This is a genomic window from Pseudomonas sp. NFACC08-1 (genome assembly GCF_900106735.1).
Lineage (GTDB): Bacteria > Pseudomonadota > Gammaproteobacteria > Pseudomonadales > Pseudomonadaceae > Aquipseudomonas > Aquipseudomonas fluorescens_Q.
In genome coordinates this window covers 1-461373 of record NZ_FNNL01000003.1, presented here as the reverse complement: position 1 = coordinate 461373, position 461373 = coordinate 1, and the positions used below count along the sequence as shown (strand labels likewise).

Genomic DNA, 461373 nt, shown 5'->3' with positions numbered 1-461373 from the left:
CCCGGCCCCACGACCGTGGGCGATCAGGCGCGGCAACAACAGGCGAGTACTGTAGATCAGCCCTTTCACATTGGTGTCGACCATGGTGTCCCAGTCATCAAGGTCGCACTTGGGTGCAGGGTCAACGCCCAGGGCCAGTCCGGCGTTGTTGATCAGCCCGCGCAATTTGGCGAAGGATGGCGGCAGGTTGGCGATGGCCTCTTCCATGGCCTTGCGATCACGCACATCCAATACCAGGCCATGGACTTCAGTCTGCTTCGACAGCTCGGCACAGAGGGCATTGAGGCGTTCTTCACGACGACCGGTCAGCACCAGTTTCCAACCGGCCTCGGCAAAACGACGGGCACAGGCTTCACCAAAACCGGACGTCGCGCCGGTAATAAACAGGGTGTCAGACATCGTGTTCTCCTTGTTTGAACTTCAACAGCCATTGAATGGAAATCGGCCCACAGCATGCCCGCCCTGGCACGGCAGGGGCAAGGCTTGCACGCGGCTTTTCCCAACGACTGCTCATAAAACAACCAATCAACGCCAGGCCTTGTCGAACAAGGGTCGCAGCCGGTTGCCCGCACCTTATCCACAGGCACGTCCACAGTAATCGGGGGCAAGTGCAAAACCCGCAAGCCGCTGTGCATAAGGCTTTGCGGGGTGTTTGGAAATTTTTTTCGCTTGACCCTGCAAGTGAGGTTGTGCAGCGCAAGTTATCTGCTATAAGCCAATGCGAGATGGGCGATGGCTCCAAGCCAGTAACGACGCTGCTCAGCGCCGTCTTTCCAGAGTTTAACCACAGACTTATCCACAGGCTTGCCCAGCGACTTTCAAGCCCATTGCAGCGGTCACAAAAGTGTTGACAACAGCCATTCCCGCTTGACTGAAAACGCCTGATCAAAAAACGATCACAGCCCTGCAAGCCACGTATTCAAAGGCTTTCAGCCAGCTACTCCCACGTTACCCACAGCCAGTTCCACAGCAAACGGGGACAAGTCAAAACCGTGGCAAAACAACTATTTGCGGCGACTTTATGTCGCGGTTTCGCAAGGGCTAAGGATTGTTGTCCACAATTCTCCCAAGCGACCAAAGCCCGCTCCCACAGGGAATGAGTGGTGCATTCGAGGAATAAAAAAACCGGCGATCACTCGCCGGTTTTTTCATTGCAACAACAGCCTCAATGACCGCCCAGGTACGCGTTACGCACCTCTTCGTTGGCGAGCAATTCCTTGCCGGTGCCGGTCAGGCGAATTTCACCGTTGACCATCACATAGGCCCGGTCCGACAGCTTGAGGGCGTGGTTGGCGTTCTGCTCCACCAGGAAGATGGTCATCCCCGTGGATGCCAGCTCACGCAGGGTGGCGAAGATCTGCTTCACCACAATGGGTGCCAGCCCCAGGCTCGGCTCATCGAGCAGCAACAACTTTGGCCGGCTCATCAATGCCCGGGCGATGGCGAGCATTTGCTGCTCGCCGCCGGACATGGTCATGGCCCGCTGGTTGCGCCGCTCCTTGAGTCGCGGGAACAGCTCGAACATGCGTTGCATGTCTTCGCTGGCGTATTTGTCACCGATAGGAATGGTGCCCATCAGCAGGTTTTCCTCGACGGTCATGTCGGGGAACACCCGCCGCCCTTCCGGCGACTGCGCGATGCCGTTGGACGCGATGTAGTGGGACGACTTGTGGGTGATGTCCACGCCTTGGTAAATGATCTGCCCACCGGCGGCACGCGGCTGGCCGAAGATCGACATCAAAAGCGTGGACTTGCCGGCCCCGTTGGAGCCGATCAGGCTCACGGTCTCGCCTTCGCCAATGTGCATCGAGACTTTCTTCAGGGCCTGGATCGGCCCGTAGAACACGTCCAATTCCTTGAGTTCGAGGATAGGTCCACTCATACCAGCTCCTCTTCGTCGGCACCCAGGTAGGCCGCGATCACCTTCGGATCGTTGCGAATCGCCTCGGGACCGCCCTCGGCGATCACGTTGCCGTGGTCCAGCACCACGATGTGATCGGAAATGCTCATTACCATGCCCATGTCGTGTTCGATCAGTACCACGGTCAGATCATGCTCGTCGCGCAGCAGCCGGATCATCGCGCTCAGCGCTTCGGTTTCCTGAGGGTTGAGGCCGGCGGCCGGTTCGTCGAGGCAGATGATCTGCGGGCGTGTGCACATGGCCCGGGCGATTTCCAGGCGCCGTTGCTGACCGTAGGAAAGCTCGCCCGCCAGACGGTTGGCGCAATCCACCAGGTCCACCACTTCCAGCCAATAGAACGCATGATCCAAGGCGTCGCTTTCGGCCTTGCGGTAGCCCTTGGTGTTGAGGATACCCGCCACCATGCTGCGGTTGACCCACATGTGCTGGGCCACCAGCAGGTTTTCCAGCACCGACATTTCCTTGAACAGGCGAATGTTCTGGAAAGTACGCGCCAGGCCGGCGCGGTTCACCAAGTGGGTGCCGCCGAACATCTTGTAGTACAGCCGGCTGGCGAAGGACTTCGGCGACACGAAATCAGTCGGGCGAAACGCCTCGCCCAACAGCTTGATGACGTTGGTTTGCTCGCCACGCACATTGAGCTCGATCTTGCCGCCCGAAGCCTTGTAGAAACCGGTCAGGCAGTTGAACACCGTGGTTTTGCCCGCGCCATTGGGACCGATCAGGGCAAAGATCGAGTTGCGTTTGACTTGCAGGCTGACATCGCTGAGGGCCTTGATGCCACCGAACTGCATCATCAGGTTTTCAACTTTGAGTACGACTTCGCTCATGGCGCAACCCCCTTGCGCGGCGTCACGCCGGTTCGGCTGATACGGATCAGGCCGCGAGGACGCCAGATCATCATCAACACCATCAGTACGCCGAACAGCAACACCCGGTATTCGGAGAAGCTGCGCAGCAGCTCCGGTGCCACGGTGAGCACGAATGCCGCGATCACCACGCCGACCGTCGAGCCCATGCCACCGAGCACCACGATGGCCAGGATCAGCGCCGATTCGAAGAAGGTGAACGAAGACGGGTTGACGAAGCCTTGGTAACTGGCAAAGAACACCCCGGCCAGGCCAGCCGTGGACGCACCGATAGTGAACGCCGAGAGCTTGACCAGCACATGGTTAAGGCCCATGGAGCGGCAGGCGATTTCATCCTCGCGCAGGGCTTCCCAGGCACGACCGACCGGCATGCGGGTCAGGCGATGCTTGACGTAGAGCACCAGCAGTACGGTGATGAACAGCACGATGTAGATGAACAGGAATTTGATGTTGGGGTTGTAGTCGATGCCGAAGAACTCATGGAACGGCACCCCGCCATCCTTCGCCCGCCTGCCGAATTCCAGGCCCAGGAAAGTCGGTGAAGGCACCGGCATGCCATTGGGCCCACCGGTGAACGACAGCCAGTTGTTGAGCACCAGGCGAATGATCTCGCCAAAGCCCAGGGTCACGATGGCCAGGTAGTCACCGTGCATTCGCAACACCGGGAATCCCAATATGCACCCCGCCATCGCCGCCGCGATGGCCGCCAGCGGCAGCACCGTCCAGAAGCCCAGCCCCAGGTATTGGTAGCCCAGCGCCAGGCCATAGGCGCCGATGGCGTAGAACGCCACATAGCCGAGGTCGAGCAGACCCGCCAGGCCGACCACGATGTTCAGGCCCAGGCCCAACAGCACATAGATCAACCCGAGGATGACCACCGTGAGCACGTATTTGTTGGCGAAGAACGGAAACACGATGGCAATCACGATCAACGCCGGGATGATCCAGCGCAGCCGCGACTTATAGTCCGGTGGCAGCACGTGCACGCCGGAGCCGGTGCTCTCGAAACCCTGGAGAATCTTCAGTCCCTTGGGAGTTTGCAGGAACAGGCTCAAGGCAAAGCGCCCGATCATCACGATCGCCACCAGCCAGCCGACGCGGGCCGGTTGCAAGTTGAAGCTGTAGCCATCGAGCACCACGCCGACGATCGGCCCGAACACGATCAGCGAGATCAGGCCGGCCAGGATCGCGTCGATGACGCTCTGTTTGATATCAAGCGGTTTATTGGCAGCAGACATACTTATACCTTCGCCACGAGTGGGCGACCCAACAGGCCTTGGGGACGGAAAATCAGAATCAGCACCAGCAGCGAGAAACTGAACACATCTTTGTAGTCGGAGTTGATCAGACCGGAGAACAGCGACTCGGAAATCCCGAGGATGATCCCGCCGAGCATGGCCCCAGGCAGGGAGCCGATGCCGCCGAGTACCGCCGCGGTGAACGCCTTGATGCCGATGATGAAGCCGGCATAGAAGTCGAATGTGCCGTAGTTCATGGTGATCAGCACGCCGGCCAGGGCTGCCATGGCCGCACCGATGATGAAGACGTAGGAGATCACCCGGTCGGTGTTGATCCCCAGGATCGAGGCCATCTTGCGGTCTTGCTGGGTGGCGCGGCACATGCGCCCGAGCTTGGTGTACTTGATGATGTAGGTCAGCACCGCCATCCCGGCGAATGCGGCGATCAGGATGAAGATCTTGGTGTAGGTGAGCTGGACGAAACCGCTGCCGATGTCGAGGCGCATGGCGCCTTCAAGCAGCGTCGGGACACCCTGTTGACGGGCACCCTGGCTGATCTGTGCGTAGTTCTGCAGGATCAGCGAAATACCGATGGCACTGATCAGCGGTGCCAGCCGGGTCGAGTTGCGCAGGGGTTTATAGGCGACGCGTTCGATGACCCAGCCGTATACCCCGGTGACCACCACCGTGAACACGAGCGTGCCAAGGATCATGAGTGGAAAGGATTCGATACCGAAGTAAGCCAGCAGAGCCAGACTGATTGCCGCGAGGTAAGCGGAAATCATGTAAACCTCGCCGTGGGCGAAGTTGATCATGCCGATGATGCCGTAGACCATTGTGTAGCCGATGGCGATCAGACCATAGACCGACCCGAGGGTCAGGCCATTGATCAGTTGCTGCAGGAAAATACCATCCATAACGCAATCTCACGCAGTGAGAACCTGCACACCTTTGGGTGCGCGGTTCTTCTAAGGAAAATACAGATTAACGTCGGAGCAATGTCAGGCACGACCTGCACGCGCCCTTTGGAAACCGGGGTTTGCCCGGCCCCCAAAGGAGGCGTTGACGGTCGCGTCAGCCCTTACTTCTGTTTTTCCAGCTGGTGGTATTTGCCGTCCTTGTCCCACTGATAGACCACGTAGTCGGAGACTTTCAAGTCGCCCTTGGTATCCCATTCCTTCTTGCCCATCACGGTCTGGACGGGGTTGGCCTTGAGCCACTTGGCCGCGTCTTCGCCCTTATTGGACTTGGCGCCATTGAAACCGGCGGCCAGGGCCTGGACCGAAGCGTAGGCGTACAGGGTGTAGCCTTCAGGCTCGGTGCCGTTCTTGCGGAACTCTTCAACCACGGCCTTGCTGTCTGGCAGCAGGCGCGGGTCGGCGCCAAAGGTCATGTACACACCATCGACGTATTGCGCGCCGCCGGCGGTGGTGACCAGTTCGTCGGTCACGATGCCATCGTCGGACATGAACTTCACGTCCTTGAGCCCTTGCTCACGCAACTGGCGAACCAACGGGCCGGCTTCCGGGTGCAGGCCACCGAAATAGACCACGTCGGCACCGGCCGCACGGATCTTGGTGACCACGGCGCTGAAGTCTTTCTCGCCGCGGGTCAGGCCTTCGTACAGCACTTCCTTCACGCCGCGCTTGGCCAGTTGTGCCTTGGTGGCATCCGCCAGGCCTTGGCCGTAGGTGTCCTTGTCGTGCAGCACGGCCACTTTCTTGCCCTTGAGCACGTCGACGATGTAGTCACCTGCCACGATGCCCTGCTGGTCGTCACGACCGCACATGCGGAACATGGCGCTCAGGCCGCGCTCGGTGACCTGGGGGTTGGTGGAGCCCGGGGTGATGGCGATGATGCCAGCTTCGTCGTAGACCTCGGAGGCCGGGATGGTGTTGGACGAGCAGAAGTGCCCGACCACGCCGATCACCTTGTCCTGGTCGACCAGGCGGTTGGCCACGGCCACGGCCTGCTTGGGTTCGCAGGCGTCGTCGCCCGCGACCAGTACGATTTTCTCGCCGTTGACGCCGCCAGCCTTGTTGATGGCATCGGCTGCCGCCTGGGCACCCTTCATGTACTGCTCGCCAAATGCAGCGTTGGCGCCGGTCATCGGCCCCGCCACACCAAATTTCACATCAGCTTGAGCAAACGCAGAAACACCCAGCGCAGCTGCCACTGCGAGGGCCAGGAAACCTTTCTTGTAAAACGTCTGGGACATGAGGTGGTGCTCCAAGGTTTTTTTTAGTTGGCACTGCGACTTCATTTCACTGAAAAGCTCAGAGCAAGGGCCGTGCCATCGGTTTTTTATTCTGAAAAAAGTCGCTGCTTTATTGTTATTTCGACTGTTTCGAGCCCTTTTTCATAGGGCGTGCAACCGTCTAAACCGCACGAGGTGCAACCTTTTATTTAAATGAGTGAAACCCTCTGTGAGCCATCATTGCAACCATCGCACGAAACAGCGTGCAACCGCTGTGTAACAACCCACGTCACCGAACTGCACACTGTCGGTGCACGATTGCTACAACCCGCACCATAACAGGCTAGACGCTACGCCGGAAAACGCGGCTTCCAGCAACAATTTTCAACACTCAAATGACGATCCGCAGGCACTGGCCCGCGTGATACAGCGAAAAGCCCGCTTCATACAGGCAACTGCGCAACCCCACCCCGGCCAATGGCTGCATGGGGGCGAACGGGATCGGCAGGGCCTGGGCGTTACCGTGACACAGGTAATCGGCGAACGCCTTGCCGACCACCGTGCCGGTGGTCACGCCCCGACCGTTGTAGCCGGTAACGGCCACCAGCCCGGGAGCCGGTTCGAACAGGCGCATCAAGTGATCGGGGGTAAAAGCAATGCAACCGGTCCAGGTGCACTCCCACTCCACCGACTTGAGGTAAGGAAAATAGTGCTGCTGCACCCGATCGGCCCAAGCCTTGAGGAACCAGGTCGGCTTGCGGTTGCCGTTGCCCAGGCTGCCCAGCAGCAAACGGCCGTCCTTGTCCCGGCGGATGCTGCTCAACACCTGGCGGGTATCCCACGAGCCCTGCCCGCCCGGCAGAATGCGTCGGGCGGCCTCGTCGGTCAGCGGGACCGAGGCGACCTGATAGTAATAACCGGGGAAGAAATTGCGCCGCAGCTCGGTCCAGTCGCCCTCGGTGTAGGCGTTGGAGGCGATCACCACCTGCTCGGCCAGCACCGCCCCCTGGGCAGTCTGCACCGACCAGCGCTGGCCTTGGCGTTCCAGGTGCGTCACCGGCGAGTGGTCGAACAACTGACCGCCAAGGTCGGTGGCCGCCTTGGCCAACCCGCTGGTGTAGGCCATCGGGTTGAGCGTGCCGGCGCGATGGTCGAGCAGCGCCGCGGCGATTTTCGACGTGCCGGTGGCATCGACACAGGCCTGGCCGGTGAGCAACTCCACCGGGGCACCGCGGCGCTTCCATTGCTCTTCACGACTGCGCAGGTCGGCCTCGCCCCGGGCGTTATGGGCCATGTGCAAGGTGCCTTCGCGGCGCAGTTGGCAATCGATGTTGTATTTATCGATGAGGCTGAACACCAGGGCCGGTGCGGCCCCCAGCATGCGGTTGAGCTGGCTGCCCACCGCCTCGCCGAACCCGGCCTCGATGTCATCCGGCGGGATCCATAGGCCGGCGTTGACCAACCCGACGTTACGCCCCGATCCGCCGTGCCCGGCCCGATGGGCTTCCAGCACAACCACGCGCTTGCCTTGTTCGAGCAAATGCACCGCCGCCGATAACCCGGTAAAACCCGCGCCGATCACACAGACGTCGGCCGTGACTTCACCGGTGAGCCCGCTGTTTTCAGGCCTTTGCGGCGTCAGTTTTTCCCATAGACATTCTTCGCGTAACGGCATTGCCAGCTCCTGGTCAGGAGCAGCTGCGAGCTTCAAGCCTCAAGCTGCAAGCAGGGGTCGCTTGCAGCTTGGAGCTTGCGGCTTGAAGCTGCTTAATCAAAGGTAATCCCCTGCGCCAACGGCAACTCCAGCGAGTAGTTCACGGTGTTGGTCTGGCGGCGCATGTAGCCGCGCCAGGCGTCGGAGCCGGATTCGCGACCGCCGCCGGTTTCTTTTTCGCCACCGAATGCGCCGCCGATCTCGGCGCCGCTCGGGCCGATGTTGACGTTGGCGATGCCGCAGTCGCTGCCCACTGCCGACATGAACTGCTCGGCTTCACGCACGTCGGTGGTGAAGATGCAGGACGACAGGCCCTGGGGCACGGCGTTGTTCAGGTGCAGGGCCTCGGCAAAGTCCTTGTAGCCGACCACGTACAGAATCGGCGCGAAGGTTTCGTGGCGCACGACGTCGCTCTGCTCCGGCATCTCGACGATGGCCGGCGAGACGTAATAGGCATTCGGGAACTGGTCTTCGAGTTGGCGCTTGCCCCCAAACACGCGCCCGCCTTCGCTCAGGGCCTGCTCCAAGGCGTCCTGCATGTTGTCAAAGCTGTGCTTGTCGATCAGCGGCCCGACCAGGTTGCCTTCCAGCGGATGGCCGATGCGCACTTTCGAATAGGCAGCCTTGAGGCGGGTGACGATTTCTTCCTTCACCGACTCATGGGCGATCAGCCGACGCAGGGTGGTGCAACGCTGGCCGGCGGTGCCGACGGCGCTGAACAGGATGGCGCGTACGGCCATGTCCAGGTCGGCGCTCGGTGCCAGGATCATGGCGTTGTTGCCGCCCAGCTCCAGTATGCTGCGGGCGAAACGCGCGGCAACTTTCGGTGCCACTTCACGGCCCATGCGGGTGCTGCCGGTGGCGCTGATCAATGCCACGCGCGGGTCATCCACCAGCGCTTCACCGGCATCACGACCGCCGATGATCACCTGGCTCAGGTATGGGGGGGCGTCGCTGAAGTTCTTCAACACGCGCTCGAACAGCGCCTGGCACGCCAGGGCGGTGAGCGGGGTCTTTTCCGACGGCTTCCAGATCACCGCGTTGCCGCACACCAGGGCCAGCGTGGTGTTCCAGGCCCAGACCGCCACCGGGAAATTGAAGGCACTGATCACCCCGACCACGCCCAGCGGATGCCAGGACTCACGCATGTGGTGGCCCGGACGCTCGGAGGCGATGGTCAGGCCGTACAGCTGGCGGGACAGGCCGACGGCGAAGTCGCAGATGTCGATCATCTCTTGCACTTCACCCAGGCCTTCCTGGGTGATTTTGCCGGCTTCCCACGACACCAGCTCGCCAAGGTCGGCCTTGTATTCACGCAGCAGGTCGCCAAATTGACGCACCAGCTCGCCGCGACGCGGGGCCGGCACCTGGCGCCACAGGTCGAAGGCGTGTTCGGCACGGCTGACCTGCTGCTCGACCTCAGCCGCGCCTTCCCAGTTCACAGCGCCGATACGGCTGCCATCAATGGGCGAATGCACCGGTTGTGTGCCGTTCTGGTACAAGGCCGAGTCGACGCCCAAGCGATCAAGCAATGCAGCAACCATGGAAAATTTCCTCACACGAAAAACAAAGGATTGGCAGCCGGACGAATGCGACTGATCAGACCTGTAGTTGTAGCTGGCCTGAGTCTTGCCAACAAACGACCTTTAAGCGAGATATCATTCCGTTTATTCATGCTGGCCATGACCGGATAAGCAGAGCGACAAGAAATAAGGCCTCATATGCTCAATAAACGCTATTTGCCGTCGATCACGGCGCTGCAATGCTTCGAAGCGGTGACCCGCCACTTGAGCTTCACCCGTGCCGCCGAAGAGCTGAATCTGACCCAGAGCGCCGTCAGCAAACAGGTCGCGCAACTGGAGGAGCTGCTGCAGCACTTGCTGTTCCGACGCGTGCGCCGACGCTTGCAGCTGACGCCTGCCGGTGATTTGTACCTGGGGGAAGTGCGAAAAATCCTCACACAGGTGGAGATGTCTACCCATTACCTGCGCTCCTACGGCGGCGACACTGAAGTTCTGCGCGTTTCCACGCCTCCGACCTTCGGCGCTCGCTGGTTGGTCCCACGCTTGAAGGGCTGGCGATTGCGCCATCCGAAGATTCACCTGGACCTGTGCAGCGAGCAGGAGGCCGACGACTTGCTGCAAGGGCGCAGCGACCTGGCGTTCTATTTCGGCCAAGGCTCGCGCCCCGGCACCGAATCCCTGAAGCTGTTTGGCGAAGAACTGGTGCCCGTCTGCGCGCCCGGCAGCCTGCCTGACCAGCCCTTCACCGACCCGACCCAACTGGCCGAGCTGGTGCTGCTGCAAAACGCCTCGCGGCCCCAGGCCTGGCACGACTGGTTCGACCACCAGGGCTACCACACCGAACATAGCTATCACGGGCCGCGTTTCGAAACTTTCTACATGTGCATCCGCGCCGCCCAGGTCGGCTGCGGCGTCGCCCTGCTGCCGCGGTTTCTGGTGGAAGAAGAACTGGCCGACGGTAAACTGGTCATCCCCTGGCAACACGCGATGCCCAGCACCAACGCCTATTACCTGGCCTATCCGGAACATTCGGCGGAAGTGCCCAAGGTGCGGTTTTTTGTGGAGTGGATGTTGGAGCAGATCGAGAGCCCGGGTACGCCGCAGTAGCCATTGGCTTTCACCCTGTGGCGAGGGAGCTTGCTCCCGCTGGGCTGCGAAGCGGCCCCAAAAACGTGCGGGCGCTGCGCACCCGAGCGGGAGCAAGCTCCCTCGCCACAAAGGCCTGTGAACACTAAAAAATCACTGGCAATACCCACCCAGGTTATGCGCCACTAACCCCCTCATCCCAAACCGCTGCACCCCGCTGCCCGCCGCAGCGGCCTGTCTGGAGAACCCTATGAGCGAGAGCGTATTTGCCGATCGTATCGTGCAGAACCTGCTCGACACCGACTTCTACAAACTGACGATGATGCAGGCGGTGTTGCACAACTACCCCAACGTCGAAGTCGAATGGGAATTTCGCTGCCGCAATAGCGAAGATCTGCGCCCGTACCTGGCGGAGATCCGCTTTCAGATCGAGCGCCTGGCCGAGTTGAGCCTGAGCGCCGACCAGTTGGGTTTCCTGGAGCGCATCAGTTTTCTGAAGCCGGACTTCCTGCGTTTCCTGGGCCTGTTTCGCTTCAACCTGCGCTACGTGCTCACCGGTATCGAAAACGGCGAGCTGTTCATCCGCCTGCGCGGGCCGTGGCTGCACGTCATTCTGTTCGAAGTGCCGCTACTGGCCATCGTCAGCGAGGTGCGCAATCGTTATCGCTATCGTGAAATCGTCCTGGAACAGGCGCGGGAACAGCTTTATCGCAAGTTCGACTGGCTGAGCGCCAACGCCAGCGCCGAAGAACTGTCCGAACTGCAAGTCGCGGACTTCGGCACCCGTCGTCGTTTTTCCTTCCGTGTCCAGGAAGAAGTGGTCAACGTGCTCAAGCATGACTTCCCCGGGCGCTTCGTCGGCACCAGTAACGTGCACCTGTCCCGGGAACTGGACATGAAGCCCCTGGGCACCATGGCCCACGAGTGGATCATGGCCCACCAGCAATTGGGCCCGCGGCTGATCGACAGCCAGATCGCCGCCCTCGATTGCTGGGTGCGCGAGTACCGAGGCCTGCTGGGGATCGCCCTGACCGATTGCATCACAATGGACGCCTTCCTCAAGGATTTCGATCTGTTCTTCGCCAAGCTGTTCGACGGTTTGCGCCATGACTCGGGCGACCCGGTGATCTGGGCCGAAAAAGCCATTGCCCACTATCACAAGCTCGGCATCGATCCGATGAGCAAAACCCTGGTGTTCTCCGATAGCCTGACATTGCCCAAATGCCTGGAGATTTTTCGAGCATTGCGTGGTCGCATTAATGTCAGCTTCGGTATTGGCACCAACCTGACGTGTGACATTCCAGGTGTAGAGCCGATGAGCATCGTGCTTAAAATGATCAGCTGTGACGGGCAACCCGTGGCCAAGATTTCAGACGAGCCCGGCAAGACCCACTGCAAAGACCCGAATTTCGTCGCCTACATGCGACATGTTTTCCAAGTACCTGCCGCCCTTTCTGACACATCAAGCAAGGAGTGAATTCATGCAAGCCGTACAGCGTGAGATTGCTGAACAGCTCAAGGTCCAGCCACCGTTCGCCGATGACGCCGCCCTCAAGGCCGAAATCGCCCGTCGGGTAGACTTTATCCAGGATTGCCTGGTCAACTCCGGGCTCAAGTCCCTCGTGCTGGGCATCAGCGGTGGCGTCGATTCGCTGACCGCCGGGCTGCTGGCCCAACGTGCCATGCGCGAACTGCGGGAGAAAACCGGTAACACCGCCTACAAGTTCATCGCCGTGCGCCTGCCGTACGAAACCCAGTTCGACGAGCATGAAGCCCAAGCATGTGTGGACTTCATCGACCCGGACGAGCGCCATACCGTCAACATCGGTCCGGCGGTCAAGGCCTTGGCCGATCAAGTCGCGGCGTTCGAAGGCAAGGCAGCAGTCTCGCGGGATTTCGTGCTGGGCAATACCAAAGCGCGGATGCGTATGGTGGCGCAATACACCATCGCGGGCACCGAGCACGGCCTGGTGATCGGCACCGACCATGCCGCCGAAGCGGTGATGGGTTTCTTCACCAAGTTCGGTGATGGCGCCTGCGACTTGGCGCCGTTGAGTGGTTTGGTGAAAAACCAGGTCCGGGCCATCGCTCGTGACTTTGGCGCGCCGGAGTCGCTGGTGGAAAAAATCCCCACCGCCGACCTTGAGGACCTGTCCCCAGGCAAGCCGGACGAAGCCTCCCACGGCGTGACCTACGCCGAGATCGATGCGTTCCTGCACGGCAAGCCGGTACGGGACGAGGCGTTCAGGATCATTTGCGAGACCTATCGCAAGACTGAGCATAAGCGGGTGATGCCTTACGCCCCATGACTACAAGAGGCGCCTGCTCTGCCGCCATCGCGAGCAAGCTCGCTCCCACAGGGGGTTGCCTGGCATAAAAAAAGCGCCCTGCATGGGTAATGCTGTTCATTTAAGAACAATGATGGACCTGTGGCGAGGGAGCTTGCTCCCACTGGGCCGCGAAGCGGTCGTAAACCGGTGGATGCAGTGTGTCTGATGCTCCGCATTTGGCCGGTTTTGGGGCCGCTTCGCGGCCCAGCGGGAGCAAGCTCCCTCGCCACGGGTGTATCGATTGCCTTAAGTGAACAGCATTACCCTGCATGGGGCGCTTTTTTATGCTTGAAGTGATTATTTCAGGGTAACGGTGCCTTTCATCATCGAGATGTGGCCTGGGAACGAGCAGAAGAAGCCGTACGCCTCACCAGCAGCCAGTTTCGACACATCGAAGGTCACCGAGTCGCTTTCCTTGGCACCAATGAGTTTGGTGTGGGCGATGATGCGTGCATCACCTTCCGGCAGGTAGTTCTTGTCGATGCCTGCTGCCAAACCAGCCGTGGCAATCGGCTGCATGTCAGCCTCTTTGCTCAGCACCCAGTTATGGCCCATGACGTTTTTCGGCAAGCTGCCCGAATGCGTCAGCTCAACGGTGAACGTCTTGCAGCTCTTGTCGATCTCGATGGCCTTGGTGTTGAAGGACATCTGGTCGGTCGAGTCGATGGTGGTCTTGCACTCCGCTGCCATCAGTTGGCTGCTGGCCAGCGTCAACAGGGATACTGCAACAAGTTTGGCAAACATCGTGAATCTCCAAGGCATGGTTAACAAAAATCCGTCAAAGGGGAAGACTGCCTGAATTTCAGACAAGTTCCTATGACCTGAATCAAAGATTGTATACAACTTAAGGCTATCAGCCTGATGGACACAATCAACCAGCCAGAGGGATGACGCCACTTTATGATCAGCCTCACCACCTCTCGGGAGCGCCCCTCATGAACGTCAACAGCCTGTTATGCAGCTTGCTCGCCGCCTACGCCTGCGGCGCCAGTGGTACCTACGAAAAAACCCAGCGCGAGGTTTAATCGCTTTGCGCCACCAAGGCCAGGCTTTACTCTGGGTCGGTTACTGATCATGGAGTAAAGCATGTCCATCGCGTCTGTTTGTGTATTTTGCGGCGCCAGCACCGGCACCGATCCAGCGTATCGTGAAGCGGCGCAGGCCTTGGGCCGGGCATTGGCGGAACGAAAATTGACCCTGGTCTACGGCGGCGGTGCCGTCGGCCTGATGGGGATCGTCGCCGACGCGGCGCTGGCGGCCGGCGGCGAGGTCATCGGCATCATCCCGCAAAGCCTCAAGGACAAGGAAATCGGCCACAGCGGCCTGACTCGCCTGGAAGTGGTGGACGGCATGCACGCCCGCAAGGCACGCATGGCCGAACTCAGCGATGCCTTCATCGCCCTGCCTGGCGGCCTCGGCACGTTGGAGGAGTTGTTCGAAGTCTGGACCTGGGGCCAACTGGGCTACCACGGCAAACCGCTGGGGCTGCTGGAAGTGAACGGTTTCTACAGCAAGCTCATCGGCTTTCTCGATCATATCGTCGACGAAGGCTTCGTCCGCGCGCCCCATCGTGACATGCTGCAGGTGAGCGAATCAGCGCAGAGCCTGCTCGATGCGCTGGACGAATGGCAACCGTCAGTGCAGCCAAAGTGGGCCGAACAAAAACCCAGCTAACGGCTCGGCCCCGATACAGGGCAGAATATGCGCCGCTCAACCTCACCTTCGACCCCAGAGGATCGCCCATGGCCAAACCCAATTATTCCTTCGCCAAACGTCAAAGAGACTTGGCCAAGGAGCAGAAGAAAGAGGAAAAGCTGCAGCGCAAGAAAGCCACAGCTGAAGAAGAAGCCTCACTGACCCCGGATACCGAAGGCGAAGTGGCGGCAGAAGATGATGTTGATGCACCGAAAGATCAGGCGCCCGACGCCTGAGCCCCTCCGGGCCCGATGATGTAATCCGGCCCCACGGTTTGTGTCCAGGGCCGGCAGCCTAGCTGCCGGTCCTCACAACCCCAATGCCTTGATAATCGACTCGCGATAACCCGTTGGCAGGTTCGCCGGCAGCCGCCCCGGCTCGAACAGCCCAATTTCCTTGTGTTCATGACTGATCGTCGGCACGAAACCGCCCAGCAACTGGCAGCGGTACGTGGAGATGAAGACGTGCTTGCCGGGGATCACCTCGAACAAGTACGAATCCAGTGGCTCCCCCACGCTCACCTCGATCGCCAGCTCCTCGGTAATTTCCCGCGCCAGGCATTGCGGCGCTGTTTCGCCCAGCTCGATCCGCCCGCCGGGCAATTCCCATTCATCCCGTTCGTTGAGCATCAGCACGACCAGGCCTTCGGGGGATTGCAGTACGCCTTTGATGGAAACCGGGAACATGAAGAAGCCTCGAAGTTAATGATTTATCTGTGGCTAGGGAGCTTGCTCCCGCTTGGGTGCGAAGCGCCCATAAAAATGGGGTCGCTGCGCGACCCAGCGGGAGCAAGCTCCCTCGCCACAAGTATTTCACCGCAGAGCGGGGTCATGACTCCAGCGGCATCACCGTCACCCGCACCTCGGGATCATGATTGCCGCCCCCCAGGATCACGCCCCGCAACGGCGACACATCGGAAAAGTCCCGGCCCCAGGCCAGGGTGATGTGTTCCAAGGCCGGTTGCACGTTGTTGGTCGGGTCAAAGTCCACCCAACCCAACACCGGGCAATACACCGAGACCCAGGCATGGGACGCATCGGCGCCAATCAGCCGGGGTTGGCCGGGTGGCGGCTGGGTCAGCAGGTAGCCGCTGACGTAACGCGCCGCCAGCCCGCGAGAGCGCACGCAGGCCAGCATCAAGTGGGCGAAGTCCTGGCACACGCCCCGCCGCCGCTCCAGCACCTCCACCAGCGGCGTGGCCACCTGGGTCGCCTCGGCATCGAAGGTGAACTCCTCGAAAATCTTTTCCATCAGCGCCCGCACGCCAACCATCAACGGGCGCCCCGGCGGGAAGCAGCTTTCGGAAAACTCGACGAAGCTGCGCTTGAGGTGCACATACGGTGACTCGAAACGAAAACGGCATGCTTGCAGCAATGGCGCCGCAAGTGGCCGGCCGCTGTAGGTCAGCGCGTTGCAGGTCGACTCCCAGGCCGGGGACAGGTTGAAGTCCAGCGAGGGGCGAGACAGCACCTCGACGCTCAAGCGAGCATTGACCAGCAGCTCGTCATGGGGGCGTTCGAAGGCCAGGCGGGTCAGCGGGTTGCCGAACACATCCTGCTCATCGCGCCGGGTCGTCGGCTCCGGGCTGATCAGCAACTGCTGTTCGGTGCAACGCTGCCAGTCACAGGCGCGCGGCCACAGATGAGCAAGCTGCTGGGCCAGGGACACCGGGCTGTCGTAGTGGTAATGGGTGTCGTGGAGGATCTGGTAACGAGCGCTCATCAGACGGATACCGTGCGTTGGCTGACGTCATCGACGTGGGCGAAATGACGCAAGGCCAGGCGATCGGATACCTGGCCACCGACATCGGCCACTTCCTGCAACAGGTCGGCCAGCCCATCAAGTGCTGCGCGCAGGCTGGCTTCGCCAAACAGGGGATTTTCCAGGCAACGCAAGTCAAAGCGAGAAAGACGCGTCACCAATTCTGGCAAGGCCGTTTCCTTCGGCGCGCCAAAATCGTCGTTCAGGCGCTTGAGCGTGCGGGCCACCAGTTTTAACTGGAAAAGCACCGCGTGGGGGTTCTGCTCGTCCAGCAACAACAGGTCCAGCACCGGGATCAGTTGCGCCACCGCCAGGTAGCGCGAACGGTAGGTGATGCTGCTGTTGCCCAGTTCCAGCAGCCACTCCAGCCCGGCCTGGTCGAATACTGCATCGCTGCGCAAAAACGCCGCCAGGCTGCTGCTGAGGAACTGCAAGCGCTCCAGGCGCCGGCCAATCATCAAGAAGCGCCAGCCCTCGTCGCGGGTCATGTCGTCCAAGGCAAATCCAGACAACGCCGCCAGGGACATCACCAGCCGATTGAGGAAATCCAGCAACTCACCGAAATCCGGTTCCTCGGTTTCCAGCTCCGCCGCTTCGCGCTGCAACTCCACCAGCGCCTGCCAGTTCTCCCGGGACAGCTTGCCGCGAACCTGCGAGGCCGCCCACTGCAAGCGCTGCAGGTTGGAACGCAGGCTGAACGACCAGTCGTCGCCCAACAGCGCCGCCAGCAAACGCTCGTGCAGCTCACCCTCTTCAGGCAGCAGCATCAGGCTTTCGCCCAGGGCCACCGCCGACTGCAGGGCCTGCGGGTCATCGCCATCGACATATCGTCCCAGCATGATCCGCAGCAGCCGCGCGCTGTCGTCGCAGCGTTCGCAGTAACGGCCGAACCAGAACAGGTTTTCCACCACCCGCGAAGGCAGGTACGGATCGCGTCGAACCAGGTCATGGACGCCTACGGTTCGCTGGGCCGTCCATTGTTCACCGCCGGGCACCTGCTCGCCCAACACCCAAGTGTCCTTGCTGGCGCCGCCGCGCTGCATCGACACCACTTCGGCGTCGGCCTCGGCGGCCACGCGGGTCAGGCCACCCGACAGCACCCGATAATCATCCTTCCCGGACACGGCATACACGCGCATGCCAATGGCCCGAGGCTGGATGTGCCCGTCTTCGGCCTGCCAGACCGGGGCCTGGGACAGTTGCGCCAGCTCCTGGGCGACATAGGCATAGGGCCGAGCCTGCATGCGCGCCGCCAGTTGGCCGCGCTGCACCTCGTTCAGGTCACGGCCGAACACCGGGGTGAAACTTTGGGAAGGAAACGCCGGCTTGATCAACAGTTGCGGCAGCTTTTCCAGGGCCTGGGCCAGCACCGGCGGCTCACCGCACCACCAGGTGGCGATGGACGGCAGTATCAATTCCTCGCCGAACAGATACTGGCTGATCTTCGGCAGGAACCCCAACAGGCCCGGTGACTCCAGCACGCCGCTGCCCAGGGCATTGGCCACCAGCACCCGGCCCTGGCGCACCGCTTCCAGCAGTCCCGGCACGCCGAGGGCTGAATCAGTGCGCAGCTCCAGGGGGTCACAGAAATCGTCGTCGAGCCGGCGCATGATGGCGTGAACCCGGCGCAAGCCGCTAAGGGTCTTGAGGTAGACCGTGGCGTCCCGCACGGTCAGGTCGCCCCCTTCCACCAGCGGATAGCCAAGCTGACGGGCCAGATAAAGATGCTCGAAATAACTTTCGTTGAACCGCCCCGGCGTCAACAGCACCACCAGTGGCGACTCTCCGTCGCTGGGTGCCTGTCGTGCCAGGGTTTCCTGCAAGGTGCGGAAGAACCCGGACAGGTGTCGCACCCTCAGGTCGCGATACAGCTCGGGGAACGCGCGGGAAACGATCATGCGATTTTCCAGCGCATAACCGGCCCCCGAAGGCGCCTGGGTCCGATCCGCCGTGACCCACCAACGGCCATCGGGGGTGCGCGCCAGATCCACCGCATACAAGTGCAGGAAGCTGCCGTCCGGCGGCACGATGCCCTGACAGGGCCAAAGGAAGTTGTTGTGCCCGAACACCAACTCTGCCGGCAGCAGCCCTTCGCTGATCAGCCGCTGTGGCCCATACAGGTCGGCCAGAACCGCATTGAGCAGGCGCGCACGCTGGGCGATCCCGGCCGACAGATGTTTCCATTCCTGCGGGTCGATCACGTGGGGCAGCAGGTCCAGCTCCCACGGCCGGTCGGCGCCCTTCGGATCGGCGTAGACGTTATAGGTCACACCGTTTTCCTGGATCTGCCGAGCCAGCAGCGCCTGACGCTGGATCAGGTGAGCCGGCGTGCTGCGCTGCAACTGATCGAACAACCGCCGCCAGTGCGGACGCACCGCACCGTTGTCGTCCAACAGTTCGTGATAGGTGCCCGTCGTCAGCGGGTAACGGTCAAGCAGGTCAGGCATGGAAAGCTCGGCAGACGGCAATAAAAGGTGAGACTAGCGCAAGCGCATGACGCCCGGATAGTTGAGTTTGGAGCGGAACATGACGACCGTGGCGAGGGAGCTTGCTCCCGCTGGGCTGCGCAGCGGCCCCAAGACAGCAGACTCCATTGGCCTGACACACCGGGTCGTCAGGTTTCAGGGCTGCTGCGCAGCCCAGCGGGAGCAAGCTCCCTCGCCACGGGGTTCGCTTACACCTTGGGTGCCCCTTGAAAACGACGCAGGTCGAGCGTGAGGGGAAATTCGTCATCCATTGCCAGGCTAGGTATCGGAAGTTTCCCAGGCGTGTGTCCGATACGGAAGAAACGCGCCATCCGCCGGCTTTCGGCCTCGTTGGCATTCACCGGCAGGCTGTCGTAGTTACGCCCCCCCGGATGGGCCACGTGATACTGGCAGCCGCCCACGGAACGTTGCATCCAGGTGTCGAGCAAATCGAAGACCAGTGGCGCATGCACCGGGATGGTCGGTTGCAGGCAGTTGGGCGGTTGCCAGGCGCGGAAGCGCACCCCGGCGACGAACTCGCCGACCCGTCCAGTGGGTTGCAACGGCACCGGCACGCCATTGCAGGTCAGCAGGTAGCGTTGCGGCGCCAGGCCGCTGACTTTGACCTGCAAGCGCTCCAGGGAGGAATCCACATAACGCACGGTGCCGCCTACCGCGCCCTCTTCCCCCAGCACATGCCAAGGCTCGAGGGCTTGGCGCAATTGCAGTTCGATACCGCTGACCGCGTAATCGCCCACCTTGGGGAAGCGGAACTCCAGGTGCGCGGCGAACCACTCGGCCCGCAGCGGGTAGCCGGCGGCGTTCAGCTCATGGATGACATCGGCAAAATCCTGCTCGATAAAGTGCGGCAACAAGAACCGGTCATGCAGCTCGGTGCCCCAGCGCGCCAGTTTCGCCGGCGCGTAAGGCTCACGCCAGAACCGCGCCACCAGTGCCCGCAGCAGTAATTGCTGGGCCAGGCTCATGCGGGCGTGGGGGGGCATCTCGAAAGCACGCAACTCCAACAGGCCGAGACGCCCGGTGGCGCCGTCCGGTGAATAGAGCTTGTCGATGCAGAATTCGGCACGGTGTGTATTGCCGGTCACGTCGATCAACAGGTTGCGCAACAGGCGATCGACCAACCACGGCGGGCATTCCTCGCCGGGCTGTGGCATTTGCGCGAAAGCGATTTCCAGCTCGTACAACGCGTCGTTGCGCGCCTCGTCCACGCGAGGTGCCTGGGAGGTCGGGCCGATGAACAATCCGGAAAACAGGTAGGACAACGACGGATGGTTATGCCAGTAACTGATCAGGCTGCGCAGCAGGTCGGGACGCCGCAGAAACGGTGAGTCAGCCGGTGTCGCGCCACCCAGTACGAAATGGTTACCACCGCCAGTGCCAGTGTGCCGGCCATCGATCATGAATTTCTCGGTGGTCAGTCGGGTCTGTCGCGCCTCTTCGTATAAAAATTCTGTCCGCTCGACCAACTCATCCCAGGTCGCCGAGGGTTGCACGTTGACCTCGATCACACCCGGGTCGGGGGTGATGCGGAAATTGCCCAGGCGCGGGTCGCTCGGCGGCTCGTAGCCCTCCAACAGCACCGGACAATGCAGCTCCTCGGCCGTCGCCTCGATGGCGCTGACCAGCTCCAGGTAATCCTCGACCCGCTCCAGTGGCGGCATGAACAGGTACAGCCGGCCATCGCGGGCCTCGGCACAGAAGGCGGTGCGGGTCAGCCAGTCGGCGGATTTGTCGATCTCCGGGACGCGCTCCTGCTCGACCGCCGGCTCGCCGTGACGCGCCAGTTGCTCGGTGCCGGGCAGCTCGGGCAAATCCTGGTTCGGGTCGGTGGGGTGGATGAACGGGTACTCGGCCGCCGTTACCCAAGGCTGGGACGCCAGCGGCAAGCGATAACCCAGGGGCGAATCCCCCGGCACCAGGCGGCAGTGGTTGTCGCGCAGGTACCAGCGACCGCTTTGCCACTGATCGCCCTTGGCGGTACGGGCCAGCGGCAGGACCTGGCCGATGACCTTGTCCAGGCCCTGGCTGAAGACCTTGCGCAACCGTGCACGCTCCAGGGCGTCCTCCAGGCGTGGGTCCTCGGCCGTGACATTCGAAGGCAATGCACCTTCGCGCCAGAGGTAATAGAAGTTGTCTTCGTAGGCCGGAAACACGAACCGCGCAGGAATTTTCAAACGCTCGGCGACGCTCGCCAGGAAACGTCCGGCCAGTTCGCCATCGGCGCCGTAGTCCTCCTGCTCATCGGCAATCAACGCGCTGTTGTGCCAGATCGGCACGCCGTCGCGCCGCCAATAGCAGTTGAGCGACCAGCGCGGCAATTGCTCGCCGGGGTACCACTTGCCCTGGCCGAAATGCACCAGCCCCTTGGGCGCATAGTGATTGCGCATGCGCTGGAATAGCTCGGCGGAGAGCCGGCGTTTATCCGGCCCGAGTGCCGCAGTGTTCCACTCGGCACCGTCCGGGTCATCAATGGAGACAAAGGTCGGTTCGCCCCCCATGGTCAGGCGCACGTCGCCCTCCAACAGGTCGGCATCGATCTGCCGTCCGAGGGCCTGGATCGCCAGCCACTGTGCGTCGGTGTAAGGCTTGGTCACCCGCGGCGCTTCCCAGATCCGCTCCACGGACATCTCGTGGCTGAACTCACACTCGCAAGGCTCCACCAAGCCACTGATCGGGGCCGCCGAGGACGGATCGGGACTACACGCCAATGGGATATGGCCTTCACCAGCGAACAACCCCGACGTCGCATCCAGGCCGATCCAACCGGCACCGGGCAGGTAGACCTCACACCAGGCATGCAAGTCGGTGAAGTCCACCTCAGTGCCGGACGGACCATCGAGGCTTTTCACATCGGCGGTCAACTGGATCAGGTAACCGGAAACGAAACGCGCGGCCAAGCCAAGGTTGCGCAACAGCTGCACCAACAGCCAGGCCGAGTCGCGGCAAGAGCCGGACGCGTGCTCAAGGGTATGCTCCGGGGTCTGGACGCCCGGCTCCATGCGAATCAGGTAGTTGATGTCTTCGCTCAGGCGCTGGTTGAGCGCCACCAAAAAATCCACCGCTGGCAATGGCGTGCGGTCGATGCCGTCCAGATAGGCCTGGAATTTCGGCGTCAACGGCAGGGTTTCCAGGTAAGGCGCCAACTCCTTGCGCTCGTCGGCCGCGTAGGCGAACGGAATCTTTTCGGCGTAGGGCTCGAGAAAGAAGTCGAACGGATTGAACACTGCCATTTCCGCCAGCAGATCGACTTCGATGCGCATCTCCTGGGTTTTCTCGGGAAACACCAGCCGCGCCAGGTAGTTACCCTGGGGATCCTGCTGCCAGTTGATGAAGTGCTGCTCGGGCGAAACCTTCAGCGCATAGGAAAGAATGCGCGTGCGGCTGTGGGCCGCCGGGCGCAGGCGAACGATCTGCGGGCCGAGTTCGACGGCGCGGTCGTAGCGGTAATGCGTAACGTGGTGCAATGCGACATGGATCGACACGACGTGCCTCCTGCGAGCCTGAGCGTTGGTGAAAGCGGCGCAAGACTTATGCCATGCAGGCAGGTCGGACACTTTCTTTGTCTACTCAAGGCAGTAGAGCACTAAAAACGCGCGCTGCCCGAATTCATCTGCAAAGCAATGCACATAAATGCGGCGCGGGCAGCGGGAATCGACTCAGCGACGCGGGCGTGATGCCTTGGCGGCCTGGATGGTGAGTTCGCGCTGACGGCGGACTTCTACCAGTTTGCTGCGCATTTCGCGATGGCGCTTGCTGTTTAGCAGTAGCAGCCCTAGCAACGGGAACAGCAACCCAGCCACATAGACAACGGGGTGCGGTTTATAGCCGTAGGTGGGAAGGACAGTGAAAAGGCACCCCAGATAGAACACAACGATGACCCGAACACCCCATGACCGCCCTCTGATCATGAAGAAATGACTCAGCGCCAAGAGCAGAGATAGCACCAGTGCAATCAGGAAAGAATATTTTGCCCGTTCAGGATCACCTCGAAAATAAGTACTTGATGCCAATGAAATCGAAGCGGAGACCGCAAAGCAGGCTAGAAAAAAGGCGCCGATGAAGGTCGGGAAATAGTGAGCAAGGAAAGCGCTCAATGAATGCTTGCGATTCATTATTTCTTTCTCTGCCCCTTCAGCTCTTGCCTTAACATTTCACGTTGATGACGGATCTCCACCAGCCGGCTACGCATCTCGCGATGCCGTTTGCTGTTGAGTACCAGCAAACCCAATAGTGGAAACATCACAGCCAAAACATAGATGACCTTATGCGGATGGCTCCCTATGGTGGGTAATACGACTAACAGGCATAAAACCAGAACGGCGACCACTCCCCACACCCACAATGGCCATCCGCGCACCATCATGAAATTGCAGTGCACCACCACCAGGGTGACCGCCGCGCCCCCCAGAACCGACCAAGTCGCTTGCTCGTCGATTGAAGCCCCGGCGAAATAGGACGTTGTCACCAAGGGAATAGCACAGCCCAAAGAGAGCAGCGCGGCGAAAATGCCGCCCATGAAAGTCGGAAAGTAACGCGCCAAAAAACGGGGCAGACTCAGATCTTCCATTACTCCTCCAGCTCTTCGTACAAGCCAACGGCAATAGTTTTGACATTGCCCGACAAGCTACTACCCGTCAGGCCTATCGCCGCCCCCAAGGCGTCCTTGATCTGAGTAACCGTAGCGTGCTGCAGTTGGGTCGGAGTGAAGCGCTTTGGCAACTCACCGGCAAGTTGCTTGAGCTTGAGCATCTTTGGCGTCAGCCGGGGATCATTGATGCTCAACAACTCTTTGGTCAACTTCGACCGCTCCTGGCGAGTCAGGCCACGCAAGACTTCACGCAGACTCTTACCCGTACTGGCCTTGGCCACCCTCACAAGTTTTATGGTGGTTAAGGTAGAAGCCCCTACGCCCAGCAAAGAGGCAGCATCCAGACCGATCGAGGCGTATTGGTACCACTCTTCACTGTCCAACTTGTCATTGATCTGCGGATTAGTCACTTCTGCCGTCGTACGGATAATACCGATACCACATTGCACTGAACTCGCCGTCGCAGCCGCATAACCTAAAGCCACTACCACAGTGCTAGCCCCGGCACTGAAAGGAACCGCAATCGACCCACTGAGCACGACAACCCAACCCAATACCGCTCCAGCGCAGGACAAGGTGGTATTGATCGCCTCTCCCACCAGGCGCGATTGCCGAGGATTGACCTGTACCTGCTGGGCAAACTGCTCAGGCGCGATGTACTTCTGCGCCTCATGCAAAATGATCCGCTTGGGCTTGATGCTGCAAATCGGCTTGAACTCACGCAGGGTCACTACATTGAACTCAGCATCGATGTACACCACGCCTGCACCGACGATGCCTGGATCGGCATCGATGGCGGCGAACAGACGTGGCAGGTTGATTTGGCTTTCAATGCGTTTGCGGGCCATGACCTGGGAGAAGCTCAGGTCCATGCCGATGCCTGTTGAAGCGCTGCTCATATGAATCGTCCTTGAGAAACGGAAGTGAATCTTTATCCACACACAATATTGTGGCGAGGGAGCTTGCTCCCGCTCGGCGGCGAAGCCGTCGTACACCGGCCGGCACGGTCTGTCTGGAAACATTGCATGGGATTGTTTGGGCCGCTTCGCAGCCCAGCGGGAGCAAGCTCCCTCGCCACAAGGGCTATGCGGGCGCCACGATAACAAACGGTCAGCACCGTCGCCAGAAAGCAAAACGCCAGCACTTAGGCTGGCGTTTTGCGATGCGGCTAGGCGATCAGCGCGGCACGACAGGCTTGCGCGCCGGTTTCGGTCCTTTGCCCTTGGCGGCGTCCTTGCGTTCCTTGGCGGCCTGCTGGTTGCGGGCGAATGCCGCGGCCTTGGCCTGCTCACGCTTGTCCCACGGGTTGCCGCCGTCGCTGGCGCGCGGTGGCAGGCCGGTGTGCTGGGTCAGGATCTTGGTGGTTTCCTTGCCAACCTTGTGGCTGCCGGCTGGCGTCGAGTTCTTGCGACGGGCGCTCTGGTAGCTGTCGGTGGCCGGCTGGTGCAACGGAATCAATTGGTGCTTGCCTGGCCCGATCAGGTCGGCACGGCCCATGCGGGTCAGCGCTTCGCGCAGCATCGGCCAGCCCTTGGGGTCGTGATAACGCAAGAAGGCCTTGTGCAGGCGGCGCTGCTCCTCGCTCTTGACGATGGTCACCGCGTCGCTCTTGTAGGTGACCTTGCGCAGCGGGTTCTTGCCCGAGTGGTACATCGCCGTGGCCGTAGCCATTGGCGATGGATAGAACGCCTGCACCTGGTCGGCGCGGAAGCCGTTGCCCTTGAGCCACAGCGCCAAGTTCATCATGTCTTCGTCGGTGGTGCCCGGGTGGGCGGCGATGAAGTACGGAATCAGGTACTGCTCTTTCCCGGCTTCCTTGGTGTACTTCTCGAACATCCGCTTGAATTTGTCATAGCTGCCGATGCCCGGCTTCATCATCTGGTTGAGCGGGCCTTCTTCGGTATGCTCCGGAGCGATCTTCAGGTAACCGCCGACGTGGTGGGTCACCAGCTCCTTGACGTATTCCGGCGACTCGACCGCCAGGTCGTAACGCAGGCCGGAGGCAATCAAAATCTTCTTCACCCCAGGCAAGGCCCGGGCGCTGCGGTACAGCTGGATCAGCGAAGAATGGTCGGTGTTCAGGTTCGGGCAGATGCCCGGGAACACGCAGGACGGCTTGCGGCACGCGGATTCGATTTCCGGGCTCTTGCAGGCGATGCGATACATGTTCGCGGTCGGGCCGCCGAGGTCGGAAATCACCCCGGTGAAACCGGGAACCTTGTCGCGGATCTCTTCGATCTCGCGAATGATCGATTCTTCGGAACGGTTCTGGATGATCCGGCCTTCGTGCTCGGTGATCGAGCAGAACGTGCAGCCACCGAAGCAGCCACGCATGATGTTCACCGAGAAACGGATCATCTCGTAGGCCGGGATCTTCTCCTTGCCGTACGCCGGATGGGGGACGCGTGCGTAAGGCATGCCAAACACGTAGTCCATTTCTTCGGTGGTCATCGGAATGGGCGGTGGATTGAACCAGACATCGACTTCGCCGTGCTTCTGCACCAGGGCACGGGCGTTGCCCGGGTTGGTTTCAAGGTGAAGGACGCGGTTGGCGTGAGCGTAGAGCACCGCATCGCCACGGACCTTTTCCACCGAGGGCAGACGGATCACGGTTTTGTCGCGGGTCATTTTCGGGCTTGCCAGGATCTGCACGACCTTGGCTTCGCTCGGGTCTTCAACCGGCCCCTTTTCCTGCTCGATAGCACAAGCCTGGGTGTCTTGGGTGTTCACATACGGGTTGATGATCTTGTCGATCTTGCCCGGACGATCGATGCGCGTGGAATCGACTTCGTACCAGTCTTTCGGCGTGTCACGACGGATGAAGGCCGTGCCGCGCACGTCAGTGATGTCTTCGATCTTGTGACCGTAGGACAAGCGCTGGGCAACTTCGACAATCGCCCGCTCGGCGTTGCCGTAGAGCAGGATGTCGGCGCAGGCGTCGATCAGGATCGAGTTGCGGACACGGTCCTGCCAGTAATCGTAGTGAGCGATGCGGCGCAGCGACGCTTCGATGCCACCCAGCACAATCGGCACATGCTTGTAGGCTTCCTTGCAGCGCTGGCTGTAGACCAGGCTCGCGCGGTCCGGCCGCTTGCCCGCCATGCCGCCCGGGGTGTAGGCGTCATCGGAGCGAATCTTCTTGTCGGCGGTGTAGCGGTTGATCATCGAGTCCATGTTGCCGGCCGCGACACCGAAAAACAGGTTGGGCTCGCCAAGCTTCATGAAGTCGTCTTTGGACTGCCAGTTCGGCTGGGCAATGATCCCGACGCGAAAGCCCTGGGCTTCCAGCAAACGGCCAATGATCGCCATGCCGAACGACGGGTGATCGACGTAGGCATCACCGGTCACGATGATGATGTCGCACGAATCCCAGCCGAGCTGATCCATCTCCTCCCTGCTCATGGGCAGGAACGGCGCCGGGCCGAAACATTCGGCCCAGTACTTGGGATAGTCAAATAACGGCTTGGCTGCTTGCATGTCGATGACCGGTATAAAGGATGAAAAATCGCGGGCGCGGAATATAGCACAAATTTTGACCAATTCCGACGGCTATGGTCGGAAATCGATTTTGTGGCTCGCCCCCAGAACTCAAGCCAGATACAAATCAATTGTGGCGAGGGAGCTTGCTCCCGCTGGGCTGCGCAGCAGACCCACTGCTGCACCCACTTTTACCCTGGCAAACCGCATTCGCTGGTTTTGCGACTGCTGCGCAGTCGAGCGGGAGCAAGCTCCCTCGCCACAAAGACAATATCCGATCGAGCGAACGGCTTACTCGTCGTCATCGAAATTGTAGCTACCCGGCGCCAGGTTTTCGAAGCGCGTGTATTTGCCGATAAACGCCAGGCGGATGAAGCCGATCGGGCCGTTCCGCTGCTTGCCGATGATGATTTCGGCGATGCCCTTGTGCTCCGTCTCGGGGTGGTACACCTCGTCGCGGTACACGAACATGATCACGTCGGCGTCCTGCTCGATCGCTCCGGATTCCCGCAAGTCGGAGTTCACCGGACGCTTGTTGGGGCGCTGTTCCAGGGATCGGTTCAACTGGGAAAGTGCTACCACCGGGCAGTTGAATTCCTTGGCCAGGGCCTTGAGGGAACGGGAGATTTCGGAAATCTCGTTGGTCCGGTTGTCGCCGCTGGAACCCGGGATCTGCATCAATTGCAGGTAGTCGATCATGATCAGTGCGATATCACCGTGCTCACGCACCAGGCGACGGGTACGGGCGCGCATTTCCGACGGGCTGATACCGGCCGTATCGTCGATGAACAGCTTGCGGTCGTTGAGCAGGTTGACCGCCGATGTCAGGCGGGGCCAATCGTCGTCTTCCAGCTGGCCGGAACGGACCTTGGTCTGGTCGATACGCCCCAGGGACGAAAGCATACGCATGATCAGCGATTCGCCTGGCATCTCGAGGGAGTACACCAGCACCGCCTTGTCGCTGCGCAGCACGGCGTTTTCCACCAGGTTCATCGCAAAGGTGGTCTTACCCATGGACGGACGGCCGGCGACGATGATCAGGTCGGACGGTTGCAGACCGCTGGTCTTCTCGTCGAGGTCGGTGTAACCGGTGGACAGGCCGGTGATGGCGTTGTCGGTGTTGAACAAGGTGTCGATGCGGTCGATGGCCTTGGTCAGCAGGTCGTTGACGCTGACCGGGCCGCCGGTTTTCGGACGGGCCTCGGCGATCTGGAAGATCTGCCGCTCGGCTTCGTCAAGGATCTCGGCGGCGGTACGGCCTTCCGGGTTGAAGGCGCTGTCGGCGATTTCGGTGCTGATGCCGATCAATTGGCGCAAGGTCGCCCGCTCGCGCACGATCTGGGCATAGGCCTTGATGTTGGCGACCGACGGTGTGTTTTTCGCCAGTTCGCCCAGGTAACCGAGGCCGCCGACCTGGGACGTCTGCCCTTCCTTGTCCAATTGCTCGGCCAGGGTCACAACGTCGATCGGCATGTTCTGATCGGCCAGACGGGCGATCGCACGGAAAATCAGACGGTGGTCATGCCGGTAGAAATCGCCATCGGAGACTTGATCGAGCACGCGTTCCCAGGCGTTGTTGTCCAGCATCAGGCCACCGAGCACGGCCTGTTCGGCCTCGATGGAATGCGGAGGCACCTTCAGGGCAGCGGTTTGCAGATCGTATTGCTCGGGAGCGGTGATTTCGTTCATGGCCACTTCTGGTTATGAAAATCAGGAATTGCAGAAAGACAAAGGGCACGACCTGTAAACAGGATCGTGCCCGATGTTACCGGCAAGCACCCGAAGGTGCCAACCGACAGGTGTTACTTAGGCTGCTACCACGACAACGCGTACGGTGGCTTCAACTTCGGCGTGCAGGTGCACGGCTACGTCGAATTCGCCTACGTTGCGGATGGTGCCGTTCGGCAGACGAACTTCGCTTTTCGCAACTTCAACGCCGGAGGCGGTCAGTGCGTCAGCGATGTCGTGAGTACCGATCGAACCGAACAGCTTGCCTTCGTCGCCAGCGGTGGCAGTGATGGTCACTTCCAGCTCAGCCAGTTGGGCAGCACGGCTTTCAGCCGAGGTTTTACGGTCTGCGGCAGCTTTTTCCAGCTCGGCACGACGCTCTTCGAACGCAGCCAGGTTGGCAGCGGTCGCAGCGGTGGCTTTGCCGTAAGGCAGCAGGTAGTTACGACCGTAACCGGCCTTAACGTTTACTTTGTCACCCAGGTTGCCCAGGTTGGTGACTTTTTCCAGAAGGATCAGTTGCATGTGAAAATCCTCTAACTTTTAACCTTCACCGTTCGCGTTGTCGGCGTCTTTCGGCGCCATACGACCGCGAAAATCAATCAGGCTGTCAACGATGGCCAAGACCACGAGCAACGGACCGAGCAAGTGCATGAAAGGCAACAACGTCACGTATACCCCCACCAGCCAGAAAGTGGCCAGTCGTTTCTGCGCCACCAGCCCGTGAATCAGGGCCAGGCCGGCGAAGACCAGCGGTACACTGCACAACGGCAACAGGATCAATGCATGCAGCCCGAAAAACGGAGCAACACACATGACGGCCAGCAGTGACAGCGCCACGCTCTTGGGGAATCGGATGGCGCGAAACTCGCGACCGAAACCACCGGGGTTATACAACGATGCCTGCCAATAGCGCCCAAGAATCAGGCACAGCACGCTAAAGATCTGCAGCGAAGACGCTATCGAAATGATCATCAGCGGAGCGCTCAGGGCGGTGAGAAACGCCTTCTGGTCTGCCGAGAATGTCTCGTAGACCTCACCCATCGCCAGCGGCAGGACGTGTTCGAACGTCTGCGCCAGTGACTCGATGAAGGAACTGAATACAGTTCCCAGGCTCACCGCACACAACAACCCCACGGCCACGCTGCACAGCAGCACGCGGTTCCAGGTATGGCCGGCGCGCAAAACCAACGCCAGGCCACAAGCCCCGAGCAACACCAGGAGTGTTGTCGGGTCCTTCAGGAAGTACCAGCTCACCAACGCTGACAGCAACCCGATACCCAGGACGCTCAAGGCGTCCGAACCGCGCCGCAGGAGCACAAGGCACCCAGCGGCGGCACTCAACCAGAACAACAGCGGCAATGCCGCGGATCCGGCCACAACCAACGTGGCCTGCACACGTCCCCGCATGATGAAGTCAGCTAAGGCGCGCATGCATTCAATCCCTTACTACTCGTCGACTGCCCGGTCTCAGCGGCCGTGGCTGTCGGTGTAGGCCAGCAGGGCCAGGAAGCGGGCGCGCTTGATAGCGGTGGCCAGCTGACGCTGATAACGAGCTTTGGTACCGGTGATACGGCTTGGAACGATTTTGCCGGTCTCGGATACGTAGGCTTTCAGAGTGTTGAGATCTTTGTAATCGATCTCTTTCACGTCTTCAGCGGTGAAGCGGCAGAATTTACGACGACGGAAGAAACGTGCCATGTGATTGGCTCCTTAAAAGGTCCGTGGATTACTCGTCAGCGTTATCGCTGTTGTCGCTGTCGCTATCGCTGTCATCGCCATCGGCGCTGTCAGAGTGCTCAGGACGGTCGCGACGCTCACGGCGCTCACTGCGGTTTTCTTCAGCCTTGAGCATCTCGGATTGGCCGGTGACGGCTTCTTCGCGACGGATGACCAGGTTACGGATCACTGCATCGTTGTAGCGGAAGTTGTCTTCCAGCTCGGCCAGGGCCTTGCCGGTGCACTCAACGTTCAGCATCACGTAGTGAGCCTTGTGAACATTGTTGATTGCGTAGGCCAGTTGACGACGGCCCCAATCTTCCAGACGGTGGATTTTGCCGCCGTCTTCTTCGATCAGCTTGGTGTAACGCTCAACCATGCCGCCGACTTGCTCGCTTTGATCCGGGTGGACCAAAAAGATGATTTCGTAATGACGCATGAATGCTCCTTACGGGTTGTAGCCTGCCGCTCAAAAACGGTCAGACAAGGAGTGAATGACACTTATGGACTTGTGGACGCTAGACACATAAGTGCCTGCCATCACAGCAAGGGGCGCAATTGTAGAGAAGGGTCGAGGGCGGTGCAAGGTAATTGGCGATTATTTGAACAACCGCCGATCCTTGCCCCTGCACAAAACACTGTGGGAGCGAGCTTGCTCGCGATAGCGGCGTGCCAGTCAACATTTCTGGCACTGATACACCGTCATCGCGAGCAAGCTCGCTCCCACACTTGATACGCGTCTGGCTCAGGGCTTTTTGGCGACAGCCTTGACGCTGCGCTGGCGCAGCGCTTCGAACAGGCACACACCGGTCGCAACCGAAACGTTGAGGCTGCTGACGCTGCCCGCCATCGGCAGCTTGACCAGGTAATCGCAGTGCTCGCGGGTCAGGCGGCGCATGCCTTTGCCCTCGGCGCCCATGATCAGGATCGTCGGGCCCGTCAGGTCCTGGTCATAAATGCTGACCTCGGCCTCGCCCGCCGTGCCAACCACCCACAAGCCGCGCTGCTGGAGTTTTTCCAGGGTGCGCGCCAGGTTGGTCACCGCCACCAGCGGAATCACTTCCGCCGCGCCGCAGGCGACCTTACGCACAGCCGGCGTCAAGGTTGCCGACTTGTCTTTAGGCACGATGACCGCCAACGCACCCGCTGCATCTGCCGAACGCAGGCAAGCGCCGAGGTTATGCGGGTCGGTCACGCCGTCCAGCACCAGCAGCAGGGGGGCGCCTTCGGTGCGATCGAGCAGTTCGTCGAGCATCGCCTCGCCCCAGACCTGGCTGGGGCTTACGTCCGCAACCACACCCTGGTGAACGCCTTCGACCCACACGTCCATTTCGCGACGCTCGGCCTGGCCAATGGCAACCTTGTTTTGGCTGGCCAGTTCGACCAGCGCTTGCACACGCGGCTCGCTGCGACCTTCCGCCAACCACACTTGCTTGACACGTTTAGGGTGGTGACGCAGCAGTGCTTCTACGGCGTGCACGCCGTAGATTTTTTCCAGACTCATGACTTGGCCTTAGGTTTGCGCGACCCGCCGCTTTTCGCAGGGGCCGAACCCGCTTTTGGCGGGCCTTTACGGTGTTTACTTGGCTTGCTCGACGGCTTTTCCGCCCCGTGGGACTTTCCCCCAGACGCCGCTTTACCACCGCTTTTGGCTTCGTTGAGCAACTGCTGCTTCAACTCGCGGCTCTTGCGCAACTCGGCATTTTTCGCCGCAGCGTCGCTGGGGCGGTAGGCTTCGGGAGCCTTGTCCTTGACGGACGAACGGCGACCGGCCTTGGCTGGCTCAGGCTCTGCGGTTTTTGCAGGAGCACCTTTACCTTTGGTCGCAGGCGCGGCGGTCTCGTTGCCACGTTTTTTACGGCCAGTCGGTGCTTCGGCGGGCTTGTCAGACATTCCGAAGTCGATCTTGCGCTCATCGAGATCGACGCGCATGACCTGCACTTCCACGGTGTCGCCCAGACGGAAGCTGCGACCGGTGCGCTCGCCCGCCAGGCGGTGGTGCACAGGATCGAAGTGGTAGTAGTCACCCGGCAAGGCGGTAACGTGCACTAAGCCCTCGACGTAGATATCGGTCAGCTCGACAAACAAACCAAAGCCTGTCACTGCAGTGATCACGCCTGGGAACGACTCGCCCACGCGGTCTTTCATGAACTCGCACTTGAGCCAGTTCACCACGTCGCGAGTGGCTTCGTCAGCGCGCCGCTCGCTCATGGAGCACTGCTCGCCCAACTGTTCCAGGGCCGCTTCGTCGTACGGATAGATCCGTGCCTTCGGAATGGTCATGGCACCGGCGCGCTTGACGTGCGGGGTGTTCTGCTTGGAATGGATCACGCTGCGGATCGCGCGGTGCGTGAGCAGGTCCGGGTAACGGCGAATCGGCGAGGTGAAGTGGGTGTACGCCTCGTAATTCAGACCAAAGTGGCCCTGGTTGTCGGCGCTGTACACCGCCTGGCTCAGGGAGCGCAGCATCACGGTCTGGATCACATGGTAATCCGGACGATCCTTGATGCTCGCCAGCAGTGCCTGGTAGTCCTTCGGCGTCGGGCCGTCCTTGCCTTTGTGCAAGGACAGGCCGAGTTCGCCGAGGAAGGCCCGCAGTTTTTCCAGACGCTCCGGCGGCGGGCCGTCGTGCACGCGGTACAACGCAGGAATCTCGTGTTTCTTGAGGAATTCGGCGGTGGCCACGTTGGCCGCCAGCATGCACTCTTCGATCAGCTTGTGCGCATCGTTACGGGTCGTCGGGGTGATTGCCGCGATCTTGCGCTCGGAACCGAAGACAATCCGGGTTTCCTGGGTCTCGAAATCGATCGCGCCACGCACATGACGGGCACCCAGCAACACCTTGTACAGCGAGTAAAGCTGCTTGAGGTGCGGCACCACGCCAGCGTATTCGGCACGCAAGGCCTTGGCTTCACTGGTCTTGGGCGTTTCCAGGATGGTGCTGACCTTGTTGTAGGTCAGGCGCGCCTGGGAGTGGATCACCGCTTCGTAGAACTGGTAGTCGGTCATTTCGCCGGTCTTGGAGATGGTCATCTCGCACACCATGGCCAAACGGTCGACTTTCGGATTCAGCGAGCACAGCCCGTTGGACAGCTGCTCAGGCAGCATCGGGATCACGCGCTCAGGGAAATACACGGAGTTGCCGCGCACCTGGGCTTCGTTATCCAGGGCCGAACCGATCTTCACGTAGCTGGACACGTCGGCAATCGCGACGAACAGCTTCCAGCCGCCGGAGAACAGGCGCAGCTTGCCAGGCTTGGCTTCGCAGTAGACCGCATCGTCGAAGTCGCGGGCGTCTTCACCATCGATGGTGACGAACGGCAGATGACGCAGGTCGATGCGCTTTTCTTTGTCTTTCTCTTCAACTTCCGGCTTGAGCTTGGCGGCTTCCTTGAGCACGGCCTCGGGCCAGACGTGAGGAATGTCGTAGGTGCGCAGCGCAACGTCGATCTCCATGCCCGGCGCCATGTAGTTGCCGACCACTTCAACGATATCGCCCTGCGGCTGGAAGCGCGCCGTTGGCCAGTGGGTGATTTTCACCTCGACGAACTGACCCACCTTGGCGGCGCCATTACGGCCCGGGGTAATCAGCACTTCCTGCTGGACCTTCGGGTTATCCGGCACAACAAAACCGATACCACCTTCTTCGAAGTAACGGCCAACGATGGACTCGTGGGCACGGGACACCACTTCGACGATCACGCCTTCACGGCGACCACGACGGTCCAGGCCGGAAACGCGGGCCAGGGCACGGTCGCCGTCGAATACCAGGCGCATTTGCGCCGGGCTCATGAACAGGTCGTCGCTGCCGTCGTCCGGGATCAGGAAACCGAAGCCGTCACGGTGACCGGCGATGCGGCCCAGGATCAGGTCGAGCTTGTCCACCGGCGCATAGGTGCCGCGCCGGGTGTAGATCAGTTGAGCGTCGCGCTCCATGGCGCGCAGACGGCGGCGCAGGGCTTCGAGTTGGTCCTCGGTGGTCAGACCGAACTCTTCGACCAACTGCTCGCGGCTAGCAGGCGAACCCCGATCGGCGAGATGCGCCAGGATCAGTTCGCGGCTAGGAATAGGGTTTTCATATTTTTCCGCTTCACGAGCGGCCTCGGGATCGAGGGACTGCCAATCGGCCATTAGAGAGTTTTCACCTTGTCTATATGCGGGTTAGTTTGGCATAGGCTTAATGAAACGGGAAATTTCAAGCATCCGATCGCTTTTCTAAAGCCATTTGACCCGCCTTGGAAGCCTGGAAAAGCACCGCTCGTGAAATTTAGCGGTTTTTTTCTCAGGAGGGGTTTACAGTTAAAAAGACGCTCCGTATAGTGCGCGCCATCGACGACGTACACACGATGTCGATATTGCCCAGATGGTGAAATTGGTAGACACGCCAGCTTCAGGTGCTGGTGACCGCAAGGTCGTGGAAGTTCGAGTCTTTTTATTCGAGCAACAGGTCACCGGCCTGGCAGCTCAACAAAAACCCGCGAAAGCGGGTTTTTGCATTTTTGCCCCCTGCAATTGCGTTTGGCAATTACTAAAACAAAAACAGGGGTTTACAGATCAAAATGCGCTCCGTATAGTGCGCCACATCAACAGCGGCAACGCTGAAGATGCTGCCCAGATGGTGAAATTGGTAGACACGCCAGCTTCAGGTGCTGGTGACCGCAAGGTCGTGGAAGTTCGAGTCTTCTTCTGGGCACCAATTCTTGCTTCAAGGTTACGACCTTGAACCTCACAGAAACCCGCGAAAGCGGGTTTTTGCGTTTCTGGGTCCTGGAAATATCTGAGTCGCTGAAATCGCTATCGCGAGCAAGCTCGCTCCCAAAAGGATCGCAGTGAACGAGATCCGCTGTGGGAGCGAGCTTGCTCGCGATGAGGCCAGCCCAGCCGCCAGATCAGGCCCGGAACTGCCCCAGGCTTGCTTTCAATTGCGCAGCCAGGCTGTCGAGCACCTTGCCGCTGGCGGTGGTCTCGACCACGGCCTGGGCCGCCTTCTCGGCCTGGGCATGGATGGTTTCCACGCGCCCGCGCACCGCTTGCGCGCCCTGGGCCTGGTGAGCCGCGGCCTGAGTCGCCAGGCCGATAGCCGCATGCACCTGCTCGACGGACGCCTGCACCGACTGCTGCAATCGCGCACTGTCTCGTAGCACCACCAAGCCTTCGCTGGCCTGGCGCCCAGCCTGGCCGATAGCGGCCACCGCCTCGCGAGCGCCCTGCTGCAAGGCCACGATATGCGCCTGGATATCGCCCGTTGAACTTTGGGTCTTGCTCGCCAGGGCCCGCACCTCATCCGCCACCACGGCAAACCCGCGCCCCGTTTCCCCGGCCCGCGCCGCCTCGATGGCGGCATTCAAGGCCAACAAGTTAGTCTGCTCGGCGATGCCGTGGATCACCGTCAACACCACTTCGATCTGTTCGCTCTGCTGCGCCAGCCGCTCAATCACTTTCGCACCGGTGTCTACCTGCCCGGCCAACGCCTCGATCAAGCTGCCGACCTTGGCCGAAGTGCGGGTATTTTCATCAGTGGCCTGGCGGATCTCCACGACCTGCTGCAAAGCCGCCTGCATCGCCTGGCTTTCCGATTGAGCCTCATCCGCCATTTGCGACAGTGCACGCAGGCTCTCGGCCACCTCATCACGCTGCATCCCGGCCGCCGCATCGGCACCGGAGTTACGCAAGGTCATCGCACCGATTTCCACACCGGTACGCTGGGCCACATCGCCTGCCTCGCGCACGATGGGTTGCAACTTATCCACAAAGCGATTGACCGCCGAGGCCATGTCGCCGATTTCGTCCTTGCTGTTGATTTGCACGCGCTTGGTCAGGTCACCCTCGCCTGCCGCCAAGTCGTTCATGGCCGCGATCAGCAACTTCAAGCGATTGACCACCCGACGCCCCAGCACCACGGCCAGCAACACCAACACACCGAAGCCCACCAATGCCAGGCCCAGGCCGATACGCCAGCGCAAGGTGCCTGCCGCTTCCTGCACGGTGCTGGCAGTGTTGGTCTGCATCTGTGTGGCGGTGGCCTGGGCCGACTCCAGGCGACCGCGCATGGCGGTGGCGCTGTCGGCCGCCGCCCCCTTGAGGCTGTCACCGACCAACTGGTCGCTGCTGGCGATCAAGGCCGAGAAGCGCTGGTCCAGCGCCTTCAGATCAGCGTCAACGGAAGCCGTGGAAACGCCCATCAATACCTTGCCAATCTCTACGCCGTTGGGGCTGATCGAGGCTTCGAGGTAATACACCGAGGGGTCGCTCTTCGCCGCATCCAGCACTTTGTCCAACGCCCGCTCGCCCTTGCCTTTTTCCAGCAGCGCCTTGTTGATCGGGTTTTCCCGGTTCAGGTAGCGGGTCAGGTGCTCACCACTGGCGTCGTCATAAATAACGAACAACACATTAGGGTTGCGCTGGGCCCGGCGGGCGAATTCGGAAAGGGTCGGTATGTCGCTGTCCCACATAGCGCGCGGCGCGACCGAGGCCAGGAGTTGCGCCATATCGTTGGCGGAATCCTTGAGCGTTTTCTCCAGCGTCGTCCGCAATTGCGCCTGTTCGTCCTTCAACCGCGGGGACAAACCGGCAGTGAGACGCTGACGGGTGCTGGCAGACAAACTGTCCAGGCTCGAGGTGACCTCGCGCCCGGCCTGCTCCAGTTCGCCAGACAATTTCTGACTGTCGCCCCCCAGCCGAGCGCCTAGATCGGCCTCCAGGGCGGTGACAGTGCTTCGTGTCAGCGCGACAGCCACCAGCACCTGCACCAAAAGGGCGATACCAAGCGTAACGAAGACGGGCCGCAACAGACGGCTTTGTAACAGTGAGAGAACGGCCGACACAGGGGAATCCCTCTACTAAACGCCATTAATTTGATGGCACTTCAAAGAAGTACTTATTGTTAACGATGCATAGCAAAGGTCGTGCCGTTCGGCCGGCAGATACGACAAAGGCCCCAAACGAGGGGCCTTTGTTTTTTACATCAACGACTTATCAGGCAAACGGGTGACGCAGAACGATGGTTTCGTTGCGGTCCGGCCCCGTCGAAATAATGTCGATCGGCGCACCGACCAACTCTTCGACACGCTTGATGTAGTTGCGGGCAGCCACTGGCAGCTCTTCCAGGGTCTTGGCGCCCACGGTCGATTCGGTCCAGCCTGGCATCTGCTCGTACACCGGCTCCAGGCCGATGTAACTGTCGGCGTCGGTCGGTGCGTCGATGACGGCGCCGTCCTGGTTCTTGTAGCCCACGCAGATGTTGATGGTTTCCAAGCCGTCCAGCACGTCCAACTTGGTCAGGCACAGGCCCGAGATGCTGTTGACGTCGATGGCGCGACGCAGGATGACGGCATCGAACCAACCGCAACGACGGGCACGGCCGGTGGTAGCGCCGAATTCGTGGCCACGCTTGGCCAGGAAGGCGCCGACATCGTCGAACAGCTCAGTCGGGAACGGCCCCGAACCCACGCGTGTGGTGTAGGCCTTGGTGATACCCAGGATGTAGTCCAGGTACATCGGACCGAAACCCGACCCCGTGGCGATGCCGCCGGCGGTGGTGTTGGAGCTGGTGACGTACGGGTAGGTACCGTGGTCGATGTCCAGCAGCGAACCCTGGGCACCTTCGAACATGATGTCCTTGCCAGCGCGACGCAGCTCGTGCAGCTCGGCAGTGACGTCGAGCATCATCGGCTTGAGCAGCTCGGCGTACTCCATGCACTCGTCCAGGGTTTTCTGGAAGTCGATGGCCGGCTCTTTGTAGTAATTGACCAGGACAAAGTTGTGGTAGTCCAGCAACTCGCCCAGCTTGGCGGCGAAACGCTCACGATGGAACAGGTCACCGATGCGCAGGCCTCGACGGGCTACTTTATCTTCGTAGGCCGGGCCGATACCGCGACCGGTGGTGCCGATCTTCAGCTCGCCACGGGCCTTTTCACGAGCCTGGTCCAGCGCGACGTGATAGGACAGGATCAGCGGGCAGGACGGGCTGATACGCAGGCGCTCGCGCACCGGTACGCCTTTTTCCTCCAGCTTGATGATTTCCCGCAGCAAGGCGTCGGGAGCCACCACCACACCGTTGCCGATCAGGCACTGTACGCCTTCGCGCAGCACGCCCGACGGAATCAGGTGCAGGACGGTTTTTTCACCGTCGATCACCAAGGTGTGACCTGCGTTGTGGCCACCCTGGTAGCGCACTACGGCGGCAGCATGTTCGGTCAGCAGATCAACGATCTTGCCTTTGCCCTCATCACCCCACTGGGTGCCCAGGACTACGACATTCTTACCCATAACACTTGTCCTCATTCGCGCAAACTTGGTGCCGGCCGCAGCCGGCAGGAAAACTCAAGAAGCCAGCGGCAATACTTGCCAAAGCCCGTTCTGCTGAATCAATTGCCGGTCGCAGTCCGCTTCACGGGCGGCGGCCAAAGGCTGCCCAGGCAAAGCCTGGACGACACGCTGACCCTCACTGCGCAGCTGGCAGACCGCTTGCCAGAGTGCCGCATCCGTACTGTCAGGCATCCAGATACCGCCAGACGGTAGCTCGACTTCAGCACGCCCCAGGGTCACCAGGGTTTTCAAATCGGTAGAGAAACCGGTCGCCGGACGAGCACGACCAAAGTCGGCACCGATGTCGTCATAACGGCCGCCTTGGGCGATGGACTGGCCCACGCCCGGGACGAACACGGCAAAGACGACACCCGTGTGGTAGTGATAACCGCGCAACTCACCCAGGTCGAAATACAGCGGCAACTCGGGGAAACGCACCGACAGACGCTCGGCAATCGCCAGCAAGTCGTCCAGCGCCGCCAACACAGGCGCCGGCGCGTGAGCCAGGCGTTCACGGGCAGCGGCCAATACCTCACGTCCGCCGCACAGGCCCACCAGCGCCCGCAGCATGTCCGACAGATCGGCCGGCAGGCCCTCGGTCAGGCTGATGACTTCGTCGATGGCCTTGCGTTGCAGGGCATCGAACAGCTGCTGCTCCACTTCGCCGGACAAACCGGCCGCTCGGGCCAGGCCGCGATAGATGCCGACATGGCCCAGGTCCATGTGGACATCCGGCACATCAGCCAGTTGCAGCATGGCCAACATCAGGCTGATGACTTCCACGTCGCTGCTCGGACTGGCGTCGCCATACAACTCGGCGCCCAGCTGGATCGGGCTGCGCGAAGACGACAAGGCACGCGGCTGGGCGTGCAGCACACTGCCGGCGTAGCACAGGCGGCTCGGACCCTCACGGCGCAGGGTGTGGGCGTCGATGCGCGCCACTTGCGGCGTGATGTCGGCACGAAAGCCCATCTGCCGGCCCGACTGCGGGTCGATCACCTTGAAGGTGCGCAGGTCCAGGTCCTGGCCCGCACCGGTGAGCAGGGATTCCAGGTACTCGATATGCGGGGTAACGACGAACTCGTAACCCCAGCTCTGGAACAGATCCAACACCTGCCGACGCGCTACTTCAATTCGCGCAGCTTCCGGTGGCAGTACTTCTTCGATGCCATCTGGCAGCAGCCAGCGGTCTACCGTTGCCATTACGCCATTCCCCTATGGTCCGGGCGGCCAGCCCTCGGGCAAGCCTTGAGTGAAGCAGAAAATACTTGGCCCACGCGCAAAACACGCGCATGAGCGCCGTGACGAATGGCGTCATGCCGTTCACCTACGAGCGATTGAATCATTGTGGCGAGGGAGCTTGCCCCGCTGGGCTGCGAAGCGGCCCCATTGCTGTGAGCGCTTCGCACTCATGCGGGAGCAAGCTCCCTCGCCACGGTTTCTATCCAACGCCTTAAATGAGCAGCACTCCAGCCTCGCCCAGCACTTTCCTCGAAAAACCTGTCGAGTCGTTCAACCCGACGCCTGCAACCAAAACCACAATCAAACGTGCAGACGCAAAAAAGCCGGGAATTTCCCGGCTGCCGCATCATACACACGTTTTCCCAAAGGATCACCCCGCCCGACGCTTTAGCCGCCGGGCGGAGTGCCTCAGGTCAACGTCGCATCAAGGCTTGGCCTTTTCCAGATAACGGAAGAAGTCACTGCTTGGGTCCAGGACCATGACGTCGGATTTGTTTGCAAAACTTTCACGGTAAGCGCGCAGGCTACGGTAGAAACCGTAGAACTCCTGATCCTGGCCATAGGCCTTGGAATAGATCGCAGCGGCCTGGGCATCACCATCACCACGGACCTCTTCCGATTCCCGATAGGCTTCGGCCAGCAGTACGCGGCGTTGGCGATCGGCGTCGGCACGGATGCCTTCGGCCAGCTCGTTACCCTTGGCGCGGTGCTCGCGAGCCTCACGCTCACGCTCGGTGCTCATGCGCTCGAACACGCTGCGGTTCACTTCCTTCGGCAGGTCGATGGCCTTGACCCGGACATCGACCACTTCGATACCCAGCTCTTTTTCCGCCATCGTGTTCAGCGAACGCGTGATATCGGCCATGAGCGCATCACGCTCACCGGACACCACTTCATGCAGCGTGCGCTTACCGAACTGGTCACGCAGGCCCGATTCCAGACGGCGGGACAGACGCTCGTCGGCGATCTGCTTCAGGCCCGAGGTCGCGGTGTAGAAGCGCTCGGCATCCTTCACCCGCCACTTGGCATAGGCATCCACCATCACGGCTTTCTTTTCCAACGTCAGGAAGCGTTGCGTCGGCGCATCCAGCGTCATCAGGCGGGCGTCGAACTTGCGCACCTTGTTGACGTACGGCACTTTCACATGCAGCCCTGGCTGGACATCAGCCTGGACCACGCGACCGAATTGCAGCAACACCGCACGCTCGGTCTGAGCCACGATGTAGAAGCAGTTCCAGGCAGCGATCGCCACGACGACACCGACAATAAGGGCGATCAGCGATTTATTGCTCATCAGCGACTCTCCCTGGTACGTGCTTGCTGTTGCTGCAGATCCGCCGCACGGGCGTTGCTTTCATTGCTGGTGGCTGCCGCGCCGGTCGACGGTGCGCTGGTGTTGCGACCGCTCTCGACCATCTTGTCCAGCGGCAAGTACAGCAGATTGCTCTGGCCGTTCTTGTTGCCGGTCACGAGGACCTTGCTGGTGTTGCTGAAGACTTCCTGCATGGTGTCCAGGTACAGACGCTCACGGGTGACTTCTGGAGCCTTGCGATACTCGGCTACCAGCTTGGTGAAGCGATCAGCCTCACCCTTGGCGCGGGAGACCACTTCATCGCGATAACCGTTGGCATCTTCGATGATGCGCTGGGCCTGACCACGAGCTTCCGGCACGACGCCATTGGCATAGGTTTCGGCCTGGTTGCGCGAACGCTGCTCGTCTTCACGGGCACGGATCACGTCGTCGAAGGCTTCCTGGACCTCACGCGGGGCTGCCGCGCTCTGGACGTTGACCTGGGTGACGGTGATACCGGTGCGATAGGTATCGAGGAACCGCTGCAGGCGCTCCTTGATTTCGCTGGCCATCAACTCACGACCTTCGGTCAGCACCTGGTCCATGGCGGTGGAACCCACCACATGGCGCAAGGCACTTTCGGTCGCATGCTGCAGGCTGATTTCCGGCTGGTCGACGTTCAGTACGAAGTCCTGCAGGTTGGTAATCTTGTATTGCACGGTCAGCGGCACTTCGACGATGTTCTCGTCTTCGGTCAGCATCTGGCCCTGCTTGGTGTACGCACGCTCACGCGTGACGTTCTCCATATACTTCTGGTCGATCGGCGGGAAATAGATATTCAGGCCCGGTCCAACCGTCTCGTAGTACTTGCCGAAGCGCAGCACCACGGCCTGCTCCTGCTCGTCCACGACATAGACCGCGCTGTACAGCCAGACAGCCGCCAGCACGACCAGACCGATGCCGAGCAGGCCGAAACCGCCGCCCTTGCCCGGACGACCGCCGCCATCGTCACCGCGTTTTTTACCACCACCGAACAAACCGTTCAGGCTTTCCTGCAGCTTTCGGAAGGCCTCGTCGAGATCCGGCGGCCCCTTGCGGTCGCCGTTGTTACGACGCTTGCCACCCCAAGGATCCTGATTATTCGAGTTGCCACCCGGCTCATTCCAAGCCATAGCGCTCTCCATCTGATAAAGCAAAGACGCACCCACGGCGCGCCGACCAATGCTACAGAATGCCTGACACAGCTTTCTCAGGCTTTTATTGCAAAGTGTGTTGCTCGATGAATTCCATCGGTTGCAGCCCTTCGCGGCTGACCAGCCGATTGAGCTCCGCCCGAGGCAGGCGAACAGCCAGCAGGCAGACGCCTTCGTCGTCGTGTTCTTCTTTTTGCACGGCCCCCAGCTCAAAGAACTGGGCTCGCAGCCGGGCGAAACGTTGCGGCAACTTCAGGGTGCCAACAAACAGATCGTTGCCCAACAGCTCGGCCACTGCCTGTTTGAGCAGGTCCAGGCCGGTGCCATCACGGGCCGACAGCCAGACCCGTTGCGGCTTGCCGTCGGCATCGCGCTGGATCTGCGGCTCCACGCCTTCGAGCAAATCGAGTTTGTTGTATACCTCCAGGATCGGCAAGTCCTGAGCCCCGATCTCGCCCAGCACCACCATCACCTGCTCGATCTGCAGCATCCGGTCCGGTTCGGCGGCATCGATCACATGCAGCAGCAGGTCGGAGTTGCTCGACTCTTCGAGCGTAGCCCGGAAAGCCTCGACCAGTTTATGCGGCAGGTGACGGATGAAGCCCACGGTGTCGGCCAGCACGATCGGCCCGAGGTCGTCCAGGTCGAGCCGACGCAGGGTCGGGTCGAGCGTGGCGAACAACTGGTCAGCAGCATAGACGTCGGATTGGGTGACGTTATTGAACAGGGTCGATTTGCCGGCGTTGGTATAACCCACCAGTGAAACCGTCGGGATGTCCGCGCGCTTGCGGCCGCGCCGCGACTGCTCGCGCTGGCTGCGGACCTTTTCCAGGCGCCCCTTGATCTGGCGCAAGCGAACCCGAAGCAGTCGCCGGTCGGTTTCCAACTGGGTTTCACCCGGGCCGCGCAGGCCGATACCGCCCTTCTGCCGCTCAAGGTGAGTCCAGCCGCGAACCAGCCGCGTACTCATGTGCTCAAGCTGGGCCAGTTCGACCTGGAGCTTGCCTTCATGGGTGCGGGCGCGCTGGGCGAAAATATCGAGAATCAGCCCCGTTCGGTCGATCACGCGACACTCGAAGACACGTTCGAGGTTACGTTCCTGACTGGGTGTGAGGATGTGATTGAAAATCACCAGATCGACCTGTTCGGCCTTGACCAGGTCGCGCAACTCCTCGACCTTGCCACTACCGATCAGGAACTTTGCGGTTGGCCGATGACGCGGCACGTTGAAAAACGCGACGGTCTCGGCGCCGGCCGAAAGTGCCAATTCCTGAAACTCCTGCGGATCTTCGCGCGCCTCAGGGTCCTGTCCATCCAAGTGAACGAGAATGGCCCGTTCACCACCACCGTGGCGCTCAAAGAACAAAGGAGGCTCCTATCAGGCGTTACCCGGTTCAGCGTCACCGCCTTCGGATTCGGTTGCGCTAGGCAGACGAATTGGACGAACTGGCACGACTGTCGAGATCGCGTGTTTGTAGACCATTTGGCTGACGGTGTTTTTCAGAAGGATGACGAACTGGTCGAAAGACTCGATCGTGCCTTGCAGTTTGATCCCGTTGACCAGATAGATGGACACCCCAACTTTCTCTTTACGTAAAGTGTTCAAGTAAGGGTCTTGTAGCGAATGCCCTTTTGACATGTGCCGCACTCCTTTAAGGATCAATAATAAAAATCGGAATCAGATGGCTTGGGCCGTCACACCCCCAAGGATAGACGGCAATTGCAAGGACTCAGCTCAATATGGAGATGGTCCCGAGGTATTTCAAGGCGCGTGGCAGATTGTCGCAATCGAGACTGTCGAGCCAATGCAAGTCAGTCCAGCTGCGCAGCCAGGTGAACTGGCGTTTCGCCAATTGGCGCGTGGCAATGATCCCACGCTCCTGCATCTCGGCTGACGTCAGCTTGCCGTCCAGGTAATCCCAGACTTGTCGATAACCTACAGCACGTATAGACGGCAACCCGGCATGCAGGTCACTTCGCTCACGCAGGGCTACGACCTCGTCTATGAACCCCTGTTCCAACATTAATGTGAATCTTTGTTCAATTCGCCGATGCAGCACTTGCCGGTTCGCCGGAGCGATGGCCAGATTCGCGACAGTATAGGGCAATTGTTGCAGTCCCGAAGCGGCTGCTTCAGTACTTTGCGCAGATTGTCGCTGGCGCAGGGCCGTCATGCTCTGGCCGCTGACCCGATAAACCTCCAGGGCCCGACTGAGGCGCTGCGGGTCATTGGGGTGAATACGCGCCGCCGATTCCGGGTCGATGACCGCCAATTGCTCGTGCAGGGCTTGCCAGCCAAGGCGCGCGGCCTCTTCTTCAATCTGCGCGCGCACTTCGGGATCGGCTGCCGGCATGTCCGCCAACCCATCGACCAAGGCCTTGTAATACAGCATTGTGCCACCCACCAGCAGCGGAATCTTGCCCCGCGAGGTAATCTCGGCCATGGCCTGGAGCGCGTCACGACGGAAATCAGCCGCCGAATAAGCCTCGGCCGGGTCGAGGATGTCGATCAGGCGATGGGGAAACTCGGCCAGCAGTTCCTTCGACGGCTTGGCGGTGCCGATGTCCATGCCCCGGTAGACCAGGGCCGAATCGACACTGATCAACTCGCAGGGCAGGACCTTGGTCAACTCGATGGCCAGGTCGGTCTTGCCGGCGGCGGTCGGCCCCATCAGGAAAATCGCGGGTGGCAACTGGCTCATCAACGACCGCGCAGGAACAGTTTGTCCAGGTCGTCCAGGCCCAATTGGGTCCAGGTCGGCCGGCCATGGTTGCATTGACCGCTGCGCTCGGTGTTTTCCATGTCCCGCAGCAGGCCGTTCATTTCCGGCAGGGCCAGGCGCCGGTTGGCGCGGATCGCGCCGTGGCAGGCCATGGTACCGAGCAGTTCGTTCAGGTGCGCCTGGATGCGGTCGCTGGTGCCATATTCCATCAAGTCAGCCAGTACGTCGCTGACCAGGCGATTGGCCTCGGCCTGCTTCAACAACGCCGGGATCTGACGGATCGCCAGGGTTTCGGGCCCCAGACGCTGCAATTCGAAGCCCAGGCGCTGGAACCAGGCCACATGTTCTTCGGCGCAATCGGCTTCGCGCTGGCTGACGGCCAGGGACTCGGGCACCAACAGTGGCTGGCCGCTCAGGCCTTCGCTGGCCATGGCGATTTTCAGCCGCTCGTACATGATCCGCTCATGGGCGGCGTGCATGTCCACCAGGACCAGGCCCTGGGCATTTTCCGAGAGGATATAAATGCCTTTGAGTTGCGCCAGGGCATAGCCCAGCGGCGGGATATCGCCTTGGCCGTCGGGCATCGCCGCCGCTCCAGCTTCCGGCAAGGGTTTGAAGAACTCGCGATAGGCCGCCTGGGCCTCGGCTGCCGGCACGCTGGATTGCGGACGCGGAGTGTATTGGTATTGATAGCCGCTGCCGGTACCGCTCCCGGCCGTGTTGTAGCTCGGCTGAGGCTGGGGCTGCTCCAGCAGTGCGTTGGCCGCCAGGCGCATTTCGCCCTGAGGCCCGAATTCGCCAGCTTCCAACCCCGTTGGCCGGACCATGCCGCCCACCGCCGCCGGAGCCGCCAGTTGATCTTCCGGGCGCACATCGCCCAACGCACGGTGCAAGGTGCCGTAGAGGAAATCGTGGACCATGCGCCCGTCACGGAAACGTACTTCGTGCTTGGTCGGGTGTACGTTGACGTCGACCACGGCCGGATCGACTTCGAAAAACAGCACGAAGGTCGGATGCCGGCCATTGAACAGCACATCGCGATACGCCTGGCGCACCGCGTGGGCCACCAATTTGTCGCGCACCGCCCGGCCGTTCACGTAGAAGTACTGCAAGTCCGCCTGACTGCGGGAAAAGGTTGGCAAGCCGACCCACCCCCACAGGCGCAAGCCATTGCGCTCCACCTCGATGGGCAATGCCTGCTCCAGGAAACCTGCGCCGCACACCGCGCCGACACGTCGGGCGCGTGCCGCATCATCGTGGGCCTCGTGCAGGCTGAGGATGGTCTTGCCGTTGTGGCGCAAATGGAACGCCACATCAAAGCGCGCCAAGGCCAGACGCTTGATGACTTCTTGCAGATGATCGAATTCAGTCTTCTCGGCCTTGAGGAACTTGCGCCGGGCCGGGGTGTTGAAGAACAAGTCGCGCACTTCCACCGAAGTGCCCACCGGATGGGCCGCGGGCTGCACGCGGGAGGCCATGTCCCGCCCCTCGGTCTCGACCTGCCAGGCCTGCTCGGCATCGCGGGTGCGGGAGGTAAGGGTCAGGCGCGACACCGAACTGATGGATGCCAGCGCCTCGCCCCGAAACCCCAGGCTCATGACCCGCTCAAGATCCTCCAGGTCGCGGATCTTGCTGGTGGCATGACGCGCCAGGGCCAGCGGCAGGTCGTCAGAGGAAATCCCGCCACCGTCATCGCGCACCCGCAGCAGCTTGACGCCGCCCTGTTCGACATCCACATCGATGCGCCTGGCCCCGGAGTCGAGGCTGTTTTCCAGCAACTCCTTGATGACCGACGCCGGACGCTCGACCACTTCGCCAGCAGCGATCTGGTTCGCCAGCCGGGGGCTGAGCAGTTCGATGCGGGCAGGGTTACCGATCACTTCGTCACTCATCGCTGGACCGCCACTTCGTTGCCGGGAATGGTCAGGGTCTGACCAATCTTGAGCTCGTCGCTTTTGAGATTGTTGGCACTGCGCAAGGTGGCGGGCGACACCTGATAGCGCACGGCGATCATCGCCAGGGTTTCGCCGGGGCTGACCCGATGGTCCCGCGGGCCTTGGGCAATCTTGCCCGAGTCGCGCAACCAGGCGATGTAGGTGCCTGGCGGTGGGTTTTGCTGGAAGAACTGCCGCACGCCGCTGCTGATGGAACGGGCCAGCGCCTGCTGGTGGTTGGCGGACGACAGCTTGGAGGCTTCGTTGGCGTTGGAGATAAACCCGGTCTCCACCAGGATCGACGGGATGTCCGGCGACTTGAGCACCATGAATCCAGCCTGCTCGACGCGCTGCTTGTGCAGCGGCGTGACCCGACCGATGTTGCTCAGGACTTTCTGGCCGACGTTCAGGCTGGAGGTCAGCGAGGCGGTCATCGACAAATCGAGCAACACACCGGCGAGCATCCGGTCCTTGTCGTCGAGGCTGACGTTGCCGGCACCGCCGATCAGGTCGGAACGGTTTTCGCTGTCGGCCAGCCAACGGGCAGTCTCGGACGTGGCACCGCGGTCGGACAGGGCAAACACCGAGGCCCCGAACGCTGCCGCCGAAGGCGCGGCGTCGGCGTGGATGGAGACGAACAGGTCGGCACCTTTCTTGCGGGCGATCTCGGTACGCCCACGCAAGGGAATGAAGTAGTCGCCGGTACGGGTCAGTTCGGCGCGGAAGCCTTTCATGCCGTTGACCTGGCGTTGCAATTCGCGGGCGATGGACAGCACCACGTCTTTTTCCCGCTGCCCGCGCGAGCCTGAGGCGCCTGGGTCTTCGCCGCCGTGACCGGCGTCGATCACCACGATGATGTCGCGCTTGCCAGCCGGGGCCGGTGGCAGCTTGAGCGCAGGTTCGGTCGGGGTCACTGGCACCGCTGGCACCGTGGCAACATTGGTCGGCGGCGGCGGTGGCGCCGCATCGGCCGGGTTGTCGAACAGGTCCACCACCAGCCGGTTGCCGTATTGGGCATTCGGGGCCAGGGTGAAGCTTTTCGGGGTCACGGCTTTTTTCAGGTCGATGACCACCCGCAGGTCGGTCGGCGTACGCTGGGCCGAACGCATCGCGGTAATCGGCGTGTTGGCGGTCGCCACGTTCAATGGCGCGCCCAGGGACGCGCCGTTGATGTCAATCACCAGGCGATCCGGGGCGGTCAGGGTGAATACGCTGTGCTGCACCGGGCCCGTCAGGTCGAACACCAGCCGTGTGTTGTCCGGCGCCCGCCAGAGGCGAACGCTGTTGACCTTTGTCTCGGCCACAGCATCGACGGCCAGTGCCGTAAGCAACAGTCCTACGACAGCAACCACCGCGCGAAAGCGCATACCAAACCCCATCATCAATTAGTTTTCCAATGCCAAAGCGGCACACCACGACTCGCCACGCGAGCCTTGCGGCGTCAGTTTCAGCGAACGCCCGCCGTTCTGCGCGCCAATGGTAATGGTCAGGTCGGGCTTTGGCAAAAAGCCTGCACCCTTCTGGGGCCATTCGATCAGGCACAAGGCGTCATCTTCGAAATAATCGCGAATACCGAGGAATTCCAGCTCCTCCGGATCCACCAGTCGATACAGGTCGAAATGGAAGGCGCGAATGTCGCCGATCTCGTAGGGCTCGACCAGGGTGAACGTAGGGCTCTTGACGGAGCCGACGTGCCCGAGACCGCGAATGATGCCACGGGACAGGGTGGTTTTCCCCGCGCCGAGGTCGCCTTCGAGAAAAATCAGGCCGTGACCGGCGGTGATCTGCGCGATGCGGGCACCAAATTGTGTCATGGCTTGTTCGTCCGCCACGTACAGGGTTACTTCAGACACGGTGAATGTTCCTCCAACAACTGACGAATGGCCGGAATCAGATCGGTGGCTGCCACCCCCCGACCCGAACGACCGGCCTGGGCACCGGCATTGGCATGCAGCCAGACCGCCAGGCACGCGGCCTCGAACCCCTCCATGCCCTGGGCCAGCAAGGCGCCGACCACGCCGGCCAGCACATCCCCCAGGCCTGCTGTGGCCATGGCCGGATGGCCCTGGCTGCAAACCGCCAGGCGACCGTCCGGGCTGGCAATCAGGCTGCCAGCGCCCTTGAGGATCACCGTGGCGGTGTATTTCTGGCTCAATGCATGGGCTGCCGCTGGACGGTCGGCCTGCACCTGGGCCGTGGATAACGCCAACAATCGGGCCGCCTCGCCTGGGTGCGGGGTGATGACGCACTGTTCAGGCAGGCGGACATCGCCGCTGCAGAGCAGGTTCAGCGCATCGGCATCCCATACTTGCGGCAGCGGCGCATTGGCCGCCGCCGACAACAGGCTGCGCCCCCATGCGGCCTGGCCCAAGCCCGGCCCGACCACCAGCACGCTGGCCTGCTGGAGCAAGCCCATCAATTGGTTCGCCGAATGGGTGCCTTGCACCATCACTTCCGGCAAACGCGTCAGCGCGGCGGATACGTGCTCGCTGCGGGTCGCCATCGAAACCATCCCCGCACCGCAGCGCAGGACGCTTTCGGCGCTCATCTGGATGGCGCCGCCAAAGCCCCGGTCGCCACCGATCAACAGCACGTGACCGAACTTGCCTTTGTGGGACGTGGCGGCACGAGGTGTCAGACGTGGCAGATTATGGGGTGAGAGCAATCGGGCACTGGCCGGTGCCGCGTCAACAATATCTGGATCGGCGTGCAGGTCGTTGAACACCAGTTCGCCGACCCGGTCCGCCGCTTCGCCGGTAAACAGGCCCAGCTTCAAGCCAATAAAGGTCACGGTGAGATCGGCCACCACCGCCGTGCCCAGCACCCGGCCGGTATCGGCGCACAAGCCCGAGGGGATATCCACCGCCGCGACCGGCAGACCGCTGACGTTGATCGTATCGATAGCCCGCACATAAGGCTCGCGCACCTCGCCACTCAAGCCCGTGCCGAGCAGCGCATCCAGCAACACGCCGCGCAACTCTGCCTCATCCGACCACGGCTCCATCGGCACGCCCACCGCCACCGCTTCGGCGTGGGCATTGGCGGCGTCGCCCTGCAAGCGCCGGGGCTCGCCCACCGTCAGCACCCGCACCGACCAGCCAGCGCGCCGGGCCAGGGTCGCGACCAGATAGCCATCGCCGGCGTTGTTGCCATGCCCGGCCAGCACCGTCAGCTCGTGGGCATCAGGCCAGCGCCGGACAATCGCTCGCCAGGTGGCGCGGGCGGCGCGTTGCATCAATTCGAAACCGGCGGTGCCGGCCGCGATCAGTTGTGCGTCGAGGGCCCGGACCTGCGCGGCGCTGTACAGCGCGTCGGGAAAATCATCTTTAGTGTGCGGCATGCGTCTTCGGGCTCCGATGTCTGGCAGAATTATACGCATCTCAGCTCTGGTTTCTCTCGCCTCATGCCTGCCATTCCCACAGACCTCCCCGCCCTCGCCCAATCCATCAAGGAGTGGGGCCGCGAGCTGGGCTTCCAGCAGGTCGGCATCAGCGGCCTGGACCTTGCCGAGCATGAGCAACACCTGCAACGCTGGCTCGATGCCGGGTACCACGGCGAAATGGACTACATGGGCGCCCACGGCAGCAAACGCTCGCACCCCGAGGAACTGGTGCCGGGTACGCTACGGGTGGTTTCCCTGCGCATGGACTACCTGCCGGGCGACACGCACATGGCGCAGATGCTCGGCCAACCGGAGAAAGCCTACGTCTCGCGTTATGCATTGGGCCGCGATTACCACAAATTGATCCGTAAACGTGTGCAGCAACTGGCAGAAAAAATTCAGGCGGTGATCGGCCCCTTCGGTTATCGCGCCTTCGTCGACAGTGCTCCAGTCCTGGAAAAAGCCATCGCCGAACAGGCCGGCCTGGGCTGGATCGGTAAAAACACCTTGGTGTTGAACCGCAAGGCCGGAAGCTATTTCTTCCTGAGCGAGCTGTTTGTCGACCTGCCGCTGCCGGTGGACCCGCCCCATGCCAGCGAACATTGCGGGAAATGCACCGCGTGCCTGGACATCTGCCCTACGAATGCCTTCGTCGGGCCCTACGTGCTCGATGCCCGCCGCTGCATTTCCTACCTGACCATCGAGCTGAAAAGCGCCATCCCCGAGGAACTGCGGCCGTTGATCGGCAACCGGGTGTTCGGCTGCGATGACTGCCAGATCGTCTGTCCCTGGAACCGCTTCGCCCGGCCGTCCGGGGAAAGCGACTTCAAGCCGCGGCACAACCTGGACAATGCCGGGCTGGCCGAGTTGTTCATGTGGGACGAGGCAACGTTCCTGAGCAGCACCGAAGGCTCGCCGCTGCGCCGCGCCGGGTACGAGCGCTGGCTGCGCAACCTGGCAGTGGGCCTGGGTAATGCGCCGTCAACGATTCCCGTGCTGCAAGCGCTGCAGGCGCGGCGCGACTACCCGTCGGAGCTGGTGCGCGAGCATGTGGAGTGGGCGTTGCGGCAACATGCCGAGCGTCAAACCTCGTCGTTGTAGACGAACTTCGGCATTTCCCAGTGAAAACGAATCGCCAGGAGCCGCAGCAGGAAACCACCGAACAAGGTAATGAGGATCGCCTGTTCACTCGGCAGTTGCAGGAAGACGCACAGCAGATAGCACCATGCCGCGGCAAATGAAACGCTGGCGTAGAGCTCGCGACGGAAGATCAGCGGAATATCGTTGCAGAAAATGTCCCGCAAAATACCGCCGAACACCCCAGTGATCACTCCGCTGACCGACGCCACCAGCATGCCATGCCCCATTTCCAGGGCCGTCATGCAGCCGATCAGGGTGAACGCCACCAGCCCCGCGGCGTCGAGCACCAGGAACAATGAACGCAGGTGGCGCATCCAGCGCGCCAGGAACACCGTCAGCATCGCCGCCGCGGTGGTCAGCACCAGGTATTCCGGGTGTTTGACCCAGGTGAGCGGGTAATGACCGAGCAGCACGTCACGCACCGAACCGCCACCCAGCGCCGTGACACAGGCGATCAGCACCACGCCGAACCAGTCCATGCCGCGGCGCCCGGCAGACAAGGCGCCGGTCATGGCTTCGGCGGTGATGGCGATCAGATAAAGCATCAGCAACATGGTGGCGGTCCTTGCAGGAAGGCGCGCAGTCTAGCCATTTCGGGCAGGCACCAAAAGAGGGCAAGGCAACGACTTCCACCTAAACATGCCGCCTCTGGTCCAAACCGATCCCTGTGGCGAGGGAGCTTGCTCCCGCTCGGCTGCGCAGCAGTCGCAAACCGGACAATGCGGTCTACCTGAAGGACGGTTGGGGCCTGCTGCGCAGGCCAGCGGGAGCAAGCTCCCTCGCCACAAAAGCAATCTCGCCGGTCGCCGGGTGCCGGTTAGAACTTGATGAAATGCTTGCGGTAATGCTGCAACTCGGCGATGGACTCGCGGATGTCGTCCAGGGCCAAGTGGCTGCCGCCCTTCTGGAAGCTGTCACGCACTTCTGGAGCCCAACGGGCGGCCAGTTCCTTGAGGGTGGAGACGTCCAGGTTGCGGTAGTGGAAATAGCTTTCCAGGGATTTCATGTGGGTATAAAGGAAGCGACGGTCCTGGCAGATGCTGTTGCCGCAGATCGGCGACTTGCCCTTGGGCACCCACTGCTCCAGGAAGGCGATGGTCTGGGCTTCGGCCTCAGCCATGCTGATCTTGCTCTCGCGTACCCGCTGGGTCAGGCCCGAGCCGCCGTGCTGGCGGGTGTTCCATTCATCCATGCCGGCCAGGATCTCGTCGCTGTGGTGGATCGCGATCACCGGGCCTTCGGCCAGGGTGTTGAGGTCGCTGTCGGTGACGATGGTGGCCATTTCGATGATGACGTCGGTGTCCGGGTTCAGACCGGTCATTTCCAGGTCGATCCAGATCAGGTTCTGCGGGTTTTGCATAGGGAAGCTCCTCGGCGTAGCCACGCAGTTTAGCTTAGGCCGGCCCTTGGGCGTGCTAAACTCGCCGCCGTTTTACCCTATTCGCTGCATTTCTTCATACGGAACACCCATGGCCAAACGCCAACTCAATCGTCGTCAGAACTGGCGCATCGAAAAGATCCAGGGCGAGCGCGCCGCCCGCGCCGCCAAACGCGAGTCCAGTGCTGTCGAAGCCTTGGAAGGTGGCGACCTGGGCCCGGAACAGACCGGCCTGGTGATCGCCCACTTCGGTGTGCAGGTCGAGGTCGAGGCCCGGGAAGGCGAGCTGGCCGGCCAAGTGTTCCGTTGTCACTTGCGCGCCAACCTGCCGGCCCTGGTCACGGGCGACCAAGTCGTCTGGCGTGCCGGCAACCAGGGCATCGGTGTGATCGTGGCGCAATTGCCACGCCACACCGAGCTGTGCCGTCCGGACAGCCGTGGTCAGCTCAAGCCGGTAGCGGCCAACGTCGACATGATCGTCATTGTATTCGCGCCCTTGCCCGAGCCCCACGCCAACCTGATCGACCGTTATCTGGTGGCCGCCGAACACGCCGGCATCCGCCCGTTGTTGCTGCTCAACAAATTCGACCTGATCGACGAGCACAACGCCCCGGCGCTGAACGCCCTGCTGTCGGTCTATCGGGATTTGGGTTATCCGGTGCTGGAAGTCTCGGCCCATCACGGCAACGGCATGGAGCAATTGCAACAACAACTGGACGGGCGCATCAGTGTGTTCGTCGGCCAGTCTGGCGTGGGCAAGTCATCGCTGGTCAACAGCCTGCTGCCAGACGTCGAGACTCGCGTCGGGCCGCTGTCCGAGCTGTCCGGCCAGGGCACCCACACCACCACCACCGCGCGGTTGTTCCACTTCCCCGGCGGCGGTGAATTGATCGACTCGCCGGGCATACGTGAATTCGGCCTGGGCCACGTCAGCCGGGCCGATGTCGAGGCCGGGTTCATCGAATTCAATGACCTGATCGGCACCTGCCGCTTCCGCGACTGCAAGCACGACCGCGAACCTGGTTGCGCGCTGCTCAAGGCGCTGGAAGAAGGTCGCGTGCATCAGCAACGGATGAATAGCTACCGCTCGATCATCGCCAGCTTGCCGGATAGCAGTTACTGACCCGGAATGTGAGCCGGACACCATTGTGGCGAGGGAGCTTGCTCCCGCTGGGCTGCGAAGCAGCCCCAAAACCCGCCAAATGCGGAGCATCAGACACACCATTTACGACTGCTTCGCAGCCGAGCGGGAGCAAGCTCCCTCGCCACAAAGGCAAGCACGCCTCAGGTGAACAGCGCCTCATAAAAAAGCCGACAATGATGTCGGCTTTTTTATGGATCACTGCGCCGGCGGCTCGGCCGGTTTCGGCGCAGCGTCGTCGAACAGGTTCAGACGCTCGCGCAGCTCATGGGCCGGCACGGGTTGCTGGTCCGCCGGCAAGGCGTTCGGATCAGCCGCCGCGCCAGGCGTCGTCGGTGCTTCACCCGGTGCGCCCTGCCCCTGGGCCGGATCCAGCGGCGGATCGTCGGTTTGCGAACCTTCGATGGCTTGCTGGGCCTTCTTGGTCAACACCACGATATCGATACGTCGGTTGACCGGGTTGAACGGGTCCTTGCGATCGAACAACGCCGAGGACGCATAACCGACCACCCGCGCCACCTGCTCGTCCGGATAACTGCCGGCCACCAAGGCGCGACGGGCCGCGTTGGCGCGGTTGGCGGAAAGCTCCCAGTTACCGAAGTCTCCTTTGCCAACGTAGGGCTTGGCATCGGTATGACCGCTGATGCTGATTTTGTTCGGCACCGCTTTGATGGTGTCGGCCATGGCCAGCAAGATGTCTTCGAAATAAGGCTTCAGGCGCGCGCTGCCGGAATCGAACATCGGCCGGTTCTCGGCGTCCATGATCTGGATGCGCAAGCCGTTCGGCGTGATTTCGAACAGGATCTGGTCCTTGAATTTCTGCAGTTGCGGGTTCTCTTCGACCTTGTTCTGCAACTCTTGCAGCAACAACTCCAGGCGTTCGCGCTCGATCTGCTCGGCCATCCCTTCGACCTGCTCGGAGTCCACCGTCACCTTGTCAGGCTGGGGCTGGGACTTGACCTCGGGGTTGAGTGTGTTTTCCGGGGCCAGGGTCGGTGAACCGCCCAGGTCGATGATGTAGGGCGTGCCGCTTTCGGAAAAGCCGACCGGGTCCTTGAAGTAACCGGCGATGGCGATCTTCTGTTCCGGGGTCGCCGTGGACAGCAACCACAGCACCAGAAAGAACGCCATCATCGCCGTTGCGAAGTCGGCGAAGGCAATTTTCCAAGCACCGCCATGGTGCCCGCCGGCGATGCGCTTGACGCGCTTGACGATGATCGGCTGGTTATTTTCCATGATTTAGCGACCGCGAACCGCTTGTTCCAGCTCGGCGAAGCTTGGACGGTGCGCCGGGTACAGGACCTTGCGACCGAACTCCACCGCCAACGATGGCGGCATGCCCGAGGCCGAAGCCACCAGGGACGCCTTGATGGCTTCATAGACGTTTAGCTCTTCCTTGGCATCATGGGCCAGGGAATGGGCCAGCGGACCGAAGAAACCGTACGCGGCCAAAATACCGAAGAAGGTACCCACCAGTGCCGCACCCACGTGCAGGCCGATGGATTTCTGGTCGCCATCGCCCAGGGACGCCATGGTCACCACAATCCCCAATACCGCCGCGACGATACCGAAGCCAGGCATACCGTCGGCGATGCCGTTGACCGCGTGGGAGGGGTGCTCCAGGTCTTCCTTGAGGCTGTACAGCTCCATGTCGAACAGGCCTTCGAGCTCATGGGGCGCCATGTTGCCGGACGACATGATGCGCAGGTAATCGCAGATGAACGCCGTCATGCGGGCGTCCTTGAGCACAGCCGGGTACTTGGCGAAAATCGGGCTGGCGGCGGCGTCTTCGATGTCGCCTTCGATCGCCATCATGCCTTCGCGGCGGCTCTTGTTGAGGATCTCGTAGATCAGCCCCAGCACCTCGAGATAGAAGGTGTGGCTAAAGCGCGAACTGAACATGCCCAGGGATTTCTTGAGCACGTGCATCGTCATATAGCCAGGGTTGGCCTGCAGAAATGCACCGAGGGCGGCGCCACCGATGATCAACACCTCGAAGGGTTGGACCAGGGCCGCAATCTTGCCATGGGAGAGCACGTATCCGCCGAGTACGCTCGCGAACACGACAATGATGCCGATAATTTTAGCCATAGATAGAAAGTACTTATTTAAGTCGGGTTCAAGGTCATATTCGGAAGCTGAAAAATCTCTTCTTCTACTTATCGGCAAAACTGCGCCAGACTATAGTCAGTTCCGGCGAAAAGCCAATTTTGCCCCGTTCCGGGCGTAGATACCCTTTGCGATGATCACGTCCAACCATGGCTAACGAAACGAAGGTTCCAACTCCACGACCGACCACCCTCGAAGGCTGGGTCAAGCTGCTCGATGGCGTGCACCTGCCGGTGCCCCAGGCCAGCCATGACCTGGTCTGCAAGGCCATTGCCGACAGTCGCCGCTCGTTACGTGACATCGCCGAATTGATGCAGGACAGCCCCGCCCTGGCCCTGAGCGTCATCCGCGAGGCCAACTATCACACCCATGGCAGCCTTGCGGAACCTGCGGAAAATCTCGAAGTGGCCATCAACCGCCTCGGCCTCAAGCGTACCGAAGAACTGCTCGCTCGCTTGCCGTCGTTGCCAAGGCACGAAATCCCCATCGCCTTGCGCCAGCTGCAATTGATCAGCCAACACGCCACGCAACAGGCCAATGGCTTTTTTGCCAGCCGCCTGGCGCGGCTGTGGCAGGACATTCACTGGGGCAGCCTGCTGTTTCTCTCGCCGCTCTGGCCATTGGCCTTGACTCACCCGCGATTGCTGGGGGAGTGGGAATTGCGGGTCGTCCACAAACGCGAGCCCGCGCGCAAGGTAGAGCGTGAATTGTTCGGCGTCAGCCTGCTGAAAATCTGCCTGGCGCTGGTGGAGGCCTGGCGCTTGCCGATCTGGGTGATACAAGGTTATCGCCTGCTGCTCAATGAACGCCGCGAGCTGGTGCAGGTTCTGCGCATCGCCCGGGACAGCGAGCACCCGCTGCGCCAGCAGAATCGCCTGGACGACGACCCAACCCTGCGGCGCTGGCTCAATCAACCGGCCAATACCGTGTTGCTGGCCAACGGCCTGGCACTTTCAGCGCAACAGGCCTGGGACGGCCCCCACAGTGCCCGCTGGCAATACCTCACCAGTTTGTACCTGCAGATGCCGATGGATGAGGTCCAGCAACAGCTGCACCAACAAGCCGTCACCAGCGCCCGTCATGACGCCATGCCAGACCTCTGGCATCCGGCCGTGGCGTTGCTCTGGCCCTGGGGCAGCCGTCGCATCCACCCCGGTTTGCTAGCGCCCCCACCACCCAGCGCCGAGGACCTGAGCCAGTGGCGCAAGCAATGCTCCGCGCTGCTGGTGGAACCGAGCCCCTTCAGCAATGCCATGCACCTGACCACCTCGGCACGGGACGTGTTGGTGGCCTGTGGCATGCGCCGGGTGATGATCCTGATGGCCGACCGCAACCAGACCAGTGTGCGCGTACACCAGACCGCCGGCCTGCCCAAAGAAGCCGCGGCCATGAGCTTTACCATCAGCCAGAGCAAAATAGTGCAACGATTGCTGGCTCAGCAGGCCCAGGTTCGCCTGAACCCGGACAACAACGCGCAGTTTTCGGCGCTGCTGCCACCGGGCCTGCGCAGCCTGTTCCGCGGGGAGCACCTGCTGCTGCGCTCGCTGACCTGCAATGGCCGGGTGATCATGCTGGTGGTGGTGGACCAGGGCGGCGGGCCGTTCTCGGACGTGACCGTACAAGCCTTCGGCAAAACCGTGCAATGCATCGAAAGGGCCCTGCATACCTTTACCAACCGCGGCCGCTGAACTTGCTACAATCTTTTCCCTTTGCGCCCCTGGAGACCTCACATGCCTGACTTCTCTGGCTTGCCGTTGGTGATCGAGCCGAACGAGCTGCTGCCGCGCCTCGACGCCCGCGAACTGATTCTGGTGGACCTGACCAGCGCCGCCCGCTACAGCACCGGCCATATCCCTGGCGCACGCTTCGTCGACCCCAAGCGTACCCAGCTGGGTCAACCGCCGGCGCCAGGCCTGCTGCCGGCCAAAGCCGACCTCGAAGCCCTGTTCGGCGAACTCGGGCATCACCCGGATGCGGTCTACGTGGTCTATGACGATGAAGGCGGCGGCTGGGCCGGGCGGTTTATCTGGTTGCTGGACGTGATCGATCACTCCAACTATCACTACCTCGACGGCGGCTTGCTGTCGTGGCTGGACGAAGGCCTGCCGGTGTCCGTCGAAGTGCCTGCGCCCGTCGCAGGCCCGGTCAGCCTGACACTGCACGAAGCGCCCACCGCCACCCGTGAGTACCTGCAAAGCCGTCTCGGTGCTGCCGACCTGGCGATCTGGGACGCTCGCGGCCCGCTGGAGTATTCGGGCGAAAAAGTCGTCGCAGCCCGAGGCGGGCACATTCCCGGCGCGGTCAATTTCGAATGGACAGCCGGCATGGACCAAGCGCGCAACCTGCGCATTCGCAAGGACATGCCGCAAATTCTCGAACAATTGGGCATCACGCCCGACAAGGAAATCATCACCCACTGCCAGACTCACCACCGCTCCGGCTTCACCTACCTGGTGGCCAAGGCGCTCGGTTATCCACGGGTCAAAGGCTATGCCGGTTCCTGGGGCGAATGGGGCAACCACCCCGACACACCCATCGAGCTTTGAAGGTTCTTAAGGACAATTAATGAAAAACCGTTTGTTCATCCTCACTCAGTACCTGCTGCCCCACCACCTGTTGTCGCGGCTGGCCGGCTGCATTGCCGAATGCCGCGTGCGCTGGTTCAAGAACGCCTTCACCGCTTGGTTTGCCAAGCGCTACCAAGTGGACATGTCCCAGGCACTGGTGGAAGACCTGACTGCCTACGAGCACTTCAACGCCTTCTTCACCCGCGCCCTGAAAGACGGTGCACGCCCGCTGGACGACACCCCGGGTGCGATCCTCAGCCCCGCCGACGGTGCCGTCAGCCAGCTCGGCCCGATCGAGCACGGCCGGGTCTTCCAGGCCAAGGGCCACAGCTTCAGCGTGCTGGAACTGCTGGGCGGTGATGCGGCCAACGCGGCGCCGTTCATGGGCGGCGATTTCGCCACCATCTACCTGTCCCCCAAGGACTACCACCGCGTGCACATGCCACTGGCCGGCACCCTGCGGGAGATGGTCTACATCCCTGGGCGGATTTTCTCGGTCAACCAGACCACCGCCGAAAACGTTCCGGAGCTGTTCGCCCGCAACGAGCGCGTGGCGTGCATTTTCGACACCGAACGTGGGCCGATGGCCGTGGTGCTGGTGGGCGCGATGATCGTGGCGTCCATCGAAACCGTCTGGGCCGGGCTGGTGACGCCGCCCAAGCGCCAGCTGAAAACCTTCCGTTATGACGAAGCCGCCCGCGCGCCGATTCATCTGGAAAAAGGCGCCGAACTGGGCCGCTTCAAGCTGGGTTCGACGGCCATCGTGCTGTTCGGGCCGGACCAGGTGAAATGGGCCGAAGGCCTGGTGGCCGGATCGCCAGTGCAGATGGGCCAGGGCCTGGCGCTGCCCAAAGGCTGAGTAAGGACCACATGTGGGAGCGAGCTTGCTCGCGATAGCGATATAACAGTCACCTCAATGGCGACTGTCCTGGCCTCATCGCGAGCAAGCTCGCTCCCACAGGGCATCCAGCATAGATAGCACACCTCCTTCGGCTACAACTGCTAGAGTTGGAAACATCACGTTTATTTCCCGCCGGAGCCCGTACACGGCATGAATGAGACCAGCCCTCTCCAGCTATTGCGCGTCCTGACCCCGACACAATCACGTCTGTCGTTCTGCGATGCTACGCCACGGGACCTCAAGCGCTGGATCGCCAACCTGCCCAAGGCCAACATCGGCGAAACAGCCCGCCTTTTGTACCAAGCCCTTGGCGAACTCAACCAACTGCTCACGCCCAGCGACAATCGCCTGCAACTGCTCGAGCTGCTGCGGCCCGAGGTGTATTACGTCTGCAAGCACCTGGAGCGGCACTTCCTGCAACAGGCCATCGTGCTGGATGAGCGCTCGCGCAAGATCGTCAACCTGTGCCAGGCACTGCAAACCCAGCTGGCGATGGGCTACAAACAGATCGTGGCGCGTATCGCGTCGAAATACACCAAGGACCGAGCCCGCCTGCTGAGCACCGCGCTACAACGGGCGATGCATGCCCTCAATGGTCCGCTGCTGCGTGCCAGTCAGCTATACAGCCCCGTGCCTGAAGGGCTGTGGCTCGATTTGCATCAGTTGCATCGGATCGCCTGCCTGCACCAGTTGCAGCACCTGAGCGTGAGTGACGAACTGGCCAGTCAGGTTCATCAACTGCCCCCCGAACAGACCTATGTCGTTGCCCTGTTGCTGGGAGCGTCACGCAGCAATCAGTTGCGCCAGAGCCAGATCGGGCGGCTGACCGAAGTGCTCGAAGCCTGGAGCCAGTGGGTCAAGCTGGATCCCGCCAGCAGCACTGCCAGCCTGTTCGCGGTCGCTCCGCAACTGGATGTCGGGCCACGCTACCGCTCCAAGTTCCGAGCCGAACAACAGCCCACCTTGCAGGGCTTCGACCCACAGCCCCTGGTGCGCGCAATCGCCACGCACCTGGAAGAACCTGCCGAGCAAAGCCTGCCGGTACCGGGCGGCATGAGCGTCGATACCTTGCATCACCTGCAAGCCGCCTGGGGCGAAGCAGCGGAACGCAGTTTCCAGCGCACCGAGGGCAATGGCACGCTGACACTGTGCGTGGGCATGAGTGCGCTGCACTATTACCTCGGCGGCGAGCGCTCTTTCAACGAAATACTGAATAGCCCCACCACCCGCAAGGCCCGCTTCGAAGCCTCATCAAGCAAGACAAACGACACCTGGGGCCAGGCCTTCGACGCCGCCCCCGCCGGCGACAGCGACCTGCTGCCCTATGAAGAAATCGAGTACCCGGTCAACCCGAGCGATGATGACGGCAGCCACTCCGACAACCAGCATCACTTCCCCACCTACGACCTGCCGATCATCAACCACAGCCCCGGCGGCTACTGCCTCGGCTGGCCCAAGGAAGTACCGGAACAGCTGCAAGCGGGAGAAATGATCGGCATTCGGGACAGCAGCGACCAAGCCTGGAGCGTTGCCGTGGTGCGTTGGATCCGACAAGTGCGCAACGGCGCCATGCAAATGGGCATCGAACTGGTCGCCCCCCATGCCCAACCTTGCGGGCTGCAACTGGTCCGGGAAAACGAGCACGGTCACTACCTGCGCGGGCTGTTGCTGCCAGAGATCAGTGCCATTGACCTGCCCCCGACCATGATCGCCCCCCGCCTGCCTTTCCAGGAGGGCCAGCGGGTGTTGATCAATACCAACGGCCAGGAACGCCGCGCCGGCTTGGACCGCCGGGTGACCAGCACCCACAGTTTCAACCAGTTTTCCTATCACTCGGAAGACTCAACCGAAACCGGGGATAGCGGCGACCAGGAAGGGAATTTTGATTCGTTGTGGAAATCGCTCTAGGCCGAACACACCCCCTCTGTGGCGAGGGAGCTTGCTCCCGCTGGGGCGCGAAGCGGCCCTAAAACCTGACACCCAGGTGTGTCAGGTTGACCGCATCGGGCCTGCTGCGCAGGCCAGCGGGAGCAAGCTCCCTCGCCACAGGGGTATTCACTCCCCAAAGGGGTATGGCTCAGAGCTGCCCATCCCGATCCCTGAAGCCCAACAGGTACAACACCCCATCCAGCCCCAGGGTGGAAATCGCCTGCCTGGCCGACTGCTTGACCAGCGGCTTGGCGCGGAACGCCACGCCCAAGCCCGCTATCGCCAGCATCGGCAAGTCGTTGGCACCGTCACCCACAGCGATGGTCTGCTCCAGGCGCAGGCCTTCTTTTTCAGCCAGTTCACGCAGCAGGTCCGCCTTGCGCTGGGCATCGACGATCGGCTCGACGGCCACGCCGGTCACTTTGCCATCCACCACTTCCAGTTCGTTGGCGAACACGTAGTCGATGCCGAGCTTGGCCTGCAACTGCTTGGCGAAGTAGGTGAAGCCGCCGGACAGGATGGCGGTCTTGTAGCCCAGGCGCTTGAGTTCGGCGAACAGCGTCTCTGCGCCTTCGGTCAGGCGCAAGGAAGCGCCAATGGAATCCAGCACGCTGACGTCCAGGCCCTTGAGCAGCGCCAGGCGCTCCTTGAAGCTGGCGCGAAAATCCAATTCGCCAGCCATGGCCCGCTCGGTAATGGCTGAGACCTTGTCGCCCACGCCGGCCGCCTTGGCCAGTTCGTCGATGACTTCGGCCTCGATCAGCGTCGAGTCCATGTCGAACACCGCCAGGCGGCGGTTGCGGCGGAACAGCGAATCTTCCTGGAAGGCGATGTCGACGTTCAGTTCCTGGGCCACGCTGAGGAACTCGGCACGCAACGCCTGGGGGTCGGCTGGCTCGCCGCGCACGGAAAACTCGATGCAGCCCTTGCCCTTGTCGTCCGGGGTATCCAGCGGCATGCGCCCGGACAGTCGGTCGATGTGATCGATGTTCAGGTCATATTTGGCGGTGATGGAACTGACGCGCTGCAATTGCTCGGCGGTGACCTTGCGGGTCAACAGGGTAACGATGTGGCGTTTCTTGCCCTGGCCGGCCACCCAATGCCGGTAATCGTCCTCGGACACCGGGGTGAAGCGCACCTGCTGGTCGAGCTTGTAGGCGGTGAACAGGATGTCCTTGAGCACCGACTTGCCTTGTTCGGCGTCCGGGATTTCAACCAGGATGCCGAACGACAGTGTGTCGTGGATCACCGCCTGACCGATGTCGAGAATGTTCACACCACCCTGGGCCAGAACGCCGGTAATGGCCGCAGTCAGACCCGGACGGTCGCTACCAGTGATGTTTATCAGGACGATTTCGCGCAAGGCGCACCCCCGCAGGTGGAAAAAAACCGCATTCTACCCACATTCAGTGACCATCGGGCACCGCCAGTGCTTTGCCGGTCATGGGGCTGTCGCTATACTGCGCGTCAATTTCACGGACAAAGAGCCGAGCTCAGTGAACCGGCCCACGCCAGTCAAAACCGACAACTTCTTCCTGCTGATCTTCCGTGCACTGCGCCACCGTCGTGTGCCGATTGCATTGCGCATTGCCAGCCATAACGTGATCCTGGTCGCCCTGGCCCTGGTCATCTATGCCTGCGTGATGGGTTTGCAATTCAAGCAGGCGATGCACGAGCAGGCCGACGCCCTGGGTGAAAGCCTGACCACCCAGACCGCCACGTCCGCCACCGAGCTGCTGGTGTCCAACGACATCCTCAGCCTCAACGTGCTGCTCAACAACCTGACCAAGAACAAGCTGGTGGCCCACGCCGCCATCTACAGCGTGGACAACCGCATCCTCGCCGAGGCCGGCCAGCGTCCCAAGCCCGGCCTGCTGGGCGAGTCCGGCGGCATGTACCAGAGCAAGATCACCTTCCAGGACGTGACCGCCGGGCAACTACGCATCAGCCTGGACATGGACCAGTTCCAGCAGCCGATGACCATCAGCCTGCAAAGCATGGGCATCCTCAGCGCGATCCTGCTGGCGCTGGCTTTGGCCCTGAGCCTGCGCCTGGGCCGGCACATCTCCACGCCGCTGTTGCAATTGCGCGTCTGGCTGCGGGACATCGACGAACACACGCCGGCCACCCAGCGCCAGGACGAAATCGGCGACCTGGCCCGGCAACTGCACGCCAGCTTCGCGCCGGAGCCTGAGCCCGTGCCGGAACCTGAAGACATCGACTACATGGACGACGAGGCCGAGCCGGGCTTCGAAGTGCGTAACCTGCGCGACCCGGGTTTCGACGAAAGCCCGCCGATGCCGACCTCCAAACCGGCGCCACGCCACGTGGTACGCACGGTAGAGGACGAGGAAGACGACGACGCCTTCGCCGAGCTGCGTGACGAGTCGGTCGATGGGGCGCCCCGGTCGGTCGTCAAGCCTGTGGCTTCGAACCTGCCCCAACACAGTGCCGTACTGGCCGTGCAACTGGGCGCCCAGGACCAACTGCGCCGCCTGCCCCAGGCACGCCTGAAGGAATTGCTCGAGCGCTACCGCGACTGCCTCGACCAGGCCGCATCGCTCTATCAGGGCGAACTGCACACCCTGAACGATGGCAGCACGCTGATGCTGTTTCACACCGAAGACAGCGGTGACGACTACCTGACCAACGCCATTTGCTGCGGTGAGTTGCTGCGCGCCTTGGGCCACCAGTTGCAGATCGAAGTCGCCGACAGCGGCATCACCCTGCAACTGCAATTGGGCCTGACCCTGGGCGATGGCTTGTTTGGCCTGAGCCAGATCGACCTGCTGCTGACCGAAACCGCCCAGGACGCCCTGGCACTGTCGCAACACAGCCGCAACCTGCTGCTGGTGGAGCGCAAGATCAACGACGACGCCCTGATCCGCCAGCGCGCCCGTATCCGCCCCATCGCCAGCCCCGAAGGCGCGTGCTGCGTGGAACGCTTGATGGAGCCTTATCCATCGATGCTGGAGCGGCAGTTGGCGCGGATGCATGAACGCCAGGCCTGACGCTCAGGACGTGAAATGACGAAGCCCGCAGATGAGTGATGGTCTGCGGGCTTTTTTGTTGCCTTCAGCGTCGCCATCGCGAGCAAGCTCCCACAGTGGATCTCTGCAAAACCTGTGGCGAGGGAGCTTGCTCCCGCTGGGCCGCGAAGCGGCCCCAAAACTATTCCAAACCACTGAACGCGAGCCTGAAGAAAGTGGCTGTCTGCGGGCTTGTCTGTTGCCTTCAGCGCCGCCATCGCGAGCAGGCTCGCTCCCACAGGGAGATGTCTGCAAGCCTCAGACCCAGTGTGTGCGAGCTTGCTCGCGATAGGGCCGGCCCAGGCCCCAGGGATCCAACCGGCAGAAACGACAAAGCCCGCAACAATGCGGGCTTTGTCGTATATCCGGTCCAACCGTCAGAACCTGAACACTTCCATGTCCGTACGAATCGGCAAGGCCATGGGGATCTTGTCCTTGTCCTTTTCTACCGGCTTGGCCGGGGCAGGAGCGGCCTTGCGTGGGACTTCTGCAATAGGTGGCTGGTTGGCCAGGGGCTTGAGCGACACGGACAGCTGTTCGGCCAGGCGTTGCAGGAGCACGCCCTGGGCCTGGACCTGTGCCGCGGTGCTGCCGGCATGTTGCTCTTGCAGATGAACGATGCGGTTTTCACGCACCTTGCCACGACGGTCGATCAATCGCCATTGGGCATCGAGCACAGCCGGCTGGGCTTTACCCGAGTCCAGGCGGGTAATCGACAGCAGCACCTGTACATCCGGGGTGAAACCTTGGGTCGCGGGTGCCAGCACCACACGCTGGCTGTCCAGATGCCCGGCGACCTGGCGCAGCAGCAACTGATCGATGTCAGAAGACAGGCTGCCAGCCCAACGACCGTCAGTGGCGGCCTGCAGGCTGCCGTCCGGTTGGCGTTGCAATAAGGTTTCACGTTGCAGGTAGTCGGCGATCAGGACCGGCCCCAGCAATACTGCCATGCCTGTGCTTTGCGCAGGCTGGGCCGGGGTTCCGCTGTCCAGTTGGTACAGCGACACCGGCTGGTTCATGCTGCAGCCCGCCAGGCCAAGCAGGCCGGCGAGCCACAAAATAGGGAGGCGCAGAGCAGTCATCGTTCCGTCCAGGTGGCAGCCACAAGGCTTACCACAATGAAAAAATACTCGGTCATTATGAAGAACGCTCGGCCACGCCGGCGCTTGAAAGGGCCTATCATCCGTGAATATGCGCGCCGACTCCAGCGCGAAAGTATCGATCTGCGGCATTTAATCGCAGACCGAGCCCTCTAGTACGCCTAATTGAGGTTTTCGACGAGCAGCGCATCGACTCGCTGAAATCCCCTTGGAAGCTTGTTGCCCCGCCGACCACGTTCACCCTTGTAATGCTCAAGATCGTCAGCCTTCAACGAAAGCGTGCGCTTGCCTGCCTGTAGCACAAGCGTGGCGCCTTCCGGCAACACTGCAATATCCGTGACATATTCCTCACGGCTGGCGACCCGTTCGCCGGAAATACCAATAATCTTGTTGCCCTTGCCTTTCCCCAGCTGCGGCAGGTCGCTGATCTTGAACACCAGCAACCGGCCTTCGGTAGTGACCGACGCCAGCCAGTTGCTCTCCCGATCGGCCACCGGCCGTGGCGCAATCACCTTGGCGTTGTTCGGCAGGCTCAACAACGCCTTGCCCGCCTTGTTCTTGGCTTGCAGATCCTCGCCCTTGACCACGAACCCGTAACCCGCGTCCGATGCAATTACGTACAGTCCTTCATCATCAGGCATCAGCACGCATTCAAAAGTTGCACCCGGCGGTGGCGTTAAACGACCGGTCAGCGGTTCGCCCTGACCACGAGCCGACGGCAGGGTGTGGGCTGGCACCGAATAGCTGCGCCCGGTGGAGTCGACGAATACCGCAAACTGGTTGGAACGCCCGGCCGCCAAGGCCTTGAAGCCGTCCCCGGCCTTGTAGGAAAGCCCCGTCGCGTCAATATCATGACCTTTGGCGGAGCGCACCCAACCTTTTTCTGACAGCACGACGGTCACTTTCTCGTTCGGCAGAAGATCGTGCTCGCTCAGCGCCTTGGCTTCGGCACGCTCGACGATTGGTGAGCGACGGTCGTCGCCGTAGGTTTCGGCGTCCTTGAGCAGTTCGGTGCGTACCAGCTTCTTGAGCTTGGCTTCGCTGCCCAGCAGGGCTTGCAGCTTGGCCTGCTCCTTGAGCAACTCATCCTGCTCGGCGCGCAGCTTCATCTCTTCCAACCGCGCCAACTGCCGCAGACGAGTGTCGAGGATGTAGTCGGCCTGGATTTCGCTCAGGGCAAAACGCTCGATCAGGCTGGCCTTGGGGTGCTCCTCGGTGCGGATAATGTGGATCACTTCATCCAGGTTGAGGTAGGCAATCAGCAAACCGTCCAACAGGTGCAGGCGACGCTCGACCTTGTCCAGGCGGAATTGCAGGCGCCGGCGCACGGTCTTGACCCGGAATTCCAGCCACTCCACCAGCAATGCCCGCAGGTTTTTCAACTGCGGCTTGCCGTCCAGGCCGATGATGTTGATGTTGACCCGGTAGCTGGACTCCAGGTCGGTGCTGGCGAACAAGTGCTGCATCAGCGCGTCGTGATCGACTCGACTGTTGACCGGAATGATCACGATGCGGCACGGGTTTTCGTGGTCGGATTCGTCGCGCAAGTCAGCCACTTGCGGCGCTTTCGACGGTTTTGCCTGCATCATCGCGGCAATCTGTTCCAAGACCTTGGCCCCGGAGACCTGATGCGGCAGCGCCGTGACAATGATGTCGCCGTCTTCAACGTGATACACGGCGCGCATGCGCACCGAACCACGGCCGGTCTCGTAGATTTTCAGCAGGTCGGCGCGCGGGGTGATGATTTCCGCTTCGGTCGGGTAGTCCGGGCCCTGGATGTGCTCGCAGAGCTGTTCCACCGTGGCTTTCGGCTCGTCCAGCAGACGCACGCACGCCGTGGCCACTTCCCGCAGGTTGTGGGGTGGCACGTCGGTGGCCATGCCCACGGCGATGCCGGTGGTGCCATTGAGGAGAATATTCGGCAAACGTGCTGGCAGAACCAGGGGTTCGTCGAGGGTGCCGTCGAAATTCGGCCCCCAATCCGCGGTGCCCTGGCCCAGTTCGCTGAGCAGCACCTCGGAATAGCGCGACAGCCGCGCCTCGGTGTAACGCATGGCCGCGAAAGACTTGGGATCGTCCGGCGCACCCCAGTTGCCCTGCCCATCCACCAGGGTGTAGCGATAGCTGAATGGCTGGGCCATCAGCACCATGGCTTCATAGCAGGCCGAGTCGCCGTGGGGGTGGAACTTACCGAGCACGTCACCGACGGTACGCGCCGATTTCTTGTGCTTGGAATCAGCATCCAGCCCCAGCTCACTCATGGCATAGATGATCCGCCGCTGAACCGGCTTCAAACCATCGCCGATGTGCGGCAAGGCACGGTCCATGATCACGTACATGGAGTAATTGAGGTAGGCATTTTCGGTGAAGTCAGCCAGCGATCGGCGTTCTACACCGTCTAAGCTGTCTGCAAGAATGTCGCTCATGCGGGCCTCATCAGTTCGTTGTCTGGCGCAGCAGCATGGTGCCGTCGCGCTGGGTAAATTCAAGTTTGTTCAGGGCGCTCATACCCAGCAGCACTTGCGTGCCACCCAGGCCTGGCGCCACCAGGGCACGGACATCGCGCAAGACGATGTCACCCAATTGCAGCCGGTCGATGCGGGTGCGATAGCCCTCGCTCAAACCGTTGGCGGTACTCAACGTCACGCCGAAACCTTTTTCCAGCTTGAGGCGCTCGGCCAACTCCACCGGAATCGCCACGTCGGTGGCGCCCGTGTCGAGCATGAAATCCACCGGTTGGCCGTTGATCTGGCCGCTGGCGACGAAATGCCCCTGCCTATTGCCGACCAACTTCACCTCGATAAACCCTTCGCCTCTTTGCGAATACACCTGGGCATTGGGATTTTGCTGGCGCTGTTCCCATTGGGCAAAAAATCGCGTTGCCAGGAACAGCGCCGCGCACCAGGCCAATATCATCAACACCCGGCCAGCACGCTTGCCCGGCGGCTGACTCATGGCGAGGCGCCCCAGCCACCGTCCGGCGCGGCGAAGCGCCAGATGATCGGCCGCGTTTCGCCGTCGGCGCGGGCACCGTCATTGTTGTCCAAGCCGACCCAGGCGCCCTCGGCGTCCACGACCAGCGCTTCGGCCAGCCCATGCTCCTGGGAATAACGCCGACTGTCCTGCAACGCCTCGGCAGCGAACGACCAGCACCGCTCCACCTGGGCGGTCTGCTGGTCACGCCGACAGATCTGAAAGGCGTTGCGTTCCAGGGTAAACAGCTTGCCATTGAACAATGACAGATCAGCGAAGTCCCGCGAAACCGCCTTGGCCTTGGGGAATTGCGCCGGTTGCATCTCCAGCCCCGCTTCGCTCAGCAGCACGCAATTACCATCGCAGTCCCACACCGTCTGTTGGCGCCTGATCTGCAACAGGCCGCGACGTTCGCGCTCCGCCGCCAGCCACAACTGATCACCCGCCGGGTTGATCGCCAGGCCTTCGAACAAGGCGTTGAAATGCAGCAACATGCCACTGCCCCGGGCCTGACGGATCAACGTCGGGGCGATTTTCAACCAGGAGGCGTCTCCCGACGGCGACACTTGCAACACCGCGGCATGAGACTCGCTGACCACATAACGATTGCCAGCACTGTCGCAACTGATGCCTTCGAAATCCAGCTCACCACCACGCAGGAACGACGCAGCCCAGGTCCGGGAACGCAAACCCCAGGGCAAACCGCTGTCGGGCACCTCAGGCACGTCGATCTGCACCGCGGCTGCCGGCCAGACCCGCGCATCGGAAGGTGTAAGGCGGTAGATCCGATCATCGTCGCGATCAGAGACCGTCCACATTTCGTTGCCGCACCAGGCCAGCCCGGACAGATTGCCGCCGCGCATGCCATCGACGGCGTGCTCAGACAGCAACTTCAGTTCCGGCGCCGGTCCAGCGACAACCACCCCCGCCCACAGCCACAACGCCAGGGCGAAACCGTTGCGCATCAGGCCAACACCTCGGCCAGGTCCCCTTTGGATTCGAGCCAGGACTTGCGGTCGCCGGCGCGTTTCTTCGCCAGCAGCATGTCCATCATTTCCGACGTCGCTTCGAAATCATCCAGGGTCAGTTGCACCAGACGACGGGTGTTCGGGTCCATGGTGGTTTCGCGCAGTTGCGGCGGGTTCATCTCGCCCAGGCCTTTGAATCGAGTGACCTGTGGCTTGCCGCGCTTCTTCTCGGCCACCAGACGGTCGAGGATGCCGTCACGCTCGGCCTCGTCGAGGGCGTAGTAGATCTCCTTGCCCAGGTCGATGCGGTACAGCGGCGGCATCGCCACATAGACGTGACCGGCGTCCACCAGCGGGCGGAAATGCTGGACGAACAAGGCGCAGAGCAACGTGGCGATGTGCAGGCCGTCGGAGTCGGCGTCGGCGAGGATGCAGATCTTGCCGTAGCGCAGCTGGCTCATGTCCTCGGCGCCCGGATCGACGCCGATGGCGACGGCGATGTTATGCACTTCCTGACTGGCCAGCACTTCGCTGCCGTCCACTTCCCAGGTGTTGAGGATCTTGCCCCGCAGCGGCAGGATCGCCTGGAACTCCTTGTCCCGCGCCTGCTTGGCCGAACCACCGGCAGAGTCACCTTCGACCAGGAACAGCTCGGAACGCATCGGGTCCTGCCCGGCGCAATCGGCGAGCTTGCCCGGCAAGGCCGGCCCCTGGGTGATGCGCTTGCGCTCGACCTTCTTGCTGGCCTTGAGACGACGACCGGCGTTGTTGATTGCCAGCTCCGCCAGGGCCAGGCCGGTTTCCGGGTTGGCGTTGAGCCACAGGCTGAACGCATCCTTGACCACCCCGGAAACAAACGCCGCCGCCTCACGGGACGACAGGCGTTCCTTGGTCTGGCCGGAGAATTGCGGCTCCTGCATCTTCATCGACAACACGAAGGCGATGCGTTCCCAGACGTCTTCCGGCGCCAGCTTCACGCCACGGGGCAGCAGGTTGCGGAACTCGCAGAACTCGCGCATGGCATCGAGCAAGCCCTGGCGCAAGCCGTTGACGTGGGTGCCGCCCTGGGCCGTAGGGATCAGGTTGACGTAGCTTTCCTGGACGCTTTCGCCGCCTTCGGGCAGCCACAACAAAGCCCAGTCCACCGCTTCCTTGTTACCGGCCAGACTGCCGCAGAATGGCTCGTCGGGCAGGCGTTCGAAACCGCTGACCGCGTCCACCAGGTAAGAGCGCAGACCGTCTTCGTAATGCCATTCGACTTTCTCGCCGGTGGCCTTGTCCTCGAAACTGACCAGAAGCCCCGGGCACAACACGGCCTTGGCCTTGAGCACGTGCTTGAGGCGGCTGACAGAAAACTTCGGTGAATCGAAATACTTCGGGTCCGGCGCGAAATACACGCTGGTGCCGGTGTTGCGCTTGCCGACGGTGCCAACCACTTCCAGCTCGGTGGCCTTGTAGCCATCGGCGAAGGTCATCTGGTATTCGTTGCCGTCACGCTTGACCCGCACCCGTACCTGGGTCGACAAGGCGTTGACCACGGAAATACCCACCCCGTGCAAACCGCCGGAGAATTGGTAGTTCTTGTTGGAAAACTTGCCGCCGGCGTGGAGCTTGGTCAGGATCAGCTCGACGCCCGACACGCCTTCTTCAGGGTGAATATCCACCGGCATGCCGCGGCCGTCGTCGCTGACCTCCAGCGAGTGATCGGCGTGCAGGATGACCTGCACCGAACGAGCGTGCCCGGCCAAGGCTTCGTCGACACTGTTGTCGATGACTTCCTGGGCGAGGTGGTTCGGCCGACTGGTGTCGGTGTACATGCCGGGGCGCTTGCGCACCGGGTCGAGGCCCGAGAGGACTTCGATGGCGTCTGCGTTATAAGAGCTAGCGCTGGGAGTGGCCATGGGGTCTCGTCGTCAGTGTTCAGTGAAAAAGGGGCGATGGCTCACAACGACGTGAAGTCGATCGCCTGGTACAAATCGGCGCCAATGCCGGCAAAACTCAACAGCGCCGGCAACTGCTGGGCAAACCCTTGGAAACTGTGGTCGCCACCGGCCTGGATACGCAAGGCACAGGCGCGGTAATACTGCTGGGCGTGGCGATAATCCAGCGTTTCGTCCCCGGTTTGCAACCACACCTGAAACCGCTGCGGATCCTGGGGCGCCGGCACGTCCAGTTCGGCCAGGGCCGTGACGTGGTCGTGGGTCAATTCCCAGGTTTCGTCGGTGTACAAATTCTTCTGCGTGCCCAGGTAACCGTCAAACATCCGATGCGGGCTGACGGCAGGGTTGATCAGCAGCGCCTTGAGGCCGTGGCGTTCGGCCAAGTGAGTCGCATAGTAGCCGCCGAGCGAGCTGCCGACCAGCAGCGGTCGGCCCAGTTGTGCAATCGCCTGTTCCAGCTGACCGATGGCTTGGCGGGGGTGGTGGTGCAGGGCTGGGACTTGTAGGCGGTCGCTCAGGCCCAATTGCGCCATTACTTTGATCAGCTGACTGGCTTTGGTCGACGCAGGGGCGCTGTTGAAGCCGTGGATATAAAGGATAGAACCCGACATTGCCGACTCCCTGGGTGTGGGGCAAAGGCCGGAGTTTACAGGGAGTTTGTGGGGGTTTGGGGGTGAACTGTGCATCCAAGACAACACAAAACCCTGTGGCGAGGGGATTTATCCCCGCTGGGGCGCGAAGCGGCCCCCTTCAGCTGGATTGGGTACATATCCATTTCTGCGGTAACGGCCACTTAGGGTTCCGCCCTGACGGCGGGTCACTTTCGAAAAGCGCGAAAGTAACCAAAGCGCTTCTGCCCCACCACTCGGCACCTCGCCTAGGCTCGGTGTGCCCTCACTCCGGCATTGCTCCGTGGGCCCGCTGCGAAGGGCCATCCATGGCCCAGCGCAGCTATCCCGGCATCCATGCCGGGATGCCCACTCCACAATGCCTGCGTTCGGCCAGCGTGGTTAACGGGGCGCCGAGATCAACGTCCTCCGCGAGGCGGCCTGAGAGCCGACCTGGCTTAGGGTAATCGCGTTTCTCCAGTGGAAGCTTGCTCGCTTTTGCGCGCGGTGCGGTCAGGGTTGTGTATTGACGTTGTCCAGCATCCGATTCGCCAACAAGGCGCCCAGCTCGATCAGTTGCTGAATGCCAAGGGCAACATGGCGTCGCGAGCCTTTCAGGTCGAAGGCAAGGTCGCTGACCATGGCATCGGCTGAGGCCAGGGTTTCGCTGAGGTTGGCCAGTAGGCTTTCGGTGTCGACGCCGTCCACGACGGTGAACAGTTGACCTGAGGGCTTTTTCTTTTTGGCTTGAGGTTTGGGGTCGAGATAGTGGTCGATAACGCGCTTGGCGGCTTCATCAAGTATCGGGGGAATCTGGCTGGCTTCGGGAGAAATGGAATCGTTTTTTGTTGGCCCAGAGTTATCTTCAGACATGTTGGCGCTCCATTAGGATTGAAATAAAGCTCCTTTTTTTTTCAGGTTTCCAGGCCTGGCCGCTGAATTTTCAGCGACAGGAAAAGGTTAGCGACAGCCCTTCCCACCCGGCAACCGCCAGGGCTCGTCGGAAAAATCTGCTTGAACCAGGAAGGGCGTCCGACCATTCCCACAACCCCTGGTCGGCTGTCAGGCCGCCATCGCGAGCAAGCTCGCTCCCACACAGTTTTTTGGTCGTTTATAAGATCAGTATCCACCGCCGATCCCTGTGGGAGCCGAGCTTGCTCGCGATAGCGGTGGGTCTGCTTGCATCAATGCTGAATGTACCGCCGCCTTCGCGAGCAGGCTCGCTCCCACGGGGGAAACGCGGTCCCCATCAAGAACCAGGCCGGCTATAAGGCCGCCTCGCGGCGGACGTTGATCTCGGCGCCCCGTTAACCACGATGGCCGAACGTAGGCATTGTGGAGTGGGCATCCCGGCATGGATGCCGGGATAGCCGCGCTGGGCCATGGATGGCCCTTCGCGGCGGGCCCACGGAGCAATGCCGGAGTGAGGGCATGCCGAGCCCTAGCGAGGCACCAAGTGGTGGGGCAAAAGCGTTTTGCTTACTTTTGCGCTTCTCAAAAGTGAGACGCCGTAAGGGCGGAACCTTAAGTGGCCGTTACCGCAGAAATGGATATGTACTCAATCAAACCTCAGTAACCGTCGGACTCATAGTCCGGGGTAAAAGCAAACCCAACCACCCGCTCAACCCCCGTCTCCAACCGCCCATCCGGCCAAAGCCGCAACCACCGATACCCCGGCGCCTGCGAGCCCACCGCAAAATCCTCACTCCCCGGCTCAAACTGAATACAAGTCGAAGGCGAAGCCAACAAACGAACCCCCTCGCGCACCCGGTCAACCTCCTGATGCACATGCCCCCACAGAACAGCGCGCACCTGGGGAAACCGATCCAACACCGCAAACAACGCCTCAGGATTACGCAACCCGATAGGCTCCATCCACACACACCCAATCGACACCGGATGATGATGCAGACACACCAGATGATGCCGCTCCGGCGCCTCACTCAACGCATTGGCCAACAGAATCAACTGCTCCTCAGCCAAAAACCCCGGCACCGAACCCGGCACGGCGGAATCCAACAGAGTGACGCGCCAGTTGCCAATATCCACCACCGGTTCGAGCAGCGTGCTCTTGACCGCCGCTTCAAGCATGACCTGCGGCTCATCATGGTTACCCGGAATCCAGCGCGCCGGCGCATCGATTCGCCCACTCATCTGCCGAAACGCCTGATAGGACTCCAGCGTTCCATCCTGGGACAAATCCCCCGTGGCCAGCATCAAATCGATCTTCGGCTGCTGCTTGAGCACCAGGTCAACGACCGCCCGCAGGCTGTCGCGGGTATTCATGCCCAGCAACGAACCGTCGGCCTCGGCAAACAGGTGACTGTCGGACAGCTGGACCAGCAACGCCGCATCAGCGGTGGTCAGGATGGATACGTTCGGCAAATCGCTCTCTCCCAGGCGCACTCACGCCGTTGGATGACGCCGCAATTATGCTGGGGAAGATCGAAAGGGGAAACCCGCGAACCGGAACCGGTTCACAACCAGTGTCCAGTATTTGAACGACAACTACCGAACGACTTCGAACTCGTGGCCCAGCGCCAGGCAATGACTCAGCCATTCACCCAAAAACAGGTTCAACTGGGCCTTTTCGTCCGGCTGGTGCATTGACGCATTGGGATAAGGATAGATGCCGCGAAAGCGTCGCGCATGTTCGGCACTGACGACTTCGGCCATGCGCGCATCATGATAGACCTGGACTTCCAGCTGCGGCACCGGTAGCCAGGGTAGGCTGTGCTCCTGGCGCACCTGCAAGGTCGTGGTGTACGGGCAGGTCTGCAGCACTTCGAGGGCCAGCACGCCGAGCATCTGGTCGCCGTGGGTCACGGCGATACGCCGCGGCGCCGGATCGTTGCGCATGTCCGGCAACAAGCGCATCAGGCGGGCGTAGTTGGCCTCGCAGGCGGCCTGCAACCCCACCAGATCGACGCGATAGCGATCGCGCAGCTTGTTCAGGACCATAACCCCCTCACTTCCTCGCGGTTCAAGGCCAGCCATTGCAGGGCGATGATGCTCGGTGCATTGCAGATTTGTCCGTCGCGCACAGCTTGCAGGGCATCTTCGAAAGACCAGACCTTGACGCGGATATCTTCCGCCTCTTCCTCCAGGCCATGCAGCCCGCCCGCCCCCGAGCTGTCGCAACGCCCCAGGTACAAATGGACGAATTCATCGCTGCCGCCCGGGGATGGAAAATACTTGGTCATCGGCCAAAGCGCAGCGAAGGCAAGCCCAGCTTCCTCCTGCGCTTCACGATGAGCAACTTCTTCCGGTTGTTCGTCCTTGTCGATCAGGCCGGCCACCAATTCCACCAGCCAAGGGTTGGCGACCTTGTCCATGGCGCCGACGCGAAACTGCTCGATCAACACCACTTCATCGCGCTGCGGGTCGTAGGGCAACACGCACACCGCGTCATGGCGCACGAACAATTCACGGCTGATTTCGCGGCTCATGCCACCGGCAAACAATTCGTGACGCAAGTGCACACGATCGAGTTTGTAGAAACCCTGGAAGCAGCTCTCGCGCTTGACAATGTCCACGGTGCTCGGTGCGGCGTTGGCGAAATCGGTCATGACAATCCTCGTGTGCAATGGATCAATACGAGGTTCCAACCTCGGCTTCGCGCCATCCTAACGCGCCCGTACCCTTTGATGCAGCCCCTTTCCACTCATCGGGATGGACGGCAGAAGGTGAAAGAACTCTAATGAGCTTAGTGGCGAACTGATTGTCCTGCTGGCAGTCGAAGCGGGTAACTTTTCGCCTTTCCCTGTTCCATGAAGGACGCCCATGTCGCTTTTCAAAACTGCCTCCGTGGCCGCCATTGCCCTGACCCTGGGCGCTTGCCAAAGCCTGTTCCAACCCAATTACCGCGCACCGCTGGAAACCACCCGCGATGCGTCGGAGCAACTGCAACAAGGATGCGCCAGTGCCGACTGCCCGTTGGTGAACATCGATACCCTGCACTTTCCCACCGAGCCGGCCCTGGACGGCATCGTCGAAAAACGCCTGCTGCAAATGACCCGCACCACCCCGGACGCCCCGGTTGCACCGACGCTTGCCGCCTATCGCGAGCAGTTCCTGCGCAGCGCCGCGCCCCGCAACAGCAGCTATTTGCAGGCCAAGGTACGTGAGCAACATGACGGCCTGGTGATCATCGAACTGTCCAGCTACCTGGACACCGGCGGCGCCCACGGCACGCCGGGCCGCGGCTTCATCAACTATTCGCGCCAGCAACACAAGGATCTGACGCTGTCGGACATGCTGCTGCCGGGCCAGGAGGAAGCCTTCTGGAAAGCCGCCCAGGTCGCCCACAACAGTTGGCTGATCAGCACCAAGCTGGATCAGGAACCCGAGTTCCTGAAACAGTGGTCCTTCCAGAAAACCCCACACGTGGCGCTGACCTACGGCGGGGTGATCCTCAAGTACGAAGTGAGCACCATCGCCCCGTACGCCCTGGGCCACATCGAATTGAAGATCGCTTACCCACGCCTCAATGGCATCCTCAAGCCCGAGCTGTTCCCCGGCCGTAGCTGAAAGCCCGGCCCAGCAACAGTTGCAGCAACCCTGCCAGAATCAGCGACGGCAGGGTTGCGCCGATGTCTGGATGGAAGTTGGCCAGCAAGTGATAAGTGCTCACCCCACCCAACCAGGCCAACAGGGCCGGCCAGCGCAATGCGGCTGATACCACTTGGCTGCTGCGCTTGCGCAGGATGAAGTGATCCACCAGCACCACGCCAAACAGCGGTGCGAACACCGAGCCGATCAGCAACAGGAAGTTCTGGTACTGCGCCAACGGCGCGAAGCAGGCGATCAAGGTACAGAGCACGCCAATCGCCAAGGCCAGGTGCTCGACCTTCAGCCCCGACAACATGCCACTGGAGACCGCCGCCGAGTGGATGTCGGCGAAGGCGTTTTCCGACTCATCCAGCAGAATCAGCAGCAACGGAATGCCCAACCCGGCGCCAGCCAAGGCCAATAGCAACGCATTGACTTCACCGCTCGGCGCGAACGCCAAGGTGTAGGCCACGCCCAGGCTCATCAGCCAGACGTTACCGATGAAGAATCCCACGGCAGTACCGCCGAAGACATTCCTGGCACGTTTGCCGAAGCGCGAGTAGTCGGCGATCAGCGGCAGCCAGGACAACGGCATCGCAATGGCGATATCAAACCCCACCGCCAACGGCATCGAGCCATCGCCTGCCTGGGCCCACAACGCCGCCAGGTCAGCCTTGGCGAACAGGTTCCAGGTCAACCAGATGCACGCCGCCAACAGCAGCCAAATGCCCCACTTACGCAGGACTTTACGCACGAACGTCAGCGGCCCGCTGACCGCAAGCAGGGTCGCCAGGGCGCCGAAGAACAGCGTCCACAGCAGTGGGTTGGAGCCCAGGCTGCCTTCGCTGAAGGCTCGGGCACCGAGCAGGCTGGCGGCATCACGCATGACGATGATTTCGAACGAGCCCCAGCCGATCAACTGCAGCAGGTTCAACACCGCCGGCACGCTCGCGCCCTTGCCGCCGAGGCTGAGCTTGAGGGCCGCCATGGCCGACAGGCCGGTGTCGCTGCCGATCACGCCGACGGCCGCCAGCAGCAGGACGCCCACCAACGTGCCGAGGAAAATCGCCAGCAACGAGCCGCTCAAGCCCAGGCCCGGCGCGAGCAAGGCGCCGACCTGCAAGACCATCAGGCCGATGCCCAGGGAGAACCACAGGGAAAACAGATCGCGGGCGCCGAAGACACGTTTGTCCAGGGGGACCGCGGTGTCTGGGGAGTAGGTGCTGGGTTGGATGTTCACAGAGATTCTCAAGGGAGATTATTGTTTTGGGTCGCAGATCACCCCTTGTGGCGAGGGAGCTTGCTCCCGCTGGTCTGCGAAGCAGACCCAATACCAAACGCCGCGTCCTGTCAGTCAGAATAGCGGTGCAGGTTTTGCGGCTGCTTCGCAGCCGAGCGGGAGCAAGCTCCCTCGCCACACAGGGTGAGCGGTGCTTTTGCAAGCACCGCCCGGATCAAACTTTCTTGTAAAGCTGACTTCCTTCCTGCTTGAACCGCTCGGCCTGTTCCGCCAAGCCCTGGGCAACATCGACATCCACCGCTTCAATGCGCTGGTTGGCCGCGTACTCGCGCACTTCCTGGGTGATTTTCATCGAGCAGAATTTCGGCCCGCACATCGAGCAGAAATGCGCGACCTTGGCCGAATCCTTCGGCAGGGTTTCGTCGTGGTACGAACGGGCGGTGTCCGGGTCCAGGCCGAGGTTGAACTGGTCTTCCCAACGGAACTCGAAGCGCGCCTTGCTCAAGGCGTTGTCACGGATCTGCGCGCCCGGGTGGCCCTTGGCAAGGTCGGCCGCGTGGGCGGCGATCTTGTAGGTGATGATCCCCGTCTTCACGTCATCCTTGTTCGGCAGGCCCAGGTGTTCCTTCGGCGTGACGTAGCAGAGCATGGCGCAACCGAACCAACCGATCATCGCCGCACCGATGCCGGAGGTGATGTGGTCGTAGCCCGGCGCGATGTCGGTGGTCAGTGGGCCGAGGGTGTAGAACGGCGCCTCGTCGCAGCACTCGAGTTGCTTGTCCATGTTCTCTTTGATCAACTGCATCGGCACGTGGCCGGGGCCTTCGATCATGCATTGCACATCGTGCTTCCAGGCGATCTTGGTCAGCTCGCCGAGGGTTTCCAGCTCACCGAACTGCGCTTCGTCGTTGGCGTCGGCAATCGAGCCCGGACGCAGGCCATCGCCCAGCGAGAAGCTGACGTCGTAGGCCTTCATGATTTCGCAGATGTCTTCGAAGTGGGTGTAGAGGAAGTTCTCTTTGTGGTGCGCCAGGCACCACTTGGCCATGATCGAACCACCACGGCTGACGATACCGGTGACGCGCTTGGCGGTCATCGGCACATAGCGCAGCAACACGCCGGCGTGGATGGTGAAGTAGTCGACGCCCTGCTCGGCCTGTTCGATCAGCGTGTCGCGGAACAGCTCCCAGGTCAGGTCTTCGGCCACGCCGCCGACTTTTTCCAGGGCCTGGTAGATCGGCACGGTGCCGATCGGCACGGGCGAGTTGCGGATGATCCACTCGCGGGTTTCATGGATGTGCTTGCCGGTGGACAGGTCCATGACCGTGTCCGAACCCCAGCGGATGCCCCAGGTCAGCTTCGCCACTTCTTCTTCGATGGACGAACCCAGCGCGCTGTTGCCGATGTTGCCGTTGATCTTCACCAGGAAGTTACGGCCGATGATCATCGGTTCCAGTTCGGTGTGGTTGATGTTGGCCGGGATGATCGCGCGGCCACGGGCGATTTCATCGCGGACGAATTCCGGGGTGATGACTTTCGGCACGCTGGCACCGAAGCTGTGGCCGGCGTGTTGCTGGTCCAGCAGGCCGGCGGCGCGGGCGACTTCCAGCTTCATGTTTTCGCGGATGGCGACGTATTCCATCTCGGCGGTGATGATGCCTTTGCGCGCGTAGTGCATCTGGCTGACGTTGGCACCGGGCTTGGCACGACGTGGGTTGTTCACGTGGGCGAAGCGCAGCTTGGTCAGCTCGGGGTCGGCCAGGCGTTCCTGCCCGAAGTTGGAGCTCAGGCCGGCAAGACGCTCGGTGTCGCCACGGGCTTCGATCCACGAAGAGCGCACGTCGGCCAGGCCTTTGCGCACGTCGATGATCACGTTCGGGTCGGTGTAGGGACCCGAGGTGTCGTACACCACGACCGGCGCGTTGATTTCGCCGCCGAAATCGGTGGGGGTCACGTCAAGGCTGATTTCGCGCATGGGCACGCGGATATCCGGGCGGCTGCCCTGGACATAGATTTTTTGCGAGCGGGTAAAGGGCTGAACCGATTGCTCATCGACCTTGGCCGAATCGCTGAGGTTGGTCGCGTTTTTTGATTTTGTCGTCATCACGGGCTCTCCAGACACACATCCAGGCAGTGGATTTTTGTCGGAGCGAACCTGTAACGAATGGACGCGTCCCTGCACGAAAGTGCGGACGCTGTGCTTGCTGCTCGAGCATGTTCGAAAATCGAAAGTCGATGGTCGAACAACATCCCGGACGAAGCACAAGAGGACTCGCCGGGTGACGAGAAATCTTGTTCCCTACGCAGGCGCTAACCTGATCAGGTTCAACGGGATCCGAAATTATTCGATCTCAGCCTCATAGCAAGGCACCCCGACAAGAACCCGGCCAGTCTAGACACAACCACGAGAGAACGCCATCGCCAGGGCAAAAGGCGTGATGAATGGCGCATATACAGGATTGTTGCGGCGCGCAGGCGCAACTACACTCGCTACGCCGCGCCTCTTGTGCGCAATCATCTGAGAAGTAGGGAACGCCTCATGCTGCGCAAACTCTCACTGGCCCTTGCCGTGTCTTGTGCGTCCAATGGAATGGCCTGGGCTGCCGAAGCACCCTTGACCACCAGAACCGATCTGGTGAGCGTGTATCAGGAAGCGGTGGACAACAACGCCGATCTGGCCGCGGCTCGCGCCCAGTACGGCGCCCAGAAGGAAGTGGTGCCCCAGGCGCGTGCCGGGTTGCTGCCGAACCTTTCGGCCGGTGCCGACCTGAACAACACCCGTACCGAGCTCGACCAGCCGGCGATGACCGCCACCCGCAGTTCCACGGTTTACCAGGCCACGCTGTCCCAGCCGATTTTCCGTGCCGATCGCTGGTTCCAGTTACAGGCTGCCAAGTCAGTTGACGAGCAAGCGTCGCTGCAACTGTCGGCCACTGAACAGAACATGATCCTGCAGAGCGCCGAGAGCTATTTCAACGTGCTGCGCAGCCAGGACAACCTGGCCTCGACCAAGGCCGAGGAAGCGGCGTTCAAGCGTCAACTCGACCAGTCCAACGAGCGCTTCGACGTGGGCCTGTCGGACAAGACCGACGTGCTGCAATCCCAGGCCAGCTACGACACCGCCCGCGCCAATCGGATCCTCGCCCAGCGCCAGGTCGACGACGCCTTTGAAGCCTTGATCACGTTGACCAACCGCCAGTACAACTCGCTCCAGGGTATCGTCCACACCTTGCCAATCCTGCCGCCGGCACCAAACGATGCCAAGGCCTGGGTAGATACGGCAGCCAAGCAGAACCTGAATTTACTGGCCAGCAACTACGCCGTGACCGCCGCCGAGGATACGCTGCGCCAGCGCAAGGCCGGTCATGCACCGACCCTCGATGCGATAGCCCAGTACAGAAAAGGTGACAACGACGGCCTCGGTTTCACCAACCCGAACCCGACCGGACAGCGCTACGGCGGCGATGCCGAGCAACGCACCATCGGTTTGCAGCTGAGTATCCCGCTCTACAGCGGCGGGCTGACCAGCTCCCAGGTGCGCGAGTCCTACTCGCAACTCACCCAGACCGAGCAGCAACGCGAAGCCCTGCGCCGGCAGGTGGTGGAAAACACCCGTAACCTGCACCGTGCAGTGAACACCGACGTGGAGCAGGTCCAGGCCCGGCGCCAGTCGATCATCTCCAACCAGAGCGCGGTGGAAGCCACGGAAATCGGCTACCAGGTGGGCACCCGCAACATCGTCGACGTGCTCGACGCCCAGCGTCAGTTGTACACCTCGGTGCGCAACTACAACAACGCCCGCTACGACTACATTCTCGACAACCTGCGCCTCAAGCAGGCGGCTGGGACGTTGAGCCCGGCGGACCTGCAAGACCTGTCGCGCTATCTCAAGCCCGACTACAACCCGGACCGCGACTTCCTGCCGCCGGACCTGGCCCAGGCAGCGGCGCAGCAACTGCGCTCGCGGCCAGCGCAGTAACGTAGAGAGATAGTGTGTGGCAATAAGCTTTTGTGGTGAGGGGATTTATCCCCGCTGGGCTGCGCAGCAGCCCTAAAACCTGACAGCGCGGTGTGTCAGTCGTTTGAGAATGGGGTGCTTCGCACCCCAACGGGGATAAATCCCCTCGCCACAAAAGCGTGCTCCGAGTTCAAAAAAGGTGGGCTGCTCGTGATCAGTCGAGCAACCGCCCCAACCCCGCCAGCAACCGCTGCAACGCGCCCTGGTTGCTGCGCATCACCTTCAAGCCCGCTTCGGCCATGCGCTGGGCATCGCGGGGCAGTTCGAACAGGCGCTGCACCGCCAGGGCCAGGCTTTCGGCATCTTCAACTTCCGCCAGCGCACCGGCGGCGCGCAGTTGCGCGGCGATTTCGAGGAAGTTGAACAGGTGCGGCCCGCTGAGTACCGGTTTTGCCAGCGCCGCCGGTTCGAGCAGATTGTGCCCGCCGTTGGGCACCAGGCTGCCACCGACAAACGCACTGTCGGCCAATGCGTAGAGAAACAGCAGCTCACCCATGGTGTCGCCCAGCAGCACCGAGGCCTGGGCAGTGACGGGTTGCGCACTGGAACGCCGGACCGTGGCGAAGCCTTCGCTTTCGCACAGCTGGTGCACGGCATCAAATCGCTCGGGATGACGTGGCACCAGGATCAGCAACGCATTGGGATAGCTGTCGAGCAACCGACGGTGGGCAGCCAGCACCACTTCGTCCTCGCCTTCATGGGTACTGGCGGCGATCCACACCGGACGCTCCGTGGCTTGCCACTGGCGGCGCAAGGCGCTGGCGTTTTCCAGCAGTTGCGGGTCGATGGTCAGGTCGAACTTGATCGAGCCGGTGACCTCGACGGTTTCTACCCGGGCGCCCAACTGACGGAAACGCTCGGCTTCGGCGTCGGTCTGGACGGCGAACAGGCTCATCTCGGCGAGCATCGGCCGGGTAAGCTTGGGAAAGCGTGCATAACCCCGCGCCGAACGCTCCGACAACCGCGCATTGGCCAGGGCCACGGGAATGCCGCGTCTGGCGCATTGGTGAATATGATTGGGCCACAGCTCGGTTTCCATGATCACCGCCAGGGACGGCCGGACCCGGTCGAGAAAACGCTTGGCGGCGCAGGGCAAGTCGTAAGGCAAATAGCAATGCTGGATGCGCGGCTCGTTGGCGAACAACGCCCGGATCCGCTCCGAACCGGTGGGCGTCATGCAGGTGACGGTGATCGGCAGCTGTGGATAACGTTGCAGCAAGGCGCGGATCATGGGCGCGGCGGCAATGCTCTCGCCCACCGACACCGCGTGGACCCAGATCCCCCCCGGCAGCATGACCGGCAGTCCCCAGGAGAATCGCTCGCCGATGCGCCGGGCATACGCTGGCGCCTTGCGGGCCCGCAACCACAGCCGAATCGCTACCAGTGGCAGCCCCAGGTAAAACAATGCGCTATAGAGAGTTCTGTTCATGGCGGCGGAGTTTATCGGTTTTTCAGCCGATCGCCTGCAACTGCACGGCAAAACGTTCCGCCAGCCAACGCGCGGCCGGGCCCAGGGGTTCATCGCGTCGCCAGACCAGTTCCACCACCAGGGCCGGCGGGGTCCATTCGCTGCTGAGCTCGACCATGTCGCCCAGGTAGGCCGGGTACTGCACCACATGCCGAGGCAACCAGGCCCAGCCCAGGCCACTCCTCAGCCATTCGGCCAACACATAGAAACTGTCGGCTCGCCAGACCTGCGGGCTGGCCTGTTCACTGCCGGGATAGACGCTGGACTGGGTGGCCATCAACAACTGGCGGTGCCGAGCCATTTCCCGACAGGTCACATAATCATGGTTCGCCAGTGGGTGGCCCCTGCCGCACACCGTCACCATCTCGACGCTGCCCAGCACCCGGCGCTCCAAGGCCTCGGGGATCTGGTCGTGATAGAACAGCAAGCCGAGGTCGGCGCGCCGCTCCACCAGTTTGCGCGCCACGTCGCCCTGGGCGGCGCTGGCCAGTTGCACTTCCAGGGTGGGGAATTGCTCGGCCAGGGCCGCCAGGCTGTCGATGACCGGTTGATAGGGCATGGCTTCGTCCTGGGCCAGGCGCAGCGACGCTTCCTGCCCGCGCATCAGGGCCAGGGCCCGGCCATTGAGACGCTCGCACTGACGCAGCACTTCCCTGGCCTCTTCGAGCAAGGCTGCGCCAGCGTCGGTGAGCCTGGGCTGACGGCCGCTGCTGCGCTCGAACAGGTTCACGCCCAAATCCGTCTCCAGCAACGCAATCGCACTGCTGATGGCCGATTGGGCTTTGCGCTGATCCCGGGCCACGGCGGAAAACGAACGCTTCTCGGCGACCCCGACGAACAGCCGCAATTGCTCCAGGTTCCACTGAACGTTCATGGCTCAACCTATCTTGATTACAGATAGGTAATGACTTTACCGCATCTGACCTATCTCTAGAATGGCCCCATCGAAAGACGCAACCGTCGAAGAGGAACCGCCTATGAACGCCTACTACTACCTGGCCATCGCCATCTGCGCCGAAGTGATCGCCACCGTTTCGATGAAAGCGATCAAGGGCCTGAGCACACCCCTGCCTTTGCTGCTGGTCATCGTCGGCTACGCCACCGCGTTCTGGATGCTGACGCTGGTGGTGCGCACCGTACCGGTGGGCGTGGCCTATGCGGTCTGGGCCGGGCTGGGGATCGTCATGGTCAGTGTCGCGGCGTTGTTCATCTATGGGCAGAAACTGGACGTGCCGGCGATGCTGGGGATGGCGTTGATCGTGCTGGGGGTGGTGGTGATCCAGCTGTTTTCCAAGACGGCCGGGCACTGAAAACACACTGATCATTTGAGCTGGAACACCTCTGTGGCGAGGGAGCTTGCTCCCGCTTGGGTGCGAAGCGCCCATAAAAATGGGGTTGCTGCGCAACCCAGCGGGAGCAAGCTCCCTCGCCACAAAAGCTTTCCCTGCACGCTGCCGATGTTGATCGTCAACAAATTCCCTCTGCACCGAGTCTGTATACTGCGCCCTCGTCTTGAACACTGAGGTCGCTCATGCCATCCGTTATTTCCACCGACATTCTGATTGTCGGCGCAGGCGTCGCCGGCCTCTGGCTGAATGCACGCCTGCGGCGCCAGGGTTTTTCGACCGTGCTGGTGGAAAGCGCCAGCCTCGGCGGCGGGCAGAGTGTCAAATCCCAGGGCATCATCCATGGCGGCGCCAAGTACGCCTTGCATGGCGCCCTGACCGGTGCCTCGGAAGCCATTGCCGACATGCCGCGTCGCTGGCGCGAAGCCCTGAAAGGTGAAGGTGAGCTGGACCTGTCCGGCGTGCGCATGCTGTCCGACGCCCATTACCTCTGGTCCCCCGGCACCCTGGCCGGCAACCTCACCAGTTTCTTTGCCAGCAAGGCCGTGCGCGGGCGGGTCGACCAGGTCAAGGGCGACCAGTTGCCGCCGGCCCTGCAAGACAAACGCTTCAAGGGCAAGGTCTATCGCCTGGCCGAGCTGGTGGTGGACGTGCCGAGCGTGATCGCACGCCTGGCGGAACTGGCCGGCGACAGCTTGCTGGCCGGGCAACACATCGAACCGCTGCGCGAAGGTGGCGAGCTGATCGGACTCAAGGTCGATGGCCGCGAGATTCGCGCGCAACGCATTGTCCTCAGCGCCGGGGGCGGCACCGCCGACCTGCTCGACGCCTTGGGCCTGGACCAGCCAGCCATGCAGCGCCGACCGTTGCACATGGTCCTGGTCAAGGGGCCCAGCCTCAAGCCGCTCTACGCCCATTGCCTGGGCGGCGGCCCGAAGCCGCGCGTCACCGTGACCACTCATCCGGCGGCCGATGGCCAATGGGTCTGGTACGTGGGTGGCGATCTGGCCGAAGGCGATGGCGTGACCCGCGAGCCTGCCGCACAGATCGCCGCCGCCCAGAAAGAACTCGGCCAGTTGTTGCCTTGGATTGACCTGAGCACTGCGCAATGGGCCACGCTGCGGGTGGACCGCGCCGAACCGTTGCAGTCGGGCCTGACCCGCCCGGACAACGCCTTCCTCGCCGAGCAGGATCGCCTGCTGGTGGGCTGGCCGACCAAACTGGCCCTGGCCCCGGACTTCGCCGATCGGGTGGTCGATGCCTTGCAGCGCGATGGCATCCAGCCAAGCCACCCGGCCCCACTGCCGGACCTGCCGAAGCCGCCGATGGGCGTCCCTGCCTGGGAGCAACTGCTGCCATGAGCCAACCGACCCTGCATGACCTCTATCGCCCCCTGGGCCATGACGGCCCGCGGGTCTCCCCCCTGGGCCTGGGGACCGTCAAGCTTGGTCGCGACCAAGGCGTCAAATACCCCAACGGCTTTCAGATCCCCGATGACGACGAAGCACGTAGGTTGCTCAAACTGGCGCGCGACCTGGGTATCAACCTGATCGACACCGCGCCGGCCTATGGCCTGAGCGAAGAACGCCTCGGCCCGCTGCTGCGCGGCCAACGCCAGGACTGGGTGATCGTCAGCAAGGTCGGCGAAGAATTCAGCGACGGCCAGTCACGCCATGACTTCAGCGCCGCCCATACCCGATTTTCGGTGGAGCGCAGCCTCAAGCGCCTGGAAACCGATTATATCGACCTGGTGCTCGTGCACTCCGACGGCAACGACCTGGCGATCCTCAACGACAGCGAGGTCTACCCGACCCTGGCGGCGCTCAAGCGCGAGGGCAAGATCGGCGGCTTCGGTTTTTCCGGCAAGACCGTCGACGGTGGCTTGAAAGCCTTGGAGCAAGGCGATTGTGCGATGGTCACCTACAATCTGAACGAACGAAACGAAAAGGCTGTCATTGACTACGCCAGCGAACACGGCAAAGCGATCCTGGTGAAAAAGGCCCTGGCCAGCGGCCACGTTTGCCTGAGCCCCGGGGTAGACCCGGTTCGCGCCAGCTTCGAACTGTTGTTTGAGCATCCTGGGGTCGCCAGTGCTATTGTCGGCACCATCAATCCGCTGCACCTCGCCCACAACGTCGCGACCGTAGCCAAGGTCCTGCGTAAAAACTGACGCCGCCCTACGCGGCCTTAAGGAAGGAGCCGACATGCCGCGTACGCTCATCAGAAAGAATCCCAGCAACTTCAAGACCCTGCCCCTGTTCGTCGAAGCGACACCCGAAGGCCTGACTTACCAGAGCGTCGGCATGCCGCTGAATTTCGCCCAGACCTTGCAGCGCCGCCGCCCGGTAGCCGTGGCCGATACCGAACGCTTTTCCTTGGAGTTGGCAAACCTGGGCGTTTCTGTGCGCCTGACCCTGCATTGGCAGAACCGCGACTATTGGGTACTGGTGCGCCAGCGCCGGCAGGATCGCGGCGATGTGGTGCTCAAGCTGATTTCCGGCTACGTCCCAGCCCACGAGTTGAACCTGCCACTGCTTACCGCCATCAGCGAAATTGCCGAAGAATGCCTGCTGGAAACCCCGGAAGGCTGGCTTGGCGGGCGTTTCAACGACACCTGGCTGCCGGCCCCCTACGCCACGGCCCTGCATTACCGCGAAGCCTTGCCGTTTCGGCTGACACCCCTCTCGGGCTCCGCCCGCCCGGTGCGCAGCGCCAACCTGCAACTGATCGAGCGACCACGGGCCTACGTGCATCTGCCGACGGCATCGCTGCAATTGATCTATGACTTGCGCCTGGATGTGCCCAAGGAAGCCAAGTCCCTGAGCCTGTTTCACGTCGATGAGCGTTTGGAGGGCGACCAGTTGGTGGCGCGCCTGGACCGCAAGCGACCTGATCTCTACTTGATGCCGCTACAGGACGGCCAACCCATGCCCGAGCTGTACACCTTGAAAAAGGACCAGCTATACCCGGCCAGCACGCGTGGGCTGTACCTGGCGGAGAGCTTTGCCAAGCAGGACGGCTGGCTGGTGCGAGACGAGCGGATTCGCTGGAAGGACTGGCTGCGCCAACAAGGGCTGACGCCACCGGGCAAGGAGTCAGGCCTGACTCGACTCAAGGGCAAGGCCCGGCAATTGCTCAAGAAGATCGTGCCGCGCAAGGTAGTTCGTTAAGACAAAGAACAACTAGTCGAACCTAACCTGTGGCGAGGGGATTTATCCCCGCTGGGCTGCGCAGCAGCCCCCAAAGCCTGACAACGCGGTATGTCAGATAGCTTTGAATGGGGGCGCTTCGCACCCCAACGGGGATAAATCCCCTCGCCACAAAGTCTTTTCGTCGCCAATTGAATCGCCAAACTCAGTTGTTGCGGATCTTCTCCACAATCGCCGTCGTCGAGCTGTTTTCCACCAGCCCCAACACCTTCACTGTGCCGCCGTAGGCGGTGACAATGTCCGCGCCCACAACCTGGTCGATCCCGTAGTCACCGCCCTTGACCAGCACGTCCGGCTTGACTTCGCGCAGCAGGTTTTCCGGCGTGCCCTCGCTGAAACTGATCACCCAATCCACCGCGCCCAGGCCGGCCAGGACCGCCATGCGTCGGTCGACGCTGTTGATCGGCCGCCCCGGCCCTTTGAGGCGGCTGACGGAGGCGTCGTCATTGACCGCGACGATCAGACGATCACCTTGGGCCCTGGCCTGCTCGAGGTAGGTCACGTGGCCTGCGTGCAGGATGTCGAAGCAACCGTTGGTGAAGACGATTCTTTCGTTGTGGGCACGGGCGTCGTCAACGGCCAGCAACAGTTGCTCCAGGCCCAGCACACCGCGCTCGGAGCCTTCCTCGCGCTGGATGGCGCGGCGCAGTTCCGGGGCGCTGATCGCCGCCGTACCCAGTTTTCCAACAACGATGCCGGCCGCCAGGTTCGCCAGGGCTACCGCATGGGGCAGTTCTTCCCCTGCGGCGATGGCGGCGGCCAGGGTGGAGATCACGGTGTCGCCGGCCCCCGTCACGTCGAACACTTCACGGGCACGGGCCGGCAGGTGCAACGCCGGGTGATCGGGGCGCAGCAGGGTCATGCCATGCTCGCCACGGGTCACCAGCAAGGCGCCGAGATCGAGGTCTTGCATCAGCTGGGCGCCTTTGCTCACCAGTTCGTGCTCATCGACACAACCGCCAACGATGGTTTCGAATTCGCTGAGATTCGGCGTGATCAGACTGGCGCCACGGTAGATGGAAAAATCCTTGCCCTTGGGATCGGCCAGGACCGGAATGCCACGGGCACGCGCGGCCTGGATCAGCGCCTGGTGGTTTTTCAACGCGCCTTTGCCGTAGTCCGACAACACCAGGACCTTGACGCCTTCGAGCAGGCTGTCGACCTCGGCACCAAGGGCCAGGGGGTCGGTGGCGAACGGCTCTTCGAAATCGATGCGCAACAGTTGCTGGTGACGACTCATGACCCGCAGCTTGACGATGGTCGGCTGGTGCGCAACACGCTGGAATATCGCACGTACGCCCGCGCCCTTGAGGCTGTTGGTCAAGCTGTCGGCAGCCTCGTCGTCGCCGGTCACGCCCACCAGGGAAGCCGGCGCGCCGAGGGCGGCGATGTTCAAGGCAACGTTGGCGGCACCACCGGGACGATCCTCGATATGCTCGACCTTGACCACCGGTACCGGCGCCTCAGGGGAAATTCGTGAGGTACCGCCATGCCAGTAGCGGTCGAGCATGACATCGCCGACCACCAATACAGGGGCTTGATCGAATCGCGGCATGGACAACTTCATGGAGCATCCCACATACAAAATGAACAGGGCGGGGATATTAGCACAGGGTTGGCGCAAGGCTCTTCTATGGCGGTGACGGGATGCGTTAGTCGTGCAATAGCGCCCACAGCCGGTCGCAGGCCTGGCCCAGCTCCAGCTTGTCGGTGTCGATTTCGCAAGCGGGTGTCAGCGGCACTTCGTATGGACTGTCGAGCCCGGTGAAATTCTTGAGCCTACCCGCGCGCGCCTCCCGATACAGTCCTTTTGGATCTCGTTTGGCACACACGTCAAAAGGCGTGCTCACATAAACTTCGAGAAAAGTGTCCGGGGCGAACAATTGCCGTGCGGCCTCACGGTCAGCCCGAAACGGGGAAATGGCCGCGACAATGACGATCAGTCCAGCATCGACCATCAATCGCGCCACCTCACCGATTCGTCGGATGTTTTCCTTGCGCGCCTCGGGGCTCATGCCCAAGTCACTGCATAACCCCTGGCGCAGGTTGTCCCCGTCAAGGAGGCAGGTGTGGAGGCCTAGCTCGTGCAAGCGTACTTCCAACGCATTGGCCAATGTTGACTTTCCCGCGCCGGACAAACCGGTCAGCCAAATACATCGCGGTCGCTGGGATTTGATCGCCGCCCGGGCCTGCGCTGAGACTGTCAACGCAGAAGGCCCGATAGCCGGCCGTGATGTCGATATCTTTGTCGTCCTGTCCATAACCGAGTCTCTCCCTGAAATCGAAATCCTGGGGGTTTACCGGCCTCCGCGCTGCATCGCGCGCATACCGACTTATTGCCCAGAGCAAAGCATAGGCTGAACACCGCATGTCGACGGCTCGCTAATCATCCTTTGGCGACACATCCAGTGGGCGCGTCCAGAAAAGCTCATGTCGACGAACCGCCTTGCGGAAAAACTCATCCTCCCCGGTACGAGGCCAGCGACGCCCGGCCAACAACCGCTGGATCATTCGCCGCAGCTGTCTTTTGAAGGGTGGACGCCCCTGCAGATCGTGCTGCATGCCTAAGGCCATCGCCTTGTCCATACGGGTTGGTGCATCCAGCAGCGGACTCCATAGGCCATCGGCCGGCAACGGCTCGATGGCTGGCGGCAAGGCGATACCATAGCCTGCCGGACCCATTGGCCAACGGTCGTTATCGTGCAGGTGGTTGGCATACAGCAGCAGGGTACGTGGGCGCCAGGTACTGAGTTCAATTGCCTCCATCAAGGCGCGAGTACCGGCAACATGGTCGCTGTGAGGATCCAGTTCGGGATGAGGTGTCACTACCGCGTCCGGTCGGTGATGCTCAAGCAGTCCTACCAGATCGGCCACCAGGTTGCGCCAACTGGGCTGGCCGTCAACGTCACCGGGCAGACTCAGGGCGTTGAACCGGCGCACGTCCCGAGTATCACTATCGCCCGACTCCAGAGAGCCGAAGCTTCGCTCCGGTTGTTGCGCCATTGCCCCTAACTGAAGGCAGTAGTAGCCCAATTGCACACACTGCTGCTGCCCCACCCCGCCCCACAGCGGTACCGCCAGGCTGTCCCAGCTACGCAGGCGGCCCTTCAGACGAGCGGCTTGAGCCATGTCCAGGCCCATATCGCGATAGTTATCGGCTTCGATTTCACCCTGGGTGAGCGTGACAATGGCCACATCGCTCGCCCGACTATAGAGACCAAAAGCCGCGAGTTCGGCATCATCGGCATGAGGAGCAATGATAAGCAAACGTTGCTGGCCAAAGTCCGGGTTGCTCAGGACATGAAGGGTCGCCTGTGACGCCAGACTGCAAAAACGGCCGTGCACTCTCAGGGCGCCGCTTGCCAGTAGCGAATCCTGTCCGGACAGATTGAGGAAACGTTCCCCCGCGGCACCACGCTCCAGATCCTGGCGATCGTCACCGATCCATACCTGAGGATCGAAAAAACGCCCCAACCAATGGCTTTTGACCCGCACTTGCAGAATCAGGGTCTGCCCCGCGCTGAACGCGCCCGCCACCTGCAAGAGGCCATCGTTCAAAATGGCAGAAAACTGCAGCGTGCCTGCAGGGAAGTCATAACGATAGTCGTCGTCCGGAGCATAGAACAGATGATCGCAAAACCAGGCCTCGTGGGCGACCCAGCCCAACAGCAGGAAAAGCGGCGACGCCCACCACGACACAAAAAAACCCAGTGCCGACGCCACCAGCAACATGCCAATCAGTATCAGGCGTTTGCGTTGACGATGGCGTTTGAGCAATTGCTGTTTGCGTCCGCTCATGGCTGTTTACCCTCGCTCAAACCTGATAGACCGGAACCCGGTGACACCAGCGATCCTTGTATTCGCGATCGGCACGGCCGAACGAATAACGCAGCGGCTTGCCCAGGGCGCGGGCCTGCTCCCAAGCGGTTTGGGTATTGACGAAACTGAGCACGCTGCCAGGACTGAACTCGCGACTCTGCGGGTCGACGCCGCCGTTGATGTATTCAAGGCTGGTCCACTTGGGTGCCTCGACCCGGTACAGGATCTGAATAGCCACCGGCTCGTCGTTCAGGTAAATCAAGGACCCGGTCATGAACTCACGCATCAGGCCGAACACGTCAGCCAGATGTTTTTTGCCCGGGGCTTCGAAGTTCCAGCGGCGTTGGAACAGGTCTGCATAGATGGCCGCCTGTTCGCTGGCGCTCAGCTCCAGCATAGGCCGGATACTGCCACCCGCATCCTCCAACAAACGCTGCTCGCGACGTTGGTTGTAACGAAACTTCTTACTGTATTCCTCGGGTTCACGGGCCAGCGCCAAACCTTCAGGCTGCTCAACAAGGCCAGTCATGTTCCGGGCATTGAGCTCGGACACATAGCGCATGCGATGTCGTACACGAATCCGAGCGTCTTCGGCAACCGGCAGGATGACCTCGGCATTGCCAAGATCGAGCATGCCACGCTTGCCTTCACGCTTGAGCACATCCTTGGATAAGGCCACATGACGTCCCCAGGTCGGGATCGCAGCACACAATTGCCCGTCAACGAACCACCCCAGGTAACGCACCGGAATACCTACAAGCCCGGCCAGGCGCTCGACCACATTGGGATGAGTTGCCACACTGCCACCAAACTGTTGCCAGGCCTGGGCGTAAGCCACAGCATCAATGGGGGTCCAACCACTTTCTCGCCAAGACCGCCAGTAACTCAAAATCAAACGAAGGACTCCTTCGCTGCCTCTTCGGCACCTTCGACGAAATCTTTCTCGTGCAACCGGGCATAGAAGCCATTGAGTGCCAGCAACTCGGCATGAGTACCGCGCTCGACGATGCGCCCCTTGTCCATCAACAGGATCAAGTCGGCCTTCTCGATAGTCGACAAGCGGTGAGCAATCACCAGCGTGGTGCGCCCTTTTATCACTTGATCCAAAGCTGCCTGGATGTGGCGCTCGGACTCGGTATCAAGGGCCGAGGTCGCCTCATCCAGAATCAACAACGGTGCGTTCTTGAGCAGCGCACGGGCTATCGCCAGACGCTGACGCTGCCCTCCGGAAAGCAGGACGCCGTTTTCGCCCACCAGCGTGTCGTACCCCTGAGGCATCTGTTCGATGAACTCGGCGGCGTAGGCATCTTCGGCCGCCTTGCGCACAGATTCGAACGGCGCATCGGCAAGGTCACCATAAGCGATGTTATTAGTGACGCTGTCGTTGAACAGAGTGACCTGCTGGGTCACGAGGGCGATGTGGCGCCGCAGGTTGGTAAGTTTGTATTGCTCGACGTCCACACCATCGAGCAGGATCTGGCCCTGGTCATGGTGATAGAAACGCGGGATCAGGTTGGCCAAGGTCGACTTTCCGCTGCCCGAACGCCCCACCAGAGCAATCATCTGACCTTCTTCGGCCGTAAAGGAAATGTCATCGAGCACGATCTTCTCGGTACCCGGATACTGAAAGCTCAGATTACGCACTTCCAGACGCCCGTTGACACGAGCCATCTCCTTGGTCCCCGTATCGACTTCCGGTTCCTCGTCGAGCTGCTCGAAAATGCTATCTGCTGCGGCCAACCCTTTCTGGATGGTGGCGCTGACTTCCGACAACTGACGGATGGGCTTGGGTAACAAACCGGCGGCGGTGATATAAGCAACCAATTCGCCGGCAGAAGCGTCGCCGCGAAGGTAAAGCACCAGGTACATCAACACGGCCATGCCGATGTAGATCACCAACTGCAACATCGGCGTATAGATCGACTGGGTCCGGGTCATACCCAGGCTGCGGTTCATGTTATCGGCACTGGCCTTGTGAAACCGTTCGATTTCGTAACTTTCACCGCCAAAGCTGCGAACCACACGGTAGCCCTGGATCGTCTCCGAGGCCACGTGGGTCACATCGCCCATCGCCACCTGGATTTTCTTGCTCTGTTTACGAAACTTCTTGCTCGCGCTACTCACCAGAATGGCAATAACCGGCAGAATCGCCAGCAATACCAGCGTCATCTTCCAGTTGCTGTACAGCAAATAACCGAACAGGAACACCACCGTCAGGCCCTCACGGATCACCACCTTGATCGCATCGGTGGCGGCACCGGTGACCATGGTCACGTTATAGGTAATACGGGATATCAGATGGCCGGAGTTATGGTTGTCAAAGTAACGGTTGGGCAGGGTCAAAAGGTTGTCGAAGAGGGCGCAACGCAGGTCGTGGACAACGCCACGGGCAACCTTGGCCAGGTAGTAATTACCCAGGAATGAGCCTATGCCTTGGTAGACGGCAATGAGCACGATCAACAACGGCACGCCGAGCACCAGCGAAACGCCCATGAACTGAGTGTCGTTGGGCTTCTGCAAGGCATCGAGAAAATGCTTGAGCATATCTGCCAGCATCGGCTGGCTGGATGCGAACAGCACGAAACCGATAATACTGATGGCGAAAGCACCCCAGTACGGGAGCACGTATTTCAGCAACCGCAGGTAAATCGTCATGCTCGACTGCTGGTCGGAATTGGCCATTCGGTGCGCCTCGGACGTTTGAAAAAAGAGACAAGATGTAGATTGTAACAGCGAACGAATTACAACACCGGCGCAGTCAGGACTGAACGACTGGGCAGCACAGCGATAGCAATTCGCTTTCGCGTCATAAGCATCAGGAAACAGAAACGCTCTGGGTGGAGCGTTCGGTTTCAGCGCTCCCCCGAGCGGCCAACACAATACTCAAAGCAATCGGCAGCCAAGTGATCAACCAATCGGCGTTCGGTTTGAGCCAGAGACCGATGCCATCGGTCAGCAACGACGCTCCGGAAAAAACCCAGAGTGCCAGCAACACTTGACCCAGCGGCTGGGCTCGCGAAATCCAGCCGCGCCAGCCAGCCGCCAGCCACAGCCAGCCGAACAACAGCAGGCCAGGCACCCCGAGACGCACTCCGGTATCCAGAAAGAGGTTATGGGGATGCTTGAAGGACCTCGCTATTTCAGGGACCGGAATCAGGTACTCATTGAATCCCAACCCCGTTACCCAGTGGTCCAGAATCAACTGAATACCACCTCGCCATAGCTCGGGACGGTAAGAGACGCCACGCTGCAATAGAATCTCGGGTTTGAATAGAGCAATGCACGCCACTCCCAACGCCCCCAGAAGGATCAGGCCGCTTCCCAGGCGTGACGGTCGCGCTACGGCCATAACGAAAAAACAGACGACCAAGCCGATCCAAACACCACGCGTTTGGCTGAAGCCCAGAAACAGCGCATATCCGATCGCTGGGATCAGCAGCAACGCCATCACAACAGGAGGGAAGCGCCTGGTTCGCAGTGTGAACGCGCCCATGATTGCCAAGGCGCCCACCGCGTGCGCCGCCATGATCGCGGTGTCCCATAAGCCGATGGCGATCACCCGGGAGTGCAAAGACCGCGCGGATAGACCATAAAAATACACCCAAGAAGCGGCAGCAAAAACACCACCGATAATCGATGCGTACAACAACATGGACTCTAGCCGCCATTGGCGGTTCTGTGCCGCCAGCAACACGCCTGCCAAGGTCAAGGCTACATAGAATGTCACCTTGACCTTGCCGAACACGTTATCGCCCCCCTCGACCGCCAATACCAGGAACGTCCAGGCAACGAACAAGAGGAAAAAAATGCACTCCGGCTGTTTGAGTAACAGGCGAAAATCCCGATGAACCAGCGCCAGCAAGGCGGGCAGCCAGAGCAGCACAATCAACATCTGGTGATAAAGTTTGTTGCTCGGCAGTACCCACGGGCCACATAACAAAATGAGGAGCCCGATGGATGCCCACACCGCCAGGACATCCTTGCTAATAAACCTTTTCATTTCTGACAGCACTTAACTTTTCCCCAGCATTCGATCGGCAACTCGTTGCAACTGAGCTTTATCTGCGTTCTTCCAGCCCCCCTTAATGCAATAGTGCTCGCTAAGGTAGTGCAGGAAGTTACGTCTTAATTGCTCGTCAAGCGGCCATCGCGGGAATGCACGCGCCAATTCCACCGCCTGCTCAGCGGTGTCGGCATGCATCACCAGCCCCTCTATGTTGAAAAACGCTTGGCCCAAGGTAAGCACGGGCCTGCCCAGGAGCAGGCTTTCCAGGCCAACCGTCGAATTGATCGTCATCACAAAAAGACTGGACTCAATCAATTGCTGGGTAGAGTTACCGTTGGCGAACAGCACACGATCACCGGTACGCTCATGCAGTTCTGGATACGTCTCTCGACTGGACGGATGCTCCTTGAACACCACTGTCAGCCCCGTCTCTTTAGCCAGTCGTTCGCCCAAGGCAAACATCTCGCGCATGTTGCTGATCCAGGGAGAAAACAGCCGAACCTGGCTATCTCGGTCATCTTGAAACGGAACAAAGACGAACTGCTGCGGCAGCGCAATGGGTGCCGGGCCAGTGGTACGAGGCGGACGGGGGATCAGCACTGGTGCGGCCTGGTTTTCAGGCACGAGGTAAGGATAGTTGAGGTAAAAATCGGCCTCACGCGGAACCGCATTCAGGTAATTCACGCCCTTGGGGTCCACCGTCGTGGTATCGGGCAACAGGCCATTCTCGAAAAAGAACGTCTTGCAACTCGACGGGGCCAGCGCCGTCAGCAATCGGCAATAGCGATGGGAACCATTCCAGAATACCAATGCATCAGGACGCTCACGATTGAGCAAAGCCTGGGCCCGCAGTGCCATCCCAAAAAGTTCAAGACGTAGCAGTAGGCGGTAAAGCCGACCATTGCTCTTGTTCTTGACGCGACGCTCCTCGCATTTCTCTTCGATCAAGCTCTCCCAGTCGATGCGAGAAAGGATCCTGGATATCTGGAGCGCCCCGAACCAAGGCATCTGTGAAGGGGTAACTACTTTGCCTTGTAGTTCTGTTTCGTTGAGCAACCGATTGAAATAAAGGCCTTGATGAGCGGCCAAGGAAATGAACAGCATTGTCGTCATGGAGTGTCCAGAAGATAGGCAGCACCTACACGCCAGCCGACGCATGGCGAATAGCAACATGGATCAGAACCAACACTCTGTGACAGAGTCCAGGCGACCCCATGGACAGCGCCGGGATCCTTTGAAATGTGGCGCGACTATACCACAGCTGTTTTTGCAGCATGCACACTGCGGTAACATAGCCTGCGGCTCATCCATCGGGCCAGTTTTTGGAGCACTGATGCAAACGCTCGACCATGCACTTTATCTCAGCCTGCGCGAAGGTGCCGAGGTTCTCGAAGCCGATGGTAAAGGGGATAAAGTCCTGCGCCTGACTGATGGCTCGATACTCAAGCTGTTTCGTCGCAAACGCCTGCTGACCTCCGCGCTCTGGGCTCCTTACGCCAAGCGCTTCGCCGATAACTGCCGAACGCTGCGCGAACGCGGCATCGAGTGCCCGGAAATTCTCCAAGTTTATCGCATCCCCAGCATCAAGTGCGATGCCGTCCATTACACTCCACTGCCTGGCTACACCCTGCGTCAACTGCTGAACGTGGATACTAATGAGGATCTTCAGGCGCGATTGGGAGAGTTCGTTGCACGGTTGCATCAGAACGGCATCTACTTTCGCTCCGCGCACCTGGGCAACGTCGTATTGACGCCGCAAAACACGTTGGGACTGATCGACATTGCTGATCTGCGCACCTACCGCAAGCCGCTTCGCAAAGGCCTGCGCCTGCGCAATTTCAAGCATATGTTGCGCTATCGGCAGGAGCGCGATTGGCTACTCAAGGACAACCAGTTCCTGGAGCACTACATGACCCACCAACACCTGTGCAATGAACTGGAAGTGAGGCTGGCGCTCAACGCTTAAGCCATCTACCCCCGAGGTCAACCGACTGCAGGCAGCCTGAAGGTCTCGAAGTCCCGCACAGGCTCTACGTCGTGCAACAGGTTATCGACTAGTTGAACGGTTTTCGCCAATCCCTGAGAACCGTACACCAAGTGATAATCGGCGAAATGGCGGGCTCGGGCCACATGCCCCTGGTAGTCGCACTCAAGCGCCTGCAACTGACGGGACAATTCAGGTTCATCACGAACTTGAGGTCCAAAAAAAAGCGAATGGGAAAAAATGTCCTGATCACTGCCCGCGTTCACATGGATCACCGGCCGGCCCGCCAACCCTGCCTCGATACCGGCATTGGACATGATATTGATCACAACGCTGGCCTGGGCCAGCGCCTGGGCTAGCGAGCACGTGATATCCAGCAGTTCTACGTTGGCCAATCGCTCGGCAGCAGCGCTCCAGAATTGCGCCTTGCTACGCGGGTGACGCTTGAACAGTACGCGATAGTGCGGATTGCGCTCGGCCCAATCGCACAATAACTGATAGGTGTTCTGGTAGCCCGAGTCTTTCTCCCGATCAGGACCAACCCCCAAAACCAACACCGTTCGGAGCGCCGGGTCGGCGACAGGCAGATCATAGGTTTCATCGACCAGGTAGGACCCGACCAGCACGACTGTCGACTCACCAAACCGCAAGGTTCGCTCTTGCAAGGCAACGAGCGAACTGCGCCCAAAGACGCCGTAGAAATCAAAGTCGTTCATCGCCAGCCGCCGAGAAGACTCCAGCGTCGCGGCGTGGGCCAGATGCAGCAGTCGAGCGCCACGCGCAGCCAATGCCAGGCGCAGAAATGGCGCATGGAGACTTCCGTTGCGCTCGTTGATCAACACCTTGGGCTGATAGGTCATCACTAACCACTGGGCATGGGCCGCGTATACCAGATATCGCAGCGGTACAGACTGCGCAGGTGCCACAAGCATTCGCTGCGCGCAAGCATCTGACGGCGAGCGTAAAGCGGCTTCCTTCAGATGGTGTCCGCGCTCGCGCAGGGCCTCGATCAAAATATTCTTGCGCTGCAATGCCATGGACTTGGGGGCCGAATGCAGCAACAGCACCTCACAGTGCATGGGGTCGACCGAACCACTCAAGCACGCTTTGGCGCGTATCCCGACAGCAACATCGACGAGCACATCACGAACCAGGCGCAGCAGGCTGCCAAAGCGACCATGACGCTCGCGTAGCAACTTCCAACGATAACGATCCAGCTCCCGTGCCTTTTGCGCCCAGCATCCATCAACCTGGAGCACTCCTTCGCCGGACAACGGCGCACTCATTTGAACAACAACCGAATGGCCTTGCGGGTATAGGGCCAACGCGTGAGAGAACGAATATCGGTGCGCACAGCTTGAACATAAAAAGCCCTGGCGTTGACATAGTCGCCAGCGGTGTAGCAATCACGGAACAACGACAGGCAGCGCTGAGCCATGAAAGCCTGGCGCAAGTCCTGCAGTTCAGGTAAGCGCGCAGGGGAAAACACCTCGTCAACCATCCCAATGCCCGCCGCCAGGCTTTGCTTGAGGTCGTGCCGCATACTGTCATCATGCTTATAGATCAACGCCAGCGGCTGATCGAGAACGCTGCACGGGAAACGCGCCAACACCTGGGCAAACACCGGGATATCTTCGACGTTACGCAAGTGCTCGGGGTAATTGCCCGGCACAAACACATCGCGATGCATCACGCAGGCACCGTTGGACAGCGTCACCGTCTTGTCCAGCAAGTAGCCACGCACACGTTCGCGCGGTGTGGCAGGCAAGGGTTTTACGCGATGCTGGACCCGACGGCCATCGGCAAACACCGACCAGTGCCCACCAATGATAAAACGGCTCTCGGGATGACTGGCGATATGTTGGGCCACCGCAGCCAGCGCGCCTGGAGCCATCTCATCATCGGCATCCAGGAAGATCATGTATGGCCCTCGTGCCTCCTCGATCCCGCGATTACGAACCGAAGATAGACCACCATTGGGTTTACGCAGAACTCGAAAGCAATTCGCATGTTCAGCCTGGAGCTGTTCCAGCACTTGTGGCGTCGCGTCAGTTGAACCGTCATCGATCACCAGCAGTTCAGCTGGAGCATCTCCCAACTGCGCCACAACAGAGTTCACCGCACGCGGCAATGTCTTGGCGTAGTTATAAGCAGGGATGACAACGCTGATCAACGTCTCAGTCATAAGCGTCCACGCCATCTTTGACCACCAGGATGTCTTCCATGATCAGGTACTGCAGATCGGAACCGAAGAACATGTTCAGCGCGTCGGTGGGCGAGCAGATCATCGGTTCGCCACGACGGTTGAGCGAAGTGTTCAGCGACACGCCGTTGCCGGTCAGGACTTCCAGGGCCTTCATCATGTCGTAGTAGCGCGGGTTGTATTCGCGCTTGAGCACCTGGGCCCGAGACGTGCCGTCTTCATGGACGACTTCCGGAACGCGGGTTTTCCATTCTTCGGCCACTTCGAAGGTGAACGTCATGAACGGCGCCGGGTGGTCGACCTTGATCATCTGCGGCGCAACGGTGTCGAGCATCGACGGGCAGAAAGGCCTCCAGCGCTCGCGGAACTTGATCTGCTCGTTGATGCGATCGGCCACGCCGCTGGCGCTTGGGCAACCGATGATCGAACGACCGCCCAAGGCCCGCGGGCCAAACTCCATGCGCCCCTGGAACCAGGCCACCGGGTTGCCGTCGACCATGATCTTGGCGATGCGCTCGGGGGTGTTGTCGATCTTGCGCCACGCAGGCTTGCTCGGATGACGGGCGCATGCAGCGATCACATCTTCGTTGCTGTAGGCCGGGCCGAGGTAGACGTGTTCCATCTTCTCTACGGGTACGCCACGGGCGTGGGACACATAAGCCGCAGCACCCACAGCAGTACCGGCGTCGCCGGAAGCCGGTTGCACGAACAGCTCCTTGACGTCGTCACGGGCGATGATTTTCTGGTTCAACTTGACGTTCAACGCGCAGCCACCCGCGAAGGCCAGCTTGCCGGTTTCCTTGAGCACGTCGCCCAGGTAGTGGTCGATCATCTGGAGCGCGAGCTTCTCGAACAGCGCTTGCATGCTCGCCGCGTAGTGAATGTACGGCTCGTCGGCGATGTCGCCTTCGCGTTTCGGGCCGAGCCATTCGATCAGCTTCGGCGAGAAGTAGAAGCCCTTGCCCTTCTCTTTATAGCGACGCAAGCCGATCACGTTGGCGTAGTCGGTGTTGATCACCAGCTCGCCGTTTTCAAAAGAAGCCAGGCGCGAGAAATCGTACTTGCTGGCATCGCCGTAGGGCGCCATGCCCATGACCTTGAACTCGCCGTCGAGCATTTCAAAGCCGAGGAATTCGGTGATCGCACCGTACAGGCCGCCCAGGGAGTCCGGATCGAAGAATTCCTTGATCTTGTGGATCTTGCCGTTTTCGCCGTAGCCAAAGAAGGTCGTGGCGTATTCGCCCTTGCCGTCGATGCCCAGGATCGCGGTTTTCTCCTGGAAGCCCGAGCAGTGATAGGCGCTGGAGGCGTGGGCCAGGTGATGCTCGACCGGCTCGATCTTGATTTTTTTCGGATCGAAGCCCAGTTGCTCCAGGCACCAGACGATCTTGCGGCGATAGCGCTTGTAGCGACGGTTGCCCATCAGGATCGCGTCGAGGGCCCGGTCCGGGGCGTACCAGTAGCGCTTGGCATAGTGCCAGCGCGCCTCGCCGAACAGGCTGATCGGGGCGAAGGGGATCGCCACTACATCGACGTCGGAAGGCTTGATACCGGCCTGCTCCAGGCAGAACTTCGCCGACTCGTAGGGCATGCGGTTCTTTGCATGTTTATCGCGTACGAAGCGCTCTTCCTCGGCCGCTGCGATCAGCTTGCCGTCAATGTACAACGCAGCGGAAGGATCATGGCTAAGGGCGCCGGACAGGCCAAGAATCGTCAATGCCACAGGGGTCTAGCCTCTTATGTCTGCATATGGGCGACAAGCGCCGCGAAAAATTGATGTGCCGCGCGCCCAGGGCACGGGGCAGCTAAAGGGCGGGATTATAGCTTAAAAGCGGCCTTAAGCCTCTAGCGACAAGCGGCGAGTGGCTTTATTGGGAGCCAAGCCCGGTCCTGTGGCGAGGGAGCTTGCTCCCGTTCGACTGCGCAGCAGTCGTAAACCTGCTAACGGTTTTACAGGTGCACCGTGTTGAATGGTTTTGGGGCTGCTGCGCAGCCCAGCGGGAGCAAGCTCCCTCGCCACAGGGTTCCCTGAGGGCCTTAAGTAAACAGGGCCTTCACCTGTGATTTACAGGGTAGAAGAGACGCTATTGGCCTCTCTAGGCAACCGCTGATCAATCACCCGATACAACCCACTGTCCTCAGGCCAATTACGCATGAACCGCGCGCGATCACGGGCGTAGGCCTGGGCGAAGCTGGCGTGGGTGCGGTGTTGGCACATCGAGTCGAGGTCGATCAACGCCCAGCGGTCTTGCTGCCAGAACAGGTTGTGGCCCTTGAAGTCGCCGTGACTGATGCGTTCGCGGATGAGGTCCGCGAACAAGCGATCCAGCGCCAGCAATTCCGTCTCGGGGGCGTCACCGTTTTCCACGTAGGGAGCAAAACGCTCGATGATGTCGGACCCGGACAGGTATTCGGTCACCAGGTACGCACCGCGACGCAGCCACAGGAAACGCTTTTCCAGCAGAGCCAGGGGCTTGGGCGTGGCGATGCCGAGAAAGGCCAGGCGATGGCCTTCGCGCCAGGAATGCCAGGCGCGACTCGGGCGCCAGAAGCGCTTGAGCCAATGGGCGAAGTTCTTGATGTTGTAGCGCTTGATCACCAAGGTGCGACCGTTCACCTCGACTTTGCCGACACTGGCCGCGCCGCCGGTCTTGAATAGGTGTCCCTGGTCGAGCAATGCATCGGCCTGCTCTAGCACCGGTGTCATGGCCGCTTCTTCATCACGGCGGATCGCCCGCAGGCCAAACGCCCCGCGTTGCACGCTGAACAGGCTGCACTCGCGCCCGACTTTCGCGAGGAAATCCTTCAGGCGCCAGGCTTGCACCTTGTCGATCTGTTTTTGCAGCGCTTCCATGGGCAGCGCGTGTTCGGCGTTGCCTAGCAGGTAATGCACCAACAGCTCTTCATTGAACGGCTGGAGGGCTTTGGGAAGCTGAGCGAAAAACACTCCCAGGTTCTCCAGGACTTTCTGCCGCGACAGCGGTTGACCTGGGGTTTCAGCACGGATGCCGGCGCCGTCGATCAAGTAGAGCTTGCCGTCGTGACGCAGCAGATTGTCCAGGTGCAAGTCTTCCTGCCATAGGCCTTTGCTGTGCAATTGCGCGATAGCGCCCAGGGCTTCGGCCAATACCGCCGTTTGCTCGTCAGCCAGCAATGGCAGGTGCTCGACCTGTTTCCAGGCATCCCCCAGGCTCTCGGCGCCTTCGAGCAATTGGAACAACAACCAGCCGCCTTCACCCTCTTTCAGGCCATCGGCGAGCAACAGCGGCGTCGTCAACCCTTGCTCCGCCAGCAGGCGCACGCCTTGCAGTTCCCGTTGAAAATGCCGGGCGGCCTTGCTGCCCACCAACAACTTGGCCAGCACCGGCCGGCCGCGCCAGACGCCCGCGCCAACGTAACGCTGCCCCGGCAACACACGCAACAGCGAAAGCAGCTGCAACTTCGCCGGACCGGCGGCATCGGCCAGCTCCAGGCTCAGGGGCAGGCTGGGACTGCGGCCGGCGTTCTTCAGTTCGGACAAGTGCATCAACGGGCTTCCTTGTGGCTGCGCCGGATGGTCAGGCGGGTCATCCAGCTATCGACCAGCGCTCCGTCGAGCGGCTGGTCCAGATAAACAGACAGCAATTGGCGCACCTCGTCGTGACTCCAGATCGAGGCGCGACGCAGCAACGGCTCCAGGTCCTTGATCCGATCTCGCAGGCCGAACAGCAGTGGCCGGGTCTTTTCCAGATCAATCAATTGCGCCTGGTAACCGCTATCGCTGGCTTGCAGAAAGATGTGTTTTGGATAGAAACAACCGTGCACCTGATGCATGCCGTGCAGACGCCGCGCCAACTGGCCGCAGGCTTTCAAAATGGTGGTGCGTTGCGCCGCCGTCAGGGTCGACCAGCGCCGCAGCAGTGAATCCAGGTCATCCCAGCCGTCCAGGGCTCGGGTCAGCAAGACCGCTCGCACCTCGCCATTCACCTTGCGCTGACCATAGAACACCGCTTGCAGGGCCGGAATCCCCAACTGGCGATATCGGCTGATGTTGCGAAACTCCCGGGAAAAACTCGGCTCGCCAAACGGGTGGGACAAGGTCCGGGTCAGGTAATTGCTCTGGCGCTTGAGGTAATAGCCCTGCCCCTCCAGGTCCAGCCGGAACACACTGCTCCAGCCGTCACCCAAGGTGTTGGGAACGTCCACCGCGTCCAGTTGCCGCGCCCACAAGGCCTCGAAGCTGTCCAGGCCATGACGTTGCAACAACGCCCGGTCTTCAGCGGCCAGAAAATCAGTCATTCACGCCCCTCGAAAAATCTCACCACGTGACGGATGCGTTTCTTGTCGCACGCATTGAGCCGGTCGCGCTGGCGGTATTGCAGGTAGAACCGCAGGCGCTGCGTGGCCGACAAGTGATACTTGGCCACTTTGTCCAGGCACGCCAAATCCTTGGTGATGCGGTACTTGAGCCAGAAGCCGCGCCAGAAGTCGCCGTTCGGGCAGTCGATCAAGAACAGCTTCGCCTGGTCATCGACCAGCAGGTTGCGCCATTTCAGATCATTATGGGTGAAGCGCTGCTCGTGCATGGTCCGTGTGTAACCGGCCAGTTGCCGGCTCACGCCTTCAACCCAGGCGCGGTCGGCCAGCCTCGGATCGCAACGCTCGGCCAGCGCCGAGAGGTCTTCTGTATGCGGCAGTTCGCGGGTGATCATCGCGCCACGGGCATAGGCCGCGCCGTTTCGCTCCAGGCCCCAGGCGACGATTTCGGCGGTAGGGATGCCCCACTTGGCGAAGCGCTTGAGGTTCTGCCATTCGGACTTGACCCGCGGCCTGCCCAGGTAACGGCGCAAGCCCTTGCCCGCCCCGACGTAGCGCTTGACGTAGTAATTCACACCGTTGCGCTGCACCCGGATCACCTCTGACAACGGATCACGGGTCAAACGCTCCCCTTGCAACGCGAAGACCGCCTCGAGGCTGCCGAAATCCTGCGCCAGGTCGGCGTAGGCCGGCTCCAGTGTCCAACCTGACATCAGAGCGCGTCCCCGTATCGCTGCTTGCGGGCATACAGCTTGTTGGCCTTGCCTTCGAGCCAGGCCAGCAGCGACGCCTCTTCCGCGAGGATCCGGCGCAACGGCTGCTGGAAATAGCCCTTGAGAAAACGCAATTTGTCCCGCCGGGTCAGGCCAATGTCCAGCGCCGAGAAATACAGCGCCGCCAGGTCCTTGTTGCGCCAGCGAGCGGTAATGGCTGGACGGGTCTGGGCACGGTGCAGGTCGATCACCGAAAGCTTGAAGTCGGCAGGCGTCACCGGCTTGTCGGTGTGCAGCAGGAAGTGGCAGATGTAGCAGTCGCGATGGTTGACCCCGGCGCGGTGCATCATGCCGGTCATGCGCGCCACTTCGGCGATCAGGGCACGCTTGAGTGCCGGTGGCGGCGGCTGCTTGACCCAGTCGATGCTGAAGTCTTCGAGGCTGACGGTCGGCGCCAGCTCTTCGGTGACGATGAACGAGTGCTGGTCCGCCGGATTGCTGCCCTTCTCGCCGTAGGCGACAGCGGTCATGGTCGGCACGCCAGCCTCCTGCAAACGCTGGATAGCCTTCCACTCCTGCCCTGCCCCGAGGACCGGCAGCTTGGCGGTGAACAAGTTCTTGAAGATCTCGCCCCAACCGATGCCACGGTGGATCTTCACGAAAAAGCCGCGACCGTCCACCTCCGTGCGCAAGGTGCGCCGGGCTTCCAGTTCACGATAGACCTCGCCCTTGAGCGCTTCGACTTCGGTGAACGCATCGCGCCCGGCCCAAAGGCTCTTGAACGGTTCGGCCAGCATCAACTTCATTGTGTGTGCTCCGCCAAAATCACATCGGCCGCGTGCTGCGGCATGCTGTAGAGGTCGGCCGTCTCGGCGAAGGCCAGACCGTTGCGGCTCCAGGCCGTCCTGGCATCGGCATCGTTCAACATGCGGCCCAGATACTCGGTGAGCTGGGCTTGTTCGAACGGCTCGTCCAGCACCAGGCCACTGTCGGCCTCGGCGATGTAATGGGCGTACCCACACACCGCGCTGACCAGCACCGGCAATCCGGCCACCAGCGCTTCGAGCAGTACGGTGCCGGTGTTCTCGTTGTACGCTGGATGGATCAACAGGTCGGCACCCAGCAGGAAACGCGGGATGTCGCTGCGCCCCTTGAGGAACCGCACATTATCACCGAGCCCCAGTGCGGCGCTCTGCAGTTGGAATACCTTGGGGTCGTCCTGGCCGATTACAAACAACCGGGTGCGTTTTCTCAATTCGGCGGGCAGCGCGGCCAGGGCCTTGAGGCTGCGATCCACGCCCTTGGTCTTGAACCCGGAACCGATCTGCACCAGCAGCAGGTCGTCATCGGCCAGTTCGAATTCGGCCCGGAACGCCGCGCGGATCTCGTCGGCGTCGGCGGGCCGACGCCGGTCCTGGGCGATGCCCGGCGGCAGCAGGTGAAAGCGCTCAAGCGGTGTGCCGTAGTGCTTGATGAACAGTGGCTGCTGGACTTCGGAAATCATCAGCACGTCGGTCTTGGCATCCTTGGCGAACACCGCCCGCTCGTACTCGGCGAAATGCCGGTAGCGGCCCCAGCGCCGGTACAGCGAATTGCGCAGGTTCTGCGCTTTGTCTTCGAAGCAGCCGTCGGCAGCGTAGTACACGTCCAGGCCGGGCATTTTGTTGAAACCGATCAAACGGTCCACCGGGCGCTTGGCCAGGTCGGCCTCCATCCACGCACTGAGCTTCTCGTTACGGCGATGGTTGAACAGCGCCTTGACCGGCGCGACCAGCACCTCGAAGCCGGGCGGCACGTCACCTTCCCAAATCAGCGTGTAGACGCGGATCTGGTGACCGCGTCGCTGGCACTCCAGGGCGATGCGCATGAAGTCACGCTGCAGGCCACCGAAGGGGAAGTACTTATAAAGGACAAAAGCCAATTGCATCAGCGCGACTCCTCAGCCAATAACGTGCTCAGGTGGCTGGCAACACGCTCGGGGTTCAGACGCGTGAAGCACAGGGGCTGCTCGCGTTTCAGGTCAAACCGCCGGGCATCTTCGGCGGTGGGTGGGTAAGTGCACTGCTTTTGCATGCAAGGCGCACAGGGGAAATCGCTGGCGAGATGGATCTGGCCCTTGCCGTAGGCGCCGGTCAGCACCGGATTGGTCGGGCCAAGCAACGAAATGGTCGGTACGTCCAGGGCCGCAGCCAGATGACCGAGACCGGTGTCCACAGCCACACAGGCCTGGGCACCGGCAAGCACCTTGCCCATGCCGCCGAGGTTCAGCTTCGGCAGCACCAGGGCGTTGCGCAACCCGTTGGCGATGCGTTCGGCCCGGGCCTTTTCGGCGGGGTTGCCCCACGGCAGTTTTACCACCACGCCGAACTGCCCCATGCGCTCGGTGAGCTGCCGCCAGTAAAGTTCGGGCCAATGCTTGGACTCCCAGGTCGTGCCGTGCAGGAACACCACGTAGGGATAGGGGCGTGGCAATTCCACCAATCGGTCGACGTTGAGGCCATAGTTACCCAGCGTCTGCGGCAAGTCATACCCCAGCGCCAGGGCAAACAGCTGCCGTACGCGCTCGACCGCATGCTGACCACGGGCCACCGCCAGGCGCCGGGAATAAAAGCGCGCCGCCAGGGGTTCACGCGCCGAATTTTTATCCAGACCGGCCACCGGAGCCTTGACGTAGCGAGTCAGCCAGGCGCTTTTCAGCAGGCCTTGGGCGTCGATGACCAGGTCGTACTTTTCGGCCCGCACGCTCTGCTTGAAGCGTCGCCATTCGCCACTCTTGATGGTGTGCCAGAGGTTCTTGCGCCAGCGACGGATCGCTACCGGAACGACTTTGCCCACGGCCGGGTGCCAGGTGGGGATTTCGGCAAAGCCTTCTTCCACCACCCAATCGAACTTGATGCCAGGAATCGCCCGCGCCGCGTCGGTCAGCGCCGGCAGGGTGTGGACCACATCCCCCAGCGAAGAGGTCTTGATCAGCAATACCCGCAAGTTACCGAACCTCCACGGGTGTGCCCTGCAAACGCTCCAGGGCCTCGTTCACCGACGATGGCATGAGCTGGCGCAGGCAATTGTAATGACCGAAGCGACAGGTGCGGTCGAAGCACGGACTGCACTCGATACCCAGCCGCACGACTTCGACCTGGTCGGCCAACGGTGGCGTAAAGCCCGGCGAGGTGGAACCGTAGACCGCCACCAATGGGCGATTCAGGGCCGCGGCCACGTGCATCAGGCCGGAGTCGTTGGAGACCACCGAATCGGCGCAGGACAACAGGTCGATGGCCTCGGCCAGGGACGTGTCGCCGCTGAGGTTTACCGACTCTTCCCGAAGGCCCGGGATCAGCCGTGAGCGGATGTCCTCGCCCACCGGATGATCTTTTTTCGAGCCGAACAGCCAGACCTGCCAGCCTTCGCGAATCTTCGCCTCGGCAACCTGGGCGTAATGCTCGGCCGGCCAGCGCTTGGACTCACCGAACTCGGCCCCCGGACACAGGGCCAATACCGGTCGGTCCAGGCTCAGGCCGAACTTGGCCAGCGCCGCTTCGCGGGTGAGCGGGTCGATCTGCAGGCTCGGTCGTGGATACGGCTTGGGCAACTCGGTCCCAGGCTCGTAGGCCAAGGCCATGAAGCGCTCGATCATCAGCGGGTAGCGCTCTTTGTCCAGGGTGCGCACGTCGTTGAGCAGGCCGTAGCGAAACTCGCCACGCCAGCCGGTGCGCTTGGGGATGCCCGCGAAAAACGGCACCAGTGCCGATTTCAACGAATTGGGCAACACAATCGCCTGGTCGTACTGACCGGCCAGGGATTTGCCAATGCGCCGACGGGTCGCCAGCTCCAGCACGCCGTGGCCGAGCGGGAAGCTCAAGGCCTTGCGTACCTCGGGCATACGCTCAAGGATCGGCCGGCTCCACTCGGGGGCCAGGACGTCGATTTCGCACTGCGGATGACGCTGTTTCAGGCACTGGAACAGTGTCTGCGCCATCACCATGTCACCGACCCAGCTGGGCCCAACGATCAGAATATTCATGTAGTTTCCAAAAACGCTACGGGGAGGCCTCGCCTCCCCGCCTCGAGAATCACTGTGGCTCAGGTCGCGAAAACACCGGCAATCTACTGTGGGAGCAGGCTTGCTCGCGAAGAGGCCGGCACATTCAACATCCCAGTTGACTGACACTCCGCTTTCGCGAGCAAGCCCGCTCCCACGTTTTAAGCTTCAGCTCAGCCCCAGCTCCCGCCAGATCCGCAGCACCTGCCGACGCTCCTCCACGAACTGGTCGCCTGCGATCACCCCGGCATCTTTCTGCAAGGCCTGGCGGTGAGCGGCGGAGCGATAGGCTTTGTAGGCTTCGCGCAACAGCGTGGCATCTTCGGCCGACATCAGCCCGACCTCCTGCAACCCGTCCAGAATGCGGATGTTATCGGTGTAGCGCACCAGCGATGGGTGTTCCTCGGACCACGCCAGAGCCGCGTATTGCACCATAAATTCAATATCGACGATACCTCCGGCATCCTGCTTGAGGTCGAAGGGCGCCGTGGCCTCGAAGGCATTTGGCGCGGTTCCGGCGGCGGTGACCTTGCTGCCCAGGTTGTCGCGCATCTTGGCGCGCATTTCGCTGACCTCCTGGCGCAGCGTCGGCAAGTCACGCTTGCGCCCCAGCACCTGGCCGCGGACCTTCTCGAACGCCTGGCCCACGTCCTGGCTGCCCACCAGCACCCGCGCCCGCACCAACGCCTGATGCTCCCAGGTCCAGGCTTCATTCTCCTGGTAACGGGCAAACGCCCCGAGCGAACTGACCAGCAACCCCGACGCCCCGGATGGCCGCAGGCGCATATCCACTTCATACAACTGCCCGGAGTTGGTCTGCGCGGTCAGCAGATGAATGATCCGCTGGCCGAGCCGGGTGAAGAACTGCGCACCATCGATGGGTTTGGGACCGTCGGTTTCCGCGTGCGGATCGCCATCGTGGATGAACACCAGGTCCAGGTCGGAACCATGTCCCAATTCCAGGCCGCCGACTTTCCCATAACCGACAATAATGAAGCCCGGATCGCACAGACTGCCATCGGTGCGCAAAGGCACGCCGTGCTTGGCGGCCGTCTGGCGCCAGGCCAGGACCAACACTTGTTCGAGAATCGCCTCGGCCAGCCAGGTCAGGTAATCGCTGACTTTCATCAGCGGCAGGCTGCCGGCGATTTCCGAGGCGGCCACCCGCAGGCGGTGCGCCAGCTTGAAATGCCGAAGCGCCTCCATTTGTTGCTCAAGGTCATCCTCAGGGATGCGCGTCAGGCGCTCACGCAACTCTGCCGCCAACTCCGGCGCCAAGGGCGGCTTGAACAGCCGGCCCTCATTGAGCAATTCATCGAGCAGCAAGGGGAAACGGGTGATTTGTTCAGCAATCCACGGGCTCGCCGCGCACAACGTCAGCAAACGGCGCAGGGCGCCAGGGTTTTCCGTCAACAACACCAGGTAGGCCGAGCGGCGGGCTACCGCTTCGACCAAGGGCAGCACCCGCTCCAGCACCAGGTCTGGATCGGCATGTTCCACGGCTTGGGCCAGCAGGCGTGGAATGAAGGCATCCAGACGCTCGCGTCCCAGGCGCTGCATGGCGCGCAGTTGCGGGCTGCCGCGCAGGGCGGCCAAGGCCTTGAGGGCTTTGGGTGCATCGACGAAGCCACCCTCCTCCAACTGACGACACGCCGCCTCTTCATCCTGGCTGTCTTCCCACAACGGCAACCATTCACCGCCCACCACGACTTCGCTCTCGCCACCCGCCTCTTCATCCGGGTCGGCGATGACCTGGCCGAAATGCCAGGCCACACGCCCGCGCCAGTACATCAATTGCTCGTGAAAGGCCGACCAGTCGGCAAAACCCAGCATGAACGCAATGCGCGCCTGGTCCTGCGGGTTGTCCGGCAACATCTGGGTCTGGCGATCGGCGATGGCCTGGATCGCATGTTCGGTATAACGCAGGAATTCATAGCCTTGGCGCAGCTCGTCGATCACCTTGGCCGGCAGATAGCCCTGGCCTTCGAGTGTCCCCAGCACCTTGAGCAGCGGACGCTGCTGCAAGCTCAGGTCGCGGCCGCCATGGATCAGTTGGAACGCCTGGGCAATGAACTCCACCTCACGAATGCCGCCCGAGCCCAGCTTGATGTTGTCGGCCATGCCCTTGCGCCGCACCTCCTGCTGGATCAGCTGCTTCATGGTGCGCAACGCTTCGATGGCGGAAAAATCCAGGTAACGGCGATAGACGAACGGGCGCAGCATGTCGAGCAACTGGGCACCGGCCACCTGGTCGCCCGCCACCACACGCGCCTTGATCATGGCGTAGCGTTCCCAGTCGCGGCCCTGGTCCTGGTAATACTGCTCCAGGGCATTGAAACTCAGCACCAGGGCACCGGCTGAGCCATAGGGGCGCAGGCGCATGTCGACGCGGAACACAAAACCGTCGACGGTCATCGGGTCCAGGGCCTTGATCAGGCGCTGGCCGACACGAATGAAAAACTCCTGGTTATCCAGTGGTCGCTTGACGCCAACGGTTTCGCCGCCCTCGGGGTAGGCGAAGATCAGATCGATGTCCGACGACAGGTTCAGCTCCACGGCACCCAGCTTGCCCATGCCCAGGATGACCATCTGCTGCGGCTCGCCGCTGCGCCGTCCGGTGGGTGTGCCGAATTGCTGGCTGAGGCGCTGGTACAACCATCGATAGGCCTGGTCGATGCAGGTGTCGGCCATGTCCGAGAGGTCGCGGCAGGTCTGGACCAGGTCGGCTTGGCGGGTCAGGTCACGCCAGATGATCCGTACCTGCTGGCGGGTTCGCTGGCGGCGCAGGACGCGGCCCAGTTCTTCTTCAGTCTCGGCGGCCCGCACGGCGGCACCGATCTGCGCGCACATTTCACCGGGCGCCAGGCTACGGTCCAGCTCGCCGCTGCGCACCAGCTCCAGCAGCATTACCGGGTCGCGGAGACTCTGCTCGATGACAAAGTCGCTGGCGGCGGCAATACGGTTGAACGCCTCCCAGCGCTGCGGGGTCCAGGCCGACAGCCCGTGATCGTCGTCGAGCAAGGCGACCACCGCACGGAACGACTGCTCGGCACGACTGACCAATGACTGGAGAATGGCCGGCACCGTTTCCGATATTGGGACAAGCGAGGGCAGGCTCATGGTCTATCCTTGATCGGCGCGGGAGAGGCTGGATGTAGTGTTTTTTCCAAATACACTACCTGATCGACTGTCGAACAAAGATGATAAATAGCTGAAAATCTGATTTTATTGGCAGCCGGCATCAAGTTTTTACCTGTACGAGTTGGCTAATGACCAACAGTAACGATTATTCTCACAACGAAACGAGGGGCCATAAGCCGCTCATGTGTAGTTTTACTACTCGTCTATACATTCGAAAGGCTGAAACGGTCGACGATTTGTAGTAAAACTACACGCCGCCGAAACAACCTTCGGCAATCCAAGAATTTATATCGTCTGCCCACAAGGCCAGTCGCAAACTCAGGCAACCGATTCTGGTAGCCTTTCCGCCCTGGAGCAAGCCATGCAAGACCTCGATCCCGTCGAAACCCAGGAATGGCTGGACGCCCTGGAATCGGTTCTCGACAAAGAAGGCGAAGACCGTGCTCATTATCTGATGACCCGTATGGGCGAACTCGCAACCCGCAGCGGTTCGCAACTGCCCTATGCCATCACCACGCCGTACCGCAACACGATCCCCGTTACCCACGAAGCACGCATGCCTGGCGACCTGTTCATGGAACGCCGCATTCGCTCGCTGGTACGCTGGAACGCGTTGGCCATGGTCATGCGTACCAACCTGAAAGATTCTGACCTGGGCGGTCACATCTCCAGCTTCGCCTCCAGCGCGACGCTGTATGACATCGGCTTCAACTACTTCTTCCAGGCCCCGACCGACGAACACGGCGGCGACCTGATCTACTTCCAGGGCCACGCATCGCCAGGCGTCTACGCCCGTGCGTTCATGGAAGGCCGCATCTCCGAAGACCAGATGAACAACTTCCGCCAGGAAGTGGACGGCAACGGCCTGTCTTCGTACCCGCACCCTTGGCTGATGCCGGACTTCTGGCAGTTCCCGACCGTTTCCATGGGCCTGGGCCCGATCCAGGCGATCTACCAGGCACGCTTCATGAAGTACCTGGAAGCCCGTGGCTTCATCCAGCCAGGCAAGCAGAAAGTCTGGTGCTTCATGGGTGACGGCGAGTGCGACGAGCCAGAATCCCTGGGCGCGATTTCCCTGGCCGGCCGCGAGAAGCTGGACAACCTGATCTTCGTCATCAACTGCAACCTGCAGCGCCTCGACGGCCCGGTTCGCGGCAACGGCAAGATCATCCAGGAACTCGAAGGCGTGTTCCGTGGCGCCCAGTGGAACGTCAACAAAGTCATCTGGGGCCGTTTCTGGGACCCACTGCTGGCCAAGGACGTCGACGGCATCCTGCAACGTCGCATGGACGAAGTCATCGACGGCGAGTACCAGAACTACAAGGCCAAGGACGGCGCGTTCGTCCGTGAGCACTTCTTCAACACGCCTGAACTCAAGGCGATGGTTGCCGACTTGTCCGACGACGAGATCTGGAAACTCAACCGTGGCGGCCACGACCCGTACAAGGTCTATGCGGCGTACCACGAAGCGGTCAACCACAAGGAACAACCAACCGTCATCCTGGCCAAGACCATCAAGGGTTATGGCACTGGCGCCGGCGAAGCGAAGAACACCGCGCACAACACCAAGAAAGTCGATGTCGACAGCCTGAAGTTGTTCCGCGACCGCTTTGACATTCCGGTCAAGGACAGCGAGCTGGAAAACCTGCCGTTCTTCAAGCCTGAAGAAGGCAGCGCCGAAGCCCGTTACCTGGCCGAGCGCCGTGCCGCACTGGGCGGTTTCGTGCCGCAGCGTCGCGCCAAGAGCTTCAGCGTTCCGACCCCACCACTGGAGACCCTCAAGGCGATCCTGGACGGCTCGGGCGACCGTGAAATTTCCACCACCATGGCCTTCGTGCGGATCCTCGCGCAACTGGTCAAGGACAAGGAAATCGGCCAGCGCATCGTTCCGATCATCCCGGACGAAGCCCGTACCTTCGGTATGGAAGGCATGTTCCGCCAGTTGGGCATCTACTCGTCCGTTGGCCAGCTCTACGAGCCAGTCGATAAAGACCAGGTGATGTTCTACCGCGAAGACAAGAAGGGCCAGATCCTCGAAGAAGGCATCAACGAAGCAGGTGCCATGAGCTCCTTCATCGCCGCCGGTACTTCGTACTCCAGCCACAACCAGCCGATGCTGCCGTTCTACATCTTCTACTCGATGTTCGGCTTCCAGCGTATCGGCGACCTGGCCTGGGCGGCCGGCGACAGCCGTACCCGCGGCTTCCTGATCGGCGGTACCGCAGGCCGGACCACGCTGAACGGTGAAGGCCTGCAGCACGAAGACGGCCATAGCCACATGCTGGCCGGGACCATCCCGAACTGCCGCACCTATGATCCGACCTATGGCTACGAGCTGGCGGTGATCATCCAGGACGGCATGAAGAAGATGACCGAAGAACAACAGGACGTCTTCTACTACATCACCGTAATGAACGAGTCCTACCAGCAGCCAGCCATGCCGGCCGGTGTCGAGGCAGGCATCGTCAAGGGCATGTACCTGCTCGAAGAAGACACCCGCGAAGCGGCGCACCACGTCCAGTTGATGGGCTCGGGCACCATCCTGCGCGAAGTGCGTGAGGCAGCGAAGATCCTGCGTGAAGAGTTCAACGTCGGCGCCGACGTCTGGAGCGTCACCAGCTTCAACGAACTGCGTCGCGACGGCCTGGCCGTAGAGCGCAGCAACCGCCTGCACCCTGGCCAGAAGCCAAAGCTGAGCTACGTCGAAGAATGCCTGAACGGCCGCAAAGGTCCGGTCATCGCGTCTACCGACTACATGAAGCTGTTCGCCGAGCAGATCCGCCAGTGGGTTCCTTCCAAGGAATTCAAAGTGCTGGGCACCGACGGTTTCGGCCGTAGCGACAGCCGCAAGAAGCTGCGTCACTTCTTCGAAGTCGACCGTAAGTTCGTTGTGTTGGCAGCCCTGGAAGCCCTGGCTGACCGTGGCGATATCGAACCTAAAGTGGTGGCCGAAGCCATCGTCAAGTTCGGCATCGATCCAGAAAAACGCAACCCACTGGACTGCTGAGGAGAATTTTCGTGAGCGAACTCATTCGCGTACCTGACATCGGCAGCGGTGAAGGTGAAGTAATTGAACTGTTTGTGAAGGTCGGCGACCGTATCGAAGCCGACCAGAGCATCCTGACACTTGAATCGGACAAGGCCAGCATGGAAGTGCCTGCGCCGAAGGCCGGTGTGATCAAGAGCCTGAAAGTGAAGCTGGGCGATCGCCTGAAAGAAGGCGACGAACTGCTGGAGCTGGAAGTCGAGGGCGCCGCTGCGGCACCTGAAGCGGCAGCGCCTGCAGCGGCCCCGGCGGCGGCTGAAAAGCCCGCCGCGGCACCGGCTGCCGAGGCGGCTCCCGCTCCGGCTGCTGCGCCTGCGGCGGCCACGGTCCAGGACATTCACGTTCCGGACATCGGTTCGTCGGGCAAGGCCAAGATCATCGAAGTGTTGGTCAAGGCCGGCGACACGGTCGAAGCCGACCAGTCGCTGATCACCCTGGAATCCGACAAGGCCAGCATGGAAATCCCGTCGCCGGCCGCCGGTGTGGTGGAAAGCGTCGAGATCAAGCTGGAAGACGAAGTCGGCACCGGTGACCTGATCCTGAAGTTGAAAGTAGCCGGCGCCGCCGCTCCGGCCGCGCCAGCCCAGGCCGCGGCACCCGCTGCCAAGACCGAAGCCGCTCCGGCTCCGGCTGCTGCCGCACCTGCCGCCAAGGCCGAAGCCGCGCCCGCCCCGGCCGCCGCACCAGCCCCAAGCGGTGCCAAGGTGCACGCCGGCCCTGCGGTGCGTCAGCTGGCCCGTGAGTTCGGTGTCGAGCTGTCCGCCGTCGGCCCAAGCGGCCCTCACGGTCGTGTGCTGAAAGAAGACGTGCAAGCCTACGTCAAGGCCATGATGCAGAAGGCCAAGAACGCACCGGCCGAAGGCGCCAGCGGTGGCGCGGGTATCCCGCCGATCCCGGCGGTGGACTTCAGCCGCTTCGGCGAAACCGAAGAAGTGGCCATGACTCGCCTGATGCAGATCGGCGCGTCGAGCCTGCATCGCAGCTGGCTGAACATCCCGCACGTGACTCAGTTCGACCAGGCCGACATCACCGAGCTGGAAGCTTTCCGCGTTGCGCAGAAAGCCGTGGCGGAAAAGGCCGGCGTGAAGCTGACCGTACTGCCCCTGCTGCTCAAGGCCTGTGCGCACCTGCTCAAGGAACTGCCGGACTTCAACGCCTCCCTGGCCCCGAGTGGCAAGGCTGTGATCCGCAAGAAATACGTGCACATCGGCTTTGCCGTCGACACCCCGGAAGGCCTGCTGGTACCGGTCATCCGCAACGTCGACCAGAAGAGCCTCTTGCAGCTGGCTGCCGAAGCCGCTGCCCTGGCCGAAAAAGCCCGGAACAAGAAGCTCACCGCCGACGACATGCAAGGCGCCTGCTTCACCATCTCCAGCCTCGGCCACATTGGCGGCACCGGCTTCACGCCGATCGTCAACGCGCCGGAAGTGGCGATCCTGGGTGTTTCCAAGGCCACCATCCAGCCTGTCTGGGACGGCAAGGCCTTCCAGCCGAAGCTGATGCTGCCACTGTCGCTGTCCTACGATCACCGTGTGATCAATGGCGCCGCCGCTGCACGCTTCACCAAGCGTCTGAGCGACCTGCTGGGCGACATCCGCACCATCCTGCTGTAACACCGCACGGCCCTCCCTTGGGGAGGGCCATTCGGAGCACTGTTTTCCGAGCGCCACGCTCGTACCTCAACCCCGCCCGTTTGGCGGGGCTTTTTTTGCCTGGAATTCCAGACAGGCTGCCTGGATGCTGGATGTCCCGGCCTCATCGCGAGCTTGCTCCCACAGGGACAACACAAGTCCTTTGTGGGAGCGAGCTTGCTCGCGATGGCGGAAAATCAGTCACCGCGGCAACTTTCCTACCTCGCAAGCTTGAAATGACTACGCCCCCTGTTAGTCATTACCCACAACTTGCGCCCTCTCCTCGATCAATATTTATCCTGCATCGCGCTTTAGCATCGGAGCCTCAAGGCAACTTGATGTTTGCCCCCACTGCTGAAACTTCGAATGGATTCGAATATGTTCAAACCTACCGTTGGCCCCATTGTCGGCCACACGACAACCGACCACGCCCGGATATTTCTGCGCGGCGATCGCGACAACAACCGGGTATTCGCCGGTATTCGCCATCGGCGCCAAGGCGATACACGCTGGTCGAAAGGGCATTTTGTCCAATTGAAGACCTACCGCGACATGTCCGATGTCATCGTGCTGAAAGGCCTTCAACCCGATACCGCCTACGAGTACCAGGCCGGCTGGTTCAGCCCCCTGAGCCCGACCCATACCGTGGAAACCGTCCAGGAACTGCCGCTGCAATGGCCCAGGACCACCTACTGCTTACGCACGCCGGCCAGCAAAACCGATGCGCCACGCGCTTATATCGTGGGCTCTTGTCGCTACTTGCGAATCGCCGCCGGCATCCCATTGCTACCTGGGCTTGGCGACCGCACCTTTGCCGGCATCAACCGCCTCGTGGCGCAGGCCAACCCACCGATCAGCGCGGTATTGATGACCGGCGACCAGGTTTATCTGGATGACCTGAATGTCATCGGACCGGACCGAACCTATCAGAACATCCTTTTCAGATACCGATCAGTATTTACCCAGCCGCATATCCGGAAACTGATGTCTGGCACCCCTACCTACATGATCCTTGACGACCATGAGATCGAAGACAACTGGCCCGCCAGGAAAACCGTCAACGACGACATCCTCTACGCAAATGCCATGGGCGCTTATAGGCTTTATCAGGCCAGCCACGGGCCAGCCCATGAACTGTCGAGCGACGGAACATTACACAAGTCGTTAACCCGTTACTGGTACACCTTCTCCCACGGCGATATCCAATGGTTCGTCACCGACAGCCGGACGCAACGCAACCTGTCGGCGAATGACCGGCGCATCCTCGACGAAGAACAGGAACAGTCCCTGCTCCAATGGCTCATCGACAGCCCCGCCAGGGTCAAACTCGTCGTGACCAGCGTCATGTTCTTCCCTGACAGCAAGCACGATGACGGCGACGCCTGGCAGGCCTTCCCGGAACAACGCCTGCGCCTGCTGGAAACCATACGCCGCCATCGGATCAAAAACGTGATTTTCGTCTCGGGCGATGTCCACGGCTCCATGACCAGCCGCCTGCGTCACAGCGAGGATCCTGATTTCGAGGTCAACACCGTCGTTTCCTCACCGTTCTACAACAGTAAATTGCTGCCTTTTGCAAAAGCCTCGGATTTTATTTTCCACAGGCCCATGGCCCTTACCCAAAGCGGCCAGTACCGCTATGAACTGACCAGCAAAGTGGTGAGCCAGGACAACTTCGCCCGCCTGCATGTCACGGCCCAGAGCCTTCAAGTCACCTTCCACGACCGGGACGGCAACCCCTTGCAGACGGTCGACATCCCACTGCAATGATCTTCCATGCCCTCTGATCGGTCGGCGACTGGAGAAATCCTCTCGTCGGCCGATAAAAGGTTTATAGCACTTGGCCTTCATCTCTCTTGTCAGCCAGTGCCGCAATGATGCAACCTTGCGCCAATCCGTAATAACGAGGGCGTCAGCCCGGCGCGATCAGCATTTTCGAAGCGAGTTTCCCCATGAAAAGCCAACCCGATGCCGCCAGCCGTATGGCGGCCGAGGTAGTGACGCAGTTACCGGTGCCCTCGCGGCTCGGTATGCTGCGTTTCGAACGGCTGAATGAAGCAAGCTGGGCGCTGTTGTTCCTCGATCCCAACTGCGAGCGATACTTCGGCCTGCCCGCCGTAGAGCTGTGCTCGCTGGTCAGTGCGCCTTACGCCAGCTTGATGGAACCCGAAGCACGCTATCAACTGCACGACGCCATCCAGCAACAATTGGCCCAGGCCGCGCATTACCAGATTCGCTACACGCTCCACACCGCCAAGGGCCCGATGAACGTGCTGGAGACGGGTGAGGCCTATAAGCAACACAATCGTCATCTGCTGCGCGGTTACCTGCTGGCAGTGGACAATTTGCTGCAAGGCGAACCCTCCGTGCCGGCACTGGACCTGGAAACCCAGAACTCACGCCTGCAGATCGCCCTGGAACTGAACCAGCGCGCCCAGCAAGAACAACTCCAGCACCTGGACCGGGTACGCGCCCAACAGGACTTGATCCTGCTGCTGACCCGTCAACGCTACAGCGCCAACAACTCTCTGCTCGAAGCCGCCGAACTCATCACCCGCAGCGCCTGTGACATCTACCAGATCGACTGCGCCAGCCTCTGGAATCTGGACGATGGCAAACTGGTACCGATTTCCGCCTACAACCGCGCGTCCCAGGCGTACTTCCTGCCCGCGGTGATCGACGCCAACGACTTTCCCGACTACATGGAGGCGCTGCAGACCTGCCGCGCCATTGACGCCCATAATGCAATGCGCGACCCACGTACCCGAGAAATGGCCGAGAACCTGCGCGCTCGTGACGTCAATGCCATTCTCGACGCCAGCGTGCGTATCGACGGCCAGGTGGTGGGCGTGCTGTGCCTGGAGCAAGTAGGCGTCACCCGCGCCTGGCAGTCGGATGAAATCGCCTTTGCCGGCGAGCTCGCGGACCAGTTCGCCCAAGTCATCAACAACCATAACCGACGCACCGCCACCAGCGCCCTGCACTTGTTCCAGCGCGCCGTGGAACAGAGCGCCAACGCGTTCCTGCTGGTCAATTGCGACGGTGTGGTGGAGTACGTCAACCCGAGCTTCACCGCGATCACCCAGTACACCACCGAGGAAGTCCACGGCCAACGCCTCTCGGAACTGCCGGCCCTGGAGAACCTCAGCGAACTGCTGTTCGACGCCCCCTCGGCGCTGGCCCAGAGCAACAGTTGGCAGGGTGAGTTCAAGAGTCGACGCAAGAACCTGGAGCCCTACTGGGGCCAGCTGTCGATTTCCAAGGTCTACGGCGATAACCGCGAGCTGACCCACTACATCGGCATCTACGAAGACATCACCCAGACCAAGCTGGCCCAGCAGCGCATCGAGCGCCTGGCGTACACCGACAACCTGACCAACCTGGGCAACCGTCCGGCGTTCATTCGCAACCTCGATGAACGCTTCGCCCGGGACAGTGATTCGCCCATCAGCCTGCTGCTGGTGGACATCGACAACTTCAAGCGCATCAACGACAGCCTCGGCCACCAGACCGGTGACAAACTGCTGATCAGCCTGGCCCGGCGCCTGCGCAACAGCTTGAGCCCCAGCGGCAGCCTGGCGCGATTTGCCAGTAACGAATTCGCGGTCCTGCTGGACGACACGAGCCTGGAAGCCGGGCAACAGATCGCCAGTCAGTTGCTGATGACCCTCGACAAGCCGATGTTCGTCGATAACCAGTTGATCAGCGTGACCGGCTCCGTGGGCCTGGCCTGCGCGCCGCTGCACGGCCGCGATCCGCAGACCCTGATGCGCAACGCCGGCCTCGCCTTGCACAAGGCCAAGGCCAACGGCAAGCACCAGGTCCAGGTGTTCACCGAAGCACTGAATGCCGAGGCCAGCTACAAGCTGTTCGTGGAAAACAACCTGCGTCGCGCCTTGACCCAGAATGAACTGGACGTGTTCTACCAACCCAAGCTGTGCCTGCGCAGCGGCCGGCTGCTGGGCATGGAGGCGCTGCTGCGCTGGAACCATCCGGAAAAGGGCATGATCCGCCCGGACCAGTTCATCAGCGTGGCCGAAGAAACCGGCCTGATCATTCCCATCGGCAAATGGATCGCCCGCCAGGCCTGCCGGATGAGCAAACAGCTGACCGCGGCCGGCCTGGGCAACCTGCAAGTGGCGATCAACCTGTCGCCCAAGCAGTTCTCCGACCCGGACCTGGTCGCCTCCATCGCCAGCATCCTCAAGGAAGAACAACTGCCGGCCCGGTTGCTGGAGCTGGAGCTGACCGAAGGCCTGTTGCTGGAAGCCACCGAAGACACCCACTTGCAGCTCGACCAGCTCAAGCGCCTGGGGCTGACCCTGGCCATGGACGACTTCGGCACCGGTTACTCGTCCCTCAGTTACCTGAAGAAATTCCCGATCGACATTATCAAGATCGATCGCAGCTTCATCCACGAAATCCCGGACAACCAGGACGACATGGAAATCACCTCGGCGGTGATCGCCATGGCCCACAACCTGAAACTCAAGGTCGTGGCCGAAGGCATCGAAACCGCCCAGCAACTGGCGTTTCTACGGCGCCACCGCTGCGACGTCGGCCAGGGCTACCTGTTCGACCGGCCAATCCCGGGCGCGGAGCTGATCGAAAAGCTCAAGCGCTACCCGCGTGGGCCTCTGGTCTGACAGCTGCGTATAGCTTGCGGCGGCTTTTCTGAGGCACACTGACGGTCTATTTCGCTCAACTCAATCTGACTGAAAGGACTGATAAATGGTCTTGCGCTCGGAAATCCTGGTGAACAAAAACGTGCTCCCTACTCAAGAACAAGCCCTGCCTGGCCGTGAAACCCCGATGACCGTGCCGGAAAAACACTTCGTCCTCGACGCACCGCTGCTGGGGCCGTTTGCCATGGACGTGGATTTCGCGATCTTCGGCCTCGGCTGTTTCTGGGGCGCGGAACGCAAGTTCTGGCAGCGCGAAGGCGTGGTCAGTACCGCGGTGGGTTACGCCGGTGGTTTCACACCGAACCCGACGTACGAAGAAGTCTGCTCGGGCCTTACCGGCCACAGCGAAGTGGTGCTGGTGGTCTACGAGCCGGCGAAAGTCAGCTACGAACAGCTTCTGAAGATGTTCTGGGAACTGCACAACCCGACCCAGGGCATGCGCCAGGGGAACGACATCGGCACCCAGTACCGTTCGGTGATCTATGCCACCACCCCGGCCCAACTGGCGGCGGCCAAACACAGCGAGCAAGTCTTCCAGGCCGAGTTGACCAAGGCCGGCAAAGGCACCATCACCACCGAAATCGAAGAAGCGCCAACGTTCTACTTCGCCGAGGCCTATCACCAGCAGTACCTGGCGAAGAACCCTGAAGGCTATTGCGGGATTGGCGGGACCGGCGTGACCTGCCCGATCTGACTGTCCGGCCCTGAACAGCTTCGCGAGCAAGCCAGCTCCCACAGGTCTGGCGGCGTACACAACTCTTGCGTACGCCTAAGATCCCCATGTGGAAACGAGCTTGCTCGCGATAGCGCCCTTCCAGGCGCCAGCAAAACTCAGCTTTCAGCAATCAACCAATCCATCTGCCACCCGCCCTGGGTCTGCCCCAGCTTTTTCGACAGCCACGGCAGCAGTTCACGCAACTCTTGCTCCAGCCCCCACGGCGGGTTGGCAATCGCCAGGCCGGAGCCGTTCAGGCTGTTGGGCGTGGCCAATGGATGCACCAGCAGTTCCACCCGCAACAGCTTCGGCGCGCCCGTGCCGGCCAGGTCCTGGTAGAAGCGGCGCAACATCCGCTGGTCCTTGACCGGGTACCAGATCGCCGCCACCGTCTGGCGCATCCGGCCAATGGCTTCCTTGAGGGAGGCGGCGCAGCGCTGCATCTCGTCCAGCTGTTCGAAGGGCGGATCGATCAGCATCAAGGCACGCTTCTCCGCCACCGGCAGCAGCGCCCGCGGCACATGCCAGCCCTCACCCAGATGGACCGCCACGCGACGGTCGCCTTTCATGTTGTCCTTGAGCAACACGCCGTCTTCAGGGTGTTTCTCGTTGAGCAGCACACGGTCCTGCGAACGGGTCAGGCGCCGCGCCAACTCCGGCGAGCCCGGGTAGTAGCGCAACTGCCCGTCCGGGTTCATCTCGTGCAGCACCTTCATGTAGTCGGCGGTCAGCGGCGGCAGATCGCTCTCGCCCCACAACCGCGCAATGCCTTCCAGATACTCACCGGTACGGTTGGCCTGGTCACCCTGCAAGTCGTACAACCCGATGCCCGCGTGGGTATCGAGGTAGGCGAAGGGCTGCTCCTTGCGCGACATCAAGGCAATGAGTCGGGTCAAGGTCAGGTGTTTGAATACATCGGCGTGATTGCCGGCGTGGAAGGCGTGGCGATAATTCATGGCGGCTCCTGCGAAGGGCGACGAGTTTACCTTGAAGTGCGTCGAACGTCAGGGGTTCGCAGCCCAGCGGACAGGCCATCATCAGCCCAGCTCTCGCAGCAAATAGGCCTGCAATGGCGCCATTTTCGCCTCAGCCACCGCCGATCGCTCAAGAAAGTGGGCAATCTTGCAGCGCAGGACGCTGCCGTCGACCCGCTCGAACACATGCGGATGCTCTTCACCCAGCCAAGTGAGCACGTTGTCCAGCAGACAGTCCGTCGGCCCCTCGGTCGTTGCGGCCAACAGGGTGATGGGCACTTGCCACCAAGGAAAAGCCTGGGCCGGCCGCTGGGTATTTCCCACGACCTCAAGGGATCGGCCATTGATCAGACAACGTTTGATAACCGGCAAGAGTTGCCCGGCCTCCACCTCCGTCGATTGCAGGATCGGCCGCATGAAGCGCCCATCCCAAAAACGCAGGAAGACCGGCTTGCCACCGGGCAACAGTACCTGTGTGAGCCCTCGCAAGTGTTCGACAAGGATTTCTTGACTCACGCACGAAACCGCCAGCCAACCCCAATCGAGGGAATCGGTGGCGGCTATCCAATCAAGAAACCCACTGTCTGCGCTGACCAGCCCTACATAGGGCATGACCGCTTCCCACCCGGCGTACGGCGTGTCGGCCCAGATCGGGCTGGCGACCGAGTTCATCGAGCGCCTCCAAGCCGACAACGCCCCGGCGCTACTGGCATTGCTGAAAATGGCGAATAGTTGCTCGGAGGCCTGCAAGGGGTGCTCCTCAAGCCAGGCGCGAGGAGGTTGATCGCTGTTCATGGACGCCTCCGGACATCGACAGGCTTGTGAAAGACGGGCGGCGCTGCACAGGCGCCATTTCTGCAACGCTCGCACTCCTCACAGAACGGCGCCGAACCTTGGAAACTGAGAATCTGCGCAAGGGAAAGCGCAGGTTCCGCCGCAGCGACCCGCTTCTCGGCGCCGCCTGGAGAGCCGAATGCCGCGCTCATGACCGCCATCGGCGCGCCACCGACCTCGATGGGTACGCTGCTGGAAATCCCGCCAGCACCGATGTTGATCCAATGACCGCCAGCCTGAAGGGTCACGCTCGCGCCCCCATCCAAGACTACCTGCTGGCCGGCGCTGACATGAAACTGCTGGCTGGCATTCAGGACCTGGCTGGTGACACGAATATGCCGCTCACCGCTCACCAGCAGATGATCGTCATGCCGCACTTCTGCCCGGCGTTGACCGTGGGTGAGGCGCTGCTCATCGGCCTTGAGCTCGTGCCGTGCCGTACCGGCGACAACGATGCTGCGCTCGTGATCGACCTGCACCCGCTGGTCATGCAGCACATGCTGGGTCCAGTTGCGCTGGGCCCGCAGGTAGATCTCCTCGGCGCCCTTGCGATCCTCGATGCGCAATTCGTTGTAGCCTCCCCCGCCGGGGCTGCTCTGGCTGCGCAACACGCTGCGGGTCTTGTCCGCAGGCAAGTCCAGTGGCACCGGGTTGGCGCCGTTGGGCAGACAACCGACGACCAACGGCTTGTCCACGTCGCCATCGATGAACCCCACCAGGACTTCCATCCCGACCCGGGGAATCATCACTGCGCCATAGCGATCGTGAGCCCAACCGGAGGCCACGCGCAGCCAGCAGCTGGAATGTTCGTCGCGTTGACCGTCGCGATCCCAGACCAGTTGCACCTTGACCCGTCCGAACTCATCGCAATGGATCTCGCTGTCCACCGGTCCGGTCACCACCGCCAACTGATAGCCCTGGGCACGGGGCTTTTCGTGATGCAAGGGTGGCCGAAAGAACACGTCCCATGGCGTGGCAAGAAAGGTATTTTTGTAGCCCTGGAATTCATCCGGGCCGGCGGCGGTTTCTTCCAGCACCTGCGGTTGGCGGCCATGATGGTCGATCTGCGTCAGGAGCCAGAGATCATTCCACGGCTCTCGGGGATGTTCCTTGATACGCATGAAATGTCCGCTGACCAGGGCGTTTTCATTGCTGCCGCCTTCTGCCACGCAGTGGTCGGCGCCGTGGCGCTCGAGGGCGCGTCGGGTCAGATGCTTGCCGTCGTCACGGGCGCAGAAACCACCGGGATAGTGATAGTCCTCGAGCACAGGACGCTGTCGATTGTCGAGTTGGGTTTGCAGTAACGAACCGGGCCTGCGGAAGTCGTAATCGCGCAACGTCACGGCAGTGGTACGGGTCTGGAGCCGCACCGCCAGGCGCTTGATGGCCGGCTCGTTGGCAGCCATGCCGCTGTCCGGCAGGTATAGCGTCGACTCAGGCAGGCGGGGAAACACCGTCTGGTCGTCACCAAACACCAGCAGATGACCGCAAGGGCGATGCCTGAAGTGATAATGGATACCGACTTCGGCGCAGATCCGCTCGATGAAGGCCAGGTCGCTTTCGCCATACTGCACACAATACTCGCGTTCGGGATATTGGCCGCCAAGCGTGAACTGGCAGGCATCCGCCAGGATCCCGTGCTCCTTCAACACCCGGGCGACGATATCGGGTACGTTCAGGCGCTGGAAAATCCGCTGGTTGATGCGATGGCGCAAGTAGGCCAGGCGGGGCACCAGGCTGATCTGGTAACGGGTCAGGCGTTTGCCCGAATCCCCCTGGGCCACGCTATAGACCTGACCGTGTACGCCACTGTCCCGATCATCGAACCCCAGAAATGCCTGGCGATGCAGGAGCTCTTCCAGCGCCAGGTCAGACCGCTCGCTGACCAGTTCCAGGTCAAAGCGATAGGGCTGGCTGATGGCCTCCTGCCCCTTGAACTCAAGCACTTTGAGTTCACTCGGCCCGCTGTCGAGCGTTAGCGTGAAACGTGATGGATTGGCAGGCGCGAACATCCGATGTCCTTTGCTGAGTGGAGGCCAGCGATTCTGCATCAGCCATCGGAAAGTTGATCGGCGCTCAGGAAAAACAGATTTTCCTTACATACACAAAGCTAAAAGCTGCAAAACGTGTGGCGCTTTCCGACAGACAATCCTTGCATCACGCCCTTCAGAAACCGTCGCACGAATGAATCAGCAACTTCTTACAACGCAACAGGACTCTGACTGCAAGTTCGCGTGATACCGTTTTTTACCCGATTACAAAAAGCAAAGGACGCAACCCATGACCATTCGCTACGCAAAGATTGCAATGATCCTGGCGCTCGCCGCATTCGCCTTCCTGACCGTGTTCAACAACATTACGGACTACAGCTCCAATTTCAATTTCGTCCATCACGTGCTGAGTATGGACACCACCTTCCCCGACAATGCCGCCCGGTATCGTGCGATCGACCAACCCTGGGTGTGGCACGGTGCCTATTGGCTGATCATCCTCGGTGAAGCCATCACGGCAGGGCTGCTGGGCTACGGCGCGCTGCTGCTGTGGCAGGCGCGCAAGGCCGAGGGCGCGGTGTTCGCACGTGCCAAGGGGTGGGCCATCGCCGGCTTGACGGTGGGTTTTTTCGTCTGGTTTTTCGGCTTCATGGTCGTTGGCGGCGAATGGTTTCTGATGTGGCAGTCAGAAATCTGGAATGGCCAGGATGCCGCGTTCAGATTCTACATGGCGATCCTGGGCGTGCTGATCTTCCTCAACCAGGCGGATCCCGACATGGCGTGAGCGCCGTGAGCATCGCGGGCCCACATCACGCTTCCCATAAGTGTCGAAAGTTTCACGTCAACAACATCAAGAACTTCAGGAAACTCACTGATGAAATTTCCCCTGCTCGCCGCTGCGAGCCTGATCACTGCCTTTCATCTTTGCCCCCCCGCGGAGGCCCACTTGATTTGGAATGGAGACGCCGCCAATCCTATCGGTAAAGAAAAAATATTCGCGAATGCCGTGAGTGAATGCCCAGCCCCGTCCAGCATCACCGTGGTAGACGATGATGACCGAGGCAAATCCTGGTTATTCCATAAAGGCGCCGGCGAGCCCCGCTGCGAAGCACGCAATATCAGGACTGGCGCCAATCACACACCCTATCGATTCGAAAAGGACAGAACCTATTTTATTGGCTGGTCATTCAAGTTGAATGACACCCAGAGCAATCATCATCCATTCCAGTGGAAGTCCTATGAAGCGGGGCATCAACAAAACTATCCGTTCCTGATGAGTGCCAAGGACGGCAACTTGAGGCTTTTCTACTACGGCATGCCAGGCGAGACATCCGGTGTGATCTGGACCCAACCCATTGAACCGCTGAAGTGGTACTGCCTGGTCTTGGCCATCCATACTTCCAATCAATCAAGCAGCGGTTGGACGCAGTTATGGTTCGAGGGTCAGGCACAGACCTTCAGCAACGGCCAGAAACGCTTTTCCGGAAGAACCTGGGACGGCGCGAACATAGGTGCGAACGAGCCTAAATGGGGCGTTTACAATAAGCATCAGCCAGGCGTCATGGAGGATGTGAAGAACTATATTTCCGGCCTGAAGATCGGCACCACGTACGCCGATGTCGAACAGTCCTGTCATTGAGGGGCTGGATTCGCTCGGAGAGCCACACGTTTTGCCAGTCCCATCCCACCTGACACCCGTAAAAAAGGCCCGCCTCCATTGGAGACGGGCCGTTTTCATGCAAGTCGTCCTGCGAGCCATCAAGGCCTCGCCGAAGGCCTTACTGGTTCAGGCGAAAATCTTTTTCCGCCGCGTCGAAGCGCTGCAGCATACCGGCGGTAGGCGCGCCCATCTTGCTGACGAAGTAGATAGCCAGGCTGGCGAAGATGAAGCCCGGGATGATTTCGTACAGGCCCAGCAACGCGAAATGCTTCCAGACGATCACGGTGATCGCACCCACCAGAATGCCGGCGAGCGCGCCATTGCGGGTCATGTTCTTCCAGATTACCGAGATCAGGACAACCGGGCCGAAGGCAGCACCGAAACCAGCCCAGGCGTAGCTCACCAGACCCAGTACGCGGTTTTCCGGGTTAGCGGCCAGGGCAATGGCGACCAGGGCCACCAGCAGCACCATGGCGCGGCCGACCCAGACCAGTTCCAGCTGGGAAGCGCCCTTGCGCAGGAAGGTCTTGTAGAAGTCTTCGGTCAGGGCACTAGAGCACACCAGCAACTGGCAACTCAGGGTGCTCATCACCGCCGCCAGGATGGCCGACAGCAACACACCGGCAACCCATGGGTTGAACAGGATCTTCGCCAGCTCGATGAACACCCGCTCTGGGTTCTCGGTCACGGGACCGGCCACGTCAGGGTGCGCCGAGAAGTAAGCGATACCGAAGAAGCCCACAGCCACGGTGCCGCCCAGGCACAGGATCATCCAGGTCATGGAAATGCGACGGGCATTGGCGATCGACTTGACCGAATCCGCCGCCATGAAGCGCGCCAGGATGTGCGGCTGGCCGAAGTAGCCCAGGCCCCAGCCCATCAGCGAGATGATGCCGATGAAGGTGGTGTTTTTCAGCATGTCGAACGACGTAGGATCTTTTGCTTCGATGGCCAGGAACGTGGTGTCCACACCACCGGTAGCCAGCAGCACGATGATCGGCGTGAGGATCAGCGCAAAGATCATCAGGGTGGCTTGTACGGTGTCGGTCCAGCTCACGGCCAGGAAACCACCGACGAAGGTGTAGGCAATGGTTGCTGCAGCACCGGCCCACAGCGCCGTCTCGTAAGACATGCCGAAGGTACTTTCGAACAGACGGGCACCGGCCACGATGCCGGAAGCGCAGTAGATGGTGAAGAACACCAGGATCACCACCGCAGAGATGATCCGCAGCACGCCGCTCTTGTCTTCGAAACGGCTGGAGAAGTAGTCCGGCAGCGTCAGTGCGTCACCGTTGTGCTCGGTCTGAACCCGCAGGCGACCGGCCACGAATAACCAGTTCAGGTAGGCACCGGCGATCAGGCCGATGGCGATCCAACTTTCCGACAGGCCGGACATGTAGATTGCACCGGGCAAACCCATCAACAACCAGCCGCTCATGTCGGAAGCACCTGCAGACAGCGCCGTCACCACGCTGCCCAGGCTACGACCGCCCAGGATGTAATCGGAAAGGTTGTTGGTGGAGCGGTAAGCCATCAGACCGATCAGGACCATGGCTGCGATATAGATCACGAAAGTGATCAAGGTGGGATTACTAACACTCATGAGTTACGCCCTGGCTTTGTTTTTATGTAGCGGTGGCAGTTGAAAGCATCGACAACACAGATGTTGTAGCGACGATTTGCAGTCCCGCGAATTTATGACTGATGTTTCCCCAGGAAAGCCATCAGCCGATGCCCCTCGGCTTTGAACCGGTTGCACCTTGGCCGCGAATGCTATTCAACAAATCAAATAAGGTGCAACCAGTTTCGCTCGAATAAGTTGCACCTGATCGGTTTTATCGCAAGATTCGAGTTTTTTGCTCCCTTTTAGTGCAGTTCCCAGCACTCAGCTAGAAGCTAAAGCACTAAGCCGGTGCAGGATCAGCCGGACGATATTTGCTTCCGGATGAGCTGCCTGTCATTTCGAGAAAAAAAGGGTTGCACCCGGTTGCACCTCAATCATCCCGCAGCTAATCTTGCCGCCAGCTGATGCCACGCGATACGTGGTAAACATGAGGATAAAAATATGGCTACCACCACCCTTGGGGTCAAACTCGATGACCCGACCCGCGAACGCCTCAAGGCGGCCGCAACCTCGATTGATCGCACGCCGCACTGGCTGATCAAGCAGGCAATTTTCAATTACCTGGAAAAACTCGAGGGTGGTGCAACCCTGACCGAGCTGAACGGTTCACCTCGCACCGACAGCGACGATGCTGGCGATGTGCAAGTCGACCATGCTCACCAATGCTTCCTCGAATTTGCCGAGAGCATCCTGCCGCAATCGGTCCTGCGCGCCTCCATCACGGCCGCTTACCGTCGCCCAGAGCCGGAAGTGGTGCCGATGCTGATCGAACAGGCCCGCCTGCCGGCACAAATGGCCGAAGCCACCAACAAACTGGCGGCTTCGATTGCTGAAAAACTGCGCAACCAGAAAAGTGCCGGTGGCCGTGCCGGTATCGTTCAGGGTTTGCTGCAGGAATTTTCCCTGTCGTCCCAGGAAGGCGTAGCACTGATGTGCCTGGCCGAGGCGCTGCTGCGCATCCCGGACAAAGGCACCCGCGACGCGCTGATCCGCGACAAGATCAGCACCGGCAACTGGCAGCCACACTTGGGCAACAGCCCGTCGCTGTTCGTCAACGCCGCCACGTGGGGCCTGCTGCTGACTGGCAAGCTGGTCGCTACCCATAATGAAGCAGGCCTGACCTCTTCCCTGAGCCGCATCATCGGCAAGAGCGGCGAGCCGATGATCCGCAAGGGCGTCGACATGGCCATGCGCCTGATGGGCGAGCAGTTCGTCACCGGCGAAACCATCGCCGAGGCCCTGGCCAACGCCAGCAAGTTCGAAACCAAAGGCTTCCGCTATTCCTACGACATGCTGGGTGAAGCCGCACTCACCGAACACGATGCGCAGAAGTACCTGGCCTCGTACGAACAAGCCATCCACTCGATCGGCAAAGCGTCCCACGGTCGTGGGATTTATGAAGGCCCAGGCATTTCCATCAAGCTGTCCGCCCTGCACCCACGTTACAGCCGCGCCCAGTACGAGCGCGTCATGGACGAGCTGTACCCACGCCTGCTGTCGCTGACCCTGCTGGCCAAGCAATACGACATCGGCCTGAACATCGACGCCGAAGAGGCCGACCGCCTCGAGCTGTCGCTGGATCTGCTCGAGCGCCTGTGCTTCGAGCCGCAATTGACCGGCTGGAACGGCATCGGCTTCGTGATCCAGGCCTACCAGAAGCGTTGCCCGTACGTGATCGACTATGTGATCGACCTGGCTCGTCGCAGCCGTCATCGCCTGATGATTCGCCTGGTAAAAGGCGCGTACTGGGACAGCGAAATCAAGCGCGCCCAGGTCGAAGGCCTGGAAGGCTATCCGGTCTATACCCGCAAGGTGTACACCGACGTGTCCTACATCGCCTGCGCCCGCAAACTGCTGTCGGTGCCGGAAGTCATCTACCCGCAGTTCGCCACGCACAACGCCCATACCCTGGCAGCCATCTACCACATCGCCGGCCAGAACTATTACCCGGGCCAGTACGAATTCCAGTGCCTGCATGGCATGGGTGAACCCCTGTACGAACAGGTTGTAGGCAAGGTTTCCGAAGGCAAGCTGAACCGTCCGTGCCGCGTGTACGCTCCGGTCGGCACTCACGAAACACTGCTGGCGTACCTGGTACGTCGCCTGCTGGAAAACGGCGCGAACACTTCGTTCGTCAACCGTATCGCCGACCAGTCCATCTCGATTCAGGAACTGGTGGCCGATCCAGTGGCCAGCATCGAGCAGATGGCGACGCTGGAAGGCGGTTTCGGCCTGCCGCACCCGCGCATCCCACTGCCGCGCGACCTGTATGGCAGCGACCGCGCCAACTCCAGCGGCATCGACCTGGCCAACGAACATCGTTTGGCGTCGCTGTCCTGCGCCCTGCTTGCCACTGCCCATAACGATTGGAAAGCCGTGCCGATGCTCGGCTGCGCCGCCAGCGAAGAAACCCCGGCCCCGGTACTGAACCCGTCCGATCACCGCGACGTGGTGGGCCATGTGCAGGAAGCCACGGTCGCCGATGTCGACAACGCCATCCAGTGCGCCCTCAACGCCGCACCGATCTGGCAAGCCACGCCGCCAGCCGAGCGCGCCGCGATCCTCGAACGTGCCGCCGACCTGATGGAAGGCGAGATCCAGCCGCTGATGGGCCTGCTGGCCCGCGAAGCCGGCAAGACCTTCGCCAACGCCATCGCCGAAGTGCGTGAAGCCGTGGATTTCCTGCGCTACTACGCGGTGCAGGCGCGCAACGATTTCACCAACGATGCCCACCGCCCACTGGGTCCGGTGGTCTGCATCAGCCCGTGGAACTTCCCGCTGGCGATTTTCAGCGGCCAGGTCGCCGCCGCCCTGGCCGCCGGTAACCCGGTATTGGCCAAGCCCGCCGAGCAGACGCCATTGGTGGCTGCCCAGGCGGTGCGCCTGATGCTCGAAGCCGGCATTCCGGAAGGCGTGCTGCAATTGCTGCCGGGGCGCGGCGAAACCGTCGGTGCCCGCCTGGTGGGTGACGAGCGGGTCAAGGGCGTGATGTTCACCGGCTCCACCGAGGTCGCTCGCCTGCTGCAACGCAACATCGCCGGGCGCCTGGACAACCAGGGCCGTCCGATCCCGCTGATCGCCGAAACCGGCGGCCAGAACGCCATGATCGTCGACTCCTCGGCGCTCACCGAACAAGTGGTCATCGACGTGGTGTCGTCGGCCTTCGACAGTGCCGGCCAGCGTTGTTCGGCCCTGCGGGTCCTGTGCTTGCAGGAAGATTCCGCCGACCGCGTCATCGAAATGCTCAAGGGCGCCATGGCCGAATCGCGCCTCGGCAACCCCGAGCGCCTGTCGGTGGACATCGGCCCGGTGATCGACGCCGAAGCCAAGGCTGGCATCGAGAAACACATCCAGGCCATGCGCGATAAAGGTCGCACCGTGTACCAGATGGCAATCGCCGACAGTGACGAGTGCAAGCGCGGCACCTTCGTGATGCCAACCCTGATCGAGCTGGAAAGCTTCGACGAGCTGCAACGCGAGATCTTCGGTCCGGTGCTGCACGTGGTGCGCTACAAGCGCAAGGAGCTGGACCAGTTGATCAACCAGATCAACGCCTCCGGCTATGGCCTGACCCTGGGCGTGCACACGCGCATCGACGAGACCATCGCCAAGGTCATCGACAATGTCCATGCCGGTAACGTCTACGTGAACCGCAACATTGTCGGCGCGGTGGTCGGCGTGCAGCCGTTTGGCGGCGAAGGCCTGTCGGGCACCGGTCCCAAGGCCGGTGGTCCGCTGTACCTGTACCGCCTGTTGTCGACACGTCCTACCGATGCGATCCAGCAATCCTTCGCCCGTGGTGATGCCCTCACCGCGCCGGACCTGCGTTTGCGCGACGCCATGAGCAAACCGCTGACCGCCCTGCAAGCCTGGGCCGACAGCCAGAAGCTCGCCGAGCTGAGCGCCCTGTGCGTGCAGTTCGCGGCTCAATCGCAAAGCGGTATTACCCGGACTCTGACCGGCCCGACCGGCGAGCGCAACAGCTACGCCATCCTGCCCCGCGAGCACGTGTTGTGCCTGGCCGACGTGGAAGGCGACCTGCTGACACAACTGGCGGCCGTACTGGCCGTGGGCGGCTCGGCCGTATGGCCGGAAACCGACACCAGCAAGGCCTTGTTCGCCCGCTTGCCGAAGGAGATTCAGGCGCGCATCCAGCGGGTGGCCGACTGGACCAAGGACGAGGTGCTGTTCGACGCAGTCCTGCACCACGGCGATTCGGATCAACTGCGCAGCGTTTGCCAGCAAGTGGCCAAGCGTGCCGGTGCCATCGTCGGGGTCCATGGCCTGTCCCAGGGCGAGACCAGCGTGGCGCTGGAGCGTCTGGTGATCGAGCGGGCCTTGAGCGTCAACACCGCGGCCGCGGGTGGTAACGCCAGCTTGATGACTATCGGCTGAAAGCAGCTGCGAGCGGCAAGCTACAAGCGGCAAGTAAAAGCAGATGCTTTTGCTTGCCGCTTGTAGCTTGCCGCTCGCAGCTTGTGCTGCTCTATCACCCCCATCAATCATCCTGTTCAGCCTTTATCAGCACGCCTAGACTCGGCCCATCCCAAAAAAAGGTAAGCCGCCATGTCCGAGACGCTGCTCAGTTCCCGCAATCTGGCTTTCGAGCTGTATGAAGTCCTCGATGCCGAGGGCCTGACCCAGCGCGAGCGGTTCGCCGAACACAATCGCGAAACCTTCGACGCGGCCCTCGCGACGGCGCGAAACATCGCCGAGAAATTTTTTGCCCCCCACAATCGCAAGAATGACGAAAACGAACCGCGCTACGAGAACGGCGAGGCGATTCTGATTCCCGAGGTGAAACCGGCGGTGGATGCCTTCCTCGAGGCGGGCTTTCTCAACGCCGCACGCAGTTTCGAGGCAGGCGGCATGCAACTGCCGACGTTGCTGTCCCAGGCCTGCTTCGCGCACTTCCAGTCGGCCAACGCCGCGTCCACGTCTTATCCGTTCCTGACCATGGGCGCGGCGAACCTGATCGAAAGCTTCGGCAGCGAAGAACAGAAAAGACGCTTCCTGCAACCGATGATCGACGGTCGTTTCTTCGGCACCATGGCCCTGACCGAACCCCATGCAGGCTCTTCGCTGGCGGATATTCGTACGCGTGCAGAGCCGGCATCCGATGGCACCTATCGACTCAAGGGCAACAAGATCTTCATTTCCGGCGGCGATCATCCGTTGTCGGAAAACATCGTGCACATGGTCCTGGCGAAATTACCGGACGCGCCGCCGGGTGTGAAAGGCATTTCGCTGTTTATCGTGCCCAAGTTCCTGGTCAACGATGACGGCAGCCTCGGCCAGCGTAACGACGTGCTGTTGGCCGGGCTGTTCCACAAGATGGGCTGGCGCGGCACCACCTCCACCGCGCTGAACTTCGGCGACAACGGCGCGTGTGTCGGTTACCTCGTAGGTAAACCGCACCACGGCCTGAGCTACATGTTCCAGATGATGAACGAGGCGCGGATCGGCGTCGGCATGGGCGCTGTAATGCTGGGTTACGCCGGCTACTTGTATTCCCTGGAATACGCTCGCGAACGCCCACAGGGCCGGGTGCCCGACAGCAAGGACCCGACCACCGCCCCGGTGGCGATCATCCAGCACGCCGACGTGCGCCGCATGCTGCTGACCCAGAAGGCCTACGTTGAAGGTTCGTTTGACCTGGGCCTGTACGCGGCGCGCTTGTTCGACGACACCACCACCCTGGAAAGCGAAGCCGAGCGCAGACGCGCCCATGAGCTGCTGGACCTGCTGACCCCGATCGTCAAATCCTGGCCCTCTGAGTTCTGCCTGAAGGCCAACGAGCTGGCGATCCAGATTCTGGGGGGCCACGGCTACACCCGCGAATACCCAGTGGAGCAGTATTACCGCGACAATCGCCTGAACCCCATCCATGAAGGCACCCACGGCATCCAGTCCCTGGACCTGCTGGGGCGAAAACTGGCGCAGAACGGCGGTGCCGGGCTCAAGCAACTGGTCCGCCTGGTGGCCGACACCACCGAACGCGCCCAGGCGCACCCATCGTTAACGCCGTTGCGCCAACCACTGGAAGCCCTCGTGGCACGCCTGCAAACCGTCACCCTCGGACTGCTGACGGACCTGGCCCAGGGCAAGGTGAACAGCAGCCTGGCCAACTCGGCCCTGTACCTCAAAGTGTTTGGCCATATGGTGATTGGCTGGCGCTGGCTGGAACAGGCGATCCGTGCCGAGGAGGGCCTGGCCAAGGGGAATACCGCGGACAGCGACTTCTATAAAGGCAAGCTGCAAGCGGCGCGCTACTTCCTGACCTGGGAAGTGCCGGGTTGTCATCATGAGCTGGCGATTCTCGAAGCGCGGGATGATACGTGCCTGGGGATGCGGGATGAGTGGTTCTGAGCCAGCTTGGTGCGGCAGACATCCAATCGCGAGCAGGCTCGCTTCCACAAGGGGTTCCAAGTGGACGCGACATCTGCGTTCCCCACCGATCCATTGTGGGAGCGAGCTTGCTCGCCATAGCAGTGTTTCAGCCAACACACAGGTAGCTGGGCTGACGCCATCGCGAGCAAGCTCGCTCCCACACAAGCCCCACAGTCAACATTCGCTAACCGATTCAGGCCTGCTGGATCGTCTTGGCAATCACATCGACCGTGGCGCTGACTTGCTCTTGGTAACGGTCGAGTTCCGCTTGATGTTGCTTCTGCATTTCCATCTGCTGCGAACACAGGTTCATGGCCGCCAGCACCAGCAGGCGATCACCGATCAGCGTCGGGTATTTCCTTTTCGTATCGGCCAGTGCAGCCTTGAGCATCGAAGCGGCGTCCAACAGGGCCTGTTCCTGCCCGGCTGGCGCTTTGATTGAATAGTCTTCTCCCAGGATCGAGATGACTGTCACCCCATCGGCGCCGTGCTTCATGCGCTGACAGGACCGGCGCTGGCGCGCTCGATCAGGGCCTGGATGCGGGCCGCGGTGGTGCCGTGCAGTTCTTCCTGTTCCATCAGGCTCAGTTGCAGGCTTTCGTTTTCATCCTTGGCCTTGGCAAGCTCGGTGTTCAGGGTTTCGTTCAGGCCGGTGAGGTGACGGTTCTGTTGCACCAGGTCATTGACCAGTTGCTCCAGTTGGCTGAGGGATGTTTCCAACATGTTGATTTCCAGGCTTTTTCAAGGGGCGCGTACGATAAAGAAAAGTCACTGCCAATGCCACGCTTTACGGGGTGGCAGGGCTTTCCAGCGAGCTTTAGAGACTGCGAATGGGGAATCTGGTTCCGACCCTTCGTCGCACCGCCACCTTTGCTCCGTGACAAAAACACGCATGTCACTCAAGACTTTAGTCGTATGACCGATAAGTCAGGGAACAGCAGTCACAGCCCCGCACGGACGCGTCTATTTCCGGTACTTTCCATGTCCCTACGTAATATGAACATCGCGCCCCGGGCATTCCTGGGGTTTGCCCTGATCGGCGCCCTGATGCTGGCCCTTGGGGTATTTGCCCTGACCCAGATGAGCACCATCCGCGCATCTGGCGAAAGCATCGCCCGCAACAGCGTGCCCAGCATCAAGGCCCTGGATGAGTTCACCCAGCTCACCCTGCGCCTGCGGGTGCTGTCCTATCGCTTGCTGACCAACCGCGAACCGGACATCCAGCAGAAAACCTACGATCTGTTCGAGCAGCGCAACCAGCAGATCCGCGCGGCCCAGGCTACCTATGAAAAGCTGATCAGCGCCCCGGAAGAACGGGCTGCCTACGATCAATACGTGCAACTGCTGGGACAATACCGTCAGCTTGAAGATCGGATGAAAACCCTGTCGCGCAACAATCAGATCGAAGATCTGCGGGCTTTGCTCAACACCGAGCTGTTGAGCAACTCCGAAGCCATCAACGCGGTACTCGGCCGCCTGCTGGAAATCAATAACCAACAAGCCGACGCTTTTAATCGGGGCGCAGAGCAACAATATTCAAGAGCCTTCAATTTGGTTGTCACCCTGCTGCTCATCGCCACCGGCCTGACCCTGCTGTTCGCCTGGCTGCTGACCAACAGCATCACCAAACCGATCGCCAACGCCCTGGACGCTGCCGAAGAAATCGCCAAGGGCAACCTGACTCGACCGATTGTCGTCGATGGCAGCGACGAAGCCGGTCGCCTGCTGCGGGCAATGTCGACCATGCAGGAAAAACTGCGCGACACCTTGCAGCGGATCTCCGGCTCGGCCACACAACTGGCCTCCGCCGCCGAAGAACTCAACAGTGTCACCGATGAAAGCGCCCGTGGCCTGACCCAGCAGAACAACGAAATCGAACAGGCCGCCACCGCAGTCAATGAAATGACCAGCGCCGTGGAGGAAGTCGCGCGCAATGCAGTGAGCACCTCCGAAGCATCGAAAAACGCCACCACCTCCGCAGGCGACGGTCGCGACCTGGTGCAGGAAACCGTCAGCGCCATCGAACGCATGAGCGCCGATGTGCAGGGCACCGCGGCGTTGATCGGCAACCTGGCCAATGAGTCCCGTGACATCGGCAAGGTGCTGGACGTGATCCGCGGCCTGGCCGACCAGACCAACCTGCTTGCCCTGAACGCCGCCATCGAAGCCGCCCGTGCCGGTGAGGCCGGTCGTGGTTTTGCCGTGGTGGCCGACGAAGTCCGCGCCCTGGCCCATCGCACCCAGCAGTCGACCAGCGAGATCGAACGCATGATCGGCAGCATCCAGAGCGGCACCGAACACGCCGTGGATTCGATGCGCAACAGCACCGAGCGCGCCGAGTCGACGCTGAACATCGCCCGCGGCGCCGGCATGTCCCTGGACACTATCAACACCGCCATCGTCGAGATCAACGAACGCAACCTGGTGATTGCCAGCGCCGCCGAAGAGCAGGCCCAAGTGGCCCGTGAAGTGGACCGCAACCTGGTGAACATCCGCGACCTGTCGGTGCAATCGGCCACCGGCGCCAACCAGACCAGCGCCGCCAGTGCGGAACTGTCGCGCCTGGCCGTGGACTTGAACAACATGGTTGGGCGGTTCAGCCTGTAACCCACTAACGGTTGATCGTCCACAGACCGTGAGCGATCAACCCTCCAGCTTTTGTGGCGAGGGATCTTGCTCCCGCTGGGCTGCGAAGCGGCCCCAGGACCTCAAAAGCGACGACTGCTTCGCAGCCGAGCGGGAGCAAGCTCCCTCGCCACGGTATGATCAGCTCCCCTCCCTCCCAACCTTTTTTGACAGCATCACATTTCAACAGGTTAGAATCGCTGGCACGCAGACTGCATGGTCAGTCTGCGCCCGCCCTTAGCTTTCCCGGAGTACTGCCATTGACTGCTACGACCATCAACAGCCTGTTCTTGATCGGCGCGTTGCTGGTAGGTGCGAGCATCCTGGTCAGTTCCCTTTCGTCCCGCCTGGGCATCCCGATCCTGGTGATCATCCTGGCCGTGGGCATGGTGGCCGGTGTCGACGGCGCCGGTATTCTTTTCGATAACTACGCCACGGCTTATCTGGTCGGCAACCTCGCCTTGGCCGTCATCCTGCTGGACGGCGGCTTGCGCACGCGAGTCTCGAGCTTTCGCGTCGCACTGTGGCCAGCGTTGTCGCTGGCCACGGTCGGTGTGCTGATCACCACCGGGCTGACCGGCCTGGCGGCGGCGTGGCTGTTCAACCTGAACCTGATCCAGGGCCTGCTGATCGGCGCCATCGTCGGCTCGACCGATGCCGCGGCGGTGTTCTCGCTGCTGGGCGGCAAGGGCCTGAACGAACGGGTCAGCGCCACCCTCGAGATCGAGTCCGGCAGCAACGACCCCATGGCGGTGTTCCTCACTGTCACCCTGATCGGCATGCTCGCCAGTGGCGAAACCGGCTTGCACTGGAGCCTGCTGGGGCATCTGGTGCGCGAGTTCGGCATCGGCGCGGTGATCGGCCTGGGCGGTGGCTGGCTGATGTTGCAACTGGTCAATCGCATCAACCTGGCCAACGGCCTGTACCCGATCCTGGTCATCAGCGGCGGCCTGGCGGTATTCGCCTTGACCAACGCCCTGCACGGCAGCGGCTTCCTCGCGGTATACCTGTGCGGCCTGGTGATCGGCAACCGTCCGGTGCGCAGCCGCCACGGCATCCTGCACATGCTCGATGGCATGGCCTGGCTGGCACAGATCGGCATGTTCCTGGTGCTAGGGCTGCTGGTCACGCCTCATGACCTGCTGCCCATCGCCCTGCCCGCCCTGGGTCTGGCGCTGTGGATGATTCTGTTTGCACGGCCCCTGTCGGTCATGGTGGGCCTGTTGCCATTCAAGGCATTCCACGGTCGCGAAAAAGCTTTTATCTCCTGGGTCGGCCTGCGCGGCGCGGTGCCGATCATCCTCGCGGTGTTCCCGTTGATGGCTGGCCTGCCTCACGCCCAGCTCTATTTCAACCTGGCGTTCTTTATCGTGCTGGTCTCGCTGCTGGTGCAGGGCACCAGCCTGCCGTGGGTCGCCAAGCTGCTGCACGTGACCGTCCCGCCGGAGCCCCTGCCGATTTCCCGGGCGGCGCTGGAAGTCCATGTCACCAGCGAGTGGGAGCTATTCATCTATCGCCTGGGCGCGGAAAAATGGTGCATCGGCTCGCCCCTGCGGGACCTGAAAATGCCCGATGGCACCCGCATCGCGGCACTGTTTCGGGGCCAGCAACTGCTCCATCCGTCGGGCAGTACGGTGCTGGAAGTCGGTGATTTGCTGTGTGTTATCGGCCATGAACACGACTTGCCAGCCCTTGGAAAACTGTTCAGCCAAGCGCCGCAGCGGGGCCTGGATCTGCGTTTCTTCGGCGACTTCGTACTCGAAGGAGACGCCCAGCTGGCCGCGGTTGCGGCGTTGTACGGGTTGCAACTGGACGGCATCGATCCGGACATGTCCCTGGGGCGCTTCATCGCTCAGAAAGTCGGTGGCGCGCCGGTGGTCGGCGACCAGGTGGAATGGAATAACACCCTGTGGACCGTCGCGGTCATGGACGGGAACAAGATAGGCAAAGTGGGCGTCAGATTCCCCGAAGGAAGTCGCCCGGGTCCCGGCTTGTTCCTCTAAACTGCTCCCACTCTCACTTGCTTGACCGGTCTCTATGCCTACCCTGCGCTCCTTTATCACCATCGCCCTGCTGGGCCTGAGTCTTTCCATCTGCACGCTGCAAGCCGCTGAACCGCTGACCAGCGCCTCGGTAGAAGCCAGCCTGGACAAGATCGCCGACCGCAAACTGCCGGAAGCCGAGCAGAAGGCCTTGCAGGCGGTGCTGCAAAACACCCTGACCCAGCTCAACAATAAGGCCGACTACGAACAGAAGCTGCTCGCCCTCAAGCAGCAATTGGCCACCGCCCCCAAGCAGAACATCGAAAACCAGCGCGAACTGGCGCGGCTCAAGGGCACCACGGTGGTGCCGGTGGCGCAACGCTACGCCAACCTGCCGATTCCCCAGCTCGAACAAATGCTGACGGACCGCTCCAGCCAGCAGAGCGACCTGCAAAAAGCCCTGGCCGACGCCAACAGCCTGATCATCACCGCCCAGACCCGTCCCGAGCGGGCCCAGGCGGAAATTTCCAGCAGCCAGACCCGCATCCAGCAGATCAACGCCATCCTCAAGGCCGGCCGGGATGCCGGCAAGACCCTGAGTGGCGAGCAACGCGACCAGCTCACCGCCGAGCTGGCGGCCCTCAATGCGCTGATTCCGCTGCGCCGCCAGGAACTCGCCGGCAACAGCCAACTGCAGGACCTGGGCAACGGCCAGCACGACTTGCTGATGGAAAAAATCGCCCGCATGGAGCAGGAAATCCAGGACCTGCAAAACCTGATCAACCAGAAGCGCCTGGCCCAGTCCCAGGAGACAGTGACCCAGCAATCCATCGAAGCCCAGAAGGCCGGTGGCAGCAGCTTGCTGGCGACCGAGAGCGCGGCCAACCTGAAGCTCTCCGACTACCTGCTCAAAAGCACCGACCGCCTCAACGAGGTCACCCAACAGAACCTGCAGACCAAGCAACTGCTGGACAGCGTGACCCAGACCGACGCGGCACTGGACGAGCAGATCAGCGTGCTCAAGGGCAGCCTGCTGCTCTCCAAGATTCTCTACAAGCAGCGCCAGACCTTGCCGCGCCTCAAGCTGGACCAGAACCTGGCCGACCAGATCGCCGACATCCGCCTGTACCAGTTCGAAGTCAGCCAGCAACGTGAACTGCTGAACAACCCCAGCGCCTACGTCGACAGCCTGCTGGCCTCCCAGCCCTCGGAACAAGTCACCCCGCAACTGCGCAAGACCTTGCTGGAACTGGCCCTGACCCGTGTCGACCTGCTGGAACGGCTGAACCGTGAGTTGAGCGCAGTGCTCAACGAATCGATCACCTTGCAGCTCAACCAGAAACAGCTGCTCAGCACCGCCCAGAACCTGCGGGCGACCCTCGAAGAGCAGATGTTCTGGATTCCCAGCAACAAACCGCTGGATTTCGAATGGATGCGTGCGGTGCCGACGCGCCTGGAAAAACAGATCGACTCGCTGCCCTGGGCTTCGAGCCTCAGTGAACTGGCCGATGGCCTGACCCAGCGGCCACTGCTGTTCCTGCCCCTGGCGCTGCTGATTGGGGCGTTGCTGTGGCGGCGCAAGAATCTCTATGCTCGCCTGAACAAGGTTCACCAGGACGTCGGTCACTTCAAGCGCGACAGCCAGTGGCACACCCCCCAGGCTATCCTGATCAATATCCTGCTGGCGATGCCGGTGGCCCTGGCACTGACCCTCTGCGGCTACGCCTTGCAGATCGACGCCCGCGGCCAGAACGCCAACCTCGGTGCGGCGCTGCTGCAGATCGGCCAGGCCTGGCTGGTGTTCTACACGGCCTATCGCGTGCTGGCCCCCGGCGGCGTGGCCGAGTTGCATTTCCGCTGGGAGAAACCCCAGGTCGAATTCCTCCAGGGCTGGATTCGCCGGCTCGGGCTGGTGGTGCTGGCGTTGGTGGCTGTGGTGGCCGTGGCCGAGTTGCAACCCTCGACCCTGGCCGATGACGTGCTCGGCATGCCGGTAGTGCTGACCTGCTACGCGCTGATGGCGTGGTTACTCAGCCGTCTGCTGCTGAGCAGCCCAACCCACAAGAACACTTCGTTGTTCCGCAAGGCGGTCGGGGTGCTGTTCACCGCGCTGCCGATCGCGCTGTTCGTGGCGGTGTGCTTCGGCTACTACTACACCGCGCTGAAACTCAGCGATCGATTGATCAACACCCTGTACCTGCTGATGTTCTGGCTGGTGATCGAGGCCACCTTCGTCCGTGGCCTGTCGGTCGCGGCGCGGCGCCTGGCCTACCAGCGCGCGCTGGCCAAGCGTCAGGCGGCCAAGGAGGCCGGCGACGGCGAAGCGGTGATCGAAGAGCCGACACTGGATATCGAGAAGGTCAACGAACAGTCCCTGCGCCTGATCCGCCTGGCCTTGCTGGGCGGCTTCATCGCCGCGCTGTACTGGGTCTGGTCGGACCTGATCAGCGTGTTCTCGTACCTGGACAACATCACCCTCTACGAATACACCAGCGGCACTGGCGCCAACATGAGCATGGTGCCCATCAGCATCGGCGACATGCTCGGCGCGCTGATCATCATCGGCATCACCTTCGCCCTGGCGCGCAACCTGCCGGGCCTGCTGGAAGTGTTCGTGCTGTCGAAGCTGAACCTGGCCCAGGGCAGCGCCTACGCCACCACTACGTTGCTGTCCTATGTGATCGCCGGTGTCGGTTTCGTCACCACCCTGTCCACCCTCGGCGTGAGCTGGGACAAACTGCAATGGCTGGTGGCCGCGCTGTCGGTGGGCCTGGGCTTCGGCATGCAGGAGATCTTCGCCAACTTCATCTCCGGGATCATGATCCTGTTCGAGCGCCCGGTGCGCATCGGCGACACCATCACCATCGGCAACCTGTCGGGCACGGTCAGCAAGATCCGCATCCGCGCGACCACCATCACCGACTTCGACCGCAAGGACATCATCGTCCCGAACAAGACCTTCATCACCGGGCAACTGATCAACTGGTCGCTGACCGACACCGTCACCCGGGTAACCCTGAAACTGGGCGTGGACTACGGCTCGGACCTGGACCGGGTGCGTGAGTTGCTGCTCAAGGCCGCACGCGACAACCCACGGGTGCTGAAGGAACCGGAGCCGATCGTGTACTTCCTGAACTTTGGTGAAAGCACTCTCGACCATGAGCTGCGCATGCACGTACGCGACCTCGGTGACCGCAACCCGGTACTGGACGAGATCAACCGCTTCATCAACCGTGAGTTCAAGAAGGAGCACATCAACATCTCCTTCCGGCAGATGGAAATCTATCTGAAGAACCTGCAAGGCCAGGAATACAAACTGGTGCCTGCCGAGCCCGACAAAAAGACCATCACGCCCGTGCCGTCGGCTGTCGCCAGCATCAAGCCGGTGCCTGAGCCGCCGCAAGGCACACTCGACTGATTGCGGGTTGCCTGCGGGCGTCCCGCCGGAGACGGCCATGAAAACGCTGGAAACCCTGACCTTCGATAACCGTTTCGCCCGCCTGGGCGACGGTTTCTCGACCCACGTGCTGCCCGAGCCCATCGACAATCCACGGCTGGTGGTCGCCAGCCCGGCGGCCATGGCGTTGCTGGACCTGGACCCGGCAGAAGCCCAGGCACCGCTGTTCGCCGAGATCTTTGGCGGCCACAAGCTCTGGGCCGAAACCGAGCCACGGGCGATGGTGTATTCCGGGCATCAGTTCGGTCACTACAACCCACAACTGGGCGACGGTCGAGGATTGCTGCTGGGCGAGGTGTACAACGAGGCGGGCGAGCACTGGGACCTGCACCTCAAGGGTGCCGGCCAGACGCCGTTTTCACGGATGGGCGACGGGCGCGCGGTGCTGCGCTCCTCGATCCGCGAATTCCTCGCCTCCGAAGCCCTGCACGCCCTCGGTATCCCCACCACCCGGGCCTTGTGTGTGATCGGCTCGGACACCCCGGTGTGGCGGGAAAAGCAGGAACGCGCCGCCATGGTGCTGCGCCTGGCCCCCAGCCATGTGCGCTTCGGGCATTTCGAATATTTCTACTACACCAAGAAGCCCGAGCTGCACGCGGCCCTCGCCGAGCATGTGCTGAACCTGCACTTTGCCGAGTGCCGTGAACAACCGGAGCCGTACCTGTCGATGTTCCGCGAAATCGTCGAGCGCAACGCCGAGCTGATTGCCAAATGGCAGGCCTACGGTTTCTGCCATGGCGTGATGAACACCGACAACATGTCGATCCTGGGCATCACCTTCGACTTCGGGCCGTTCGCCTTCCTTGATGACTTCGACGCCAACTTCATCTGCAACCACTCTGATGACCAGGGCCGTTACTCGTTCAGCAACCAGGTGCCCATCGGCCAATGGAACCTCAGCGCCCTGGCCCAGGCCTTGACGCCGTTCATCAGCGTCGAAGCCCTGCGTGAGACCCTCGGTTTGTACTTGCCGCTGTACCAGGCCCACTACCTGGACCTGATGCGCCGCCGCCTCGGCCTGAGCCGAGCCGAAGAAGACGACCAGAAACTGCTGGAGCGCTTGCTGCAATTGATGCAGAACAGCGGCGTCGACTACAGCCTGTTCTTCCGCCGACTGGGCGACCAAGCTCCCGAGCAGGCCGTCGCGACCCTGCGCGATGACTTCGTCGACCTGAAGGGCTTCGATGCCTGGGGCCAATTGTATGTTGCCCGCGTCAACCGCGAAGGCCCCGTCGATCAAGACCAACGCCGCGCACGCATGCACGCCGTCAACCCGCTGTACGTGCTACGCAACTACCTGGCGCAGAAAGCCATCGACGCCGCCGAATCAGGCGACTACGACGAAGTACGCCGCCTGCATACCGTGCTGAGCAAACCGTTCGAAGAGCAACCGGGCATGGACAGCTACGCGCAACGTCCGCCGGAGTGGGGCAAGCACCTGGAGATCAGTTGCTCGTCGTAACGCGGCGCCACGGCTGAAAGAAACCACCCGCCCAACACATACCTGTCTGGATCGCAGAGATGACTACCCTGTGGCGAGGGGATTTATCCCCGCTGGGCTGCGCAGCAGCCCCAACACAGGCAACGCGGTGCAACAGATGAACCGCGTCAGCCGGGTTACGACTGCTTCGCAGCCGAGCGGGGATAAATCCCCTCGCCACAAAAGCAGGTCGGTATTTCGCAGCGCTACACCGATCCATCAAATGAAGGTTTCCACCGATACACCGAAGCGCTCGGCCAGCCAGCGGATCTGCCTCAAATTGAGCTGACGCTTACCGCTCAAAACTTCCGATACCACCGACTGGGTACCAACGCCCGGCAAGTCGCTCTGGCTCATGCCATGTTCACGGAGTGTGGCAAGCGCCTGGAGATCAGTTGCTCGTCGTAACCCAGCCCCTCGGCTGAAATCACCTTCTCGCCCAACACATAACTGTTTGGGAGCAGGGTTAACCCTGTGGCGAGGGAGCTTGCTCCCGCTGGGCGGCGCAGCCGCCCCAAGAAGGACTGACGCGGTCTTCCAGGCAGACCGCGTCAACCGGTTTTACGACGGCTGCGCCGCCGAGCGGGAGCAAGCTCCCTCGCCACAAAAGCAGGTCGGTATTTCACTGGGCTATACCGAACCATCAAATGAAGGTTTCCGCCGATACACCGAAGCGCTCGGCCAGCCAGCGGATCTGCCTCAAATTGAGCTGACGCTTACCGCTCAAAACTTCCGATACCACCGACTGAGTACCAACGCCCGGCAAGTCGCTCTGGCTCATGCCATGTTCACGGAGTGTGGCAAGCGCCTGGAGATCAGTTGCTCGTCGTAACCCAGCCCCTCGGCTGAAATCACCTTCTCGCCCAACACATAACTGTTTGGGAGCAGGGTTAACCCTGTGGCGAGGGAGCTTGCTCCCGCTGGGCGGCGCAGCCGCCCCAAGAAGGACTGACGCGGTCTTCCAGGCAGACCGCGTCAACCGGTTTTACGACGGCTGCGCCGCCGAGCGGGAGCAAGCTCCTTCGCCACAAAAGCAGGTCGGTATTTCACTGGGCTATACCGAACCATCAAATGAAGGTTTCCGCCGATACACCGAAGCGCTCGGCCAGCCAGCGGATCTGCCTCAAATTGAGCTGACGCTTACCGCTCAAAACTTCCGATACCACCGACTGAGTACCAACGCCCGGCAAGTCGCTCTGGCTCATGCCATGTTCACGCATCAGGTAACGCAGCGCCTCGACGCCGCTCGCCTTGGGCATTGGTCGGTGCTGCTGGTCCCATGCCTCGATCCATTCGCCGATGATATCCACCAGGCTCATGAGAGGATGGGTTTCGTCTTCGCCCACCAACACCAACAGCTCATCAAGAGCACTCGCCAATCGGTCATAATCCTCTTCGCTCCTGGGCTTACGCAGCAGGGGCGACACAAACTCCCAATGGGCAGCGACTTGTTCAATCAGTGCACTCATCCCTTTTCCTCCTTCCACTTGCCTCTGTCGTATTCCCGATGGTCAAGCACGCATTTGATATACAGACGCTGTGCTCGGTATCGAATCACCGCAATCAGCCGCAACTTGTTTCCACCGATGTCAAACACATGCAGCGGACCGACCTTATCGGTTGCCGGAAATATGGATTTCATCGCCGCGAAATCAGCCGGGCTATTGCGCTTGATCAGCCGATACCATTGATCCAACGCATTCGCTGAATGTGGCCATTTCTCCTTGGCCTCCCAAATGCGTTTCTCAGTGATCACATGCATGCAACGTCCTTATCGCATTTTGCTATGGGGAAGTTAAACACAAATCTGGCGCATCGCAAATTGCGATAGCGCCAGTTAGACAAATGGTTAGCTCTTGCTGGTTTCCAGCCTAGTCGCCAAAAGATTTAGGTCTCGGTAAGAAATGTGAGCAGATATGAGTCCTGCTCACCCAACCTTATCGTTCCCCTGCTCAGGCGTCTCGATCCCCGGCTCCGCCTCTTCACCCCCCTTCTCCTTGGGTTTGGCCGCTGGTTTTTCCTCGGGATAACCGGGCATGCCGCGGGCGTCTTCGGGGGTCAGCTCGTCCCGGTCGTGGCGGCGGTCGGTGGCGTAGGGCGGGGCGGCGTTGGGGTCTTCGTCGCGGCCGGCGGTGCCGAGGACGAAGCCGTCGTCATTGGGGTTGTCCACGGCCTGTGGGGTGTCTGGGTCTTGAGGATTGCTCATGGGACCTCCGGGTTGCGAACAGGTACGTTGTGGTTTTTTGAGGGCCTGGCGTGCATTGAGTGCAACGCACCTGATGAATGGCAGCCTGGCTAGCCGCCCTTCACCGCAGACAAAAAACCAACGAGCCCGGCCCTATGCCATATCGCTATGACTGAATTCCTCGGCCAGGAAATCGATCAGCGTACGTACCGACGGCAGCAATCCGCGCCGTGAGGCGAAGATCGCATGAACGATGCCGCATTTAGGCGTCCAGCCCGGCACCAGTTCCACCAGCCGGCCAGCCGCGATGTCTTCACGCACCACCACGGTGGGCAGGTGAGCGATGCCGATGCCGGCCAACACGGCGTGACGCAGGGCCAGCAGGTCGTCGGTGACCATGCGCGGTTCATGACGGATCAATGCGCGACTGCCGTCCGGGCCGAACAATTCCCACTGATATTCCCGCTGCGCCCCGCCCCAATGCACGCTCGGCAGGCCGTTGAGGTCCGCCGGCGAAGCGGGTGAAGACAAGCGCTCAAGGTAAGCCGGGCTGCCCACCAGGCATTGGGTGCTGTTGCTCAGCACTTTCATGACCATGTCGGTGTTTTCCAGCGGCGGAAAGCGCACCCGCAAGGCGATATCGAACCCTTCATGGATCAGATCCACCCGGCGGTTGGTGCTCTCGATGAACAACTCCACCCGTGGGTACTTGAGCATGTAGCGGGTCAGCATCGGCCCGACCCAACTGTTGAGCAGCGCCGTCGGGCAACTGATGCGTACCAGCCCCTGGGGTTCGGAACGGTTGCGTTCGATCACTTCCGCCGCGCTCTCGGCTTCGACCCGCATCGCCAGGCAACGCTGGTAATAGGCCTGGCCGATCTCCGTCAGCGTGCAGTGGCGGCTGGTGCGATGGAGCAAGCGCACCCCGAGCCGATCTTCCAACTGGGCGATACGCCGACTGAGTTTGGACTTTGGCATGTCCAGCGCCCGGCCAGCAGCGGCGAACCCACGGTGCTCCACGACCTGGGTGAAGTAGTAAAGCGTGTTGAGGTCTTCGATGATCGTTCTCCAAATAGAACGCTAAGGCTAATTTTCGCAGTCTAGCGCATCAAAGGTGCCAGTTTTAATCTACACCCATCGAAACGCAACACGGATTGAAGCCGGGGCGCTTCGACCGGATGAGTCACCGATCAATCGCTGCACCGACATTGAAAACCTTAACCACGCCGACACCTTCGGCAACCAAAACTTGATGAGGACTACGCCATGACCACTTCCTACAACCGCCTCGACAAAGATAACGCCGCCGTTCTGCTGGTCGATCACCAAGCCGGCCTGCTGTCTCTGGTACGCGATATCGACCCGGACCGCTTCAAGAACAACGTGCTGGCCCTGGCCGACCTGGCGAAGTACTTCCAACTGCCGACCATCCTCACCACCAGCTTCGAAACCGGCCCCAACGGCCCGTTGATGCCCGAGCTCAAGACCCTGTTCCCGGACGCGCCGTACATCGCTCGCCCTGGCCAGATCAACGCCTGGGACAACGAAGATTTCGTCAAGGCGATCAAGGCCACCGGCAAGAAGCAACTGATCATCGCCGGTGTGGTCACCGAAGTCTGCGTAGCCTTCCCGGCACTGTCGGCCCTGGCCGAAGGTTTCGACGTGTTCGTGGTCACCGATGCGTCCGGCACGTTCAACGAGCTGACCCGTCAATCGGCCTGGGACCGCATGTCGTCCTCGGGTGCGCAACTGATGACCTGGTTCGGCCTGGCCTGTGAACTGCACCGCGACTGGCGCAACGACGTGGAAGGGCTGGCGACCTTGTTCTCCAACCACATCCCGGACTACCGCAACCTGATGACCAGCTACAACACGTTGACCAACGCTAAATAACAGCCTCACCGATATACCCTTGTGGGAGCGAGCTTGCTCGCGATAGCGGTCTGACAGTCGATCCAGTATCTGACTGATACACCGCCATCGCGAGCAAGCTCGCTCCCACAGGTTTTTGTGGTGATTTCTATATAGTGTTCAATCTGTGCCCATGATTTTCTGGAGACCGACCTGATGCTGATCCCCTGCCCCCATTGCAACGGGCTCAATCGCATACCCGCCGAACGCCTGGGCGACCAACCCAAATGCGGGCGCTGCAAAGCCCAGGTGTTATTGAACAAACCGTTCGAACTCAAGCAAGGCGACTACACCAGCCAGATCAAAGGCGACCTGCCATTGCTGGTGGATGTATGGGCCGATTGGTGTGGGCCGTGCAAGTCCTTCGCCCCGGTGTTCGAACAGGCCGCCGCGCAACTGACGGGCAAATGCCGCTTGGCCAAGCTCGACAGCGAGGCCAATCAGCAGTTATCGGCACAGTTGGGGATCCGCTCGATTCCCAGCCTGATTCTGTTCAAGGATGGCCGGGAAGTGGCGCGCCAGAGTGGGGCGCTGCCGTTGCCGCAGTTGATGGCTTGGTTGCGCAGCCAGGGGATTTGAATCAAAAACCCATGTGGAGCGAGCAAGCTCGCTCCACATGGGTTTTGCACAGGTCAGATTCAGGCGCTTTCCAGCAGGCTATGCAGCTCCATGAACTGCAGGGTCAGCTTGTGTCGCGGGTCGAGGTGGATCAGCGGCAGGCTGGCCTGGTGGGATTCGCGCATGCGCACCGAGCTGCTCAGGTACACCGGCAATACCGGCAGCCCTTCGGCGATCAGTTCGTCGAGAATCTGCTGTGGCAGGCTGGCCCGAGCCTGGAACTGGTTGACCACGATGCCTTCGACTTCCAGGCCTTCGTTATGGTCGTCCTTGAGCTCTTCGATTTCCGCCAGCAGTCCGTACAACGCCTGTCGGGAGAAGCTGTCGCAGTCGAAGGGGATCAGCACCCGATCGGCGGCGATCAATGCTGAAACCGCATAGAAATTCAGTGCTGGCGGGGTATCCAGGTAAATCCGGTCGTAATCTTCCTCCAGCTCTTCAAGCAGCTTGCGCAGCTTGTTGATCTTGTGCTTGGCCTCAAGCTTGGGCTGCAGATCCGTCAGTTCCGCCGTGGCGGTGATGACGTGCAGGTTGTCGAACGGCGTTTCGTAGATATCCACCTTGTTCTTTTTCGAGAACGGCCCGGACGACAGGGTTTGCTTGAAGAAATCGGCAATACCCATGGGAATGTCATCGCCGGTCAAGCCAGTCAGGTATTGAGTGGAGTTGGCCTGGGCATCCAGGTCGACCAACAGCGTGCGATAGCCCTCGCTGGCGCTGACTGCCGCCAGATTGCAGGCGATGCTGGACTTGCCCACGCCACCTTTCTGATTGAACACCACACGCCGCATGTCAAAACCTCCGTGTATCAAAGATTCCCGAGTGTAGTAGGCAGCGACACCGCTTAGCTACCTTCCGCGTAGAAGGACTACAGCAACAGTGGCTTTTCCCACAATTCAGACGTCAATTCGCCCAGACCGTGACAGAAATAACCGACAGACAGGCTCATGATGATCGCGACAATGGTCCAAGCCTGGCCTTGAGCGGACCAACTCGTACATTTCGCTGGACAAAATGTAACCAGCATTTGCTACAAGCCAATCGCACCGGGATAATGCGCGCCACTTGGGTCGCAAGGCCATGCAGGGTTGGACGCGGGTCAAACCACTGAACCGTGACAATAAAAGCCCGCAGGGGTGGGGTGAAGTTTGTGATCAATTTCAATATCGCCCAATGGCGCGCGTGGGCCCCTGGGCTCGAAAGCGTGGACGATTGGCAGGCATGGAGCCGACAGCCGGTCGTATTGCCGGCCAGCGATGCCGCCCCTGACGTTTCGTTCCTGCCAGCCATGCAGCGCCGGCGCCTCAGCCGCCTGGCGCGGATGGCCTTCAGTGTTGGCTGGCCGTTGGCCGAGGGCCGGCCGGACCTACCGTTGGTCTTTATTTCCCGCCACGGCGAAACCCCGCGCACTTTTGAGATTCTCAAGGACCTGGCAGCCGACCAGCCCTTGTCGCCGACCCAATTCAGCCTGTCGGTGCACAACGCGGTGATTGGCCTGTGGTCGATCATGCGCGGCGAAACCAGCGAAATGACCGCCCTGGCCGCTACCGGCGACGGGTTGGAACACGGCGTGCTGGAGGCCGTCGCACTGTTGAACGAAGGATCGCCCGCGGTGCTGCTGGTGATCACCGAAGAGCAACCTCCGCAAGTCTATGCACCCTGGGTCGATGACGTTCCGTTTCCCTATGCCATGGGCCTGCTGCTGACCCCGGGCGATGACTGGCAACTGGATCTCTGCCCGCAGGCCGGCCAATCGCCTGGCAGCGACTGGCCCCATGCCCTGGATCTGTTGCGTACCCTGCTGAACAACGAAACCACCTGCCAACATGCCTGGAAGAATCGTGTATGGACCTGGCAACGCAACCGGTGACGGGTAAACATCGCGACGCCTATTACTGGCGCCTGATCGCGACCGCCGCAAGCTTCGCCCTGTTCGGGCTGGGCGGGCTGTGCCTGCGTTTGCTGGTGTTCCCGTTGCTGGCCTGGTGGCCCGGCGATGCCCAGGCCCACCGGCAAAGGGCGCGCCGCACGGTCGGGCGGTTGTTCTGGTTCTTTATCCGGTTCATGGCCCGTACCGGCGTGCTCACCTATCAGATCGATGGCGCCGAACGACTCGGGCGCCCTGGGCAAATGATCATTGCCAATCACCCGTCGCTGATCGACGTGGTGTTCCTGATCGGGCTGGTGCGCGACGCCAACTGCGTGGTCAAGCAAAGCCTCTGGGACAACCCCTTTACCCGGGGCCCACTGCATTCGACCCAATACATCAGCAACGACGGCAGCATGGACATGCTCGATGCCGCCAGCGACGCCTTGCAAGAGGGCCAGACATTGATCGTCTTCCCCGAAGGGACACGCACCCAGCCAGGCCAGGTGCCGGCCTTTCATCGGGGGGCGGCGGCCATCGCCCTGCGGGGTGCGAAAATCCTCACGCCCGTCACGATCAAGGTCTGCCCCACGACCCTGACCAAGGCTGAACCCTGGTATCGCATCCCCCTGCGCCGCGTGCACTTCAGTTTTCACGTCGGAGCCGATATAGACCCACAGGCGTTCGCCGCGCTCGGCCCGCCACCCCAGGCTTCGCGCAGGCTCAACGATTTTTTGCATCACTATTACATCAAGGAGCTCGCCGAAGATGAGCGATCTGCACCGTGACATCAAAAAGCTGATCATCGACGCCCTCGGCCTGGAAGACATCGACATCGACGACATCGGCGACCACCAGACGCTGTTCGGCGAAGGCCTGGGCCTGGACTCGGTGGATGCCCTGGAGTTAGGCCTGGCGATCCAGAAGGAGTACGGCATCAAGATAGACGCCGACGCCAAGGACACCCGTAACCATTTCAGCAATGTGGCAAGCCTTGCGGCCTTCGTCACTGCAAAAAGCGTAGCCTGAGACCAGACCATGCAAACTCGTGACGATATTTTCCACACCCTGCGCGATGCTCTGGTCGAGCTTTTCGAGCTGGACCCTGAGCGTGTGACGCTGGAATCGAACCTGTACCAGGACCTGGAAATCGACAGCATCGATGCGGTCGACCTGATCGACCATATCAAGCGTCAGACCGGCAAGAAAATCGCCGCCGAAGAATTCAAGTCGGTGCGCACCGTCAATGACGTGGTCGAGGCGGTCTATCGACTGGTCCAACCGGCCGCATGACCCGGCTGATTGGCCTTGGCCTGCTGCTGGTGGGCCTGTTGTACCCCTTTGCGGTGTATTTCGGCATGGAGCACTTTGCCCCGTGGCAGTTCGGACTGCTGCTGGGCAGCCTGTGGCTGGCCCGGGCGTTGCTTGGCACAGGCGGGGCCGGCAGCCGCTGGATGGCGGCCACGGCAATCGTGTTTTGCATATTGCTCGCGCTGTTCGACAGCCCGCTCCTGCTGCGCTGGTACCCGGTGCTGATCAGCGCGTTCATGCTCGGGCTGTTCGTGCTGAGCCTGAAATACGGCCCGCCAATGATCGAACGCCTGGCCCGCCTGCGCGAACCGCAGTTGCCGGCCAAGGCGGTGGTGTATACGCGCCAGGTCACGGTGGCCTGGAGTGTGTTTTTCCTGTGTAACGGTTTGCTCGCCGCCGCCCTCACCCTCTGGGCGCCGCTGAGCTGGTGGATGTTGTACACCGGCCTGATTTCCTACGGATTGATGGGGCTGCTGTTTGCCATTGAATGGCTCATACGACAACGGGTAAGAGGCCGCCCATGAATTGGATAACACTTGAGCAGATGCTGCTCAAGACTCAGCCGGAACGCACCGTTGCGGTCGATCCGGCGCTGAATCACTCGCAACTGCGGGACGCGGCGTTGCGCCTGGCGGCCGGCCTGCAAGCTCGCGGGGCGCGGCATGTGGCGGTGCACCTGGAAGATGCCGCCGACCTGGCCGTCGCCCTGCTTGGTGCCTGGCGCGCTGGGGTCCGGGTCCTGCTGCCCGCCGACCTGCAAGCGCAGACACGTCAGCGTTGGGCGGCGGACGTGGATCTGTGGCTGACCGACCAGCCCGGCGATACACATCCCGGCGACCTGCAACAAGCGCCGATGGACGCCGCCGAACTGGACCTCGATCACTGCTGGCTGAGCCTGTGCACCTCCGGCTCCAGCGGCGAGCCCAAGCGCATCGAGAAAACCCTGCGCCAGTTAAGCAACGAGGTCCAGGCCCTGGAACAGCTGTGGGGCGCCGACCTGGGCCCGGCCTGCATGATCGGCAGCGTTGCTACCCAGCACATCTACGGGTTGCTGTTCCGGGTGCTGTGGCCGCTGTGCGCCGGGCGTGCGTTCGTGCGTCGGCAACTGGCCTTCCCGGAAGACCTGCAACGTGCCAGCCGTGAGCAACCGGCCTTCGCCTGGGTCGCCAGCCCGGCGCTGCTCAAGCGCATGGGCGATAACCTCGATTGGCCAGCCCTGAGCAGCGTGCGCCGGGTGTTCTCCTCTGGCGGCGCCTTGCCCCCCGAGGCAGCGCAAAGCTTGCAACAGCGCCTGGGGCAATGGCCCACGGAAATTTTCGGCAGCTCGGAAACAGGCGGCATTGCCTGGCGCCAGGGTGGCGGATTGTGGCAGCCCTTTGCCAGCGTCGAGTTGAGCCAGGACAGCGACGGCGCCTTGCTGATCGCGTCGCCCTATCTGCCGGTCGGGCATGTGGAACACACCGCCGACGCGGCGCGGATCGCCGCAGACGGCCGTTTCGAGCTACTCGGGCGACTGGACCGTATCGTCAAGCTCGAAGAGAAACGCATCTCCCTGCCCATGCTGGAACACGCGTTGGTGACCCACGACTGGGTCAGCGAAGCGCGACTGGGCGTGGTGCAGGAGAATCGCGCCTCCCTAGGCGCGCTGCTGGTGTTGAGCGATGCCGGCCTGGGCGCCTTGCGCAACCAGGGTCGGCGCGCCGTGACCGAGGGCCTGCGCCGGCACCTGAGCGAACATTGCGAAACCCTCGCCCTGCCACGGCGCTGGCGCTGGCTGCGGCAGTTGCCGCTCAACGCCCAGGGCAAGCTGCCCCAGGCCGAGGTCGAGGCGCTGCTGATGGCGCCACGCCCCAAGGCCCCCGACGTGTTGGCGCAAGTCGAAACCGATGGTGAGTGGAGCCTGCAACTGGTCGTGCCGCCCGATCTGGCGTACTTCAGCGGCCACTTCCCCACCGCGCCGGTACTGCCGGGCGTAGTGCAGGTCGATTGGGCCTTGAGCCTGGGGCGCCAACTGCTGGACCTGCCGCCTCGGTTCGTCGGCATGGAAGTGCTGAAATTCCAGCAACTGGTGCGCCCCGGCGATGACATCCAATTGCACCTGCGCTTCGACCGCGAGCGCGGCAAGCTGTACTTCGCCTACCGCAATGACACGGCGGCCTGCTCCAGCGGGCGGATTGTATTGGGGGAAAACAATGCCTAGGCATCTGCACAGATCACTGTGGCGAGGGAGCTTGCTCCCGCTGGGCTGCGAAGCAGCCTCTGGTGCTACAAGAGCGAGTGCTTCGCACTCGAGCGGGAGCAAGCTCCCTCGCCACAAAGTGCACCTTAGCCACCGAGACATGCCGCATGCATAACCCCTGCGCCGTCATCCCGGTCTACAACCACGACACCGCCATCTCGGCGGTGGTCCAGGCGTTGCTCGCCAACGGACTGCCCTGCGTGCTGGTGGATGACGCCAGCAGCCCGGCGTGTGCCGCCGTGCTCGACCGGCTGGCAGAGGGCGAGCGGGTTCATCTGGTCAGGCTAGCCGTCAACGAGGGCAAGGGCGGCGCGGTGATGACTGGCCTGCGCGAGGCTTCGCGCCTGGGTTTCAGCCACGCCTTGCAGGTGGACGCCGACGGGCAGCACGACCTTGGCGACGTGAAAGCCTTCATCGAACAATCCCGTGCCCACCCGGACGCGGTGATCTGTGGTTATCCGCGCTACGACGCCAGTGTGCCGAAAGGTCGCCTGTACGCGCGCTACCTGACCCACGTGATGGTCTGGATCAACAGCCTGTCCTTGCAAATCCGCGATTCCATGTGCGGCTTTCGGGTCTATCCCCTGACACCGACCCTGGCGCTGATCGACTCGGCCAATATCGGCAAGCGCATGGATTTCGATTCGGACATTCTCGTGCGCCTGGCCTGGCGCAATCAGCCGATGCGCTGGCTGCACACGCGGGTCCATTACCCCCAGGACGGGGTCTCGCACTTTCGCCTGTTCCACGACAACGTGCTGATTTCCAGCATGCACACCCGGTTGTTCTTCGGCATGCTCGTGCGCTTTCCCCTGATTCTCTGGCGACGGTGGCGAGCATGAGCCTTCAGCAAGACAAGCAACATTGGGCCGACCGCCAGGAGCGCGGCAGTTTCTGGCTGATGAAACTCACCGCAGTCGCTGCCAAAGTACTAGGCCGGCGCTTGCTGACTCCGGTGCTGTACGGCATCGTCCTGTACTTCTTCATTTTCGGCCGCAGCGCGCGCCAGGCGGCCTGGCAATATCAGCAGCGCCTGGCCGACTGGAGCGCACGTCCCGAGCTGCACCCGAGCCACTGGCGGGTGTTCGGCCAGTTCATGGCATTTGCCGACTCCCTGCTGGACAAGCTCGACGTCTGGAACGGCAAGCTGAGCATCGACCAGATCGAAATCGTCGATAAGGCACTGCTGCGCAATCACTTGCGAGACACCCGTGGGCAAATGCTGGTGGGCGCTCACCTGGGCAACCTGGAAATGTGCCGGGCCCTGGCCGAGCTGGGCGAGAAAGTCACCATGAACGTGCTGGTGCACACCAAGCACGCCGAGCAGTTCAACCGCTTGCTGGGCGAAGCCGGTGCCACGCACCTGCGGCTGATCCAGGTCAGCGAGCTGGACCCGGTGATCATGTTGCAGTTGAGCGAACGCCTGGAGCGCGGCGAGTGGCTGGCAATTGCCGGCGACCGCGTACCGCTGCACGGCGGGCGCAGCGTGACTGTGGACTTCATGGGTCAGCCGGCCGCTTTTCCCCAGGGCCCCTGGTTGCTGGCCGGCCTGCTGAAATGCCCGGTCAACCTGCTGATGTGCCTCAAGCACGAGGGGCGCTATCGCGTCACCCTCGAACCCTTCGCCGATGCCGTGGTGTGGAAACGCAACGACCGCGAGCAAGTGATTGCCCACTGGGCTGGCCGCTACGCCGAGCGCCTGGCGCAATACTGCCTCCAGGCCCCCCAACAGTGGTTCAACTTTTACCCTTTCTGGAAGACCGATGACGATGCCCACTCTTGAGCCGGTAACCTTCGGCGAACGCCCTTTGCGCATCGAAGATGTGCTGGCCCTGGCCAACCGTCAGGCACCGACGCAGTTGCAGGATGACCCGGCGTTCCGCCAGCGCATCGCCAAGGGTGCGCAATTCCTCGATTCCTTGCTGGACAAGGAAGGCGTTATCTACGGCGTGACCACCGGTTACGGCGACTCCTGCGTGGTGGCCGTGCCGTTGCACCACGTCGAGGCCCTGCCGCGTCACCTGTATACGTTCCACGGCTGCGGCCTGGGCAAGCTGCTCGACGCCCAGGCCACCCGTGCGGTGCTCGCGGCGCGTCTGCAGTCGCTGTGCCACGGCGTGTCCGGGGTGCGGGTGGAACTGCTGGAACGCCTGCTGGCCTTTCTCGAACACGACATCCTGCCGTTGATTCCGGAAGAAGGCTCTGTGGGCGCCAGTGGCGACCTGACGCCGCTGTCCTACGTCGCCGCCACGCTGTCCGGCGAACGGGAAGTGATGTTCCGTGGCGAACGGCGATTGGCCGCTGATGTGCACCGCGAATTGGGCTGGACCCCGCTGGTGCTGCGACCCAAGGAAGCCCTGGCGCTGATGAACGGCACCGCCGTGATGACCGGCCTGGCCTGCCTGGCCTTCGCCCGGGCCGATTACCTGTTGCAACTGGCAACCCGCATCACTGCGCTGAACGTCGTCGCCCTGCAGGGCAACCCGGAACATTTCGACGAGCGCCTGTTCGCCGCCAAGCCGCATCCGGGACAGATGCAAGTCGCCGCGTGGCTGCGCAAGGACCTGGCCATCGACGCGCCGACCGCGCCGTTGCATCGCCTCCAGGATCGCTACTCCCTGCGCTGCGCGCCCCACGTGCTTGGGGTATTGGCCGACAGCCTGGGCTGGCTGCGCGCGTTCATCGAAACCGAACTCAACAGTGCCAACGACAACCCGATCATCGACGCCGAAGCCGAGCGCGTACTGCACGGCGGGCATTTCTACGGCGGGCATATCGCCTTCGCCATGGATAGCCTGAAGAACCTGGTGGCCAACGTCGCCGACTTGCTGGATCGCCAGCTCGCGCTGCTAGTGGACGAGCGTTACAACCATGGCCTGCCGAGCAACCTGTCCGGCGCCAGCGCCGACCGAGCGATGCTCAACCATGGCTTCAAGGCCGTGCAGATCGGCACCAGCGCCTGGACCGCCGAAGCCCTGAAAAACACCATGCCGGCCAGTGTGTTCTCGCGCTCCACCGAGTGCCACAACCAGGACAAGGTGAGCATGGGCACCATCGCCGCCCGGGACGCCATCCGCGTGCTGGAGCTGACCGAACAAGTCGCCGCCGCGACCTTGCTGGCCGCCAACCAGGGCGTATGGCTGCGCAGCCGCGCCGAAGACGCCCGCCCACTGCCGCCGGCCCTGGCCGCCATGCACGAGCAACTGGCCGAGGATTTCGCCCCGGTCATCGAAGACCGCGCCCTGGAAGGCGAACTGCGCCTGTGCTTGCAACGCATCGCCGAGCAACACTGGAGGCTGCATGCGTAGCCAAGGTGTTTTGCACGTCGACACACACATCGTGGTGCCGTTCTTCGATGTCGATTCGATGAACGTGGTCTGGCACGGCCACTACATCAAATATCTGGAAGTGGCCCGCTGCGCCTTGCTCGACCTGATCGGCCACAACTACAACGACATGCTCGAATCCGGCCACTCATGGCCGATCATCGACCTGCAACTGCGCTATGTGCGCAGCGCCGTGTTCGGCCAGGCCCTGACCGTGCGTGCCAGTCTGGTGGAGTGGGAAAACCGGCTGAAGATCAATTACCTGATCAGCGACGCAACCACGGGCGAGCGCTTGACCCGTGCCAGCTCGGTGCAAGTGGCCGTGGACCTCGCCAGTCGCGAAATGCTGCTGGCCTCGCCCCGGGTCTTTGTCGAAGCCGTGGAAAGGAAACTGCCATGAAGCGCCTGTCAGTCTGGCTGTTGCTGTGCTGCCTGGCACCCCTGGCCCAGGCGTTCGACTTGCAACAGTTGAGCGACCAACTGGCCCGCCCGGAAGTGATCCACGGGCAGTTTATCCAGGAAAAACACCTGCGCGCCCTGCCCCAGCCCCTCACCAGCAAGGGACGCTTCGTGCTGGCGAAAAACCATGGACTGCTGTGGCTGCTGCAAACCCCGCTGCAACAGGACTACCGCATCACCGCCCAGGGCATCGCCCGGCGGGATGGCAACGCCTGGCAGATGCTGCCGAACAAGAGCGCCGGCGCCGAGCAGAACCGCTTGTTCCTGGCGGTATTGCAGGGAGACAGCACAGGCCTGCAACGGGATTTCGAACTGAGCCTGTCGGGCGAGCCGCAACAATGGAAGCTCACCCTGACCCCGCGCTCGGTGCTGCTCAAGCAGGTTTTCAACCAGATCAACATCGACGGCGGCGAACTGGTGCAGCGCATCGAACTGCTGGAAACCCAAGGCGACAGTACCGTGCTGCGCATGCAGGACAGCAACAGCGCACAACCCTTGAGCGAAGCGGAGCAACATGATTTTGCCGAGTGAACGGATGCTGCCCCGGCTGTTCCTGATCCTGCTGCTGGCGGTGCTGGCGCTCGCCGGTTGGCAATGGCGCAACGGCGCGCCGTTGTCGGCCAATCTCATGGAGCTGGTGCCGGGCACGTCGCCCGATGCCCTGGAACTGATCGCCGAACAACGCATGCAGGAGCCGCTCAATCGCGAGATGCTGGTACTGGTCGGCCACACCGATCGCCAGCAGGCCATCGCCCTGGCGCAAACCCTCGGCGAGCAATGGCAGGCCAGCGGTCTGTTCGACAAGGTGCAGTGGACGTTGCAGGCCGACTTGCCGGCGCTGCGCACGCAATTGCTCAACGGGCGGCTGGCGATGCTCTCGGCGGCCGACCGGCAGCAATTGATCGAGCAGCCCCAGGCGTTCATCCAACAACGGGTGCAGGCCCTGTTCGACCCGTTCAGCGGCTTCAGCCTGGTGCCGAACCAGGACGACTGGCTGGGCCTGACCGGGCGCATCCAGAACAGCCAGCCACAACGCGGCGCGATCAAATTCGACATCGGCAGCGGTGCGTTGGTCGCCGATGCCGACGGTAAAAGCTGGGTGATTCTGCGGGCCCGCGCCCAGGGCAACGCCTTCGACATGAACCTGCCGCTGCAAGTGGCCGAGCTGCTGCAACGCAGCCGCGACCAGGCGAGCCAGGCCCAAGGTCAACTGCTGGCGGCGAGCGGCCTGCTGTACGCCGCCAGCGGTCAGCAACAGGCGTCGCGGGAAATCACCTGGGTCGGCGGTGGCGCGACCGTCGGCATCTTGCTGTTGCTGTTGCTGGCCTTCCGGCGCCTGCGAGTGTGGCTGGCGTTCGTGCCGGTGCTGGTGGGCGTGCTGTTCGGCGCGGTGGCCTGCGTGGCCTTGTTTGGCCGCATGCATGTCATGACCCTGGTCCTGGGTTCCAGCCTGATTGGCGTGGCCGTGGATTACCCGCTGCACTACCTGTCCAAGAGCTGGAGCCTGAAGCCATGGCGCAGCTGGCCGGCCTTGCGTCTGACCCTGCCGGGGCTGAGCCTGAGCCTTGTGACTACCTGTATTGGCTACCTGGCCCTGGCCTGGACGCCCTTTCCGGCCCTGACCCAGATCGCGATATTTTCCGCCGCTGGCCTCGTCGGCGCTTACCTGAGCGCCGTCTGCCTGCTACCGGCGCTGCTCAAGGGCCCAGAGTTGCGTCCCGCCCAATGGCCGCTCCAAGTCTGCCAATACCTGCTCAAGGCCCGCGAAGCCCTGCTGAAACGGGTACGCACGCCGGCCCTGCTGATGTTGTTGCTGATGTTCTGCGCGGGTGGGCTCTGGCACCTGACCCCGAAAAACGACATCCGCCAGTGGATCGGCACGCCCCAGCACCTGACCGACGAAGCCCGCGACATCGCGCGCATCACCGGTTTCCAGCCCACCAGCCAGTTCTTCCTGATCCGCGCCGACGATCAATCCCAACTGCTGGAGCGCCAGACCGCCCTCAACGAGCGGCTGGATCAGTTGATCGGCCTGGAAAAGCTCCAGGGCTACCTGTCGCTGAACCAACTGGTCAGCCCACCCGCCGAACAACAGAAAGTGCGTGAGGCCCTGGGGCGCTTGCCAGCCGTCTGGCAACCGCTACTGGACCTGGGCGTCCCGGTCGCTGCGCTGCAAGCGGAACTGGCGCAATTACAGGCCCTGCCGGTGACCGACATTGACGCCGCACTGGCAGGTCCGCTGGCCGAGCCGTATCGCACACTCTGGCTCGGACCAACAGCGCAAGGCGTCGCGGCGGTGGTCAGCTTGCAAGGTTTGAACGATGCGGCGCTGCTGCGGATACAGGCGGTGGATCTGCCAGGCGTACAACTGGTGGATCGCCTGGGCGACCTGAACCGGGTCTTCGCCGCCACGCAGGTCAGCGCCGCCGAGTTGAAACTGGCCTCCTGCGTGCTGATTGTGCTGGTGCTGATCTGGCCGTTTGGCGTCGGCGGCGCCTTGCGCATCGTGGCACTGCCGCTGCTGGCTGCGCTGTGCAGCCTGGCGAGCCTCGGCTGGCTGGGGCAGCCACTGACCTTGTTCAGCCTGTTCGGCCTGTTGCTGGTGACGGCCATCGGCGTCGACTACGCGATCCTGATGCGCGAACAGATCGGCGGTGCCGCCGTGAGCCTGCTGGGCACGTTCCTGGCGGCGGTCACCACCTGGCTGTCGTTCGGCCTGCTGGCGCTGTCCAGCACACCGGCGGTGAGTAACTTCGGCCTGGCGGTGAGCCTGGGGCTGGCCTTCAGCTTCATGTTGGCGCCCTGGGCCGGACAACAAGCCCACGCGGCGACGGTCGCGGAGCCCGCCCAATGATGACCCTGCTGTTCTGGCTCATGGCCCTGGGGCTGTTCGCAGTTGCCACACGCCTGGGCGCTCGCTTCGGGTTGATCCCGATTGTCAGCCAGTTGTTGCTGGCGACCTTCGGCCTGCCGCTGCTGATGTATTTCTGGATCGAGCCGGGTTGGCAGCTCAGCGGCGCGCAACTGGTGTCGCCGGTGTGGCTGAAGAACCTCTACAGCCTCGCGTTCGCGCTGTTGCTGGGGCATATCCTCAGCGACGTGATCGACCTGCGCCTGGACCGCCAGAGCGTGAAAATCGCCCTGCCAAGCTTCGTCGTTCCGTTCGCCTGCGGTCTGGCGACAGCGTTCTGGTTGCTGCCGCCCCAGCCCTGGATCAGCTCCCTGGCGGTGGGACTGCTGTTTGCGATCACAGCGATTCCTGTGCTGTATCTGTATCTGCGTCACATCGATTACCCACCCGCCGCCACTCGGCGACTGGTGCAAACGGCGATCCTGATCGACCTGGCCTGCTGGAGCCTGTTCGGCCTGGCCCAGGGTAGTCTCCACCTGGGCAGCCTGCTGTTGCCGATGGCCGGCGCCTGCGTGCCGCTGCTGTTGCGCCTGGTTGGCCTGCGCCAGCCGTTGCTGTACAGCGGCGTGTTTTTTGCCCTGCTGGTGGTGGCCGAACACTACCGGCTCAATGCACTGATCGTCGGCATCGGCTATCTGCTGTGCATGGCCGCGCTCAAAGTGCCCTTGAGGCTGCCGTTCAATATCGCCTGGATGCAGGGTTTGCAGACATACCTGGCGATCCCGCTGATTCTCACGTTCGGCATTGTGCAGATCGACGTCCACAGCGCCATGAGCAGCCTCGACTGGGTGCAATTGACGGCGTTGCTGCTGTTGCCCATTGCCAGCAAACTACTGGGCAACTGGCTGGGCCTGGGTTGGGCCGCCGCGTCATTCGCCGGCGCCAGTCGCTGGCGCGAAAGTATCCTGCTGAACATTCGCGGCTTGAGTGAAATCGTGTTCCTCAATCTGCTCTTGCAACAACAGCTCATCAGCCCCGCGTTGTATTTCACGCTGATGCTGATGGGGCTGATCGCCACATTGCTGCCGGCCGTGACCGGTTTGCACCGTATTCCCTCGATTGCCGTCCCGGCCAGGAGCTCCAGTGCCAACAGTTGAAATGGAACGTCGACAGGTCGTCATCATTGGCGCAGGCCCTTCCGGCGCCATCGCCGCCGCGCTGCTCAAGCGCAAGGGCCATGAGGTGCTGGTCATCGAGCGCCAGCATTTCCCCCGGTTCTCCATCGGTGAGAGCCTGTTGTCCCATTGCCTGGATTTCGTCGAAGAAGCCGGCATGCTCGACGCGGTGAATGCCGCCGGGTTCCAGCGCAAGAACGGCGCCGCGTTTGCCTGGGGCGAGCGCTACAGCGCCTTCGATTTCGGCGATACCTTCAGCAACGGCAAGCCCACGACCTTCCAGGTGCAACGCGCCGACTTCGACAAGTTGCTGGCCGACCAGGCCGCCCTGCAAGGCGTGGAGATCCGCTACGGCCAAGCGATCACCAGCGCCGACTTCAGCCTCGCCAAACCACAACTGGGCGTGCAGCGCGAAGATGGCAGCGAGTACTGTGTCGAGGCCGACTTCGTGCTCGATGCCAGCGGCTATGGCCGAGTCCTGCCGCGCCTGCTGGACCTCGAAGCCCCGTCGAATTTCCCGCTGCGCCAGGCAGTGTTCACGCACATCGAGGATCGCATCGACGCCCCGGCGTTCGATCGAGAAAAGATTCTGATCACCACCCACCCGAGCAAACGCGACGTGTGGTTCTGGACCATTCCGTTCAGCGGCGGGCGCTGCTCGGTGGGCGTGGTCGCGGCGGCGGAACATTTCGCCGGCCGCACCGACGATCTCGATGCCTGCCTGCGCGGTTTCATCGACGAAACCCCAAGCCTGGCCGGCGTGCTGCAGAACGCCGTGTGGGACACCCCGGCGCGGACCATCGGCGGCTACTCGGCCAACGTCAAGACCCTGCACGGCCCAGGCTTCGCCCTGCTGGGCAACGCCGCGGAATTCCTCGACCCGGTGTTCTCCTCCGGCGTGACCATTGCCATGCGTTCGGCGAGCATGGCCGCCGACGTGCTCCACCGTCAGTTGCAAGGTGAAAGCGTGGATTGGCAAAGCGAGTTCGCCGAGCCGCTCAAGCGCGGCGTCGACACCTTCCGCTGCTATGTCGAGGGCTGGTACGCCGGCACCTTCCAGGACGTGATTTTCTACACCGAAGGCTCGGACGACATCCGCCGCATGATCAGCTCGATCCTGGCCGGCTACGCTTGGGATCAGCGTAACCCGTTCGTCAGCGAACCCAAGCGGCGCCTGCGCATGCTCTCGGAAATCTGCGCGAGCCCGGCGCCATGAGTCAGCAACCATGAGCTACTTGAGCGACAACTACGTCGAAGAAACCCGCTTCGGTTTCTGGTTCCTGCGCAGCCACACCTGGCAGCACCATGTGTTGCGCGTGGCGATCAACGACCTGCGCAGCCTGTTCAGCACCCCGCTGCCGAGCAACCCGGTGCTGCTGGACGCCGGCTGCGGCCAGGGCAAATCATTCCAGTACCTGCGCCAGGTGTTCGCGCCACACCGCCTGATCGGCGTGGATGCCGACCCCCACAGCCTGGACCTGAGCCGGGAGGAGGCCGCGCACCAGGGCATGACCGTGGAGCTGATCGGCAGCGACTGCGCGACATTGGCAGTGCCGGATGCCAGCGTCGACCTGCTGTTCTGCCACCAGACCTTCCATCACCTGGTGGAGCAGGAAAAAGCCCTCGCCGAGTTCTACCGCGTACTCAAGCCTGGTGGTTACCTGATGTTCGCCGAATCCACCGAGGCCTACATCGATACCTGGGTGATCCGCTGGCTGTTCCGCCATCCCATGCACGTGCAGAAAAGTGCCGCGCAGTACCTGGAGATGATCCGTGGGCAGGGTTTCCAGTTCGAAGCCCGCAACGTGTCCTATCCGTACCTGTGGTGGAGCCGCGCCAAGGACTTCGGCTTGCTGGAGCGTTTTGGCCTGCGCCGGGCCAAACCGTTCGGCGAGCGAGAGGAAACCCTGGTCAATGTGGTGGCGCGCAAGCCCGTCGAAGGGGCCATTGGATGATTCGAGCCCTGCTTATCGTCTGCCTGTTGCTGCTCAGTGCCTGCGCCAGCCATGCGCCGCTGCCCGAGCGCACGCCAACCCTGGCCTTGCCGATGCAACTGCACATCGAGCGGACCCTGGTCGGCCAACGCCAGGACTGGTTGCTGGTGATCCAGCGCGAAGACACCGGCATCCGTTGGTCGATGATGGACCCGCTGGGCATTCCCGTGGCCCGCCAGCGCCTGGTCGCAGGTCAGTGGCAGGCCGACGGTCTGCTGCCGCCCAATGCCGAGGCCCGGGAGTTGTTCGCCGCGCTGTTGTTCGCCCTGACCCCCGAAGCCGAACTGCCGGACAACTACCCGGCCGCCCGGCAACAGGCGTCGCAACGGACCCTCGATAGTCGCTGGCAGGTGCGCTACACGCAGCCGCTGGATTTTGAGATGAGCCTGCCCCAGGGCCCCCGCTACCGCATCACACCGTTGACCGAGAACGCCCCATGACCGCCTATTTGAATGCCCTCGGGGTGATCTGTGCCCTGGGCCGCGACAAGCACAGCGTCGCGCGCAACCTGTTTGCCGGCGACTGCTCGGGCGTGCGTATCAAGGACGGCTGGGTTGCCGAACGTGCGTTGCCGGTTGCCGCGGTGCCGGGTGAACTCGCCCCCATTCCCCCAACCCTGTTGGCGCACCGCAGCCGCAACAATCAACTGCTGTTGGAAGCCGGGCTGCAGATTCGCGCCGAGATCGACCAGGCCATCCAGGCCTACGGTCGCGCCCGCATCGGCATCGTGTTGGGCACCAGCACTTCGGGGATCGACGAGGCCAGCCAGGGCATTGCCCATTACCTGCGCGAGCAACACTTCCCCGACGGCTACGACTACCAGCAACAGGAACTCAGCGCGCCGGCCAACTTTCTTTCCGACTGGCTCGGCCTGAGCGGCCCGTCCTACGTGATTTCCACGGCCTGCACCTCCAGCGCCCGCGCCTTGATGAGCGCCCGGCGCCTGCTGGACCTGGGCCTGTGCGATGCCGTGCTGTGCGGTGGCGTGGACAGCCTGTGCAAACTGACCCTCAACGGTTTTTCGGCCCTGGAAGCGGTGTCGAACGAACGCTGCAATCCGTTTTCGGTGAACCGCAGCGGCATCAACATTGGCGAAGCAGCCGTGCTGTTTCTCATGAGCAAGACGCCAGGCGACGGGACACCGATTGCCTTGCTCGGCGACGGCGCCAGTTCCGACGCCCACCATATTTCCGCACCTGAACCCAGTGGTCGCGGCGCCCGCCAGGCCATGGAAAAAGCCCTGCGTTGCGCCGGCCTCGAGGCCAGCCAGATCGACTACCTGAACCTGCATGGCACCGCCACGCAGCACAATGACGCCATGGAAAGCCAGGCGGTGGCCGGGCTGTTTCCGGCGGGCGTGCCGTGCTCGTCCACCAAGCCCATGACCGGCCATACCCTCGGCGCGGCCGGGGCGCTGGAAGCGGCGTTCTGCTGGTTGGCCCTGAGCTCGGAGAATACCGTCCTGGCCCTGCCGCCGCATGTCTGGGACGGCCAGGCCGATCCGGCCCTGCCGGCGCTGGACTGGGTCACCGCCGGCACCCACCTGAGCCCGGCCACCCCGCGCCGCCTGATGAGCAATTCATTTGCATTCGGTGGCAACAACGTCAGCCTGATTATCGGAGACGCCCCATGATTGACTGGCCGCTCGCCGAACTGCTGCCCCATGCCGGCGACATGATCCTCATCGACCGGATCCTGTCGTTCGATGACGAACAGATCCATACCCACGCCACCGTCAAGCCCGGCGGTTTGTTCAGCCGCGACGATGGCACGCTGCCGGCCTGGGTCGGCATCGAGCTGATGGCCCAAAGCGTCGCGGCCTTTGCCGGTTGTCATGCACGCCAACGCGGCGATGCCGTGGAGTTGGGCTTTTTGCTCGGCACCCGCAAGTTCGAATGCAACGTCGAGTGTTTTCCCGTCGGCGCCGAGCTGACCATCCACGGCGTGCGCTCCCTGGAAGACGACAACGGCATGGGCGTGTTCGAATGCCACATCCACGCCCCCGGCATCCATGCCACGGCCCGGCTCAACGTATTCCGTCCGCCCCAGGCCGCCCATTACCTTCATGAACCGTCCGCAACAGGAAACCCGTCATGACTGAATCCGTACTGGTCACCGGCTCCAGCCGTGGCATCGGCCGCGCCATCGCCCTGCGCCTGGCCCAGGCCGGGCACGACATCGTGCTGCACTGCCGTAGCGGCCGCGCCGAGGCCGAGACAGTCCAGGCGCAAATCCAGGCCCTGGGCCGCAACGCCCGGGTGCTGCAATTCGACGTGGCCGACCGTGCCGCGTGCAAGGCCATTCTCGAAGCCGACGTCGAAACCCACGGTGCCTATTACGGCGTGGTGCTCAATGCCGGCCTGACCCGCGATGGCGCTTTCCCGGCCCTTAGCGAAGACGACTGGGATGTGGTGATGCGCACTAACCTCGACGGTTTCTATAACGTGCTGCACCCGGTGATGATGCCGATGATCCGTCGTCGCGCCGCCGGAAGGATCGTCTGCATCACTTCGGTTTCCGGGCTGATCGGCAATCGCGGCCAGGTCAACTACAGTGCTTCGAAGGCCGGTTTGATCGGCGCGGCCAAGGCGTTGGCAATCGAGTTGGGCAAGCGCAAGATCACCGTCAATTGCGTCGCGCCCGGGCTGATCGATACCGCCATGCTCGATGAAAACGTCCCGGTGGAGGAACTGATGAAAATGATCCCCGCCCAGCGCATGGGCACCCCGGAAGAAGTGGCGGGTGCGGTAAATTTCCTGATGTCGGCCGAAGCCGGCTACATCACCCGGCAGGTCCTGGCCGTCAATGGAGGCTTGTGCTGATGAAGCGCGTCGTCGTTACCGGCATGGCCGGCATCACCTCCATCGGCAGCGACTGGGACACCATCGCCGCCAACTTCGCCGCCAACCGCAGCGGCATCCGGCGCATGGATGAGTGGGACCGTTTCACCGAACTGAACACCCGCCTGGCCGGTCCCATCGACGACTTCCAGGTCCCGGCCCACTGGACCCGCAAGCAACTGCGCAGCATGGGCCGGGTTTCGCGCCTGGCGGTCGCGTCGGCGGAACAGGCCCTGGCCGACGCCGGCCTGCTGGGCGACGAGTCGATCAAGGACGGGCGCATGGGCGTGTCTTGCGGTTCGTCCACCGGCAGCACCGACGAGATCAAGGCCTTTGGCAACATGCTGCTCAACAGCGTGGCCGAAGGGCTGAACGCCAACTCCTACGTGCGGATGATGCCCCACACCACGGCGGCCAATATCAGCATCTTCTTCGGCCTGACCGGGCGCCTGATCCCCACCTCCAGCGCCTGCACCAGCGGCAGCCATGGCATCGGCTATGCCTACGAGGCCATCAAGTTCGGGCGCCTGCCATTGATGCTCGCCGGTGGCGCCGAAGAGCTGTGCCCGACCGAAGCGATGGTGTTCGATGCGCTCTACGCCACCAGCCTGAAAAACGAAGCACCACAAACCAGCCCGCGCCCCTACGACAAGGACCGCGATGGCCTGGTGATCGGCGAAGGCGCCGGCATGCTGGTGCTCGAAGAACTGGAACATGCCCTGGCGCGCGGTGCGCGGATCCATGCCGAAATTGTCGGCTTTGGCAGCAACGCCGACGGCCAGCATGCCACGCGCCCAGAACTGGTCACCATGCGCCGGGCCATGGAACTGGCCCTGGAAGACGCAGGCCTCAGTCCCTCAGCCATTGGCTACGTCAACGGCCACGGCACCGCCACCGAACAGGGCGACATTGCCGAAACCCTGGCCACCAGCAGCCTGTTTGGCGAACACATGCCCATCAGCTCACAGAAGAGTTTCCTGGGCCACACCCTGGGTGCCTGCGGGGCGCTGGAGTCTTGGTTCAGCATCGAAATGATGAACCGCGACCTCTACGTGCACACCTTCAACCTCGATGAGGTTGATCCCCAATGCGGCAAGCTCGATTACCTGCGTAACGAGTTCAGGTCGATGAGCAACGAATACGTGATGAACAACAATTTCGCCTTTGGTGGGGTCAACACCTCGCTGATTTTCCGCCGCTGGCACTGAATCGGATTCAAAACCCTGTTGCCCCTCGTCAAGGAGACCACGATGTCGTTGAAGAAAATCGCTGTGACCACCGCCCTCTTGCTCAGCACCCTGCCAAGCCTCAGCCAGGCCCGTGATACCGCGCTGTTCCTGCCGTTCGACAAAGTCGTGGCCGAAGCCATCCGCACCGGCAAGATCGACGGCAGCGTGAAGTTCTACCTGGCCGGCAATAAACCGGCCGGCAACGTCATCGTCGTCAGCCCGGGTGCCGTGACCAACAAGAAAACCAACGCGTTCAACAAGTCCGATGAAGTCGCCTGCGAATGGGTGCTGCAATCGGCCCTGATCAGCCTGCACCAGGCCGCCAAGAACGCCGGCGCCAACGCCGTCACCAACATTGTCAGCTTCTACAAGAGCAACGAACGCAAGGACCCGACCACCTATGAATGCCACGCCGGGGCGATCATGGCGGGCGTTGCGTTGAAGGGAGATTTGGCGAAGGTGCAATAAGCCCGGAACGGCTGTGGCACCGATCCACCGCAATCGCGAGCAAGCTCGCTCCCACAGTGGATCTATGCTGTACGCTCATTGGATGTTCTCCTTCACCTCATCCGAGTGCAAGTAATGAACATCCGCCAGTTTGAGAGCGGGCAAAAAGTCTTCTGCCATCGGCACGCCTTCACGCACGATGATCAGAAAACGTCTCTGAAGCGTATTGATGATCTCGTCGCCATTGCTCAAACGGCTGCCGACCAGGGCAATATTACTGTTGGCTGCCCCCGCGGCGGTTACGATCCGCGCGGTACTGCCATCGGCATACACAACCTGGTCGCCTTTCCGCGCGGCTCGTACTTTCCAGCCATTATCCAAGGTGAACGTCAACGACGATGACACTTGCTGGATCGTTGCGCCGTTACGGGTCTGGCTGCCCTCGGTGGCCACTCGGTAAATAGCGATTGGGGGATGAGCTTTGACGAATGCTTTTTGTCGATTAATAAATGTGATGACTTTTTCGTCAACACCATCGAGTTGCTGTTGCGCCAAGTACAGATCGTCCAAATGACGGAGATAGTCACAGGAGACTTCGTTGGTGTAGGGGGCGTACAAAGATGAGTGCATTTCCAAGGCCTTGTTCACGGGCTTCAGGCGGGTTCCCTTTCCGCCGGGAAAGAGCACTGAGCCAGACAATTCGGAATGATGAATAAAACGTTGCAACACAGGCGAATCGCAACCCCAACATCGTGGGCATCTGGAGCGAATAGGAAACATCGCAACTGGAAACGCGACTTTTCCTACGGCCAACAGGAGTCCGATGCAAGTTCCGCCCTGTTTTTTTTCACCTGCAACTGCTCTGCCGGGGCTCAATCGGAACAATTGCCGTTTGTCGGAACTGTCAACTTCGACAGTATCGATGGCATGCGGAAAACCACAAGCTCTAAACGCCTTAAAAACACCTTAGAAGTTAACGCTCGATAAACAGTTCGCCGTTACTTATGAGCTGCACGGCGTAGCTCATGAAATTAACTCGGCTCCCAACATGGACAAGAAAATGATGGACACAATAGCCTGGTCGGGCGCCATCGCCTTATCTTCTCGACACCAGGCCACATCACCTTCTGTAGAACAAAATATTGTTGTAGGGGGTGCATCGTTCACACGGGCCTACGTGTACGTGAACGGCATCCGCATGCACTATCTTATAAGCGGTGATGGCGCAAACCCTGTGTTGCTGGTGCATGGGTTCCCGGGAAGCTGGCGCAATTGGACGGTATTGATGGGGCCATTGGTGCGTGCCGGTTATACGCCTATCGTTCCTGATTATCGCGGTGCTGGAGAAACCGATATTTCAGAAAGCGGCTATGATAAAAAAAATATGGCGCATGACCTGCACGAGCTGGTCACCCACCTGAATATCAAACAGGTTGATATTGTCGGCCATGACATGGGCTTAATGATTGCCTATGCCTACGGAGCCCTTTATCCCGATGAAACCAAACGTATTATCCTGATGGACGGATTCATTCCTGGCATCCCAGGGTGGGAAACAGCTTATAACGGAGACCCGCAAGCCCGCATTGCCAGCAAGTGGCATTTCCGCTTCTTTGGCAAGACAGCACTCACCATGATCCAAGGTCAGGAAAAAACTTACCTGGACATGTTTTTTGACGACTTTGTATTCCCCGGCAACGACACAATGCCGGACGAGGTGCGTATGGCTTTGGTGAAAGATTATTCCCAGCCCGGACGCATGGAGGCAGCCTTCAAGCTTTATTCAGCCTGGATAGAGCATGATGTGGGTGATAATCAAGCATACGCCAACAATAAACTGACAGTGCCTGTGCTCACTATCGGTGGGGACCATTCGAGAGGAAGTACCCTGGCCGAGCAAGTCAAATGTATCACCACGCAACCGTACTCTTTTATATTGCACAACACCGGACATTGGGTACTGGAAGAAAGAACACAGGCAACCTGCGAGGCGATCCTGGTATTTCTGCGTGATAAAACATGACCGTTAGCATGCCCCGTCAAGGCGCATCGCGAACAGGCTCGCTGCCACATCGATTATGTATCCACAACACCGGTACACCGCCTGTCGCCGCTCCATGCGGTATCTATATACCGCCCCCTCTTCGCGCACCTTCAATAGGTTGTTCCTTCCGAAAAACTTTCAGGAAGAGAACATGCTGGAGAACACCCCCTTACAAACCGCTAGCGCCCTGCTGATACACCAACTCAATGCCTCGCAGCAGCAGATGATCCGCCTGAACGATGCCGTTCCGCGCGCCTCGGAAGTGGCTGCGCGGCACTTGGATAATGGGTTCAGGCAAGCCTTTCCCACCCTGGTGAACAAGCTGGCCGTCAAAGAAATACGCGTGTGCCGACTGCAAGATGAAGCCGTTCCCCCAACTGAACGCGCAGCCAACGCGCCGGCGTTTAAAAAGGTGGCGCAAACAGTCCCCCTCGACACGCTCTTCTGGCGTGCGGTGGCAGGAAAGATCAACGCCCACGAGTTCTTCGACGATTTGGGCAATATAGACATCGTCACCGAGCTGAACAGCGTCACGGAGATGCCGGCAGCCCTGAATAGCCGTGACGCCAAGCAAGCAATCAAGCAACTGATAAGCGTCACCCCAACGTCGTATGAACAAATGCTGGCGCGGGCACTGGACAACTTCTGGGACACCCCGCCCGACGTTAGCCAGGACCGCAGCGTCAGCCAATGGCTGGCCGATGAATTCGGTAGGCAACTCAAGGCACAGGCCGATCTCCAGCAACTGGATGGAACCCTGAGCCCGCCACTGCACAAGGCGCTGACGGAACATGCACTGTCGGCACCGGACGCAACGTCTCGCGCCAGGCTGGCGGAACGTGACCGGCCCGGGGTCTACAGCCTCAGTATCACCCCTGAAGGATGGGGGTTCAGCGTGCCGGTGTCAGGCGCTGTTGCACTGACCCGACATGACAATACCGACTACCCGGCAAGCGCGGCGCTGTACAGCTTGGGCAAGCCGCTGGAAGTGTACGCGGACCTGACGGCGCTGAAGGCCAGCCTGGAGGCCGACGATAACGTTCAGTATGACGTGACAATCGCCCCCATCGCCGGGGACTTCCTTGCCTACCTGGTTATGGATCTGCGAGCGGCGCAAAAAACCGCCGTGAGCGACGTGTTGCTGAACGGGCCGGGAGATGATGAGGAAATCAGCGCCTGGATCGCCAGGCTGGATATCGCGGCGAACCTCAAGGACCAGCTGGACCTGGCGGGCGCCATGGACGAGCGCGCGCTACGGCTCTACCAGAAAAAACTGGACGACTGGCTGCACGCCAACCCGAACGTGATCGGCAGCGACCGCGTGGCCTGGTGGAACGCGCTACAGGACCTGCAGATAACCCTGGCGGATACCCCACCCCCGCCAGATCCAGTGATGCTGGCGTCCCCTGACGCCCTCCAGGATCGGACCCGCACGCTGCTCGCCGGCTTCATCAAGGACAAATACGCCCCAGTCGATCCTGACCAGGTATCCCTGTGTATCCGCAAGCAGACCATCGACTCGCACGCGCCCACGGGCGAGTCACCGTTCGGGTCCGGGGTGTCGCTAGGCAGTGCGAAGGCGATATTCGACGATTGCCGTTCCATGACGCAGTGGGCCATGTCCAACCTGACACCGGACGAACGCAACGCTTCCCACCACACCGAAGAGGGGCCGCTGAGCTTTGCACAGATCGTGGAGATCATTGAAAGGGCAAATGTGGGTGCCCGTATCCCGCCCGCGTTGCTGCTTGCGGCCCGGGAGCGCCAGGCACAATGGATGGCTCTGAAAGCCAAACAAATGCGGGCGCAGGCGTGGGCCGCGCATATATCGGGAGACTTTACACATGATAAGGACAACACCGGCCTGAACCTGGTGCTGGCGGCGTTGGACAGCGCAATGCCTGAGGAACGCCGCAAGGTCAACGGGCACGAGGTGGTGGTGCGGCAGATCCAGTGGGGCGACAGTGTGCTGAAAGAGCTGCTGGCCTTTGGCGTCAGGAAACTATCCAGCCGGCCTTCATTGACGCTGTACACGCCGGGTGCGCCGGACGGAAAAGTGTTCAGGGACATCCACGCAGGAAGCGAAAGGGAGCTGGAAGCGGTCCTGGTCAAGACACTCATCAGCACGCTGGAAATGACCCGCTGGCTGATTTCCCAACTGCCGCTGATGGAACAAGCCGATCAGCTTGCCAGCCTGGTGCCGGCCGCGGAAAACCTGACGCTCAACGAGAAGATAAAGAAAGTCACGCAGTCCACCTTCTCATGGATAAAGCATCGGGTTCAGGATGATTTCGCCTTGAAGGTCGCCTCCCCCGTGGTCAAAGGCGACCTGCTCAAAGCACTGCACGAAACGCAGATCAGCCACGCGCTCAAGACGGCTGACGCGCTGATGGTAACGAACGCCGAGCGCGACAGCGCAGCGGCCCAGGAGGGGCGCAGGAATGGCGTCACCTTGCTGGCGGGCGCGATGGCCATGTTCTACGCGGGCCGCCTGGGCGGGGTACTGGGCCGTGCGATCCTGCCGGTGATGGCCGGGGGCGCTGCGGTGTCGGCCATAAAAGACGAGGGCGGCAGCTTCAGCCAGTGGGCCAGTGATTTCATCAGCGGGCTGGGTGAGGTCGTGGCAGAGGCCGGGCAGGACCTGATCATGGCGCGCGCGGCACGACGCCGGGACAAGACCCGCCCGGAGCTGTCTTCCCTGCCCCGTATGCCCGACCCCGAGCTAGGCCCTTTTCTCCTGAAAGGTTTTGACGGCAAAGGGCTCGTCCCCGAGGGTCGCAACCTGTACAGGGACACGTCCGGCCAAGCCTATTTGAAGATGGGGCATGACTACTGCAAAACCGCGATCCAGGAAAGCCTGCGGATTATCTACGCGCCCAACAATCGTACCCATCAACGGACGGTGACGTGGAAAAACGGTCGCTGGCACATCGAAGAACCGCAACGCCTGCTCGGTGGCGGAGTCCTGCATAGTCTGTTCAGTCGGGCCCCGGAAACTGCGCAACAGAAAACCTATAACGCCTTGGTGGAGGGCATCCTGGTCGACCATCACTGGCCTTCTCGACAGGTGGTGAATACGGTAAAGAAGGTCATCCACTCGATGCCCGAGGAGCTGGCCGAACGCACCTTGCGCGAGAGCATGAATGACATCAACGTGCCCGATATAGACACTTACCTTTCACGAATCAACCAGATCAACAAGGGCCTCCACGGCCTCGGGCAACATAAGAAGCCCCACGAAAGCCTGCTGTACAAATTCAACGTATGGCAGGCCGTCGACTACTGCACCCGAGACATCGACTCCCAGGTAAAGGGCATCCAGCTGACGGCCGCGCAAAAAATAAAAGTTTTCGACATGACCCTGCCACTCAAGAAGGAGCTTTTCGACAACGAAGGCAACTTCAAGATGATGATGTCCTCCTTGCCAGACAACCTCACCGGCGCATTATTCATCACCATCGTCCCTGAACAGGGAAAGAAGAAAGCCGCCATGACCAAGATACAGGACGATATTCATGAGGTGGTCAAAGTCGCGGAAAAGCGCGTCTGGGAGGACCTGGGCGTCCGGTTTTCAGGAGAAGGTCCAGAGGTAGAGGCTGCCAGGGAGGACTATAAAACGAACCCTGCAAACTTCGCGGAGTACAAAAAGAAAAAGCTCGGCGCGTTCCGGGACGAGATGAAAAAAAGACACAAACCCGGGCTCCTGACGGAAATCCGCAACAACAAGATTCCTTACGTCATCGCCAACAAGGGCAAGTCGCAGCGCAAGACGTTACTGGTCACCGGAGAGGACATTACCAACTTCGCAAAAAATCTCTCGAACTACGACGCGTTTGATATCGAGGTCGTGACCCAAGTCCCGACGAAGAAGGTCACTGGCACATCACCTACCACCAGCACTTCACCAGTACTGGGGGAAGCATCCACCGCAATAGACAAGTTTACGGTGACTCTCAGCACGCTGGCTGAAACACAGATGTCCTATGACAACTTTCCCGAAGCGGCCCGAGCCAAGATCAACGAAATCATGGATGACATTCGAGCCGGCAGGGCCACGACAAAACGAATCAACAAATATTACTGGTACGACATGGCCCAGCTATCCCCCGGTGGCGGCAGAAGCGCATGGCGCGCCGCGTTCGAACGCAAGGGCGATACCTGGATACTCCAGGGTTTTTATGATTACCACGCCAATAAACCTGCGACGGTCTGGTAAGGCCAAGTGAAAAAATAAAGGATCGAGGTGAGTACCGCCTGCCACGGCAAGCGCCGCCGCGCACGGACAATTCCAATTGGCGAGGATTCTCCGGGTGTGCGGCACCCGCCGTGGCAGCGATCTTCTAGCGGCTTCACTTGCGACTGAAAACCCAAATAGAGAAAGCGGAGCACGTAAATTCGGAAACTTCCCACAACAAGGTGTTGAACTTCGGGCTAGGGTCACTCCTTCAGCACCTATTGGGACAGGTCCAAATGAATGAAATGACAAAGAAAGCAGTCATCGTTTTCAGCGGCGGCCAGGATTCGACTACCTGCCTGGTTCACGCCTTACCCCGGTACGACGAAGTTCATTGCATCACGTTCGACTACGGCCAGCGCCATCGTCAAGAAATCGAAGTGGCGCAACAACTCTGCAAGGCCCTTGGCGTGACCGTTCATAAAATACTGGACACCACCCTGCTCAACGAACTGGCCATCAGCAGCCTCACCCGCGACAACATTCCAGTGCCCGCGGCCAACAGCGATGGAGATGGCCTGCCCAGCACCTTCGTGCCTGGGCGCAACATTCTGTTTTTGACCCTGGCGTCTATCTATGCGTATCAGGTGGGTGCAAAAACGCTTATCACCGGTGTGTGTGAAACCGACTTCTCGGGCTATCCGGACTGCCGCGATGCGTTCGTGAAGGCGCTGAACAACGCCATTGAACTGGGCATGGACTATCCCTTGCGCATCGAGACGCCCTTGATGTGGCTGAACAAAGCCCAAACCTGGGCGCTGGCCGATTATCACGGGTGGTTGGAGTTCATCGATCAACAGACACTGACATGCTACAACGGCATCAAGGGCAGAGGCTGCGGTGACTGCGCCGCCTGTCATCTGCGCGCAAAGGGCCTGAGCCACTACCTTGAAAACCGGGTGGAGATCATGAACAGCCTGAAGACAAAACTGGATTTATAGGCACAACGCTCGAAGGGTAATGGGCTATGAGGCAATAGCCCATTGAACTCTTATGCAGGCTGGGCACCGGTTACATACTTTCGAAACAACGCCCTGGCGCCGTAGGCGGGTAGTACATTAAAAACAGCAAAACACATTTTTCACCTAAGGCAATCGATACACCCGTGGCGAGGGAGCTTGCTCCCGCTGGGCCGGGAAGCGGCCCCAAAACCTGTCAGATGCGGAACATCAGACACACCGCACCCGCCGGTTTACGACTGCTTCGCAGCCGAGCGGGAGCAAGCTCCCTCGCCACAGGTCCATCACTTTTCTCATGACCAGCATTAGCCTTGCGGCGCCCCTTCACATATAGGCAAGTTTTTTATTCATCACGCCGAACTGTGGGTGTCTATATTTTCAGTCAACAACTCCACAAACGCTTTCGCCATCGGCGATCGCTGGTCCTTGCGCTGCACCAGCCACACCGCTGACACCGCCGCCGGATCGAGCAGCGGCCGGTAGACCACGCCATCGATTCGCATGCGTTGGTAAGACGCTGGCAAGACCGAAACGCCCAGGCCTGCCGCCACCAGGCCGATGATGGTCATGGCTTCGCCGGCTTCCTGGGCGAAGTGCGGGCTGAAGCCGGCGTCGCGGGCCAGGTTCAGGAGTTGCGCGTACAGGCCGCTGCCGTAGCTGCGCGGGAAGAACACGAACGGTTCCTGGGCCAACGCCGAGAGAAACAGGCCTTCTTCGTTGCCCTGGGCCAGCGGATGTTTGGCGCTGAGCACGGCCACCAGCGGTTCGCGGCTGAGTTCGATTTCCCTCAAGGCGTCGGGCAGTGGCAACGGCCGCATGATGCCCACCTCGATTACCTCGTCCAGCAGCGCATCGGCCACTTGGGTGCTGCTCATTTCCCGCAGGTTCAGGTGCACCGCGGGGAAGCGCTGACGGAACGAGAAGATCGCCTGGGGAATGGTGGAGTTGAACGGTGCCGAAGAGGTGAAGCCGATTTTCAGTTCTCCCAGTTCCCCCAGTTGGGCACGACGGGCCACGTCGGCGGCCTTATCGACCTGGACCAAAACCCGTCGCGCCTCCTCGAGAAACAGTCGACCGGCCTCGCTCAGCTCGACCCGACGATTGGTACGCTCGAACAACCGCGCCCCGATCTCCTGTTCCAGGGCCTGGATCTGCTGGCTCAAGGGCGGTTGGGAGATACCCAGGGCCAAGGCGGCGCGGCCGAAATGCAGTTCTTCGGCAACGGCGATGAAGTAACGCAGGTGGCGCAATTCCATGGGTGATCCAATAGGTCGTAAAACGTCTTAAACGGGTCGAACAATATATTGGATAGAAACGTTAGCCGGCTATATGCTTTTTTCAATGCCTGCCTGGCCGTGCTCGTTCGAGGTTCAACGTGAAAACTGCTGTCGCTCCACTGGCCCATGAAATCCCACCTCGTGTGCAAGATGAGGTCGTCGCCGAACTGAAGGACATCTACATCGAAAAAGGCACGCCCATGTTCATGCGCACGGTGCTGGCACTGTTCAGCGGCGGCTTTGCAACGTTCGCCCTGTTGTATTGCGTGCAACCGATGATGCCGCTGTTGTCCACGGAGTTCTCCATCAATGCGGCGCAGAGCAGCCTGATCCTGTCGGTCGCGACCGGCTTGCTCGCCATCGGTCTGTTGATCACCGGCCCGATTTCCGACCGCATTGGTCGCAAGCCAGTGATGGTCGCGGCGCTGTTCGCCGCATCGGTGTGCACGATCGCCAGTGCCATGATGCCGACCTGGCACGGCGTGCTGCTGCTACGCGCCCTGGTGGGGCTGTCTTTGAGCGGCTTGGCTGCAGTCGCGATGACCTACCTGAGCGAAGAAATCCATCCCAAGCACATCGGCCTGGCGATGGGGCTGTACATCGCCGGCAACGCCATCGGCGGGATGTGTGGGCGCCTGATCACCGGGGTCTTGATCGACTTTGTCAGTTGGCACACCGCGATGCTGGTGATCGGTGGCCTGGCCTTGATCGCGGCGGCGGTGTTCTGGAGGATTCTCCCCGAGTCGCGCAACTTCCGTCCTCGCTCGCTGCACCCGCGTAGCCTGCTGGACGGTTTCATCATGCACTTTCGCGACGCCGGCTTGCCGCTGCTGTTTCTCGAGGCCTTCGTCTTGATGGGCGCGTTCGTCACCCTGTTCAACTACATCGGTTACCGCCTGCTGGCCGAGCCTTATCACTTGGATCAGGCCTTTGTCGGGTTGCTGTCGGTGGTGTACCTGTCGGGCATCTACAGCTCGGCAAAAATCGGCGCACTGGCGGACAAACTCGGCCGACGCAAAATGCTCTGGGCAACCATCGCGCTGATGCTGGCCGGCCTCGCGCTGACCATGGCCACGCCGTTGTGGTTGGTCGTGCTGGGCATGCTGGTGTTCACCTTCGGCTTCTTCGGCGCCCACTCGGTCGCCAGCAGTTGGATCGGCCGCCGCGCCCTCAAAGCCAAGGGCCAGGCGTCGTCGCTTTACCTGTTCAGCTATTACGCCGGATCGAGTGTCGCAGGTACGGCGGGCGGCGTGGCCTGGCACTTGGGCGGGTGGAACGGTGTCGGTCTGTTCATCGGCACCTTGCTGGTGGTGGCGTTGCTGGTGGCGGTGAAACTGGCGAAGTTACCGTTGTCGCCGGGGAATGTTCAGGTTTAGCCATCACGAGTTCACGACCCAAACCAGGGACAGAGCGAATACTTTGTGGCGAGGGAGCTTGCTCCCGCTGGGTGGCGCAGCCACCCCAGAACCAGACGCCGCGGAGCAACAGGTGAACCCTGCAAACCGCTTTACGACTGCTGCGCAGTCGAGCGGGAGCAAGCTCCCTCGCCACAAAAAACCCATGCTTCAGGCCAAAATGGCTGTGTACTCGATCGCTCATTGACGCAACACCACCCGCGCCTCCAACACACTATTACGTGCTTCCAGAGTCAACGACTGCAGCGTCGCGCCCTCCCGCTCTTGTTGATCCAGCCACTGGAGCAATTGATTGGCATCGCCACTGACGGCCAGTCGCAACGAATCGCCATCGACCTCCATTTCAGCTATTTCCAACCCCGTCGCGGCCGCACTGTCATTGACGCGCACCGACAAGGGCCGTGTGGCGGTGGTTAGATCCCGGGCGGGCTCGGCGCGCTGGATTCGTGCGTGCAGCTCGGCCTGTTGGCGGTACTGTCGCTCGGCGACATCCAGCCGTTGCCGGACAGGTTGCCAGATCGTTGTGTAGACCACGACCACCAGCAGCAGCCCGACAAGGCCCAGCAACAATTGTTGCTCACGGCGTGACAGCCTCCCCCAGGCCTGTATCAAGCTATTGAAGTTCATCAACTGTTCTCCAGGGTGAGGATGGCCTGCACGCGGTTGTTCTGCTTGCTGGCGCTGCCCAGGGTGACGGACAGTCCGGTTTGCTGCCCCCGCTCGCGCAGTTGCTCAAGCTCGACGAAACTGGTGGCGGTGAGCTGGATTTTCCAACCTTCGTCTTCACGAAAATCGATGCGCTGCACTTCGACGCTGCTCGCACCAATGACCTGCTCCGTCAGACGGACCAGACGAGCGACCTGTGTGTCCTGGCTTCGCCCACGACGACTTTGCAGCGCCTGGAACTGCGCCGCCAGGTCGACAATCCGCGTTTCCTCGGGATACAGCGACCTGAATCGCTGCTCGCCCTGGGCATACAGATGACGGCTTTCGCTTTCAAGAAATCGTATGCGGCCCTCGCTGAATGCCCAGGTGAGCAATAGCAATCCCAACGCAGTAACCGCCACGCCACGCCACGGCAGCGGCTGGCGACGTCGACGGAACTCACCCTGCATCAGGTCGATGGGATGTCCGCCAGCGCAGAGCAGCCAATCATCGATGCCTTCACGATCGCGTCCCTCGTCCAGCCAGTGAATCTCTTCGGGCAAGTCCGGCTTGAGCGTTGCCAGGGCTCGGGCCGACAGCGACACTCGCGCCGGTAATGCCCCGCCCAACAGCCAGCGACCGAACCAACGCACCGCAAAAGCCTTGTCATGGGGAAGCAGGTCCGCGTCGACATGCATTGCCCGTACATCGACGCCTTGCGCAGCCAGCAGCGCCAGCAGTGCCTGGAACCGGCCTCGCTCGGTCACCATCAGCGGGTAGCGCTGTTGTCGGTCCCGCGCGCCAACGCTGATGTGCAACGCCTCCAGATTTTCACTCAGTTGTTCTTCGATGGCGAATGCGAGGGCCTGGGGTCGCGGCTGGCGTCCAGAGGGCCACGGATCGCTGCGCAGCCAACTGCACATTTCCATCGGCAACAGCACATCGACGACTCGCCCATTCAACTCGCGGGCGGCTTCATGCAAGGGCAGGCTGCGTCGTTCGCCCGTGGGCGACCACACGCAACACGGCCAGTTGACGCAAGGCTCATCCATGCCGTCGGCTGTCAGGTAAAGCCAGGTTTTCATCTCAGGGACTCGCTGGGGCTGATGGGTAAAAAACGACGCTGAGCCACCGTCCAGCGTCCGCTAACGGGGTCGCGCTCGATGTCCGAGGCCAGGCGCAGACGGCTATCGGCACGGGTCACGCTCACGGTGATTCGGAACCAGCGGCTGCTCACGCCCAGGCCATGGCTGCCGATGCCCACCCCGGATAAAAGCGGGTCATTGGTGAAGGCCTGCACACTGGCGTATGGCTGATGGCGACGCTGGTTGATCAACACCTTGGCCACCTCATCCTCCATGCCGTCCAGGCTCATCAACACTGGCAGCGGCGCGGTATTGATATTCACCAGGGCGTCCCTGGGCAACACCACCACCCAAGGCTCCAGGCGCCGCAGCGTCTGACCGTCGATGCCCGGCAACAGGCGCAGTTGACTCAACTCCTGCACCGAGCCGACCTGGGGCAATGACAGCGCGGGTAGCTCCAGCAACGCCAACAATCGCCTCCAACGACCGAGGGTAACTTGATCGGTCTGGCCCTGAGCCAGCAGCGCATTAAGGTTCAGGCGCCCGGACAAATCCTCGATATCGATGTGAACCTCGGCGTCCTCCATCTCGAATGCAGGTTTGAGCCGAGCCCAATCCTGGCTCAGGTCTACCGGCCCGGACGAAGTTATCGCGCTACCTTCCAACACCGCCTGCGCCCAGGCTTCAGCGGCCAGCCCCAATTGACGCAGTTGGACGTGCTGCAACTGCTGAGCGCTGCTCTGCAACAACAGGCGATGACTGCGCAGCATGCCAGCGGTAAAAAGCAGCGCCAGGCTCAGGACCAACAACACACTGATCAGCGCCACGCCTCGTTGCCGGCTCACGGCAACGCCCCCGGCAACAACAGCACGCGGCGGATCTGCTGGAAACGCCCCGTGGAAATCACCAGCTCCAACGCCAGTGGCGCGTTGCCGCGCACGGTTTCGTCATGCCAGCCTCGTTGCGCATCGAATACACGCCAGCTCAGGCTGCGTACGTCCTCGAGCACTTTCTGCTGTTGCACGATGACCGGCCCTTCACCGCGACTGTCGCGCCACAACACCGCTGCCTCGAGTCGATAGTTCACCGTTTGCCGCTCGCTGCGTGGCTGGTCCAGCGGATTAGGCCAATGGCTACGCTGCAATTGCAGGCGCCCTGACGCGAGCACGGTGGAACCGGCAACGGCCTGCCACACATCCCGTTCGATCACCCCCACCGCACGCTGCAAGGCCCTGACTTCGCGCTCATGCTGGCCGGCGCCCTGCTGGGTACGCACCACGCCGTCGAACAGGCGCCAACTGGCCAGGCCGAGCAAGGCAAAAATGGCGATGGCAATCACCAGCTCCAACAAGGTGAAGCCCGATTGTCTATTCATGACGGTCGCGGACCCATCCCGTGGTGCGGTGCACGACTGCTGGGCTGCCGGCCCGGCTGACCTGGATCTCGACCCGGAGCAGACGCGGGTCGCGGGCCGCGGCGACACGCTGTTGCAAAATCCAATCGCGCTGATCCAGGTGCCGGGCCAGGCGCTGTTGGCCCAGTGGCGTAGCGGCTTGCAGACGGAGCTCGCTGAGCTGGTTGTCCGCCAGCCAGGCGCCGAACAGACGGTCCTCAAGCCCGGCGCTTTGCTTGAGCACGAACTGACTGGCCGACAGCACCGCAGCCGCCAACGTGGCGAAAATCGCCAGCGCGACCATGACTTCCAACAAGGTGAACCCCTGGCAATCGGCGGCCAGCCTGCGAGCGTCAGCCATCGATCAGCGGCTGCGCCAAGCCGTCACTCACGACCTGGGAAATCGTCTGGCCAGCAACTTTGATGAGCAACCTGAACGGACTGATCTCGTCACTGCTGAGCATCAGCAACTGTGGTGGACCTCGGGCATCATCGAGCGCCACGACATGGCCGTCCTGCTCCAACCCAAGCGTCAGGCTTTCAGGCAGCCGTTGCGACGCCGACACCGCTGTCCAACCCTGAGACTCGAGTCGCAACGCCTGATAGCCGCGAGGCTGTACACGTACCCCATATTCCAGCCCATCCAATACCGCGCGTTCGCGCAACTGCTGCACCACGCGGATGAAGTCCTGGGCTTGCTGCCGGGCCTCACGCATCGGGCTCGGGCCGATAGCCAGGCTGACCATGCCCATCACGCTCCCGATCAACACAATGACGACCATCAGTTCCAGCAAGGTGAAACCCCGAGAATCACGGCTCATGTTCACTCAGCCCAATTGCCGATGTCGGCGGCAAAGCCCTCGCCGCCCAGCAGGCCGTCGGCACCCAGCGAGTACAGGTCGTAACCGCCATCGAGCGCCTTGAGGCCAGGATTGAGGTACTGATAGGGCGTGCCCCAAGGGTCGACCGGCTGGCTCTTCAGATACCCTTGGGGGTTCCAGTTTTTCGCGGCTGGCGTACCGGAAGGACGCTTGCTCAACGCCTCCAGGCCCTGCTGGGTCGAAGGATATTGAGCATTGTCGAGACGGTACATTTCCAGGGCCGTGGCAATCGCCTGAATATCAGTGCGCGCGGCCGTGACCTTGGCTTGGTCAGGCCGGCTCATAAACTGCGGCACGACGATGGCGCCGAGGATGCCGATAATGACCACCACCACCATGATTTCGATCAGGGTGAAACCACGCTGGGGGCGTACCGGTCGGTTGTTTTGAAGTGTCATGGGTCAATTCACCAATTGGTTGAGGCTCAAGATAGGAAGCAGAATGGCCATGACGATCAGCAGCACGACGCCGCCCATCAGCACCAACATGGCCGGTTCGAAAAGGCTCACCACCAGCGCGATGCGTGCCGCGAGGCTGGCCTCTTGTTGTTCGGCGGCGCGGGCCAACATGCTGTCGAGTTCGCCGGCTCGTTCACCGCTGGCGATCATGTGCAGCATCAGCGGCGGGATATCCCCGCCCAGTTCCAGGCCACGGGTCAGGGTGCCGCCCTCGCGGACCGAACGGGCCACGTCGGCCATGCGTGCGCGAATGGTCAGGTTGCCGATCACCTGGGCGGCAATGTGCAAGGCCTCCACCAGCGGCACCGCGCTTTTGCTCAGGATCGCCAAGGTGCTGGCGAAACGGGCCGCTTCCATTGCCCGCAGCACCTCGCCCAACAACGGCAGCCTGAGCAACAAGCGGTGCCAACGCAGGCGCCACGCCGGTTGGCGCAGGCTCCAGCGCCACAGCCCGAGCAGCCCGGCCAGGGCCCCGAGCAACAGCAGACCGTAGCGACGCAAGCCGTCGCTCATCGCAATCAGCGCCTGAGTCAGCCAAGGCAACGGCTGGCCACTGTCGACGAAAATCTTCACCACATCCGGCACCACGTAGCCCAGCAGGAACGCGACAATCGCGACGCAGGCCAGCATCAGAATCAGTGGGTACACCAACGCCAGTTGAATGCGCTGGCGCGACGCCTGGCGCGCCTGGGTGTAGGTCGCCAATTGCTCCAGCACCTGGCCCAAGTGGCCGGATTGCTCGCCGGCGGCCACGGTGGCGCAGAACAGCTCGGGAAACGCCTGGGGAAAGGCCCTCAGGGCCGTCGCCAATGCGTGGCCTTCCATCACCCGGCTGCGCACCGCCGCCAGCAGGTGGGCGACACGGCGCTTCTGGCTCTGTTGCGCCACCGCTCCCAGGGATTCTTCGAGGGGCAGGCCGGCCTGGATCAAGGTGGACAACTGCAACGTCAGCAATGCCAGATCTGCCGGGCTCAACCACGTTCCGGCGTGCCACCCGCCCAGGGTTCGCGGTTCCTTCGCTGCAAGCAGTTCGCAGGGCAGCAAGCCGCGCTCGCGCAGCAACTGGCGAGCATGGCGCGGGCTGTCGGCTTCCACACGGCCCTTGCAGCGGCGGCCCTGGGCGTCCTCGGCCCGATAGTCGAAGGTCGGCATGGTGCTAATCCCCCTGGGTAATGCGCAGCAGTTCGTCGACGCTGGTCAGGCCTTCCAGCACCCGCTGGCGACCGTCCTGAAACAGGCTGCGGGAGGTCTTGCGCGCCTCGGCGGCCAGCGCCTGCTCGGTGGCGCCCTGATGAATCAGTTGCGACAGGGCGGCGCTGACATTCACCAACTCATAGATACCAAAGCGTCCGCGATAACCCTTCTGGCATTGCTCGCAGCCCTGGGCCTTGAACAACCGGGGCGCGGCACCGGCATCGAGGCCCAGGCGCCGACACGTAGCGACGTCGGCCACATAAGGCGTCTTGCAGGACGGGCACAAGGCCCGCAACAAGCGCTGGGCGACGATGCCGGCCAGGGACGACGCCAGCAGATACGCATCCACGCCCATGTCCACCAGCCGCGTGACCGCGCCGACGGCGGTATTGGTGTGCAGGGTCGAGAGCACCAGGTGGCCCGTCAGCGACGCCTGGACGGCGATTTCGGCGGTCTCGCGGTCGCGTATCTCGCCGACCATCACCACGTCCGGGTCCTGGCGCAAAATAGCCCGCAAACCACGGGCGAATGTCATGTCGACCTTCGGGTTGACCGGCATCTGGCCGATGCCCGGCAGGTGATATTCGATGGGGTCTTCGACGGTGAGGATGTTGCGACTCTGGTCGTTGATGCTGCTCAAGGCCGCGTACAGGCTGGTGGTCTTGCCAGAACCCGTGGGACCGGTCACCAACACGATGCCGTGGGGTTTGCCGAGCAATAGCCGCAGGTCGGCGAGGGTGTCGTCGGGCAGGCCCAGGCGATGCAGGTCCAAACGCCCGGCCTGCTTGTCGAGCAAGCGCAACACCACGCGCTCGCCATGGGCCGAAGGCAACGTGGAGACCCGTACATCGACTTCATGGCCGGCCAGGCGCAAGGCCATTCTCCCATCCTGGGGTACGCGCTTTTCGGCGATGTCCAAACGGGCCATGACCTTGATCCGCGACACCAGCAAGTTCGCCAGTTCCCGGCGCGGGCGCAGCATTTCCTGCAACTGCCCGTCGATGCGCATGCGCACCGACAGGTATTGCTCGAACGTTTCCAGGTGCACGTCCGAGGCCTGTTCGCGGACTGCCTCGCTGAGCAGCGCGTTGATCAGCCGGATAATCGGCGCATCACCTTGTTGCTCCAGCAAGTCGGTAGTCTGCGGCATTTGGTCGGCCAGGCTGAGCAGGTCCAGCTCTTCGTCCAGGCCCTGGGCCACCTGCTCGGCGGCACTCTGGCCCTGGCGATAGACGCTGGCCAGGCGCGCGGCGAACAGCGTCGGTTCCAGCACCTGGATGGGCAAATCCCGCCCGCACAGGCGCCGCACTTCGGCCACGGCGGTCAGGGGCGTGTCGCCGCGCATCACCAGGCTCAAGGTCGGCCCCTCGCCTTCGAGCAGCACACCGAAACGTCTGGCGAAACCAAAGGGCAACGGGGCCTGCGGTTCAGTCACAAGGCCCCCGCACGCTGTTGCGAATCGGCCGCTGATGCATCCTTGGATGAGTCGAACAACTGGCGGGCATCCCGGGGCAACAGCAGCGAGTTGTTTTTCCGCGAGCCGGGCTTGCTCAGTTCCCGGAGCGCGTCGTAGCGCTGGCGACTCACATCGGCCAGGTCTTCGCTGCTGCGCACGATGGTCGGGCGCAGGAACACCATCAAGTTGCTTTTGGTCTGGGTGTCGCGGTTCCAGCGAAACAACGCGCCCAAGTAGGGAATACTGCGCAGCAGCGGCACACCGCTTTGCTGGCTGCGGACACTGTCGCGGATCAGGCCGCCGATCACGATGATCTCGCCATCGTCCGCCAGGATCGTGCTCTTCAAGGCGCGCTTGTTGGTGATCAGATCGGAGGAATCGACTCCGGAAACAGACGGTGCGATATCCGAAACTTCCTGCTCGACTTCAAGACGCAAGGTCGAGCCTTCGTTGATGTAGGGCTTGACCTTGAGGCTGATGCCGACGTCCTTGCGCTCCACGGTGGTGAACGGATTGTCCGCACCGTTGCCGCTGGTGGCATAGGAACCCGTTTTGAACGGGACGTTCTGGCCCACGATGATTTCCGCTTCCTGGTTATCCAGGGTGAGCAGGCTGGGGGTGGAAAGCAGGTTGCTGTGAGTATCGCTCGCCAGCGCCGAAACCAGCGCACTGAAGCGGTCACCGCCCAGCCGCAGGAATGCGCCTTCAGTCTTTTTATCCAGCTTATTGAAGTCCAGGCCGACGATCGGAATGTCGGTTCCCGGGAAATTGATGCCACCTGTCGCGCTGCCGCTCTTGAGTCCCCACTGCACCCCCAGCGCTTCGGAAATATCTCCGCTCACCTCGACGATGGCCGCATGAATGAGCACCTGGGCCCGGGGTTGGTCCAGCTCCCGGACGATGTTCTCGATGATGCGGACCTGGGCCGGCTCGGCGATCAGGACCAAGGCATTCTGGCTTTCATCGGCCTTGATCCTGAAGGGGCTGGCCCCCGCGGTTTCCCGTTGGCCAGCGAGGACCGGCGTGGTTTTCCTATCCTGCCCGACACCTTCCAGGACCTCGGCCAACTGTTTGGCATCGCTGTGACGCAGACGGATGACCCGCGCGTTGTCCTGGGAAGCGGCTGCCGGCACGTCCAGGGTCCGGGCCAGGTCGACCAGGCGTTGACGCACCGCTGGCGCGCCGATGATCACCAGCCGGTTGCTGCGGGCATCGGCGATCACCACGCCCGCCGTTTCCCCCTCGCGCTTGCCGCCGGAGGCTTCCACGAGTGGGGCGATGTCCCCGGCCTGGGCGTGCTTCAAGCGCACCACCACGTGATTGCGGTTGCGTCCTGAATCCAACCGTTGCACCACGCCGGTGATGCGCTGGACGTTGGCCGCCGTGTCGGTGACCACCAAGGCGTTGGACGAGACCGAAGGGCCGACGTAACCATTGGCCGATACCAAGGGGCGGATCAGCCCGGCGACGTCGGCAGCGACACTCGATTGCAAGTCGAGGACCCGGGTGATGAACTGCGACGGTGTGGCGCTTTGTTCGTCGGCGATACCGGCACGCGTCTTGGCATCGCTGACCGGGGTGATCAGGATCCGCTCGCCTTCGTCGATCACGGTGAAGTTGTGTGCATCGAGTACCGAATAGAACAACCGACGTACCCCCTCGCGGTCCAGCGCTTGACGGGACATGACCGTAATGCGCCCTGACACCCGGGGATCGAGCACCACGGTCTTGCCCAGGATCGCCGAGAATTCCTCGACCACGTCGCGCAGTTCCGCGTTGTTCATCGCCAGTTGCCACTGGGCCTCCTCGGCTCGCAGCGAAACGGGAAACGTCAGTGGACACACCACTGCAAGGCCGAACAGGACGCGTGCTACACGGCCCCGGATAAAGCTGTTCATGAATTCGATCACTCTGATTGCCCGGCCACCGGGCGTAGGTATTGCGTGGAAACAAGCGTGGCATGGTGCCCGTCTTCGGGGGTCAATCGGCGCAGCAAGGGCTTGGCGTCTTGTTGCAGGGAAAGGCGCTCTTCACGTCCGTTGCGCCACAACGTCACATGGCCGGCTTCGACCCGACGCAGCACGCTGCCACCGGGCAAGCGCTCACCCACCTGGTAAATGCGCGGGCCGGCGGCGTCCGCCAACAATGCCCGCGACAAACCTTGGCCGGCGACAAAACTGGCCTGCAACGTAATCGGTTCGGCGCTTGGCGCCTGGGCACCTTCAGGCGCCAGGCCAAGCACGGTCGCCACGGCTTGCACGTTGGGCAGGTCACGAACCGGAACCATCGGCGGGTCCGCCGGCACCGGCACATCACGACCCAAACCCTGGTGAAAGCGCCACTCTTGTCCGGCCAGCAATATCCCGTAAAGCAGCGGCACGAGCACCAGCAGCAGCCTCGGCAGGCGGCGGCCAAGGAAAGACAGGCTCACCTTTGCGCTCTCCGGCTCATCGCGCCAGCTGGCTTGGCGAAAGACATGCGTCGTACCACCCTGCGCCCGGAAAACTCATGCCAGAGCACCGCGCACAGGTGCAGCGCAATCAGCATCGAAAGCACCACGCAAGACAGGCTATGGAGGGTGTTGGCCAGTTCGATCAGCGCCGGATCAGCCAATGGTTGAGGAAAGCGAACAAGGCCGAAGACACTGATGGTGCTTTTCATCATCAGTACGCCGGTCACCAGCACGACGCTGATGGTCAGGTAGATCAGCGCATGCACCGCCAAGGCCAGCTTCTTGTTCAATGAAAGCGCTGCCCCACGGGGCTCCAGCTCACAAAAAAACAGCCAGGCCCGCCACACGAAAAACGGAATGAACAGCGTGGTCAACGACACATTGAGTGAGCCGATCCAGTGTTCGGTCGAAGCCGACACCGGGTTGAAAGCCACATAAAAACCGGACACCAACGTCCATAAAATAATCACCGCCGACAGCCAGTGCAGCAGCACCCGTCGCTTGGAATAATTGGAATGCATCATCGCGCCCTCGCTTGAAGGCTTCAGGCAACCCGGTGGGCCGCCTGAAGCCATGCCTGTCAGGACTTACAGCTTGTCCCAGGCGCTTTGCCAGGAGGCACCGACACCCGGTTCAAAACCGTTCGAGGTCGGGCTGTACTGCTTGCAGTAGCCGGACGCCGGGAACGGCTTGCACTCGAAGACTTCGTCAGTCTTGGGCTGCAGCACTTTCGTGCCGGCGGTGTAGTCACTGATGCCTTCAGGGAACACGAAGTCGTACTCGATGCCGGCGCCCTCACCGGTCAGGGTGACGGTCTGGGTCTCCTGGCGCGTGGTACGCCCATCTTCGGTGGTGCCCACCAGCGTCAGGGTGTGGGCGCCCGGGGCGCTGCGCACGTCCAGGCTCAGGCCGGTACTGCCTTCACCCACGGCCTGGCTGACGGTACCGACCTGCTTGTTCTTCTCATCGAACAGTGCGGCTTCGAGGTTCATTCGGCGGTTTGTCTGCGCGGTGAACGCCATGCTGACCCGACCTTTATCGAGCACGTACTCTGGCTGCAGGGAAGAAATTTCCATGCTGGCGCTGGCGTCTTCCTGCATGTCCAACTGCACTTGATAGCCAGTCACACCGCTTTCTTTCTGGGCGTACAGCCTGTTGGTACCTTTGACCGGCGCGATATTGCCGTCTTCACCACGAATACCGGCACGAATCAGGGCATGGGTGTTAATGGCTTCGGCCAGTTTGAACGACCAATTCTCAGGCTTGCCTTCTTCAGCGTTGTCGATACTGATTTCTACGCTGTACTCAGCATTTTCGCCGGTGGCGGAGAATGCACGGGCCTTGACCTTGTCACCCGCCAGCAACGGAGTCGATGGCGTAATGCTGCCCACCGGCAACCAGCCGCCCGGCAATGCGGCTTCGGCGAGAATGTTCACATCCACCGGGTTGTAGAACGCGTTATCCGTGTCGCCCACTGTCCAGACGGCCAGGATGACGTGATGACCCGATTTACTGTCAGGAATGACGCAGTTGTGCGGGGCACCGCTTACCGGAATTTGATGACCGCCATCCACCGTACAGAACGGCGTGCTGTCGAACGAGGAGCGCTTGAGCGCTTGGTTCGGCTTCCAACCGTCGCGGGTAATGAAGTATTCGTGTTTGCTCGTCCGGTGCGCTGCGTCGTATTTCCATTGGAAGGTAGTGTTGCGGTCCCTGATTTCGGTCAGATGCCAGCGCGAAGCCGATTGCGCATCAAGGGCAGAAAAGTTGGCGTTGCCGCCGCTGGCGATCTTGCCGTCGATAGGGCCTTGCAGCGGCCCACCACCGGCTCCATTCGGGAAGCCCTTGAAGGTCTCGCCGGTACTATGCGGCTCGTATTGCGCGCCACCGCAGTTTAGGTTGACACCTTTCTGGCACAACAGCGCACGAGAAGGCGGCACTTCGACGAAACCATGTGCATGCACACCTTGGGACGCCACCATGGCCGACAACAGCACTAACGACGAAGCACACCCCGTTAATACATTGCCCTTATTGAAGTTATTTTTCATATAAGTTCCAGACTACTCATCGAGATTGAAAAGACGAATCACCGTCATCTTGAAAGGCGCGCCGGATCGTTCAGCGCCAGACCTAACAAGCGCCGAACCTTATAGAAAGTTGAACAGTTCCTATGTAGGAAAAATCTCTCAAAATAGAAGGAATGATCTCTGAAGCTATTTCTCTTACATAGCTTGAGAAACTTCTTACGAACAGAAATAACTATCAAACAAAAACAAACAGACACATCAGACAAAACAACTGACGCCTTGCATTTAATAGATAAAAAAACAGGCGAAAAAAAGCCTGTCCGGCACGGGTCCGAACAGGCGGGGTGACGCTGGAAAACGATTACTGGTGGTACTGCGCCGACAACTCATGCACCGCCCGCAGGAAGGCCCCAGCGTGTTCCGGGTCGACTTCCGGGGTGATGCCATGGCCGAGGTTGAACACATGGCCACTGCCGCTGCCGTAGCTGGCCAGGATGCGCCCGACTTCTGCGCGGATGGCTTCAGGCTTGGCGTAAAGCACGGTCGGGTCCATGTTGCCTTGCAGGGCAACCTTGTGACCGACACGCTCGCGAGCGTTGCCAATGTCGCAGGTCCAGTCCAGGCCCAGGGCGTCGGCGCCGGCATCGGCGATGCTTTCCAGCCACAGGCCGCCGTTCTTGGTGAACAGGATCACCGGGACTTTACGACCCTCGTGCTCGCGGATCAGGCCACTGACGATCTTGCGCATGTAGGCCAGGGAGAATTCCTGGTACGCCGCCGCCGACAGGTTGCCGCCCCAGGTATCGAAGATCTGCACCGCTTGTGCACCGGCCAGGATCTGCCCGTTGAGGTAGGACGTGACCGACTGGGCCAGCTTGTCCAGCAGCAGGTGCATGGCTTGCGGATTGTCGTAGAGCATCGCCTTGGTCTTGCGGAAGTCCTTCGACGAACCGCCTTCGACCATGTAGGTCGCCAGCGTCCAGGGACTGCCGGAGAAACCGATCAGCGGCACGCGCCCGTTGAGTTCACGACGAATAGTGCTGACCGCGTCCATGACGTAGCCCAGGTCTTTCTGCGGATCGGGAATCGGCAAGGCCTCGATGTCGGCCAGGGTGCTGATGACTTTCTTGAAGCGCGGGCCTTCGCCGGTCTCGAAGTACAAGCCTTGGCCCATGGCATCGGGAATGGTCAGGATGTCGGAAAACAGGATGGCCGCGTCCAGCTGCGGATAGCGATCCAGCGGCTGCATCGTCACTTCGCAGGCGAACTGTGGGTTCATGCACAGGCTCATGAAGTCACCGGCCTTGGCGCGGCTGGCGCGGTACTCCGGCAGGTAGCGACCAGCCTGGCGCATCATCCACACCGGGGTGACGTCAACGGGTTGCTTGAGCAGGGCGCGAAGGAAACGGTCGTTCTTCAGGGCAGTCATGTCGGCATCCGGAAAAAAAGTGCGGGCATTTTCTCAGAGCGCGACGCAAAAGGCACGGCAAGAGCCGTGCCTTTTATCTATCGGGGCAATTTGTCGCATAGAAGCAGCTGCAAGCTATCAGCTACAAGCCTCAAGCTCATCTGCTTCGAACTTGTGGCTTGCAGCTTAAAGCTCGCAGCTGGCGTCGTCAGACGCCCAGATAATCCAGAATCCCTTCCGCCGCATTGCGGCCTTCGAAGATCGCCGTTACCACCAGGTCGGAACCACGGACCATGTCGCCACCGGCGAAGATCTTCGGGTTGCTGGTCTGGTGCTTGTACTGGCCCTGCTCCGGAGCCACCACGCGGCCCTGGCTGTCGGTCTGGATGCTGAACTGCTCGAACCACGGCGCCGGGCTTGGGCGGAAGCCGAAGGCGATGACCACGGCGTCGGCCGGGATGATCTCTTCGGAACCGGGGATCGGCTCGGGACTGCGGCGGCCACGGGCGTCCGGCTCGCCGAGACGGGTCTCGACCACCTTCACGCCTTCGACCTTGTCTTCGCCGACAATGGCGATCGGCTGGCGGTTGTAGAGGAACTTCACGCCTTCTTCCTTGGCGTTCTTCACCTCTTTGCGCGAACCGGGCATGTTGGCTTCGTCACGACGGTAGGCGCAGGTCACCGACTTGGCGCCCTGGCGGATCGAGGTGCGGTTGCAGTCCATCGCCGTGTCGCCACCGCCGAGCACCACCACCTTCTTGCCTTTCATGTCGACGAAATCTTCCGGCGACTTTTCAAAGCCCAGGTTGCGATTGACGTTGGCGATCAGGAAATCCAGGGCGTCGTAGACACCCGGCAAGTCCTCTCCGGCAAAGCCGCCCTTCATGTAGGTGTAGGTGCCCATGCCCATGAACACGGCATCGTATTCTTCGAGCAGTTGCTCCATGGTCACGTCCTTGCCCACCTCGGTGTTCAGGCGGAACTCGATGCCCATGCCGGTGAAGACTTCGCGACGATTGCTCAGCACAGTCTTTTCCAGCTTGAACTCGGGGATGCCAAAGGTCAGCAAGCCGCCGATTTCCGGGTTCTTGTCGAACACCACCGGGGTCACGCCACCACGCACCAGCACGTCGGCACAGCCCAGGCCCGCCGGGCCGGCACCGATGATCGCCACGCGCTTGCCGGTCGGCTTGACCTTGGACATGTCCGGACGCCAGCCCATGGCGAACGCAGTGTCGGTGATGTATTTCTCCACCGAACCGATGGTCACCGCGCCAAAACCGTCGTTGAGGGTGCACGCCCCTTCGCACAGGCGATCCTGCGGGCACACCCGGCCGCAGACTTCCGGCAGGGTGTTGGTCTGGTGGGACAGCTCGGCGGCCTGGAGGATGTTGCCCTCGGCCACCAGTTTCAACCAGTTGGGAATGAAGTTGTGCACCGGGCACTTCCATTCGCAGTACGGGTTACCGCAGCCCAGGCAGCGATGGGCCTGATCGGCCGACTGCTGGGGTTTGAAAGGCTCGTAGATTTCCACGAACTCTTTCTTGCGTTGACGCAACAGTTTCTTCTTCGGATCCTTGCGCCCGACATCGATGAACTGGAAGTCGTTATTCAGACGTTCAGCCATTGTTAAAACCTCATCAAACTCTTCAGGCGCATATCACTGCGGGTTGGCACGAGTGCTGGAAAGCAACGACTTCAGGTTGGCAGCCTTCGGCTTGACCAGCCAGAAACGGCGCAAGTAGTCATCGAGGTTCTCGGCGAGCTCACGCCCCCACTCGCTGTCGGTTTCCGCGACGTACTCGTTCAGCACGTTTTGCAGGTGGCTGCGATAGGCTTCCATCGCCTCGCCGCTGATCCGCTGGATTTCCACCAGTTCGTGGTTGACCCGGTCAACGAAGGTGTTGTCCTGGTCGAGCACGTAGGCGAAACCGCCAGTCATGCCAGAGCCGAAGTTATAACCGGTCTTGCCCAGCACGCAGACAAAACCACCGGTCATGTACTCGCAGCAGTGATCGCCGGTGCCTTCCACCACAGTGTGGGCCCCGGAGTTACGCACGGCAAAACGCTCGCCTGCGGTGCCGGCGGCGAACAGCTTGCCGCCCGTGGCGCCGTAGAGGCAGGTGTTGCCGATGATGGCACTGTCCTGGGTCTTGTAGACGCTGCCCTTGGGCGGAACGATGACCAGCTTGCCGCCGGTCATGCCCTTGCCCACGTAGTCGTTGGCATCGCCTTCCAGGTACATGTCCAGGCCACCGGCGTTCCAGACGCCGAAGCTCTGGCCTGCGGTGCCCTTGAAGCGGAAGGTGATCGGCGCCTTGGCCATGCCCTGGTTGCCGTGCTTGCGGGCGATTTCGCCGGAGATCCGTGCGCCGATGGAACGGTCGCAGTTGCAGATATCCAGGTCGAACTCGGCACCGCTCAGGTCGTTGATCGCCGCAGCGGCCATGTCGACCATCTTCTCGGCCAGCTCACCCTTGTCGAATGGTGGGTTGCGATCAACCTGGCAGAACTGTGGCTTGTCTGCCGGAATGTAATCGCTGCCCAGCAATGGGGTCAGGTCCAGGTGATGCTGCTTGGCGGTCTGGCCTTCGATCACTTCCAGCAGATCGGTACGGCCGATCAGCTCTTCGAGCGAACGCACGCCCAGCTTCGCCAGCCACTCACGGGTTTCTTCGGCCACGTAGGTGAAGAAATTCACCACCATGTCCACGGTACCGATGTAGTGGTCCTTGCGCAGCTTGTCGTTCTGGGTCGCCACGCCCGTGGCGCAGTTGTTCAGGTGGCAGATGCGCAGGTATTTGCAGCCCAGGGCGATCATCGGCGCGGTGCCGAAGCCGAAGCTCTCGGCGCCGAGGATGGCGGCCTTGATCACGTCCAGGCCGGTTTTCAGGCCGCCGTCGGTCTGCACCCGGACCTTGCCGCGCAAATCGTTGCCGCGCAGGGTCTGGTGAGTTTCGGCCAGGCCCAGTTCCCACGGTGCACCGGCGTACTTGATCGAGGTCAGCGGCGATGCGCCGGTGCCGCCGTCATAGCCGGAGATGGTGATCAGGTCGGCGTAGGCCTTGGCCACGCCCGCCGCGATGGTGCCAACGCCGGCTTCCGCCACCAGTTTCACCGAGACCAGCGCCTTGGGGTTCACCTGCTTGAGGTCGAAGATCAGTTGCGACAAGTCTTCGATCGAGTAGATGTCGTGGTGCGGTGGCGGTGAGATCAGGGTCACGCCAGGCACCGCGTAGCGCAGCTTGGCGATCAGGCCGTTGACCTTGCCGCCAGGCAGCTGGCCGCCTTCGCCGGGCTTGGCGCCCTGGGCAACCTTGATCTGCAGCACTTCAGCGTTGACCAGGTATTCTGGCGTCACACCGAAGCGGCCGGTGGCTACCTGCTTGATTTTCGAGCTCTTGATGGTGCCGTAGCGCGCCGGGTCTTCGCCGCCTTCGCCGGAGTTGGAACGCGCACCGAGGCGGTTCATGGCTTCGGCCAGGGCTTCGTGGGCTTCCGGGGACAAGGCACCCAGGGAAATACCGGCCGAATCGAAGCGCTTGAGCACCGACTCCAGCGGTTCTATTTCACTGATGTCCAACGGCGTGTCGAGGGTCTTGACCTTGAGCAGGTCGCGAATCATCGACACCGGACGGTTGTCCACCAGCGAGGTGTATTCCTTGAACTTGCTGTAGTCGCCCTGCTGCACGGCGGCTTGCAAGGTGTTGACCACGTCCGGGTTGTAGGCGTGGTACTCGCCACCATGGACGAACTTCAGCAGGCCGCCTTGCTGGATCGGCTTGCGCGGACTCCAGGCTTCGGCCGCCAGGGCTTTCTGTTCGGCTTCGATGTCGACGAAACGCGCCCCTTTGATGCGGCTCGGCACGCCACGGAAGCTCAGCTCGCAGACTTCTTCCGACAGGCCGATGGCCTCGAACAGTTGCGCGCCACGGTACGAGGCGATGGTCGAGATGCCCATCTTCGACAGGATCTTGAGCAGGCCCTTGGTGATGCCCTTGCGGTAATTCTTGAAGACCTCATAGAGGTCGCCCAGCACTTCACCGGTACGGATCAGATCGCCCAGCACTTCATAGGCCAGGAATGGATACACCGCCGAGGCACCGAAACCGATCAGCACCGCAAAGTGATGCGGATCGCGGGCGGTGGCGGTCTCTACCAGGATGTTGGAGTCGCAGCGCAGACCTTTTTCGGTCAGGCGATGGTGCACCGCGCCGGTGGCCAGCGAGGCGTGGATCGGCAGCTTGCCCGGCGCGATATGACGGTCGCTCAGCACGATCTGGGTGCGACCGGCGCGCACGGCTTCTTCCGCCTGATCGGCAACGTTGCGGATCGCAGCTTCCAGGCCGACGCTTTCGTCGTAGTTCAGGTCGATGACCTGGCGCGCGAAGCCCGGACGGTCGAGATTGGTCAGCGAGCGCCATTTGGCCGGGGAAATGACCGGCGAGCTGAGAATCACCCGCGAGGCATGCTCCGGCGACTCCTGGAAAATATTGCGCTCGGCACCGAGGCAGATTTCCAGGGACATCACGATCGCTTCGCGCAGCGGGTCGATCGGCGGGTTGGTCACCTGGGCGAACTGCTGGCGGAAATAGTCGTAAGGCGTGCGCACGCGCTGCGACAGCACGGCCATCGGCGTGTCGTCACCCATGGAGCCGACCGCTTCGTAGCCCTGCTCGCCGAGCGGACGCAGCACTTGGTCACGCTCTTCGAACGTCACCTGGTACATCTTCATGTACTGCTTGAGCTGATCGACGTCGTAGAAAGCCGAACCGTGGTCGTTGTCTTCCATGGTCGCCTGGATGCGCAGGGCATTCTTGCGCAGCCATTGCTTGTATGGATGACGGGACTTGAGACGGTTGTCGATGGCGTCGGTGTCGAGGATCTGGCCGGTCTCGGTGTCCACGGCAAAGATCTGGCCCGGGCCCACGCGCCCCTTGGCGATGACATCCTCGGGCTGGTAGTTCCAGACACCGATTTCCGAAGCCAGGGTGATGAACCCGTTGGTGGTGGTGACCCAACGCGCCGGCCGCAGGCCGTTACGGTCCAGCAGGCATACGGCGTAGCGACCGTCGGTCATGACGATACCGGCCGGGCCATCCCACGGCTCCATGTGCATGGAGTTGTATTCGTAGAAGGCCCGCAGGTCCGGGTCCATGGTCTCGACGTTCTGCCACGCCGGCGGCACCAGCATGCGCACGCCGCGGAACAGGTCGATGCCACCGGTCACCATCAACTCGAGCATGTTGTCCATGCTTGAGGAGTCCGAACCCACGCGGTTGACCAGCGGGCCGAGTTCTTCGAGGTCGGGCATCAGGTCGTTGGCGAACTTGGTGCGACGGGCCACGGCCCAGTTGCGGTTGCCGGTGATGGTGTTGATCTCGCCGTTGTGGGCGAGGAAGCGGAATGGCTGGGCCAGCGGCCATTTCGGCAGGGTGTTGGTGGAGAAACGCTGGTGGAACACGCAGATCGCGGTTTTCAGGCGCTCGTCGCTCAGGTCCGGATAGAAGGCGGTGAGGTCCGCCGGCATCATCAGGCCTTTGTAGATGATGGTCTTGTGGGAAAAGCTGCAGATGTAGTGATCGGTGTCGGCGGCATTGGCCACGGACGAACGACGACGGGAGCTGAACAGCTTGATCGACATGTCCTGGTCGCTCAGGCCTTCGCCAGCGATGAATACCTGTTCGATCTGCGGCAGGCGCTCGAGCGCCAAGCGGCCGAGGACACTGGTGTCGATCGGCACTTTGCGCCAGCCGACCAGTTGCAGGCCGGCGGCCAGGATCTCGCGATTCATGTTTTCGCGAGCCGCCTGGGCCTTCACCGGGTCCTGATTGAAGAACACCATGCCCACGGCGTACTGCTTGGGCAGGGTCACGCCAAACGTTTCCTGGGCAATGGCACGCAGGAACTCGTCGGGCTTTTGAATCAGCAAGCCACAACCGTCGCCGGTCTTGCCGTCGGCGTTGATCCCACCACGGTGGGTCATGCAGGTCAGGGCCTCAATGGCCGTTTGCAAAAGGGTGTGGCTGGGCTCGCCCTGCATATGAGCTATCAGGCCGAAACCGCAGTTATCCTTGAATTCATCTGGTTGGTACAGACCTGCTTTCATAGACACTTTCTCACCAGGCTGCCTCTAATCGAGGCAAATTTCTTTTCAATTCAACCAGTTGCATGCCGCGCCGAACGTACGCCAGCTTTGCGGGGGCAAAAGGGAGGTCATTGTACACACCGACACAGAGGCTCACAAATTTGACGACGAACTGTCGCAAATCCATGTCGCATTTGTGAAAGGTTTAAAGCTATATGCTGTGCTAGTCAAAACTTTTTTGGGTTCGACCGCTACGACTCAAACACTACTGTGACGCAGACACCACAAGGCGCGCGGCCTGAAAGGTCGCCCGCCCCTGCGGAAATTTTGAGGTTGCCGGGAGAGGCGGCCTGGGTAAGGCCGCCGAATCTTCAGCGAGTTGCTGCCAGTTCCTGTTGGACGCTGGCGACAGTGCGAGGCCAAGGTTTACCAGCCTGAACCTTCGCTGGCAAGGCCTTGATGGCGGAAACGGCTGCATCACGGTTGGCAAAGCTGCCGTAGGTGATGACATACAGCGGCTTGCCGTTGAGGACTTTCTTGAAATAGCGGTACTCGCCGCCCTGCTCCTTGACGAAGTTCTGTGCCGCGGCTTCGGAGCTGGTGCCGAGGATCTGCACTACGTAGTTGCCCGGTGCCTGGCCAGCGTACCAGCTACCGCCCGCGGTCTTGGCCGGGGCAGCAGCAGGCTTGGCTGCGGGCGCTGGTGCCGCCGGCTTGGCGGCAGGCGCTGGAACCGGGGCAGGCTTGGCGGTGGCCACCTGGGTGGGTGCCGGAGTCGGCTTGGCGGCCGGGGCAGGCGTCGGGGCAGGGCCGGCCGGCACGCCCACAGGCGGTGCGGTGGTGGTCACGGTCGGCGGCACGTCGCTGCTGTCGTCGACCGGTGGCGCTGCGCCGTCGTCGCCTTCGGTGATGCCACCGGCCGCTTCAGCCAACGGGCCACGCATGACCGGTTGCGACTGGCCGACCAGCGGCAGTGGCATCGGCTGGGTGTTGCCGGCGAATTCCACTGCCGGCGCACCCCCGTTGGGTTGCGGCGTCCCTTGGCCGAGAGGCAGTTGCGCCTGTTCGTTGGCAGGGGTACCCGTGGTAGGCGCCTTGGTGCGCCCCGGCATCAGCCAGGCGGCGGCAACCGCGACCACGACGACGGCGGAAATTGCCAATACGTGTTTCTTCGGCATGTTGAACCCCATACTTGGACGCTTCACCGCTGAGCGGCTGGCAATCATGACTTCGATCAGAGCATCGCGGGCGACCTGGTTGATGTTGCCAGGCCAACCGTCGGAGCTTTCGTGAATCTCAGAGATCTGATCGGCGGTGAAAAGTTCGATACCCCGGCCCGCCCCCTCAAGACGCTGGGCCAGGTATTCACGCGTTTCTTCCTCGGTGTAGGGTGCCAACTCGATGACGTGGAAGCGCTCTTCCTCAAGGTTCAATTGCTCCAGATCAGCGATCAGCGACGACTCACCGAACAGGAACACATGAGGGCGACCCTCTGGCGCTCCGGCCGCCAAGGCCAGCAGGGCCTCGAGGGCCGACTCGTCGAGCTGCTCGGCATCGTCCACCAGCAGATAGACTTCCTGCCCGGTCAGCGCCAGTTGCACGATCTGATCGAGAACTGCACCGATTTCGGCCTGCGCGACGTTCAGCGCCTGGGCCACCTGACGCAATATACCGGCCGCATCGCCGGCGCCACGGGCCGATACCACCACGCTTTGCACGGACTGCTTGTTGGTGCTGGCCACCAGGGCCTGGCGCAGCAAGGTCTTGCCGCTACCCTGGGGACCGGTGACCACCAGCAGCAACTGGCTGTAGCGCGCCAGGTGATGCAACTGGCCCAGTACCGGCTTGCGCTGTGCAGGAAAGAACTTGAAGCCCGGGACCCGCGGTGCGAAAGGGTCATGACTCAATTGGAAATGGCCGAGGAAAGCCTCGTCGGCATGCAAACTAGTCATCGGATCTTATTAACCTTTAAGCTGAGCCAGGGCGCGGTAGTCCGCTCCCAGCGTGGCCTGTAGAACTTCTTTCGGATAATCGTCGGTCACCACCGCTTCGCCCATGTGGCGCAGCAGCACCAGACGCAGACGACCGTCGATCACTTTTTTGTCGATTGCCATGTGTTCAAGAAAATCCGCCTCGGTCATTTCTTCAGGCGGAACCACCGGCAGCCCGGCGCGCTGGAACAGACGGATACCGCGATCGCGCTCCTGTTCACTGATCCAGCCCAGGCGCGCAGACATCTCCAGGGCCATGACCGTACCGGCCGCAACGGCCTCGCCATGCAGCCAGACACCATAGCCCATGTGGGTTTCGATGGCATGGCCAAAGGTGTGGCCCAGGTTGAGCGTGGCACGCACTCCCGATTCACGCTCATCGGCCCCCACCACGGCGGCCTTGGCGGCGCAGGAGCGTTCGATGGCGTAGGTCAGGGCTGCTTGATCGAGTGCGCGCAGGCGGTCGACGTTCTCTTCTAGCCAGCCCAGGAACGGCTCGTCGCAGATCAGCCCGTACTTGATGACTTCCGCCAACCCGGCAGACAGTTCGCGAGCCGGCAGGGTATTGAGGGTGGCGGTGTCGATCAGCACCACATTGGGCTGATAGAAAGCACCGACCATGTTCTTGCCCAACGGATGGTTGATCCCGGTCTTGCCGCCCACCGACGAGTCGACTTGCGACAGCAGCGTGGTGGGGATCTGGATGAAATCGACGCCGCGCTGATAGCAGGCGGCTGCAAAACCGGCCATGTCGCCGATCACACCGCCACCCAAGGCAAGCACCGTGGTGCGGCGATCGTGGCGCGCAGTCAGCAGGCCATCGAAAATAAGTTGCAGGGTTTCCCAGTTCTTGAAGGCTTCGCCGTCGGGCAATACCACGGAAATGACCGAGAAGGCCGACAGGCTGCGGGTCAGACGTTCCAGATACAGGGGCGCGACGGTTTCATTGGAAATGATCGCTACTTGCCGCCCGGCGATATGCGGCGCCAGCAGTTCGGGCTGGTCCAGCAGGCCCTCGCCAATATGAATCGGGTAGCTGCGCTCGCCCAGGTCGACCTTAAGTGTCTGCATGTGTCCCCACAGTGAAGATGGAATCAGGCGTCCTGCCTGCGATTAACGAAATGCCCAACGGGGATAAATCCCCTCGCCACAGGTCCCAAGAGCTTGGCTTGCCGTCATTAATGGCTATCCGCCACGCCTCGGACGGGTTCCGACGGGACGTCGAGGATAGCGCATTTCGCCAAGCGCATTAACGGGGAGGCAGTTGCTGAAGGCGATCGAGAATGTCCAGCACCACCATCCGCGGCGGCCGCTCGTCGGTTTCCACCACCAGGTCGGCGATCTCCCGATACAGCGGATCACGCAGCTCCAGAAGGTCCCGAAGGGTCCTGGCCGGGTCGGCGGTGCGCAACAGCGGGCGGTTGCGATCCCGAGCGGTGCGACCCACCTGCTGCTCGACAGAAGCATGCAGATAGACCACTCGTCCGCCGGCATGCAGCGCCCGACGGTTGGCTTCGCGCATCACCGCGCCGCCACCGGTGGCGAGCACCACGCCATCGAACGCGCACAGCTCGGCGATCATCGCCTGCTCACGGTCACGAAAGCCCGGCTCGCCTTCCTTGTCGAAAATCCATGGGATATTGGCGCCCGTGCGCAATTCAATTTCCTTGTCGGAATCTTTGAACGGCAGGCGCAGCTCTTTGGCCAGCAAACGGCCGATGGTGCTTTTTCCAGCGCCCATCGGCCCAACAAGAATCAAATTTCGCACAGAATCAACGACTCACAGCAATCGCCTGGTTATTCATGATACGCGGAGTGAGGAACACCAGCAGCTCGGATTTGCTATCCGAAACCACATCACGCCGGAAAAGGCGGCCAAGATACGGCACATCGCCAAGAAATGGCACCTTATCTACAACCTTGCTCTGAGTATTTGAGAAAACCCCGCCAATCACAATGGTCTCGCCATCATTGACCAGGACCTTGGCATTGACCTCGTTTTTCTTGATCGGCGGCACATCATTCACCTTGTTCAGGTAGTCCGGCTCATCCTTGGTGACCTTGACCTCCATGATGATCCGGTTGTCTGGAGTGATCTGCGGGGTCACCTCCAGCGACAGTGAAGCCTCCTTGAACGACACCGACGTCGCACCGCTGGAGCTGGCTTCCTGATAAGGAATTTCCGTGCCCTTGAGGATCTTTGCCGTCTCCTTGTCGGACGTCACCACCTTGGGCTGGGAGACGATCTCCCCGTTGCCGGTCTTCTCCATGGCCGTCAGTTCAAGGTCCAGCAATACGTTGTCGGTGATGAAGGCAATGCCAATGCCCGAGGTATTGCCCGAGGCGCCCAGGTCGACGAACGGCTGGTTGGTGCTGGTGCTACCCGGCGTGCCGATAGTGGTTGAATCGCCCGTGGTAACCCCCGAGGAACTCCAGTTGCCCTTGTTTTGAATCGAACCGCCCCAACGCACGCCCAGGCTTTTGTCGTAGTCGACGTTAGCTTCGACAATCCGCGCCTCGATCATCACCTGGCGCACCGGAATATCCAGTTGCGCCACGATCCGGCGCAGTTCGTCGAGACGGTCCTGGGTCTGGTAGGCAATGATGTTGTTGGTTCGCTCATCGACCGTGATCGTGCCGCGCTCATCGGCTTTCGCCTCGGCGCTGGTCACCGACTGGAACAGCTTGGCGATGTCCGTCGCCTTCGCATAGTTGACCTGCAACAGCTCACGCCGCAGCGGCGCCAGGTCGGCAATCTGCTTCTGCGACTCCAGTTCCTGGCGCTCACGGGCGGCAATTTCATCGGCCGGAGCCACCAACAGCACGTTGCCGACCTTGCGTTTGTCCAACCCCTTGGTCTTGAGCACCAGGTCGAGCGCCTGGTCCCAGGGCACATTCTGCAACCGCAGGGTGATGCCACCCTGCACCGTGTCGCTGGCCACGAGGTTCAGGTTGGTAAAATCGGCAATCAGTTGCAGGACCGAACGCACCTCGATGTCCTGGAAGTTGAGCGAGAGCTTCTCGCCACTGTAGGCCGCCCGGTCGGCGTTACGTTTTTGCAGGTCGTCGACGGTCATGGGCCGGACGCTGACGGTGAGCTTGTTGTCGGTCTGGTAGGTCGAGTAGTCGAAAGTCCCGCTGGGTTCGATGCTGATGGTCGCCCGGTCGCTGCCGGCGCTGGCATTGACGAATTGCACCGGGGTAGCGAAGTCCTTGACGTCCAGGCGCACCCGCAGCGGCTCGGGCAACTGCGTCCTGGCGAAATTGAGGATGATCTTGCCTTCGCGCTCCTGGATGTCCGGGGCGATGGACGGATCAGACAGATCGATCACCACGTTGCCTTCGCCCTGGGTCCCGCGTTGGAAGTCCACCCCACGGATCGCCTTGCCCACCGGCCCACTGGCCCTCGCAGGCGCAGCGCTGGCAACCGCCGGGCGCGGGGGCTGAGTGGTGGAGTTCTTCGGGGCAGTGCTCTTCGGGGCGGCGCCCTTGCCAACCACCACGAACAGGTTGTTACCTTCGATCCGGGTGTCATATGGCGCCAGTTGGGTAAGGCCGATGATCAACCGAGTACGATCCCCAGCCTCGACCACAGTGGCGCTGCGTGCATTGCCCCCGCCCAGGTCGTGGCGCTTGCTGGAAAGTTGATTGGTCACGCCCGGCAGGTCCAGTGCAATCCGGGCCGGTTGTTCGGTGGTGTAGCCCCGGGGTGGTGGCGGCGGCCCGTCGAAGGTGAGCTTCAACTCGACACGGTCCCCCGGCAACGCCGCCACATCCAGCGTCTTCAGGCTGGCCCCAAGAACCATCGGCGACAACAGCGCTATCCATAGCGAAATACCGAGGGCTGAAAAAAACCTGTTCATTGTTCGAATTCCACTATGAATGCTCTTTCAAAGGAATGGTCCGTGGTCGCTCCAGCCAGGCACCCTCGCCATCGGGAACGATTTCGACCACATCGACCTGGGTGGCACTGATGCTGACGATCCGCCCGTCGTTGCGCCCCAGATAGTCACCGACCTTGAGCCGATGCACCCCGCCCGCGCCCCGCAGGAGCGCGAAGGAGCCACTGACATTGGAGATCGTACCGACCATTTCGAACTGCTCGATGTTGAAGCCTTCCAGGTACTGTTTGACCCGGTTCGGGTCGGGCCGGACATTGCGCGAGCCCCGCTGCCGTTCAGCCTGGTCCACGCGAACCTGCCGGGAAAACGGGCTGCGCAGGTTGGCGGCACTGTAGGTAAAGGTTTCGTAGGGCCTGAACGTCGGCGTCGGCTCGATCTTGCCGGGTGGCCGCAGACGCACTTCGTTCATGTAGGCGTCCAGGTCGCTGAAACCGTTGTCGTTATCGCAGCCCGCCAGCGCAACCAGGCCTGCCAGCAGGCAGATACGACACAGCGGCCTCATGGTTGCGCCTCCTGCTCGTTGTACCGGTAGGTCTTGGCCTGGATGCTCATGCGCAGCTTCGCGCCGGCCTCGGGCTCCATCGGTGCGATCTCGAAATCGTGCAGCGTGACAATCCGGGGCAGCCCCGCCACCCCACTGACGAACGTCGCCAGGTCGTGGTAGCCGCCGGTCACGGTGATCTGGATCGGCAACTCGATGTAGAACGGCTGGGTGACTTCCGGCAGCAGCTTGATTTCCTCGAACTCCAGGCCACTGCCCAGGCCGGTGCGAGTAATGTCTTCCAGCAGGCCTGGCACTTCGGTATCGCTAGGCAATTGCCGCAACAGCACACCAAAAGACATTTCCATCTGCTTCATCTGCTCGGTGTAGCGCTCCAGGTTCGCAGCCATGTGGGCCTTGCCCGCGAATTGCGCCTTGAGGGTGTTTTCTTCCTCGCGCACCTGCTGCAACTGGTTCTCCAAGTCGCTCAAGGCAAAGTTATAGCCCAGCCCCAGCACCAGGACCACCAGCAGGACACCCGCCAGCCACTTGATCGGCGCAGGCCAGGAACCGATGTTGTTGGTGTCCAGGTCACTGAGATCGATCTTGCGCAATGCGTCGAACCACTCCCCTGGCTTCATTGGGCGTCCTCCGCATCGGCCGGGCGAGTCTGGCGAACCGTCAACTGGAAGACGTTGGCCTGGTCGAGCTGCCCAGCGGTGGTGGCCTTGACCTCCGTCAGGCTGGGCGTGTCGAACAGGTCCGACGAGTCCAGGTTGCGCATCAGGTCCGAAACCCGGTTGTTCGATTCCGCGGCCCCCTTGATCAAGAGCGTCCGGTCTTCCATCTTCACTTCAGTGAAATACACCCCGTCCGGCAGGGTCCGCACCAATTGGTCGAAGATGCGCCCGCTGACCGGCCGGTTACCTTGCAAGTCCTGGATGATGCGCATGCGCTCCACCAATTGCTGGCGACGGGCCTTCAATTCGCTGATCTGCTTGATGCGTTCGTCCAGCACGGCGATCTGCTGGGAGAGATGGCTATTGCGAGCGACCTGATGGTCGATGGCGCTGTCGAAGTACCGGACCGCGACCAGGACCACGCCGACCGCACCGACCAGCGCCCCCACCAAGGCCAGCAAAAAGCGTTTACGCCGTTCTTCACGCAGCTCTTCGCGCCATGGAAGCAGGTTGATCCGCGCCATCAGTCGAAACTCCTGAGGGCCAGCCCACAGGCAATCATCAGTGCCGGCGCATCACCGGCCAGGGCGCCGGCATTGACCTTGCTGCTCAGGGCCATGTTGGTAAAGGGGTTGGCCACCTGGGTCGGCGTGCCCAGGCGCTGCTCGATCAGCCGATCCAGGCCGGCGACCGAAGCCGTGCCCCCGGCCAGCAAAATGTGGTCCACCGCACTGTACTGGCCCGAGGCGAAGAAGAACTGCAAGGACCGCGAGACCTGCTGTACCAGGGCCTCGCGAAAAGGTTGCAGCACTTCGCTGAGATAGTCGTCCGGCAGGCCACCCTGCTTCTTTGCCAGGCCGGCCTGTTCGGGTGTCAGGCCATAGCGACGCTGAATTTCCTCGGTCAGTTGGCGACCGCCGAACAATTGTTCGCGGGTATAGATGATGCGCCCGTTGTGCAGCACGCTAAGGGTGGTCATGGTGGCGCCGATGTCGACAACCGCCACAGTCAGCCGTTCCTGAGAGGCAGCCAGTTGCTTGGCGAGCAGGCCGAAAGCACGCTCCAGCGCATAAGCTTCCACATCGACCACCCGGGCCGTCAGCCCGGCGAGCGCCAACGCGGCCTCGCGGACCTCGACGTTTTCCTTGCGGCACGCCGCCAGCAGCACTTCGACGCGCTCGGCACTGCGTGGCGAAACACCCATGACTTCGAAATCAATGGCCACCTCATCCAGGGGATAGGGGATGTATTGATCGGCCTCGATCTTGAGCTGGTTTTCCATGTCATCGTCGGACAGCCCGGCGTCCATCTCGATGGTCTTGGTGATCACCGCCGAACCCGCAACGGCCACGGCCACGCCACGCAAGGGCGTCCTGGCCTTGGCCAACAGGCGCGACAACGCCTGCCCCACCCCTTCGAGCTCGGCGATGTTCTTCTCGACCACGGCGTTGGCTGGCAACGGTTCGACCGCGTAGGACTCGACGCGGTATCGATCGCCCTGGCGGCTCAACTCCAGCAGCTTCACCGACGTCGAACTGATGTCGATCCCCAGAAGCGCATGGGTTTTTTTATTGAAGAGTCGTAGCACTACCAATTCCCTATGACTATCCGTGAGTTACGGACTCTCTAATATGCATTGCGTTCAATCACACCGGTCCGACGGACGTCCGGATGGCATTCCCGACGAAAAAAAATGCTTATAATGCCCAGCGTTTTTTTTCGCTTTGTTGCAAGCACGGGTCCATCCCAGCACCTGGCGCCTTTTTCATTCTTTGCCTGGATATCCAAAAGCCTTGATTCGTCTGCTGAAATTTTTCGGATGGTCCATCGTCGCCGTTTTCTGCGGACTGCTCTTGGGCCTGAGCGGTGCCTTTCTTTACCTTAGTCCGGGATTGCCGTCCGTGGAGGCGCTGAGAAGTATTCAGTTGCAGATTCCTTTGCGGGTGTACAGCAGCGACAACAAATTGATCGCCGAATTTGGCGAAATGCGCCGCACGCCGATCCGTTTCGCCGACATTCCCCCCAATTTCATCAATGCGTTACTAAGTGCTGAAGACGATAACTTCGCCAATCACTACGGCGTCGACCCGGGCAGCCTGATGCGCGCCGCCAGCCAGTTGATCAAGAGCGGCCACATCCAGTCCGGCGGCAGCACCATCACCATGCAGGTGGCCAAGAACTTCTTCCTGACCAGCGAGCGCAGCTTCTCGCGCAAGACCACCGAGATCCTCCTGGCCCTGCAAATCGAGCGGCAACTGACCAAGGATGAAATCCTCGAGCTGTACGTGAACAAGATTTACCTGGGCAACCGCGCCTACGGCATCGAGGCGGCGGCGCAGGTGTATTACGGCAAGTCGATCCGCGACGTGAGCCTGGCACAGATGGCGATGATTGCCGGCCTGCCCAAGGCACCCTCGCGCTTCAACCCGCTGGCCAACCCGGCACGCAGCAAGGAACGTCGCGACTGGATCCTGGGGCGCATGTACAAGCTCGGCAAGATCAGCGAGGCCGACTACACCGCCGCGATCAATGAACCGTTGAACGCCAGCTACCACGTACCGACCCCGGAAGTGAACGCCCCGTACATCGCCGAGATGGCCCGTGCCGAGATGGTTGGGCGCTATGGCAGCGACGCTTACACCGAAGGTTTCCGCGTGACCACCACGGTGCCGAGCAACTTGCAGGAAATGGCCAACACCGCGCTGCACGAAGGCTTGATGACCTACGACCAGCGCCACGGCTATCGTGGCCCTGAATCGCGCCTGCCGGGCAAGACCAAGGAAGCCTGGGCCCTGGAGCTGACCAAGCAGCGCACCATCAGCAGCCTGGAGCCGGCGATTGTCACGTCGGTGGACAAGGACGGCATCAAGGTGCTGACCCGTAACGGCGAACAGGAGGAACACGTGGCCTGGGACACCATGAAATGGGCCCGGCCGTTCCTCAATACCAACAGCATGGGCGCCAACCCACGGCAACCGTCCGACGTTGCCCAGGTCGGCGACCTGATCCGCGTCCAGCGCCAGGCGGACAACACGCTCAAGTTCAGCCAGATCCCGGCCGCCCAGGGCGCCCTGGTGTCCCTCGACCCGCAGGACGGAGCCATCCGCTCATTAGTGGGTGGCTTCGCCTTCGAGCAAAGCAACTACAACCGCGCGTTGCAGGCCAAGCGACAACCAGGCTCGAGCTTCAAGCCTTTCGTCTACAGCGCCGCCCTGGATAACGGCTACACCGCCGCCAGCCTGGTGAACGACGCACCGATCGTGTTCGTCGATGAATACCTGGACAAGGTCTGGCGACCGAAGAACGACACCAATACGTTCCTTGGCCCGATCCGCCTGCGCGAAGCGCTGTACAAGTCCCGTAACCTGGTATCGATCCGCCTGCTGCAGGCATTGGGCGTGGACCGCACCATCGACTACATCAGCAAGTTCGGCTTCAACAAGCAGGACCTGCCGCGCAACCTGTCCCTGGCCCTGGGCACCGCGACCTTGACGCCGATGGAAATCGCCACCGGCTGGAGTACGTTCGCCAACGGCGGGTACAAGATCACTCCGTACATCATCGACAAGATCGAAAGCCGCAACGGCGAGACGCTGTTCGTCGCCAACCCGCCACGCGTTCCCACGGGTGAGCAGGCCAGCGATGGCCTCGCCGCCCCATCCACCGAGACATTTACGGTCAATGCGACGCCGGGCGAAGCCACCACGGCCCCAGGCCTGCCCCAGGCGCCCGCCATCGCGGAACGCATTGTCGATGGCCGCACCACCTACATCCTCAACAGCATGCTGCAGGACGTGATCAAGCTCGGCACCGGCCGTCGCGCCCTGGCCCTGGGCCGCACCGACCTGGCGGGCAAGACCGGTACCACCAACGAATCCAAGGACGCCTGGTTCTCCGGCTACAACGCCGATTACGTGACCACCGTCTGGACCGGTTTCGACCAACCCGAAAGCCTGGGTCGCCGCGAGTTCGGCGGTACCGTGGCGCTGCCGATCTGGATGAGCTACATGGGCGCCGCCCTCAAGGACAAGCCGCCGCACACCCAGCCGGAGCCGGAAGGCATCCTCAGCCTGCGGGTCGATCCGGTCAGCGGCCGAGCGGCCACGCCGGGCACCCCAGGGGCGTACTTCGAACTGTTCAAGAGCGAAGACACCCCGCCATCGGTCAACGAGCTGGGCAATGGCGTCGCACCGGGCAGCCCGCTGCCAGCGGACGAAGCGGCGCCGATCGATCTGTTCTAAGCAACAACAGCACACCAACCTGTGGCGAGGGAGCTTGCTCCCGCTCGGTTGCGCAGCGACCGCAAGTTTTTGGGGCCGCTTCGCAGCCCAGCGGGAGCAAGCTCCCTCGCCACAGGTTATCTGGCTTCCCTGAAGAACCATGTCGCCCCAGACAATTTCCGCAGGACAATAAAAAACCCCGACTCGCAAGAGCCGGGGTTTTTCGTTGAAGCGCTACAACGGCTTAGCCGTTGAACACATCATCCACGCTCTTGAGCGGGTAGTTCTTCGGATACGGCAGGGTGGCCACGCCAGTCTCGATGGCGGCCTTGGCCACGGCGTCGGAGATCAGGGTGATCAGGCGGGCGTCCATTGGTTTCGGGATGATGTACTCACGACCGAATTCCAGCTTGATGCCGCCGTAGGCGTCGCACACTTCCTGAGGCACCGGCAGCTTGGCCAGTTCGCGCAGGGCGTTGGCGGCCGCGACTTTCATTTCTTCGTTGATGCGCTTGGCGCGAACGTCCAGGGCACCGCGGAAGATGAACGGGAAGCCCAGTACGTTGTTGACCTGGTTCGGGTAGTCCGAACGGCCGGTGGCCATGATCACGTCATTACGAGTTGCGTGAGCCAGTTCCGGGGCGATTTCCGGGTCCGGGTTCGAGCACGCGAACACGATTGGGTTCGGCGCCATGCGCAGCAGGTTTTCCGGGCTCAGCAGGTTCGGACCCGACAGGCCGACGAACACGTCGGCACCGTCCAGCGCGTCCGCCAGGGAGCGCTTCTCGGTCGCGTGGGCAAACACGGCCTTGTACTGGTTCAGGTCGTCACGGCCGGAGTGGATCACACCGGTACGGTCGACCATGAAGATGTTTTCGATATTGGCGCCCATGCTCACCAGCAACTTCATGCAGGAGATGGCCGCAGCGCCAGCGCCAAGGCAGACGATCTTGGCTTCCGGCAGGGTCTTGCCGGCGATTTCCAGGGCGTTGATCATGCCGGCCGCAGTAACGATCGCGGTGCCGTGCTGGTCATCGTGGAATACCGGAATGTCGCACTGTTCGATCAGGGCGCGCTCGATCTCGAAGCACTCAGGTGCCTTGATGTCTTCCAGGTTGATGCCGCCGAAGGTGATGGAGATGCGCTTGACGGTGTCGATGAAGGCTTGCGGGCTCTCGGAATCGACTTCGATGTCGAATACGTCAATACCGGCGAAGCGCTTGAACAGCACGCCCTTGCCTTCCATGACTGGCTTGGAAGCCAATGGGCCGAGGTTACCCAGGCCGAGAATCGCGGTGCCATCGGAAATGACTGCAACCAGGTTGCCTTTACCGGTGTATTTGTAGGCCAGTTCAGGGTCGCGAGCGATTTCGCGGACTGGTTCGGCTACGCCGGGGCTGTAGGCCAGCGACAAGTCGCGAGCAGTAGCGGTGGCCTTGGTGAGCTCGACACTCAGCTTCCCTGGACGAGGATTAGCGTGATATTCGAGAGCGGCAGTTTTCAGATCAGACATGTGGGCATTCCGCTTTTTACTGTGTTGGACAGACGGACCGCCGAGGATACGCGCCTCGCAAAGTCCCCACAAGACTGACCAGTCACTGCTGTCAAGCGCCCTGCCCTACGACTTTGGGCCAAGAGCCACGAAACACAAGGACCACATGCATACAATCCACTGACAAAATGTCTACAATTTTTTCTTACAAGACCGCTTGCAGCATGGCAGGATCGGTCAGCGGCAACATCCATCGCGCCTGCCCAGCCTTGTGGCCGCCGCGTCGGGCGCGATCGACGACCCAGCCACGGGCCTCGATTTTTCGGCCCTTTAGCCGCTTCAGGGCCGAGGCGTCGAAGCGTCTTTGCACACCGGGCGCGATGTGCAAGACAACTGCCCCCTGCAATTCAATCCAGATGCCACCGCGATTGCGCTGCACGTTTTCGACACGTCCGCTCATCAGCACAAAACCGGGCGCATTGATTTGCTCCGCTCGCACGACGGGCGATTTTTTCCAGAGGCCGGATCCGGCTTGCCGCGCATGACGTTCAGCCATTTGCTGGCATCTGACCAGGTCGACGTTCGGCGCGACCGCCACCAGAAACCCCAGCCCCTCGGCAATCAACCGTTCCTCGAGGTTCTCGCCCTGGGCGTTGTAGACATGGGCCAGTGTGCGACCGTAATCATCGTGGTCATCCTTGCCAGGCAACACGCCCACCCGGCCATCACTGGCGGCTACCAGGGCTTCGAGTCGCTGACGCGCCGCCACGGCGAACGGTTCGTCGGCGCGGCCTCGCTTGCCCAGTTCAGGGCTGTTGAGACCGATCATCCGAATGCGCCGGCCATCCTCCAGGTACAAGGTATCGCCGTCCACCACCCGTTGCACCGCCACTTGGGGCAGGTTGCCGGGCGAAGGACAGGACGCCTGGGCACCACCGAGGCAAATCGCGGACACAAAAAAGGCGCCCGCAAGGGACGCCTTTTTCATCAGTCTGGAGCGGTCGGGACGACCATCCAAAATGATCAGCCTCAGGCTTTTGGAGTAACTTTGCCGAAAGCACCGAAACGATCGGCGAACTTCTGAACACGACCGCCGGTATCCAGAGTCTTTTGCTTGCCGGTGTAGAACGGGTGGCATTCGTTGCAAACGTCGATCGCCAGGGCTTTGCCGTAGGTCGAACGCGTTTCGAACTTGTTGCCGCAGCTGCAGGTTACGGCAATTACTGGGTATTCCGGATGGATATCGGTTTTCATGCTGTTTTCCTCAGGCTAGCGTGCCGCCACCCAACACTATTGTTGAATACCGCACGTAATTAGGCCGCGGATTCTACCAGACAACATCAATCACGCAAGCTATGACTTGTACCAACCGTCTGCTAGGCTCGCGGCCTCAAGCACAATCCCTGTGAGAGAGAGCTTGCTCGCGATAGCGGTGGGTCAGTTGCAGTGATGCTGGCTGTGCCACAGCCATCGCGAGCAAGCTCGCTCCCACATTGAATCGTGTTCAGCCTTGCGAACTTGTCCGCCTATCGAGATCCCCCGCGTGCCCGACGCCATCCTGCGCCTCGCCCTGCCTTCGCCGCTGCGCCGCCTGTTCGACTACCGCGCCCCGGCCGGAGCCCTGCGCGCCCAGTTGCAGCCGGGCATGCGCCTGCGGGTGCCGTTCGGCCGGCGGGAGATGATCGGCATCCTGGTGGAGGTCACCGACCACAGCGAGGTCCCGGTCGACAAGCTCAAACCAGCCCTGGCCCTGCTCGATGCCACGCCACCACTGCCCGCCGCGCTGTTCAAGTTGTGCCTGTGGACGTCCCAGTATTACCAGCACAGCCTCGGCGACACCCTGAGTTGGGCGCTGCCGGTGCTGCTGCGCCAGGGCGAACCGGCCGAGGCGCGCCAGGAGCGGTTCTGGTCGGTGGCGCCCGGCGCCTCGCTGGACGATCCACGCATCGCCCGCGCCCCGCGCCAGCGCGAGGCCTTGGCGACCCTGGCCCAACATCCCCACGGCGTGGCGCACCAATTGCTGAGCAAACTGATGCTCAGCAAGGACAGCCTGGACCTGTTGCTGGCCAAGGACCTGGTCCAGGTGGAAATACGCAGGCACGCCCCCGGCGCCCGCCATGAACATTGGCTGGCCCAGCCGGAACTGCCGCTCAACACCGAACAGCGGGCCGCTTGCGAGGCCATTCGCGCAGGCTTCGACAGTTATCACGCCTTTCTCCTGGCGGGCGTCACCGGCAGCGGCAAGACCGAGGTCTACCTGCAACTGATCCGTCAGACCCTGGAGGCCGGCAAGCAGGCGCTGGTGCTGATTCCGGAAATCAACCTCGGCCCGCAAACCCTGGCGCGCTTCGAACAGCGCTTCAACGCCCGGATCGCCCTGGTGCACTCAGCGGTCAACGACCGCGAACGCCTGGAGGCCTGGCTCGCCGCCCGGGACGGCGAGGCCGACATCATCATCGGCACCCGTTCGGCCCTGTTCACACCGATGAAGAACCCTGGCCTGATCATCATCGACGAAGAACACGACGGCTCGTATAAACAGCAAGAAGGCCTGCGCTACCACGCCCGCGACCTGGCGCTGGTGCGCGCCCGCCAGGAAAACATTCCCATCGTGCTCGGCTCGGCAACCCCGTCGCTGGAAAGCCTGCACAACGCCTACACCGGCCGCTACGGCCTGCTGCGCCTCAATGAGCGGGCCGGCGGCGCCAAGCAACCGCGCTTCCTGCGCCTGGACGTGAAAAGCCGCCCGCTGGACAGCGGTATTTCCGGGCCGATGCAGCAAGCCATCGGCCAGACCCTGGCTGCCGGGCAACAGGTCCTGGTGTTCCTCAATCGCCGCGGTTTTGCCCCGACCCTGTTGTGCCACGACTGCGGCTGGATGTCTGGTTGTGAGCGTTGCGATGCGCGGATGACCGTGCATCAACGCCATGGCGAGTTGCGTTGCCACCATTGCGGCCACGTCGAGCGCGTGCCAAGGCATTGCCCGCAGTGCGGCAAAGTGGACTTGCGCCCGGTCGGCGCCGGCACCGAACGCGCCGAAGAACGGCTGGGCATCCTGTTCCCCGATTACCCGGTACTGCGGGTGGATCGCGACAGCACTTCGCGCAAAGATGCGATGAACCAGTTGTTCGCAACGATCCAGAAGGGCCAGCCGTGCATCCTGGTGGGCACGCAAATGCTCGCCAAGGGGCACCACTTCCCACGGGTCACGCTGGTGTCGATCCTCGACGCCGATGGCGGACTGTTTTCCGGTGATTTCCGCGCCAGCGAGCGCATGGCACAGTTGATCGTCCAGGTCGCAGGCCGGGCCGGGCGGGCCGAGGAGCCGGGCAAAGTGATCATCCAGACCCACCTGGCCGATCATCCGTTGCTGATCCAACTGACCGAGCAAGGTTATTTCGCCTTCGCCGAACAGGCCTTGAGTGAACGGCGCAGCGCCGGCCTGCCGCCGTTTGCACACCTGGCGCTGTTGCGGGCTGAAGCTCACAAGCCGGGGCAGGCCGAAGCGTTCCTTGATGAAGCCTGCAGCGAGGCCGAGCGCTTGCTGGCGCAGCAGAACCTTACCGGTATCGAACTGCTCGGCCCGGTACCGGCGCCGATGGAGCGGCGGGCGGGGCGCTATCGAGCCCAGCTTTTATTACAAGCCAATGCCCGGGCGCCGTTGCATCGGCTATTAAGCGCCTGGCTACTGGTGCTGGAGCAGATGCCCAGCGGACGGGCAGTGCGCTGGTCGCTGGATGTGGATCCGGTGGATTTGTACTGAATGGACCGCAAGCCGGCCCCCTGTGGGATCGCGTGCCTCCAGGCCAGCAAGAATAGTCACCACACATCCCCAACCGACCCGCTACAGTTGGCAAGCTCGTCCGGGCCACGGATAATGCCCAGTTTTTCCACCAGCGCATCGAAGCGCCGCCGCGCCTGCGGTTGAAAGAGAAGACCATGAAAGACACCATTCGCCAGCTCATCCAGCAAGCCATCGCCCAACTCGTCACTGAAGGTGTGCTGCCAGAAGGCCTGTCGCCGGCGATTCAGGTCGAAAACACCCGCGACAAGACCCACGGCGACTTCGCCAGCAACATCGCGATGATGCTCGCCAAGCCGGCCGGCATGAAACCGCGGGACTTGGCGGAGAAAATCATCGCCGCGCTGCCGGCCGACGAGAACGTCAGCAAGGCCGACATTGCCGGCCCCGGGTTCATCAATTTCTTCCAGAACACCCAGGCCCTGGCCTCGCGCCTGGACGCGGCCCTGGCCGACGAGCGCATTGGCGTGCGCAAGGCCGGTCCGTTGCAGCGCACCGTGGTCGACCTCTCGGCGCCCAACCTGGCCAAGGAAATGCACGTCGGCCACCTGCGCTCGACCATCATCGGCGACGGCGTGGCGCGGGTCCTGGAGTTTCTCGGCGACACCGTGATCCGTCAGAACCACGTTGGCGACTGGGGCACCCAGTTCGGCATGCTGATGGCCTACCTTCAGGAAAACCCCATTACCAGCGATGAACTGTCGGACCTGGAGAACTTCTACCGCGCCGCCAAGCAACGCTTCGACGAGTCGCCCGAGTTCGCCGACCGTGCCCGGGGCCTGGTGGTCAAGCTGCAAGCCGGCGATGCCGAGTGCCTGGCGCTGTGGAGCAAGTTCAAGGACATCTCCCTGTCCCACTGCCAGAAAATCTACGAGTTGCTGAACGTCAAATTGACCATGGCCGACGTGATGGGCGAAAGCGCCTACAACGACGACCTGATCAACGTGGTCAACGACCTCAAGGCCAAGGGCATGCTGGTGGAAAGCAACGGCGCCCAGTGCGTGTTCCTCGACCAGTTCAAGACCGCCGATGGCGAGCCGTTGCCGGTGATCATCGTCAAGGCCGATGGTGGCTATCTCTACGCCACCACCGACCTGGCAGCCGTGCGCTACCGTAACAGCGTGCTCAAGGCCGATCGGGTGCTGTACTTCGTCGACCAGCGCCAGGCTCTGCACTTCCAGCAAGTGTTCGAAGTCGCACGCCTGGCCGGTTTCGTGACCCATCCAATGGAGATGGAGCACATGGGCTTCGGCACCATGAACGGCGCTGACGGCCGCCCATTCAAGACTCGCGACGGCGGCACGGTGAAGCTGATCGACCTGCTGACCGAAGCCCAGGACCGCGCCTACACCCTGGTCAAGGGCAAGAACCCCGAGCTGGCCGAAGACGAACTGCGCAAGATCGCCAAGGTCGTGGGCATCGACGCGGTGAAATACGCCGACCTGTCCAAGCACCGCACCAGCGACTACAGCTTCAACTTCGACCTGATGCTCAACTTCGAAGGCAACACCGCGCCGTACCTGCTGTACGCCTACACCCGCGTGGCGGGGGTGTTCCGCAAGCTCGGCAAAAGCTTCAATGAAGTGGACGGCCAGATTGTGCTCCAGGCCCCTCACGAACAGGAGCTGGCGGCGAAGCTGGCGCAGTTCGGTGAAGTGTTGAATAACGTCGCCGACAAGGGCACGCCGCACACCCTGTGCGCCTACCTGTACGATGTCGCCGGCCTGTTCTCCAGCTTCTACGAGAACTGCCCGATCCTCAACGCGCAAACCCCAGAGCAAATGCAGAGCCGCCTGCGCCTCGCCGCGCTGACCGGGCGTACGCTCAAGCAAGGCCTGGAACTGCTGGGCCTGGAAACCCTGGAGCGCATGTAAGTTGGCAGCCAAGAAAAAACCTGCACCCAAACGCGGCGCCAGTCGTTACCAGCCTCCAGCCAAAAAACCGATTCCGGGCTGGTTGTGGATGGCCATCGGCCTGACCGTCGGCGCTTTCATTGTGTTTCTGATGAAGCTGGAGCCGGGCCAGGGCGATGACGTCAAGCGCGTCCGGCAAGAGCAGCAGAAAGCCACGCGGATCGCCGAGGCCAACAAGACTCCGCCGAGCCCAACGCAACCGGTGAAGCCGAAGTACGACTTCTACACCTTGCTGCCGGAATCGGAAGTCATCGTGCCGCCCGAAGCCGTACCGGAGAAAACCCTGCCGACGCCGCAAGTGCCCACCACGCCGGTGACCCCGGCCGAAGCGGCGAAGATCGACACCGCCCGCGCCCAGGCGGCCCTGGCCGGCATCACGCCGCCGCCCGCCCCACCGGTGCAGAAAGCCGCGCCGGTGACGAAGTTCTTCCTGCAAGCCGGTTCGTTCCGCAAGGAAGCCGACGCCGACAAGGTCCGCGCGCAGATCATTCTGCTGGGTCAGTCCGTGGCGGTGGAGTCCGGCACCGTGAAGGACGAAACCTGGTACCGGGTACTGGTCGGGCCGTTCAGCAACCGCGAAGAACTGACCAAGGCCCAGAAACAATTGGCCGGCAGCGGTTTCAGCAACTTGTTGTTACAACAACGCCAGAGCCGCTAGGCCAGGCGACACTCCCCCTTGTGGCGAGGGGATTTATCCCCGCTGGGCTGCGCAGCAGCCCCAAAAGCAGCGACCAGATCAATCTGACACACCGCATTTAAGGTTTTAGGGCTGCTACGCAGCCCAGCGGGGATAAATCCCCTCGCCACAGATAATCATTGCCACAGGTATGATTGGCCTGTGAGGCAAGACAAACCGCTCATCCCCTCCTCCACCCCACAGTTGAAAAACCCCGCGCCACCCCCATATGAGTTCCATCCGGGCATTTTCGCCCCGCTGCGTGGAGACTCTCCCTTGACCACCATCGTTTCAGTCCGCCGTCATGGCAAAGTCGTCATGGGCGGCGACGGCCAGGTTTCACTGGGCAACACCGTGATGAAAGGCAACGCGAAGAAAGTCCGCCGCCTGTATCACGGCGAAGTCATCGCCGGTTTCGCCGGGGCCACTGCCGACGCCTTCACGTTATTCGAACGTTTCGAAGGCCAACTTGAGAAACACCAGGGCCATCTGGTCCGAGCCGCCGTGGAACTGGCCAAGGAATGGCGCACCGACCGCTCCCTGAGCCGCCTCGAAGCCATGCTCGCGGTCGCCAACAAGGACGCCTCCCTGATCATCACCGGCAACGGCGACGTCGTTGAGCCCGAAGACGGCCTGATCGCCATGGGTTCCGGCGGAGCCTACGCCCAGGCTGCGGCCAGTGCCCTGCTGAAAAAAACCGACCTGTCGGCTCGTGAGATCGTCGAGACTGCCTTGGGCATTGCCGGCGACATCTGTGTCTTCACCAACCACACCCAGACCATTGAGGAGCAGGACCTCGCGGAATAAGCCTGCCCAGGCGAACCACGCCACGGCCCATTCTTGCTTGAGGACCACCCATTATTATGTCCATGACTCCCCGCGAAATCGTCCACGAACTCAACCGCCATATCATCGGCCAGGACGATGCCAAGCGCGCCGTCGCCATCGCCCTGCGTAACCGCTGGCGCCGGATGCAATTGCCCGAAGAACTGCGCGTCGAAGTGACCCCCAAGAACATCCTGATGATCGGCCCGACCGGTGTCGGTAAAACCGAAATCGCCCGGCGCCTGGCCAAACTCGCCAACGCGCCGTTCATCAAGGTCGAAGCCACCAAATTCACCGAAGTCGGCTATGTCGGCCGCGACGTCGAGTCGATCATCCGTGACCTGGCCGATGCCGCCATCAAGCTGCTGCGCGAACAGGAAATCACCAAGGTCCGCCACCGCGCCGAAGACGCCGCCGAAGAGCGCATCCTCGACGCCCTGCTGCCACCAGCGCGCATGGGCTTCAACGCCGACGCCGCCGCGACCCAGGACTCCAACACCCGCCAACTGTTCCGCAAGCGCCTGCGCGAAGGCCAGCTGGACGACAAGGAAATCGAGATCGAAGTGGCCGAAATGGCCGGCGTCGATATTTCCGCGCCGCCAGGCATGGAAGAGATGACCAACCAGTTGCAGAGCCTGTTCGCCAACATGGGCAAGGGCAAGAAGAAAAACCGCAAGCTCAAGGTCAAGGAAGCGCTGAAACTGGTGCGCGACGAAGAAGCCAGCCGCCTGGTCAACGAAGAAGAGTTGAAGGCCAAGGCATTGGAGGCGGTCGAGCAACATGGCATCGTGTTCATCGATGAAATCGACAAGGTCGCCAAGCGCGGCAATGTCGGCGGTGCCGATGTGTCCCGCGAAGGTGTACAACGCGACCTGCTGCCGCTGATCGAAGGCTGCACGGTCAACACCAAGCTGGGCATGGTCAAGACCGACCATATCCTGTTCATCGCCTCCGGTGCGTTCCACCTGAGCAAGCCGAGCGACCTGGTGCCAGAGCTGCAGGGTCGCCTGCCGATCCGTGTCGAGCTCAAGGCGCTGACGCCGGAAGACTTCGAACGCATCCTCAGCGAGCCCCACGCGTCCCTGACCGAACAGTATTGCGCGCTGCTCAAGACCGAAGGCCTGAACATCGAGTTCACCCCGGAAGGCATCAAGCGCCTGGCCCAGATCGCCTGGCAGGTCAACGAGAAGACCGAGAACATCGGTGCCCGTCGCCTGCACACGTTGCTCGAACGCCTGCTCGAGGAAGTCTCGTTCAGCGCCGGCGACCTGGCGAGCGCCCACAACGAAGCGCCGATCCTCATCGACGCCGAGTACGTCAACAGCCACCTGGGTGAATTGGCGCAGAACGAAGACCTGTCGCGGTATATCCTGTAGGTCACACGCTGTGTGAGCGGGCTCCTGTGGCGAGGGAGCTTGCTCCCGCTGGGTCGCGAAGCGGCCCCAAAAACCCGACTCCGGCGGATTATCGGGAGTCTTTTGGGAGGGCTTCGCCCTCCAGCGGGAGCAAGCTCCCTCGCCACGGATCGCTCATGCAAGGCGTCACGAAACGGACGATCTGCCATGACCAAACTCCCCACCGCCATCAACCTGCACAAAGCCTCCAAGACCCTGACGCTCAAATACGCGCCGGACGAGGAGTATCACTTGCCCGCCGAGTTCCTGCGGGTGCACTCGCCTTCCGCCGAGGTCCAGGGCCACGGCAAACCCATCCTGCAATACGGCAAGCTCAACGTTGCACTGATCAAGGTCGAACCGGCCGGCCAGTACGCACTGAAACTGACCTTCGACGACGGCCACGACAGCGGGCTGTTCACCTGGGACTATCTCTACCAGTTGGCGGTGCGTCAGGAAGACTTGTGGAACGATTATCTTGGCGAACTCAAGGCCGCCGGAAAAACCCGCGACCCGGACGAGTCCGTCGTCAAGCTGATGCTCTAACTCAGGGGCTGGCGCTTTAGGGCGATTTTTCTAGACTCATCTGCTTGAATGCCCGCGCAGCAACGTCAATGACTGGCCTGCTTGCGAAAAAAATTAAACTCGGGTAACCAATGGAGCTGGCAAGTTACCTGCAAAGGAACCGCCGAGTTCCTGGCATACGTTTCCTCATTGGCCCTCGATGCGGAATTAATGGTCACCCGAGCAGCGTACCTGGTATTGGCTGTGTGGCTTCATGGCACGATCCGGGTACTCGTCTGAAGGACAATGGAGCGTCGTAGATGAGCAACAAGAACAACGATGACCTGAAGTATCAAGCCTCGGAAAATACCCTGGGGTTGAATCCCGTCGTCGGCTTGCGCAGGAAAGATCTGCTGGCCTCTGCCCGCATGGTGCTGACCCAGGCCATCAAACAACCGCTGCACAGCGTCAAGCACGTCGCCCATTTCGGCGTCGAACTCAAGAATGTCCTGTTCGGCAAATCCGAACTGCAACCGGCCGGCGACGACCGTCGCTTCGCTGACCCGGCGTGGAGCCAGAACCCACTCTACAAACGCTACTTGCAAACCTACCTGGCGTGGCGCAAGGAGCTGCACGCCTGGATCGACGACAGCAACCTCTCGCCCGCGGACATCAGCCGCGGGCATTTCGTGATCAACCTGATGACCGAAGCCATGGCCCCGACCAACTCGGCGGCCAACCCGGCAGCAGTCAAGCGCTTCTTCGAAACCGGCGGCAAGAGCCTGCTCGATGGCCTGTCCCACCTGGCCAAGGACCTGGTGCACAACGGCGGGATGCCGAGCCAGGTCGACATGGGCGCGTTCGAGGTCGGCAAGAGCCTGGGCGTGACCGAAGGCGCCGTGGTGTTTCGCAACGACGTGCTGGAGCTGATCCAGTACCGCCCCATCACCGAGCAGGTCCACGAGCGACCGCTGCTGGTGGTACCGCCACAAATCAACAAGTTCTATGTATTCGACCTGAGCCCGGACAAGAGCCTGGCGCGCTTCTGCCTGCGCAGCAACGTGCAGACCTTCATCGTCAGTTGGCGCAACCCCACCAAGGAGCAGCGCGAGTGGGGCCTGTCGACCTACATCGAGGCGCTCAAGGAAGCGGTGGACGTGGTCACGGCCATCACCGGCAGCAAGGACGTGAACATGCTCGGCGCCTGCTCGGGCGGCATCACCTGCACCGCGCTGCTGGGCCATTACGCCGCCCTCGGCGAGAAAAAGGTCAATGCGCTGACCCTGCTGGTCAGCGTGCTCGACACCACCCTGGACACCGACGTGGCGTTGTTCGTCGACGAACAGACCCTGGAAGCGGCCAAGCGCCATTCCTACCAGGCCGGTGTACTCGAAGGTCGCGACATGGCCAAGGTGTTCGCCTGGATGCGCCCCAACGACTTGATCTGGAACTACTGGGTCAACAATTATCTGTTGGGCAACGAGCCACCCGTGTTCGACATCCTGTTCTGGAACAACGACACCACGAGGCTGCCAGCGGCGTTCCACGGCGACCTCATCGAAATGTTCAAGAACAATCCACTGATCCGTCCCAATGCACTGGAAGTGTGCGGCACGCCCATCGATCTCAAGCAGGTCTCCGCCGACATCTTCTCCCTGGCCGGCACCAACGACCACATCACGCCGTGGAAGTCCTGCTACAAGTCGGCACAGCTGTTTGGTGGCAAGGTGGAGTTCGTGCTGTCGAGCAGCGGCCATATCCAGAGCATCCTCAACCCGCCAGGCAATCCCAAGTCGCGCTACATGACCAGTGATGACATGCCAGCCAAGGCCGAGGATTGGCAGGAGAATTCAACCAAGCACACCGACTCCTGGTGGCTGCACTGGCAGGCCTGGCAGGCCGAGCGCTCGGGCAAACTGAAAAAAGCCCCGACCGTGCTGGGCAACAAGGCCTACCCGGCCGGCGAAGCGGCGCCCGGCACTTATGTGCATGAAAGATAGCTGCAAGCTTCAAGCTTCAAGCTTCAAGCTTCAAGCGCCTTAACTTGCAGCTTGAAACTTGAAGCTTGATGCTGCTTTTCCACTTCTCCACCCCAGGGCTTGAGCATGCCGCAACCGTACATCTTCCGTACCGTCGATCTGGATGGCCAGACCTTGCGCACCGCGGTACGTCCCGGCAAGCCTCACTTGACGCCGCTGCTGATTTTCAACGGCATCGGCGCCAACCTCGAGCTGGTGTTCCCGTTCATCCAGGCCCTGGACCCGGACCTGGAAGTCATCGCCTTTGACGTACCCGGTGTCGGCGGCTCATCGACGCCCAACCGGCCGTATCGTTTTCCTGGCCTGGCCAAACTCACCGCGCGAATGCTCGATTACCTGGACTACGGGCAGGTCAATGTGATCGGCGTGTCCTGGGGGGGCGCCCTGGCCCAGCAGTTCGCCCATGACTACCCCGAGCGCTGCAAGAAGCTGGTACTGGCGGCCACGGCGGCCGGGGCGGTGATGGTGCCGGGTAAACCGAAGGTGCTGTGGATGATGGCCAGCCCCCGGCGCTACGTTCAACCTTCCCATGTGATGCGTATCGCCCCACTGATCTACGGCGGTTCGTTCCGTCGCGACCCGAGCCTGGCGGCCAGCCATGCGGCCAAGGTTCGTTCGGCGGGCAAGCTCGGTTATTACTGGCAACTGTTCGCCGGCCTGGGCTGGACCAGCATCCACTGGCTGCACAAGATCCACCAGCCGACCCTGGTGCTGGCTGGCGACGATGACCCGCTGATCCCGCTGATCAACATGCGCATGCTGGCCTGGCGCATTCCCAACGCCCAATTGCACATCATCGATGACGGCCATCTGTTCCTGATCACCCGGGCCGAGGCGGTGGCGCCGATCATCATGAAATTCCTGGAGGAAGAACGTCAGCGTGCGGTGATGCATCCGCACCCCTCACCACTGGGCGGCTGAAACCGCCCATTAGCGCCTGGCAGGACGCCGGACCGCGCAGCGACCCGAAACAGCGACTATGTTGTCTGGTTCGGTGTGTTTGTTTTTAGCCTGATGACGAAGGAGTTGACTCATGCGCGACAAACCGGCGAAGGGCTCCATGCCCGCCCCTGCCAGCTTCATCAACGCACAAAGTGCGGTCACCGGCCTGCGTGGCAGGGACCTGCTGTCCACCTTGCGCAGCGTTGCCGTACACGGCTTGCGCAACCCGGTGCACAGTGCCCGGCATGCGCTGAAGCTGGGCGGTCAACTGGGCCGAGTGCTGCTGGGGGAGACCCTGCACCCCACCAACCCCAACGACCAGCGTTTCGCCGACCCCACCTGGCAGCTCAATCCGTTCTACCGCCGCAGCCTGCAGGCCTACCTGAGCTGGCAGAAACAGGTGACGAGCTGGATCGACGAAAGCACCATGAGCCAGGATGACCGCGCCCGCGCCCACTTCGCCTTCGCCCTGCTCAACGACGCCGTTTCGCCGTCCAACACCTTGCTCAACCCGCTGGCGGTCAAGGAGCTGTTCAACTCCGGCGGCACCAGCCTGGTTCGAGGCCTCAGCCATCTGGTGGATGACCTGCTGCACAACGACGGGTTGCCGCGACAAACCACGCCCCATGCCTTTGAAGTCGGCAAGACCCTGGCAACCACCCCTGGCGCGGTGGTGTTTCGCAACGAATTGCTCGAGCTGATCCAGTACCGGTCCATGAGCGAAAAGCAATACGCCAAGCCGTTGCTGATCGTGCCGCCGCAGATCAACAAGTTCTATATTTTCGACCTGAGCCCTTCCAACAGCTTCGTCCAGTACGCCCTGAAAAACGGTTTGCAAGTTTTCATCATCAGTTGGCGCAACCCTGACGTACGCCACCGCGAATGGGGCCTGTCCAGCTACGTCGAGGCCGTGGAAGAGGCCATGAACGTCTGCCGGGCGATCACCGGCGCCCGCGAGGTCAACCTGATGGGCGCCTGCGCCGGAGGCATGACCATCGCCGCCCTGCAAGGCCACCTGCAAGCCAAGCGCCAGTTGCGTCGAGTCGCCAGTGCCACCTACCTGGTGAGCCTGCTGGACAGCCAGATCGATAGCCCGGCCACGCTGTTCATCGACGAGCAGACTCTCGAAGCCGCCAAGCGCCGTTCCTACCAGAAAGGCATCCTCGATGGCCGCGACCTGGCCCGGGTGTTTGCCTGGATGCGCCCCAACGATCTGATCTGGACTTACTTCATCAACAACTATCTGCTGGGCAAGGAGCCGCCGGCCTTCGACATCCTCTACTGGAACAACGACTGCACCCGCCTGCCGGCGGCTTACCACGGCGACCTGCTGGACTTCTTCAAGCACAACCCACTGACCCATCCCGGCGGCCTGGAAGTGTGCGGCACACCTATCGACCTGCAGAAAGTGACGGTGGACAGCTTCAGTGTGGGCGGCATAAATGACCACATCACACCGTGGGACGCGGTGTATCGCTCGACCCTGTTGCTCGGTGGCGAAAAACGCTTCGTGCTCTCCAACAGCGGCCACGTCCAGAGCATCCTCAACCCGCCGGGCAACCCCAAGGCCAACTTCATCGAAAGCGCAAAATTGAGCAGCGACCCACGGGCCTGGTACTACGACGCCAAGCACGTCGAAGGCAGCTGGTGGACCCAATGGCTGGGCTGGATCCAGGAGCGTTCCGGCGCCCAGCACGAAACCCAGATGACCTTGGGCAACGCGAACTACCCGCCTCTGGACGCAGCTCCCGGTACCTATGTTCGCGTGCGCTGAAGCACCTTACCCCACGGCCAGGCGATTGGCCGTGGCATGACTTGATCATTAAGAAGACCGGATGAAAACCCGCGACCGCATCCTTGAATGTGCCCTGCAATTGTTCAACGAAAAGGGCGAGCCGAACGTCTCCACCATGGAAGTTGCCAACGAAATGGGCATCAGCCCGGGCAACCTCTATTACCACTTTCATGGCAAGGAACCGCTGATCCTCGGGCTATTCGAGCGATTCCAGGGCGAACTGGCGCCGCTGCTGGACCCTCCGGCGGACGTGCAGTTGGCGCCAGAAGACTACTGGCTGTTCCTGCACTTGATCGTCGAACGCCTGGCCCAGTACCGCTTTCTGTTCCAGGACCTGTCGAACCTGGCCGGGCGCCTGCCGAAGCTGGCCAAGGGTATCCGCCAGTTGCTCAATGCCCTGAAGCGCACCCTCGCCTCACTGCTGGCGCAGCTCAAGGCCCAGGGTTTGCTGATCAGCGATACCCAGGCCCTGGGGCAGCTGGTGGAGCAGATCACCATGACCTTGCTGTTCTCCCTGGACTACCAGCGGATCCTCGACCGTGAAGGCGAGGTTCGGTTGGTGGTCTACCAGATCATGATGCTGGTGGCCCCGCACCTGCCGCCCGCGACCAAGGTGGCGACTGAGCAACTGGCGTTGCGCTACCTGGAAGAGCATGACTGACGACCAGCAGTGGAAGATCCATTGTGGGAGCGAGCTTGCTCGCGATTGTGGTGTATCAGTCAAGATCAATACTGCTGACCCGCCGCTATCGCGAGCAAGCTCGCTCCCACATTGTTTTCTGGGTGATTTCAAAGTTTGAGATTGACCTGCGTACAAACAAAAACGCCCGACCTTCACAGGCCGGGCGTTTTTGCATGTCCCGCAGAATCAGGACTGGGTGGGAGGCGTCGTTGGAGCCGGCGCTGGAGTTGGCGTGGCGACCGGGGTCGGAGCGGCGGCGGAGTTCGCCGTGCTCGTCGGGGTCGCCGGTTTGGCGGCCGCGGTTGGCGCCTTCGGTGCAGCGGCTTTCGGCGCGGCCGGCTTTTTCACGGCCGGTTTTTTCGCCGCAGCAGGTTTGGCCGCTTTTGCCGCAGGCTTGGCCGCAGGTTTCGCTGCCGGTTTGGCCGCTGCCGTTTTAGCCGCGGGTTTGGCCGCAGGCTTGGCTGCCGCTTTGGCCGCTACCGGTTTGGCCGCCGCCTTGGCAGCAGGCTTGGCCGCAGCAGTTTTAGCCGCGGGCTTGGCTGCTGCTTTCGCCGCAGGTTTGGCGGCGGTTTTTGCCGCAGCCTTGACCAGTGGCTTGGCCGCCGTTTTAGCGGCCGGCTTGGCCGCTGCAGTCTTGGTCGCCACGGGTGCGACTTTGGCGCCGGTGAGTTTTTCGATCTGCTTGGTCAGGGTGTCGACCTTGCTGTGCAGTGCCTTGACTTCATTACGGCTCGGCACACCCAGGCGCGAGATCGCACTGTTCAGGCGCTTGTCGAAAGCCCCCTCCAGTTCGTCCCATTTGCCCAGTGCACGATCCTTCACGCCACCGATTCGCGACTTGGCGGACTCGGCAGAGTCCTTGGCTGCATCGACTTGTTTGCCGACTGCCGTCTTGGTGAGTTTTTCGGCCTTTTCGCCGTCCTTAACCAGGGACTCGAAGAGCTTGCTGCCGTCAGTGTCGATCTTCGAGTACACGCCTAAACCAGCAAGCCAGATTTTGCGGGAATACTTTTCAATCTTCCCGGCCCACGAGCTGCCCTCTTTTTCTGTGATTTTTTTGCCAGCCATCCCGTTCTCCTTAATGTTTACGCGCGACACGTTCGAGCAATGCTGTCAGCTCATCGAGCTTAGCAGAGAGTGTCTCAACGTCATGTTTAGACGGAATGCCGATACGATTCAAGGCACTTGCAACACGGGCATCGAATACCTTCTCGACTTTATCGAGTTGTACTTCAACCCGGGCCTTGAAAGTATTGACGTCGCTCTTGGCTTCAATCAATTCGCTGTTGGCCGCTTCAAGTTTTCCGGCAATTTTCTTTTTGCCTTTGGTTTCAATAACTTCGCCAGCCTTTACCAACTCCTGAAAGTACTCGCTGCCTTCCTGGCCGACCTTCGTGTAGGCGCCCAGGCCCGCCAGCCAGATCTTGCGCGCGTACGTTTTCACGTCGCTGAGCGTGGAAGATTCAACGTCGGTTTTTTTCTTCAGAATAACTTTGGCCATGGTGCACCTCACTCGAAAATGGTTTGAGGAACTGCCCGCACACGGTCGGGCTCAGGCACAAAGTAGTGACAATAATTAGAAAGGGCACCCTAACAACTGACACATAACCGGATGGCGACCGACTTCATGTGGGAACGGGCTTGCTCGCGAATGCGGTGGACCATTCACTATTGATGTCGACTGATCCACCGCTTTCGCGAGCAAGCCCGCTCCCACAGGAGTAGGTTGTGAACTTGGATGTGTTCCACCCCACCCTTTCGAACAATCAGACCAACGCCTTATCCAACGCCTTTTCGATTTCGCTCTTGATCGTGCCGCTCATGGCCGACATCAACATGCCCAGTTCCACATCGACGCGGATCGAGTCCTCGCCAACATGCACTTCGCCCTTGACCCCGGAACGCTTGAGTTTCAGGGTGTCGCCCTCCCACTGCGGCTCCAGGCCATAGCTATCGGACAACTTCTGCGCCAGCTTGTCGGCTTTCTCTCGTGCCGCTTCCTTGCCCAGGCCATGGGCACGCTCAACCGTTATACGGGCCATCGGGTGACTCCTGTTTTATCGGGACTTGCCTGAACGTTTCAGACCCTGCCTGCGTCAAAACGTCCCGGCGGTCGCCCATCTTACCTTCAGCCTTGCCAAGACAAAGCCCTCCACCGGGATTAGAATGTCCCGCATTCTTTTTTGGTGACCGCGATATGACTGATCAGCGCAAAGGCAGCGATGCCGAACCCACCACTCACTTCGGCTTCAAGAACGTGCCGGAAAGCCAGAAAGCGGAAAAAGTCGCTGAGGTTTTCCACTCCGTAGCCGCCAAGTATGACTTGATGAACGACCTGCTCTCGGGCGGCATGCACCGCCTGTGGAAGCGTTTCGCGATCGAACTGTCGGGCGTGCGCAGTGGTAATCGCGTACTGGACATCGCCGGCGGCACGGGCGACCTGACGAAGAAGTTTTCCCACATCGTTGGGCCGACCGGCCAAGTCGTCCTGGCCGACATCAACGAATCCATGCTCAAGGTCGGTCGCGACCGCCTGCTGGACCTGGGTGTGGCCGGCAACGTCGAGTTCGTCCAGGCCGACGCTGAAAAGCTGCCGTTCCCCGACAACCATTTCGACTGCGTGACCATCGCCTTCGGCCTGCGCAACGTCACCCACAAGGAAGATGCCCTGCGCTCGATGCTGCGCGTGCTCAAGCCCGGTGGCCGCCTGCTGGTGCTGGAGTTCTCCAAACCGACCAACGCGCTGATGTCCAAGGCCTATGACGCCTACTCGTTCGCCTTCATGCCGCTGATGGGCAAGCTGATTACCAACGACTCGGAAAGCTATCGCTACCTGGCCGAATCGATCCGCATGCACCCGAACCAGGAAACCCTGAAGTCGATGATGGTCGAGGCCGGTTTCGACCGCGTGACCTACCACAACATGACCGCAGGCATTGTCGCCCTGCACCGCGGTATCAAGCCCTGATGCTGCTCACCGGCCTGCTTGCCAGCGTTGAACTCGGCCTCAACCGGGTGTTGCGCCTGGACAGCACGGCGCTCGCGCGCCTGGCGCACTTGAGCGGCAAGGTGATTGCCGTGGACTGCCGCAGCCCGACGTTGCGGTTGTTCATCCTGCCCAGCGACGAGGGCCTGATGCTCGCTGCGCACTGGGAGGCCGAGGCCGACTGCACGCTGCGCGCACCGGCGTCGAGCCTGCTGAACCTGGCCCTGGGCAAGGACAAGACCGCGGTGCTGCACAGCCCCGACGTGGAGCTCGACGGCGACAGCGGCGTACTGCTGGAGCTGGCGGCGATCCTCCAGGACCTGGAACTGGACTGGGAATACGAAGTGTCTCGCTGGATCGGTCCGGTGGCGACCCAATTGCTCAGCGGCCATTTGCGCAGCCGCAGCCGCTGGTATCGGCAAGGGTTCGCCAGCCTGGGGCAGAATCTGAGTGAATACCTGGCCGAAGAATCGCGTACCCTCGTAGGCCAACGCGAAGCACAAGCCCGTTTTAATGAACTGGACCAGATCAAACTTGACCTGGAACGTCTCGAGGCGCGTTTCGAGCGCCTTTCCCGATCCCTTGAAACCAAGCGATAACGCATGAAGCTGCTTGCCGTCCGCCGTTTGTTGCGCATCCAGCGCGTCGTGATCCGCTACCGCCTCGATGACCTGCTGTTCGCCCTGCCGTTGCCCTGGTTTCTCCTGGCCCTGCGCTTCGTGCTGCCGTGGCGCTGGTTTCCACGGCGAACGCTGGACTTGAGTCGCGGTGCGCGCTTGCGCCTGGCCTTGCAGGACCTGGGGCCGATTTTCATCAAGTTCGGGCAAATCCTTTCGACCCGTCGCGACCTGTTGCCCGAAGACATCGCCGATGAACTGATGCGCCTGCAAGACCGCGTGCCGCCGTTCGATTCCAAGGTGTCGGTGGCGCTGATCGAGGAACAACTGGGCAAGAAGATCAGCGAAGTCTTCAGCCGTTTCGACGTCGAACCCCTGGCCTCGGCCTCCGTCGCCCAGGTTCACGCCGCACAACTCAAGAGCGGCGAAGAAGTGGTGGTCAAGGTCATCCGCCCGGGCCTCAAGCCGATCATTGCCCAAGACCTGGCGTGGCTGTTCATCCTCGCCCGCGCCGCCGAGCGGCTGTCGGCCGATGCCCGCCTGCTGCACCCGGTGGACGTGGTCCAGGACTACGAAAAAACCATCTACGATGAACTTGACCTGCTGCGCGAGGCCGCCAACGCCAGCCAGCTGCGTCGTAACTTCGAGGGCTCCCCTCTGCTCTATGTGCCGCAGGTCTATTGGGACTGGTGCCGGCCGAAAGTATTGGTGATGGAGCGTATCTACGGCATCCAGGTCACCGACCTGGCGACCTTGGCCGACCAGCGCACCGACATGAAGATGCTCGCCGAACGCGGCGTGGAAATCTTCTTCACCCAGGTGTTTCGCGACAGCTTCTTCCACGCCGACATGCACCCAGGCAACATCTTCGTCAGCACGGTGCAGCCGTGGAGCCCGCAGTACATTGCCATCGACTGCGGCATCGTCGGTAGCCTGACCCCTGAAGACCAGGACTACCTGGCGCGTAACCTGTTCGCCTTCTTCAAGCGTGACTACCGTCGCGTCGCCCAGCTGCACATCGATTCGGGCTGGGTGCCGGCCGAGACCAAGCTCAACGAATTCGAAGCGGCGATCCGTACCGTGTGCGAACCGATCTTCGAAAAACCGTTAAAAGACATTTCCTTTGGCCAGGTACTGATGCGCCTGTTCCAGACGGCGCGACGCTTCAACATGGAAGTCCAGCCACAGTTGGTGCTGTTGCAGAAAACCCTGTTGAACATCGAAGGCCTCGGCCGCCAGTTGTACCCGGACCTCGACCTGTGGAATACCGCCCAGCCGTTCCTCGAACGCTGGATGCGCGAGCGCGTCAGCCCCAGAACCTTGCTGGGCAACGTGCAAAGCCAGTTCGAGCAGCTCCCGCACCTGGCCAACATGACCCGCGACCTGCTCGAACGCATGTCACAGCCCCACGCCCACGACCCGGCGCCCCCGTGGCAACGACGCAAGGACGATTGGCTGTTGCGCCTGCTGGGTGCGGCTCACCTGGGTGGCGGCGCCGTGCTGGCGACCGGCGGGCCGCTGAGCCAGCTGGGTCACTGGCCCGCCGGTATCATGATGGTGGTCGGTCTGTATCTGGTCGTTCGCCGATAGCAGGAATCAGCCGCAAGCTTTAAGCTGCAAGCCACAAGCTCCATACATACATAAATCTGCTTTTTACTTGCAGCTTGAAGCTTAAAGCTTGCCGCTGCCGTCAGGACTCAAGATGAAAAACTGGCAGGACGAGATCAAATGGGACGCTGACGGCCTGGTGCCGGCCATCGCCCAGGATCACAAGACCGGGCGTGTGCTGATGATGGCCTGGATGAACCGCGAAGCGCTGGCCCTGACCGCCGCCGAGAACCGCGCCATCTATTGGTCACGTTCCCGTGGCAAGCTGTGGCGCAAAGGTGAAGAGTCCGGGCACGTGCAGCACCTGCATGAGATGCGCCTGGACTGCGACGGCGACGTCATCATCCTGATGGTCGAGCAAGTCGGTGAGATTGCCTGCCACACCGGCCGTCAAAGCTGCTTCTATCGCGTCTTCGAGAACGGCGACTGGAAAATCGTCGACCCGGTGCTCAAGGACCCGCACGCCATTTATTCAGGACATACGCATGAGTGACACCCTGACCCGCCTGGCCCAGGTGCTGGAAGAGCGCAAGGGCGCCGCGGCCGACAGTTCCTATGTCGCCAGCCTGTACCACAAGGGCTTGAACAAGATTCTGGAGAAAGTCGGCGAAGAGTCGGTCGAGACCATCATCGCCGCCAAGGACGCCGCCATCAGTGGCGATTGCAGCGACGTGATCTATGAGACCGCCGACCTGTGGTTCCACAGCCTGGTCATGCTGGCCCAACTGGGGCAGCATCCGCAGGCCGTACTGGATGAACTGGACCGTCGCTTCGGTCTGTCCGGGCACGTCGAGAAAGCCTCGCGCCCGTCCGCCTGATCAATTTTTGAGAGGAGTAGCCACATGGGTATCTTTGACTGGAAACACTGGGTCGTCATCCTGGTCGTCGTGGTGCTGGTGTTCGGTACCAAGAAACTGAAAAACCTCGGCACCGATGTCGGCGAGTCGATCAAGGGCTTTCGCAAGGCCATGAACGACGACGAAAAACCGGCCGACCCGTCGGCGGCTGCTAGCCAACCGGCGCAGCCGACCCAACCGGTACACCCCCAGGCCAGCCAGCCTGTGAACGCGCCGCACACCATCGACGTGCAGGCACAGAAAGTCGAAGAGCCCGTCCGCAAAGACTCGTGAGCACTGACTAATGTTTGGGATCAGCTTCACTGAACTGCTGCTCGTCGGCCTCGTCGCCCTGCTGGTACTGGGCCCCGAGCGTCTGCCGGGTGCTGCGCGCACCGCCGGCCTGTGGATCGGCCGCCTGAAGCGCAGCTTCAATGCGATCAAACAGGAAGTTGAACGTGAAATCGGGGCCGACGACATCCGTCGGCAACTTCACAACGAACATATTCTGTCCCTGGAGCAGGAAGCGCGGAAAATCTTCACGCCGACCCAACAGGAACCGACGCCGGTTCAGCCCGTGGCCGAACCGACGATTGCGCCACAGGCGCCGGTGGATGGTGCGCAGCCGCTGGCTGAACCGGCACCAGTGACACCGACGGTAACGGATACAGCGCCCCCTGCTGTCCCTGCGCCTAACGACCCTACTTTGCCGCCGCGAGCCCCATGAGCGATATCCCTGAAAACGACCAGCCGATGCCGCTGGTATCGCACCTCACCGAGTTGCGCACACGCCTGCTGCGTTGCGTCGCGGCGGTTTTCATCATCTTCGCCGGGCTGTTTTCCTTCACCCAGCAGATCTACACCTTCGTCTCCACGCCGCTGCGCCAGTACCTGCCGGTAGGGGCGACAATGATCGCCACCGACGTGTCGTCGCCGTTCCTGACGCCATTGAAGCTGACGATGATGGTCTCGCTGTTCCTGGCGATCCCGGTGATCCTGCACCAGATCTGGGGCTTCATCGCACCGGGCCTGTACAAGCACGAAAAACGCATCGCCGTGCCGCTGCTGGTGTCCAGCATCCTGCTGTTTTACACCGGCATGGCCTTCGCCTATTACCTGGTGTTCCCGCTGATCTTCAAATTCTTCGCCGCCGCCACCCCGGCGGGCGTGGAAATGATGACCGACATCAGCAGCTACCTGGATTTCGTCATGACGCTGTTCTTCGCCTTCGGCGTGGCGTTCGAAATCCCCGTGGCCGTGGTGCTGCTGGTATGGATCGGCGTGGTCGACGTGGCCTACCTGAAGAAGATCCGCCCTTACGTGATCATTGGCTGCTTCGTGGTCGGCATGATCCTGACCCCACCGGACATCTTCTCCCAGACCCTGCTGGCGGTGCCGATGTGGCTGCTGTTCGAGATCGGCATCCTGTTCGGTGGCCTGGTGCGCAAGCGCCGGGAAGAAGAACCCGAGGACCAGCCGGTCGATGACCACAACGACCAGCCGCCAGCGACCCAAGCGTGAACCTGCTGCTGCTCGAAGAGGCCGATTTCATCGGGCCTGACCGCGTCATCCTCAGCGATCGCCGGTTGACCCACATGCAGGAAGTCCATCGCAGCGCCGTCGGTGACAGCCTGCGGGTCGGGCGCATCGGTGGGCTGATGGGCACCGCCCAGGTGCTGCGCCTGGAAGCTCGCGAGGCCGAACTGCAAGTGACCCTCGACCAGCCGCCGCCGGCCAAGTTGCCGCTGACCCTGGTGCTGGCCCTGCCTCGCCCGAAAATGCTCCGTCGCGTGTTCCAGACCATCGCCACCATGGGCGTGCCGCGCGTGGTGCTGGTCAACAGTTATCGTGTGGAAAAGAGCTTTTGGCAGACGCCGTTCCTGGAGCCCGAGGCCATCCGCGAGCAATTGATCCTGGGCCTGGAGCAGGCCCGGGACAGCGTGCTGCCGGAAATCATCATCGAAAAACGCTTCAAGCCCTTCGTCGAGGACCGCTTGCCAGCCATGGCGGATGACACCCTGGGGCTGGTCGGCCATCCTGGCAACTATCCGCCCTGCCCGCGAGCGCTAACAGAGCCGGTGACCTTGGCCATCGGCCCCGAAGGCGGTTGGATTCCCTACGAGATCGAACTGCTGGGCAAGGCCGGCCTGCAACCGGTTCAACTGGGCGAGCGAATCCTGCGGGTCGAGACTGCGGTAACTGCCTTGCTCGCGCGATTGTTCTGATCCTCGTAGCTTGTGCAACGTGACCACAGGCGATTCATCCTCGCTGGCTGCAACGCTTGCCCTCTCCACCGCTAGACTCCCTGACGATTTCTACAGATCCCCGGCATATGGTCGATACTCTCTTCATAAGGCCTATAACAGGTTTGAGGGAGTATCGGCATGTTCAGTTGGTTAACCGAAAAGCTGGGAAACGTCAGCGTCAATCGCAAGCTGGGTTTCGGTTTTGGCCTGGTCCTGCTCATGACCCTCTTGAGCACCTTCGCCGGCTGGAACAGCCTGAGCAGTGTGATCAGCCGTTCAGATAAACAAGCTTCCATCGCCAGTATCAACGAGGCGGCCAAGGATTTACGCGTCGCCCGTCTCGACTACGAGATGCGACGCGGCGAACAAGGGCCGACAGCCGTCAACGAGCTCCTGGGCAAACTTCAAGAGAGCATCCAAGCTGCCCTCAAACGATTTGTGCGCCCGGCAGACCAGGAGTTGCTCAATCAGCAATTGGCTAATGTCGATGAATACAAGCGTGCCTTTGTCGACCTCACTCAAGCGACGCAGAACCGCGAGTCGGCCCGGTCCAAGCTTGGCGCCAACGCCGACAACGCCGTGGCCAAGGTGACAGACGTCGAAAATGCCTTGCGACAAGGCGACAGCGTCCCGCAATTCAACAACGTGGTCGAGCTGAGCAAACTGCTCCAGCAAGCGCGTTACCAAGTTCGCGGCTACACCTACAGCGGTAAGGCCGACGCCGAGCAGCCGGCGCTGGATGCCATCGAAAACGTCCTGAAAAACTTCGAGAGCCTGCCGGGCAAGTTACCGGAACAGCACGCAACCAACTTGCAACAAGCCGCAGAATCAATGAAAGCCTATCGCGCAGCCGTCAGCCAGTTCCGCGATTCGCAGGTCGCCAGCGCCTCAGCCCTCAAGAGAATGGTCGACCAGGACACCCATTTGCATGAGCTGAACAAACATTTGACGGCCTCGCAGATTGAGAAGCGCGACCTGGAGACGATTCATGCGAAAGAGGCCCTGATTACCGTTGCCGTCCTGGCGTTAGCGTTTGGTCTGCTGGCTGCGTGGATCATTACGCGGCAGATCGTTGTTCCCCTGCAACAAACCCTGGTGGCCCTCGAACGTGTCGCCTCGGGCGATTTGAGCCATAACCTGGTGGTTACCCGCCGTGACGACATGGGCCAATTGCAAGCCAGCCTGCAGCGAATGGTGATCAGCCTGCGGCAACTGATCGGGGGTATCAGCGACGGCGTCACGCAAATCGCCAGCGCCGCCGAACAGCTCTCGGCCGTCACCGAACAGACCAGTGCCGGGGTCAACAGCCAGAAAACGGAGACCGACCAGGTCGCCACTGCCATGCACGAAATGACCGCCACCGTGCAGGAAGTGGCGCGCAATGCCGAGGAAGCCTCCGAAGCGGCAGTTGCCGCTGACCAGCAGGCTCGCGAAGGCGAAAAAGTGGTCGGCGAAGCCATCGCCCAGATCGAACGCCTGTCCAAGGAAGTGGGCATCTCCACCGAAGCCATGGGCCACCTCAAGCGCGAGAGCGACAAGATCGGCAGCGTGCTGGACGTGATCAAGTCTGTCGCCCAGCAAACCAACCTGCTGGCCCTCAACGCCGCCATCGAAGCAGCCCGGGCCGGTGAAGCCGGGCGTGGGTTTGCGGTGGTCGCCGATGAAGTCCGCAGCCTGGCCCAGCGCACCCAGAAGTCCACCGAAGAAATCGAAGAACTGATCCTCGGCCTGCAATCGGGCACCGAACAGGTCGCGACCACCCTGGACAACAGCCGCAACCTGACCGACAGCAGCGTCGAACTGACCCGCCGGGCCGGTGGCTCACTGGAAAACATCACCCGCACGGTCTCGGCGATCCAGTCGATGAACCAACAGATCGCCGCCGCCGCCGAGCAGCAGAGCGCCGTGGCCGAAGAGATCAACCGCAGCGTCGTGAACGTTCGCGATGTGTCCGAACAAACGGCTTCTTCCAGTGAAGAAACCGCAGCCTCCAGTGCCGAACTGGCACGGTTGGGGGTGCATTTGCAGACGCTGGTAAGTCGCTTCAAGGTCTAACCATAAGGGCAGGTATAAAACCGTGGCCAGAGATTGCTCGCGCTTGGGCGCGAAGCGGCCACTACTGTGACATCTATTCTCTACAGATCCCTTCCAAACGGTCGATATAGCTCCCAGCACACAAACTCAGCGCTGCAGGGAGTAACAGTATGTTCCGATGGCTAGGTAATGTAGGCGTTAATCGCAAACTCGGTTTCGGCTTCGGCCTGGTGCTGTTCCTGACCGTGATAATCGCCTTCACGGGCTGGACCGGCCTGGGTAACGTCATCAGCCGTGGCGACAAGCTGGGGTTCATTGCCAGCCTGAACGATTTGACCAAGGACTTGCGCCTGGCACGCATGAACTACGACACCTCGCGGGGCGAGAACGGCCCCCAGCAAGTCAACGACCTGATCGGCAAACTCGACGCCGGGCTGAAAACCGCCCGCCAACTGATCGAACAACCGGCCGATGCCGCACTGATCGATAAACAATTGACCGCCGTGGCCGAGTACAAAAAAGCCTTCGCCGAGATGACCCGCGCTACCGCCAGCCGAGAAGATGCCCGCAGCAAACTCGGTGCCAGTGCAGACAATGCCGTGGCTCGCGTCGCTGAAGTAGAGAAGTCGTTGCTGGAAGGCGACAGCGTCGCCCAGTTCAACAACGCTGTGACCCTGAGCAAGGCGATCCAGCAAGCACGCTATCAAGTTCGCGGTTATACCTACAGCGGCAAGAACGAAGCCCAGCAACCGGCCCTTGAGGCCATCGACAATGTCCTCAAGCTTCTCGCACGCTTGCCAGAGCAGTTACCCGAAGAACATGCCGCCAACCTGCAACAGGCCAACGACTCGATCAATGTCTATCGCGCAGCGGTCAGCCAGTTCCGCGACTCCCAGATCGACAACGCCGCCGCACTCAAGCTCATGGCAGAGCAAGGCGACGTATTGATCGACGCCAGCCAAAAACTGACGGTCTCCCAGACCGCTGTGCGCGACCGTGATGCCGCCAAGGCCAAGACCTTCCTGGTCTCGGCTGCCGTACTGGCCCTGTTGTTCGGTGTCATCGCCGCCCTGGTCATCACCCGGCAGATCGTCGGTCCTCTGGGCCAGACCCTCAAAATCGCCGAACGCGTGGCTGCCGGCGACCTGACCCACAACCTCACTTCCGAGCGCCGCGACGAACTGGGCCAGCTACAGCGCGCCATGCAGAACATGACCGTGGGCCTGCGGCAATTGATCGGCGGCATCAGCGAAGGCGTCACGCAAATCGCCAGCGCCGCCGAACAACTATCGGCCGTTACCGTACAGACCAGCGCCGGCGTCAACAGCCAGAAAGCGGAAACCGACCAGGTCGCCACCGCCATGCACGAAATGACCGCCACGGTGCAGGAAGTGGCCAGCAATGCCGAAGAGGCTTCCGAAGCGGCCGTCGCCGCCGATGCCCAGGCACGCGAAGGCGATAAAGTCGTCGGCGAAGCGATTGCCCAGATCGAGCGCCTGGCACTCGAAGTGGGTAATTCCACCACCGCCATGGGCGAGCTGAAGCGAGAAAGCGACAAGATCGGCAGTGTGCTGGATGTGATCAAGTCCGTCGCCCAGCAAACCAACCTGCTGGCCCTCAACGCCGCCATCGAGGCGGCCCGGGCCGGTGAAGCCGGGCGTGGGTTTGCGGTGGTCGCCGATGAAGTCCGCAGCCTGGCCCAGCGCACCCAGAAGTCCACTGAAGAGATCGAGGAACTGATCCTTGGCCTGCAGTCGGGCACTGAGCAGGTCGCGGCGACCTTGGACAACAGCCGCAGCCTGACCGACAGCAGCGTCGAGCTGACCCGTCGTGCCGGTGCGTCGCTGGAAAACATCACCCGTACCGTCTCGGCGATCCAGGCGATGAATCAGCAGATCGCCGCTGCGGCTGAGCAGCAGAGTGCTGTGGCTGAGGAGATCAACCGTAGCGTGTTGAATGTGCGTGATGTGTCGGAACAGACTGCCGCCTCCAGTGAGGAAACGGCTGCTTCCAGTGCTGAGTTGGCGCGGTTGGGGGGGCATTTGCAGGGGTTGGTGGGGCGGTTTAGGGTTTGATGGTTTTGTGTGTATATCCGTTATTTAGGTAACGGCTGCTTAGGGTTCCGCCCTGACGGCGGGTCACTTTCGAAAAGCGCGAAAGTAACCAAAGCGCTTGTGCCCCACCACTCGGTGCCTCGCCTAGGCTCGGCATGCCCTCACTCCGGCATTGCTCCGTGGGCCGCCGCGAAGGGCCATCCATGGCCCAGCGCGGCTAACCCGGCATCCATGCCGGGTTGCCCACTGCGCAATGCCTGCGTTCGGCCAGCGTGGTTAACGGGGCGCCCGAGATCAACGTCCACCACAAGGCGGCCTGGTAGCCGACCTGGTTCTTGATGGGGACCGCATTCCTCCTGTGGGAGCGGGCTTGCTCGCGAAGAGGCCGGCACATCCAACATCACCGCAAACTGACACACCGCCATCGCGAGCGAGCTTGCTCCCATATTCACCTCCAGTGAAAACAAAAATTCATGTCCAACACAGCCCCCCTGTGGGAGCGAGCTTGCTCGCGATGAGGCCGGCAAGCCCAACATTTATGTGACTGAACCGCCGCCTTCGCGGGTAAGCCCGCTCCCACAGGGGAAACGCGGTCCCACCATGAACCAGGTCGGCTACCAAGCCGCCTCGTGGTGGACGTTGATTTCGGCGCCCCGTTAACCACGCTGGCCGAACGCAGGTATTGCGCAGTGGGCATCCCGGCATGGATGCCGGGATAGCCGCGCTGGGCCATGGATGGCCCTTCGCGGCGGGCCCACGGAGCAATGCCGGAGTGAGGGCACACCGAGCCTAGGCGAGGTGCCGAGTGGTGGGGCATAAAGCGTTTTGCTTACTTTTGCGCTTCTCAAAAGTGAGACGCTGTAAGAGCGGAACCGTCAGCAGCCGTTACCTAAATAACGGATATACATACAAAAATACCTGCGCCCCACAATCCGTCATCCCAAGGCTACGGCGCCTTGCGCCATTGCCTACAACTACGCCAGAATCCGCCGGCTTGTGCGCCTTGGCCCTGGGCTCTAACGTTTGCAGGTCGCTGTCAGTTCAGCGATCGGGTTTAGCAGCCTGGACAATCCTAGACGTACTCTCCCCACATGCGTGAGCAGGCTTCAGCGCCTGCACATCTATGTCATGGCGGTTGTGCGTGGGAGACCTTCGGGTCTGCCGGGTTCTAGGGTCCCGGTCTGCTAACCCGCGTACAGTCGCCACCCATTCTCGTTTAGCAGCGATATCTGGCGGCTCCATTACCCTAGGAGCGTCAACCATGTTCAAGGCCACACCCAACCCACCAGAACCCGAAACCGACCCCAAGAAACTCCAGGAAGCCACCGACCGCGCGCTCGATTACTACCTGAAGCCCAAACAGCCCAACCCCGAAGAAAAACAGCCACCGGGCCAGCTCTTCACCGTCGTGGACGGTATCGACACTGAAAGCCTGTTGGCCAACCTCAGCGAAAACCTGGCCTCAGCCGATGCCATGGTCAGTGACCTTGCGTTCGACCTGGAAGGTTCACGACGTCATGTCGCCTTTGGTATTCAGCAACTGATCGAGCTGAGTGCTTTGTTGGCGAATCGAGCACTGGACAACGTCAACACACAACCCTGACCGCACCACGAAATGTGGCGAGGGAGCTTGCTCCCGCTGGGTGGCGCAGCCGCCCCCGCTTTTTAGCGTCCGCTGCGCGGCCGAGCGGGAGCAAGCTCCCTCGCCACAGGTGTTAACCCTGTCCCCGGACCAAACAGTCGTGTTCACAACAGCGCCCAACAAAAAGCCCCGCTTCCTTCCAGAAGCGGGGCTTTGTGCGTATCAGGCCACTTGAGGCTGCACGCTCACCGGCTGTAGCGGTAGCAGCGGTGCATGAGGGTCGGCCTTGACCGACTCACGCCACGCCGCCAGCCACTCGGGATGCCCCTCGCTCCAGACCTGATCATGCAGGCGAGACAAGGCCACCGGGTCGCTCAGCAAGGCCAGTCGCTCGGCGTTGCTGAGGCCGGTCGGGCCGGTCTTCAAGGCGTGACGAACGCGTTCGACCCGCAGCCATTCGATCGGCTCGGCCTTGCCGTGACGCGAGGTTGCCAACGCATACGCCAAGGCGTTCTGTTGTGGATCGACCACCGCCCGGATGAAACCGTCTTTGAGCGCATGCCAACGGTTTTCATGGGTGTACTGGTCCGTCGACAGCAGTTCCTGGGGCGGTGCGTATTCCTCAGGGATCAGGAACAGGCTTTCATCGCGGGACTTCAAGCCCAGGCCCACGCGGCTGGAAATCACCGATACCGGAATCGACAGCATCAGCGAGCCGACAATCGGCACCAGCCACCACAGGAAGCTCGGGTTCAGCCAGATCACCAGCAAGGCCCAGAAGAAGCCCAGCAAGGTTTGCGGGCCGTGGCGCTTGACCGCTTCGCTCCATGGCGTGGAGTCGTCGTCACGTTGTGGCGAGTTCCAGGTTGCAGCCCAGCCCAGGAATGCGGCAAGCACGAAGCGGGTGTGGAAAATCATCCGCACTGGCGCCAGCAGCATGGAGAACAGCATCTCCAGGAGCATCGACAGCGTCACCTTGAACTTGCCACCGAACTCCTTCGCACCCTTGGCCCAGATCAGCACGATACTCAGCAACTTGGGCAGGAACAGCAGCACGATGGTGGTGGAGAACAGGGCGATGGCTTTTTCCGGGTGCCATTGTGGCCACAACGGATAGAGCTGACGCGGCTCGAGGAAGTACTGCGGCTCCATCAGCGTGTTCACCGCCAACAACGCAGTGGACAGCACCAGGAAGAAGAACCACAGCGGCGCCGACAGGTAGGACATCACGCCGGTCAGGAACACCGCACGGTGCACCGGGTGCATGCCCTTGACCAGGAACAGCCGGAAGTTCATCAGGTTGCCGTGGCACCAGCGACGGTCACGCTTGAGTTCGTCCAGCAGGTTCGGCGGCAGTTCTTCGTAGCTGCCCGGCAGGTCATAGGCAATCCACACGCCCCAGCCGGCACGGCGCATCAGCGCCGCTTCGACGAAGTCGTGGGACAGGATGGCACCGGCGAACGCGCCTTTACCGGGCAGCGGCGCCAGCGCGCAGTGCTCGATGAACGGCTTCATGCGAATGATCGCGTTGTGGCCCCAGTAGTGGGATTCACCCAACTGCCAGAAGTGCAGGCCGGCGGTGAACAGCGGGCCGTACACCCGGGTGGCGAACTGCTGCATGCGCGCATACAGCGTGTCCATGCCCGAGGCACGTGGCGCGGTCTGGATGATGCCGGCGTCCGGCGTGGCTTCCATCAGGCGCACCAGGCTGGTCAGGCACGTACCGCTCATGACGCTGTCAGCGTCGAGCACGACCATGTACTTGTAGTCGCTGCCCCAACGACGGCAGAAGTCGTCGAGGTTGCCGCTCTTGCGCTTCACGCGACGGCGACGGCGGCGATAGAAGATCTTGCCAAAGCCCCCGGCTTCACGGCAGACATCCAGCCAGGCCTGCTGCTCGGCTACGCAAATATCGGTCTCGTTACTGTCGCTGAGCACGAAGAAGTCGAAACGATCCAAGTCACCGGTGGCAGCCACCGACTCGAAGGTTGCGCGCAAACCGGCGAATACCCGCGGCACGTCTTCGTTGCAGATCGGCATCACCAGTGCGGTGCGGGCGTCCTTGGGAATCGGCTCGTTGCCGGCGCTGGCACCGGAGATGCGGTACTTGTCGTGACCGGTGAGCAATTCGAGAAAGCCCATCAGCGCCGTCCAGAAACCCGCCGACACCCAGCAGAACAGGATCCCGAACAGGATCAGGATGCTGGTTTGCAACGCATACGGCAGCACTTGCGTGGCCGTCTGCAACAGCGGTTGGTGCAGGACTTCGTCCAGGTCCACCAGCGACCAGCCTTGGTACGGCATGATGCCTTTCATGTACCAACCGGCAACGATGGTCTGGCCGAGCATCAGGATCAACAGGATGTAGCGGCGGATCGAACCCACGGTACGCCAGCGTGCATGGGGCAGCACGCGCTCATCCTTGGGCGGCTTCGGCGGGTTGGTACGCCCGGTCAGGCGCCGCCAACCGCGCACCAGGATATTGGTGCGCCACGGTTCCGGCACGACCTTGGTCCGGCGAATCGGCGGCGTCGCCTTCAAGCACACCCGGCCGTTGGCATCGAGGGCCAGCATTTCGGCGTCCTCGAGTTCCTCGGCGGTGCTCAGCGTCAGGCGTCGGCCCACCGAGGCTTGCGCCGCCTCGTTGGGTGCGTCGAATGTCGAGGAAGCCAAGCGTTCATGCAATTGGCTGAATGACGTGCAGCCCGCCAGCTCGGCGCGCTGCTCGTCGGTCATCGGCAAGTGGGCCAGATACTCACTGAGAGTCTCTGGTCGTACGGACGTATTACTCATCGGCAGGCAACTGGTAGCTCCAGGTCTCAGTCAGGACTTGTTCAGTCTGTTCCGGTTCCTGTTGGGTTGGGATCGGCTCGGCGACGGCGGTGGATGCCTTGACGGCCTTGGTTTCTTTCTGCTCGCCGGCTTGCTCGTTGGCTTGCTCTTTTTCGCTCTGCTGCTTGGCGACCTTGTCGGCCTTGGCCAGCGTGGCCACGGAATGCGCGGTGGCTGGGAGTTCGACAGGAACAAGCGGCCTGACCAAGGCGGCACGCATCTCGGTCGCTTTGCTCGGGTCCTTGATCTTCAGGCGCAGCGTCAGGCGCCAGCCCTTGGTTTCAGGGTTGTAGCGCACACTGTTCTCGACGATCTCGGCGTTCTCACCAACGCTCACCTGGCTACGCACTTCGGCTTCTTCAGGCAGCGCTTGCAGGGACGGCCCTTCGAAATCCACCAGGTAGGCCACGCTACCGTCCGGTTGACGGATCAGGTTGGACTGCTTCACGTCACCGGTCGAACGCAGGGTCTGCTTGACCCAGGCGCTGTCTGGCGAGTGCAGGTTGGCTTCGTCGAGGGTCCAGTGCAGACGGTAGGCGAAGTCCAGTGGCTGGCCTGGTTCAGGCAGTTTTTCCGGGCTCCAGAACGCAACGATGTTGTCGTTGGTTTCGTCGGCGGTCGGGATTTCAACCAGATCGACAGTACCTTTGCCCCAATCGCCTTTCGGTTCGATCCAGGCGCTTGGACGTTTTTCGTAACGGTCGTCCAGGTCTTCGTAGTGGCTGAAGTCACGACCACGTTGCAGCAGGCCGAAACCACGCGGGTTTTCTACCGAGAAGTTGCTCACGGCCAGGTGTTTCGGGTTGTTCAGCGGACGCCAGATCCACTCGCCGTTGCCGGCATGGATGGACAGGCCGCTGGAATCGTGGAGTTCACGACGGTAGTTCAGCACCTTGGACGGCTGGTTGGCGCCGAACAGGAACATGCTGGTCAACGGGGCGATGCCCAACTTGTTGACACGATCACGCAGGAACACCCGCGATTTCACGTCGACAACGGTGTCGGTACCCGGACGCACGATCAGGCGATAGGCGCCAGTGGCCCGTGGTGAATCCAGCAGGGCGAAGATCACCAGGTGCTTGTCGGTCGGTTTCGGACGCTGGATCCAGAACTCGCGAAAGCGCGGGAATTCCTCACCGGAAGGCAACGCGGTGTCGATGGCCATGCCTCGAGCGGACAAACCGTAGACCTGGCCCTTGCCGATGACGCGGAAATAACTCGCGCCCAGCATGGTCATGATTTCGTCTTGCTTGTCAGCCTTGTTGATCGGGTACAACACGCGGAAACCGGCGTAGCCCAGCTGTTCGGTGGCCTTGGGATCGAACTTCACGTCGCCGAAATCGAAACGTGTCGGGTCGTACTTGATCTCGTCGACGGTGGTCGCGGTGATTTCGTTGATCTTCACCGGCGTGTCGAAATGCATGCCCTGGTGATAGAACGACAGCCGGAACGGGGTCTTCTGGTCGGCCCATTCAGCTTTTTCGGTGCGGAAACGAATTTTCTGATAATCGGCGAATTTCATTTCGCGGAATTCGTTCGGCAAATTGCTGCGCGGGGCTTCGAACTTTTGCCCGGCCAATTCTTGTGCCTTCGCCGATACATCATCCAGGCTGAATGCCCACAGTTGGCCCGCGCCGAACAGGCACAGCAGGGCCGAGCCCGCTACCAGAGCGTTTCTAAACCGTTTGGCAGTCATTTTTGGTGCATTACAGGGACTAACAATCACGAGCAACCCTCGCCGAAAACTGATCAAAAAACCAACGGCCAGATAAAGTATCTGCACGGTAACGGCACTGAAAAACCGTTCCTGCGGACCACTCTTGCCAAGTTGGCGAGCATTGTTCCGACTCCGATGGGACAAAATGATTCCCCAAACGGTCCAGGACAAGTCTCTACCTAAGTCAAATGGACCAGCGAACGCTGATCCCCCGTAGCGCGCGATTATCTAGTAGCCCGCGTGACAACGCATCAGGGGTAGCAAAGTATTTATCGAGAAAACGCCCAGTTTTTCCTCGAAACAGGCCCGAAAAGATGTTTCAAGCGCTTTCAAACCTGTAACAGGAACGTTACCGGGCCATCATTGACCAAATGCACCTGCATGTCGGCGCCGAATCTACCTGATGCCACAGTGCCATGCACCTGTTTTGCCTGGGTGAGCAAATAGTTGAACAACTCTTCTCCCAGGGCCGGAGGTGCGGCTGTCGAAAAACTCGGGCGCAAACCACTTTTGGTGTCGGCCGCCAAGGTGAACTGCGACACCAGTAACAACCCACCACCGACATCCGCCAGGGACAGGTTCATCTTGCCGTCGGCGTCGCTGAATACTCGATAGTTAAGCAGCTTATGCAGCAGTTTGTCGGCGCTGGCCCGGGTATCCCCGGGCTCGACGGCCACCAACACCAGCAAGCCCTGGTCCACGGCGCCGACGATCTCACCTGATACTTCGACCCGTGCGCAGCGAACTCGTTGCAACAGCCCCTTCATGCTTCTTCAGGCGGCAGGTCGAGCAGGCGCCGGGCCATTTGCGCAGCGGCGCGCACCAATGCGTCGGTGATCCCCGGCTCCGAAGCGGCGTGACCAGCGTCGCGAATCACCTGCAGTTCGCTGTTGGGCCAGTTCTGATGCAGTTCCCAGGCATTGTCCAGCGGGCAGATGACGTCGTAGCGGCCATGCACGATGACGCCCGGCAAATGGGCGATCTTGCCCATGTCGCGAATCAACTGGTTGGGTTCGAGGAAAGCGTTGTTGGTGAAGTAGTGGCATTCGATCCGGGCGATCGACAGCGCCCGCTGCGGCTCGGAGAAGCGATCGACCACCAGCGGGTTCGGACGCAGGGTCGCGGTACGACCTTCCCAGGTGGACCAGGCCTTGGCCGCATGCATCTGGGCGATCTGGTCGTTGCCGGTCAGGCGCTTGTGGAAAGCGCTGAGCAGGTCGTCGCGTTCGTCCAAAGGGATGGGTGCGATGTAGTCCTGCCAGTAGTCGGGGAACAGGCGACTGGCGCCGGCCTGGTAGAACCACTCGATTTCCTGCGGACGGCAGAGAAAGATCCCACGCAGGATCAGGCCGTGTACCCGCTCGGGATGGGTCTGGGCGTAGGCCAGGGCCAGGGTCGAGCCCCAGGAACCGCCAAACAGCACCCACTTCTCGATGCCCAGGTGTTTGCGGATGCGCTCCAGGTCTTCGACCAGATCCCAGGTGGTGTTGTTCTCAAGGCTGGCATGGGGGGTGGACCGACCGCAGCCGCGCTGGTCGAAAGTGACGATGCGGTACAGGTTCGGATCGAAGTAACGCCGGCTCTGCGCATCGCAGCCGGCACCCGGGCCGCCGTGAATGAACACCACCGGCAGGCCTTCGGGGGAACCGCTTTCATCGACATAGAGCGTGTGGGTGTCATCGACAGCCAGATCGTGCCGGGCATGGGGTTTGATCTGCGGGTACAAAGTCTGCATTGCGCGCTCCGTAAGGGGTCGAGTCATCCCTGTGGGGACGTCTATTTAGTCTGCCGTCCGGCATCATAAACCCGAATTACCTTAATGAGCATGTCCCCTGCGCAGTCAAAGCATGTCAGCCAGGTACGCCAGCAGCGTGCGATACATCTGATCGACCTCTGGCACCTGGCCGCGGCCACGCAGGCAACCGTGGACCAGCCCATTGCCGACATACAGCGCGGCGTCTCCCCCTGCGGCGTTCAGCCGCTCGCAATAAAGGACGCCGTCGTCGCGCAGCGGGTCCCATTGCGCGACAGCAACCAGCGCTGGCGGCAAGCCGTCCAGGCTGTCGGCGAGTAACGGCATGGCATAAAGCGAGGGACGAGCGCCACCCAGGTACAGCGCCTCATAGCGCTCCAACTCGCGACGGCTCAGGAGCGGGGCATCGAAGCACTCGTGACGCGACGGCAGATCCGCAGGGCCACCGAGCGCCGGATAAATCAAGACCTGGGCCCGCGGCAACGGTTGCCCGGCATCGCGCAAGGCCAGGCATAACGCGGCGGCGAGATTGCCGCCGGCGCTGTCACCGACCACCAGCCGGCGACGGGGGTCGATGGCAAACGGGGCGTCCGCCAAGTGGCGCCACACTGCCAGGCAATCTTCGAAACCGGCCGGAAACGGATGCTCCGGGGCCAGCCGGTAATCCACCGCCACCACCAACGCGCCCAACTCAGCGGCCAGCTCCATGCAGATGAAGTCATGGGAATCCAGGTCCCCCACGACCCAACCGCCACCGTGCAGGTAAAGCATGCATGGCCAGCCGGCAAGCGGTGCCGCACGTTGCGGGTAATAGGCCCTCACCGCTACGCCGGCCAGTTCGAAATCCTCGACGGCCAGCGTCGGCGGGCAAGGCGCAGTGAACGCCCGGCACATCTGGCTGTAGGCCTGGCGCGAACCGGCAAGGCTGTCGTCCAGGCTGGTGAAGCTCAGGGTTTTGTCGATGAAAGCTGACATTGCCTGGGAGAGTGGGTAGGTCATCGTGGTGTGGCTCAAAGGCTTTTGTGGCGAGGGAGCTTGCTCCCGCTGGGCTGCGCAGCGGCCCCAAAATTTTGCGAGCGCTACGCACTCGAGCGGGAGCAAGCTCCCTCGCCACACAGGGTTATCAGTGCCCGGAAGATTGCCTCAGTTCTTGAGACTGGCCTGCACCGCCGCCACGCCATCCTTGCCATCGAAGCTCGTGACACCCGCCAACCAGCGCTGAAGATCCTCGGGATGCTCGCGCAGCCATTGCCGGGCGACGTCCTGGGGCGTCTTGCGCTCCATGATCGGCACCATCAACTGACTCTCCTGGGCGGCGGTGAAGGTGAGGTTCTCCAGCAAGCGGTTCACGTTCGGGCAGCGCTGGGCATAGTCCGGCGCAGTCACGGTGGAGACCGTGGCGGCGCCTTCGTTCGGGCCATAGACATCTTCACTGCCGGTCAGGTAGCTGATGTTCATGTTGATGTTCATCGGATGCGGGGTCCAGCCGACGAAGACCACGAACTCCTTGCGATTCACCGCGCGCTGCACCGCCGCCAGCATGCCTGCTTCGCCGGATTCGATCAGCTTGAAGTCCTTGAGGCCGAAGTGGTTGGTCTCGATCATGGTCTTGATGGTGGTGTTGGCGCCGCTGCCCGGCTCGATGCCGTAGATCTTGCCACCGAGCTGGTCCTTGAACCGGGCGATGTCGGCAAAGGTCTTGAGCCCTGCCGCCGCCACGTAGTCGGGTACCGCCAGGGTGGCCTGGGCGTCGGCCAGGCTTGGCTTGTCCAATACCTTCACTTGGTTGGCGGCCAGGAATGGTGCGATGTTCTTGTCCATCGCCGGCTTCCAATACCCCAGGAAGATGTCGAGGCGCTTGTCGCGGATGCCGGCAAAGATGATCTGCTGCACGGCGCTGGTCTGCTTGCTGTCGTAGCCCAGACCGGTGAGCAGCACATCGGCCATGCCGCTGGTGGCGATCACGTCGGTCCAGTTGACCACGCCCATGCGCACGGTCTGGCACGACGCAGGCTCGGCGGCCATCGCCCCGGCGCTCAAGAGGGTGGTACCGCAGAGGATCGACAGACAGCGTTTGAACAGTCTTTTCATCGGGAAGGTCTCGTGCGGCAGCGGATTATTGTAGGTCGGTGTCTTGCTGCACCGTGCCCAAAACATTACGCAGCGCCGAGGGGCTGAAGATGAACTGTGGCGACTCGGTTTTGCACGGTGGCGACAGGTTGAGGGCACTGAAGACCTCTGTGGCGAGGGAGCTTGCTCCCGTTGGGCTGCGCAGCGGCCCCAAAAACTTGCGAGCGCTACGCACTCGAGCGGGAGCAAGCTCCCTCGCCACAGAAGCTGCCTCACCACAGGTTAATGCTTGTAAGCCTGCCGCCCCCACGCCAACAAGCCTTCCAGCAATTGCCTGAGCACCACTTGCGTCGGCTCCGCCAGGTCGGCGCGATAGTTGAACGGTTCGTACTCTTCCATGTAGGTGCTCTGGCACAGTTCCAGTTGCACCGCGTGGATGTCTTCGGCCGGATTACCGTAGTGCCGCGTAATGTGTCCGCCCTTGAACCGCCCGTTGAGCACGTGGGTGAACTGACCATGGCGAGCGCAGATGGCTTCGAGCTGGCTGGCCAGGGTCGGGTCGCAACTGGCACCGTTGAACGTGCCGAGGTTGAAGTCCGGCAGCTTGCCGTCGAACAGGTGCGGGATCACCGAACGGATCGAATGGGCGTCGAACAGCAAGGCATAGCCGAACTCGGCCTTGAGCCGCGCCAGTTCCTGCTGCAGCGCCTGGTGGTAAGGCATCCAGATCTGTTGCAGATACCTCGCCCGCTCCTCGGCCGACGGCTCCAGCCCTTGGCGAAACAACGGCACGCCATCGAACAGCGTCGCCGGGTACAAACCGGTGGTGGCGCCGACGTACATCGGTTTGTCATCGGAGGGGCGGTTCAGGTCGACGACGAACCGTGAGTACTCGGCGGCCAGGGTGCTGGCGCCCAGCTCAGCGGCGAACTCGTAGAGCCTGGGAATGTGCCAATCGGTGTCTGGCAGGCTTTGCGCCTCGGGGATCAGCCCGGCCTGTACCGCCGGAGTCAGGCGCAGGCCGGCGTGAGGCATGCCGATCAACAGCGGCACGCGCCCTTGCTTGAAATTCAGGACCTTCTCCACAACCGTTCTCCTCAATCGATTTCCACGCCGTGACGCACGACGCGTTTTTCCAGATCGCCACCGAGCCAGTACGCCAGGTCGGCCGGGCGGTCGATGTGCCAGGCGACAAAGTCCGCGACCTTGCCGGCAGCCAGCGAACCGTGGGTTTGAGCCATGCCCAAGGCCTGGGCCGCATGAATCGTCGCCCCCGCCAAGGCTTCTTCCGGGGTCATGCGGAAGCAGGTGCAGGCCATGTTCAACATCAAGCGCAACGACAACGCCGGCGAGGTGCCCGGGTTGAGGTCGCTGGCCACCGCGATTTTCACACCGTGCTTGCGCAGGGCTTCCATGGGCGGCAATTGGGTTTCGCGCAGGAAATAAAACGCCCCCGGCAGCAACACCGCCACGGTGCCGGATTCGGCCATGGCCTTGGCATCGTCCTCGGTCATGAACTCCAGGTGATCGGCCGACAGCGCCTGGTAACGCGCCGCCAGGCTGGAACCGTGCAGCGACGACAATTGCTCGGCGTGCAGCTTCACCGGCAGCCCAAGTTGTTGCGCTGTGATAAACACCCGCTCGACCTGCGCCGGGGAAAACGCCAGGTATTCGCAAAAGGCATCCACCGCATCCACCAGTCCTTCGGCTGCCAAGGCCGGAAGCATCTCGCTGCAGATGTGTTCGATGTAGTCGTCGGCGCGATCCTTGTATTCCGGCGGCAAAGCGTGGGCCGCCAGACAGGTGCTGCGTACGCTGACTGGCAGCTCAGCGCCGAGGCGGCGGATGACGCGCAGGATCTTGCGCTCGCTGGCCAGGTCCAGGCCGTAACCGGATTTGATTTCCACCGTGGTCACGCCGTCGCGCATCAGGCTTCCCAGGCGCTTGGCGGCGCTGGCGAACAGCTCGTCTTCACTGGCGGCGCGGGTGGCGCGTACGGTGCTGGCGATGCCACCGCCGGCTGCGGCAATCTCGGCGTAGCTGACGCCTTGCAGGCGCTGCTCGAACTCACCGCTGCGGTTGCCGCCAAATACCGTGTGGGTGTGACAGTCGATCAGCCCCGGCGTGACCCAAGCGCCCTTGAGGTCGTTGACCGCCGGGTAGTCACCCGTCGGCAATTCGGCACGCGGGCCGATCCATTGGATGTGCTTGCCCTGGGTGACGATGGCGGCGTCTTCGATGATCGAGTAGACGCCCTGGGCCATGGTGGCGGCGTGGCAGTTTTGCCAGAGGGTTTTCATTGATGTCCTCCGTCAGGATCATTCCCACGCTCCGCGTGGGAATGCAGTCCGGGACGCTCCGCGTCCTTCGTAGATCGGGACGCAGAACGCCCCATGAGGCGTTCCCACGCAGAGCGTGGGAACGATCGAATCAGCCTTACAGGCTCGGCAACAACTGCGCCGTGACCAGCTCGTTCAGGCACCGACTCGCCAGCAATTCACTGGCCGCATTGATGTCCGGCGCAAAGAAGCGGTCCTTCTCGTAAAACGGCACTTGCGCACGCAACAGCCCCCGGGCCCGCTCCAGCTTCGTGGAGGTCTTCAAGCCGCCACGCAGGTCCAGCCCCTGGCAAGCCGCAAGCCATTCCACCGCGAGGATCCCACGGGTATTTTCGGCCATTTCCCACAGACGCTTGCCGGCAGCCGGGGCCATGGAAACGTGGTCTTCCTGGTTGGCCGAGGTCGGCAGGCTGTCCACCGAATGCGGATGGGACAGCGCCTTGTTTTCGCTGGCCAGGGCCGCCGCGGTGACCTGGGCGATCATGAAGCCGGAGTTCACCCCGCCATTGGCCACCAGGAACGGCGGCAACTGCGACATGTGCTTGTCCATCATCAACGAAATCCGGCGCTCGCTCAGGGAGCCGATTTCGGCAATCGCCAAGGCCATGTTGTCGGCGGCCATCGCCACCGGTTCGGCGTGGAAGTTGCCGCCGGAAATCACGTCACCCTCGGCGGCGAACACCAGCGGGTTATCCGACACCGCGTTGGCCTCGATCACCAGCACTTCGGCGGCCTGGCGGAACTGGGTCAGACAGGCACCCATCACTTGCGGTTGGCAGCGCAGGGAGTACGGGTCCTGGACCTTGTCGCAGTTCTGGTGCGAATCGGAGACTTCGCTGCGCTCGCCCAGCAGATCGCGGTAGGCAGCGGCGGCGTCGATCTGGCCTTTCTGGCCACGGGCGGCATGGATGCGTGCATCGAATGGCGAACGCGAGCCGAGCACCGCTTCCACCGTGAGGCCACCCAGGGCCAGGGCACCGGCAAACAGGTCTTCGCCTTCGAACAGGCCACGCAGGGCAAACGCGGTGGACACCTGAGTGCCGTTGAGCAGCGCCAAGCCTTCTTTCGCGGCCAGGGTCAGCGGCGCGAGGCCGGCCACTTTCAGTGCCTCGACAGCCGGCAACCATTCGCCTTTATAGCGCGCCTTGCCTTCGCCCAGCAGCACCAGGGACATGTGGGCCAGCGGGGCCAAGTCGCCGGAAGCACCGACCGAACCCTTGAGCGGAATGTGCGGATAGACCTCGGCATTGATCAGCGCGATCAGCGCATCGATCACCTGCCGACGGATGCCGGAGAAACCCCGGCTCAGGCTGTTGACCTTGAGCACCATGACCAGCCGCACCAGCGCATCGCTGATCGGCTCACCCACGCCGGCGGCATGGGACAGCACCAGGGAACGCTGCAGGTTTTCCAGGTCTTCGCTGGCGATGCGGGTCGAGGCCAGCAGGCCGAAACCGGTGTTGATGCCGTAGGCGGTGCGGTTCTCGGCGAGGATCTGTTCCACGCAGGCGACGCTGGCCTCGATCTGCGCCGACGCGCTGGCGTCGAGGCTCAAGGTCACCGGTTGCTGATAGATGTCACGCAATTGAGCCAGGCTCAATTGGCCGGGAATCAGGTTTAAGGCAGTCATGTATTGCTCCTTTTGAGAGTTTTGTTTTTACCCGCCAGTCGCTCCGGAATGTTCCGTTATCCGTCACCTTCGCCTTTTGGGCGATGCTTTATGGGCAATAGGTGCCTTGGCACGCTGGCGCTTTTTTGATCAATTCAAATTCGGTAATACGCTTCGCAGCATGCTCGGGTCTTTAAGCAGGCCAGCGGCACTGGCGATGTCCGGCGCCAGCCAGCGATCCTGGTCGTAGGCCGGCACGCGCTCACGCAGCAGTTTCCAAGCGATGTCGGTGCCGGTGCCGAAGCGCTGGGCCTTGAGAAATTCAAAGGCCTGGGCCGCCAGCAGGTATTCGATGGCGAGGATCTGCGTGCAGTTTTCCAGCGCCCTGTGCAGCTTCAAGGCCGCGTTGGTGCCCATGCTCAAATGATCTTCTTGCAGGCCCGAGGTGACGAAGTTGTCGAGCACCGCCGGTTGCGCCAGTTGCTTGTTTTCCGCGCACAGCGACGCGGCGACGTATTGCACGATCATCATCCCCGAGTTCACCCCGGGGTTGGCTACCAGGAAGGCCGGCAGGCCGCTGACGTGGGGGTTGATCAAGCGGTCGAGGCGACGCTCGGCGATGGAGCCGATCTCAGCCATGGCAATCGCCAGCAGGTCCGCCGCCATCGCCACCGACTGACCGTGGGGGTTGGCCTGGGACATCACCCGGAAATGCTCAGGCGTGCCGAGCAACAGCGGGTTGTCGGTGGCGGCGTTGAGTTCGGTTTCGATCTGTTGCCGCGCATGCGCCAACTGATCGCGAGCGGCACCGTGCACCTGCGGAATCGAGCGGATACTCAAGGCGTCCTGGGTACGAATGCCCAAGCTCGAGGCGATGACTTCGCTGCCGTCGAGCAAGGCCCGCAAGTTGACCCCGACCTGCTGCATGCCCAGGTGCGGCTTGAGGGCGATGATCTCGGCATCGAACGCGGCAATCTGCCCGCGCTGGGCCTCGAAGCTCATGGCGCCGATCACGTCGGCCCATTGCACCAGCCGCGTCGCATCGGCCAGGGCCAGGCAGCTGAGGCCGGTCATGCACGGGGTGCCGTTGACCAGGCACAAACCGTCCTTGGCGCCCAACTGCACCGGTTGCAAGCCTTCGGCGGCCAAGGCCTGTTGCGCCGAAACGATTTGCCCGCGATAACTGACCTGGCCGACGCCCAAAAGCGCGATGCTGATGTGGGCCATGTGGGTCAGGTAACCCACCGAACCCTGGGACGGCACCTGCGGTGTGATGCCCCGGTTGAGCAGCGCCAGCAGCGCTTCGACCACCCGGCGATGGATGCCGGATTTGCCCTGGCTGTAGTTGAGGATGGCGGCGCAGAGAATCGCCCGGGTCTGTTCATCGGAAAGCGGCGCACCGACGCCACAGGCATGGCTGAGCAGGGTGTTGCGCGACAGTTGGCTGAGCTGTTCGTCCTTGAGCGAAACATTGCACAAGGCCCCCAGGCCGGTGTTGACGCCATAGGCGCGCTCACCGCTTTCGACGATGCGCTGGACGATGGCCTGGGCATTGTCGATCCGCGCCCAGGCCTGGGCCGACAGCTCGAGCTCGGCGCCAAAGCGGGCGACGGCGACCACGTCCTGCCAACGCAACGGGGCGTCGGCGATTACGATTTTTTCAGCCTGGGACATCTAAAACCTCATACCCATAAGTTGCCAATAACATTTGTGGCGAGGGGATTTATCCCCGTTGGGCTGCGAAGCAGTCCCATTACTTTCCATCCAATTGTGTCAGGCTGATCCCACTGCTTGGTCTGGGGCTGCTGCGCAGCCCAACGGGGATAAATCCCCTCGCCACAACCGCGTCTGGCCTTACACAACTGGGTCCGGCCTTACACCACCGCAGCCCTGCGCTGCACGAACCGATCGACATACTCATCCGCCGGCGAATGCAGGATCTCCCGGGGCGTGCCGACCTGGATCAGCTTGCCGTCCTTGAGAATCGCGATGCGGTTGCCGATGCGCACGGCCTCGTCGAGGTCGTGGGTGATGAAGACGATGGTCTTGTGCAGGGTCTTTTGCAGCTCCAGCAACTGGTCCTGCATTTCCGCGCGGATCAGCGGGTCGAGGGCGCTGAAGGCTTCGTCCATCAGGATGATGTCGGTGTCCGCCGCCAAGGCCCGGGCCAGGCCCACGCGCTGGCGCATGCCGCCGGAGAGCTGGTGCGGGTACTTGTTCTCGTAGCCCTTCAGGCCCACGGTGTTGATCCAGTGCAACGCCCGTTCGGCGCACACCTGTTTGCTCTCGCCGCGCACTTTCAAGCCATAGGCGACGTTGTCCAGCACGCTCTTGTGGGGCAGCAGGCCGAAGCTCTGGAACACCATGCTGATCTTGTGCCGGCGAAACTCGCGCAGGGCGTCCATGTCCAGTTGCAGGATGTCTTCACCGTCCACCAGGATCGCACCACTGGTAGGATCGATCAGCCGGTTGAAATGGCGCACCAACGTGGACTTGCCAGAACCGGACAGCCCCATGATCACGAAGATCTCACCCGTGCCGATACTCAGCGACAGGTCGTTCACGCCGACCACGCAGCCGGTTTCGGCCAGCACCTGGTCCTTGGTCTTGTCCTGGCGGATCAGCGCCAGGGCTTCCTTGGAGCGATTGCCGAAAATCTTGAAGACATTCTTGACTTCGATCTTGCTGATGGCTGCGTTGCTCATTTGCTCACCTCGTGCCGAGGACGACCATAGGCCTGGGTAATGCGGTCGATGACCACGGCGAGAATCACGATCGCCAGCCCGGCTTCCAGGCCACGGCCGACGTTGAGGGTCTGGATGCCCACCAGCACGTCTTCACCCAGGCCACGGGCGCCGATCATCGAGGCGATGACCACCATCGACAGGGCCATCATGGTGGTCTGGTTGATCCCGGCCATGATGCTCGGCAGGGCCAGGGGCAGTTGCACACCGAACAACTGTTGCCAGCGGTTGGCGCCGAAGGCGTTGATGGCTTCCATCACTTCGCCGTCCACCTGGCGGATGCCCAGGTCGGTCAGGCGGATCAATGGCGGCGCGGCATAGATCACCGTGGCGAAAATCGCCGGGACCTTGCCCAGGCCGAACAGCATCAACACCGGAATCAGGTACACGAAGCTCGGCATGGTCTGCATGATGTCCAGCAGCGGCATCAGCACCGAACGCAGGCGATTGCTGCGCGCCGAGAGGATGCCCAGGGGAATGCCGATCAACACCGAGATCAGCGTCGCCACCAGCATCAGGGCAAGGGTCTGCATCAGTTTGTCCCACAGGCCCACCGCGCCCACCAGGAACAGTAGGCCGACGATCACTGCCGTGGCCACGACCTTGCGGGTGGCGTGCCAGGCAATGCCGCCGACGATGGCCAGCATCAGCCACCAGGGCGCCATGCGCAGCAGGCCTTCGAGGTTGACGATGGCCCACAGCAAGGTGTCGGAGATGTGCCGGAACACATCGCCATAGTTGGTCACCAGGGCGTCGACCCAACCGTTGACCCAGTCGGCGATGGAGAAGGTAAAGCTTTCGGGAAACATAAGAGACTCTCGATCAGGTGGATGCAGTGAACGTCCCGGCCAACCCTAGGATTGGCCGGGGGATTCGACCTACAGAGCCGCGTCGATTTTCTTGGCAGCGTCTTCACTGACCCAGGCGTGCCAGACTTCAGGATGTTCCTTCAGGAAGATCTTCGCCAGCTTCGGCGACTCGATCCGCTCCTTGGCCATGCGCCCGAGGTTCTGGTTCAGGATATCGATGGGCAGGTTGACCTTTTCCAGCACCGTCACCAACTCCGGGGCTTCGTCGTGGAAGGTCTTGGACAGGCCGACCTTGATGCTCACGCTTTTATCCACGCCCGGTTTTTCTTCCAGTTTCACCAGGTCCACCTGGCCCATCAGCGGCGTAGGCGACCAGTAGTAGAACAGGATCGGCTCGCCACGCTTGTAGCTCGACAGCACCGCCGCATCCAGGGCCGGGCCGGTGCCTGGACGGAAGTTGGTGTAGGTTTTTTCCAGGCCATAGCTTTTCAGCATTTCGCTGTTGTCCAGCTCACATGTCCAACCGGCCGGGCAGTTGTAGAAACGGCCCTTGGACGGTTCTTCCGGGTCCTTGAACACGGCAGCGTACTGGCCCAGGTCAGCGATGTTCTTCAGGCCCGGGGCCTTGGCTTCGAGCTTGCGCTTGGCGTCGCCCTCAACCACGTAGCGCGGCACATACCAGCCTTCGATGGCCCCCACCACCGGGGCGCCGACGCCGACCACCTTGCCGGCCTTCTCGGCCTTGTTCCACACCTCGCTGCGGCCGACCCACTCTTCGGCAAACACCTGGATGTCGTTGCTGCTCAGGGCATTCTCCATGGTGATGGAGTTGCCTGGCAGGCTGTCGGTCTTGCAGCCGTAGCCTTTTTCCAGCACCACTTGCAGGACGTCGGTCAGCAGCATGCCGCTTTCCCAGTTCAGGCCGGCGAACTTCACCGGTTTGCCCGACTCGCACCAACCCGCCGCTTGTGTGGCGCTGGCGCCGGCCAGCAGGCCCATGGAAAGCAATGTGGTCAGCAGGGTCTTGTTCGACTTCATTATGTGACGCTCCTAATCAGTTGGATTGGCTTACGGCAGTCAAGAGGCATCCAGCCCTGTCAACGTCCCATCAGACCGCTTGGATGCGGCCCGCCCTGCTCGGTTGTGCGTCAACCGTGTCCTGCTCGAGCGGCAGGATCAATTGATCGGGTACAGCGCTGTGCCACTTCTTGGCGACGACGTAATACAGCGCCGCCGGAACCACCAGACCGATGATCCAGGAAATATCCACACCGCCCATGGCTTCCACCAGCGGACCGGTATAGAACTTGGTGGCGATAAACGGCAGTTGAACCAGTACGCCGAAGACATAGACGCTGATGCCAAGGGCGTTCCAACGACCGTAGCGACCGTTCGGGTCGGCCAGTGCCGGTACGTCATAGCGCTCGCGGGTGATGCAGTAGTAGTCCACCAGGTTGATCGCGCTCCAAGGCGTAAAGAACGCCAGCAAGAACAGGATGAAGGACTTGAACGCACCGAGGAACGAGTGCTGGCCGAGCAGCGCGATCAGCGTCGCAGCGCCGACGATGACCAGCACGAAGACCAGACGCTGCAGGCGCGTGACGTTCAGGTGACCACGAAAACCGCTGATGATGGTCGCGATGCACATGAAGCTGCCGTAGGAGTTCAGCGTGGAGATGGTGACCTTGCCGAATGCGATGCTGAAGTACAGCAGCGCAGCCGTGGCGCCGGTACCGCCCAGGCCCACGATGTAGGCCACCTCGTGACCGGCGAACTGCCCATTGGCCGAGGCCGCGGCAAACACGCCGAGGATCATCGCCACCTGCGCGCCGATGACTGAACCTGCGCCTGCGGCAAAAAAGGTTTTCACCGAGGAAGTTTGGCTTGGCAGGTAACGCGAATAGTCCGCCACATAGGGGCCGAAAGCGATCTGCCAGGAGGCCGCGAGCGACACCGCCAGCAGGAAGCTGCTCCAACTGAAATGGCGGATTTGCAGGAGTGCGCCAACGTCCGTCTGGCTCATCAGGCGAGCGAACAGGTAAACGAAGGCGATCACACCCAGGATGCTGGCGACACGGCCAATGAAGTGAATCACCCGATAACCAAGCACCGTGACCAACACGATGACACTGGCGAAGATGAGGATGCCGACACTGTCGCTGACATCAAACAACTGGCCCAGTGCCTGACCGGAAAGCACGGTGCCCGTCGCGGTAAAACCCAGGTACATCAGGCACACCAGCACGATCGGGATGGCCGCGCCATACACACCGAACTGCACCCGACTGGAGATCATCTGCGGCAGGCCAAGCTTGGGCCCTTGCGCGGCATGCAAGGCCATGACGCCACCGCCGAGCACTTGGCCGATCAGCAAACCGATCAACGACCAGAACACATCACCGCCAAGCACCACCGCCAATGCACCGGTGACAATGGCAGTGATTTGCAGGTTGGCCCCCATCCAGAGGGTGAACTGGCTCAACAGCCGACCGTGTCGCTCCGCTTCCGGGATGTAGTCGATCGAACGTTTCTCGATCAACGGCTTGCTGCTTGCGCGTGTGCTACTGACAGCCATGGTTCAACCTCTGTGGATTGTTCTGGAATTCATTTTCGCCGCTGCTTCCCTGTGGGAGCGAGCTTGCTCGCGATAGCGGTGGGTCAACAGACATTGCTGTTGACTGACACGCCCTCATCGCGAGCAAGCTCGCTCCCACAAGGGGCTCGGGGTTACTTGCCGGTAATCATCGGCAAGTTCAGCCCCTGCTCTTTCGCGCAATCGATCGCGATCTGGTAACCGGCATCGGCATGACGCATGACGCCAGTGGCCGGATCGTTGTGCAGTACGCGAGCAATGCGCTCGGCCGCCTCGTCGGTACCGTCGCAGACGATCACCATGCCCGAGTGCTGGGAGAAGCCCATGCCGACGCCGCCACCGTGGTGCAGCGACACCCAGGTCGCGCCGCTGGCGGTGTTGAGCAAGGCGTTAAGCAACGGCCAATCGGAGACCGCATCGGAACCGTCCTGCATGGATTCGGTTTCACGGTTGGGGCTGGCCACGGAACCGGAGTCCAAGTGGTCGCGACCGATCACGATCGGCGCCGACAATTCGCCGCTGCGCACCATCTCGTTGAACGCCAGGCCCAGCTTGGCGCGCTGGCCCAGGCCGACCCAGCAGATCCGTGCCGGCAAACCCTGGAAGCTGATGCGCTCGCGGGCCATGTCCAGCCAGTTGTGCAGGTGAGCGTCGTCGGGGATCAGTTCCTTGACCTTGGCGTCGGTCTTGTAGATGTCCTGCGGATCACCGGACAGCGCAGCCCAGCGGAACGGGCCGATACCGCGGCAGAACAGCGGACGGATGTAGGCCGGGACGAAACCAGGGAAGTCGAAGGCATTTTCGACGCCCTCTTCCTGGGCCATCTGGCGGATGTTGTTGCCGTAGTCGAAAGTCGGCACGCCCATTTTCTGAAAGGCCAGCATGGCTTTGACGTGGACGGCCATCGATTGCTTTGCGGCCTTCACCACGGCGGCAGGTTCGGTCTTGGCGCGGGCACGGTACTCGTCCCAGGTCCAGCCGGCCGGCAGGTAGCCGTTGAGCGGGTCGTGGGCGCTGGTCTGGTCGGTGACCATGTCCGGACGCACACCACGACGGACCATTTCCGGCAGGATCTCGGCAGCGTTCCCGCACAGGGCGATGGAAATCGCCTTGCCTTCGGCGGTGTATTTCTCGATGCGCGCCAGGGCGTCGTCGAGGTCGGTGGCTTGCTCGTCGACATAGCGGGTTTTCAGGCGGAAATCGATGCTCACCTGCTGGCACTCGATGTTCAGCGAGCACGCACCGGCCAGAGTCGCGGCCAAGGGTTGCGCACCGCCCATGCCGCCCAGGCCGGCGGTCAGGACCCAGCGCCCCTTGAGGTTGGAGTCGTAGTGCTGGCGACCAGCCTCGACGAAAGTTTCGTAGGTACCCTGCACGATGCCCTGGCTGCCGATGTAGATCCAGCTGCCGGCGGTCATCTGGCCGTACATGGCCAGGCCCTTGGCGTCGAGTTCGTTGAAGTGCTCCCAACTGGCCCAGTGCGGCACCAGGTTGGAGTTGGCGATCAGGACGCGAGGGGCGTTGCTGTGGGTCTTGAACACACCCACCGGCTTGCCGGATTGCACCAGCAGGGTTTCGTCGTCGTTCAGGTTGGTCAGGCTTTCGACGATCTTGTCGTAGCACTCCCAATTGCGCGCCGCGCGACCGATGCCACCGTAGACCACCAGTTCCTTGGGGTTCTCGGCCACTTCCGGGTCGAGGTTGTTCATCAGCATGCGCAGCGGCGCTTCAGTCAGCCAGCTCTTGGCGGTCAGCGTGTTACCGCGAGGGGCGCGGATTTCAACGTCACGGTATTTTTCGGGTTTGCGGGTAGCGTCGGTCACAGCAAAAACTCCTCAGCGATCAATCCAGACCAGCCCGGGCAGTGGGCAGCGATTTAGCGAACGTTGCGTTGAATATCAGTGACTCATACGCATACGTCTTTACTTGTATGTACAAGCATATGCAATCAAGCGGCCAACTTGTTGGAGGTGGTGTTCAGAAACGGTTGGGGAATTGGCTGAAAGCCTTGTGATTTCAGGGCTGCTGAGCGGCATGAAATTTTTTAAGAGGGTTTTCGAGAGGGCAATCGGAGGGTCACAGAAGCATGGCATTGCGCCACGCTGGGGCATTCGGTAACAAATTGGTGCGCAAAGAGGAAACAGCGAGGACGAGGCTTTTTGTGGCGAGGGAGCTTGCTCCCGCTGGGCTGCGCAGCAGCCCCCTCTCAAGCTCACTCAATCAACCTGATCCACCGCGTCGCCGGGCTCCAGGGCCGCTGCGCGCCCCAGCGGGAGCAAGCTCCCTCGCCACAGGAATTGGGCACGGCGCGGGTTAAGGGAGTGCCTCGAATCAGTGTCAGTTTTCAAGAGCAAATCGGTTGGGCAAGCGGGATGCTTTTGTGGCGAGGGAGCTTGCTCCCGCTGGGCTGCGCAGCAGCCCCCTCTCAAGCTCACTCAATCAACCTGATCCACCGCGTCGCCGGGCTCCAGGGCCGCTGCGCGCCCCAGCGGGAGCAAGCTCCCTCGCCACAAGAGTGTGTTAGCCGGAAATCAATGGGCCGTCAGCTCAATCACGCAGCATTGACCGTGAGTGGAGACATCCACCAACCCGGTGTTACCGCTCAGTTGCAAACAGTCGTAGAGACCCAAGTCCACAGCGGACTCACCAATCTTGATAGCCAGCCCCGGGGCGGCACTGAACACCAGCAGCGTTTCCGCGTCACTGAAAAACCGCTGCTGGCCGCCCAACCACTGCAACCGCGTCCGGTAACGTTGCGGCGCGTAGATCAGGTTGAAGTCACGAATCGGTCCGCCCAGCAGCGTACAAAACACATGGCTCTCGCCGCTGAATGCAAAAGGGTCCAGCGGATGCAGAGGTCGCGTGGCCTGGCCATCGACGTTCAGCGTCATGCCGCTCCCCTGCAAGACACTGATGACCCGCTCGTAACCGGCGAAGGTGGAGAAACCGCCCGACTCACCGATGTCGGCAATCGACAGCCGCCAGCCGAAACCTTCCAGGCCGGTGCCGGCATCGCGAGTGATTTCTTCGGTGCTGCCGCCACCGTTTTTCCAGGGCATGCGTGGGTAGTCTGCCGCGCGTAAAACCTTCAAATGGCTCATTTATGAAAGCGCCCTTCCAGACTGTGACGGGAACCCGGATGGATCAGGCGCGCAGCGGTCACCGGCTGGCGCCCGGACCAGGTACGGCGGCGGATCAATAGACACGGCTCGCCCCTTTCGATCTGCAACAGCTTGCATTCACTTGGCTCGGCCAGGATCGCCTCGACCACATGCTCGCCCTCGGTCAGCGGCGCGACCTGGTTCAGATAGGCGTAGGGCGTTTGCACGGTGAAGTCCTGCTTGAGGTAGTCAGGCGCCACCAGCGCGTTGACGAAACGGTCCTCGATTTGCACGGGGATGTCGTTCTCGAAATGCACGATCAGCGAATGGAACACTTTCTGGCCTTCGCGCATATCCAGGGCCAGTGCCCGCTCGGAACCGGCCGCCTCTTCTTCCAGGGTGATGACCTTGCACGTGTGGCGATGACCGCGGGAGGCGATTTCGTCGGCGATGTTATGCACTTCGAACAACGCGGACTGGCTCTTGGGCTCGGCCACGAAGGTGCCGACACCCTGCATGCGCACCAACAGGCCGTCGGCGGTCATTTCCCGCAGCGCACGGTTGATGGTCATGCGACTGAAGCCCAGTTGGCTGACCAGTTCGCTTTCCGACGGCACGCGGTAATGCGGCGGCCAGTTTCCACTGTCGATCTGCTGGGTGATCATCTGTTTGACGCGGGCGTACAGGGGTGCCGGACTGTCACCCATGTTTGCGGCCAGCGGCGGTTTGGCAGGCGGAGTCGACACGGCGGTTCCTTGTTCTGCGGATAAGAATGCTAGCTTGCCGGAGTTTACCGGCCAGGCAAACGTCTGTATATGTATATACAAATTACGCACGATGAGGTTGAACCATGTCCGCCTTCTTTGCCGAACGCGCGCTGCTGCCTAGTGGATGGGCCCATGATGTACGTCTTGAGGTCGATGCCGAAGGCGTCCTGACCCATATCCAGGCCGGTTCCCACGCAGACGGCGCCGAACGGCTGGGCGGCCCGCTGTTGCCGGGTATGCCGAACCTGCACTCCCATGCCTTCCAACGGGCCATGGCCGGGCTGGCGGAAGTGGCGGGCAATCCCAACGACAGTTTCTGGACATGGCGCGACTTGATGTACCGCCTCGTCGGAAAAATCAGTCCCGACCAACTCGGCATCATTGCCCGCCAGCTGTACATCGAAATGCTCAAGGCCGGCTACACCTCAGTCGCCGAATTCCACTATGTGCACCACGACACCGATGGCGCGCCCTACGCCGACCCGGCGGAGCTGGCCCTGCGCATCAGCCACGCCGCCAGCGCTGCTGGCATCGGCCTGACGCTGCTGCCGGTGCTTTACAGCCACTCGGGGTTTGGTGGCCAGGCGCCCAATGACGGGCAACGCCGGTTCATCAACAGCACCGAAAACTACTTGAAGCTTCAGTCGCGCTTGCAGCCGATCCTGGCCGGGCAGCCGTCCCAGGCGCTGGGTCTGTGCTTCCACTCGCTGCGTGCCGTGACGCCCGGGCAGATCCAAGATGTGCTGGCCGCCAGTGACCGCGAGTGCCCGGTGCACATTCACATTGCCGAGCAGCAGAAGGAAGTCGACGACTGTCTGAGCTGGAGCGGCGCCCGTCCGCTGCAATGGCTGTACGAAAACACCGAAGTCGACCAGCGCTGGTGCCTGGTCCACGCTACCCACGCCAACACCCAGGAAGTCAGCCTCATGGCCAGGAGCCGGGCGATTGCCGGCCTGTGCCTGACCACCGAAGCCAACCTGGGGGACGGGATTTTCCCCGCCGTGGATTTCCTCGCCCAGGGCGGGCGCCTGGGAATCGGCTCTGACAGTCATGTATCGCTAAGCGTGGTCGAAGAATTGCGCTGGCTGGAATATGGCCAGCGCCTGCGGGATCAACGGCGCAACCGCTTGTATCGGGCGGATCAGCCGATGGTCGGTCGCACCTTGTTCGATGCGGCGCTGGCAGGCGGCGCCCAGGCCCTGGGGCAACCGATCGGCGCCCTCGACATCGGCAAGCGCGCCGACTGGCTGGTTCTCGATGGCAGCGACCCGTATTTGGCCACGGCCCAGGGCGACGCAATCCTCAATCGCTGGCTGTTTGCCGGTGGCGATCGCCAGGTACGCGATGTGATGGTCGGCGGCCGGTGGGTGGTGCGCGATGGGCGGCATGCCGGCGAAGAAGAAAGCGCCCGCGCGTTTACCCAGGTATTGCGCGAGCTCTTAGGCTGACGCAGATAAAAAGTGTGGGAGCGGGCTTGCTCGCGAAGGCGGTTTGTCAGCTAACGATTATGTCGGCTGATACACCGAATTCGCGAGCAAGCCCGCTCCCACATTGAATACTTGCAGGCAGTCAGTCCGAAGTCTTGGCCATCTGCCGATCCGACGCGCGCCAGATCAGTCGGGTCGTGTCATAACCCTGCTGGCGTGCCTTGCTCAGCAGTTCCTCGCGCACGACGCTATTGACGGTCGGTGTACGGGACAGCAGCCACATGTAGCGACGGCTTGGGTCGCCGACGATGGCGGTCTTGTAGTCATCGCTGACGTACAACACCCAGTATTGCCCTTTCGCCACGCCCGGCACGATCCGCGAAAACCAGTTGTCGAACTCGACCCAGAGCTTGTCGGTCTTGCCCGGCACCTGCGGCGTGGCGGTGCCCCTGGCTTCTTCCCACTGCCAGTCCGAGGTCAGGCAGCGATTGAGCACGCCCACGTTGCCGTCTGGCTTGAGGGTGTAGTGAGCTTCCGATTGCGCGCAATTGCGCTGGAAATACATGGGCAGGCGGGCCAACTCATACCAGGTGCCTTGGTAGCGCTTGAGATTGACGCTGTTGACCGTCTTGGGTGCCAGCGGATCTTCGCCAGAAGTGGCACAGCCAGCCAAAATCAGGCCAGCCAAAAGCACAAAAACTAACCGCATCATTATTTTTCTCCCGCGGGCACTGTGGCCAGCATGGTTAGTTCGTCAGTTCTACTTCTGGCGCCGAAGTAGAACTGACGAACTAACCATACTGGCCACCTTCCCCGGTTTACTTCAGGCCTTGGCCGGAAAACATCAACACTTTGTCACCGGCGTACTGCACGCTGATAAAGCTTTTCTGGTCGCCCCAGGTGCAACTGGACATGCCGAGCGCGCCCGAGCAATCGGTCGGTTTCCCCAGTAACGTTTCGACTTCGGACTTGGGCATGCCAGCCGACAGCTTCGAATAGTTTTCCTGGTTGACCTTGCTGCATGCAGTCAATACGACACACACAAACAACAAGGCGATAGATCGCAGCGACATGGTGTACTCCTGGAACGGAAGGGGGGTGGCAGGTGCCAACCAGAAGCTTAGAAGAGAAAACCCCTATCTGGTTCCCCGACACCCCCGGTATTTATTGGGTCTGGCCTGGTGTTTCATCGGTGAAACACTCACTTTGTGACAGCGTCGTGCATTTCGTCGGAATTGAACCGCTATCGGCTGATGGGGCGCTCTGGCACGCCGATAAAAAGAAACAGCGCAAAGGAACGCGTTATGGCAAATTGACAGCCCGTCCTGACCCGTCCCTCCGCGGTAGTGTTATTAATGACCAGAAACATGAAATTCAGCCATAAAATCCTATTGGCTGCCGCCCTCGTGGTGGCCGTTGCATTCGCCTGTTTCATCCTGTTCAACGACTATCGTCAACGCCAGAGCTTGAACGCCAGCACCGAAACCTCCATGCAGGAACTCGGCAGCCTGACCAGTCGCAATATCCAGACGTGGGTCGAGGGCCGCATCCAGCTGCTGCAATCGCTGGCCCAGCAGATTGCCGTGGACGGCAGCAGTGCCGACAGCCTCAAGCGCGCCGTGGGCTTGCCGGCCTACACCAGCAATTTCCAGCTCAGTTATTTTGGTGGCACCGACGGCGTGATGTTCTCGGTACCGGCCGGCAATCGCGCTGCCGATTACGACCCGCGCGCCCGTGGCTGGTACAAGGCCGCCAACAGCGCGCAGCAAACCATCGTCACCGAACCCTACATCGCCGCCTCGTCGGGCAAGCTGGTGATCACCGTCGCCACCCCGGTGCAGCACCAGAACCAGATGATCGGCGTGGCCGGTGCGGACATCGACCTGTCCAGCGTCAGCGCCATCATCAATTCGCTGAACTTCGGCGGCCACGGCCACGCGTTCATCGTCAGTGCCGACGGCAAGATCCTGATCCACCCCGACAGCAAGCGCGTGCTCAAGACCCTGGCCGAGGCCTACCCTAACGGCGCGCCTCAAATCAGCCCGGGCGTGAAAGAAGTCGACCTCGACGGCAAGCCCCAATTCATCTCCTTCACCCACGTCAACGGCGTGCCGGGAGCCGACTGGTACGTGGCGCTGGTGCTCGACAAGGACACCGCGCTGGCGATGCTCAGTGAGTTCCGCACTTCGGCGCTGATCGCCATGGTCATCGCGGTGGTGTTCATCATCGCCCTGCTTGGCATGTTGATCCGCGTGCTGATGCAACCGCTGCTGACCATGGGCCGCGCCATGCACGACATCGCCGAAGGCGAAGGCGACCTGACTCGGCGCCTGGTCATCCACGGCCACGACGAATTCGGCGCGCTGGGGACGTCGTTCAACCGCTTTGTCGAACGCATTCATACCTCGATCCGTGAAGTGGCCTCGGCCACCGGCCAGGTCAACGAAGTCGCCCTGCGCGTGGTCAGCGCGTCCAACTCGTCGATGTTCAACTCCGACCAGCAGGCTTCACGCACCAGCAGCGTAGCCGCGGCCATCAACCAGCTCGGTGCCGCCGCCCAGGAGATCGCCCAGAACGCCGCCCTCGCCTCGCAGCATTCCAGCGATGCGCGCAGCCTGGCTGAAGATGGCCAGCACGTGGTGGATAAAACCATCGCGGCCATGCAGCAGTTGTCGGCCAAGATCAGCGATTCGTGCGGCAACATCGAAACCTTGAACAGCAACACGGTGAACATCGGCCAGATTCTTGAGGTGATCACCAGCATTTCCCAGCAGACCAACCTGCTCGCCCTCAACGCGGCCATCGAAGCGGCCCGTGCCGGTGAAGCCGGGCGCGGCTTCGCGGTGGTCGCCGATGAAGTGCGCAACCTGGCCCACCGCACCCAGGATTCGGCGCAGCAAGTGCAGAAGATGATCGAAGAACTGCAAGTCGGCGCCCGGGAAGCGGTGCTGACCATGACCGACAGCCAGCGCCAGAGCGAAAGCAGCGTCGGCATCGCCAACCAAGCCGGCGAACGCCTGGGCAGCGTGACCCAGCGTATTGGTGAAATCGACGGCATGAACCAGTCCGTGGCCACCGCCACCGAAGAACAGACCGCCGTGGTGGAGTCGATCAACGTCGACATCACCGAGATCAACACCCTGAACCAGGAAGGCGTGGAAAACCTGCAAGCCACCTTGCGCGCCTGTGCCGATCTTGAGCAGCAGGCGGCGCGGTTGAAGCAGTTGGTGGGTAGTTTCCGGATCTAGTGCCTGGACTGGCCCCGTCGCGAGCAAGCTCGCTCCCACATTAATGATTGCGAACGGGGTCAAATGTGGGAGCGAGCTTGCTCGCGATAGCGGCGTCAGCTACACCGAAAGAATCAGAACCTGGACCCAGGCCTGTTCAAAAACTCCATTTCCTCAGCCGTGGACTCGCGCCCCAACACCGCATTGCGATGGGGAAACCGTCCAAACCGCGCAATGATCTTCTGGTGCCGCTCGGCATAATCCAGGTTGTCTTCAAACACCGCCCGCTGCGCCTCCGGTTGCTCTCGAACCAGGTCGATGAAGCGCGACACGGCCTCGTTCTGTACCGCAAGGTTTTCGCAGTGTTCAAGCACGAGGTAGATGAATACGCGCTGGATCGGTTTGAGTTGCCGGTCGAAACCCGCTGCCATGCCCTGGGCTACCAGCGCTTGGGCACGCAGGTCACCGGAGAAGGCTTTGGGGGTGTCGCGAAAGATCATTCGCGGGAGTTGGTCGAGGAGCAGCACCAGGGCCAGCCAACCTTCCGGGCGTTGCGCCCAGTCGGACAATTCGCCAGCCAGTGCCAGCTCGACCTGATCGCCGAAGCGCTCGTTGGCCTGGCGATCATGGCGTTTGCCGAACCACAGCTTGCCTCTGTCAGCCGATATTTCGTCCGGTGTCTTGGCTGAACCAAACCACCAATCGAGCAACGGCTGCCAGGGCTCGGCCATGATTTATTCCTTGTGGTAGGCCGTAACGCGCGCCACTTCTTCCTTCGAGCCGAGGAACACCGCCACGCGCTGGTGCAGGCCGTCGGGCTTGATATCAAGGATGCGCTGGTGGCCGTCGGTGGAAGCGCCGCCCGCCTGTTCCACCAGGAACGACATCGGGTTGGCTTCGTACATCAGGCGCAGTTTGCCCGGCTTGGACGGCTCACGGCTGTCGCGCGGGTACATGAACAGACCGCCACGGGTCAGGATACGGTGCACATCGGCAACCATCGCGGCGACCCAACGCATGTTGTAGTTCTTCTTCAGAGGGCCTTCTTCGCCTGCCAGCAATTCTTCGACGTAGCGTTTTACCGGGGCTTCCCAGTGACGCTGGTTGGACATGTTGATGGCGAATTCCTGGGTGGTTTCAGGAATGGTGATGTCTTCGTGGGTCAATACGAAGCTGCCCATCTCGCGGTCCAGGGTGAAGCCTTTGACGCCGTCGCCCAGGGTCAGCACCAGCATGGTCTGAGGGCCGTAGATGGCATAACCGGCGGCAACCTGTTCGGTGCCTGGCTGCAGGAAGGCCTTTTCATTCAAGGCTTCGTTCTGGCTCAGGTATTCGTTCGGGCAACGCAGTACCGAGAAGATGGTGCCAACCGGTGCGTTGATGTCGATGTTCGACGAACCGTCCAGTGGGTCGAACACCAGCAGGTAGGCACCCTTGGGGTATTTGCCCGGGATCTGGTAGGCATTGTCCATTTCCTCGGACGCCATGCCGGCCAGGTGACCGCCCCATTCGTTGGCTTCGAGCAGGATTTCGTTGGACAGCACGTCGAGCTTCTTCTGCACTTCGCCCTGCACGTTTTCGGTGCCCATGCTGCCCAGGACACCACCCAGCGCGCCTTTGGAGACGGCGTGGCTGATTTCCTTGCACGCACGCGCCACCACTTCGATCAAAAAGCGCAGATCGGCAGGGGTGTTGTTGCTGCGGGTCTGCTCAATCAAATAGCGACTCAAGGTAACGCGGGACATGGACGGCTCCGAAGAATAGGGGACGGAAAAACCAGCGCAGTTTAGCGCGAGTCGGGACTTAATTCCTCCTATGAGACGGGGAATGGCGGATTGAGTTCACGGGGTGGCGGCTCGCTTGTGGATTTTGGGTCGCTGGGAGACCGAATCGCGAGCAAGCTCCCACAGTTTGACCGAGTTGTTTCAACAAACGCGGCCTACTGTGGGAGCGAGCTTGCTCGCGATGAATTCACCTCAACCCTTGACCGGTGGCTTGCGCAGCAAGCTGAACGCCATCGCCGCGAGGAACAGTACGCTCAGCAGCAGCACCGCCCACAAGCCGATTTTCTTCCAGTTGGTCCCGACCGTCGCAGGCGTGGCTGCCGTGGCCGCAACCGGGGTTGACGTGGCCGCGCCGTTCACCGTCGCCGTACCCAGCGTCGCCAGGCGCGACGGTTTGTAATCGGGCACCAGCGTGGTCAAGGGCAAGCTGGCCGCTTTCACTGTCGCGTTGCCCAGGGCCAGGCGGTAAGGCCCTTCGCCGCGCGCCAGGAACACCACCTGCGTCGGACGCACGGCAAAGCGCAGGGCCGGGGCTTCGCTACCCAGGCCACCGCCACGCTCGTCCACGGTCAATTTCAATTGCTGCACGGTCTGGCCGGACAGTTGCAATTGGTTTTGCAGCACATCCTGGCCGTTCTGGGTCAGGCGATAGAGCAAGCCACTGCCCAGCGGTTGCCACGGATGGCTGCTTTCACGGCGACCGGCCAGAGTCACCGGCGCCAGGCTGTTGGCCTGGCTCAGCTCGACTTGCACCTGCTCGATGTTCAGCCCCATGGGCAACTGCCAGGTGTATTCACCGGCCTTCGTGATGCTGCCGGCCAACGGCTGCGACCAGGCCAGCGGCAACGGCAGGCTTTCGCGGCTGGCGCTTTGCAACTGGGCCGCGGTCAGGATCGGCGCGGAGGATGGCGAATCCCACAACAATCGCAGGTAACGCGCCGATTGCCCCGGCAAGCTCACTTCATGCTGCTCGACTCGCTCATCGGCAAAGGTCAAGCGCGCCACCTGGCCTTCACCCCACGACTGCCAGTGTTGCAAGTCATCACTGGCTTCTATGGTGAACCGCTGGAAGCCGTCGCGCTCACTGGTCCAGTCGAGGACCAACTGCTGCAACGGCGCCTTGATCGCACTGGCATCCAACAACCAGCCACGCAGCTCCTCCTCCCCAGCTTCGAGCCTGCTGGAGGGTTGGACTTCCACCAAGGTGCCGTTGGCGTTCGATTGCACCCGCACACTGGGCGCGCGTTCATTGTCATCGGCGGCGTTGTACAGCGGGAACCACTTCACGTCGGTGAGGGTGCGGTTTTCCCGGCTCTGGGCCGACTCACGTACCAGGGCGTAGGCCTGGGCCTGACCGGCCGCGTTGAAGACCCGCAGATCGCTCAGGTCGGTCTGCCGCGCCTGCAACTGCACGTCCAACGGCAACGGCAAGCGATACCACGGCCCCTCGCCGCTCAAGGCCAACGGCACTTGATGGGCGAAATCCGCCGGTTGCTCCTGGGCCACGGCCGACAATGCCGCCCATAACCCCACCACGCCCAGCCCGATCCGACTCAACTTGCGACTCAAGACGACACTCCCTCACTGACAGGCATAGGCGGCTCATCCTGGGCGACCGTCTCCGGGCGCTTGGGTGGCAGCGGCGCAAAATAGCCCACTACCAGCAGCAACACGCCTACACCGATAAACGAAACAATCCGCGCCAGACCGCCACGGTTACTCAATTCGACAAAGAACAGCTTGGCCACGACCACGGCGATCAACGCAGCACCGATCAGCCACACTTCACGGCGATGGCGCAGATGCCCACCGATCATCAGCCCCAGGGCGATCAGGGTCCAGACAATGGACAGCCCGGCCTGCACGAACATCGACTCGAGCAGCGCGTCCAGCGCGTATGGCACCCCCATCCACTGGTGGGCCGTGCGCATCACCAGGGCGGTGAAGAACGCGAACAGCGACACACCGGCGATCAACTGGGCGATGTTCCCGACGCGATTCCAACGGTTCGTCGATTGCTCCACGGCGTTGCGAGCCCACACATAGATACCGAACAAGGCGAACAGCAGGCCCAGCTCCAAGGGGTTGAGCAACGGCACATAAGGCAGTGGCTCTGAGTTGCCATCGCTGAAGGTGTTGGTCAGCCAGAACCAACCGAGCATCAACAGCGCCATGGGTGCCGCCGCGTAGACCCGATATTCCTGTGGTTGTGCCGAAACCGGCCATGGCAGGGTACGCGGCGTGGCCATCAGCACCAGGTAAAGGCCTGGCAGGATCGCCCAGCCCAGCCAGCGCCAAGCGTTGTACTGCTCGGACAGCAATAGCAGACCGTAACGCAACTCCAGCATCAACACCGCCATCAGCAACCAGCAACCGAGCACATGGGCCGTACTGCGCGCCGGGGCCGGCAGCATCGGCGCCAGGCGCTTGAGCGAGAGGAAGTGCACGGCAAATACCGCTAGCCAGGCCAGCCAGCCGAAATTCGCGGCCGGATGATACTGGCTGTGCCACGTCGCCACCAGCACGCAGCCCGCCGCCGGAATCAGCAAGGTGCACAGCAGCCCCAGCGCCGGCCATTTCAACCGCAGCGACAAAAGGCTCCACACCGCCACGCTGATGGCCGCGACCAACAACAGCAAGCTGCCTTGCAGGTTCTCCGGGGCAAAACGCAGCACTTCGCTGACCCACGCCAGCGCCCACCAACCCGCGCCCCAGATCAGCAACAGCTCGGACAGGCGCTGCAAGCTCAAGGCGTCCAGCTCCTGCGCCGCGTGCGCCCGTTGCAGGCGCCATGCGCCCACCAGCGCTGCCAGCCCCAGGACCAGCGGCGTCCAGAACCCGCTATGGGCCAGCGGTCGCAGTCCCTCGGCGTTGAGCGGCCCCAACAGTGCTGGCCCTGCCATCAGGAACGACGCGCCGCCGAGCAGTTGCAGCAGCAGACCGAAGACAAAGCTCACGCGCTGCTTCAGGTACAGGCTCAACCAGATGATCAACAGCCCGCTGGCCGCCCACACACCACTCGCGGTTTGCCAGGGCAGGACGAACAGCACCGCGAGGTTGATCAGCACCAGCCCCGCCAGCAGTACCACTGACAAGCCGCGCAGCAACCGGACATCGTTGCGCACCATATCGTCGCGCGCCGCCAGCAACATGCCGCCGATCAACGCCAGACCGATCAGAGAAGCACTGAGCAAACCGCTCCAGCCCGCGCTGAACACCGCCGCCGAATCGCCCTCGGCACCTTGCAAGCGCAACAGGAACAGGGCTCCGCCGAGCAATTGCACCGCGAACGCCGTGAACAGGAAACTGCGCGATTGCAGGCGCAGGCCGACAAACAACGTCGCCAATCCGGCCAAGGCCCATGCGATGGCCGTGCCGTGAGTGAAGAAGAACAACGGTGCCAGCAGATAGAGGAAACTCAAGCCCAGCACTGCCAGCACCGGCAGGCCTTGGCGCTCCCAAGCCGCCGTGTGTTCAGGGGCTGCCTTGCGCAGTTGGTAGAACGTGAACAACAAAGCGCCGCCGAGCATCAACGCCCCCAACGGTGAGCCGTCGAGCAGGCTGCTTTCGCCAGATCGCAATTCGCTGAGGAAGGCCAGCGCCGAACCCAATTGCAGCAACAAAGCAAAGGCTCGTGCGAAAGGTCGTTGCTGACGCAGGCCCAGCCAGAAGATCCCCGCACCCTCCACGGCCCACGCAGCGGCGGTCCAGCGGGCGTCGAGCCCCAAGGGAATCGCCAGGCTGGAAAAAATCACCCCCAGGGCCAGGCAGGTTTCCGCCAGCAACAAGGCGCGGCCGCCCATCAATAGCCGCGCCAGGCCCATGTAGATCATGCCCAGGGCCAGGGCGCTGAAGGCAGCGGCGAACTCCAGGTGCTGCACCAACGCGAACTGCAAGCCGAAGCCCACCAGCGGCGGGGCGAACAGCATGGTGCCGTCGACGTAATCGCCCTTGCGCGCCGACCAGCGCAACAACGCGTCGCGGCTGCCCTCTTCGGGGGCGTCGTTCATTTCCAGCAACTTGCGCCGGGTGAACAGCAAGCCAATCACCAGGTAGATAAGGAAGAACAGGATCAGGAACGGCTCGGTACTCCAAAGCAGCTCCGGTGTGTAGGAACGCATGCCCCAGGCGAAACCGATACCGAAGGTACCGACAAAGCCGATCAGGTTGAGCAGGCGCCAGGCCTTGAACCAGGCAATCGCGAGGATGCCGGCATTGAGCAGGATGAAATAGCTGAACAGGGCGACGTGGTTGCCGCTGCCGGTGGAAGTCAGGATCGGCGCGGCAAACCCGCCCAGCGCCGCAGCCGCGGCCAGGCCCAGGGCGTTCTGGGTAATCGCCAGGATTGCCGAGAACACCGTCACCGCGACCAGCAAGCCCAGGGCCGCCTTGGAGTCGAGCAACGGATGCAGGCGCATGGCCGCGAACACCGTCAGGTACAGCACCGCGATGCCAGTCCCCTGGAGCATAAGCGCATAGTTACTGTTGCGTTGGCGCAACCACCAGCCCAGGCCCAACAGGCCCAACGCACTGGCCGCGACGCCGGCGTAACGCAACTCGATCGGCACCACCATGCCTTCGGTGGCATAGCGCAGCAAAAACGCCAGGCCGAGGAACAACAGCACCACGCCGACCCGCAGTACCGTGTTGCCGCCGAACAGCCAGTTGCGCGCGCCGATGATGGCGCGGTCGAACAGATTCGGACCACGCGGGGCCGCCGGCTCCGCAATCACTGGTTCCAGAGGCAAAGGGGCAAAATCACGCTCGGCACGTCGACTGGACGTCTCTGGTGCGGGCTTCCAAATGTCATCGGGCAACGGCTGGCTGGCCTGGGTGGCCATAGCGGGTGCGGGTTCGAGGTCTGACGGTAGTTCCCAGACGAGCTCCGGTTCGGTGCGCGTCGCGGGCTTCGCGGCCTGGGGCGCGACAACCTCGGGCACAGGGGCCGGATCACTCGGTTCGGCCACCTTGCCGCGTTCGAGTACCGCCAGGCGGCCCTCCAACGTGAGCAAGCTCTGCTGGGCCTCTTGCAACAAGATCTGTTGCTTGGCCGCCTGGACACCCAGGCGCCCCAATCGAAACGCCTGGGCGATGCCAAGCCCCACCAAAGCGCCTATCAGCGCATCGGCGAACGACTCGTCCACCACCCAGCCGAGTGCCAGGCCCAACAGCGTCAAGATCCATTGCATGGTCGATATCCCTAAGCGGCCCGTTGCGGGCATGACCGGGGTGATGCGGTGCCTGGATCAGTCTAGTGGAACCCCCCAAACCCTGTGGGAGCGAGCTTGCTCGCGATAGCGGCATGACAGACACCTCAAGGTTGACTGATACACCGCTATCGCGAGCAAGCTCGCTCCCACATTGGATTGTTGGCACTTCCAGTGCTGAGCCCGGCTACACAGCCCGGCGAAACTGGCGCCTAGTATATCGACGAAGCCCAACCGCCGTTGGGCTTCGCTCACATTTCTTACAGTAAATGCTACTCCAGGGCTTTCCAGATATCGGTGGCGTACTCACGAATGGTCCGGTCCGAGGAGAACCAGCCCATGCGCGCGGTGTTGAGCACCGCCGAACGCCACCATTGCTTGGAGTCGTGCCAACGCTCTTCGACCTTGGCCTGGGCGTTCCAGTACGAGTCGAAGTCGGCGCAGACCAGGAAGCGGTCGTAATCGACCAACGAGTCCACGAGCCCGGCGTAGCGCATCGGATCATCCGGCGAAAACACTCCGCCGCGAATCGCCTGCAGCACGTCGTTGAGCCGATGGGACGCGGCGATGTCCGGCGCGGCGCTGAACTCACCGTTTTGCTTGCGGGCCTCCACCTGCTCGGCGGTCAGGCCGAAGATGAACATGTGCTCACCGCCGATGCGCTCATGCATCTCCACGTTGGCGCCGTCCATGGTACCGATGGTCAGTGCGCCGTTGAGGCCGAACTTCATGTTGCTGGTGCCCGACGCTTCGAAACCGGCCGTGGAGATCTGCTCCGACAGGTCCGCCGCCGGAATGATGCTTTCGGCCAGGCTGACGTTGTAGTTAGGCAGGAACACCACTTTGAGCAAGCCGCGCACGGTCGGGTCGTTGTTGACCACCCGGGCGATGTCGTTGGTCAGCTTGATGATCAGCTTGGCCTGGTGGTAACTGGCAGCGGCCTTGCCGGCGAAGATCTTCACCCGCGGCACCCAGTCCACCTCCGGCTCGGCGCGGATCGCCTGGTACAGCGCCACAGTGTGCATCAAGTTGAGCAACTGGCGCTTGTACTCGTGGATCCGCTTGACCTGCACGTCGAACATCGCCGCCGGGTTCACCGCGATGCCCAGGCGCTCGTGGATCAGATAAGCCAGGGCCTTCTTGCTGTGCAGGCGCTGCTCGGCGAACAGCTTGCGAAACGCTGGTTTGTCGGCAAACGGCTCCAGTTCGATCAAGCGCTCCTCGGGGTTGTCGAGCACGCTCGGGCCGAGGGCATCGACCATCATCGAGGTCAATTCGGCGTTGGCCTGGAACAGCCAGCGGCGGAAGGTGATGCCGTTGGTCTTGTTGTTGATCCGCTCCGGATAGAGTTTGTGCAGCTCGGAAAACACCGTGCTGCGCATCAACTGGGTATGCAACCCGGACACCCCGTTGACGCTGTGGGAACCGAGGAACGCCAGGTTGCCCATGCGCACCCGGCGGCCATTGTCTTCTTCGATCAGCGAAACCGAACGCAGCACATCGAAATCGTGCACGCCCTTGGCCCGCAGTGAATCGATGTGCTGGGCGTTGATCAGGTAGATGATCTGCATGTGCCGGGGCAACATGCGCTCCATCAGCCCCACCGGCCAGGTTTCCAGGGCTTCGGGCAGCAACGTGTGGTTGGTGTAGGACAGCGTGTCCTGGGTGATCTGCCAGGCCGCATCCCACGCCACGTCGTAGACGTCCACCAGTTGCCGCATCAGCTCGGCCACGGCAATGGATGGGTGAGTGTCGTTGAGCTGGATCGCCGCGTGATCGCCCAGGGTCAGCACCGAGGTGTGCATGTTGCGATGGCGACGCAGCAGGTCCTGCAGCGAGGCGGCCACGAAGAAGTATTCCTGGCGCAGACGCAGTTCCTGGCCAGCCTCGGTGCTGTCGGCCGGGTACAGCACGCGGGAAATACTTTCGGCCCGGGCCACTTCGGCTACCGCGCCCAAGTGGTCGCCGGCGTTGAAGCGTTCCAGGTGCAGGTCTTCCACAGCGCGGGCGCGCCACAGGCGCAGGGTATTGACGCTGGCACCGCGCCAGCCCACCACCGGCGTGTCGTAGGCAATGGCCCGCACGGTTTCGGCCGGGGACCAGACTTGCCGGGTCTTGCCGGCCTCATCGGTGACGGTTTCGACGCTGCCGCCAAAACCGATCGGGTAGACCACCTCCGGGCGCTCGAACTCCCACGGGTTGCCGAAATCCAGCCAATGCTCGGTCTGCTCCTGCTGCCAGCCGTCAACGATGGCCTGACGGAACAGGCCGTGCTCATAACGGATGCCGTAGCCATGGCCGGCAATCCCCAGGGTCGACATGCTTTCCATGAAGCACGCGGCCAAACGGCCAAGACCGCCGTTGCCCAATGCTGCATCCGGCTCGAGCAGACGAATGCGCTCCAGGTCCACACCCAGTTCGGTCAGCGCCTCGCGCGCCGTGTCCAGCAGGCCCAGGTTGCTCAGGCTGTCGTAGAGCAAGCGGCCGATGAGGAACTCCAGGGAGAGGTAATAGACGCGCTTCTGGCCCTTGCGGTAGATCTGTCGCGTGTGGTCCATCCAGTGTTCGACCATGTGGTCGCGGGCGGCAAGGGCGATGGCTTCGAACCAATCGTGATCAAACGCATGATCCGGGTCCTTGCCGACGGCATAAGTGAGTTTGGTCAACACGGCGTCGCGAAATGCGGCAACTTCAGCTTCGCGAACAAGTGGTTCTTGAGTCATTGATAAGACCTCGAACGAGCATGGAATTGTCTGAGCCTAGACGGTCTGACAGACGGTACAGGCTCTTGGTTCGGTGGATTTCCCCGAGTGTCGGAGAATCGCCGCCATGGAATTGCCGGATGGTCGAATGAATGCAGGGGCCGTGCCGATCCGGGCGGGTTTGGCCGGGATGAAAAAAAACTGGCGGATGGTCGTTCAAAATTTCACCAGTCCCGGTATGATCGCGCGCCCTGATGCATGCTGGTAAACCGTGATGATGAAGCCCAACCTGATCGCCGCCGCGGAGATCGACCGACTCGATACCTGGGCCAAATACTCCGCCCCGATGTGCGGTTCCTGCGTGTCGAGCTGCTGCACGCTACCGGTGGAGGTCAAGATCAAGGACCTGATCCGCATCGGCATCGTCGATGAGTTCGAACTGGGCGACCCGCCGAAGAACATCGCCAAGCGCCTGCAAAAGGAAGGGATCGTCGAGCGCTACAACCAGAAGTCGGAAATCTTCACGCTCCAGCGCATGAGCAACAACGATTGCCTTTATCTGGACCGCAAGAGCCGGTTGTGCACCATTTACGAGAAACGCCCGGACACCTGCCGCAACCATCCGCGGGTCGGGCCACGGCCGGGGTATTGTGCCTACAAGCCCAAGGAAGTGGAGCGCGAGCGCAATCTGCGGACGCTGGATAAGTTCTGATCTATTGATAATTCAGCGGTGCCTGAGCCGACGCTATCGCGAGCTTGCTCGCGATAGGGCCCTGACAGCCGCCACATAACTTCCAGGCATAAAAAAACGCCCCCGATCTAACGACCGGGGGCGTTTTTTTAGCTGCTAACTAAGTCGAAACTCAGTTGCCGCTTTTCTTGGCAGCGCGGGTACGCTCGCTTTCGCCCAGGATCTTCTTGCGAAGACGGATGGACTTCGGCGTCACTTCGCACAGTTCGTCTTCCTGCACGAACTCCAGCGCTTGCTCCAGGGTGAACTTGACCGGCGGAACCAGGGCGATGGTTTCGTCTTTGCCCGAAGCACGCATGTTGTCGAGCTTCTTGCCTTTGGTTGGGTTCACGCCCAGGTCGTTGTCGCGGCTGTTCAGGCCGACGATTTGACCTTCGTAGATATCCTGGCCGTGCTCGACAAACAGCTTGCCGCGCGCTTGCAGGGTTTCCAGCGAGTAGGTCAGTGCCTTGCCGGTCGCAACCGATACCAGCACGCCGTTCTGACGGCCGGACATGTCACCGGACTTCATCACGTCGTAACGATCGAAGATCGAAGTCAGGATGCCGCCACCGGAGGTCAGGGTCAGGAACTCGTTACGGAAACCGATCAGGCCACGAGCCGGGATGTTGTACTCAAGGCGCACACGGCCCTTGCCATCCGGAACCATGTTGGTCAGGTCGCCTTTACGCAGGCCCATTTGCTCCATGATCGCGCCCTGGGATTCTTCCGGCAGGTCGATGGTCACGTTTTCGTACGGTTCGTGCTTGACGCCATCAACCATGCGGATGATCACTTCAGGACGGCCCACGCCCATTTCGAAGCCTTCGCGACGCATGGTTTCGATCAGTACCGAGAGGTGCAGCTCACCACGGCCGGAGACCTTGAACTTGTCAGCCGAGTCGCCTTCTTCAACGCGCAGTGCAACGTTGTAGAGCAGCTCTTTGTCCAGGCGTTCCTTGATGTTACGGCTGGTCACGAACTTGCCTTCTTTACCGCAGAATGGCGAGTCGTTGACCTGGAAGGTCATGGAAACGGTTGGCTCGTCGACGGTCAACGGCTTCATCGCTTCGACGTTCAGTGGGTCGCACAGGGTGTCGGAGATGAACAGTTGCTCGAAGCCGCTGATGCAGACGATGTCGCCGGCCGCTGCTTCTTCAACGTCGATGCGGTGCAGGCCGTGGTGACCCATCAGCTTGAGGATACGACCGTTGCGCTTCTTGCCGTCGGCGTCGATGGCAACCACCGGGGTGTTCGGCTTGATGCGACCACGGGCGATACGGCCAACACCGATCACACCCAGGAAGCTGTTGTAGTCCAGTGCCGAGATCTGCATCTGGAACGGACCGTCACGGTCGACTTTCGGCGCCGGTACGTCGTCGACGATCGACTGGTACAGCGGGGTCATGTCTTCAGCCATGTTGGTGTGGTCCAGACCGGCAATACCGTTCAGGGCCGAGGCGTAGACGACTTTGAAGTCCAGCTGTTCTTCGGTGGCGCCCAGGTTGTCGAACAGGTCGAAGATCTGGTCCAGGACCCAGTCCGGACGCGCGCCTGGACGGTCAACCTTGTTGATCACCACGATCGGACGCAGGCCGGCTTCGAAAGCCTTCTTGGTCACGAAACGGGTTTGCGGCATAGGGCCGTCCTGGGCGTCAACCAGCAGCAGCACGGAGTCGACCATCGACATCACGCGCTCTACTTCACCACCGAAGTCGGCGTGGCCCGGGGTGTCCACGATGTTGATGTGGTAGCCATTCCAGTTGATGGCGGTGTTTTTCGCCAGGATGGTAATACCGCGCTCTTTTTCCTGGTCGTTGGAGTCCATCACGCGCTCGTCGTTGAGCTCGTTGCGCTCCAGGGTGCCGGATTGACGCAAGAGTTTGTCTACCAGGGTGGTCTTACCATGGTCAACGTGAGCAATGATGGCGATGTTGCGTAGATTTTCGATCACTTGTGTATCTCGATCAGAGGATTCGGTGTGCTGACAGGTCGTGGCAGCGATTTACGTTGAGTCCGACAAGGCCGTTACAGCCTGTCGGCGGCGTCGGGGGGCCGGTGACGCAGGCCACAGGCAAACAGCCCCGGGCACTTAGCTCGGTCGATAAACGCGCACATTGGCATGCCCCTCACTGAGCAAATGGTGGGCATGCAGGCGACTCATCACGCCTTTGTCGCAATACAGCAGGTACTGGCGAGTAGGGTCCAGTTCCTTGAAACGCGCGTTCACGGCATAGAACGGCATCGTTTTTACCTCGATGCCGGCGATGTCCAGCGGGTCGTCTTCAGCGTCGTCCGGGTGACGGATGTCGATGATGATCTGACCGGCCAGCGCTTCGCCGACTTCTTCAATCTGAATGTCCTGGCCCAACTCATCGATGACTCGATCGATCGGCACCAGCCTGGCGTTTTCGAGCGCACGCTCGAGCACCGCCATGTCGAATTCTTTCTCTTCGTGCTCCACCCGCCCGCGCTTGGCCGCCGTCTTCGGATTGACCGAGATGACGCCGCAGTACTCCGGCATGTGCCGGGCAAACTCGGCGGTGCCGATTTCATTGGCCTGGTCGATGATGTCCTGCTTGTGGCTGGCGATCAGTGGACGCAAGACCAGTTTCTCGGTCACGCAGTCGATCACCGACAGGTTCGGCAACGTCTGGCTCGACACCTGGGAAATCGCCTCGCCGGTCACCAGCGCATCGATCTGCAGGCGATCAGCAATTCGAGAAGCGGCGCGCAACATCATACGCTTCAAAATGACGCCCATATGACTGTTATCGACTTTGCCGAGAATCTCGCCCAGGACTTCTTCGAATGGCACGCTCACAAATAACACGCGTTGGGAGCTGCCGTACTTCTTCCAGATGAAGTGCGCCACTTCCATCACGCCCAGTTCGTGGGCACGTCCGCCGAGGTTGAAGAAGCAGAAATGGCTCATCAACCCGCGACGCATGATCTGGTAGGCGGCCACCGTGGAGTCGAAACCGCCGGACATCAGCACCAGGGTCTGCTCCAGCGAACCCAGCGGATAACCGCCGATGCTGTTGTGCTGGCTGTGGATCACGAACAGCCGTTGGTCGCGAATTTCGATGCGCACTTCGATCTGCGGATCTTTCAGCGAAATACCGGCCGCGCCGCACTGTCGGCGCAACTGGCTGCCGACGTACTTCTCCACATCCATCGAACTGAACGGGTGCTTGCCGGCACGCTTGCAGCGCACCGAAAAAATCTTGCCGGCCAGGGCATCACCATAATGGAGCATGCACTTGGCAAGGATGTCGTCGAAATCCCCCAGCGGGTATTCATCGACTTGCAGGAAATGCGCGATGCCCGGCATGCAGCTCAGGCGCTCGGTCATTTCCTTCAGGACCTTGGGTTCACTGACACGGGTTTCCAGCTCGAGGTTGTCCCACACGCCATTCACCACCACGGCCGGGTCCAGGTCTCGGAGCACGGCACGGATGTTCTTGGCCAACTGGCGGATGAAACGCATCCGTACCGGGCGGCTCTTGATGGTGATCTCGGGGAAGACTTTTACGATTAGTTTCATGAAAACAGCGCGCGAACGGCCAGCCGAAAAAGGGGGGCGCGGATTATAGCGGAAATTGCTCAAGGTTTAACCAGTTTATGTGCAGATGGTTTTGCATGCACCAAAACAGGTCATTATCGATTGACGGCGCCACATTGCAGTGCGTTATTGTCTGACAATCTTTGATTTACGCCTTTAAAAGCGTGGATTTGGTGCAAAAAACCCATGCTGGGGCACTGGCATGCAATTTGCTCCCTTGTGAGGCAGGTTGCCTTGGCAGAGTATTCGCGCCGGCATCACCCATATCTAAGGGCACTCCACTACCCGCCCGAAGCCACCCGGAGGACATATGTCGAAGTCGGTTCAACTCATCAAAGATCATGACGTCAAGTGGATTGATCTGCGCTTCACTGACACCAAAGGTACTCAACATCACGTGACCATGCCGGCCCGTGATGCGCTGGACGACGAATTCTTTGAAATCGGGAAAATGTTCGACGGTTCCTCCATCTCCGGCTGGAAAGGCATCGAAGCCTCCGACATGATCCTGATGCCGGACGACGAAACCGCCGTCCTGGACCCGTTCACCGAAGAGCCGACCCTGATCCTGGTCTGCGACATCATCGAACCTTCGACCATGCAAGGCTATGACCGCGACCCACGCGCCATCGCCCACCGCGCCGAGGAATACCTGAAGTCCACCGGTATCGGCGACACCGCTTTCTTCGGTCCTGAGCCTGAGTTCTTCATCTTCGACTCGGTCAAATTCAAGTCCGACATCTCCGGCTCCATGTTCAAGATCTTCTCCGAACAAGGTTCGTGGATGTCCGACCAGGACGTGGAAGGCGGCAACAAAGGTCACCGTCCAGGCATCAAGGGCGGCTACTTCCCGGTTCCACCGTTCGACCACGACCACGAAATCCGTACCTCCATGTGCAACGCACTGGAAGAGATGGGCCAGACCGTCGAAGTTCACCACCACGAAGTGGCAACTGCCGGCCAGAACGAAATCGGCGTGAAGTTCAACACGCTGGTCAAGAAGGCTGACGAAGTCCAGACCCTGAAGTACTGCGTACACAACGTTGCCGACGCCTACGGTCGCACCGCGACCTTCATGCCTAAGCCACTGTATGGCGACAACGGTTCGGGCATGCACGTTCACATGTCGATCTCCAAAGACGGCAAGAACACCTTCGCAGGCGAAGGCTATGCCGGCCTGTCGGACACCGCCCTGTACTTCATCGGCGGTATCATCAAGCACGGTAAGGCGTTGAACGGCTTCACCAACCCGTCGACCAACTCCTACAAGCGTCTGGTACCCGGCTTCGAAGCACCGGTCATGCTGGCCTACTCGGCTCGCAACCGTTCCGCCTCGATCCGTATTCCTTACGTGAACAGCCCTAAAGCCCGCCGTATCGAAGCGCGCTTCCCGGATCCGGCTGCCAACCCATACCTGGCCTTCGCTGCTCTGATGATGGCCGGCCTGGACGGTATCCAGAACAAGATCCACCCTGGCGATGCCGCTGACAAAAACCTGTATGACCTGCCGCCTGAAGAGGCCAAGGAAATCCCACAGGTTTGCGGCAGCCTGAAAGAAGCCCTGGAAGAGCTGGACAAGGGCCGTGCGTTCCTGACCAAGGGCGGCGTCTTCAGCGATGACTTCATCGACGCTTACATCGCACTGAAAAGCGAAGAAGAAATCAAGGTTCGCACCTTCGTACACCCACTGGAATACGAGCTGTACTACAGCTGCTGATCCAGTAAACGCCGCCACGCACGGCGTGAATAAAGAGAGGCCTCCTTCGGGAGGCCTTTTTTATGGGTGCAGGTTACGTGCATGATGCCTCGTCGCTCCCCCATAGAAGACGAGACTGCCCATGACTTTGCGCTTCAAGCTCTGCCTTGCCCTGTCTGCCGCACTGCTGGCCTCCACCGCCGAAGCCGCCTCGGCTCGCGCCCCCGAGGCCCTTACCCCGTTGCTTAACGCCATTGGCGAACGCCTGGCCCTTGGCGATCAAGTGGCGTTGAGCAAATGGGACAGCCACAAACCGGTAGAAGACCGTCAGCGCGAGCGTGAAGTCATTGCCGCCGCCGTCGCCCAGGCACCGGCCTACAAGCTGAGTGGCGAAACCGTGGAAGCGTTTTTCGCCGCCCAGATAGAAGCCAACAAAATGGTGCAGTACATCAACCTGTCCGACTGGGCCCTGGAAGGCAAGGCCCCGGACCTCCCACGCCCGGACCTGGTGGGAGAGATCCGCCCGCAACTCGATCGCCTGCAAAAACGCCTGCTGCAACAACTGGCCGACTTCGCCCCCTACCGCACAGACCCGCAGTGCCCGCAATGGCTGGCCCGGGCCACCCACCACAACAAGCAGCACCCGGTGCACCGCCTCGCCCTGATCCGAGCGACCGGTGAGCTGTGCATCTCCCCAAAAGCCTAAGACAGCCCTCCTCCCCCTGTGGGAGCGAGCCTGCTCGCGATGAAGCCTGCACATTCAACATCTCAGCGTCTGACACACTGCTTTCGCGAGCAAGCCCGCTCCCCCAGGGTTTGGGTGCAACAACTTGGGCCAACCATCCGCCCTGGCCTATGCTGCACCCATCACTTTTCGTTTTCGGTCGATTTTCCATGGGTCGTGGTTTTTCAATCATCCTGTTGTTGCTGCTGGCACTGCCCGCCGCCGCGCAGATCTACAAGTACACCGACGCCGACGGCAACACCGCCTACAGCAACCAGCCGCCCCAAGGCGTGCCGGCCCAGGCGGTGGAGTTGCCGCCGCTCAACAGCATCGAACGCCAAACCCCGGCCAGCCCGAAAACACCGCCAGCCCCCGCCAACAGCGACGAGCCGCGCAATGCCTACGAGATATTGGAACTGACGGACATCCCCACCGACGAGGCCCTGCGCGCCAACAATGGCACCTTCACCGTTGGCGTCCGGGCGCAACCACGCCTGCAGAGCCCGCATCTGTTCCGGCTGTTGCTGGACGGCCAACCCTACGGCCAGGCGTCCAACGTGCCGCGCCTGCAATTGGTGAATATCGATCGGGGCGAGCACAGCCTGGCGGTTCAAGTCATCGACGGGGACAATCTCGTGCAACAGAGTGAAACCGTGACGTTCACCGTGCAGCGGGTGCACCAGCCGTGATCCGCTGGCTGATCGCCCTAGGCCTTTCGCTGGCCGCGCTGCCGGGCATGGCACAGGTCTATACCTACATCGACGCCCAGGGCAATCGCGTCTTCACCGATCAACCGCGCCCCGGCAATGCGAAGAAGGTACAGCTGCCCCCCGCCAACCGCCTGCCAACGCCGCCCGCCAGCACAAACCCTCCGCCCGCGGCAGAAGTCCCGTCCAAGCCACTGTTCCATTACGAAATGCTCCGGCTGCTGATCCCGGAGCCGGACGCGACGATACGCAGCACCGCAGGCGAACTGATCGTCAGCGTCACCAGCGAACCCGGCCTGAAAAAAGGCCACCGCTATCGCTTGTTGCTCGACGGCCAGCCAACAGGCGCGCCGGGGCCAAGCCCGGTGTTTGCCTTGAGCAACATCGATCGAGGCACCCATCAACTGGCGGTAGAAATCCTCGATGAGCAGGACCACATCGTCGAACGCACCGCCAACCAGCCCTTCCATATGCAACGCATGTCCCTGGCGCAAAAGCGCCGCATCAAACCCTGCGCCACGGCCGATTACGGTCAACGCCCCGAGTGCCCCCTCGCCGAAAAGCCTGAAGAAGAAAAAAGCAGCATCTTGCCGTTCTTCTGATGCCGTTCAGGTTGGCGCACTATATTGGTGCAAACACTTGCACGCTACTCAGTTTCCAAACCCATTTTGGTTCGAAAGTACCCGAAAAAGCTGGCAGAACGCCACGCAACTGGGCGAAAAACACCCTTTTGAGGCTCTAAACGCTTCTTTTCGGAGCCTTGGTTTGGTTTTTGCATTTTCCTTTGTAACAGCGCATTAATCGCGCGCGCAATTTGGGACCGGTCCCGAGTTGCTACGCTCCAAAAGAGGTCCTGATGACCATTAGCGACGCACTACACCGCTTGCTGCTCGACAACCTCACCACCGCGACCATCCTGCTCGACGCCGAACTGCGCCTCGAGTACATGAACCCGGCGGCCGAGATGCTCCTGGCCGTCAGTGGCCAGCGCAGCCACGGGCAGTTCATCAGCGAGTTGTTCACCGAGTCCGCCGAAGCGCTCAACTCCTTGCGCCAGGCGGTGGAACAGGCCCATCCGTTCACCAAGCGCGAAGCGATGCTCACCGCGCTGACCGGCCAGACCCTGACCGTGGACTACGCGGTTACGCCGATCCTGAACAATGGCGCCACCCTGCTCTTGCTGGAAGTCCACCCGCGTGATCGCTTGCTGCGTATCACCAAGGAAGAAGCACAATTGTCCAAGCAGGAAACCAGCAAGATGCTGGTGCGCGGCCTGGCCCACGAGATCAAGAACCCCCTCGGCGGGATTCGTGGCGCGGCGCAGTTGCTCGCCCGCGAACTGCCGGAAGAAAGCCTCAAGGACTACACCAACGTCATCATCGAAGAAGCCGACCGCCTGCGGAACCTGGTGGACCGCATGCTCGGCTCGAACAAGCTGCCATCGCTGGCGATGTGCAACGTCCATGAGGTGCTGGAGCGGGTCAGCAGCCTGGTGGAAGCCGAAAGCCAGGGCTGCATCACCTTGGTGCGCGACTATGACCCGAGCATTCCCGACGTCTTGATCGACCGCGAGCAAATGATCCAGGCAGTGCTGAACATCGTGCGCAATGCGATGCAGGCCATCAGCAGCCAGAACGAGCTGCGCCTGGGCCGCATCAGCCTGCGTACCCGGGCCATGCGCCAGTTCACCATCGGTCATGTGCGCCATCGCCTGGTGACCAAGATCGAAATCATCGACAACGGCCCGGGCATCCCTGCCGAGCTGCAGGAAACCATCTTTTTTCCCATGGTCAGCGGCCGTCCGGACGGTACCGGGCTGGGCCTGGCCATTACCCAGAACATCATCAGTCAGCATCAGGGCTTGATCGAGTGTGAAAGCCACCCCGGCCACACCACCTTCTCGATCTTCCTGCCACTGGAACAAGGAGCCACATCGACATGAGCCGTAGTGAAACCGTGTGGATCGTCGATGACGACCGTTCTATCCGTTGGGTCCTGGAAAAAGCCTTGCAACAGGAAGGCATGACCACCCAGAGCTTCGACAGCGCCGATGGGGTGATGAGCCGCCTGGCGCGTCAGCAACCGGACGTCATCATCTCCGACATCCGCATGCCTGGCGCCAGCGGCCTGGACCTGCTGGCGCGGATTCGCGAACAGCATCCACGGCTGCCGGTGATCATCATGACCGCCCATTCCGACCTGGACAGCGCCGTGGCGTCCTACCAGGGCGGCGCTTTCGAATACCTGCCCAAACCATTCGACGTCGATGAAGCCGTGTCGCTGGTCAAACGCGCCAATCAACATGCCCAGGAACAACAGGGCATGGAAGAGGTGCCGGCCCTGGCCCGCACACCGGAAATCATCGGTGAAGCGCCGGCGATGCAGGAAGTGTTTCGCGCCATCGGGCGCCTGAGCCACTCCAACATCACCGTGCTGATCAACGGCGAGTCGGGCACCGGTAAAGAACTGGTGGCCCACGCCTTGCACCGTCACAGTCCACGAGCGGCATCGCCGTTCATCGCGCTGAACATGGCGGCGATTCCCAAGGACCTGATGGAGTCCGAGCTGTTCGGCCACGAAAAAGGTGCGTTCACCGGCGCGGCCAACCTGCGGCGCGGGCGCTTCGAGCAAGCTGACGGCGGCACGTTGTTCCTCGATGAAATCGGCGACATGCCTGCGGACACCCAGACCCGCTTGCTGCGCGTGCTGGCCGATGGCGAGTTCTATCGGGTGGGCGGGCATACGCCGGTCAAGGTGGACGTGCGCATCATCGCCGCGACCCACCAGAACCTGGAAACCCTGGTTCATGCCGGCAAATTCCGTGAGGACTTGTTCCACCGCCTGAACGTGATCCGCATTCATATCCCGCGCCTGGCGGATCGTCGCGAAGACATCCCGACCCTGGCCAGGCACTTCCTCAGCCGCGCGGCCCAGGAATTGGCGGTCGAGCCAAAGCTGCTCAAGAGCGAAACCGAGGAATACCTCAAGAACTTGCCGTGGCCGGGCAACGTGCGTCAGTTGGAGAACACCTGCCGCTGGATCACGGTGATGGCTTCGGGTCGCGAAGTGCACATCAGCGACCTGCCGCCAGAGCTGTTGAGCCTGCCGCAGGATTCGGCTCCAGTGACCAACTGGGAGCAAGCCCTGCGCCAGTGGGCCGACCAGGCCCTGTCCCGTGGCCAGTCGAGCCTGCTGGACAGCGCGGTGCCGAGTTTCGAGCGGATCATGATCGAGACCGCCCTCAAGCACACCGCTGGCCGCCGCCGCGACGCCGCGGTGCTGCTGGGTTGGGGCCGCAATACCTTGACCCGCAAGATCAAGGAATTGGGGATGAAGGTCGATGGCGGGGATGATGATGACGGGGATGAGGGCTGAAAGGCCTTAGTTCTTCGCTGATCAGTAGGGCCAATCGCGAGCAAGCTCGCTCCCACAGGGGAAACAATTCCTGTGGGAGCGAGCTTGCTCGCGATGCTTTTAAAGGCTTCATGCACCGCATCAATGCACTGCGAACCGCAATGGCACATGCACCACCGGCCAAAACCAATCGGCCCAGCTCGAAAAAAAACCGCACAAACAAGACAAAAGCCCCGGAACACGGGGCTTCTCGACTCAGCAGCAGTTTTTTTGTGACAAGCCATTTAAAACTGGCACGCCCCCTGCAATAGCTCAATCACTACCCAGTTTCGGGGACCTTGGTACAGGCAGGCCGGGGATTCCCCATTTTATACCGGGCTCATCGAGCCCACTGTTTTGGGGGCCTTGATACAGGCAGGTCAAGGTTTCCCTTCTTTGCACCAGGGCTGGACCTTCGCGGTAAGCCCTCCCGTTTTGGGGACCTTGGTACAGGCAGGCCGGGGATTCCCTCTTTTATTGCTCCTGGAGACGGACCTCCAGCCGCCAGCGGTCATCGACCTCGCTGCCGGTCCACGCCCCGCGCAATGGACGCGCCGCCACCAACGTCAGCAACAACCCCTTGTCACTCAACCGCACCCGCCAGTTCACGTCCTTGCCGTTGAGCTTTAACTGGCCGTTCTGCGATCGCCCTTCTGCTTCGAACAACAGCGCCACCGAGCCGTCGATGACTTCCCCGTGCAGCTTGGGTTCAGTGTTGAACCAAGCCACCACCCCACCGTCTATCACCTCGACCTGCTGCAGCACGCTCGGTTCAGGCGTGGTCAGGCGTCCGATCATCAATCCGACCATCATGCCGAAGATCGCCAACGAACCCATCACCCGAGGCATTAGCTTCGAACGTCGGTCGGTTTGCAGCGTAGAATGCCGCTCATCTTCATCTGCGGAGCCGTGCATGTTTCACGTCATCCTTTTTCAACCGGAAATTCCGCCGAATACCGGCAATGTCATCAGGCTGTGCGCCAACAGCGGCTGCCACCTGCATTTGATCGAACCGCTGGGCTTCGAGATGGACGACAAGCGCCTGCGCCGTGCCGGCCTCGACTACCACGAGTATGCCACCTTGCAGCGCCATGCAGACCTCGCCAGTTGTCTGGAAAGCCTCGGGCATCCGCGCCTGTTCGCCTTTACCACCAAGGGTTCGCGGCCGTTCCATGACGCCCGCTTCGTCGCCGGTGATGCGTTCCTGTTCGGCCCGGAAAGCCGTGGCCTGCCGGCCGAGGTGCTGGACGCCTTGCCCGACGACCAGCGCTTGCGCCTGCCAATGCGCGAAGGCTGTCGCAGCCTGAACCTGTCCAATACCGTGGCAGTGGCGGTTTATGAGGCGTGGCGGCAGAACGGCTTTCAATAACACCTGATAACAAATGTGGGAGCGGGCTTGCTCGCGAATAGGGAGAGTCAGTTGACATCAATGTCGCCTGACACACCGCTTTCGCGGGCAAGCCCGCTCCCACAGGGTTTGCGTCGAATTACTGAACGGTCGCGCCGCCTTCTTGCTGCATGCGCTGCAATTCTTGCGCGTACAGGGCATCGAAGTTCACCGGAGCCAGCATCAGGGCCGGGAACGAACCGCGGGTCACCAGGCTGTCCAGGGTTTCGCGGGCGTAGGGGAACAGGATGTTCGGGCAGAACGCACCCAGGGTATGGCTCATCGAAGCCGCATCCAGGTTCTTGATCAGGAAGATCCCGGCCTGCTGCACTTCGGCGATGAACGCCACTTCTTCACCGTTCTTCACGGTCACCGACAGGGTCAGCACCACTTCATGGAAGTCGTCTTCCAGGGCCTTCTGGCGGGTGTTCAGGTCCAGGCCGACGCTCGGCTCCCACTGCTGGCGAAAGATCGCCGGGCTTTTCGGGGCCTCGAAGGACAGGTCACGGACATAAATGCGCTGCAAGGAGAATTGCGGTGCGGCTTCTTCTTCGCTGGCAGCTGTGTTCTGTTGGTCAGTCATCGCAGATCCTTCTTACTTTCAGGTTCTTGAGTGGGAAATTCAGGCCTTGAGCATCGCGTCGAGCTTGCCGGCGCGCTCCAGGGCGAACAGATCATCGCAGCCGCCCACGTGGGTGCTGCCGATCCAGATCTGCGGCACGGACGTGCGTCCGGCCTTTTGGGTCATTTCGGCGCGCAGTTGCGGCTTGCCGTCGACCTTGATCTCTTCGAAAGCCACGCCTTTGTTCTGGAGCAGGTACTTGGCTCGAGAGCAATAGGGGCAGTAATCGCTGGAATAGACAACGACGTGGGCCATCTCACTTCACCAGGGGCAGGTTGTCGGCTTTCCAGCTCGTAACGCCACCGGAGAGCTTGGCGGCGGTGAAACCGGATTTCATCAACTCGCGGGCAAGGGTACCGGCGTGCTGGCCTTGGGCATCCACTAGGATCAGCGTCTTGGCCTTGTGCTTTTCCAGTTCGCCGATGCGCGCGATCAGTTTGTCCTGGGGAATGTTCAATGCCCCGACAATGTGACCGGCGGCGTAATCCTTGCTCGGGCGGATGTCCACCACCACACCGGCATCCTTGTTGACCAGCGCCGTCAGCTCGCCGGTGCTCAGGCTACGACCGCCACCCTGCATCGTATGGGCGACCAGCAACGCCAGCAGTACGACGAAGATACCGACGAGAATGTAGTGGTTAGTGGCAAATTCAATCAGGTGAGCAACCATCGAAGGAGGTTCCAGGGCGTTAAAATGTCGGCCAGTATACACAGCACGCAAGGCCGGCCAAACCCCGCCCGGCGGTGACGCCGTCGGAACTTACCTTTAAACTGCCCGTCCCTTTTCCATCGTCTTCTTTTAACCCGCCACGAGTGGATTCCATGACTACCACGCCTAAACCTTTGGTCCTGATGATTCTCGACGGCTTCGGTCACAGTGACAGCCACGAATCCAATGCCGTGTATTCGGCCAACAAGCCCGTGCTGGACCGCCTGTGGGCCACCGTGCCCAACGGCCTGATTTCCGGCAGCGGCATGGACGTCGGCCTGCCGGACGGGCAGATGGGCAACTCCGAAGTCGGCCACATGAACCTCGGCGCAGGCCGCGTGGTGTATCAGGACTTCACCCGTGTGACCAAATCGATCCGCGACGGTGAGTTCTTCGAAAACCCGACCATCTGCGCCGCCGTGGATAAAGCCGTGGCCGCCGGCAAGGCCGTGCACTTCATGGGCCTGCTGTCCGACGGTGGCGTGCACAGCCATCAGGACCACCTGATCGCCATGGCCGAACTGGCCTTCAAGCGCGGCGCCGAGCAGATCTACCTGCACGCGTTCCTCGATGGCCGCGACACCCCGCCGAAAAGCGCCACCTCGTCGATCGAACTGCTGGACGCCACCTTCCAGGCCCTCGGCAAGGGGCGCATCGCCAGCCTCATTGGCCGCTATTACGCCATGGACCGTGACAACCGTTGGGACCGTGTGTCCCAGGCCTACAACCTGATCGTCGACGGCAGCGCCGAATTCAACGCCGCCACCGCCCAGGAAGGCCTGCAGGCCGCCTACGAGCGCGGCGAAAGCGACGAGTTCGTCAAGGCCACCACCATTGGCGAGCCGGTCAAGGTCGAGGACGGCGATGCCGTGGTGTTCATGAACTTCCGCGCCGACCGTGCTCGCGAACTGACCCGCGTGTTTGTCGAAGACGATTTCAAGGAATTCGAACGCGCCCGCCAGCCGAAACTGGCCGGTTTCGTCATGCTGACCCAATACGCCGCCAGCATCCCCGCACCATCGGCCTTCGCCGCCGGCAGCCTGGAAAACGTGCTGGGTGACTACCTGGCGAAAAACGGCAAGACCCAACTGCGCATCGCCGAGACCGAAAAGTACGCCCACGTGACGTTCTTTTTCTCCGGCGGCCGCGAAGAACCCTTCCCGGGCGAAGAACGCATCCTGATCCCCTCGCCGAAAGTCGCCACCTACGACCTGCAACCGGAGATGAGCGCGCCGGAAGTGACCGACCGCATCGTCGAGGCCATTGAAAACCAGCGTTACGACGTGATCGTGGTCAACTATGCCAACGGCGACATGGTCGGCCACAGCGGCGTGTTCGAGGCGGCGGTCAAGGCCGTGGAATGCCTGGACACCTGCGTTGGCCGCATCGTCGAAGCCCTGGAAAAGGTCGGCGGCGAAGCATTGATCACGGCTGACCACGGCAACGTCGAGCAGATGTCCGACGAATCCACCGGCCAGGCCCACACCGCTCACACCACCGAGCCGGTGCCGTTCATTTATGTCGGCAAGCGTGACTTCAAGGTCCGCGAGGGCGGCGTGCTGGCTGATGTGGCGCCAACCATGCTGATGTTGCTGGGCATGGAAAAGCCGGCGGAGATGACCGGGACTTCGATTCTGGTTTGATTCAACACAACCCCCTTGTGGGGCTTGGTGCTCCTCACTTAAGGAAGTAGATGAACCTGTGGCGAGGGGATTTATCCCCGCTGGGGCGCGAAGCGCCCCCAAAACCCGAGCATGCGGTGTGTCAGATGGGTTGGGAGGGACTGCTTCGCAGTCCAACGGGGATAAATCCCCTCGCCACAATGAATCGGGCAATCCTTAAGTAAGCATTGCGCCCCCACAGAGGGGTTTGCAGTGTTTTTCAGGCCAGTTATCACACAGCCCCAAATGGGCGTTTTTTTTGCAGCGTGGGGCGGGCATACTAGGCCGTCCCTTTCCCTGGTGTCGCCCGCCTCTATGCTTCGCGTCCTGATAGCCCTCGCTCTGACTTGCCTGCTCCAACCGGCCTTTGCCGACGAGCGCGCGCAAACCCAACAACAGTTGGAAGCCACGCGCCAGGACATTGCCGAGCTGAAAAAACTGCTGGGCAAGTTGCAGGAAGAGAAATCCAGCGTGCAGAAAGACCTGCGCGGCACCGAAACCGAGATGGGCAATCTGGAGAAACAGGTCGACGCGCTGCAAAAAGAGCTGAAGAAAAGCGAATCCGAGCTGCAACGACTCGATGGAGAGAAAAAAAAACTCCAGAGCGCGCGCACTGAACAGCAAAAGCTGATCGCCATCCAGGCCCGGGCCGCCTACCAGAACGGTCGCCAGGAATACCTCAAGCTGCTGCTCAACCAGCAGAATCCCGAGAAGTTCGCCCGCACCCTCACCTATTACGATTACCTGAGCCAGGCCCGCCTGGAACAACTCAAGAGCTTCAACGAAACCCTGCGCCAACTGGCCAATGTCGAAAAAGACATCGAATTGCAGCAAGCCCAGTTGTTGGTGCAGAAAAGCAGCCTCGACACCCAGCGCGAAGAACTCGAAAAAGTTCGCAAGGAACGCCAGGTGGCCCTGGCCAAGCTCAATGAAGACGTGAAAGCCCGCGACAGCAAGCTCAAGGCCCGCGAGCAGGACCAGGCCGAGCTGGCAAACGTGTTGAAAACCATCGAGCAAACCCTGGCCCGCCAGGCCCGAGAGGCAGAAGAAGCGCGCCAGAAAGCGCTGATCGCCCAGCAGGAAGCCGAAAAAAAGCGTTTGCGTGAAGCCCAGGCCGACGCAGACGCCGGCGACGCACCGCGCAAACCGGCAAAATCCAGCCCCGGCGCACTGGTTTCCAGTGACGGCGAAACCTTTGGCGGCGCTTTTGCTTCAGCCCGAGGCAAACTTCCATGGCCGGTCAATGGTCGATTACTAGCGCGCTTCGGTGAAACCCGTGGCGACGACACCCGCACCAAGTGGGACGGCGTGATGATCAGCGCCTCCGCTGGCAGCCAGGTGCATGCGGTTCATGGCGGGCGCGTGGTATTCGCCGACTGGCTACGCGGCGCCGGCCTGCTGGTGATCCTGGATCACGGCAACGGTTATTTGAGCCTGTACGGCCACAACCAGACGCTGCTCAAGTCGGCGGGGGATGTGGTCAAGGCCGGTGAGTCCATCTCCACGGTCGGCAACAGTGGCGGGCAGGATACGCCAGCACTGTATTTCGCTATTCGTCAGCAGGGTCGCCCCAGTGACCCGGCCCAATGGTGTCGTGCGCAAGGATAAGCGCGCCCATCCTATTAAGGAGTTCGTTCGACATGCTGCATTTGTCCCGCCTTACCTCGCTGGCCCTGACGATCGCCCTGGTGATCGGCGCGCCCCTGGCTTTCGCCGCCGAACCGGCCCCGTCGGCACCCGCCGCCACAGCCGCGACTACCAAGGCCCCGCTGCCGCTGGACGAACTGCGCACCTTTGCCGAGGTCATGGACCGGATCAAGGCCGCCTACGTGGAACCTGTGGATGACAAGATGCTGCTGGAGAACGCCATCAAAGGCATGCTCAGCAACCTTGACCCGCACTCGGCCTACCTGGGGCCGGACGACTTTGCCGAACTGCAGGAAAGCACCAGCGGCGAATTCGGCGGCCTGGGCATCGAGGTCGGCAGCGAAGACGGCTTCGTCAAGGTGGTCTCGCCAATCGACGACACGCCTGCTTCCAAGGCCGGCATCCAGGCCGGCGACTTCATCGTCAAGATCAATGGCCAGCCGACGCGCGGCCAGAGCATGACCGAAGCCGTGGACAAGATGCGCGGCAAGATCGGCCAGAAGATCACCCTGACCCTGGTGCGCGACGGCGGTACGCCATTCGACGTGACCCTGACCCGTGCGGTCATCCAGGTCAAAAGCGTGAAGAGCCAACTGCTGGAGTCGGGCTACGGCTACATCCGCATCACCCAGTTCCAGGTCAAGACCGGCGAAGAAGTCGCCAAGGCCCTGGCCAAGATGCGCAAGGACAACGGCAAGAAGCTCAACGGCCTGGTCCTGGACCTGCGCAACAACCCCGGCGGCGTGCTGCAATCGGCGGTGGAAGTGGTGGACCACTTCATCACCAAGGGCCTGATCGTCTACACCAAGGGGCGTATCGCCAATTCCGAGCTGCGCTTCTCGGCCACCGGCAACGACCTGAGCGAAGCCGTGCCATTGGTGGTGCTGATCAACGGCGGCAGCGCCTCGGCCTCGGAAATCGTCGCCGGCGCCCTGCAGGATCAGAAGCGTGGCGTGGTCATGGGCACCACCAGTTTCGGCAAAGGCTCGGTACAGACCGTATTGCCGCTGAACAACGACCGCGCCCTGAAGATCACCACCGCGCTGTACTTCACGCCCAACGGTCGCTCGATCCAGGCCCAGGGCATCGTCCCGGACATCGAGGTGCGCAAGGCCAAGATCACCAACGAGCAGGACAGCGAATACTTCAAGGAAGCCGACCTGCAAGGCCACCTGGGCAATGGCAACGGCGGCGCCGACAAACCGACCGGTTCCGGTGGCAAGGCCAAGCCAATGCCGCAGGATGACGACTATCAGTTGGCCCAGGCCTTGAGCCTGCTCAAAGGGTTGAACATCACGTCCGGCCGCTGAGATGGGCCTGCGCTTCACCTTCGTCCTGCTGTGCCTGCTAGCGGGAGCCGTTAACGCGGCGCCCGCCACGCCCTCTTCGCCGCACAAGGCCTACCTGAGCCTGATCATCGACGACCTGGGGCAAAACCTGCCCCGGGATCGCCGGGTACTGGCCCTCCCCGGCCCGGTCACCACCGCGATCATGCCTGACACGCCCCACGCCGCCGAATTCGCCCGCGAAGCCCATCGCGCCGGCAAACTGGTCATGCTGCACATGCCCATGGACCCGGCCACCGGGCCGTTCGCCTGGCATCCGGAGCTGCCCATCGAAGAACTGGGCAAGCGCCTCGACGCCGCGTTCGCTGCCGTGCCTTATACCAGCGGGATCAACAATCACATGGGCAGCCGCATGACTGCCCAGCCCCAGGCCATGGCGTGGCTGATGGCGAACTTGCAGCAGCGACACAAGTTTTTCGTCGACAGCCGCACCAGCGCCCAGACAGTCGCCGCCGCCGAGGCCCAGAAGATCGGCCTCGCCAGTGTCTCGCGGGACGTGTTCCTGGACGACGAGCGCACCGAAGCGGCCATTGCCCGCCAGCTCCAGACCGCCATCGATTTGGCCCGCCGGCAAGGCTCGGCCGTAATGATCGGGCACCCCTACCCACAGACCCTGGCAGTGCTCGAACGCGAACTACCCAAGCTCAAGGCCCAGGGCATCGAGTCGATCGACATCAAGTCGATGATCAGCCTGCGCAGCAATCGGGCGATGGTCGGGCATGGGAAGGATGGGGTTTATCGGTAGCGGCTGGGCTCTATCTCAAACCGCGTCGCCTTCATCGCGAGCAGGCTCGCGATGGCGGCAATGCGGCGGGTACAGCCCTTAGAGATACCGCGCCATGATCGCGTCCACTTCACCTTCCTTGCGCAATTCATCCAGGGCCTTTTGAAGCCGGGCAACCACATCGTCAGGCACGTCCTTGTTCAAGGCCAGGTACAACTCGGCACTGTTGAAGCGCAGCACGGTCTTGAGATCGGTCACCCCTTCCTGACGCGCCAGATAACGCCCGGCAGGATCGCCTGTGGCCCACAGATCGATCTGGCCGTTGACCAATTTCCTGGCGTTGTCCTGATCGCGCAACACGACCATCGGCTTCAGTCCCTGCTTGGCCAGCGTCTCGGCAATCGCGTCGCCCTTGTAGGCACCGATCTTGTACTGACGCGCCTGCTCCAACGAGTCGAGAGCGATCTTGCTGTCGGCCTTGGCGAGCATGATCCAGTCGTCCGGACCGATGGGGCCGACCCATTTGAAAAGCTTTTCACGCTCCGGCAACCGCGCCATGACAAACACACCGTAACCCGGATTTTCCAGGGCAAGTTTGTAGATGCGCTCCCAAGGGAAACGTAGCGTCAGACTGTAGGAGATATCGGCACGTTTGAATATTTCACGGACGACGTCCACGGCAATGCCATGGATGTTCTCGTCCTGGGCGAAGTTCTTGCCGTTCTTGGCCATGTTGTACGGTGGGAAGTTTTCCGTCAGCAACACCAGCGATGTATCAGAGGCGCGGACGGTACCTGCGAGCAACAGCGTGGCACCGGCAAAGGCAAGAACGAGGCGTTTGAGCATGTCGGGCTACCGCAATCCATGGTGTGCCCAAGAGTGCCTTGGGCCCGCCATGGTGTCCAGCGATCAGCGAATGCAGATACCGCGATGCGCCATGTAGGCCTTGGCTTCCGGCACGGTGTACTCGCCAAAGTGGAAAATGCTCGCCGCCAGCACCGCGCTGGCATGGCCTTCCAGGATGCCGTCGGCCAGGTGCTGCAGGTTGCCGACACCGCCGGAGGCGATGACCGGAATACCCAGGGCATCGCTGATGGCGCGGGTGACGCCCAGGTCGAAGCCGTTTTTCATGCCGTCCTGGTCCATGCTGGTCAGCAGGATTTCACCGGCCCCCAGGCCTTCCATCTTCTTCGCCCACTCCACGGCATCGAGGCCCGTGGGCTTGCGGCCGCCGTGGGTGAAGATTTCCCAGCGCGGGGTTTCGCCCGGGCCGGAGACCTTCTTCGCGTCGATGGCAACGACGATACATTGCGAGCCGAAGTGCTGGGCCGCTTCGCCGACGAATTCCGGGTTGAACACCGCCGCGGTGTTGATCGACACCTTGTCGGCACCGGCATTGAGCAGGTTGCGGATGTCCTGCACGGTGCGCACGCCACCGCCCACGGTCAGCGGGATGAACACCTGGCTGGCCATGCGCTCGACGGTATGGAGCGTGGTATCGCGGCCATCGACGCTGGCTGTGATGTCGAGGAAGGTGATCTCGTCCGCACCCTGTTCGTCGTAGCGACGGGCGATTTCCACCGGGTCGCCGGCATCACGGATGTTCTCGAACTTGACGCCCTTGACCACCCGGCCGTTGTCCACGTCCAGGCAAGGGATGATGCGTTTGGCCAGCGCCATGATGAGTCCTCAGCCTTTGTAGGAGTCGCAGAAGGCCTGGGCCTCGGCGACGTCCAGGGTGCCTTCGTAGATCGCGCGACCGGTGATCGCACCGATGATGCCCGGCGCCTTGGCGTCGAGCAGTGCCTTGATGTCACCCAGGTTGTGGATGCCACCGGAGGCGATCACCGGAATCCTGGTGGCGGCAGCCAGAGCGGCGGTGAACGGGACATTGCAGCCCTGCATCATGCCGTCTTTGGCGATGTCGGTGTAGACAATGGCAGACACGCCATCGGCCTCGAAACGCTTGGCCAGGTCGATCACCTGCACGGTGCTGACTTCAGCCCAGCCGTCGGTGGCGACGAAACCGTCTTTTGCGTCGAGGCCAACGATAACCTTGCCCGGGAAGGCGCGGCAGGCTTCGGCGACGAACTCAGGCTCCTTCACCGCCTTGGTGCCGATGATCACGTAGCTCACGCCGGCCTTGACGTAGTGCTCGATGGTTTCCAGCGAGCGAATGCCACCGCCGATCTGGATCGGCAGGTTCGGATAACGCTTGGCGATGGCCGTGACCACTTCACCGTTGACCGGCTGCCCTTCGAAGGCGCCATTGAGGTCGACCAGATGCAGGCGACGGCAGCCGCCCTCCACCCACTTGGCGGCCATGCTCACCGGGTCATCGGAAAACACCGTGGAGTCTTCCATGCGGCCCTGACGCAGACGTACGCAAGCGCCGTCCTTGAGATCGATAGCGGGGATAATCAGCATCTGGCAAACCTTCAAATACGAATATTCAGCTTGGCTCGAAAATCAATTTTTCTCGAGCGCCCACAAGTCGCTTTCAATGCTTTCGAACCTTTCTTTAAGGTGCGTCTGCACATCGAAAATCGCCCTGTTGTAATAGTGCGGAGCAATTTCGCGGGTAAACAGGTCAAGAATTTCCGCCGCTTCGAACGAGCCCAGGTCCAGCTCGAAACGCTCCTCCATGAACCGCTGGATCTTGCGGTTCGCCTCGCTCTCCTGCTCGGGCGTGAGGGTGAGGATCGGCGGTTTCTTGCGGGCCATTACCAGCGCCCGTCCCACGCTGCGAAGTTCTGCAACAGTTGCAGGCCATGGGTATGGCTCTTCTCGGGGTGGAACTGCACGGCGAAGCGCGAGCCATCGGCCAGGGCTGCGGCGAAATCGACGCCATAGTGACCGCTGCCCACCACCTGCCGCGCATTACCGGCGGCGATATAGTAGCTATGCACGAAGTAGAAGCGCGCCAGGTCCGGGATGTTGTGCCACAACGGGTGATCCACCGTCTGTTTCACTTCGTTCCAGCCCATGTGCGGGACTTTCAGGTGCTCGCCGTCTTCATGCAGGCCCTTGCCGAAAAACTTCACCTGGCCTGGAAACATGGAGATGCAATCGACGCCGTCGTTCTCTTCGCTGCGCTCGAGCAAGGCTTGCATGCCCACGCAGATGCCAAGGAACGGACGGTCCTGGCTGACTTCGTGCACCAGCTTGTCGAAGCCCAGGCGACGAATCTCGGCCATGCAATCGCGAATCGCACCGACGCCTGGAAACACCACCCGGTCAGCTTCGCGAATCACGTCGGCATCGCTGGTGATCAGCACCTTGCCGGCACCCACGTGCTCGAGGGCCTTGGCCACCGAGTGCAGGTTGCCCATGCCGTAGTCGATAACCGCGACCGTCTGCATTACAGGACGCCCTTGGTGGAAGGCATCTGGCCGGCCATGCGGTCATCGAGCTCCACAGCCATGCGCAGGGCGCGGCCGAAAGCCTTGAACACGGTTTCGATCTGGTGGTGGGTGTTGTGCCCGCGCAGGTTGTCGATGTGCAAGGTCACGTTGGCGTGGTTGACGAAGCCCTGGAAGAATTCCTGGAACAGGTCGACGTCGAAGCCGCCGACGGTGGCACGGGTGTACGGCACATGCATCTGCAGGCCCGGACGGCCAGAGAAGTCGATGACCACACGCGACAGCGCCTCATCGAGCGGCACGTAGGCATGGCCGTAGCGACGGATGCCCTTCTTGTCGCCGATGGCTTTGGTAAAGGCCTGGCCCAAGGTGATACCGACGTCTTCCACCGTGTGGTGGTCGTCGATATGCAGGTCGCCCTTGCTGACGATGTCCAGGTCGATCAGCCCGTGACGGGCGATCTGGTCCAGCATGTGCTCAAGAAAAGGCACGCCGATATCAAACCGGGCCTTTCCGGTGCCATCCAGGTTGATCGAGGCTTTGATCTGGGTTTCCAGAGTGTCGCGCTCGACAGACGCCTTACGTTCGGCCATCACCAGCTCCGCAAAATCATTGGGCGAAAAAGGCAGCCATTATAGGGGCGCGAGCGGCAAACAGAAACACGGGAGGTGATATCCCTGACGGGTTGTCTCCCGCGCTGTCGGCGATAGACATGTCCATACAAGTCTTTGCCATCACCCAAAACGACTGTGGGAGCGAACTTGCTCGCGATGGCGGTGGGTCAGCAGACAATGATGTCGACTGACACGCCCCCATCGCGAGCAGGCTCGCTCCCACAAGGGTTGCCCTGAGCCGATGACACAGGGCAACGGTCTTAGCGGAACAACACCGCTGTCTTCTGCAGGGTCACCCACACACCCCACGCCAACGGAATGCCCACCACCAGCCAGGCGGCGATCGCCAGGGGCTTGGTGCCCGGCGCGGCTTTCCATTCCAGCGAAGTGCTGCTGTCGGCGCCCTTGTCATGGCCCAGCGCCTGTTCGGCGGCCAGTTCGGCGTCGGTCATGAAGTACTTGTCGGCGACCGGGCGGACCAGCAGGTTGCACAGGAAGCCCAGCACCAGCAGGCCGGCGAGGATATACAAGGTGATGTCATAGGCCGCGGCACGTTCGACGCCGATGCTCAGCTGATATTCACGCAGGTAGTTCACCAGGACCGGACCCAGCACGCCTGCCGCCGCCCAGGCGGTCAACAGCCGACCGTGGATCGCGCCGACCATTTGCGTACCGAACAGGTCCGCCAGGTACGCCGGCACAGTGGCGAAACCGCCGCCGTACATCGACAGGATGATGCAGAACGCCGCCACGAACAGCGCCACGCTGCCCAGGTGACCCAGGTTCGGGATCAGCGCGTACAGGGCAAAGCCCAGGGCGAAGAACACGAAATAGGTGTTTTTGCGACCCAGGTAATCCGAGAAGGATGCCCAGAAGAACCGGCCGCCGATGTTGAACAAGCTCAACAGACCGGTGAAGCCGGCCGCGATGGCCGCGATCTGGCCCAGTTGCGTAGCGTCCAGTTGGCCAAACGGCAGGTCGTTGCCGAGCAACTTGCCACCGAACACTTCCTGCAACAGAGGCGAAGCCATGCCGAGGATGCCGATACCGGCGGATACATTCAGGCACAGCACCAGCCATACCAGACGGAACTGCGGGGTTTTCCAGGCCACGTTCACGTGAACGTGGCGATGGGTGATCATCGCGTTCGCGGCTTTCTTCGGTGCCGGGGTCCAGCCTTCAGGCTTCCAACCGGTTGGCGGGACGCGGTACGACAAGGCGCCACCGATCATGAACACAAAGTAGATCGCGGCCATGACCAGGAAGCTCTGCCATACGCCCACGCCGGTTGGCGAAGCGAAATGGCTCATCAGCGCGGCGGCCAGCGGAGCACCGACCATCGCACCGCCGCCAAAGCCCATGATCGCCATGCCAGTGGCCATGCCGCGCTTGTCCGGGAACCACTTGATCAGGGTCGACACTGGGGAGATATAGCCCAGACCCAGGCCGATACCGCCGATCACACCGGAACCGACCCACATCAGCCAGATCTGGTGGGTATAGATACCCAGCGCGGAAATCAGCAGGCCACCGCACCAGCACAAGGCCGATACAACGCCGGCCTTGCGTGGCCCGGCATGTTCCAGCCAGCCGCCCCAGATGGCTGCCGAGCAACCCAGGAAGATGAAGAACAGGGTGTAGATCCAACCGAGCATCGAGATCGGCCAGTCACATTGGGACGAAAAGACTTGCGAGATGAAGCTCATATCCGGTGCACAGGCCACAGGCTTGGTGATACCCAAGGCTTTGGACAGTGGCAGCCAGAACACCGAGAAGCCGTAGGCCATGCCGATGCAGAGGTGAATAGCCAGTGCGGCCGGTGGAACCAACCACCGGTTGAAACCGGGCTTGGCGATGATGCGCTCTTTGGAGAGGAACGCTGGCTGGTCGGCGATGCCGCCAGCCGTGATGCTCGTGCTCATTGTGTATCCCCCAGTTATTGGAATGGTCCGTCAGCCACGCGTCACCCTCAGCCTTCATTGCACGCAGGCATGGCTGTATTTTCTGGTGAAGCTCCATAGTGTGCGACATCAAGTCGCAGAAGGACGGACGAACGGGCAAAGGTTACCATTTGCTCGCGGCAGAAAAACCAAAGTGATATCACCTTTTTCCTGCCATCTGTCTTATCGCACGCCCTCCGACTTTCTATAGGGGGCTAACGATTTATTTTTTCAGGAATTTCCATGCCCATCGTTGTCGAGCTCATTACAGACGCCAGCTGTCAGGACCAACAGGACCTGCAGAAAATCTACCGGGATGCCCCGGCCTGGCTGTTCGAACCGTTTAGCGATGCCACGCAACTGATCAAGCAATGCCTTGAGGAAGGCTCGCTGATCGCGGCACGCTTCAATGACCGACTGCTCGGCGCAGCACGCCTGCAACGGCACCAGAACGCCTGGCGCTTGTCCCACCTGTGCGTACGAAACGTTACCCGTCGCCGTGGCGTGGCTGAACGGCTGGTGAGCGAAGCTCGGCGAATGGCCGCACCAAGCGGTGCCGAGCTGCACTTGTTGGCCCCGGCCGGGCATCTGCAAGCCCAGGCGCTGGCGGCCAAATTGAAATTGCCGCTGGACGAATGCTAGTTAAAGCCGAACACAAATCCCTGTGGCGAGGGAGCTTGCTCCCGCTGGGGGGCGCAGCCCCCCCCAAAAAACCCAACGCCTCGGTGTGTTCAGGCACACCGATTCGCCTGGTTTGGGGCTGCTTCGCAGCCCAGCGGGAGCAAGCTCCCTCGCCACAGGATCACACCTGCCGGCCTGACTGCGAGGGAGTGAGACACGATCACCCAACGCGCCACTAATTCGGGGCGTTATACTCCCGGCTAAATTTTGAACTCAACCTACAAGGATTCGCCCATGAAAGCGTTCGGCAAAATCCTGGGTCTGGTACTTCTCGGGCTGTTGCTGATCATTGTGGCCCTGGGCTTTGCCCTGACCCACCTGTTCGATCCCAACGACTACAAAGAAGAGATCCGCCAGATAGCCCGCGACAAGGCCCACATCGAGCTGACCCTCAATGGCGACATTGGCTGGAGCCTGTTTCCGTGGCTGGGCCTTGAGTTGCACGATGCCAGCGTCGCGACCTTGGCCAGTCCGACCCAGCCTTTCGCTGACCTGCAAATGCTCGGCCTTTCGGTCCGGGTAATACCGCTGCTGCGCCGGGAAGTACAAATGAGCGATGTGCGGGTCGAAGGCCTGAACCTGCGGCTCAATCGTGACAAGAACGGGCACGGCAACTGGGAAGACATCGGCAAGGTGCCGGCCTCTGCGTCGACGGCGAACGCGCCGGCCCCCGTGCCATCCCAACAACCGACCCCGCCCGTCAGTACCCCGGCAGAAAAACCTGCCCAGCCGACCCGACTGGATATCGATAGCCTGACCGTGAACAACGCCCGGGTCGAATACACCGACGAGCAGACCGGCAAGCTGTTCACGGCCGAGAGCATCCAACTGAGCACCGGCCCGGTTCACGATTCCACCAACATTCCAGTCACCCTGACCGCATTCCTGTCCAGCAACCAGCCGGCCGTACGCGTACGCACCGAAGTGACGGGGGAACTGCGCTTCGAACGTGCCTTGAAGCGCTACAAGTTCGAAGACCTGAAACTGTCCGGCGAAGCCACCGGCGATCCCTTGCAGGGCAAGACCCTGAACTTCGCCGTCCAAGGCCAACTGTTCCTGGACAAAGCCGCAAACGTCGCCGAGTGGACCGGCATCAAGCTGTCGCTCAATCAACTGCGCGCCCTGGGTGAACTGAAGGTCAACGACCTCGACAAGACCCCGCAATTGAATGGCGGCGTGTCCATCGCCCAGTTCGACTTGGCGAAGTTCGTCGAAAGCATCGGCCAGAAACTCCCAGCCATGGCCGAAGGCAGCCTGAGCAAGGTCGAGCTGTCCAGCCGCATTGCCGGTACGCCAACCAGTGTCGAGCTCAACGACATCAACCTGAAAGTGGACGACAGCAACTTCAGCGGTCGCATCGCCGTGGAGGACTTCGCCAAGCAATCCCTGCGCGCGCAGCTCAAGGCCGACACGTTCAACGTCGACCGCTACCTGGCGCCAAAGTCCGCCGAAGCCGACAGTTCCAAGGCGGCCCGTGAGGCTGAAGTCAGCAACACCGAAGCCAGCGCCATGGCCGGTGCCGGCAGTACACCGCTGCCAAGCGCCCCGACCCAGGGCGCCTGGAGTAACGATCGACTGTTTCCAGTGGAACGCCTGAGCAAGCTGGACCTCGATGCTGACCTGGCCTTCGGGCAACTGACCCTCGATAAACTGCCAATCCAGAACGCTGCGCTCAAGGCCACCGGCCGAGGCGGCCTGCTGACCCTGGAGAACCTGCGAGGCGACCTGTACAGCGGCAACTTCGAAACCAAGGGCACCCTGGACGTGCGCCAGCCTACGCCGCAACTGAGCCTGCAAACGCGCATCAATCGGGTCCCTGCCGAGAAGATCATCGAAAGCCAAGGCAAGAAGCCGCCGGTCAAAGGCCTCGTCACCGTCAACAGCGCGATCACCGCCAGCGGCAATAGCCAGAAAGCCCTGATCGACAGCCTCAACGGCACCGCCGGGTTCGTCATCAACGATGGCGTGCTGCTCAATGCCAACCTCGAACAGCAATTGTGCAAAGGCATCGCCACCCTCAATCGCAAGAGCCTCAGCGGCGAACCCCGGGGCAAGGACACGCCGTTCCAGCAACTCAACGGCAATCTCACCTTCAACAATGGCGTTGCCAACAACCCGGACCTGAAAGTCCGCATCCCCGGCATGACCGTCAACGGCAACGGCGACATCGACCTGCGTGTACTGGGCATGGATTATCGCGTCGGCGTCATCGTCGAAGGCGACAAGAGCGATATGCCCGACCCGGCCTGCCAGGTCAACGAACGCTACGTCGACGTCGAATGGCCATTGCGCTGCCGCGGCCCGCTGGAACTCGGCGCCAAGGCCTGTCGCCTGGACAACGACGGGCTGGGCAAGGTCGCGGCGAAACTGGCCGGCGACCGTCTCGGCGACAAGATCGATGAGAAGCTGGGCGACAAGGTCAGCCCCGAACTCAAAGATGCGCTCAAGGGGCTGTTCAAGCGATGAGAGCCGAGCAGTTTTCCACCGCCGTACTGGACTGGTTCGACCGCCACGGGCGCCACGATTTGCCCTGGCAGCAGGCCATCTCGCCCTATCGGGTATGGGTCTCGGAAATCATGCTGCAGCAGACCCAGGTCAGTACGGTGCTCAACTACTTCGACCGGTTCATGGCCTCGCTGCCTACCGTTCAAGCCCTGGCCGCCGCGCCGGAGGACGAAGTGCTGCACCTGTGGACCGGGCTGGGCTATTACACCCGTGCACGCAACTTGCAGAAAACCGCGAAAATCGTCGTCGAGCAGTACGGCGGCGAATTCCCCCATGACGTGGAAAAACTCACCGAGTTGCCGGGGATCGGCCTGTCCACCGCCGGCGCCATCGCCAGCATCAGCATGGGCCTGCGGGCACCGATCCTCGATGGCAATGTCAAGCGGGTACTGGCGCGCTTCACCGCCCAGGAAGGCTACCCAGGCGAACCCAAGGTGGCGAAACAGCTGTGGGCCACCGCCGAGCGCTTCACGCCGCAAGACCGCGTCAACGCCTACACCCAAGCGATGATGGACCTGGGCGCCACGCTCTGCACCCGCAGCAAGCCCAGTTGCCTGCTCTGCCCGCTGAAGCAAGGCTGCGAGGCCCACATGCTGGGCCTGGAAACCCGCTACCCGATTCCCAAGCCTCGCAAGGAAGTGCCCAAGAAGCGCACCTTGATGCCGATGCTGGCGAACAACGAAGGCGCAATCCTGCTTTACCGTCGCCCCTCCACGGGGCTGTGGGGCGGTCTGTGGAGCCTGCCGGAACTCGACGACCTCGATGACCTGCAGCATCTGGCCCTGCAACACTCGCTGGAGTTGGGCAGCCAACAGGAAATGCCAAGCCTGGTGCACACCTTCAGCCACTTCCAGTTGGCGATCGAACCCTGGCTGGTCCGGGTCCGGGAAACCGGCCATCACGTGGCCGAGGCCGACTGGCTCTGGTATAACCTCGCCACCCCGCCGCGCCTGGGCCTTGCCGCCCCGGTCAAAACCTTGCTCGAACGCGCGGCCGCCGTAATGAACGCAGGAGAGTTGCAATGACCCGCACCATCATGTGCCGCAAGTACAAAGAAGAACTGGAAGGCCTGGAACGCGCACCGTTCCCGGGTGCCAAGGGCCAGGACATCTACGACCATGTCTCGGCCAAGGCCTGGGCCGACTGGCAGAAACACCAGACCCTGCTGATCAATGAAAAACGCCTGAACATGATGAACGCTGAAGATCGCAAATACCTTCAGGGCGAGATGGACAAGTACTTTTCCGGCGAAGATTACGCCAAGGCCGAAGGCTACGTACCGCCGTCCGAATAAGCTGTCCCGCGTGGGGGCGGATCGTAAGCGACGGTAATAATTAAATATTTTTTGAAAACGTGCTTGACGCCCCCCTGAAAAACCCGTTTAATGCGCCCCGTTGCCCAGATAGCTCAGTCGGTAGAGCAGGGGATTGAAAATCCCCGTGTCGGCGGTTCGATTCCGTCTCTGGGCACCAAATACCGAAAACCCCGATCAAGAAATTGATCGGGGTTTTTTATTGGCTGGGATTTTCTTTCTCCGCCTGATCGACTCGGCTACATTCGTCCACTCCCCTCCAGCAAGCGAGTCGACATGGACATCACCGGCATCCCCTTCGGCACCACCGATTGGTCAACCATCGAACCCACCGAGCACAAAGGCGTCACCGGAACCGCTTATTGGCGCACGCGGCAATTCGGGAATATTCGGGTACGGATGGTGGAATACACAGCCGGGTATCTGGCCGACCATTGGTGCACCAAAGGCCACATCCTGTTTTGCCTCAAGGGCGAACTCAATACTGAACTTGAAGATGGCCGACAATTCTTGCTCAGGCCCGGCATGAGCTACCAGGTAGCAGACCAGGCCGAGCCTCATCGATCCTCCACTTCATCGGGGGCTACGCTCTTCATAGTGGATTGAGATTCGAAGCGTCGGCGTTGAAGCTGTAGGATAGATGGCCTTATCCATCAGGAATCCGGCCATGTCATCGGCGAACAAACAGCACAAGCGCAGCCAGCGCGCCAAGGCGAAAGCCAAGCAGAACCGCACCCGGCGTGCTGCTGCGCCGAACGATTTCCTCGACCCGAACGACGAGCGCATCGATCTGGAAACCGTGGACCTGACGGAGTTGTTCCAACTCATGAGTGCCGCCGAAAAGGTCAGCCAGAAAGCGATGTGCGAAGCGTTCCTGGCCCATCCACTGCTGGCGCTGGTTTTGGAACAGGAAGGTGAGGAAGAAGCGACCGACTTCATCATTACCGCATTGATCGAATACCGCCGCCTGACCACGGGCGTGGATGAACAGACCGCGCTGGACTGGGTGGAAAGCAAGCCATTCCAGGCCGATTACGTGGCCGCGTCCCAGGCGCTGGCCCAAGGCTCGATCTGACCGTCATCCCGCCAAGCGCTTTTGTGATGAAAGCGTCTGCGATGGACGACAACCCTCAGAGAAAGCTCCTACAAGCCAGGGTCAATCGACATAGGGCGGCGTCAAATCCGTCCTGCATGAATCAGCTTTTAATCCTCCAGGCCAATCAGCCCGGTCCTGCATCATCAAAACTTCCTCTGGAGCATGCTTTGGGTCCACCCCTTCTCAATGGCTGGACACATCGATGACTTCAATTTCACCTCAAGACGACCCGCAGCTCGCGCCACTGATCAGTGAACTCGGCCAATTGATCCAGCAGGCACGCCAGAAGGTCTTGCGCGCCGTCGATACACTGCAGGTGCAAACGTGCTGGCAAATCGGGCGACATATCATTGAGTTCGAGCAAGGAGGCGCCGAACGAGCGGCTTATGGAAAACGTCTGCTGCCGTCGCTGGCGAAAGTGCTGACGGCGCGGTTTGGCAAGGGGTTTGATGCGTCTAATCTGCGCTATATGCGACTTTTTTATCAAGCATTTCCAATGTGTGACGCACTGCGTCACGAATTGAGTTGGACCCACTATCGCCTACTACTCCGTGTTGAAAATGACAATGCACGTCATTGGTACATGAATGAAGCAGCAACGCAAAACTGGTCCACCCGCGCCCTGGAACGCCAGATCGGCACCTTCTATTACGAACGCCTACTGGCCAGCCGCGACAGGCCGGCAGTGGAGCAGGAGGCCCTCGTCAATCTCAAGGAACTGAACCTCGGCCCCAGGGATATCGTCAGGGATCCGGTGGTCCTGGAGTTCCTCGGGCTGCCCAATGCCGGCACGCTCCTGGAAACAGAACTGGAACAGGCCCTGATTGACCAATTACAGGGATTCCTGCTTGAGTTGGGCAAGGGCTTCGCCTTCATCGCCCGCCAGCAACGCATCAGTACCGAAAGCAAAGACTTCTACCTCGACCTGGTCTTCTACAACTATCTGCTCAAGTGTTTTGTAATCGTCGACCTGAAACGTGGTGAGCTGAGCCATCAGGACATCGGGCAAATGGACATGTATGTGCGCCTCTACGACGACCTCAAGCGCGGCCCCGATGACAAACCCACCGTCGGCATCATTCTGTGCGCCCAGAAAGACGAATCGGTGGTGCGTTATTCCGTGCTGCAAGGTAACGAACAGCTATTCGCCAGCCAGTACCAGCTGGTACTGCCCACCGAGCAAGAGCTGAGCAGAGAACTGGATCGTGAACGCGCCCGACTTGAGGAAATGGCAACCGGGCCTGGCGTCTGAGGGGAAGACAGTCGCTATCAGGATGGCGTTGCAAATTGGCAGGGGCATCATCCAGGCCCATGGCGGTAAACTGCACGCCGAAAGCCAGCCAGGCCAGGGCAGCGAATTGCGCTTTAGCGTGCCGAAAATCGACTGAGCCGGGCACTGTCCCCTAACGAATTGGAAACCGAAGCCCAATGGCCTCACTGAACAAGCAGCAAAAACGCGCCAAGCGCGCCAAAGACAAAGCCAAGCAGATCCGCATGAGCGGGCGCAAATCGATCCCAATGTATGGCGACCCGGCCCACGCCACCGCCCAGCCACCGGTCTACGTGCTGGAACTGTTCGCCAAGCTGCGCGAAGCCGAGGCCATCAGCCGCAGTGAAATGCTCGATACGTTGCTCGCGTCCCTGAGCGTGATGATCATCGAACGCCCAGGTCTGCTCGACCTGAAAAACGCCGAAAACGAAAGCATGGCCGCCACCAACCTGGCGGCCGACATGCTGGTGGACTACCGCATGTGGGTCGATGACATGGACCGCGAGACGGCACAGCGCTGGCTCAGCACCCCGGAGTTCATCCAGGACTTCAGCGAGGCGCTGGACCGTTATCGCCAGTCGATGGAAGAACCAGCCAGCGAATAAACCGGCCGGTTATTCGTCACCGTTCCAATGGAACACCAGGTTGCGCACGGCGCCGCTGCCGACGTCGGCGGTGTCGCGCCGCGCCTCGCCGTTGCGTGTCGCCACCACGGTGTACTTGCCCGGCGGCAACTGTACGTAAACCAGCGGTCCCGCCTCGTCCAGCTTCAGCAGCGCTTGCCCCGCCGCGTTCTGGACGACGACATGCACATCCGGGATGTATTTGTTTTCCGGGCCGACCGCGAACGTCATGTGCAGGTTGTAACCCTGGGCCTGTCCGATGGCCCGGGCTTCATCCTCGCCAATGCCACCGGACAAGTAGGTGATGCCGTTCTGTTGCTGCGGCTGGGCCTGCACGCCGGCACTGTCTATCGGGGCCAGGCTGGTGGCGTTGAGCATGATCGGGAACAACAGCATGCCGAGCAGAAGGAAGGGCAGCAAAAAGTAATGGTTATGCTTCATGGCGAGGACTCCAGGTACTGGAAACAGCTCATGAGTTCTCTTTTGATTGTGGTTACACGCCAAGGTTTAGATCTATTGGCGATGAACGGAATCAGAAAACCATTCATCGCAACGCTATATATCCGGCTGACATATCCCCGCATGGTTCTATGCTTAGTTTGAATTTCCAAGAGGGGCTGCACATCGAACAAACCACCCTTTTCATGAGCAATTGCAGCCAGGCCGTCCTGGCTACGTTGCGATGCCAAACGATGTAAAGCGTGTAGACGTGATTGCCATAGGAAGAGCACGCGTCATCACACCAGTTGGCGAAGCGTGGGATAGCGGGTTCGATGGAGACTCCGTGACAGCAGATTTTATGGCAGAGCGTGAACAGCCTGCCGATCAGGAGCGCGAGCCTGCCTGGGTTCTGTGCCCGGCTTGAAGTTTTTGATTATGAAGGCGCAGCGCATACCTGAATGATCCGAGCCGAGCTGGCAACAATTGGCAAGCCGATCGGTCCCTATGACCAAATGATCGCAGGCCATGCCCGCTCTCGCGGGCTGATCGTAGTGACCAACAATCTAAGGGAGTTTGAAAGAGTCCCGGGCCTGCGCATCGCGGACTGGACCACAGCGACGACGCCAGGGTTGTAACTTCGGGGGCTTGAAGTTAAAAACCACTCCATTGAGACTCCTGTGGAGGTAGCTCGCGATGCGGCCATCACCCCCTCATCTTTGTTGGCTCCTCTACCGCCATCGCGAGCAAGCTCGCTTCCACAGATTTCATGACTCTTTTTTCAACAAAATAACGGAACCACGCCCATGGCCTCCGCGAACAAGCAACAAAAACGCGCCAAGCGTGCAAAAACAAAAAGCCAAGCAACTACGCGTCAGTCGTACAAAGCCTGCTGCCGTGGCGTTTGATCTTCCTGAGTACGACGATCCGTACTTCCTGGATGCCCTGCAAGACGAACTCGCAGAACGCCCAAGAGACTTCTTGTCACTGTTTTATGAGATGCATGACGCCGAAGAAGAGTCGGGGCGCATTGACATGATGATCAGGATGCTCGGATTAATCCTTGCGATGACGAATGAACAGCCCGAACTTCTGAATCGTGAAAATGCCGAAAACGAAGCCACGGCCGTCCAAAACCTGGTCGAAAATAGCCTGATCACTTATCGAATGTGGGCTGACGATATCGATCGGGAAGCAGCGGAGCGTTGGCTTCACAGCCCTGAAGTACAGGCGGATTTCGAAATTGCACGAGCCAGCTTCAAAGAGGCTCTCAAAATACTGTGGGATGTCGAGGACGCTCCCGAGTAACCCAACAGACTTTTGATCGCGGCAACGCTCATCCGATTAACCCTTCCAACCCCCGCCCAAAGCTGGCACCATCGCGCCTTTTTTTACGCGACTCCCCGGACTTTTCACCGGTAAACCAGGTTCAAACGGCCGTTCGGTTGTTGAAGGCGCGACAGTCTGCTGTGCCGATGCGACAACCTGCCGCACATCATTGGTTTACCCCCCGTAGCGCTGTTGGCTGCCATTCGGACGCATGCTAGCTTGGCCGCCTCGCCAAGGAAGGCAGCCAACAGCAAGGGAGCACACACCATGAGGACCGCACATGGCCCAGGCCACGCCCGCGCTTGAAATCCGCAACCTGCACAAACGCTACGGACAGTTGGAGGTGCTCAAAGGCGTCTCGCTGACCGCCCGCGACGGCGATGTGATCTCGATCCTCGGATCCTCCGGGTCCGGCAAATCCACATTCCTGCGCTGCATCAACCTGCTGGAAAACCCCAACCAGGGCCAGATCCTGGTGGCCGGCGAAGAGCTCAAGCTCAAGGCCGCGAAAAACGGTGAACTGGTCGCCGCCGACGGCAAACAGATCAACCGCCTGCGCAGCGAGATCGGTTTTGTCTTCCAGAACTTCAACCTTTGGCCGCACATGAGCGTGCTCGATAACATCATCGAAGCGCCGCGCCGGGTGCTTGGCCAAAGCAAGGCCGAAGCCGTCGAAGTGGCCGAAGCTCTGCTGGCCAAAGTCGGTATCGCCGACAAGCGTCACGCCTACCCGGCCGAACTGTCTGGCGGCCAGCAACAACGCGCGGCCATTGCTCGCACACTGGCGATGCAGCCCAAGGTGATTCTGTTCGACGAGCCCACCTCCGCCCTTGACCCGGAAATGGTCCAGGAAGTACTTAGTGTGATCCGCGCCCTGGCCGAAGAAGGACGCACCATGCTGCTGGTCACCCATGAAATGGGCTTCGCCCGTCAGGTTTCCAGCGAAGTCGTGTTCCTTCATCAAGGCTTGGTCGAGGAGCAAGGATCGCCACAGCAGGTCTTCGAGAACCCGCTTTCGGCGCGCTGCAAACAATTCATGTCCAGCAACCGCTAACGGAGCAGTACACATGCAGAGCTACAAGAAATTCCTCCTGGCCGCAGCGGCCGGCCTGGTCTTCTCGGCCAGCGCCATGGCGGCCGAAAAAATGAAGATGGGCATCGAAGCGGCCTATCCGCCATTCAACAACAAGGACGCCAGCGGCCAGGTCGTGGGGTTCGATAAAGACATCGGCGACGCCCTGTGCGCCAAGATGAAAGTCGAGTGTGAAGTCGTCACTTCCAACTGGGACGGCATCATTCCCGCCCTGATGGCCAAGAAGTTCGACTTCCTGATTTCTTCGCTGTCGGTCAACGACGAGCGCAAGCAAGCCGTGGACTTCACCGATCCGTACTACTCCAACAAACTGCAATTCATCGCACCGAAAAACGTCGATTTCAAAGTCGATAAAGAGTCTCTCAAGGGCAAGGTCATCGGGGCCCAGCGCTCTACCCTCGCCGGCACCTGGCTGGAAGACGAACTGGGCAGCGACATCACCGCCAAGCTCTACGACACCCAGGAAAACGCCTACCTGGACCTGACCTCCGGCCGCGTCGACGCGATCCTGGCCGACAAATACGTGAACTACGACTGGCTGAAAACCGAAGCTGGCCGTGCTTACGAATTCAAGGGGGATCCGGTAGTGGAAGGTGACAAGATCGCCATTGCGGTGCGCAAGGGTAACGACGAACTGCGCAACAAGCTGAACGCCGCACTCAAGGAAATCCTTGCCGACGGTACCTATAAAAAGATCAACGACAAGTACTTCCCGTTCAGTATCTATTGATACTGACGTGCCTGGCCGGCGCAGCCGTCTGGCAGCGCCGGCCCTTAGCAAAGCCTGCCGCGATATGAATTCTTACCCATGATGATCGATCTCTACGGATTCGGCCCGGCGCTTGCCGCCGGCGCGCTGATGACCGTCAAATTGGCACTCACGGCCCTCTGCCTGGGGCTGGTGCTCGGCCTGCTCGGCGCCTTGGCCAAGACCTCGCCGTACAAGCCGCTGCAGTGGCTGGGCGGCACCTATTCGACGCTGGTTCGCGGCATCCCGGAATTGCTCTGGGTGCTGCTGATCTATTTCGGCACCGTCAACCTGCTGCGTGCCCTGGGTGAGTATTTCGGCAACCCCGATCTCACCCTCGATGCCTTCGCCGCTGGTGTCATTGCCCTGGGCCTGTGCTTTGGCGCCTACGCCACGGAAGTGTTTCGCGGTGCGATCCTGGCGATTCCCAAGGGCCACCGTGAGGCCGGCGTCGCCCTGGGCCTGTCGAAGTGGCGGATCTTCACTCGGTTGATCATGCCGCAGATGTGGCGCATCGCCCTGCCCGGCCTGGGCAACCTGTTCATGATCCTGATGAAGGACACCGCGCTGGTCTCGGTGATCGGCCTGGAAGAAATCATGCGCCATGCGGAAATCGGCGTGACCGTGTCCAAGCAACCGTTCACCTTCTATATGGTCGCAGCATTCATGTACCTGGGCCTGACGGTGCTCGCCATGATCGGCATGCACCTGCTGGAACGACGCGCCGCCCGTGGATTTACCAGGAGTACCCAATGAACTGGGACGTCATCATCAAGTGGCTGCCCAAGCTGGCCCAAGGCGCGACACTGACCCTGGAGCTGGTGGCCATCGCCGTGATCGCCGGGCTGCTGCTGGCGATTCCACTGGGCATCGCGCGCTCTTCGCGCCTGTGGCAAGTGCGGGCATTGCCCTATGCCTACATCTTCTTTTTCCGTGGCACGCCGCTGTTGGTCCAGCTGTTTTTGGTCTACTACGGCCTGGCGCAATTCGAAGCCGTGCGCAGCAGTGCAATGTGGCCGTACCTGCGGGACCCGTTCTGGTGCGCCACGGCCACCATGACCCTGCACACCGCTGCCTACATCGCCGAGATCCTGCGCGGTGCGATCCAGGCCATCCCCCGTGGCGAGATCGAAGCCGCACGGGCCCTGGGCATGTCGCGGCCCAAGGCGTTGTTCTACATCATGCTTCCCCGTGCCGCGCGCATCGGCCTGCCGGCCTACAGCAACGAAGTGATCCTGATGCTCAAGGCCAGTGCCCTGGCGAGTACCGTGACCTTGCTGGAACTCACCGGCATGGCCCGCACCATCATTGCCCGGACCTACTTGCCGGTGGAGATTTTCTTTGCAGCCGGCATGTTCTACCTGCTGATGTCCTACCTACTGGTGCAAGGCTTCAAGCAGCTGGAGCGCTGGTTGCGCGTCGATGCCTGCCAAGGACGCTGACTGCGGCGTGCTGACGGGCGAGGCTCTGCTCGCCCGCTTCACGGCGCTGGATACTTTTCTCACGGCGCACCAGGCACTGTGGAAACCGCGTCCGTTCACCCATCTGCAACTGCCTTGGGAAACGTCCCACCCGGAATTGTCCCGATGGCTACGCCAGCGCTCGCTGGAAGCTGCGGAAAACGACCATCATCAGCCGTGGTTGATGGAAGATGCGCCTGCGCCATTCCCGGAATTGGCCGCTATCTCCCGAGCATTGAGCGCTGTCGCAGAATTGCCGGCCAGCACGCTCGAAGCACCAAGCCATCGCCTCAACGTCGACGTGCCCGGGCGCAAATGGCAGCAGATCGAAGCCTTCGCCAGCCGCCTGCACTTCACCACCCAACCGACCCATTGGCTCGATTGGTGCGCCGGCAAAGGCCACCTCGGTCGACGCCTGCTGCAGGGTGAGCAACAACTGACTTGCCTGGAGTATGACCCCGCACTGGTCGCCAGCGGCCAACAACTGAGCCTGCACCATCACCTGCACGCCACGCACCTGCAACAAGACGTACTGGCGGCTGACGCAATCCAGGCGCTCCATTCCGGACACACGCCTGTGGCCCTGCACGCCTGCGGCGACCTGCATGTGCGCTTGATACACCTGGCCAGCGCCGCTGGCTGTGCACAACTGGCGATCGCGCCCTGCTGTTACAACCGCATCAGCAGCGAGCGTTATCAAGCACTGTCCAACGCGGCCAAGGGCTCAGCCCTACAGCTGTCGCTAGACGATCTCAGCCTGCCGCTGACCGAAACCGTCACCGCTGGCGCGCGCGTCAGAAGACAACGGGACCAATCCATGGCCCGGCGCCTGGGCTTCGACCTGCTGCAACGGCACATCAGGGGGTGCGACGACTACTTGTCCACCCCCTCACTGCCCAGCGCCTGGCTGGAAAAATCCTTCGCCCAGTACTGCACCGATCTGGCGATCCTGAAAGACTTATCCACAGTTGGTACGCCTGATTGGGTCGCCCTGGAAGCAGCGGGCCATCAACGTCTGGCCGAGGTGCGCAACCTGGAGTTGCTGCGAGGCCTTTTCCGACGACCGCTAGAGCTTTGGCTGGTACTGGACCGGGCGCTTTTCCTCACTCAAAAAGGCTACGACGTTCGCCTCGGCACCTTCTGCGAAACCCCGCTGACGCCGCGCAACCTGCTGTTGCTGGCAGAGCGTTGCCGAGACGAAACAGCCTGTGGATAACTCTGTTGATGAAATAAACTCGGATCCAAGAAATCCGTGATTTCCTGAGCGAATCAGCATTGGTCATTTTTTGTTCATATGGATAAAAAACCATGAAAACAGGCATTTGCGACGAAACGCGAAGGCGGTCACAAAATCGCAAGATGCCCTGCGTCTCATCCTGCCCGTTGTGCATAAGCGTCTAAGCAAAACGACATAACCGCCGAATTCAGTGCTGCTCCGCGCCAACAATTGCGTCCACCGCGCCCGTGCTATACAACAGCCAAACGTATCGTGATTGACACAACGCCGACACACTCAAGGACTGGCCGTGACGTTCATTTCCTACGCACAAAACTTCGAAGACATACGCCTGTGGCGCGCCCTCAAATCGGTGGAAAACGGCTTTTACCTCGACGTCGGCGCCAACCATCCGACAGATGATTCAGTCACCCGAGCGTTTTACGACCGCGGCTGGCGCGGCATCAACATCGAACCCGTACCGGCCTACTACGACGCCCTCTGCCAACAACGCCCCCACGACATCAACCTGCAATGCGTGGCCGGCGACAACGCCGAAAGCCTGACCTTCTACACCATCGCCAACACCGGCCTGTCCACGGTAGAAGCCAGCGTCGCCCAACAACACCGCGACGCCGGCATGGACGTGGGCACCCAGACCGTCCAGTCCCGCACCCTGGCCTCCATCTGCGAGCAATACGCCCAGGATCGTCCCATCCACTTCCTGAAAATCGACGTCGAAGGCCACGAAGAAACCGTGCTGCGCGGCATGGACTTCGGCCGCTGGCGCCCCTGGATCATCCTCATCGAAACCCCATGGGCCCGCGACCAGACCTGGGAAACCCTGGTGACCGACGCCGGCTACCAGTCCATCCTGTTCGACGGCATCAACACCTACTACCTCGCCGAAGAACACCTGGCCCTCAAACCCGCCTTCGACATCCCCCCGTGCAACCTCGACGGCTTCCAACTCTGCAAAGGCCACAAATTCAGCCACCCCATCGACGACACCGACCAACAACTCAGCGCCGCCCTGCAACGCGCCGAACAGGCCGAAGCCCAACTCCACGCCATGCAAAACAGCCGCACCTGGCGCGCCATGAACAAACTGCGCAACCTGCTGCACCGCGCTTGAGTATGGGCAGTGCAAAAATAGTCAGAATTCAGGGGTTTACAGAACGCACCCAATCGCTATAATCGTCGCCCACACGCCGGTATAGCTCAGTTGGTAGAGCAACTGACTTGTAATCAGTAGGTCCCGGGTTCGACTCCTGGTGCCGGCACCATACAAAACAAAGCCCTCGCAGAAATGCGAGGGCTTTGTTGTTTCTGGGGTATTGATGTTCCTACCCCCTGCCTTCGTCGACCAACTCGTAGTCCCCCGCTTCGCTACTCCTCAAAGCATCGATTCTCTCCTAAGGCTCACAATCCGATCTTTATGCTAAATTATGAATTAGCAATAATTATGGCGTATCCATAAAAGGGGGTAATTGCATGAGCAGCATATTTCAACGCCCTGAATTGGCTGAATCGATGGCAAATCAGCTGCTCCATCCAGGCGTGCTCGATGAAGGCCTGCGCTCAGGTCTGTTCCTGTCTGGCTTACGCCGTACAGGCAAAACGACTTTTCTGAGAAATGACCTCATCCCAGCCCTGGAAGAGGCTGGGGCTCTGGTCATCTACGTTGACCTATGGAGCGACACCTTGGCCAACCCGGCCACGCTCGTGCACAACGCCATACATAAAACGCTGAAAGATCTGCAAACGCCGGGCTCCTCTGCCCTGGAAATACTCAAGCGCGTCAGTAATGTCGAGGCAGGCGCCGCAGGGTTCAAATTCGGCTTCAAACTCGACAGCATCGGTAACCCCGACGGCCCGACACTGGCGCAAGCACTGACAGAAGTCGTCGACCAAGCCAAGACCGACTTGGTCCTGATCATTGACGAAGTGCAGCACGCCATCTCCTCCGACGATGGCAATCAAATGCTCTTGGCCCTCAAGGCCGCACGCGATGCAATCAACCCTCGCCCGAATACACCGGGTTACTTCTTGTTTATCGGAACCGGCTCCCACAGGGCCCAAGTCAGCGAACTGACCGCCAAACGCAACCAGGCGTTTTCCGGCGCCACATCAGCCGCCTACCCGCTGCTCAAAGGTGACTACGTAGAGTTCCTGCTCAACCGACTTGCCATGACCGTGAAAAAAGAAAAGCTGCCGTCCGTGGAGACAGCCATCGAGGCGTTCAATACCTTGGGCAACCGACCCGAAGAGATGCTCAAGGCTCTACGCCAACTCTTGCAGCAGGACGGGGACCCCGACCTCTTTCTTCCCGTAATCGCCAGCACTCTACGTTCGGCTGCAGCGAACATCGAGCTGGAAAAAGTCGAGCAACTGGGCAGCCTGGCCCTGGCGATTTTCAACAAAATCGCATCTACAGAAGGCGATGCTCGAGGGATTTTTTCCATCGACGCAGCGGCCGAGTATTCAAAGTCAGTAGGGCGAGAGGTGCGAGTTGAAGAGATTCAACCGGTGGTAATCGCGCTAGTAGCGGAGAACATCATCATGCGGCGCGGGCATGGGATTTACGCGATTACGGATCAGTTTGTTCAGGAGATTTGGCTGGAGCAGCGGGTTTTGATTGAGGGGAGTTAGGGACTGGTTGATCATCGAGTGGCACTAGCCGCATAGGCGTCCGTCCGCAAACGTAGCACTCCTGCACATAGGCACCTCACTTTCGATTTGGAAAATAAATACGTCCCCTTTTTCCTTTCCTTTTTCCTTCCTTTCCTTCCTGATATAGCCTCTGTCGCCGTTCCGGTTCAAATGGATAGAAATGGGGACTGGCCCCCATTTGATGAGGGCCAGTGAGGCTCAGACAGAGGCGGCCACAGGTGCCAGGGTCGGGCCGTGGTCTACACGCTCGGGAGCCTTGTGCACCATGGTGTAGGCATAGTCGACGCCCATGCCGTAAGCACCGGAGTGCTCCTTCACCAGATTCATGACGGCGTCGTAGGTGTCGCGGTTGTTCCAGTCACGCTGCCACTCCAGCAGCACCTGCTGCCAGGTGACCGGCACCACGCCGGCCTGAATCATGCGCTGCATGGCGTAATCGTGAGCCTCCTTCGTTGTGCCACCGGAAGCATCGGCGACCATGTAGATCTCGTAGCCGGCATCGTGCATGGCGGAAAGTGCAAATGTGGTATTGCACACTTCAGTCCAAAGGCCAGAGACGATGATTTTATTACGGCCATTGGCTTTCAGCGCGTCACGGACTTTCTGGTCGTCCCACGAGTTCATCGAGGTGCGCTCCAGCAGAGGCGCGTCAGGAAACACAGCGAGTAATTCGGGATATGTGTGGCCGGAGAAGCTATTGGTTTCGACGGTGGTGATAGTGGTTGGCACGTTGAAAATTTTTGCGGCCTTCGCCAGAGCGACCGTGTTGTTCTTCAGCGTCTGGCGGTCGATGCTTTGCACGCCAAAGGCCATCTGGGGCTGCTGATCAATGAAAATCAGTTGGCTGTTTTGAGGGGTCAGGACTTCGGTTTTTGGATTGTTCATGGTGGTTCCCTTTAGTGAAATGATGGTCTTCTAATCTCTTTGCGGGCCGGGCCAATCTTTTGTCCGCTGAAAATCACGGAAGGTTGTTGGCGGTAGGTGCGGCGCCGATTTCGAGTTCAAGGTAACCGATCATTCACGATTTTAGGGGCGCATTAATGCGTCTCCATAGACGCATTAATGCGCCCTTATAAAATCATTTGCGGTGCTAGTCTCTGGCATCCCACAACTCGGACTGCCGCTGTGCAAGCAGTCTGTTCTACGCCAGGAGAATGCAATGTCAGCTTCGCAACCGTTCGGAAAGAAAACCGCTTACTGGGGAGTCGCATGGGAAGAAAGCTACGGCTACCCGCAGGCCAGACAAGTCGGAAACGACATCTATATATCCGGCCAATTCAACCATGATGAAGACGGCAACCTGGTAGCTCCTGCCCCACTCGATAGCGAAGGCAAGCCCAGTGATTTCTCTTCGATGGGAGAGCAAATGCGCGCTTCCTACGACAACATCTCCAAGTTGCTTACACTGTATGGCGCAACACTTGAAGACGTGGTCGAAGAGACGCTTTATGTGCTGGACATGGACGCGGCTTTTGCCGTGGTAGGCAATGTTCGCAAGGCTGCGTTTGGCACCGAGCGGCCCCAGTGCACGAGCAACATCATCGGCGTATCGAGGCTCGCACAGCGTTCGCAGTTGATCGAAATTGTCTGCAAGGCGGTCATTGGCTCCGGCACCCGCTAAGACGTGCTCCCGGTTTCGTCTACGAAACCGGGAGAGATCGCTGGCCTTCGACCAAGGGCTTGAGTTCGGCAACCGCCGCTGCGCAAAACGTCATGAACGCCTTGACTCGCCATGATTTTCGAATGTCCTGGTGAGTCAGCAGCCAAAGCCCATCCTGAAGTTCAGGCACAACCGGGCCGACACGCACCAATCCCGGCGTGATGTCACCCAGCATGCAGGGAAGGAACCCAAAACCAAGACCCGCTACAATCGCAGCGCTTGCAGCGGCAACGGAGTCGGTACGATACGAAATGCAATCGGGGTGAACTCTGCTATCAACGTAGCTCGTTGCTTTGAGGCCGCATAAAGCTGCCGAGTAAGATACCCACGCCTGGCCTTCTGCGAAAGGTGTCGAGGTCGGTGCGTTTTTATCACTGCCGTATGGCGCCCAGGCAATTGTCGCGAGTTTGCGCCCAACCAAACTTTCAGCTGGTTTATTGGTCGCCCTCACCGCAATATCCGACTCATCGCGGGCAAGACTCAATGTCTGATTGCCTACAAGTACTTCAATCGCTATCCCTTCATTCAGAGCTTTGAATTGCGCAATGATAGGTGTGAGGAAGTACAGCAGCAGCGAATCGCTGGTGGTGATGCGGAGTTTTCCGAGTGGCCCCTGACCCGCCCGTGACACACGCCGTGCAACACTAACGATATCCAGTTCGACTCGCTCGGCGAGCTCTCGCAGCTCTACGCCTTCCGCTGTGAGCATGTATCCCGAGCGGCGGTGATCGAAGAGTGCAACTCCAAGTGTTTTCTGAAGCTGGGCCACTCGGCGCGATACCGTGGATATGTTGATCCCCAGTTTTTTGGCAGCATCAGTGCGATTTGCGCATTCACTGAGCGCTTTGATAATGCGCAAGTCGTCCCATGAGAGCTGGGCCACAGCATCACTGAAATCCGATCTGCCCCCCTTTTGCACTGCCTGGCGTGATGAACCGATGTTAGGTGGCGTATTCACGCGAGATATTCCAAATAGCATGTTCGCTCATCATACGAAAAGGCTAACGGGGAACAAAGTAATTGGGGTACCCCCCAATTTGTGCCACTCCTTTAACGCCCGCGCATCGAATTCGAGGCTATAGGTCATCTAGCGAAACCTTAACCCGCTGGGGATTAGCCAGCCGCTCGCGAACCGTTGCGATCAAGGCTTCATCGTCCTCGGTCATCAGGACGGGCTTGAAGGGTAGCTGACCGCGCTCTGCTACGTACTGCAAGGCTTGGCGCATCAGCTCAGAAGGGGTGACGCCGAGCTTTTCCAGCTCGTGGTAAGCACGCGCTTTGAGGTCGTCGTCGATACGGACATTGATGGACGCCATGGGATGGCCCTCACTGTAATGACATTGGTCTTTACATTGAGGTAACAACTTCATTTGAGCCAGCCTGAAAATAGCTGGTTTTTTTACCCAATTCACAGGTTACGTGTGTCGCTCGCAACTCTACGTACCGAGCACAGCACATGCTCAGGTTTAATCGTCCCCGATTCGATTCCACTGAAAGCCATAACTAGCTGATTTGTTTATAGTTACTAGTTGGGGTACGCCGAATTTTCCAGCGAACTCCAGACCCGCAGAAAACCTAGCCTCGCCGAAAGCTACCGTTCGTCTGGTGCCGGCACCATACAAAACGAAGCCCTCGTAGAAATGCGGGGGCTTTGTTGTTTCTGGAGGTTGAACCTTCCCAGGAGCTAGATAAGACCGATATCGCCTTAATCAGCATCCACAGACCAAACCTTTCCTGCGCTCCTACCCGTTACAATTTCACGTCAGGACAATGTTGACGGTCTCTTACACCGACCTATAATGCCCCCCAACACACCCGCCAAGCCTAGGTTGACCCAGTCAGCAAGCTCAAATCGTGCGGGTTTTTTTTGCCTGGAGAAAACTACATGAGGCCCTTCGACAAGCCGGCTCTCAGCGTAGAACAGCAATTGGAACTGCTAAAGCAACGAGGTTTGCACATCGCCAACGATGATCGAGCCATGCGTTTTCTCGAAGTGGTCACGCTGTTTCGCCTGAGTCCCTACATGCGCCCCTTTCAGGAGCTAGACCCTGAACATCCTTTCAAGCCCGGCAGCACACTGAAGGCAATCGTCGATATTTACCGCTTCGATGGTACGTTGCGGCGCGTCACCATGGATGCCATCGAACGTGTCGAAGTCGCCATACGAGCGACTATCAGCAATCATATGTGCCCCAAGTACGGGCCTGACTGGATAGCTGACGCGTCCGTCTTCTCCTCGTCATACTCACACACCGATTTGTTGCGTCCATTGCGGGAGCAAATGAATAAGGAGCGCAGTAAACTCAAACGTGATGTCGACCGCATCAGAAAGGGCCGACAAGCCGATGGGCTCCAGCAACAGCGGATCGAAAACCGCATGCGTGACAACTATTTCCGATACTACGGTGCAACCTATGCCCACCCGGAGTTGCCGCCCGCTTGGGCGGTCCTGGAAGAACTCAGCCTTGGGACGGTATCTACCCTCTTCAATGCCATAGGCAAAAGCGCCGACAAGAAAGCTATCGCCACCAGATTCAGCCTGCCCTTCGAAGTACTGGCCTCCTGGCTACACACGCTGACCTTCATTCGCAACTGCTGTGCCCACCACTCACGGCTATGGAACCGAGAGCTCTCGATTCGACCATCCTTACCTAAAGAATGGGCCATTCCCACGGCCCCCGCCGACCAGCCTCAGCCCAAACAGCGGCTATACGTCGTATTGACGATGCTGGCCTACCTAACCGACCTGATCAGCCCTGACAGCCAGTGGAAGCTTCGCCTGGCCGAAATCATGGATCAGCAGGAACTGGATTATTTGAGGCTCATGGGATTTCCAAATGATTGGAAAGATCAACAGCAATGGCGCCTAGCGTAGAGAAACTAGAAGCAGACTGCGGTTAATTCCCTGCTTCATCATTCCAGCCAAAAATCGTGGTCTGTCCCCTCGAATCACTGATCGGGGTACGGCAAATTTTCCACCGACGTCTAAACCCGCAGGAAACCTGGCCTCGCCAAAAGCTACCGTTCGTCTGGTGCCGCACCATACAAAACAAAGCCCTCGCAGAAATGCGGGGGGCTTTGTCGCTGGGTTGATCGCAGGAGCAGATAAGCAGGCAGGGCAGGTACCCTTTCACCCTCCGTTCGGGTGAAGGGGTAAGCTGCTACTCTGAACCTCTCGCAACCCGACTCGATCATAAAGAATAGTGTTGAGCAGAAAGTTAAGAATCAAACTGAAAGTAGAATTGGAAGCATTGAAAGTGAGGAATACCGATATGGCAAACGAACGCGCGACCAGTGTTTGGGAAGCGTTGGTTGACACGCCAGAAGAAGCCGAGAACCTTAGAGTCCGCTCCCAAGTTATGCGAGCTATCGCCTTGGTCGTAAAGGCATGGGACGTCTCGCAAGCCGAAGCGGCTCGCCGGCTGCATGTTACGCAGCCACGGCTCAACGATCTGCTGAAGGGGAAGGTTGATAAGTTTTCCCTGGATGCGCTGGTGAATCTGTTAGCCGGTGCAGATTTGAAAATAGAAATCAGCGTTACCGCCAAAGCCGCCTGAACCGGGGGCGCTGTGTCTAGTCCTGAAACAGGTGCAAACCTATTTCAGGACTAGACAAATCACTGTAATGACATTGGTCTTTACAGTGAGCTAAACACCTCATTGGAGCAAGCCTGGAAAACGGCTTGGTTCCGTCAGAGGTCATTCTCAGAGCGAAAAGCAGATCCCATGTGAGCGGCTCATGAGCCCAACCGATACGTGGACTGCACCAACCCCGAGGGAAAGCAGCGACTAGACACCAATTTCAATTCAACGTCCTGCTGAATGGCACCGAACAGCGACCTGCCCGCCCCGATCAGCACAGGAACAGTGGTAATCACCATGTCGGCGACTAATCCATCGCGCAGGAATGACTGCACGACCTGCCCTCCGTCGACATAGACACGATGCAAACCCTGGCTCGTCAGTTCCTCCATCACGTCCTTGGGTGAGAGGTTGGAGAAACGTACCTTGCCCTTCAGCGCCTCAGGCACCGGCGAATCCGCCAGCCGTTCCGACAACACCACCACGGGTCGTTCATAGAACCAAGTATCAAAGGTCAGTACCTTCTCGTAGCTTCCTCGCCCCATCACAATCACGTCTTTATCGGCGATGAAGTCTGAGTAGCCATGGTCCTCGGTTGGATCGTCGCGCTGCAAAAGCCAGTCGATGTCACCATCGGGCCTGGCGATGAAACCATCTAGGCTGGTGGCTATGAAAACATGGGCAGTGGCCATCAGGGTCTCCTTGAGAGGTATGTCGATGCATGACCGGAAGCACGAAATTATTGCTCACCCATAAAAATACCTAAACCGCCTCCGCCAGCATCGCGCCACGATTGCAGCCTTCTCACCCGCCCGCTACTCTCCATCTGTCGCTGCAAATTCAGCGACCGGGCGTAGGAAACCCGAAGTAAATCAAGGCGCATCAGCTGCGCCTCGCTTACTATTGCAGGCGCTTTTTCTGTGTCTGCGATATGCGTTATGGCGGCTGTGCGCGGGACACCTTCGGGTGTGCCGGGTGCCTTGATTCCCGGTTTTCCTACCCCGTGCATGGCCGCCACCCCATCCCGTAGGAAAGGACGGTTGCGGCTCTCACAGTCAAGGAGCCAGACAATGCCAAACCCGCAAGACCTCAAAACCCCAGGCCTAACCCCCTTCTGCTACCACTCCGACCGCCCTTTATTCCGCGTCAACAGCGGCATACCCATCGGCGAAGCCCTGTCCCACGCTTCCGATCTGCTCCACGTCGCCAAGGTCCTGGCCGAGGACGCGGCGATGATTCGCGGTACGGATCGGTATGCCTGGGCTTCGTGTTATTTGCAGGATATGAGCAAGGCCGTCATCGATGACGTGGTGAAGGTGCTTGAGGCGCCGGGGAGTAAGTCGGCTTAAGAGTTGCAAACCCAATGCTGCTCACGAGCGGGGCAGCCTTGGATTTTATCTGCCGGAGCAGATTAAAGAAGGGCTGCTTCACGCCCATCATCGGGGATAAATCCCTCGCCACAGGTTCACTCTGTCCCAGGCCCAAACAGTTGGCGCTGTATTCATCTAATCATTTCCCCCGCCGATAGCCTCAGATAAGAGCCTGGGCTCCCCCAAGGCTCTGCTGGCGCTCGACTACACTTCCCAGAATTCCCCCGCTCCAGGAGCAGTAAGCGATGAAGATCCGCACCAAAGTCATAGGCTCGGGGTTGGTCAGTCTTTCTTTTGCGCTATTGCTCGGCGGTATAGGGCTGTGGGGTTATCACTCCATGACCGAGGCCCTGGTGCAGAACGAGACCAGTATTTCGGCCATGCGCAAGCACATGGAGGCGGACATGATGCACGACGCCATTCGTGCCGATGTGTTGGCCGCATTGCTGGTGGCACCGGGGGACACTCAGGCGGCCAAGGAGGTGACGGAGGCATTCGATGAGCATACGCAGCGGATGCGCAAGGTTATCGCCGAAAACGCCGAGGCCAAGTTACCGGGGGATGTCGCCAAGGCGATTGGCGAGCTTAAACCACAGGTCGAAACCTATATCGACAAAGCCAAGCAAATAATCGGCAAGGCACTGAGCGGTGCCCAGGATGGCCAGGCGTTGCGGGCGGAGTTCGACGGGGCGTTTTCGGCGTTGGAGGAGCGCAACGAGGCAGTGAGTGAGCTGATCGAGAACCAGGCGCAATCCTCGCGTGAGCATCAGGACCACAGCATTCACACCTCGGAGCGCTGGCTGATCGCGACACTACTGGCCACTTGCGTGGCGCTGGCGCTGTTGTCGTGGAGCCTGCTCAAGGCTGTGCTGACGCCACTGAACAAGATCATCCTCAATGCCCAGGCGATGTCCCAAGGGGATTTGCAGCGCTCGATGGGGGCTCAGAGCAAGGATGAGTTGGGTCAGTTGCAAGGTGTGATCGAGCAGATGCAGACCAATCTGCGACAGATGATCGCCACGATCCGCGGCCAGAGCGATGAGTTGCACGGCACGTCCCGGCATCTGGGCGATACGGCGCGACAGATTGTGTCCAGCGCCGATCAGCAGGCCCAGAGCGCAACCAGCATGGCGGCGAGCATGGAGCAGATGATGGCGAATATCAGCCAGATCCATCAGCACGCCGACAGCGCCCGGACGATTTCCGCGCAGTCCGAGCATTTGGCGAGCAGCGGTGGCCAGGTGATTCTCGGGGTGGTGGAAGGCATGAACCGGATCGCCGAGGTGGTCAACCAGTCCTCCAGCAAGATCACGGCGCTGGACGCATCATCCGAGGACATTCATTCCATCATCCAAGTGATCAAGAGCATCGCCGAACAGACCAACTTGCTGGCGCTCAACGCCGCCATCGAAGCCGCCCGCGCCGGTGAGGCGGGGCGTGGTTTTGCGGTGGTGGCCGATGAGGTGCGCAACCTGGCGGCGCGCACCACCCAGTCCACCCAGGAAATCACCGCGATGATCGAGCGCATCCAGTCCAGCGCCCGGGACGCGGTGGCGAACATGCAGGCGTGTGTCAGCCGTGTGGACGAAGGCGTCAACCTGGCCCAGCAGGCCGGGGTGTCCATCAGCGAAATCCGCACCGGTGCCCGGCATGCGGCCGAAGTGGTGGAGGAAATTTCCCAGACCATTGCCGAGCAATCCAAGGCCAGTGATGAGATGGCCCAGCGGGTGGAGTCGATTGCCGAGCAGTCCCGTGAGAACACACGCTCGATTCACAACCTGACGCAAACGGCGGATCAATTGAACAATGCGGCGGGGTCGATGCAGGCTTCGGTGCAGCAGTTCAAGGTTTGATCGGATACCCGTGGCGAGGGAGCTTGCTCCCGCTGGGCTGCCTAGCAGCCCTTTTCAAACCTCGCTCACCTCGAACACAAACGAAATCTCCCGCTTCTGGGCGCTCCAGACGTACCGAATATGCTTGCCCTGCACCGGAATCGAAACTGCCGGAGGGCGAAACGCGGCCACGCATTCGTGGCCGGGCAGCCGGACGCTGTTGTACAGCAGCCCCCACGACAAGGTTTCACGCAGTTGTCGGGCGAACACTTGGGACGGACCATAGGCGGTAGGGTCGGGGTTGTGGAGGTGGGGGTAGTCGTAGCGGATATCGTGCAGAGGTTTGACCACCTTGTTGATGTAGGTGCGCATGGTCAGCTCCAGGTCTGGCTCGTTGGTCGCGCCAAGGAATCGCGCCTGGTGGTAGCAGGTCTCGGCAATGGCCGCTTCCTGGCTGCTGGCGGCGTAGTAGACGCCGAAGGTGCCGTCGCTGAAGCGGCTGCTTTTGCCGATGTGGGTAAACGCCGCCATCACCGGCGAGGAGCCGGGCCCGGAAATGCGGTCCTCTGGGCGGACCCGGGACAGCACGCCGGCTTGCTCCATCAGCCGATCGTTGGTCAACGCTTCCAGGGCGTAGGCCGTGGGCAGGTCCTCAGGGTCGAGTACGTCTTCAAACAGCGAAATCGGCGGGAAGCTGCTGTTGACGATCCGATAGGCCCGATTCCATTGCGGGTCCGCCAGTGGTGGCATCATCAACCGCGCACTCCGTCGAGGTATCGCCGCACATCGGCGATGTCTACCACGCGGCCGGTCAGCATGTAGGACAGTGCCGACTGGCCGTTGAACGGTGCCGCGGTGTTCGGGCTGCTGACCCATTGATAAGCACGGTCCCGGCTGTTGCTGAAGATAATGCTCAGTGCCTTGTGGATACCCATGAGGTAGGAAATGCGCTCGAGCGTATCGCGAGGCAGCTTCACGTTTTCCGGCAATTGTTTGTATTTGTAGAAGGTCGTGTTTCCCACCTTGCCCAGCAATGTGCGCTGCTGCTCGACGCTGCAGCCCCAGAGCGCCATGAGGTTGAAGAAAAACTTCAACGCGACTCGACCCGCATCCGGGGAATCCAATTGTTGCTGCGCATTGAGAGTGATGGAGGAAGTCGCCATGGTTTGGGCTCCTTTATCGCGGGGTGGTGCTTAGAGGATAGTACAGATGTGGATTATTTTTTAGTTTTTATTCGCAAACGGATTCTATCGATGTTCTATTCGAACAATTCGGCATGGCTTTGCAGGTCAACAAACGTAACCAGCTTCCCACTAACGGGTCTTGGCCAGCATCTGTTAGGCAAAATCCCCAAATTCCGCATAAGCTCCAACCATCGCCTGCCGGCGCTTTTCGGCACAAAATCGCGACAACCGTGGCAAGGTGCATGATGATAGCCGGCATGCACTGCCTGGCCCGGACCAGGCGCACAACAATAGCGAGCCCACTTAAGCAGAGGGCATTACCTCATGGATAGCAGAACCCTACGCAACCTCATGCGTATCGTGCAGACCGGCTCGTTGTCGGCAGCGGCCGAGCATTCGTGCCTCACGGTGCAGGCGTTGGCGGCGCAGTTGAACAAGGTCGAGGAACAGTTCGGTTTCCGGTTGTTCCGGCGCTCGAACAAGGGCCTGACGTTGACGAGCCAAGGCTCGGAACTGACCCCCTTCATGGATCAGGTGCTGATTGCCACCCGGCAGTTGGAGGAGAAAGTCGCGGCGCTCAAGACCCCGCGACAGCGCATCCTCAGAATGGCGCTCAATACCACCCTGCCGGCGGAGTTCAACCGGCGAATGATCGACCGGTTGATCGCTGTGTTCCCCCAGTATCAGCTGGAATTCAGCTACGCCGAGTCGATGGAGAACCTGAGCAAACTCAGGAATGAAGATTTTGACCTGGCGGTCCTGATCGGCCAGCAACAGGGCGGTTTTACCAGCATCACCATGCCGGATGTGCAGGTGCGGGTGGTCGGCGCCCATTGTGGCGATGCAGACGATTCCCTTGGCCTGCTCGGTGACAAGTTTCAGGTGCGTCCGGCAGAAGAATGCCCGTATTCCCACAGCTTCCTGCGCTTTCTCGACGCCGGCCTGGGTGAATACGGGTCGAGCCAGCGCATGGTGTATTCCTGCAGTGAAACGCTGACGCTGTCATTGATCACTCAGCTCGATGGCTTGGGGCTGGTGTCCCGAGAAGCCGCGCTGCGCAACGGCCTGGCGATTTTCCCGGATTTCGAGGATTTCCTTGAAGTCCGCCTGGCGGTGAACAATCCGGAGTTGTCCGGCCAGGCACTGCACGATGTGGTGGACCTGACGCTACAGGAACGAACCGAGCGCGATGTACGCCGCCGTGCCCACCGCCACACTGAGAAACAGGTTGCGGCTGAAATACGCACATAACAGCGTCGGAATCGCGGCATAAAACTCAGGGCGGTCGAGTTGTATCTGCTGATCCTTGATCAACAAGGGAGTCAGACTGATGGCAGCGACGATCGCCACTGGCAGATATTCCAGGGCGCGGGCAATAAAGGGCGGCCAGTGTTCGGTATTGATCTGCAACGGCAGGGCGCGCGGCAGGAAGGTCACGGCCATCATCAGGACCACGACCAGGATCAGGAACGTTTGGTCAGGCATACGCCTACTCCGCAGCCAACGAACGTGGCAATGAAGACATTGAATGGCGAGCTGCCCAGCAGGCTCAGCCCGCCCATGCAGACGACAGCCGCCAGGGCTGCGATCAGTTTGTTGCGGGTGTTGCACAACGAAACCAGCACATAGAGCATCATCGCTGTCAGGGCATAGTCGAGCTGGTATTTGATGAGGTGCGCCGCGTATTGCGCACATACGGCGCCCAGCAAGCCACCCAGTACCCAGGATGTGTGGCAGAACAGGTTGAAGCCGACCAGGTAGCGCACACTCACCGGCGCCCCGCTGCCGAGCTTGACGCTGTGGAACGCGAACGACTCGTCCGTCAGCCCCGCCGCGTAGCACCAGCGCTCGAAACGGCTGAGCCCCAGCGCACGCAGAGCCTTGGCCATGTAGACCGACATCAGCATGTGGCGGGCATTGATCAGGAACGTGGTGAGCACGATGGTGGTCAGCGACGCGCCGCTGGAAATCAACGCCAGCGCCGCGAATTGCGAAGCGCCCGCGTAGACGAACAGGCACATCGCCACCGGCAACCACAGGGGCAACCCGGCGTTGACCGCCATCAGACCGAACACAAACGAAACCGTGAAATAACCCGCTACCACCGGACTGGCTTCAGCAAAGGTACGCGAGGCTTGTGGTTCGACCGCCAGCGGCTGGCTGGAAGTCTTGTTCATAAATCCCTCTCGAAGGTGATTTCGCCCCGGGGCTCACAAAAGCCCTGGGCCGCCCAGAAGCGCTTGCCGGCCAGATTAGCATCGTCGACAAAAAGGAACATGCGCAGCACGCCGACCCGTTTCATGTCAGCCGACGCGGCTTCAACCAGGCGCTGGCCCAGGCCTTTGGCGCGATGCTGCATGCTGACCGCCAGGTGATTGATCGTGCCACGGGTACCGAGCATACCGCCGATCACGGCACCCACCACGTCACCGCTCGCATCGATAGCCAGGTAAGCGGTGGTGGTTTCCTGCAACAACACACCGCGCAAGAATCGGGCGTCCTGCCATTCGCAGAACGACACTTCGTCGAAACCGCGAAAAAACCGCTCCAGTCGCTCGGCGTCCCGGACCATGGCCCGGCGCAACAGGACCTGCTGCGTCGGGTCGTCCATGGGTTCGAGCCGTTCAGCGAACAATGTCGAAAGCGGTCCCGGGCCGCGAGAAGGAGATGGCCAGGATCTGCCGGTACGCCATGTCATGGCTATGGGTGTTGCGCGCCGGGGTCACGTAATGGCGCATGTCGCGATCCAGGAAGAACGTCGTGTCGAGGATGTCCTCGTAGGTCGTCGCCGCCAGCTGTTCTTCCTGGGCGCTGTACAAACGGCTTTCCGCACCCGCCACATTCTGGCGACCCCAGAAGTGCACGCCGCTGAACGGATAGCCATCACAGTGAATCCCTTCGGGGGTGATTTCCAGTTGTTTGCCCGGCTTGATCTCGATGCGGATCTGATGGATCTGGCACTGCCAGATTTCATCGTGCAGCTCCTGCGGCAGGACGTTCTTGTAGACCTCGAAGTCCGTGTCGATCAGGCTGCGCATCACCGGCGAATTGATCACTTCGTTGGAGAAGTCCTGAAAGTGCCGCTCCAGTCCACCGACATAGCTGTTGTTGGCCTTGGACTGAATGTAGGCCCGGTGTTCGAGCTGCGTGAGCTCGCGGGTCGTAGGGTTGTATTCGAAGTCGCTGTAGCGGCGAAAACGCATGCCTGACTCGGCCTGGCCGTAGTAGCTGTCGGGCTCCATGTTTTCCCAGCTTTTGGTCAGCCGGACAAAATCGCCGAAATGACCGTAGAGGTTGAAGTCTCCACCGCGAACATTGACGTATTTGTCACGTCTTAGCGCTTCGCCCACTTCCCTGTTCAGAACGATCATTTTTCATAGGTCTCCGCTGCATTGAGCGGCCTAATCTAGTAGGTGCAGGATTTACGTCCATGAGAAAGTATTTGAGGCATTTCAAGCGGCGCTTGAAACGCTGGCAAAAATTGCATGAGTACGACTTTTGTTCGGGAAAACAGGCGGTTCCAGCGGTGTTTTTTGCGCTGAAAGCCAAAAAGACCCGAGTTTGAGGTCGCAACGCTATTTATTGCAGGCAGGCGTGATCAATTGTGGCGAGGGAGCTTGCTCCCGCTTGAGTGCGCAGCGCTCACACCAGAAGGGCTGCTGCGCAGCCCAGCGGGAGCAAGCTCCCTCGCCACGGTTTTATAGACTTACAACCTGATCAGGCATCAGAAGACGTTGATCGGGTAATCCACGAACACCCGCAGCTCATTGCCGCTGACGTTGTACTCGCTGGACTTCTGCGACACCCGCAGCACGGAACTGCGCAACCTTACGCTCAAGTCCTTGGCCGGACCGCTCTGGACCACGTACTTGAACTGGTTGAAGATCTCGCGCTCGGTGCCGCCTTCGCTGGTCGAGGTGGTGATGTTATCGCCACGCACATAAGCGACGTTATAGGTCAGGCCCGGTACGCCGAAGGTGGTGAAGTCCAGGCCATAGCCCAACTGCCAGCTGCGCTCGTCTTCAGCGTTGAAGTCGGACCAGTAGGAGTTGGCCAGGTAGATCGTATTGCCGCCATCACCCACCCGATTCTGCTCGCGCTGATAGCCACCGTAGGCATAACCCAGGTTGCTGTCGCCGGTGCTGCGCTGGTGGGCGAGCGTGAAGCTATGCGGCCCTGTGGCGAAGGTGGCAGCCAGGCTCCAGATCTTGTTGTCATCGCCGGTGACGTTGTTTTCACGAACGTAGCTGTTGTCCAGCTTGGTGCGATAACCGTTGAAATCCAGAGTCAGGGACTGATCCTTGGCCAGCGGGAACACATAGTTGGCGTTCACGTATTGCTTCTTCAATACATCTTCGACATCCGAAGCGTAGAGCGAAGCCTTGAACTGCTCGGTGAACTGATAGCTGCCGCCCAAGACGTTGATCGACTTCAGGCCACCGCTGTCGCGGCCTTCAGCACTCTTGCGCGATTCGGCGGTGAAACGGCCGGCATTGAGTTCCAGGCCCTTGATCTCCTTGGAGGTGATCAACGTGCCGGTGTAGCTTTCCGGCAACAGGCGCGAGTTGTCATAGCTGAGCACCGGCAGGGCCGGCATCTGGTCGCCGTAGGCCAGCACGGTGTTGGAGACGCGGAACTTGACCGCTGCCCCGAACTTGGACAGGTCATCGGCCGCGTTGCCGCTGTCGCCTTGCTTGAAGAAGTCGATGCCACCCGCACCGCTGCGGCCTTTACCGCCGTCCAGACGCAGCGCGTACAGGCCGAACGCATCCACACCGACACCCACGGTGCCCTGGGTGAAACCGGACGAGAAGGTACCTATGGCTGCCTGGCCCCACTCGGCCTTATCTTGATTGCCATCTTTGTAGTCGCGATTGATATAAGCGTTGCGCAACAGCACTTTCAAGCTGCTGTCTTCAACGAACCCCTTGGACTCAGCCTGGTCATTGGCCATGGCATGTGTCGTGCTCAAGATCCCCAGTGCGATCAAACTAATGCGCTTGTTCAACATGTTTATTTTCCTTGTGCGGGTTGATACGCACTGTGGCGGGCAACCGAAATGGCGCTTTTTGCGCTCTTTTTCGGACTCTTGCTCCTGGAAATAATGAAAAGGCCCGCCCACGAATGATCGTGTCGGGCCTTTTTATTATTTAAGAGTCATGGCTGTTAGCCACAGGCGTAGGACGAATCCTAGTCGCGCCCTCAACGGTGTGTCAATTTCGTGAAACGTCTGTAATCAGGCAAAAAATGTCTAAGAACTGCTCACCGCGAACAACCATCAGACCGCAGGCCGCTGGTGGCGTGGAGGCCTGAACCGGCGTGGCTTGCGTCAGCCATTGGGCGAATGCCTCGGGCTTGCCGAGCCAGGGGCCGATGTCGATCAGCGTGAACTGGCCGTCCTGCTCCAGGGCCAAGGTCGGGAAACCCTGGCCGCCAACCTGAGCCAGCAAGGTACGACTGGCCTTGATATGCCCCTGCACGTCAACCGCGCGCAACGCCGCCAGGAACGCCTGGGCCGGCAGGCCCATGGATTGAGCGAACTCCAGCAGAACGGTTTCGTCAGCGATGCGCCGACCCTCGACGTAGTGCGCGGTTTGCAGGCGCCCGAGCAATTCCAGGCCGTGGCCGCCGAGCTGTTCGGCAGCGAGGATGGCGGCGGTCGGCGGCGCCGAATCGAACACGGCGCTGTGGTCACGCAGCAAACCTTCAAAGTAGGCCTCGCCAAACGGCTGCCCGGAATATTCGGCGATGCGCCGGTCGTGGGGCATCACGTAATCGCGCAATTGCGGCGAAACCTGCTGGCGATTGGCACCGGTCATCATGCCGCCGCCATGAGCAATCACCGGCAATACACTTCGGGCAGCCTGCACCAGCGGCTTGGCGCCGTAACACCAGCCGCACAGCGGGTCGTAGATATAATGAAGAGTGGCCATGAGGACTCCGCTAACCATGGGGATTGAATGGCAGCAGGGTAGTCTTGAGAGCGCTGCGGAAAAACGCTGAAACGGTTTTCAGTGTGTTTCGTGAATCGGTCGAATATCCCACTGAATTTGAACACCACCCCTGTATGGGAGCTGGCTAGCTCCCATAGGATTTGTGCGAATGTGAAAGCCTGCGGATACAAAAAAAGCGCTGCCATCCCGGCCAGCGCTTTTTATCAATCCGTCGAATTCTATCCTTGCATCACATCCCACAACGCTTCCAGCTCCGCCTCGCTGAACAGGCCAACGGGGTAACGCTCAACGATTACCTGGCGCGGATCAGGTTCTCTGATCTGACGCGTTCCGTTGGATTTCAACCACTGCGCCAAGGCTTGAAGCGACTCACCATTAACGGCCAAGGGATGGCATGTGCGCTCGCTTATCATATTCATTCCAGCGCCCTCTCCTGGTTGATGAGCGGCCAATTTATCCAAGGTTTATGACAAAACAACTCAGTTCTCTCCCCAGAACTGCCGAAGTACAGATACAAGAGCTATGCCAATGTATCCGCCACGCCAATAAACAGGCACAAAAAAACCCGCGCGCCAATCGGGCCGCGGGCTTGCCGGCATGGATCCAAAACCGCCGACCTAGGGCCGGCGCGGTCGATATCACCCAGCTGTTACATCGCCACTCATTTTGCGCGCGGTGCAGGTTGCTGTTGAGTAAGGCAATGAATATTGCCGCCCCCCAGTAACAGTTCGCGCCCTGGCACCATGACCACTTCGTGCTGCGGGAACAGGTTCTGCAGGATGTCCCTGGCCGGTGCGTCCAGCGGATCGTCAAAACTTGGGGCGATGATGCCGCCGTTGACGATCAGGAAGTTCACATAGGAACCGGCTAGCCGCACGGTTGGGTTGCGCTCTTGGGACCCTTGCACCGCGTCGACACCGGCACACTCCTCCTCGGTGGCGTACAACGGCCCCGGAATCGGCATTTTGTGCACTGTGAACGGGCGTCCCTTGGCGTCAGTGCTGTTTTGCAGCACGTTCATCGCCGCGTGACAGCGGGTGTAGTTCGGGTCTTGCGGGTCATCGGTCCAGGCAAGCAGGACTTCACCTGGCCGCACGTAGCAGCAGAAGTTATCCACATGGCCGTCGGTTTCGTCATTGAACAGACCGTCCGGCAGCCAGATGATCTTGTCCACAGCCAACTGCGCGCTGAGCACTGCCTCGATCTCTTCACGGCTCAAGTGTGGGTTGCGATTGCGGTTGAGCAGGCACTCTTCGGTGGTGATCAGGGTGCCTTCACCATCCACATGGATCGAGCCGCCCTCGAGCACAAAACCTTCGGTGCGATAACGCGGGCTGCGCTCGATCTCAAGAATCTTGCCGGCCACTTGCGCATCACGGTTCCACGGTGCGTACAGGCCGCCGTCGAAACCGCCCCAGGCGTTGAAATCCCAATCGACACCGCGCACTTCGCCGTTGTCATTGATGACGAATGTCGGCCCTGTGTCGCGAACCCAGGCGTCGTCGCTGGACATTTCCACCAGGCGGATATTCGGCACATCGAGACGCGCCCGGGCATTTTCGTATTGGGCCGCAGACACCGCCACGGTCACCGGTTCAAAACGGGCGATGGCCTTGGCGACCGCTATGTGGGCGGCCTGGGCGGGCTTGCCGCCCAGGCGCCAGTTGTCCGGGCGCTCGGGCCAGATCATCCAGACCTGGGTCTGGGTCGCCCACTCGGCAGGCATGTGGAAACCATCCGCGCGGGGAGTGCTGTGCAACGTTGTCATGGGTCATCTCCTGGGCGATGGGCAGTGGCAACCTTATAAACGATAAATATCGACTAATAAAGCCAAAAAAACTAACACCCATCAAAAAATAGCGCCAAACATCGACAAAAATCGATTTTATAAATTAATGCAACCCCTGTGGAAGCGAGCGTGCTCGCGCTAACGGTGGGTCAGCCAAATCAATATAGGCTTGGACACCGTCATCGCGAGCACGCTCGCTCCTACAGGGGAACAGCTTGGCGTTCCAGATTAGTTACAACCCCTCGTCCAAGACCTTCACCAACATATCTACGAAGAAATCCACGCTCTGGCGCGTAGTGACCATCGGCGGTTTGATCTTGAGGATGTTCAGGTAATCGCCGGTCGGTTGCATGAAAATCCCCAACGTTCGCAGGCGGCTGCACAGCGCCGTGGTTTCTTCAGTGGCCGGCTCCAACGTGTCGCGGTCGCGGATCAGTTCCACGCCCAGGTAGAAACCGGAGCCATGCACCGCACCGACCAATGGATAGCGATCGATCAAGGCCTCCAGCCGTGCCTTGAAGTGCCCACCCACCACCCGGGCGTTTTCCCAGAGATTTTCTTCTTCCATGACATCCAGTACCGCCATGCCGATCTGGCAACTGACCGGGCTGCCTCCGGCCGACGAAAAGAAATATCCCTCGGCTTCCAGCGCCTCGGCGATCTCCCGGCGGGTAATGACCGCACCCAGTGGCTGGCCGTTGCCCATGCCCTTGGCCATGGTGATGATATCCGGCACCACGCCTTGCTCTTCGAAGCCCCAGAAAAACTCGCCCATGCGCCCATAACCGACCTGGACTTCGTCGGCGATGCAGACCCCACCGCGCTCGCGCACCATCGCGTAGACCTGCTTCAGGTAACCGGGCGGCAGCGCGATCCCACCGGCGTTGCCGTATACCGGTTCGCAAATGAAACCGGCGAGCTGGCGGTTGTTTTCGGCGATTTTCGCCAGGTTGTGTTCAACGCTGCGCACGTAGTCCACCGCAGTGTCGGGGCCACGGAATTCGCCGCGATAGATGTTCGGTGCGGTCACGGGATGCACCCAATCCGGGCGGCTGCTCAAGGCCTGGGGATTATCGGCGATAGACGTCGAGACCGCATCGGCGGCCACCGACCAGCCGTGATAGGCCTCCAATACGCTGAGCATGTCCCGCCCGCCGCTGTAGGCCCAGGCCAGGCGGATCGCCAAGTCGTTGGCCTCGGTGCCGCTGTTGACCAGGAACACCCGGTCCATGTTGGACGGCGCCAACGCCAGCAGGCGTTCGGAAAATTCGGCGATCGCCGCATAGTGGAAACGCGAGTTGGTATTGAGCAGCGACCACTGCCGGGCAGCCACTGCCGCCATGCGTGGATGACCATGGCCCAGCACCGCGACATTGTTGAGCATGTCCAGGTACGAGCGGCCCTGCATGTCGATCAGGTGATTGCGCCAGCCGCGCTCGATGCGCGGCGGATCGACGTAATAGTGCTTCTGCGAACGGGCAAAGCTCGCATCGCGACGGGCCAGCAGCGCCTGGGGATCGATCTCCGGTTCGGCATCGCAAGCCAGTCCCAGCAGCACCGCCGGCGAAGGACATAGCGCCTGCCAGGCCGCTGCCCTGGAGGGCGTGCAGAACAGCGGTGGATTCACCTGGGCGCCACGGCACAACTGGACCCGCAACGGCCCCGTCACTTCACCCAGCACCTGCCCCTTGACCAGTGCCGCGCCGGAATGCAGCGGCGACGTCACGCCCCACAGCCGCACGCTCAACTGCGCACTGTCCAGCTGCAACAGGCCGTCGGCAGCCTTGTGCACGACCCCAGCGAACGGGGATTCGAGCGGCGTCCCCCGAGGAACGCTCAACTCCACGTGCAGTGGATAAGTATCGGGTTCGACGGCGCTGTCTGGCCGAGTGCGGGATAACCGGTATTGCCCATAGCGGCTGGCGGCCAGGCCATGAACGCCCGCGGCCTCGCTCAGCAGGCGCTGGTCGATCCCCGGCTGCTCCCAATTGCCGGCCTCGAAATGCGGGCTCAGTACACCCAGGTCAATCAGCGCGAACTCACGCCCCACCAGGGTCGGCAACAGCGGCGCAAAGCCTTCGCTGGCGATGGGCGGCAGGCTGTGGCCGACGGCGGTGAGAATCGCCGCTTCCATCAATTCGAAGGGCACCGAGTGGGCGACCCGGAAAATCTCCCACTCATGGGCCAGGTTGTCACGGCTGTATTGGTTGTCCGGGTCGATGGAAACCTGCTGTTCACCGCTGAGCACCAGCACCGCGGCGCGCGCCACGATCAATGGCCACAGCGCCAACAGTTCTTCGCGTTGCAAGGGGTTGACCGCCTGGTAGGCCTTGATCGCCGGCAAGATGAAGAATGGATCGCCGTCGGCGTGGTGCAGCAGGGCCGCACACGTTACCGACAGGTCCGTGATGCGCCAGGTGCGGATCAGGTCGCCGAAATCGATGACGCCCTGCAATTGCCATTGGCGCTGGGCATCGCGCTGCCAGACCACGTTGTCATCGGTGATGTCCATGTGGATCGCCTGCACCGGCAGGCTGGCCTTGAGCGACTGCAAGCGCCGCTCGGCCTGTTGCGCGACCTCGGCGATCAGTTGCCGCCGCTGATCGTCGTCGATGACAGGCAACAGATGATCGACCAGGGCCGGAGCGTGGCGCGCGTCCCATTGCAGGGTGCGTTCCAGGCCTGGGTGGTCGAATGTTGCCAAGGCCAGGTCCATTTCCGCGCACAGGCGGCCCAGGCCGGTCACCAACTCAGGCGGCAGGTGTTTGAGCTGCGTGAGGGCCTGGCCGTCGATGTACTCAAGCAGGCGCATATGGATCGCTTGGCCGTCGACGTCCAAAGTCAGCAGGTCCTGGCCGTTGCTGGCGGTAATCACCCGCGGCACCTTCACCGCGCTGTGCCCGGCCAACTGCTTGAGGGCAGCGTGTTGGGCCTGAAGTTCCTGGACAGCGTAGTCGCCGTGGCAAATTTTCAACACAAAGCGCCCACGTTCGCTGTCGACGCGGTAATTGAGGTCCTGATTGCTGCCAAGGGGTCGCAGGTCGCCGCTGAGTCCGTAATTCGAGCGCAGCAGCACCAGCGCTTGCTCGGCGCTGATCTGTGGGCTTGGCAAACTGGCACGGTGAACCAACGTAGCGAGTGGCATACAACGACCCCTGAGGTGGTTTTGTTCGGATGCCTATCACGCCACTGAGCCGGAGGATAAGCAACCCCTCCTGTTCAAAAATATGCACAGCTCTCCTGAGAGGCTATATGGGGAGGGCGTGTCCATGGGATATTCGCTTGCACCGCCCCTCGCCATGCCTACAAGCTATGCTCCTAAAGCTCTGTCGTCTCACGGAAAAAGGCTTACCCGGATGCGCATTCTCGTCACTGGCGGTGCCGGCTTCATCGGCTCGGCTCTCATACGGCACTTGATTCTTGATACCGGACACCAGGTTCTGAACCTCGATAAGCTGACCTATGCCGGCAATCTCGAATCACTGAGCAGCATCGATCACGACAGCCGCTACGAATTCGTCCAGGCCGATATCGTCGACCAACCAACCGTCAGTGCGGTGCTGGCGCGATTCAAACCTGACGCCATCATGCACCTGGCGGCCGAGTCCCATGTAGACCGCTCCATCGATGGCCCGGCGGACTTCATCCAGACCAACATCGTGGGCACCTACAGCCTGCTGGAGGCCACTCGAGCCTACTGGCAGGCCCTGCCCGAGCCGCAGAAGCGTGCGTTTCGCTTCCACCACATTTCCACCGACGAAGTGTATGGCGACCTGCACGGTGTGGATGACCTGTTCACCGAGACCACCGCCTATGCCCCAAGCTCACCGTACTCGGCGAGCAAGGCAGCGTCCGACCACCTGGTCCGTGCCTGGCAACGCACCTACGGCTTGCCCGTGCTGTTGACCAACTGCTCCAATAACTACGGGCCGTTTCACTTCCCCGAGAAGCTCATTCCACTGGTGATTCTCAACGCGCTGGCCGGCAAGCCGTTGCCGGTCTATGGCGACGGCCAGCAAGTGCGCGACTGGCTGTTTGTCGAGGATCATGCCCGTGCACTGCTCAAGGTCGTCACCGAAGGCATGGTCGGCGAGACTTACAACATTGGCGGTCACAACGAGCAGAAAAACATCGACGTGGTGCGCAGCATCTGCGCCTTGCTCGAAGAGTTGGCGCCACGCAAGCCCGAAGGGATCGAGCACTATGCCGACCTGATCAGCTTCGTCCAGGATCGCCCCGGCCACGACCTGCGCTACGCCATCGACGCCAGCAAGATCGAACGGGAACTGGGCTGGACACCACGGGAAACCTTCGAGACCGGGCTGCGCAAGACCGTGCAGTGGTACCTCGAAAACCTGCTGTGGTGCCAACGTGTCCAGGACGGCAGCTATCAAGGCGAGCGCCTGGGTTCGCTCGACAACAAGGATGCAATGGCATGATGAAAGGCATTGTCCTGGCCGGCGGTTCCGGCACACGCTTGCACCCGATTACCCTCGGGGTTTCCAAGCAACTTTTACCGATTTATGACAAGCCGATGATTTATTACCCGATCTCGGTGCTGATGCTCGCCGGCATCAAGGACATCCTGGTGATTTCCACGCCGCAGGATCTGCCGCAGTACCGCAACCTGTTGGGCGATGGCCATCAGTTTGGCGTGCGGTTCAGCTATGCCGAGCAGCCGTCGCCCGATGGCCTGGCCCAAGCGTTCCTGATTGGCGAACAGTTCATTGGCAGCGACTCGGTGTGCCTGATCCTGGGCGACAACATTTTCCACGGCCAGCATTTTGGTGAACAATTGCAGACCGCCGTCAACCGGCAGAGTGGCGCGACCGTGTTCGGCTACTGGGTCAAGGACCCTGAGCGTTTTGGCGTGATCGACTTCGATACAGAAGGACGGGCGATGTCCATCGAAGAAAAACCCACCGCACCCAAATCCAGCTACGCGGTCACCGGCCTGTATTTCTACGATAACGACGTGATCAAGATCGCCAAGGCCATCAAGCCGTCCAAGCGCGGCGAACTGGAAATCACCGACGTCAACAATACCTACCTGCAACGCGGCGACCTGCACGTCGAGCGCTTCGGTCGTGGTTTCGCCTGGCTGGACACCGGCACCCACGACAGCCTGCTGGAAGCCTCGCAATACGTGCAGACCATCGAACATCGCCAAGGCCTGAAAGTGGCGTGCCTGGAAGAAATTGCCTACCAGCAAGGTTGGGTCAGCCGCGAGCACGTTCTGGAGCGCGCCCAGTATTTTGGCAAGACCGGCTACGGCCAGTACTTGTTCAAGATCGCCGGAGAAACACGATGAATGTCATCGCCACCCGTTTGCCAGAAGTCTTGATCATCGAACCGAAAGTCTTTGGCGACGACCGGGGTTTTTTCTACGAAAGCTTCAATGCCCGGGCGTTTGCCGAAGCGACTGGCTGCACCCTGCAGTTCGTCCAGGACAACCATTCACGCTCCACTAAGGGCGTGCTGCGGGGCCTGCACTATCAGATCGAACAAACCCAGGGCAAACTCGTGCGCGTCACGGCGGGGGAAGTGCTGGATGTCGCGGTAGACATCCGCCGCAGCTCGCCGACCTTCGGCCAATGGGCCAGCGTACGCCTGTCGGCGCAGAACCACCTGCAGATGTGGGTCCCGCCAGGTTTTGCCCACGGTTTCGTCGTACTGAGCGAATCAGCGGACTTCCTCTACAAGACCACTGATTACTATGCCCCCTCGGCCGAACGCTGCATTCGCTGGGACGATCCGCAGTTGGCCATCGATTGGGAGTTCGAAGGCACGCCGATCCTCTCGGCCAAGGACCTGAATGGCAAAGCCCTGCACGAGGCCGACCTGTTCCCATGAGTGCCCCCTTGCGTATCCTGATCATCGGCCAGAATGGCCAGGTTTCCCAGGCGCTCCAATCGCGCCTGAGCGGCCTGGGCGAGTTGACCGTACGCGGCAGCGACCAGCTCGACCTGGCACAACCGGATTCCCTGCGTGCCCCCATCGAAGCCCTCAAGCCCGGCCTGATCATCAATGCCGCCGCCCACACGGCCGTCGATCAGGCCGAAAGTGAACCGGAGCGGGCGTTCGCCATCAATGCCACGGCACCGGGCATCCTGGCCCAGGCAGCGGTTGCGCTGGGCGTCCCGCTGATTCATTACTCCACCGACTACGTCTTCGATGGCCTCAAATCCGCCCCCTACACCGAGGACGACACGCCCAACCCGCTGAGTGTCTACGGACGCAGCAAGCTGGCCGGCGAGAATGCCATCCGCCAGGCTGGCGGCCAGCACCTGATTCTGCGCACCAGTTGGGTGTACTCCACCGAGGGCCGCAACTTCCTGTTGACCATGCAGCGCCTGTTGCAGGAAAAACCGCAGCTGCGGGTGGTCGCCGACCAGGTCGGCGCACCGACCTGGGCCGGCACCATTGCCGACAGCACCGCGCAATTGATCGAGCGCTGGCAGGCCGGCCAACCCGGCGCCTGGGGCACCTATCACCTGACAGCCCGGGGCGAGACGTCCTGGTTCGGTTTCGCCCAGGCCATTGGTGAAAACCTGCTTGAGCGACACAAGCCGTGTGCGCAGCTTGAGCCGATTGAATCCAGCGCCTATCCGACTCCAGCCCCGCGGCCATTCAACTCGCGCCTGGATTGCACGCGCCTGCTCAAGGAGTGGGCAGTGAGCCAACCGGACTGGCGAGACGCGTTGCAGCAGTGCCTCGCCGGACAAGCCTAGTACTGCCTTACAAATAGTATTTGCAAGGCAACTAGGCATAATACGCCTGTCACCACAGGCGTCCGAGGCTCATGAATTCCACCCTTCCCCGCAGACCCCGTTGGCGCAGCCTGGCCTTGCTCGCGCTGTGCCTGGCGCCGTTGCTGTGGCCGTTGGAGCACTTGGCCGAACGTTACTACCGTAGCGAACTGGCCGGGCAAAACCGCCAGACCTTGGACCTCTACGTCGCCAACCTGTTGGGCACACTGCACCGTTATGAGGTGCTGCCACAGATTCTCGGCGACCTGCCGGCCTTGCGCGCCGCCTTGTCGGCACCCGACGATGGCGTGACCCAAGGCAATGCCAACCGGCTGCTGAAAAACATCAGCGCCCAGACCGGCGCCGAAGTCATGTACCTGATGGACCCTTCCGGCAAGACCCTGGCCGCGTCGAACTGGGACAAACACGACAGTTTCGTCGGACGCAATTTCGCCTTCCGGCCGTACTTCATCGAAGCCATGGCCGGACGCCTGGGTCGCTTCTTCGGCTTGGGCACCACGTCGGCCAAGCGCGGTTACTTCTTCGCCGCCGCCGTGCACGACCGCGAAAAAGTCATTGGCGTGCTGGTGGTCAAGGTCGACCTCGACCACACCGAAAGCCTGTGGGGCAAAACTCCCGAACAATTACTGGTGACCGACCACAACGGCGTGGTCATCCTCACGTCGCGACAAGAGTGGCGATTTCGCGCGACCCGACCCTTGAATGACGCCGAGCGCGAGGCCATCAGTGCGGTACAACCGTATCCGACCCGCGAGCCCAAACCGCTGAACCTGAACGCCAACGCCTGGCTGACCCAGACCCAGTCCATCGAGGAAACCGGCTGGAGCGTAAGCATCCTCGCCCCGCGCACGCTGATTGATCGTCCGGTGCGCACCGTGGTCGCCATCGGTGGCGCGGCCTTGCTGGTCTTGATGCTGTTGCTCGGGTTGATGATGCAACGCAGGCGCCATTACCTGGATCGAATCGCCTTCGAAGCCAAGGCCCGTCAAGAATTGGAAGGCCGGGTGGCCGAGCGCACCAGCGACCTGGAAGGACTGAACCGACGGTTGAAGCAGGAAGTGCTGGAGCGCGAACAGGCTCAGCAAGAGTTGGTCCGTGCCCAGGATGACCTGGTGCAAGCCGGCAAGCTGTCTGCCCTGGGCACCATGTCGGCGAGCATCAGCCACGAACTCAACCAACCGCTGGCAGCGATTCGCAGCTACGCGGAAAACGCCGAGATTTTGCTCGATCACCAACGCACCGAAGATGCCCGGGGCAACCTCAAGCTGATCAGCGAACTGACCGGGCGCATGGCCTCGATCATCGCCCACCTGCGCGCCTTCGCCCGCCGCGACCGACATGCGCCGGAAAGCGTCGCCCTGCAACCGGCGCTGGACGATGCCTTGGCGCTGCTCGCCAAACGTCGGCGCAGCATGGAAGTGGAACTGATCCGCGACTTGCCGGCCGCCACGCTGTGGGTCGAGGCCGGCGAAACCCGCTTGCGCCAGGTACTCGGCAACCTGCTGGCCAACGCCCTTGATGCGCTCACCGAGAAAGGCCCACCGCGCAAACTCTGGCTCAGTGCCCAGGCCACCGAAACCGGCGTCAACCTGTACATCCGCGATAACGGCCCGGGGTTTTGCATGGAAGCCCTGGGCCGCGCCGGTGAGCCCTTCTACACCACCAAGACGCGCACCCAAGGCCTTGGCCTGGGACTGGCGATCTGCGACACCCTGATGCGCGCCTTCGGCGGTGAACTGTCGTTCGCCAACCACAAGGAAGGCGGCGCCCTGATTACCCTGAAACTGCGCGCCGGAGCCCCCGGGGTGAGCCTGCAACCGTCCGAGGACCGAAGTGTATGACCATCGACAACCGGATTGAGGTGGTGCTGATCGACGACGATCCCCATTTGCGTCAGGCCCTGAGCCAGACCCTCGACCTGGCCGGCCTGAAAATTCTGCCCCTGGCCGAAGCCAAAGGCGTGGCCGGGCAACTGCCCCGTGACTGGCCGGGGGTGGTGGTCAGTGATATTCGCATGCCGGGCATGGACGGCCTCGAACTGCTGGGCGAACTCCACGCCCAGGACTCAGAGCTGCCGGTGCTGCTGATCACCGGCCATGGCGACGTGCCACTGGCGGTGCAGGCAATGCGCGCCGGGGCCTACGACTTCCTGGAAAAACCTTTTGCCAGCGATCATCTGCTCGACAGCGTGCGCCGGGCCCTGGCCTTGCGCCGCCTGGTGCTGGACAACCGCAGCCTGCGCCTGGCCCTGAGCGATCGCCACGAACTCAGCGCCCGCCTGGTCGGCCAATCGACTCCGATGCTGCGCCTGCGCGAGCAGATCGGGGCACTGGCCGCCACCCGCGCCGACGTGCTGATCCTCGGTGAAACCGGTGCCGGCAAGGAAGTGGTCGCTCGGGCGCTGCACGACCTTTCGAGCCGGCGTAACGGGCCGTTCGTGGCCATCAACGCCGGCGCCCTGGCCGAGTCGGTGGTGGAAAGCGAGCTGTTCGGCCACGAACCCGGCGCTTTTACCGGCGCGCAGAAGCGCCGCATCGGCAAGTTCGAATTCGCCAACGGCGGTACGCTGTTCCTGGATGAAATCGAAAGCATGAGCCTGGATGTCCAGGTCAAGCTGCTGCGCCTGCTGCAGGAGCGCGTGGTGGAGCGGCTGGGGGGCAATCACCAGATCCCGCTGGATATCCGCGTAATCGCCGCCACCAAGGAAGACCTGCGCCAGGCCGCCGACCAAGGGCGTTTTCGCGCCGACCTGTATTACCGCCTGAACGTCGCGCCGCTGCGCATACCGCCCTTGCGTGAACGGGGTGAAGATACGCTGATGCTGTTCCAGCATTTCGCCGACGAAGCCAGCGCTCGCCACGGGCTGCCGCCCCATGAATTGCAACCGGCACAACGGGCGCTGCTGCTGCGCCACAGTTGGCCGGGCAATGTGCGGGAATTGCAGAACGCCGCCGAACGCTTTGCCCTGGGACTGGAACTGGCCCTGGATAACAGCGCGCCAGACGGCAACCCCGGCGCACCGGTGGAACTGGTCAGCGGTGGCTTGAGCGAGCAGGTGGAAAATTTCGAGAAAACCCTGATCGCCGCCGAACTGGCACGCCCCCACAGCTCGGTGCGCAGCCTGGCCGAAGCCTTGGGCATTCCACGCAAGACCTTGCACGACAAGTTACGCAAACATGGGCTGCACTTCGGCGACAGCAGCCATGGTTCGGCCGATGAGTCCGATTGAGTTATCGTCATTTCCCGTTCAAGCAAAAGGCCCCGCAATGAACCGCGACAGTCGTTACCTGGAATCGATCCTGCACCACGACATCCCCTTGACCCGGGACATGGGCCTCAAGGTGCTCGATTGGCAGGCCCGGCAACTACGCCTGTCCTTGCCGCTTGCAGCCAACGTCAACCACAAGAGCACCATGTTCGGTGGCAGCCTGTATTGCGGCGCGGTGCTCGGCGGCTGGGGCTGGCTGCACCTGGCCCTGCGCGAGGAAGGCATCGAAGACGGGCATATCGTGATTCAGGAAGGGCAGATCAGTTATCCGCTGCCGGTGACCCGCGATGCGACCGTCGTCTGCGCAGCGCCCGAGGAAAAGGTCTGGAAACGCTTCCTGGTCACCTATCGGCGCTATGGCCGGGCGCGACTGGCCTTGCAGACGCAAGTGCTGAACACCGGAAGTGAGGAAGTGGCAGTGCAGTTCGAGGGGCAGTACGTGTTGCACCGCTAAAGCAACGCAGCCCCCCTGTGGCGGGGAGCTTGCTCCCGCTCGGTTGCGCAGCAACCGCAAAATCTTGGGGCCGCTTCGCAGCCCAGCGGGAGCAAGCTCCCTCGCCACAGGAAAGCAGGTACGGTTCAGGAACGGGCCAACTCCAATAGCTTGCCCCGCCACGCCGCTTTCGCCGGCAACGCCAGGAACGATGTATTCAACAGCGACTCCCGCGGTGGATAACAGAACGGTTCACCGCTCAAGTCCAACACCTCGCCCCCCGCACCTTCCAATACACCCTGGGCGGCAGCGGTGTCCCACTGGGAGGTCGGCGCCAGCCGTGGATAGCAATCCGCCGCGCCTTCGGCCACCAGGCAAAACTTCAACGAACTGCCAATACTGGTCAGTTGCAGCTCACCCAGGCTCCCGCTCAAACCATCCAGCAGGCGTTCCTGTTCCGGGCTGGTGTGCCGACGACTGGCGACCACGGTAAAAGCTTCACCCGGGGCCAGGACGTCACGAACCGCAATAGGCAAAGGCACGCCGCCCTTATCACCACGCCAGGCACCCAGCCCTGCACCGCCGACGTAAAAGCGTCCATTGGTGGGCATCGACACCACACCGAACACCACGCGGCCCTGCTCCACCAACGCGATGTTGACGGTGAACTCCTCGCTGCCGGAAATGAACTCCTTGGTGCCATCCAGCGGGTCTACCAGCCACCAGCGATGCCAGCCGGCGCGCACGTTTTGGGCAATATCGGCGTCTTCTTCGGAGAGGATCGGAATATCCGGGGCCAGCGCCATCAGCCCGGCCACGATCACATCATGAGCGGCCATGTCTGCAGCGGTCACCGGCGACTCGTCGGCCTTGTGGTTGACCTGCACGTTGGCGCGCCAGAACGGCAGGATCGCTTCACCGGCCTGGAGCGCCAGCTCGACTACAGGGGCCATCAACGGATGAGGGAAAGTCATGACAGGAACGCTCCACGCTGGGTCAGCAGGTCACGGGCCAGGTATAGCGCTGCCAAGGCCCGGCCCTCCGTGAACTGCGGGTTCTGTGCCAGGGCCGACAGCTCACGCAGGTTGACCTTGTCCACGCGCATCGGCTCGGGCTCGTCACCCTCCAGCCGTTCTTCATACAGATCGGTCGCCAGCACCACCTGGATCTTCTGGCTCATGTAGCCGGGGGACAGCGACAGTTCGGTCAGGTGTTCCAATTGACGCGCTCCGAAACCGGCCTCTTCCTTGAGTTCCCGTTCGGCCGCCGCCAGCACATCTTCACCTGGCTCGATCAAGCCCTTGGGCAGGGACAGTTCGTAGGCGTCGGTGCCCCCGCAATACTCTTCCACCAACACAGCGTGGTCGGCATCGAGCATCGCCACGATCATCACCGCGCCATAGCCCGCCCCCTTGCTCGCCAGACGTTCATAGGTGCGCTCCACACCGTTGGAAAACCGCAATTTCAGTTCTTCCACGCAAAACAGGCGGCTGGTAGCGACGATCTGGCGATCGAGTATGGTGGGTTTCTGGCGCATAAACGGCTCCCTGGGCGATAGCGGGCTACTATACCCGGCCTATTCTGATTGTTTGTGTCGGATATCCGATTACCGCTGGAGAAGTTTTATGGCTTTGCTGCCCTGGCATGAGATCGATACGGTTCTGCTGGACATGGACGGCACCCTGCTGGACCTGCATTACGACAACCATTTCTGGCTCGAACACCTGCCACAGCGCTACGCCGAACTGCATGGCGTGAGCCGGGCGATGGCCGAGATGGAGCTGCAGCCGCTGTTCGAGCGCAACGCCGGCCAGTTGCAATGGTATTGCCTGGATTTCTGGAGCGCCGAGCTGAAACTGCCGGTACGCGAACTGAAGTTGGAAACCGCGCACCTGATCGCCTTGCGCCCGGACGCCGATACCTTCCTGGCAGCGATCCAGCGGGCCGGCAAGCGCGTGGTGATGATCACCAACGCCCACCGCGATTCATTGTCCCTGAAGCTGGAGCGCATCGAGCTGGCCCCTTACTTCGACCGCCTGATCAGCTCCCACGACTACGGCTTTCCCAAGGAAAACCCGCAATTCTGGGACGCACTGCAAGCCGACTTGAATTTCGACCCGGCCCGCAGCCTGTTCATCGACGACACCCTGCCGGTGTTGCGCAGCGCCCGGGACTTCGGCGTGGCGCACCTGCTGGCCGTGAGCGAGCCGGATAGCCGCAAAGGGCCAAAGGACACGGGGGAGTTCGAAGCGTTGATAGACTACCGGACGCTGATCGAAGGGCTCTGAAAAAAACCTTTGTGGCGAGGGAGCTTGCTCCCGCTGGGCCGCGAAGCGGCCCCTTTTTTTCCAGACAAGTGCTGCGCACTTGAGCGGGAGCAAGCTCCCTCGCCACAGGAAACCGGCTACTCGGGAATACGTAGCACCTGCCCCGGATAGATCTTGTCCGGGTGCGACAGCATCGGCTTGTTGGCCTCGAAGATCTTGTTGTACTTGTTCGCGTCGCCGTACGCGGCCTTGGAGATGGCGCTGAGTGTGTCGCCCTTCTTCACGGTCACGAAACGCGCCGCCTGTGCTACCGGGCCAGTCACCGTAATCTGGTCGTCGACACTGCCGACACCTTCGATATTGCCCACCGCCAACAGGATCTTTTCCTTTTCTTCCTGGCTCGCTACTTCACCGGTGACGATGACTTTGTCGCCGTCGAGGGTCGCCTGAACATTCGGATTACCCAGGCCGACCTTTTCAATATGCGCTTTCAGTTGTTCGCTGGCATTGGCATTGCCGGGGGTCAGCAGGTCGATCAGCTTCTCTCCTGCTTCCTTCACAAAGCTAAAAATACTCATGGCACACGCTCCTTGATTTAAGTGTCCAGACGCAAAGACTAGACCAGGCGAGACGAACCCGGTTCCCAACCGACCAATGACCCCGCCACGCGCAAGCGCTAGAATCCGAACCTTCCTGCGCCCTGGAGCGAAGATGGACATCAAGCAGCTGAAATTTCTCATCGCGCTCGACGAAACCCGCCACTTCGGCCAAGCCGCCGCACGTTGCCACATCACCCAGCCGACCCTGTCGATGCGCCTGCGCAATCTTGAAGAAGAACTTGACCTGCCGCTGGTCAATCGCGGCCAGCGCTTTGAAGGTTTCACCGCGCCGGGGGAACGGGTCCTGGCCTGGGCGCGTACGGTGCTGGCGGCCTATGACGGGCTGCAGGCCGAAGCGGCGGCCTGTCGTGGCAACCTGGTGGGTACGCTGCGCCTGGGCGTGGTGCCGTTGTCGGACTTCGACCCCCTGGCGATGATGCAGCGCTTGCACGCCGAGCACCCCAACCTGCGATTCGAATTGTCGTCCCTGAGCTCCGAACGCATCCTCGAACAGCTGGCGAACAACCGTATCGACCTGGGTATTTCCTACCTGGAACGCCTGGACAACGAGCGCTTCGAAGCCCTGCCTTTCAGCCACACCCGCATGGGCCTGCTCTACGACCAGCGCTATTTCTTTTTCGGCGAACAACCGCTGAGTTGGGAAGCACTGATCGAGCTGCCCCTGGGCATGCTCACCAGCGGCATGCATTTTCGCCAATCCATCGACCACAACTTCCACAGCCGGGGCCTCACACCTCAACCGCTGTTGCAAACCGACGCAGTGCATCAATTGTTACAAGCTGTGCACGGTGGACTGTGTTGCGCGGTGATGCCCTTGGACAGCGGCCTGAATGTGCTGACCGAAGATTTGCGCATCCAGCCCATCGAAAGCGCGCAGACCTTAGTCCCACTGGGCCTGATCATGCGGCGCGGCGCCCCACGTTCGGCCTTGGCAGAGGCCTGTTTTGCCCTTTACCAGAAATCATCGACAACATCTTGATCGACGTCATCTATTGAGAGATCAGTAATAGCGATTAGACGTGGCAGATTGCCGCATTTAGTCTTAACACTATTCCTACTTTCAGTGATGCCTATGAACGACAAGCCTCCGGTCAGTCCAGCGCCAGCGATGGAAACATCCGCGCCGGCCGCCAGCCAGAGCTATCGCTACTGCAATCTGGACCACTCCCAATCGGACAGCACCGCGCTGGCCGAGGAAGTGGCGCTGGCGATTGCCTATAACGGCATCAGCCAGGCGGTCATGCTGGTCACCCCCACCGACCTTGAAGACTTCATCGTCGGCTTCAGCCTCGGCAGCGGCATCATTGAAGACACATCGGACATCTATGACCTGCAACTGAGCGGCACGGGTGCTGCGCACCATGCCGAGGTGACCATCGCCAACCGCGCCTTCTGGAACCTCAAGCAGCAACGCCGGCAATTGACGGGCACCAGTGGCTGCGGCTTGTGCGGCGTGGAGGCAGTGGAACAGGCATTGCCAAACCTCAAGGTGCTGCCCGGCGCACCGCTGCCACCCGCCCAATGGCTCGATGGCCTGCGTGACCGCATCAGCCAGTTCCAGCCCCTGGGTCAATACTGCGGCGCAGTCCACGCCGCGTTGTTCATGAACGCCCAAGGCGAATTGCTGTTGGGTCGCGAAGACATCGGCCGGCACAACGCCCTCGACAAACTGATCGGCGCGCTGGTCCGGCAGCAGATCCCGGTAGCCGGCGGCGTAGCGATCGTCACCAGCCGTTGCAGCCTCGAACTGATCCAGAAAGTCCTGCGGGCCGGTATCCAGACCCTGGTCAGCCTGTCGTCACCCACGGGCCTTGCGGTGCAGTGGGCCCGCCAACACAACCTCAACCTCATCCACCTGCCACAAAAAAGTGCGCCACGGGTCTACAGCCCAGCGATGGAGAAACAAGCGTGAGCAATCATCAACAAGCCGACCAGAAACCCGTACCGCGCTACAAACCCTACAAGGGCCCGGCCGGTGGCTGGGGAGCACTGATCAGCGTCGCTCAGGCCTGGTTGACCAGCGACAACGCGCTGAAAAACATCCGCATGATGCTCAAGACCAACCAGAATGGCGGTTTTGACTGCCCAGGCTGTGCCTGGGGTGATTCGCCGGAAAGCGGCATGGTCAAGTTCTGCGAGAACGGCGCCAAGGCAGTGAACTGGGAAGCGACCAAGCGCCGCGTCGATGGTGCATTTTTCGCCAAGCATAGCGTGAGCTCGCTGCTGGAGCAGAGCGACTACTGGCTCGAGTACCAGGGTCGCCTGACCGAGCCAATGCGCTACGACGCCGAAACCGACCGCTACAAACCCGTCAGTTGGGAAGCGGCGTTCGACCTGATCGGCAAGCACCTGCAAGGGTTGTCCAGCCCGAACCAGGCCGAATTCTACACCTCGGGCCGAGCCAGCAACGAAGCGGCCTACTTGTATCAGCTATTCGTGCGCGCCTACGGCACCAACAACTTCCCCGACTGCTCGAACATGTGCCACGAGGCCAGCGGCGTAGCGCTGTCCCAGAGCGTGGGCGTGGGCAAGGGCACAGTGACCTTCGACGATTTCGAACACGCCGATGCGATTTTCGTCTGGGGCCAGAACCCCGGGACCAACCATCCGCGGATGCTCGAACCACTGCGCGAGGCGGTGAAACGCGGCGCCCAAGTGGTCTGCATCAACCCGCTCAAGGAGCGTGGCCTGGAGCGCTTCCAGCATCCGCAGAACCCGATCGAAATGCTCACCAACGGCAATAAGCCGACCAACACCGCCTATTTCCGCCCGGCCCTGGGTGGCGACATGGCGATCTTGCGCGGCATGGCGAAGTTCCTGCTGCAGTGGGAGCGCGAAGCGCAGAACACTGGCGCTGCGGCGGTGTTCGACCACGCGTTCCTCAATGAGCACAGCACTAACGTGCTGGATTACCTGGCGGCGGTTGACGACACGCCGTGGGAACAGATTGTCGAGCAATCGGGCATGACCCTGGTCGACATCGAGCAAGCGGCGCGCATGTACGCCAAGAGCCAGAACGTGATCATGTGCTGGGCGATGGGTATCACCCAGCACCGTCATTCGGTGGCGACCATCCAGGAAATCGCCAACGTGATGATGCTGCGCGGCAACATCGGCCGGCCAGGCGCAGGCCTGTGCCCGGTACGTGGCCACAGCAACGTCCAGGGTGACCGGACCATGGGCATCAACGAGCGTCCGCCAGCGGCGTTCCTCGATTCGCTGGAGCGGCGCTTCCAATTCAAGGTACCGCGTGAAAATGGCCACAACGTGGTCGAGGCGATTCACGCCATGGCCGACGGCCAGGCGAAGGTGTTCATTGCCCTGGGCGGCAACTTCGCCCAAGCCACGCCGGACAGCCATCGAACGTTCCGGGCCTTGGCCAATTGCGACCTGACGGTGCAGATCAGCACCAAGCTCAACCGCAGCCATCTGGCTCACGGCAAGGAAGCGCTGATCCTGCCGTGCCTGGGCCGCACCGACATCGATCTGCAAACCGAAGGTGCGCAAGCGGTGACCGTGGAAGACTCCTTCAGCATGGTGCATGCGTCCATGGGCCAGCTGCAGCCGCTGTCGAACCAGATGCGCTCCGAACCGTGGATCATCGCCGGCATCGCCGCCGCCACACTGGGTAGCCGTCCGGTGGACTGGAACTGGCTGGTGGCCGACTACAGTCGCATCCGCGACCTGATCGCCGACACCGTACCAGGCTTCAAGGACTTCAACGAAAAGCTGAAGAACCCTGGTGGGTTCTACCTCGGCAATAGCGCCGGTTCGCGGCGCTGGAATACCCCGTCGGGCCGCGCCAACTTCAAGCCCAACCGGTTGCCGACCGATCTTGTGCATGAACGCACCCGGGCCACCGGCCAGTTGCCCGACCTGATCATGCAGTCCATGCGTTCCCACGATCAGTACAACACCACCATCTATGGCCTCGATGACCGCTATCGCGGTGTGAAGGGCCAGCGTGACGTGTTGTTTGCCAACGAAGCGGACATCATTCGACTGGGCTTCAAGCCGGGGCAGAAAGCCGACATCGTCTCGCTCTGGGATGACGGGCGCGAACGGCGGGTCAAGGGCTTTACCCTGCTGGCATTCGACATTCCTGCCGGGCAGGCTGCTGCTTATTACCCAGAAGTGAACCCGCTGGTGCCACTGGAAAGCACGGGCGACGGCAGCCACACCCCAACGTCGAAATTCGTCGCGATCCGCCTGGAAGCGGCGAGCGAGAATGGACTGATCCTGGCCAAGTCGGCCTGACACAGTATTGTGGCGAGGGAGCTTGCTCCCGCTTGGTTGCGCAGCAACAGAAAAGGGAGTCGCAGCCCAGCAATACCCCCTCGCTACAGAGTACTTTCCAGCGCCCACAAAAAAGGCCGTTTTCCCTAGAAAACGGCCTGTCCGAAGTAGCTAAAGACCGGCCAATTCGCGTTAAGTTCCGACCGTAAAACAATAACTTAGAGAATTGTGCACAAGTCGTGTTACTCGTCGGATTTCTATTGTAACCAAGCGAAGCCAGCCTCAGGATCGCGCCGTCATCCCTTTGAGGCTCCTCTATGAAGTTCTCCTCCATTCTCTTGTTGTCCCTTAGCCTGGCCAGTGGCATCGCTTCTGCCGGTGGTACTGCCGAAGCAGGTGTGGGCGGCGCATTGGGCGGGGTTTTGGGTTCGGTCGTCGGCCAGTCCCTGGGCGGCAACACCGGCTCCACTATCGGCGCGGCGCTGGGCGGCGCGGGCGGCAGTGCAGTCGGTGCAGACAAACACAGCCGCGGCGAAGCGGCGATCGGCGGCGCGCTGGGCGCAGCCGGCGGTAACGTGGTCGGTCGTAGCGTCGGCGGCACCACTGGCAGCCTGATCGGTGCGGCAGCGGGCGGCGGCGCTGGTGGTGCCCTGGGTAACTACATGGGCAAGGACGATGACGATGATCGTCACTATGACGGTCGCCGTGGTGATCGCCGCTACTACCGTGACGGCCACCCAGGTCGTGGCCATGCCTACGGGCATCGCAAAAAACATCATCGCTACTACCGCGACTAACGGCTGACTGATAACCGCCGTTGAAGATCGCAGCCTCCGGCAGCTCCCAGAGCTGACAGGAGGCTGCGATTTTTTGTTTCAGACCACCAACAGTTCCAAAGCCCCACGCAGCCGGTCCGGAATCGCCACCGGCCGATTCGACGCCCGGTCCACAAATACGTGAACAAAACGCCCCGCCGCACAGGCCTCCTCCTCGCCGACCTTGAACACCGCCAGCTCGTACTGCACCGAACTGCTGCCCAGCTTCCCGACCCGCAGGCCGATTTCAATCCGGTCTGGAAAGGCGATTGAGGCAAAGTAGTCACAGGCCGAACTCACCACGAACCCCACCACCTCTCCGTCATGGATATCCAGACCACCGACTTCGATCAGGTAGGTATTCACAGCGCTATCGAAAAAGCTGTAATAGGTGACGTTATTGACGTGACCGTACACATCGTTGTCGTGCCAGCGCGTGGTAATGGGTTGTAAGTGTCGGTATTCGTTGCGTTGGGGCATCAGGTGTCCTTTACGGTTGTTTCAATGATCTTGAAGTGGCCCCGGCCTCAGGCCTGCGCGAAACCCTTGCCCTGCGCTGCCAGATCGCCAATCAGACGCGCGGGCTTCCACTGGTCGCCCTGCTTCGTTTCGAGCGCCAGCAGGCGTGCGTGGATGTCCTCCAGCCCCTGCCCGTCGGCCCACGCCATCGGCCCGCCCTTGTCCGCAGGGAAACCGTAGCCGTTGAGGTAGACCAGATCGATGTCGTGGGCCGACTCGGCAATGCCCTCCTCCAAAATTTTCGCGCCCTCGTTGACCAACGCCAGCAAGCACCGTTCGAGGATTTCCTCCGGGCCAATCTCGCGCCGCTGGAAACCTAGCGCTTCACTGACCCGTAGCACCAGCGCATCGACCTCGACATCATGCTCGGCCTGTCGACTGCCCGGCTCATAGTGATAATACCCATTGCCGCTTTTCTGGCCGAACCGTCCCAGTTCGCACAGCCGGTTGTCTATTTGGATCTCTGGCGCATCCTGGCCTGTTCCTGCCAATTCTCGTGCGCGCCACTCCAGGTCGATCCCGACGACGTCGTACATGCGAAACGGCCCCATGGCAAAGCCGAAGCCTTGCAGCGCCGCATCGACCTGATGGGGGAAAGCCCCCTCGAGCAACATCTTGCGAGCCTCCAACACATAAGGATGAAGCATCCGGTTTCCGATGAACCCATGGCAATTGCCCGATACCACGCTGACCTTGCCCATGCGCTTGCCTAATACCAGGGCCGCGTCCAGAACCGCCTTGGAAGTTTGCGCACCACGAACGATCTCCAGCAGCTTCATGATGTGCGCCGGGCTGAAGAAATGCAGGCCCAGCACCTGGGTTGGCCGGCGAGTGGCGGCGGCGATCGCATCGATGTCCAGCGCCGAGGTGTTGCTCGTCAGGATCGCCTCGGGTTTGAGCAAACCGTCCAGTTCACGAAAAATCCTCTGCTTGAGCTCGAGATTCTCGTAGACCGCTTCGATCACCAGGTCCACATTGCGGATCGCCGCGTAATCATCCGCCCGTGTCACCCGGGCAATCCGCGCATCAGCCTCACCCTGATCGATACGGCCCTGACGCACGCCATGGGCATAGGTCTCGGCCACGGCGACCAGTGCCTGCTCGAGCATCTGCGGATTGTTGTCGACCCACTGCACCGCCACGCCCGCGTTGGCCAGGCACATCACGATGCCCCGGCCCATGGTGCCTGCACCGACCACCGCGGCACGCTGAATATCGAAAGGTGTCTGGCTCATGTTTGCTCTCTTGTTGGCGATACAAAGACAGCCTTCACCTTAGTCAGCCGCCGAATGTTTTTGAAATTTATTCGTGTGATGCAAGGCATTCAGCGGATGGATGCAGTTCACAGGTGCGCTTGAGCCCAATGGCGAACCTCTGCGTACGGATATTCCTCCAGTGCGGCATATCCACGGATCTTTCGCGCCTTCAACCGGGTGAACAACGGCACGCTGATCCCGCACAGAAACCGGGTCAAGCGCTCGGCGGAAGGTGGGTTGCCGGTGTGCTCCTCATGCCTGTGGATAAAGTCACCGCACAGCGTCTCGAAGTTTTTATCCACAAGTGCCGGCAACGACGGCGGTTCCGGCAATTGAGCGACCTGTCCGTGGCACACCGAGCAATGACCGCACTGCTGCGGCGCGTTGTCATCGCCGAAATACTGCGCCAATCGATAACCGAGGCAACGGTCGGTGGCGAACAACTCGAGCATGGCATGGATCCGCGCGATTTCACCGCGTTCATGCCGGGTGAAATAAGCATGGAGTTCGGCGCCCAAGACCTGCGTATCCATATTCGTCTCCAGCACGTTGTACACCTCGGTCATCTGCTTGCTTTCCAGCTCGATCCAGCCCTTCTCCTGGAAGTAATCCAGTGCCTTGACCACGCGACTGCGTTCAGCGTGATACTGCTGGTACATCCCGTCGAAATTCACCGTGGCCCAGGTCCGGGCGCGACTGGAGGTCTGGATGATGGCCGAGACGAAATCCCTTCGCTCGCCTTCGAAGCGCTCCAGCAATTCTTGTGGCTCAGTCAGGAACTTGAAGCGGTACTCCGCGAAATAGGCATAACGCGGCGCGATCAGCCGGCGCAGTTCCAGCTGGACCAGCAGCGTCTTGAGCGGCAATTGCCGGATGTTGCTCTGGTCCGCCAGGGGGCCTAGCAAAAACTCCCATTGCCCATCGGGCGCGGCGGCCTTCAGCTCATCGAGCACGCAACGAATGCCCTCCAACTCAGGAGTATCGCCATAGACAAAGTTCTCCAGCACGTTGAGGCTGTCGCGATTGGCCAGTACCAGGCAATCGGACGGTTGCCCGTCCCGCCCGGCCCGGCCAATCTCCTGACTGTAGTTTTCGATGGATTTGGGCAAGTCGAAATGCACCACGTTGCGGATATCGCTCTTGTCGATGCCCATGCCGAACGCAATGGTCGCGACAATGCAATTGGACTGCCCGCCCATGAACCGCCGCTGGATGGCTTCGCGTTGTTCGTGGGGCAAACCGGCGTGATAGGCCTCGGCCCCGATGCCGTGCTGGGTCAGGTGTTCGGCTATCTGCTCGGCGGTTCGCTGCAAGGTGACGTAGACGATGCTCGGTTGTCCGGGACGTTCGCCCAGCCATTGCACCAGCCGTGCTCGCTTGTGCGCACCGCGCACGGGTTCGACCAGCAGGTTGAGGTTGGGCCGATAGAAACCGGTCGTCACCACATCCTCGGCGGCGATGGCGAACTTCGCCTGCATGTCGGCGATGACCTTGGGTGTCGCGGTAGCCGTCAGCAGCAACACCTGGGGAATATTGAACTGGCGCTGATAATCGGGAAGCTTGAGGTAGTCCGGACGAAAGTTATGCCCCCACTCTGAAATACAGTGGGCCTCGTCCACCACCAGCAACGAGATCGGCACCTGCTGCAGAAAGTTGCGAAAACGCTCGTTCTTCAGCCGCTCCACGGAAATCATCAGGATCTTCAACTCCCCCGAACGAGCCCGCGCCATGGCGTCGTTGGCTTCGTCACGGCTCTGGGCCGAATCGATACTGGCCGACGCGATGCCGTGACGTTGCAGGAACGCCAACTGATCCTGCATCAGCGCCAGCAATGGTGAAACCACCAGGGTCAGGTGCGGCAATAGCAGGGCTGGCAATTGATAACACAGGGACTTGCCGGAACCGGTGGGAAAAATGGCCGCTGCCGACCGACCGGCCAGGACTGCTCCGATGGCAGACTCCTGACCGGGGCGAAACTGTGGATAACCGAAAACCTGTTCCAGGGTGCTGTGCATAAGCGGTCGCTCCTTTGACTGCTGCGAGACCCAAAGACTAGCGGGACAGCGCAGCGCGTCGAGAAAAGGTCGGGGTAAAAAACGATACCGGATGATACAGCCTCAACGTCCGATTGCTTTGCCACGAGGTGATACAAATCCGGGCACTTTGATGCCTCGTTCCCCCTCCGCTTGCGGGTTAAGGTGCGCCGTCAACTCATGAGCAAGGCCAGGAAGCCTGACGCTCAAGACTCTCTTCAAGGATCGAACCATGCCACACCTGTTTCCCGTGCTACGCGCCCTGGCGATAGCATCCGCCTCACTGCTGGCCGGCTGCCTGACCATTGCTGAACCCTCCGGGGTGGAACCGGCCGTGTTCGAAACACCGGAGTATCACGCTCAGCAGGGCTTGGCCGTCGTCAAGGCCTCGGCGTTATATGCCCGTGGCGGCACCGGACAGGGTGTGCTGGTCGCACTGATCGATTCGGGGCTCGACACCCGCCTGAAGGAGTTCGAAGACCGACTGAGCGATCCCGGATTCGATTACGTCGAAAACCGTCCAGGCACGATTGACCGCATCGGCCACGGCACGCAAATGGCCGGCATACTCGCCGCCAACAAGGACGACCAGGGTATGCATGGCATCGCGTTCAACGCTCGGTTGATCCCCTTTCGTTTTGGCGACGACAACGAGCCGTTTTTCTTTGACAGCGAAATCGCACAATCCTGGCAAAGCGGCTTCGACAAGGGCGCCCGCCTGTTCAACAACTCGTGGGCCAACGCCATCCCCGCCACCGAAATCAATGAGGCACGTTACAACCAGGTCATGCCCGACTCTCTGGCCGTTGCTCGAAAACTGGTCGCGGACGGCGCCGTGTTCGTCTTCCCGACAGGTAACGAACTCAAGCGTGAGCCTTTGGCCGAATCGGGGCTGCCGGTGGCCTTGCCTGAACTGGAAAAAGGGTGGCTCGCGGTGGTTGCGCTGAAAAACGACGGCAGCGCGATCAATGGCAAATCCAACTATTGCGGCGTTGCAGCCGCCTGGTGCATCGCCGTACCTGGCGGCGACTCCGGGGCGCAGGCAGGCTTGCTCACGGTGGGCAAGGAGGGTCGTTACGTGCAAACCGCCGGCACGTCTCCAGCCGCAGCCTTGGTCAGTGGCGCACTGGCTGCGCTGCAAAGCCTTTACCCGCAACTCAACCCGCAACAGGTGCGCGAGCATCTGCTGGCGACAACCAACCGCACGGGCATCTATGCCAACAGTGAGGCCTATGGCAGGGGGTTGATGGATCTGGAGGCGGCCTCACGACGAGTCCCCGCCCCCATAGCGGATTAAAGTACTGCACCATCGACGTGGAGCTCGCTTCCACCGCTTGTTATTTCATCAGCTCCTGTAACGGCGAGATGACTAGCCTGTCGGAAATGGCCTGCCGCATCCTAAGCCTTCCCTACAGCGAGTTTGTAGGATCGGCCAGACGGTGAATGGGAAATGAAGACGGGTCAGCTAGCCCTGGAGCAAACATTTCATCCAAGCGTCAGACGCTGGTAAACGTCCTACACAAGCTGTCCTTTCAGGTCCTATTGCGGTGCCTGGAAGGAGCCCTCTATAGTTTCGGCGCGATTGAAAATCGTACTGAAGAGGGCTCAAATGCATACGGATACTCCGCCCATCGATCGATACCAGCGACTCAACAGCACACCGATTCTGGCCATCGACACCGAGGCCAACCTCCACGACCTCTGCGACGCCGCCGCCCAACGAATCCGCGCGTCCAGCGACCTGCTCGAAACCCTTCACTGCCTATGCTTCAAACATGCCGATGTGAAAGACATTCCCAACATCGTTCATGCGCTTTATCTGCTGACTCAAGATGGCAGCGAGTTGCTGGAGGTTGTGCGGCAGCGGTTGCGTTAATTAGCCGTCCATAAAAAAACGCCCTCGAAGGGTAATGCTGTTCACTTAAGAAAATGATGGACCTGTGGCGAGGGAGCTTGCTCCCGCTCGGCTGCGAAGCAGTCGTAAACCGGCGGGGGCGGTGTGTCTGATGCTGCGCATTTGCCAGGTTTAGGGGCCGCTTCGCAGCCCAGCGGGAGCAAGCTCCCTCGCCACGGGTTTGTCGATGGCCTTAAGTGAACAGCATTACCCCCCATTGAAGGGCGCGGCAAACCATACCGAGCAACCAAAAGCCCCCTTACCAGACGGTTCCGAGACTGTTGTGAGACTTTTCTTCTTTTTCCAATGGGCAACGATTCGCCCTAGACTTTCACCCCGATAGACACCCCCCCTTCAGCCCGGACATTTCACCATGCGCCTTAGCCCAGACTTCCCCGACGACCCGGTCATACGCCAACTCATGGAACTGCTCCACGAAGAAATCGGCTTGCCCGAGCACAAGACCATTCGCCTGGGCACGGCAATCAATTTCGATCTGGGCTGCGATGGCGCGGATGCCCGGCAGCTGATGGAAGCCTTGGAGGAGCGGTTCACCATCGATCTCGTCGACTATGACGCTTACCGCTACTTCCAGCCGGAAGGCTTTGATGTGTTTCAAAAGCGCAGGGCCAAGGGCCGTGGCAATAAGATGCCGTTGACCATCGGCATGCTCTACAAGGCCATCAAGGCACAACGATGGGATACGCAGGAAGTGGAAAACGCCTAGCTGGTAAGACAAGCCGCCCACAAAAAAGCCGCCCTGAAGAGGGCGGCTTTTTCATCTGCTAACCGAGCCTTACAGCTGCGGACCAGCAGCCTTGATCGCGTCGCTCACGTCGAACTTCTTGAAGTTCTCGGTGAACAACCCGGCCAAGGCCTTGGCCGCTTCGTCGTAGGCAGCTTTGTCGGCCCAGGTGTTGCGTGGGTTCAACAGGCCAGTCTCGACGCCCGGAACAGCCAGCGGCACGTCCAGGTTGATGATGTCCAGGTGTTCGGTTTCAGCACCGATCAGCGCGCCGCTCTGGATCGCCGCGATCACCGCACGGGTGGTCGGGATGTTGAAGCGCTTGCCGACGCCATAGCCGCCGCCAGTCCAGCCAGTGTTGACCAGGTAGACCTTGGAGCCGAAGCCGCGGATACGCTTGATCAGCAGCTCAGCGTACTCACCGGCCGGACGCGGGAAGAACGGGGCGCCGAAGCAGGTGGAGAAGGTCGATTTGATGCCACTGCCCGAACCCATTTCGGTCGAGCCCACCAGCGCGGTGTAGCCGGACAGGAAGTGGTAGGCGGCTTGCTCTTCGCTGAGAATCGACACAGGCGGCAGTACGCCGGTCAGGTCGCAGGTCAGGAAGATCACGGCATTGGGCTCGCCACCGAGGTTTTTCGGTGCGCGTTTTTCGATCAGCTCACGCGGGTAGGCGGCGCGGCTGTTCTGGGTCAGGCTGTCGTCGGCGTAGTCGGCTTTCTTGGTGACTGGGTCCAGGACGACGTTTTCCAGCACGGCGCCGTGCTGGATGGCTTTCCAGATAACCGGCTCGTTCTTCTCGGACAGGTCGATGCACTTGGCGTAGCAACCGCCTTCGATGTTGAAGACCACGCCCACGCCCCAGCCGTGCTCGTCGTCGCCGATCAGGTAACGGCTTTCATCGGCAGACAGGGTGGTCTTGCCAGTGCCCGACAGACCGAAGAACAGGGTCACGTCGCCCTCTTCGCCCATGTTGGCAGCGCAGTGCATCGGCAGCACATCGACCGCTGGCAGCAGGAAGTTCTGCACGGAGAACAGGGCCTTTTTCATCTCGCCGGCGTAACGCATGCCGGCGATCAGCACTTTCTTGGCCGCGAAATTGATGATCACGGTACCGTCGGAGTTGGTGCCGTCGCGCTCAGGCTCGCAGACGAAGTTCGGCGCGTTGAGGATCTGCCACTCATCCTTGCCACCGGCGTTGTACTGCTCGGGGTTGATGAACAGGCAGCGACCGAACAGGTTGTGCCAGGCTGTCTCGGTGGTCATCTTGACCGGCAGGTAGTGCGCAGGATCGGAACCTACATGCACATGGGAGACAAAACGCTCGCGCTCGCCCAGGTAGGCTTCAACGCGGTTCCACAAGGCATCGAACTTGTCGGCCGGGAACTTGCGGTTGATCGGGCCCCAGGCGATGGCGTCCTGGGTGGTTGGCTCTTCCACGATGAAACGGTCGACTGGCGAGCGACCGGTACGATGACCGGTACGAACAACCAGCGCGCCAGTATCGGCAAGCTCGCCTTCACCGCGATTCAGGGCTTCTTTGACCAGATCATCGACACTCAGATCGGTGTACACGGCGTTATTGGCTTGCGTCATGAGATTCCCCGTCGGCCCGTGGCCGAGTGCTCCAAACGTTTTGTAGTAGGAAGTCGCGCACTACTACCCGAAAAAAGTGGGCCGGATTATGCCAGAAAACCCCAAAAAGAGTAGGGCCCTCCCGTCAGTACGGCGTAAATCCGGCGTTTGCCAGGAGATTTACCTGCGCTGAACCGTTTTAGTGACGAGTATCTGACGGTGTGTCGACACCCGCACCGGCGAACAATTGCGCAATGTCCGCCGCGTCGAACAGGTAGCGCTCGTTGCAAAACTGGCAATCGATCTCGATGGCACCGCCATGCTCGATCACCAGTTGCTGCGCATCTTCCAGACCCAGACTGACCAGCGCATTGGCAGAACGTTCACGAGAGCAGCTGCATTGGAAGCGCAACGGTTGTCCGTCGAACAAGCGTACCTGCTCCTCGTGATAGAGGCGATGCAGCACGGTTTCGTTGTCCAGGCTCAACAGCTCATCGGCGCTCAGGGTGCTGGCCAGAGCGGTGACGTGCTGCCAACTGGCGTCGCGCTCTTCCGGGTCACGCAGGCGATCGGCAGGCAGTTGTTGCAACAGCAAACCGCGGGCACGCCGCCCGTCGGCGTAGAGCCAGAAGCGGGTATTGGTCTGCTGGGACATGACGAAGTAGTTGGTGAAGCATTCAGCCAGGGTCACGCCATCGAGATCGACGATGCCCTGGTAGCGCTTGCCATGGGTAGGGTCCACCGTCAGGGCCAGCACGCCGTTGGGCATCATGTCGGCCAGGGTCGCGTCGGGCGCGATCTGCTCGGCGTGATAACGGGCCAAGCCGCGGATCTCGCGCTCGCTGGAGCACTCGATCATCAGCAGCGGGACCGGACCTTCGGAACGCGCCTGGAGAATCAGCAAGCCATCGAACTTCAAGGTGCCCACCAGCAACGCCGCAGCCGCCATCAGCTCGCCGAGCAGTTGTGCGACCGGCTCCGGATAGGGGTGCTTGGCGAGGACTTCGGCGTAGCTACGCTCCAACGCCACCAGCTCGCCACGGGCGTCGCTGTCATCGAAGATGAAACGTTGGGTGTAGTCGGTATCCGGTAAATCAGTCATAGGGTCTGGTATCTGAGGTGATGACAAATGATGGCGGGCATTTTATGGGCATTGCCGGTGGGTTCCAAGCAAGGCTTGGGTTTGCCTGACGGGAAGAGACCGATGACTCAATCCGAATTGTCATTGTGGCGAGGGAGCTTGCTCCCGCTCGGTTGCGCAGCGACCGTCAGATTTCGGGGCCGCTACGCAGCCCAGCGGGAGCAAGCTCCCTCGCCACGGGCCTTGCGCCAGCCTTTTTATTCGTTATTGCTGCCATGAAATTTGAACAGGTCCCGGCGCTGCTTCTTGCTCGGCTTGCCATCGGTGCTGACCCCCAGGGCGCCGGCCTTGCGTTGCGCGGCGGCGGCTTCGCGCTTGGCGATGCTGGCTTCGGTCTCACGATACAGCGCCTGCGCTTCAGGTGCGCCGCGACGCACGATCGACAAAGCTTCGACCACCACGGTCTTTTCATCGAAGCCGGTGCGAATGACAAATTCATCGCCAACGCGTGGCTCCTTGCCCGGCTTGCAACGTTCTCCGCGGTGATGAACCTTGCCGCTCTCGATGGCGGTCTTGGCCAGGGCCCGCGTCTTGTAGAATCGCGCCGCCCACAACCATTTATCGAGACGGACCTTGTCGTCCTCTTCCTTTTTTTGTGCCACTGCCATTCCTCTTTTCTGCCAATTGCCGGAACTGTACTACCGTTTTTGTCGAGCGCACGAATCCGGGCCGACGGATAGAATGTCCGCCAAATCGCCTCCACATGCATGGCTTGGCTAGAAATCGGTTACAAGCACAAACAAGCGCGTAGATAACTGTCGCCATTTTGTGATTATTCTGCGTGAATACCGCGATTCGCGGAGTCCACGATCCGATGTACTGATCGCAGGTTTTTTTATTGAAGACTTTTGACCATTTGACCGTTGTCGGTCTGCGCGAGTGGGTGGCGCTCCCGGATCTGGGAGTCGTGGGCCTGCGGGCAAAAATCGACACCGGCGCCAGCACCTCCAGCCTGCATGCCACAGACATCGAGCCATTCGAGCGCGATGGCGAAAAGTGGGTGCGCTTCACTGCCCACCTCGGTACGGTCGTGCAATTGCGCCATCGCCGCTGCGAAGCCCCGCTGGTGGCCCGCAAGACAATAAAAAGCTCCAACGGCCACGCTCAGGTCCGCTACGTGATCAGCACCACGTTGGCACTGGGTGATCGGATCTGGCGGGTCGAGTTCACCCTTGCCTGCCGCAAGTCCATGCGATACCGCCTGTTACTGGGTTCCAAAGCCTTGATCGACGGCCAACTGGTGGTCAATCCGGGTATCAAATACGTTCAAGACAAGCCGGCATTCCCGGTGTCCACTACCTCTGCCACAGGTGTTGCATGAAGATCGCTGTGCTGTCGCGCAATCCGCGTCTGTATTCCACTCGTCGTCTGGTTGAAGCCGGGACCGAACGAGGCCATGAAATGGTGGTGATCGACACCCTGCGCGCCTACATGAACATCGCCAGCCACAAGCCTCAGATCCACTACCGTGGCAAGCCGCTGGAAGGGTTCGACGCGGTGATCCCGCGCATCGGCGCATCGGTGACGTTCTATGGCTGCGCCGTGTTGCGCCAGTTCGAAATGATGGGGGTGTTTCCCCTCAACGAGTCGGTGGCCATCGCCCGCTCCCGGGACAAGCTGCGCTCGCTGCAACTGCTGTCACGGCGCGGGATAGGCCTGCCAGTCACCGGTTTTGCCCACTCCCCCGACGACATTCCCGACCTGATTGCGATGGTCAACGGCGCACCACTGGTGATCAAGGTGCTGGAAGGCACCCAGGGCATCGGCGTGGTCTTGTGTGAAACCGCGACGGCGGCGGAGTCGGTGATCGAGGCGTTCATGGGCCTGAAGCAGAACATCATGGTCCAGGAGTACATCAAGGAAGCCGGTGGCGCAGACATTCGCTGCTTCGTCGTCGGCGATAAAGTGATTGCCTCGATGAAACGCCAGGCCAAACCCGGAGAGTTCCGCTCCAACCTGCATCGCGGCGGCAGTGCCAGCCTGATCAAGATTACTCCGGAAGAACGCATGACCGCCCTGCGGGCCGCGAAAGTCATGGGTTTGGCCGTGGCCGGCGTGGATATCCTGCGCTCCAATCACGGGCCGCTGGTGATGGAGGTCAACTCCTCGCCAGGCCTGGAAGGAATCGAGACCACTACAAGCAAGAACGTGGCAGGGATCATCATCGAACACCTGGAAAAGAATGGCGGGCCGAACATGACCCGGACCAAAGGAAAGGGCTAGAAGAGCAGCTTCAAGCTTTAAGCCAAGCCGGTTCAACTTGCAGCTTGAAGCTCGCGACTTGCAGCTGCCCCTATACCGCATCCCTTGGCAGCATCAGCCCCAACGGCAACCGCACCCGAGCCTCCAGCCCACCACCGGCGCGATTGCGCAACTCGACGTTGCCGCCGTGCATCGAGGCGATGCGCTTGACGATGGCCAGGCCCAGCCCCGTGCCCTTCCCGCCCCGGGCGCGATCGCCGCGAGTGAACGGGTTGAAAATGGCTTCCAGCTCAGAGGGATCGATGCCGGCACCTCGGTCCATGACGCTCAGCACCACGTAAGGCGCGCTGGTGTCACCGGAGACATAGGCCGCGACCTCGACGCCGGTGCCAGCGTGGTTCAGCGCATTGCCAATCAGGTTGTTCAACAAGCGCTTCATCGACACCCGGCGCAGGGGGAAAGGCTGGATCGGCTCCAGGCGCAGGTGCACTTTTTCGTCATTCTGGTTATAGGGCGCAGCCACCTCCCGCACCAATTCACTGAGGTCCACTTCTTCCACAGACTCGTCACGACCGTCGCGAATGAACGCCAGGAACTGGTCGAGAATCGCGTCCATGTCCTCGATGTCGCGGACCATCTCGTCAGTCAAGTCGGTGTGCTCGCCCATCAACTCCAGTGACAAGCGCAACCGGGTCAGCGGCGTACGCAAGTCATGGGAGACACCCGCGAGCATCAACTCACGCTCGCGCCCGGCCTGTTCGACATCCTCGGCCATCTGGTTGAAGGCGCGGTAGACCTCGGTCATCTCGCTGGGCGTATCGCTGATGGGCAGCCGCACGCTACGCCCCTGGCCTAGTTGGCGGGCGGCGTAGACCAGGCGTTTCAACGGTTGATTGAGCTGGCTGACGAAGATCCACGCCGATGCCGTCGACAGCAGGCCGATGGCCAGGAACCAGCCGAGCACGTTCCAGATTTTCTGGCCGCGCAGCGGATGCGGGTACAACGGCACTTTCAGCCAGCCATCCCCCAAGCTCGGGGCCCGCACCCACAGCGCTGGCGGCGAATGCATGCGCAATCGCACCTCGGTATCGGCGCCCAGTTCGGCCTGCATCTGGCGTTGATAGATCTCGCTGTAGGGCCAATGCTGCTCGCCCTCCGGCACGCCGGCACCGACGACGCGGATCAGTGTCGCCGCCTCGGCAATTTTCGCCCGGTTGGTTTCGTCCGCCGCCCAATAGGCCCGCAGGGTCAAGGCAACACCGTGGCTGTACTGCCGGTCCACTAGAACGTCTTCGTTCATCAGCAGGTACACCAGCGTCAGTGCCTTGGAGAAGAGCACGACGATCAGCACCAGCCAGAGGGTGCGGGAGAAGAAACTCTGGGGGAACCAAACGGGGGTTTTCATGAATAACCGCTACACACTTGCAGGAGCGAGCGATGCTCGCACAATGACAGACCGCGAGTCGCCTGGAAGAAGACATTTCAACCGGCCAGGCCACCCGCTCCTACAAATCGCCGATCACTTGCTGGCGGCGCCATCCGGTACGAACACGTAACCCACGCCCCAGACGGTCTGGATGTACCGCGGCTTGGAAGGATCGGGTTCGATCATCCGGCGCAGACGGGAAATCTGCACGTCAATGGAGCGCTCCAGCGCATCCCATTCACGACCACGGGCCAGGTTCATCAGTTTGTCGCGGGTCAGCGGCTGGCGGGCGTTCATCACCAGGGCCTTGAGCACGGCGAACTCGCCGGTGGTGAGCATGTGGACCTCATCGCCGCGCTTGAGCTCACGGGTGGCCAGGGACAGTTCGTAGTCGCCGAAGGTCACGCTTTCGTCTTCGCTGCCCGGCGCGCCAGGCACCGGCGCCGACTGGCGACGCAGCACCGCCTTGACGCGGGCCATCAGCTCGTCGGGGTTGAACGGCTTGGCCAGGTAATCGTCGGCGCCCAGTTCAAGGCCCTTGATACGGCTAAGCTCGTCGCCCTTGGCGGTGAGCATGATGATCGGGATCTGGTTGTTGGCGCCGCGCAAGCGGCGGCAGGCGGTCAGGCCGTCTTCACCGGGCAGCATCAGGTCGAGTACGACCAGGTTGAACACTTCACGGGCCAGCAACCGATCCATTTGCTCGGTATTCGGTACGGTGCGGGCGCGGTAGCCCTTGCTGACGAAAAAGCGTTCCAGCAAGCTGCTCAGCCCCGGATCGTCGTCAACAATAAGAATTTTTTCGCCTTCAGCAGTTTGTGCAGTGCTGCTCATAGGAAGCTCCTTTGATCTCGGCGCGCATTATGGCCTAGCTGCCGTTATACGCACCGTGTGCATTGTTAGCAGATTTTTCCTCTATCACCACAAATCCGGGTATCAAGCCTACAGACCATGTCCCCCCCTCAGGACAGAACGCTGGTTATAATGCGCGGCCTTTTGTGCCAGGGAATGTCGGATCGTGAGCCGGCGTGCCATTTTTTCAGCCTTGGCAAGGCAACTTTTTGAATTTCGCGGGTCAACAGGCAGCCTTTTGACCCAGGCAGCGGCGCATGCCAGGCCGCTCAACCAGTCTCGCCGAGCCCTGCTTCTGCGGTGGCGAGCCTGATTTCACAATTTGTCAGGTGGTTTTATGGACAGCATCAACAGCCGCATCGCCGAGGAACTCGGTGTACGCCCACAACAGGTCGAAGCGGCCGTCGCGCTACTCGATGAAGGCTCCACGGTGCCTTTCATCGCCCGTTACCGGAAAGAAGTGACCGGCAGCCTCGATGACACTCAATTGCGGCATCTGGAAGAACGCCTGCGCTACCTGCGAGAACTCGACGAACGGCGCATCAGTATCCTGGCCAGCATCCAGGAGCAGGGCAAGCTGACCCCGCAACTCGAGCGCGACATCAAGCTGGCCGACACCAAGACTCGTCTCGAAGACTTGTACCTGCCCTACAAGCAAAAGCGCCGCACCAAGGGCCAGATCGCCCTGGAAGCCGGCCTCGGCGAGCTGGCCGACGGCCTGTTCAACGACCCGACCCTGGCCCCGGAAACCGAAGCCGCGCGCTTCGTCGATGCCGAAAAAGGCGTGGCGGACGTGAAAGCGGCGCTGGAAGGCGCCAAGTACATTCTCATGGAGCGTTTCGCCGAAGACGCCAACCTGTTGGAAAAACTGCGTAACTACCTCAAGCAGGAAGCCACCCTCAGCGCCCGGGTGATCGCCGGCAAGGAAGAGGAAGGCGCGAAGTTCCGCGACTACTTCGAACACGACGAACCACTCAAGAGCATGCCGTCCCACCGCGCCCTGGCGATTTTCCGGGGTCGCAACGAAGGCATCCTCAGCTCCGCACTGAAGGTCGGCGATGAACTGCCAGGCACCATGCATCCGTGCGAAGGCATGATCGGCCAGCAATTCGGCATCCAGAACCAGAACCGCGCCGCCGACAAATGGCTGGCCGAAGTGGTGCGCTGGACTTGGAAGGTCAAGCTCTACACCCACCTGGAAACCGACCTGCTGGGCGAGTTGCGCGATAACGCCGAGACCGAGGCGATCAACGTGTTCGCCCACAACCTGCATGACCTGCTGCTGGCCGCACCGGCCGGCCCCCGCGCCACCCTGGGCCTGGACCCGGGCCTGCGCACCGGCTGCAAGGTCGCGGTGGTGGACTCCACCGGCAAGCTGCTGGACCACGCCACGGTCTACCCGCACGTGCCGCACAACAAATGGGACCAGACCCTCGCCGTGCTCGCCGCCCTGTGTGCCAAGCATTCGGTGGACCTGATCGCCATCGGCAACGGCACCGCCAGCCGCGAGACCGACAAGCTGGCCGCCGAGCTGATCAAGAAATACCCGGCCATGAAAATGACCAAGGTGATGGTTTCCGAAGCCGGCGCTTCGGTTTATTCGGCGTCGGAACTGGCCTCCAAGGAGTTCCCGGACCTGGACGTGTCGATCCGTGGCGCGGTGTCCATCGCCCGTCGCCTGCAAGACCCATTGGCGGAGTTGGTAAAGATCGACCCCAAATCCATCGGTGTCGGCCAGTACCAGCACGACGTTTCTCAACTGAAACTGGCGCGCGGCCTGGATGCGGTGGTGGAAGATTGCGTGAACGCCGTGGGCGTGGACGTGAACACCGCTTCGGTGGCGCTGCTGGCGCGGATCTCCGGCCTGAACGCCACGCTGGCGCAGAACATCGTCACCCACCGTGACGAACACGGCGCGTTCAAGACCCGCGCCGCGTTGAAGAAAGTGCCGCGCCTGGGTGAAAAGACCTTCGAACAGGCCGCCGGCTTCCTGCGGGTGATGAACGGCGATAACCCGCTGGACTCCTCCGCTGTCCACCCTGAAGCCTACCCGCTGGTACAACGCATCGCCGCCCAGACCGACCGCGACATCCGTTCGCTGATCGGCGACGCCGCGTTCCTCAAGCGCCTGGACCCGAAGAAATTCACCGACGAAACCTTCGGCCTGCCCACCGTGACCGACATCCTCCAGGAACTGGAAAAGCCGGGCCGCGACCCGCGCCCCGAGTTCAAGACCGCCGAGTTCCAGGACGGCGTCGAAGACCTCAAGGACCTGCAACCGGGCATGATCCTCGAAGGCGTGGTGACCAACGTCACCAACTTCGGTGCCTTCGTCGACATCGGCGTGCACCAGGACGGCCTGGTACACATCTCGGCGCTGTCGGAGAAGTTCATCAAGGACCCGCGCGAGGCCGTGAAGGCCGGTGATGTGGTGAAAGTGAAGGTCATGGAAGTCGACATCCCGCGCAAACGCGTTGGCCTGTCGATGCGCATGAGCGACACGCCGGGCGAGAAAGTCGACGGTGCCCGTGGTGCGCGTCCTGGCTCGACACCACGCCAGACGCAAAACACCGCGCCGCGCAAGGAAAGCGCCACCGCAGCACCGACGAACAACGCCATGGCTTCGTTGTTCGCCAACGCCAAGCAGTTGAAGAAACGCTGATGGACGTGCCAGCCGGGTTGGTGGAGAGCGCTTTTTTCAAGCTGCTCGGCTGCCGTCTGCACAGCCTTGGGGACGGGGTGGCGCAAGTCGCCCTGAGCCTTGAGCCGCCGCTGCGCAATCGCGGCGGCAAGCTGCACGGCGGCGCGCTGTTCAGCCTGGTGGACATCGCCATGGGGCTGGCCTGTTCCAGTGTCCACGGCTTTGACCAGCAGAGCGCGACCATCGAATGCAAGATCAACTACATCCGCGCCGTGTCCGACGGCGACGTGTTGTGCACCGCCCGGGTCATCCACCCCGGCCGGCGCACGCTGGTGGTCGAAGCCGAGGTGATGCAAGGCGACAAACTGGTCGCAAAAGCGCAAGGCACGTTCGCTGTCCTATAGCTCCCGGTCATCGATTTGAGTTAATTTCGACGCCACGAAATGCGGTGTCGGGCTTTCCTGTGGGAGCGGGCTTGCTCGCGATAGCGCAGGGTCAGTCAAGATCAACGTTGCTGATCCACCGCCAACGCGAGCAAGCTCGCTCCCACAGTGGGGTTGCGGTGGCTAGCTTTTGGCACGAAAACCAGGCGAAAACGCCAGTTTCAACTTCACCCTTGTAGACCGTCTTGCCCACCCCCATATTGGGGCGACTGACGCGTGAAGGAATTCAACTTGAGCGACCTTTTAAACCGCCGCCTGGCCCTGCTCGGCGAGCGCGCCAACCTCTCCCTGCTCGAACAGTGCCTGCACGGCATCGAGCGCGAATGCCTGCGCGTCACTGGCGATGGGCATTTGGCGCAGACCCCGCATCCCAAGGCCCTGGGCTCGGCGTTGACCAACGAACAGATCACTACCGACTATTCCGAGTCGCTGCTGGAGTTCATCACGCCAGCCCTGACCAAACCCGCCGATACCCTGCGCAGCCTCGACAAGATCCATCGGTTTGCCTACAGCAAGCTCGGCGACGAGTACCTGTGGAGCCCTTCGATGCCGTGCCCACTGCCGGCGGAAGAGAATATCCCGATCGCGTATTACGGCACCTCGAACATCGGTCGTCTCAAGTACGTCTATCGCAAGGGCCTGGCCCTGCGCTACGGCAAGACCATGCAATGCATTGCCGGGATCCACTACAACTTTTCTCTGCCTGAAAAGCTCTGGCCCCTGCTCCGGCAGGCCGAAGGCGTCGAGGCCAGCGACCGTGATTTCCAGTCGTCGGCCTACATCGCGCTGATCCGCAATTTCCGCCGCTACAGCTGGTTGCTGATGTACCTGTTCGGTGCCTCGCCGGCCCTGGACGCCGGTTTCCTGCGGGGTCGCCCGCACCAGTTGGAGCAACTGGACCCAGACACCCTGTACCTGCCCTACGCCACCAGCCTGCGCATGAGCGACCTGGGTTACCAGAGCAACGCCCAGGCCGGCCTCACGCCTTGCTACAACGACCTGCCCAGCTACACCGACAGCCTGCGCAAAGCGGTGGCGACGCCTTATGCGCCGTACGTCGAAGTCGGCACTCACCAGAACGGCGAGTGGGTGCAGCTCAATACCAACATCCTGCAGATCGAAAACGAGTACTACTCCAACATCCGCCCCAAACGCGTGACCTACACCGGCGAGCGGCCGATCCAGGCCTTGATGGCCCGGGGTATCCAGTACGTCGAAGTGCGTTGCCTGGACATCAACCCGTTCCTGCCGATGGGCATCGACCTCACCGAGTCGCGATTCCTCGATGCGTTCCTGCTGTATTGCGGCCTCAATGACAGCCCGCAGTTGGAAAACAACGAATGCGGCAACGCCACGAGCAACTTCCTGACCGTGGTCAAGGAAGGCCGCAAGCCTGGCCTGCAATTGCAGCGCCAGGGTCAAGCGGTGGACATGCAGGCCTGGGCCGTCGAATTGCTGGAAAAAATCGCACCGTTGGCCTCGCTGCTCGACCAGAGCCAAGGTGGCGATGCCCACCGCCAGGCGCTGGACGCACAACTGGCGAAAGTCCGCGACCCGTCCCTGACGCCCTCCGCCCAGGTGCTGGCCGCCATGGCCGAACATCAGGAAAGCTTTGCCCAGTTCTCCCTGCGCCAAAGCAAGGCCCACGCCGAGTTCTTCCGCGCCGAGCCGTTGCCCGCCCAGGAGCAGGCGGCCTTCGAAGACGCCGCGCGCGAGTCGCTGGTCCAGCAAGCTGAGCTGGAACAGAACGAGGTCGGCGATTTCGATGTGTTCGTGGGTTCGTATCAGGCGAGCATTTTGGCGATCAGTAACTGATCATCCTTCTTTGACGGGGATGCTCTTGTGGCGAGGGAGCTTGCTCCCGCTCGGCTGCGCAGCAGTCGTAAAAATGGGGCCTGCTGCGCAGCCCAGCGGGAGCAAGCTCCCTCGCCACGGGGGGCTTAGCCATCTTCAATAGATTTTTTCGAAAATAAGCTCATTCGAAAAAGTTATTTATTTTCCAATTCTTAGATCATTTAGTCTCCTTCAACGCCGAACATCCGGCGGCCTGTTGAGGAGCTTTCCCATGTCTTTGCGTTTCCCCCTTCGCCTTCTCGCGGCCGCCTCCCTGGCCGTCACCAGCTTTTTTGTCCAGGCAGCCGACCTGACCGTCGCCTACCAGACCACCGTCGACCCGGCCAAGGTCGCCCAGGCCGATGGCGCCTATGAAAAAGCCACCCAAGCCAAGATCGACTGGCGCAAGTTCGATAACGGCGCCGATGTCATCACCGCCATCGCCTCGGGCGACGTGCAGATCGGCTACCTCGGTTCCAGCCCGTTGACGGCGGCCATCACCCGCAAGGTCCCGGTGGAAACCTTCCTCATCGCCACCCAGATCGGTGCCGCCGAAGCCTTGGTGGTTCGTGACGGTTCGGGCATCAATTCCCCACAAGACCTGATCGGCAAGAAAATCGCCGTGCCATTCGTGTCCACCGGGCACTACAGCCTGCTCGCCGCGTTGAAGCACTGGAACATCGACCCGTCGAAAGTCACCGTACTCAACCTGGCGCCACCGGCCATCATCGCCGCCTGGAAGCGCGGTGACATCGACGCCACCTACGTCTGGGACCCGGCCCTGGGCGTAGCCAAGGAAAACGGCAAGGTCCTGATCACCTCGGCGGAGCTGGCCAAGTTCGGCGCCCCGACCTTCGACGCCTGGATTGTGCGCAAGGACTTCGCCCAGAAGCACCCTGAAATTGTCACAGCCTTCGCCAAAGTGACCCTGGATGCCTACGCCCAATACCGCAAGGACCCACAAGCCTGGCTGGCCGATGCATCCAATGTCGACAAACTGGTGAAGCTCTCCGGCGCCAAGGCCAGCGATATCCCGCTGTTGCTGCAAGGCAACGTCTTTCCCCTGGCGGCCGATCAGGTCGTGAGCCTCGGCGCACCGACCACCCAAGCCATCACCGACACCGCAGCGTTCCTCAAGGAGCAAGGCAAGGTCGACGCCGTGCTGCCGGACTACGCGCCTTACGTCAGTGCCAAATACATTGCTCGTTGAGCGAAAAAAAGGAGACACGCAATGGCCTTGCTCCAGCTGGAGCGCATCAGCGCACAGTACCCCGGCGCGGCGGAACCTGTGCTGGCGGATATTTCACTGACCCTGGGGCCCCAGCAATTGCTGGTTGCCCTCGGCCCGTCCGGCAGTGGCAAGACATCGCTGTTGAACCTGATTGCCGGGTTCGTCGAGCCCAGCGCCGGGCAGATCACTCTCGACGGCAGGCCGGTCAAGGGCCCGGGCGCCGAACGCGGCGTGGTGTTCCAGGACGATGCGCTGCTGCCGTGGCAGGACGTGCTGGCAAACGTTGGGTTCGGCCTGGAACTGGCCGGCATCCCCAAGGAAAAACGCGAGGCTCGCGCCCGGGAAATGCTTGCTTTGGTGGACCTGGCCGGTTTCGAGCACCGCCGTGTCTGGCAGCTCTCCGGCGGCCAGAAGCAACGCGTCGGCCTGGCCCGGGCATTGGCGGCCGACCCTCGCGTGCTGCTGATGGACGAACCGTTCGGCGCGCTGGACGCCTTCACCCGCGAGCAGATGCAGGAACTGTTGCTGCAGGTCTGGCAGCGCACCGCCAAGCCGGTGTTCTTGATCACCCATGACATTGAAGAAGCCGTGTTCCTCGCCACTGACTTGATTCTGTTGGCACCGAACCCGGGGCAGATCGTCGAGCGTCTGAGCCTGGATTTCGGCCAGCGCTACGGCGCCGGGGAATCGGCGCGGTCGATCAAGTCCGACCCGCGCTTTATCGAAACCCGCGAGCATGTGCTTGCCAAGGTGTTCTCCCAACGCAGCGCCACTCGACCCCAGGAGCGCGCATGAGCAGCTACGAAATTCCAGCCACGGTCCGTGACACGACGACCCAGCCCAAGGCCAGCGGTTTGAGACCCCACCTGAGTACGCGCTGGATCAGCGGCTTGACCCTGATCGCACTGCTGGCGGTCTGGTGGGCCGTCACCGCCAGCGGCCTGATCGAACCGCTGTTCCTGCCCTCGCCGTCTGCCGTGCTGCAAAAAGGTTGGCTGCTGGCGACCAGCGGCTACATGGACTCGACCCTCTGGCAGCACCTGGCCGCCAGCCTTGAACGCATCGGCCTGGGCCTGTTGTTCGCGGTGCTGACGGCAGTGCCGGTGGGCATTGCCATTGGCGCCAACCGCATCGCTCGCGGCGTGCTCGACCCGTTGATCGAGTTCTACCGGCCAATTCCGCCGTTGGCGTACTTGCCGTTGATCGTGATCTGGTGCGGCATCGGCGAGTTGTCGAAGGTCCTGTTGATCTACCTGGCGATCTTCGCCCCGATTGCCATCGCCACCGCCACCGGTGTGCGCACTGTCGACCGGGCCAAGCTACGCGCTGCGCAATCGTTGGGCGCCACCCGGGCCCAGTTGATTCGCCACGTGATCGTGCCCAGTGCCTTGCCGGACATCCTCACCGGCATTCGCATTGGCCTGGGCGTGGGTTGGTCGACGCTGGTGGCCGCCGAACTGATCGCCGCCACCAGCGGCCTGGGGTTCATGGTGCAGTCAGCGGCGCAGTTCCTGGTTACCGACGTGGTGGTGCTGGGAATCCTGGTGATCGCACTGATCGCTTTCGCCATGGAAATGGGCCTGCGCGCCCTGCAACGCAAACTGGTGCCGTGGCACGGCCAGGCCCATTGATACCCAATGACCACGCCGACCCTTCGGCGCCCAGACCGAGAACATTGCGATGAACCGCCCAACCATTACGCCATTGAGCACTGCCCTCGGCGCTCAGATCAGTGGGATCGATATCAGCCAGCCGCTGAGCCAGGAACATCGCACGACCATTGAGCAGGCCCTGCTCACGCATCAGGTGTTGTTCTTTCGCGACCAGCCGATCGACCCAACGCAACAAGCGCGTTTCGCCGCGTATTTTGGCGACCTGCACATTCACCCGATCTACCCCAACGTACCGGAGCAGCCCGAAGTATTGGTGCTCGACACCGCCGTCACCGATGTGCGCGACAACGCCGTGTGGCACACCGACGTGACCTTTCTCCCGACGCCGGCCATGGGCGCGGTGCTCAGCGCCAAACTGCTGCCGGCATTTGGCGGCGATACGTTATGGGCCAGTGGCATCGCGGCTTATGAAGCCTTGTCGGCGCCGTTGAAGCGCTTGCTGGAAGGCCTGACAGCGACCCACGATTTCACCCGGTCCTTTCCCTTGGAACGGTTTGGCAACACCGCCGAAGACCTGGCGCGCTGGGAAGAGGCACGGCGAAAAAACCCACCGCTGTCCCATCCGGTGATCCGCACTCATCCGGTGAGCGGGCGACGGTCGCTGTTCGTCAATGAAGGCTTCACGACACGGATCAACGAGCTGTCGGAAACCGAAAGCGAGGTGATCCTGAAACTGCTCTTCGCCCACTCCACCCGCCCGGAGTTCACCCTGCGCTGGCGCTGGCAGGTCAACGACGTGGCGTTCTGGGACAACCGCGTCACCCAGCACTTTGCCGTGGATGACTACCGCCCCGCCCGCCGAGTGATGCACCGGGCGACGGTGTTGGGGGATGTGCCGTTTTTTCGCTGAACGCACCACTTACCTGTGGCGAGGGAGCTTGCTCCCGCTGGGCTGCGTAGCAGCCCCAATCCATTCAACACGGCGCATCAGGAAAAAACAGGGGGCGAGGTTTTTGCGACTGCTGCGCAGTCGAGCGGGAGCAAGCTCCCTCGCCACAGGGGTTTTGTGTTATTCCGCCGACGAAGGCTTTTCCCAAAGATTGATTCCGCCTTCCTGGGCAAACCGATCGATCTCGGCCAGCTCTTCAGCACTGAAGCTCAGGTTCTTCAACGCCCCGACGTTCTCGACGATCTGCTCCGGCCGGCTGGCGCCAATCAGGGCGGAGGTGACTCGTGGATCGCGCAGGGTCCAGGCCAGGGCCATTTGTGCCAGGCTCTGGCCGCGCCGCTGGGCGATCTCATTGAGGGCGCGTACATGGGCGATGTTTTCCTCCGACAGGTGCGAAGCCTGCAAAGAGCCGCCGCCCGGACGGTTCACCCGCGCATCGGCCGGAACGCCCTTGAGGTATTTGTCGGTCAACAGGCCCTGGGCCAGCGGCGTAAAAGCGATCACACCGGTACCCAGTTCGTCGGTGGCGTCCAGCAGGTCTTTCTCCACCCAGCGGTTGAGCAGGTTGTAGGCCGGCTGGTGGATCAGCAGCGGGACTTTCCACTCTTTGAGCAACGCTGCCATTTCCCGGGTCTTCACCCCGGAATACGAGGAAATGCCGATGTACAACGCCTTGCCCTGCTGTACCGCAGTGGCCAGTGCGCTGGCGGTTTCTTCCAGTGGGGTGTCGGGGTCGAAACGGTGGGAATAGAAGATATCCACATAGTCGAGCCCCAGGCGTTGCAGGCTCTGGTCGAGGCTGGCGAGCACGTATTTGCGCGAGCCACCGCCCTGGCCGTATGGGCCCGGCCACATGTCCCAACCGGCCTTGCTGGAGATGATCAACTCATCGCGGTACTGCTGGAAATCTTCGCGCAGCAACCGGCCGAAATTGATCTCGGCGCTGCCGTAGGGCGGGCCGTAGTTGTTGGCCAGGTCGAAGTGGTTGATGCCCAGGTCGAATGCCGTGCGCAACAAGGCACGCTGGGTGTCGATGGGCGTGCTGTCGCCAAAGTTGTGCCACAACCCCAGCGACAACGCCGGCAGCACCAGCCCGCTGCGACCGACGCGGCGGTAAGGAATGGACTCGTAGCGGTTTTGCGCAGCGGTGTAGGTCATCGAAAAGGCTCTCTGTTCGGACGGCGGGTGACAGACGCTAACATTTCACAGACGCCTCGGTCAGGCTGAAAGTTCGCAATAGGGTGGGAGCGAGCTTGCTCGCGATAGCGGTGGATCAGCCAACGAAAATATCGATTGGCAAAGGCCTCATCGTGAGCAAGCTCGCTTCCACAGGGCCAACGATAACCACGGCCCCCATTAACGCGCCTGCGCAAATACCTCCGTCACCCAATCCACGAACACGCGGACCCGTGGCGACATGTGTCGGTTGTGGGGATAGAGCACCGACACCGGCATGGAGGGCGGCGGGTTGGCGGTGAGGACTTCCTGGATCAGCCCCTGCCGGATCGGTTCTTCCATTCGGTAATGCGGACATTGGATCAAGCCCATGCCGGCGATGGCCGAGGCGGCGTAGATTTCGGCACCGGACACCGACAACGTCCCCCCGATCGCTACCTCCTTGAGTTCGCCATCGACCATGAACTCAAACGGATAGAGTTTGGCGGTGGTCCGCGAGACGTAATTCACCGCGCGGTGATGTTTCAGGTCATCGAGGCTCTTCGGCTCGCCGTACTGGCGCAGGTAACCGGGGCTGGCACAGGTGATCTGCCGGAGATTGGCGACACGTCGGCCGATCAATGATGAATCGGCCAGCGTACCGGAGCGCAGCACGCAATCGACGCCCTCGGCAATCAGGTCGACGAAACGATCCGCCTCGCTGATGAACAGTTCTATTTCAGGGTAGCGAGCCATGAACTGTGGTAACGCCGGAATCACGAAGTACCGGGCCTGGGTGCCATGCAAGTCCACCCTCAACTTGCCTTTGGGCGCCACACCGCGAAACGCCAGTTCGGCCTCTTCAAGTTCAGCCAGCAATTGCACGCAGCGCGGGTAGTAGGCTTCGCCGTCGAGGGTCGGGCGCACCTTGCGGGTGCTGCGCTCCAACAAACGAACACCCAGCCAGGCTTCGAATTGATTGAGCGTATGGGTCAGCGTGGCCCGGGGCATATTCAAGTCTTCAGCGGCCAGGGTGAAGCTGCTGCGCTCGTATATGCGGACAAACACTCTCATCGCCTTGACCTGGTCCATCTGAATCCTGCCCGCCGATTGTTGGAAGATATTGAATAGTCAAGGCAACTCTCGTGTATTTATCGCCAAGAGTAAACATGTGAATCTGGCTCCAACGAATCACAACGCCTCAACAGCAAAGGAACCCTTCACATGACTGTTCAAAATTCGAAAGTTGCCATCGTGACCGGCGCCTCTCGCGGCATCGGAGCAGAGATTGCCAAGCAACTGGCCAGCGAAGGTTTCGCCGTCGCCATCAACTACGCCAACAGCGCCACCGAAGCCTCGAAACTGGTGGTGCAATTGCGTCAGGCTGGCCATCAGGCCATAGCGATCAAGGCGGACGTGTCGTCTGCCGCCGATGTCCGGCGGATGTTCGATGAAACCGAAGCGCAGCTGGGCAAGGTCGATGTGTTGATCAACAACGCCGGCATCCTCCAGGTCATGCCCCTGGCGCAGCACAGCGACGAGCTGTTCGAGCAGACGTTCGCCATCAACACCCGTGGCACCTTCAACACCCTGCGCGAGGCCGCGACCCGTTTGAATGACGGTGGCCGGATCGTGAATTTTTCCAGCAGCACCGTGGGCCTGAACCTGCCCGGCTACTCGGTGTACATCGCCAGCAAGGCCGCAGTGGAATCCCTGACCCAGGTGTTCGCCAAGGAACTGCGCGGTCGGCAGATCACGGTCAATGCCGTGGCCCCCGGCCCCGTCGCCACCGAACTGTTCATGCACGGCAAGAGCGAAGAACAGGTGCAGCACTACGCCAAGATGCCGCCCCTGGAGCGCCTCGGCCAGCCACAGGACATCGCCCGCATCATCGCCTTCCTGGTGGGCCCGGACGCCGGGTGGGTGAACGGGCAGATCCTGCGGGCCAACGGCGGGCTCGTCTGAGGCTCAGGCCGATCAGCGCACCAAATGCAGGAACTGCAGGTGCCGCTCGTACTGGTCGAGGATGTCGTTGATGACTTGCTCCTTGGTGTAGCCCACCAGGTCGTAATCCTGGCTGCCTTCGCTCAAGTGCACTTCGGCACGGTAGTAACGACGGTTGTTGAGCTCCTTCGACCCCATGCCGCCGCGGGCGAAGGACGGCGTGAAGTAGCCGCGCATCTGCACCTGGTAGATGAACGGATGCTGCTCGCCGTGGCCGATCTCCAGGCTGACGTTGTCATTGACCGGATCGGGCTGGGTCACCACCGTCAGGCCCTTTTCGACGAACACTGCGGTCACTTCTTCAATGGCCGGGCGCACCGTCGTGTCGAGGAAACGGTACACCTCATCACGAGACGGAAAATGCACCGCCTGACTCAAGCGTTGGCGCCAGCCGCCCGTGCCCCGGCGTGAACCGGACACCGGCGCCAGGGAGTGCAATTGCGCGATCTGCTTCTGGGACTCCAGGTAGAACGCCTTGTGCAGGCCCCACATCATCAGCAGCAGAATCAACGAGAACGGCAAGGACGTCAGCACCACCGCCGACTTCAAGGCGTCGATGCTGCCGGAGAACAACAACGCACTGGTCACCAAGGCCGTCATCGCGCCCCAGAACACCCGCAACCACTTCGGCCCGTCCTCGTCGGGGTTGCCGCCCTTGGCCGACAACGTCGACAGCACCACGGTGCCCGAGTCGGCGGACGTGACGAAGAACACGAAGCTGATGAACACCGTGACCGCGATGACGGTCTTGCTCCAGGGATAGGTTTCCAGCAGCAGGTAAAGGCTCATCGATGGGTTTTCCAGGGCGGACATGCCCAGGGCACTCATGCCATGGTTCAGCACCTGGTCGATGGCGCTGTTGCCGAAGATCGACATCCACGCCAGGGTGAAACCCAGGGGAATCAGCAGCACGCCAAACACGAATTCGCGGATGGTGCGGCCACGGGAAATCCGTGCGATGAACAGCCCCACGAACGGCGACCACGCGATCCACCAGGCCCAGTAGAACACCGTCCAGCCGCCCAGCCAGTCGCTGGGTTTGTCGTAGGCGTACAGGTCGAAACTCTTCATCGGCAAGGCGCCGAGGTAATCGCCGATGTTCTGGATCAACGTATTGAGCAAATGCTGGGTGGGCCCGGCGAACAGCACGAACAACAACAAGGCGCAGGCCAGCAGCATGTTGATGTCGGACATGACCCGCACGCCTTTGTCGACACCGGCCACGGCGACGATGATCGCCGCGCCCATCATCAGCACGATCAGGCCGACCTGGATCCATTGGGTATGGGCGATGCCGAACAGGTAATCGAGCCCGGAATTGAGGTGCAACACACCAAAACCCATGTCCGCGCCGAGGCCGAACACCGTGGCGATAATGCCGAAGCCGTCCACGGCGTAGCCGATGGGGCCGTTGATGCGCTTGCCAATCAGCGGGTACAACGCCGAGCGCAGGGCCAGCGGCAAATTGTGCCGGTAGGCAAAATACGCCAGGGCCATGCCGACGAACGCGAAGACGCCCCAGCCGTGCAGGCCCCAGTGCAAGAACAGGATCTGCATGGCCTGGCGCGCCGCCTCGGCGGTACCAGCCTCGCCCTGGGGCGGCTGCACCATGTGGGTCAACGGCTCGGACACGCAGAAGAAAAACAGTGTGATGCTGATGCCAGCGGCGAACAGCATGCCGGCCCAGGACAGATAACTGAATTCGGGCTCGTCGTGGTCGGCACCGAGCTTGATCTTGCCGTAGCCGGACAAGGCGGTGACCACCACGAAGACCAGATACAGCGTCATCGCGAGCATGTAGTACCAGCCGACCGTATTGGCCGCCCAGTTCTGCGCGGCCAGCAGCCAGGCGCCGGCCTGTGCGGGCATGGCAATCACCACCAGGCCGAACAGCAGGATGAAGGTCGCGGCGAAGTAAAAGACCGGCGGGTTCATGCGGACCAGGCCGCTGGGTGGCAGGGACGAAGCACTCATGGGCGAGGGCCCCCGGGCAGAGAAACAGCGAGGGTCGAAAACGGACTCGGCAAAAGCAAGCCTCCTTATTGTGAGCGGGCAGCAAACCGACGGTTTAACTTGAATGAACGTTCAAGTTAAACATGAATAGGCAGCTAAGGACTAATCGCAGGGCTCAACGGCGCGTTTCCTACGCAGGCCAGTGGGAGGATAGACGCTGCTTGGTGTGTATTCGTTCAGTGTTCAACAGACCACACACAAACCCTGTGGGAGCGAGCAGGCTCGCTCCCACAGGGTTTGGGGTGTTCATAAATCATGTGTCACTCCCTGTCCGTCGCCGGTTTACTTCCAAACAAATGATTGCCGGTTGCCCCTGAATATCCGCGTGCCTATAGTCCAGACATCTCCTACAACCAGTACGGACCCATGATCAAAGAACAGCTGTCTCGCTTTAACCGTCTCGACCTGCTCGGCCATCCGACACCGCTGGAAAAACTCGACCGCCTCTCCACCTGGCTCGGCCGGGACATCTATATCAAGCGTGACGACCTGACGCCCCTGGCCATGGGCGGCAACAAACTGCGCAAGCTCGAATACCTGGCCGCCGATGCCATCGCCCAAGGCGCCGATACCCTCATCACCGCCGGGGCGATCCAGTCCAACCATGTACGCCAGACCGCCGCCCTCGCCGCGAAACTGGGCCTGGGCTGCGTGGCCTTGCTGGAAAACCCCATCGGCACCGAAGACAGCAATTACCTGGGCAACGGCAACCGGCTGCTGTTGGAATTGTTCGACGCCAAGGTCGAGCTGGTGGACAACCTGGACAACGCCGATGAGCAGCTACAGGCCCTCGCCGGGCGCCTGCGCAGCAACGGGAAAAAGCCCTATCTGGTGCCGATTGGCGGTTCGAACGCCTTGGGCGCGCTGGGGTATGTGCGCGCCGGCCTGGAACTGGCCGAGCAGATCAAGGACACCGGGATTGAATTCGCCGCCGTGGTAATGGCCTCGGGCAGTGCCGGCACCCACAGCGGCCTGGCACTGGCGTTGAGCGAAAGCCTGCCGGCACTACCGGTCATTGGCGTCACCGTTTCCCGCAGCGAGGAGGATCAGTTTCCGAAGGTCCAGGGCCTGGCCGAGCGTACGGCAGCGTTGCTCGAAGTCGACCTTCCGGAAGCGTTCAAAGTGATCCTGTGGGACGAATATTTCGCCCCCCGCTACGGCGAACCCAACGCCGGGACACTGGCGGCGGTCAAGCTGCTGGCCAGCCAGGAAGGGCTGCTGCTCGATCCGGTCTACACCGGCAAGGCCATGGCCGGCCTGCTCGACGGCATGGGTCGCGACCGTTTCGACGAAGGCCCGATCATCTTCCTCCACACCGGCGGCGCACCGGCGTTGTTTGCCTATAACGCAGTCTTCTGAAGATAGAAAAGCCTTAATGTGGGAGCGAGCTTGCTCGCGATGAGGGTGTGTCAGTTGATTGGAATTGGGCTGATCCACTGCTATCGCAAGCAAGCTCGCTCCCACAGGGAAAAATTCAAAACAGGCATATAGAGTTGATTTAATATTATTTTCCAATCTATAAAAGCCATCCTATAGTCTCGCCGCAGGCGCATTTGCCGCGAGACGCCCAAACCGCTTTAAGGCAGGATGTGGCAATCTTTTCGGATCGCGGCTACGCCTTATCTCAGCCAAATAACCTCTTCATAAGAAAACACAGGGGCTTGTCATGAATTTTTCCGCATTACGTCGCAACCTGTTGGTGGGTTCGCTGGGCCTGGCATTGAGCGCCGGGCTGCTGGGGCAAGCGGTTGCCGGTGAGCAGCTGCAGAAAATCAAGGATGCCGGCGAAATCAAGATCGGCCTGGAAGGCACTTATCCACCGTTCAGTTTCGTTGATGACAGCGGCAAACTGACCGGCTTCGAAGTGGAGTTCTCCGAAGCCCTGGCCAAGGAACTGGGTGTGAAGGTCAAGCTGCAGACGACCCCATGGGCCGGCATTCTCGCGGCCCTGGAATCCAAGCGTCTGGACGCAGTGGTCAACCAGGTGACCATCTCCGAGGAACGTAAGAAAAAATACGATTTCTCCGAGCCGTACACCGTTTCCGGGATTCAAGCGCTGGTACTGACCAAGAAAGCCGACGAGCTGAACATCAAGAAGGCCGCCGACCTGGACGGTAAAAAAGTCGGCGTGGGCCTGGGCACCAACTACGAACAGTGGGTCAAGGCAGAAGTACCGGGCGCCCAAGTCAAAACCTACGATGACGACCCCACCAAGTTCCAGGACCTGCGCGTCGGTCGTATCGACACCATCCTGATCGACCGCCTGGCCGCACTGGAATACGCCAAGAAAGCCAAGGACACCACCGTCACCAGCGAAGCCTTTTCTCGCCAGGAGTCCGGTATTGCCCTGCGCAAAGGCGAGCCTGAGCTGTTGGCAGCCGTGAACAAGGCCATCGAAAAACTTCGCGCCGACGGTACGTTGAAAAAACTTTCGGAAAAATACTTCAGCGCTGACGTTACCCAATAATGGAAGCAGCTCTTCAACTCGCACTGGACTCCGCGCCCTTCCTGCTCAAGGGCGCGTATTACACGGTCTTCCTCAGCCTGGGCGGTATGTTTTTCGGCTTGCTGCTGGGGTTCGGCCTGGCGCTGATGCGCCTGTCGCGCTTCAAGCTGGTGAACTGGATCGCCCGCATCTACGTGTCGTTCTTTCGCGGTACGCCGTTGCTGGTGCAGTTGTTCGTGATCTATTACGGGTTGCCGCAACTGGGCATCGAGCTGGATCCGCTGCCCGCGGCCCTGATCGGTTTCTCGCTGAACATGGCTGCCTATGCGTGTGAAATCCTGCGGGCCGCCATCGGTTCCATCGAGCGCGGCCAGTGGGAAGCGGCGGCGAGTATCGGCATGACCCGCGCCCAGACCCTGCGCCGGGCCATCCTGCCGCAAGCGGCACGCACGGCGCTGCCACCGTTGGGCAACAGCTTCATTTCCCTGGTCAAGGACACTGCGCTGGCGGCGACCATCCAGGTACCGGAGCTGTTCCGCCAGGCGCAGCTGATCACCGCGCGAACCTTCGAAATCTTCACCATGTACCTTGCCGCCGCGCTGATCTATTGGGTTCTTGCTACCGTGCTCTCGCACCTGCAGAACGTCCTGGAAGCACGGGTCAATCGGCATGACCAGGAGTCCTGACCCATGATTGTCGTGGAAAAACTGACAAAGCAGTTCAAGGGTCAGGTGGTGCTCAACGGCATCGACTTGAAGATCGAAGAAGGCGAAGTGGTTGCGATCATCGGCCCCAGCGGCTCGGGCAAGACCACCTTCCTGCGCTGCCTGAACTTCCTCGAAGAACCCAGCAGTGGCCGGATCAAGGTCGGCGACATCGAAATCGATGGCAGTCGCCCGCTAAACCAGCAACAGGGCCTGGTGCGCCGTTTGCGCCAGCAGGTGGGCTTCGTGTTCCAGAACTTCAACCTGTTTCCCCATCGCACCGCATTGGAAAATGTCACTGAAGGCCCGCAGGTGGTGAAGAAAATTCCCCGCGCCGACGCCGAGGCCTTGGGACGCAAGCTGTTGGCCAAGGTCGGGCTGGCCGGCAAGGAGAACGCCTACCCACGGCGCCTTTCCGGCGGCCAGCAGCAGCGTGTGGCGATTGCCCGGGCGCTGGCAATGGAACCGGCGGTGATCCTGTTCGACGAGCCGACCTCGGCCCTCGATCCGGAGCTGGTAGGCGAGGTCCTGGCAACCATTCGCGACTTGGCCGAAGAAAAACGCACCATGGTCATCGTGACCCACGAAATGGGCTTCGCCCGGGACGTGGCCAACCGCGTGGTGTTTTTCGACAAAGGCGTGATCGTCGAACAAGGCGAAGCCAAGGCCTTGTTTGCAGCTCCCAAGGAAGAACGCACGCGACAGTTCCTCAGCAAGTTCCTCTCCGCCGGTCACGGCGCTCAGTAAGTTATCGGCAGTGTCATCACTTCCAGGGATGGAAGTGAGGCAGTTGCAACACTCTTCAAGATACTAGCGCCATAACTTTGCCATAAAGAAACAACTTGCAACTTGCGCCCTACTCAACATCCTCTACCGTTTTATGCACGGCATGGATCTACCTCTCGTAACACTTACGCTCAGCCCAAGCACTCCTCCTTTTTAGTCTCAAGACGCTCTTTCGAGCATTTTCCAGAAACCTGCGAGCCTCGGAAAAGGGCTTGTGATGCCGCGCATTATTAACATGGGGGCGTAGGATATTTCTGAAGCCTTTCACAATGAATTATTAAGCAAGTGCCTCTATTGACACTGAAACTATGGAGCCTTTATCTAGTGACCAACAAGCGATGCACATTATTTATTTTCTACACAGTGATTAGGCGCAGCCTGGCCTATATGGCTGCACACATAAAATATGTCGCGATTAGTCATCGCCGTTGATCTTCCCGAAACGGACTTAGTTTTCAAGCATCAAGGAGAACACCATGACATGTAAGTCGAAGAGTCCTGAACTGGCCGCCCCCACCCTGGCCAACGCCCACCCTACCGGCATCAATATCGCCAACGCCGCTCACCTGGAGGTTGCCATTGCGCCCTACCCTGGCATGGACGCAGGTGACCTGATCGAACTGTTCTGGGACAACTGCTACGTCGGCTCGCGCTTGCTGTCGCAGGCCGATGTGCAAGACAGCGTCACCCTGCGAGTCCCGGAGAGTTTCATCGTCAATGGCACCTCGCGCATTCACTATCGGGTGATGCAGGTCGGGCGTGGGCCGGCGCTATCTGCCAGGCAGCGGGTACACGCGAAACTCGATTGCCCCGGCGGGCAGCCGTCGGCCCTGAGCGGCGATGAAAACCAGGGCCTGGCGCCCGTGCGCATTCCCGGTACCATCCGACGCCAAGGGGTGAACCCCAACCAGATCAAGCGCGGCGTACCGCTGACCATCGAACCCTACCTGAACATGGCCGCCGGCGATGCCGTGACCCTGCGCTGGGGCGATGTGCGCATGGACCTGCCTGCCGTCGCCGCCAGCGAGGTCGGCCAGCCAATCAATATCTGGGTCCCGCCGCAGATCATCCTGGAGGCAGGCGAAGACCTGCGCCTGGAAGTGACCTACTGCATCATTGATCGCGTAGGCAACAATTCCCTCTGGGCACCGCCGCGAACGCTGAAGATCGGTTGCGCCAATCCCTATCTGAAGAAGCCCTCGAAAGAGGCCCTCATGGCCGCTGAACCGCGACATCGAGCGCCTTGATACAGAGCGTTTTTGGTGGCGAGGGAGCTTGCTCCCGCTTGGGGGCGCAGCGCCCATCGGTAAAAGAAGGGTTGCTGCGCAACCCAGCGGGAGCAAGCTCCCTCGCCACAGAGGACTCCTTCCAATTGAATCCAACCTATACATATTCCTAAAAGTTAGTTCAAAAATAATTTATACACGCTTAGGGTATATATACCGGACCACCGGACATTCTTGATTTTGACTCGCCGCATTTATCGCGGCGTTTTCCGAAAAGATGTGAGGTGGGTATGGAACGGAACACAATCACCCCAGTGCAATATGCCAAGGCACTGCCTGCAGCCACGGAGTGGCTGTAATGTCGGATCTGGCGCAAGCAAAAGTCCAGAGCGACCTGGACATCGCACCACTGTTGTTGCCCGCACAGGTGTTACGCAACGATGCCGAGGCCATCAAAGCCGCCCATGAACTGGCGCAGGTCGCCCGTCAGCAGGCCGCGCGTCGTGATCAGCAACGCAAGCTGCCCTGGGCAGAAATCGAGCAATTCACCCGCAGCGGACTGGGCAGCATTGCCATTCCCCGGGCATACGGCGGTCCGCAGGTTTCGTTCGTCACCCTGGCCGACGTGTTCGCGATCATTTCCGCCGCTGACCCGGCCCTTGGGCAGATCCCGCAGAACCAGTTCGGCGTGCTCCAGCTGATTCTCGGCACCGGCACCGAACGGCAGAAAAAAATCCTCTTGCAGAGCGTGCTCGAAGGCTGGCGCATCGGCAACGCCGGGCCGGAACGCGGTACTCGCAATACCCTTGAGCTCAAGGCTCGGATCACCACTGACGGTGACGGGTTTGTCATCAATGGTCAGAAGTTCTATTCCACCGGCGCGCTGTTTGCCCATTGGGTCGCGGTCAAGGCGTTGAATGACGAGGGCCGCCAGGTGCTGGCATTCGTACGGCGCGGCACCCCGGGCCTGCGGATCGTCGACGACTGGTCGGGGTTCGGCCAGCGCACCACCGCCAGCGGCACCGTGCTGCTGAACAACGTGCGGGTGGATGCCGAGTTGGTCCTGGATAACTGGCGCATCAACGAAACACCCGGCGTGCAAGGTGCGATTTCCCAACTGATCCAGGCCGCCATCGATGCGGGTATCGCCCGTGGCGCCATCGATGATGCCATCGCTTTTGTGCGTGAACGGGCTCGTCCCTGGATCGACGCCCAGGTCGACCGAGCCAGTGACGACCTCTACGTGATCGCCGACATTGGCAAACTGAAAATCGAACTGCACGCCGCCGAAGCCTTGCTGCGCAAGGCCGGACAGGTGCTGGACCAGGTCAGTGCCGCCCCCATCACGGCGCAATCTGCCGCCCGCGCCTCGATTGCCGTGGCCGAGGCCAAAGTGCTCACCACCGAAATCGCCCTGCACGCCAGCGAAAAACTCTTCGAACTGGCCGGCAGCCGCGCCACCCTCGCCGAATTCAACCTCGATCGCCACTGGCGCAACGCACGGGTCCACACCCTGCACGACCCGGTGCGCTGGAAGTATCACGCGGTAGGCGCCTACCACCTGAACGGCACCTTGCCGGCCCGCCATTCCTGGATCTGACGACCCGACCTCTGGAGCAGTACATGACGCTTTCTCAACACGTCGCGGTGATCACCAGCGATGAACAAGCCCTGATCGTGGCCAGCGACCTGGCCGATGACTTCAAGCGCGACAGCGCCCTGCGCGACCGCGAGCGCCGTTTGCCGTACCCGGAACTGGAGGCCTTCTCCCGCTCGGGCCTGTGGGGTATCAGCGTGCCCACGGCCTATGGCGGTGCCGGTGTGTCCAACGTCACCCTGGCCAAAGTCATTGCGCTGATTTCCCAGGCCGACGGCTCGCTGGGGCAGATTCCGCAAAATCATTTCTATGCCCTGGAAGTGCTACGGGTAAACGGCACTGAAGCGCAAAAACAACGCCTCTACGCCGAAGTGCTCGCCGGCCAGCGCTTTGGTAACGCCCTGGCCGAACTTGGCACCAAGACTGCCCATGATCGCATCACCCAACTGCGCCGCGACGGCGAGGGCTATCGCATCAACGGTCGCAAGTTCTACGCTACGGGCGCGATCTACGCCCAGCGCATCCCCACGTCAGTGGTGGACGAAAACGGTGTGCAACAACTGGCGTTCGTGCCTCGCAGCAGCCAAGGCCTGACGGTGATCGACGACTGGAGCGGTTTTGGCCAGCGCACCACGGGCAGTGGTTCGGTGGTGTTCGAAGACGTTTATGTCGCCGCCGCCGACATCGTGCCCTTCCAGAGCGCCTTCGAACGTCCCACACCGGTAGGGCCGCTGGCGCAGATTCTTCACGCCGCTATTGACACCGGCATCGCCCGCGCCGCCTATGAAGACGCCCTGCATTTTGTCCGCAATAAAACCCGCCCCTGGATCGACGCCACCAGCGACGTCGCCACCGAAGACCCGCACACCCTCAAGAGTTTCGGCCAACTGAGCATCCGCCTGCATGCCGCCGAAGCCCTGTTGGAACGCGCCGGTGAATTCCTCGACCGGGCCCAGGCCGACACCCGGGCCGACACGGTCGCCGCCGCCTCGATTGCCGTGGCCGAAGCCCGTGCCGTCAGCACCGAAATATCCCTGGCCGCCAGCAGCACGCTGTTCGAATTGGCCGGCAGCCAGGCGACCCTGGCCGAACATGGCCTCGACCGTCACTGGCGCAACGCGCGAGTGCACACCCTGCATGACCCGGTGCGCTGGAAATACCACGCCGTGGGCAACTTCTACCTCAACGATGAAAAACCGCCGCTGCGGGGGACTATCTGATGGCTCCCGGCAAGAAAAAAATCCTGCTCAACGCGTTCAACATGAACTGCATCGGGCACATCAATCACGGCCTCTGGACCCATCCCCAGGACACGTCGACCCAGTTCAACACGATCGAATACTGGACCGCCCTGGCGCAATTGCTCGAACGCGGGTTGTTCGACGGGCTGTTCATCGCCGACATCGTCGGGGTCTATGACGTGTACCAACAGTCGGTGGACGTCACGCTCAAGGAGTCGATCCAACTGCCGGTCAACGACCCGTTGCTGCTGGTCTCGGCAATGGCCGCCGTCACGAAGAACCTCGGCTTCGGCCTCACCGCCAACCTCACCTACGAACCGCCCTACCTGTTCGCCCGCCGCATGAGCACCCTCGACCACCTGAGTCGCGGCCGGGTCGGCTGGAACATCGTCACCGGCTACCTGGACAGCGCCGCCAAGGCCATGGGCCTGACCGCGCAGGTCGAGCATGATCGCCGCTACGACCAGGCCGACGAGTACCTGCAAGTGCTCTACAAACTCTGGGAAGGCAGCTGGGAAAACGACGCGGTACTCAACGATCGCCAGCGGCGGATCTATGCGCAGCCGGAGAAAGTGCACAAGGTCCGGCATCAGGGCGAGTTCTATCAGGTCGAGGGTTATCACCTGTGCGAACCGTCGCCCCAACGCACGCCGGTGTTGTTTCAAGCCGGCAGTTCCGAGCGCGGCCTGCTGTTCGCCGGACGGCATGCCGAGTGCGTGTTCATCAGCGGCCAGAACAAATCGGCGACCAAGGCCCAGGTGGACAAGGTCCGCGCCAGCGCCGTAGAGACGGGGCGCAACCCCGGGGACATCAAGGTGTTCATGGGCCTGAACGTGATCGTCGGCGAGACCGAAGCGGCTGCCTGGGCCAAGCATGCCGAGTACCTGAGCTATGCCAGCGCCGAGGCCGGCGTGGCGCATTTTTCCGCGTCAACGGGCATCGATTTTTCCCAGTACGAACTGGACGAACCGATCCAGTACGTCAAGAGCAACGCCATCCAGTCCGCCACCAAGACCTTGCAGAACAACGACTGGACCCGGCGCAAATTGCTCGAACAACACGCCTTGGGCGGTCGCTACATCACGGTGGTCGGCTCGCCCGAACAGGTGGCCGACGAGCTGGAATCCTGGATCGGCGAAACCGGCCTCGATGGTTTCAACCTGACCCGCATCGTCACGCCGCAAAGCTACGTGGACTTCATCGACCTGGTGATTCCCGAACTGCAACGGCGCGGCGCGTACAAGACCGAATACGACAACGGCACCCTGCGGGAAAAGCTGTTTCGCGCGGGGGCTCATCTACCTGGACAACACACCGGCTCAACCTACCGACACTGACCCTGTGGCGAGGGAGCTTGCTCCCGCTGGTGGGCGAAGCCCGCCCAAAAAGGCGTTGGGGCTACTTCGTAGCCCAGCGGGAGCAAGCTCCCTCGCCACAAAAGCCTGAGACTCATCCATTAATGACTGGAACAACTGACATGACCCAGCAACTCCTGACCCTGCCAGTCAAAGCACTGGCCCTGGCCCTCGGCCTGTTCAGCTCGGCACTGTTTGCCGCCGACGCACCGTTGAAAATCGGCACCACCGCCGCGTTCGCCATTCCCCTGGAGGCCGCCGTGGAAGAGGCCAGCAAGCAAGGCCTGAAGGTCGAACTGGTGGAGTTCAGCGACTGGATAGCGCCCAACGTCAGCCTGGCCTCCGGTGATATCGACGTGAACTACTTCCAGCACATCCCGTTCCTGGAAAACGCCAAGGCCGCCGCCGGGTTCGATCTGGTGCCGTTTGCGCCGGGGATCATCAACAACGTCGGCCTCTATTCGAAAAAATACAAAAGCTTCGACGAACTCCCGGAAGGCGCCAGCGTCGCCATTGCCAACGACCCGATCAACAGCGGTCGCGGCCTGCAACTGTTGGCCAAGGCCGGGCTGATCAGCCTCAAGCCGGGCGTCGGCTACAAGGCCACCGAAGACGATATCGTCGCCAACCCGAAGAAACTCAAGATCCTGCAGGTCGAAGCCGTGCAACTGGTGCGCGCCTATGAAGACGCCGACCTGGTACAGGGCTACCCGGCCTACATCCGCCTGGCCAAGACCTTCGATGCCAGCTCTGCCTTGCTGTTCGACGGCCTCGATCACAAGGAATACGTGATTCAGTTCGTGATCCAGCCCAAGAGCAAGAACGATCCACGGCTGATCAAGTTCGTCGACATCTACCAACATTCGCCAGCCGTGCGCGCCGCCCTGGACAAGGCCCACGGCAAGCTCTATCAACCCGGCTGGGAAAGCTGACATGAACGCCGTCAATGCTCGACTTCGACAAGAAGCCCCCACACCCAGAAGCGCCAAACACACCGAACTGCATCCAGAGCTCAACCGCGCCCACGTGCGCTTCATCGGCCTGGGCAAGACCTACAACGGCGCCCAGGGTCCGGTGGCGGCGCTGCAAGGCATCGACCTGGCGATCCAGCGCGGCGAAGTGTTCGGCATCATCGGCCGCAGCGGCGCTGGCAAATCGTCACTGATCCGCACCATCAACCGCCTCGAACAACCCACCAGTGGCCGGGTGTTGATCGATCAGATAGACATCGGCGAGTTCGATGAAGACCGCCTGGTGGAACTGCGTCGGCGCATCGGCATGATCTTCCAGCACTTCAACCTGATGTCGGCCAAGACCGTGTGGCAGAACGTCGAGCTGCCGCTGAAAGTCGCCGGCGTGCCCAAGGAGGAGCGCCAGCAGAAAGTTCGTGAGCTGTTGGAGCTGGTGGGTTTGCAGGGCAAGCACAAGGCCTACCCGGCGCAACTCTCGGGCGGACAGAAGCAGCGCGTCGGGATCGCCCGGGCGCTGGTCCATGATCCGCAGATCCTGCTCTGCGACGAGGCTACCTCGGCCCTGGACCCGGAAACCACTCAATCGATCCTCGGTTTGCTGCGTGAGATCAATCAGCGACTGGGCCTGACCATCGTGTTGATCACCCATGAAATGGCGGTGATTCGCGAGGTGTGTGACCGCGTGGTGGTCCTCGAGCAAGGTCGGATTGTCGAGCAGGGTCCGGTCTGGGAAGTGTTCGGTAACCCGCAACACGACGTCAGTCGAACACTGCTGGCCCCCCTGCAACACGCCATACCTGAAGAACTGCAAAGCCGCTTGCAGGCCCTGCCAGCATCGGCGGATGCCGCTACCGTGCTGCGCCTGCAATTCACCGGCATCGGGCGGGACGAACCGGACCTCGCGGCCTTGTTCAACGCCCTGGATGGTCGGGTTCGGCTACTGCACGGCGGCATCGAACGGATCCAAGGCCACGGGCTGGGACAATTACTGCTGGCGGTGAGTGGCTCGTCATGGAGCGCCGAAGAGCTGCGCCAACGTGCAGGCAATTGGGCGCAACAGGTGGAGGTGCTGGGCTATGTGGTTTGATCGGTTATTGCAGGGCTTCATCGACACCTTCCTGATGGTCGGCGTGTCGTCATTGATCGCTTTGCTGGCGGGCATTCCGCTGGCGGTGATTCTGGTCACCAGTGACAAGGGTGGGATCTATGAAGCGCCCGCCCTGAACCGCGTCCTGGGCGCGTTCGTGAACCTGTTCCGCTCGATACCGTTCCTGATCCTGATGGTGGCGCTGATTCCGTTCACGCGGCTGATCGTCGGCACCACCTACGGCGTCTGGGCGGCGGTGGTTCCCCTGACCATCGCCGCCACCCCGTTCTTCGCCCGCATCGCCGAAGTCAGTTTGCGGGAGGTCGACCATGGCCTGATCGAAGCGGCCCAGGCCATGGGGTGCCGACGCTGGCACATTGTCTGGCATGTGCTGCTGCCCGAAGCACGGCCGGGCATCGTCGGCGGTTTTACCATCACACTGGTGACCATGATCAACTCCTCGGCGATGGCCGGGGCAATCGGCGCTGGCGGCCTGGGGGACATCGCCTACCGGTATGGTTACCAGCGTTTCGACAGCCAGATCATGCTCACGGTGATCGTGTTGCTGGTGGCATTGGTGGCGTTGATTCAACTCGGTGGGGATCGGTTGGCGCGGGGCTTGAACAAGCGCTGACCTGAGCGATCAATGATCTTGCGGTATAGTCGGCTCACGCTCCCCACTCCAAGCCAGCGACCATGAAACACACCCCCGACGACCTGCAAACCATCACCGCCACGACCCTGGGCCATTACAACGCGGTCGCCGACAGCTTTCGCGAAGGCACCCGTGATCACGACGTCAGCCAGAATATCGACGCGTTGCTGCGGCATATTCAGGCCCAGGCACCGTTGCACATCCTGGACTTCGGCTGCGGCCCCGGACGAGACCTGCGCACGTTCACCGCCATGGGCCATGTGGCGGTGGGCCTCGATGGCTCAGCGGAATTTGCCCGGATGGCGCGCCAGGACAGCGGGTGCGAAGTGTGGCAACAGGACTTTTTGAAACTCGACCTGCCGGCTGAACGCTTCGACGGGATCTTTGCCAACGCCGTGCTGTTTCATATCCCGGTCCAGGAGCTGCCTCGGGTGCTGAAACAACTGCATGCCACGCTCAAGCCCGGCGGCGTGCTGTTCAGCTCCAACCCACGGGGCGAAAACCAGGAGGGCTGGAACGGCCAGCGCTTCGGTGCCTACCACGACCTCGCGGCCTGGCGAACGCTGCTCGGCGACGCAGGCTTCGTGGAACTGGAGCATTACTACCGACCGGCTGGGCTGCCGCGCGAGCAACAGCCTTGGTTGGCAAGTGTCTGGCGCAAGTCTTGAGGACAGGCCTGTTGGGACAGGGTGAGCGGTAACCATGTCCCCCGGTCCAAACAGAACCCAGTGGCGAGGGAGCTTGCTCCCGCTCGGCGGCGCAGCCGTCGTAAAACCGGATGACACGGTCTGCCTGGAGTTTTGCGTTATCCCGATTGGGGCCGCTTCGCAGCCCAGCGGGAGCAAGCTCCCTCGCCACAAAGTGTCGCGTTGAATCCAAGTCTCAATTGTTTTCCGCTGGCTGTTTTTCCAACCACTTCTGCGACAACCGCTCCAGCCTTCCATCCTCCTTGATACGTGTCAGGGCGTTGTCCAGGCTGGCCTTGAACGCCGGGTTGCCCTTCTGGAACGGAATCACCAGGCTCGGCGCCGGGTCGCTCTTTTTTTCGGGCTGGAACGACTGCGCCATGACCAGCGGGCGTGGCGTCTGCTCCTTGCTCGCCAGCAATTGTGCATCCGGCTGACTGTAAACGGCGCTGGTGTCGAAACGTTCCACCAGTTCCGGGGTCATTGCTATGTGGTTGATGGCGACGTCGTACTTGCCGCTCTCCACCCCGCTCATCAGGTCCCCGGCATCAGTGACCACGAAGTCGGGGCGTACATCGAGCTCACTGGCAAGCATTTCGCCCAGCTCCACTTCGAAACCAGTGAGTTTGCCGTCTTCCTTGAAGTTGAAGGGCGCGGCGTTGGCCTCAAGGGCAATGCGCAGTTCGCCACGGTCATTGATGTCATCGATCAGTTCGGCATGAGCCAGGGGACTCAAAAGGGGTAGCAGGCAGATCAGGCCAGGCAGAAAGCGCATGGTCACTCCTTTGTATTTATACAAGCGACGCTCGTTTCAGGCTCGCTTTGCTATGGTTGTTGCAGGCTTCGACAACGATTGGTCATGAAGTTGTCATGGCCAGGCGGATTTCATGGAAAAATTGGAGAAAAAAATGAAAAGCTTTATGTCTCGTGCCGCGTTGGCCGGCCTGTTGCTGAGTACTTCGATGCTGGCGACTGCCGCAACCCCCGCTCCCAAAGGCGCAGAGGTATTCATCGTTTCCCCGCAAGACGGCGCCACCGTTGCCCAGGAATTCAAGGTCAAGTTCGGCGTCAAGGACATCGCCCTGGCTCCGGCGGGTGATGTGACCAAAAACACCGGGCATCATCATCTGCTGATCGATGTCGACAAACTGCCCGCCGAAGGCGCACCGATTCCGACCGACGCCAACCACATGCACTTCGGCAAAGCGCAGACCGAAGCCACCATCAAGCTGGCCCCGGGCAAACATACCTTGCAGCTGATATTGGGTGACAGCGGCCATATGCCGTTCCATCCGACGATCGTGTCCAAGAAGATCACCGTCACCGTGAAGTAACGCAGGCAAAAAAACGGGAGCCCCTTACGAAGCTCCCGTTCTTTATTGCAAGCCAAACCTCAACTTGCCGTCCAACCTTCTTAGAACAACACCCGGCAACGAATGGTGCCGTTGATGTGCTGCAGCTTCTCTTGCGCCAGGTCCGAGTATTCGGCGTCGACGTCGATCACGACGTAGCCGACTTTCTCGTTGGTCTGCAGGAACTGACCGGAAATGTTGATGCCGTTTTCGGCGAAGACCTTGTTGATCTCGCTCATCACACCCGGGATGTTCTCGTGGATGTGCAACAGGCGATGCTTGCCAGGGTGTGCCGGCAGAGCCACTTCCGGGAAGTTCACGGACGATACCGACGTACCGTTGTCGCTGTACTTGACCAGTTTTTCCGCCACTTCCAGACCGATGTTGGCCTGGGCTTCAGCGGTGGAACCGCCGATGTGCGGGGTCAGGATCACGTTGTCCAGGCCACGCAGCGGGCTTTCGAAGATGTCGTCGTTGGAGCGCGGCTCCACCGGGAACACGTCGATGGCGGCGCCGATCAGGTGCTTGTCCTTGATCGCGTCGGCCAGGGCGTCGAGCTTGACCACGGTGCCACGCGCGGCGTTGATCAGGATCCCGCCCTTCTTGATGGCACGGATTTCCTTCTCGCCGATCATCCACTGGGTGGCAGCGGTTTCCGGCACGTGCAGGGTCACGATGTCGGACATGCCCAGCAACTCGTGCAGGTTGTTGACCTGGGTGGCGTTGCCCAAGGGCAGTTTGGTCACGGTGTCGTAGAAGAACACCTGCATGCCAAGGCCTTCAGCCAGTACCGACAACTGGGTGCCGATCGAGCCGTAACCGACGATACCCAGCTTCTTGCCGCGGATTTCGAAGGAGTTGGCCGCACTCTTGATCCAGCCGCCACGGTGGCAGGAAGCGTTCTTCTCAGGGATGCCGCGCAGCAGCAGGATCGCTTCGGCCAACACCAGTTCGGCAACGGAACGGGTGTTGGAGTACGGCGCGTTGAACACCGCGATGCCGCGCTCGCGCGCCGCATTGAGGTCAACCTGGTTGGTGCCGATGCAGAAGCAGCCGACCGCCACCAGTTTCTTGGCGTGGTCGAAGATCTCTTCGGTCAATTGAGTACGGGAGCGAATGCCGATGAAGTGAGCATCGGCGATCTTTTCCTTGAGCTGGGCTTCCGGCAGAGAACTGGTGATGTACTCGATGCTGGTGTAGCCCGCCGACTTGAGGACGTCGACAGCCGATTGGTGGACGCCTTCGAGAAGAAGGAACTTGATCTTGCTCTTATCGAGAGAAGTCTTGCTCATCTGCGTAAACCTGTGTCCCGGAGAAAAATGGCAGGGAATCGGACAGCGCATGCTGGCCCGACCGGCGTGACAGCCGTCGCCGCAGAACAGCCGTTGGGCACTACGCTGCGGGGTCGGTATGCTAGCATATGCACCCCGCTAAACACTCATTCCTGCGACGTGAAGCGTTCTCAGGATGACCATGAATTGTTCGAGAGTTCTGTCGATGACCAACCCTGCCCTGATAGATGAGCTGAAGACCCTGGTTGAGCCTGGCAAGGTCCTGACCGATGCCGACTCCCTGAACGCTTACGGCAAGGATTGGACCAAGCATTTCGCCCCGGCGCCCACGGCCATCGTCTTTCCCAAGACCACCGAGCAGGTCCAGGCCATCGTGCGCTGGGCCAATGAACACAAGGTCGCGCTGGTGCCGTCGGGCGGGCGTACCGGGCTTTCCGCCGCCGCCGTGGCGGCCAACGGCGAAGTGGTCGTGTCATTCGACTACATGAACCAGGTGCTCGACGTGAACCTCACCGACCGCACCGCGGTCTGCCAGCCTGGCGTGGTCACCGAACAACTGCAGAACAAGGCCGAAGAACATGGCCTGTACTATCCGGTAGACTTCGCTTCGGCCGGTTCCAGCCAGATTGGCGGCAACATCGGCACCAATGCCGGCGGGATCAAGGTCATTCGCTACGGCATGACCCGCAACTGGGTGGCGGGCATGAAGGTCGTCACCGGCAAGGGTGACCTGCTGGAGCTGAACAAGGACCTGATCAAGAATGCCACCGGCTATGACTTGCGGCAGCTGTTCATCGGCGCCGAAGGCACCCTGGGCTTCGTGGTCGAGGCCACCATGCGCCTGGACCGTGCGCCGAAAAACCTCACCGCCATGGTGCTTGGCACGCCGGACTTCGATTCGATCATGCCGGTGCTGCACGCCTTCCAGGGCAAGCTGGACCTGACCGCCTTCGAATTTTTCTCCGACAAGGCCCTGGCCAAGGTCCTCGCTCGCGGCGACGTGCCAGCACCGTTCGAAACCGAGTGCCCGTTCTACGCCCTGCTGGAATTCGAAGCCACCACTGAAGAAGTCGCCAACCACGCCCTGGAAACCTTCGAGCACTGCGTGGAGCAAGGCTGGGTGCTGGACGGCGTGATGAGCCAGAGCGAAACCCAACTGCAGAACCTGTGGAAGCTGCGCGAATACATTTCCGAAACCATCTCCCACTGGACGCCGTACAAGAACGACATCTCGGTGACCGTCTCCAAGGTTCCGGGTTTCTTGCGGGAAATCGACGCGATCGTCGGCGAACACTACCCGGACTTCGAAATCGTCTGGTTTGGCCACATCGGCGACGGCAACCTGCACCTGAACATCCTCAAGCCGGAAAACCTGAGCAAGGATGAGTTCTTCGCCAAGTGCGCGACCGTGAACAAATGGGTCTTTGAGACCGTCGAGAAGTACAACGGCTCGATTTCCGCCGAACACGGCGTGGGCATGACCAAGCGCGACTACCTGACCTATAGTCGTTCACCTGTGGAAATCGAGTACATGAAAGCGGTGAAGGCGGTATTCGACCCGAACGGCATCATGAACCCGGGCAAGATTTTCGCGATTTGACGCCTAAAAACACCTGATGAATCCCAGAAGCAGGAGCCGGTAATGAGCTATCAGCACCAGTATGTCGACGGTACACGTATTCATTTTCCGGTAGGGAAAGTGGTGTGCATTGGCCGCAACTACGCCGAACATGCAAAGGAACTGGATAACCCGGTACCCACCGAACCCTTGCTGTTCATCAAGCCGGGCAGTTGCGTGGTGCCGCTGGAAGGTGGTTTCAGCATTCCTGCCGACCGTGGCTCGGTGCACTACGAGGCGGAAATCGCCGTGCTGATCGGCAAGCCGCTGTCCACCAAGCCCAGCGCTGAAGAAGTACTGGACGCGATCTCCGGCTTCGCCCCGGCCCTGGACCTGACCCTGCGGGACAAGCAGGCCGAGCTCAAGGCCAAGGGCCTGCCGTGGGAAGTGGCCAAGTCCTTCGACGGCGCGGCGGTGCTCGCACCGTTCGTGTCGAACGGCACCTTTGCCGACCTGACCGACATCCCCGTTCGCCTGACCATCAACGGTGAAGTGCGCCAGGACGGTAATAGCAGCCTGATGCTCAATCCCATTGTGCCGATGATCCAATACATGGCCGGCTGCTTCTCGTTGCAGGCCGGCGACGTGATCCTCACCGGCACCCCGGCAGGCGTCGGGCCGCTGAATGCAGGCGATGAACTGGTACTGGAGTTGCCGGGAGCGAGCCGCTTCGAAAGCAGCGTTCGCTAACTCGGTTTTGTGACCGCTAGAGATCATGTGGGAGCTGGCTTGCTCGCGAAGGCGGTATAACGGTCGGCATAAAGATGTTGCACCTGATGCCCCTTCGCGAGCAAGCCCGCTCCCACAGGCATCCAGCTTTCCCGAGCCCAAGGTTTTACCGTTTTTTTCACATGCCATCCGGATAATTCCGGGGAATGCGGCATCTGAGCCAGCCACTCCCCTAGCCGAATTTTCTGGAACGCATTCCCCGATGGCCAAAACCCAAGCACTGTTTGCCGCCAAACCCGCCCGCCGCTCCCGCTTCGCCCTGCCCTGGTATGCCTGGTCGCTGCTGGCAGTGGCCGCAGCCTATGGCCTGGCGTTTGCGATGCATTGGGACGACCGCGGCCTGCTTTGGCTATCGGAACACTTCCAGAGCCCAGCCGAGCGCCAGGCGAGCATCTGGTTGCCGGACTACCATGCCGTGATCGACGCCAAGCCGCTACCCGGCTTGGAGAAGGACGAGGCGTCCGATGTGACCTACAACCCGCAGACCAAGACACTGTTCGCCGTCATGGGCAAGAACCCGTTCCTGGTGGAGCTGACCCTGCAAGGCGATGTGCTGCGCAAAGTGCCGTTGGTGGGCTGGAGCAACCCCGAGGGCGTGACTTATATGGAAGACGGCCTGCTGGCTATCACCGACGAACGAAGTCACACGTTGACCATCGTCCACGTTGGTGCCGAAACCCGCGAATTGAACAACGCCGATTTCCCCCACTACGATCTAGGCCCATCCAAGAACAAGAACAAAGGGTTCGAAGCGATCGCCTGGGACCCGCGCAACCAGCAACTGGTACTCGGAGAGGAACGCCCGCCGGCGCTGTTCACCTGGAAAAGCGATGGTAGCCAATTGCTCAAGGGCAACAAGCAAATCCATGTCAGCAATGAACTGGACCTGCGCAACCTCTCGGCACTGGCGATCGATCCGCGCACCGGTCACATGCTGGTGCTTTCGGCCGACTCCCATCTGCTGCTGGAACTGGACGAAAAAGGCGAGCAGGTCAGCTTCATGACCTTGCTGGGCGGCTTCAATGGCCTGAAAGACACAATCCCTCGTGCCGAAGGCATCACCGTCGATGAGGCCGGCAATCTGTACATGGTCAGCGAACCGAATCTGTTCTATCGTTTCGAAAAACAGCGCTGACAGCACCAACTCTGTAGGATAAATCCTCCATTGTTGTAGGGTGTGGCACACAGCCATTAAGCTTCAGTTCAGGCAACCGTGGTATTTCCAGGCACCTGTTCTTATCCGAGCCCACCCCAACATGCGTCGACTCGCCCGCCCCAAACCCTTGATCCTGATACTGCTGACGCTGGCGCTGATCTTCCTGATCGCCGCCGGCCAGCATCTGCGCCTGTTCGAACGCGCCTGGTTCAACCTCAACACCCTCTGGCGAACCCCCAGCGAACAGGCCATCGCCCTGGACCAATACCGAGTCACACTCGAGGCGCAGGCGATCGACGGCTTGGACGATGACGTTTCAGCGCTGACGTTCGATCCGATCCGCAAGAGCCTGTTCACCGTCACCAATAAAAATGCCGAGCTGGTCGAGTTATCGCTGGACGGCAAGATTTTGCGGCGCATCGCCCTGATCGGCTTTGGCGATCCGGAGGCGGTGGAGTTCATCAGCGAAGACATCTACGTCATCACCGACGAGCGTCAGCAGCGCCTGATCAAGATTCACCTGGAAGAGGACACCCAATTCATCGACGCCGCCGAAGCCGAACAGATAACCCTGGGCGTGCACATGAGCGGCAACAAGGGGTTCGAAGGGCTGGCCTACGATTCGGTAGGCAAACGCCTGTTCGTGGCGAAGGAACGCGACCCGATGCTGATTTATGAAGTGCATGGATTTCCCCATCACAATCCGGAAAAATCCTATGCCGTCCATGTGATCAACAACCCCAAGCGCGATGCCGGGCTGTTCGTACGCGACCTCTCAAGCCTGCAATACGACGAACGCAGCGGCCACTTACTGGCGCTGTCCGAGGAGTCGCGGCTGATTATCGAATTGGATATTGGCGGCCGGCCGCTGAGCACGCTGTCGTTGAGCAAGGGCCGCCACGGCTTGCAAAAAACCGTGCCCCAGGCCGAGGGCCTCGCCATGGACGACGATGGCAACCTGTATCTGGTGAGCGAGCCGAATCTGTTCTATGTGTTCAAGAAGCCGCAGCCTGATTGAACAGATAGGAAAAGATCCCGCGGCAAGCCCACCCGATCACTCAAGACCGACCTGAATCATTGTGGCGAGGGAGCTTGCTCCCGCTTGAGTGCGAAGCGCTCACCGCTTTTTTGGGGCCGCTTCGCGCCCCAGCGGGAGCAAGCTCCCTCGCCACAAAAGCATCCCGGTCGACCAACCGATTTGCTCTTGAAACTGACACTGATTCGAGGCATTCCCTTGACCCGCGCCGTGCCCAATTCCCGTGGCGAGGGAGCTTGCTCCCGCTGGGCCGCGAAGCGGCCCTAAAACCCGGCAACGCTGTGGATCAGGTTGATTGGGTGGGCTTGAGAGGGGGCTGCTACGCAACCCAGCGGGAGCAAGCTCCCTCGCCACAGTCACAACAGCGGATCAAGCCTTGAGGGTCTTCACCCCTTCAGGGGTCCCCAGCAGCAGCACATCAGCAGGACGCGCAGCGAACAAACCGTTGGTGACCACGCCCACGATGGCGTTGATCTGGCTTTCCAGTTCCACCGGGTTAGTGATCTGCAGGTTGTGCACGTCGAGGATGATGTTGCCGTTATCGGTCAGCACGCCTTCGCGATACACCGGGTCACCACCCAGTTTCACCAGTTCGCGGGCCACATGACTGCGGGCCATCGGGATGACTTCCACTGGCAACGGGAACGCGCCAAGCACCGGCACCAGCTTGCTGGCGTCGGCAATGCAGATGAAGGTCTTGGCCACGGCCGCGACGATCTTCTCGCGAGTCAGGGCCGCGCCGCCGCCCTTGATCAGGTTCAGGTGCGCGTCGCTTTCGTCGGCGCCGTCGATGTAGAACTCCAGGTCGCTCACGGTGTTGAGCTCGTACACCGGAATCCCGTGGCCCTTGAGGCGCGCGGCGGTGGCCTCGGAGCTGGCGACCGCGCCGTCGAACGCACCCTTGTGTTGCGCCAGCGCGTCGATGAAGCAATTGGCCGTAGAGCCGGTGCCAACCCCGACAATGCTCTTGTCATCCAGCTTCGGGAGGATGAGGTCGACGGCGGCCTGGGCCACGGCCTGTTTGAGTTGATCCTGGGTCATGCGGGCTCCGAAAGCGGGCAGGAAGTAAAGAGGGGCGCGAGTATAACCCAACAAAACCTTGGGATTCGTGTGGTCGCCCAGCTAAAAGCCGGGTTAGACTCCTTGGCCCTGCCCAACCCGCTCAGTGATGCTTTCCGATGCTTGAACAGTACGTCAAAAAGATCCTCACCTCGCGCGTTTACGACGTTGCCGTAGAAACCCCGCTGCAGTCCGCTCGCCAGCTCTCCGAGCGGCTGGGCAACAGCATCTTGCTCAAGCGCGAAGACTTGCAGCCGGTGTTCTCGTTCAAGATTCGCGGAGCCTACAACAAGCTGACCCAGCTCAGCGACGAAGAGCGCGCACGCGGCGTGGTCACCGCTTCGGCAGGCAACCATGCCCAGGGCCTGGCCCTGGCGGCCAAGGTACTGGGGGTCAAGGCCACCATCGTGATGCCCAAGACCACCCCGGAAATCAAGGTCGAAGGCGTGCGCTCACGTGGCGGCAAGGTGGTGCTGCACGGTGACTCGTTCCCCGAAGCCCTGGCCTACTCGCTGAAACTGGTCGACGAAAAAGGCTACGTCTACATCCACCCGTATGACGATCCCCACACCATTGCCGGGCAGGGCACCGTGGCGATGGAAATCCTGCGCCAGCACCCGGGGCGCCTGGATGCGATCTTCGTCCCGGTGGGCGGTGGCGGGCTGATTGCCGGGATCGCGGCCTACGTGAAATACCTGCGCCCGGACATCAAGATCATCGGCGTCGAGCCGGACGACTCCAATTGCCTGCAAGCGGCCATGGCCGCTGGCGAGCGCGTGGTCCTGCCGACCGTGGGGCTGTTCGCCGACGGCGTCGCCGTGGCACAGATCGGCCAGCACACCTTCGACATCTGCAAGCACTACGTGGACGAAGTGATCACCGTCAGCACCGACGAGATCTGTGCTGCGATCAAGGATATCTACGACGATACCCGCTCGATCACCGAACCTGCCGGCGCCCTTGGCGTGGCGGGTATCAAGAAATACGTCGAGTCGCGCGGCATCAGCGGGCAGACCCTGGTGGCCATCGACTCCGGCGCCAACGTCAACTTCGACCGCTTGCGCCACGTTGCCGAACGCGCCGAACTGGGCGAGGGCCGCGAAGCGATCATCGCCGTGACCATCCCCGAGCAGCCGGGCAGCTTCAAGGCGTTCTGTGAAGCCGTCGGCAAGCGCCAGATCACCGAATTCAACTATCGCTACAACACCGGCAGTGAGGCGCACATCTTCGTTGGCGTGCAGACCCACCCGGAAAACGACCCGCGCAGCGCGCTGATCGCCAGCCTGACCGAACAAGGCTTCCCGGTGCTGGACCTGACCGACAATGAACTGGCCAAGTTGCACATTCGCCACATGGTCGGCGGGCATGCGGCCCATGTCATCGACGAAGTGGTGCTGCGCTTCGAATTCCCGGAACGCCCGGGTGCGCTGTTCAACTTCCTCAACAAGCTGGGCGGACGCTGGAACATCTCGATGTTCCACTACCGCAACCATGGCGCGGCGGATGGCCGTGTGGTCGCCGGGCTACAGGTGCCGCACGACGAGCGCCACCTGGTGCCGGCCGCCCTGGAAGAAATCGGCTACCCGTACTGGGATGAAAGCGATAACCCGGCGTATCAGCTGTTCTTGGGGTGAACCTTGTGGCGAGGGAGCTTGCTCCCGCTTGAGTGCGAAGCGCTCACTGCTTTTTTTGGGGCCGCTTCGCGACCCAGCGGGAGCAAGCTCCCTCGCCACAGGGGGGTCTAAGCTGTGCTGGACAAGTCATAAGGAAATCGAACCATGGAAACGTTGACCCTCCTGAAAATCGCCCACGTCGTAGCCACGGTTCTGCTGTTGGCGGGCGCCCTCGGGCTGGCCCTCTGGGTCTGGCGCACGCGCCGCAACGGCGATGCCACGGCGGCGGCACGCACGCTGCAACGTCCGCGACTGTTCGTCTGGCTGGTGATGATCCTGGCATTGGCAAGCCTGCCGTTCACGGGCTGGTGGATGGTGCATCAGGTTGGCTGGTCGCTGGGGCAGACCTGGTTGCTGGCTTCCAGCGTGCTCTACACCGTGGCGGCGCTGGCGGGGTTCTGGTTGGTGGTGCGACTGAACAAATTGCGCAAGACGCCGGGAGGTAGCGGGAAGTTTACCTTTGCCTTGGCGCTGTTCAGTGTTGCCTGCTTTATCGCCATTGCGGGGTTGATGGGCGCCAAGCCGGTTTGAGGCGTTAGACCGCGCCGGCTTGCTCGCGATAGCTGTTTCAGCCACGCAGACTGATTATCGGCCAACCCCGCTTCTGGGCCTCCGCCCGAAGATTCGGATCCGGATCCACCGCCACCGGATGCGTCACCACCTCCAGCAGCGCCAGGTCGTTCATCGAATCGCTGTAGAAATAGCTGCCGTCGAGCGAATGCCCGGTCTCTTCCAGCCAACGGTTCAGCCGAGTCACCTTGCCCTCGCGAAAGCACGGGACATCCGTGCTGCGCCCGCTGTAGCGCCCGTCGATCATCTCGCACTCGGTGGCGATCAGGGTTTCGACGCCCAGGCGCTCGGCAATCGGCCCGGTGACAAAGCGGTTGGTGGCGGTGATGATCACCAGCTTGTCGCCAGCGTCACGGTGTTTTTCCAGCAATTCGATGGCCTGGGGCAACACGATCGGCTCGATGCAGTCGCGCATGTAGTCCAGGTGCCATTGGGCCAGCACGTCCATTTCGGTACGACCGAGGATTTCCAGGCAAAAATTCAGGTACTCGGCGTTGTCGAGCTTGCCGGCCAGGTAATCCTGGTAGAACGCGTTGTTGCGTGCCTTGTATGTGACAGCGTCCAGGAAACCGCGCTCGCACAGGTAATCGCCCCACGCGTGGTCGCTGTCGCCGCCCAGCAATGTGTTATCCAAGTCGAATAAAGCCAGCCGCATTGCAGTTACTCGCTGAAAAATCTGAAGAAAGGCGTCCAGAATACGGACTTTTCACAAGAGTGCACATAAGCTAGGCGGGCTCGTTGCTGCTTTCACAACCTTTGTGGAACAATGCGGCGACATGCGTTTGCGAGGTTGTTGCCGTGATCGACCCCGATGGTTTCCGCCCCAATGTGGGGATCATTCTTACGAATGATGCAGGGCAGGTGCTATGGGCTCGCCGTATCAATCAAGACGCCTGGCAGTTTCCTCAGGGCGGGATCAACCCCCAGGAGACGCCGGAAGAGGCCTTGTACCGCGAGTTGAACGAAGAAGTGGGGCTTGAGCGAGAAGATGTCGAAATACTCGCCTGCACCCGCGGCTGGTTGCGCTATCGTTTGCCGCAACGCCTGGTCAGGACGCACAGCCAACCGCTGTGCATCGGCCAGAAGCAGAAATGGTTTCTCCTGCGCCTGATCTCCAACGAGCAGCGGGTGCGGATGGATTTGACCGGTAAACCGGAGTTCGATGGCTGGCGCTGGGTCAGCTATTGGTATCCGTTGGGCCAGGTGGTGACATTCAAGCGCGAAGTGTACCGACGCGCTCTCAAAGAGCTTGCCCCGCGCCTGCTGACGCGCGACTGACGACGGAGTTCGACCCCGAGCCATGCTCAATACGCTGCGCAAGATCGTCCAGGAAGTTAACTCCGCCAAGGATCTCAAGGCGGCGTTGGGGATTATTGTATTGCGTGTCAAAGAGGCCATGGGCAGCCAGGTCTGCTCGGTCTACCTGCTGGATCCCGAGACCAATCGTTTCGTGTTGATGGCCACCGAGGGCTTGAACAAGCGCTCCATCGGCAAAGTCAGCATGGCCCCCAATGAAGGCCTGGTCGGTCTGGTCGGCACACGCGAAGAACCCCTGAACCTCGAAAACGCCGCGGATCACCCGCGCTACCGCTACTTCGCCGAAACCGGCGAAGAACGCTACGCCTCGTTCCTCGGGGCACCGATCATCCACCACCGCCGCGTTGTCGGCGTGTTGGTCATCCAGCAAAAAGAACGCCGCCAGTTCGATGAGGGTGAAGAAGCCTTCCTCGTGACCATGAGCGCGCAACTGGCCGGCGTTATCGCCCACGCCGAGGCCACCGGCTCGATCAGCGGCCTGGGGCGCCAGGGCAAGGGCATCCAGGAAGCCAAGTTCGTCGGCGTGCCAGGTTCACCGGGCGCGGCGGTGGGTACGGCGGTGGTCATGTTGCCACCCGCCGACCTGGACGTGGTGCCGGACAAGGCCATCACCGATATCGACGCCGAGCTGGGCTTGTTCAAGACCGCCATCGAAGGCGTACGCGCCGACATGCGCGCCCTGTCGGCCAAGCTGGCAACGCAGCTGCGCCCTGAAGAGCGCGCGCTGTTCGACGTTTACCTGATGATGCTCGACGATGCCTCCCTGGGCAGCGAAGTGACCACCGTCATCAAGACCGGCCAGTGGGCCCAGGGCGCACTGCGCCAGGTGGTGACCGACCACGTCAACCGCTTCGAACTGATGGACGACGCCTACCTGCGCGAGCGGGCCTCGGACGTCAAGGACCTTGGCCGCCGGTTGCTGGCCTACTTGCAGCAAGAGCGCCAGCAGACCCTGGTCTACCCCGACAACACCATCCTGGTCAGTGAAGAACTGACGCCGGCCATGCTCGGCGAAGTGCCCGAAGGCAAACTGGCGGGACTGGTCTCGGTACTGGGTTCGGGCAACTCCCACGTAGCGATCCTGGCCCGGGCCATGGGCATCCCGACGGTGATGGGCCTGGTGGACCTGCCGTACTCCAAGGTCGACGGCATCCAGATGATCGTCGATGGCTACCACGGCGAGGTCTACACCAACCCCAGCGACGTGCTGCGCAAGCAGTTTGCCGATGTGGTCGAGGAAGAAAAGCAACTGTCCCTGGGACTGGATGCGCTGCGGGACCTGCCGTGCGTGACGCTCGACGGCCACCGCATGCCACTGTGGGTCAACACCGGCCTGCTGGCCGACGTGGCCCGGGCGCAGAAACGTGGCGCCGAGGGCGTGGGCCTGTACCGCACTGAAGTGCCGTTCATGATCAACCAGCGCTTCCCCAGCGAAAAGGAACAGCTGGCGATCTACCGCGAACAACTGGCCGCGTTCCACCCGCAACCGGTGACCATGCGCAGCCTGGACATTGGCGGCGACAAGTCCCTGTCCTACTTCCCGATCAAGGAAGACAACCCGTTCCTCGGCTGGCGCGGGATTCGCGTGACCCTCGACCACCCGGAAATCTTCCTGGTCCAGGCCCGTGCCATGCTCAAGGCCAGCGAAGGCCTGAACAACCTGCGCATCCTGTTGCCGATGATCTCCGGCACCCATGAACTGGAAGAAGCCCTGCACCTGATCCACCGGGCCTGGGGCGAAGTGCGCGACGAAGGCACCGACGTGCCGATGCCGCCGATTGGCGTGATGATCGAGATTCCGGCAGCGGTGTACCAGACCAAGGAATTGGCGCGACAGGTGGACTTCCTGTCGGTGGGCTCCAACGACCTGACCCAGTACCTGCTGGCCGTGGACCGCAACAACCCACGGGTCGCGGATCTGTACGACTATCTGCACCCGGCGGTGCTGCAAGCCTTGCAGAACGTGGTACGTGACGCCCATGCCGAAGGCAAGCCAGTGAGCATCTGCGGCGAAATGGCCGGCGACCCGGCCGCCGCAGTGCTGCTGATGGCGATGGGCTTCGACAGCTTGTCGATGAACGCCACCAACCTGCCGAAAGTGAAGTGGATGCTGCGCCAGATCAACCTCAGCAAGGCCCAGGAATTGCTCGCGGAGGTGATGACCATCGACAACCCGCAAGTGATCCACAGCTCCTTGCAACTGGCGCTGAAGAACCTTGGGTTGGCGCGGATGATCAATCCGGCTTCGAACAAGACGCTCTGACGAGCATTGGAGTGTGTGGCGAGGGAGCTTGCTCCCGCTGGAGTGCGAAGCACTCCCGATTGCGGTGATAGCGATAAGGGCAGTGTCAGCCAACTTGCGACTGCTTCGCAGCCGAGCGGGAGCAAGCTCCCTCGCCACAGGTCCTCGCTAATCCTTCAGACTCGCAGTTCCACCTCCCCCAAATGCCCCCCGTGGGGCCCGAAACTGCGCTCGACCATCTGCCGCGTCCCATCGGCATGGACAATCAGTGCCGTACTCGCCCGCGTCCCGTAGGCCGGGCTGGCGATGAACACACTCGATAGCAGCATCTCGGTCGCCACTCCCACCCCGGTATCAGGCAGTTCAGCCACCGGAGCAGGCTGCGGGTCGTTCAGCAGCGTAAGCAGTGCCTCGGGCTGCGGATCGTCCAGCACCTCGCCCAGCGCCGCGCGGGCCTTGAGCAGCTTGGGCCATGGCGTGTTCAACCCCGCGTTCGACAAGCCATAGAGCCCCTCGCCCAGCCGCTGCGGCTGGGTATCGCGGGCGTTGTGGTGCCACAGCTCGACGCCATCGCCGAGCAACAGGTTGAACCCACCATACTCGCTGGCGCGGGGCACGATTTCGCTCAAATACTCGGTAATCGAAAGATTTCCGGTCAGGAACCGCGCCACCAGTTCGCCGCGCGACTTGAATGCCGGCAACTGGCCCGGATCACGGATGTTGGTCAGCGCCGCAAAGCGCCCTTCGGCGCCAATGCCAAGCCAGGTCCCGCCAGCCTCCAGGTCGCGACCAGCATGCACATGGGGCGCATCAGGCCACTGGGCAAGGGGCAAGGTCGGCCGGGCGTAGAATTCGTCGCGGTTGGCCGCCACGATCAGTGGTTGGGCATGGCCGGGTCGCCAGGCAAATACGATCAGGCACATCAGGTCGTCCTGTTTAAAATACCCATCCATTGAAGATAGAGCCGAACACAGCCTCTGTGGCGAGGGAGCTTGCTCCCGCTGGGCTACGAAGTGGCCCCAAAATCCAGAGGCCAGTTTTTCAGACCAGTCAGCGGGATTTTATTGGGAGGGCTTCGCCCTCCAGCGGGAGCAAGCTCCCTCGCCACAACAGCAGTTCGCCACCCAATATCTCCAGGGCTCTCAGCCCACTCTACCCAGACATGGCCCCCACATCCATCACCTTCAGTGGAGCCAGGGACCCTGGATCCGTTACCATGCCGCTCTTATTTCGGGGATGGGCGGGGAGAGTCTGGTGGAATTTGTGCTCTATCTGCTGCTCGGCGCCTGCGCCGGCGTGTTGGCCGGGTTGTTCGGCGTGGGGGGCGGGATCATCATCGTCCCGGTGCTGGTGTTCAGTTTCACCCTGCAGGGCTTCGACCCGCAGGTGCTGACGCACCTGGCCGTCGGCACCTCGCTGGCATCGATCATCTTCACCTCGGTCAATGCCGTACGCGAGCATCAACGCAAAGGCGCGGTGCGCTGGCCGGTGTTCGCCTGGATGACCGTCGGCATCCTGATCGGTGCCGGATTCGGCGCGATCACCGCCGAAGCGATTTCCGGCCCGCACCTGCAAAAGATCATCGGCGTGTTCGCCCTGATCGTTGCTCTGCAATTGGCCCTGGATTTCAAGCCCAACGCCAGTCGCAGCGTACCGGGCAAGGCCGGACTGACCCTGGCCGGCACGGTGATCGGCTGGGCCTCGGCGATTTTCGGCATCGGCGGCGGTTCGCTGACCGTACCGTTCCTGACCTGGCGCAGCGTGCCGATGCAGCAAGCAGTCGCGACCTCATCGGCCTGCGGACTGCCCATCGCCGTGGTCAGTGCACTAAGTTTCATGATTCTGGGCTGGCACGATCCGCTGCTGCCGGCCCATAGTCTCGGTTTTGTGTATTTGCCGGCGTTGCTGGGCATCGCCCTGACCAGCATGGTCTTCGCCCGCTTCGGTGCGCGACTGGCCCATCGCCTGTCGCCGCGCTTGCTCAAGCGGCTGTTCGCCGCCTTGCTATTCTGCGTGGGCTTGAGTTTTCTGTTCTGACGCAATCCTGGCTTAATCCCGAGGTGGCAGCGTCGCCCGGGTATTTTTGACGTTTACGAGGAATATCAATGCTGCCTTACCCGCAGATCGATCCGGTGGCCTTGGCCATCGGCCCGCTGAAAATCCACTGGTACGGCCTGATGTACCTGATCGGCATCGGCGGCGCCTGGTTGCTGGCGTCGCGTCGGCTCAACCGTTTCGACCCGACCTGGAACAAGGAAAAGCTCTCCGACCTGGTGTTCTGGCTGTCCATGGGCGTGATCGTCGGCGGGCGCCTGGGCTACGTGCTGTTCTACGACCTGAGTGCGTACCTGGCCAACCCGACGCTGATCTTTGAGGTCTGGAAGGGTGGCATGTCGTTCCACGGCGGGTTCATCGGCGTGATGCTGGCGGCGTTGTGGTTCGGCAAGCGCAACAACAAATCGTTTTTCGAGCTGATGGACTTCGTCGCGCCGATGGTGCCGATCGGCCTGGGCGCCGGGCGCATCGGCAACTTCATCAATGCCGAATTGTGGGGCAAGCCGACCGACGTGCCGTGGGCGATGATCTTCCCCCCGTTCAGCGACCCGGCGCAGTTGCCGCGCCACCCGTCGCAGCTTTACCAGTTTGCCCTCGAAGGCGTGGCATTGTTCCTGATCCTCTGGCTGTTCTCGCGCAAGCCGCGGCCAACCATGGCGGTGTCGGGCATGTTCGCGCTGTTCTACGGGATCTTCCGTTTCATCGTTGAATTCGTCCGCGTACCGGACGCCCAGCTCGGCTACCTGGCGTGGAACTGGCTGACCATGGGCCAGGTGCTCTGCCTGCCGATGATCGTCGGCGGCCTGGCACTGATCTGGCTGGCTTATCATCGAGCGCCGGCTGCCGCGGCCAAGGTTTAAAATTCGAACCCCGGGGCGCTGGCCCCGGGTTCAAGGACACAAGGTAACCCATGAAGCAATATCTTGATCTGGTGGCCCACGTCATCAAGAACGGCACCAAGCAGGCCAACCGCACCGGCGTGAACACCATCAGCTTCCCCGGCGCCATGCTGCGCTATGACTTGCAGGACGGTTTCCCAGCCATCACCACCCGCAAGATGGCTTTCAAGTCGGCCATTGGCGAGATGTGCGGTTTTCTCCGTGGCGTGAACAATGCCGCCGAATTCCGCGCCCTGGGCTGCAAGGTCTGGGACCAGAACGCCAACGAAAACACCCAGTGGCTGGCCAACCCGTTCCGCCAGGGCGAAGACGACCTGGGCGAGATCTACGGCGTGCAATGGCGCAAATGGCCGGCCTACAAACAGATCCCCTTGAGCAACCCGGCGGCCATCGAGCAGACCCTGGCCCAGGGTTACCGGCAGATCGCCGAAGGTGAAGAAAACGGCCAGGCCTACGTGGTGCTGTACAAGGCCATCGACCAGGTTCGCCAGTGCGTCGACACCATCATCAAGGACCCGGGCAGCCGGCGCATCCTGTTCCACGGCTGGAACTGCGCCCAGCTCGATGAAATGGCCCTGCCGCCGTGCCATCTGCTCTACCAGTTCCACCCGAATGTCGAGACCAAGGAAATTTCCCTGACCCTCTACATCCGCTCCAACGACCTGGGCCTGGGCACGCCGTTCAACCTCACCGAAGGCGCCGCGCTGCTGAGCCTGATCGGTCGCCTGACCGGCTACACGCCGCGCTGGTTCACCTATTTCATCGGCGATGCCCACGTCTACGAAAACCACTTGGACATGCTCAACGAACAGCTCAAGCGCGAGCCGTTCCCGATGCCGAAACTGGTGATTTCCGAGCGTGTGCCGGCGTTTGCCCAGACTGGTGTGTACCAGCCTGAGTGGCTGGAGTTGGTGGAACCGGGCGACTTCTCCCTCGAAGGCTACCAGCACCACGCGCCGATGACCGCGCCGATGGCGGTCTGAGCCACACCACCTCTCTTGATCGCTCCCACGCTCTGCGTCACAGGGACGCGGAGCGTCCCGGGCTGCATTCCCGCGCAGAGCGTGGGAGCGATCAATGGGCTTTCAATGCCCGTGACTGCGCCCCACATGCGAATGCTCCACCTCCGGCGCCACCGCACCACTGACCTCCAGCCGCTGCAAGATTCCGCATTGATCCAGGTCCGGCCCTTCACCACAGCGATGGCGCAGGTCGATCAGTTGCGTCTGCAAGGCCAGCAGGCCGTCGATGCGGGCCTTGACGTGTTGGATGTGCTCGTCGATCAGCGCGTTGACGCTTTCGCACTGGTCCTGGGGGCTGTCGCGCAGGGCCAGGAGGCTGCGGATTTCTTCCAGGGTCATGTCCAGGGTGCGGCAATTGCGGATGAACGTCAGCCGCTCGGCATGGGCCTGGGTGTAGACGCGGTAATTGCCGTCGCTACGGGCCGGTTCCGGCAGCAAGCCTTCGCGCTCGTAGTAGCGGATGGTTTCGACCTGGCAGTCGGTGATTTTCGCCAGTTCTCCGATCTTCATGATGCGGCCTCCCAAATAGGTGCTTGACCCTATAGTGGCTACAGGGTCTTTACTGCGCAACAGGCACTTTTCACGGACGTCACCCGATGAGCGATTCCCTTCACACCCACAAACCCGACCACGGCCATGACCACGGGCATTCCTGCTGCGCCTCGAAAGCGGCGCCAGCGGTGGTCATCCTCGGCAAAACGCCGACGGACGGTGCGCGGCTGAGCAGTTTCCGCATCGAAGCCATGGACTGCCCCACCGAACAGACGCTGATCCAGAACAAGCTCGGCAAGCTTGAAGGCGTGCAGCGACTGGACTTCAACCTGATCAACCGTGTGCTGGGCGTAACCCACGATTTGCCTAGCGACGCGCCGATCATCAAGGCTATCGAATCCTTAGGGATGCAGGCCGAGCCGATGACTCCGGGCAAAGAGAAAGCCTCCCCTGACTTGCCCGCCCCGGCCAAGCCCTGGTGGCCGCTGGCGCTGTCCGGCGTGACAGCCCTGGGCGCCGAGTTGATCCATTTCACCAACGCCGCGCCAAACTGGGTGGTCGCGCTGGTGGCGTTGGTGTCGATCCTCAGTGGCGGCCTGGGTACCTACAAGAAGGGTTGGATCGCCCTGAAGAACCGCAACTTGAACATCAACGCGCTGATGAGCATCGCCGTGACCGGCGCCGTGCTGATCGGCCAATGGCCGGAAGCGGCGATGGTGATGTTCCTGTTCACCGTGGCCGAGCTGATCGAAGCCAAATCCCTCGACCGCGCGCGCAACGCCATCAGCGGCTTGATGCAGATGGCCCCGCAACAGGCCACCGTGCAACAGGCCGATGGCAGCTGGCAGGTGCAGGACGTAAAAGTCATCGCCCTCGGTGCGCGGATACGGCTTCGCCCGGGCGAAAGGGTTGGGCTGGACGGCGACGTGGTCGCCGGTCGTTCGACCATTGACCAGGCACCGATCACGGGCGAGAGTCTGCCGGTGGAAAAAACCATCGGCGACAAGGTGTTCGCCGGCACCATCAACCAGGCCGGCGAGCTGGAATACACCGTCACCGCGGCGGCCGATCACTCCACCCTGGCGCGGATCATCCACGCCGTGGAACAGGCCCAGGGCTCCCGTGCGCCGACCCAGCGCTTCGTCGACCAGTTCTCGAAAATCTACACCCCAGCGGTGTTTGTCCTGGCCCTGGCTGTAGCCATCATCCCACCGCTGTTCATGGGCGCGGCGTGGTTCGACTGGATCTACCGGGCGCTGGTGCTGCTGGTGGTCGCTTGCCCGTGCGCACTGGTGATATCCACCCCCGTGACCATCGTCAGCGGCCTCGCTGCCGCTGCGCGCAAAGGCATCCTGGTCAAGGGCGGCGTGTACCTGGAAGGTGGCTACAAGCTCGACTACCTGGCCCTGGACAAGACCGGCACGCTCACCCACGGCAAGCCGGTGCAAACCGACTATGTGGCGCTGGACCCGAGCGTGGAAACCACCGCTCCAGCCCTGGCCGCCAGCCTCGCCGCCCGCTCCGATCACCCGGTTTCCCGGGCGATTGCCAACGCGGCTGTGGATAAGCATCTGGCACAGCAGGTTGTGGATAACTTCGAGGCGCTTGCCGGGCGCGGCGTGCGCGGCGACATCGGCGGGCAGACTTATCACCTGGGCAATCACCGCCTCGTGGAAGACCTCGGCCTGTGCTCCCCCGAACTGGAAGAGAAACTCTTCGCCCTGGAAAAACAAGGCAAGTCCGTCGTGCTGCTGCTCGACGCTACAGGTCCCTTGGCGCTGTTTGCCGTGGCCGACACCGTGAAGGACTCCAGCCGCGAAGCCATCCGGCAACTGCATGACCTGGGCATCAAGACCTTGATGCTCACCGGCGACAACGCCCACACCGCCGACGCGATTGCCGCGCAGGTGGGCATGGACCAGGCTCGGGGCGACCTGTTGCCCGAAGACAAGCTGCAAGCCATTGAAGCGTTGTACGCCCAGGGTCACCGCGTCGGCATGGTCGGCGACGGCATCAACGACGCCCCGGCCCTGGCCCGTTCGGAAATCGGTTTCGCCATGGCGGCGGCCGGCACCGACACGGCCATCGAGACTGCCGACGTCGCGCTGATGGACGATGATCTGCGCAAGATCCCGGCTTTCATTCGTCTGTCGCGGCAGACTTCCAGCATCCTGAAACAGAACATTGCCTTGGCGTTGGTGATCAAGGCGATCTTTCTCGGATTCACCTTCGCCGGGTTCGCCACCATGTGGATGGCGGTGTTCGCCGACATGGGGGTGAGTTTGTTGGTGGTGTTCAATGGGTTGCGGTTGTTGCGCAAGTAAAAGGCCTGGGTGACTGGGCTGGCCTCATCGCGAGCAAGCTCGCTCCCGCAGGATTTCGCTGAAGATCAAGCCCCGCAGAAACCCGTGGCGAGGGAGCTTGCTCCCGCTTGAGTGCGAAGCGCTCATCGCTTATAGGGCTGCTTCGCAGCCCAGCGGGAGCAAGCTCCCTCGCCACAGAAGTAGTGCAAAGCCAGCTCCCGTCGATCAATCGCGCTTCGGCTCGCGGATCTTGTACCAGGCCACATACAGCGCCGGCAGGAACAGCAGCGTCAGTAGGGTGGCGATGATGATCCCTCCGATCATCGCGTAAGCCATCGGCCCCCAGAACACTTCCCGGGCAATCGGGATCATCCCCAGGCTCGCCGCGGCGGCTGTGAGCAGGATCGGCCGGCGCCGGTGTTCGGTGGCCTCCACCACCGCATCCCAGGGCTCGTAGCCGTCACGTTCGTATTCATCGATCTGGGTCACCAGGATCACCGAGTTACGGATGATGATGCCGATCAACGCGAGGATCCCGAGGATCGCCACAAAGCCCATGGGCGTGCCCGTCGGCACCAGCGCCAGCACCACGCCGATCAATCCGAGGGGCGCGACGCTCGCCACCAGGAACAGCTTCTGCACGCTGTGCAACTGAATCATCAGGAAAGTCGCCATCAAGAACAGCATCAACGGCACGACACTGGCGATCGGCCCTTGGGCCTTGCTGCTCTCTTCCACCGTACCGCCCGTGGCGACCTTGTAGCCCACAGGCAGGCCGGCGGCGAATTTGTCGATGGCCGGTTGCAGTTGCTTGACCAGGTCGGTGGGTTGGATCTCGTCGCGCACGGCAGCCTTGATGGTGATGGTGGGCTTGCGGTCACGACGCCACACCAAGGGCTGTTCCAGTTCATAGCGCACCGTGGCGAACGCCAGCAACGGAATCGAGGTGCCGCCCGGGGTGACGATTTGCAGGTTCTGCAGGGTTTCCGGCGAACCGCGCTCGGCATCTTCAGCGCGACCCACCACATCGATCAGGTAGATATCGTCGTTGACCTGGGTCACTGGCGAGCCACTGACGATACTGTTCATCAGCCTGGCCACATCTTCGGAAGACAAGCCCAACTGCCGCGCCTTGTCCTGGGCGATGTCGATGCGCAGCACCTTGCCCGGTTCGTTCCAGTCGTAAATGATTTCGCCAATATGCGAGTTCTTGTCCAGCTCGGTGGCCAGCTCGATCGCATGCTTGCGCACCTGGTCGATGTCCTTGCCGCTGACCCGGTACTGAATCGGCCGGCCCACTGGCGGGCCCATTTCCAGGGCTTGCACGTAGCTGCCAATCCCGACGAAATCCTCACGCAGACGCTTTTGCAGGCGCTCGGTGAGGGCCGTGCGCGACTCCAGGCCTTTGCTGACAATCACCAGTTGCGCGTAGTACGGGTTCTGCAGTTGCTGATCCAGCGGCAGGTAAAAGCGAATCGCACCTTCGCCGATGTAGGTGCTCCAGCGCTCGATATCCGGGTCGCCCTTGAGGGTCGCTTCCAGGCGATCGACCGCCCGGCGGGTCTCGTCCATCGAGGCGTTTTGCGGCAGGTTGAGGTCCACCAGGATTTCCGGCCGGTCCGAGGACGGGAAGAACTGGTTCTGCACGAAACGCATGCAAAACACCGACAGCACGAACAACAACACGGTGATGCCGATGGCCCACCAGCGATTGCGCATCGCCCACAACAGGCCACCGTTGAACGCCCGGCCGATCCGCCCCGGCTCGGCGCTGTGGGGTTTTACGTTGGTGCTGAGGATGTGCACGCCGATCACCGGGGCAAATAACACCGCGACGATCCATGACACCAGCATCGCCACCGCGATGACCGCGAACAGGGTGAAGGTGTACTCACCCGCAGAACTGGCGTTCAGGCCGATGGGCACGAAACCGGCCACGGTCACCAGGGTCCCGGTGAGCATCGGGAATGCCGTCGAGGTATAGGCGAACGTCGCGGCCTGGTCCTTGCTGTCGCCTTTTTCCAGGCGCGTGACCATCATTTCCACGGTGATCATCGCGTCGTCCACCAGCAGGCCGAGGGCGATGATCAACGCACCGAGGGAAATCCGCTGCATGGTGATGCCGCTGTATTCCATGAACAGGAAGACCATCGCCAGTACCAGCGGAATCGAGCAGGCCACCACCAGTCCGGCCCTGACGCCGAGGCTGACGAAGCTGACGACCAGGACGATGATCACCGCCTCGAACAAGGCACTGGTGAAGCCGCCGACCGCCTCTTCCACCACTTCGGCCTGGTCCGACACGGTATGCACGCCAACGCCCACCGGCAGGTCAGCGGTCAGCTCGCTCATGCGCGCATGCAGCGCCTTGCCGAAATCCTGGATGTTGCCGCCCTTCTTCATTGCGATGGCGAGGCCGATGGCCGGTGTACCGTTGAAACGGAACATCGGCGTGGCAGGGTCAACGTAACCGCGGCTGATGTCGGCGATGTCGGCCAGCCGATAGAAGCGGTCATTGAGCCGCAGGTTGACGTTGGCCAGGTCTTTTTCGGATTGGAACTGCCCGGACGTGCGCACGGAAATCCGCTCGGGCCCGGCATCGATCACCCCGGCCGGGGTCACGGCGTTCTGGGTTTGCAGGCTCTGCACGACCTCGCGCTGGTCGATCCCCAGCGCGGCAAGTTTGCGCGTGGAGAAGTTCAGGTAGAGCACTTCGTCCTGCTCGCCCACCATCTCGACCTTGCCCAGGCCCGGGACGTCACGGATCTCGGCGCGCACCTGTTCCACGTAGTCGCGCAACTGGCGCATCGACAGGCCGTCGCCAGTGAAGGCGTACACCGAACCGTAGACATCGCCGAACTCGTCGTTGAACCCGGGTCCTTGCAGGCCGTCAGGAAAATCGCCGCGAATGTCGTTGATCTTCTTGCGCACCTGGTACCAGATCTCGGGAATTTCCTTGGCTGCGGTGGTGTCGAGCAGGTACACGAACACCGTCGATTCTCCCGGTCGGGTGTAGCTTTTGACGTAGTCGAGGGAATCAAGCTCTTCGAGCTTCTTCTCGATGCGGTCGGTGACCTGCCTGAGGGTTTCTTCCTGGGTCGCGCCAGGCCAACGGGTCTGGATGACCATGGTCTTGATCGTGAACGAGGGGTCTTCTTCGCGCCCCAGGTTCATGTACGAAAACACGCCCATCAACAACGCCACGAACATCAGGTACCAGACGAACGACTGATGCCGCAGGGCCCATTCGGACAGATTGAAAGGCCCTTTCATCGTGCATCCTCGTCGAGTTTCACTTTCTGCCCCGGCTGGAGACTATTCACCCCGGCGCTGACCACGCGATCGCCGGCCTTGATGCCGTTGGCCACCAGCACCGAACTGGCCGAACGTTCGAGAATCCGCACGTCACGGGGTGAGACGGTCTGGCTGTGGGGGTCGACCAGCCAGATCCGCGCCTTGCCGTCGATCTCTTGCAACGCGCTTAGTGGCAGCTCGATGCGCGGTTCGATCGTCGAGCTCAGGGTCACGCTGATGGCCGTGCCCAGGCGAAAACCTGGTGGTGTATCGGCCAATGTCAGGCGCGCGCGGCGGGTACGGGTGGCGCTCTGGGCCTGGGGTTCGATCTCGCGCACGGTGGCGGTGGTGTGGATGCTCGGGTCCATTTGCGCGGTGACTTCGAACACCACGTCCGCGGGCAGCCGGTCGACGAGATCGGCCGGCAGGTCGATCACTGCCTCCTTGATGTCCGGGCGGGCCAGGGTCACCACTTGCTGGCCGGCGGTGACCACCTGCCCGGCTTCGGCATTCCAGGCCGTGACGACGGCGTCGTGGTCGGTGTGCAGTTCGCTGTAGTTGAGCTGGTCGCGGGCCTGCTCCACCGAAGCCCGGGCCTGTTCAAGGGACGCGCCGGTAGTTTTCAAGTCGGTCTGGGCGATGTCCAGTTGCGCCTGGGCACCGACGCCACGGTCGAACAATTGCTGCTGGCGGCGGGCATTGGCCTGGGCATTGATGTACTGCGCCTCGATCCGCGCCAGATCGCCCTGGGCGGCGCGCAATTGGTTCTGCTGGTCGGTAGGGTCGAGCGTGGCAAGCAGGTCGCCCTTCTTCACTTCAGCGCCGACGTCGACATTGCGGCTGGCGATCCGTCCTGGCACGCGGAAACCCACGTTGCTCTCGTAGCGGGCCTGGATATTCCCGGCGAACCGCCCAAGCGCCTGCTGGTCGAGGGCCCTGACTTCAATTGACAACACTGGGCGCACCGGTTCGGGTGGCGCTTCTTCCTGGGAGCAGGCGGCCAGCAAGAGGCCGACCGAGACCATCCATAAACCCTTCATGGCTGGACTCCCGGCGTGGTTTTTCCAGAGGTGTTTTCAGCGATCTCGACGCGTACGCCGGGGTGTAGCAATTGCCCGCCCGCTATGATGATTTTCTCACCGCCCTTGAGGCCATCACTGACGATGACTTTGCCGGTCAGGTAGCGGCCGACGGTCACCGTTTGCAACTGCGCCTTGCCCTCGCTGTCCACCAGCCACACGGCCGGCTCACTGAGGTTCTTGGTCAAGGCCGACCAGGGCAGCTCGAAGGCGGTCTTGCCGGCGGACTTGGCCGTGGCACTGACCACCGAGCCCAGGCGCATGCCTTCGGGCAGATCATCAAGGGTGACCTTGACCTGCACGGTGCCGGTCTGGGCAGACACCGCCGGGGTGATCTCGCGCACCGTGCCAGTGGTCTTGATGGCGGGGTTATCCAGCAGACTGATGGTGATCGCAGGGTCCGATGGCGGTTCGCTCAACAGCGACTCGTAGATGTTGAACACTGCGTCGCGTTCGCCATCCCGGGCCAGGCTGAAGATCGGCTCCGTCGCCTGCACCACCTGGCCGACTTCCGCCTGGCGCGCGGTGATGATGCCCGGGGCCTCGGCAATCAGTGCGGTGTAGCTCAGTTGTTCGCGGGCGTTGGCCAGTTGGGCCTGGGCGGCGGTCAGCGCACTCTGGCTGCTGCGCAGTTGAGCCTGGGCGGCGTCGTATTCGCTCTGGCTGGTGTAGCCCTTGGGCAAGAGTTTCTGCTGGCGCACGAAGGCCGCCGCACTCTGCTTGACCCGCGCCTGCTCGGCGGCCACCTGGGCCGCTGCGGAGTCGACGTTGGTCTGCAGGTCCCGAGGATCGAGCCGGGCCAGCACTTGCCGGGCCGAAACCCGGGCGCCGACATCGACCTTGCGCTCGATGATCTTGCCACCCACGCGAAACGACAGATCAGCCTGCACCCGCGCCTGGACATCGCCGGTCAAGGTCACCGAAGCGGCGTATTCGCTGGGCACGGCTTGCTGCACGAAAACCCGCGGCAGGGCTTTTTCCACAGGCTTTTCATCGCCGCATCCGGCCAGCAGCACACAGAGGCCCAAGCCGACTACCAGTTTGATTCGGGGACCAGCCATGCAGACTCCTTTGCGCTGTACGGACGTACCAGTGACGATACGACTGTGAGCTTAGAACAGGGTTCAACGAATACAATGGACGCAACAAATCGGGCAAACTGATCACTTCCCTATGGACCCCCAGCAGCTGGAGTCTGCTCATGCTCAAGACCCTGGCGGTGGCCAATTACCGATCCATCAACAAGCTGGTAATCCCCCTGGGCCGGCTGAACCTGATCACCGGTCCCAACGGCAGCGGCAAGTCCAATCTGTACCGCGCCCTACGCCTGTTGGCAGAGACAGCCCAGGGCGGGGTGGTCAACGCCCTGGCCCGCGAAGGCGGACTGGACTCGACCTTCTGGGCCGGGCCGGAAGAAATCAGCCGGCGCATGCGTAACGGCGAGGTGCCGGTCCAGGCGATTGTGCGCCAGGGCACCAAGCGCCTGCGCCTAGGCTTCGCTGGGGAGGACTTCAGCTATTCGATCGCCCTGGGCTTGCCAGAGCCCAGTCGTTCAGCGTTTTCACTGGACCCTGAAATCAAGCGCGAATGCATCTGGGCCGGCCCGGTGTTTCGGCCGGCCAGCCTGCTGGTGGACCGCAACGGGCCCATGATCCGTGCCCGCGAAGGCCGCTCCTGGGATGTGCTGGCCCAGCACACGCCGACCTTCGACAGCCTGTTCGACCAGGTCGGCAGCCTGCGCACTTCGCCAGAGGTCTTGCAGATGCGCGAGTTCATTCGGCGCTGGCGCTTCTACGATCATTTTCGCAGCGATGCCGACGCCCCGGTGCGCCAACCGCAACTGGGCACCCGCACGCCGGTGCTGCACCACGACGGGCGCGACCTCGCCGCCGCGCTGCAGACGATCCTGGAAATCGGTGACATCGAGGCCTTGCATGCCGCCATCGGCGACGCGTTCCCCGGTGCCCAACTGCACATCGAGAAACTGCAAGGCGGACGTTTCGCTATCGCGTTTCAACAGCATGGCCTGCTGCGCCCGCTGTCCGCTGCCGAACTGTCGGACGGGACCCTGCGCTATCTGCTACTGGTGGCCGCCCTGCTCACACCACGACCACCCTCGCTGATGGTGCTCAACGAACCGGAAACCAGCCTGCACCCCGATCTGTTGCCGGCCTTGGCGCGGCTGATCATCCGGGCTTCAGTCAATTGCCAGGTCTGGGTGGTGTCCCACGCCACGCGCCTGATCGCCGCCCTGGAGCAGGATGAAGACTGCAATTGCATCGTGCTGGAAAAGGAGCTTGGACAGACCGGGATTGTCGGGCAACGGATGTTGGATGAGCCGGCGTGGCATTGGCCGGATTGACTGGCGCCCGATCAACCGAATCGCGAGCAAGCTCGCTCCCACAATTAAAACGCGAGCACAAAAAACGCCGACGCTGTATCAGCCGTCGGCGTTTGAAACTGTGACAAGGTTCAGCCCGCGAATCAGAACGCCGGCAGTACCGCGCCGCTGTATTTCTTCTCGATGAACGCCTTCACTTCAGGGCTGGTCAGGGCCTTGGCCAGCTTCTGGATGGCCGGGCTGTCCTTGTTGTCAGGACGGGCCACCAGGAAGTTGACGTAAGGCGAATCCGCGCCTTCGATTACCAGTGCGTCCTTGGCTGGGTTAAGACCCGCTTCCAGGGCATAGTTGGTGTTGATCAGGTCCAGGTCGACCTGGTCCAGCACGCGCGGCAGCATGGCCGACTCCAGTTCCTTGAACTTGAAGTTGTGCGGGTTCTTGGCGATATCTTTCGGGGTCGCCAGAGCGTTTTTCGGGTCTTTCAACTCGATCAGCCCAGCCTTCTGCAGCAGGATCAGGGCACGGCCGCTGTTGCTGCCTTCGTTTGGCAATGCGATGGTCGCGCCATTCGGCAGATCAGCCAGCTTTTTGTACTTCTTCGAGTAGCCGCCGAACGGTTCGACGTGAACGCCGATCACGGTCACCAGATGGGTGCCTTTGCCTTCGTTGAAGTTCGTCAGGTACGGCAGGGTCTGGAAGTAGTTGGCGTCCAGGCGCTTCTGATCAACCTGTACGTTGGGTTGGACGTAGTCGGTGAATACCTTGATTTCCAGGTCCACACCTTCTTTGGCCAGGGCCGGCTTGATCAGTTCGAGGATTTCAGCGTGGGGTACCGGGGTGGCGGCCACGACCAGTTTCTCCGCGGCCTGGGCCAGGCCCGAGGCCAAGGCTGCCGCCAATGCGGTGAACAACAGAACCTTTTTCATGCAGTGTCCTTATCGAAAATCACTGTCGTCATGGACGACGGCCAAATGTGGAGTGCCAGTGAAGTGCTATCGCTGGCGTGGTGCGGACAATACCGACATTTTTTATTCCTTAACAATATCTTTTGTTCAAGTTCATATTCATTTTCCTCATATAGCTAACACCGCTTTTGTGGCGAGGGAGCTTGCTCCCGCTCGGTTGCGCAGCAACCGCAAGATCTTGGGGCCGCTACGCAGCCCAGCGGGAGCAAGCTCCCTCGCCACAAGAGTGGGTCAGCCACACTTACAGCGTCGAGCCCAATCGACTGAGCAGCACCTTGAGTGCGGCACGCTCACCTTCCGATCCCCCTGCGATGACCTGCGCCACTTGCTGCTCGATCAGTTCAGGCACTGAAGGCTGGGGCGGCAAATTCAGGTGCTCGGGTAAAATCTCGTCACCGGTGCTCACCAGCAACGCGAAGTGAATGACATTTTCCAGCTCGCGGGTGTTGCCCGGCCAACTGTGCCGCTCGAGGGCGTACTGCGCCGCTTCACTGATCAGTGGCACGCTGAGACCGAGTCGCTGGCTGTAGATGCCCAGGAAATATTCGGCCAGGGACAGGATATCGCCCACCCGCTCACGCAGGGCCGGCAGTTCCAGTTGGCCTTCGCCAAGGTAATGGTAGAGCCGCTCGTGGAATTTCCCGGCCGCCACCGCTTGCGCCAGGTCGATGCTGGTCGCTGCCACCAGGCGGACATCTACCGGGCTGGGCTGATGCGCCCCCACACGAGTGACTTCATGGTTTTCCAGGGCCGCCAGCAATTTGATCTGGATCGGCAGCGGCAAATCACCGATTTCATCCAGGTAAAGGGTGCCGCCGTTGGCCGAACCAAACCAACCGGCCCGGCTGCTGGCCGAACCGCTGTAACTGCCGGCGGCATAGCCGAACAATTCGGCGTCGGCGTAGGTCGGGCTGATGGCGCCGCAGTTGACCGACACAAACAACCCACCGCGATCACTTTCGCGATGGATATGTCGAGCCAGCAGTTCCTTGCCGCTACCGGTTTCACCCCGTATCAGCACCGAGACCGCACGTGGCGCCAGTTGCTCCAACGCCTGGCGCAGCTGCCGCGAACGTGGGTCGACGAACACCAGCGCCTTGGCGCGAATGCTCAGGGGGCTTTTTTCCGCATCGGGAAAGGTCAGCAAGGGCTGACCGAAGGTTTCATGCAAACTCATGGCAGGCTCCCGCCCCAGACCGCCGGGAGACGGGGGGCGCTAAAATTCAGGCGCGACGCAGGGCGTGATGCTCCATGCGGTTTTGCAGGCGATAGAGGTAAGCGAAACCCTGCTCCCAACGCTGGTGACCGGACTTCACGTTGATATGCCCCGCCCCGGACAGAATCCCGGCCTCGGCGCCCCAGTTGCGGGCCAGTTCCAGAGCGCGCGGAGCGCTCACGGCGGCGTCGTTGTCGGAGCTGACCACTTGGCTTGGGAACGGCAACAGATCAGTGGGAATCGGCGCGAAGTTGCGCAGCGCCGGAACGCAAGCCGGCCGCTCGACATCCGCCGGCGCCACCAACAATGCCCCGCGTACTTGGCGCAGGAACTGCACCGGCGCGGTGGCGGCCCAATGGGCCACCGTGATGCAACCCAGGCTATGGGCAATCAGGATCACTGGCGTGCTGTCGGCGGCCACGGCCTCGGCCAACGCCGCGACCCAGTCTTCACGCCGGGGCGTCAACCAGTCGGCCTGCTCGACCCGCGCGCTGTTGGGCAGGCTGTTCTGCCAGTGGGTTTGCCAATGATTTTCCGGCGATCCTTGCCAGCCCGGCACAATCAGGTAGCGAATCGATTCGTTGCGCATGGGTTGCTCTCCTGCGTGTCTGTTCCCAGACGAGTATAGGGAGGAGAGCTATATTATTTAAGGAATAAGAAGATATTTATTAATAACTATAAAGAATAATCGTTTATCCCTGTGGGAGCGAGCTTGCTCGCGAAAGCAGTGGGTCAGTTGACACTGATGTTGCCTGACACGACGCATTCGCGAGCAAGCCCGCTCCCACAGGTTTTGTACATCACTCGCTACGGCCCTTGCGCAACAACACATCCAACTGGTCTATCACCTCCGCCCAGTCCGCATCCTCGAGGATCTCGTCGCGCAGCATTTGCCGCTGGCCCTCGCTCCAGAAAAACGCATCGGCCAGGTGCAGTCCGGGCTTGAGGGGTGAATGGCTGGTGATAAATTTATCAATGCCCTCGGCGTCATCGGGCAAGCCCAGTTGCTTGAATAATGAGGAAAGAGGGTGAATTGGGGTTTCCATACGGGCCTCCTGAACATAATGGAGATGGCGGGGTGTTTCTCCGCAGTCTAGCCCCTCGACGACCGCCAGACTGATCAAAATTCAATCAACCCTCGACTCGACTAGACTTTGAATAACATCCCGACGAATACACGTTGCGGAGGGTCCTGTGAACATTCACTGGTTGACGGTTGCGCTGCTGGCGATCAGCGGACCTGTGCTCGGCGCCGATGGCCTCGTGCTGCCAGGCACCGATTCCCTGGGTTTCTGGCTGGTTGCCGTTGGCGTGGCCTTGCTGGTCTTCGAGGCGGCCCTGCCCAATTACGGTATCGCAGGGCTGGGTGGCATTGTCCTGTGCGTGATTGGCGCGGTCATCCTGACCAACGCCGATATACCGGCTCCGCTGATGCTCGGCCTGGGCCTGGCCAGCGCCTTGCTGCTGATCGTCCTGTTGGTCCGTGCGTTGAAAACACGACCGCGCCAGCCTGTCAGCGGCGATGCGGCGCTGTTGGGCAGCGTCACGATGGTGACCGCGTTGCAGGCCGGCAATCATCATCATGGCTGGGTCCAGTTGGAAGGCGAACGCTGGCAGGTGGCAAGCGCAACGCCGCTGCGGCCTGGGCAAGCGGTGCGAGTCATCACTCGCAAGGGTTTGCTGCTGGAAGTGGCCCCCGCTGATTCACAAGGAGTCTGAGATGGGCATGCAAATCGGTTTTGTGCTGCTGTTGTTACTGTTGATTGCACTGGCGGGTGCGACGTTCCGGATCCTGCGCGAATACGAACGAGCGGTGGTGTTCCAGCTCGGTCGGTTCTGGCAGGTCAAGGGGCCGGGATTGATCCTGCTGATTCCGGTGGTGCAGCAGATGATCCGCGTCGACCTGCGCACCATTGTCCTCGACGTGCCGCCCCAGGACGTGATCACCCGCGACAACGTCTCGGTGAAGGTCAACGCGGTGCTGTATTTCCGCGTGCTCGATCCGCAGAAAGCCATCATTCAGGTCGAAAACTTCCTCATGGCCACCAGCCAACTGGCCCAGACCACCTTGCGCGCGGTCCTCGGCAAGCATGACCTGGACCAACTGCTGGCCGAGCGCGAGCAATTGAACGGCGACATCCAGCAGGTGCTCGACGCCCAGACCGATGCCTGGGGCATCAAAGTGGCAAATGTCGAGATCAAGCACGTGGACCTCAACGAATCGATGATCCGCGCCATCGCCCGCCAAGCCGAAGCCGAGCGCGAACGCCGGGCCAAGGTGATCCACGCCGAAGGCGAGCTGCAGGCCTCGGAAAAACTCATGCAGGCCGCCGAAATGCTCGGCCGCCAGCCAGGGGCCATGCAGCTGCGCTATATGCAGACGCTGGGCTCGATTGCCGGGGATAAAAGCTCCACCATCGTCTTCCCCTTGCCGATCGAGTTGCTCAAGGGAATGGCGGAGTTGTCGCCCAACAAGCCGTGATGGATTAGGCAAGGCACAAGCGAGCCCCTGTGGCGAGGGAGCTTGCTCCCGCTGGGCTGCGTAGCGGCCCCAAGATCTTGCGGTTGCTGCGCAACCGAGCGGGAGCAAGCTCCCTCGCCACAGGACACTCCTGAATTCAAGACCTTCTCAAACACTCGAGCGCTTCGTAAGGCCCCCACGCCCAGCGCATGACCCGCTCCCGCAACAACACCGAAGCCTCGCGGCGCTTGTCCTCGCTATCGCCAACAAACGCCTGCGCCGGCTGCTTGGCATGCTGCCCCACTGCGGCGAACACTTGCCTGCCTTGCTCCTCATCAAGCCGGAAAAACGCCGCCAGCTTGCCCGTCATCACCTCGGGCAGTTCGGTGTAGTTGACCGCCATTGCACCCAATACCTGACAGTGGTCCAAACCCGTCGCCAACAACTGCCCCACCCGGCGCGAGATGAAATCTTCCGGGCTACTGAACGGCAACCCATCGTCCAGCACACTCGTCCCGATCATCCCCGGCACCATGTGCAGGCCAGGACGACGCAGATGGGAGACGGCGATTTCCAAAGGGTCGCGGTACAGGAACAGCCTGGGGCTGTCAGGAAAACATTCTCGCAACAGCGCCAACTCACCGATGTTCCAGGCGTCGAGCTTGACCACCAGCCGTTGCTCCACGCCTCGTCGGCGCTGCCCATAAGCCGACATCAAGCCCTTGAGCGCCACGCACCGCTCGGGCGACGGCAAATCACTGCGCAGCAACGTATCCAGGGGCGGTGGTTCCGAGATGACGATATGGTCGTCCAACTGGGCAAGCATCTGGCTGATCAATGTCGAGCCGCAACGGGAGGCATGGAAAATGAATGCGCTGGGCTCCAGTCCCGGGGTTTGTCGTTGCCACTGACCGAGGGCGTCCAAGGGAGTCCGGCGGCGGAACGCCTGGTTGAAGGGCAGGCGCAGGGCGTCTTCCACCGCATCGCCAAAGAATGGCTGTGACAGTCGCGCATCGCCGAACCAGCACCAATCGACCCACCACTGCCCAGCCTCTTGCCACACGCGGATCGGCAGCCAGCCGTCCAGGTTCAGGCTTTCCACTGGTCTCTCCACTGTCGGCGACCGTTGCGCATGGCCGCCCGGAGTTCTTGCGCAGTGAAGTGCAGGCCTTGTCCGGCACCCAGCGCAATTGCGCACTCAATGAAAGCGTCTACGTCATGCACGCTCTGCAAGGTTCGGGCGAGTTGGATATCAGTCTCTACGTGCTGCTGAAAACGGGCGAAGTCGCTATGCCCGCCGCCAGTTGCCGGTGTAGTGGGCAACCCAGCGGCAATCTGCTGCTCCAACCAGGGCCCCGGGCGGCAATCGAGCACCAGATGAACTCTGGGCTCGGCACTGCGGTTATCGACGCGATGAGGTCGCGACAAGTCGAGAAACCAGCACTCGCCCGCCGTCATAGGCACACGCTGGTCATCCAGCCAGAAGTCCACTTGCGGCGGGCTGAGCAGCGGAATGTGCAGGCGCAGGTCGGCGTCCGGCCCGCCCAGGTCATAGTCGCGATGCTCGTGAATGCACCCACCCGGCCCGAGCCGCAATAGCCGGGCCGAGACGATCTCCAGGGAGCAATCACGCAACGCTTCGCGCCAACGACGATCCTCTGACCAAGGCGCGCGCGTCACAGGCAGACCGCGCCCGGGAGACAACTCGGTCAAGGCATCGACCGCCGAAATCAGCGCCACCCCGCTCCAGTCGCCACTGTAAAAGGCACTGTTGAAATGCCCCTGCCAGCGCTCGTCTTCAATGGCGGCCAATGCCTGCAACAGCAACGGCAGGTTCACCGCCACCGGCAGCCGGGAAAACGCCGGGCGCGTCATGCCAGCGCCCGGTTACTGAGTCACCGCGGCCGTCGTCGGCACCGTGATGTCGCCCTGGGCCCAGGCCGCTTCACGATTAGCCAGTGCCGTGGCGATCGACTGGACTGCGGTCGATTGCACTTCGTTTGGCAGTGGGTCGAGACCGGCACTGGCAAAGATCTGCCCGTAGGCGTTGCGCAGGTCAGCGTAGGCCAGGTCCCGGCGCAGATCGGCCTGCAAGGTATTCAGTTCACCCTGGATCAGATCCAGCTCGCCAATGCCGGCAGCCTGGTGCCGATTGCGCAATTGACCGACAATCTGCCCGTCAATGTCCGACAGTTGCTGGCTGGTCTTGAACTGGCGCAGCGCTTCGCGATAGTTGGCGTTGGCGACGTACAGCTGCGCCAGCACGGCAATCGACATCGCCTGGCGCCGCGCCGAGGCCACTTCTTCACCGGCCTTGGCCACGTCGATGGCCGCCGGGGCGGAGATCACGTTGAACAGGTTCCAGGTGACTTTCACACCGTAGTCAGCCCAGCCCTGTTCCACCAGGAACGAGTTGCTGTCGTAATGCCCGCCGGCGGAAAACTCCAGCCCCGGCAGCAGGCGCAGCATGGCCTTGCGGGTTTCGGCGGCGGTGATGCGGGTCTGGTAATCCTGCTCGCGCAGTTCCGGGCGGCTGGCCAGGGCTTCCTGTTCGAGACGAGCCAGGTCGACCTTGAGTTCCGGGATGACGTATTCATCCTGGGTGGCCAGGGTCAGCTCGGTACCCAGGGGCAAGTTGATCAGGGTCGCCAGTTCGGTCTTGGCCAGGGACAGCGCCCGACGCTGCTCTTCCAGTTGACGGGTCGCCTGGATCAGCGAGCGCTGGTAACCCAGGGCCTGCACCGGGTCACCAATGCGCTGTTCGCTCATGCTCTGGCTGTTGTCGCGCGCAGCCTCGACCCGGGCCATCAGGCTGTCGATCTGCTTGAGCAAACGTTCGGCGGCCATGGCGCGCCAGTAGGCCGAACGCACGTCCTGGACGATGGTGTTGATCACCTTGCGCCGGCGCTCCTGCACGATCAGGCGCTGGTCCCCGGCCTGCTTGGCGCTGATGTAGCTGACGCCGAAATCGAGCACGTTCCAGACCATGGTCAGGTCCGCCACCTCGCGGTCGCGGTCCTGGGAGGTCGACGGTTCCAGGGACTGGGTGCCGGTTTCCACGCTCTGGCTGCTGGAGGCATTGACGTTGTTGCGGCCCACATAGCCGGCGTCCAGGGCCATGCGCGGCAGCATGTCGAAACTGGCCAGGTCCAACTGACGCTTGGCCAGGGCTTCCTCCATGATCTTCAAGCGGCCTTCGAGGTTGTACTTCACTGCCCGGGCCATGGCCTGGTGCAGGGTCAGCGGGCCACTGAGCGGCTCCTGATCCTTGTACATATTCTGCAGGTCGGTTCGAGCGCGCTGCTCGCTGACGCTACGCTCGATCGGATCGCTGGTGACCGCACATCCACTCACCACCAGCGCCAGCAAACTCATACCGAATAACTTCTGACTTCTATTCATTCCCTGGATTGCCCCTGACTGCCCCAATATTTTTTAGAATTCAGGCCTGCGCCTGGCTGATGCCGACCTGTCGTAACGCCGTTGCCAAGCTGTCGACCTGACGCTGTTCAGTATCCTTGAGCTGTTGCAGCTGCTGGCCCAAGGTCGGTGCGCCGAACATCCCGCGCAGCCCTTGGGACACATCGCCGCCCTGCATCGACTGACTGCCGAAGGCACCCATCGATTCGCCCTCGGAAGCGGAGTCCTGGGTGAACAGGGTCGAAAGCGTGCTGCTGCCGAATACCCCACCATCGCCCCCACCAAAGCCCAGGAAGCCCTGGCCCGAACCATCGCCAGCGGCATCGCTGCTGAACACCTGAGCGATATAGCTAGGCGCCAGTTGACCCCGGTTGATGAAAATATCTCCAATCGGCTTGAGGCCCCCGCCCATGTCCCGTTGCTCGAACAGCGGCGGGAACCCCAGCGGCGAACCGAGATTGCCGGTCGGCGGGGTAAAGACGATCGGTTGCAGCGGCACCTCGGACGGCGGGATAACCGTGACCGGGTCGGAGGTCAGGAACTCCGGCGGCGGCTTCACATCGTTGGGCACCACGGTGTCGATCGCATAGTTGTTGGACACCGCCACGCTGCCCCCGGCGTTGCCCGACAGGTCGCTGACGTTGCTGGTGTCCAGGGCAATGAAGTTGCTCGGGTCGGTGAGGTTCACCGTCGGTGTGAACGTCGCGGTCCAGGTGATACCGCCGTCGCTGCTGCTCAGGTTGGTCAGCTCGCCGTTGGTGACGCTGAGGTCCGACAGATCGAAATTGCTCACCGCCTCGCTGAAGGTGATGGTGACCTGGGTCGTCTCGCCCACGGTCAGGTTCGGATCGGCCACCACGATGGTCGCTGTCGGCCGGGTGGCATCGAGCGCGTAGTTGGCGGAGATCGCGATGCCCACGCCGGCGTTGCCGGCCAGGTCCTGCACATTGCTGGCGTCGAGCAGGATCAGGTTGGTGGCATCGTTGACGCCTGCAGTAGGCGTCAAGGTCGCCGTCCAGGTCAGGCCACCGTCACTGCTGGCGAGGTTGGACAGCACACCATTGGCCACACTCAGGTCGGACAGGTCGAAACCGGACACCGCCTCGGTGAAGGAGATAGTCACGGTGGTGCTCTGGCCGATGCCCAGGGTGGTGTCGCCCACGGTGATGGTGGCGCCTGGGCGAACCGTGTCGATTGCGTAGTTGTTGGAGTCCACCACACCGACACCGCTGTTGCCCGAGGCGTTGACCACGCCGCTGGTGTCCAGGCTGATCAGGTTGCTGGTATCGGTGATGCTGGCGCTCGGCGTGAACGTGGCCGTCCAGGTGACGCCGCCGTCGGTGGACGACACATTGCTGAGCGTGCCGTTGCTGATGGTCAGGTCACTGTTGTCGAAACCGCTCACCGCCTCCGAGAACGTAATGGTGACCTGCGAGGTTTCTCCTACGCGCAGCGCACTGTCGGCCACCACGATCGTGGCAGTCGGCACCTGCGTCTCGACCGCATAGTTGGCTGAGTCGGTGGTACCTGCCCCGCTGTTGCCAGCCGCGTCGCTCACGCCGGTATTGTCCAGGCTGATCAGGTTGCTGGCATCGGTCACGCCCAGGGTTGGCGTGAAGGTTGCGGTCCAGGTCAGGCCGCCATCGCTGCTGCTGACAGCGCTCAGGGTACCGTTGGCGACACTCAGGTCAGCGTTGCTGAAGCCGGTAACGGCCTCGCTGAAGGTGATGGTCACTTGGGCGGTTTCACCCGGTTTCAACACCGAATCGCTCAGCACGATGGTGGCGGTCGGACGCTGGCTGTCGACGCTGTAGTTGTTCGAATCGGTGGTGCCGCTGCCCGCGTTGCCCGCCAGGTCGGCGACGCCGCTGTTGGCAAGGGTGATGACGTTGCTGGTGTCCGTGATGCCAGCGGCAGGCGTGAAGGTCGCGGTCCAGGTAATGCCACCGTCATTGCTGCTCAGCCCGCTGAGGGTCCCGTTGGCGACGCTCAGGTCGGCAGTGGTGAAGCCGGTCACGGCCTCGCTGAAGGTGATGGTCACCAGCGAGGTCTCGCCCGCGGCGATGGCGGTGTCGGCGACGACGATGGTCGCGGTCGGGCGCACGGTGTCGATGGCGTAGTTATTGGAATCGGTGGTGCCGACGCCAGCGTTGCCCGAGACGTTGACGACACCGGTATTGTCCAGGGTGATCAGGTTGCTGGTATCGGCAATGCTCGCACTCGGTGTGAACGTAGCCGTCCACGTGACGCCGCCGTCGGAGGACGACACATTGCTCAGCGTGCCGTTGCTGACGGTCAGGTCGCTGTTGTCGAAACCGCTCACCGCTTCGTTGAAGGTGATGGTCACCTGGCTGGTTTCACCGATGCTCAGGGACGTATCGGCCACCACGATGGTCGCGGTCGGCACCTGGGTATCGACGGTGTAGTTGGCGGAGTTGCTGGTGCCGGTACCGGCGTTGCCGGCCGCGTCGCTCACGCCGCTGTTGTCCAGGACGATCAGGTTGGTGGCGTCCCGCGTACCGGTGGCCGGGGTAAAGGTCGCCGTCCAGGTAATGCCGCCATCGCTGCTGCTCACGGCGCTCAGGGTGCCATTGGCCACGCTCAGGTCCGAATTGTCGAAACCGCTGACCGCCTCGCTGAAGGTGATGGTCACCAGTGAGGTTTCGCCGACGCTGAGGTTGCTATCGGCCATCACGATGGTCGCGGTCGGGCGCAGGGTATCGACAGCGTAGTTGTTCGAATCCGCAGTGCCGGTGTTGATGTTGCCCGCCACATCGGCGATCGAGCCACTGTTGAGGCTGATCAGGTTGGTACTGTCGCTGATTCCCGCACTCGGGGTGAAGGTCGCGGTGAAGGTAATGTTGTCGCTGGTACTCAGCCCGCTCAGGGAACCATTGGCCACGGTCAGGTCCGCCAGGGTGAAGCTCGTCACGGCCTCGCTGAAGGTAATGGTCACCAGCGAGGTTTCGCCAATGGCAACGGTTGGGTCGGCCATGACGATGGTCGCAGTGGGGCGCACGGTGTCGACCACGTAGTTATTGGAATCGGTGGTGCCGACACCTGCGTTGCCCGCGCCGTTGATCAAGCCGGTATTGTCCAGCGTGATCACGTTGCTGGTATCGGAAATGCTCGCGCTCGGCGTGAACGTGGCCGTCCAGGTGACGCCGCCGTCGGTGGACGACACATTGCTGAGCGTGCCGTTGCTGACTGTCAGGTCCGCGTTATCGAAACCGCTCACCGCCGAATTGAAGGTGATGGTCACCTGGGTCGTTTCACCGATTCCCAGCGTACTGTCGGCGACCACGATGGTCGCGGTCGGCACATTGGTGTCGACCTGGTAGTTGTTGGAGTTGGTCGTGCCGGTGCCGGTATTGCCCGCCGCATCGCTGACGCCGGTGTTGTTCAGGGTGATGACGTTGGAGGTGTCGCTGACACCGAGCGCAGGCGTGAACGTCGCCGTCCAAGTGATTCCACCGTCGCTGCTGCTGACCGCACTCAGCGTGCCATTGGCCACGCTCAGGTCCGAGTTGTCGAAACCACTGACCGCCTCGGAAAACGTAATGGTCACCAGTGAGGTTTCGCCGACGCTCAGCGCGTTGTCGGCAACCACGATGGTCGCGGTGGGACGCAGCGTGTCGACGGCGTAGTTGTTGGAGTCGGTGGTGCCGCTGCCGGCGTTGCCCGCCCCATCTACGACGCCCGTGTTATTCAGCGTAATCAGGTTGGTGGCATCGCTGGTGCCGACGCTCGGGGTGAAGGTGGCGGTGTAGGTGATGTTGTCGCTGGTGCTCAGCCCGCTCAGGCTACCGTTGGCGACCGTCAGGTCAGCCAGGGTGAAACCGGTCACCGCCTCGCTGAAAGTGATGGTCACCACCGAGGTTTCGCCCAGGGCGACGGCCGTATCGGCGACGACTATGGTGGCGGTGGGGCGCGCCGTGTCGATGGCGTAGTTGTTGGAGTCGGTGGTACCGCTGCCGGCGTTGCCGGCGGCGTCCGCAACGCCGGTGTTATCCAGGGTGATCAGGTTGGTGGCGTCGCTGATGCTGGCGCTTGGGGTCAGTGTCGCGGTCCAGGTGATACCGCCGTCGCTGCTGCTCAGCCCGGTCAGGGTGCCGTTGGCGACCGTCAGGTCGGCAGTGGTGAAGCCGGTCACTGCCTCGTTGAAGGTGATGGTCACCAGCGAGGTTTCGCCGATTCTCAAGGCGTTGTCGGCGACGACGATGGTCGCGGTCGGGCGCGCGGTGTCGACGGCATAGTTGTTGGAACTGGTGGTGCCGGTGCCAGCGTTACCGGCCGCGTCCAGTACGCCGGTATTGGCCAGGACAATCAGGTTGGTGGCATCGCTGATGCTGGCGCTTGGGGTGAGCGTCGCGGTCCAGGTGATACCGCCGTCGCTGCTGCTCAGCCCGCTCAGGGATCCATTGGCAACGGTCAGGTCGGCCAGGGTGAACCCCGTCACCGCCTCGCTGAAGGTAATCGTCACCAGGGAGGTTTCACCGATGTTCAGCGCGTTGTCGGCCACCACGATCGTGGCGGTCGGGCGCAGGGTGTCGATCGCGTAGTTGTTCGAGTCGGTGGTGCCGGTACCGACGTTGCCGGACAGGTCGGCAACGCCGCTGTTGCTCAACGTGATCAGGTTGCTGGTATCGCTCACGCTGGCGGTCGGGGTCAGCGTTGCGGTCCAGGTGATACCTCCGTCGCTGGTGCTCAGCCCGGTGACCGTGCCGTTGGCCACCGTCAGGTCAGCGGTGGTGAAACCACTGACCGCCTCGTTGAACGTGATCGTCACCAAGGATGTTTCACCGGCGCTCAACGCCGTGTCAGTCACCACGATCGTGGCGGTCGGCAGCACGGTGTCGATCGCGTAGTTGTTGGAGTTGGTGGTGCCAACGCCGTCGTTGCCACTCAGGTCCGCGACACCGGCATTGTTCAGCACCACCAGATTGGTGGTGTCGGTGACAGCGGCGTCGGGTGTCAGGGTTGCTGTCCAGGTGATACCGCCGTCACTGCTGCTCAGGCCGCTGAGGGCGCCATTGGCCACCGTCAGGTCGGCCGTGGTCAAGCCGCTGACCGCCTCGGAAAAGGTGATGGTCACCAGCGAGGTTTCACCGTTCCTGAGGGCCGTGTCAGATACCACGATGGACGCCGTCGGCGCCACGGTGTCGTTGACCACGTAATTATTCGAATCGGTGGTGCCCACCCCGGCGTTACCGGCCAGGTCCGCCACACCGGTGTTGTTCAAGGTGATGATGTTGGTGGTATCGGCGATGTTGCTTGCCGCCGTCAGCGTGCCGGTCCAGGTGATGCCGCCGTCGCCGCTGGTCAGCGTGCCGATGGTGCCGTTCTGTACGGTCAGGTCCGCCGCGGTCAGCCCGGTCACCGCCTCGGAGAAGGTGATAGTCACCTGCGACGTGCCGCCAGAGTTCAGGTTGGTGTTGGCCACCACGACTGTCGCGGTGGGCGGCGTTTCGTCCGGCACATAGTTGGTATTGATGGTGCCGCCGTCGCCATAGACGTTGGCCACCGAACTCGGCGAGACACCTGCCGTGCCGGCACTCGTTCCACCGGTGCCGCTGCCACCGACGTTGCCGGCCAGGGCCGCGAAGTTGGCCGCAGTGATCAGGATCGAACCCTTGTTCCAGATCGCACCGACACCCACGCCACCGGCGCCGCCCGCCTGGGTGTAGCCGCCGCCGGCACCGCCGCCACCGCCACCACCGCCCGCGCCGATGTTGTTGGAGATGACCGAGTTGCCGATGATCCGCAGGGTTGCGCCCGTGTCGTTGTAGATACCGCCAACCGCGCCACCGCCGGCACCGCCGATGTCGTTATAGCCATCGCCACCACCGCCGCCGCCGATGGACAACCCGCCGCTGCTGGCCGTGCCACCGGAGGAGCCGGTGCTGTAGCCGGCATAGACAGCGCCGCCGGCACCGCCGGTCGCGGAGCCGCCACGCCCGCCGATGTTGAAGAAGCCGCCACCGGCACCGCCCTGGTTGGTAGAGCCCAAGGAACCCGAGGAGTTGAGCGTATCGCCGCCACGCCCGCCGATCCCGCCGCCGAGCGCACCACCGCCACCGCCACCACCACCTGCGTATTCCGGCGTCACACCACCGCCGCCGCCACCGCCCGCCGCCACGTTAGCCGTGACCGTGACGTTACGCAGGGTCAAGGTACCCGCGTTGTTGATCCCGCCGCCCTTGGCCACCAGCGCATCGTCACCACCGTTACCGCCGTTGCCCGACACAACGCCGCGGGTAATCACCAAACCATCGAGGGTGGCCGTGGTGCCGGCCGTCACGCTGATCACCTGGGTGCGGAACTGCCCGTCCAGGGTGACATCGGCGACGTTGTCGTTGTTGAGATCGCCGTCGATCGTGATGTTCTGGTTCACCACCAGCACCTGGGTCAAGGCAACGGTCATGCTGCTGTTGAAGGTGACGATATCGCCGTTCTGCGCGGAAACCAGGGCGGCGCGCAGGGAGCCCACGCCGGAATTGGCATTGTTGGTGGCGGTCCAGGTGGCCAGGCCCCATTGGTACTCGCTCATGGCCGTGGCCGAGAGCGCATTGGCACTTTCGATGTTGCCGGTGGCGATCTCCAGGTCCCAGTCGCCGCCGACGCCAGTGCGATCGTCGGAAGCCGCCACGTCACGCCCGGTCAACTGCGCCAATGAATCCACCAGGCTCAGGCCACGCTCGCCTTCGGCGGTGTAGCAGCCGTAGATCAGGATATCGCCGCCGGCGTTCATGTCCTGGCCGATCTGTGCCAGCACTTCGCTGCGGGCCTGGACGTTGTCCGCCGACAGGTAGCTGTTGCCCAGCCACAAATCACCGGCATTACCGTGGGCGATGATCTGCACCGAGCTGACGCCCTGGTGGGTGTCCAGGTAATCGGCGATCTGTTGCAGACCGTCCTTGGTGGCATCCAGTTGCACCACCTGGGTCCCGGGCGCCACGCCTTCGAGCAGGTTGGCGGAATCCTTGACCCGGGAATCGACAAACACCACGGATTTGCCCGGAACGGCAGCCTGGGTGGCATCGACCTGGCCTTGGGGTGCATGACTATCGGCAGGCTGGTCCGCTGTGGGCGTCTTGGCCGCCTCGGCAGTCGGATGAGCGTCCGGTTGCGCGGCGTCGGCCACGGTTGCCGCCACCGCGCCGTCGAACAGCATTCGCGGCTCCAGGGACATGATCATTGGCGATGCCAGGGCCTGTGCGCCCTCGGTTACCCGCGATTTGCCTTTGCTCCACCACATGACGATCACCTGGACTCGAACTTCTTGAACACAAATGAAAAAAAACCGCAGTCAGCTGACGGCGGCGTCGGTTTTCATACGAATGACATTGGCGGCGCTTGCGGACCCATCGCGCCAGAACGACAACTCGGCATACTTTTCAAACAGATCCGGCGGCAGCAGGGTGCGTCGAGCTTGCGGCGCGACCTTGGGCTTGACCTTGTGCAGGCCGGCAACGCCCAGTGCCTGGTCGAAGGCCGGTGCGTCGTAGGTCAAGTGATTGAAATCGTGCTCGAACCAGGGCTCGCCGATAAACTCGTACACCAGTCGCATGACCCGCTCCGGTGCCTGGCTCAGCAGGTCGTAGTCAACGACCAGCAACGACTCGGCGTTCTCGCCGTAATAGGCCTCTTTGAGCGCCGTCCAGGCAAGCCCCACCAGACGATTGCGCTGGGCCAGGGTTTCGCAGCGGCTGTAGACGGTGTTGCGCTCGTCATCGTCGTTGAACAGCTTGGTGTTCTCGAACGGATTGGCGCGATAAAGGCGCTCCAGGCTGTCGAGGATCCAGGCAACGTTGCGCACGCAAGCGATGGTCTTGGCCTGGGGAAACAGGTCCTGCAGGGCAGGCAAACGGGCACACCATTGGCGATTGGTGTCGAAGATGACCGGTTTATCGGCTTTGTCGGCGTAGTAGGAATCGAAGAGGCCACGCAACAGGCGGCGGCGCAGGTCGGTGTCGATCACCGAACCGAACTCGCTGCCGGCGCTGCATTGTTGCAGGACGGTGCTGAACAGCGAACCGACGGGACTGGTCATCCCGGCATGAAAGCGCGGATTCTGCAGCAAAATGGCAGAAAGCAGGGTCGAGCCTGAGCGCGGTAAACCGGAAATAAAGTGAAACTGCGGCAATCCATTCACCTGTTTGTAGTCCCTTTATATCGCGAAGCGTAGCCGAGGAAACAATCTTCGCCTAGTGGTACTTTGACATCAAAATCAGCCAATTCTGTAAAAAAGATGGACGGTATAGCGGCGACGCGAACCTGAATCGATTAAGCCGATCGACCACATTTTTCCTCTATTGCTGCCCAGCAGAATGAGACATCCCCGTCTACGCTCAGCCGTGCGTGACCAGGCCAGGGAATGAAGGCATCGGGCTGACCGCACTACCCTCCCTTGGATCCTGGCGGCATTGCCATACCAATAATCTGAAGGGATGAGGAATCTATGGAAGTATTTATGGGCACCATCCAACCGTTTGCCTTTAACTTCGCCCCCAATGGGTGGGCTCAGTGCAACGGGCAGAGCCTCCCAATTGCCCAGTACCAGGCTTTGTTCTCCTTGCTCGGCACGTATTACGGAGGCAACGGCACCACCAACTTCATGCTCCCCAATCTGCAAGGCCGCCTGCCGCTGGGACAAGGCAACGGCCAGGGTCTGACGCCGCGGGTCATGGGCGAAGTCTCCGGCACCGAAAACGTCACTGCAACGATCAGCAACCTGCCCGCCCACACTCACACCCTGGCGGGACTCACCGCCTCCACCACCCTGCAACTGGCAAACCCGGCCAGCAACCCGGTGAATACGCCGACGGCCACCAACTCGTTCATCGGCACCTCGGGCACCGGGCCTGGCTCGGCGGCGATTTATTCCGATCAGATCGGCGCCTCACCAGTGCCGGTCAAGGGCGTGAGCACGAGCATCGACGGCACGATTTCCCCCGCGGGCAACGGCTTGCCAATGGCGGTCATGAACCCGTTCCTGGTGGTCAACTTCAGTGTCGCCTTGAACGGTCTATTCCCAACCCGTAACTGATAAACCGCCGGAGGGCTGCGGTCCTCCGGCCTTTTGGAGTGTCGACATGCTGCAACAGGTTCATAGCCGCCATTTCCAACCGCTGCTAGGCCAGACCGGCAGCCTGACCCTGCCCGACGGCAGTTGCCTGCCGGTGCGCTTCGAAACCCTTGAAGAAACACCTCGGGCGAAGATGCCGAACACCGAGCGCATGCCCTTCAGCGTCGAGTTCAACAGCCTGGAGAGCACCGCGTTCGTGGACGGCCTGTGCGGGCTGGAGGTGCCGGAACTGGGCAAGATCGAGGGGGTGTTCGTATCACGGATGCCGCCCATGGGACGGGATCCGGCGCTGGGATACTTCTACATCGCGTTTAACTAAAAACTGATGATCCCTTGTGGGAGCAAACCCGCTCCCATATTGAACAGGTGACCAGTCAGGCACTGTTCAGTTGCCTTTCGGATACCAGACCAACCGCTCCGCCGCCGGGTTGCTTTCCTGCACTTCGAAACCCAGCGCCAGGTAGTGCCGACGCGCGTGGGGGTTGCTGGTCCAGACCACGGTCGCCACCGGGCAGCGGACCTGTTGCGCGGCTTTTTGCACCCCTTGCAGCACCGCCCGGCCATAGCCTTGCCCGCGGGCCTGAGGGATAAAGGCCAGGTACAGCACGCGAATTTCATTGGGACCAAAATCAGTGCTCAAGGCGCCGATAGCGGTGCCGAGTTTTTCCACCACGTAATGCATGGCATTGGGGAAGCACTCTCCCAACCCTTGCTCCTGCACTTGAAACTGCTGGGCAATCACCTGCCGCACCTGCTCATGCTCGCCGTCGATCCACTGCAGATCCGGTCGTGCCGCCTGGTAAAGGCTCTGCAAGAACGGACCATCGCTGACCCGCGATGGCCGCACCACCAATCCCTCCGCCGCCACTGAATCCATGCTCGCTCCTTAAAAACCGCTTTCCCTGACACCCAACGCCGCCAACCGACGCCAGGCCGCTCCCAACACCGACTCGCCCTGCCCCTGCAACACCACCACGCCACGCAGCGGTTGCACCGGCGCGGCCGAATCGTCAATGGCACTCAGGCGCACGCCATACTGCGCCTGCACCGGCTCGGCCCGTTGCTGCGAATCCCGGCGCACCGCAATCGGCCCATGGTGGTCGGACGTCAACGCTTGTTGTTCGACCCAGGCCACGCCGTTGGTGTCGATTTCATTCAACTGCACGGCAATCGATGGGTGCATCGGATCGTCGGCAATGAACCGTCCCGTGGCACCCGGCCCGACCCGCCAGAGCTCGGCTTCGGTGAGGTACCCGCGCAACCGCGAATCGGGCTGCACCACCCGCGCCAGCACCTGCGTCGGTGACAGCCAGCGCCCTACCGACAGTTGCGGCAACAAGTCGCGCACTTGGCCGGCATGGGGAGCACGCAACAACAGACGTTCGCGCTGGGCCACCAGGCCTCGGTACTCGGCCACCGCTTCGGCCAGTTGCTGTTCGATGATGCCGGCATCGGCTGCGGTTTCGCTGCGCCCGGCCTGACGACGCATCTGCAGTTGCTGGATCTGGATTTCCCGGCGCACGATAGCCAGGCGCGAGGCCATGTCCGGCGATTCCAGCTCAATCAACACATCACCCTGGGCCACGGCCTGGCCGTCGCGCACATTCACCTGCTTGACCCGCGCCGCCACTGGCGCATGCAAGGCACTGGCCCGTCCGGCCTCGAGCATGGCCGGCACTTCCACCGCGCTGCGCCAGGGCAACAGCAACGCCAACAGCAACGCCAGCAACACCAGGCCGCTCAGGAGCATCCGCCCTCCGCGGGCTTGCTCGCGGCGACTCCACCATTGCCACCACTCACTCACGATGGGCATAAAAATGAACCACACCAATTCCACCATCATCAGAAAAATGCCCAGCACCTTGAAAAACAGGTGATAGACCGCCAGGGCAATCCCGAAAAACAACAATGCCCGCCACAGCCAGGAGCCGTATCCCCAGACCAGCAAACGCCGGCGCATCTTCGGCGACCAGGGTTCCGGCGCCGCCGCGCCATAACCGAACAAGGCTTCGCGTAGGCGCCAGCGGCACAGGGCGAACGCACGTCCCTGAAGGTTATCCACCGCCCAGAAATCACTGAGCAGGAAATACCCGTCAAAACGCATGAAAGGGTTCAAGTTGATGATCAGCGTGGTGATCCAGGTGGCGCTGGCCAGCATGAACGCCGCGGTGCGCGCCGGCCCGTCGGGCAGCAGCGACCAGGCCAGCAGCGCGATGCACGCCAGCAACAATTCGGCCAGGACGCCGCCGGCACCAATCAGCAACCGCGCGCGACGATCGTTGATCCGCCAGGCATCGCTGACATCGGTATAGAACATCGGCAACAGCACCATGAACGCCACGCCCATGCTTTGCACACGACAACCGGCGCGCTTGGCCATGAAGGCATGGCCGAACTCATGGCACAGCTTGGCGAAGAGCAACGCCGCCCCGAAGGCCAGCGCACCGCCCAGGCTGAACAGGTGCGGAAACGTCGCGATGAAACGCTGCCAGTCCCGCGACACCAGGAAGATGCCGAGGCCCAGGGTCAGCGGCAGGCCATAGCGCAGGATCCCGGGGCCGAACCGCGCCAACCAGGGCCAGGCCCGGTTGAGAAAGGCGTCCGGGCGCCACAGCGGGATGCGAAAAAACAGGTATTGATGCAGCAGGATCTGCCACAGGCTCTGGCGTTGTGCGGCAGTCTTGAAGAGGTAACTGTCGCGCTGTTGTGGGTCCATCGCGCTGATCAGGTCATGGCCGCGCAAGAAACCCAGCAGTTGCTCCAGCGACTCGCCATTGAGCGGCAGGCCCGGCTCGCGGTTTGCGGCTTGCAGCACCTGTTCCGGATCGCCCAGGGACCAGTGCCGCAACATGCGCATGGCCGCGGCGCCAAGCTTGAAATAGCGCCCGCGCACCGGATCAGCCAAGGTCCACTGCGGCGAACCGTCCGGGTCCGGCGCCGCCGCGGACAACTGCAGGTCCGGCCGCAGGCTCGGCAAGTCCATGCTACAGGCCTACGCTCTGGCGCAGGCCGGCCAGTGGCCGACGCAGCAGGTACAACGCCAGCGGCGCGCGGTCGCCAAAGACCTTCGCCGTGCCCCGCAGGCCGATGCGCGGCGCCGTGGCATCGAAACGCGCGTCCAACCGGTACGCCAACTGCCCGGCGGCGGTAGGCTGCGCTTCATAGGCCGAGCGCTCGAGCCAGGCCAGGTGCCGCTGCAACGGGTCGCTGTCGAGAAACAACGCCACTTGCGCACCGGGCTCCAGGGCAATCGCGTCGCCCACTGCCAATTCAATACGCAACTCGGCCTGGTTCGGGTCGGCGATTTCCATCAGTCGCTCGCCGGTCTGCACGGGCTTGCCGAGCCAACGCTCGGCGTCGGCAAATACCGCAATGCCGTCGCGCTCGGCGCGGACTTCGCTGCGCTTGAGCAGCTCAAGCGCGTAGTTGCGCTCGGCCCGCTTCTGTTCGACGCGGGCGGCCAGCAAGTCAATCTTCGAACTGGATTCAGCGTCGACAAACGAACGCTGGGAATTGGCCTTGAGTTCGGCCTCAGCCACGCCCAACGCACGCTCGGCCACATCGGCCTGGGCCTTGAGGCTGGTGCTTTCGAAACGCAGCAGCAGGTCGCCGTTCTTGACCGTCTGGTTGGGCTTGACCAGGAACTCGGCAATCACCCCATCCAACGGCGCCGCCACCACCTGCCCGCCCAATGGCACCACTTCGGCCGGGGCCAACACGGACTGGCGCACCGGGATCAGCAAGCCCAGCAGCAACACCGCCACCAGGGCGACCTGGCGCTTGCGCGTCCAACGCAGACGCCACGGCTTGCGCGGTTGCAGCGCCAGCCACGCATGGCTGTAGGTGTCGCCCAGTTGCGATAACAGTACTTGCTCGGCAGGGGTCCATGGCAGGTCGCGGGCCAGCCATAAGCCGCCGAACACCTGGCCTTGATGATCGATCAACGGCAGCCAGAACACCTGCCCGGCCGACAGGCTTCGCCAGTCTGCCCGGATGGATTCGCTCATCCCCTCGGCGGCGATCACCCGGGCCTGATTCAGTACCCCCTGCTTGAACGACTGCGCCACCGCCTGTTCGACGAACGCCACAAACGGTGCGTTCGGCTCCACGGCGCTGACGCCCGTCACGGCCTGGACCTTGCCGGCGATCAATAGCGCGGCATGGCGAAAGCCGAACAGGGCCTGACCGTCGTTGACCAGGCTGTAGCTCAGTTGCGCCGGGGTACGTGCAGCACGCGTCTGGCGCTCCAGGTCGAGGAAGCGGGCGAACACCTGCTCGGCGTTGCCGGTGATCGGCGCGTTCACTTGGGCTCCGCGAAACGCGCGGTACCACTCATGCCGGACAACAGCCCCGTGGCATCCGGCAAGGTCGCCACCAGCAGCAAGGTCTGGCTACCCTCATCGATGCGCGCGCCCAAGCGCTTGACCGTCGCTTGCAATGGCTTGCCGGTTTCATCGGGAATAAACGTGAAAGGCTGGCCGGGCTTGAGCCGGTTCATCCAGCGCGACGGCACCAGCAGATGGATTTCCAGAGTGCGGTTGTCCACCACATCGAGCAACGGCGCCCCAGCGGCCACGCTTTCATAACGCTGGACCTTGCGCGCCACCACCTGACCATCGAAGGGTGCGACCACGCTGCAGCGCTTGACCTGAACCTGATACACCTGGGACTGTGCCTGGGTCTCATTGAGCCGGGCCTCGGCCCGCGACACCTCAAAACGCCCGACTGATTTCAATTGCGCCAGTTGCCGGTTATGCGCCAATTCCTCACCAGCACCCCGGCTGGCCGCCTGGGCCGCGTTGAGCTGGGCCTGATACGCCGAGCAATCGAAACGCGCCAGGGTGTCGCCCTTCTTGAACGACTCGCCCTCACTGAACGGCAACTCGACGATACGCCCGGCCAACTCGCTGGCCAGCACCGCCTGGTCCCGCGCCCGCAGCACCCCTCGCGCCTCGTTGCCACTCGGCGCACTGGCCGTGACACTGCTTTCCAGCAAAGGATCGTCGGCAGCAGGCGTTTGTGCCTGAACCGTGCACGCTACAAAGGTCAATCCCACAACCCAACTACTCAAACGTCGCATGACCGTTACTCCCTGACGGATGGGCGGAGTCTACGACAGCGGTGGGGGGCGTCAAGGGAGGCAAGAAATTTGGTGGTCATACACGCCCTGTGGCGAGGGAGCTTGCTCCCGCTGGACTGCGCAGCAGTCCCAAACCCTGGCGCCTCGGTGTGTCAGGCAGATCGCATTCAAATTGCTTGGGGTCGCTACGCAACCCAGCGGGAGCAAGCTCCCTCGCCACAGGTTCCGTGATCGACGCAGATCACGCTGCCTACTCCACCAACGATTCACTCGCTCAACCTCGTACGCAGAGATTAAATTCTCTGGCTGTTGGGGTGAAAAAACCGGCTTCGGCCGGTTTTTTCGTTTCTGGGGATTGAGAACAGCCCCTGAATTGAACTCACTCCCTGTGGCGAGGGAGCTTGCTCCCGCTGGACTGCGCAGCAGTCCCAAACCCTGGCGCCTCGGTGTGTCAGGCAGATCGCATTCAAATGCTTGGGGTCGCTACGCAACCCAGCGGGAGCAAGCTCCCTCGCCACAGGTTCCGTGATCGACAGCCTTCGCGCTGCCTACTCCACCAACCTCAACTCCCCATCGCAATACACCACCTCACGCCCCAACCAACCCACATCCACCTGCGGCAACACCGCCGAGGGTTTGCGCAACTCACGCAGCAGCGTCGAGCCGTGGGACAAACGTCCACCCATGCGTGCGATAACGGCTCGGGCGCTTTGATAGTGTGCATGGCGACCAGGGTCCAGGGTGTCCTCAAGCAGAATGTCCTCACCCAGAATCCCGCGGGCCTGCCCCGGATAAATCATGAAGCCGCTGGCCTGCTCGGTGCCTTCACGACCGTCCTGCCAGAAGCTGCCATCGCGGGTGCGGATGTCCGGGTGCGGCGCGAACCAATGGGCTCGGTCAGCCGCCGGCATGGCGTGATGCAGGCGGAAGAACATCCGCATCAGGTTGTCGCGATACCATTCGCGCACTTGCAGGTAGTAACCGCGTAAGCCCGGCAGACCCGTCGAATGGGCAACACGAATCGCCAGGGGCCATTGTGGGAAGGCCTGCAAGGGCAACTCGGTCGGCGCCGGGCGTGGCGTCGCCGGGTCGGTTTCCCACGGCAGGCGATGGGGACTGTGTTCCAGGTCGTCATAGGCGGTCGGTGGGCGCCCCAACAGGTCGCCGCCGCTGCTGGCCAACGCGCTGGCGATGCACAGGTTGCCTTGCACCACGAACACGTAGAAGCGGGTGAACCAGTCGGCTAGTTGCTGGCCGTCGGCGCCTTGTGTGGTCAGTTCGAACAGCTCCCGGTCGAAGCGCCGCAAGCCGTGTTCGAGCGTGAGCAGATGCCCACGAGCGATGCGTTGCATGCGCAGGAACAACGGCAGCGAACGCAGCAGGCACAGTGGCCGCCAAGGCAGGTGCGGTGTCGCGCCGCCAACCTCGCCGGCGTAACTGCTGGCACTGATGCCCCAGTCGGCCAGCCGGGCGAGAAACAGGTCGTTGTTGATGTACGACGCGCCGCCAAACACCGCCGTGAACGGCTCGCTGTCCTGTAACACCCGCGAGTCCCAACGCGCCATGATCGCCGGAATACTCGCCGCCGCGCGGCGCTGGGCGTACTCCACCAACACGCTGGGTTGCGGCGGCAGGATCTCGGCGATGTTGGCGGCGGTCAGGTGGCGGCGCCAGCCGTAGTCGCTGATCGGCCGGTATTGCAGCAGCCAGAGTTGCGTGCCGTCCCAGGCCCATTCAACGTCGCCGGGTACGTAGTGGAAGACCCGCAGCACGCCTTGCAGGAAACGCCATAGCACGTCTTCGGTCAGGCCATGGGCGGGCTTGAATGTGCCGCTGCTCCACGACGCGCCGAGGCGGGAAAGGATCGCCCGCTCGGGGCTCACCTGACCATCGGCCAACGACTCCAGGTGACCTTCGACCCATTCCAGTTCGACGGACAGGTGGCGCACGAAGGCAATCCCGGACAACCGTGGTGCGATGAAGCGCTGCACCACCACTTCCTCGACACCTGCCGCACTCAACTCGACAATGCGCGCCGGCACGTTGTGCGTCGGTTCACGCAGGAACGTGGTGCTCAGGCCGGCATTCGCCGCGTCGGCCTGGTCCTCGCCGTAGCTGGAGGAACGCACCGCCCAGATAGCGTCCGGTTGACTGCTCAGGAACGCCGGCAAGCGCGGATCATGGCAACCGTTGAGCGACAGCGCCGCAGGCACCGCCAGCCCGGCCAGTTCCGCCAGGCGCAAGCGCCCACCCTTGGTGTGCGCGACGAACCCACGCTCGCCCGACTCCAGCCATGCGGCGAACTCGGCCGGCGCATCGATCCACGGGTAGTGGCCCCAACCGGGTTTCAGGCTGATGGTCAAATCGGCACGGGCAAGAATGGCCGCCCAGGCCGCCGCCTGGGCGATGCCCAGCACCTTGTCCTGATCGCCCCAGACCAGTTCGACCGGGTCGGTGATCCATTCCAGCAGCGGCAGTGCGGTGTCCGCACGCAACTGATCCCAGAGCGGCACAAAGGCGCGGCAGCGAGCATAGCCGGCGCCCATGCGCTGGTACTGCGCGGGCGTCCAGGTCTGGCGGGAGAATTTGTGGGCAAACAGCGTCGGCTTGTTCGAGAGCAGCCAGTGAATGGTCTTGCGAATCGGCAGTGGCGACATCAACGCCGGCAGCCGTCGTTGCCACAAAAAAGCACCAACCGGCGCCAACAACACACTGCGACAAAAATGCCCCGGCTGACGTTGCAAGGCGTGCAGCACCAGCAAGGCGTTGACCCCGACCGCCATGATCGCGCTGCCCTTGTCCGTTGCCGCCAGCAACGCCTGGGCGTAGGCCGCCAGGTCTTCGCAGGGGGCCTGAGGGTTGTTACCAAAGCCAGGCAGCTCCAGCGGCACCACGTCGTGGTGCTGAAAATGCGGCAACGCGTCGTCCCACCAATCGGCGGCGCTTCCGTTGCCGGCCAGCAGGTACATCCGGGGCTTGCTCATGGGCGCTCCTCAGGCCAGGTCGCGCAAGGCAGCGTCGAGGGTCGGGTACCGGAACGTATAACCGGCCTCGACGAGACGATTGGGCACCACGCGCTGGCCGTCGAAAAACAGCTGGGCCATCTCGCCAGCCAGGGCACGCACCGGCGCGGCAGGAATGTGGAACCACACCGGACGCTTGAGTACCTTGCCGACGCTTTCGGCGAACAGCGCCTGACTGACCGTTTCTGGCGCCACCAGGTTGTAGGTGCCGCTCAGGCTTTCGTCATCGAAAGCCCGGGCGATCACTTGGATGACGTCGTCGCGGTGCACCCAACTCATGATCTGCCGACCATCGCCCATCCGCCCGCCGAACCCCAGGCGAAACGGAATCAGCAACGGCAGCAACGCGCCGCCCGGGCCAAACACCACGCCCAGGCGCATCACCACCTGGCGCACGCCCAACTCAGTGGCGGGCCGGGCTGAGGCTTCCCAACGCACACAGAGTTCAGCCATGAAACCATCACCCTGGGCGGCACTTTCATCGAGACTTTCGCTGGCGTCACGCACGCCGTAAAAACCGACGGCCGAGGCCTGTATCCACAACGCCGGTTTGTGCCGGGCGTTTTTCAACCAGGTCATCAAGGCTTCAGTGGTATTGACCCGACTGGCGATGAGTTGCGCCTGACGCTTGGGACTCCAGCGCGGCCCGGCCACCGGTGCGCCTGCCAAGTTGATCACCACATCGAAGGTTTCGTCATGGCCCAGTTTGCCCAACGAACGCAGGCACCGGGCGCGGCCGTCGAACAGATAGGCCGCTTTCAATGGATCGCGAGCCAGCACGCTGACCGTGTGCCCGGCATCGAGCAGTTGATTGACCAGTGTCTCGCCGATAAACCCGGTGCCCCCGGTCACCAGCACGCGCTTGTAGGCGCCACCGGCAAACGGGTTGGCGGGCTTGCCCGCGCGCTGCATGCGCAAGGCCGCCAACCCGTCGCGAATCCCCGAGGCCGTGACCCCGATGGCGAACAAGGTCAGCAACCAACCGCGCCAGCCCAGGTCGATCGCGCTCAGGCCGGTCGGCAAATTCGCCCATTGCGCCAGTTGCACGCCGTACAACGCGAAGAAGGCCCCGCCGTTGACCGCCAGCACCGTGTGCATGATGCGCTCGATGGCGGGCAACTTGCGGGTCCGGTCCTCAACCACGAAATCCCAGAGCGTCAGGCCGATCTCCAGCGCGAACAGCAGCGCGATGACGATCGCCCACGTCCCCTCGAAGGCCAAGTGCGCCATGCCCAGGAACAGGACCCCGTAGAAGCACGAGCGCAGGGCGTGGATAGAGAGCTCCAGCCGGGCACTGTGGCGATAGGGCAAGGCGACGGTCAGTTCGTGGTGATACAGGGTATCCAGCGCACCGAGGATCGCTTGGGCAATCAGCAGGGTGATGGCCCAGTCCAGCAGTGAAAAGTCAGGCATGGTTTGCATCACTCGACGCGTTGTCAGTCAGGGAGGTGCGGCGGTCGTGGCGATAGAGCCAAAACAGCGGCGGCAATAAAACGAGCAGTGCCAGGCTGTCGAACCACAGGTGCGACCAGACCCGTGCCTGGACAGAAATCAGCATGTCCTGGGGCGCCCAGAGCAAGATGCCGGCGATGATCCAACCCCAAGGCATGGCGCGCTTCAGTCGATTGCCAATGTGCACGAGGGCGAGCATGTACAACGCATAGCTTTGCAACGTGGCGCCGAACAAGGCCAGCCACCAGACCTGTTGTGCCCTGGCCGTCGCGGGCACCGCGGCGGCGCCCCAGAAGGCCTGTTCGATGTTTTGCAGGTAGCCATCGAGCAAGCCCGAATGGCCTGCCCAGCTCAGGGTGACGCCGGCAAGCAGATGCATCAGGGCGGCGGCATAGAGCCAAACGACCAGGGCTTTGCGAAGGGTGCTTTGAGGGACTGGCATTCCGTGTCCTGAAGGCTTGCTGGAGGGTCGCAAGTCTAATGGAAAAGGAGGTGGCTTTATCTGGCTAACGGGCCGGCCAACGATAAATAAATCCGCGTCTGAACACCTGAGGCGTTCCCCACGCCCAAGCCGAACGCAATTGTGGCGAGGGGATTTATCCCCGCTGGGCTGCGCAGCAGCCCCAAATGGTTGAACACCCGCAGCCTGACACAACGAGGAGACTGGTTTCAGGGCTGCTGCGCAGCCCAACGGGGATAAATCCCCTCGCCACAGGTTCGGTGTTCCATTTCAGTAAGCAACAGGTCCTAGGAGATTTCCTTCAAGTTGTAGCGATGTTGGTGAACTTGTTCGGCTCGGGGCTCACCGCTAGTCTGGGTTTGTCACTGAAAAAACGGTGACACGGACGTGCAAGTCCGGGTAAAAGAACGCCAAATAATGCCACCAGCCATTTAATGAGCATTCGTGCCCGTGTTTTATGGCGGCTGTGTGTGGGGAGACCTTCGGGTCTGCCGAGGTTTTTTTGGTGGTTCCTACTCGGTCTTGCACACCCTCACATAGCTGCCACCCTTATATCGCGTGCAAGCGAGCTAGGGCGGCTCTGATTGAATAGGAAGCCAAAACATGTTCAAGGTAACTCCGAATCCGCCAGGAGGCCCTGGCAACTCCGACAAATCCTCAAAAACCAAAAAACTCGACGAAGCCGCCGAGCGCGCCCTCGACTACTACCTCAACCCCAAACCGGCCGATGAAGCCTCGGGTAAAACCCAAGCATCCCAACTCTTCATGGTCGCCCCGGACATCGACACCGAAACCCTGTTGGCCAATGCCTCCGAAGACCTGCTGTCCATCAGCGCCATCGCCGCCGACCTGGCGGATGACGTTGAAGGCAGCCGCCGCAGTGTCATCCTGGCGATCAGCCGCATGACCGATGGGGTGCATTTATTGGTGGAGCGGGCGATGGATCGGCTTGAGGTCCAGGCTTCGGGCTGACATTCCTGTGGTGGATTGAAAACCGCCATCGCGAGCAAGCTCGCTCCCACAGGGGTTTTGTGTCGACTGAGATATCGAGATCAACGCCCGTCAACTGTGGGAGCGAGCTTGCTCGCGATGACGCCAGCCCAGACAACCCAGAACCCGTGGCGAGGGAGCTTGCTCCCGCTCGACTGCGCAGCAGTCGCAAAACCCGGCAACGCGGTCCGCCTGAAGAAACGCAGGGGCCTGCTTCGCAGGCCAGCGGGAGCAAGCTCCCTCGCCACGGGTTCGAGCTGCCAGTATTTTCCCTCCAGGAGCTTGCTCCTGGGGTGGAATGTGGAACAACTAGCAGTTCTGATAGTTCTCCAACCGGCGCCAGAGGTGTAGAACTAAAGCCAACAGTTTCGAGCCTCACGCTTGCGAGTGTTTCGTATGACTCAAAGCAGACCGAACGATCAAGAGAAGCCGAGCCAGCCGCGGACGGTGTTGCTGGCAGTGGATCTCAAAAATTCGGTACTTGCTGAACTCGACGCGAGTAACCCCAATCGCATTGCGTACTCCCCGTACGGTCATCAATCAGCACAACATGGGGTCATATCCCAGTTGGGTTTCAATGGCGAACGGCGCGAAGCAATACCTCAATGGTACTTTTTGGGTAATGGCTACCGCGTCTACAACCCACGGCTGATGCGCTTTCATAGCCCGGACAGTTTGAGCCCGTTTGGTAAAGGTGGGCTGAATGCGTATATGTATTGCGGTGGGGAACCGGTGATGAACTCGGATCCGACGGGGCACTATTTGGGCTGGGCTTCGAGCTTTATACTGAAGTTCATTGGCGGGCTGCGAACTGCCATGACACGCGCTACCAGTGCCGCAAACTCTGTCAATAGCGCGGTCTCAACTATTTTCAGCGGCGTAAATCGAGCACGAAATGAAGTCAGTAAGCTCGTTATAGGGGGGACACAGAAAAAGATGTCGACTGAACTTCGAAAACTCCTCACTCGAGAAACACTGCCTCCTTCCGCCACGACGCGCACTTCGAAAATCCCGAGTACCAAATTACGGAATCAAGAACACGGCCGCACCTACATGACGAAGCTTAAAAGTACCAAACCATCCAACGAACATCTCACGCTTGCAAACGAAGCAGCCAAGAGAAACCTGGAGACAGAACGTGAGTTCAATCTAGCTGCTCAAGCCGAACAACTCCGTTCCAACCGGGTTGACCAGTTTAATTCGTATAGGAATTTTGGGGCTGATTCTGAGTAAGCCAGCTTCTTTTTTACCGCTGCATCCCCCAACGCTTCACCGTCACCCGCTCCAAACTGTCGAACACCAGGTTCTCCACCAACAGCCCAATCAAAATCACCACCGCCAACCCGGCAAACACCTTGTCGGTGTACAGCTCGTTGCGGTTCTGGAAGATGTACCAGCCCAGGCCGCCCTTGCCACTGGTGGCGCCGAACACCAGTTCGGCGGCGATGAGGGTGCGCCAGGCGAAGGCCCAGCCGATTTTCAGCCCGGCGAGGATCGATGGCAACGCCGCCGGGATCAGGATAAACAGCACAAAACGCAGGCCCTTGAGCCCGTAGTTGCGCCCAGCCATGCGCAGCGTTTCCGAGACGCCAAGAAAACCCGCATACATGTTCAACGCCAGCGCCCACAGCACCGAATGCACCAGCACGAAAATCAGGCTGTTCTGCCCCAGGCCAAACCACAGCAGCGCCAACGGCAACAGGGCGATGGCCGGCAACGGGTTGAACATCGATGTCAGGGTGCTGAGCAGGTCGCGGCCCAGTTGGGTCGACACCGCCAGGGTGGTCAGGCCGAACGCCAGGACGATGCCCAGCAGGTAGCCCTTGATCAGCACCACCAGGGAAATCCACACCTTGCCCAGCAGCTCGCCGCTGAGCAGACCGTCGTACAACGCGTTGGCGGTTTGCAGGAAGCCCGGTAGCAGCAGGTCGTTGTTCTGGTAGCGGGCCACGGCTTCCCACACCACCGCCAGCAGCAACAGGATCAGGCTCTTGCGCAGCCAGCCCTGTTGCCAGAGGCGCTGGCCGAGGGGCAGCTCCCGCTCCAGCGGCACGTGGGTCAAAGGTTGCAGGTCGACTTCATATTCTTCGCGCGCGGGCGACAAATGGCTCATGGAATGTTCCCCTCAGTACGCGATACGAATGTCGGTGAAATCCAGCTCACGCTCGGCTTCAAGCGGCTGGCCTTCATTGAACAGCAAGCCATGAATCCGCCGCGCCGTATGCTGGAACCCCACGCCACCGAGGCTATGCAGATCGTATTGATGGCTGTGGACTTCGGCCCGCACACGCCCGGGGTGCGGTGACAGCAGCAGGATGCGATTGCCCACCACCAACGCCTCTTCGATCGAGTGAGTGACGAACAACAGCGTGAAACGCACCTCTTCCCAGAGCAGCAGCAGTTCTTCCTGCATCTTGCGCCGGGTCAGGGCATCGAGGGCGGCGAAGGGCTCGTCCATCAAGAGGATTTTCGGCTGCATCGCCAGCGCCCGGGCAATCGCGACGCGAGCTTTCATGCCGCCGGACAACGTATGGGGATACGCATCGGCAAACGCCGCCAGACCAACCTTGTCCAGGTAATGCAGCGCCCGCTCCTCAGCTTCGCGACGCTTGAGCGTGCCAGACGCCAACAGCGCGAACATCACGTTCTGCTTCACGGTTTTCCAGGGCGGCAGTTGGTCGAACTCCTGGAACACCACGATCCGGTCCGGCCCCGGCGCGCTGACGGTTTGGCCTTGCAAGCGAATCTCGCCTTCGCACGGGGCGATGAAACCGCCAATGGCCTTGAGCAAGGTGGACTTGCCGCAGCCGGAGGGGCCGAGCAATACGAAACGGTCCGCCGGATCGACTTCGAAACTCACCTGGTGCGTCGCCCGCACCACACGCTGCGGGGTGCGGTATTCCAGGCTGACGTTATCCACCGACAACAACGCGGTACCGGTAGAGGTGGGGTTGCTGGCCGCGTGGCCTTGCAAAAGCGCGGTCATGACAATCAGCTCCCCTGCAGCGGTTTGGCGTCCTGGAAGAAATAGTCTTCCCACGATGCCGGTTTGTTCTTGATCGCGCCGACGCGGTAGAGGAATTCGGCCAGCGGGTAGGTGTTTTTCGGGTTGACGGTGAATTCGATCTGCGGGTTATCGATGATCTTCAGCAATGTCGCCCGGTCGATCTTGGCCTGGGTCACCCGCAGGTAGGTGTCCGCCGCCGCGCCTTTGTCCTTCTGAGCGAATTCGGCCGCTTCGGTCAGCGCCTCGACGAATGCCTTGTAGGTCTTCGGGTTTTCATCGCGGAATTTCTCGGTGGCAAACAGCACCGTGGGCGAGTTCGGACCGAGTACGTCATAGGAATTGAGCACCACGTGGACACTGGGGTTTTGCAGGGCCTGGTCCTGGAACGGCGGGTTGGAAAAGTGCCCGGTCAACTCGGTGCCGCCGGCGATCAATGCCGCCGTGGCATCCGGGTGAGGAACGGCCAAGGTGTACTTGTCGAGGCGATTGAAGTCCTTGTCGCCCCACTGCTTGGCGGCGGCGTATTGCAGGAAGCGCGACTGCACCGAAACACCCACCGCTGGCACCGCGATGCGGTCCTTCTCGGTGAAGTCGGCGATGGTCTTGACGTTGGGGTTGTTGCTCAACAGGTAATAAGGGAAGTTGCCCAGGGAGGCCACGGCCTTGACGTTCTGCTTGCCACGGGTGCGGTCCCAGACCGTCAACAACGGCCCGACACCAGCCCCAGCAATGTCGATAGAGCCAGACAGCAACGCATCGTTGACCGCCGCACCGCCCGACAGTTGGTTCCAGTCGACCTTGATATCGATGCCCTCCTGCTTGCCGTGCTTCTCGATCAGTTGTTGATCGCGGACCACGTTCAGCAGCAGGTAAACGATGCCGAACTGCTCGGCGATCCGAATCTCGCCCTCGGCGTGGGCGCTGGCGGGCGCAACCAGGCTGCCGGCCAGTAAACTGAAGCCCAGGCCTATGGCGGCGGCCAGCGGTGCAAAAGCGATGCGTTTGGACATGGTGATTCTCCAAGCTCTTTGCGCCAGGCGCAGCCGATCAGAAAGGGGCGTCGCCCTGGATGGTGGTGCGGTACAGCTTGCGGCGCAGATGGCTCGGGCAACCGGCGGCCAGGTGGATCAGCGAGCGGTTATCCCAGAACACCAGGTCATGGGGCTGCCATTGATGGCGATAGGTGTTTTGCGGCAACACGCTGTGGGCATACAGCTCGGCCAGCAGCGCTTGGCTTTCGTCCTCCGGCAAGCCGACGATGCGGGTGGTGAAGCCCTCGCTGACGAACAACGCCTTGCGCCCGGTTTCCGGGTGGGTGCGCACGATGGGATGGACGACTTCGGCAACCTGGGCCAGTTGCTCCGGCGTCAGCGTCGGGCGCCAGTTGCCTTCGAATTTGGTCTCGCTGTAGCGCGCCGTGTAAGAGTGAGCCGCCGAACGGCCTTCCACCGCTTTGCGCAACGCATCGGGCAAACCCTCCCAGGCTTTGTGCATGTCGGCAAACAGCGTGTCGCCGCCTTCGTTAGGCAATTCCTGAGCGTGGAGCATCGAGCCGAGGCTGGGCAGTTCTTTATAGGAGAGGTCCGAATGCCAGAATTTGCCGGCATCGCCGAGACCGATGGATTGGCCGTTTTCGATGATGTTGGAAACGATGAGGATTTCCGGATGCCCGGCCAGCAGGAACTGCTTGAGCACATGGATTTGCAGTACGCCAAAACGACGGCTGAAGGCGATGTGCTGTTCCGGGGTAATTTGCTGGTCGCGGAACACCACCACATGATGATCCAGGTGGGCGCGGTGGATGCGGGCGAAGTCCTGGTCGTTGATCGGCCGGGACAGGTCCAGCCCAATGATCTCGGCACCGACGGCTTCGATGAACGGTCGGATTTCGAACGTTTGCGGCGCGATGCTCGCGGCGCTTGGGGTACGGGAATCCGGAGAATAAGAGACGGCTGACATACATCACTCCCACGCACGGCGCGCTTGAACCGGCGCGCACTCGATCAAAACTCACGGCGTTACCGTGTTGGTTTGTGTCGTGCGGCGCGCCGATTGGTCGGCAGGTACGCAGGGGGATGACTTTAAGGGTATAAGAAAGTTAATTTAAATATTAAAAATGCATAAGCATATGGCAGAACTTGAGGGAACGACACGGTCCTGTGGCGAGGGAGCTTGCTCCCGCTGGGTCGCGCAGCGGCCCCCAAAAAAGCGATGAGCGCTGCGCACTCAAGCGGGAGCAAGCTCCCTCGCCACAAAAGCTATCCAGTCATCGATTGGCAGCTGTGGACTACCGCTCGTGCAGCGCCTCGGCCCGAGCCTTGATGATGGGTTTGAGCAGGTAGCTGAGCACGGTTTTCTTGCCGGTGATGATGTCCACCGACGCCACCATGCCCGGAATGATCAGCAGCGGTTTTTCATCAGTGCCCAGGTGGCTGCGTTCGGTGCGCAGCTTGATGATGTAGTAAGTAGTCTTCTTGTCTTCATCGGTGATGGTATCGGCGCCGATCTGTTCCAGCTTGGCTTTCATCCCGCCGTAGATGGTGTAGTCGTATGCGGTGAATTTCACCGTGGCGTCCTGGCCGGGGTGCAGGAAGGCGATGTCCTGGGGACGGATTTTCGCCTCCACCAGGATGGTATCGTCCAGCGGCACGATTTCCACCAGGTCGCTGCCGGGCTGGATCACGCCGCCAATGGTGTTCACCAGCAACTTGTTGACGATGCCGCGCACGGGCGACGTCACCAGGGTCCGGCTCACCCGGTCTTCCAGGGCTTTGCCGGTGGCCTGGGCCTTGTTCAGGTCGGTGCGTGCTTCATTGAGCTGGGTCAGGGCATCGCTGCGGAACTTGCCGCGGGTCTCGTCGATCTTGCGCTGCACTTCCTTGATCGCCGATTCGGCACGCGGGATCGCCAGCGTCGTGGCGTCCAGTTGCCCACGGGTCTCGACCTCGGCGCGCTTGAGCCGCAGCACTTCCACCGGCGATACCGCGCCCTGGGCCACCAGCGGCTCGGACATGTTGATTTCCTGGCGTTGCAGCGCCAGGCCGGAGCGGTACTGCGCCTGCTTGGACACGAATTCGCGCAGTTCCTGCTGGCGCTGGATCAACTGCTCCTGCAAGCCGCCGATTTCATCGTGCAACTGCTGGCGGCGGCTGATGTACAGCGACTCCTCGCTGGCGGCCTGGCCCGGCACCGCCTTGAGCACATCGGCCGGGAAGTTCAGCGGCCGATCATCGACCTCGGCACTCAGGCGCTCGACCCGCAACAGCATGGACAGGCGATCGGCCTCGGTTTCGCCGACATTGGAGACAAAGCGGGTGTCGTCCAGGCGAATCAACGGTGCGCCGGCTTCGACGATCTGACCTTCCTTGACGAACAGCTCAGCGACGATGCCGCCTTCCAGGTTCTGGACTTTCTGGATCTTGGACGAGGGAATCGCCTTGCCGTCGCCCTTGGTCACTTCGTCGATCACGGCGAAGTTGGCCCACAGCGCCAGGAACACAAAGAAGCCGATGATGCCCCAGATCGTCAAGCGCACCACCCGGGGAGCGTCCTCGATCAGCGCCTTGTTGACTTCGGGCAGCGGTTGGCCGTGCAGCGAGTCGGAGCCTTTGAAATAGCGGCCCACAGCGCCCCTGAAACCTGATTTAAGCAACACTGATCTGCCCCTTCTTCAACGCTTCCATGACGGCGGCTTTCGGGCCGTCGGCAAGGATCTGTCCACGGTCGATCACCAACAGGCGGTCCACCAACGACAGCAAGGATGCCCGGTGCGTCACCAACAACACGGTCTTGTTTTCCACCACGGCGGCCAGGCGCTGTTTCAAGCGTTCTTCACCCGTGTTGTCCATGGCGCTGGTGGGTTCGTCCAGCAACAGGATGGGCGGGTTGAGCAGCAATGCGCGGGCCAGGGCGACGTTCTGGCGCTGGCCACCGGACAGGTTTTGTCCGCGCTCACCGACCTGCAGTTCATAGCCCTGCGGATGCAGGCGCGCGAACTCATGCACGCCCGCCAGTTCCGCGGCCTGGAGCACCAGTTCATCTTCGACGTAACGGGCGCCGGAGGTCAGGTTGTCCCGCAGGGTGCCGGCCAGCAGCTGGATGTCCTGGGGCACGTAGCCAATGTTGTAGCGCAGCTCGCTGACGTCGATCTGGCGGATGTCCACGCCGTCCACTAGCAAGGCGCCGTCATCGGGTTGATAAAGCCCCACCAGCAACTTGGCCAGGGAACTCTTGCCCGAGCCGCTGCGACCGATGATGCCGATTTTCTCGCCCGGCTTGATCACCAGGTTGATGTTCTTCAGCGCGGGGTTCTGCTGGTTCGGGTAGGTGAAGTTCAACTGACGGCATTCAATGGCGCCCTGCAACACCTTGCGGCTGAGCGGGCGCTCGTCGAAATTGCGCTCCTGGGGCAGCTCCATCATCTGGTCGACGGAGGTCATGGTCACCCGCGCCTGTTGGTAGCGGGTCAGCAGGCCCGACAGCGAAGCCAACGGGCTGAGGGCACGGCCGCTGAGCATGTAGCAGGCCACCAGCCCACCCATGCTCAGGTTGCCGGCGATGATCAGGTAAACGCCGAAGACGATCATGATCACCCCGGCCAGTTGCTGGATCAGCAAGGTGATGTTCATCGCCAGGCCGGACAACATCTTCACCCGCAGTTCGAGGCGGCTGAGGGTGCCGATGGTCTGTTCCCACTGGTACTGGCGCTCGCTCTCGGCGTTGTTGACCTTCACCGCGTCCAGGCCGGCCAGGGTTTCGATCAGGCTGGATTGGCGCTCGGCGCCCAGGGCCATGGTGCGTTCCATGGTTGCCACCAAGGGCTTTTGCAAGGCGTAGCCGATCAGCAAGGCAATCGGGAATGCCAGCACCGGAATCCACACCAGGTGCCCGCCGATAATCGCGATGACCATGAAGATCAGCAGGGTGAATGGCAGGTCGATCAGGCTGGTGAGGGTCAGCGAAGCGAGGAAATCCCGCAGGCTCTGGAACTCATGGATGTTCTGGGCAAAGCTGCCGACCCGCGCCGGGCGGTATTTCATGGACATACCGACGATGCGCTCGAACAGCGTCGCCGAGATGATCAGGTCGGTTTTCTTGCCCGCCAGATCCAGACACAGGCTACGCAGCATCTTGAGGATCAGGTCGAAGACATAGGCGCCGGTGATACCAACGGCCAATACCCACAGGGTCGATTCGGCCTGGTTCGGCACCACGCGGTCGTAGACGTTCATCACGAACAGTGGCGCGGCCATGGCGATGATGTTGATCAGCAGGCTCGCGGCAATGGCATCGGCATACAGCCAGCGGGACCGCTTGAGGGTGTCGCGAAACCACGAACGCGCCCGAGGAATCAGCGTGCCGTGGTTAACGTCAAATTTATGCTGCGGCTGGGCGAAGAACACCTTGCCGCTGTAGTCATCGGCCAGCAGTTCGCGGCTGATGGTCACCTCACCGCCATCACTTTCGCTGAGCAGCAACCGCGCCTGATCGTCACCGACCCAGCCCAGCAGCACGGCACTGCGGCCGTCCTTGAGCAACAACAGCGCTGGCATGGCGATGGTCGGGATTTGTTCGAGCTTGCGTTGCAGCACCCGACCTTGCAGGCCGGCACGGGCCGCCGCGCGCGACAATAATTCGACGCTCAGCCGCTGCTTGGGCAGCGGCAGGCCGGTGGTGAGCATTGCCGCGCTGGCCGGCTTCTGATGCAGCATGCAAAGCGCCAGCAAGCCGTCCAGCAGCGGGTCGTCGTGCAGCGTGCGCGGGTCATGAACTAGTTCGACTGGACTGACTTCTGATTCCACGCTCTGTACTCTGACTGATTAAAACGGGTGGTAGGACTCAATTCATCCCAGGCAACTGAACCTTGGGCTTCATGTCGTTCTGCACAACCGATGCCAACGGCGCGACCACACCCTGGCTTTTCAACAGCTGGCCCATGGTCGCCTTGATCCGGTACTGGGTGAACAGCTGCACATTCTTGATTTCGGCCAGACGACGGGACGCGCTGAACAGCTCGTTTTCACTGTCGAGCAAGTCGAGCAGGGTCCGCTCGCCGAGGCTGAACTGCTTCTGGTAGGCAGTGCGCACATTGGCGCTGCGATCCACGTATTGCTGGGCGACCGGCACCTGGGCGTTGGCGTTGTTCAAGGCGTTCCAGGCCAGGCCCAGCTCTTCGTTGAGCTGGCGCAGCGCGTTGTTGCGAATGTCCAGCGCCTGGTTGGACAGGTACGACTTGGATTCCAGGTCCGCCTTGTTGCTGCCGCCGGCATACAGGTTGAAACGCATGCGCAGCATGGCTTGCCATTCATTGTTGTGACCGTTCTGGCCGTCCAGGTCGTTGTCGGCAGTGCGGCCCAGCTCGGCGTCGAAGCGTGGGTAGAAGCTCGACTTGGCGGCTTCGTACTGTTGCTCGGCCGCGGCGATGTCGGCTTCGGCCGAACGCAGCACCGGGCTGTTTTCCAACATCTGGGCGCGGGCTTCGGTCAGGTTGGCCGGCAGCAACGCCAGAAAATCAGCAGGCCGCTCCAGTTGATCGGGCAGTTGGCCGACGGCGCTGAGGTAGTTGGTCTCGGCATCGGCCAGGTTGGTTTGTTCGGTGATCAGGTTGTTGCGGGCCTGGGCCATGCGCGCTTCGGCCTGGTCCATGTCGGCGCCGCTGCCCACGCCGCGGGAAGTGCGCAGCTTGATCTGGTCGAAGATGCGCTCGTGACTCTTGAGGTTTTCCTCGGCCAGGCGCACGAACTCGCGACGGGTCAGCACGTCCAGGTAGACCTGGGCCACTGTCAACCCGGTGCGCTCGGACGCGTCCAGCAACGAGTAGGCACGGGCATTGACGGTGGCTTGTTGACGCCCAACTTCGCTGGACGTCGCAAAACCGTCAAAAACCATTTGCGACAGACGCAGGCTCGACTCGCTGCGGTTCAGGGTTTCCCAATGATTGGTCCCGCCCGACCGGGTGGTGACGCTGTCGGTGCCTTCACGGCCGTATCCGGCTGCAAGGTCCACTCTAGGCAGGTAGCCACCCTTGGCCGCCTTGAGTTGGTAATCCGCCGCAAGGCGACTGTTCACGCCGGCCTGGATTTCAGGATGGACATCCAGCGCCTGTTGCATGGCCTGCGGCAAGGTTTGTGCTTGTACGAAACTGGCGGCGAGGGCAAAAGGTAAAGCCTTGAACAGGTACAGACGCATGGTGGATTTCTTCCTGAAACACTTGTCTTGGATCACAGCGAAACGTGGCGCTGCATCGGATGATGGCAACCGGAATGACCGTATGTCGGAAAGTTCAAAACAGGAGCTGAAACACGCACTGAAAGAACAGGTCGCCGCTTAAATATCAATGTGACATTACGCCAATGATTGTTTAGGATGGCCGGCATAAGGTCAATAGTTTGGCACAAACAAAATAATTGAAAAATTACAGCCAAAATATTGACATGTAAAAGCGTCAAATAACCTTACTTTGTGAACATGAACGTCCAGACCGCTGCTGCCTACAAGCCAGCGGGTCCATGGAAGTCTACTGAGCGTGGCCCCCGGAGAGTCTTCAATGAGCAGTGTTATTGCCGTTGTCAAAAGCATTGTTGGTCAGGTTTTCGTCGTATCCCCTGAGGGCATCCGGCGCGTACTCATTGAAGGTGATCGCTTGTACACGGGCGATCAGTTGGACACTGGCCCTTCCGGCGCCGTCACATTGGATCTGGCCGACGGCCGCACCCTGGACCTGGGCCGCGATACCCAGTGGAGCGCCAATGCCCCGGACTCGTCCACCGATCTTGAACAGGCCACAGCCCAGGCTGCGCCGTCAGTAGAAGAGCTGCAACAAGCCATCGCCGCCGGCGTCGACCCGACGACCGCCCTGGAAGCCACCGCCGCCGGCGCCACTGCCGCAGGTACGGGCGGTGCCACCGGTGGCGGCCACAGCTTTGTGGTGCTGGATGCCACCGCTGGTAGTGTCGACCCTACTGTCGGTTTCCCAACTGAAGGTCTCGCTGCGGCTGCCGCCACCGATAACAACATCCTGGGTGGCGATACTACGGATACAACCGCCAACGCCGTGCTCAATGCGACGATGACCCTGAGCGCTACGCCAACCCTGACCGAAGCCGGCGGCGTGCTGGTCTATACCGCGACCGTGACCCAGGCCCCGCAGACGGCCTTGACCGTGACCTTGTCCAACGGCGCGGTCATCGTGATCCCGGCGGGTCAGCTGACCGGTAGCGTCAACGTTCCACTCGCGCCGAATGACACTGTTTACAACGACCCAAGCCAGATCAGCGTGACCGTCACTGGCACCACCGGTGGCACTGGTATTGCCGTGACCGTGCCCACCACGCCGGCCGTGACCCAGATCACCGACACCATCGACACCACCACCGTCACCCTGACGGCGGGCAACACCGTGACCGAAGGCGGCCAGATCACCTACACCGCCACCCTGACCAACCCGGCCCAAACCCCGGTGACCGTGACCTTGAGCAATGGCTCGGTCATCACCATCGCGGCTGGCCAGACCACAGGCACCGTTAACGTCGAGACGCCAGCCAATGACGTCTACAACAACGGCAGCACGGTCAGCACCACCATTAC

General features: G+C 61.4%; 393 protein-coding genes, 4 tRNA genes, 11 pseudogenes and 1 riboswitch (1 of these 409 only partly in view). Of the genes and pseudogenes, 189 read left to right on the top strand and 219 right to left on the bottom strand.

Annotation, left to right across the window (positions count from 1 at the left end; translation table 11 throughout):
- The 8 genes from BLU76_RS09105 to BLU76_RS09065 form a co-directional block, all read right to left on the bottom strand.
- Positions 1-399 carry the 5' portion of an SDR family oxidoreductase gene (locus tag BLU76_RS09105; protein ID WP_003197302.1) on the bottom strand. 366 nt of this gene lie to the left of the window's left edge, so 399 of the gene's 765 nt are visible here — the first part of the coding sequence; the start codon lies at positions 397-399; the stop codon falls past the left edge of the window.
- A gap of 766 nt (positions 400-1165) precedes the next feature.
- A complete protein-coding gene (locus BLU76_RS09095) occupies positions 1166-1882 on the bottom strand; it encodes an ABC transporter ATP-binding protein (RefSeq protein ID WP_053117959.1) in 717 nt (238 codons plus the stop codon).
- Positions 1879-2751: an ABC transporter ATP-binding protein gene (locus BLU76_RS09090; protein WP_063323162.1), complete on the bottom strand. Its 873-nt coding sequence runs from the start codon at positions 2749-2751 to the stop codon at positions 1879-1881. The genes BLU76_RS09095 and BLU76_RS09090 overlap by 4 nt, the downstream gene beginning before the upstream one ends.
- Positions 2748-4028, bottom strand: coding sequence for a high-affinity branched-chain amino acid ABC transporter permease LivM (gene livM / locus BLU76_RS09085; RefSeq protein ID WP_060739397.1), 1281 nt, complete (start codon positions 4026-4028; stop codon positions 2748-2750). Before livM ends, BLU76_RS09090 begins: the two co-directional genes overlap by 4 nt.
- Positions 4029-4030: 2 nt before the next feature.
- Positions 4031-4945 (bottom strand): ABC transporter permease subunit, encoded by a 915-nt coding sequence (locus tag BLU76_RS09080; RefSeq protein ID WP_063323163.1) that lies wholly within the window; start codon positions 4943-4945, stop codon positions 4031-4033.
- 164 nt (positions 4946-5109) lie between these two features.
- Entirely contained in the window at positions 5110-6246 is a 1137-nt protein-coding gene (locus BLU76_RS09075) for a branched-chain amino acid ABC transporter substrate-binding protein (RefSeq protein WP_063323164.1), read from the bottom strand.
- A 370-nt stretch (positions 6247-6616) separates the two neighbouring features.
- The gene (locus BLU76_RS09070; RefSeq protein ID WP_092146993.1) at positions 6617-7900 is read right to left on the bottom strand and encodes an L-pipecolate oxidase; all 1284 of its coding nucleotides are present in this window, start codon (positions 7898-7900) and stop codon (positions 6617-6619) included.
- Between the two features lie 92 nt (positions 7901-7992).
- Positions 7993-9483, bottom strand: coding sequence for an L-piperidine-6-carboxylate dehydrogenase (locus BLU76_RS09065; protein WP_063323166.1), 1491 nt, complete (start codon positions 9481-9483; stop codon positions 7993-7995).
- Positions 9484-9660: 177 nt separating this feature from the next.
- Between BLU76_RS09065 and BLU76_RS09060 the strand changes: the two genes are divergently transcribed.
- From BLU76_RS09060 to nadE, 3 genes are all read left to right on the top strand, one after another.
- Complete coding sequence (locus tag BLU76_RS09060) at positions 9661-10569, top strand: LysR family transcriptional regulator (protein ID WP_063323167.1); 909 nt, start codon at positions 9661-9663, stop codon at positions 10567-10569.
- 229 nt (positions 10570-10798) lie between these two features.
- Positions 10799-12025, top strand: a complete 1227-nt coding sequence (gene pncB / locus BLU76_RS09055; protein ID WP_092222435.1) for a nicotinate phosphoribosyltransferase — start codon at positions 10799-10801, stop codon at positions 12023-12025.
- Between the two features lie 4 nt (positions 12026-12029).
- Positions 12030-12857 (top strand): ammonia-dependent NAD(+) synthetase, encoded by an 828-nt coding sequence (nadE, locus tag BLU76_RS09050; protein ID WP_092146989.1) that lies wholly within the window; start codon positions 12030-12032, stop codon positions 12855-12857.
- A gap of 318 nt (positions 12858-13175) precedes the next feature.
- Here nadE and azu read toward each other — a convergent pair whose 3' ends face one another.
- Complete coding sequence (azu, locus tag BLU76_RS09045; RefSeq protein ID WP_063323170.1) at positions 13176-13622, bottom strand: azurin; 447 nt, start codon at positions 13620-13622, stop codon at positions 13176-13178.
- A 342-nt stretch (positions 13623-13964) separates the two neighbouring features.
- Here azu and BLU76_RS09040 point away from each other — a divergent pair, with 342 nt between their 5' ends.
- Complete coding sequence (locus BLU76_RS09040; RefSeq protein ID WP_063323171.1) at positions 13965-14552, top strand: LOG family protein; 588 nt, start codon at positions 13965-13967, stop codon at positions 14550-14552.
- 68 nt (positions 14553-14620) lie between these two features.
- Positions 14621-14809: a hypothetical protein gene (locus BLU76_RS09035; RefSeq protein ID WP_092146985.1), complete on the top strand. Its 189-nt coding sequence runs from the start codon at positions 14621-14623 to the stop codon at positions 14807-14809.
- A gap of 72 nt (positions 14810-14881) precedes the next feature.
- On the opposite strand, the gene BLU76_RS09030 is transcribed toward BLU76_RS09035, so the two are convergent.
- The 15 genes from BLU76_RS09030 to rnr all read right to left on the bottom strand — a co-directional run bounded on the left by BLU76_RS09030 (position 14882) and on the right by rnr (position 34463).
- Positions 14882-15259, bottom strand: coding sequence for an NUDIX hydrolase (locus BLU76_RS09030; RefSeq protein WP_063323172.1), 378 nt, complete (start codon positions 15257-15259; stop codon positions 14882-14884).
- A 142-nt stretch (positions 15260-15401) separates the two neighbouring features.
- Complete coding sequence (locus BLU76_RS09025) at positions 15402-16295, bottom strand: transglutaminase family protein (RefSeq protein ID WP_063323173.1); 894 nt, start codon at positions 16293-16295, stop codon at positions 15402-15404.
- Positions 16295-18781 carry a circularly permuted type 2 ATP-grasp protein gene (locus BLU76_RS09020; RefSeq protein ID WP_063323174.1) on the bottom strand — a complete coding sequence of 829 codons (2487 nt, stop codon included), beginning with the start codon at positions 18779-18781 and terminating at the stop codon, positions 16295-16297. Before BLU76_RS09020 ends, BLU76_RS09025 begins: the two co-directional genes overlap by 1 nt.
- Positions 18782-19008: 227 nt before the next feature.
- A complete protein-coding gene (locus tag BLU76_RS09015) occupies positions 19009-22302 on the bottom strand; it encodes a transglutaminase family protein (RefSeq protein ID WP_092222432.1) in 3294 nt (1097 codons plus the stop codon).
- 174 nt (positions 22303-22476) lie between these two features.
- Positions 22477-22932, bottom strand: coding sequence for a hypothetical protein (locus BLU76_RS09010; RefSeq protein WP_092222430.1), 456 nt, complete (start codon positions 22930-22932; stop codon positions 22477-22479).
- Positions 22932-23387: a hypothetical protein gene (locus BLU76_RS09005; RefSeq protein WP_092146979.1), complete on the bottom strand. Its 456-nt coding sequence runs from the start codon at positions 23385-23387 to the stop codon at positions 22932-22934. The genes BLU76_RS09010 and BLU76_RS09005 overlap by 1 nt, the downstream gene beginning before the upstream one ends.
- Complete coding sequence (locus BLU76_RS09000; RefSeq protein WP_092146977.1) at positions 23387-24307, bottom strand: Ssp4 family T6SS effector; 921 nt, start codon at positions 24305-24307, stop codon at positions 23387-23389. Before BLU76_RS09000 ends, BLU76_RS09005 begins: the two co-directional genes overlap by 1 nt.
- Positions 24308-24584: 277 nt before the next feature.
- Positions 24585-26885: a YgiQ family radical SAM protein gene (locus BLU76_RS08995; protein WP_092146975.1), complete on the bottom strand. Its 2301-nt coding sequence runs from the start codon at positions 26883-26885 to the stop codon at positions 24585-24587.
- A gap of 291 nt (positions 26886-27176) precedes the next feature.
- Positions 27177-28574 carry a replicative DNA helicase gene (dnaB, locus tag BLU76_RS08990; RefSeq protein ID WP_027911801.1) on the bottom strand — a complete coding sequence of 466 codons (1398 nt, stop codon included), beginning with the start codon at positions 28572-28574 and terminating at the stop codon, positions 27177-27179.
- Positions 28575-28691: 117 nt separating this feature from the next.
- The gene (rplI, locus tag BLU76_RS08985; RefSeq protein ID WP_003197251.1) at positions 28692-29138 is read right to left on the bottom strand and encodes a 50S ribosomal protein L9; all 447 of its coding nucleotides are present in this window, start codon (positions 29136-29138) and stop codon (positions 28692-28694) included.
- Positions 29139-29156: 18 nt separating this feature from the next.
- Positions 29157-30047: a YybS family protein gene (locus BLU76_RS08980; protein ID WP_092146973.1), complete on the bottom strand. Its 891-nt coding sequence runs from the start codon at positions 30045-30047 to the stop codon at positions 29157-29159.
- 36 nt (positions 30048-30083) lie between these two features.
- On the bottom strand, positions 30084-30314 hold the full coding sequence (gene rpsR / locus BLU76_RS08975; protein WP_002551829.1) for a 30S ribosomal protein S18: 231 nt from the start codon (positions 30312-30314) through the stop codon (positions 30084-30086).
- Between the two features lie 28 nt (positions 30315-30342).
- Positions 30343-30771, bottom strand: a complete 429-nt coding sequence (gene rpsF, locus BLU76_RS08970) for a 30S ribosomal protein S6 (RefSeq protein ID WP_003186395.1) — start codon at positions 30769-30771, stop codon at positions 30343-30345.
- Between the two features lie 306 nt (positions 30772-31077).
- A complete protein-coding gene (gene rlmB, locus BLU76_RS08965) occupies positions 31078-31836 on the bottom strand; it encodes a 23S rRNA (guanosine(2251)-2'-O)-methyltransferase RlmB (protein ID WP_092222428.1) in 759 nt (252 codons plus the stop codon).
- Positions 31833-34463 carry a ribonuclease R gene (gene rnr, locus BLU76_RS08960; RefSeq protein WP_092146971.1) on the bottom strand — a complete coding sequence of 877 codons (2631 nt, stop codon included), beginning with the start codon at positions 34461-34463 and terminating at the stop codon, positions 31833-31835. The genes rlmB and rnr overlap by 4 nt, the downstream gene beginning before the upstream one ends.
- 230 nt (positions 34464-34693) lie before the next feature.
- On the opposite strand from rnr, the gene BLU76_RS08955 reads away from it, so the two are divergent.
- Positions 34694-34772 (top strand) — tRNA-Leu (locus BLU76_RS08955).
- A gap of 169 nt (positions 34773-34941) precedes the next feature.
- Positions 34942-35028: transfer RNA gene (locus tag BLU76_RS08950), tRNA-Leu, on the top strand.
- Between the two features lie 193 nt (positions 35029-35221).
- Here BLU76_RS08950 and BLU76_RS32260 read toward each other — a convergent pair.
- The 13 genes and pseudogenes from BLU76_RS32260 to BLU76_RS08890 all read right to left on the bottom strand — a co-directional run bounded on the left by BLU76_RS32260 (position 35222) and on the right by BLU76_RS08890 (position 50362).
- Positions 35222-35971: a methyl-accepting chemotaxis protein gene (locus BLU76_RS32260; RefSeq protein WP_371856983.1), complete on the bottom strand. Its 750-nt coding sequence runs from the start codon at positions 35969-35971 to the stop codon at positions 35222-35224.
- Between the two features lie 108 nt (positions 35972-36079).
- A pseudogene (locus tag BLU76_RS32255) lies at positions 36080-36340 on the bottom strand (HAMP domain-containing protein); the annotation flags it as partial.
- 967 nt (positions 36341-37307) lie between these two features.
- Positions 37308-38600: an adenylosuccinate synthase gene (locus BLU76_RS08940; RefSeq protein WP_003186407.1), complete on the bottom strand. Its 1293-nt coding sequence runs from the start codon at positions 38598-38600 to the stop codon at positions 37308-37310.
- A 54-nt stretch (positions 38601-38654) separates the two neighbouring features.
- Positions 38655-39842 (bottom strand): ATP phosphoribosyltransferase regulatory subunit, encoded by a 1188-nt coding sequence (locus BLU76_RS08935; protein WP_003197238.1) that lies wholly within the window; start codon positions 39840-39842, stop codon positions 38655-38657.
- 463 nt (positions 39843-40305) lie between these two features.
- Positions 40306-41175, bottom strand: a complete 870-nt coding sequence (hflC, locus tag BLU76_RS08930; protein ID WP_063323182.1) for a protease modulator HflC — start codon at positions 41173-41175, stop codon at positions 40306-40308.
- Positions 41175-42344, bottom strand: a complete 1170-nt coding sequence (hflK, locus tag BLU76_RS08925; RefSeq protein WP_092222426.1) for an FtsH protease activity modulator HflK — start codon at positions 42342-42344, stop codon at positions 41175-41177. Before hflK ends, hflC begins: the two co-directional genes overlap by 1 nt.
- A gap of 85 nt (positions 42345-42429) precedes the next feature.
- Positions 42430-43731 (bottom strand): ribosome rescue GTPase HflX, encoded by a 1302-nt coding sequence (gene hflX, locus BLU76_RS08920; RefSeq protein WP_003197227.1) that lies wholly within the window; start codon positions 43729-43731, stop codon positions 42430-42432.
- Between the two features lie 12 nt (positions 43732-43743).
- Positions 43744-44004, bottom strand: a complete 261-nt coding sequence (hfq, locus tag BLU76_RS08915; RefSeq protein ID WP_003186419.1) for an RNA chaperone Hfq — start codon at positions 44002-44004, stop codon at positions 43744-43746.
- A 91-nt stretch (positions 44005-44095) separates the two neighbouring features.
- Positions 44096-45067 carry a tRNA (adenosine(37)-N6)-dimethylallyltransferase MiaA gene (miaA, locus tag BLU76_RS08910; RefSeq protein ID WP_063323184.1) on the bottom strand — a complete coding sequence of 324 codons (972 nt, stop codon included), beginning with the start codon at positions 45065-45067 and terminating at the stop codon, positions 44096-44098.
- Entirely contained in the window at positions 45067-46980 is a 1914-nt protein-coding gene (mutL, locus tag BLU76_RS08905; RefSeq protein ID WP_092222425.1) for a DNA mismatch repair endonuclease MutL, read from the bottom strand. The genes miaA and mutL overlap by 1 nt, the downstream gene beginning before the upstream one ends.
- Positions 46977-48404 carry an N-acetylmuramoyl-L-alanine amidase gene (locus tag BLU76_RS08900; protein ID WP_092150888.1) on the bottom strand — a complete coding sequence of 476 codons (1428 nt, stop codon included), beginning with the start codon at positions 48402-48404 and terminating at the stop codon, positions 46977-46979. The genes mutL and BLU76_RS08900 overlap by 4 nt, the downstream gene beginning before the upstream one ends.
- A gap of 3 nt (positions 48405-48407) precedes the next feature.
- Positions 48408-48875 carry a tRNA (adenosine(37)-N6)-threonylcarbamoyltransferase complex ATPase subunit type 1 TsaE gene (tsaE, locus tag BLU76_RS08895; RefSeq protein ID WP_003197219.1) on the bottom strand — a complete coding sequence of 156 codons (468 nt, stop codon included), beginning with the start codon at positions 48873-48875 and terminating at the stop codon, positions 48408-48410.
- Positions 48863-50362: an NAD(P)H-hydrate dehydratase gene (locus tag BLU76_RS08890; protein ID WP_092222423.1), complete on the bottom strand. Its 1500-nt coding sequence runs from the start codon at positions 50360-50362 to the stop codon at positions 48863-48865. Before BLU76_RS08890 ends, tsaE begins: the two co-directional genes overlap by 13 nt.
- 63 nt (positions 50363-50425) lie before the next feature.
- Here BLU76_RS08890 and queG point away from each other — a divergent pair, with 63 nt between their 5' ends.
- Positions 50426-51505 carry a tRNA epoxyqueuosine(34) reductase QueG gene (gene queG / locus BLU76_RS08885; protein WP_092150882.1) on the top strand — a complete coding sequence of 360 codons (1080 nt, stop codon included), beginning with the start codon at positions 50426-50428 and terminating at the stop codon, positions 51503-51505.
- Here queG and BLU76_RS08880 read toward each other — a convergent pair.
- Positions 51487-52098: a trimeric intracellular cation channel family protein gene (locus BLU76_RS08880; protein WP_057448254.1), complete on the bottom strand. Its 612-nt coding sequence runs from the start codon at positions 52096-52098 to the stop codon at positions 51487-51489. The two genes, queG and BLU76_RS08880, sit on opposite strands and share 19 nt — an antisense overlap.
- A gap of 263 nt (positions 52099-52361) precedes the next feature.
- Positions 52362-52904: an oligoribonuclease gene (gene orn / locus BLU76_RS08875; RefSeq protein WP_024780809.1), complete on the bottom strand. Its 543-nt coding sequence runs from the start codon at positions 52902-52904 to the stop codon at positions 52362-52364.
- Positions 52905-53013: 109 nt separating this feature from the next.
- Here orn and rsgA point away from each other — a divergent pair, with 109 nt between their 5' ends.
- Positions 53014-54045 (top strand): small ribosomal subunit biogenesis GTPase RsgA, encoded by a 1032-nt coding sequence (gene rsgA / locus BLU76_RS08870; protein WP_072340125.1) that lies wholly within the window; start codon positions 53014-53016, stop codon positions 54043-54045.
- 216 nt (positions 54046-54261) lie between these two features.
- On the opposite strand, the gene motB is transcribed toward rsgA, so the two are convergent.
- Together motB and motA are read right to left on the bottom strand one after the other, a co-directional pair.
- Entirely contained in the window at positions 54262-55299 is a 1038-nt protein-coding gene (motB, locus tag BLU76_RS08865; protein ID WP_092150879.1) for a flagellar motor protein MotB, read from the bottom strand.
- Positions 55300-55302: 3 nt separating this feature from the next.
- On the bottom strand, positions 55303-56154 hold the full coding sequence (motA, locus tag BLU76_RS08860) for a flagellar motor stator protein MotA (RefSeq protein WP_063323191.1): 852 nt from the start codon (positions 56152-56154) through the stop codon (positions 55303-55305).
- 167 nt (positions 56155-56321) lie between these two features.
- Between motA and BLU76_RS08855 the strand changes: the two genes are divergently transcribed.
- From BLU76_RS08855 to BLU76_RS08840, 4 genes are all read left to right on the top strand, one after another.
- On the top strand, positions 56322-57860 hold the full coding sequence (locus tag BLU76_RS08855) for an HDOD domain-containing protein (protein ID WP_092222421.1): 1539 nt from the start codon (positions 56322-56324) through the stop codon (positions 57858-57860).
- A 42-nt stretch (positions 57861-57902) separates the two neighbouring features.
- Positions 57903-58718: a rhodanese-like domain-containing protein gene (locus BLU76_RS08850; protein ID WP_092222419.1), complete on the top strand. Its 816-nt coding sequence runs from the start codon at positions 57903-57905 to the stop codon at positions 58716-58718.
- A 19-nt stretch (positions 58719-58737) separates the two neighbouring features.
- The gene (gene asd / locus BLU76_RS08845) at positions 58738-59598 is read left to right on the top strand and encodes an archaetidylserine decarboxylase (RefSeq protein ID WP_092222417.1); all 861 of its coding nucleotides are present in this window, start codon (positions 58738-58740) and stop codon (positions 59596-59598) included.
- A gap of 192 nt (positions 59599-59790) precedes the next feature.
- Entirely contained in the window at positions 59791-61548 is a 1758-nt protein-coding gene (locus BLU76_RS08840) for a molecular chaperone (protein WP_092222415.1), read from the top strand.
- A gap of 169 nt (positions 61549-61717) precedes the next feature.
- Here BLU76_RS08840 and serB read toward each other — a convergent pair whose 3' ends face one another.
- Positions 61718-62932 (bottom strand): phosphoserine phosphatase SerB, encoded by a 1215-nt coding sequence (gene serB, locus BLU76_RS08835; RefSeq protein ID WP_003197189.1) that lies wholly within the window; start codon positions 62930-62932, stop codon positions 61718-61720.
- Positions 62933-63065: 133 nt separating this feature from the next.
- Between serB and BLU76_RS08830 the strand changes: the two genes are divergently transcribed.
- On the top strand, positions 63066-64580 hold the full coding sequence (locus BLU76_RS08830; RefSeq protein WP_063323196.1) for an AhpA/YtjB family protein: 1515 nt from the start codon (positions 63066-63068) through the stop codon (positions 64578-64580).
- Between the two features lie 395 nt (positions 64581-64975).
- Here BLU76_RS08830 and BLU76_RS08825 read toward each other — a convergent pair whose 3' ends face one another.
- The 10 genes from BLU76_RS08825 to BLU76_RS08775 all read right to left on the bottom strand — a co-directional run bounded on the left by BLU76_RS08825 (position 64976) and on the right by BLU76_RS08775 (position 75756).
- Entirely contained in the window at positions 64976-65680 is a 705-nt protein-coding gene (locus BLU76_RS08825) for a PqiC family protein (RefSeq protein WP_063323197.1), read from the bottom strand.
- Between the two features lie 179 nt (positions 65681-65859).
- A complete protein-coding gene (gene parC / locus BLU76_RS08820) occupies positions 65860-68124 on the bottom strand; it encodes a DNA topoisomerase IV subunit A (protein WP_072340109.1) in 2265 nt (754 codons plus the stop codon).
- Positions 68125-68134: 10 nt separating this feature from the next.
- Complete coding sequence (locus BLU76_RS08815; protein ID WP_092150866.1) at positions 68135-68653, bottom strand: retropepsin-like aspartic protease family protein; 519 nt, start codon at positions 68651-68653, stop codon at positions 68135-68137.
- Positions 68650-69636 carry an esterase-like activity of phytase family protein gene (locus BLU76_RS08810; RefSeq protein WP_092150863.1) on the bottom strand — a complete coding sequence of 329 codons (987 nt, stop codon included), beginning with the start codon at positions 69634-69636 and terminating at the stop codon, positions 68650-68652. Before BLU76_RS08810 ends, BLU76_RS08815 begins: the two co-directional genes overlap by 4 nt.
- The gene (gene parE / locus BLU76_RS08805) at positions 69636-71540 is read right to left on the bottom strand and encodes a DNA topoisomerase IV subunit B (protein WP_063323201.1); all 1905 of its coding nucleotides are present in this window, start codon (positions 71538-71540) and stop codon (positions 69636-69638) included. Before parE ends, BLU76_RS08810 begins: the two co-directional genes overlap by 1 nt.
- Positions 71541-71581: 41 nt before the next feature.
- The gene (locus BLU76_RS08800) at positions 71582-72190 is read right to left on the bottom strand and encodes a YqiA/YcfP family alpha/beta fold hydrolase (RefSeq protein WP_092222413.1); all 609 of its coding nucleotides are present in this window, start codon (positions 72188-72190) and stop codon (positions 71582-71584) included.
- 510 nt (positions 72191-72700) lie between these two features.
- Complete coding sequence (locus tag BLU76_RS08790) at positions 72701-73060, bottom strand: DUF6124 family protein (protein ID WP_092222411.1); 360 nt, start codon at positions 73058-73060, stop codon at positions 72701-72703.
- A gap of 696 nt (positions 73061-73756) precedes the next feature.
- The gene (gene cpdA, locus BLU76_RS08785) at positions 73757-74572 is read right to left on the bottom strand and encodes a 3',5'-cyclic-AMP phosphodiesterase (protein WP_092222409.1); all 816 of its coding nucleotides are present in this window, start codon (positions 74570-74572) and stop codon (positions 73757-73759) included.
- Positions 74573-74695: 123 nt separating this feature from the next.
- Positions 74696-75148: a DUF1249 domain-containing protein gene (locus BLU76_RS08780; RefSeq protein WP_003186471.1), complete on the bottom strand. Its 453-nt coding sequence runs from the start codon at positions 75146-75148 to the stop codon at positions 74696-74698.
- A complete protein-coding gene (locus tag BLU76_RS08775) occupies positions 75139-75756 on the bottom strand; it encodes an NUDIX domain-containing protein (protein ID WP_092222407.1) in 618 nt (205 codons plus the stop codon). Before BLU76_RS08775 ends, BLU76_RS08780 begins: the two co-directional genes overlap by 10 nt.
- 214 nt (positions 75757-75970) lie before the next feature.
- Here BLU76_RS08775 and BLU76_RS08770 point away from each other — a divergent pair, with 214 nt between their 5' ends.
- The gene (locus tag BLU76_RS08770; RefSeq protein ID WP_092222405.1) at positions 75971-76717 is read left to right on the top strand and encodes a DUF3298 domain-containing protein; all 747 of its coding nucleotides are present in this window, start codon (positions 75971-75973) and stop codon (positions 76715-76717) included.
- Here BLU76_RS08770 and cytX read toward each other — a convergent pair.
- Complete coding sequence (gene cytX, locus BLU76_RS08765) at positions 76686-77978, bottom strand: putative hydroxymethylpyrimidine transporter CytX (protein WP_092222403.1); 1293 nt, start codon at positions 77976-77978, stop codon at positions 76686-76688. The genes BLU76_RS08770 and cytX overlap by 32 nt on opposite strands.
- Positions 77979-78192: 214 nt before the next feature.
- Positions 78193-80082, bottom strand: coding sequence for a phosphomethylpyrimidine synthase ThiC (gene thiC, locus BLU76_RS08760; RefSeq protein ID WP_092222401.1), 1890 nt, complete (start codon positions 80080-80082; stop codon positions 78193-78195).
- Positions 80083-80257: 175 nt separating this feature from the next.
- Positions 80258-80363: riboswitch (TPP riboswitch) on the bottom strand.
- 154 nt (positions 80364-80517) lie between these two features.
- On the opposite strand from thiC, the gene BLU76_RS08755 reads away from it, so the two are divergent.
- Positions 80518-81957 (top strand): TolC family outer membrane protein, encoded by a 1440-nt coding sequence (locus BLU76_RS08755; RefSeq protein ID WP_092146659.1) that lies wholly within the window; start codon positions 80518-80520, stop codon positions 81955-81957.
- A gap of 193 nt (positions 81958-82150) precedes the next feature.
- Here the strand turns inward: BLU76_RS08755 and waaA are convergent, their stop codons facing one another.
- Together waaA and BLU76_RS08745 are read right to left on the bottom strand one after the other, a co-directional pair.
- A complete protein-coding gene (gene waaA, locus BLU76_RS08750; RefSeq protein WP_092222399.1) occupies positions 82151-83425 on the bottom strand; it encodes a lipid IV(A) 3-deoxy-D-manno-octulosonic acid transferase in 1275 nt (424 codons plus the stop codon).
- A 22-nt stretch (positions 83426-83447) separates the two neighbouring features.
- Positions 83448-84338, bottom strand: coding sequence for a LysR family transcriptional regulator (locus BLU76_RS08745; RefSeq protein ID WP_092146663.1), 891 nt, complete (start codon positions 84336-84338; stop codon positions 83448-83450).
- A gap of 103 nt (positions 84339-84441) precedes the next feature.
- Between BLU76_RS08745 and BLU76_RS08740 the strand changes: the two genes are divergently transcribed.
- From BLU76_RS08740 to BLU76_RS08725, 4 genes are all read left to right on the top strand, one after another.
- Positions 84442-84774 carry a DMT family transporter gene (locus BLU76_RS08740; protein ID WP_046065574.1) on the top strand — a complete coding sequence of 111 codons (333 nt, stop codon included), beginning with the start codon at positions 84442-84444 and terminating at the stop codon, positions 84772-84774.
- A 221-nt stretch (positions 84775-84995) separates the two neighbouring features.
- On the top strand, positions 84996-86171 hold the full coding sequence (locus BLU76_RS08735; RefSeq protein WP_092146665.1) for an NAD(P)/FAD-dependent oxidoreductase: 1176 nt from the start codon (positions 84996-84998) through the stop codon (positions 86169-86171).
- Entirely contained in the window at positions 86168-86980 is an 813-nt protein-coding gene (locus BLU76_RS08730; RefSeq protein WP_092146667.1) for an aldo/keto reductase, read from the top strand. Before BLU76_RS08735 ends, BLU76_RS08730 begins: the two co-directional genes overlap by 4 nt.
- A gap of 34 nt (positions 86981-87014) precedes the next feature.
- Entirely contained in the window at positions 87015-87980 is a 966-nt protein-coding gene (locus BLU76_RS08725) for a metal ABC transporter ATPase (RefSeq protein WP_092222397.1), read from the top strand.
- A gap of 184 nt (positions 87981-88164) precedes the next feature.
- Here BLU76_RS08725 and hldE read toward each other — a convergent pair whose 3' ends face one another.
- From hldE to BLU76_RS08690, 7 genes are all read right to left on the bottom strand, one after another.
- Complete coding sequence (gene hldE, locus BLU76_RS08720; protein ID WP_063323214.1) at positions 88165-89586, bottom strand: bifunctional D-glycero-beta-D-manno-heptose-7-phosphate kinase/D-glycero-beta-D-manno-heptose 1-phosphate adenylyltransferase HldE; 1422 nt, start codon at positions 89584-89586, stop codon at positions 88165-88167.
- A gap of 85 nt (positions 89587-89671) precedes the next feature.
- Entirely contained in the window at positions 89672-90280 is a 609-nt protein-coding gene (gene cysC / locus BLU76_RS08715) for an adenylyl-sulfate kinase (RefSeq protein WP_063323215.1), read from the bottom strand.
- A gap of 121 nt (positions 90281-90401) precedes the next feature.
- The gene (locus tag BLU76_RS08710) at positions 90402-91817 is read right to left on the bottom strand and encodes a PIG-L deacetylase family protein (protein ID WP_092222394.1); all 1416 of its coding nucleotides are present in this window, start codon (positions 91815-91817) and stop codon (positions 90402-90404) included.
- A 16-nt stretch (positions 91818-91833) separates the two neighbouring features.
- Positions 91834-92730 carry a GNAT family N-acetyltransferase gene (locus BLU76_RS08705; RefSeq protein ID WP_092222551.1) on the bottom strand — a complete coding sequence of 299 codons (897 nt, stop codon included), beginning with the start codon at positions 92728-92730 and terminating at the stop codon, positions 91834-91836.
- A complete protein-coding gene (gene msbA, locus BLU76_RS08700) occupies positions 92730-94520 on the bottom strand; it encodes a lipid A export permease/ATP-binding protein MsbA (RefSeq protein WP_092222392.1) in 1791 nt (596 codons plus the stop codon). Before msbA ends, BLU76_RS08705 begins: the two co-directional genes overlap by 1 nt.
- A gap of 133 nt (positions 94521-94653) precedes the next feature.
- Entirely contained in the window at positions 94654-95838 is a 1185-nt protein-coding gene (locus tag BLU76_RS08695) for an O-antigen ligase family protein (RefSeq protein WP_092222390.1), read from the bottom strand.
- Positions 95839-95850: 12 nt separating this feature from the next.
- Positions 95851-96957 carry a capsular polysaccharide export protein, LipB/KpsS family gene (locus tag BLU76_RS08690; RefSeq protein ID WP_092146679.1) on the bottom strand — a complete coding sequence of 369 codons (1107 nt, stop codon included), beginning with the start codon at positions 96955-96957 and terminating at the stop codon, positions 95851-95853.
- A 220-nt stretch (positions 96958-97177) separates the two neighbouring features.
- On the opposite strand from BLU76_RS08690, the gene BLU76_RS08685 reads away from it, so the two are divergent.
- Positions 97178-97810: a BUD32 family EKC/KEOPS complex subunit gene (locus BLU76_RS08685; protein WP_092146681.1), complete on the top strand. Its 633-nt coding sequence runs from the start codon at positions 97178-97180 to the stop codon at positions 97808-97810.
- Positions 97811-97827: 17 nt separating this feature from the next.
- Here BLU76_RS08685 and BLU76_RS08680 read toward each other — a convergent pair whose 3' ends face one another.
- The 11 genes from BLU76_RS08680 to glnE all read right to left on the bottom strand — a co-directional run bounded on the left by BLU76_RS08680 (position 97828) and on the right by glnE (position 112199).
- Positions 97828-99114 carry a glycosyltransferase family protein gene (locus BLU76_RS08680; protein WP_063323221.1) on the bottom strand — a complete coding sequence of 429 codons (1287 nt, stop codon included), beginning with the start codon at positions 99112-99114 and terminating at the stop codon, positions 97828-97830.
- Positions 99111-100013, bottom strand: coding sequence for a glycosyltransferase family 2 protein (locus BLU76_RS08675; protein WP_092222388.1), 903 nt, complete (start codon positions 100011-100013; stop codon positions 99111-99113). The genes BLU76_RS08680 and BLU76_RS08675 overlap by 4 nt, the downstream gene beginning before the upstream one ends.
- Positions 100006-101754: a carbamoyltransferase family protein gene (locus BLU76_RS08670; protein WP_092222386.1), complete on the bottom strand. Its 1749-nt coding sequence runs from the start codon at positions 101752-101754 to the stop codon at positions 100006-100008. The genes BLU76_RS08675 and BLU76_RS08670 overlap by 8 nt, the downstream gene beginning before the upstream one ends.
- A gap of 342 nt (positions 101755-102096) precedes the next feature.
- Positions 102097-103557: a lipopolysaccharide kinase InaA family protein gene (locus BLU76_RS08665; RefSeq protein WP_092222384.1), complete on the bottom strand. Its 1461-nt coding sequence runs from the start codon at positions 103555-103557 to the stop codon at positions 102097-102099.
- Positions 103557-104309, bottom strand: a complete 753-nt coding sequence (locus BLU76_RS08660) for a lipopolysaccharide kinase InaA family protein (RefSeq protein ID WP_063323224.1) — start codon at positions 104307-104309, stop codon at positions 103557-103559. Before BLU76_RS08660 ends, BLU76_RS08665 begins: the two co-directional genes overlap by 1 nt.
- Positions 104306-105040 carry a lipopolysaccharide kinase InaA family protein gene (locus tag BLU76_RS08655; protein ID WP_092146689.1) on the bottom strand — a complete coding sequence of 245 codons (735 nt, stop codon included), beginning with the start codon at positions 105038-105040 and terminating at the stop codon, positions 104306-104308. The genes BLU76_RS08660 and BLU76_RS08655 overlap by 4 nt, the downstream gene beginning before the upstream one ends.
- Positions 105040-105846 (bottom strand): lipopolysaccharide core heptose(I) kinase RfaP, encoded by an 807-nt coding sequence (gene rfaP / locus BLU76_RS08650; protein ID WP_092146691.1) that lies wholly within the window; start codon positions 105844-105846, stop codon positions 105040-105042. The genes BLU76_RS08655 and rfaP overlap by 1 nt, the downstream gene beginning before the upstream one ends.
- Positions 105843-106967, bottom strand: coding sequence for a glycosyltransferase family 4 protein (locus tag BLU76_RS08645; protein WP_092222382.1), 1125 nt, complete (start codon positions 106965-106967; stop codon positions 105843-105845). The genes rfaP and BLU76_RS08645 overlap by 4 nt, the downstream gene beginning before the upstream one ends.
- Positions 106967-108025, bottom strand: a complete 1059-nt coding sequence (gene waaC / locus BLU76_RS08640) for a lipopolysaccharide heptosyltransferase I (protein WP_092222380.1) — start codon at positions 108023-108025, stop codon at positions 106967-106969. The genes BLU76_RS08645 and waaC overlap by 1 nt, the downstream gene beginning before the upstream one ends.
- A gap of 1 nt (position 108026) precedes the next feature.
- Complete coding sequence (waaF, locus tag BLU76_RS08635; RefSeq protein ID WP_072340041.1) at positions 108027-109061, bottom strand: lipopolysaccharide heptosyltransferase II; 1035 nt, start codon at positions 109059-109061, stop codon at positions 108027-108029.
- Positions 109062-109247: 186 nt separating this feature from the next.
- Positions 109248-112199 (bottom strand): bifunctional [glutamate--ammonia ligase]-adenylyl-L-tyrosine phosphorylase/[glutamate--ammonia-ligase] adenylyltransferase, encoded by a 2952-nt coding sequence (gene glnE, locus BLU76_RS08630; RefSeq protein WP_092222378.1) that lies wholly within the window; start codon positions 112197-112199, stop codon positions 109248-109250.
- Positions 112200-112581: 382 nt separating this feature from the next.
- Here glnE and aceE point away from each other — a divergent pair, with 382 nt between their 5' ends.
- The 5 genes from aceE to msrA all read left to right on the top strand — a co-directional run bounded on the left by aceE (position 112582) and on the right by msrA (position 122276).
- On the top strand, positions 112582-115227 hold the full coding sequence (aceE, locus tag BLU76_RS08625; RefSeq protein ID WP_063323231.1) for a pyruvate dehydrogenase (acetyl-transferring), homodimeric type: 2646 nt from the start codon (positions 112582-112584) through the stop codon (positions 115225-115227).
- Between the two features lie 11 nt (positions 115228-115238).
- Positions 115239-116879 (top strand): dihydrolipoyllysine-residue acetyltransferase, encoded by a 1641-nt coding sequence (gene aceF / locus BLU76_RS08620; protein WP_092146698.1) that lies wholly within the window; start codon positions 115239-115241, stop codon positions 116877-116879.
- A gap of 396 nt (positions 116880-117275) precedes the next feature.
- On the top strand, positions 117276-118667 hold the full coding sequence (locus tag BLU76_RS08615; RefSeq protein ID WP_092222376.1) for an alkaline phosphatase D family protein: 1392 nt from the start codon (positions 117276-117278) through the stop codon (positions 118665-118667).
- Positions 118668-118849: 182 nt separating this feature from the next.
- A complete protein-coding gene (locus BLU76_RS08610) occupies positions 118850-121543 on the top strand; it encodes a putative bifunctional diguanylate cyclase/phosphodiesterase (protein ID WP_092222374.1) in 2694 nt (897 codons plus the stop codon).
- A gap of 85 nt (positions 121544-121628) precedes the next feature.
- A complete protein-coding gene (msrA, locus tag BLU76_RS08605) occupies positions 121629-122276 on the top strand; it encodes a peptide-methionine (S)-S-oxide reductase MsrA (protein WP_072340029.1) in 648 nt (215 codons plus the stop codon).
- 137 nt (positions 122277-122413) lie between these two features.
- On the opposite strand, the gene BLU76_RS08600 is transcribed toward msrA, so the two are convergent.
- The 3 genes from BLU76_RS08600 to BLU76_RS08590 form a co-directional block, all read right to left on the bottom strand.
- Positions 122414-123253 carry a 23S rRNA (adenine(2030)-N(6))-methyltransferase RlmJ gene (locus tag BLU76_RS08600; protein WP_072340026.1) on the bottom strand — a complete coding sequence of 280 codons (840 nt, stop codon included), beginning with the start codon at positions 123251-123253 and terminating at the stop codon, positions 122414-122416.
- Between the two features lie 81 nt (positions 123254-123334).
- Positions 123335-124066 carry a DUF4123 domain-containing protein gene (locus BLU76_RS08595; RefSeq protein ID WP_170867288.1) on the bottom strand — a complete coding sequence of 244 codons (732 nt, stop codon included), beginning with the start codon at positions 124064-124066 and terminating at the stop codon, positions 123335-123337.
- Positions 124063-126117, bottom strand: coding sequence for a type VI secretion system Vgr family protein (locus BLU76_RS08590; RefSeq protein WP_092222371.1), 2055 nt, complete (start codon positions 126115-126117; stop codon positions 124063-124065). The genes BLU76_RS08595 and BLU76_RS08590 overlap by 4 nt, the downstream gene beginning before the upstream one ends.
- 268 nt (positions 126118-126385) lie before the next feature.
- On the opposite strand from BLU76_RS08590, the gene BLU76_RS08585 reads away from it, so the two are divergent.
- Both BLU76_RS08585 and BLU76_RS08580 read left to right on the top strand, forming a co-directional pair.
- On the top strand, positions 126386-126880 hold the full coding sequence (locus BLU76_RS08585; RefSeq protein ID WP_063323239.1) for a DUF2165 family protein: 495 nt from the start codon (positions 126386-126388) through the stop codon (positions 126878-126880).
- A 90-nt stretch (positions 126881-126970) separates the two neighbouring features.
- Positions 126971-127735, top strand: coding sequence for a heparin lyase I family protein (locus tag BLU76_RS08580; protein ID WP_063323240.1), 765 nt, complete (start codon positions 126971-126973; stop codon positions 127733-127735).
- Between the two features lie 139 nt (positions 127736-127874).
- On the opposite strand, the gene putP is transcribed toward BLU76_RS08580, so the two are convergent.
- Positions 127875-129359 carry a sodium/proline symporter PutP gene (putP, locus tag BLU76_RS08575; protein WP_063323241.1) on the bottom strand — a complete coding sequence of 495 codons (1485 nt, stop codon included), beginning with the start codon at positions 129357-129359 and terminating at the stop codon, positions 127875-127877.
- Between the two features lie 462 nt (positions 129360-129821).
- Between putP and putA the strand changes: the two genes are divergently transcribed.
- Both putA and BLU76_RS08565 read left to right on the top strand, forming a co-directional pair.
- Positions 129822-133775 carry a trifunctional transcriptional regulator/proline dehydrogenase/L-glutamate gamma-semialdehyde dehydrogenase gene (gene putA, locus BLU76_RS08570; RefSeq protein ID WP_092146710.1) on the top strand — a complete coding sequence of 1318 codons (3954 nt, stop codon included), beginning with the start codon at positions 129822-129824 and terminating at the stop codon, positions 133773-133775.
- A 171-nt stretch (positions 133776-133946) separates the two neighbouring features.
- Positions 133947-135749 carry an acyl-CoA dehydrogenase gene (locus BLU76_RS08565; RefSeq protein WP_092146712.1) on the top strand — a complete coding sequence of 601 codons (1803 nt, stop codon included), beginning with the start codon at positions 133947-133949 and terminating at the stop codon, positions 135747-135749.
- A gap of 214 nt (positions 135750-135963) precedes the next feature.
- Here BLU76_RS08565 and BLU76_RS08560 read toward each other — a convergent pair whose 3' ends face one another.
- Both BLU76_RS08560 and BLU76_RS08555 read right to left on the bottom strand, forming a co-directional pair.
- Positions 135964-136266 carry a cell division protein ZapA gene (locus BLU76_RS08560; RefSeq protein WP_003197073.1) on the bottom strand — a complete coding sequence of 101 codons (303 nt, stop codon included), beginning with the start codon at positions 136264-136266 and terminating at the stop codon, positions 135964-135966.
- The gene (locus tag BLU76_RS08555; RefSeq protein ID WP_063323244.1) at positions 136263-136493 is read right to left on the bottom strand and encodes a hypothetical protein; all 231 of its coding nucleotides are present in this window, start codon (positions 136491-136493) and stop codon (positions 136263-136265) included. Before BLU76_RS08555 ends, BLU76_RS08560 begins: the two co-directional genes overlap by 4 nt.
- Before the next feature lie 54 nt (positions 136494-136547).
- Here BLU76_RS08555 and BLU76_RS32250 point away from each other — a divergent pair.
- The 5 genes and pseudogenes from BLU76_RS32250 to selO all read left to right on the top strand — a co-directional run.
- Positions 136548-137474: pseudogene (locus tag BLU76_RS32250) on the top strand (MCP four helix bundle domain-containing protein); the annotation flags it as partial.
- 30 nt (positions 137475-137504) lie between these two features.
- On the top strand, positions 137505-138377 hold the full coding sequence (locus BLU76_RS32245) for a methyl-accepting chemotaxis protein (RefSeq protein ID WP_371915037.1): 873 nt from the start codon (positions 137505-137507) through the stop codon (positions 138375-138377).
- Between the two features lie 278 nt (positions 138378-138655).
- Positions 138656-140398: a potassium/proton antiporter gene (locus tag BLU76_RS08545; RefSeq protein ID WP_063323246.1), complete on the top strand. Its 1743-nt coding sequence runs from the start codon at positions 138656-138658 to the stop codon at positions 140396-140398.
- A 34-nt stretch (positions 140399-140432) separates the two neighbouring features.
- Positions 140433-143795 carry a mechanosensitive channel MscK gene (gene mscK, locus BLU76_RS08540; RefSeq protein WP_092222367.1) on the top strand — a complete coding sequence of 1121 codons (3363 nt, stop codon included), beginning with the start codon at positions 140433-140435 and terminating at the stop codon, positions 143793-143795.
- A gap of 37 nt (positions 143796-143832) precedes the next feature.
- Positions 143833-145296: a protein adenylyltransferase SelO gene (gene selO, locus BLU76_RS08535; protein WP_092222365.1), complete on the top strand. Its 1464-nt coding sequence runs from the start codon at positions 143833-143835 to the stop codon at positions 145294-145296.
- 237 nt (positions 145297-145533) lie between these two features.
- On the opposite strand, the pseudogene BLU76_RS08530 reads toward selO, so the two are convergent.
- The 6 genes and pseudogenes from BLU76_RS08530 to BLU76_RS08505 form a co-directional block, all read right to left on the bottom strand.
- Positions 145534-145686, bottom strand: a pseudogene (locus BLU76_RS08530) (type II toxin-antitoxin system HigA family antitoxin); the annotation flags it as partial.
- A gap of 271 nt (positions 145687-145957) precedes the next feature.
- Positions 145958-146110, bottom strand: a pseudogene (locus BLU76_RS08525) (type II toxin-antitoxin system HigA family antitoxin); the annotation flags it as partial.
- Between the two features lie 271 nt (positions 146111-146381).
- Entirely contained in the window at positions 146382-146783 is a 402-nt protein-coding gene (locus tag BLU76_RS08520) for a helix-turn-helix domain-containing protein (protein ID WP_092222363.1), read from the bottom strand.
- The gene (locus tag BLU76_RS08515; RefSeq protein WP_053117759.1) at positions 146780-147076 is read right to left on the bottom strand and encodes a type II toxin-antitoxin system HigB family toxin; all 297 of its coding nucleotides are present in this window, start codon (positions 147074-147076) and stop codon (positions 146780-146782) included. Before BLU76_RS08515 ends, BLU76_RS08520 begins: the two co-directional genes overlap by 4 nt.
- Positions 147077-147241: 165 nt before the next feature.
- Entirely contained in the window at positions 147242-147520 is a 279-nt protein-coding gene (locus BLU76_RS08510) for a hypothetical protein (protein WP_092222361.1), read from the bottom strand.
- A 132-nt stretch (positions 147521-147652) separates the two neighbouring features.
- A complete protein-coding gene (locus BLU76_RS08505) occupies positions 147653-148558 on the bottom strand; it encodes a LysR substrate-binding domain-containing protein (RefSeq protein ID WP_218190046.1) in 906 nt (301 codons plus the stop codon).
- A gap of 207 nt (positions 148559-148765) precedes the next feature.
- Between BLU76_RS08505 and ycaC the strand changes: the two genes are divergently transcribed.
- Together ycaC and trxC are read left to right on the top strand one after the other, a co-directional pair.
- Positions 148766-149392: an isochorismate family cysteine hydrolase YcaC gene (gene ycaC, locus BLU76_RS08500; protein ID WP_025211469.1), complete on the top strand. Its 627-nt coding sequence runs from the start codon at positions 148766-148768 to the stop codon at positions 149390-149392.
- Between the two features lie 174 nt (positions 149393-149566).
- A complete protein-coding gene (gene trxC, locus BLU76_RS08495) occupies positions 149567-149989 on the top strand; it encodes a thioredoxin TrxC (protein ID WP_092222359.1) in 423 nt (140 codons plus the stop codon).
- Between the two features lie 59 nt (positions 149990-150048).
- Here the strand turns inward: trxC and BLU76_RS08490 are convergent, their stop codons facing one another.
- A complete protein-coding gene (locus BLU76_RS08490) occupies positions 150049-150819 on the bottom strand; it encodes a ParA family protein (protein ID WP_003197050.1) in 771 nt (256 codons plus the stop codon).
- 359 nt (positions 150820-151178) lie between these two features.
- Between BLU76_RS08490 and BLU76_RS08485 the strand changes: the two genes are divergently transcribed.
- The 21 genes from BLU76_RS08485 (at position 151179) to BLU76_RS08385 (ending at position 169787) form a co-directional block, all read left to right on the top strand.
- Positions 151179-151898 (top strand): beta-ketoacyl synthase chain length factor, encoded by a 720-nt coding sequence (locus BLU76_RS08485; protein ID WP_072340387.1) that lies wholly within the window; start codon positions 151179-151181, stop codon positions 151896-151898.
- Positions 151874-152683, top strand: coding sequence for a lysophospholipid acyltransferase family protein (locus BLU76_RS08480; protein WP_072339995.1), 810 nt, complete (start codon positions 151874-151876; stop codon positions 152681-152683). The genes BLU76_RS08485 and BLU76_RS08480 overlap by 25 nt, the downstream gene beginning before the upstream one ends.
- Complete coding sequence (locus BLU76_RS08475) at positions 152664-152924, top strand: phosphopantetheine-binding protein (RefSeq protein ID WP_063323264.1); 261 nt, start codon at positions 152664-152666, stop codon at positions 152922-152924. Before BLU76_RS08480 ends, BLU76_RS08475 begins: the two co-directional genes overlap by 20 nt.
- A 9-nt stretch (positions 152925-152933) precedes the next feature.
- The gene (locus BLU76_RS08470; protein WP_003197040.1) at positions 152934-153188 is read left to right on the top strand and encodes an acyl carrier protein; all 255 of its coding nucleotides are present in this window, start codon (positions 152934-152936) and stop codon (positions 153186-153188) included.
- Complete coding sequence (locus BLU76_RS08465; protein WP_092146734.1) at positions 153185-153730, top strand: COG4648 family protein; 546 nt, start codon at positions 153185-153187, stop codon at positions 153728-153730. The genes BLU76_RS08470 and BLU76_RS08465 overlap by 4 nt, the downstream gene beginning before the upstream one ends.
- Positions 153727-155406, top strand: a complete 1680-nt coding sequence (locus BLU76_RS08460) for an acyl-CoA synthetase family protein (protein WP_092222357.1) — start codon at positions 153727-153729, stop codon at positions 155404-155406. The genes BLU76_RS08465 and BLU76_RS08460 overlap by 4 nt, the downstream gene beginning before the upstream one ends.
- Before the next feature lie 146 nt (positions 155407-155552).
- The gene (locus tag BLU76_RS08455) at positions 155553-156287 is read left to right on the top strand and encodes a glycosyltransferase family 2 protein (RefSeq protein WP_092222354.1); all 735 of its coding nucleotides are present in this window, start codon (positions 155553-155555) and stop codon (positions 156285-156287) included.
- The gene (locus BLU76_RS08450; RefSeq protein WP_092146738.1) at positions 156284-157228 is read left to right on the top strand and encodes an LpxL/LpxP family acyltransferase; all 945 of its coding nucleotides are present in this window, start codon (positions 156284-156286) and stop codon (positions 157226-157228) included. The genes BLU76_RS08455 and BLU76_RS08450 overlap by 4 nt, the downstream gene beginning before the upstream one ends.
- Entirely contained in the window at positions 157209-158753 is a 1545-nt protein-coding gene (gene hutH, locus BLU76_RS08445; RefSeq protein WP_092222352.1) for an HAL/PAL/TAL family ammonia-lyase, read from the top strand. Before BLU76_RS08450 ends, hutH (BLU76_RS08445) begins: the two co-directional genes overlap by 20 nt.
- On the top strand, positions 158746-159171 hold the full coding sequence (locus BLU76_RS08440) for an acyl-CoA thioesterase (RefSeq protein WP_092222351.1): 426 nt from the start codon (positions 158746-158748) through the stop codon (positions 159169-159171). The genes hutH (BLU76_RS08445) and BLU76_RS08440 overlap by 8 nt, the downstream gene beginning before the upstream one ends.
- A complete protein-coding gene (locus BLU76_RS08435) occupies positions 159168-159761 on the top strand; it encodes an outer membrane lipoprotein carrier protein LolA (protein ID WP_063323271.1) in 594 nt (197 codons plus the stop codon). The genes BLU76_RS08440 and BLU76_RS08435 overlap by 4 nt, the downstream gene beginning before the upstream one ends.
- Positions 159745-162084, top strand: coding sequence for an MMPL family transporter (locus BLU76_RS08430; protein ID WP_092222349.1), 2340 nt, complete (start codon positions 159745-159747; stop codon positions 162082-162084). The genes BLU76_RS08435 and BLU76_RS08430 overlap by 17 nt, the downstream gene beginning before the upstream one ends.
- Positions 162081-163238 (top strand): sodium:proton antiporter, encoded by a 1158-nt coding sequence (locus BLU76_RS08425; RefSeq protein ID WP_092146742.1) that lies wholly within the window; start codon positions 162081-162083, stop codon positions 163236-163238. Before BLU76_RS08430 ends, BLU76_RS08425 begins: the two co-directional genes overlap by 4 nt.
- Complete coding sequence (locus BLU76_RS08420; RefSeq protein WP_072339979.1) at positions 163225-164472, top strand: NAD(P)/FAD-dependent oxidoreductase; 1248 nt, start codon at positions 163225-163227, stop codon at positions 164470-164472. Before BLU76_RS08425 ends, BLU76_RS08420 begins: the two co-directional genes overlap by 14 nt.
- 10 nt (positions 164473-164482) lie before the next feature.
- A complete protein-coding gene (locus BLU76_RS08415) occupies positions 164483-165211 on the top strand; it encodes a class I SAM-dependent methyltransferase (protein WP_072339977.1) in 729 nt (242 codons plus the stop codon).
- On the top strand, positions 165208-165690 hold the full coding sequence (locus BLU76_RS08410) for a DUF3261 domain-containing protein (RefSeq protein WP_092222346.1): 483 nt from the start codon (positions 165208-165210) through the stop codon (positions 165688-165690). Before BLU76_RS08415 ends, BLU76_RS08410 begins: the two co-directional genes overlap by 4 nt.
- Positions 165687-166883: a beta-ketoacyl-[acyl-carrier-protein] synthase family protein gene (locus tag BLU76_RS08405; protein WP_092146748.1), complete on the top strand. Its 1197-nt coding sequence runs from the start codon at positions 165687-165689 to the stop codon at positions 166881-166883. The genes BLU76_RS08410 and BLU76_RS08405 overlap by 4 nt, the downstream gene beginning before the upstream one ends.
- Positions 166880-167347 carry a hotdog family protein gene (locus tag BLU76_RS08400; protein WP_072339971.1) on the top strand — a complete coding sequence of 156 codons (468 nt, stop codon included), beginning with the start codon at positions 166880-166882 and terminating at the stop codon, positions 167345-167347. Before BLU76_RS08405 ends, BLU76_RS08400 begins: the two co-directional genes overlap by 4 nt.
- Positions 167344-168072 carry a 3-oxoacyl-ACP reductase FabG gene (gene fabG, locus BLU76_RS08395; RefSeq protein ID WP_003197011.1) on the top strand — a complete coding sequence of 243 codons (729 nt, stop codon included), beginning with the start codon at positions 167344-167346 and terminating at the stop codon, positions 168070-168072. The genes BLU76_RS08400 and fabG overlap by 4 nt, the downstream gene beginning before the upstream one ends.
- Positions 168072-169298: a beta-ketoacyl-ACP synthase gene (locus BLU76_RS08390; protein WP_072339967.1), complete on the top strand. Its 1227-nt coding sequence runs from the start codon at positions 168072-168074 to the stop codon at positions 169296-169298. The genes fabG and BLU76_RS08390 overlap by 1 nt, the downstream gene beginning before the upstream one ends.
- 42 nt (positions 169299-169340) lie before the next feature.
- Entirely contained in the window at positions 169341-169787 is a 447-nt protein-coding gene (locus BLU76_RS08385) for an excinuclease (RefSeq protein WP_092222344.1), read from the top strand.
- 75 nt (positions 169788-169862) lie between these two features.
- Here BLU76_RS08385 and BLU76_RS08380 read toward each other — a convergent pair whose 3' ends face one another.
- Positions 169863-170495: a PAAR domain-containing protein gene (locus tag BLU76_RS08380; protein ID WP_256571721.1), complete on the bottom strand. Its 633-nt coding sequence runs from the start codon at positions 170493-170495 to the stop codon at positions 169863-169865.
- 334 nt (positions 170496-170829) lie between these two features.
- Here BLU76_RS08380 and BLU76_RS08375 point away from each other — a divergent pair, with 334 nt between their 5' ends.
- From BLU76_RS08375 to queC, 3 genes are all read left to right on the top strand, one after another.
- Complete coding sequence (locus BLU76_RS08375) at positions 170830-171789, top strand: alpha/beta fold hydrolase (protein ID WP_092146812.1); 960 nt, start codon at positions 170830-170832, stop codon at positions 171787-171789.
- A gap of 172 nt (positions 171790-171961) precedes the next feature.
- Entirely contained in the window at positions 171962-176026 is a 4065-nt protein-coding gene (locus BLU76_RS08370; RefSeq protein ID WP_092222342.1) for a dermonecrotic toxin domain-containing protein, read from the top strand.
- 263 nt (positions 176027-176289) lie between these two features.
- Entirely contained in the window at positions 176290-176985 is a 696-nt protein-coding gene (gene queC / locus BLU76_RS08365) for a 7-cyano-7-deazaguanine synthase QueC (protein ID WP_092222340.1), read from the top strand.
- 50 nt (positions 176986-177035) lie between these two features.
- On the opposite strand, the pseudogene BLU76_RS32240 reads toward queC, so the two are convergent.
- Positions 177036-177125, bottom strand: a pseudogene (locus tag BLU76_RS32240) (VUT family protein); the annotation flags it as partial.
- A gap of 228 nt (positions 177126-177353) precedes the next feature.
- Positions 177354-178259, bottom strand: a complete 906-nt coding sequence (locus BLU76_RS08360) for a LysR family transcriptional regulator (protein WP_092222338.1) — start codon at positions 178257-178259, stop codon at positions 177354-177356.
- 221 nt (positions 178260-178480) lie between these two features.
- On the opposite strand from BLU76_RS08360, the gene BLU76_RS08355 reads away from it, so the two are divergent.
- On the top strand, positions 178481-179656 hold the full coding sequence (locus BLU76_RS08355; RefSeq protein ID WP_371914892.1) for an MFS transporter: 1176 nt from the start codon (positions 178481-178483) through the stop codon (positions 179654-179656).
- 219 nt (positions 179657-179875) lie between these two features.
- Here BLU76_RS08355 and gspM read toward each other — a convergent pair whose 3' ends face one another.
- The 24 genes from gspM to BLU76_RS08230 all read right to left on the bottom strand — a co-directional run bounded on the left by gspM (position 179876) and on the right by BLU76_RS08230 (position 207427).
- Complete coding sequence (gspM, locus tag BLU76_RS08350) at positions 179876-180322, bottom strand: type II secretion system protein GspM (protein ID WP_063323286.1); 447 nt, start codon at positions 180320-180322, stop codon at positions 179876-179878.
- Positions 180322-181425, bottom strand: a complete 1104-nt coding sequence (gspL, locus tag BLU76_RS08345) for a type II secretion system protein GspL (protein WP_092222334.1) — start codon at positions 181423-181425, stop codon at positions 180322-180324. Before gspL ends, gspM begins: the two co-directional genes overlap by 1 nt.
- Entirely contained in the window at positions 181422-182270 is an 849-nt protein-coding gene (locus BLU76_RS08340; protein ID WP_092146763.1) for a type II secretion system protein GspK, read from the bottom strand. The genes gspL and BLU76_RS08340 overlap by 4 nt, the downstream gene beginning before the upstream one ends.
- Positions 182267-182800, bottom strand: a complete 534-nt coding sequence (locus BLU76_RS08335; protein ID WP_092222332.1) for a type II secretion system protein GspJ — start codon at positions 182798-182800, stop codon at positions 182267-182269. Before BLU76_RS08335 ends, BLU76_RS08340 begins: the two co-directional genes overlap by 4 nt.
- On the bottom strand, positions 182793-183179 hold the full coding sequence (gene gspI / locus BLU76_RS08330; protein ID WP_092222330.1) for a type II secretion system minor pseudopilin GspI: 387 nt from the start codon (positions 183177-183179) through the stop codon (positions 182793-182795). Before gspI ends, BLU76_RS08335 begins: the two co-directional genes overlap by 8 nt.
- The gene (gspH, locus tag BLU76_RS08325) at positions 183172-183639 is read right to left on the bottom strand and encodes a type II secretion system minor pseudopilin GspH (RefSeq protein ID WP_092222328.1); all 468 of its coding nucleotides are present in this window, start codon (positions 183637-183639) and stop codon (positions 183172-183174) included. The genes gspI and gspH overlap by 8 nt, the downstream gene beginning before the upstream one ends.
- Before the next feature lie 2 nt (positions 183640-183641).
- On the bottom strand, positions 183642-184097 hold the full coding sequence (gene gspG, locus BLU76_RS08320) for a type II secretion system major pseudopilin GspG (protein WP_092146771.1): 456 nt from the start codon (positions 184095-184097) through the stop codon (positions 183642-183644).
- A 3-nt stretch (positions 184098-184100) separates the two neighbouring features.
- Positions 184101-185309, bottom strand: a complete 1209-nt coding sequence (gspF, locus tag BLU76_RS08315) for a type II secretion system inner membrane protein GspF (RefSeq protein WP_092222327.1) — start codon at positions 185307-185309, stop codon at positions 184101-184103.
- Between the two features lie 4 nt (positions 185310-185313).
- Positions 185314-186786, bottom strand: coding sequence for a type II secretion system ATPase GspE (gspE, locus tag BLU76_RS08310; protein ID WP_092222325.1), 1473 nt, complete (start codon positions 186784-186786; stop codon positions 185314-185316).
- The gene (gspD, locus tag BLU76_RS08305) at positions 186783-188705 is read right to left on the bottom strand and encodes a type II secretion system secretin GspD (protein WP_170862056.1); all 1923 of its coding nucleotides are present in this window, start codon (positions 188703-188705) and stop codon (positions 186783-186785) included. Before gspD ends, gspE begins: the two co-directional genes overlap by 4 nt.
- Positions 188706-188713: 8 nt before the next feature.
- Positions 188714-189238 carry a type II secretion system protein N gene (locus BLU76_RS08300; protein WP_092222321.1) on the bottom strand — a complete coding sequence of 175 codons (525 nt, stop codon included), beginning with the start codon at positions 189236-189238 and terminating at the stop codon, positions 188714-188716.
- Positions 189235-189780 (bottom strand): cytochrome b, encoded by a 546-nt coding sequence (locus tag BLU76_RS08295; protein WP_092222547.1) that lies wholly within the window; start codon positions 189778-189780, stop codon positions 189235-189237. The genes BLU76_RS08300 and BLU76_RS08295 overlap by 4 nt, the downstream gene beginning before the upstream one ends.
- Before the next feature lie 66 nt (positions 189781-189846).
- The gene (gene gbpA, locus BLU76_RS08290) at positions 189847-191310 is read right to left on the bottom strand and encodes an N-acetylglucosamine-binding protein GbpA (protein WP_092222319.1); all 1464 of its coding nucleotides are present in this window, start codon (positions 191308-191310) and stop codon (positions 189847-189849) included.
- Between the two features lie 340 nt (positions 191311-191650).
- Positions 191651-192718 carry a uroporphyrinogen decarboxylase gene (hemE, locus tag BLU76_RS08285; RefSeq protein WP_092222317.1) on the bottom strand — a complete coding sequence of 356 codons (1068 nt, stop codon included), beginning with the start codon at positions 192716-192718 and terminating at the stop codon, positions 191651-191653.
- Positions 192719-192905: 187 nt separating this feature from the next.
- Complete coding sequence (locus tag BLU76_RS08280) at positions 192906-194324, bottom strand: FAD-dependent oxidoreductase (protein WP_039592434.1); 1419 nt, start codon at positions 194322-194324, stop codon at positions 192906-192908.
- 33 nt (positions 194325-194357) lie between these two features.
- Positions 194358-198806 carry a glutamate synthase large subunit gene (gene gltB, locus BLU76_RS08275; protein WP_063323299.1) on the bottom strand — a complete coding sequence of 1483 codons (4449 nt, stop codon included), beginning with the start codon at positions 198804-198806 and terminating at the stop codon, positions 194358-194360.
- 350 nt (positions 198807-199156) lie between these two features.
- Positions 199157-200737: an AAA family ATPase gene (locus BLU76_RS08265; protein ID WP_092146782.1), complete on the bottom strand. Its 1581-nt coding sequence runs from the start codon at positions 200735-200737 to the stop codon at positions 199157-199159.
- A 9-nt stretch (positions 200738-200746) separates the two neighbouring features.
- Positions 200747-201847, bottom strand: a complete 1101-nt coding sequence (gene aroB / locus BLU76_RS08260) for a 3-dehydroquinate synthase (protein ID WP_063323301.1) — start codon at positions 201845-201847, stop codon at positions 200747-200749.
- A 178-nt stretch (positions 201848-202025) separates the two neighbouring features.
- Complete coding sequence (gene aroK / locus BLU76_RS08255) at positions 202026-202544, bottom strand: shikimate kinase AroK (RefSeq protein ID WP_092222315.1); 519 nt, start codon at positions 202542-202544, stop codon at positions 202026-202028.
- A gap of 4 nt (positions 202545-202548) precedes the next feature.
- Entirely contained in the window at positions 202549-204639 is a 2091-nt protein-coding gene (gene pilQ / locus BLU76_RS08250; RefSeq protein WP_063323302.1) for a type IV pilus secretin PilQ, read from the bottom strand.
- A gap of 13 nt (positions 204640-204652) precedes the next feature.
- The gene (locus tag BLU76_RS08245; RefSeq protein WP_063323303.1) at positions 204653-205180 is read right to left on the bottom strand and encodes a pilus assembly protein PilP; all 528 of its coding nucleotides are present in this window, start codon (positions 205178-205180) and stop codon (positions 204653-204655) included.
- Positions 205177-205800 (bottom strand): type 4a pilus biogenesis protein PilO, encoded by a 624-nt coding sequence (pilO, locus tag BLU76_RS08240; protein ID WP_092222313.1) that lies wholly within the window; start codon positions 205798-205800, stop codon positions 205177-205179. The genes BLU76_RS08245 and pilO overlap by 4 nt, the downstream gene beginning before the upstream one ends.
- Positions 205797-206363 carry a PilN domain-containing protein gene (locus tag BLU76_RS08235; RefSeq protein WP_092222311.1) on the bottom strand — a complete coding sequence of 189 codons (567 nt, stop codon included), beginning with the start codon at positions 206361-206363 and terminating at the stop codon, positions 205797-205799. Before BLU76_RS08235 ends, pilO begins: the two co-directional genes overlap by 4 nt.
- Positions 206363-207427 (bottom strand): pilus assembly protein PilM, encoded by a 1065-nt coding sequence (locus tag BLU76_RS08230; RefSeq protein WP_092146785.1) that lies wholly within the window; start codon positions 207425-207427, stop codon positions 206363-206365. Before BLU76_RS08230 ends, BLU76_RS08235 begins: the two co-directional genes overlap by 1 nt.
- Positions 207428-207635: 208 nt before the next feature.
- Here BLU76_RS08230 and BLU76_RS08225 point away from each other — a divergent pair, with 208 nt between their 5' ends.
- Positions 207636-210080 (top strand): penicillin-binding protein 1A, encoded by a 2445-nt coding sequence (locus BLU76_RS08225; protein ID WP_170862058.1) that lies wholly within the window; start codon positions 207636-207638, stop codon positions 210078-210080.
- A gap of 223 nt (positions 210081-210303) precedes the next feature.
- Here BLU76_RS08225 and BLU76_RS08220 read toward each other — a convergent pair whose 3' ends face one another.
- The 3 genes from BLU76_RS08220 to rpmE form a co-directional block, all read right to left on the bottom strand.
- Positions 210304-211572 (bottom strand): malic enzyme-like NAD(P)-binding protein, encoded by a 1269-nt coding sequence (locus BLU76_RS08220; protein ID WP_092146789.1) that lies wholly within the window; start codon positions 211570-211572, stop codon positions 210304-210306.
- Positions 211573-211756: 184 nt separating this feature from the next.
- Entirely contained in the window at positions 211757-212539 is a 783-nt protein-coding gene (locus tag BLU76_RS08215; RefSeq protein WP_092222309.1) for a thermonuclease family protein, read from the bottom strand.
- 41 nt (positions 212540-212580) lie between these two features.
- Positions 212581-212805, bottom strand: coding sequence for a 50S ribosomal protein L31 (gene rpmE, locus BLU76_RS08210; protein ID WP_003196965.1), 225 nt, complete (start codon positions 212803-212805; stop codon positions 212581-212583).
- A 289-nt stretch (positions 212806-213094) separates the two neighbouring features.
- Between rpmE and BLU76_RS08205 the strand changes: the two genes are divergently transcribed.
- From BLU76_RS08205 to BLU76_RS08160, 10 genes are all read left to right on the top strand, one after another.
- Positions 213095-215314: a primosomal protein N' gene (locus tag BLU76_RS08205; RefSeq protein ID WP_092222307.1), complete on the top strand. Its 2220-nt coding sequence runs from the start codon at positions 213095-213097 to the stop codon at positions 215312-215314.
- A gap of 176 nt (positions 215315-215490) precedes the next feature.
- Positions 215491-217227: an arginine--tRNA ligase gene (gene argS / locus BLU76_RS08200; RefSeq protein ID WP_092146793.1), complete on the top strand. Its 1737-nt coding sequence runs from the start codon at positions 215491-215493 to the stop codon at positions 217225-217227.
- 1 nt (position 217228) lies between these two features.
- Complete coding sequence (locus BLU76_RS08195; protein ID WP_063323312.1) at positions 217229-217924, top strand: SPOR domain-containing protein; 696 nt, start codon at positions 217229-217231, stop codon at positions 217922-217924.
- A 294-nt stretch (positions 217925-218218) separates the two neighbouring features.
- Positions 218219-218749, top strand: coding sequence for an ATP-dependent protease subunit HslV (gene hslV, locus BLU76_RS08190; RefSeq protein ID WP_003196958.1), 531 nt, complete (start codon positions 218219-218221; stop codon positions 218747-218749).
- 56 nt (positions 218750-218805) lie between these two features.
- A complete protein-coding gene (hslU, locus tag BLU76_RS08185; RefSeq protein ID WP_063323313.1) occupies positions 218806-220143 on the top strand; it encodes an ATP-dependent protease ATPase subunit HslU in 1338 nt (445 codons plus the stop codon).
- A gap of 186 nt (positions 220144-220329) precedes the next feature.
- Entirely contained in the window at positions 220330-220707 is a 378-nt protein-coding gene (locus BLU76_RS08180; RefSeq protein WP_063323314.1) for a gamma-butyrobetaine hydroxylase family protein, read from the top strand.
- 278 nt (positions 220708-220985) lie between these two features.
- Complete coding sequence (gene phaC, locus BLU76_RS08175) at positions 220986-222665, top strand: class II poly(R)-hydroxyalkanoic acid synthase (protein WP_092222305.1); 1680 nt, start codon at positions 220986-220988, stop codon at positions 222663-222665.
- Positions 222666-222770: 105 nt separating this feature from the next.
- Entirely contained in the window at positions 222771-223625 is an 855-nt protein-coding gene (gene phaZ / locus BLU76_RS08170) for a poly(3-hydroxyalkanoate) depolymerase (protein WP_072344981.1), read from the top strand.
- 112 nt (positions 223626-223737) lie between these two features.
- Entirely contained in the window at positions 223738-225420 is a 1683-nt protein-coding gene (gene phaC / locus BLU76_RS08165) for a class II poly(R)-hydroxyalkanoic acid synthase (RefSeq protein WP_063323317.1), read from the top strand.
- A gap of 61 nt (positions 225421-225481) precedes the next feature.
- Positions 225482-226102 carry a TetR/AcrR family transcriptional regulator gene (locus tag BLU76_RS08160; RefSeq protein WP_092146795.1) on the top strand — a complete coding sequence of 207 codons (621 nt, stop codon included), beginning with the start codon at positions 225482-225484 and terminating at the stop codon, positions 226100-226102.
- A gap of 207 nt (positions 226103-226309) precedes the next feature.
- Here BLU76_RS08160 and BLU76_RS08155 read toward each other — a convergent pair whose 3' ends face one another.
- The 3 genes from BLU76_RS08155 to BLU76_RS08145 form a co-directional block, all read right to left on the bottom strand.
- Positions 226310-227191, bottom strand: a complete 882-nt coding sequence (locus BLU76_RS08155) for a phasin family protein (protein ID WP_092222303.1) — start codon at positions 227189-227191, stop codon at positions 226310-226312.
- Between the two features lie 10 nt (positions 227192-227201).
- On the bottom strand, positions 227202-227624 hold the full coding sequence (locus BLU76_RS08150; RefSeq protein WP_003196940.1) for a phasin family protein: 423 nt from the start codon (positions 227622-227624) through the stop codon (positions 227202-227204).
- A gap of 265 nt (positions 227625-227889) precedes the next feature.
- Positions 227890-228165 (bottom strand): polyhydroxyalkanoic acid system family protein, encoded by a 276-nt coding sequence (locus tag BLU76_RS08145; RefSeq protein ID WP_092146798.1) that lies wholly within the window; start codon positions 228163-228165, stop codon positions 227890-227892.
- A gap of 155 nt (positions 228166-228320) precedes the next feature.
- Here BLU76_RS08145 and ubiE point away from each other — a divergent pair, with 155 nt between their 5' ends.
- The 14 genes and pseudogenes from ubiE (at position 228321) to BLU76_RS08075 (ending at position 240107) form a co-directional block, all read left to right on the top strand.
- A complete protein-coding gene (gene ubiE, locus BLU76_RS08140; RefSeq protein WP_003196937.1) occupies positions 228321-229091 on the top strand; it encodes a bifunctional demethylmenaquinone methyltransferase/2-methoxy-6-polyprenyl-1,4-benzoquinol methylase UbiE in 771 nt (256 codons plus the stop codon).
- A pseudogene (locus tag BLU76_RS08135) lies at positions 229091-229715 on the top strand (SCP2 domain-containing protein). Before ubiE ends, BLU76_RS08135 begins: the two are co-directional and overlap by 1 nt.
- Positions 229712-231316 (top strand): ubiquinone biosynthesis regulatory protein kinase UbiB, encoded by a 1605-nt coding sequence (ubiB, locus tag BLU76_RS08130; protein ID WP_072344992.1) that lies wholly within the window; start codon positions 229712-229714, stop codon positions 231314-231316. Before BLU76_RS08135 ends, ubiB begins: the two are co-directional and overlap by 4 nt.
- A 112-nt stretch (positions 231317-231428) precedes the next feature.
- The gene (gene hisI, locus BLU76_RS08125) at positions 231429-231827 is read left to right on the top strand and encodes a phosphoribosyl-AMP cyclohydrolase (protein ID WP_063323322.1); all 399 of its coding nucleotides are present in this window, start codon (positions 231429-231431) and stop codon (positions 231825-231827) included.
- On the top strand, positions 231820-232152 hold the full coding sequence (locus BLU76_RS08120) for a phosphoribosyl-ATP diphosphatase (protein WP_003186671.1): 333 nt from the start codon (positions 231820-231822) through the stop codon (positions 232150-232152). The genes hisI and BLU76_RS08120 overlap by 8 nt, the downstream gene beginning before the upstream one ends.
- Before the next feature lie 24 nt (positions 232153-232176).
- Complete coding sequence (locus tag BLU76_RS08115) at positions 232177-232464, top strand: twin-arginine translocase TatA/TatE family subunit (protein WP_063323323.1); 288 nt, start codon at positions 232177-232179, stop codon at positions 232462-232464.
- Between the two features lie 10 nt (positions 232465-232474).
- The gene (tatB, locus tag BLU76_RS08110; RefSeq protein WP_092146802.1) at positions 232475-232897 is read left to right on the top strand and encodes a Sec-independent protein translocase protein TatB; all 423 of its coding nucleotides are present in this window, start codon (positions 232475-232477) and stop codon (positions 232895-232897) included.
- Positions 232894-233691 carry a twin-arginine translocase subunit TatC gene (gene tatC / locus BLU76_RS08105; RefSeq protein ID WP_060739577.1) on the top strand — a complete coding sequence of 266 codons (798 nt, stop codon included), beginning with the start codon at positions 232894-232896 and terminating at the stop codon, positions 233689-233691. The genes tatB and tatC overlap by 4 nt, the downstream gene beginning before the upstream one ends.
- A complete protein-coding gene (locus BLU76_RS08100; protein WP_063323325.1) occupies positions 233688-234395 on the top strand; it encodes a 16S rRNA (uracil(1498)-N(3))-methyltransferase in 708 nt (235 codons plus the stop codon). Before tatC ends, BLU76_RS08100 begins: the two co-directional genes overlap by 4 nt.
- Before the next feature lie 159 nt (positions 234396-234554).
- Positions 234555-235616, top strand: a pseudogene (locus BLU76_RS32235) (methyl-accepting chemotaxis protein); the annotation flags it as partial.
- Positions 235608-236471, top strand: coding sequence for a methyl-accepting chemotaxis protein (locus BLU76_RS32230; protein ID WP_371914212.1), 864 nt, complete (start codon positions 235608-235610; stop codon positions 236469-236471). The pseudogene BLU76_RS32235 and the gene BLU76_RS32230, both read left to right, overlap by 9 nt.
- Before the next feature lie 149 nt (positions 236472-236620).
- Positions 236621-237667: pseudogene (locus BLU76_RS32225) on the top strand (methyl-accepting chemotaxis protein); the annotation flags it as partial.
- On the top strand, positions 237653-238525 hold the full coding sequence (locus BLU76_RS32220) for a methyl-accepting chemotaxis protein (protein WP_371914211.1): 873 nt from the start codon (positions 237653-237655) through the stop codon (positions 238523-238525). The pseudogene BLU76_RS32225 and the gene BLU76_RS32220, both read left to right, overlap by 15 nt.
- 1240 nt (positions 238526-239765) lie before the next feature.
- Positions 239766-240107, top strand: a complete 342-nt coding sequence (locus tag BLU76_RS08075) for a DUF6124 family protein (RefSeq protein WP_092222299.1) — start codon at positions 239766-239768, stop codon at positions 240105-240107.
- A gap of 201 nt (positions 240108-240308) precedes the next feature.
- Here BLU76_RS08075 and mdoH read toward each other — a convergent pair whose 3' ends face one another.
- The 17 genes from mdoH to hutC all read right to left on the bottom strand — a co-directional run bounded on the left by mdoH (position 240309) and on the right by hutC (position 262360).
- The gene (gene mdoH, locus BLU76_RS08070) at positions 240309-242879 is read right to left on the bottom strand and encodes a glucans biosynthesis glucosyltransferase MdoH (RefSeq protein WP_092222297.1); all 2571 of its coding nucleotides are present in this window, start codon (positions 242877-242879) and stop codon (positions 240309-240311) included.
- Positions 242872-244614 carry a glucan biosynthesis protein G gene (locus tag BLU76_RS08065; protein WP_218189610.1) on the bottom strand — a complete coding sequence of 581 codons (1743 nt, stop codon included), beginning with the start codon at positions 244612-244614 and terminating at the stop codon, positions 242872-242874. Before BLU76_RS08065 ends, mdoH begins: the two co-directional genes overlap by 8 nt.
- A gap of 350 nt (positions 244615-244964) precedes the next feature.
- The gene (gene dtd, locus BLU76_RS08060) at positions 244965-245402 is read right to left on the bottom strand and encodes a D-aminoacyl-tRNA deacylase (protein ID WP_063323331.1); all 438 of its coding nucleotides are present in this window, start codon (positions 245400-245402) and stop codon (positions 244965-244967) included.
- Positions 245399-246370, bottom strand: coding sequence for a prolyl aminopeptidase (gene pip / locus BLU76_RS08055; protein WP_003196909.1), 972 nt, complete (start codon positions 246368-246370; stop codon positions 245399-245401). The genes dtd and pip overlap by 4 nt, the downstream gene beginning before the upstream one ends.
- Before the next feature lie 105 nt (positions 246371-246475).
- The gene (locus BLU76_RS08050) at positions 246476-247387 is read right to left on the bottom strand and encodes an alpha/beta hydrolase (RefSeq protein ID WP_256572661.1); all 912 of its coding nucleotides are present in this window, start codon (positions 247385-247387) and stop codon (positions 246476-246478) included.
- A 144-nt stretch (positions 247388-247531) separates the two neighbouring features.
- Positions 247532-248479 (bottom strand): choline ABC transporter substrate-binding protein, encoded by a 948-nt coding sequence (locus BLU76_RS08045; RefSeq protein WP_092222294.1) that lies wholly within the window; start codon positions 248477-248479, stop codon positions 247532-247534.
- A 261-nt stretch (positions 248480-248740) separates the two neighbouring features.
- Positions 248741-249544, bottom strand: a complete 804-nt coding sequence (gene hutG, locus BLU76_RS08040; RefSeq protein ID WP_092222292.1) for an N-formylglutamate deformylase — start codon at positions 249542-249544, stop codon at positions 248741-248743.
- An 11-nt stretch (positions 249545-249555) separates the two neighbouring features.
- Positions 249556-250758, bottom strand: coding sequence for an imidazolonepropionase (hutI, locus tag BLU76_RS08035; RefSeq protein ID WP_092151013.1), 1203 nt, complete (start codon positions 250756-250758; stop codon positions 249556-249558).
- Positions 250759-250894: 136 nt separating this feature from the next.
- Positions 250895-252427, bottom strand: coding sequence for a histidine ammonia-lyase (hutH, locus tag BLU76_RS08030; RefSeq protein ID WP_063323336.1), 1533 nt, complete (start codon positions 252425-252427; stop codon positions 250895-250897).
- A gap of 129 nt (positions 252428-252556) precedes the next feature.
- The gene (gene hutH, locus BLU76_RS08025; RefSeq protein WP_092222290.1) at positions 252557-254080 is read right to left on the bottom strand and encodes a histidine ammonia-lyase; all 1524 of its coding nucleotides are present in this window, start codon (positions 254078-254080) and stop codon (positions 252557-252559) included.
- 200 nt (positions 254081-254280) lie between these two features.
- Positions 254281-255111: a quaternary amine ABC transporter ATP-binding protein gene (locus tag BLU76_RS08020; protein WP_092151007.1), complete on the bottom strand. Its 831-nt coding sequence runs from the start codon at positions 255109-255111 to the stop codon at positions 254281-254283.
- Positions 255108-255959: an ABC transporter permease gene (locus BLU76_RS08015; RefSeq protein WP_041024738.1), complete on the bottom strand. Its 852-nt coding sequence runs from the start codon at positions 255957-255959 to the stop codon at positions 255108-255110. Before BLU76_RS08015 ends, BLU76_RS08020 begins: the two co-directional genes overlap by 4 nt.
- Before the next feature lie 69 nt (positions 255960-256028).
- Complete coding sequence (locus tag BLU76_RS08010; protein WP_092151004.1) at positions 256029-256997, bottom strand: ABC transporter substrate-binding protein; 969 nt, start codon at positions 256995-256997, stop codon at positions 256029-256031.
- 70 nt (positions 256998-257067) lie between these two features.
- A complete protein-coding gene (locus BLU76_RS08005; protein ID WP_092222288.1) occupies positions 257068-258534 on the bottom strand; it encodes a purine-cytosine permease family protein in 1467 nt (488 codons plus the stop codon).
- 152 nt (positions 258535-258686) lie between these two features.
- On the bottom strand, positions 258687-260375 hold the full coding sequence (gene hutU, locus BLU76_RS08000) for a urocanate hydratase (protein ID WP_092222286.1): 1689 nt from the start codon (positions 260373-260375) through the stop codon (positions 258687-258689).
- A 708-nt stretch (positions 260376-261083) separates the two neighbouring features.
- Positions 261084-261653: a HutD/Ves family protein gene (locus tag BLU76_RS07995; protein WP_092222283.1), complete on the bottom strand. Its 570-nt coding sequence runs from the start codon at positions 261651-261653 to the stop codon at positions 261084-261086.
- Positions 261650-262360: a histidine utilization repressor gene (gene hutC, locus BLU76_RS07990; RefSeq protein WP_170845945.1), complete on the bottom strand. Its 711-nt coding sequence runs from the start codon at positions 262358-262360 to the stop codon at positions 261650-261652. The genes BLU76_RS07995 and hutC overlap by 4 nt, the downstream gene beginning before the upstream one ends.
- Positions 262361-262503: 143 nt before the next feature.
- On the opposite strand from hutC, the gene BLU76_RS07985 reads away from it, so the two are divergent.
- Positions 262504-263868 carry a formimidoylglutamate deiminase gene (locus tag BLU76_RS07985; protein WP_092146450.1) on the top strand — a complete coding sequence of 455 codons (1365 nt, stop codon included), beginning with the start codon at positions 262504-262506 and terminating at the stop codon, positions 263866-263868.
- Positions 263869-263989: 121 nt separating this feature from the next.
- Here BLU76_RS07985 and BLU76_RS07980 read toward each other — a convergent pair whose 3' ends face one another.
- Both BLU76_RS07980 and BLU76_RS07975 read right to left on the bottom strand, forming a co-directional pair.
- Entirely contained in the window at positions 263990-264559 is a 570-nt protein-coding gene (locus tag BLU76_RS07980) for a lipocalin family protein (protein ID WP_072345109.1), read from the bottom strand.
- A 106-nt stretch (positions 264560-264665) separates the two neighbouring features.
- Positions 264666-264920 (bottom strand): hypothetical protein, encoded by a 255-nt coding sequence (locus tag BLU76_RS07975; RefSeq protein ID WP_003196877.1) that lies wholly within the window; start codon positions 264918-264920, stop codon positions 264666-264668.
- A gap of 282 nt (positions 264921-265202) precedes the next feature.
- On the opposite strand from BLU76_RS07975, the gene BLU76_RS07970 reads away from it, so the two are divergent.
- Positions 265203-267095, top strand: a complete 1893-nt coding sequence (locus tag BLU76_RS07970) for a methyl-accepting chemotaxis protein (protein ID WP_218190199.1) — start codon at positions 265203-265205, stop codon at positions 267093-267095.
- Positions 267096-267208: 113 nt separating this feature from the next.
- On the opposite strand, the gene BLU76_RS07965 is transcribed toward BLU76_RS07970, so the two are convergent.
- From BLU76_RS07965 to BLU76_RS07945, 5 genes are all read right to left on the bottom strand, one after another.
- Complete coding sequence (locus BLU76_RS07965; RefSeq protein ID WP_092146454.1) at positions 267209-267805, bottom strand: DUF924 family protein; 597 nt, start codon at positions 267803-267805, stop codon at positions 267209-267211.
- A gap of 3 nt (positions 267806-267808) precedes the next feature.
- Positions 267809-268819 carry a class 1 fructose-bisphosphatase gene (locus BLU76_RS07960; protein WP_014336119.1) on the bottom strand — a complete coding sequence of 337 codons (1011 nt, stop codon included), beginning with the start codon at positions 268817-268819 and terminating at the stop codon, positions 267809-267811.
- Positions 268820-269050: 231 nt separating this feature from the next.
- Complete coding sequence (locus tag BLU76_RS07955) at positions 269051-270427, bottom strand: DUF3999 domain-containing protein (RefSeq protein ID WP_092146456.1); 1377 nt, start codon at positions 270425-270427, stop codon at positions 269051-269053.
- The gene (locus BLU76_RS07950; protein WP_092146458.1) at positions 270424-274047 is read right to left on the bottom strand and encodes a DUF2339 domain-containing protein; all 3624 of its coding nucleotides are present in this window, start codon (positions 274045-274047) and stop codon (positions 270424-270426) included. The genes BLU76_RS07955 and BLU76_RS07950 overlap by 4 nt, the downstream gene beginning before the upstream one ends.
- Before the next feature lie 290 nt (positions 274048-274337).
- Positions 274338-276788 (bottom strand): glycogen/starch/alpha-glucan phosphorylase, encoded by a 2451-nt coding sequence (locus BLU76_RS07945; protein WP_092146460.1) that lies wholly within the window; start codon positions 276786-276788, stop codon positions 274338-274340.
- Between the two features lie 106 nt (positions 276789-276894).
- On the opposite strand from BLU76_RS07945, the gene BLU76_RS31470 reads away from it, so the two are divergent.
- Both BLU76_RS31470 and BLU76_RS07940 read left to right on the top strand, forming a co-directional pair.
- Positions 276895-277035, top strand: a complete 141-nt coding sequence (locus BLU76_RS31470; RefSeq protein ID WP_155767778.1) for a hypothetical protein — start codon at positions 276895-276897, stop codon at positions 277033-277035.
- A 6-nt stretch (positions 277036-277041) separates the two neighbouring features.
- On the top strand, positions 277042-277479 hold the full coding sequence (locus tag BLU76_RS07940; RefSeq protein ID WP_092146462.1) for a YkgJ family cysteine cluster protein: 438 nt from the start codon (positions 277042-277044) through the stop codon (positions 277477-277479).
- Between the two features lie 151 nt (positions 277480-277630).
- Here BLU76_RS07940 and typA read toward each other — a convergent pair whose 3' ends face one another.
- Positions 277631-279451: a translational GTPase TypA gene (gene typA, locus BLU76_RS07935; RefSeq protein ID WP_047226918.1), complete on the bottom strand. Its 1821-nt coding sequence runs from the start codon at positions 279449-279451 to the stop codon at positions 277631-277633.
- 138 nt (positions 279452-279589) lie between these two features.
- The gene (gene thiI / locus BLU76_RS07930; protein WP_092146464.1) at positions 279590-281044 is read right to left on the bottom strand and encodes a tRNA uracil 4-sulfurtransferase ThiI; all 1455 of its coding nucleotides are present in this window, start codon (positions 281042-281044) and stop codon (positions 279590-279592) included.
- 328 nt (positions 281045-281372) lie between these two features.
- Between thiI and glnA the strand changes: the two genes are divergently transcribed.
- From glnA to ntrC, 6 genes are all read left to right on the top strand, one after another.
- Complete coding sequence (gene glnA / locus BLU76_RS07920; protein ID WP_003196860.1) at positions 281373-282779, top strand: type I glutamate--ammonia ligase; 1407 nt, start codon at positions 281373-281375, stop codon at positions 282777-282779.
- Positions 282780-282900: 121 nt separating this feature from the next.
- Positions 282901-283464, top strand: a complete 564-nt coding sequence (locus BLU76_RS07915) for a chorismate mutase (RefSeq protein ID WP_092146466.1) — start codon at positions 282901-282903, stop codon at positions 283462-283464.
- 188 nt (positions 283465-283652) lie between these two features.
- Positions 283653-284171 carry a DUF4124 domain-containing protein gene (locus BLU76_RS07910; RefSeq protein ID WP_092146468.1) on the top strand — a complete coding sequence of 173 codons (519 nt, stop codon included), beginning with the start codon at positions 283653-283655 and terminating at the stop codon, positions 284169-284171.
- Positions 284168-284791, top strand: a complete 624-nt coding sequence (locus BLU76_RS07905; protein WP_092146470.1) for a DUF4124 domain-containing protein — start codon at positions 284168-284170, stop codon at positions 284789-284791. The genes BLU76_RS07910 and BLU76_RS07905 overlap by 4 nt, the downstream gene beginning before the upstream one ends.
- Before the next feature lie 254 nt (positions 284792-285045).
- Entirely contained in the window at positions 285046-286131 is a 1086-nt protein-coding gene (glnL, locus tag BLU76_RS07900; RefSeq protein ID WP_053117539.1) for a nitrogen regulation protein NR(II), read from the top strand.
- The gene (gene ntrC, locus BLU76_RS07895; protein WP_013692071.1) at positions 286128-287564 is read left to right on the top strand and encodes a nitrogen regulation protein NR(I); all 1437 of its coding nucleotides are present in this window, start codon (positions 286128-286130) and stop codon (positions 287562-287564) included. Before glnL ends, ntrC begins: the two co-directional genes overlap by 4 nt.
- Positions 287565-288056: 492 nt before the next feature.
- Here ntrC and BLU76_RS07890 read toward each other — a convergent pair whose 3' ends face one another.
- Positions 288057-288497 (bottom strand): hypothetical protein, encoded by a 441-nt coding sequence (locus tag BLU76_RS07890; RefSeq protein ID WP_086936680.1) that lies wholly within the window; start codon positions 288495-288497, stop codon positions 288057-288059.
- On the opposite strand from BLU76_RS07890, the gene trmL reads away from it, so the two are divergent.
- On the top strand, positions 288496-288951 hold the full coding sequence (trmL, locus tag BLU76_RS07885; protein WP_092146474.1) for a tRNA (uridine(34)/cytosine(34)/5-carboxymethylaminomethyluridine(34)-2'-O)-methyltransferase TrmL: 456 nt from the start codon (positions 288496-288498) through the stop codon (positions 288949-288951). The two genes, BLU76_RS07890 and trmL, sit on opposite strands and share 2 nt — an antisense overlap.
- Positions 288952-289069: 118 nt before the next feature.
- Here the strand turns inward: trmL and secB are convergent, their stop codons facing one another.
- The 3 genes from secB to BLU76_RS07870 are packed head-to-tail and all read right to left on the bottom strand — an operon-like array spanning position 289070 to position 290261.
- Entirely contained in the window at positions 289070-289552 is a 483-nt protein-coding gene (gene secB / locus BLU76_RS07880) for a protein-export chaperone SecB (RefSeq protein ID WP_063323358.1), read from the bottom strand.
- A 39-nt stretch (positions 289553-289591) separates the two neighbouring features.
- Complete coding sequence (gene grxC / locus BLU76_RS07875; protein WP_063323359.1) at positions 289592-289846, bottom strand: glutaredoxin 3; 255 nt, start codon at positions 289844-289846, stop codon at positions 289592-289594.
- A gap of 1 nt (position 289847) precedes the next feature.
- Positions 289848-290261, bottom strand: coding sequence for a rhodanese-like domain-containing protein (locus tag BLU76_RS07870; RefSeq protein ID WP_092146476.1), 414 nt, complete (start codon positions 290259-290261; stop codon positions 289848-289850).
- A gap of 152 nt (positions 290262-290413) precedes the next feature.
- Here BLU76_RS07870 and gpmI point away from each other — a divergent pair, with 152 nt between their 5' ends.
- From gpmI to BLU76_RS07850, 4 genes are all read left to right on the top strand, one after another.
- Positions 290414-291943 carry a 2,3-bisphosphoglycerate-independent phosphoglycerate mutase gene (gene gpmI / locus BLU76_RS07865; protein WP_092146478.1) on the top strand — a complete coding sequence of 510 codons (1530 nt, stop codon included), beginning with the start codon at positions 290414-290416 and terminating at the stop codon, positions 291941-291943.
- A 333-nt stretch (positions 291944-292276) separates the two neighbouring features.
- The gene (locus BLU76_RS07860; protein ID WP_092146480.1) at positions 292277-293569 is read left to right on the top strand and encodes a murein hydrolase activator EnvC family protein; all 1293 of its coding nucleotides are present in this window, start codon (positions 292277-292279) and stop codon (positions 293567-293569) included.
- 32 nt (positions 293570-293601) lie between these two features.
- Complete coding sequence (locus BLU76_RS07855) at positions 293602-294918, top strand: S41 family peptidase (RefSeq protein ID WP_063323363.1); 1317 nt, start codon at positions 293602-293604, stop codon at positions 294916-294918.
- A 1-nt stretch (position 294919) separates the two neighbouring features.
- Complete coding sequence (locus tag BLU76_RS07850; RefSeq protein WP_092222280.1) at positions 294920-295699, top strand: divergent polysaccharide deacetylase family protein; 780 nt, start codon at positions 294920-294922, stop codon at positions 295697-295699.
- Between the two features lie 78 nt (positions 295700-295777).
- Here the strand turns inward: BLU76_RS07850 and BLU76_RS07845 are convergent, their stop codons facing one another.
- The 7 genes from BLU76_RS07845 to BLU76_RS07815 form a co-directional block, all read right to left on the bottom strand.
- The gene (locus BLU76_RS07845) at positions 295778-296524 is read right to left on the bottom strand and encodes a substrate-binding periplasmic protein (RefSeq protein WP_092222278.1); all 747 of its coding nucleotides are present in this window, start codon (positions 296522-296524) and stop codon (positions 295778-295780) included.
- 63 nt (positions 296525-296587) lie between these two features.
- Entirely contained in the window at positions 296588-297358 is a 771-nt protein-coding gene (gene hisF / locus BLU76_RS07840) for an imidazole glycerol phosphate synthase subunit HisF (RefSeq protein ID WP_003196830.1), read from the bottom strand.
- 9 nt (positions 297359-297367) lie between these two features.
- Positions 297368-298105: a 1-(5-phosphoribosyl)-5-[(5-phosphoribosylamino)methylideneamino]imidazole-4-carboxamide isomerase gene (gene hisA / locus BLU76_RS07835; protein WP_063323366.1), complete on the bottom strand. Its 738-nt coding sequence runs from the start codon at positions 298103-298105 to the stop codon at positions 297368-297370.
- Between the two features lie 42 nt (positions 298106-298147).
- A complete protein-coding gene (locus tag BLU76_RS07830) occupies positions 298148-298402 on the bottom strand; it encodes a DUF2164 domain-containing protein (protein ID WP_003186749.1) in 255 nt (84 codons plus the stop codon).
- On the bottom strand, positions 298402-299040 hold the full coding sequence (gene hisH / locus BLU76_RS07825; protein ID WP_018606318.1) for an imidazole glycerol phosphate synthase subunit HisH: 639 nt from the start codon (positions 299038-299040) through the stop codon (positions 298402-298404). The genes BLU76_RS07830 and hisH overlap by 1 nt, the downstream gene beginning before the upstream one ends.
- Complete coding sequence (hisB, locus tag BLU76_RS07820) at positions 299040-299633, bottom strand: imidazoleglycerol-phosphate dehydratase HisB (protein WP_003186751.1); 594 nt, start codon at positions 299631-299633, stop codon at positions 299040-299042. Before hisB ends, hisH begins: the two co-directional genes overlap by 1 nt.
- Positions 299634-299914: 281 nt before the next feature.
- Positions 299915-301576, bottom strand: a complete 1662-nt coding sequence (locus tag BLU76_RS07815) for an OFA family MFS transporter (protein ID WP_092146486.1) — start codon at positions 301574-301576, stop codon at positions 299915-299917.
- 261 nt (positions 301577-301837) lie between these two features.
- Here BLU76_RS07815 and panM point away from each other — a divergent pair, with 261 nt between their 5' ends.
- The 9 genes from panM to BLU76_RS07770 all read left to right on the top strand — a co-directional run bounded on the left by panM (position 301838) and on the right by BLU76_RS07770 (position 309063).
- The gene (panM, locus tag BLU76_RS07810) at positions 301838-302236 is read left to right on the top strand and encodes an aspartate 1-decarboxylase autocleavage activator PanM (RefSeq protein WP_092222276.1); all 399 of its coding nucleotides are present in this window, start codon (positions 301838-301840) and stop codon (positions 302234-302236) included.
- Positions 302237-302509: 273 nt separating this feature from the next.
- Complete coding sequence (locus BLU76_RS07805; RefSeq protein WP_092222274.1) at positions 302510-304741, top strand: AsmA family protein; 2232 nt, start codon at positions 302510-302512, stop codon at positions 304739-304741.
- The gene (gene mutY / locus BLU76_RS07800) at positions 304738-305805 is read left to right on the top strand and encodes an A/G-specific adenine glycosylase (RefSeq protein WP_063323370.1); all 1068 of its coding nucleotides are present in this window, start codon (positions 304738-304740) and stop codon (positions 305803-305805) included. Before BLU76_RS07805 ends, mutY begins: the two co-directional genes overlap by 4 nt.
- Positions 305802-306074 carry an oxidative damage protection protein gene (locus tag BLU76_RS07795; protein ID WP_003196814.1) on the top strand — a complete coding sequence of 91 codons (273 nt, stop codon included), beginning with the start codon at positions 305802-305804 and terminating at the stop codon, positions 306072-306074. Before mutY ends, BLU76_RS07795 begins: the two co-directional genes overlap by 4 nt.
- Before the next feature lie 102 nt (positions 306075-306176).
- Positions 306177-306252 (top strand) — tRNA-Phe (locus tag BLU76_RS07790).
- 116 nt (positions 306253-306368) lie between these two features.
- Positions 306369-306698 (top strand): DHCW motif cupin fold protein, encoded by a 330-nt coding sequence (locus BLU76_RS07785; protein WP_092222273.1) that lies wholly within the window; start codon positions 306369-306371, stop codon positions 306696-306698.
- 61 nt (positions 306699-306759) lie between these two features.
- A complete protein-coding gene (locus BLU76_RS07780) occupies positions 306760-307167 on the top strand; it encodes a hypothetical protein (RefSeq protein WP_063323372.1) in 408 nt (135 codons plus the stop codon).
- A gap of 223 nt (positions 307168-307390) precedes the next feature.
- Complete coding sequence (locus tag BLU76_RS07775) at positions 307391-308440, top strand: PDDEXK nuclease domain-containing protein (RefSeq protein ID WP_092222271.1); 1050 nt, start codon at positions 307391-307393, stop codon at positions 308438-308440.
- Between the two features lie 176 nt (positions 308441-308616).
- The gene (locus BLU76_RS07770) at positions 308617-309063 is read left to right on the top strand and encodes a hypothetical protein (protein ID WP_092146494.1); all 447 of its coding nucleotides are present in this window, start codon (positions 308617-308619) and stop codon (positions 309061-309063) included.
- Between the two features lie 9 nt (positions 309064-309072).
- Here BLU76_RS07770 and BLU76_RS07765 read toward each other — a convergent pair whose 3' ends face one another.
- Positions 309073-309522, bottom strand: coding sequence for a carboxypeptidase regulatory-like domain-containing protein (locus BLU76_RS07765; protein WP_092222269.1), 450 nt, complete (start codon positions 309520-309522; stop codon positions 309073-309075).
- Positions 309523-309704: 182 nt separating this feature from the next.
- Here BLU76_RS07765 and vapB point away from each other — a divergent pair.
- From vapB to BLU76_RS07710, 11 genes and pseudogenes are all read left to right on the top strand, one after another.
- Positions 309705-309946 (top strand): annotated as a pseudogene (vapB, locus tag BLU76_RS07760) (type II toxin-antitoxin system VapB family antitoxin).
- Positions 309915-310157 (top strand): annotated as a pseudogene (locus BLU76_RS07755) (PIN domain-containing protein); the annotation flags it as partial. The pseudogenes vapB and BLU76_RS07755, both read left to right, overlap by 32 nt.
- Positions 310158-310362: 205 nt before the next feature.
- A complete protein-coding gene (locus BLU76_RS07750; protein WP_092222267.1) occupies positions 310363-310827 on the top strand; it encodes a hypothetical protein in 465 nt (154 codons plus the stop codon).
- 301 nt (positions 310828-311128) lie between these two features.
- Complete coding sequence (locus BLU76_RS07745) at positions 311129-311902, top strand: ABC transporter ATP-binding protein (protein WP_014336086.1); 774 nt, start codon at positions 311129-311131, stop codon at positions 311900-311902.
- Between the two features lie 13 nt (positions 311903-311915).
- Positions 311916-312671 carry an ABC transporter substrate-binding protein gene (locus BLU76_RS07740; protein WP_072342838.1) on the top strand — a complete coding sequence of 252 codons (756 nt, stop codon included), beginning with the start codon at positions 311916-311918 and terminating at the stop codon, positions 312669-312671.
- Positions 312672-312749: 78 nt separating this feature from the next.
- Positions 312750-313445 (top strand): ABC transporter permease, encoded by a 696-nt coding sequence (locus tag BLU76_RS07735; protein WP_063323379.1) that lies wholly within the window; start codon positions 312750-312752, stop codon positions 313443-313445.
- Positions 313442-314131 carry an ABC transporter permease gene (locus BLU76_RS07730; RefSeq protein ID WP_092146498.1) on the top strand — a complete coding sequence of 230 codons (690 nt, stop codon included), beginning with the start codon at positions 313442-313444 and terminating at the stop codon, positions 314129-314131. The genes BLU76_RS07735 and BLU76_RS07730 overlap by 4 nt, the downstream gene beginning before the upstream one ends.
- A complete protein-coding gene (locus tag BLU76_RS07725; RefSeq protein WP_092146499.1) occupies positions 314112-315365 on the top strand; it encodes a methyltransferase in 1254 nt (417 codons plus the stop codon). Before BLU76_RS07730 ends, BLU76_RS07725 begins: the two co-directional genes overlap by 20 nt.
- Before the next feature lie 310 nt (positions 315366-315675).
- Positions 315676-316500, top strand: coding sequence for an FkbM family methyltransferase (locus BLU76_RS07720; RefSeq protein ID WP_092146501.1), 825 nt, complete (start codon positions 315676-315678; stop codon positions 316498-316500).
- 75 nt (positions 316501-316575) lie between these two features.
- A tRNA-Thr gene (locus BLU76_RS07715) sits at positions 316576-316651 on the top strand.
- A 208-nt stretch (positions 316652-316859) separates the two neighbouring features.
- Positions 316860-318017, top strand: a complete 1158-nt coding sequence (locus tag BLU76_RS07710) for an AAA family ATPase (RefSeq protein WP_092146503.1) — start codon at positions 316860-316862, stop codon at positions 318015-318017.
- Positions 318018-318236: 219 nt separating this feature from the next.
- Here BLU76_RS07710 and BLU76_RS07705 read toward each other — a convergent pair whose 3' ends face one another.
- Positions 318237-318923: a hydrolase gene (locus BLU76_RS07705; protein ID WP_042730239.1), complete on the bottom strand. Its 687-nt coding sequence runs from the start codon at positions 318921-318923 to the stop codon at positions 318237-318239.
- 274 nt (positions 318924-319197) lie between these two features.
- Here BLU76_RS07705 and BLU76_RS07700 point away from each other — a divergent pair, with 274 nt between their 5' ends.
- Positions 319198-319659 (top strand): RidA family protein, encoded by a 462-nt coding sequence (locus BLU76_RS07700; RefSeq protein WP_092146505.1) that lies wholly within the window; start codon positions 319198-319200, stop codon positions 319657-319659.
- Positions 319660-319678: 19 nt separating this feature from the next.
- On the opposite strand, the gene BLU76_RS07695 is transcribed toward BLU76_RS07700, so the two are convergent.
- Entirely contained in the window at positions 319679-320638 is a 960-nt protein-coding gene (locus BLU76_RS07695; protein WP_371915036.1) for a LysR family transcriptional regulator, read from the bottom strand.
- Positions 320639-320774: 136 nt separating this feature from the next.
- Positions 320775-321014 (bottom strand): type II toxin-antitoxin system RelB/DinJ family antitoxin, encoded by a 240-nt coding sequence (locus tag BLU76_RS07690; RefSeq protein ID WP_010567868.1) that lies wholly within the window; start codon positions 321012-321014, stop codon positions 320775-320777.
- Positions 321015-321583: 569 nt separating this feature from the next.
- Between BLU76_RS07690 and BLU76_RS07685 the strand changes: the two genes are divergently transcribed.
- Both BLU76_RS07685 and BLU76_RS07680 read left to right on the top strand, forming a co-directional pair.
- The gene (locus tag BLU76_RS07685; protein ID WP_092146509.1) at positions 321584-322573 is read left to right on the top strand and encodes an Abi family protein; all 990 of its coding nucleotides are present in this window, start codon (positions 321584-321586) and stop codon (positions 322571-322573) included.
- A gap of 397 nt (positions 322574-322970) precedes the next feature.
- Positions 322971-323255 (top strand): helix-turn-helix domain-containing protein, encoded by a 285-nt coding sequence (locus BLU76_RS07680; protein ID WP_092146511.1) that lies wholly within the window; start codon positions 322971-322973, stop codon positions 323253-323255.
- Positions 323256-323434: 179 nt separating this feature from the next.
- Here BLU76_RS07680 and BLU76_RS07675 read toward each other — a convergent pair whose 3' ends face one another.
- On the bottom strand, positions 323435-323971 hold the full coding sequence (locus BLU76_RS07675) for a dihydrofolate reductase family protein (protein WP_092146513.1): 537 nt from the start codon (positions 323969-323971) through the stop codon (positions 323435-323437).
- A 378-nt stretch (positions 323972-324349) separates the two neighbouring features.
- Between BLU76_RS07675 and BLU76_RS07670 the strand changes: the two genes are divergently transcribed.
- Both BLU76_RS07670 and BLU76_RS07665 read left to right on the top strand, forming a co-directional pair.
- The gene (locus BLU76_RS07670) at positions 324350-324628 is read left to right on the top strand and encodes a DUF3077 domain-containing protein (RefSeq protein ID WP_092146515.1); all 279 of its coding nucleotides are present in this window, start codon (positions 324350-324352) and stop codon (positions 324626-324628) included.
- Positions 324629-324894: 266 nt separating this feature from the next.
- Positions 324895-326502 carry a methyl-accepting chemotaxis protein gene (locus tag BLU76_RS07665; protein ID WP_092146517.1) on the top strand — a complete coding sequence of 536 codons (1608 nt, stop codon included), beginning with the start codon at positions 324895-324897 and terminating at the stop codon, positions 326500-326502.
- 54 nt (positions 326503-326556) lie between these two features.
- On the opposite strand, the gene BLU76_RS07660 is transcribed toward BLU76_RS07665, so the two are convergent.
- Together BLU76_RS07660 and BLU76_RS07655 are read right to left on the bottom strand one after the other, a co-directional pair.
- A complete protein-coding gene (locus BLU76_RS07660) occupies positions 326557-327234 on the bottom strand; it encodes an RES family NAD+ phosphorylase (protein WP_092222263.1) in 678 nt (225 codons plus the stop codon).
- A complete protein-coding gene (locus tag BLU76_RS07655) occupies positions 327234-327644 on the bottom strand; it encodes an MbcA/ParS/Xre antitoxin family protein (protein WP_003196771.1) in 411 nt (136 codons plus the stop codon). Before BLU76_RS07655 ends, BLU76_RS07660 begins: the two co-directional genes overlap by 1 nt.
- A 345-nt stretch (positions 327645-327989) precedes the next feature.
- Between BLU76_RS07655 and BLU76_RS07650 the strand changes: the two genes are divergently transcribed.
- The gene (locus BLU76_RS07650) at positions 327990-328916 is read left to right on the top strand and encodes a LysR family transcriptional regulator (protein ID WP_092146519.1); all 927 of its coding nucleotides are present in this window, start codon (positions 327990-327992) and stop codon (positions 328914-328916) included.
- Here BLU76_RS07650 and BLU76_RS07645 read toward each other — a convergent pair.
- From BLU76_RS07645 to BLU76_RS07630, 4 genes are read right to left on the bottom strand one after another with little or no spacing between them, the layout of a single operon-like run.
- On the bottom strand, positions 328833-329150 hold the full coding sequence (locus BLU76_RS07645; RefSeq protein ID WP_063323390.1) for an AzlD domain-containing protein: 318 nt from the start codon (positions 329148-329150) through the stop codon (positions 328833-328835). The genes BLU76_RS07650 and BLU76_RS07645 overlap by 84 nt on opposite strands.
- On the bottom strand, positions 329129-329842 hold the full coding sequence (locus BLU76_RS07640; protein ID WP_003196767.1) for an AzlC family ABC transporter permease: 714 nt from the start codon (positions 329840-329842) through the stop codon (positions 329129-329131). The genes BLU76_RS07645 and BLU76_RS07640 overlap by 22 nt, the downstream gene beginning before the upstream one ends.
- On the bottom strand, positions 329839-330276 hold the full coding sequence (locus tag BLU76_RS07635) for a GNAT family N-acetyltransferase (RefSeq protein ID WP_170845933.1): 438 nt from the start codon (positions 330274-330276) through the stop codon (positions 329839-329841). Before BLU76_RS07635 ends, BLU76_RS07640 begins: the two co-directional genes overlap by 4 nt.
- 13 nt (positions 330277-330289) lie before the next feature.
- Positions 330290-331036 carry a 2OG-Fe dioxygenase family protein gene (locus tag BLU76_RS07630; RefSeq protein ID WP_003196764.1) on the bottom strand — a complete coding sequence of 249 codons (747 nt, stop codon included), beginning with the start codon at positions 331034-331036 and terminating at the stop codon, positions 330290-330292.
- A gap of 59 nt (positions 331037-331095) precedes the next feature.
- On the opposite strand from BLU76_RS07630, the gene BLU76_RS31825 reads away from it, so the two are divergent.
- Entirely contained in the window at positions 331096-331230 is a 135-nt protein-coding gene (locus BLU76_RS31825) for a hypothetical protein (RefSeq protein ID WP_256572660.1), read from the top strand.
- Positions 331231-331389: 159 nt separating this feature from the next.
- Here BLU76_RS31825 and BLU76_RS07625 read toward each other — a convergent pair whose 3' ends face one another.
- From BLU76_RS07625 to BLU76_RS07605, 5 genes are all read right to left on the bottom strand, one after another.
- Entirely contained in the window at positions 331390-332676 is a 1287-nt protein-coding gene (locus BLU76_RS07625; protein ID WP_072342793.1) for an OprD family porin, read from the bottom strand.
- Positions 332677-332878: 202 nt separating this feature from the next.
- Positions 332879-333598 carry a DsbA family protein gene (locus BLU76_RS07620; RefSeq protein ID WP_256572659.1) on the bottom strand — a complete coding sequence of 240 codons (720 nt, stop codon included), beginning with the start codon at positions 333596-333598 and terminating at the stop codon, positions 332879-332881.
- A 239-nt stretch (positions 333599-333837) separates the two neighbouring features.
- Positions 333838-334038, bottom strand: a complete 201-nt coding sequence (locus BLU76_RS07615) for a hypothetical protein (protein ID WP_053177657.1) — start codon at positions 334036-334038, stop codon at positions 333838-333840.
- Positions 334039-334280: 242 nt separating this feature from the next.
- Positions 334281-335387 carry an agmatine deiminase gene (gene aguA, locus BLU76_RS07610; RefSeq protein WP_063323393.1) on the bottom strand — a complete coding sequence of 369 codons (1107 nt, stop codon included), beginning with the start codon at positions 335385-335387 and terminating at the stop codon, positions 334281-334283.
- Positions 335388-335640: 253 nt separating this feature from the next.
- Complete coding sequence (locus BLU76_RS07605) at positions 335641-338553, bottom strand: aminotransferase (RefSeq protein ID WP_092222261.1); 2913 nt, start codon at positions 338551-338553, stop codon at positions 335641-335643.
- 211 nt (positions 338554-338764) lie between these two features.
- Between BLU76_RS07605 and rfbB the strand changes: the two genes are divergently transcribed.
- The 7 genes from rfbB to BLU76_RS07570 all read left to right on the top strand — a co-directional run bounded on the left by rfbB (position 338765) and on the right by BLU76_RS07570 (position 345900).
- Positions 338765-339847 carry a dTDP-glucose 4,6-dehydratase gene (gene rfbB, locus BLU76_RS07600; RefSeq protein ID WP_092222259.1) on the top strand — a complete coding sequence of 361 codons (1083 nt, stop codon included), beginning with the start codon at positions 338765-338767 and terminating at the stop codon, positions 339845-339847.
- Positions 339844-340719 (top strand): glucose-1-phosphate thymidylyltransferase RfbA, encoded by an 876-nt coding sequence (gene rfbA / locus BLU76_RS07595; RefSeq protein ID WP_092146528.1) that lies wholly within the window; start codon positions 339844-339846, stop codon positions 340717-340719. The genes rfbB and rfbA overlap by 4 nt, the downstream gene beginning before the upstream one ends.
- Positions 340716-341261, top strand: a complete 546-nt coding sequence (rfbC, locus tag BLU76_RS07590; protein ID WP_092222257.1) for a dTDP-4-dehydrorhamnose 3,5-epimerase — start codon at positions 340716-340718, stop codon at positions 341259-341261. Before rfbA ends, rfbC begins: the two co-directional genes overlap by 4 nt.
- Entirely contained in the window at positions 341258-342139 is an 882-nt protein-coding gene (gene rfbD / locus BLU76_RS07585; protein ID WP_092222255.1) for a dTDP-4-dehydrorhamnose reductase, read from the top strand. Before rfbC ends, rfbD begins: the two co-directional genes overlap by 4 nt.
- A 71-nt stretch (positions 342140-342210) precedes the next feature.
- Positions 342211-344019 carry a sensor histidine kinase gene (locus BLU76_RS07580; RefSeq protein ID WP_092152562.1) on the top strand — a complete coding sequence of 603 codons (1809 nt, stop codon included), beginning with the start codon at positions 342211-342213 and terminating at the stop codon, positions 344017-344019.
- Positions 344016-345407 (top strand): sigma-54-dependent transcriptional regulator, encoded by a 1392-nt coding sequence (locus BLU76_RS07575; RefSeq protein ID WP_092146535.1) that lies wholly within the window; start codon positions 344016-344018, stop codon positions 345405-345407. Before BLU76_RS07580 ends, BLU76_RS07575 begins: the two co-directional genes overlap by 4 nt.
- Before the next feature lie 37 nt (positions 345408-345444).
- The gene (locus BLU76_RS07570; RefSeq protein WP_092222253.1) at positions 345445-345900 is read left to right on the top strand and encodes a YiiD C-terminal domain-containing protein; all 456 of its coding nucleotides are present in this window, start codon (positions 345445-345447) and stop codon (positions 345898-345900) included.
- A 125-nt stretch (positions 345901-346025) separates the two neighbouring features.
- Here BLU76_RS07570 and cysQ read toward each other — a convergent pair whose 3' ends face one another.
- On the bottom strand, positions 346026-346853 hold the full coding sequence (gene cysQ / locus BLU76_RS07565; protein WP_092146539.1) for a 3'(2'),5'-bisphosphate nucleotidase CysQ: 828 nt from the start codon (positions 346851-346853) through the stop codon (positions 346026-346028).
- Positions 346850-347416 (bottom strand): ADP compounds hydrolase NudE, encoded by a 567-nt coding sequence (gene nudE, locus BLU76_RS07560; protein ID WP_003196729.1) that lies wholly within the window; start codon positions 347414-347416, stop codon positions 346850-346852. The genes cysQ and nudE overlap by 4 nt, the downstream gene beginning before the upstream one ends.
- Before the next feature lie 88 nt (positions 347417-347504).
- Here nudE and yrfG point away from each other — a divergent pair, with 88 nt between their 5' ends.
- Positions 347505-348167, top strand: coding sequence for a GMP/IMP nucleotidase (gene yrfG / locus BLU76_RS07555; protein ID WP_092222251.1), 663 nt, complete (start codon positions 347505-347507; stop codon positions 348165-348167).
- 116 nt (positions 348168-348283) lie between these two features.
- On the opposite strand, the gene lysM is transcribed toward yrfG, so the two are convergent.
- Positions 348284-348724, bottom strand: a complete 441-nt coding sequence (gene lysM, locus BLU76_RS07550; protein ID WP_092222249.1) for a peptidoglycan-binding protein LysM — start codon at positions 348722-348724, stop codon at positions 348284-348286.
- Between the two features lie 133 nt (positions 348725-348857).
- Between lysM and BLU76_RS07545 the strand changes: the two genes are divergently transcribed.
- From BLU76_RS07545 to BLU76_RS07530, 4 genes are all read left to right on the top strand, one after another.
- Positions 348858-349745: a LysR family transcriptional regulator gene (locus tag BLU76_RS07545; protein ID WP_092222247.1), complete on the top strand. Its 888-nt coding sequence runs from the start codon at positions 348858-348860 to the stop codon at positions 349743-349745.
- A 93-nt stretch (positions 349746-349838) separates the two neighbouring features.
- Positions 349839-350678, top strand: a complete 840-nt coding sequence (gene fdhD, locus BLU76_RS07540) for a formate dehydrogenase accessory sulfurtransferase FdhD (RefSeq protein WP_092146545.1) — start codon at positions 349839-349841, stop codon at positions 350676-350678.
- The gene (locus tag BLU76_RS07535) at positions 350675-353023 is read left to right on the top strand and encodes an FdhF/YdeP family oxidoreductase (protein WP_092146546.1); all 2349 of its coding nucleotides are present in this window, start codon (positions 350675-350677) and stop codon (positions 353021-353023) included. The genes fdhD and BLU76_RS07535 overlap by 4 nt, the downstream gene beginning before the upstream one ends.
- A 296-nt stretch (positions 353024-353319) precedes the next feature.
- A complete protein-coding gene (locus BLU76_RS07530) occupies positions 353320-353799 on the top strand; it encodes a glycine zipper domain-containing protein (protein ID WP_058544959.1) in 480 nt (159 codons plus the stop codon).
- A 78-nt stretch (positions 353800-353877) separates the two neighbouring features.
- On the opposite strand, the gene BLU76_RS07525 is transcribed toward BLU76_RS07530, so the two are convergent.
- The 3 genes from BLU76_RS07525 to BLU76_RS07515 form a co-directional block, all read right to left on the bottom strand.
- On the bottom strand, positions 353878-354297 hold the full coding sequence (locus BLU76_RS07525) for an acyl-CoA thioesterase (RefSeq protein ID WP_092146548.1): 420 nt from the start codon (positions 354295-354297) through the stop codon (positions 353878-353880).
- Positions 354298-354344: 47 nt separating this feature from the next.
- A complete protein-coding gene (locus BLU76_RS07520) occupies positions 354345-355571 on the bottom strand; it encodes a 3-hydroxyacyl-CoA dehydrogenase (RefSeq protein ID WP_092222244.1) in 1227 nt (408 codons plus the stop codon).
- 107 nt (positions 355572-355678) lie between these two features.
- Entirely contained in the window at positions 355679-357607 is a 1929-nt protein-coding gene (locus BLU76_RS07515; protein ID WP_092146552.1) for a RecQ family ATP-dependent DNA helicase, read from the bottom strand.
- A gap of 250 nt (positions 357608-357857) precedes the next feature.
- On the opposite strand from BLU76_RS07515, the gene BLU76_RS07510 reads away from it, so the two are divergent.
- The 3 genes from BLU76_RS07510 to BLU76_RS07500 all read left to right on the top strand — a co-directional run bounded on the left by BLU76_RS07510 (position 357858) and on the right by BLU76_RS07500 (position 360246).
- Positions 357858-358922 (top strand): S8 family peptidase, encoded by a 1065-nt coding sequence (locus BLU76_RS07510; protein WP_092146554.1) that lies wholly within the window; start codon positions 357858-357860, stop codon positions 358920-358922.
- Between the two features lie 312 nt (positions 358923-359234).
- Entirely contained in the window at positions 359235-359501 is a 267-nt protein-coding gene (locus BLU76_RS07505; RefSeq protein WP_092222242.1) for a hypothetical protein, read from the top strand.
- A gap of 391 nt (positions 359502-359892) precedes the next feature.
- Entirely contained in the window at positions 359893-360246 is a 354-nt protein-coding gene (locus tag BLU76_RS07500) for a DUF1493 family protein (RefSeq protein WP_092222240.1), read from the top strand.
- A gap of 69 nt (positions 360247-360315) precedes the next feature.
- Here BLU76_RS07500 and BLU76_RS07495 read toward each other — a convergent pair whose 3' ends face one another.
- From BLU76_RS07495 to BLU76_RS07480, 3 genes are all read right to left on the bottom strand, one after another.
- Positions 360316-361860, bottom strand: coding sequence for a phosphoenolpyruvate carboxykinase (locus tag BLU76_RS07495; protein ID WP_060739668.1), 1545 nt, complete (start codon positions 361858-361860; stop codon positions 360316-360318).
- Positions 361861-362038: 178 nt separating this feature from the next.
- Positions 362039-362941, bottom strand: a complete 903-nt coding sequence (gene hslO, locus BLU76_RS07485) for an Hsp33 family molecular chaperone HslO (protein ID WP_063323416.1) — start codon at positions 362939-362941, stop codon at positions 362039-362041.
- A gap of 236 nt (positions 362942-363177) precedes the next feature.
- A complete protein-coding gene (locus BLU76_RS07480; protein WP_072342873.1) occupies positions 363178-363582 on the bottom strand; it encodes an RNA-binding S4 domain-containing protein in 405 nt (134 codons plus the stop codon).
- Positions 363583-363836: 254 nt separating this feature from the next.
- On the opposite strand from BLU76_RS07480, the gene BLU76_RS07475 reads away from it, so the two are divergent.
- Both BLU76_RS07475 and rimK read left to right on the top strand, forming a co-directional pair.
- Positions 363837-364301, top strand: a complete 465-nt coding sequence (locus tag BLU76_RS07475) for a retropepsin-like aspartic endopeptidase RimB (protein WP_170845936.1) — start codon at positions 363837-363839, stop codon at positions 364299-364301.
- Positions 364298-365203 carry a 30S ribosomal protein S6--L-glutamate ligase gene (rimK, locus tag BLU76_RS07470; protein WP_003196697.1) on the top strand — a complete coding sequence of 302 codons (906 nt, stop codon included), beginning with the start codon at positions 364298-364300 and terminating at the stop codon, positions 365201-365203. Before BLU76_RS07475 ends, rimK begins: the two co-directional genes overlap by 4 nt.
- A 70-nt stretch (positions 365204-365273) precedes the next feature.
- On the opposite strand, the gene BLU76_RS07465 is transcribed toward rimK, so the two are convergent.
- Both BLU76_RS07465 and ompR read right to left on the bottom strand, forming a co-directional pair.
- Positions 365274-366587, bottom strand: coding sequence for an ATP-binding protein (locus tag BLU76_RS07465; RefSeq protein ID WP_063323417.1), 1314 nt, complete (start codon positions 366585-366587; stop codon positions 365274-365276).
- A gap of 114 nt (positions 366588-366701) precedes the next feature.
- The gene (ompR, locus tag BLU76_RS07460) at positions 366702-367442 is read right to left on the bottom strand and encodes an osmolarity response regulator transcription factor OmpR (protein ID WP_003196691.1); all 741 of its coding nucleotides are present in this window, start codon (positions 367440-367442) and stop codon (positions 366702-366704) included.
- Between the two features lie 355 nt (positions 367443-367797).
- Between ompR and BLU76_RS07455 the strand changes: the two genes are divergently transcribed.
- The 7 genes from BLU76_RS07455 (at position 367798) to tauD (ending at position 376131) form a co-directional block, all read left to right on the top strand.
- Entirely contained in the window at positions 367798-370122 is a 2325-nt protein-coding gene (locus tag BLU76_RS07455; protein ID WP_063323418.1) for a Tex family protein, read from the top strand.
- On the top strand, positions 370122-370505 hold the full coding sequence (locus BLU76_RS07450; RefSeq protein ID WP_014336033.1) for a PaaI family thioesterase: 384 nt from the start codon (positions 370122-370124) through the stop codon (positions 370503-370505). The genes BLU76_RS07455 and BLU76_RS07450 overlap by 1 nt, the downstream gene beginning before the upstream one ends.
- A 270-nt stretch (positions 370506-370775) precedes the next feature.
- Positions 370776-372359, top strand: a complete 1584-nt coding sequence (gene gshA, locus BLU76_RS07445; RefSeq protein WP_092146561.1) for a glutamate--cysteine ligase — start codon at positions 370776-370778, stop codon at positions 372357-372359.
- A gap of 250 nt (positions 372360-372609) precedes the next feature.
- Positions 372610-373587: a taurine ABC transporter substrate-binding protein gene (gene tauA, locus BLU76_RS07440; RefSeq protein ID WP_063323420.1), complete on the top strand. Its 978-nt coding sequence runs from the start codon at positions 372610-372612 to the stop codon at positions 373585-373587.
- A 21-nt stretch (positions 373588-373608) separates the two neighbouring features.
- Positions 373609-374403: a taurine ABC transporter ATP-binding subunit gene (gene tauB / locus BLU76_RS07435; RefSeq protein ID WP_072342693.1), complete on the top strand. Its 795-nt coding sequence runs from the start codon at positions 373609-373611 to the stop codon at positions 374401-374403.
- Positions 374400-375239 carry a taurine ABC transporter permease TauC gene (gene tauC, locus BLU76_RS07430; RefSeq protein ID WP_072342690.1) on the top strand — a complete coding sequence of 280 codons (840 nt, stop codon included), beginning with the start codon at positions 374400-374402 and terminating at the stop codon, positions 375237-375239. Before tauB ends, tauC begins: the two co-directional genes overlap by 4 nt.
- A gap of 49 nt (positions 375240-375288) precedes the next feature.
- Positions 375289-376131 (top strand): taurine dioxygenase, encoded by an 843-nt coding sequence (tauD, locus tag BLU76_RS07425; RefSeq protein ID WP_092222238.1) that lies wholly within the window; start codon positions 375289-375291, stop codon positions 376129-376131.
- A gap of 159 nt (positions 376132-376290) precedes the next feature.
- On the opposite strand, the gene mgrA is transcribed toward tauD, so the two are convergent.
- On the bottom strand, positions 376291-377328 hold the full coding sequence (gene mgrA / locus BLU76_RS07420; protein WP_092146565.1) for an L-glyceraldehyde 3-phosphate reductase: 1038 nt from the start codon (positions 377326-377328) through the stop codon (positions 376291-376293).
- A gap of 198 nt (positions 377329-377526) precedes the next feature.
- The gene (locus BLU76_RS07415) at positions 377527-378417 is read right to left on the bottom strand and encodes a LysR family transcriptional regulator (protein ID WP_092222236.1); all 891 of its coding nucleotides are present in this window, start codon (positions 378415-378417) and stop codon (positions 377527-377529) included.
- Between the two features lie 132 nt (positions 378418-378549).
- On the opposite strand from BLU76_RS07415, the gene BLU76_RS07410 reads away from it, so the two are divergent.
- Positions 378550-379290 carry an SDR family oxidoreductase gene (locus BLU76_RS07410; protein WP_092222234.1) on the top strand — a complete coding sequence of 247 codons (741 nt, stop codon included), beginning with the start codon at positions 378550-378552 and terminating at the stop codon, positions 379288-379290.
- A gap of 12 nt (positions 379291-379302) precedes the next feature.
- On the opposite strand, the gene betT is transcribed toward BLU76_RS07410, so the two are convergent.
- Entirely contained in the window at positions 379303-381264 is a 1962-nt protein-coding gene (gene betT / locus BLU76_RS07405) for a choline transporter BetT (RefSeq protein ID WP_170862053.1), read from the bottom strand.
- Between the two features lie 444 nt (positions 381265-381708).
- Here betT and BLU76_RS07400 point away from each other — a divergent pair, with 444 nt between their 5' ends.
- From BLU76_RS07400 to BLU76_RS07345, 12 genes are all read left to right on the top strand, one after another.
- Positions 381709-382701 carry a D-cysteine desulfhydrase gene (locus BLU76_RS07400; protein WP_092222232.1) on the top strand — a complete coding sequence of 331 codons (993 nt, stop codon included), beginning with the start codon at positions 381709-381711 and terminating at the stop codon, positions 382699-382701.
- Positions 382702-383008: 307 nt separating this feature from the next.
- Positions 383009-383809: a cystine ABC transporter substrate-binding protein gene (tcyJ, locus tag BLU76_RS07395; protein WP_003196665.1), complete on the top strand. Its 801-nt coding sequence runs from the start codon at positions 383009-383011 to the stop codon at positions 383807-383809.
- Entirely contained in the window at positions 383809-384474 is a 666-nt protein-coding gene (gene tcyL, locus BLU76_RS07390; protein ID WP_170867287.1) for a cystine ABC transporter permease, read from the top strand. Before tcyJ ends, tcyL begins: the two co-directional genes overlap by 1 nt.
- A gap of 3 nt (positions 384475-384477) precedes the next feature.
- A complete protein-coding gene (gene tcyN / locus BLU76_RS07385) occupies positions 384478-385239 on the top strand; it encodes an L-cystine ABC transporter ATP-binding protein TcyN (protein WP_092222230.1) in 762 nt (253 codons plus the stop codon).
- A 515-nt stretch (positions 385240-385754) separates the two neighbouring features.
- Positions 385755-386525, top strand: coding sequence for a hypothetical protein (locus tag BLU76_RS07380; protein ID WP_092222228.1), 771 nt, complete (start codon positions 385755-385757; stop codon positions 386523-386525).
- Between the two features lie 337 nt (positions 386526-386862).
- Positions 386863-388104 carry an SfnB family sulfur acquisition oxidoreductase gene (locus BLU76_RS07375; RefSeq protein ID WP_092222226.1) on the top strand — a complete coding sequence of 414 codons (1242 nt, stop codon included), beginning with the start codon at positions 386863-386865 and terminating at the stop codon, positions 388102-388104.
- Positions 388105-388127: 23 nt separating this feature from the next.
- Positions 388128-389321 carry an SfnB family sulfur acquisition oxidoreductase gene (locus BLU76_RS07370; RefSeq protein ID WP_092222224.1) on the top strand — a complete coding sequence of 398 codons (1194 nt, stop codon included), beginning with the start codon at positions 388128-388130 and terminating at the stop codon, positions 389319-389321.
- Entirely contained in the window at positions 389321-390679 is a 1359-nt protein-coding gene (locus BLU76_RS07365; RefSeq protein WP_092146584.1) for an LLM class flavin-dependent oxidoreductase, read from the top strand. The genes BLU76_RS07370 and BLU76_RS07365 overlap by 1 nt, the downstream gene beginning before the upstream one ends.
- Before the next feature lie 140 nt (positions 390680-390819).
- Positions 390820-391629: a MetQ/NlpA family ABC transporter substrate-binding protein gene (locus BLU76_RS07360; RefSeq protein WP_063323436.1), complete on the top strand. Its 810-nt coding sequence runs from the start codon at positions 390820-390822 to the stop codon at positions 391627-391629.
- Position 391630: 1 nt separating this feature from the next.
- Positions 391631-392755 (top strand): methionine ABC transporter ATP-binding protein, encoded by a 1125-nt coding sequence (locus BLU76_RS07355; RefSeq protein WP_092222222.1) that lies wholly within the window; start codon positions 391631-391633, stop codon positions 392753-392755.
- Positions 392745-393389: a methionine ABC transporter permease gene (locus tag BLU76_RS07350; RefSeq protein WP_092146587.1), complete on the top strand. Its 645-nt coding sequence runs from the start codon at positions 392745-392747 to the stop codon at positions 393387-393389. Before BLU76_RS07355 ends, BLU76_RS07350 begins: the two co-directional genes overlap by 11 nt.
- Positions 393390-393451: 62 nt before the next feature.
- Positions 393452-394078 (top strand): class I SAM-dependent methyltransferase, encoded by a 627-nt coding sequence (locus BLU76_RS07345; protein ID WP_063323438.1) that lies wholly within the window; start codon positions 393452-393454, stop codon positions 394076-394078.
- Between the two features lie 214 nt (positions 394079-394292).
- On the opposite strand, the gene BLU76_RS07340 is transcribed toward BLU76_RS07345, so the two are convergent.
- Positions 394293-394871, bottom strand: coding sequence for a transporter substrate-binding domain-containing protein (locus BLU76_RS07340; protein WP_092146591.1), 579 nt, complete (start codon positions 394869-394871; stop codon positions 394293-394295).
- A 133-nt stretch (positions 394872-395004) separates the two neighbouring features.
- Here BLU76_RS07340 and BLU76_RS07335 point away from each other — a divergent pair, with 133 nt between their 5' ends.
- Complete coding sequence (locus BLU76_RS07335; protein WP_092146644.1) at positions 395005-395430, top strand: DUF4399 domain-containing protein; 426 nt, start codon at positions 395005-395007, stop codon at positions 395428-395430.
- A gap of 80 nt (positions 395431-395510) precedes the next feature.
- On the opposite strand, the gene serA is transcribed toward BLU76_RS07335, so the two are convergent.
- The gene (gene serA, locus BLU76_RS07330) at positions 395511-396740 is read right to left on the bottom strand and encodes a phosphoglycerate dehydrogenase (protein ID WP_003186856.1); all 1230 of its coding nucleotides are present in this window, start codon (positions 396738-396740) and stop codon (positions 395511-395513) included.
- Positions 396741-396945: 205 nt separating this feature from the next.
- On the opposite strand from serA, the gene BLU76_RS07320 reads away from it, so the two are divergent.
- The 4 genes from BLU76_RS07320 to BLU76_RS07305 all read left to right on the top strand — a co-directional run bounded on the left by BLU76_RS07320 (position 396946) and on the right by BLU76_RS07305 (position 401261).
- Positions 396946-398340 (top strand): FAD-binding oxidoreductase, encoded by a 1395-nt coding sequence (locus tag BLU76_RS07320; protein WP_063323440.1) that lies wholly within the window; start codon positions 396946-396948, stop codon positions 398338-398340.
- Positions 398341-398382: 42 nt separating this feature from the next.
- A complete protein-coding gene (locus tag BLU76_RS07315; protein ID WP_063323441.1) occupies positions 398383-399048 on the top strand; it encodes a fumarylacetoacetate hydrolase family protein in 666 nt (221 codons plus the stop codon).
- Positions 399049-399289: 241 nt separating this feature from the next.
- Positions 399290-400222: an SdiA-regulated domain-containing protein gene (locus BLU76_RS07310; RefSeq protein ID WP_092222220.1), complete on the top strand. Its 933-nt coding sequence runs from the start codon at positions 399290-399292 to the stop codon at positions 400220-400222.
- A gap of 121 nt (positions 400223-400343) precedes the next feature.
- On the top strand, positions 400344-401261 hold the full coding sequence (locus tag BLU76_RS07305; RefSeq protein WP_092222218.1) for an SdiA-regulated domain-containing protein: 918 nt from the start codon (positions 400344-400346) through the stop codon (positions 401259-401261).
- A gap of 387 nt (positions 401262-401648) precedes the next feature.
- On the opposite strand, the gene rpiA is transcribed toward BLU76_RS07305, so the two are convergent.
- Entirely contained in the window at positions 401649-402320 is a 672-nt protein-coding gene (rpiA, locus tag BLU76_RS07300) for a ribose-5-phosphate isomerase RpiA (RefSeq protein WP_063323444.1), read from the bottom strand.
- Positions 402321-402457: 137 nt separating this feature from the next.
- Between rpiA and ilvA the strand changes: the two genes are divergently transcribed.
- On the top strand, positions 402458-403972 hold the full coding sequence (gene ilvA / locus BLU76_RS07295) for a threonine ammonia-lyase, biosynthetic (RefSeq protein ID WP_063323445.1): 1515 nt from the start codon (positions 402458-402460) through the stop codon (positions 403970-403972).
- A gap of 144 nt (positions 403973-404116) precedes the next feature.
- On the top strand, positions 404117-404542 hold the full coding sequence (locus tag BLU76_RS07290; RefSeq protein WP_092146597.1) for a DUF2269 family protein: 426 nt from the start codon (positions 404117-404119) through the stop codon (positions 404540-404542).
- A gap of 37 nt (positions 404543-404579) precedes the next feature.
- Here the strand turns inward: BLU76_RS07290 and BLU76_RS07285 are convergent, their stop codons facing one another.
- Positions 404580-405236 carry a histidinol-phosphatase gene (locus tag BLU76_RS07285; RefSeq protein ID WP_092222216.1) on the bottom strand — a complete coding sequence of 219 codons (657 nt, stop codon included), beginning with the start codon at positions 405234-405236 and terminating at the stop codon, positions 404580-404582.
- Positions 405237-405379: 143 nt separating this feature from the next.
- Here BLU76_RS07285 and BLU76_RS07280 point away from each other — a divergent pair, with 143 nt between their 5' ends.
- A complete protein-coding gene (locus BLU76_RS07280) occupies positions 405380-405859 on the top strand; it encodes an RNA pyrophosphohydrolase (RefSeq protein WP_003186867.1) in 480 nt (159 codons plus the stop codon).
- A 22-nt stretch (positions 405860-405881) separates the two neighbouring features.
- Positions 405882-408161, top strand: a complete 2280-nt coding sequence (ptsP, locus tag BLU76_RS07275) for a phosphoenolpyruvate--protein phosphotransferase (RefSeq protein WP_063323448.1) — start codon at positions 405882-405884, stop codon at positions 408159-408161.
- Positions 408162-408316: 155 nt separating this feature from the next.
- On the opposite strand, the gene BLU76_RS07270 is transcribed toward ptsP, so the two are convergent.
- Complete coding sequence (locus BLU76_RS07270; protein ID WP_092222214.1) at positions 408317-409063, bottom strand: NRDE family protein; 747 nt, start codon at positions 409061-409063, stop codon at positions 408317-408319.
- Positions 409064-409394: 331 nt separating this feature from the next.
- On the opposite strand from BLU76_RS07270, the gene BLU76_RS07265 reads away from it, so the two are divergent.
- The 3 genes from BLU76_RS07265 (at position 409395) to BLU76_RS07255 (ending at position 412077) form a co-directional block, all read left to right on the top strand.
- Positions 409395-410177 (top strand): sulfite exporter TauE/SafE family protein, encoded by a 783-nt coding sequence (locus tag BLU76_RS07265; protein ID WP_057450605.1) that lies wholly within the window; start codon positions 409395-409397, stop codon positions 410175-410177.
- Between the two features lie 68 nt (positions 410178-410245).
- Positions 410246-411055, top strand: a complete 810-nt coding sequence (lgt, locus tag BLU76_RS07260; protein WP_025211247.1) for a prolipoprotein diacylglyceryl transferase — start codon at positions 410246-410248, stop codon at positions 411053-411055.
- Between the two features lie 50 nt (positions 411056-411105).
- Complete coding sequence (locus tag BLU76_RS07255) at positions 411106-412077, top strand: thymidylate synthase (RefSeq protein WP_092222212.1); 972 nt, start codon at positions 411106-411108, stop codon at positions 412075-412077.
- Positions 412078-412179: 102 nt separating this feature from the next.
- Here BLU76_RS07255 and cadR read toward each other — a convergent pair whose 3' ends face one another.
- Positions 412180-412626, bottom strand: a complete 447-nt coding sequence (cadR, locus tag BLU76_RS07250; RefSeq protein ID WP_003196623.1) for a Cd(II)/Pb(II)-responsive transcriptional regulator — start codon at positions 412624-412626, stop codon at positions 412180-412182.
- Positions 412627-412712: 86 nt separating this feature from the next.
- On the opposite strand from cadR, the gene BLU76_RS07245 reads away from it, so the two are divergent.
- Positions 412713-414932 carry a heavy metal translocating P-type ATPase gene (locus BLU76_RS07245; RefSeq protein ID WP_092222210.1) on the top strand — a complete coding sequence of 740 codons (2220 nt, stop codon included), beginning with the start codon at positions 412713-412715 and terminating at the stop codon, positions 414930-414932.
- A 204-nt stretch (positions 414933-415136) separates the two neighbouring features.
- On the opposite strand, the gene BLU76_RS07235 is transcribed toward BLU76_RS07245, so the two are convergent.
- From BLU76_RS07235 to BLU76_RS07225, 3 genes are read right to left on the bottom strand one after another with little or no spacing between them, the layout of a single operon-like run.
- Entirely contained in the window at positions 415137-418184 is a 3048-nt protein-coding gene (locus BLU76_RS07235) for an efflux RND transporter permease subunit (RefSeq protein ID WP_092222208.1), read from the bottom strand.
- Complete coding sequence (locus BLU76_RS07230; RefSeq protein ID WP_092222206.1) at positions 418181-419245, bottom strand: efflux RND transporter periplasmic adaptor subunit; 1065 nt, start codon at positions 419243-419245, stop codon at positions 418181-418183. Before BLU76_RS07230 ends, BLU76_RS07235 begins: the two co-directional genes overlap by 4 nt.
- Entirely contained in the window at positions 419242-420345 is a 1104-nt protein-coding gene (locus tag BLU76_RS07225; protein ID WP_092222204.1) for an efflux RND transporter periplasmic adaptor subunit, read from the bottom strand. The genes BLU76_RS07230 and BLU76_RS07225 overlap by 4 nt, the downstream gene beginning before the upstream one ends.
- Before the next feature lie 140 nt (positions 420346-420485).
- On the opposite strand from BLU76_RS07225, the gene BLU76_RS07220 reads away from it, so the two are divergent.
- Positions 420486-421646 (top strand): AAA family ATPase, encoded by a 1161-nt coding sequence (locus BLU76_RS07220; protein ID WP_092222202.1) that lies wholly within the window; start codon positions 420486-420488, stop codon positions 421644-421646.
- Positions 421647-421768: 122 nt separating this feature from the next.
- Here the strand turns inward: BLU76_RS07220 and BLU76_RS07215 are convergent, their stop codons facing one another.
- The 3 genes from BLU76_RS07215 to BLU76_RS07205 all read right to left on the bottom strand — a co-directional run bounded on the left by BLU76_RS07215 (position 421769) and on the right by BLU76_RS07205 (position 424395).
- Entirely contained in the window at positions 421769-422551 is a 783-nt protein-coding gene (locus BLU76_RS07215) for a MetQ/NlpA family ABC transporter substrate-binding protein (protein WP_003196610.1), read from the bottom strand.
- A 280-nt stretch (positions 422552-422831) separates the two neighbouring features.
- Positions 422832-423767: a sigma 54-interacting transcriptional regulator gene (locus BLU76_RS07210; protein WP_063323456.1), complete on the bottom strand. Its 936-nt coding sequence runs from the start codon at positions 423765-423767 to the stop codon at positions 422832-422834.
- Positions 423768-423813: 46 nt separating this feature from the next.
- On the bottom strand, positions 423814-424395 hold the full coding sequence (locus BLU76_RS07205) for an alpha/beta hydrolase (protein WP_092146617.1): 582 nt from the start codon (positions 424393-424395) through the stop codon (positions 423814-423816).
- A gap of 105 nt (positions 424396-424500) precedes the next feature.
- Between BLU76_RS07205 and BLU76_RS32215 the strand changes: the two are divergent.
- Positions 424501-424599 (top strand): annotated as a pseudogene (locus BLU76_RS32215) (metal ABC transporter ATP-binding protein); the annotation flags it as partial.
- 7 nt (positions 424600-424606) lie between these two features.
- Here BLU76_RS32215 and BLU76_RS07200 read toward each other — a convergent pair.
- Entirely contained in the window at positions 424607-424852 is a 246-nt protein-coding gene (locus tag BLU76_RS07200; protein ID WP_063323458.1) for a DUF2789 domain-containing protein, read from the bottom strand.
- Between the two features lie 148 nt (positions 424853-425000).
- Between BLU76_RS07200 and BLU76_RS07195 the strand changes: the two genes are divergently transcribed.
- Positions 425001-425525: an NfeD family protein gene (locus BLU76_RS07195; protein ID WP_092222200.1), complete on the top strand. Its 525-nt coding sequence runs from the start codon at positions 425001-425003 to the stop codon at positions 425523-425525.
- A 1-nt stretch (position 425526) separates the two neighbouring features.
- The gene (locus BLU76_RS07190) at positions 425527-426288 is read left to right on the top strand and encodes a slipin family protein (protein ID WP_063323460.1); all 762 of its coding nucleotides are present in this window, start codon (positions 425527-425529) and stop codon (positions 426286-426288) included.
- Between the two features lie 136 nt (positions 426289-426424).
- Here the strand turns inward: BLU76_RS07190 and BLU76_RS07185 are convergent, their stop codons facing one another.
- The 5 genes from BLU76_RS07185 to BLU76_RS07165 are packed head-to-tail and all read right to left on the bottom strand — an operon-like array spanning position 426425 to position 437842.
- Positions 426425-427369 (bottom strand): sulfotransferase family protein, encoded by a 945-nt coding sequence (locus BLU76_RS07185; RefSeq protein WP_092222198.1) that lies wholly within the window; start codon positions 427367-427369, stop codon positions 426425-426427.
- Positions 427357-428142 (bottom strand): aspartyl/asparaginyl beta-hydroxylase domain-containing protein, encoded by a 786-nt coding sequence (locus tag BLU76_RS07180; protein ID WP_092222196.1) that lies wholly within the window; start codon positions 428140-428142, stop codon positions 427357-427359. Before BLU76_RS07180 ends, BLU76_RS07185 begins: the two co-directional genes overlap by 13 nt.
- 12 nt (positions 428143-428154) lie before the next feature.
- Positions 428155-429669, bottom strand: coding sequence for a TolC family protein (locus BLU76_RS07175; RefSeq protein ID WP_092146624.1), 1515 nt, complete (start codon positions 429667-429669; stop codon positions 428155-428157).
- Between the two features lie 40 nt (positions 429670-429709).
- Entirely contained in the window at positions 429710-436945 is a 7236-nt protein-coding gene (locus BLU76_RS07170) for an Ig-like domain-containing protein (RefSeq protein ID WP_092222194.1), read from the bottom strand.
- 51 nt (positions 436946-436996) lie between these two features.
- The gene (locus tag BLU76_RS07165) at positions 436997-437842 is read right to left on the bottom strand and encodes a sulfotransferase family protein (protein WP_092146628.1); all 846 of its coding nucleotides are present in this window, start codon (positions 437840-437842) and stop codon (positions 436997-436999) included.
- Positions 437843-438148: 306 nt separating this feature from the next.
- Between BLU76_RS07165 and BLU76_RS07160 the strand changes: the two genes are divergently transcribed.
- Together BLU76_RS07160 and BLU76_RS07155 are read left to right on the top strand one after the other, a co-directional pair.
- A complete protein-coding gene (locus tag BLU76_RS07160; protein ID WP_092146630.1) occupies positions 438149-438736 on the top strand; it encodes a phage tail protein in 588 nt (195 codons plus the stop codon).
- Between the two features lie 46 nt (positions 438737-438782).
- On the top strand, positions 438783-439094 hold the full coding sequence (locus BLU76_RS07155) for a DUF6916 family protein (protein ID WP_092146632.1): 312 nt from the start codon (positions 438783-438785) through the stop codon (positions 439092-439094).
- Between the two features lie 66 nt (positions 439095-439160).
- Here the strand turns inward: BLU76_RS07155 and BLU76_RS07150 are convergent, their stop codons facing one another.
- The 7 genes from BLU76_RS07150 to BLU76_RS07120 all read right to left on the bottom strand — a co-directional run bounded on the left by BLU76_RS07150 (position 439161) and on the right by BLU76_RS07120 (position 448772).
- Complete coding sequence (locus BLU76_RS07150; RefSeq protein WP_092146634.1) at positions 439161-439652, bottom strand: GNAT family N-acetyltransferase; 492 nt, start codon at positions 439650-439652, stop codon at positions 439161-439163.
- 9 nt (positions 439653-439661) lie between these two features.
- A complete protein-coding gene (locus BLU76_RS07145; protein WP_092222192.1) occupies positions 439662-441758 on the bottom strand; it encodes a site-2 protease family protein in 2097 nt (698 codons plus the stop codon).
- A 1-nt stretch (position 441759) separates the two neighbouring features.
- On the bottom strand, positions 441760-443079 hold the full coding sequence (locus BLU76_RS07140) for an efflux RND transporter periplasmic adaptor subunit (RefSeq protein ID WP_092222190.1): 1320 nt from the start codon (positions 443077-443079) through the stop codon (positions 441760-441762).
- Positions 443076-443855 carry an efflux RND transporter periplasmic adaptor subunit gene (locus tag BLU76_RS07135; protein WP_092146640.1) on the bottom strand — a complete coding sequence of 260 codons (780 nt, stop codon included), beginning with the start codon at positions 443853-443855 and terminating at the stop codon, positions 443076-443078. The genes BLU76_RS07140 and BLU76_RS07135 overlap by 4 nt, the downstream gene beginning before the upstream one ends.
- Positions 443856-444403: 548 nt before the next feature.
- Positions 444404-446839, bottom strand: a complete 2436-nt coding sequence (locus tag BLU76_RS07130) for an alpha/beta hydrolase (RefSeq protein WP_092222188.1) — start codon at positions 446837-446839, stop codon at positions 444404-444406.
- A gap of 9 nt (positions 446840-446848) precedes the next feature.
- Complete coding sequence (locus BLU76_RS07125) at positions 446849-448291, bottom strand: TIGR01777 family oxidoreductase (RefSeq protein ID WP_092222544.1); 1443 nt, start codon at positions 448289-448291, stop codon at positions 446849-446851.
- Positions 448284-448772 (bottom strand): cell division protein, encoded by a 489-nt coding sequence (locus BLU76_RS07120; RefSeq protein WP_170867286.1) that lies wholly within the window; start codon positions 448770-448772, stop codon positions 448284-448286. Before BLU76_RS07120 ends, BLU76_RS07125 begins: the two co-directional genes overlap by 8 nt.
- 621 nt (positions 448773-449393) lie before the next feature.
- Between BLU76_RS07120 and BLU76_RS07115 the strand changes: the two genes are divergently transcribed.
- A complete protein-coding gene (locus tag BLU76_RS07115) occupies positions 449394-449762 on the top strand; it encodes a DUF6124 family protein (RefSeq protein WP_092222186.1) in 369 nt (122 codons plus the stop codon).
- Positions 449763-450176: 414 nt separating this feature from the next.
- The gene (locus BLU76_RS07110; protein WP_092222184.1) at positions 450177-451013 is read left to right on the top strand and encodes an RHS repeat-associated core domain-containing protein; all 837 of its coding nucleotides are present in this window, start codon (positions 450177-450179) and stop codon (positions 451011-451013) included.
- A 13-nt stretch (positions 451014-451026) separates the two neighbouring features.
- Here the strand turns inward: BLU76_RS07110 and BLU76_RS07105 are convergent, their stop codons facing one another.
- The 7 genes from BLU76_RS07105 to BLU76_RS07075 form a co-directional block, all read right to left on the bottom strand.
- Positions 451027-451893: an ABC transporter permease gene (locus BLU76_RS07105; RefSeq protein WP_092151086.1), complete on the bottom strand. Its 867-nt coding sequence runs from the start codon at positions 451891-451893 to the stop codon at positions 451027-451029.
- Between the two features lie 12 nt (positions 451894-451905).
- A complete protein-coding gene (locus tag BLU76_RS07100; RefSeq protein ID WP_092222182.1) occupies positions 451906-452766 on the bottom strand; it encodes an ABC transporter ATP-binding protein in 861 nt (286 codons plus the stop codon).
- A 5-nt stretch (positions 452767-452771) separates the two neighbouring features.
- Positions 452772-453797, bottom strand: a complete 1026-nt coding sequence (locus tag BLU76_RS07095) for an ABC transporter substrate-binding protein (protein WP_092222180.1) — start codon at positions 453795-453797, stop codon at positions 452772-452774.
- Between the two features lie 37 nt (positions 453798-453834).
- Positions 453835-454746 carry a TauD/TfdA dioxygenase family protein gene (locus BLU76_RS07090; RefSeq protein WP_092222178.1) on the bottom strand — a complete coding sequence of 304 codons (912 nt, stop codon included), beginning with the start codon at positions 454744-454746 and terminating at the stop codon, positions 453835-453837.
- A 328-nt stretch (positions 454747-455074) separates the two neighbouring features.
- Complete coding sequence (locus BLU76_RS07085; RefSeq protein WP_063323481.1) at positions 455075-456442, bottom strand: HlyD family type I secretion periplasmic adaptor subunit; 1368 nt, start codon at positions 456440-456442, stop codon at positions 455075-455077.
- Positions 456432-458588 carry a type I secretion system permease/ATPase gene (locus BLU76_RS07080; protein ID WP_092222176.1) on the bottom strand — a complete coding sequence of 719 codons (2157 nt, stop codon included), beginning with the start codon at positions 458586-458588 and terminating at the stop codon, positions 456432-456434. Before BLU76_RS07080 ends, BLU76_RS07085 begins: the two co-directional genes overlap by 11 nt.
- Positions 458589-458625: 37 nt before the next feature.
- Positions 458626-459975, bottom strand: a complete 1350-nt coding sequence (locus BLU76_RS07075; RefSeq protein WP_092151074.1) for a TolC family outer membrane protein — start codon at positions 459973-459975, stop codon at positions 458626-458628.
- Here BLU76_RS07075 and BLU76_RS31465 point away from each other — a divergent pair.
- Positions 459974-460117: a hypothetical protein gene (locus BLU76_RS31465; protein WP_161951741.1), complete on the top strand. Its 144-nt coding sequence runs from the start codon at positions 459974-459976 to the stop codon at positions 460115-460117. The two genes, BLU76_RS07075 and BLU76_RS31465, sit on opposite strands and share 2 nt — an antisense overlap.
- A gap of 216 nt (positions 460118-460333) precedes the next feature.
- The coding region (locus tag BLU76_RS07070; protein ID WP_092222174.1) for a retention module-containing protein at positions 460334-461373 on the top strand (1040 nt) is incomplete at its 3' end.

What these genes read in the sequence shown, in the direction of transcription:
- hslO (WP_063323416.1), bottom strand. Translation starts at nt 362,941, where the DNA reads ATGACTGATTTACCGGATACCGACTACACCCAACGTTTCATCTTCGAT.
- cysQ (WP_092146539.1), bottom strand. Translation starts at nt 346,853, where the DNA reads ATGACTTTCCCTCATCCGTTGATGGCCCCTGTAGTCGAGCTGGCGCTC.
- BLU76_RS07780 (WP_063323372.1), top strand. Translation starts at nt 306,760, where the DNA reads ATGTCATCGGCGAACAAACAGCACAAGCGCAGCCAGCGCGCCAAGGCG.
- tauC (WP_072342690.1), top strand. Translation starts at nt 374,400, where the DNA reads ATGAGCAGCTACGAAATTCCAGCCACGGTCCGTGACACGACGACCCAG.
- hisI (WP_063323322.1), top strand. Translation starts at nt 231,429, where the DNA reads ATGAAAAACTGGCAGGACGAGATCAAATGGGACGCTGACGGCCTGGTG.
- BLU76_RS08690 (WP_092146679.1), bottom strand. Translation starts at nt 96,957, where the DNA reads ATGACGACAATGCTGTTCATTTCCTTGGCCGCTCATCAAGGCCTTTAT.
- rsgA (WP_072340125.1), top strand. Translation starts at nt 53,014, where the DNA reads ATGGCCAAACGCCAACTCAATCGTCGTCAGAACTGGCGCATCGAAAAG.
- tauB (WP_072342693.1), top strand. Translation starts at nt 373,609, where the DNA reads ATGGCCTTGCTCCAGCTGGAGCGCATCAGCGCACAGTACCCCGGCGCG.
- BLU76_RS07700 (WP_092146505.1), top strand. Translation starts at nt 319,198, where the DNA reads ATGTCAGCTTCGCAACCGTTCGGAAAGAAAACCGCTTACTGGGGAGTC.
- betT (WP_170862053.1), bottom strand. Translation starts at nt 381,264, where the DNA reads ATGAACCCGCCGGTCTTTTACTTCGCCGCGACCTTCATCCTGCTGTTC.
- BLU76_RS08490 (WP_003197050.1), bottom strand. Translation starts at nt 150,819, where the DNA reads ATGCGGCGTGTGGTGTTCAATCAGAAAGGTGGCGTGGGCAAGTCCAGC.
- BLU76_RS07335 (WP_092146644.1), top strand. Translation starts at nt 395,005, where the DNA reads ATGAAAAGCTTTATGTCTCGTGCCGCGTTGGCCGGCCTGTTGCTGAGT.
- BLU76_RS07645 (WP_063323390.1), bottom strand. Translation starts at nt 329,150, where the DNA reads ATGCCTGACCAAACGTTCCTGATCCTGGTCGTGGTCCTGATGATGGCC.
- BLU76_RS08890 (WP_092222423.1), bottom strand. Translation starts at nt 50,362, where the DNA reads ATGCCGCACACTAAAGATGATTTTCCCGACGCGCTGTACAGCGCCGCG.
- BLU76_RS09070 (WP_092146993.1), bottom strand. Translation starts at nt 7,900, where the DNA reads ATGCCGTTACGCGAAGAATGTCTATGGGAAAAACTGACGCCGCAAAGG.
- asd (WP_092222417.1), top strand. Translation starts at nt 58,738, where the DNA reads ATGAAAAACCGTTTGTTCATCCTCACTCAGTACCTGCTGCCCCACCAC.
- phaC (WP_063323317.1), top strand. Translation starts at nt 223,738, where the DNA reads ATGCGCGACAAACCGGCGAAGGGCTCCATGCCCGCCCCTGCCAGCTTC.
- BLU76_RS08615 (WP_092222376.1), top strand. Translation starts at nt 117,276, where the DNA reads ATGTTCAAACCTACCGTTGGCCCCATTGTCGGCCACACGACAACCGAC.
- tatC (WP_060739577.1), top strand. Translation starts at nt 232,894, where the DNA reads ATGAGCGATATCCCTGAAAACGACCAGCCGATGCCGCTGGTATCGCAC.
- BLU76_RS08405 (WP_092146748.1), top strand. Translation starts at nt 165,687, where the DNA reads ATGACCGCCTATTTGAATGCCCTCGGGGTGATCTGTGCCCTGGGCCGC.
- BLU76_RS07115 (WP_092222186.1), top strand. Translation starts at nt 449,394, where the DNA reads ATGTTCAAGGTAACTCCGAATCCGCCAGGAGGCCCTGGCAACTCCGAC.
- tauD (WP_092222238.1), top strand. Translation starts at nt 375,289, where the DNA reads ATGAACCGCCCAACCATTACGCCATTGAGCACTGCCCTCGGCGCTCAG.
- BLU76_RS08115 (WP_063323323.1), top strand. Translation starts at nt 232,177, where the DNA reads ATGGGTATCTTTGACTGGAAACACTGGGTCGTCATCCTGGTCGTCGTG.
- BLU76_RS07985 (WP_092146450.1), top strand. Translation starts at nt 262,504, where the DNA reads ATGTCCGCCTTCTTTGCCGAACGCGCGCTGCTGCCTAGTGGATGGGCC.
- BLU76_RS07310 (WP_092222220.1), top strand. Translation starts at nt 399,290, where the DNA reads ATGGCCAAAACCCAAGCACTGTTTGCCGCCAAACCCGCCCGCCGCTCC.
- BLU76_RS08995 (WP_092146975.1), bottom strand. Translation starts at nt 26,885, where the DNA reads ATGCAAGCAGCCAAGCCGTTATTTGACTATCCCAAGTACTGGGCCGAA.
- BLU76_RS08515 (WP_053117759.1), bottom strand. Translation starts at nt 147,076, where the DNA reads ATGCATGTGATCACTGAGAAACGCATTTGGGAGGCCAAGGAGAAATGG.
- BLU76_RS08610 (WP_092222374.1), top strand. Translation starts at nt 118,850, where the DNA reads ATGAAAAGCCAACCCGATGCCGCCAGCCGTATGGCGGCCGAGGTAGTG.
- BLU76_RS08435 (WP_063323271.1), top strand. Translation starts at nt 159,168, where the DNA reads ATGAAGCGCCTGTCAGTCTGGCTGTTGCTGTGCTGCCTGGCACCCCTG.
- BLU76_RS08665 (WP_092222384.1), bottom strand. Translation starts at nt 103,557, where the DNA reads ATGCACTTGTCCGAACTGAAGAACGCCGGCCGCAGTCCCAGCCTGCCC.
- BLU76_RS07710 (WP_092146503.1), top strand. Translation starts at nt 316,860, where the DNA reads ATGAGCAGCATATTTCAACGCCCTGAATTGGCTGAATCGATGGCAAAT.
- BLU76_RS07215 (WP_003196610.1), bottom strand. Translation starts at nt 422,551, where the DNA reads ATGAAAAAGGTTCTGTTGTTCACCGCATTGGCGGCAGCCTTGGCCTCG.
- BLU76_RS08565 (WP_092146712.1), top strand. Translation starts at nt 133,947, where the DNA reads ATGTCCGAGACGCTGCTCAGTTCCCGCAATCTGGCTTTCGAGCTGTAT.
- BLU76_RS08370 (WP_092222342.1), top strand. Translation starts at nt 171,962, where the DNA reads ATGCTGGAGAACACCCCCTTACAAACCGCTAGCGCCCTGCTGATACAC.
- BLU76_RS07285 (WP_092222216.1), bottom strand. Translation starts at nt 405,236, where the DNA reads ATGCGGCTGGCTTTATTCGACTTGGATAACACATTGCTGGGCGGCGAC.
- BLU76_RS31825 (WP_256572660.1), top strand. Translation starts at nt 331,096, where the DNA reads ATGAGAAAGTATTTGAGGCATTTCAAGCGGCGCTTGAAACGCTGGCAA.
- BLU76_RS07465 (WP_063323417.1), bottom strand. Translation starts at nt 366,587, where the DNA reads ATGAAAACCCCCGTTTGGTTCCCCCAGAGTTTCTTCTCCCGCACCCTC.
- rpsR (WP_002551829.1), bottom strand. Translation starts at nt 30,314, where the DNA reads ATGGCACGTTTCTTCCGTCGTCGTAAATTCTGCCGCTTCACCGCTGAA.
- BLU76_RS08780 (WP_003186471.1), bottom strand. Translation starts at nt 75,148, where the DNA reads ATGGTCCTGAACAAGCTGCGCGATCGCTATCGCGTCGATCTGGTGGGG.
- rplI (WP_003197251.1), bottom strand. Translation starts at nt 29,138, where the DNA reads ATGCAACTGATCCTTCTGGAAAAAGTCACCAACCTGGGCAACCTGGGT.
- BLU76_RS07640 (WP_003196767.1), bottom strand. Translation starts at nt 329,842, where the DNA reads ATGAACAAGACTTCCAGCCAGCCGCTGGCGGTCGAACCACAAGCCTCG.
- BLU76_RS08580 (WP_063323240.1), top strand. Translation starts at nt 126,971, where the DNA reads ATGAAATTTCCCCTGCTCGCCGCTGCGAGCCTGATCACTGCCTTTCAT.
- BLU76_RS07660 (WP_092222263.1), bottom strand. Translation starts at nt 327,234, where the DNA reads ATGATGCCACCACTGGCGGACCCGCAATGGAATCGGGCCTATCGGATC.
- hflC (WP_063323182.1), bottom strand. Translation starts at nt 41,175, where the DNA reads ATGAGCAATAAATCGCTGATCGCCCTTATTGTCGGTGTCGTCGTGGCG.
- rfbC (WP_092222257.1), top strand. Translation starts at nt 340,716, where the DNA reads ATGAATGTCATCGCCACCCGTTTGCCAGAAGTCTTGATCATCGAACCG.
- BLU76_RS08280 (WP_039592434.1), bottom strand. Translation starts at nt 194,324, where the DNA reads ATGGCTGAACGTCTGAATAACGACTTCCAGTTCATCGATGTCGGGCGC.
- lysM (WP_092222249.1), bottom strand. Translation starts at nt 348,724, where the DNA reads ATGAGTATTTTTAGCTTTGTGAAGGAAGCAGGAGAGAAGCTGATCGAC.
- BLU76_RS08160 (WP_092146795.1), top strand. Translation starts at nt 225,482, where the DNA reads ATGAAAACCCGCGACCGCATCCTTGAATGTGCCCTGCAATTGTTCAAC.
- rimK (WP_003196697.1), top strand. Translation starts at nt 364,298, where the DNA reads ATGAAGATCGCTGTGCTGTCGCGCAATCCGCGTCTGTATTCCACTCGT.
- BLU76_RS07235 (WP_092222208.1), bottom strand. Translation starts at nt 418,184, where the DNA reads ATGAAAGGGCCTTTCAATCTGTCCGAATGGGCCCTGCGGCATCAGTCG.
- gbpA (WP_092222319.1), bottom strand. Translation starts at nt 191,310, where the DNA reads ATGAAAAATAACTTCAATAAGGGCAATGTATTAACGGGGTGTGCTTCG.
- BLU76_RS08595 (WP_170867288.1), bottom strand. Translation starts at nt 124,066, where the DNA reads ATGAACAGCGATCAACCTCCTCGCGCCTGGCTTGAGGAGCACCCCTTG.
- phaC (WP_092222305.1), top strand. Translation starts at nt 220,986, where the DNA reads ATGAGCAACAAGAACAACGATGACCTGAAGTATCAAGCCTCGGAAAAT.
- BLU76_RS08005 (WP_092222288.1), bottom strand. Translation starts at nt 258,534, where the DNA reads ATGGCTGTCAGTAGCACACGCGCAAGCAGCAAGCCGTTGATCGAGAAA.
- ubiB (WP_072344992.1), top strand. Translation starts at nt 229,712, where the DNA reads ATGAAGCTGCTTGCCGTCCGCCGTTTGTTGCGCATCCAGCGCGTCGTG.
- BLU76_RS07915 (WP_092146466.1), top strand. Translation starts at nt 282,901, where the DNA reads ATGACTTTGCGCTTCAAGCTCTGCCTTGCCCTGTCTGCCGCACTGCTG.
- hutH (WP_092222352.1), top strand. Translation starts at nt 157,209, where the DNA reads ATGACGATGCCCACTCTTGAGCCGGTAACCTTCGGCGAACGCCCTTTG.
- azu (WP_063323170.1), bottom strand. Translation starts at nt 13,622, where the DNA reads ATGTTTGCCAAACTTGTTGCAGTATCCCTGTTGACGCTGGCCAGCAGC.
- aroB (WP_063323301.1), bottom strand. Translation starts at nt 201,847, where the DNA reads ATGCAGACACTTAAGGTCGACCTGGGCGAGCGCAGCTACCCGATTCAT.
- tauA (WP_063323420.1), top strand. Translation starts at nt 372,610, where the DNA reads ATGTCTTTGCGTTTCCCCCTTCGCCTTCTCGCGGCCGCCTCCCTGGCC.
- BLU76_RS09075 (WP_063323164.1), bottom strand. Translation starts at nt 6,246, where the DNA reads ATGTCCCAGACGTTTTACAAGAAAGGTTTCCTGGCCCTCGCAGTGGCA.
- BLU76_RS07620 (WP_256572659.1), bottom strand. Translation starts at nt 333,598, where the DNA reads ATGGCCACTCTTCATTATATCTACGACCCGCTGTGCGGCTGGTGTTAC.
- BLU76_RS09090 (WP_063323162.1), bottom strand. Translation starts at nt 2,751, where the DNA reads ATGAGCGAAGTCGTACTCAAAGTTGAAAACCTGATGATGCAGTTCGGT.
- BLU76_RS08360 (WP_092222338.1), bottom strand. Translation starts at nt 178,259, where the DNA reads ATGGAATTGCGCCACCTGCGTTACTTCATCGCCGTTGCCGAAGAACTG.
- BLU76_RS09020 (WP_063323174.1), bottom strand. Translation starts at nt 18,781, where the DNA reads ATGCCTGACCTGCTTGACCGTTACCCGCTGACGACGGGCACCTATCAC.
- pip (WP_003196909.1), bottom strand. Translation starts at nt 246,370, where the DNA reads ATGCAGACTTTGTACCCGCAGATCAAACCCCATGCCCGGCACGATCTG.
- motA (WP_063323191.1), bottom strand. Translation starts at nt 56,154, where the DNA reads ATGGCTAAAATTATCGGCATCATTGTCGTGTTCGCGAGCGTACTCGGC.
- BLU76_RS08730 (WP_092146667.1), top strand. Translation starts at nt 86,168, where the DNA reads ATGAGCCAACCGACCCTGCATGACCTCTATCGCCCCCTGGGCCATGAC.
- glnA (WP_003196860.1), top strand. Translation starts at nt 281,373, where the DNA reads ATGTCGAAGTCGGTTCAACTCATCAAAGATCATGACGTCAAGTGGATT.
- gspI (WP_092222330.1), bottom strand. Translation starts at nt 183,179, where the DNA reads ATGGCTGACGCTCGCAGGCTGGCCGCCGATTGCCAGGGGTTCACCTTG.
- BLU76_RS07090 (WP_092222178.1), bottom strand. Translation starts at nt 454,746, where the DNA reads ATGTCAGCCGTCTCTTATTCTCCGGATTCCCGTACCCCAAGCGCCGCG.
- hutH (WP_092222290.1), bottom strand. Translation starts at nt 254,080, where the DNA reads ATGTCCCAGGCTGAAAAAATCGTAATCGCCGACGCCCCGTTGCGTTGG.
- BLU76_RS07845 (WP_092222278.1), bottom strand. Translation starts at nt 296,524, where the DNA reads ATGCTCAAACGCCTCGTTCTTGCCTTTGCCGGTGCCACGCTGTTGCTC.
- BLU76_RS07370 (WP_092222224.1), top strand. Translation starts at nt 388,128, where the DNA reads ATGACGCTTTCTCAACACGTCGCGGTGATCACCAGCGATGAACAAGCC.
- BLU76_RS07975 (WP_003196877.1), bottom strand. Translation starts at nt 264,920, where the DNA reads ATGTCGCTGCGATCTATCGCCTTGTTGTTTGTGTGTGTCGTATTGACT.
- BLU76_RS08460 (WP_092222357.1), top strand. Translation starts at nt 153,727, where the DNA reads ATGAATTGGATAACACTTGAGCAGATGCTGCTCAAGACTCAGCCGGAA.
- BLU76_RS07365 (WP_092146584.1), top strand. Translation starts at nt 389,321, where the DNA reads ATGGCTCCCGGCAAGAAAAAAATCCTGCTCAACGCGTTCAACATGAAC.
- BLU76_RS07945 (WP_092146460.1), bottom strand. Translation starts at nt 276,788, where the DNA reads ATGACTCAAGAACCACTTGTTCGCGAAGCTGAAGTTGCCGCATTTCGC.
- rfbD (WP_092222255.1), top strand. Translation starts at nt 341,258, where the DNA reads ATGAGTGCCCCCTTGCGTATCCTGATCATCGGCCAGAATGGCCAGGTT.
- BLU76_RS08145 (WP_092146798.1), bottom strand. Translation starts at nt 228,165, where the DNA reads ATGGCCCGTATAACGGTTGAGCGTGCCCATGGCCTGGGCAAGGAAGCG.
- BLU76_RS07100 (WP_092222182.1), bottom strand. Translation starts at nt 452,766, where the DNA reads ATGACCGCGCTTTTGCAAGGCCACGCGGCCAGCAACCCCACCTCTACC.
- BLU76_RS08840 (WP_092222415.1), top strand. Translation starts at nt 59,791, where the DNA reads ATGAATGAGACCAGCCCTCTCCAGCTATTGCGCGTCCTGACCCCGACA.
- gpmI (WP_092146478.1), top strand. Translation starts at nt 290,414, where the DNA reads ATGACTACCACGCCTAAACCTTTGGTCCTGATGATTCTCGACGGCTTC.
- BLU76_RS07860 (WP_092146480.1), top strand. Translation starts at nt 292,277, where the DNA reads ATGCTTCGCGTCCTGATAGCCCTCGCTCTGACTTGCCTGCTCCAACCG.
- BLU76_RS08800 (WP_092222413.1), bottom strand. Translation starts at nt 72,190, where the DNA reads ATGTCGGGTTCTATCCTTTATATCCACGGCTTCAACAGCGCCCCTGCG.
- motB (WP_092150879.1), bottom strand. Translation starts at nt 55,299, where the DNA reads ATGGAAAATAACCAGCCGATCATCGTCAAGCGCGTCAAGCGCATCGCC.
- BLU76_RS09095 (WP_053117959.1), bottom strand. Translation starts at nt 1,882, where the DNA reads ATGAGTGGACCTATCCTCGAACTCAAGGAATTGGACGTGTTCTACGGG.
- BLU76_RS08755 (WP_092146659.1), top strand. Translation starts at nt 80,518, where the DNA reads ATGCTGCGCAAACTCTCACTGGCCCTTGCCGTGTCTTGTGCGTCCAAT.
- BLU76_RS08120 (WP_003186671.1), top strand. Translation starts at nt 231,820, where the DNA reads ATGAGTGACACCCTGACCCGCCTGGCCCAGGTGCTGGAAGAGCGCAAG.
- BLU76_RS07690 (WP_010567868.1), bottom strand. Translation starts at nt 321,014, where the DNA reads ATGGCGTCCATCAATGTCCGTATCGACGACGACCTCAAAGCGCGTGCT.
- BLU76_RS07320 (WP_063323440.1), top strand. Translation starts at nt 396,946, where the DNA reads ATGACCAACCCTGCCCTGATAGATGAGCTGAAGACCCTGGTTGAGCCT.
- BLU76_RS08560 (WP_003197073.1), bottom strand. Translation starts at nt 136,266, where the DNA reads ATGAAGCACGGCGCCGATGGGGTGACAGTCATCTCGATCCTGGGAGAA.
- BLU76_RS08475 (WP_063323264.1), top strand. Translation starts at nt 152,664, where the DNA reads ATGAGCGATCTGCACCGTGACATCAAAAAGCTGATCATCGACGCCCTC.
- BLU76_RS08935 (WP_003197238.1), bottom strand. Translation starts at nt 39,842, where the DNA reads ATGGCAACGGTAGACCGCTGGCTGCTGCCAGATGGCATCGAAGAAGTA.
- BLU76_RS07630 (WP_003196764.1), bottom strand. Translation starts at nt 331,036, where the DNA reads ATGATCGTTCTGAACAGGGAAGTGGGCGAAGCGCTAAGACGTGACAAA.
- hisA (WP_063323366.1), bottom strand. Translation starts at nt 298,105, where the DNA reads ATGCTGATTATCCCCGCTATCGATCTCAAGGACGGCGCTTGCGTACGT.
- BLU76_RS07175 (WP_092146624.1), bottom strand. Translation starts at nt 429,669, where the DNA reads ATGAATAGAAGTCAGAAGTTATTCGGTATGAGTTTGCTGGCGCTGGTG.
- hisF (WP_003196830.1), bottom strand. Translation starts at nt 297,358, where the DNA reads ATGGCGCTGGCCAAACGCATCATCCCTTGCCTGGACGTGGACAACGGC.
- dnaB (WP_027911801.1), bottom strand. Translation starts at nt 28,574, where the DNA reads ATGAACGAAATCACCGCTCCCGAGCAATACGATCTGCAAACCGCTGCC.
- BLU76_RS07245 (WP_092222210.1), top strand. Translation starts at nt 412,713, where the DNA reads ATGAGCGATTCCCTTCACACCCACAAACCCGACCACGGCCATGACCAC.
- rpsF (WP_003186395.1), bottom strand. Translation starts at nt 30,771, where the DNA reads ATGCGTCATTACGAAATCATCTTTTTGGTCCACCCGGATCAAAGCGAG.
- BLU76_RS08900 (WP_092150888.1), bottom strand. Translation starts at nt 48,404, where the DNA reads ATGATGGGGTTTGGTATGCGCTTTCGCGCGGTGGTTGCTGTCGTAGGA.
- rfbA (WP_092146528.1), top strand. Translation starts at nt 339,844, where the DNA reads ATGATGAAAGGCATTGTCCTGGCCGGCGGTTCCGGCACACGCTTGCAC.
- BLU76_RS07510 (WP_092146554.1), top strand. Translation starts at nt 357,858, where the DNA reads ATGCCACACCTGTTTCCCGTGCTACGCGCCCTGGCGATAGCATCCGCC.
- BLU76_RS08265 (WP_092146782.1), bottom strand. Translation starts at nt 200,737, where the DNA reads ATGACTAGTTTGCATGCCGACGAGGCTTTCCTCGGCCATTTCCAATTG.
- BLU76_RS07650 (WP_092146519.1), top strand. Translation starts at nt 327,990, where the DNA reads ATGGATAGCAGAACCCTACGCAACCTCATGCGTATCGTGCAGACCGGC.
- BLU76_RS07685 (WP_092146509.1), top strand. Translation starts at nt 321,584, where the DNA reads ATGAGGCCCTTCGACAAGCCGGCTCTCAGCGTAGAACAGCAATTGGAA.
- BLU76_RS08880 (WP_057448254.1), bottom strand. Translation starts at nt 52,098, where the DNA reads ATGTTGCTGATGCTTTATCTGATCGCCATCACCGCCGAAGCCATGACC.
- BLU76_RS08470 (WP_003197040.1), top strand. Translation starts at nt 152,934, where the DNA reads ATGCAAACTCGTGACGATATTTTCCACACCCTGCGCGATGCTCTGGTC.
- thiI (WP_092146464.1), bottom strand. Translation starts at nt 281,044, where the DNA reads ATGAAACTAATCGTAAAAGTCTTCCCCGAGATCACCATCAAGAGCCGC.
- BLU76_RS08150 (WP_003196940.1), bottom strand. Translation starts at nt 227,624, where the DNA reads ATGGCCAAAGTTATTCTGAAGAAAAAAACCGACGTTGAATCTTCCACG.
- BLU76_RS09000 (WP_092146977.1), bottom strand. Translation starts at nt 24,307, where the DNA reads ATGAGCAGCGCTTCAACAGGCATCGGCATGGACCTGAGCTTCTCCCAG.
- BLU76_RS07515 (WP_092146552.1), bottom strand. Translation starts at nt 357,607, where the DNA reads ATGCACAGCACCCTGGAACAGGTTTTCGGTTATCCACAGTTTCGCCCC.
- BLU76_RS08710 (WP_092222394.1), bottom strand. Translation starts at nt 91,817, where the DNA reads ATGAGCGGACGCAAACAGCAATTGCTCAAACGCCATCGTCAACGCAAA.
- BLU76_RS07655 (WP_003196771.1), bottom strand. Translation starts at nt 327,644, where the DNA reads ATGGCGACTTCCTCCATCACTCTCAATGCGCAGCAACAATTGGATTCC.
- BLU76_RS08245 (WP_063323303.1), bottom strand. Translation starts at nt 205,180, where the DNA reads ATGAGGCCGCTGTGTCGTATCTGCCTGCTGGCAGGCCTGGTTGCGCTG.
- BLU76_RS08400 (WP_072339971.1), top strand. Translation starts at nt 166,880, where the DNA reads ATGATTGACTGGCCGCTCGCCGAACTGCTGCCCCATGCCGGCGACATG.
- BLU76_RS07230 (WP_092222206.1), bottom strand. Translation starts at nt 419,245, where the DNA reads ATGAAGGGTTTATGGATGGTCTCGGTCGGCCTCTTGCTGGCCGCCTGC.
- rfbB (WP_092222259.1), top strand. Translation starts at nt 338,765, where the DNA reads ATGCGCATTCTCGTCACTGGCGGTGCCGGCTTCATCGGCTCGGCTCTC.
- mutL (WP_092222425.1), bottom strand. Translation starts at nt 46,980, where the DNA reads ATGAGTGACGAAGTGATCGGTAACCCTGCCCGCATCGAACTGCTCAGC.
- mdoH (WP_092222297.1), bottom strand. Translation starts at nt 242,879, where the DNA reads ATGAGTAATACGTCCGTACGACCAGAGACTCTCAGTGAGTATCTGGCC.
- BLU76_RS31470 (WP_155767778.1), top strand. Translation starts at nt 276,895, where the DNA reads ATGGAATTGCCGGATGGTCGAATGAATGCAGGGGCCGTGCCGATCCGG.
- BLU76_RS07270 (WP_092222214.1), bottom strand. Translation starts at nt 409,063, where the DNA reads ATGTGCCTGATCGTATTTGCCTGGCGACCCGGCCATGCCCAACCACTG.
- BLU76_RS09060 (WP_063323167.1), top strand. Translation starts at nt 9,661, where the DNA reads ATGCTCAATAAACGCTATTTGCCGTCGATCACGGCGCTGCAATGCTTC.
- BLU76_RS08355 (WP_371914892.1), top strand. Translation starts at nt 178,481, where the DNA reads ATGTTCATGCGCACGGTGCTGGCACTGTTCAGCGGCGGCTTTGCAACG.
- BLU76_RS08745 (WP_092146663.1), bottom strand. Translation starts at nt 84,338, where the DNA reads ATGAACGTTCAGTGGAACCTGGAGCAATTGCGGCTGTTCGTCGGGGTC.
- BLU76_RS07775 (WP_092222271.1), top strand. Translation starts at nt 307,391, where the DNA reads ATGACTTCAATTTCACCTCAAGACGACCCGCAGCTCGCGCCACTGATC.
- BLU76_RS07665 (WP_092146517.1), top strand. Translation starts at nt 324,895, where the DNA reads ATGAAGATCCGCACCAAAGTCATAGGCTCGGGGTTGGTCAGTCTTTCT.
- BLU76_RS08425 (WP_092146742.1), top strand. Translation starts at nt 162,081, where the DNA reads ATGATGACCCTGCTGTTCTGGCTCATGGCCCTGGGGCTGTTCGCAGTT.
- BLU76_RS08655 (WP_092146689.1), bottom strand. Translation starts at nt 105,040, where the DNA reads ATGTCAGGTTGGACACTGGAGCCGGCCTACGCCGACCTGGCGCAGGAT.
- BLU76_RS07450 (WP_014336033.1), top strand. Translation starts at nt 370,122, where the DNA reads ATGGACGTGCCAGCCGGGTTGGTGGAGAGCGCTTTTTTCAAGCTGCTC.
- BLU76_RS07890 (WP_086936680.1), bottom strand. Translation starts at nt 288,497, where the DNA reads ATGCACGGCTCCGCAGATGAAGATGAGCGGCATTCTACGCTGCAAACC.
- BLU76_RS07785 (WP_092222273.1), top strand. Translation starts at nt 306,369, where the DNA reads ATGGACATCACCGGCATCCCCTTCGGCACCACCGATTGGTCAACCATC.
- BLU76_RS07170 (WP_092222194.1), bottom strand. Translation starts at nt 436,945, where the DNA reads ATGTGGTGGAGCAAAGGCAAATCGCGGGTAACCGAGGGCGCACAGGCC.
- BLU76_RS08790 (WP_092222411.1), bottom strand. Translation starts at nt 73,060, where the DNA reads ATGTCTGAAGATAACTCTGGGCCAACAAAAAACGATTCCATTTCTCCC.
- trxC (WP_092222359.1), top strand. Translation starts at nt 149,567, where the DNA reads ATGCTGATCCCCTGCCCCCATTGCAACGGGCTCAATCGCATACCCGCC.
- BLU76_RS07145 (WP_092222192.1), bottom strand. Translation starts at nt 441,758, where the DNA reads ATGGACTTGCCGAGCCTGCGGCCGGACCTGCAGTTGTCCGCGGCGGCG.
- BLU76_RS08940 (WP_003186407.1), bottom strand. Translation starts at nt 38,600, where the DNA reads ATGGGTAAGAATGTCGTAGTCCTGGGCACCCAGTGGGGTGATGAGGGC.
- BLU76_RS08685 (WP_092146681.1), top strand. Translation starts at nt 97,178, where the DNA reads ATGCAAACGCTCGACCATGCACTTTATCTCAGCCTGCGCGAAGGTGCC.
- glnL (WP_053117539.1), top strand. Translation starts at nt 285,046, where the DNA reads ATGACCATTAGCGACGCACTACACCGCTTGCTGCTCGACAACCTCACC.
- cadR (WP_003196623.1), bottom strand. Translation starts at nt 412,626, where the DNA reads ATGAAGATCGGAGAACTGGCGAAAATCACCGACTGCCAGGTCGAAACC.
- BLU76_RS07160 (WP_092146630.1), top strand. Translation starts at nt 438,149, where the DNA reads ATGGAAGTATTTATGGGCACCATCCAACCGTTTGCCTTTAACTTCGCC.
- BLU76_RS07570 (WP_092222253.1), top strand. Translation starts at nt 345,445, where the DNA reads ATGAACCGCGACAGTCGTTACCTGGAATCGATCCTGCACCACGACATC.
- orn (WP_024780809.1), bottom strand. Translation starts at nt 52,904, where the DNA reads ATGCAAAACCCGCAGAACCTGATCTGGATCGACCTGGAAATGACCGGT.
- BLU76_RS07455 (WP_063323418.1), top strand. Translation starts at nt 367,798, where the DNA reads ATGGACAGCATCAACAGCCGCATCGCCGAGGAACTCGGTGTACGCCCA.
- pncB (WP_092222435.1), top strand. Translation starts at nt 10,799, where the DNA reads ATGAGCGAGAGCGTATTTGCCGATCGTATCGTGCAGAACCTGCTCGAC.
- gltB (WP_063323299.1), bottom strand. Translation starts at nt 198,806, where the DNA reads ATGAAAGCAGGTCTGTACCAACCAGATGAATTCAAGGATAACTGCGGT.
- hutH (WP_063323336.1), bottom strand. Translation starts at nt 252,427, where the DNA reads ATGACTGCCTTAAACCTGATTCCCGGCCAATTGAGCCTGGCTCAATTG.
- msbA (WP_092222392.1), bottom strand. Translation starts at nt 94,520, where the DNA reads ATGGCCAATTCCGACCAGCAGTCGAGCATGACGATTTACCTGCGGTTG.
- BLU76_RS07795 (WP_003196814.1), top strand. Translation starts at nt 305,802, where the DNA reads ATGACCCGCACCATCATGTGCCGCAAGTACAAAGAAGAACTGGAAGGC.
- hflK (WP_092222426.1), bottom strand. Translation starts at nt 42,344, where the DNA reads ATGGCTTGGAATGAGCCGGGTGGCAACTCGAATAATCAGGATCCTTGG.
- BLU76_RS07525 (WP_092146548.1), bottom strand. Translation starts at nt 354,297, where the DNA reads ATGCCCCAACGCAACGAATACCGACACTTACAACCCATTACCACGCGC.
- BLU76_RS07180 (WP_092222196.1), bottom strand. Translation starts at nt 428,142, where the DNA reads ATGACGCGCCCGGCGTTTTCCCGGCTGCCGGTGGCGGTGAACCTGCCG.
- BLU76_RS07530 (WP_058544959.1), top strand. Translation starts at nt 353,320, where the DNA reads ATGAAGTTCTCCTCCATTCTCTTGTTGTCCCTTAGCCTGGCCAGTGGC.
- BLU76_RS08585 (WP_063323239.1), top strand. Translation starts at nt 126,386, where the DNA reads ATGACCATTCGCTACGCAAAGATTGCAATGATCCTGGCGCTCGCCGCA.
- BLU76_RS07155 (WP_092146632.1), top strand. Translation starts at nt 438,783, where the DNA reads ATGCTGCAACAGGTTCATAGCCGCCATTTCCAACCGCTGCTAGGCCAG.
- nadE (WP_092146989.1), top strand. Translation starts at nt 12,030, where the DNA reads ATGCAAGCCGTACAGCGTGAGATTGCTGAACAGCTCAAGGTCCAGCCA.
- BLU76_RS08675 (WP_092222388.1), bottom strand. Translation starts at nt 100,013, where the DNA reads ATGACTGAGACGTTGATCAGCGTTGTCATCCCTGCTTATAACTACGCC.
- BLU76_RS08430 (WP_092222349.1), top strand. Translation starts at nt 159,745, where the DNA reads ATGATTTTGCCGAGTGAACGGATGCTGCCCCGGCTGTTCCTGATCCTG.
- fabG (WP_003197011.1), top strand. Translation starts at nt 167,344, where the DNA reads ATGACTGAATCCGTACTGGTCACCGGCTCCAGCCGTGGCATCGGCCGC.
- nudE (WP_003196729.1), bottom strand. Translation starts at nt 347,416, where the DNA reads ATGCGCCAGAAACCCACCATACTCGATCGCCAGATCGTCGCTACCAGC.
- BLU76_RS08850 (WP_092222419.1), top strand. Translation starts at nt 57,903, where the DNA reads ATGCCTGACTTCTCTGGCTTGCCGTTGGTGATCGAGCCGAACGAGCTG.
- putA (WP_092146710.1), top strand. Translation starts at nt 129,822, where the DNA reads ATGGCTACCACCACCCTTGGGGTCAAACTCGATGACCCGACCCGCGAA.
- BLU76_RS07770 (WP_092146494.1), top strand. Translation starts at nt 308,617, where the DNA reads ATGGCCTCACTGAACAAGCAGCAAAAACGCGCCAAGCGCGCCAAAGAC.
- phaZ (WP_072344981.1), top strand. Translation starts at nt 222,771, where the DNA reads ATGCCGCAACCGTACATCTTCCGTACCGTCGATCTGGATGGCCAGACC.
- BLU76_RS07830 (WP_003186749.1), bottom strand. Translation starts at nt 298,402, where the DNA reads ATGGCCCGCAAGAAACCGCCGATCCTCACCCTCACGCCCGAGCAGGAG.
- BLU76_RS32230 (WP_371914212.1), top strand. Translation starts at nt 235,608, where the DNA reads ATGGTGATCAGCCTGCGGCAACTGATCGGGGGTATCAGCGACGGCGTC.
- ilvA (WP_063323445.1), top strand. Translation starts at nt 402,458, where the DNA reads ATGCTTGAACAGTACGTCAAAAAGATCCTCACCTCGCGCGTTTACGAC.
- BLU76_RS08740 (WP_046065574.1), top strand. Translation starts at nt 84,442, where the DNA reads ATGAACGCCTACTACTACCTGGCCATCGCCATCTGCGCCGAAGTGATC.
- BLU76_RS07210 (WP_063323456.1), bottom strand. Translation starts at nt 423,767, where the DNA reads ATGAGTTTGCATGAAACCTTCGGTCAGCCCTTGCTGACCTTTCCCGAT.
- BLU76_RS07960 (WP_014336119.1), bottom strand. Translation starts at nt 268,819, where the DNA reads ATGTCCCGCGTTACCTTGAGTCGCTATTTGATTGAGCAGACCCGCAGC.
- ycaC (WP_025211469.1), top strand. Translation starts at nt 148,766, where the DNA reads ATGACCACTTCCTACAACCGCCTCGACAAAGATAACGCCGCCGTTCTG.
- fdhD (WP_092146545.1), top strand. Translation starts at nt 349,839, where the DNA reads ATGAACGACAAGCCTCCGGTCAGTCCAGCGCCAGCGATGGAAACATCC.
- glnE (WP_092222378.1), bottom strand. Translation starts at nt 112,199, where the DNA reads ATGAGCCTGCCCTCGCTTGTCCCAATATCGGAAACGGTGCCGGCCATT.
- argS (WP_092146793.1), top strand. Translation starts at nt 215,491, where the DNA reads ATGAAAGACACCATTCGCCAGCTCATCCAGCAAGCCATCGCCCAACTC.
- BLU76_RS07505 (WP_092222242.1), top strand. Translation starts at nt 359,235, where the DNA reads ATGCATACGGATACTCCGCCCATCGATCGATACCAGCGACTCAACAGC.
- BLU76_RS09010 (WP_092222430.1), bottom strand. Translation starts at nt 22,932, where the DNA reads ATGAATCGCAAGCATTCATTGAGCGCTTTCCTTGCTCACTATTTCCCG.
- BLU76_RS08050 (WP_256572661.1), bottom strand. Translation starts at nt 247,387, where the DNA reads ATGACCTACCCACTCTCCCAGGCAATGTCAGCTTTCATCGACAAAACC.
- BLU76_RS08020 (WP_092151007.1), bottom strand. Translation starts at nt 255,111, where the DNA reads ATGAGCAACGCAGCCATCAGCAAGATCGAAGTCAAGAATGTCTTCAAG.
- thiC (WP_092222401.1), bottom strand. Translation starts at nt 80,082, where the DNA reads ATGACGACAAAATCAAAAAACGCGACCAACCTCAGCGATTCGGCCAAG.
- BLU76_RS07350 (WP_092146587.1), top strand. Translation starts at nt 392,745, where the DNA reads ATGTGGTTTGATCGGTTATTGCAGGGCTTCATCGACACCTTCCTGATG.
- cysC (WP_063323215.1), bottom strand. Translation starts at nt 90,280, where the DNA reads ATGGACAGGACGACAAAGATATCGACATCACGGCCGGCTATCGGGCCT.
- ubiE (WP_003196937.1), top strand. Translation starts at nt 228,321, where the DNA reads ATGACTGATCAGCGCAAAGGCAGCGATGCCGAACCCACCACTCACTTC.
- BLU76_RS07870 (WP_092146476.1), bottom strand. Translation starts at nt 290,261, where the DNA reads ATGGTTGCTCACCTGATTGAATTTGCCACTAACCACTACATTCTCGTC.
- BLU76_RS07625 (WP_072342793.1), bottom strand. Translation starts at nt 332,676, where the DNA reads ATGTTGAACAAGCGCATTAGTTTGATCGCACTGGGGATCTTGAGCACG.
- trmL (WP_092146474.1), top strand. Translation starts at nt 288,496, where the DNA reads ATGTTTCACGTCATCCTTTTTCAACCGGAAATTCCGCCGAATACCGGC.
- selO (WP_092222365.1), top strand. Translation starts at nt 143,833, where the DNA reads ATGAAAACGCTGGAAACCCTGACCTTCGATAACCGTTTCGCCCGCCTG.
- BLU76_RS07725 (WP_092146499.1), top strand. Translation starts at nt 314,112, where the DNA reads ATGCCTGCCAAGGACGCTGACTGCGGCGTGCTGACGGGCGAGGCTCTG.
- BLU76_RS07995 (WP_092222283.1), bottom strand. Translation starts at nt 261,653, where the DNA reads ATGAGCCATTTGAAGGTTTTACGCGCGGCAGACTACCCACGCATGCCC.
- queC (WP_092222340.1), top strand. Translation starts at nt 176,290, where the DNA reads ATGACAAAGAAAGCAGTCATCGTTTTCAGCGGCGGCCAGGATTCGACT.
- BLU76_RS07190 (WP_063323460.1), top strand. Translation starts at nt 425,527, where the DNA reads ATGGGCATGCAAATCGGTTTTGTGCTGCTGTTGTTACTGTTGATTGCA.
- ompR (WP_003196691.1), bottom strand. Translation starts at nt 367,442, where the DNA reads ATGAGCAGCACTGCACAAACTGCTGAAGGCGAAAAAATTCTTATTGTT.
- hemE (WP_092222317.1), bottom strand. Translation starts at nt 192,718, where the DNA reads ATGACTGCCCTGAAGAACGACCGTTTCCTTCGCGCCCTGCTCAAGCAA.
- gspH (WP_092222328.1), bottom strand. Translation starts at nt 183,639, where the DNA reads ATGAGCCGTGATTCTCGGGGTTTCACCTTGCTGGAACTGATGGTCGTC.
- BLU76_RS07635 (WP_170845933.1), bottom strand. Translation starts at nt 330,276, where the DNA reads ATGGACGACCCGACGCAGCAGGTCCTGTTGCGCCGGGCCATGGTCCGG.
- BLU76_RS08735 (WP_092146665.1), top strand. Translation starts at nt 84,996, where the DNA reads ATGCCATCCGTTATTTCCACCGACATTCTGATTGTCGGCGCAGGCGTC.
- BLU76_RS08510 (WP_092222361.1), bottom strand. Translation starts at nt 147,520, where the DNA reads ATGAGCAATCCTCAAGACCCAGACACCCCACAGGCCGTGGACAACCCC.
- aguA (WP_063323393.1), bottom strand. Translation starts at nt 335,387, where the DNA reads ATGACAACGTTGCACAGCACTCCCCGCGCGGATGGTTTCCACATGCCT.
- BLU76_RS08295 (WP_092222547.1), bottom strand. Translation starts at nt 189,780, where the DNA reads ATGCATTCCAATTATTCCAAGCGACGGGTGCTGCTGCACTGGCTGTCG.
- BLU76_RS31465 (WP_161951741.1), top strand. Translation starts at nt 459,974, where the DNA reads ATGGTGGATTTCTTCCTGAAACACTTGTCTTGGATCACAGCGAAACGT.
- hutI (WP_092151013.1), bottom strand. Translation starts at nt 250,758, where the DNA reads ATGAAAACCCTCTGGCAAAACTGCCACGCCGCCACCATGGCCCAGGGC.
- BLU76_RS08220 (WP_092146789.1), bottom strand. Translation starts at nt 211,572, where the DNA reads ATGTCTGATCTGAAAACTGCCGCTCTCGAATATCACGCTAATCCTCGT.
- BLU76_RS08440 (WP_092222351.1), top strand. Translation starts at nt 158,746, where the DNA reads ATGCGTAGCCAAGGTGTTTTGCACGTCGACACACACATCGTGGTGCCG.
- BLU76_RS07680 (WP_092146511.1), top strand. Translation starts at nt 322,971, where the DNA reads ATGGCAAACGAACGCGCGACCAGTGTTTGGGAAGCGTTGGTTGACACG.
- parC (WP_072340109.1), bottom strand. Translation starts at nt 68,124, where the DNA reads ATGAGCGACATTCTTGCAGACAGCTTAGACGGTGTAGAACGCCGATCG.
- tcyN (WP_092222230.1), top strand. Translation starts at nt 384,478, where the DNA reads ATGATTGTCGTGGAAAAACTGACAAAGCAGTTCAAGGGTCAGGTGGTG.
- BLU76_RS08555 (WP_063323244.1), bottom strand. Translation starts at nt 136,493, where the DNA reads ATGTTGGAAACATCCCTCAGCCAACTGGAGCAACTGGTCAATGACCTG.
- BLU76_RS07850 (WP_092222280.1), top strand. Translation starts at nt 294,920, where the DNA reads ATGGGCCTGCGCTTCACCTTCGTCCTGCTGTGCCTGCTAGCGGGAGCC.
- msrA (WP_072340029.1), top strand. Translation starts at nt 121,629, where the DNA reads ATGGTCTTGCGCTCGGAAATCCTGGTGAACAAAAACGTGCTCCCTACT.
- BLU76_RS08415 (WP_072339977.1), top strand. Translation starts at nt 164,483, where the DNA reads ATGAGCTACTTGAGCGACAACTACGTCGAAGAAACCCGCTTCGGTTTC.
- ntrC (WP_013692071.1), top strand. Translation starts at nt 286,128, where the DNA reads ATGAGCCGTAGTGAAACCGTGTGGATCGTCGATGACGACCGTTCTATC.
- hutC (WP_170845945.1), bottom strand. Translation starts at nt 262,360, where the DNA reads ATGGGTGACAGTCCGGCACCCCTGTACGCCCGCGTCAAACAGATGATC.
- BLU76_RS09035 (WP_092146985.1), top strand. Translation starts at nt 14,621, where the DNA reads ATGGCCAAACCCAATTATTCCTTCGCCAAACGTCAAAGAGACTTGGCC.
- BLU76_RS07980 (WP_072345109.1), bottom strand. Translation starts at nt 264,559, where the DNA reads ATGATGCGGTTAGTTTTTGTGCTTTTGGCTGGCCTGATTTTGGCTGGC.
- BLU76_RS08180 (WP_063323314.1), top strand. Translation starts at nt 220,330, where the DNA reads ATGACCAAACTCCCCACCGCCATCAACCTGCACAAAGCCTCCAAGACC.
- BLU76_RS07745 (WP_014336086.1), top strand. Translation starts at nt 311,129, where the DNA reads ATGGCCCAGGCCACGCCCGCGCTTGAAATCCGCAACCTGCACAAACGC.
- BLU76_RS07135 (WP_092146640.1), bottom strand. Translation starts at nt 443,855, where the DNA reads ATGCGACGTTTGAGTAGTTGGGTTGTGGGATTGACCTTTGTAGCGTGC.
- BLU76_RS07500 (WP_092222240.1), top strand. Translation starts at nt 359,893, where the DNA reads ATGCGCCTTAGCCCAGACTTCCCCGACGACCCGGTCATACGCCAACTC.
- BLU76_RS07380 (WP_092222228.1), top strand. Translation starts at nt 385,755, where the DNA reads ATGACATGTAAGTCGAAGAGTCCTGAACTGGCCGCCCCCACCCTGGCC.
- aceE (WP_063323231.1), top strand. Translation starts at nt 112,582, where the DNA reads ATGCAAGACCTCGATCCCGTCGAAACCCAGGAATGGCTGGACGCCCTG.
- gspM (WP_063323286.1), bottom strand. Translation starts at nt 180,322, where the DNA reads ATGAACTTCAATAGCTTGATACAGGCCTGGGGGAGGCTGTCACGCCGT.
- BLU76_RS08065 (WP_218189610.1), bottom strand. Translation starts at nt 244,614, where the DNA reads ATGACTGCCAAACGGTTTAGAAACGCTCTGGTAGCGGGCTCGGCCCTG.
- BLU76_RS09040 (WP_063323171.1), top strand. Translation starts at nt 13,965, where the DNA reads ATGTCCATCGCGTCTGTTTGTGTATTTTGCGGCGCCAGCACCGGCACC.
- BLU76_RS07705 (WP_042730239.1), bottom strand. Translation starts at nt 318,923, where the DNA reads ATGAACAATCCAAAAACCGAAGTCCTGACCCCTCAAAACAGCCAACTG.
- secB (WP_063323358.1), bottom strand. Translation starts at nt 289,552, where the DNA reads ATGACTGACCAACAGAACACAGCTGCCAGCGAAGAAGAAGCCGCACCG.
- BLU76_RS07340 (WP_092146591.1), bottom strand. Translation starts at nt 394,871, where the DNA reads ATGCGCTTTCTGCCTGGCCTGATCTGCCTGCTACCCCTTTTGAGTCCC.
- BLU76_RS08155 (WP_092222303.1), bottom strand. Translation starts at nt 227,191, where the DNA reads ATGGCTGGCAAAAAAATCACAGAAAAAGAGGGCAGCTCGTGGGCCGGG.
- queG (WP_092150882.1), top strand. Translation starts at nt 50,426, where the DNA reads ATGCCTGCCATTCCCACAGACCTCCCCGCCCTCGCCCAATCCATCAAG.
- BLU76_RS08770 (WP_092222405.1), top strand. Translation starts at nt 75,971, where the DNA reads ATGTCGCTTTTCAAAACTGCCTCCGTGGCCGCCATTGCCCTGACCCTG.
- BLU76_RS07125 (WP_092222544.1), bottom strand. Translation starts at nt 448,291, where the DNA reads ATGCCTGACTTTTCACTGCTGGACTGGGCCATCACCCTGCTGATTGCC.
- rlmB (WP_092222428.1), bottom strand. Translation starts at nt 31,836, where the DNA reads ATGAGTCTGGAAAAAATCTACGGCGTGCACGCCGTAGAAGCACTGCTG.
- BLU76_RS07315 (WP_063323441.1), top strand. Translation starts at nt 398,383, where the DNA reads ATGAGCTATCAGCACCAGTATGTCGACGGTACACGTATTCATTTTCCG.
- BLU76_RS07360 (WP_063323436.1), top strand. Translation starts at nt 390,820, where the DNA reads ATGACCCAGCAACTCCTGACCCTGCCAGTCAAAGCACTGGCCCTGGCC.
- BLU76_RS07120 (WP_170867286.1), bottom strand. Translation starts at nt 448,772, where the DNA reads ATGCCAGTCCCTCAAAGCACCCTTCGCAAAGCCCTGGTCGTTTGGCTC.
- waaF (WP_072340041.1), bottom strand. Translation starts at nt 109,061, where the DNA reads ATGAATATTCTGATCGTTGGGCCCAGCTGGGTCGGTGACATGGTGATG.
- BLU76_RS07965 (WP_092146454.1), bottom strand. Translation starts at nt 267,805, where the DNA reads ATGGCCGAGCCCTGGCAGCCGTTGCTCGATTGGTGGTTTGGTTCAGCC.
- hisB (WP_003186751.1), bottom strand. Translation starts at nt 299,633, where the DNA reads ATGGCCGAACGTAAGGCGTCTGTCGAGCGCGACACTCTGGAAACCCAG.
- BLU76_RS07970 (WP_218190199.1), top strand. Translation starts at nt 265,203, where the DNA reads ATGACCAGAAACATGAAATTCAGCCATAAAATCCTATTGGCTGCCGCC.
- BLU76_RS07520 (WP_092222244.1), bottom strand. Translation starts at nt 355,571, where the DNA reads ATGAGCCAGACACCTTTCGATATTCAGCGTGCCGCGGTGGTCGGTGCA.
- BLU76_RS07765 (WP_092222269.1), bottom strand. Translation starts at nt 309,522, where the DNA reads ATGAAGCATAACCATTACTTTTTGCTGCCCTTCCTTCTGCTCGGCATG.
- BLU76_RS08825 (WP_063323197.1), bottom strand. Translation starts at nt 65,680, where the DNA reads ATGACTGCTCTGCGCCTCCCTATTTTGTGGCTCGCCGGCCTGCTTGGC.
- BLU76_RS09080 (WP_063323163.1), bottom strand. Translation starts at nt 4,945, where the DNA reads ATGGATGGTATTTTCCTGCAGCAACTGATCAATGGCCTGACCCTCGGG.
- BLU76_RS07075 (WP_092151074.1), bottom strand. Translation starts at nt 459,975, where the DNA reads ATGCGTCTGTACCTGTTCAAGGCTTTACCTTTTGCCCTCGCCGCCAGT.
- BLU76_RS08410 (WP_092222346.1), top strand. Translation starts at nt 165,208, where the DNA reads ATGATTCGAGCCCTGCTTATCGTCTGCCTGTTGCTGCTCAGTGCCTGC.
- BLU76_RS07205 (WP_092146617.1), bottom strand. Translation starts at nt 424,395, where the DNA reads ATGCGCAACGAATCGATTCGCTACCTGATTGTGCCGGGCTGGCAAGGA.
- gspF (WP_092222327.1), bottom strand. Translation starts at nt 185,309, where the DNA reads ATGCCGACCTTCGACTATCGGGCCGAGGACGCCCAGGGCCGCCGCTGC.
- pilQ (WP_063323302.1), bottom strand. Translation starts at nt 204,639, where the DNA reads ATGAACAGGTTTTTTTCAGCCCTCGGTATTTCGCTATGGATAGCGCTG.
- lgt (WP_025211247.1), top strand. Translation starts at nt 410,246, where the DNA reads ATGCTGCCTTACCCGCAGATCGATCCGGTGGCCTTGGCCATCGGCCCG.
- rpmE (WP_003196965.1), bottom strand. Translation starts at nt 212,805, where the DNA reads ATGAAAACCGATATCCATCCGGAATACCCAGTAATTGCCGTAACCTGC.
- BLU76_RS08480 (WP_072339995.1), top strand. Translation starts at nt 151,874, where the DNA reads ATGGACCTGGCAACGCAACCGGTGACGGGTAAACATCGCGACGCCTAT.
- BLU76_RS08075 (WP_092222299.1), top strand. Translation starts at nt 239,766, where the DNA reads ATGTTCAAGGCCACACCCAACCCACCAGAACCCGAAACCGACCCCAAG.
- dtd (WP_063323331.1), bottom strand. Translation starts at nt 245,402, where the DNA reads ATGAAGGGGCTGTTGCAACGAGTTCGCTGCGCACGGGTCGAAGTATCA.
- BLU76_RS07950 (WP_092146458.1), bottom strand. Translation starts at nt 274,047, where the DNA reads ATGCAATGGATCTTGACGCTGTTGGGCCTGGCACTCGGCTGGGTGGTG.
- BLU76_RS07375 (WP_092222226.1), top strand. Translation starts at nt 386,863, where the DNA reads ATGTCGGATCTGGCGCAAGCAAAAGTCCAGAGCGACCTGGACATCGCA.
- BLU76_RS07735 (WP_063323379.1), top strand. Translation starts at nt 312,750, where the DNA reads ATGATGATCGATCTCTACGGATTCGGCCCGGCGCTTGCCGCCGGCGCG.
- BLU76_RS07355 (WP_092222222.1), top strand. Translation starts at nt 391,631, where the DNA reads ATGAACGCCGTCAATGCTCGACTTCGACAAGAAGCCCCCACACCCAGA.
- BLU76_RS07150 (WP_092146634.1), bottom strand. Translation starts at nt 439,652, where the DNA reads ATGGATTCAGTGGCGGCGGAGGGATTGGTGGTGCGGCCATCGCGGGTC.
- hslU (WP_063323313.1), top strand. Translation starts at nt 218,806, where the DNA reads ATGTCCATGACTCCCCGCGAAATCGTCCACGAACTCAACCGCCATATC.
- rfaP (WP_092146691.1), bottom strand. Translation starts at nt 105,846, where the DNA reads ATGAAGTTGATGCTGGCCGAACCGTTCAAGAGCCTTTGGGCCGGGCGC.
- BLU76_RS07200 (WP_063323458.1), bottom strand. Translation starts at nt 424,852, where the DNA reads ATGGAAACCCCAATTCACCCTCTTTCCTCATTATTCAAGCAACTGGGC.
- hisH (WP_018606318.1), bottom strand. Translation starts at nt 299,040, where the DNA reads ATGCAGACGGTCGCGGTTATCGACTACGGCATGGGCAACCTGCACTCG.
- tcyL (WP_170867287.1), top strand. Translation starts at nt 383,809, where the DNA reads ATGGAAGCAGCTCTTCAACTCGCACTGGACTCCGCGCCCTTCCTGCTC.
- BLU76_RS07805 (WP_092222274.1), top strand. Translation starts at nt 302,510, where the DNA reads ATGAAAGCGTTCGGCAAAATCCTGGGTCTGGTACTTCTCGGGCTGTTG.
- gspG (WP_092146771.1), bottom strand. Translation starts at nt 184,097, where the DNA reads ATGACACTTCAAAACAACCGACCGGTACGCCCCCAGCGTGGTTTCACC.
- BLU76_RS09005 (WP_092146979.1), bottom strand. Translation starts at nt 23,387, where the DNA reads ATGGAAGATCTGAGTCTGCCCCGTTTTTTGGCGCGTTACTTTCCGACT.
- BLU76_RS07255 (WP_092222212.1), top strand. Translation starts at nt 411,106, where the DNA reads ATGAAGCAATATCTTGATCTGGTGGCCCACGTCATCAAGAACGGCACC.
- BLU76_RS07605 (WP_092222261.1), bottom strand. Translation starts at nt 338,553, where the DNA reads ATGCCACTCGCTACGTTGGTTCACCGTGCCAGTTTGCCAAGCCCACAG.
- BLU76_RS07410 (WP_092222234.1), top strand. Translation starts at nt 378,550, where the DNA reads ATGACTGTTCAAAATTCGAAAGTTGCCATCGTGACCGGCGCCTCTCGC.
- BLU76_RS07675 (WP_092146513.1), bottom strand. Translation starts at nt 323,971, where the DNA reads ATGGCCACTGCCCATGTTTTCATAGCCACCAGCCTAGATGGTTTCATC.
- BLU76_RS07670 (WP_092146515.1), top strand. Translation starts at nt 324,350, where the DNA reads ATGCCAAACCCGCAAGACCTCAAAACCCCAGGCCTAACCCCCTTCTGC.
- BLU76_RS08465 (WP_092146734.1), top strand. Translation starts at nt 153,185, where the DNA reads ATGACCCGGCTGATTGGCCTTGGCCTGCTGCTGGTGGGCCTGTTGTAC.
- BLU76_RS08010 (WP_092151004.1), bottom strand. Translation starts at nt 256,997, where the DNA reads ATGAAGTCGAACAAGACCCTGCTGACCACATTGCTTTCCATGGGCCTG.
- BLU76_RS07910 (WP_092146468.1), top strand. Translation starts at nt 283,653, where the DNA reads ATGGGTCGTGGTTTTTCAATCATCCTGTTGTTGCTGCTGGCACTGCCC.
- BLU76_RS07545 (WP_092222247.1), top strand. Translation starts at nt 348,858, where the DNA reads ATGGACATCAAGCAGCTGAAATTTCTCATCGCGCTCGACGAAACCCGC.
- BLU76_RS07130 (WP_092222188.1), bottom strand. Translation starts at nt 446,839, where the DNA reads ATGAGCAAGCCCCGGATGTACCTGCTGGCCGGCAACGGAAGCGCCGCC.
- BLU76_RS07415 (WP_092222236.1), bottom strand. Translation starts at nt 378,417, where the DNA reads ATGGACCAGGTCAAGGCGATGAGAGTGTTTGTCCGCATATACGAGCGC.
- rnr (WP_092146971.1), bottom strand. Translation starts at nt 34,463, where the DNA reads ATGGCCGATTGGCAGTCCCTCGATCCCGAGGCCGCTCGTGAAGCGGAA.
- BLU76_RS08855 (WP_092222421.1), top strand. Translation starts at nt 56,322, where the DNA reads ATGGCTAACGAAACGAAGGTTCCAACTCCACGACCGACCACCCTCGAA.
- mscK (WP_092222367.1), top strand. Translation starts at nt 140,433, where the DNA reads ATGCCTACCCTGCGCTCCTTTATCACCATCGCCCTGCTGGGCCTGAGT.
- BLU76_RS07225 (WP_092222204.1), bottom strand. Translation starts at nt 420,345, where the DNA reads ATGGCTGGTCCCCGAATCAAACTGGTAGTCGGCTTGGGCCTCTGTGTG.
- parE (WP_063323201.1), bottom strand. Translation starts at nt 71,540, where the DNA reads ATGGCCACTCCCAGCGCTAGCTCTTATAACGCAGACGCCATCGAAGTC.
- BLU76_RS08045 (WP_092222294.1), bottom strand. Translation starts at nt 248,479, where the DNA reads ATGAAAAGACTGTTCAAACGCTGTCTGTCGATCCTCTGCGGTACCACC.
- BLU76_RS08645 (WP_092222382.1), bottom strand. Translation starts at nt 106,967, where the DNA reads ATGCAATTGGCTTTTGTCCTTTATAAGTACTTCCCCTTCGGTGGCCTG.
- BLU76_RS08980 (WP_092146973.1), bottom strand. Translation starts at nt 30,047, where the DNA reads ATGCGCGCCTTAGCTGACTTCATCATGCGGGGACGTGTGCAGGCCACG.
- BLU76_RS08680 (WP_063323221.1), bottom strand. Translation starts at nt 99,114, where the DNA reads ATGAGTGCGCCGTTGTCCGGCGAAGGAGTGCTCCAGGTTGATGGATGC.
- mgrA (WP_092146565.1), bottom strand. Translation starts at nt 377,328, where the DNA reads ATGACCTACACCGCTGCGCAAAACCGCTACGAGTCCATTCCTTACCGC.
- BLU76_RS08235 (WP_092222311.1), bottom strand. Translation starts at nt 206,363, where the DNA reads ATGGCGCGGATCAACCTGCTTCCATGGCGCGAAGAGCTGCGTGAAGAA.
- BLU76_RS08335 (WP_092222332.1), bottom strand. Translation starts at nt 182,800, where the DNA reads ATGAATAGACAATCGGGCTTCACCTTGTTGGAGCTGGTGATTGCCATC.
- BLU76_RS08455 (WP_092222354.1), top strand. Translation starts at nt 155,553, where the DNA reads ATGCATAACCCCTGCGCCGTCATCCCGGTCTACAACCACGACACCGCC.
- BLU76_RS07855 (WP_063323363.1), top strand. Translation starts at nt 293,602, where the DNA reads ATGCTGCATTTGTCCCGCCTTACCTCGCTGGCCCTGACGATCGCCCTG.
- waaA (WP_092222399.1), bottom strand. Translation starts at nt 83,425, where the DNA reads ATGAACAGAACTCTCTATAGCGCATTGTTTTACCTGGGGCTGCCACTG.
- BLU76_RS09065 (WP_063323166.1), bottom strand. Translation starts at nt 9,483, where the DNA reads ATGGTTGCTGCATTGCTTGATCGCTTGGGCGTCGACTCGGCCTTGTAC.
- hldE (WP_063323214.1), bottom strand. Translation starts at nt 89,586, where the DNA reads ATGAAGTTGTCCATGCCGCGATTCGATCAAGCCCCTGTATTGGTGGTC.
- rpiA (WP_063323444.1), bottom strand. Translation starts at nt 402,320, where the DNA reads ATGACCCAGGATCAACTCAAACAGGCCGTGGCCCAGGCCGCCGTCGAC.
- BLU76_RS08385 (WP_092222344.1), top strand. Translation starts at nt 169,341, where the DNA reads ATGTCGTTGAAGAAAATCGCTGTGACCACCGCCCTCTTGCTCAGCACC.
- serA (WP_003186856.1), bottom strand. Translation starts at nt 396,740, where the DNA reads ATGAGCAAGACTTCTCTCGATAAGAGCAAGATCAAGTTCCTTCTTCTC.
- ptsP (WP_063323448.1), top strand. Translation starts at nt 405,882, where the DNA reads ATGCTCAATACGCTGCGCAAGATCGTCCAGGAAGTTAACTCCGCCAAG.
- miaA (WP_063323184.1), bottom strand. Translation starts at nt 45,067, where the DNA reads ATGAGCCAGTTGCCACCCGCGATTTTCCTGATGGGGCCGACCGCCGCC.
- BLU76_RS08660 (WP_063323224.1), bottom strand. Translation starts at nt 104,309, where the DNA reads ATGACTGATTTTCTGGCCGCTGAAGACCGGGCGTTGTTGCAACGTCAT.
- grxC (WP_063323359.1), bottom strand. Translation starts at nt 289,846, where the DNA reads ATGGCCCACGTCGTTGTCTATTCCAGCGATTACTGCCCCTATTGCTCT.
- BLU76_RS09030 (WP_063323172.1), bottom strand. Translation starts at nt 15,259, where the DNA reads ATGTTCCCGGTTTCCATCAAAGGCGTACTGCAATCCCCCGAAGGCCTG.
- BLU76_RS07615 (WP_053177657.1), bottom strand. Translation starts at nt 334,038, where the DNA reads ATGAATATGATAAGCGAGCGCACATGCCATCCCTTGGCCGTTAATGGT.
- BLU76_RS32260 (WP_371856983.1), bottom strand. Translation starts at nt 35,971, where the DNA reads ATGCAGCGTGATGAGGTGGCCGAGAGCCTGCGTGCACTGTCGCAAATG.
- hfq (WP_003186419.1), bottom strand. Translation starts at nt 44,004, where the DNA reads ATGTCAAAAGGGCATTCGCTACAAGACCCTTACTTGAACACTTTACGT.
- BLU76_RS08695 (WP_092222390.1), bottom strand. Translation starts at nt 95,838, where the DNA reads ATGAAAAGGTTTATTAGCAAGGATGTCCTGGCGGTGTGGGCATCCATC.
- panM (WP_092222276.1), top strand. Translation starts at nt 301,838, where the DNA reads ATGCCCATCGTTGTCGAGCTCATTACAGACGCCAGCTGTCAGGACCAA.
- BLU76_RS08390 (WP_072339967.1), top strand. Translation starts at nt 168,072, where the DNA reads ATGAAGCGCGTCGTCGTTACCGGCATGGCCGGCATCACCTCCATCGGC.
- BLU76_RS07105 (WP_092151086.1), bottom strand. Translation starts at nt 451,893, where the DNA reads ATGAGCCATTTGTCGCCCGCGCGCGAAGAATATGAAGTCGACCTGCAA.
- tatB (WP_092146802.1), top strand. Translation starts at nt 232,475, where the DNA reads ATGTTTGGGATCAGCTTCACTGAACTGCTGCTCGTCGGCCTCGTCGCC.
- BLU76_RS32220 (WP_371914211.1), top strand. Translation starts at nt 237,653, where the DNA reads ATGCAGAACATGACCGTGGGCCTGCGGCAATTGATCGGCGGCATCAGC.
- BLU76_RS08375 (WP_092146812.1), top strand. Translation starts at nt 170,830, where the DNA reads ATGGACACAATAGCCTGGTCGGGCGCCATCGCCTTATCTTCTCGACAC.
- BLU76_RS08215 (WP_092222309.1), bottom strand. Translation starts at nt 212,539, where the DNA reads ATGAAAAAGGCGTCCCTTGCGGGCGCCTTTTTTGTGTCCGCGATTTGC.
- BLU76_RS07220 (WP_092222202.1), top strand. Translation starts at nt 420,486, where the DNA reads ATGCTCAAGACCCTGGCGGTGGCCAATTACCGATCCATCAACAAGCTG.
- BLU76_RS07740 (WP_072342838.1), top strand. Translation starts at nt 311,916, where the DNA reads ATGCAGAGCTACAAGAAATTCCTCCTGGCCGCAGCGGCCGGCCTGGTC.
- BLU76_RS08520 (WP_092222363.1), bottom strand. Translation starts at nt 146,783, where the DNA reads ATGAGTGCACTGATTGAACAAGTCGCTGCCCATTGGGAGTTTGTGTCG.
- tcyJ (WP_003196665.1), top strand. Translation starts at nt 383,009, where the DNA reads ATGAATTTTTCCGCATTACGTCGCAACCTGTTGGTGGGTTCGCTGGGC.
- mutY (WP_063323370.1), top strand. Translation starts at nt 304,738, where the DNA reads ATGAGAGCCGAGCAGTTTTCCACCGCCGTACTGGACTGGTTCGACCGC.
- BLU76_RS08600 (WP_072340026.1), bottom strand. Translation starts at nt 123,253, where the DNA reads ATGAATTATCGCCACGCCTTCCACGCCGGCAATCACGCCGATGTATTC.
- BLU76_RS08590 (WP_092222371.1), bottom strand. Translation starts at nt 126,117, where the DNA reads ATGTTCGCGCCTGCCAATCCATCACGTTTCACGCTAACGCTCGACAGC.
- pilO (WP_092222313.1), bottom strand. Translation starts at nt 205,800, where the DNA reads ATGAAGCCAGGGGAGTGGTTCGACGCATTGCGCAAGATCGATCTCAGT.
- putP (WP_063323241.1), bottom strand. Translation starts at nt 129,359, where the DNA reads ATGAGTGTTAGTAATCCCACCTTGATCACTTTCGTGATCTATATCGCA.
- BLU76_RS07730 (WP_092146498.1), top strand. Translation starts at nt 313,442, where the DNA reads ATGAACTGGGACGTCATCATCAAGTGGCTGCCCAAGCTGGCCCAAGGC.
- BLU76_RS07345 (WP_063323438.1), top strand. Translation starts at nt 393,452, where the DNA reads ATGAAACACACCCCCGACGACCTGCAAACCATCACCGCCACGACCCTG.
- BLU76_RS07305 (WP_092222218.1), top strand. Translation starts at nt 400,344, where the DNA reads ATGCGTCGACTCGCCCGCCCCAAACCCTTGATCCTGATACTGCTGACG.
- yrfG (WP_092222251.1), top strand. Translation starts at nt 347,505, where the DNA reads ATGGCTTTGCTGCCCTGGCATGAGATCGATACGGTTCTGCTGGACATG.
- BLU76_RS08815 (WP_092150866.1), bottom strand. Translation starts at nt 68,653, where the DNA reads ATGAGTCAGCCGCCGGGCAAGCGTGCTGGCCGGGTGTTGATGATATTG.
- BLU76_RS07400 (WP_092222232.1), top strand. Translation starts at nt 381,709, where the DNA reads ATGATCAAAGAACAGCTGTCTCGCTTTAACCGTCTCGACCTGCTCGGC.
- BLU76_RS08725 (WP_092222397.1), top strand. Translation starts at nt 87,015, where the DNA reads ATGCCGCGTACGCTCATCAGAAAGAATCCCAGCAACTTCAAGACCCTG.
- BLU76_RS08775 (WP_092222407.1), bottom strand. Translation starts at nt 75,756, where the DNA reads ATGACCGATTTCGCCAACGCCGCACCGAGCACCGTGGACATTGTCAAG.
- livM (WP_060739397.1), bottom strand. Translation starts at nt 4,028, where the DNA reads ATGTCTGCTGCCAATAAACCGCTTGATATCAAACAGAGCGTCATCGAC.
- BLU76_RS07110 (WP_092222184.1), top strand. Translation starts at nt 450,177, where the DNA reads ATGACTCAAAGCAGACCGAACGATCAAGAGAAGCCGAGCCAGCCGCGG.
- BLU76_RS07580 (WP_092152562.1), top strand. Translation starts at nt 342,211, where the DNA reads ATGAATTCCACCCTTCCCCGCAGACCCCGTTGGCGCAGCCTGGCCTTG.
- BLU76_RS08450 (WP_092146738.1), top strand. Translation starts at nt 156,284, where the DNA reads ATGAGCCTTCAGCAAGACAAGCAACATTGGGCCGACCGCCAGGAGCGC.
- BLU76_RS07095 (WP_092222180.1), bottom strand. Translation starts at nt 453,797, where the DNA reads ATGTCCAAACGCATCGCTTTTGCACCGCTGGCCGCCGCCATAGGCCTG.
- BLU76_RS07940 (WP_092146462.1), top strand. Translation starts at nt 277,042, where the DNA reads ATGATGAAGCCCAACCTGATCGCCGCCGCGGAGATCGACCGACTCGAT.
- BLU76_RS07290 (WP_092146597.1), top strand. Translation starts at nt 404,117, where the DNA reads ATGGAAACGTTGACCCTCCTGAAAATCGCCCACGTCGTAGCCACGGTT.
- BLU76_RS32245 (WP_371915037.1), top strand. Translation starts at nt 137,505, where the DNA reads ATGTCGACCATGCAGGAAAAACTGCGCGACACCTTGCAGCGGATCTCC.
- BLU76_RS07575 (WP_092146535.1), top strand. Translation starts at nt 344,016, where the DNA reads ATGACCATCGACAACCGGATTGAGGTGGTGCTGATCGACGACGATCCC.
- BLU76_RS07495 (WP_060739668.1), bottom strand. Translation starts at nt 361,860, where the DNA reads ATGACGCAAGCCAATAACGCCGTGTACACCGATCTGAGTGTCGATGAT.
- BLU76_RS08810 (WP_092150863.1), bottom strand. Translation starts at nt 69,636, where the DNA reads ATGCGCAACGGTTTCGCCCTGGCGTTGTGGCTGTGGGCGGGGGTGGTT.
- gspD (WP_170862056.1), bottom strand. Translation starts at nt 188,705, where the DNA reads ATGAACAGCTTTATCCGGGGCCGTGTAGCACGCGTCCTGTTCGGCCTT.
- BLU76_RS09025 (WP_063323173.1), bottom strand. Translation starts at nt 16,295, where the DNA reads ATGAGCGCTCGTTACCAGATCCTCCACGACACCCATTACCACTACGAC.
- BLU76_RS07815 (WP_092146486.1), bottom strand. Translation starts at nt 301,576, where the DNA reads ATGAGCACGAGCATCACGGCTGGCGGCATCGCCGACCAGCCAGCGTTC.
- gspL (WP_092222334.1), bottom strand. Translation starts at nt 181,425, where the DNA reads ATGAAAACCTGGCTTTACCTGACAGCCGACGGCATGGATGAGCCTTGC.
- BLU76_RS08015 (WP_041024738.1), bottom strand. Translation starts at nt 255,959, where the DNA reads ATGTTTCCCGAAAGCTTTACCTTCTCCATCGCCGACTGGGTCAACGGT.